Source organism: Rhizobium sp. Pop5 (assembly GCF_024721175.1).
In the GTDB taxonomy this organism is placed as follows: Bacteria; Pseudomonadota; Alphaproteobacteria; order Rhizobiales; family Rhizobiaceae; genus Rhizobium.
The window spans coordinates 55,622-503,518 of the sequence record NZ_CP099401.1 but is presented as its reverse complement, the minus strand read 5'-3'; the positions used below and the strand labels follow the sequence as shown (position 1 = coordinate 503,518).

Here is a 447,897-nt window from a genome sequence, read left to right as displayed (position 1 = left end):
TCACGCAAATCCTGATAAATTGGGTAATTTTGCGCAAATGATCGTGAGTCTGGCGATTCCGTCAAGCGATTTCTTGGTTAGCAAACATATAACGCACCAGATTCGACAGAGAAATTACGTGGAATTCCGGAATCTTAGCGCAGTTGTCAGCTGACAATGGCAACGAACATAGGACGGCTTCAATATAGGTGCCGCAATTCGATGTGTCGATAAGGGCGACGACTCGCCTTCGTCAGCATGTAAAGGCCGGTTCAGGCGAACCCTGTTCTCATTTATAGGCAGAGGGACGGTAAAGGCTCTCCGCTTCCAACCCGCGGGCCGGCTCGCTGCCTGAGGTCTTATCATTTGCGTCATGGGATTCAGAATCACGTCGTGACGGAGCAAGGCCGAGCATCTGTTCGAGGCGGCCTGCATTGAGCGGCGCGCTAATTCCCTTGAAGTTCATGATCCATCTTTCGTCTGCGCAAAACTTTCGTGAGGCCGCGAGATAAGCGCAATTTGAGCCTGACGAAAACCGTTCGTCAGCGTTATCACCATCTTTTCCAATGTGGCCGAGGTAGAGGGGAGGGCGCCGCACCGGCCGATTGCGAGCATCAGATTTGGTTCGTCTATCAAAGGTAAAATTGTAGCGAGCCTGCTAGGCGAATCGAGCCCCGGCGACTATGCTCAATCCAGTCACCGAGCGGCTTGATCGCGCTTAACAGAGTGACCCATCAACCAGCTACGCGTGAATGGGCCGCCTCTCTCTAGCGGAACTTACCCGGCATTTCATTTCCGTTTGCGGAATTCTTCTTTGTTTACCTTATGTTTACCATAAGGCGCCGAATCTGCGGCAGGCAGGGAATGCCTCACGATCGGGGCGCGCTGATCATATGGGGCATAAGCGGCTATCGCGCCTTCGCTTCCTCGCGATTGGTAAAATGCGCATTGCCCAAACCCGTGCCGATGGTCAGCACGGCCCATCTCGACACGTCGTTCATGAAGGGGATCTGCGACAATCCCTGCACGACGGCATCATTGTGCATCATCACGAATGTGCTGTGGTCGCCGATCTCGGGAATGGCCTTCATCAGCGCTGCGGGAAGGTTGAAGCTGTCGCTTTCCCAGTTCCCGCCTGGGAGGTTCTGCCCGCCGCGTTCGATCGAACCATCGGCTTTGATGATCCCGGGGCAGGCGATCCCGATAATGGGCGCGGGTTTCAGATCGGCCTTTTCGGCCTTATCAATCAGGTCGCGCAGCATCGCCGCCAGCCTCTCTATTGTCGCGCTGCGGCTCGGCTCGTCATCGGCATGGCGCCAGATCTCCGATTCCCAGACTCGCGCATCGGCAAAATGCGGCATCCTTTCCTTTCCAAATTCAACTATGCCGACGCGGACGTTTGTGCCGCCGATATCGACCGCCAGGATCGCCTTGTAGCCTTTGAACATCCAGGGCGGCATCAGGTGCACGGAGCCGATCAGCCCCGCCTCGTCGGGATGATGGCCGATCGGCAGAACCTCGATATTGACGCCGGCGGCTTTGAGAAGAACCATGGTTCTCGCGATCGCCAATTCGCCAAAACGGCTCTGCCTAAAACCGCCACCAACGACGATGCGCTCCGTCTTGGACCAGCGCTCGTCCTTGAGGAATTTTCGGATCACCTCGGCAAAGTCCTGGGAGAAATCCTCCACCGCGCCCATCACAAGCGCAGCAGCCTCCATATCGTCCCCTTTCAGGAGAGCCTCGATTTTCTTCTTGGAAAGCTTCGCCGTCGCTACCTTGCCGATCGGGTCGTCCCCGAACTTGCGGACGCGTTTTCTCCAATCGTCGAGCTTCTGCTGGAAGGTCTTCTTGTTGGCGTTGTCGCCGACGAAACCGTTCTTGTCACGCAGTTCATTATTGTAGTCGTCGATGGTCACCAGCGGCAAAATCGTGGCGCCATGCGCCAACGGAGCATTGACCTCATCGCGGTGCTTGGAACTGCTCTTGGCCATCGATGTACCTTCTGCGGCATGAGTGCTCGAATGGGCGGCCAGATAAAACGCGGACTTGCCTGCGGATGTTCCGGCGACCGGCACCATCTTGCCCTCGTCGCCTGGCGACCTAGCTTCATGATTGCCGAGTTTGGAGAATGCCGTGCAAGACGACGACGCCACCCAGGAAATGCTTTCATTGGTTCTGGACGAGCCGGACCGCTGGGCGATGTTTCTCGATATCGACGGGACGCTGCTCAATCTTGCACCCACGCCGGATGCAATCGAGGTTCCGGAGGCGCTGCCCGGACAGCTTCATCGCCTGTCGAACAAGCTCGGAGGCGCCCTGGCGCTGGTCACCGGACGGTCGCTTGCCTATGCCGACGCGCTGTTCAAGCCTTTTGCATTTCCGACGGCAGGCCTTCACGGCGCGGAGATCCGGAGTGCGGCCGGAATGCATACGCTCGAGGCGACGCCTGAGTTTCAGGCGTTGAAACATGCGCTGACGGCCGAGGCCGAGCACTATCCTGGAGTCCTGATCGAAGACAAGGGTGCTGCCGTTGCCGCCCATTACCGGCTTGCGCCCGAATATGAAAAGGTTCTCGAAGACCGCATGCATCACTACGCGAAGGTCGCCGGACCGAACTGGGCGTTGCAGCTCGGCAAGATGGTGTTCGAGCTGCGCCCGGCACGGTCGAGCAAGGGCGATGCGCTGGAGCGGTTCTTCCAGTCCGACCCTTTCAGGAACCGTTGTCCCATCACCATTGGCGACGACTTGACCGACGAATCGATGTTTGCCATCGCCAATGCTCGCGGCGGCGTTTCCATACGCGTCGGCGCTATCGGCGCCCCGAGCTGCGCCACGAGCAGGCTGTCTTCGGCTGCCCTGGTCAGAAACGTCATTGCCGCACTGGCCGCCTGAGGTGCCGCCGCAGAGCACCGACATCTGAAGAGGATGTACCCGCCTGCCACCATCACAGAAAGGAAATGGCCATGATCTTCGACAGATTCCGCCTCAACGGACAGGTGGCGCTGGTGACGGGTGGTACACGCGGCATCGGGCTTGCCATTGCAGAGGCGCTCGGCGAGGCAGGCGCCAAGATCGTCATCACGGGACGAACGCGTAGTAGCGCGGCGGAGGAGCGGCTCTCCAAGGCCGGCGTCGATTGCGATTTCATTGCGGCCGACCTGAAGCAGGAAAACGCGGCCAACGAGATCGTCACCGAAACCCTTTCGCGGACTGGCCGTATCGACATTCTCGTCAATAATGCCGGCATCGCCATTCATGGCGACAGCGGCGAATTTTCCGACGCCATCTGGCGCGAGATCATGACCGTTAATGTCGACGCGGTCTTCCGTGCCTGCCGGGCGGCCCTTGCGCCCATGCGGCGTCAGGGCGGCGGTGTCATCCTGAATATCGGCTCCATGTCGGGTCTCGTCTCCAACATCCCGCAGAACCAGGTCGCCTATAACACGTCCAAGGCGGCAGTTCACATGATGACGAAGAGTCTGGCAAGCGAGGTTGCCGCCGAGAATATCCGGGTCAACGCCATCGCGCCGGGCTATATCGAGACCGACCTGTCGCGCGGCGGCATTGAAAATCCCGGCTGGTTTCCGACCTGGCGCAGCATGACCCCGATGGGGCGGGTCGGGCAACCAGAGGAGGTGGCAGGCGCTGCTCTGTTTCTCTGCTCAGCGGCGGCAAGCTATGTCACCGGCGAAGTCCTCGTCATCGATGGTGGCTATACCACACGATAATGGACGAACATCGGCTTGGGGAGGGCCGCGACCGCTTTGGTCGGCTAAGCACATTCGCTCATGCGCAGCCCATGATCACACCATACAATCGAGCATCCATTGAACACCAAAGCGATCGGTGAATTTGCCGTAATAGCTTCCCCATGGCTGCAAGGCGAGGGGCGTCGTTATCTTGCCGCCTTTGGCCAGCCGAGCGAAAAGCCTGTCGGTACCGTCGCGGTCATCCATGATCAACATATGGGCGGAGCCGCGCATCGGCTCGGCATCGTGATTGTCCGAGGCGAAGAACAGAATACCAGGTCCTTCGAAGCGGGCATGCATCACCTTGCCCCGCATGGTTTCGCTGGCAATAGGCATTCCGTCTGCGCCGTGCCGCTTCAATTGCGTGACACGCCCAAGCCCGCATTCGGCATAGAAGGCAAGCGCCTCGTCGCAGCCCGTGGAAAAGAACAGATAGTTGGCAAGCTGCATGGCTTGGCTCCGTCGTGGCGCCGGACCGCGACTCACCGCTGTCGCCGGCCCGGTCTTGCATCAGGTTGAGATTTCCGCGCGTGCGCGCCGATCGTTACGAGGCGGCAGCCGCAGCCTGGATGGCGCCGACAAGCTCGGCGTTGTCGTAGCTGCGGCCGGCGATACCCCACGCGCCCTCGGGCGCATAGACGATGTTGGACCATATGTGCTCGCGCTTCAGCCGGCCCTCCGCGGCCTGTTCGACGACATCGGTCGCTTTCTGGAAGAAGGCCTGTTTTGCTTCAGCGCTCGCCAGCGCAATCTCGGGCAGCTTGAGTTCGATGAACGCCGCGGCGACTGGCGCTCCCCCCGCAAGCACATGCTCGCGTGGCAGCACGTTGATGGTGCCGATGATATTGGCGGTCATGAAAGCATTGCCGGTCAAATCGGCAACATCCAGCAACGCGTCCGTCAGGCCGGCAAATGCTTGTGCCTGCGCTTGCTGAGAAAGCAGACCTTCCGGCAGCGTGAGTGTGATGGGCATCGCGTGTCTCCTTGTTTGGACCGTGACCATTTCTGATATATAGTGATCACTCTTTATGCATACACATCGATCACTCTCTTATCAAGAGATAAAGAGCGATCACTCCGTATGAGGTATCCATGCGCTACAGTGCCGAACACAAGCAAGAGACCCGAACGCGAGTCATCGCGGCGGCAGGACAGGTTTTCCGAAAGGAAGGTTATGGCGGCGCCGGTATTGACGCATTGACCAAGGCCGCGGGCGTGACCAACGGCGCCTTCTACGGACATTTCAAGTCGAAGGGCGAAGCCTTTCGTACTGCCGTTCTGACGGGCCTGGAAGAGCTGCGGCGGGGAATTGCGGAACTGAAAGCCAATCAACCGAAGGACTGGCTGGCGACATTCGTCGGCTATTATCTCGGCTACAAAAGAACCTGCGAATTGGGTGAGAGCTGCGCTCTGCCGAGCCTTTCTCCCGACGTGATGCGCGCGGACGATGAAACGCGAAGCGCCTATACGGCCGAGATCAAACGCCTCGTCGAGGACGTCGCGGCCGGGCTGCCGGAGCAGAAAACGCAAGGCCAATCCGAAAGGCGCCGGGGTGATCAAGCAATTCTGCTACTCGCCATGCTGAGCGGTGGCGTTACGCTTGCGCGCGCCGTTTCCGACCCGGCGCTGTCCGAACGCATTGCAGATGTCGTCACGCAGGCTGCTTTGACGGCGATGGAGCCTGGAAATTGATCTACTGGCCTTCACGACGCGGTCGTTGCTCAGGACGGCGTGCCGCAAGCGCTCTGATAGTCGGCAAGGACGCGATCGACCGCTGAAATCAGGATATTTTCGGGATCGCCGGCTTCGGCTGCCGAAAGCTGAGGCAGGAACTGGTGAAGCAGCGTTTCCGCGATAGCCTTGCCTCGCAATGCATCGAGCAGCTTCTCGAAGGCCCGATTGGCTTCGGGCCTGTTCCAGTAATAGCGGATGCGGTCGCTGTAGCTATAGTGGCGCTGCAGGCGCAGGGCGGTGGCGTCGCCATGATAATGCGCCTGCCAGTCGCCGGGTGCTGACAACATCGCCGCCTCCATTGCGGCGGCCAGCGGCCTGTCGCCGTAACCAGCAACCATCTCGGAGGCGATCATATCGAGCGCATAAGACGCCTCGCGCAGCGCAAAGGTCAGGCCCGGGCCGACCTTCAGGATCGGAAAACCATCCTTCACCAGCCTCGTCAGGGCAGGGCGTGTCTGATAGTCGGTGGAATGGGCCTCGAAGACGAATTGCGGTTCTTCGTCGAGGAGCGCGGTCAATTCAGTCGCAAGCTCGGGCCTGTAACCGATGACGTTCTCGCTGCCGAATTCGACACCCGGCTGGACGACGAAAGCGATGACGCGGGAAAAAGCGTCCTCCAATCCTGCGCGCGAGAAGATTTCGCGATGAATGGCGATCGTTGCGCGCGCGGCGTCCGGGGCGGTCGGCCGGAGTTCTTCGAGCGCACGGTCGGCGCCGCCCGGCACCGGAACCTCCGTGCCGAGAATATAGAGCGGCAGCGGTGCGCCGATCGCCTTCGCGGTCCTTTCGCTCACCTGCGCCAGCCTTGCGGCACGCTCGGCGATCGTCGCGTCATCGAGCGCGGCCGGCTCGCCGGCACAGCCCATCGAGGCGTCGAGATGGATCTTGCCGAACCCCGCTTTGACATAGGCCTCAACCATGACCTCGGCCTTTTCGAGCGCTGCCTCCGGCGCTTGCCCGCGCCATGGATTGGGGCCGAGATGATCGCCGCCGAAGATCATCCGGGAGCGATCGAGCCCTTCCTCGACTGCAATGCCCTCGGTTGAGCGAATGAAGTCTTCGGGCCTCATGCCGGTATAGCCGCCGAGATGGTTGACCTGGTTGCAGGTGGCCTCGATCAGAACCGGTCCGCCCTCCTGCACCGCCCGCCGGATAGCAGCCCTGAGAACGAGGGGATGAGCGGAGCAGACGGAGGTAATGCCGAAGGGCCTGCCTTCGCGCCGCGCGGCGGCAAGACGGGTCAGTATCCGGTCCATTGACTATCTCCTCGGGGTCTCAGTGATCAAGGCCGCCAGCTCGGCGAAGGTGGAGACGCCTTCCATCGGCCCGAGCCGGGTCACATTGCGGGCGCCGGCCGCATTGGCGTGGAGCAGGGCGGCCTCCGGGGTCATGCCCTTGCGGCGGCAGGTGAGATAGGCCGCGCCGAAGCAGTCCCCCGCACCGGTCGGATCGATCTCCTCGACCGCGAAGGCGGCGCAATCGATGCGCGCGAGATCCCGCCCGAAGAAGGATGCGCCCTGTTCGCCCCGCTTCACAACGATTTCGCCGATGCCGCCCTCCAGCAGTCGCGCGACGGCGGTGGCTTCATCGGTCACCCCGGCCGCCGTGAAAAGCTCCTCGCCGGAGGGCAGCAACAGATCCGCCATGGTGAGCACCCGATCGAAGCTTTCCAGAGCACCGTCATCCGTCACCAATTCCTTACGGAGGTTGGGGTCGAGGGATACCGACCCACCGCGAGCGCGCACCGTCTCGATGGCGTAAAGGATCACCTCTTGGGCACCGGGAATGGAAAGAGCCGTTCCCATGACATGCACATGTCCGGCGCGCTGAACGAGAGTCTGGGCGGCAGGCGTCAGAGCAATCTGGCCGGCGGCGGACTTGGCAATGTTGAAGACGAAGTCCCGCGCGCCGTCCGGCTTGTAGCGAACGAAGGCGCTGCCGGTCGGCCAATCCTCGCTGACTTCGATGGCGGAGACGTCGACGCCGTGCTGGCGCAGGCGATCGACATTCAGCCGGCCGAAATCGTCATCGCCGACACTGGCGATGATACCCGCCGCGCCACCCATCCGCGCCACCTGATCGATGAAGATGGCCGGCGCGCCGCTCGGATAGGGCCCGGTCAGGGACTGCGGCTCGAGGAAACCTGCGCCGACCGTGGTTGCCATGATCTCCACGAGGATTTCGCCGACTGTTATGGTCGGGCCGAGCGCTTCCGGCGCAAGTGTCCTCAGAGGTAACGGCATCTGCAATCTCCTTTATGCGGGAAGCGGTGGCGCTCACCAGCCCGCCCGCTTCGCCAAAAGCCTTGGTTCGCCCGTAACTTGCCTGCGACGGTCAGTCAAGAATAATTTGACGCGCGATAATTTTATATTGCGATGCAAACGCCAAAATTCGATACACACTGCACTGCAAAACTCGCCATTCAGCCCACGCCGCCGTGAAATACGTCAGGTCACGGACTGAATGATCCATCAAAACCTCCTTGACAAGCTCATCGATGATGACGGATAAAAGTTTACGCATGTAATTTTATGCGTGAACATCCGTAAAGGAGGAGCGGAGACCATGAGCAAGATCATTTGCATTCTGTCGGCGTCCGTCGCCTGCCTCGCGCTGGGCGCCGTAATGGCGGGCGCGGAGGAGCTGACGATCGCCACCGTCAATAATGGCGATATGATCATCATGCAGAAATTGTCGCCGGAATGGGAAAAGGAGACCGGCAACAAGGTGAACTGGGTTGTGCTGGAAGAAAACGTCCTGCGCCAGAAAGTCACCACCGACATCGCGACGAAGAGCGGCCAATACGACATCATCACCGTCGGCGGCTATGAAGCGCCGATCTGGGGCAAGCAGGGCTGGCTGGCCCCCGTCGGCGATCTCGGCGCCGATTATGACTATGACGACCTGCTCGCCCCGATCAAGACCGGCCTGACTGTTGACGGCAAGCTCTATGCGGTGCCCTTCTATACCGAAAGCTCGTTCACGCTCTACCGCAAGGATCTCTTCGATGCGGCGGGCATCAAGATGCCCGACGAACCGACCTACGACCAGATCAAGCAATATGCTGCCAAGCTGACCGACAAGTCGAAGGAACAATATGGTCTATGCCTGCGCGGCAAACCGGGCTGGGGCGAGAACATGGCGTTCCTCGGAACCATGATCAACGCCTATGGCGGACGCTGGTTCGACATGGACTGGAAGCCTCAGATCAATTCCGAGCCCTGGAAGAAGGCGATTACCGACTATGTCGAGCTGATGACCAAATACGGTCCGCCCGGCGTGACTGCCAACGGCTTCAACGAAAACCAGGCGCTGTTTTCGACCGGCCACTGCGCGATGTGGATCGATGCGACCTCGGCCGCCGGCCGGGTCTATGACCCGAAGCAGAGCAAGGTTGCCGACAAGATCGCCTTCACCCGCGCTCCCATCGCCGTCACGGCAAACGGATCGAGCTGGTCCTGGTCCTGGAACCTGGCAATACCGGCCACGTCGAAAAGCTCGACGCCGCCAAGTCCTTCCTGAAATGGGCCACGTCAAAAGACTACGTCAAGAAGGTCGGCGAGACTGAGGGCTGGGTGGCCGTGCCGCCCGGCACGCGCAAGTCGACCTATGCTCTGCCGGAATATCAGAAGGCCGCTCCATTTGCCGATACCGTGCTGAAGGCGATCCTTTCGGCCGACCCGTCAAAACCGACCAAGGACCCCGTTCCCTATACCGGCGTCCAATTCGTCGCCATTCCTGAGTTCCAGGGTATCGGCACGCTCGTCGGCCAGCAGATCGCCGCCGCCTTATCAGGCCAGCAAACGGTCGCTGCGGCTCTCGACAGCGCCCAAAAGCAGGTCGAGCGCGACATGAAGCGCGCAGGTTATCCGAAGTAGGGCACCTCTCCTCGCGGTTTTCCGCGAGTTCCTCCCAGGAAGGTTCCGGCAGTGAAGCTGCCGGAACCTTCTGGTCTGGGCGACCGCCATTCTTTATCATTTCCGGCTCCTTGCCGGCTGAATTGGAGAACGACATGAGATTGAAAGACAAAGTCGCCCTGATCACCGGCGGCGCGCGCGGTATCGGCCTCGGCTTTGCCGAAGCCTTCGCCAGGGAAGGCGCGCAGGTCGTCATTGCCGATATCGACATCGATCGGGCGATGAAGTCGGTTGCCGCAATCGGCCCCGCCGCAAAGGCGATGAAGCTCGATGTCACCGATCTCTCGGCCATCGATACTCTGGTAGCGGCGGTTGACCAAGAGTTCGGCGGCATCGACATCCTTATCAACAATGCCGCCATCTTCGACATGGCGCCTGTCAACGAGATCACCGAGGAAAGTTACGACCGCATCTTCTCCATCAACCTGAAAGGGCCGCTCTTCATGATGAAGGCCGTCTCCAAAGTGATGATCAAGCGGAGCAGGGGCGGCAAGATCATCAATATGGCAAGCCAGGCGGGCCGTCGCGGCGAGGCACTTGTGCTGCTCTACTGCGCCTCCAAAGCGGCCATCATCTCGGCGACGCAATCGGCGGCGCTCGCCCTCGTCAAGTACGGCATCAACGTCAACGCGATCGCGCCCGGCGTTGTCGACGGCGAGCATTGGGATGTTGTGGACGCCCATTTTGCCAAATGGGAAGGGCTGAAGCCTGGCGAGAAGAAGGCGGCAGTCGCCAAATCCGTTCCGATCGGCCGTTTCGCGACGCCTGACGACATCAAGGGCCTTGCCGTCTTCCTCGCATCCGCCGACAGCGACTATATTCTTGCCCAGACCTATAATGTCGACGGCGGCAACTGGATGAGCTGATCGCGGCCGCAACATGAAGCCAGGAGCTCGGGAGATGGAAGCCATCTGCTATACCGAAAAAGGCGTCGCGGTGACCAAAGCGCTGCCCGTGCCCGAACTCAGGCCCGGCCATGCGCTGGTGCGCGTGCGCGCGGCCGGCCTTTGCCATACCGATATCGACGTCCTGCACGGCCGTTACGGCGAGGGCCGCTTCCCGCTGGTGCCCTGCCATGAATATGCCGGCGTGATCGAGGCGGTCGCCGGCGACGTCTCCAGCCTTGCCATCGGCGCCAGGGTCGTCGTCGATCCCAATCTTCCCTGCGGAGAATGCCGGGCCTGCCGCAAGGGGCTGACCAATCTTTGCCGCGATCTGAAGGCCTACGGCGTAACGGAAAATGGCGGTTTCGCCGAATACAGTCTCGTCAGGACCTGTCATCTCTATGAGATCGGCGATCTCGACTTCAACCTCGCCGCACTCGCCGAGCCGCTCGCCTGCGTCTTGAATGGCCTTAGCAGCGCCGGATTGCGGACAGGTCCGACGGGAACGGAAAACGCACTGGTCTTCGGCGCCGGGCCGATCGGGCTGCTGCTCGCGCTTTCCCTGAAAGCCGAAGGGGTCTCGTCGGTGACGGTCGCCGACATCAATGAGGGGCGTCTTGCCTTCGCCGAAAAGCTGGGGCTTGAGACGGCCGTCTCGGGATCGGCGGCGCTTGCGGATCGTCGCCGGGCTTTCGATTTCGTCGCCGATGCAACCGGCATCGCCCGCGTCGTCGAAGGCATGATCGACTTCGTCAACGACGGCGGCACGGTTCTCGCCTTCGGCGTCTGCGCCCCCGATCAGCGCATTTCCATCGCGCCCTTCGAGATCTTCCGGCGCCAGATCCGTTTTGCCGGCTCTCATTCGCTAAACCGCAACATTCCCGAGGCACTGGCCATCCTCGAACGGGACGAAGGCGCGATGGCGCAACTGGTTTCGCATCGCCTGCCGCTCGACGAGGTGCTTCCCTTCATCACCAAGAAGTCCGCCGATCCGGCAACGATGAAAGTGCAGTTCTCCGTCGACTAGATCGATCCTCATCGTCATCGACGCCGAACGACAGAGCGCTTTTCGTTGGGCAATGAGTCATCTAGAAAGCCGTCAGAGACGCCGTGTCAGGAGATCAGATGGTGGGCAAGACGATCAAAACCATGGAGGACTTTTCGGAGTTCGTCGGCCTGTCGCGTCCCACGGTATCGAAATATTTCAGCGATCCGATGTCGGTGCGCCAGAAGACGCGGGAGGCGATCGAGCAGGCCCTGAAGAAGTCAGGATTCCGACCGAACATATTCGCCGTCAATCTCAACCGCCGGCGCAGCAATATTCTCGGCGTCATCATTCCCAATTCCACCGACCCCTTCTACATGGCGCTTACCCGCCGCATCGAAATGATCGCCAACGAGACAGGCTTCCTCGCCTTCGTGCTGTCGTCGGACGGCAAGGCGGAAATGGAAGACCGGGCGATCAAGACCTTGAAATCGATGAATGTCGCCGGCGCGATCATCGCGCCGCTCGGCGTGGAATCCCACCACGCCACGCTCGATGAGCTTGGCCGCAGCGTACCGCTCATCTATGTGGACTCGCCGCTCGACGATACATCCTCCTTCGTCGGCACCAACAATCGCCAGAGCTTCAACCTGATCGTCGACTATCTCTGCCGTTCGGGCGAACCGCCCTGCTATTTCGGCATGCCGCATGTCAACACCAACGCCTTGACGCGCCAGACGGCCTATCTCGAGGCGATGGAGCAGTTCCGGGTGGTGCCCGAGATTGTCGAGCTTACAGATAGCAAGAGCTGGGATTTCGAGCGCTTCGGCTTCGAGGAAGCGACCCGTATCCTGACGTCGGGGCAGGGCTTCCCGACGCGCACCGTGCTCTGCGCCAATGATCGCGTCGCCTTCGGCGTCATTGCAGCCGCCTATCAGCAGGGCCTGAAGGTCGGCCACGGCGCCAATTATGATCTGCGTGTCGCCGGACATGACGACCATCCTCTCTCCCGCTATGCCTGCCCCCCGATCACGACGGTTGCGCAGAACTATAACGAGATCGGCCGGCTGGCGATCGAGCTGCTGCTCGACAGGCTCGGCGAGAGCGAGGGGCCTGCCGCGCCGGCAGGCCGCATCCTTCTCAATGCCGAACTGATGCTGCGGACCTCCGCCTGATATGGCGCCTCAGGCGCGGGGCAGGCCCGTCGGCCTCAGATGTTTCCTCAGCGCTGCGATCCTGAAGATGGCGTTTGCTGCGCCATAACCCCGATAACCGCGCCGCTCGACGACCTCGAAGAACAGTCCCTCGCCATAGGTTGGGCTATAGAGCTGGAGATACTCGCCGGAATCGTCGCGATCATAGAGGATATTGTTGGCCTTGAGGCGATCGGCAAATTCGGCGTCGAGGCCGAAGCGGGCTTCGAGATCGTCATAATAGTTTGGCGAAATCGCAAGCGAGACGAAGCCGTTTGCGGCAAGGGCCGCGGCGGTCGCGAATATGTCGTCGGTCCTGAAGGCGAGATGCTGGATGCCGGAGCCGAAGGTTTCGGCGATGAAGCGGCCGGCCAGCGTGTTGCGATTTTCCGCGCCGTTCAAGGTGATGCGCAGAGATCCTTCTCGATTTTCCACGACCTGGCTGCGGACGATGCCGGAGGGATCGACGATATCGACCATCGGCGTCTTCTCAGCTTCGACGAGCGAGGTGTAAAACAGGAGCCAGGTCAGCAGCTCCTCGTATTTCATCGTCTGCGCCATATGGTCGATCGATTGCAGCCCAGCCGGCTGCGGAGCGGCATCGTCCTCGATCGCATCGAATTCGATCTCCCAGATGCGGCCAAGATCGGTCTTGCGGTCGAGGAAATAAAGGACGCCGCCGCCGACGCCGCGCACCGCCGGCATTTCGATCTCGCCGGCGTCGAGCGATTGCGCGAACCGTTCGGCGCCGAGCGCCGTCGCGCGCTGCAGGGCTGCCTCGGCATCGTCGACCATCAGCCCGGCGGCATAGGCCGAAGTGCCATGGACGGCGTAAGAGGCACTGGCAAAGCCTTTCTGCTCCGTGTTGACGACGAGATTGATGGCGCCCTGGCGGAAGACCGTGACGCGCTTGGTCTTGTGCTTGGCAGCCTTGCGAAAACCGAGGCTTGCAAACAGGGCCTCGAGTTCCGGCGCCTCGTCTTCATCGGCGGTGAACTCGATGAAGGCTATGCCCTCGACGGCAGCGCGCGGCGGCATGGCGGGCACCGGCAGCGCGCTCTCCGGCTGCTGCCGCTTCACCTGGTCTCCGAGATAGATCAGCGAGCGTCGACCGTCGACGGCAATCGCGTTTGGCGAACCGCCGCGGAACTGGTCGTTGAAGATCTCCAGCGAAAGATAGCCGTCATAGCCGGTTGCGGCCACAGCCTTCATGAAGTCGAGCACCGGCAGGTCGCCTTCACCAGGCATGTTGCGGAAGTGCCGGCTCCAGTAGAGCAGGTCCATGTCGATCAACGGCGCATCAGCAAGCTGGATGATGAAGATTTTCTCCTTCGGGATAGACCGGATCGAATTGACGTCGATCTTGCGCGACAGCGTATGAAAGCTGTCGAGGATCAGGCCGATATTGGGATGATCGGCTCGCCGGACAATCTCCCAGGCGTCGCGATGGTCGTGAATGTGGCGGCCCCAGGCGAGCGCCTCATAACCGACGCGCAGCCCGCGTTTGGCGGCGCGCTCGCCGAGTTCATGAAAATCCGCTGCCGCGCGGTCAAGGCCACCGAGGGCAGCCGGCGAAACATTCGAGCAGACGAGCACGAGATCCGTGCCCATCTCCTGCATGAGATCAAATTTGCGCTCTGCCCGATCGAAAGTGCGTCCGCGCAGCGGCTCGGGCATACCTTCGAAATCGCGAAACGGCTGAAAGAGCGTGATCTCCATGCCGAGATCGCGCACCATCCGGCCGACCTCCTTCGGGCTCTCGTCGAAGATCAGGAAATCGTTCTCGAAAATCTCCACCCCGTCGAAACCGGCCTTGGCGATCGCCTCCAGCTTGTCGCGCAGATCGCCGCTCAGCGAAACGGTCGCAATCGATGTCTTCATCGAAGTGGTCCTTGCAATAGCGTTAAGTCGTCATGGTCTTGAAGTGAGCAAGCATGCGGCCCGCATCAGGTTCCCTACCGGTGATCAGGCGAAAGGCGCCGACCGCCTGGAACACCGCCATGCCGCCGCCATCAAGCGTCCGGCAGCCGCGCTGCCTTGCCTGCCGCAATAGCTCGGTCTCCAAGGGGAAGTAGACGATCTCGGCGACCCAATGCCGCTCTTGCAGAAGGTCGGGCGGAAGCGGCGTGCCGGGATATTTGGCCATGCCGGTCGGCGTCGCGTGGATCAGCCCGGACGCCGTCTTCATTGCGGCTTCAAGGTCACTGCCGGCGGTGATCGACGCATCGGGAACGAGCGCGGACATCGTTTCTGCCAGATCGACAGCGCGCTGATGCTCGCGATCGAAGACCGTCAGGCTCTTCAGGCCGAGCGTCAGGATCGCATAGGCGGTCGCGACACCCGCTCCGCCGGCTCCGAGTTGCACGGCCGAGGAAAGATCGGCTTGCGGCAGCCCGCGCCGGAAACTCTCGGCAAAACCCCACCAGTCGGTATTGTGGCCGAAGCGCCTGTTATCCTTCAGCACCACGGTATTGACGGCGCCGAGCGCCCGGGCTTCGGGTGATAGATCGTCCAGCAACGGGATGACGATCTGCTTGCAGGGATGGGTGATGTTGAGGCCCGCAAGGCCGCGTTTTTCTGCATCTTCGAGAAGTGCCGGAAGATCGGCCGGCGATGTCTCCAGCTTGGCGAGATCGATCAGTTCGTAGACGTAGTCCAGCCCCTGCGCGGTACCCTCTTTCATATGCATGGCAGGCGTCAGCGAGGCTTGGATGCCGGAGCCGATCAGCCCCGCCTTCAACGGTTTCAGGAGTGTCTCGGCCATGCGCCAATTCCCATTTCTCTCGTGATGGAAAGGCCCGCAGGGTCACCGCGGGCCCCGATCCGCTTACTTGCCGCGAACCGCGTCGAGTTCCTTGAAGAGCTGCGTGACCGTATCGGCGCCGATCTGCGCCGCAAACTTGTCGATCAGCGGCTTGACGGCGTCGCGCAGCTTCTGTGTTTCTTCCGGGCTGAGTTCGGCCACTTCCATGCCGGTCTTCTTGATTTCCCCCATCGCCTTGGCGTCCTGCTCCCTGGAAACCTTGCGCTGATAGTCGCGGGCTTCCGTCGCGGCGGACTGGAAGATCGCTTTCTCTTCATCGTTCAATCCGTCCCAGAACTTCTTGCTGATAAGCACGATCTGCGGATTGTACTGGTGACGGGTGACCGTCATGTACTTCTGCACTTCGTAGAACTTGGCGTTGACGATGTTGGCGGCCGGGTTCTCCTGGCCGTCGACGGTGCCGGTCTCAAGCGCCGTATAGAGTTCCGTATAGGGCAGGGGCACCGCATTGGCACCGAGACTGTTGAAGAGCTCGATCGGGATCGGCGACTGGATCGTGCGGATCTTCAGGCCCTTGATATCCTCGAGCTTGGTGACGGCATGGCGGTTGTTTGTGAGGTTGCGGAAGCCGAGTTCCCAATAGGCGAGACCGACGAGCCCGGTGTCGGGCAGCAGCTTCATCAGGCCAGTGCCGAAGGCGCCGTCCATGATCTTGTCGGCTTCTTCGCCGCTATTAAAGAGGAACGGCAGGTCGACGGCGCCGAACTGTTTGATGTTGCTCGAGAGAATGCCGGCGTTGAGCACCGTCATCTCGATGACGCCGCCCTGCAGGGCCGATACCGTCTGGACATCGCCGCCGAGCACGCCGCCCGGAAACAGCTTGACCTCGATCTTGCCGCCGCTCTTTTCCTTCACCAGCTCGGCGAACTTTTCCATGCCCATGACCTGTGGATGGCCCTTGTTGTTGGCGGCGGCGAATTTGAGGCTGTGTTCACGGATTTCGGCCATTGCTGGGCTCGCCAAGAGCGCAATGGGCGGCGCCAGTCCCAGCGCCAGCTTCGTCAATCTATTCAGCATGTTTTCCTCCCAGGATAAGACCGGCATCTCCCTCCGGCCGCGTTGATATTCCATCGCCGTGACAGGCGAATTCAGTGACCGAACCAGGCGACCGGAGCGGTCACCAGCGCGGGGAAAAGAACGAGCAGAAACAGAACGATCAGTTCGGCGATCATGAAGGGGATGACGCCCTTCATCAGTTCTTCCATCGAGAGCTTGGAAACGCCGCAAATGACGTTGAGCACGGTGCCGACGGGCGGCGTTATCAGCCCGATCGAATTGTTGATGATGAACAGCACGCCGAAATAGATCGGGTCGATCCCAGCCTGCTTGATGATGGGCATCAACACCGGCGTCATGACGAGAATCGTCGGCGTCATGTCCATGGCCGTACCGACCACAACGATCAGCACCATGATCGCAAGCAAGAGCAACGTCTGATTGCCCATGAGGGGCTCGACGAGGGCCGCAAGCTCGCCGGGCACGTCGGCGACTGTGATCAGCCAGGCTGAAACGGCGGCGCAGGCGACGAGGAACATCACCACCGAGGTGATTTTCGCAGCGGCGACAAAGACCTCGAACAGCCGCGACGGCGGCAATTCGCGATAAATGACCATCGACACGAAGAGCGAATAGACCGCCGCGACGACGCCGGCTTCGGTCGGCGTGAACACGCCGAATTTCAGGCCGACGATGATGATGACGGGAAGCATCAGCGCCCAGATGCTTTCGACGAACGCCTTCATCCGTACGGCGCCGCTTTGTTTCGGCGGCAGGGCGAACTGTTCCTTGCGTGCCACGATCAGCCATGTAACGCAAAGGGCAGCACCGATCATCAGGCCCGGAAAGATGCCGGCCAGAAACAGCTTGGTGATCGAGACCCCGCCGATGACGCCATAAAGGATGAAACCGATCGAGGGCGGGATGATCGGGCCGATGATCGAGGCCGAAGCCAGCAGACCGCCGGCACGGGCCGGATCGTGGCCCGATTTCAGCATCATCGGAAAGAGCAGGGCGCCGAGGGCTGCCGCATCGGCGACGGCGGAACCGGAAAGGCTGGAGAGAACGCAGGCCGCGAAGATCGCGACAAAGCCGAGGCCGCCGCGCACATGCCCGACCATGGCCATGGCGAGATTGACGATGCGGCGCGAAAGGCCGCCGGTATTCATCACCTCGCCGGCAAGCAGGAAGAAGGGCACGGCCATTAGCGGGAAGCTGTCGGCGCCATTCAGCACGTTCTGCGCGACGATCTGCGCGTCGAACATGCCAAGATACATCATCAGCGCGACACCGGTGATGATGAGGGCAAAGGCGATCGGTACGCCGAGCGCCATCGGGCCGAGAAGAGCGCCGAGGAAGATGGTGACGGTCATGGCGCGCTCCTCAATGCTTCGGCTTCAGAACGGGAAAGGCCGTCTGCGCTGGATCTTCGAGCGCCGCCTGCTCCTCGCTGTCACGAACAAGTGCCGCGGTCGTCACGTCGATGCGATCGGTCGCAATCGCGAAAGCGTCCCAGAGCAGGATGAAAAGGGCCGGCACGCCGAAGGCGAGCCCCGCGCCGTAGAAGACGCCCATCGAAATTCCGGTCGCCGGGGCCGAGACGTGAAGATTGATCAGCGTCTGGGTCCAACTGCCGCTGATCATCAGCCATGTAGCGACCAGCATCATGCCGTAACCGAGAAGCACAGCGAGCTTGGCGACAGGTTTCGGGAGGCGCGTGATCAGCGAATCCACTCCGAGATGAGCGTGCTCGCGCATCGCCAGAACGGCGCCGAGGAAAGTCAGCCATATGAAGAAAATGCGCGACAGCTCCTCCGAGGAGGTAATGCCCTGATTGAAGGCGTAGCGAAGCACGACATTGCCGAAGACGAGCACCACCATGGCCGCCAGCAGCAGGGCGATCGTCACCTTCAGCACGAAGAAATAGTAATCGATGATGCGGGTCATGCGCTCCTCCCCAAGCGTGGCCTTGCTTCTGCCGGCCGACCGTCCTCAGACACGCCAATGCGCGTCTTAACCGAGGTATTGCCGTTGCGATCAACCCCTCCGCTGTTCGCCTCCTCAAAATGTACTAACTAGTTCGTATGTCAAGCGACATCTATTGAAACATGCCGCCAACGTGAATAAGACTGACGGGCACGCAGACTGAAGCATTTGCTTCACATGCAGCCGAACGCCGAAATTCGATAGATAAAGCAAGAGATTAGAAAGAGCGGTCATCAGACTTATGGCGGAACGGGGCGAAAACGGCCGAAAGAATGATCCACAGCAGACGAAGGAGGATATTCTCCTCGTCGCCACCGAGGAATTCTCGACCCATGGGCTGGCCGGCGCCCGCGTCGACTCGATCGCCGAGAAGACGCGCACCTCGAAGCGGATGATCTATTATTATTTCGGCAGCAAGGAGGGGCTCTACCTCGCCGTCCTCGAACAGTCCTATCGCAAGATCCGCTCGCTGGAATCCGATCTGCATCTCTCCAATCTCGAGCCGGAGGCGGCGTTACGGACGCTGATTTCTACGACCTTCGATCACGATGAGGCCAATCCCGACTTCGTCCGCCTCGTCAGCATCGAGAATATCCATCACGCTGCGCATATGCTGCGCTCGGAGGCGATCCGCGATCTCAACGTCTCCATCATCGAGACTATCGCCGGCATTCTGGAGCGCGGCTTCGACCAGGGCGTCTTCCGGCGCAAGGCCGATCCGATCGACATCCATATGATGATCAGCGCCTTCTGCTTCTTTCGCGTTTCGAACCGCTACACGTTCGGCACGATCTTCCGGCGTAATCTCTCCGAGGGCGAAACTATCGAACGCCATCGTGGAATGATCGCCGACGCTGTCGTCAGCTACCTGAAAAGCTGACGGCTCAATTCGAGGGCTCTGCCTCAGCCGCGCGTGGATTGGGCGGGGAGGGTGATTTCGAACTCGGCGCCGGTGCCGGTCGTCTGCCGAAGGTGGATCGTGCCGCCATGAGAGCTCAGCATGGCGCGGACGATGCCGAGACCCATGCCCGTGCCGCCCTGTTCGCGTCGGGTCGAGAAGAACGGCTGAAAAACACGCTCGCAATTTGCCTCGGAAATGCCGCTGCCGTCGTCGCGGACAAGAATGACGGCCGTTCGGGTATCGACCGACACTGCGAGTTCCAACATCGTGGCGCCGTGCTGCAGGGCGTTTTCGGCAAGGTTGGCAAAGACGATTCCGGCTGCTTCCTGGGGAAGAGAAACCGATATTGCCATGTCGCCTGCGCCTGATATCTCGAGGGCGGGAAATCGCCCACGCAGCAAGGATACGATGTCCGCGACGCTGATCTGGCCCTCGGCCAAAGGTGTTTCCGCTTGCGCAAGCTCTCTCAGCCGCTGCAGCAATGCGTCCAGCCGCACCGCGTCGGCGACGATATTGTCGAGAAAATGCAGGCGCTGCGCTTTCGTCATCTGCCGCTCGCCGTCATCGTCGCGCAAAAGCTCCGCCGCACCGCGGATAGCTGTCAGCGGCGACTTCAGCTCATGAGAGACGTGAGCGGCAAAGGAGCGGACATATTCGGTACGATCGACCAGTTTCCCCGCGAGATCGAGGAAGCTTTGCGATAGCACCGCAATCTCGCGCGTTCCGTGGCTTTCGAGCGGCCGGATCGCCGCCTTGCCGCCGCGGGCGATCTCTTCCGCGCGGGCGATCAGGGCGTCGATGGGCCCGGTAATGGTGCGCGTCAGCACATAGGCAACACCGAGCGTCAACAGGAGGACGACGACGAGGGCGCCGATTTCCGTCGGCGCCATTCCGTTCGAATTCGCCTCGACGGCGCGAAACCAGACGACGATCAGGATCGGCAGCGTCATGACGGTCAAAAGCACGGCATAGACGATCAGCGCCAAGGTCGGCCGCCACTTCGTACGGACTTTAGGCGCCGGCATCAGGCCTTCCTCCCGACGTCGCCGCCGAGCTTGAAGCCGATACCGTGAACGGTTGCGATAACCCCGGAACCGCCGGCGGCGACGAATTTGGCCCTGATATTGCGGATATGGCTGTCGATCGTCCGGTCGGAGACATAGGTGTTCGGACCATAGGCCGCTTCCATCAGCTGTTCGCGACTGAAGACCATATCCTGATGTGACAGCAATGCGTCGAGGATGGCGAATTCCAGCGCTGTCACAGCGATGGCATTATCGCCGAACATGACCGTCCTGCCGCGGCGATCGAGGCTGAGGTCGCCGGCAACCAGGGTGGCGTGTCGTCTGTCGGGTTCTGTTTCACTGCCGCTACGCTTCAGGATGGCCTTTACCCTCGCGACGAGTTCGCGTGGGCTGAAAGGTTTGGTGACATAGTCGTCCCCGCCGATTTCGAGACCCAACACCCTGTCGATCTCCTCGTCGCGCGCCGAAAGAAACAGGATCGGCAGGCCCGAAGTCTTGCGGATCTGCTGGCAGACATCCAGACCGTCCATGTCAGGCATGCCAATATCGAGAATGATGAGATCGAGATTGCCGCGGCGGAAGGCCGCCATCGCTTCGGTGCCGTTGCGAGCCACCGCCGATACGAGACCGGCGCGATCGAGGGCAAAGCAGATCACATCGCGGATGTGAGGTTCGTCGTCGACGACGAGAATGCGCGGCGCCATTGCCAGTCCTGCGTTGGTTTGTCGTGCCTGTTGTTATCGTTCTCGTTCTATCTTGCAATGGGATCCAGAAGATAGTTCTCCAGCCGCGCCGCCCGGAAGGTCCAGTTCCGCCAGTCACGCCGGCGCATTTCGAAATTCGTGGAGAGGTAGTACCGAACTGTCATCGCCCGGGTCCTCTGGTCGATCAGCCGGTCCGGCAGCTTGAGGAGATAGAGATCGAGCGCCGGAATGACGGACGGACCCAGCGAGGAGAGATAATCCAGGTCGAGCGGCGGGCCTTCCTGGCTGATTTCCTGACTGTGAACGACATTGAAGCGGGCGATGAAAGCCGGGATATCGATGAAAGCGCTGACGTAGAGCACAGCAACCAGGGAGACGAGGTTGGCGGCGATCAGCCACTCGTTGGAGCGTTTGAGCAGAATGCGCAGCAGGATCAGGATAAGCCCGATGGCGACGAGACCCATCCAGACGCCGGCGGCGACGCGCAGTTCCGTCAGCGAATAGACTTCAACGTAGAGCCCGAGCCGCAGCATCGACGACAGGCAGAGAAGAACGTTCTGGCCGATCCAGGCGTGGACGAGGCCGCGGATCAGCGCACTGTGATCGCCAGGCCCGCCGCGCCGCATGGCGATGAGGACGAAGCCGGCGGCAAGAAGCGCTGTCGCGATCAGGGGATAGGCGCCGCGATGCGCATATTCGGCATGGCTCATGTGATCGGGCAGATCAGCGCCGCCCCAGAGATAGACGAGATCGAGAAGCGTCTGCACGGCAAAAACCGCGTTGAACAGGGCGAGCGAGCGCAACAGCGAGGCATGCCCGAGCGGTGCATTTCTGGCGGGCACGACCATGAAAGCCCTGTCGGTCTGCGACCGCACAGAGCGGCGCTTCAGACGCGGCCGGAACATCGCCCAGACGATGATGGCGACCGTTATCCAGAAGCCGATCCGCCAAAGATCGAGGAATTGCAGGAGGATGGCAAAATCAATGCTGCGCAGCGCAATCTCGATAAGCGGGTTCGCAGCCGCAAAGAGAGACACGAAAACCGCTGCGAGAACGAGCGGCATGACCCAGAGACCGACGCTCTGCCTGACCCTCGCGAAGGAGAAATGTTTGGCCGGCGTGGCGCCATGTTTCCAGCAATCCTCCGCGAGCCGCAGGGGAATGACGAGGATGAAACGGAAAAACACGAAGGGCAGGCTTGTGAGGCGACCGGGGATCAGCCTGGCCGCGACGAGGGCAACCAACATCAGCGCCCCGAGACAAAGGGCAAAACCCGCCAGCGAGGGGGCCTCCAGCAAGGGCGCCGAAGCCAGCGTCAAGAAAATCAGCAGGAAAACCGCCGTCAAAGGCGATGGCCTCTTGGGAGCCGAGAGCAAAATGCCGGTACAGACGGCGAAGGCAAAGAGGAGAAGGTTTATCCCAGGCGCCTTATCAAAAATCAGAAAGTCCGCAAGCGCAACGAGCGCGAACAGGCCGGCAATCGGGCCGTTGCCACGCCTGATGGGCATCGGTCCCGTCAAGGTATCTGATATATCCATTGCTGCTCCTCTCGCAGATGCCGCTTTTCGGTTTCGATGAGCATAACGACCTGCTTCGCCGCGGCAGGCGCACCCCGACGCTCGCTGTCCTGCGCTAGCCACCACCCGTCATTGCGCAGGCGATCCGGCAAGGCCGGCAGGGTGATGCGGGGCGGGATGTCGTTCTTACTCATGGCGGGAAGATGCCGCGCCGAATTGCAGTTTTTGTGCAGAGGATGAGGAACAATTCAGGAAATCGCCGAGATCCAACGGGATCGTGGAGCGGGCTTTCTAATTCACGATTCCCGCGGAAGGCTCTTTCCATCTGTCCGGACCGGCGGCGGCGCTTGCCTTTCAGCGATCGGAATCGAGGCGATCAGCCTGGCAAGCGCTGCCTGGGACCGCACCCCGGTTTTACCGAAGCATCGGCCGGTATGTGTTTTCACCGTATTGGAGGAAATGCCGAGAGCCTGGGCAATCTCAGGCAGATTCATCCCGCTGCCGATTAGCGCTGCAACCCGCGTTTCGGCTTCCGTGAGGCCGAAGATGCGCTGTAGCTGTTGCGCCTGCCGGCGTGTCTTCGCCTCCGGATCGACGATATGAATGAGGACACGTGCCCCACCGTCGACCGCGTCCCAGATGGAAACCGCCGCCGGTGCAAGCGGCGTGACCATCACCAGATACGGTGGCAAACCCGATGGCCGAGAGATCGACAACGCTCCTTCGAAAGGCGTGTCTTCGCCATTGGCAATCATCAGAGCCTGATGGACGGCGGTCGCCAGGCGCAGGGAGCTTTCGGAGATGTGGGCGGCAAGCGACGGTCTTTCGGATCGGCTGAGGAAAATGCCATCGGCCCGCCGAATCAGTGCCTCGGCCGCCTTATTCAGAAGAAGGATCGCACCGCGCCCGTCGATCAGCACGGCCGCGTCGGCAATGGCATCGATCAATCTTTGCGACAATTCGGGTGCGCGGGCGATCCGACTCATTTGAAAAGAAAGATCGATCGCGCGCGTCAGATGCGGGCTGAGCAGCTTCAGCCGAGCTGCCGCCTCGGCAACATGCTCATCCTGCCGGCGAGACAGGAAAAGGGCGACACCACCGATGCCTCCGCGCTCATGCAGGCTGGCATGCGGTAGGAAGAGCTGGTTGAAGATGTCCTGAGGTTCACAGATATCGGCATAAAAGGCCGAATGCCGGACGGCCTCGGCATCGATCAGCGTGTTGCCGATCGCGATTTCGCCCGGCTTCACCTTCTCGAATGCGCGGGCATAGGGGTTGGACGTGTAACGCCGGAGGTAAAGCGTGTTCAAATCGTCGCGCATCCGGCCTGGGATTAAAAAGCTGCCGCGGCCGTCAGGCGACTGATAGACGATATTCCCACCGACCGCGCCGACGTAATCGACGATCGAGCACAGCGCATTCGGCCAGAGCTCGGACCGGGCCGCAGCCTGATAGACCGTGTCAATGATGTCGACATGATCCATATCAGCCGCTCCCGTTTTCATGATGACGGTTCCGCCAATTGGGACGATCGCTACATGTAGATTGTTTCATCACTGTCCAAGGCGAGGCAAGACCCGATCGAGGCGATCCGCGCGCCTATTCCGGGGACGGGAAGGTGGCCACCAATGAGGGGGTGAATGATCTTGGGGGACGATGTGATGCCCATCATCTGAAACGCGGCGAACGCTTGGCATTGTGGAGCAGTTCACAGGCTGTCGCGAATGGTCCGAAAAGCCTGAGCAGCAGCACCTGCTCTTCGGCATCTATTTGATGGCGAGCGCAATATTCGGTAACGGACCAGACCTTCAGCAGATCGTCCGTTGCGATTTGTTTGGGTTCGACATGTTCGGTCAAGGGCTTGTCCTCCGAACATGAAGACTACGCCTCGCAGTATTTTATAAGAACTAGCTAAAAAGAGTTAGATCAATACCGTACCAGGCAATGCATCAAGATAGGTAATAAGCGAAGACGCCCGCCGATGGCTCGGCGGGCGTCCTAGCTCACTGATCTACCGTCGTCACTCAGACGGGGAAATGGGTAGCATCAAAATCCGTGCCGGTGATGTTCAGCGTCACCTTGGCAGAGTCCGTGTGGCCTTCGCCATCGGAGATTTTGTAGTAACGGAGAACTTCCGTGACATGATCGCCGGCAGCGATATCCGAGGTCAGTTCGTAGGTGAACGAGCCATCCGCCTTGACGTGGAACGTGCCGTACGTGCCAGCGACGTCGGTGACGGCGTCAGTCGCACCGTTTACCTTCGTGTTGAGGAACTGACGGAGGATGAGCTTGCCGTTGTCGCCAGCAATGTCGTTGGCCAGAACGTTACCGCTAAGAGCGCTACCTTCGGTGAAGTTGAAGGTATCTTCGACAGCGACCGGCTTGATCTGGGTTACGCCCTGGATGTTCAGGGTGAACATGCCGACGTCGGTGTGACCGGCGCCGTCGGAGATCTTGTACGAAACCTTTTCGACCAGTGTCTCACCATTGGTGAAGCCGATCTTGGCGGCGTCGCTCAGGACATAGGTGTAGCTGCCGTCCGGCTTGACGAAGAAGGTACCGAAATCGCCATGGATCTCAGTAACCTGGTTGTTGCCCTGCTTGGCACCGACGCTTTCGCCGTCGAAGGCGCGCAGGAACAGGTGGCCGTTGTCGGAAGAATCGTTGGAAAGCAGATTTCCGGAAATTACGTCAGTTTCTTGAAATGTTGCACTATCATCAGTTGCGTGTATCGGCGAAGCCATAACTCTCTCCTAAAAATTGTTTATCGACGGGTCAATCTGACCTTGGCGAGCGGCTCCTTTAACAACTGATTAGTACTATAAGTCAATAACCTATTTAACAGAAGGTTAATTTCATGTCGGTTTTCCCGTTGCTTCATTTCCTCATGGAATAAATGCATATTCAGGCAAATTTGAAGAAAATTTGATAAACCAATACGCGGATAACTTGAGCAAAAGGCAAAAACTGTTACTTCCGGTGGAGTTTTTTGACGCCGCTGGCCAGTACCGTTGCAATCGCGGTCTCCGACACCTATTTTACAGCTGCGGCCCGAAACCATACGGCTCGCGGATGACATGCTTGCGCACCGGCCATGCGGCCAGAGGCCGCACGATAAGCAATCCCACACACAATCGATGACCCCGGCCGTGGCCGGCAAAGGATTTTTTTGAACAACACAAATAAAGCCACCGCGGCTGCGGCGGTCAAACCGCGCGAAGGTGATGAGGCTGTCCGCCGTGCCGCCGGGACCTGGAAGCCGTCCCCCTGCCTTCTCACCCGCCGCGAATTGCAGGCGCTGATTGCCGAGCAGCTCGGCTGAATACGACCGGCCAATATATCCCAACAAGGAGAACTCGAAATGCAGGTACTCGTCAGAGACAACAATGTCGATCAGGCTCTCAGGGTTTTGAAAAAGAAAATGCAGCGCGAAGGCCTGTTCCGCGAAATGAAGGAACGGCGCGCCTACGAGAAACCATCCGAACGCCGCGTCAGGGAGAAGGCGCAGGCGATCAGCCGGCAGCGCAAGGTCGCCCGCAAGAAGATGCAGCGTGAGGGCCTGCTTGCCGGGCGGAAGCGGACGGCTGCCCGCTAACGGCTTGCGACGGGAGGCATCCCAGGCCTCCGTAATTATATCCGGAAGGACAGACAATGGACGAACTCAACAGCCTCACCGTTTCGGAGGAACGCCTCGAAGATTGCCGCGATGTCGTGGAGCCGGATCTGCAGGATCTGATCCAACGCGCCCTGATATCCGGATTTTCGCGGGAAGAAATCCTCATCGCCGTCAGCGAACTGGTCGCCGAAGACTTTGCGGTGGTCGTGAAAACGCCGAGCGTTCATTAAGGACGACCACGAGAAGATCAGCGAATTATCGCGATAGCGCCGATTTCAAGCTCTGACGCCGCTCAATGCTGGTTGGCCGATGCCTTGACGAAATCGATGAAAGCCCGCAGCGGCGCAGGCACGAGGCGCCGTCCGGGATAATAGAGGAACGGACCGGAAAAGCGCTGCCACCATGGTTCGAGGATCGGCTCAAGGGCGCCGCTGTCGAGATGCGGGCGCAGCCAGTCCTCGAAAACGTAGACGATCCCCGTACCCGATATTGCAGCGTCCACCTTAAGATCGGTCGCCCCGCCGATCCTGACGATCAAGGGGCCGCTCGGTTCAACCCGAACGACCTCGCCGTCTCGCTCGAATTCCCACGGCGTCGTCAGCGCGCCACTGGCAAAACGGCCGAGCAGACAGGCATGGCCGAGCAATTCGCTGGGGTGCTGCGGCCGGCCATGACGATCGAGATAATCAGGGGACGCCGCAGTGGCAAAGCGCTGCACGCGCGGCCCGATCGGCACGGCGATCATATCCTGTTCCAGCCGTTCGTCATAACGGATGCCGGCGTCGCAGCCCGCGGCGATCACATCGACGAAGCTCTCCTCGGTGACCACCTCCAGCCGGATATCGGGATAGGCTGCAAGAAATCGTGGAATGATGGCGGGTAGCACCAGCCGTGCCGCGCTGACCGGCACATTGAGGCGCAACGAACCGGCGGGCTTATCACGAAACCCGTTGACGACGTCGAGGGCGGACTCCACCTCTGTCAGCGCAGGGCCGAGCCGTTCCAGCAGACCCTTGCCCGCCTCGGTCGGAACGACGCTGCGCGTCGTGCGGTTGAGCAGCCTGACGCCGAGCTGCGCCTCCAGGCGACGAACCGCCTCGCTGAGAAAGGAGGCGCTGCCGCCGCTTGCGCGCGCGCCTTCGCGGAAACCGCCGGCCTGCGCCACCGCCACGAAGGCATTCAAATCACCCAAGTCGACTTTCATTGTTCGCCACCCCGCACAGCCCGTACGGATTATACCCGGTTTTCACGCGACCGGACAGCGCCTAACTTGGTGTCATCTCTTGAAAGGAGTTGGGTTCATGTCCACTATCGATCAGTCCGGTACGTTCACCATCGGCGACCGTCGCGTCAAACGGCTCGGCTACGGCGCCATGCAGCTTGCGGGTCCAGGCGTTTTCGGCCCACCCAGGGATCATGGCGCAGCCCTGGCGGTGTTGCGCGAAGCCGTTGCGTCAGGCGTCAATCACATCGATACCAGCGATTTCTACGGCCCCCACCTCACCAACCTTATCATCCGCGAAGCGCTGCACCCCTATCGCGACGATCTCGTCATCGTCACCAAGGTCGGCGCACGGCGCGGTGCGGATGGATCATGGATTCCGGCTTTCTCGCGCGAAGAGCTGACGCAGGCGGTACACGACAACCTGCGCAATCTCGGCCTGGATGTGCTCGACGTGGTCAACCTCAGGATCATGTTCGACGTGCATGGCCCCGCCGAAGGATCGATAGAAGAGCCGCTCGCGGTCCTTGCCGATCTTCAGCGACAAAGTCTGGTCCGTCACCTAGGCTTAAGCAACGCCACGTCGAAACAGATCGCCGAAGGCCGCGGGGTCACCGAGATCGTCTGCGTGCAGAATCAGTACAATCTGGCGCATCGGGCCGATGATACCTTGATCGACGAGCTTGCCGGCAAGAACATCGCCTATGTGCCGTTCTTCCCGCTCGGCGGCTTTACCCCACTGCAATCGTCCACGCTCTCCAACGTCGCCGCACGCCTGAACGCCACGCCCATGCAGGTGGCGCTCGCCTGGCTGCTGGGTCGCGCTCCGAACATCCTGCTGATCCCCGGCACCTCATCCGTCGGCCATCTCAGGGAGAACCTCGCCGCCGCCGGGCTGGCGCTGCCGGAAGACGCTTTCGAGGAACTGAACCGCATGGCTGATATCGCCGCCTGACGGCATCCGGGTGGCAGAAGATCGGGTGGTGATGTCAGATAAACGTGGCGTCAGTGAATTGGGCATAGAACGAGCGGTAAGGCCGCCAAGGATGTCGTTTAACTTACTGCTGGACGCCATCTAACGGGTGTCGCCGCGAGTTCGAAGTCCAACCCTACTTCGCCCGTTCCAAGATCGCCACGCAGTCCGGGCATTTGCGAATGCGCCGTTCCTTTCCATCGGCCCGTTACAGCAGCATGAGCGACGCCAAGGAGAAAAAGAGCGCCGGGAACATCACGACGGTCCCGAGCTTCAAAAATTTCCAGCTGCTGATATGGAGGCCTTCGCGGCGCAGCGCCGACAACCACAGGATCGTTGCCAGCGACCCCGTGACCGACAGATTGGGCCCGAGATCGACGCCGATCAGGACAGCGCCCGCCACCTTATCCGAGACATGCGCCGCCTGGACTGCGCTACCGGCAACCAATCCGGCCGGCAGATTGTTGACGAGATTGCAAACGACAGCGACAAACACGCCGGCCACGCCGACCGCCTGTGCCTGCGAAGCCGAGGCAAGGGAGGCAAGCTCTCTGGAGAGAAGCCCTGTTACACCAGTGCGATCAAGAGCTTCCACGATCACGAACAGACCCGCCACCAGCGGCAGGACGCTCCAGCTTATGCCCTTTATCGTTTCGACGGGGCTCTGCCGCGTCAGCATCAGGACGAGTGCCGTAGTGATGGTTCCCGCGAGAAAGGTTGGAACACCAAGATCGGCATGCATGGCGGATGCTGCCACGAGGATGATCGCCGTCACCAGAATTCCCCAACCTGCGAGGCTGGCGCTGCGGCTAAGGGCCGGGCGCTCAGCACTGGCGGCAAGGCTTTCTTCCGAAAGAATGCGCCGCTGCGTCCAGTAAAGGCAGACGAAGGTGACGACGATGGAAACGATCGACGGCACGAGGAATGTCGACAACCAGCGTGACAGAGGCGGCATCTCGCCGCCGGCGAAGATCACGAGATTGGCCGGATTGGAGATCGGCAACAGGAAGCTCGCTGCGTTGGCGATAAACGCGCACACCAGCAGATAGGGCATCGGGTCCCGAACCCGGGCTGCCCGGCAGGCGGCGTAGACAGCAGGCGTGAGCACGACGGCCGTCGCATCATTGGATAGAAAAACGGTCACGACGAGACCGACGAGATAAACGAGGACGAACAGGCGCCTGGGAGAACCCTTGGCATGCGAGGTCGCAATGGCGGCGATCCAGTCGAACAGGCCTTCCCGTCGCGCAAGCTCGGACAAGAGCATCATGCCGATCAGGAAGAGGTAGACATCGATGCCCTTGGCGATCCCCGCCAAGGCGTCGGCCGGTCCGATGAGCTGGAAGGCAAGCAGGACAAGAGCTCCGAGGGCCGCCCAGATCGCCTCCGGCCAACGGAATGGCCGCGTGACGACGCCTGCCGCGGTGAGCCCGGCAATACTCCATATGAAGGCATTCTCAGTCATTCGTATCTTATTTATTGGGCAGCGAGGCAAAAAAATGGCCGCGGTGCGTGTTGCAGAACGGACTTCCGGCGGACCGGATACATGCTCTGACGATCATCGGCAACAATCGGTCGGCGACAGCGACGAGAAACATCCCATATGAACAACGGCAGCGTTCTCCGCTCGATGAACTTACTTGGATTCATTCAAAAGTAGTCATTGGCGATTATGTGCATCAACGTCCTTAGTTGGTACTCGGTTTGACGATGGATCTCGCCACAGTTCTTCTTCTTCATAAATCTTCCTTCATCGTCGGCGCGATCTGTTTTTCCTATGTCAGGTGGCGTTCCAGAGAGCCCGGGCTTGATCTTCTCGCGGTCGGTTGTTGCCTTCTCGCCGTCGCATCGACGCTTGCCGGAATGGGTGAGCAGGGCTCGATAGCAGTCGTGCTCTGGACTTTCGGAAGCTTTTCCGTCGGCGTGACAGGCTATTCGCTGATGGCAATGGGGTTGCTCCGGCTGAGTTGCCGCCAGCGAAAATGGTCCGACTGGATTCTCGTTGCGGCCGCGCTGATCTTGTCGGCGATTGTCGGGGGCATGCACTGGTATGAATACAATCCGGCACGAGCAGCAATCTTCAACGCCGCTGCCGCGGCCTTCCTGACGACCTCCGGCACCAGAATTGTGAAAGACTTTTTCGCCGACCGCCTGCCGGCGAGGTTGGGTCTTCTCGCGTCCCTTTCGGCTGCGACGGCATTTTCGGCACTGGTGGTTGTCGGAATGATTTTTCCTGATCATGCGCCGATCGAACCACGCTATGCCTTCTTCCTGCTGATTATCTGCCACTTCTCCCTGGCGCTGTTCGTGGTTGTGCTCGTGCAGGAACGAGCCGAATCGCAGCTGAGACATCTGGCAAACACGGATGCCCTGACCGGAATACCAAACCGGCAGCGTTTCCTCGCATCTCTTCCGGGCGCGCCGAGGAACGGTGACGCCTTCATCATGATCGACATCGATCATTTCAAGAGCGTCAACGACCTTTATGGCCATGAGACCGGCGATGTGGTGCTTGTCGGCGTGGCTCAAGCCATCGCTGCCATTGCCGGAAAGGGAATGTCGCTTGGCCGGCTTGGTGGAGAAGAATTCGCGCTGTTTCTAGGCAACCAGACCGAAGAAACAGCTTTCGCCAAAGCCGAAGAGGTTCGTCGGGCGGTCAAGGCTCTGGTGTTTTCGGCCGGCACCACGGTAATAAGCCCTGGCGTGAGCGTGGGCGTTGCGCTTTGGAAGGGCGCTGGAGATTTACAGAAGCTTCGAGACCAGGCCGACCAAGCGCTCTACTGCGCGAAGCGGGGTGGCCGCGACAGGGTTCAGTTGTACGTTCATTCGCCGCTCCTCACTTCACCCGGGCCAACCGACAGTCAGACAGCAGGCTGCCTGCGATAAAGACCGCTCAACGCTCGATAACGTGACAATTCCGATCGGGTCGCTACGCCACGCTCTCGCATGGCGTAGCAGAGCAATCCGGGATGAATTGCCGTACGCTCCGGCTATTTGCCCGAGTTCGACCGGTTGCGACCATGCTTTCAATAACGCTCTGGCACGTACATGTCGGCTGGAACCGGCGTCCTGATGTAGTCGGCATGGCGGATGCGGTCGGGCAGCTTGATCTCCGTCTTCGGCACATCCTCGTAGGGAATCTGCTCGAGAAGATGGGCGATGCAGTTCAACCGCGCCCGCTTCTTATCCACGGCCTGGACCACCCACCAGGGCGCGTCCTGGGTATGCGTGCGCGCCAGCATTTCTTCCTTGGCTTTGGTATACTCTTCCCAGTGGACGCGGCTTTCCATATCCATCGGCGAAAGCTTCCATTGCTTCAGCGGATCGTGGATGCGCATCTGGAAGCGGAATTCCTGCTCCTCGTCGGTGATCGAAAACCAGTATTTGATCAGCACGATACCGGAGCGGACGAGCATGCGCTCGAATTCCGGAACGGAACGGAAGAACTCCTCCAGTTCACCGGGCGTGCAGAACCCCATCACGCGCTCGACACCGGCGCGATTGTACCAGCTCCGGTCGAAGAGCACGATTTCGCCGGCTGTGGGAAGATGCGGGACATAACGCTGGAAATACCATTGATGGCGTTCCCGTTCGGTCGGAGCAGGCAGTGCGACAGTCCGGCAGACGCGCGGGTTGAGCCTTTGGGTCACACGCTTGATGGCGCCGCCCTTGCCGGCCGAATCCCGGCCTTCGAAAAGCACGACAACCTTCAGCTTCTTATACTGAACCCAATCCTGCAGCCGCACCAGTTCGTGCTGCAGCCGGAAGAGTTCCCGGAAGTACATCTTGCGATCGAGCGTCTGCTCCGCCGGTCCCGACATCCCCTCGGCGACCAGATCGTCCAGGCGGTCCTCTTCCATCTGCATTTCCAGCTCCTCATCGAAGCTGTCGGCGATTTCAGCCTTTATGCGGCTAAGCTGGTCCTGATCTTTTTGAGACATGGTCTTTCCCTTTTGCTTGTTTTGACAGGAAGCATGTCACTGCGAAGTTTATGTGACGGTTTCTGCCAACCATCTGCGTAGATGGCAGGATCTTACGTCACCCGCCGCCGAAGCGCGCCTACAGCTGCCCTGCCCGATACTGATCGCCCAGGTTTCGACAGGCACGGATCGTCAGCGCCATGACGGTGAGCGTGGTGCCGGCGATACCACTGCCGGGAAAGGCGCTGGCATCGGTGACGATGAGGTTCGGAGCGTCCCAGACCTGGTTGTAGGGGTTGAGCACCGCAGCGTCTGCGGTTTCGCCCATGCGCGCGCCGCCCGTCTCATGAATCGCCGCGCCCATGCACATTGTCTTGCGGAACCATGTGCGGAATAGGAAGCGGCTAAAGGCATCGGCTTCGGGGAAAGCGCCCTTGCCCATCTCCTTGAGACCGGTGGGCGAGCCGATGAATTCGAGATCGCCACCGACTTGCCTGATCATGTCGACGAGCGTTTCCTCCTGCTGACGCAAGAGCGCCTGTTCCTCTTCCTGCATGACGCAGCGAATGTGCGGCACTGGAATGCCCCAGGCGTCCCTGCGCATGATATCAAGGCTGATGCGATTATCGGCGTAAGGCAACATGCGACCGAAGCCGAAGAAAGCGAGGCGCGCGTCGGCATCCCCCGAAACCGGCGCGCGGCCGACGCTGCCCTGGTAGTCGAAGTCGCCGCGGGCGGCATCGCTCTCGCCGAAGCGCGGTATGAAGATCCCCCCTGACGGGTTGTAGAACGGATCGATCGGGGCGGAGCGGTCCGGCGACCAGCCCTTCGCCTTCGAGAAGGAGCCGAAGGCGAGGCATGGAAGCTGATCCATGAAGTAGCGGCCGAGAACACCGGAGCTGTTTCCAAGGCCGTTCGGATGCTTCGCCGAAGCCGAATTGAGGAGCAGTCGCACGCTCTCGATTGGCGAGGCAGACAAGACCACTGTCGCCGCGCGAGCGGTCGATACCTCACCGGTGTTGCGATCGATGAATTCCGCGCCGGTGGCGCGGCCAGTTTTCTCGTCCGTGGTGATGCGGCGAACGACGGCATCGTAGCGGATCGCCAGGCGGCCGCCCGCCTTTGCTTCGCTGAGCGGCCGCGGCATGCGATCTGCATCGGGCGCGATGTAGCGCCAGGAGACGACGTGCCGTTCCGGCCAGCGGCTTTCCACAGCCTGCTTGAACAGCTGTTCTGCGGGCGTCAGGCCTGCCGGCTTCGCATAGATGCCATCAGGCAGGGTCGCCACATTGTCCTTGTTGCCGTAGAGCCCGAGATAGGCTTCCACCTCGTCGTAGAATGGCTTCAACTCGTCATAGGAAACCGGCCAGTCCACGCCCTTACCGGAGCGCGACCGGATCTTGAAATCGTCGTCGGTCCAGCGCAGCAACACCCGGCCGAAACTATGGAGGCGCCCGCCACCCTGTCGTCCGCGGATCCAGAGGAAGGGTTCCCCTTTCGGCGTCGTATAAGGGTTCTTGCGGTCGTTGACGAAGAAGTGGCTGAAACGCTCTGTAAAAAAGGCCGCGCGCGCCTGGATCGGCTGCCCCTTGAGGGTTGCTCGTGCACGTTCCCAGATATTGATGCTGCTGGCGGGCTCTTTCTTGCGGGCGGGGTCGAAATCCCCGGGTCCGACGGCCGGACCGGCCTCGAGCAGCAGCACCGACAGTCCCTGTGCCGTCAGTTCTTTGACCGCGAAGGAACCCGCCGCGCCGGAGCCGATCACCAGCGCATCATAGACGATCTCAGGCATATCTTTCCAAATCCTGTTTCTGAAGCAATCCTCAAGACGGTGGGAGGCGCGACCGCAATTGCAGGAAAACGAAGGGATAGCGCGTCACAGCCGCGATCCGTCGGCGCCGAAGAGGGAGGCCTTGGCAATATCGAGGCCGGACGACACCGCGTCGCCGGGCTCGAGAGTGACGTCGCCCATCAGCCGGAGCGATAGGCTTTGGTCTCCCCAATCAAACCAGACGACGGCATCCGATCCCATCGGCTCGACGACGGAAACACGGCCCGGGATGATCGGCAGGCCGCTTGCCGTTCCGTCGAGTACAAGATGCTCGGGGCGAAAACCGAGCGTCGCCGGTCCTTCTGCCGCGGCTGCGCGGAAAGAGTAACCGGAGAGATCGAAGGCCAAGCCATTGCTCCGGAAGATCGGCGACCCGCGGCCTTGCTCAATCCGGCCCTCGATGAAATTCATCGCCGGAGCGCCGATGAAGCCGGCAACGAAGAGATTGGCCGGGCGGCGGTAGATCTCGGCCGGGGAGGCGAGCTGCTGGATCACGCCGTCGCGCATGATGGCGATCCGGTCGGCGAGCGTCAGGGCTTCGACCTGATCGTGGGTCACATAGATCATGGTGTTGCCGAGGCGCTGGTGCAGCTTCTTGATCTCGACGCGCAATTCGTTGCGCAGCTTGGCATCGAGGTTCGACAGCGGTTCGTCGAAAAGGAAGACATCGACTTCACGCACCAGCGCCCGGCCGATCGCGACGCGCTGGCGCTGCCCGCCGGAAAGCTCAGCCGGGCGCCGGTCGAGCAATTTATCGAGATGGAGAAGCGAGGCCGTGCGGGCGACGCGCGCCTCGATCTCCGCCTTTGGCAGACCGGCGACGCGAAGCCCGAAGGAGAGGTTCTTGCGGACCGACATGCGCGGGTAGAGCGCGTAGGACTGGAAGACCATGCCGATGCCGCGGTCCTTCGGCTCCTCCCAGCTGACATTCTTGCCTGAGATCCAGACCTCGCCCGCTGTAATGTCCTGCAGGCCGGCGATGGCGTTCAGAAGCGTGGACTTGCCGCAGCCGGAAGGGCCAAGCAGCACCAGGAATTCGCGGGGTGCGATGTCGATCGACATCTTCTCGATCACCGTATGGTCGCCATAGGCGATCTTCAGGTCCTTGACGGAGACGGCGGATTGCATGGAATGAGTTACCCCTTGACTGCGCCGGCGGCGATGCCGCGTACGAACCAGCGGCCGGACAGGAAATAGATGGCGAGCGGAACGACGGCGGTCAAAATTGTTGCCGCCATGTTCACGTTGTAGGTGCGCTCGCCCATCGTGGTGTTGACGATGTTGTTGAGCTGCACGGTCATCGGCAGGTAGTCGCGCCCGGCGAAGACGAGGCCGAGCAGGAAGTCGTTCCAGATGCCGGTGAATTGCAGCATGGAGACCACGACGATCATCGGCACGGCGATTGGCAGCATGATCTCGAAGAAGATGCGCCAGAAACCGGCGCCGTCGACGCGCGCGGCCTTGCAGAGCTCCTCCGGCACGCTGACGAAATAGTTGCGGAAGAGCAGCGTCACCAGCGGCAGGCCGAAGATGACATGGACGAGAATGATGCCGGCGAGCGAATTGTAGAGACCGATATTCGCCATGGCCCGGACCATGGGATAGAGGAAGATCTGATAGGGAATGAGCCCCCCGGCCATCAGCAGGCCGAAGAGCAGGTTTGCCCCGCGCGGCCGCCAGAGCGACAGCGCATAGCCGTTGACGGCGCCAATGAAGACCGAGAGTGCGACCGCGGGAACGGTGATCGCCACCGAATTCCAGAAGCCGCTGCGGATGCCGACGCAGACGGTTCCCATGCAGGCGCCCGACCAGGCGGTCACCCAGGCAGAGAAATCGAGCTCGGCGGGCAGAGCGAATATCTGCCCAAGCCGGATTTCGTCCATGGACTTCAGCGAGGTGACCACCATCGTATAAAGGGGCAGAAGGAAGAAAAGTGCCGCGGCGACTAGGAAGGCATAGAGGCCGATGCGTCCCGCTGTGATCCGCGCCGGCTTCGGCCCGTTCGGGTGAGACTTAGTCATCACGCCGCTCCCTTTGCCTGGTTGCGCATGTGCATCGCGTAGCGGAACGGCGCGACCGCGATGATGACGCCTAGGACGAGCACCGTCGCGCCGGCTGTGGCGAGGCCGAGGTTCTGGCGGCCGAACAGATTGTCCATGATGAATTTCGCCGGCACTTCGGTCGCATTGCCGGGGCCGCCATTGGTCATGGCGACGACGATGTCGTAGGTCTTGATCACGCCCATGGCGAGCAGCATGCCGGCAGCGGCGAGCGCCGGCCCGAGCTGGGGAAGGATGATCGAGACATAGATGCGCCAGACGGGAATGCCGTCTATGCGCGCCGCCTTCCACTGCTCGGCCTCGATGCCTCGTATGCCGGCGAGCGCAATCACCATGACAAGCCCCGCGCCCTGCCATACGCCGGCGAGCACCAGCGCATAGATCGCCATGTCGCGATTGACGACCCAGTCGAGCACGAAGCTTTCCCAGCCGAGCGAACGCACGCTCGCCTGGATGCCGAGTGTGGGATTGAGCATCCATTGCCAGATCAGCCCTGTTACCACGAAGGACATTGCGTAGGGGTAGAGGAAGATCGTCCTGAAGGCGCTTTCGAAGCGGATCTTGCGGTCCAGTGCTGCGGCCAGCAGGAAGCCGAGCACGAGGCAGCCAGCCACGTAGAGGACGCCGAAGATCAGCACATTTTGCAGCGAGGCGAGCCATTTGGCGGAGGCGAAGAGCTTCGAATACTGCGCAAAGCCGACATAGGTCGAGGACGGAAAGAGTGTGGAATTGGTGAAGGAGAGCCGGATCGACCAGGCCATAGTGCCGATGAAGACCACGACCGCGGCAAACCATGTCGGCAAGAGGGCGATGGTCGCGGAAAGATTGCGCTTGCGTTTGATGGACATCGGCCAGCTCTTTGACGGGAAAGCGGAACACGCACCGCCGCGCAGGGCGCGCGGCCGGCAGCCGTGGCGTCGGGATCAATCCGGCGCCACGGGCACGATCCTACTCGAAGATGGCGAAGAAATTCTCGGCCGCAGACGCCGCGTCGTTCGAACCGCCGCTCCAATATTCGTCGACGAAATCGTCGAGCGCACCGACCTGCTGCGGCGTGAGCACGATCGCCTGATCCGGCACGATGGCGCCGGCGCTCATCAGTTCGAGGCCCTTCTGGGCGCAGGCGTCAAGTTTCGACTTGTCGACGTCGGAGCGCATCGGAACCGAGCCCTTTTTGAGGGCGAACTCGACCTGGACGGTCGGGTCCATGACGACTTCGGCAAGAAGTTTCTGCGCCTTGTCGGTCGCAGCCTTGCCGGTCTTGGGGAACCAGAGGGAGTCGGCGATATAGACCATGCCCTTCGACTCCGGCGCGATCATGCAGCCATAGTCCTTGCCTGGCTGCTTGCCGGCAACGGTGAATTCGCCCTTCGCCCAATCGCCCATGAACTGCACACCGGCTTTGGCAGTGATCAGCATGGCGGTCGCATCGTTCCAGTTGCGGCCGGCGGCACCCGCATCGACATAGCCGCGCAGCTTGCCGAGGATTTCGAGGGTCTTCTTCACGCCCTCGACGGACGCCTCGCTCTTGTCCTTGTCGGCATAGATCTTCAGGAAGCCGTCGATCCCGACCTGCGAAAGCAGGATCATGTTGAAGACCTTGGTCTGCTGCCAGGGCTGGCCGCCCCAGGCGACCGGGACGACGCCGGCGGCCTTCAGCTTGTCGAGATCGGCGAAGAACTCGTCCCAGCTCTTCGGTTCCTGCGCGATACCAGCCTTGCCGAAGGCTTCCTTGGAATAGAAGACCCAGCTTTCACCGTGGGCGCCTGTTGGAGCGAGATAGACCTTGCCGTCATAGGAAATGAGATCATGGATCGATTTCGGCAAAGCATCGGCCCATTTGCCGGCAGCGGCGACGTCGTCGATCGGATTGAACAGGCCCTGGCTGACGAAATCGGCGGCGGCAAGGCCGATGACGCCCTGCTTGGCGCCGGGCGCATCACCGGCAACGATACGGTTCTGGAAAGCGGCGTCGGCTGCGCCGAAACCGGCGATTGAGGAATCCTTCCAGACGCCGCCGCGCTTTTCGAATTCCGTCTTGATGACGTTAAGGGCCGCGGCTTCGCCGCCCGACGTCCAGGACGACATGATCTCGATCGTCGGCTTGTCCTCGGCCTGCGCCGCGGCGAAGAGACCGGCGAGAGCCACGCCGGCAAGAAAAAGCTTCATCATGGTCTTCATTGTTCCACCTCTTGAAAATGCCCTCTTGGCGGGGCGTTTGTCGTCTTCGGAATAGTATCAGCGGTAGATTGGCAGGAGCGCCTGCCGGACGAGCGTGAGCCCGTTGGCGATGTCGCGGACGGGATTCGGCGCGGCATCGAGTTCGAGGATCGCCCAGCCTTCATAGGCTCGGTCGCGCAGCAGCCGGATCCAGGCCGGCCAGTCGACCCGTCCGAGGCCGAAGCCACAGAAATAGGGCTGGTGGCGTTCATGGATGTGCTTGTCGATCGGCGTATCGGGAGGCATCGGGCCGATCGCGTCCTTCCAGTGGGCGATGATCATGCGCTCGTGATGGCGATCGACGAGCTGAACGGGATCGGAACCGGCAACGATGATATGCGCCGTGTCCGGGCACATGTGCACATAGGCCGGGTCGGTCAAAAGCATCAACAGGTCGACGTCGCGGGCCGCAGCAAAGATCGAATGCGCCTCGGTGTGCAGCGCAAGCCGCACGCCCTTGGCATAAAGGGTCGCGCCGAGCCGGTTGAGGAAATCGGCGATCACCTTGGCGCGGTCGAAATCATGGAACTGCACCGGCTGGGCGCCGAGCGTCTGGCGAAGCGGCGCACCGATGACCATGATGTCGCTGCCGCAGGCCTTCAGGAAATCGGCGTAGCGCTCCGCCTTGTCGATCAATGCGCGCTGGGCTTCGGGCTCGGCGAAATCGCCCGCCGCCTCCAGCTCCGCGAAGAAGCCGCTGCACAGCGTCAGGCCGCGCTTTGCCAGTTCGCCGGCAAAGGCATCGATCGAACCATAGGTCTTGATCGCGTCCTGCCAGTTGAAGGGAGAGAAGGTCAGCTCGACGCCGGTCACGTCGGAAGCCTGGACGCTGTCGAGGATCTTGTCCCAGAAGGTCCGCGGCTGAGCCCGCGCATGATCGACGATCGCATCATGGCTGTCGACGCCCCAGAAACCGGGATGAAAGAATGTCACGAGATCGACGCCGAAACGCAGCCTGTCGCCAGCCATAACCTATCCACTTCTCGAGGCATGACCTACCCGCGTGCGGAACGGGAGTTCCACATCCAATAAGCCACGGATTTCAATGCATTAAGGGTTGGCAATCGTTTGCCATGCTCAGATGATAATCAAGCTGGTTTTTTAAGCAAGCGATTTTTGGCAAACGTTTGCTATAAATCGGCGCCTGCCTTAGAGTTGCAAATCGGAACATCCGGGAGAAAGCCACAAACGTGAATAAAAACAAGGATGTCGCGGGAGAGGAGCAGTCGGGCGCATTAATGGCCGACGTCGCGCGGCTTGCCGGCGTTGCGATCTCGACGGTCAGCCGGGCGCTTACCAATCCCGGACGGGTCAACGAGAAGACGCGCGCCAAGATCAACGCGGCCGCCAAGCAGCTTGGCTATACTCCGAACGCGATGGCGCGCGGCCTCAGGGTCGGCAAGTCAAATACGATCATGATCATTTTGCCCGGGTCGCCTTACTACGGCGCATCACAGATCATTCCGCAGGTTCTGCAGAGCATCAACAAGTCCCTGATTCAGCAGGGATATAACTTGATGATCGCCAATCTCGACCGCGAGGAAGCCTCCGAGCGGCACATTCTCAATCTTGCCTTCGGCGGAACGGTCCGGGGCGCCATCATCTTCTCGTCGAAGCTTCCCGAGGTCGACGGCCGCTCACCTGCGGGCGCAGGGCTGCCGATCGTCTCGATGCTGTTCGACATGAGCGACGCCGGATTGCCAAGCGTCGTGACCAACGATCGGGAGGCGATACGCGAAGCGACGGCGGAACTCATCCGCCTGGGTCATCGGCGGTTTCTCTATATCGCCGGTCCCAAAGGCAACTATCATGACGTCGAACGGTATGGCGGCGTGCTCGAGGCGCTCCGGGCAGGGGGACTTTCCGAGGACGCCGTATCCACATCCGGCGGCGATCTCGAATATCAGCACGGTTTCGAGACAGGCGTTCGCGCGGTCGACGATTTCTTGAAGCTTGCCGTCAGGCCGACAGCCGTCATCGCGACGAGCGACGACATGGCGATCTCGTTCATGAGCCGCATCCAGCGCGCCGGCTTGAGCATTCCCGGTGATCTCTCCGTCGTCTCCTTCGACGGCTCCCCCGTCTGCGAATTCTCTTCGCCACCGCTCTCGACGATCAAGCAGCCGGTAGAAGAGATGGGGGGCGCGGCGGTGGATCTCCTGCTCGACGTCATGGGCCGGACACAAAATGCGGTGGCGACCCGCACCGTCATCCCCAGCAGTCTTATATTGCGGGAAAGCATCGCTCCTCCGAAGAACTGACAATTTGTCCGTCCAAAAATCGGTCTGGACACTATTGTGGACACATGTTCTATAAAATGGACAGGCTTGACGGGAGCGCGCCATGCATCTTTCCATGTGGACTTACCCCTGGGATATTCAGGATCAGGGGCTCGATGCCTTTGCCGCCGAGCTTCGCGAGCGCACGGGCCTTAACACCGTCAGCCTGGCGACCTCTTATCACGCCGGCCGCTTCCTTCAGCCGCGAAGCCCGCTTGGGAAGGCCTATTTCCCAGAGGACGGAACGGTCTATTTCCGGCCTGATGAAAGCCTGTGGCAGGACAAGGTGATCCGGCCGCTGATGGCTGCGAATGTCGCCGAGCGCGGCGACATGCTGGAAGCGCTGGTCAAAGGGCGAGAGATGACTGGCCTCGAGGTCTCCTGCTGGACGGTCTGCCTTCACAATACCCGCCTCGGCATGCTGCATCCCGATCACGTAACGCGGAACGCCTTCGGCAATCCGAACTATTATAATCTTTGCCCCTCCAGCCCGGCGGCGAGGGACTATGTCGTCACCCTTGTCCGCGACATCACGACGAATTACCGGCCTGACATGGTGGAACTGGAAAGTCCGAACTTCATGGGCTTCGCACATGAATATCACCACGAGAAAGACGGCGTCGGCCTCAACGCCGAAGACGATTTCCTGCTGTCGCTCTGCTTCTGCGACCATTGCACGGCGCGTGCGGGAAAGGTCGGCGTGCCGGTGGAAGGCGCGCGCAGAACCGCCGCACGTTTCATCACGGAGCTTTGCGAACGCGATATCCCGGAGCGGCAATTCCCCAACTTCCCGGCAGCCGGCATCGATGCCTTCCGCAATCATTCCGAGCTGCATGCCTTTCTCGCCTGGCGCAGCGAACCGGTGACCAGCCTGATCGGCGAGATCAAGGCGGCCGCGGATCCGGCAAGCCGCATTGTATTGATCGATCTGAAGGACGGCTGGCTTGGCGGCGTCGATCTCGCAGCCGTCGGCAAGCTCTGCGACGGAGCGATCCTCTGCTGTTACGATATGCAGCCGGATGCTGTCGCCGATGTTATCCGAACCGGCCGGGATGCGATCGGGCCGGAAAAGTTCCTTGGCGTGGGCCTGCGCGTCTTCTATCCCGAGGTCGACGGCCCTGCGATCCTAGCCGCACGCGCCAAGGCCGCCGTCGATGCCGGCGCCGACGGCGTCAACTTCTACAATTACGGCCTGATACCGGCAAAACGCCTCGACTGGGTCAAGGCGGCAATCGGCGCAATCAGCTAAGCTGCAATAGGTTCGGCGACCTGGATCAGGCAGTCGCCGGCCTGGCTGTCGCAATGCAGCCTGTGGGAAATGACGATGCCGCTCTCGGCAAAACGCAGCTCTTCCTCCGGCTGGTCCAGACGTTCCAGGTCATGGTACCACCCGGCGAGTTCGCCGGCGCAAACGCTTGCGCCGAGGGCTGAGGCCGGCTCGAACCAGCCTCTGCGATTCGCATAAATGCCCTGGCTGTGGCGGGAGAGCGATAGGAGCTGCAATGGCCCCGGCTGGGTCAACGGGCCGCGCGACAGGATGGGACGCCCGACAATGCCGAGTGCAACGAGCAACCGGTCGATCGCCGCCGCGGTAAACGCCATCGTTTCAGGCGTCACCGTTCCACCGCCGCCGAATTCGCCGGAGAGACCGATTGTTCCCGAGCGAGCGGCAGCACCCATCGATGTGGGTGCTGCCTGCCCGTTGTCGGCGATGAAGGCATGCGAGGCACCGAGCGCCCGCATCAGCGAGACAGACCGCTCGAATCGGGTGGCATCGGCCTGCCGCTCGATCAGCGTGCAGGGAAGGTGCGCCATGGACGTGCCCCCCGAATGCAGGTCGAGCGTGACGTCGTGGCGGGGAAAGAGTTCATGTTCGAGGAAATGCGCCAAACGCGCCGTCGGCAACCCCGCGGGATCGCCGGGAAAGGCGCGGTTGAGGTTTCCACCGTCGAAGGGCGAGCAACGTTTGGCCGCCATCACCGCCGGCAGGTTCGCCATCGGCAGGATGGTAACGGAACCGCGGATTTCCTCTGCCTTCAGCAGCCGCATCAGCCGGGCAAGCTGAAGCTCGCCCTCGTATTCGTCACCATGATTGCCGGCCATCAGCAGCAGTGACGGCCCCTCGCCATTCTTGAGGCGAAGGATCGGAATGCGGATCTGATAATAGGGCGAACGGTCGATCGAATAGGGAATGGCGAGGTGCGCAGCCTGCCGGCCCTCTTGCGAAAAATCGATCGGATTGACGAGGCCGCTATGCATGATGTCTCCAATGCGGGCGATGATCGTACCGTCAGAGAGCGGCGACCGCGGTCATTTCGACACGCAGATCGGGATCGGCAAGACGGGCTTCGGTGCAGGCGCGGGCTGGCGGATTTTCGATATCGATCCAGCTGTCATAGACACCATTCATCGCCTCGAAATCAACAATCGCCGGCAGGAAGACGTTGACGGCAATGAGACGCGAGCGGTCGGTGCCGGCTTCTTTCAAAAGGGCGTCGATCTTTCCGAGCACGTCGCGGGTCTGGTCCTCGATGCCGGCCTTGCGATTTTCCGCGACCTGGCCGGCAATATAGACGAGCCCGCCATAGCTGACGGCCTGGCTCATGCGGGAACCTTTCTGGTAACGCTGGATCATGCAGGTTTTCCTTTTCTTGCTTTTTTGGAAGGGCTTCAGCCGAAGCTGGTGAGAAAGGCCGCCGTCACTGAATGATGGGGGTCGAGGCCGTAGAGAATGGCGTGGCGATCGAGACAGGTGCAGGGATGCGAGATGCCGAACTCGATCACATCGCCGACCGACACGTCGCTGTCATCTGCAAGTGCCACGAAGGCGTGCTGATCGTTGAGGCGGAGAACTCTGGCGCTTTCGAGATCGGCGAGGCGGATGCCGTCGCGATAGAGCGCCAAGGGTCGCGGCATGCCCTGGTCCATCGCGACATCGCGCAACCCCATTCCCGAGATCGCGAGCCGCGGCTCCGGTCGGGAGAGAACCTCGGCCCAGAGCCGCAGCGCGGGACGGAAGCCTGCCGCCGCCGACACCGTTTCGCCACCGATGCTCAGGCCGCCGCGTGCGTCGAGGCCGGAAAGGCCGCGCTCGTAGATGCCATGATCGTGGAAGAAGATGGCGCCGCTGCGCAACACGAGCCGGCAGGAGGGGTCAGCCGCGACCGCGGCCGAAAGCCGCGCGACCACAATATCGAAAAACACCGATCCGCCTGCTGTGACGAAGAGCGGCCGCTCACTGCCGATGCGGGCGCGCAGCTGCGGCAGGAACTCGGCCGTCATCACCATCAGCGCGTCGATGCGCTGCATCGTCTCGGCTGCATTGGCGGTCGCGGCCGCGCCCTCATAGGCGGCAATGCCGGTGAGCCGGAAGGCCGGCGTCTCCTTGGCAAGGATCGTGTCGAGAATCCTTGCCGCGTCGTCAGCGCTGCGGATACCGGCGCGCCCGGCGCCGAATTCCACCATCAGGCCGAGAGGCGGCAAATCTCCACGCTCCTGCCATGCACAGGAAAGAGCCTCGAGTAGCGCCGCCGAATCCACGAAGACATGCAATTCCGCATCGGGATATTGGCTAAGTACGGCGGCAAGACGGCGGGCGGCGGCGACCCCGCCGATCTCGTTGGCGAGGATCAGGCGGCGCTGTCCCGCCTTGAGCAGGACGGCGGCCTGGCGGATGTCGGCAACCGTCGTGCCCCAGGCGCCTGTCGCGATCAGCGCATTCGCCAACACCGTCGACATCGGCGTCTTGGCATGCGGGGCGATTTCGGCGCCGTGGCTCTTCACATAGGCCATCATCAGTTCGGCATTCTCGGCAAAGGCCTGCCGGTCGAGCGAGATCAGCGGCAGGGCCATCCTGCCGTCATAGGGCTTCCATCCCTGCTTGCCGATTTCAGAAAGCGGTAGCGGCGCGTGGCCCGGCGGAAAACCGCGTACCCGCTCGTCGATCGGCATATCTTCGGTCGCGGCATGAAGGTCAGACATGGCAGCCTCTTCTGATCTCGGCGGCATCCGCCATGCCGAGGCGATAGGTGTCGTTGGCGGTGGCGAAGAACAATGCGCGCTGCTCGTCGTCGGAGAGTTGCGAGGCGACCGTGCGGAAAACCTGATAGACCTCGTCGAAAGAGGCGTGCAGGCCCGCAACCGGAAAGTCGCTCGCGAACATGGTGCGCGCGGGTCCGAAACAATCGAGGCAATGCTCGGTCACCGGCCGCAGGCTTTCGAGCGTCCAGTCGTTGTCATAGGCGACGAGATCGGAAATCTTCAACCGCACGTTCGGCTCGCCCCCGAGCGCGCGCAGGCCGCGGCGCCAAAGCGCCATGCCGTCCTCGCTCCGGTCGGCAGGGCTGCCGCCATGGTTGAGCACGAAGAGCGTTTGCGGAAAAGCGCGCACGAGGTCGAGCGCCTCGCCCAACTGCCAGGAATAGAGCATCAGATCGAAGACCAGCCCGAGCCGCGTCGCATGACCGAGTCCCGCCCGCCAGACGGGATCGCTCATGCGATGTGGACGCGCATCAAAACGCTTTGCCACATCGGGATGCCAGCTTAGAATGTCGCGGATGCCGATAACGTTAGAGTTTTCTGCTTCCGCCTCGAGCAGGCGTAAGGCGTCCGGCCCATCGAGAGGAACGCGCGCGACGTAACGGCGCGCCACGCCGGAGCTGCGATCGAGCCCATCCAGCCAGCGGCTCTCTTCCAGCGGGTACGCAACGGACCAGCCGGCCTCCACATGCACGGTTGCGATCACGTTCTGGCGGGCTGCATCGGCGCGATAATCGTCGATGCCATAGTCGCGCAGAATCGGTGCCAGGCTTCCGAAAACCATCTCCTCGCCTGATGCCCGCACCTTCTGAAGCCAGGGGTGGCGCTGCAGGCTGAGATCCCAGAGATGGTGATGCGGATCGATGACCGGCCCGTCATAGGGTTTCGTCATCTGCGTGCCTCACGGCCGGAGACAAGCAGAAGCGCAAGAATCAAAGTGCCGAACATGATCGAGCGCCAGCCGGGCGAGGCGTTGACGACGGTGATCAGCGCCGTCGTCGTCACCAGCAGAATTGCCCCCGGAATGGTCCCGGCATAGGTGCCGCGACCGCCGAGGATGGAGGTGCCGCCGAGCACGACGGCCGCGATCGAGGTCAGCAGATAGGGATCGCCGATGCCGACATAGCCTTGCCGGTTCATGCCGAGCACGAGAATGCCGGTAAGGCCGGCGAAGAAGCCGGAGAGGGTATGAACGATCAGCGTGTTGCGGGTGACGCTGACGCCGGAAAGCCGGGCCGCCAGGGGATTGGCACCAAGCGCCAGGAAACGCGCGCCGATCGGCATGCGGTGGACGAGCAGGAGGACGACGATCGTCACGACAAGCCACAGGATGATGCCGGCCGGGATGCCGAGCGGCCGCGCCTGCCCGAGCAGGATGACCGCCGGATTACTGACGGTGACCGCACTGCCGCCGGCGACGATGACGAGCAAGCCCTGGAGGAAGGTCGCCATGGCAAGCGTCATGATGATCGGCGGCACGCGGAGATAGGCGGCCCCCGCGCCATTCAGGAGACCGATGCCGGTGGCGATGGCAAGGGCTGCGGCGATGCCGGCAAGGCCGCTCGGGTCCCAGGCCGGCGAAATCAGCGGCAGCAGGATCGCCGTGACCGTGATGACCGCGCCGACGGAAAGATCGATGCCACCCATCAGAATGACGAGCGTCTGGCCGGCGGCGACGATGCCGATCACAGCGGCGAGTTCGAGGAGGTAGCGCAGGTGACCGTAGGCGCCGAAGCCGCGCAGCATGAAGCTGGCGACGATCCAGACGAGCACCACCAGAAGGAGGGTCAGAAGCGGCGGATTGCGGAACGCGGACCTGATGATGCTCATCGCCTTGCCCTCCATTGCGTCAGAAATTCCGGAACGGCGACCGCCCCGACGATGATCAGGCCTTGAGCGACATATTGTGCGACCGGCGGGAAGCCCAGGAAGAACATGACGTTGATCATGACCGAGAGCAGCAGGCTGCCACAGATCGCGCCACGCATCGTGCCCTTGCCGCCGAGGAAGCCGACACCGCCAAGTACGGCGGCGGCGATCGAATTCAGCGTAAACGGCGTGCCGATCACCGGATCACCGGAGCCGGTCTGCGCGGCAACGAAAAGGCCGGTCAACGCGGCGAGAAGACCGGAGAGCGCAAAGGCTGCGACCTTCACCCGTTCGACCGGAACGCCGGAACGGAACGCCCCGACCGAATTGTCGCCAGCCGCATAGATGCCGAGACCGAGCGGCGTCGCCAGGAAGGCTTTCCAAAGCGCCAGGATCAAGACGAGCAGCAGGAAGGCGACGGGCGTATGGCCGGCGAGCACCGTCGACAGCCAATCGGGAATGGCCCCGCCCGGCCGCGGCAACAGGATGAGCGCCACCCCGCTGATGATGAAGGAGCCGGCAAGCGTGACAATGATCGCCGGCAATCTCAGATGCGTCACGATGGCGCCGGTGATGGCGCCGATCGCAAGACCGGCGGCAGCGACGGCAAGAATGCCTCCGGAAACGCCAAGCGCGCCCTCCATCGTCGTCGCCGCGATCACGGCTCCGAGGCTGACCAGCGGGCCGATCGCCAGCGTGATGCCGCCGTTCAGCATGAGCAGCGCCTGCGCCATCGTGACGAGCGCAAGCGGAAACCAGTTCTGCGTGAACTTCGAGAATCCGCCAATCGAAAGGATGCCCGGAAAGAGCACGGCATAGAGAATGAGAAAAGCCGCAACGACAAGATAGAGGCCGCCGAGGCCGCGATTGCGGCGAAGCTGGATCGAGCCGTAGAGCCAAGAGGATGGGGAAATCGTGCTCATGCTGCCGCTCCCTGTGTCGTGGTCGCAATGCCCATCGCCGCTCCGACGATCGCTCCTTCACTGATTTCACCCTGCGACAGCGCCGCCGCGACGCGCCCCTCGCGCAGAACCACGACACGGTCGCAAAGATGGACGAGCTCCGGTGTGTCGGAACTGGCGAGAATGACGAGTCGCCCTTCGGCAGCGAAGGCGCGCAGCATCAGGTAGATTTCACGCTTGGTCTCGATGTCGACGCCGCGCGTCGGATCGTTGAGGAGCAGAACCGAGGGGTCGAGCGGCAGCCATTTGGCGAGCGCCACCTTCTGCTGGTTGCCGCCTGAGAGCGCCTGCACCGGGCGGGCGGTGTCGCCCTTGATGGTCAGGCGGCGGGCGAGATCGGCGACCAGGCCGGTTTCCGCCGGCCGGTCGCGCAGGCCCTTGCGGGCCAGAAGTCCAAGCGAGGGAAGGATGAGATTGGAGGCGATGGAATGCGGCAGCACCAGCCCCTCATGCTTGCGGTCGGCCGGGACATAGACGATACCAGCCGCATTAGCCTCGCCGACGTTAGTGGGGAGAGCCGGCTTGCCGGAAACTTCAGCCCGGGCGGCGGATGCCGGAATCGCGCCATAGAGACCAAGCAGCAAGTCTTCCTGGCCTTGTCCCACGAGCCCGCCAATGCCGACGATCTCGCCGGCGCGGGCGGAAAAGCCGATGTCACGCACCATGCCGGCGGAGAAGCCCTCGACGCCGATGCGCATTTCGCCGGGCTTGGCAGCGGCGCGCGGCGGGAAGAGGTCGCCGGTCTCGCGGCCGACCATCAGGCGCACCAGCCCTTCGCCGTCGATGCCGGAGAGCGACTGGTCGGCCGTGACGCCGCCATCCTTCAACACCGTGACATGCGAGCAGAGCGCCTGCACTTCATTCAGACGGTGGGAAATATAAAGAAGCGCCGTGCCACGATCCCTCAGCGTCCCGATCAGACTGGCAAGAATGCCCGCTTCGTGCGCGGAGAGCGACGAAGTCGGCTCGTCCAGAATGAGTACACGCGGCTTGCGGAACAGCGCCTTGGCGATTTCCACCATCTGGCGGCGGCCGAGCGCGAGATCGGCGACCGGCATGTCGAGCGGCTCGGTGAGCCCCACCAAGTCGCAGACCTCTCGCACGCCGCGATGAAGCGCCTTGTAATCGATAAGGCCGAACCGGCGCGGGAAGGCGCCGAGCCCGATGTTTTCGGCAATCGAGAGACTGGCCGTCAGGCTCAGCTCCTGCTGGACCACGGCGATGCCGGCCGCACGCGCAGCCGCCGGGCTGAAACGCCCGACGGGCTTGCCGTCGACCAGGATGGAACCTCTATCGGGCTGCAGGGCGCCCGACAGGAGGTTGATCAATGTGGATTTGCCCGCGCCGTTCTCGCCGAGCAGGGCGTGAACCCTGCCCGGCAGAAGGGCGATGTCGACGCCCTTCAAAACGGGATTGCCGAAAAATCCCTTGAACACCTGCCGGGCTTCCAGCAGGGGTCGTTCTTCCGTCATGACGGCGTTCCTCAACCCGAATTGCTTGGGATTACTTGGCAAGCAGTTTGTCGAAGAGCGCCTTGTCGTAGTCCGAGTAAATATAGCCGTCGGCGGGGAACTTGTCGGCGCGCGCGAGGTAGCTGCCGATCGTGCTGTCGTCGATGACGGGCAGCGGCACCTTGACGAAGGCCGGGATATCCTTGCCTTGCAGCGCCTGCACGGCAGTATAGACGGAAAGCGCACCGAGCCAGTTGGGCTGCATGGTTGCCCAGCCCTTCAGACCCTTCTCTTTCCAGAGTTCCAGGAACTGCCGGGCATTTTCGCCTGTCGTCGGCACCTGTTCACGGCCCTGGCGCTCAAAAGCCATGACCGAGCCGGCCGACAATGCGCCGCCGAGGGACAGCACGCCGTCGATATCAGGGTTGGCGAAGAGCAGGCTGGTCATCGCTTCCTGTGCCGGGGCGACGTTATATTCCGTATTCGTCTCGGTGATCACCTTTAGGCCCGGATTGGCATCGAGGACCGGCTGGGCGCCCTTGCGGCGGTCGTCGCTCACCGAAATGCCGGCCGGGCCGTTCATGATGATGATCTTGCCTTTGCCGCCGAGCTGGCTGACCATCCACTTGGCAGCGGTGGCGCCCCATTCATTGGAATCGGTGTTGATCTTGGCGGTCACCTTGTCGGTGTCGACGAGGCTGTCGAAATTCACCACCGCGATGCCCTTATCGCAGGCGTCGGAGATAACTCGGTCGAGCGCCGTGGAGGAACCGGCGATCACCACGATGGCGTCGACATTGGCGTCGATCATCGACTGGATATGCTGGATCTGCGTCTGGGCATTGCCCTGCGCGTCCGTGATCATCAGGTCCTTCACCAGGCCCGCCTTGTTCAACTCGTCCACTTCGGCCTTGATGGTGCCTTCGGTCTGTTTCATCCAGGTCGGCACCGAATAGATGTTCGCCCAGCCGATCGTATAGGGCGCCTTGCGGTCACCCTTGATGCAGCTGGCGGCAGCGGACGCCGTACCGGCCGAAAAGGCGAGAAGAGCCGCAGCGGCGGCAGCGCCCGCGAGAAGGCGACGGCGCAGCGTGGCGGAAATGCTGTTTTCAAGATGCTTCATGTCGATCCCCTTTTTTGTATGCGGCAGCACTATCGGCTTGCCATCTCCCATTTGTCCAATATAATGTACATATGATCTAAATACCGGACGCGGTGATCTTATGCCGTTTTTTTTGCCTCGCAAGAGGGGCGCAAAAATTTCGTTTGCCGGGAATGACAGGATCGGTTGACAGATGTGGCGGAGGGTTTGAAAAGCTTGGCCGGACAGAAACAAGGATCGATGGCAATGGACGCAATTCAAGACGAAGCAGTCGGCAAGCGGGCTCGCGGGCTCGACCGTGCCTTCGAAATCCTTGATTTCCTGCGTCAGAAACGGCAGGCCTTGAAGCCGAACGAAATCGCCGCACAGATCGGCGCGCCGCGCTCGTCGGTCTACGAACTCGTCAATCTGCTGCTGAGCAACGGCATCCTCGAATTCACCGGCGGCGAGGGCCGCGTCTATCTCGGCCGCAAGCTCTATTTCCTGGGCGCCGCCTACGAGAACCATTTCGATTTCACCCGCGAATGCGAGGCAGCACTTGAACAGCTTGCCGACGAGACGCGTGAGACGGCACAGTTCTGCATGCTCGATGGCAACAGATATACGGTCGTGCGCATGCGCGAAGGCGCGCGGCCGTTCCGCATCTCGACGGATGTCGGCCAGTCGGTGCCGATCCCGTGGACGGCGTCGGGCCGCCTGCTCGTTGCGCATCTGTCGGATCAGGAAATCCTGAGCTTCATTCCGCCGCAGGATTTCCGCCTGCCGAACGGCGAATGGCTCGACCCGCAAAGCTTCATCGCCGAAGTCCGCCAGGCCGAACGTGAAGGCCTCTTCACCTTCAACAGCATCGTCGACAGCTTCACGCATTGTTTTGCCGTGCCGGTGCGCGACGAAGAAGGCCACGCCGCCGCAACGCTCTGCCTCGTCACCCCCCGCGACGACGGCATTGCGAACCGGGACCGCTACCTCGACTGTCTGAAAAAGGCCGCCACCGGTCTTGGCCACGCCCCGGCACGATCAAAACGAGGCTGATACGTAGCGTAGCCAGGCATTGATATCCGGCCCACGGACTTCGTGCCTAAGACCGCCTTCAGCCGCATCCTCCCTTAATCGCATCAAGCGCACCTTGCCGGGCTTATAGGATGTTCCAAGTCGGCTCGTCCACGATCAAGCATATCAAGGGAGACCGGCCGTGTGCCGGGCGGCTCCCCAATCGCTGATTTCGAATTTCCAGCTTCCCCCGCAAATCTATTCACTCTTCCTCTGAAACTATAAAATTAAGTTTCTCTATAAAATCTATGGGAAACGTATTTTAGTAGCGACAGCCATATTGAACTCTGGCCCCGGCCGGGCTGTCGGCGACAAACGGAGAGGATGCGAAATGACACGGAAAATCAGGCTTGGAGCATTTCTTCCCGGTGGCGGACAGCATGTCGCCTCATGGCGGCATCCCGACCAGCCGGTCGACGGCGCGACCAGTTTCGAGTTTCACAAACAGCTCGCCCAGACCGCCGAACGCGGCCTCTTCGATGCTTATTTCCTAGCCGATGGGCTGGCAGTCGGTTTCGGCGGAGCGCGCGAAGGCGGGAACGCCCGCGTGGCCGGCTTCGAACCCGTTACATTGTTCTCCGCCCTTGCGCCTCTGACCACCCATCTCGGCTTCATCGCGACGTCCTCGACCACCTATGAGGAGCCTTATACGACCGCCCGCAAGTTCGCTTCGCTGGATCTGATCTCCGAGGGCCGCGCCGGCTGGAACGTCGTGACCACGACGGGCGACCTCACGGCGCAGAACTTCAATCGCGAAACGCAGCTTCCGCACGCAGACCGATATCGCCGCGCCGCCGAGCATGTCGACGTCGTCCGCAAGCTCTGGGAGAGCTTCGAGGACGACGCCTTCATCCGTGATAAGGGGACCGGCGTCTTCTTCGACCCGGCGAAACTGCACGACACCGATCACCGCGGCGAGCATTTCAGTGTGCGCGGCCCGCTCAACGTCTCGCGCTCGCCACAGGGACATCCCGTCATCGTCCAGGCCGGGCAGTCCGACGACGGACGCGGGCTTGCCGCCGCGACGGCCGAGGTCATCTTCACCGCCCACCAGCATATCGAAACCGCCCAGGAGTTCTATCGGGACATCAAGGCGCGCGCTCGCGGCCTCGGCCGAAATCCCGATCACATCCTGGTCATGCCCGGTGTATCCGCCTTCGTCGGAAGGACCGAGGCGGAGGCGCGCCAAAAATACGATCGCCTGACCTCGCTCATCGTCGAAGAGGACGGAATCGGCCTCCTCAACGGCCTGACCGGCGGCACGCTCGACCTGCACGGTTATGATCTCGACGGGCCTCTTCCGCCCGCGCCGCCGACGGAAGGCATGAAGAGCCGCCAGGCACTCATCCGCCAGATCGCCGATGAAAACAACTTCACCATCCGCCAGCTCTATCAATGGATCGCATCCGCCCGCGGGCACTACACCGTCGTCGGAACCGCCGAACAGATCGCCGATACGCTGCAGACATGGTTCGAAAACGAAGCGGCCGACGGCTTCAACATTCTGCCGCCCTGGCTGCCGACGGCGCTCGACGACTTCGTCGACCTGGTCATCCCGGAACTGCAGCGCCGCGGCCTGTTCCGCACGGCTTACGAAGGCAAGACGCTCCGGGAAAACCTCGGCCTGCCTTTCCCGACCAACCGATGGGCTGCCGAGCGCGTGGCTCTTCAGGCAGCAGAGTGAGGAGCAGACGATGGCCTATGAAATCAACCAGGCTCTTCCGACAAGTTTTGGTCACCTGAAGAGCCGCGAAAGCAATACTTCCGTTCTCGCATCCCACCTGCGCAAGGTGCTTGCATCGCTTTTGCCGCGCTACGGCCTGCTCATCAGCTTCCTCGTGCTCTGGCAGGTGTCGAGCACCAGGGGCTGGGTCAATCCCGCCGTCTTCCCGCCTTTGAATCTGATCCTGTCGACCCTTTGGACCAACCTTGCCAACGGCGCGCTCATCGATGACATCGCCATCAGCCTGCAACGAGCCGGGATTGCCTTTGCCTTCGCCGTCGTGCTCGGCATTCCGCTCGGCCTCTTCATGGGCCAGTTTCGTGCGGTCGAACAGGCGCTCGATCCGATCCTGCAGCTCTTCCGCCAGACCTCGGCGCTGGCGCTCTATCCGGTCTTCATCCTCCTGCTCGGTCTCGGCGAAACCTCCAAAATCTTCGTCATCTTCTGGGCGACGCTGTTTCCGGTGCTGCTCGCCACGATCGGCGGCGTCAAGGAGGTGGACAAGAAGCTTATCGAGATGGCGCGCACCTATGGTGCCGGACCACTCACCATCTTCCGCCGCGTCATCCTGCCGGCCTCCGTGCCTGCGATCTTCGTCGGCCTGCGTCTCTCGGCGACAACTGCGCTTCTTCTCCTGATCGCCGCCGAGATGATCGGCGCCAACAAGGGCATCGGCTTCCAGGTCATGAATGCCCAGTACAATTTCCAGATCCCGCTGATGTTTGCGGCGATCCTGCTGCTCGCCTTCCTCGGCCTTGCCGCGAATGCACTGCTCGTCCTCCTGCAGCGCCGTCTCTGCCGCTGGTCTCAGCCGAGCGCCTGACCTGTTTCCATCGATTTTCCTCTTCCGAAAAGGACGCACCATGACGTTTCATCCCCGCAATCTTCTCCTGCCGGCCGTCATCGCGCTCGGCCTCGCCACACCGGCCGCAGCCACTGACACGGTGAAGCTGCGTTATCTCGCGAGCCAAGGCGGCCTTGCCGCCCATGAACTGGCCGATGCACTCGGCTATTTCAAAGACACCGGCATCACGTTTGAGAATGTCGGCTATGCCCAGGGCGGCCCGGCCTCTCTCATCGCTCTCGCATCCGGCGACGTCGAGATCGGCAGCGCCGCCACCTCCGCCGTGCTGAATTCGATCATCGGCGGCAACGACTTCGTCGCCGCCTATCCGTCGAACGGCATCAACGACGAGGTGCAGTCGACTTTCTATGTGCTGGAAGACAGCCCGATCAAAAGCATCAAGGACATTGTCGGCAAGAGCATCGCGGTCAACACGCTCGGCGCGCATCTCGACTATACCATTCGCGAGGCCTTGCATTCCGTCGGCCTGCCGAGCGACTCCGCCAATCAGGTCGTCGTTCCCGGTCCGCAGTTGGAGCAGGTGCTGCGCTCCAAGCAGGTCGATATTGCCGCCTTCGGTTATTGGCAGACGACCTTCGAGGGTGCGGCGCTCAAGAATGGCGGCCTGCGTCCGGTTTTCGACGATACCGACGTTCTCGGCGACATCGCCGGCGGCTTCGTGGTCCTGCGTCGCGATTTCATTCAGCAACATCCCGAAGCCGCCAAGATTTTTGTCGAGCAGTCGGCCCGTGCCCTCGACTATGCCCGGGAACATCCGGAGGAAACCAAGAAGATCTTCGCCAAGGCGCTTGCCGAGCGCGGTGAGAACGCGGATATCGCACAGTATTTCCGCGGCTACGGCGTGCGCGCCGGCGGCCTGCCGGTCGAACGCGACATTCAGTTCTGGATCGACGTACTGGTTCGCGAGGGTAAGCTGAAGCAAGGCCAACTGGCGGCTAAGAACATTCTCTTTACCGCCGACGCTAAACCGGCAAGCAACTGAGGAACCGCAATGAGCGTCGCTGAGGACATTCGCCGCGGAGAGGTGACGATCCGTCGCCTCTCCAAATCCTACAAGCTGAACGGCAAACCCCTGCAGGTTCTGAAGGATATCAATCTCCATATCCGATCCGGCGAAAGCCTCGCCATCGTCGGCGCCAGCGGATCGGGCAAGACGACCCTGCTCAGGGTTCTGGCCGGGCTCGAGGAATCCGACACCGGAGAAGTGCTCGTCGACGGCAAAGCGGTACGGGGCGTCGGCGCGGAACGCGCCGTCATCTTCCAGGAGCCCCGCCTTCTGCCCTGGCTCACGGTGCTCGACAACGTCGCCTTCGGGCTGGAAACCAGGGGACTCTCCCGCGAGCAGGCGCGGAGCCGGGCGAGCCGCTACGTCAAGCTCGTCGGCCTGCAGCAATTCGAGACCGCCTATCCCCGACAGCTGTCGGGAGGCATGGCGCAGCGCGTCGGGATCGCCCGGGCGCTTGCCGTCCAACCCGAAATCCTGCTGCTCGACGAGCCGCTCGGCGCGCTCGACGCGATGACCAAGATCGGCATGCAGCAGGAGCTCGCGCGGATCTGGCGCGACGAGGATGTTACGACCATTCTCGTCACCCACGACCTCGAAGAGGCGATCTATCTCGCCGACAGGATCCTGATCTTGCCGCGGGAAAAGGGAGCCGAGCCGCGCCTGATCGAAATCGATCTGCCGCGTCCCCGCGACCGGAGCGCACCGGAATTCGTCCGGCACCGCGAGCAACTGCTGAACCTGTTTGGATTGCATTGAGGGCTGCTTTGCGAGCGGCGGCCCGTGCCCGTTCTATCGCTGACCTTGCATCAGTCTCGCAGACGAGCGGCGTTTCATCCGATCCAGGGATCGACGAGTTCGATCCCTGGACCTTCGAAATCCCTGGTGTTGCACGTCGCAAGGGTGAGATCGAGAACAACCGCGGTTGCGGCGATCAGCCCATCCATCGACGACAAGCCGCGGCCGCGAGGCCGTCACGGCTTGCCCCTTGCTCCGGCTGTCAGATAAGGCCGCCGATCCAATTCCGCCGTCCGGTAGGAACTGCGCAGCCGCAGCAGATCCTTGCGGGCGATCAGGCCGCAGAGCTTGCCCGACGTTGGATCGACGATCGGAATGCGACCGCTGCCGGTCGACAGCATCAGGTCGGCGATGAAGGCGACCGTATCGCCAGGATGCCCCACGGGAACCGAGTCGTCCGTGACGTTTTCCGCAAGCGTCTGGGTGGCGAGATCTGATTTCCCCTGCCAGAGAAGGGCGTCGGCCCTCGAAACGATACCGGTCAGCCTGCCCGCAGCATCGACCACCGGATAGATCCGGTGCGTTTTCTGCTGGGAGGTGAAGAAATCGCAGGCCTCGCCGACCGTCATGGTGAGAGGAAGCGCGTCGACATCGCTGATCATGATTTCCCTTGCCCGGGAGAACTCGAATGGATCGACCCCATATTCGCGGGTAATGTGCTGACCGCGGCGCGCGATCTTCTCGGTGAGAATCGAGCGGCGCAGCAGCAGCACCGTCACAGCGTAGGCGACCACCGTTGCCGCGAGAAGCGGAACGAGCGTGCTGACGTCACCGGTGATCTCCATCGCAAAGAAGGTTCCGGTCAGCGGCGCGCGCATGGTTCCGCCCATCATCGCGGCCATTCCGAGCAACGCCCAGAAACCGGGATCGTTGCCGGGCATGATGATCCCGACCAGCCATCCGAGCGCGCCGCCGAAGATGAGAAGGGGAGCAAGCACGCCGCCCGAGGTTCCCGACGACAGGGCAAACAGCCAGATGATCATCTTCACCAGCAGGATCGACATCACCGCCGGCGCGAGCAGCCGGTTGTTGAGCAGACCATCGATGATGTCGTAGCCGACGCCCATCGCGCGCGGTTCGATCAGGCCGCCGAGGCCGATGACGAGACCGCCGAACATCGGCCACCACATCCAATGGATCGGCAGGGCTTCGAACAGGTCCTCGATCCTGTAGAGCAGCGTCGTCAGCAATCCCGATTGCAGTCCTGAAATGATCCCCATCGCGGCGCAGGCGAAAATCCCCCACCAGGGCAGAGCCACCTGGAAATGGGTCGGAAATAGCGGTCCAACGCCGAAGAGCAGCGGACGCCAGCAGATCGATACGCAGGCGGCAACGGCGACCGGAATGAAGCTGCGCGGCTTCCATTCGAACAACAGAAGTTCGACTGCAAGCATGACCGCGGCGATCGGCGAACCGAAGATCGCCGTCATGCCGGCGGCCGCGCCTGCGACCAGCAGCGTCTTCCGCTCGGCCGCGCTCATGTGAAAGAATTGCGCAAACAGCGATCCGATCGCGCCGCCCGTCATGATGATCGGTCCCTCGGCACCGAACGGCCCGCCAGTCCCGATGGAGATGGCCGACGACAGCGGCTTCAGGACCGCGACCTTCGGCGACATCCGGCTGCCACCGATCAGGATCGCCTCGATCGCCTCGGGAATGCCGTGACCGCGGATCTTCTCCGACCCGAAGCGAGCCATCAGCCCGATCGCGAGCCCTCCGAGCGGCGGCACCAGCACCACCCACAGCGAACGCGGCACGGCAGCAAGAGAAGCGGGCTCGATGCCGATCTGGCCGAACCAGATGAGATTGGTCACCAGCGCGATGAGGCTGACGAGACACCAGGCGGCAAAGGCGCCTGCGGTGCCGACGATGATCGCCATGCCGACGAGGAGGAGCACCCGCCTGTCGGTGGTGAAATCCCCGGCCTCGCGCCGGGAAAGGCCGCCGGTGAAATCGTGCGGCCGGTTGCTGGGTTGATGCTGCGCCATGAAAGCCTCTGCTACGCGGTAACGGGAACGTATGAGTGGCGTCAATATATCGTGATACGATATAAATCAATGAATGAAAGCATGAAAGCGGAAATGTCGCGGACACCTCACTTGACCGGCTGGCAGCCGCCCATTTATTCGAGATCAGAGATTAGATGCGGCGATTGCGTTGACTTCGCCCAGGTGGCGCAGGCGCAGAGGAGACTGAGTTTGAATAAGACCGCGCAGCCACTGCGACAGGAGGATTATGAGGCCCTCGCCGACCTCAGATTTGCGCTTCGCCAGTTCATGGATTTCAGCGCATCTGCCGCGCAGTCGGAAGGACTGCCGGTCCAGCAGCATCAGGCGCTGCTCGCAATCAAGGGACAACGCGGCGGCGAAGCGATGACCGTCGGCATGCTGGCCGAGCGGCTCATCATCGCGCCCCACACGGCAACCGAACTCGTCGGGCGGCTGTCGGATGCAGGGCTTGTCGAACGCCATGCCGATCCGGCAGACAGACGCCGCCAGACGGTTCTGCTGACCGAGAAGGCGGACGAGCTTCTGACGAGACTGAGCGCCGTCCACCTCTCAGAAATCAGGGTGATGGCCCCGAAGCTGATCAAACTCCTGCTCGAGCTCCAGAAGACGGCGCCGAAAGCCGAATAGAGCACGCTTGGGTCATGGGGAGGAGCGACGCGGCGGTCGACAGCCCCGCTCTCGTCTATTCAGCTCAAAAGCGTATTCCTGAGGCGATGGATATGTGCGGCCCCGATGCCGCAGCAGCCGCCGATGATCGTCGCGCCGGCTTCGGCCCAGGAGCAGGCAAAGCGCGAATAGGCGTCATCGTTCAGATCGTCGCGGGTGTCGTGCAGGCCTTCATTGGCGGCTGCCTCGCCTGTTTCCCCTTCGAAAGCATTGGCATAGACGCCGATTTCGATCTGAGCGTTCCTCTCTCGAAACACGCGCGCCGCCGTCTCGACTGCCGCCTCCATGACTTCGGGCTTGCTGCAATTGAACAGGAAAGCCTCGGCACCCGAGGAAGCCGCCCAGAGCGCCGCGTCCTCGACGCTTTCGCCGGAGCGAAGCTTCGGTTCGCCGCTCCCGATATCCGCCGCGTCGTCGGCCAACGTGAAGGAAATCCAGAACGGCTTGCCCGATGCCGCCACCGCCTCGCGGACAGCCTCTCCCTCGGCGATCAGGCTTAACGTCTCGCCGAGCCATATGTCGACGAAGGGATCGAGGTTTTCGACGAGCACCTTGAGATAGTCCTGCACCCGCGAAGGCTGAAAATTCTCAGGCTCGTAGGAACCGAAGATCGGCGGCAGTGAACCGGCGACAAGGACTTTACGATCCTTGACGGCATCGGCGGCCTCGCGCGCGAGGCGGCCTGCCAGACGGATCAGCGCCGCTCCTTCCTTCTGGAACCGATCCTCACCGATATGGAAGGGTACGAGCGCATAGCTGTTCGTCGTAATGACCTCAGAGCCGGCGGCGATGAATTCCTCATGCACCTTGCGGACGATCTCCGGCGAGTTGATCAGCGCCAATGCCGACCATTCCGGCTGCTTCAGTTCGGCGCCGAGCCGCAGCAGTTCGCGGCTCATCCCGCCATCGAGAATTCGCATCGTGCTCATGAGGTAGTCTCCATTCATGCTGTCGCGCCGTCACCGGCTGCGGACTTTTCAAAACAATGTTGTCAGCTTCCATCCGCCTAACGGCGAACCGGCACCTGCGCCTCGAAACCTCGAAAGACGCGGGCGATGACTGCGGTCAGGGCGAGATAGAAGAGAGTGACGACGATGAGCGGTTCGTAGACAAGCAATGTGTCCTGGCGAACCTTGTTTGCCACGGCGTAGAGATCCATCACCGTCACCGTGAAGGCGAGCGGTGTCGCCTTGAGCTGCATGACGATCTCTCCTGCTATGGTCGGCAGGGCGATACGGATGGCGCGCGGCAGCCAGATGCGGCGGGTCAGCTTCCAGGGCGAGAGGCCGAAGGCGCGGCCGGCTTCGAGCTCGCCCTTGGGAACGGCAAGCAGCGCGCCGCGCAGCACTTCGGCCTCATAGGCCGCATAATTCAGCGTGAAGCTGACGGAGGCGAAGAAGAAGCCTTCGCGCAGGATCGGCCAGAACAGGCTCTGGCGAATGCCGGGGATCATCGGCAGCAGCGAACCGACCCCGTAGTAGAGCAGCCACAGCTGGATCAGCAGCGGGGTGCCACGGAAGAAGGTGCAGTAGCCACGGGCGAGAAGCCGGGTCAACCTGCCGCCGCTCACCTGCGCAAAGGCGAGACCGATGGCAAGGACGAAGCCGAACACCACGGAAATGACAAGCAGCGCAACGGTCTGCCAGGCACCGGTGAGCAGAAGCGGCCAATAGGAAGAGATCCAGGTGAAACTCACGGGCGCGCTTTCCTCAGGCCAGATGCGGCTGGCCGCGCCGCACTCGCCCTTCGATCAGCTTGAAGGCGACGTTGGAAACGAGCGTGATCGCGAGGTAGAGAAGAGCCGAGGCAAGGAAGAAGACGAAGTAATGCTTGGTGCTCGCTCCGGCGAGACGGGTAGCGAGCGCCAATTCCTGATAGCCGACAACCGCGACCAGCGCGCTGTCCTTGGTGACCGACATCCAGAGATTGGCAAGACCCGGCAGCGCATTCGGCAAAAGCGCCGGAAGCAGGATGCGGCGGAACCGCAACGCCGGTCCCATGCCGAAGGCCTTGGCGGCTTCGATCTGGCCGACAGGAATGGCGAGGATCGCGCCGCGCAGCACCTCCGTCATATAGGCGCCTTGAACGAAACCGAGCACGGCGACGGCCGCGACGAAACCGTTCACCTCGATCGGCGGCAGGTCCAGCGCGACCAGAAGCCGGTTGAGGCCGTCTGTACCCGCATAATAGAGCCCGACGATCAGGATCAGTTCCGGAACGGCGCGGATCACGGTGGTATAGAGATCGAGCAAAAGGCGGAGCGCTCGATTGCCCGAGAGCTTTCCAAGCGCGCCGCCCGTGCCGAGCAGCAGCCCGACGGCGAAGGCACAGGCCGAGATGGCGACCGTGGAAACCGCACCTGCCAAAAGAACGCCGCCCCATCCCGGAGGATAGGGAGACAGCAGCTCCAGAATGCCTTGTTGCACGGTCGCCATCAGGACTGCTTACTTTGCGCCGTAGATGTCGAAGTCGAAGTATTTCTTGGTGATCGCGTCGTACTGGCCGTTGGCGCGAACGGCGGCGATTGCCTTGTTCAGCTTCGCTTTCAGCTCGGTATCGTCCTTGCGCAGGCCGCCCGAAACGCCAGCGCCAAGGATCTCCTTGTCGTCGGCGACGTCGCCCATATTGGCGCAGCAATCCTTGCCGGCATCGCTTTTCAGGAAGGCGTCGAGCGCAAGCGAATCGCCGAAGACGTAGTCGATGCGGCCGGAGGCAAGATCCTGGAAAGCCTCGTCGAGCGTCTGGTAGGTCTTTTCCTCGGCGACGCCGGCAAAATACTTCTTGTAATATTCCGACTGGATCGTCGACACCTGGATGCCGATGGTCTTACCCTTCACATCCTCGGCGGTGGCGCCCGGCTTCTGGTCCTTGGGCCCGATCAGCGTGCTCGGCGTGTTGTAATATTTGTCGGTGAAGTCGATCACCTTCGAGCGTTCCTCGGTGTTCGACATCGACGACCAGATGACATCGAACTTCTTGCTCTGAAGAGCCGGAATGAGACCGTCCCAGGAAATGTCGACGATCGAGCACTTCTCCTTCATCTCTTCGCAGACGGCGTTCATCAGGTCGATTTCCCATCCGTGCCACTCGCCCGAGGCATCCTTGGCGAAGAAGGGCGGATAGGATTCGTTCATGACGCCGAAGCGGACTTCGGCCTGTGCCGTGACCGCGGAAAGCGCAAGTGCCGCGCCGGCAAAAAGCATGGGGAGCAGTTTCATTCGCAGGATTCTCCTGGTTGGTATTATCGATGGGACATCAGTGGGTGCTGAGACCGGTGAATTCCCGGCAGCGGGCGCTGACCGGCGCCCCGAATACTTGCTCCGGCGGACCTTCCTCCTCGATCCGTCCCTGATGCAGGAAGAGAACGCGGCTCGAAACATCCCGGGCGAAACGCATCTCATGCGTGACGATCAGCATCGTCCTGCCTTCTTCCGCGAGATCGCGGATGACTTTAAGGACCTCACCGACCAGTTCCGGATCGAGCGCCGATGTCGGCTCGTCGAACAGCATGACGGCAGGATCGATACAGAGCGCCCGTGCAATCGCCGCGCGCTGCTGCTGGCCGCCGGAGAGAAAGGCGGGATAGGCATCGCGCTTCTCGAAAAGCCCGACCTTGTGGAGCAGGGCCTCTGCCTTTTCGATCGCCTCGCGCCTGGAGATGCCCATGACATGCACAGGCGCCTCGATGACATTTTCCAGCACCGTGCGATGGGCCCAGAGATTGAAGCTCTGGAAGACCATGCCAAGCCCGGTGCGCAACCGTTCGATCTGCCGCCAGTTGCGTGGCTGCAGCCGCCCGCCTGAGCCGGCCTTCATCGCGACTTCTTCGCCGTTCACGGCAATGCGGCCGCGGTCAGGCGTTTCCAGAAAATTGATGCATCTGAGGAAGGTGCTCTTGCCAGAACCCGACGAGCCGATAATGGAGATCACATCCGACTTGTGGGCCTCGGTCGAGATACCCTTGAGAACCTGTTGCGAGCCGAAGCTTTTGTGGAGATCTTCGACGCGAAGAGCAGGAAAGGGTTGATCCGACATGCATGGTTCCGGCTGAACTGAATTTGCGAAGGATAATGATAAAAGAACGCGGTTTTTTCGCGCAATTTCTATCTCTTTTGCGTTTTCTGTGCAAAATAATCTTTCTCACGCGGCAAATACGGCAGAATGCCTAAAGTGCCGCTGGGAGAACCGAAGTGGACTGGACCATGGAACAACTGGATCGTTTTGACCGCGACATCCTCGATATCGTTCAACGCGACTGCCAGCTGAAGGCTGAAACAATTGCCGAACGGATCGGGCTGTCGGTCTCTGCCGTGCAGCGGCGATTGAAGCGCCTACGCGAGGAGGGGATCATCAAAGCGGAGGTCGCCGTCCTCGACCGGAAGACGACGGGGACATCGATGGTGTTTATCGTCGGGATGGAAATCGAGCGGGACAATTACGACGCGCTGGCGAAGTTCCGCGTTTGGGCCGAGAAGCAGGATCATATCCAGCAGGTCTATTATGTCACAGGCGCGGTCGACCTGATTGCGATCGTCACCGCCCGCGACGTCGAGCATTATGACGACATCGCCGCCCTGATCATGGCCGAAAACCCGCAGATCCGGCGTATGCACACCAATGTCGTGCTGCGGGACGTCAAGCTCGGCCTGTTCGTGCCGCTCGAGTAGCGCCGGACAAGCCGCTGGACTCATATTGGGCAAAGGGCATAATTCCGGGCGCAAATTCTCGGGAGGAATGATCGTTGACGCTCCGACACCAGATCATCGCATTGGCGATCGTCCCGCTCGTCATTTCGATCCTTGCGATCACCACTTTCATCACCTGGCAATCGGCAAACCTCGCCAAGAACAGCATCGACACGTTCGAACAGAACATGCTGAAGACCAAGGAAGCCGAAATCCTCAATCTGACCAATCTTGCCTTGTCCGCCATCCATACGATCTATGACAAGGCCGGCGCCGACGACGAGGCTGCCAAGCAGCAAGTGGCAGAGATCCTGACCTCGCTCGACTACGGCAAGGATGGCTATTTTTTCGTCTACGACTACGACGGCAACAATATCGTCCATCCGCGCCAGAGCTTCCGGCATGGACATAATTGGCTGGATCTCACCGATCCGGATGGCGACAAGGTCATTGCCGAACTGATCGCAACGGCAAAGGCCGGCGGTGGCCTGCATCAGTACAAATGGCAGAAACCTTCGACCGGGCAGATCGCCGACAAGCTCTCCTTCGTCGTCAGCCTCGACAAATGGCACTGGGTGGTCGGAACCGGCGTCTATCTGGACGATGTCTTTGCCCAGAGTGCGGCCGCCAACGAGGTGATGCGCGCCAACATAAAACGGACCTTCGTCATCGTTGCACTGATCGCCGTGCCCTCGGTGATCGTCGTTTTCACGACCTGCATGCTCCTGACCTTCCATGAGCGCCGCATGGCCGACAGCCGCCTCAAGGAACTGACGCAGCGGGTCATCGACACGCAGGAGGAAGAGCGGGCGCGGCTGGCGCGCGAGCTTCACGACGGCATTTCCCAGAACCTGGTCGGCGTGCGCTACGCGATGGATCTCGCCGGCCGCAAGGTCAGGACCAATATCGACGATGCAGCGCAGACCATCGACCGCGGCGTCGAGGCGCTGAACGGCGCCATCAAGGAAATCCGACGGCTCTCGCACGATCTGCGTCCCCGCGTGCTCGACGATCTCGGCCTGACCGCGGCGCTGGAGGCGCTCTGTTATCATTTTGCCGAGCGGACGGGGATCGAGACTGATATCGACGCTTCAGGCTTTACCGGCATGCTGAAGGCCGAGGCCAGCACCGCCCTTTATCGTGTCGCCCAAGAAGCCTTCAACAATGTCGAGCGACACTCGGGCGCCTCAAAACTTTCGGTCAAGCTGTGGAGCGACGGCGGCCGCGCCCGCATGACGATTTCAGACAACGGCACCGGCTTCGATGGCAGCAAGGACGGCGGATCGGGCCTCGGCCTGCGCAACATGCAGGAGCGGATGGCCCACTTCCGGGGTCTGCTGCTCATCAACAGCAACGAGTCCGGCACGACACTGACGGCGATGATGCCGAGGTCGGCCAATCTTCCCGCCGGCAAGCGGGCGGAAGCCGCATGACCGAACGCACGAAGATCAAGGTTCTCCTGATCGACAACCATCCGCTGGTGCTGGACGGCTTGAAGGCCGTGCTCGAGACCTTCGACCATATCGAAGTCGCAGGCACCGCCGGGCTTGCGCAAACGGGTCTCGACATCGCCCGGCAAATCCAGCCGCAGGTGGTGCTGATGGACATCAACATGCCGAAACTCAGCGGCATCGATGCGATCGAACTGTTCCGGAACGAGCTTCCGCAAACCCGCGTCGTCATGCTCTCCATGCACGACAGCCGGGAATATATTTCCTCCTCGGTCATGCATGGCGCCGCCGGCTATGTGCTCAAAGACGTCTCGACGGACGAGATCGTTGCGGCCATCGAGACCGTGGCGGGCGGGGGCACTTATTTCTCCTCGGGCGTCTTCGACGCGCTGATGGGCGAACGCGCGGAGGAGGGGAGCGATCCCCTGACGCCGCGCGAGCGCGACATCCTCGGACTGATCGTTGCCGGCAGAAGCAACCGGGAAATCGCCGAGGCGCTCGGGATCACCCCCGCCACGGCGGAAACCCACCGCAAGAACCTCAAGAAGAAGCTCGGCATCGCAACGACGGCGGGCCTCATCCGCTACGCGCTGGATCACGGCGTCGTCTCCAAAGTGGGTTGAATCCCGGCCTACCCACTTCTGGGTAGAGCCCTGCATTTCAGTCTGACGCCCATCTTGTGAGGGCAAAAACGACGTCCTAGGACTCCACTCACGGCTGGCCGAGGGTGAGCCGTTGGGAGGAATTCACATGCGTTACATCAGCTTCCGATCAGTCGGAAAACCTCGAGTGACCCGAACCGGGCCTGCCGCGGCCGCCGGCTGACAGACCTGCCTTCCACGCCGACAACTGGAACATGGCGACCGCCGCCTGCGGCGCCTGAAAGGTATCCGACATGGAAAAACCACGTAGCAAGGCAGCGCTCTGGCTGCTGATCATTCCCTATATAGGTCTGCTCTGGCCGCCATTTTACAATCTCCGCGAACCGTCGCTTTTCGGCTTCCCTTTCTTCTATTGGTATCAGCTTCTCTGGGTGCCGATCACCGCGACGTTGACCTGGATCGCCTATCGGAGCGTTGGCCATGACGAGTGACATCAACGGCACGGCGCTTGCCGTCTTCATCTTCTTTTTTGCCCTTGTCACCGTCATGGGCTTCATCGCGAGCCGCTGGCGCAAACCGGAGACGCTCGCCCATATCGATGAATGGGGCCTCGGCGGACGCAACTTCGGCACCTGGATCACCTGGTTCCTCGTCGGCGGCGATTTCTACACCGCCTATACCGTGATCGCCGTTCCGGCGCTCGTCTACACGGTCGGCGCCTACGGCTTCTTCGCACTGCCTTACACCATCGTCGTCTATCCCTTCGTCTTCATGGTCATGCCTGTGCTGTGGAAACGCGCCAAGGATTTCGGCTATGTGACGGCCGCCGACGTCGTGCACGGCCAATACGGCTCGCGCGGTCTCGAACTTGCCGTCGCGGCAACCGGCGTCATCGCCACCATGCCTTACATCGCCCTCCAGCTCGTCGGCATGACGGCGGTCCTGAAGGCGCTCGGGCTGCATGGCGAGTTGCCGCTGGCGATCGCCTTCATCGTGCTGGCGCTCTATACCTATTCGGCGGGCCTGCGCGCGCCGGCGCTGATCGCCTTCGTCAAGGACATCATGATCTATATCGTCGTGATTGCGGCGGTAGCGCTCATCCCGTCGAAACTCGGCGGCTATGCGAATGTCTTCGCCTCGGCCGATGCAGCCTTCCAGGCCAAGGGCTCCGGCAATCTGCTGCTCGGCGGCAATCAATATGTCGCCTATGCCACGCTTGCTTTGGGTTCGGCGCTCGCCGCCTTCATGTATCCGCATACGCTGACCGGCATCTTCGCCTCCAATAGTGGCAAGACGATCCGCAAGAATGCGATCATGCTGCCCGCTTATACGCTGTTGCTCGGCCTTCTGGCACTCCTCGGCTATATGGGCCATGCCGCCAACCTGAAGCTCGACAGTGCGAACGACGTCGTTCCCACGCTGTTCAAGACGCTGTTTTCGGGATGGTTCTCCGGCTTCGCCTTTGCGGCGATCGCAATCGGTGCACTGGTGCCTGCGGCAGTGATGAGCATCGGCGCCGCCAATCTCTTCACCCGCAATTTCTGGAAAGCCTATGTCGATCCCAAAGTCAGCGATGCGGGAGAGGCTAAGGTCGCGAAGGTGACGTCGCTCGTCGTGAAGGTCGGCGCGCTTCTCGTCATCATCTTCCTGCCGACGCAATTTGCACTCGACCTGCAGCTGCTCGGCGGCATCTGGATCCTGCAGACGCTTCCGGCTCTGGTCTTCGGCCTCTACACCAACTGGTTCCGTGCCCCCGGCCTGCTTGCCGGCTGGTTCGTCGGCTTCTGCGGCGGCACCTTCCTCGTCTGGGACGCGGGCTGGAAGCCTCTGCATCTGGTGAGCCTCGGCGGCGAACCCTTCACCGTCTATACGGGCCTGCTGGCGCTGGCGGCAAACATCACCGTCGCGGTCGTGATCAACGCGCTGCTTCCGGCCAGGGCTCCGGCACGCGCGTAGGATAAAAATGCGAAGGGCAGCAAACGCTGCCCTTCGTCGCTTGTGCTTCAGCGGAAGCTGATGGGAGATCGCGCGATTCAGAACTCTTCCCAATTGCCGGCCAATGCGGCGTTTCCATTCGCCTGGAACGACTTGCCCACCTTGGCAATCATCTGGCGCGCGGGCGAAGCCACGGGTTGAGTATGGTGCGCCGCGACGGCGGGTTGCGATATCCGCTTCGGGGCCACTGCTCCTCCGATGTTGAACTGGCCCAGAAGCTGGAATAGGGCATCGGCTTCCTTGGCGAGATTGTGGGCTGCCGCCGTCGCCTCTTCAACCATGGCGGCGTTCTGCTGTGTGCCCTGGTCCATCTTGCTGACAGCGGCATTGATCTCCTTCAGCCCCGTCGCCTGCTCCTGCGACGCGCCGACAATGGCACCCACATTGCCGTCGACCTGCTGCACCTGTACCGCAATTTCCTGCAGCGCTTTTCCGGTCTCGCCGACCAGGGCGACACCGCTCTTCACATGGCCATTCGATGCGTTGATCAGTTCCTTGATTTCTTTCGCCGCCTTGGCGGAACGCTGCGCCAACTCGCGCACTTCCTGGGCAACGACGGCAAAACCCTTGCCGGCTTCACCGGCGCGGGCGGCTTCGACGCCGGCATTCAACGCAAGCAGGTTGGTCTGGAAGGCGATCTCGTCGATGACGCCGATGATGCTGCCGATTTCGGTGGCTGACGATTCGATCTTGCCCATGGCATCGACCGCATCCCGGACGACGCTGCCGGAGCGTTCCGCATTGTCCTTCGTCTTGCGAACAAGCTGTCCGGCCTCCTGAGCCCTGTTGCTCGAGTCGGCGACGGTCGTCGTGATCTCCTCCAGGGCGGCGGCGGTTTCCTCGACCGAGGCAGCCTGCTGTTCGGTCCGCTTGGCAAGATCGTCCGAAGCGGAGCGGATCTCCTGTGCGCCAGCCGCGATTGCGCTCGCATTATGGGCAACCTTCTGCATGGCGGCACGCAGTTTTTCCACCGCGGCGTTGAAGTCGGCCCGGAGCTTTTCCAGCGACGGAATGAACGGCGTGTCGAGCTGCTGCGTCAGGTCGCCGTCGGCCAGCGCCTGCAATGCATTGCCCAGTTGGCTGACGGCCTTGTCCGTTTGCTCGGCCAGCGTCCGGCGTTCGTCGGCATCCTGCTCGAGCCGATGCCGTTCCGCTACGGCCCGCTTGGTTTCCACGTCCGCTTCCCGTTCCGCCTTTGCCGAAATCGCGTCACGCAGGCCGGCGACGGCCCGCGCGAGCTTGCCGATCTCATCGCCCCGCGCTTCGAGACGGCGATCACCATCGAGATTGCCCTCGGCCATCGCTTTCAGCGAAAGCTGAAGCTTTGCCAGCGGGCCGACGATCGTGCGTGCGGTGATGGCGGCGGCAATGATGGAAAGAACAGCCGCAATGGCGAGCGCCGTCAGCGCGATCGGCTTGAAGCCGCTCGCCGTGCTGCGGACGTCGCCGCCGACCGATTTGTTCAGCGCCTCCTGGTAATCGATGAATTTGTTGATGGCGCCGAGCCAGGCGACAAAGGCGGGCCGGGCCTGTTCGAGCAGGATCTTACGGGCAGCCTCGCCGTCGCCCTTTTCCTGCAGCGCGATAATCTGGGCGACGAGAGGATTGGTCTTTGCCTGTATGTCGGCAATCTCGCCGAGGATGGTCTTTTCCTGGTCCGTCGCACCAGCCGGAGATGCAATCATATCGGCCATGCGCTTTTCGTTCTCGGCGTAAGTCGCCGCCAGCTTTTCGATCAAGGCCTCGGCGGCCTTGCGTTCATCCGCCGAGGTCACCAGGGTCACGTCGCGAATGGCGATGGCCCGATCGTGCACGCTGCCGCGATAGTTGATGGCAAACCGCTGCTTGACGCTGTTGACGTCGTTGATCGTTTCAAGATTGCTGTTGATCTCGGCAACCTTCACCGCCGAATAGATGGTGAGCCCAGCCATCAGCAGCAGCAGGAAGCTGAAACCAAGGGTGAGGCGCACCCCGATCCCGAAACTCTTAATGCTCTTCATTGTCACCTCCATCGTGTCGGCGCGGTTTGTCAAAGATGTCTGGCCGGCAGGGTCGTTCGTCACATCTCGTTCACGTATGGAGCTTGATCTGTCCCGAATGCGCCGCATCTCGCCGGCGCTGCCAGACGTGCGTCGAATAGAAACGTCGATTTCATGTGAGATTGCGAGTGCCCGGCCGCCATCATGGCGTCGGTGACGATCCTGCGAACGTCGCTCCAACATCCCAAAAAAATTAGGCGAATATATTTTAGAGAATGTAAACGCAGACGGCAGGGCATCGATACGTCGCGCTTTTCGTATATTTTTCCGACATTCTTCGCGCAAAATGAACTAAACTGTACATCGGAAAGAGTATGCCAAGTTGCCGGAGACAATTGGCATATATCTGTTGTTGCAAGAAAGACCGTTCCATCCCCCGCGCCCTCACATACGACAGTGATCTCGGCAAACGACTTTGCCGATTCGTGCGGCGGTCTAGACGCCCGAGGAAAAATCGTCCCGAAGCGCGTACAGAGGCGATCGCTCTGTTGGGCCGTTAGGACGGGGCATGGAAAAAGCGCCCGGAGTGCTTGCCCGCGGGCGCCTTGAGGTTCTTTCAATATCGGCTGTCTTAAGGGCTGCCAATCTTTGGCGCCCTCGCGATCAGTTGATGTCAGGCAAGAGCCGGTGGATACTCATTGGCCGAGAAGACGTGATGATGGACTTTGCCCGTGAAGAGCTTCAGGAGCTCTCCGGTCACCTCGCGGCTTTCGAAGCGCACATCGGAGCGCAGGGCTGCATTCACCGCTTCCATATCGGGATAACGAATGGCGAGCGCCATCGCGTAAACCGGGGCGCCTTCGTCGCGCTCCATCCCATCAAGCACCCGAACTTCCTCGGCGCCTGGGAATTTCGTCCACAGAGGGACGAGCCGTTGCCTTACGAAGTCGCGGAATTCCTCTTCTCTTCCGCGATGGATTTCGCCTTCAAACAAAGCATAACGAATGATCATGGGTTCTCTTTTCCAAAACTCGCCGGAGCTGGATCGATGTTGAGGCAGTGTGGCGGAGGAGAGGGCGTATCAGTCGATACGCCCTCGGGAGGGCTTATTTGCCCCAGATTTTCTTGTACTGATCGCGATAGCCGTTATCGGGATCGAAGCTGTTCTTCGGTCCGCCGTCGAATTCGACGTTCTGGCTGGTGACCACATGCAGCGGCGACACGTAGCCTGACCATGGGGCGCCCGCGAAGGCGCGGTTCAGTTCGTCGACGAGCTGCCAGCCCTGGAGATTGAGCGGCTCGGCCACCGTAACGGCCTGGTACTGCTTGGCGCGGATACGCTGATAGGCGCTCTCCGAACCGTCGCCGGCAGCGACGTTGACCGGTTTTCCATCACCGGCAATGCCGGCCGAGGCAAGCGACGGCCCCATGAAATCGTAATAGAGGTCGTTAATCGCGAGCGAATGCGTCCACTTCGCGCCGTACTTCTGCAGAAGCGACGTGGTAAGCTGCGGCATGCGCTGGGAGGTTTCGGCGATCGGCGTGTCGACATATTCGAGCACAGTGCCGCCGAGATCCTCGATCTCCTTCTTCATGCGATCGGCCTTGGCAATCGCGATCGCATAGGTGGAGTCGGTGAAGATGATGACACCAGGCTTTCCGCCGGCATCGACAAAGGCCCAGTCTGCCGCAGACTTCGATACTTCCATTGCATCGGTGGTGACGTTGGCGAAGACGCCGACTTCGGGAACCGGACCGACCGCCGAGGCGGCGTGCCAGGAGACCATCGGAATGCCCGCGGCCTTGGCCGCTTCCATCGCCGGCTTCTGCTCGACGGCGTCAAAGCCGTTGATGATGATGCCATCGGGCTTCAGCGCCATGGCCTGGCCGAAAGCCGCGGTCCGTCCCCCGATCGAACCGGCGCCGTCGAGCACCTTCACCGTCCAGCCGAGCGCGCCCGCCGCTTCCTGAACGCCATTGGCCACGCCGAGAATGCCGCCATTCTTCATATCGGCGGCGAGGATGACGATGTTCTTGCCGGCGGCACCCTTGGGGCCGCTCGTCGGGCCATCCCAGGCGCTCACCTTGGAAGCATATTTCTCCACCACAGCCTTGGCGTCGCCCACGGGATCGGCCAGTGCCGGCACACTGAGCATAACGGCGACGGTTGCGACCGTTGCCTGCAATAAAGTCCTGCGCTTCATGTTCACTCCTCTTGTTTTGTTTGTTGTCGAATACCGGTGAACCGGCATCCTCACTTGGATGCGGGCGTGATCCTCCTCACGGCCCCGCGCTTGCGCTGGGCGTAACCTGCTATGCCGATGGCGATCAGAAGGGTTACGCCGTTGAACAGCGGTTCGACGAAGAACGACCCGCCGAATTGCTGAATTCCCGATATCCCGACCGCCAGGATGATGACGCCGATGAGCGTCCCCCAGACATTCACCCGTCCCGGCTTGATCGTCGTCGACCCAAGGAAGGCGCCGACGAGCGCCGGCAGGAGATATTCGAGGCCGACGCTCGCCTGGCCGATGCGCAGCTTCGAGGCGAGCAGGACCCCCGTCAGAGCCGCCAGCAGCCCCGACGTCACGAACGCGCCGATCACGAATTTCCGCACCGGAATGCCGTTGAGCGCCGCAGCCTTGGGATTGGCGCCGATGGCGTAGAGATAACGGCCGATCGGCAGGTATTCGAGTACGATCCACATGCAGATTGCGATCAAAAGCACGTAAAAACCGGTGATGGGGAGGCCGAACAGCATGGTGCCGTTCAGCGCGTAGAAACCTTCTGGCAGGACGCCGACCACCTGCCGGCCGCCGGTGTGCCAAAGGGCAAGTGCATAGAGGACAGTTCCTGTCCCGAGCGTGGCGATGAAGCTGTCGATCTTCGCAACCTCGACCAGCAGCCCGTTGATGAAGCCGGTGAGAATGCCGAGCGCAAGAACGATGAGGACCGCGACAGGCCAAGGCAGGCCGTAGACCGTCTGCAGGCTGATCGCGAGGATGTGCCAGAGCACGATGCCGTAGCCCACGGTCAGATCGATGCGGCCCGATGCCATCGGGATCATTGCGGCGAGCGACAGAAGCGCGATGATCGCCTTGTCGGAGACGATCGAGCGGACGTTCAAAACGGTTGGGAACGTATCGGGCAGCAGGATCGAGAAGAGGACGATCAGCCCGACAGTCAGGATCACGAGCCCATAGACCGGGATCAGGCGGCCGATCTTCTGTCCGGCGGAGAGGCCGGCCATTTCGCTCTTTGTGGGCTCCAGAGCCGTGGATTCAATGGATTGCATAGCTGTTCTCCCGATGGCTCAAGCGGCTTCCGACGCGGAGGCCGCCGTGATGACCGCCTCCGTCGTCAGGGCGCTTCCAGTCAATTCGCTGACGATTTTCCCGCGCGAGAAGACCAGCGCGCGGTGGCAGATGTGGGCGATCTCCTCAAAGTCCGTCGAAACCACGACGACCGCGAGGCCGGCTTCGAGCGCCTTGGTAATCAGGCGGTAGATCTCGGCACGCGCGCCGATGTCGACGCCAGCGGTCGGATCTTCGGCGATCAGCAGCTTGCGGCCGGTCGCCAGCCAGCGGCCGACGACGACCTTTTGCTGATTGCCGCCGGAGAGCGCCTCCACCGGCAGATCGGGGTCGTTCGGCCGCAGACCGACGGAGTGGCCGATCTTATGAGCGAGGTCCGCTTCGCCGCGCGGCGACAGGAAGGAGAAAAGCCCGCGACCGACTGCGCCGGGATTGATGTAGGTGTTTTCCCGAATGGAAAGCGAGAGCGCGACCGATTCCTCAGTCCGGTCACGGGCGATCAATCCGATGCCCGACGTCATGGCCCGCAGCGGGCTCGAAAGATCCGGAGCTTGGTCATGCAGCAGAACCGAGCCGCCGAATGGCTCGCAACCGAAGAGTGCGCGGCCGATACGTTCCTGGCCGGCGCCGCGCAAGCCTGCAAGGCCGAGCAATTCACCTTCGCGAATATCGAAGGATATCGGACTCGTGCCTGCGCAAACGAGATCGCGGACCTTGACGATCGCCTTGCCCCGTTTGATCTCGGTCTTGGAAAAGAGACTGTCGCCGCTGCGGCCGATGATCATCGTCACCAGTTCATCGGGCGTGGTCTCGCTGACGGGCTTCTGTCCGACCATGCAGCCATCGCGCAGAACCGCGACCCGGTCGGCGATGCGGAAAATCTCGTCGAGCCTGTGGGAGACGTAGATCATGCCGACGCCGCGATCCTTCAGAGGGCGGATCGCATTGAACAGCCGGTCGACTTCATCGGCGGGCAGGCTCGCCGTCGGCTCGTCGAGCACGAGAACGTCGGCCTCGACGGCAAGCGCGCGGGCAATGGCAACGAGCGATTTTTCCGTGCGCGACAGCGCCGAAACCCGGGTGGTGGGATCGAAGTCACAGCCGACCAGCTTCAGGGCTTCCTTGGCGCGCGCCTGCGTCCTGTTCCAATCGATCAGGCCGCGGCGCATCGAGAAGCCCTGCGACAGGCCCATATTCTCACCGACGGTCATCCATTCGATCAAGCCGAGATCCTGGTGGATGAAGGCAACCGGCTGCCGCTCGTTCGGCTTCGGAGGACGATGGTGATAGCTTTGGCCGCGGAAGAGGATGTCGCCAGCATCGGGCTTGTAGATGCCCGCGAGCGTCTTGATCAGCGTCGATTTGCCGGCGCCGTTTTCCCCCAGCAGCGCAAGGATCTCTCCCTCGCGCAGGTCAATCGAGACGTCACGCAGCGCCTGCGTGCCGCCGAAGGTTTTGGTGATCGACTGGAACTCCAGCAGTCTTTTCGCTTCCACTGTGGCTCCTCCCAAAGCTGCAGTTGTTATCGTGAACATATGTTATCGATAACATTTATCGATGGTCAAGCGGAAAGATGACGATCTCGCATTTCCCGCTGGTGATTGACGTCAGTCGGCCTGAAATCCGTCGAGAAGACGCATCATTTCGGCAGAGTCCTTCGGGCCGAGGCCGGCGGCGCAGAGCAGGCGGTGGATTTCGACGACAGCGCCCGTCATCGGCAGCGGCGTCTTCGTTTTCAACGCGAAGGCCTGAAGCGAATCCAGGTCCTTCAGCATGTTGTCTATCCTGCCTGTCGGCGAGAAATCGCGGGCAGCGAATTTCGCCATGAATTCCTGCATGATCCGACTGTCGGCACGGCCGCCGGCAAGGGCTGCCGGAATGGCGGCCGGATCGACGCCGCCGGCTTCCGCGAGCTTGACGGCTTCCGCGACAGCCTGAAACAGCACGGCGCAAAAGAGCTGATTGATCAGCTTGGTCGTCTGTCCGGCGCCGGATGCGCCCATCAGCGTGTAATTGGCGGCAAGATGCCGCATCACCACGCGCGCCCGTTCGAAATCGTCCGGGCTGCCGCCGGCCATGATGGTGAGCTTGCCGTTCAGCGCGCCGGGCACGCCGCCGGAGAGCGGGCAATCCACCCATGCCATCCCCGTTTCCGTCCGCAACCGCGCCGCCATATCGGCCGTCTCGGCGGGGTCGATCGAGGACATGTCGATCAGCAGCTTGCCGGCATTCGCCGCCGCCGCGACACCTTTTTCGCCGAAAACGACGGCGCGCACGATGTTTGCGTGATTGAGGCTGAGTATGCAGAACTGCGACACGGCGACCGCATCCTCCACGGAGCTCGTAGCGCGAGCCCCCTTGGCTTCCAGCGCCGCGACTTTCTCGGCATCCAGATCGAAGACGGATACCTGGTGTCCGGTCTCGATCAATCGCGTAACGATCGCCGTTCCCATGATGCCGGCACCAATGACGGCGACATCTGCTCTGTAGTCATCCTGCATGAAATCCTCCCTTGCTGGCCGCGCCGCTGAGCCTCTCACAAGCCAGCGCCACCATATCATTCAAAGCCATATCGATCGCCACCGTCACGACACCGGGCTCACCAGTCGGCGGCTCCAGCGTCTGCAGCTGGCTGTCGAGCAGGGAGGCCGGCATGAAATGGCCTTGGCGCGCCTGCATCCGCGACAGCAGCAGCTCGCGCGTGCCCTCGAGGAAAACGAAGGCCAGCCGACCGCCCGCCGCCTGCCGCAACCGGTCCCGATAGTTTCTCTTCAGCGCCGAGCACGAAATCACCAAGCCCTGCGACGCATCTTGCGCGGCCCTTATTTCCTCGCCGATCCGGTCGAGCCAAGGCAGGCGGTCCTCGTCGCTCAGCGGTATGCCCTGCGCCATCTTCTCGACATTGCGAGCAGGGTGAAGCTGATCGCCCTCCAGAAAAGGCAGCCGGTATTGCGCGGCGATGCGCCCTCCGACAGAGGATTTTCCGCAGCCGCTGACGCCCATGACGACAATGGCCAGCGGCAGCACTTTTCCTTCAAGATTCATCGGCTCACCTCCCCTAAAGGCAGGTCGTAATGCCGCCGTCGACATAAAGCGTATGCCCGTTGATGAAGGACGAACCGGGGCCTGACAGGAAGACGGCCGCACCGACCAGTTCGTCGACATTACCCCAGCGGCCGGCCGGCGTGCGTTTCTCAAGCCAGGAGGAAAATTCGGGATTATCGACGAGCGCCTGGTTGAGCGGCGTCTTGAAATAGCCCGGCGCAATCGCGTTGATCTGCAGGCCGTGCTTGGCCCAATCGGCGCACATGCCTCGGGTCAGATTGCGCACGGCACCTTTGGTCGCGGTATAGGGAGCGATGCCGGGGCGCGCCAGTTCGCTTTGAACCGAGGCGATGTTGATGATCTTGCCCTGGCCGCGGGCGATCATGCCCAGCGCCACCGCCTGGCCGACGTAAAACACGCTCGAAATATTGGTGGTCAGCAGCAATTCCCATTTGTCAGCCGGGAAATCTTCCAGCGGCGTGCGAAACTGCATGCCGGCATTGTTGATCAGGATGTCGATCGGCCCGATATCAGCTTCGATCGTGGCGACACCCTGTTTGGCAGCCTCCTTGCTGGTCACATCGAAGATCGCCGCGTGGGCCGACAGGCCTTGGCCCTTGAGACTCTCGACCGCGCGCTCGACGCTTTCTGGCGTGCGGCCATTGATGATGACCTCGGCGCCATATTGCGCCAGACCTTCGGCCAGGGCGTAGCCGATCCCCTGGCTCGAGCCGGTGATCAGGGCACGGCGGCCGGTCAGATCAAACAGGTTCTTCATGCAAACAGCTCCTCCTGTCTCGCCGCCGGCGACAGCTCACGCGGCCGCTCACGGTGAAACATACTTGACATCCCTCTTTCGAATTATATGTTATCGATAACATAATCAACCGACAAAATGCGGGATGGAAACGGAATGCCTGAGGTAGAAATCTTGATGACCGGATCATATCCGGAATGGGATATGATCGATCTGGAGGCGAACTACCGCGTCCATCGCCTGTGGGAGGCGACGGATCGGCAGGCCCTGATCGCGCGGGTCGGCAAGGATATCCGCGCCATCGCCACCCGCGGCGAACTCGGGGCCTCCGCCGAGCTGATGGCGCAATTGCCGAAGCTGGAAATCGTCTCCTGTTACGGCGTCGGCACCGATGCAATCGATTTGTCCTATGCGCGCGCCAACGGCATTCGCGTGACGAATACCCCTGACGTGCTCACCGAGGATGTCGCAGATATCGCGATCGGATTGCTGCTCGCCACGGCAAGGCAGATTCCGCAGGCCGATATTCTCGTCCGCTCGGGATTGTGGGGCAGTGTTGCCATGCCGTTGGTGACGCGGGTCTCGGGCAAAAAGGTCGGGATCGTCGGCATGGGACGGATAGGCAAGGCGATCGCCAAGCGCGCCGCCGCCTTCGGCTGCAACATCTCCTATTTTGCCCGCCACGACCACACGGACGTTCCCTATGCTTACGAACCCGAACTGATCGCGCTCGCCGGCTGGGCCGATTTCCTGATCGTCATCGTTCCCGGAGGGGAGGCGACGGTGAAAATCATCAACGCGGAGGTGCTCAAGGCCCTGGGGCCGAACGGCATATTGATCAATGTCTCGCGCGGGACGACCGTCGATGAACAGGCGCTGATCGCAGCGCTTCAGGACCGCACCATCGAGGCCGCGGGCCTTGATGTCTTCCTCAACGAGCCGAGGATCGATCCGCGTTTCCTCAGCCTGCAAAACGTCGTGTTGCAGCCCCACCACGGCTCTGGCACTGTCGAAACCCGCAAGGCCATGGGCCAGCTGGTCAGAGACAATCTCGCTGCGCATTTTGCAGGTAGCGCGCTCCCAACTCCCGTCGTGTGAGGATCCCGATATGAAAGCCATCGTCATTCATGCCGCCAAGGATCTGAGGATCGAGGAGCGCGAGCCGGAGGTTGCGGGAGCAGGGCAAGTGGAAATCGCCATCGAAGCCGGCGGCATCTGCGGTTCCGACCTGCACTATTACAATCACGGCGGCTTCGGCACCGTCCGGCTGCGCGAACCGATGATCCTCGGTCATGAAATAGCCGGCACGGTGAAGGCGCTGGGTTCCGGCGTCACCGACCTTGCGGTCGGAGACCGTGTCGCGGTTTCGCCGAGCCGGCCATGCAACCATTGCCAATATTGCCTGAAGGGGCAGCAGAACCACTGCCTCAACATGCGGTTTTACGGCAGCGCCATGCCGATGCCGCATATTCAGGGCGGCTTTCGCCAGCGGCTGGTCGCGGAGCGCTGGCAATGCCACAAGGTCGCCGACGGCATTTCGATCCACCAGGCCGCCTTCGCCGAACCCTTCGCGGTGACGCTGCATGCGGCAAACCGCGCCGGATCGCTGCTCGGCAAGCGGGTGCTGGTCACCGGTTGCGGCCCGATCGGGATGTTGTCGATCGTTGCGGCGCGCGTTCTCGGCGCCCGCGAGATCGTCGCGACCGACGTGACCGACAGCGTGCTCGCGATTGCCCGCGCCAGCGGCGCGGACCGCACGATCAACGTTGCCACTGACGCAGCCGACCTTGCGGCCTATGGCGCCGACAAGGGATATTTCGACGTCATGTTCGAAGCGTCAGGCAATGAACGGGCGGTGCGCGGGGGCCTGGAGGTGTTAAGGCCCCGCGCCGTTCTCGTGCAGCTTGGCCTCGGCGGCGATGTCTCCATTCCGCAGAACGTGATCGTTGCCAAGGAAATCGAGATGCGCGGGACATTCCGTTTCCACGAAGAGTTTGGGCTTGCCGTCGAGTTGATCAATGCGCGTCGCGTCGACCTGAAGCCGCTGTTGACGGGTGTCTTTGCAATCGACGAGGCCATCGCCGCTTTCGAACTGGCAAGCGACCGCAGCAGATCCATGAAAGTGCAGATCGCCTTTTGACGTCTACGCTACTTGGCGCCGCCGCGATCCGTGCTTTCGCGCAGCACGACCTTGTAACTGGTCAACGTGATGTCGTTGCCGGCCGAGCCGCCGCCCTGCAAGGCATCCAGCAGGCGGGCGGCGGCCTGGCGGCCGATACCGTAGCAGTCCACATTGATGGTCGTAATGCTGGGATGACAGATCGACGAGATCTCGTAGTCGCCGAAACCGGCAATCGCTATGTCCCGAGGCACTTTCATTCCCCTGCGGGTGCACTCCATGATCGCGCCGAAGGCGGAAAGGTCGGAGACGCAGAGAACGACTTCCGTGTCCGGCCAGCGTTCCAGAAGACTGACGATCGCCTGACCGCCCTGTTCCATGGTAATGGGCGGCACGCCGAAGGAAATCGCCCGCCCCGGTCCCAGGCCCAGTTCTTCGACGGTCTTCAGAAAGCCGCTTCGCCGCTGGCTGCCGCGCGTATCGCGCGCCGTCGTCCCGCCTATGTAGCCGAACTTCCGATACCCCTGGTTGGCAAGTGTTCGTACCAGCAGGGCCATCGCCTCTGTGTTTGAAAAACCGACGACATGATTGATTGGTTCCTCCGGAAGCTCCCAGGTCTCGACCACAGGGATGCCGGCTTTTTCGAGCATGCGCCGCGCGCGGTCGGTATGCGACCCGCCTGTCAGGATGATGCCCTCCGGGCGCCGGCGCAGCATCGCCTCGATCAGCTTTTCCTCTTTCTCCGCGGCATAATCGGTATAGCCTAGAAGAAGCTGAAGGCCGGTATTCTCCAGGGCGTCGGTGATGCCGCGCGCGGTGTCGGAGAAATTCGAATTGTTGATGGAGGGCACGAGCGCGGCGATAAAGCCGCTGCGCCTCGACGAAAGACTGCCGGCGGAGAGATCCAGCACGTAGCCGAGCGCGTCGACGGCCTCCATGATGCGCTTTCGGGTCTCTTCGGAAACACTCGCATCCTGGCGAAAGGCGCGCGAAACGGTCATGGCCGATACGCCGACATATTTGGCGACTTCCGCCATCGTCAGCTTTTGGGCGTCTCCCGGCTTGAGGCGCTTGTCTTTCGGCTCATCCTCGTTTTTCACTGATCTCCGCTTTCAAACAGCTTCTGAGTGGGCAACTCAGGACACGATAAAGTTATCGCTATCATCGCACAATCGATATTGTTGGATGAATGCGCCGCTCCACAGCCTGAAAATCCGGATTCCGGCTGGATTTCTGCATGTGCCGGCGCACCGAGGTCTGTACGTCGTGCGAAAGTAGCGGCATTGTGATATCGATAACAATATGGGACGGGAGGAAATATCATGTTCGGGGAAATCGAAGGTACGGGGTTTGAGGTTCTCGACCCGCGCTTCGAAAGCTGCTTCGTTGGCCACGCGCGCGTCGAGCGCCTTTGGACGGGCGGCCGCTGGCTGGAAGGACCTGCCTGGTTTGCCGCTGGCCGTTATCTGGTTTTCTCTGATATCCCCAACAACCGGATGATGCGCTATGACGATACCAGCGGTCACACTTCCGTATTCCGCTCACCCAGCAACAATTCGAACGGCAACACCGTCGACAATCAGGGCCGGCTGATCACCTGCGAGCATCTGACGCGCCGGGTCACGCGGACGGAGTTCGACGGCAAGGTCAGCGTGCTCGCCGACCGGATCGCGGGCAGGCGGCTCAATTCTCCGAACGACGTGACCGTCAAGTCCGACGGCACGGTCTGGTTCACCGATCCGAGCTACGGCATTCTTCACGACTATGAAGGCGACTACGGTGAAGAGGAAATCGGCGGATGCCATGTCTACCGGCATGATCCGGCAACAGGGGCGACCGATCAGATGACGTCGGATTTCATCAAGCCGAACGGTCTGGCTTTCTCGCCCGACGAGACGGTTCTCTACGTTGCCGACACTGGTGCCTCGCATCTGCCGGGTGGTCCGCGCCATATCCGAAAGCTCGCGATATCAGGCGACGGGACACTGAGCGACCTCGGTGTTTTCGCAGAATGCACCGCCGGCATGTTCGACGGCTTTCGGGTGGACCGGAAAGGCAGGATCTGGACGAGTGCGGCCGACGGCGTGCACGCCTATGATCCGGATGGCACGCTGCTCGGCAAGATCCATATTCCCGAGATCGTTTCCAACGTCGCTTTCGGCGGTGAGAAACTGAACCGTCTGTTCATCACCGGGACTACATCTCTCTACGCCGTTTATCTCACGGCCAACGGGTCAAGGCCGGGGTAATCTCATGCAGACGAGGCCGCCCTTCCGGGCGGCCTCGCTTTTTGACGCCTCTCACTCACCGCTGACCGAGGCTGTCAGCCAGCCTGATGAGGCCGAGGAAATCCGATCTGTAGCCGAAGGGATCCGTGCCCCGCGATGCCGCGGCGAGATCGGCGACCGCCTGGTAGGAATAGGCATCGAGGGCGGCGACGCGGCTCAGTTTCTGGCCGAAGGCGGCGACCGCCACCGAGAAACGCACATCCTGCGGCGCTGCATCGACGGTCGCGACCACATTGCTGTCGCCGACCGGCGTCGTGATGAGGGCGCTCTTGTCCTCGCCCGGCCGCTTATAGCGCATCTTGACGAAAGCAAGCTCGCCCTGATGCGCGCTGTCCGATGTCGCGGCCGGCGCCTTCTCAGCCACGCCGTACCGCAGGTCGTCGTTCATCACCGCCGGGCTTCCCTTGGGTGTGATCTCGTAGATTGCCGTGACGCTGTGGCCGGAGCCGATATCGCCGGCATCCACACGGTCATTGTTGAAATCTTCGCGGTTGAGGGCGCGTGTCTCATAACCGATCAGCCGGTATTCGGCGATGCGCTCAGGATTGAACTCGACCTGGAACTTGACGTCCTTGGCGATCGGAAACAGTGTCGATCCGGCTTCTTCGACCAGCGTCTTTTGCGCTTCCGCCAGGGTGTCGATATAGGCGGCGCTGCCGTTGCCGTTCTGCGCCAGCGTCTGCATCAGGGAATCGTTGAGATTGCCCCGTCCGAAGCCGAGAACGGTCAGGAAGATGCCGTCCTTGCGTTTCTCTTCGATGATGCGCTTCAGATCCTCATCGCTCGACGGGCCGACATTGAAGTCGCCGTCCGTCGCCAGCATCACCCGGTTGACGCCGTCCTTGACGAAGGCCCGCTTCGCCAGATCATAGGCAGCCTCGATGCCCTCGGCGCCGGCAGTGGAACCTCCAGCCTCAAGCCTGTCAATCGCCGACAGGATCTTCGATTTTTCGGCGACGCGCGTCGGCTCCAGCACCGTGCCGGCATTGCCGGCATAGGTGACGATCGAGACGGTGTCGTCGGCTTTCAGTCTGTTGACCAGAAGCCGGAAAGCGCTCTTCAGAAGCGGCAGCTTGTCCGGCTCGTCCATCGAGCCCGACACGTCGATCAGGAAGACCAGATTGGCGTGCGGCGCTGTCGCCGGCGCGATGTCATAGCCTTTGATCGCCACATGCATCAGCTCCGTGTCACGGTTCCACGGTGTCGGCATCACGGTCACGGTCGCCTTGAAGGGCTGATCGGCGTTCTCGGGACGCGGCCAGTCATAGGGAAAATAGTTGATCATCTCCTCGACGCGAACCGATTGCGGATCGGGCATCGCACCGCCGGTCAGCGACCGGCGCACGAAGGAATAGGAGGCGCTGTCGACATCGGCAGAGAAGGTCGAAACCGGATCGGTAGCGACGCTCTTGATGGGATTTGCCGCGGCATTGGCAAAGCGTTCGCGGTTGGGATCGAGCTGAATCTGGGCACGGCCCTCCGCCGGCGGAGCGGGCGAGGGAGCGACTGCCTCCATCGGTTGGGCCAGTAGCTGCCCCTCATCCATCGCGCCGGGAGTTGCCGGAACAGCGCGTTTGGCCAGCCCGAGTGCTGCGGCGGAATCCTCCGACTTGTTCTCGAATGCATCGGGCTTCGCTACTTCCTGCACTTTATCCTGCAAGGCTTGCGCGCCGTTGGCGGCAGATGGCTGGGACGGCCGGTCCTCTTCGGTCGAGGCCTCGGAAAGCCGAGGCGCGACCGTGGCGGGTTCAACCGGTTTCGGCGCGTTGTTTTGCGCAACGTTGCCAGCGATCTTTTCCTGGTCGACGATCGGTTGGTTGCGGGTCAGCTCGATCGCGAGATAACCGGCGGCGGGAATGACGAGCAGCGTCGCAAGGGCTGAACCGGCGAGGAATTTCTTGTTCATGGCTGGGCTCCATATCCAGTTGATGATGGAGCTTTGACGCCAGCCCTTCGCATTTCCTTGGGCGGCGGCTGCATTATTTCCTGCGTCGTCGAAAGCCTGCATCGCAGCGGCAAGCGCACGCGCACGGGCCTCCGGATCGGCTGCGGGCGGTGTGGTGCGGGAGAGTTTTTCCAGTTCCTTGTCCACGGTCATACCTCTTCCTTGCCGAGCATGGCCTTCAGCCTTTTGCGCGCTTCATGGACCTGCCAGGATACGGTCGTTTCCGAGCAGCCCAAGACATCGGCGGCGGCGGAGTGGCTGAGGCCTTCGCCATAGACGAGCAGCACAGCGTCGCACTGCCGTTCCGGCAAAGCGCGCACGGCCGCCCATAATTCGCTCGATACCTCAGCATCATTTCCATTAGGCGCATCCGGCTGCGGTTCGGCGGCATAGGCACGGAATGTCTGCTCTTCTCGAGCCAGCTTGCGCCTGTGGTCACGCGCGGCATTGAGCGTCAGGGTGTAGAGCCATGTCCTGAAGCGGCTGGCGCCACGAAAGCTGCGGATCGCCGCGCCGAGCTTGACGCAGACCTCCTGGGCGATGTCGTCCGCGTCAGTCGAACTGCCCGACCATCGCCACGCCGTCGCATGGACGAAATCATAATGGCGCGAGACCAGTTGCCCGAAGGCCTCCCGGTCACCGCGCTGCGCCCGTTCTATGAGCTCCGCATCCAATGCGCACCTACCCCCAAGCTACCAAGCAAGATGCTATTTCGGGATTGAGACGTTTCTCCAATGGCTTTCCTTGGGTCGACGACAAAAAAATTATCGTTTTCTTCTGAAAGAATGCGAAGCGGCGAAATGCAGAGCTCAAAATAATGGAGCGTCGCGACATCCATGGGTCGCTGCCGGACAGGTTGCCTCCATCACGAGGGCGCATGATGAAGGTAGAGTCGGCCAGGGACACGGGATCTGCATGTCCCAAATCGAAAGGACCTTTCATGTCCGCTCCATCGCCTGTTCCCACCGAAAAAGGCATCCTGCAGTTTCTTGAGATTTGCGACGCTTTCTATCCCGCCGATGCCGTCGAAGCACCGATCGAGCAGCAACGGCATTGGTACGACGCGCTTTGCGCGCGGTTCGACCGGCCCCTACCTCCGGACATGATCTTTGCCGACGGCGTGGTCCAGCGCATACCGATCCGGCGCTATCGTCCGCGTAAAATCGGCACGCGGACCATTCTGCTTTATCTTCACGGCGGCGGCTTTGTGCTCGGTTCTCTCGAGAGCCATCATGCCATCTGCGCCGAGATCGCCGATTTTGCCGGGGCGGAACTCGTTTCCGTCGATTATCGGCTGGCCCCCGAATATCGCTGGCCGGCACAGACGGATGACGGTTTTGCCGTCTTGAAACATCTGCTTTCCGCCAACAACAAGGTCGTGCTGATCGGCGACAGCGCCGGCGGCAATCTAGCAGCAGGCCTTGCCCTGCGGGCACGAGACGAAGACCTGCCCGGCATTGTCGGCCAGGTCCTGATCTATCCCGCGCTCGGCGGGGATCTCGACACGGGTTCCTATGTCGAAATGGCCGGCGCCCCCGGACTGACGACGGCGGATGTCGCTTATTACCGCGAGATCCTGCAAGCGCCGGTGGGAAATCCGATCGCCGAACCGCTGCACGCATCTTCGCTTGCCGGGCTCCCTCCGACCTTCATCACGGCCGCCCATTTCGATCCCCTTCGCGACGACGGCAGGCAATATGCCGCCCATCTTGCAGATGCGGGCGTCGAAGTGTGGTTCCGGGAAGAGCCGCAGATGGTGCATGCCTGGCTGCGGGCCCGCCATATGAGCGACGGCGCGCGCGACGGCTTCCACGCCATTTGCGAAGCCGTCCGCCATTTTGCCGCGACCTGACGATTTACATCAGGTCGCGCGCGATCCGCTTTTCGGCAAAGATCTTTTCGAAGACCTGCACGTCGTCCTCAAGCGCGGTGACGACGGCGCTAATGATCCATTCCGTCCGGGTACAGGCAATCCGCGCGGTCGCGACGCTTCGCACGAACCAGCCAGGGCGGCGCATGTCGCAAGTCCAGGTCGATATGCCCTTCATCGACAGCGGGTCGTCAGGCGAAATCGACCAGATTTCCTCCCGCAATTGCCGGGTCGACAGGCCCGTCTGCGGGTGTTCGTAGAGCCCGGTATCCTCGTGAACATGATACTCCGTCCGGTTGCCCGAAAGGTCGCGGACGACCTGCCTCTTCGTCGCCGCACCCACATGCTCGATGTATTTCGGCAAGGGATCGGGATTGGCTGGTTCCTTGAGGTCGACCCTTTGGTGCTCGCCAAGCATCGGCAAGGCAAGGCCGAGCGACGCTGTATCGATCTCGATCCCTTCATCGTCAGGCGGCGGCAGGATCATCGGCCAATAGGACGTCGAAAGCGAAAGACGGATGCGATGCCCCTTGCGGAAGCGGTAGCCGCAAGCATCGAGCACCAGCCGGATCGACACTTTCTCATCCGGTGCCAGCGGTTTCGGATCGGCATTGCCTTCCCTGTGGGCAAGATTAATGACGCCGAAGGCGACACGCGTTGCCGTACCATCCGGATGGACATCGATGAGCCGCATGCAAAGATTTCCGCTTGCAGCCCGTGAACGCAGGCCGAGCGTGACCACCGGCCGGCCGAGATAATCGTGATCGCCCGCGAGCGGCATCGTATCGAAGGTCAGCGAACCGGCATCGTCGCAGCGCTGGTCGACCGCCATTTCGGCGTCGGGCTTCAGGGTGAAATATTCGCCGGATGCCGTTCCGGTATCGAGGGGCGAGCGCAGATAGGCAGGGTGCTCGGGCGCCTGCTGGATCGGCATGCCTTCGGTGAGCCTGCCGAATTGCTCGACGTAAAAGCACTGCATCTGCGGCGGCGACCAGACCTCTTTCGCGACCCAGAAGCCCGGATCGCTGTCGCGCCGCGGGGCAGGGCTGACGGCATCGAGAATATAGGCGCGAGCCTGGGGGAGGTTGTCGATCCCATTATCCTCGCCGCGCAGCCATTTGTTCCACCAGGCAATCGCTTCCCCATGGAAATCGACGCGCGGCTTCGGCCAGGCGAAGTGCGGATATTTGTGCACCCAGGGGCCGATCAGCGCCTTTGCTTTGCCGCCCAGGCCTTCGACCGCCATCAGCGGCGTATTGCGATAGCCGTCCGCCCAGCCGGCGATCACCAATGTCGGGATCTCGATGCTGGAAAAATCCTCGGAGATCGAGCCGTGACGCCAGAAATCGTCGCGTCGCTGATGGCTAAGCCACTCCTCCATGAAGAAAGGTTCGCCCGCCAGGCGCTCCAGCCACATCTCCTTCCAGCGCTCGCCGACAAGGGCAGGATCGGGCGAACGCGACTGATAGCCGAGCATCGTCGCCGCCCAGGAGAGCTGGGCGGAGAGGTGGCAGCCGTTCTTATAGTGGATGTCGTCATTGTAGCGGTCGACGGTCGAGGCGATCGAGATGACGGCCTTCAACGCCGGCGGTCGCAGCGCTGCGACCTGCAGGCTGTTGAAGCCGCCCCAGGAGATCCCCATCATGCCGACCGATCCGTTCGACCATGGCTGCGCGGCAATCCAGGCGATCAGCTCGCAGGCATCGGCAAGTTCACGCTCGGTATATTCGCCGTCGATGACGCCGTCGGATTCCCCGGAGCCGCGGATATCGACGCGCACGCCGGCAATGCCCGCGGCTGCGAAGACAGGATAGGTCGACTCATCCCTGGGGCTGGTTCCGTCCCTCTTGCGGTAGGGCAGAAATTCGAAAACGGCGGGAACGGGGTCGTCGTCCGCGCCGTCAGGCATCCAGATGCGCGCGGCAAGCCGCGTCCCATCCTTCAGCATGATCCATTCATTCTCGATCGTGGTGAAGCCGCGCGAGGCCATGTTCACTCCTCGATACCCATTCAGTTGCCGGCGCTTTCCATGCGCCGCGTGGCGAGCACGCGTTCCAGCCAACCGATTTCCATTTCCGGCACCGATTTCAACAGCAGATCGGTGTAGTCGTCAAAGGGCGGCGACAGTGCCTTCGATTTCGGCCCGAAGCGCACCAGCCTGCCGCGATGCATCACCGAGACGCTGTCGGCGATCGCCCGAACGATCGCGATATCGTGAGTGATGAAAACATAGGAAAGCTGTTCCTCCTCCTGCAGGCGCAGCAGCAGCTTCAGGATACCTTCCGCCACCAGCGGATCGAGCGCCGAGGTCGGTTCGTCGCAGAGGATGAGCTCGGGCTTGGCGGCAAGGGCTCTGGCGATCGCCACGCGCTGTTTCTGGCCACCCGACAGTTCGGCCGGGTAACGATCGATGAAACCGTTGCCCATTTCGATCTGGTCGAGCAATTCCTTCACCCTGGCCGTCTTCCCCGCACCTCTCAAGCCGTAATAGAAGGTCAGCGGACGGCCGATGATGTCGCGCACCGTCTGGCGCGGGTTCATCGCCGTATCGGCCATCTGGTAGATCAGCTGGATGCGTCTCAGATCATCGTTCGGCCGGCTCTTGAGATCGGGCATCAGCGGTTTGCCGTCGAAGACGATACGCCCGCTGCTCGGCGGCAAAAGGCCGGTAATAGCGCGCGCCAGGCTCGATTTTCCGGAACCGGATTCGCCGACGACGGCAAGCGTCTGCCCCTTCGGCACATGCAGCGAGACATCGTGCAGCACCTTAAAGCCGTTGGAATATTCGGCGCTGACGTTTTCTATTTTGAGAAGGGCCGCGGACTGGTCGGCGGCTTCCGCGCGATAGGCTTGCCTGACATTGACGAGCGCGCGCGTATAGTCTTGCCGGGGCGCCTCGATGATCTGCTGAACGCTGCCATATTCGACCTGCCTGCCATGGCGCAGGACCATGATGTCGTCCGAGATCTGCGCGACGACGGCAAGGTCATGGGTGATATAGAGAGCGGCCGTATGGGTTTCTTCGATCGCATGTTTGATTGCCGCCAGCACGTCGATCTGCGTGGTCACGTCGAGCGCCGTCGTCGGTTCGTCGAAGACGATCAATTCCGGGTTGGAGCAGAGCGCCATCGCCGTCATCGCCCGCTGCAGCTGGCCGCCGGAAACCTGATGGGCAAAACGCTCGCCGAAGGTCTCTGGATTGGGCAGGCCGAGGACGCGAAACAGATAAAGCGCCCGCTTGCGCGCCTCCTCCCTGTCCATCAGCCCATGCTTGACCGACGCTTCGATCACCTGGTCGCCGAGCCTATGCGCCGGGTTGAAGGCAGCCGCCGCCGATTGTGCGACATAGCAGACCCGCGCGCCGCGGATTTTGCGGATGCCGTTCTTGCCGAGCGCCAGAATATCGGCGCCGTCGAGCCGCACCTCGCCGCCGGTGATTTCGGCGCCGCCACGGCCATAGGCGAGTGCTGAAAGGCCGATCGTCGATTTGCCGGCACCCGATTCCCCGATCAGGCCGAGGACCTTGCCCTTCTGGAGATCGAAGGAAACCCCGTCGACGATCGTCACGCGCTTCGGCGGCTCGCCCGGCGGGTAACTGGTCGCCTCGATCTTCAGATTGCGAACGGAAAGAAGCTCAGGCATCGCCGCGCCCTCCCTTGAGGCTGGATGTGCGTTTCAGGAGCCAGTCGACGACGAGGTTGACGCAGACGGCAAGGGCCGCGATCGCCGAGCCTGGCACCAGTGCGGCCGATATGCCGAAGATGATGCCGTCCTTGTTGTCCTTGACCATGCCGCCCCAATCGGCCGCCGGCGGCTGGATGCCGAGGCCGAGGAAAGACAGGGTCGAGAGGAAGAGGATCGAGAAGGCGAAACGCAGCCCGAACTCGGCGAGCAGCGGCGACAGCGTGTTCGGCAGGATTTCACGGAAGATGATCCAGAGCTTGCCTTCGCCGCGCAGCTTCGCCGCCTCGACGAATTCCATCACCGCGACATCCAGCGCCACGGCGCGACCGAGACGGTAGACGCGGGTGGAATCCAGGATCGCCATCACAAGGATGAGAACGATCATATTCTGTGGCAGCACCGCCAGCACCACCAGCGCAAAAATCAGCGTCGGGATCGACATCATCAGATCGTTGAAGCGTGAGAGGACGGTGTCGATGAGGCCACGCGAGACGGCGGCGGTGAAGCTGAGGATGATGCCGAGCGAGAAGGAGATGATGGTGGCGGCGGAGGCGACGAGCAGCGTCGTGCGCGCGCCGAAGATCAGGCGCGAGAGGATGTCGCGGCCGAGATTGTCGAGACCGAAGACGTAATTGGCGTCGGCAGGCGCCCAGACATCGCCGACGACCTGGGTTTCGCCATAGGGGGCGATCCAGGGCGCAAAGAGGGCGAAGATGAAGGCGATGGCGATGCCGATCATGCCGATCCAGGCGGTGATGGGGATGTCTCTCAATCTCATCGTGGATGCCTCAGCCGGGGATTGGCGATGATCGCGAGGATATCGGCCGTCATGTTGAGGAAGATGTAAACGGCCGCGAAGATAAGGCCGCAGGCCTGCACGACGGGCATATCGCGAACCGTCACCGCATCGACCATATATTGCCCCATGCCGGGATAGACGAAGACGACCTCGACGACGACGACGCCGACCACGAGATAGGCGAGGTTCAACGCGACGACATTGATGATCGGCGCCAGCGCATTGGGAGCGGCATGCTTGACGATCGAACGGAAAGCGCTGAGGCCCTTCAACTCCGCGGTCTCCATATAGGCCGACGACATGACGGAGAGGATCGCCGCGCGCGTCATGCGCATCATGTGCGCGAGCACGACCAGCACGAGGGTCGCCGTTGGCAGCGCGATCGCCTTCAACCGCTCGACGAAACCCATGCTGTCATAGACGGTCGCCGGAAAGGTCGCCATGCCGAACTTCACCGCGAAGAAGAGGATCAGCAGATAACCGATGAAGAATTCCGGCAGCGAGATCGCCGCCAGCGAGATCACGTTGATGATCTTGTCGGGCATACGGTTGCGGAAGTGCACCGACACCATGCCGAGCCCGATGGCGAGCGGCACCGAAATCACAGCCGCAAAACCCGCCAGGAAGAGCGAATTGCCGAGGCGCTTGCCTATTTGCTCGCTGACCGAATTCTTGCTGGCCCAGGAGGTGCCGAAATCGCCCTGGACGGCGTTGCCGAGCCATTCGACATAGCGCGTCGTGACCGGGCGATTGAGCCCGAGATCCTGACGGATATTGGCGACGGCCTGCGGCGTCGCCGACTGGCCGAGATACGTGGTGGCAAAATCGCCGGGGAGGGCTTCCAGTCCGCCGAAGATCAGGATGGAGACGGCAAAAAGCAGGACAATGCTGAGCACGAAACGCTCGAGGATGAGGGCCAGCAGCGGAAAACGCTGCCGGAACCGGAGGCCGGGCAGGATATTGCTTGGGGCAGGGTTGGTCATAGCGAGGACCTAGCGCTGAAACGTCGGGAGGACCGCGGGTTTCATCCCACGGTCCCGGTTTCTTAGGAGATCGGAAGAGCGTGCGCCCTTTGCCGCTAGGCGTCCAGCCAGACGCGCGTTGCAACGTAGCCGTTCGACATGTCGTTGCCGATATCGTGGACATAACCCTTCACCTGCTTGGTGGAGGCGTTCACGAAGTCGTTGAACATCGGCAGGATCACGCCGCCCTCGTCGCGCACCGTCATCGCCATAGTGCGGTACATCTCCTTGCGCTTGGCTTCATCCAGTTCGGCGCGGGCCTGCAGAAGCAGCTTGTCGAAGTCGGGACGCTTGAAGCGGGTGTCGTTCCAGTCCGCCGTCGAGAGATAGGCGGTGGAATACATCTGGTCCTGCGTCGGGCGGCCACCCCAATAGGAAGTCGAGAAGGGCTGGACGTTCCAGACATTGGTCCAGTAACCGTCACCCGGTTCGCGCTTGACCTCGATCTCGATGCCGGCCTTCTTGCAGCTTTCCTGATAAAGGACAGCCGCATCGACGGCGCCGGGAAAGGCGACTTCCGATGTGCGCAGGAGGACCGAGCCGCTATGCCCCGACTTTTTGTAGTGGAAGGCTGCCTTGTCGGGATCGTAAACGCGCTGCTCGATGCCCTCGGGGAAGAGCGCATAGGTGGCGTTGATCGGGAAGTCGTTGCCGACTTTGCCGTAACCGCCGAGGATCTTCTGCACCATGGTCTCGCGGTCCATGGCGTATTTGAGCGCCAGGCGCAGGTCGTTATTGTCGAACGGCGCCTTGTCGCAATGCATGATGAAGACGTAGTGGCCGCGACCGGCGGTCGAGAGGATCTCGACATTGGGTGCGCGTTTCAAGAGGCTGACCGTCTTCGGGTCGACGCGGTTGATATAGTGCACCTGGCCGGATGAGAGTGCCGCGATGCGGGCGGTCGCATCGTTCATGCCGATGATCTCGATCGAATCGACGTAACCCCGGTCGGTGCGCCAGTCGTCCTTGTTCTTCTCGAAGGTGGCGCGGACGCCGGCCTCGAAGCTCGCCAGCTTATAGGGACCGGTGCCGATCGAGGCCAAGGGATCGTCAACGCCGCCATTCGGCTGGATGACCAGATGGTAGTCCGACAGCAGCAGCGGCATGTCCGCATTGCCTTCGCTGAGCGTCAGCACGAGGTTGCCGCCGTCGGCCTTGATCTCCTTGATCGAGCCGAGGACGCCGAGCGCGCCGGATTCCGACTTCTTATCGGTGTGGCGCTTCAGCGTGGCGACGACGTCGTCGATCGTCAGTTCCTTGCCGTCGTGGAACTTGACGCCCTTGCGGATCTTGAAGGTCCAGGTCACCGCGTCTTTCGAGGGCTCCCAGGATTCGGCGAGCGCCGGCACGGCGGCACCCGTCAGCGGGTCGGATTCGACCAGCATGTCGCCCCAGCAGCGGCCGACGCAGAACATGAACTGCGACAGGAATTTCGCCGGGTCCTTGGAATCGGTGGCGGCACCGCCTTCGAGGCCGAGCTTCAGATGGCCGCCGCGCTTCGGTTCAGCGGCTTGCGCACTTTCGGTGAAGAGCTTGTCGGCGACGGCAAGTGTGATGCCGGCCGCCATGGCGCGTCCCATGAATTCGCGGCGGCTGAGCCCGCCAGCGGTGACGCGGCTTGCGAGATATTTGGTGTAGTCGTTCATTCCCCAGTTCCTTCTTTGTGGTGCGTTGACAGAACTTCCGGGCGGGGTTCCGCAGGCGGTTTCCTCTCCACCTCCGGTGCCCGCATCATGCGGGAAAACATTGCGGTTGCTGCCGCCTCCTTATCGTCCTTTCCAAATGGGGCTTCGCTTCTCGGCGAACGCCCGGGCGCCTTCCAATTGGTCTTCGCTCGAATAGAGCCGGTCGACTGTCGCAAACTGCCGCTTGGTGATTTTGTTCATGGCAGTCTGGAACGTAGAACCTTCCGCTTCGCGCACGATTTCCTTGATCGCCGCATAGACGAGCGGCGGCCCGCTTTCGAGTAAACGGGCAAGCTCCCAGGCTCTTTCCATCAGCCGGTCGGCCGGTAGAACCTCATTGACGAAGCCCCAGCGATGCGCCTCGTGAACATCGAGCCAGCGTCCCGTCAAAAGCATGTCCATCGCGATGTGATAGGGGATGCGCTTCGGCAGCTTGATCGATGCGGCATCGGCGACCGTGCCCGAACGGATTTCCGGCAGGGCGAAGGTCGCATGCTCGGCCGCGATGATCAGATCGGTCGAAAGCGCGATCTCCAGCCCGCCGCCGCAGCAGATGCCGTTGACCGCACAAATGACGGGCTTGTTGAGGTCACGCAGCTCCTGCAGCCCGCCGAAACCGCCTAGGCCGTAGTCACCGTCGACGGCATCGCCAGCGGCGGCCGCCTTCAAATCCCATCCGGCGCAGAAAAACTTCTCGCCCGAACCCGTGACGATGGCGACGCGCAATTCGGGGTCGTCGCGAAAATCCCGGAAGATCAATCCCATGTCACGGCTGGTCGCAAGGTCGATGGCATTCGCCTTCGGCCGGTCGATAACGACTTCAAGCACTGCGCCGTCACGTCGTGTGCGAATGTGGTCGCTCAACCTATGTTACCTCCTTCGCCGTATGAGAGCATCAACTGCCGCAACACCGCGCTCTTCGGGAAGAACCATCAGGGGATTAATGTCCAGTTCCTCCAGGCACACCGCATTCATTACGACATATTCTGCCGCAGCTGCGACAGCGTCGACCGTGGCTTCGAGATCGCCTTTCGGCCGGCCGCGATAACCATGGATCAATTTTGCAATTTTGAGCCGCGAAATCGCCGCGCGAATATCGGCTTTCGTCGCCGGAAGCGACAGGATGACGGAATCGTCGAGCAGTTCGACGAAAATTCCGCCCGCTCCCAAGGTAAGCGACAGTCCGAAGACAGGGTCACGGATGGCACCGACAATGAGCTCGGCAACCGGCGGCCCGATCATCTTCTCGACGAGATAGCCGGCATCAGTGGCCATGGCCGCCGCCGCATTCCACACTGCTTCCCGGTCCCTGAGGTTGAGCACGACGGCCCCGGCCTCGGTCTTGTGTGCGATACCGAGCCCCTTCAGCACGACAGGGAAACCGAGCCGTTCCGCCTGCGCGGCGGCTTCACCAGGAGAAAAAGCCTGCAGCCCCCAGGGAACAGGGAGGCCGCAGGCAACAAGCTCGATCTTCGCATCAGCTTCCGTCAGCGTCTCGAGCTCGCCATCAAGAGGGATGACGTTAAGCAGGGGCAGGGGAGGCGGACGACCCCAGGCCTCGCCGATCCCGGCGGCGACTTCCGCCGCGGTTATGGCTTCGTCGATACCGGAGAAGGCGACCACGCCCTTTGCCATCAGACGACCGGAGACCGGCTCCGGCATGTTTTCCGGAAGGGTCGCAAGCACGCCGGCCAGCGCACCGGTCGCGGAGGCGGCGGCAACGACCGCGTCCACGGTCGTCATCCATTCGGATGCCTCGCATCGGTCGCTGCGGGGAAAATCGAGGACCACGAGATTGAGCGCGTAACCGCCCTCGAACATGGCGCTGAAGGCTTCGGTCTGACCGGCGAGATCGCCCCAGACGAAGGTGTGGTAGTCGAGCGGATTGGAAAGCGCCACCATCTCGCCTAGCACCCGCCGAAGACGCGGCAATAGCGGCGGCTGCAGAACGGGGAACTCCACCTTGCGGCCGACGGCGGCATCCGCCATCAGCGAAGCCTCGCCGCCGGAACAGCTCATGGACGAGATCGAATGGTTTGCAAGCGGACCGGCAATATGCAGGAGCTTCAAGGTTTCCAGAAGCGCCGGCAGGGTCTGGACACGACCGAGACCGAGGCGGGCAAGGACGGCATCAGCGACGGCATCGCTGCCGGCAAGCGACGCGGTATGCGACACGGCCGCGTGTTTTGCCTGTTCCGACCTGCCGACTTTCAGCACGACCACAGGCTTCTTCGACCGGCGGGCGATGGTGGCAAGGCGTTCGAGGGCGGCAAGATCGCCGAACCCTTCGACATGAAGGCCGACCGCCGTCACACGCGGGTCCTCCATCAGCGCGCAGGCGACATCGGCAAGCGATGTCTGCGCCTGGTTGCCAGCCGTCACTACATAGGCGATCGGCAGCCCACGGGTCTGCATGGTCAGATTGAGCGCGATATTGGAGGACTGGGTTAGGATCGCAACACCGCGTTCGATCCGCTGCATGCCGTGCTGATCGGGCCATAACAGCGCGCCGTCGAGACCATTGATCAGCCCGTAACAGTTGGGCCCGAGGATCGGCATGTCGCCGGCCGCCTCCACAAGGGCTTGCTGCAGCTCGGCGCCATCGGCAAGTTCCGCAGTCGCCTCGCTGAAGCCTGAGGCATAACAGACCGCCCCGCCGGCACCGGCCCGTGAAAGGCCGCGCACGACGTCGACGGTGAGCGTTCTGTTGACGCCGATGAAGGCGGCGTCCGGTGCCGCAGGCAGATCCGAGAGGGAGCGATAGCAGCGTCGCCCAAGCACCTCATCGAGTTTCGGATGGACCGGCCAGATCTCGCCTGAAAAGCCCATGCGGTCGCACTGCTCAACCACCCTGCGCGCCTCGCGGCCGCCGAAGACGGCGATCGTTTGCGGTCTGAGCAGGCGGTCGAGCGGGCTTGAGGTCATCGGCTCACGCTCCCAAGGGCCGAAGCAGATCGCGGCTGATGATATGCCGCTGGATCTCGGAGGTGCCATCCCAGATGCGCTCGACGCGCGCATCGCGCCAGAAGCGGGCGAGCGGCAGGTCGTCCATCAGGCCCATGCCCCCGAAAATCTGGATCGCCTCATCCGTGACGCGGGCGAGCATTTCCGAGGCGTAGAGCTTGGCAGAGGCGATCTGCCGGTCTGCGGGCCGGCCGGCGTCGACCTGCCAGGCGGCGGCAAGCGTCAGCCAGTCGGCCGCGTCGATCTCAGTGATCATGTCGGCAAGCTTGAAGGAAACGCCCTGATTGGCGCCGATCGGCTTCCCAAACTGCTTGCGCTCGGCGGCATAGGGGAGCGCCAGGTCGAAGACGCGACGCGCCCGGCCGACGCAGGTGGCGGCAACCGTCAGCCGCGTGCCGTAAAGCCATTGGTTGGCGATATCGAAACCGCGATGCACCTCGCCCAGCACCTGGGCTTCGGGAATGCGGCAATTTTCGAAGCTGAGAGTTGAGTTGTGGTAGCCGCGGTGCGAAACGGAATCGTAGCCCTTGAGGATGTCGAAGCCCGGTGTGCCTCGATCCACCAGGAAGGCAGTAATCTTCTTCTTGACGCCTTTCGGCGTCTCTTCCTCGCCGGTTGCGGCAAAGACGATGACGAAATCGGCGACATCGGCATGCGAGATGAAATGTTTCGTGCCGTTGAGCACGAAGTCGCCGCCGTCGCGGCGGGCGGCGCATTTCATACCGCGCATGTCGGAGCCGGCATCCGGCTCGGTGATCGCGAGCGCGTCGATCTTCTCGCCGCGCACCGCGGGCAGGAGGTAACGCTGACGCTGCTCGCCCTCACAGGCCATCAGGATGCCGGAGGGCCGGCCGAAGAAAACCGTCAGGCCCAGCGAGCCACGTCCAAGCTCCCGCTCGACCAGCGTGAAGGTAAGATGATCGAGACCGGCCCCGCCGATCTCTTCCGGGAAATTGCAGGCGTAGAAGCCGAGATCGATGCATTTGCGCTGGATCTCGCGCCCGAGTTCCGGCGGGACGATGCCAGTGCGCTCGACCTCTTTTTCATGCGGATAGATTTCGGTTTCGACGAAGGCGCGAACCGTGTCGACGATCATTTCCTGTTCTGCGCTGAGACCGAAATCCATGTCGCTCCTCCTATCGCCTCTGGCCGACGTGACGGCCGGCGCCTTCCGGCAGCGGCAATTCCGAATGAGCCGCGACGATCGACTTGACCTTGTCGAGCACGGCGGCCGGCGCCGGTGTCGCCTTGCCCGCCTTGCTGTCGACATGCAGCAGCAGGTGCTCGGCGGTGGCGAGCGCCTCGCCCGTCGCTGTAGCGTACAGGGTGTGGAAGACATGCAGCCGTTTGTCGTCGGCGGCCAGAACCCGGCAGGTCGAATGGATCGCCTGCCCAAGCTTTGCCTCGCCGAGATGGCGGATGTGGCTTTCGACCGTGTAGTAACTGTGGCCCGCCTCGACATAGGCAAGGTCGACGCCGACAAGACGCAGCAACGCATCCGACGTATCGCCGAAGACCTGGAGGTAGCGGTGTTCGGTCATGTGGCCGTTATAGTCGACCCAGGCAGGGCTCACCTTCGTTTCGATGAGCTTTAGCGGCTTCGAAAGATCGGTGGAAGCCGGCGCACTGCCGCCCTTCGCCCAGAGCGATTGCTCGAAATCCTTCAAGAGCTTGCCGGCGCCCCAACCTTTGCCGCTATCGCCGCCCTTGAGGGACTGGAGAATGCCAACGAGATTTTCGTCGCGGATACGTTCGAGCTCACGGATCGAAAGACCCGCCGCCTGTTCGTCGGATTGCCGGCCGATCTTTTCGATCAATGCATCATCGAGATCGACGACATCCGTGAGCTTGGTCCAGGGCCAGGCGAGGCATGGGCCGAATTGCGCAAGGAAATGGCGCATCCCGGCCTCGCCGCCGGCGATACGATAAGTCTGGAACAGGCCCATCTGCGCCCAGCGCAGGCCGAAGGAGTAGCGGATGACGTCATCGAGCGTCTCGACGGTGCAGATATCGTCATGGATCAGCCAAAGGGCCTCGCGCCAGAGCGCTTCGAGCAGCCGATCGCCGACGAAGGCCTCGATCTCCTTGGCGATATGGACGCCCTTCATCCCGATCGGCGGCAGTCTGTCCATCGCCGCCTGGATGGTCGTCGCCGATGTCTTGTCGCCGGCAACGATTTCGACGAGCGGCAAGAGATAGACGGGATTGTAGGGATGAGCGACGAAGAGGCGCTCGGGATGTTTCATGTCCCGCTGCAGATCGGTCGGCAGCAGGCCAGAGGTGGAAGAGCCGATCAGAGCGTCGGGACGTGCCGCGGCATCGATTTGGGTCAGCACCCCGCGCTTGAGTTCGAGCCGCTCCGGCACGCTTTCCTGGATCCAGTCGGCGCCGGCGACAGCCTCCTCCAATGTCTTGCAGAAGCGCAGCCTGCCGCGCGGCGGCAACGGCGCGCCGGTCAGCATGGCATAGGCTTTTTCGGCATTGGCAATCACTTCGCCGACGATGCGGTCCGCCTCCGGATGCGGATCGAACACATCGACGTCGATGCCGGCGAGCAGGAAACGGGCGATCCATCCGCCGCCGATGACGCCGCCGCCGATACAAGCTGCTTTGCTGATCCCTGTCATGCCGTCCTCAGCGCTTCGTCAGTTTGAGTTTCTTGCGGACCTCTTCCGGACCGATGATCCGCGCGCCCATGCCTTCCACCACCTGCACGGCCTTTTCGACGAGCTGCGCATTGGTGGCGAGCTGGCCCTTGCCGACGAAGAGATTGTCCTCCAGGCCGACACGCACGTTGCCGCCGGCGAGAACCGCCGCCGCCGGATAGGCCATGGCGTTGCGGCCAATCGAGAAGGCCGAAAAGGTCCAGCTCGCAGGCACATTGTTGACCATCGCCATGAATGTATTGAGATCGTCGGGTGCGCCCCATGGAATGCCCATGCAGAGCTGGATCAGCACCGGGTCTTCGATCAGGTCTTCTTCGGCGAGCTGCTTGGCGAACCAGAGATGGCCGGTGTCGAAGGCCTCGATCTCCGGCCGCACGCCGAGATCAGTCATCTTCTTCGCCATCGCCCGCAGCATGGCCGGCGTATTGGTCATGACATAGTCGCCGAGATTGAAGTTCATCGTGCCGCAGTCGAGCGTGCAGATCTCCGGCAGGCATTCGGCGACATGGCTGACACGCTCGGTGGCGCCCGCCATATCCGTGCCCTTCGGGTTAAGGGGAAGGGGACTTTCGACATTCCCGAAAATCAGGTCGCCACCCATGCCGGCAGTCAGATTGAGGACGACATCGACATCCGCCGAGCGGATACGGTCGGTGACTTCCCTGTAGAGATCGTTGCGGCGGCTGGCAGCACCCGTTTCCGGATCGCGGACATGGCAGTGAACGACCGCCGCGCCGGCCTTTGCCGCATCGATCGCGGATTGGGCAATCTGCTTGGGAGTGATCGGCACGTGGCTGGATTTTGAGACCGTATCACCGGCGCCGGTCACGGCGCAGGTGATGAAGACATCGCGGTTCATCGCTAGAGGCATGATTTTGTTCTCCCCGTCTTGTCCCCATTACGCGACAGTAAGGGCAGCGATGCTTTGCATTTTCAGAAGCCGTTGATACATTATCGGAACTGATGGAGGTGACCTTGCTGCAGCGATCGACCGAACGGCTCGATATCGATCTTCTCGTCCTGCCGGATACGAACCTGATCCTGATCGCGTCGGTTATCGAGCCACTGCGCGGCGCCAACCGTATTTCCGGGAGCGAACTCTATCGCTGGCGGCTGCTGACGCCGGACGGGGCGCCGGTGCCGACTACCAGCCATATCGCCATTCCGACCGAAGGAATCTTCCGGGCGACGACCGAGGAAAGGCCGCTTTTCGTGCTTGCCAGTTACAATTGGCGCGGTAGCGCCACGCCAGCGCTCAAGATGCAGCTTTCGCAGGCCGCCCGCTACCGTACGGTGATCGCCGGCATTGAATCCGGGACGTGGTTGCTTGCCGAGGCGAGCTTGCTCGACGGGTTGCCGGCGACCGTCCACTGGGAGGATTATGAGGATTTTGCGCTCGCCTATCCTGAGGTGGGGGCCGTCAAGGATCGCTTCGTGATCGACGCCAAGCGGCTGACGACCTCGGGCTCGCTTCCGACGGTGGACCTGATGCTTGAGATCATCAGGCAGCGGCAGGGTTATTCGCTGGCGCTCGAGGTCAGCCGCCTGTTCCGTTACGAGCAGCCTTCCTTTCATGCCGACGAGCCGCTTTCCGCAGCCTCGGCGGGACTTCGCATGCATGATCCCCGGGTGACGCAGGCGGTGCATCTGATGGAGGAGCATATCGAGCAGCCCCTGATCCTCACGCGGCTCGCCCGCAGGGTTGGCGTCAGCGCCCGGCATCTGCAGGATCTTTTCCAGCAGAGCATCGGCGCACCGCCGCATGTGCATTATCTCGCCCTGCGCCTGAACGCGGCGCGGCGCAAGGTGATCGAGACGACGGCCTCCTTCGCCGACATCGCGGCGGCGACCGGCTTCAATTCGGCTTCTGCCTTTGCGAGAAGCTACCGGGCGAGTTTTTCCGAGAGTCCATCCGAGACGCGCCGCCGCCTGCGCCGCCGCATCACGCCATCGGAGGCACTGCCATAGGCTGGAACGCCTCCCGAAGCATCTCGGCAAGTTCCCGCACAGCCTCGCTGGAGCGGAAGGTGTTGCGCCGGAGCACGACCTTCGAGGAGTCGACCGGCGGAAACCCGTCCTCGGCGGTCAGTTCCCGGCAGCCGGGCGGGATGCTGCTGCGGGAAAGCGTGGTGACGGCAAGGCCGGCGGTCAGGGCGTTCTTCAACCCCGACCCGGTATCGGCGATGAAGGCGATTCGGTAGCTGCGGCCGATCTGCTCCAGCGACCGGAGTGCAAAATCGCGGGCCCAGGTGGAATTGCGATAGGTCGCGACGGGCAGGGGATCCAAGTCGTGCAGACGGTGGACCATGGATGTGACCCAGACGGTCGGATCGACACACAGAACCTCGCCTTTTCTCTGGTCGCTCCAGTCAAACACAACCGCAAGATCGAGCTCGTCCCGCTCCAAAGCGGCAATATTGCGGGCCGTGTAGTCGCAGGACACGGTGACCTCGACTGCCGGGTGGCGCACGGCGAAAGCCGCAAGCGCTGCCGGCAGAACCGTCTGGCTGTATTCCTCCGGAATTCCGATGCGTACCGGCCCGTCGAGGGGCTTGCTGCGGATCGTTGCGGCGGCCTCGTTCAGGAGATCGATCACCCTGCGGGCATAGGGCACGAGCTGTATGCCCTGGCGTGTCAGTTGCACGCCGCGGGCGCCACGCTCGAAGAGGGGCTCGCCGATCGCCGCCTCGAGCCTCTTGATCTGGGTGCTGATGGCCGATTGCGTGCGCCCGATACGCTGCGCGGCCGCTGAGAAGTTCGACGTCTCGGCGACGACCAGAAAGGTTCTCAGAAGGTCGCTCTCGATCGGCTCATGCATGAGATATGCCATAGAAAAAATCGATGGGAGCTATCTCTACTATTCGTTTGTCTAATGTCAATTGCTGGCGCAGAAATGGGCGGCGTTCGACTTCCTTCTTTGAGACTATCAGCGTGACCATTGAAAATCCGGCCAGAGACCTCGCAGGCAGCGAGCACGAGAAGGGTGTGCTTCTCATCATTGCCGCGACCCTTGCCTGGAGCGCGAGCGGTGTTTATTCGCGGCTCCTGACCACCGACGTATGGACGGCGATCGCATGGCGGTCGTTGTTCGGAGGCCTGTTTCTGCTGATCCCCTGCCTTTTCCTCGAAGGGGGTATCTCGCGGCGGCAATGGCGATCCGTCTTCCATCCGTCAGGACTTGCGATGATCGCGTGCCAGACGTTCAGTCAGGGATGCTTCATCGGGGCGCTCTACATGACCACCGTCGCCAATGTGACGATGATCTATGCGACGACGCCCTTTATCGCGGCCTTGTTCGGCTGGCTCATCCTCGGAGAGAGGGTCGCCAGGCGGACGCTGATCGCCGGCGCCGTTTCCCTCTTCGGCGTCGGCGTCATCGTCGCTTCATCGATCGGCGGCGGCACCGGCTGGGGCGATCTCCTGGCGCTCGGCATGACCGCGTCCTTCGCGCTCGTCATCATCATCCCGCGCATCAGCCCCGGCGTACCCAGCTTGCCGCCGACTGTCGTCAGCGCCTTCCTGACCCTTGTCATCTTCGCGCCCTTCGGTTCGGTCGGCTCGCTCGATCTGCACAACTGGCTCGTCCTTGCCGCCTTCGGCGCGACCAATTTCTCGCTGGCGCTGGTGCTCTTCCTTGCAGGGGCGAAGCGAATGCCGCCGGCGGAAGCCGCATTGATCGGCACGATGGAAATCGTGCTGACACCCTTCTGGGTCTGGCTGCTGTTTTCCGAACAGCCGCCCGTCGCCACCTATTTCGGCGGAGCGATCATTCTCGGCGCCGTGTTCTGGCACACGGCACTCGATGCCAAGCGCAGCCGCCGGTCGTACGACGGCTAAGGCCCCACGATCAAATCTTTGAAACGGTCCGGAAAACCGCCCTATTCCGGGAAGCAAATCTTTCTTTCGGGCAGTAACCCGCCGCGACTTCGCCGACTGTCGTCTTTGAGTTGCGCCCATGTCGTTTTTTCGGGCGCTGTTTTCCGCCCGGCGTGGTTTGTTTGTGATGTTCTAGGCGCCGCCTCGCGAGTTGGCGACTTGAACCATTGGGAGACCGGTCTGACGCCGGTGCCGTCCCGCAGAGGTAGAACAACTCAATCCTGACGGAGATCGCCGGAAAGACATCCGGAAAGGTGCCGAGATGGATCGAAAGGAGGTTCTGGAGCCCGAAAACAGCTCTTTGCGCGGCAGATCTGCGGACTGCGGCGGACGATGGCGAGCGGAACGACAGACCAACCTATCGTGTCACTCTCTCCCCCATCCAGCCTGTGCTGCCTATCTGCGAAATTCGAATGTCGCCCGGTGCGGCGTTGTGAATACCGGCCTGCAAAGGAGGCAGACCGGAGGAAAAGATTGCCGTCGACTGCATCGGTTGCAGTTCGAGGCATCAAACAAATGGGAGGAATCCATGAGCAAGAATAGAGGCGTCGTCTATCTCCGGCCGGGCAAGGTCGAGGTTCGCGATATCGACGATCCGAAGCTGGAGGCGCCTGATGGCCGCCGCATCGAGCACGGCGTCATCCTGAAGGTGATATCGACCAATATCTGCGGTTCCGACCAGCACATGGTCCGCGGCCGCACGACGGCGATGCCGGGTCTGATCCTCGGCCATGAAATCACCGGCGAAATCATCGAGAAGGGTATCGACGTCGAGATGCTCGAAGTCGGCGATATCGTCTCGGTTCCCTTCAACGTCGCCTGCGGCCGTTGCCGCTGCTGCAAATCCCAGGATACCGGCGTCTGCCTGACGGTAAACCCGTCCCGCGCCGGCGGCGCTTACGGCTATGTCGACATGGGCGGCTGGATCGGCGGACAGGCGCGTTACGTCACCATTCCTTACGCAGATTTCAACCTGCTGAAGATCCCGGATCGGGACAAGGCCATGGCGAAGATCCGCGATCTAACCATGCTCTCCGACATCCTGCCCACCGGCTTCCATGGCGCGGTGCGCGCGGGCGTCGGGGTCGGATCGACCGTTTATGTCGCCGGCGCCGGTCCTGTGGGTCTTGCGGCTGCGGCTTCGGCTCGCATCCTCGGCGCTGCGGTCGTCATGATCGGCGATTTCAATAAGGATCGTCTCGCACACGCGGCGAAGGTCGGCTTCGAGCCGATCGACCTGTCCCAGAGCGATCGCCTTGGCGACATGATCGCTCAGGTCGTCGGCACCAACGAGGTGGACAGTGCCATCGACGCGGTCGGTTTCGAGGCGAGGGGGCATTCGGGCGGCGAACAGCCGGCGATCGTGCTCAACCAGATGATGGAGATCACCCGCGCCGCCGGTTCGATCGGTATCCCTGGCCTCTACGTGACGGAAGATCCGGGCGCTGTCGACAATGCCGCCAAGCACGGCAACCTCTCGCTCCGCTTCGGCCTCGGCTGGGCCAAGGCCCAGTCCTTCCACACCGGCCAGACGCCGGTGCTGAAATACAATCGCCAGCTCATGCAGGCGATCCTCCACGACCGGCTGCCGATCGCTGATATCGTCAACGCCAAGGTCATCCCGCTCGACGATGCCGTCCAGGGCTATGAGAGCTTCGACCACGGAGCGGCGACGAAATTCGTCCTCGACCCGCATGGAGACGTGGCGAAAGCCGCCTGACCTTCAGGACCGAAACAGAGATGGCCGGACAAGAGCCGGCCATCTTGCATCGATCACACCAAAATACGGTCGGCGGCTACTCAATGCTGAACGGGAAATATTTCGCGTTGATCATGTCATAAGTCCCGTCTTCCTTGATCGTCTTCAAGGCGGCGTTCAGGCGCGCCAGACGCTCGCCATCATCCGGGCGCAGCGCAATTCCGGCGCCCTCGCCAAAATAGGTCACATCGACCAGATCCGGTCCCTTGAACTCACAGCAGGTTCCTGCCTTCGTGTTCGCAATCCAGTCGTAGATCGCAAGCTTGTCTTCAAGGATAATGTCGACCCTTCCGTCCGACAGCCCCTTGTACAATTCCGGCGACGACCGGAAAACCGTCTTCTTCATATCGGGATAAAAATGCTTGGCGTAGGATTCCTGCGCCGTCGACGACGTCACCCCGAGGATTTTTCCACTCAGGGCGGCAGGGCTGATATCGCTGATCGGCGAATCCTTGCGAGCGATGAATACTGACGGACTGTTGTAGTATTTCTCAGTGAAAGCAACCTTCTGGCGCCGCTCAAGGCTCATCGACATGGATGAGATGATTGCGTCGTATTTGCTGGCAATGAGATCCGGGATCATATCGTCCCACTTCTCGATGATGAACTGGCACTCGAATTTGCCCACTTCGCAAAGGGCATTGGCAACGTCGATGTCGAAGCCCTGAAGCTTGTTGTTCGCATCAAGGTAGTTGAAGGGCGGAAATGCGCCCTCAACAGCAATTCTCATGGGGGTCGGATCCTGCGCGGCCACCGGGAGCGGTAAGACCGCAGCTAAAAGGATACCCACGCCGCCCGCCATCAGCGTTCCGCGCAACATAGATTGAATGGACATGCGCAGCATCGTCGGGAACTCCTTCGTGCGTCATCGATCTCGCCAATAGTGCGCCTTAGCTTTTAATTCTACGTGAACGCTTCCTTGTTACTGTCGGTGACGGCGCCCGCTTCCCGTGGTGTTCAGGGGTCTACGCTTGCACATCGTTCGTCCTCCCAGTTCCGATACGTTTCAGCAATCCTGGATAGCTTCGGGCAGAATTCTCTTTCTCATCGCCGTCAGCGGGCTCGGCGCAATCGGACTGGTCGTGCTCTCGGCTTTGTGGGCGGGAACGGAGAGCGACGCGGCGGCCCTCGACCGCCAACGCCAGCTGGTCAATGCGCGCCTGCGAGAGCAGGTCACGCAGGTAGCCCATGTCATAGGCCAGTTCGGCAACGGCTATCTCGCCCGCGTCCATCCGGCCTCCCGGGCGGCCGGAGTTTCGTCCAGCCTCGATATGGTTCTGACGACGGCGACAGGAAGCGCGATCAGCCAGACCGCAATGTCCGCTTTCGGCTACGATCAGGCTTTTGTGGTCGATGAGCAGGCTCACCTGCTGATGATGGCGGACGCCCAAACGGAAAAGCGCTATCGCTGGATGAAGCCTCTCCTTTTGCCGCTCCTTCAGGATGCCCGCCTTGCGGTTAACCAAGGCGCGATTTCCAATGAACGAACACCGTCCTCAATGGAAAACCGCCTTGCGAACGCGGCGCGTCCCAACCGTGCCCTGGCCAATCTGATGCGGCTGGAAGGTCGTCCGACGATCGTCGGAGTCGTGGCCATCAACGAAGCTCCGCAGGGACAAGATCAGCCCACGCGGCAATTCCTGATCGTCGTGCGGTTTATCGATGGCGCGGCACTGGACGAATTGAGCCGGCAGCAGGGCCTCAATGGCGCACGCTTCGCGCGCACCGCAGATGCCGACGAAAACGAGGTTGCGTTTCAAATCGACGCGACGTCAAACGGCGAACCGATCGGCTTCATCGTCTGGCGGCCCGACCTTCCGGGCTCGAGGGTGATCGGCCGGCTGATGCCGGCGTTATCCATTGCCGCCTTGGTGATCGCGGTCCTGTTCTCGGTCTTGCTCGTGCGCTTGCGCAGCAGTCTCGGCGATCTGAAGAAGAGCGAGCTTCATGCCAGGCAGCTTGCCCTGCACGATGTGCTGACCGGCCTTCCCAATCGCGCAATGTTTGCGATGCGCTTCGACGAATGCCTGGCCGATACGCAAGATTCGGTCGAGCGCTTCGCCGTCGCGCTTCTTGACCTCGACCGGTTCAAGGCTGTGAACGACACGTTCGGCCATGCCGCCGGCGATGAACTGATCAGGATGGCGGCCGAGCGGGTCCGATCGCTTCTTCGTCCCGGTGACACGCTTGCCCGGCTTGGAGGGGATGAGTTTGCCTTGCTTCTCCGGGATATCGACGACGATCAAATTCTGCCGGCAATATGCGAGGCGATCGTTGCCGAACTCGCGAAGCCCTTCCCGCTTTTGAAGGGCGAAGCGGTCGCGCGGGTCGGTGGCTCGGTAGGCGTGACCGTCGTGCCGGATTCCGGGCGGAACGCGGACGACATCATGCGCTATGCCGACGTCGCGCTTTACGAGGCGAAGGTTGGCGGAAGAGGCGAATGGCGGGCCTATTCCCCATCCATGGACGGCGGCAGGAACGCACGCGACATTCTCAAGAACGAATTGCGGGAAGTTCTGGCCAAAGGGGTGGCTTCCGCTCACGGCACCCAACCCGATCCGATCGCAAACAGGCCGGATTTCGGATCGCTGGAAGTCCATTATCAGACGATACATCGCGCGGAGAACGGATATCGGGCGTCGGGTGCCGAGGCGCTCGTGCGTTGGCGCCACAGCCAACGCGGGCTGCTGACGCCTGCAAGCTTCATCCCTGTCGCCGAGGAGGGCGGCCTCATCGACGCGCTCGGTTTCTGGGTGCTGCGTGAGGCCTGCAAGGCCGCCTGCAATTGGCCTGAGAATGGTTTCGTCGCCGTCAACGTCTCCCCCTCCCAGTTGAGGAGACCAAATTTTGCCGAGGAAGTCTTCGCCGTGCTTCAGGAGACCGGGTTGGCGCCATCCCGGCTTGAACTCGAGCTCACCGAGTCCTCGCTGATCGAGGACAACTCCGACGTCTACACGGTGCTGAAGTCGCTAAGGAGCCGGGGCGTTCAGATTTCGCTCGACGATTTCGGAACCGGCTATTCGTGCCTCAGCCACCTGATGCGCTTCGATATCGACAGGATCAAGATCGATCGATCTTTCGTCTCGCTGCTCGGCTCCAAAGCCAATGGGGCAGCCATCATCGGCGCCATGGTCGCGCTCAGCCGCAACCTCGGGATCTCGACGACGGCCGAAGGGGTCGAGACAGAATATCAACGCGACTTTCTGACGGCGCTGGGCTGCACCGACCTCCAGGGCTATTTCTTTTCGAAGCCCGTCCCGCTTTGCGAACTCCATTGTTTCCGGCAGCCCGAGGGCGCGGCCGGGCTAGTCAGGATCGTTCCAAAAGCTATCGCGTGAGGGTGTTGCCTTCCTCCGGTGGGGAACTTTCGTCCCAGGCCACGGTTAGCGCCGGAGGTCAGCGGAGGAGGCGATGGGCGAGATCGGTGAGTGGCGGCACCTTTGCGTCGACATGCAGCGGATGTTCGCCGAAGATACGCCTTGGCACGTTCCCTGGATGGCGCGGGTCTCTCCGCAGATCGCTGAACTCGCCGGCAGGCACCCGTCCCGGACGATCTTCACGCGCTTCATGCCACCCCAGCATGCGGACGACATGCCGGGGAAATGGCGGGACTATTACCGGAAATGGTGGATGATGACAGGTGAACATCTGCCGCGCGACCTCGTCGAGCTGGCTTCACCGCTGGCGCCGCTGGTTCCGCCGGCAAGGCATTTCGACAAACGCACTTATTCACCCTGGGTCGACGGGCGCCTTCACACGATCCTTCAGTCCGAGCGGGTCGACACGCTCGTCATCACTGGCGGTGAGACCGATGTCTGCGTGCTTGCCACGACGCTCGGCGCGATCGATCTTGCCTATCGCGTCATCGTGCTGAAGGACGCCGTCTGCAGCAGCGCCGACGATACCTATGACGCATCGCTGGAACTTCTCCACGATCGGTTCTCCGTGCAGCTCGATCTCATGAAGACCGAGGAATTTCTGAGCGGTGTCGGCTGAGCACACCCACCGGCACGATGCGATCCGCGGCGCGCCGAAGATTTCCGCGGCATAACCGGATCGAAGCTTGCTGCCGAGCGCACGGTCATCTTGTGTGCGTCAGCGCCACTCACTAGGAAGGCAGGAGATCCGGTCTCCACGAAGAGGCGGCAAACCCGATACTATTGATTTTAAGGGGGAATATATGCGTCGAGCCATTCAATTATTGCTGACTGTCGTCATTGTCCTGGCCGTGGTGATTGGCTTCCGCTGGTACCGCTATGTCACCAATGCGGAAAGTCCCTATGATGAGGTCGGCATCGAGTTGAACAGCCGCATGCCCGGCCCGATCAATGAATGGGGATGCGTCACGCTGCATGCCACGTTCGCTAACGCCTTGCCGCCATATGGCTGTCAGGATAGCGCGGATGCTCGCAAGTGGCGGTAGGACCACCCGGATCGCGCCTGACTTCATCACGTTACGCCTCAGTTCCAGGGTTGACATGAACTCGGCCGAGGACGTAGCCTCCGCAGCATTCACCAGGGGGGTCCCGGCAAGGGGCTGAGATACTGCTAGGCAATACGGCTTTGCCGATTGTGGGCGCAGTGACCCGTTGAACCTGATCCAGTTCATACTGGCGTAGGGACGGTGCAAGCGCTCGAAAGGCATTGGATTCGATTTTCGAATCCGGGCCGGCGTCTTTCCATCATTCCGGCGTGAGGACTGGGTCTCCAAACCAATTTGGAGCCTCAACCATGACAATTGCCGCCAAGAATCTTCACCCGACTGTCACTACCGGCCCCTTGCCGGCATCTCGCAAGATCTTCGTTCCAGGAGAACTGCACCCCGATATCCGCGTGCCGATGCGGCAGATCAGCCTCCATCCGACCTCGGGCGAACCGCCGGTAACTGTTTATGATTCCTCCGGTCCCTATACGATCGAAGGCGCCGACATCCGCATCGAAGAGGGTCTTGCCGCATTACGCCGCGACTGGGTGCTCGCCCGCGACGACGTCGAGCCCTATGAAGGCCGCCACGTCCGTCCCGAGGATAATGGCTTTGCCAGCGGCGACCGGCTGACGCCCTCGTTTCCGGCCAGACGTCAGCCGCTGCGGGCCAAGGACGGCCAAGCAGTCACGCAACTGGCCTATGCGCGCGCCGGCATCGTCACGCCGGAGATGGAATTCATCGCCATCCGCGAAAATCTCGGCCGCAAAGCGCAGGCCGGCGCGATGCTTCGCGACGGCGAGAGCTTCGGCGCCCACATTCCCGATCATGTGACACCGGAATTCGTCCGTCAGGAAGTCGCCGCCGGCCGGGCGATCATTCCCGCCAACATCAATCATCCGGAAGCCGAACCGATGATCATCGGCCGGAATTTCCTGGTAAAGATCAACGCCAATATCGGCAACTCGGCGGTCACCTCATCGATGGCGGAGGAGGTCGAGAAGATGGTCTGGGCCGCCCGCTGGGGCGCCGACACCGTCATGGACCTTTCCACCGGCCGCAACATTCACAATATCCGCGAATGGATCATCCGTAATTCACCGCTGCCGATCGGCACCGTGCCGCTTTACCAGGCGCTGGAAAAGGTCGAGGGCATCGCCGAAAACCTCAGCTGGGAAATCTATCGCGATACCCTGATCGAACAGGCCGAACAGGGCGTCGACTATTTCACCATCCATGCAGGCGTGCGGCTGCATTACATCCCTCTGACGGTCAACCGCGTCACCGGCATCGTTTCGCGCGGCGGCTCGATCATGGCCAAGTGGTGCCTGCATCATCATCGCGAGAGCTTCCTCTACGAGCATTTCGAGGAAATCTGCGACATCTGCCGCGCCTATGACGTCTCCTTCTCGCTCGGTGACGGCCTGCGCCCCGGCTCGATCGCCGACGCCAACGATGCGGCACAATTTGCCGAACTCGAAACGCTCGGCGAGTTGACGAAGATCGCCTGGGCAAAGGATTGCCAGGTGATGATCGAAGGGCCTGGCCATGTGCCGATGCACAAGATCAAGGAGAACATGGACAAGCAGCTCGCCGTCTGCGGCGAGGCGCCCTTCTACACGCTGGGGCCGCTGACGACCGACATTGCGCCGGGTTACGATCACATCACCTCGGGGATCGGCGCGGCGATGATCGGCTGGTTCGGCACGGCCATGCTCTGCTACGTCACACCGAAGGAGCATCTCGGCCTGCCTGACCGCAACGACGTCAAGACCGGCGTCATCACCTACAAGATCGCCGCCCATGCCGCCGATCTCGCCAAGGGCCATCCTGCCGCGCGCATTCGTGACGATGCGCTGTCGCGCGCCCGCTTCGAGTTCCGCTGGGAAGATCAGTTCAACCTTTCCCTCGATCCCGAGACGGCCCGCTCCTTCCACGACGAGACGCTTCCGAAAGAGGCGCACAAGGTCGCCCATTTCTGTTCGATGTGCGGGCCGAAATTCTGCTCGATGCGCATATCGCACGATATCCGGTCGGAGGCTCAAAAGGAGGGACTGGAAGCCATGGCCGCCCGTTACCGCGATGGCGGAGACCTCTATGTTGCGGTCTCTTCCACCGAAGCTCCGGATGCTTGAGATGCGCATCCTTGTCAAAGGGGCCGGCGTCGCCGGCCTTGCCGTCGCGCACGAACTGCTCACCCGCGGTGCCGAGGTAGAAGTTGTCGACCCGCACGCAAACTTCGATCGCGCCGCGTCCTGGCTTGCGGGCGGCATGCTGGCACCCTGGTGCGAGCGGGAAAGCGCCGACGAGGCCGTGCTCCGGCTCGGAGCGCAGGCCGCCGCGCTTTGGGAGGCGATCCTGCCGGGGTACGTCACCCGCAACGGGACGCTGGTGGTCGCCCCGGCGCGCGACCACGGGGAGCTGAAACGCTTTGCCGGCCGGACGAGCTGTTATCGATGGGTCGACGAGGAAGACGTTGCCTCGCTCGAGCCGGCCCTTGCCGGACGGTTCCGGCAAGGGCTGTTTTTCCCGGAGGAAGCGCATCTCGATCCCAGGCAGGCGCTGCACGTGTTGAAAGAAAAATTGGCGGCGCAGGACGTTGTTTTTTCAGTCGGCGATGCGGAGGAAGACGATTTCTCCGATATCGTCGATTGCACGGGCGCTGCCCGCATCGGGCAGGTGAACGATCTGCGCGGCGTGCGGGGCGAGATGCTTTATCTGCGTACCGATGAGATAGAGCTTTCACGGCCTGTCCGCCTGCTTCATCCCCGCATCCCGGTCTATGTCGTGCCGCGCGGCGACGGCCTCTTCATGGTCGGTGCAACGATGATCGAGACCGATTACAGCGGGCCGATCACCGCACGCTCGCTGATGGAACTGCTGAACGCGGCTTACACGCTGCATCCGGCCTTTGCGGACGCCGCGCTTGTCGAAACCGGCGCCGGCATTCGCCCGGCCTTTCCCGACAATCTTCCGCGGGTCATACGGGAAGGCAATGCCGTCGTCCTCAACGGTCTTTATCGCCATGGTTTCCTCCTGGCGCCCGCAATGGCTGCAAAAGCCGCAGATCTCGTCTTTTCCGGACGGACGAAGCAAAGGAGTTCCCAATGCGTCTGATCATCAATGGCGAACCTCAGACAATCGCCGCGACCACCCTTTCGCAGCTGTTGGCCGCCCTCGATTACGAAGGCGAGTGGCTGGCGACTGCCGTCAACGGCGAGCTTGTTCACCGCGAAGACCGCGAAGGGCACGCTCTGAACGACAATGACAGGATCGAAATCCTGACCCCGATGCAGGGAGGCTGACATGCTTGATCTTTACGGAGACCAGATCCGATCGCGACTTCTTCTCGGCACCGCGCGTTACCCTTCGCCGGCAGTGCTCACCGATGCCGTCAAACGGTCCGGCACGGAGATCGTCACGGTGTCGCTGCGGCGTGAAACGGCCGGCGGGCGCAATGGTGGCGCATTTTTCGATATGATCCGCGCGCTCGGGGTGCGCGTGCTTCCGAACACGGCCGGCTGCCACGGCGTCTCCGAGGCGGTGCTGACGGCCAAGATGGCGCGCGAGGTGTTCCAGACCAACTGGATCAAGCTCGAAGTGATCGGCAACCACGATACGCTGCAGCCTGACGTCTTTGCGCTCGTGGAGGCCGCGCGGATTCTCTGCAGCGAAGGGTTCGAGGTCTTCCCCTATACGACCGACGATCTGGTGGTGGCCGAGCGCCTGCTGGAGGTAGGATGCAAAGTCTTGATGCCCTGGTGCGCGCCGATCGGAACGGCGGCCGGGCCGCTCAACCTTTCCGCCCTGCGCTCCATGCGCGCGCATTTTCCCGATGTACCGCTGATCGTCGATGCGGGGATCGGCCGGCCGTCGCATGCAACGACCGTGATGGAGTTGGGCTTTGACGCGGTTCTTCTGAACACCGCGGTTGCCGGCGCGGGCGATCCTGCCGCTATGGCGGAAGCCTTTGCCAAGGCGATCGATGCCGGCAGGCAGGCATTCGGCGCGGGCATGCTGGAACCGCGCGACATGGCGGTTCCCTCGACACCGGTGATCGGAAAGGCGGTTTTCGCGTGAGGCTCGATCCTTTCTATCTCATCGTCGACAACGCGGCCTGGATCGAAAGGCTGGTTCCGCTCGGGGTCAAACTCGTGCAATTGCGCGTCAAGGAACGGTCGCTGCCTGACATCCGCGCCGACATCAAGCGGGCAAAAGCAGTCTGTGAGGCGCATGGATGCCAGCTGATCGTCAATGACTATTGGCGGCTTGCCATCGAGGAGGGCTGCGACTTCGTCCATCTCGGCCAGGAGGATCTGGCTGCGGCCAATCTTGCCGCCATCCGTCAGGCCGGGCTGAAATTAGGGCTTTCCACCCATGACGAGGCGGAATTGGGCGTCGCGCTTGCGGCGCGTCCGGATTACATCGCGCTCGGTCCGATCTACCCCACCGTCCTCAAAGCCATGCCCTGGGCGCCGCAAGGCCTCGACCGCCTGCAGGACTGGAAAAGCCGCATCGGTTCGCTGCCGCTTGTCGCCATTGGCGGATTGACCGTGGAACGCCTTGCCGGCGTATTTGAAAACGGCGCCGACAGTGCTGCCGTCGTGACCGACATCACGCGCAATCCCGATCCCGAGCGACGTACCCTCGAATGGATTGCGGCAACGCGCGGACGCGGGGATAACGGCCGATCCTGACGCGGTCGTCTCTACTCGATCGTTGCGAGTTCGATGCCGAGTGCGACGGTGCTGCCCGCTTCGGCTTTCAGGCGAATGCGACCGGACCTCGGAGCGACGACCCGCGTTTCCATTTTCATCGCCTCGATCAGTGCCACGACATCGCCTTCGGCAACCTGCGCTCCGTCTTCCACCAGCCATTGCTGCAGCGCTCCCGGTATGGGCGCGGTAATCGTTCCTTCGCTCACCGTTTGAGAAGGAGGCTTGGCTACGGAAGAGGTGACGGCGCCTGAAAAGAGTGCGGCCGGAAGCCCCAGCAGATGGCGCTTGCCGTCAATCTCGATGAAGCTGTGCAGAAGCCCGCCTTCGACCGGATCAACGCGAGCGGAGGGCTCCACACCGCGAAATTCGGTCTCGATCCAATTGGTGAAGACACGGAAACCATCTTCGCCGGTAAAGTCGCGCTCGTTCACCACGGCGCGATGAAAGGGCAGCACGGAAGCGACCCCTTCGATCTGAAACTCAGCGAGGGCCCGGCGAGCCCGCACGAGCGCTTCCTCTCTGGTCGGCGCGGTGACGACGAGCTTTGCCATCATCGAATCGTACAGCCCGGGAATTTCCGAGCCGGTTTCGACGCCCGTGTCGAGGCGCACACCAGGCCCTGCCGGCGCGCGAAAGCGGGTGATCAGGCCTGGGGTCGGCAGAAATCCCCGGCCCGGATCCTCTGCGTTGATACGAAATTCGAACGAGTGGCCGCGCGGTTGCGGTGTGTCGGTGAGGGAAAGCGGCAATCCATCGGCAATACGCAACTGCTCGACAACGATATCGATGCCGGTTGTCTCCTCGGTGACGGGATGCTCCACCTGAAGCCGCGTATTGACTTCGAGGAAGGATATGACGCCGGTCTGCGACAGAAGGAATTCCACCGTCCCGGCCCCGGTATAGCCTGCCGCGGCGCAGATCGCGCGGGCAGCGTCATGAATGCGGCTCCGCTGCTCGTCGCTGATGAACGGAGCGGGGGCCTCTTCGACCAGTTTCTGATTTCGTCTTTGCAGGGAGCAATCGCGCGTGCCGAGCACAACGGTGTTTCCGTGGCTGTCGGCAATGATCTGCGCTTCGACATGGCGGGGCCGATCAAGAAACTGTTCGGCATAACACTCGCCGCGACCAAAGGCTTCCGTCGCCTCGCGCACCGCCGATTCAAAAAGCTCGCCGACCTCTTCCAGCCGCCGCGCAACCTTCATGCCGCGTCCGCCGCCGCCGAAAGCGGCCTTGATGGCAAGCGGAAGCCCCGCCTCCTTGGCGAATGCCATGGCATCGGCAGCTGTCTGCAACGGGCCATCGGAACCCCTGACGAGAGGCGCTCCCACCTTCGCTGCGATCCGTCGGGCTTCCACCTTGTCGCCGAGCGCCGTAATCACGGCGGGAGAGGGACCAACCCATGTCATTCCCGCATCGATGACGGCTTGAGCAAATTCCGCACGCTCCGACAGGAAACCGTAGCCGGGATGCACGGCGTCGGCTCCGGCACGGCGGGCAATATCAAGGATCTTTTCGATGTTGAGGTAGGTGTCGGCGGGCCGGCCCGCGCCGAGTGTATAGGCTTCGTCGACCAGTTCCGCGTGAAGCGCGTTGGCATCTGCCGCCGAATAGATCCCGACCGACGTGACGCCGTAGTCTCGCGCAGCCCGCGCGATGCGGATGGCGATTTCACCGCGATTGGCGATGAGCAGCTTTTTCATCGGATCGTTTCCTTCACCAGCGGATCGAAAGGAGCAATGGGATGGAACCGGATGTTTGCGCCGATCGGCACCTGACCGGCGAGGTCCAGGTGATGGGCCGCGATCACACCGATCACCGGGTATCCCCCCGTCAGCGGGTGGTCGGCCTGGAATATGACCGGCTGGCCGCTATGCGGAACCTGTATGGCGCCGAGAGCGGTGCCCTCCGACGCAAGTTCGGCCGCATCGCGCCTTTCGAGGGGAACGGAACCGGACAGGCGCATGCCGACGCGGCTGGATTCTGCCGTAACCTGCCAGCTCTGCGAAACCAGGGTTTCAAGCCCCTTGTCTGTAAACCAGTCCGAGCGAGGGCCAAGGATGATGTCGAGCGTTACCGTCTCCCCGCTGCGCGGAAGCGGTCGCGGCAGGGGCCTGAAAGGATCGACCGCCATCGATCGACGCTCCGCGGGCACAAGAATATCGCCTGACGCAATCGGTTCGGGACCGACTTTTGCCAGCGTGTCGGTCGAGGTCGAGCCGATGACGGCCGCTACCTCAAAGCCGCCGCGCAATGCGAGGTAGCTTCTCATGCCTTCCGGCGGCAAGCCGATCCTCAGTTCGTCGCCCGCATCGAGCGCGAATGGTCTTCCGGAGGGCACAGCGACATCAGATCTGTCGCTGCGATGAAGTGTCAACGGACAGGGTGCGCCGGTCACAGCCAAAGTCACCGGACGATCCGCCAACAGCGAAAAGCCGCCGAAAGTGATCTCGATCACGGTCGCATCGCGTGGGTTTCCGACACAGAGGTTGGCCTCCGACAGCGCGACGCGATCCAGAGCGCCGGATTCGGAAATACCCTGATCCGCCCGGCCGGCCCGACCGAGGTCCTGGTAGAGTGCCGGACGGTCCGACCGGGTGACCGTGAGGCCGCTCGCCGGCGGAGCCGACGCTATCGCCTTGGCCGAAGCCACGCCGACTGGGGCATCTTCCGGTGCCGAAAGGCGACGGAAGCGCACACGGTCTCCGGGGGCCAGCAAGGCGGGCCGCTCCCGTTCAGTGTCCCACATCCGCCACGGCGTCGTCCCGAGAAGCTGCCAACCGCCGGGACTGTCGGACGGATAGATGCCGGCGAAGCGGCCGCCAATCGCGACGGACCCCGCCGGGATTCGCACCCGCGGGCTTTTCCTGCGAGGAACGTCAAAGGCGGGATCGTCGCAAGTCATGTAGGAAAAACCCGGGGCGAAACCGGTGAAGGCGACGGTGAAGGTCGCCTCGCTATGCCGGCGAATGAGTTCCTCGATCGTCCAGCCGAGCAGGGCGGCGACATCTGCCAAATCCTCTCCGTCATAGACCACGGGAATTTCGAAGAAGGACCCTTCGCGCGCGGTGCGCTGGGAGAGGTCCGTTTCCGCGATCAGCTCCGCCAGCCGCGCACGGTCGGTTTCCAGGGGATCGAAACGGACCATGACGGTACGCGCTGCCGGAATGAGTTCCCTCACGCCCGAAAGCTTCTTTTCGTGCAGCCTGTCGAACAGCGCCTGCGCCGTTTCGAGATCCGCAACCTCGATCAGGAAACTGTCGCTGCCCGCGGGAAGGAAACGCAGGACTTCACCCACGGGCCGCACCATCCGTCACATCGGCGAAGGCGGCCAATCGGATGCCGCGGCCGGTAAAGGCCTCCCGCAATCTTTGCGCCAACGCAACCGCCGTCGGCGTGTCTCCATGGACGCAGATCGTCTGCGCTTCGAGTTCGATATCGCCCCCATCGTTCGCCGTGATCCGGCCTTCACTTGCCAAACGCAGCATCCGTTCTGCGACCTGATCCGGGTCGTGGATAACCGCACCCGGCGCGCGGCGGCTGACGAGGCTCCCGTCAGCATTATAGGCGCGGTCGGCAAAGGCTTCGCATACGACCGTCAGCCCAGCCGCACGGGCCTGGTTGACGATGGGAGCGCCGGCGAGCGCCATCAGGATGAGGGACGGATCGATAGCCTTTATTCCCGCGATCACATCGCCGGCCTGGCGGGCATCGTTCGAAATGGTGTTGTAGAGCGCCCCGTGCGGCTTGACGTAACGCACCCTCGTGCCCGCGGCCTTCGCCAGCCCCTGAAGGGCGCCGATCTGGTAGATCGTATCGCCGACCAGCTCTTCGCTCGATGGATCCATGTTGCGCCTGCCGAATCCCACGAGGTCCCGGTATCCGACATGCGCTCCGACCACCACGCCCCGGGCAGTGGCAGCCCGCAGCACTTTCAAAATGCCCGCCGGGTCGCCGGCATGGAAGCCGCAGGCAATGTTCGCACTCGTCACGATGTCGAGCATCGCGACATCGTCGCCCATCGGCCACGGACCAAAGCTTTCACCAAGATCGCTGTTGAGATCGACGGTTATCATATCATTGCCTGTTGATTGATAGCGCAGAGATTGTTGAATAACATATACCATATTGTTCAACAATATGAAATTGCCTATGATCGCATGAACGGGTCGTCGGAGTGAGCAAATTTCATGGCTTTGGTAGATTTGCAGGCTGATCAGCCGCTTTCCGAAAAAGTGGCTTTCCGGATACGGGAAATGTTGATCCAGGGGCGCTTCACACCGGGCGAAAAGCTTTCCGAACACCAGGTGGCCGGACAATTCGGCATATCGCGCAACACCCTGCGGGAAGTCTTTCGGCTGCTGACCAGCCAGGGGCTGCTGACGCATATTCCCAACCGCGGGGTCTTCGTCGTTTCGCCCGATGAATCCGCCGTGATGGACATCTACCGCGTGCGATGGGTCATTCAAAAGGGCGCCATCCAGGCAGCAAGCCGCGGGCACCCGGCGCTTGCCAGGATGAAAGCTCTGACGCACGAGGCAGATGCCGCCCGCTCCAGAAACGACTGGCAACAGGTCGGGACAGTCAATATGGAGTTTCACCGCGCCATGGTGAGCCTATGCGACAGTCCGCGGCTTTCACTGTGCTTCGATCTCGTTCTGGCCGAACTTCGGCTTGTCTTCGGCCTTCTGGAATATACGGCTCATCTCCACGAACCCTATATTGAGCTGAACATAGGCCTCCTGCAGTTGATCGAGGAGGAAAAGACCGCGGATGCCGTCGCTTTCCTGGAGACCTATCTGCTCAGGTCGGAAAGATCGGTTCTCGCCGCCATGCAACGGAAGAAAGGATGATGACGACGTCGCAATCATCGGCGACCGAAGACATCGCCTCGTCTAGCCGCGGCATTCCTTCAACCGAGCGCAGATATTCGCTTTCGGCCTGATCCGGCGGATAACAAATCGGAAGCAGATTTTTTCCGGGAACGCTACGTCAGTCGCATCGATCGGCCGCCTACTCTGCGAGCGGAACAGCGATCTCCGCCATGGAAATTCCCAACGGCACGCCGTGACTTTCCGCCTGCGCCATCGCCTTCACCAGCGCAATGATCGTTTCGCGGATATTGCGGTCGGCAATCTTCAGAAAGGCGCGATTGAGCACCAATCCTTCTTTCGTCTGCAGAAATTCCGCGATCGGATCTCCATTCGTCGACAGATCCAGGCTCCGCGGCGTCATCGGCTCGGAATCTCCCTGTTCGAAGAAGAGACTCACTGGCGTATGAAGTACATCGGCGATCCGTTGCAGACGGCTCGCGCCGATGCGGTTGATGCCCTTCTCATATTTCTGAACCTGCTGAAAGGTCACGCCGATCTGGTCGGCAAGCCGTTCCTGGCTCATTCCGAGCAACTGGCGGCGCATTCTGATGCGCGCTCCGACATAGCTGTCGATTGCATTCGGTGTCTTTACATTCATCGCGTGTTTTCAGCCTCGATCGCATTTTCAATCGGCGCAGCTCTATTATTCCGCGCGTCGCTTTACCATGATTGTTTTCGCATAGCATAATCAGGATCCGATGATCGCGGCCGACTGTGGTATGAAAGCCAAAATCGGCCGGCAGAACGGCAAATCGGACAAAAGCCGTACCGATCCCGGTGAAACTGACCTGTGATTGCCACCCGCCTTGCGCTAAATCCACTTCAGCGACCGCGGCTCGACAGTCTTCCCAGCCCCGATCGCCCGAAAATCCATCGAAAAGATAACGCGACACGGCACCGGCCGTGCCTGTGTGCAGGAGGAGTATTCATGGCAACCGTTGCCGAGAGCGCGCCCCGTTTCGAAAAGACTGCGATGTCCGTCCTGATAGCGGTCAGCTTTTGCCATATGCTGAACGACATCATGCAGTCGCTGCTCGCCTCGCTCTACCCCCTGTTCAAGGCGAACTACGATCTCGACTTCGTCCAGATCGGGCTGCTCACCATGACCTTCCAGGTCACGGCCTCGTTGCTCCAGCCGGTGGTCGGCATCGTCACCGACCGCTGGCCGATGCCCTATTCATTGCCGGTCGGTATGGCGAGCACCTTTTGCGGTCTCATTCTGCTCGGCAATGCCGGCAGCTTCCCGATGCTGCTGGCTGCCGCGAGCCTGATCGGTTTCGGCTCGGCCGTCTTCCATCCGGAATCCTCTCGTGTTGCCCGTATTGCCTCCGGCGGCCGCCACGGTTTCGCGCAGTCCTTCTTTCAGGTCGGCGGCAATGCCGGCCAGGCGATCGGTCCGCTGCTTGCCGCCTTCATCGTGCTGCCGCTCGGCCAGCATAGCGTCTCCTGGTTTTCAGCTATCGCCATGGTCGGCATAGTCGTGTTGAGTTGGGTCGGAAACTGGTACATGAGCCATCGGCGCGAAAACGCCAGCAAGCCGGCAGTAAGCCGGACCTTGCCGCTGCCGCAGAAAAAGGTCGTCTGGGCGCTGCTGATCCTCGTTCTGCTGACGGCGACGAAGAATGTCTACATGGCGAGCGTGTCGAGCTACTTCACCTTCTATGTCATCGACAGGTTCGAACTCAGCGTGCAGCAGGCTCAACTGATGCTGTTCCTGTTTCTCGGCTCGGTCGCCGTCGGCACTTTCCTCGGCGGGCCGATCGGCGATCGCTTCGGCGCCCGTTTCGTCATCTGGTTCTCGATCCTCGGCGTCATCCCCTTCGCCTTGCTGCTGCCCTATGCGAACCTTTTCTGGACCGGCGTACTCAGCGTCGTCATCGGGCTGGTCTTTGCATCGGCCTTCTCGGCAATCGTCGTCTTCGCCCAGGAATTGGTGCCGGGGCGCGTCGGCCTGATCGCCGGTGTCTTTTTCGGTTTCGCCTTCGGGGCAGGGGGGCTTGGTGCTGCGCTGCTCGGCGATTTCGCAGACACCCACGGCATCGACTTCGTCTATCGCATCTGCTCCTACTTGCCGCTGCTCGGTCTCCTCACGATCTTTCTGCCGCGGATCCCCAAGCGGACGTCGGCCTAAGACGATACCACCGACAGGAACGAACGTATTTTTCTTCTCTCATTGCGAAGAGGGATGGCCATTTCTTTAATCCACTATTTTTGTAGATAATATCTGTCCAACAAAGACGTCGGTTCGCTACGAAATTGGAAGGAAATGGCATGTCTGCTCTGAAACTGGTCGGCCTCGCGGGTAGCTTCAACCAACCTTCGAAGACCTTCGCGCTTGTCGAAAACGTCGCCGGCCTCGCCGCTGAAAAATACGGCTTCGAGAATACCGTCTACGACCTGACCGATGTTGGCCCCTCGCTTGGCCAGGCGCAACGCCGTGACGATCTCGATAGCCGCGCCAAGGCAGTCATCGCCGATCTCGTCAATGCCGACGTGCTGGTCATCGGAGCGCCGACCTACAAGGGCAGCTATCCCGGTCTCTTCAAGCACCTGATCGACCTGATCGACCCGCATGAGCTGCGCGGAAAGCCGATCGTCATCACGGCAACGGGCGGCGGCGACCGGCATGCGCTGATGGTCGAGCATCAACTCCGTCCGCTCTTCGGCTTTTTCATGTCTCACACGCTGCCGACGGCCGTTTATGCTTCCGATCGCGATTTCACCGATTACCGCATCTCGTCCGAGCCGCTTTCGAAGCGGATCGGGGAAGTCGTGGGCGAACTCTCAGCCTTCTTTCCCGTCCACAATCAAGCGCTTATTGCTGCTGAGTGAAGATCGTCGGAATAGGGTTAAGGCGGCGCCCACGAGGCGCCGTTTTCATTTTAGACGATGCTCACGAGCCGCAATTAATCCATAAATTTGATGGAAATTTATCCTGCCGATATCGATGGCAGGGCAAGAGTTTTTCCGACCTCTCCTTCACATCAGACTTTCGTACTTCGCTCGCGATCCACCCATTTGCCATGATCGGCCTGCTCGGGGCGTTCGGCCTCATTCAGTCAGACGGGATATAACAATGACCAAGAACAAAAATCTTCACCGCTTCCATGTTTCACGCCGCGCGGCTCTTGCAGGCCTCGCTGTTTCCGCTGCAGCGCTTTTTAATTTTGCAGCACCCGCATCGTCCTTTGCCGAGGACAAGTCGATCAATGTCGGCATCATGGCCGGCGAGGAGGAGGATATCTGGCGCGTCGTCGCGAGCGAAGCCGCAAAGAAGGGTCTCAAGATCGAGACCGTCATCTTCAACGACTATACGCAGCCGAACGAAGCGCTCGAACGCGGCGAAATCGACGCCAACGCCTTCCAGCATCAGCCCTATCTCGACAATCAGATCAAACAGCACGGCTATCACATCGTGCGCGTCGGTTATACCGGGGTCTGGCCGATCGGGCTCTACACCAAGAAGCACAAATCCGTCGCCGAGATCCCGGAAGGGGCTGTCATCGGCGTGCCGAACGACCCCTCGAACGAAGGGCGCGCGCTGCGTGTTCTCCAGAACGAGGGCCTGATCAAGCTGAAGGATGGCACCGGCATTCTCGCAACCGTCGCCGACGTCACCGATAACCCGAAGAAGATCGAGATCAAGGAACTCGACGCCGGAATCGTCGGCCGCTCGATCGACGATCTGGATGCCGGCGTCGTCAACACCGACTGGGCGCTGAAGAGCGGTCTTTCGCCGGCCGAGCGCATCGCACAGGAGCCGATCGCCGAAAATCCATACCGCAACTTCATCGCCGTCAAGGACGAGAATAAGGATGCCGACTGGGTCAAGACGCTTGTGTCCTCCTATCAGAACGAGACCGTCAAGGCCGAGTTCGACAAGGTCTACAAGGGGACTGGTCTCAGCGCCTACTGATCCGAGAGAAGGCCGGGGTTAAGGCCTGCCGAAAGGCGGTCCGGGGTTCTTTGCCCGGGCCGCCTTCAGTGTTTTGTAAGGAAAAGCACATGAATTCGTTTGTTTCCACCGCTGATATCGAGGCCGGGCCGCAGGCGTCGGCCGAGGAGGTGGTGCGGCTTATCGACCTCAAGCGTCGATTCGGAACCACGCCGGCGCTCGACGGCATCTCGCTGACCGTAAAGAGGGGCGAGATCCTCGGCATCATCGGCCGCAGCGGCGCCGGCAAATCGACCTTGATCCGTTGCCTGAACGGGCTGGAGCGCGCTGACAGTGGCGAAATCCGCATCGAGGGCCGCGATATCACTCAGCTCCAGGAACAGGAACTGCAACCGCTGCGCCGCCGCATCGGCATGATCTTCCAGCATTTCAACCTGCTGTCGGCCAAGACCGTCGAGGACAATGTCGCGCTGCCCCTCAAGATCGAGGGCGTTCCAAAGAATGAGCGCTTGAAGCGGGCGCATGAATTGCTTGATCTCGTCGGCCTTGCCGACAAGGCCAAGGCCTATCCCACGTCACTCTCCGGCGGCCAGAAGCAACGCGTCGGTATCGCCCGGGCGCTTGCGGCGCGCCCGGCGCTCCTTCTGTCCGACGAGGCGACATCGGCGCTCGATCCTGAGACGACCCGGTCGATCCTGGCCTTGCTCAAGGACATCAATCGGAAGCTGGGGCTCACTATTCTGCTGATCACCCACGAGATGGAAGTGGTGCGCGGCATTGCCGATCGCGTCGCGGTCATCGATGCAGGGCGGATCGTCGAGGAGGGGCAGGTCTGGTCGGTCTTCGCCGACCCGCGGGCTGATATCACCAGGAGCCTGCTCGGCGGCATCCGCCCACAGCTTCCCGATCACATCGCCCGTCGGCTTTCGGCGACTGCTGGAAGCGAGGCCATCCTCAGCGTCGATCTTGCCGGACCTGAAGCGCAAGGCGCGCTCTTTGCCGAGCTCTCTGCGGCGCTGCCGCATTCCTTCCGCCTCGTCCACGGCGGCATCGATCACATTCAGAAACAGCCGGTGGCGCGGTTCTTCATCGCCGTTCCCACGCGCGACGCCGCGCTTGCCGGAAAGGTCGAACAATTCCTGACGGCTCGGTCCGCCCGGGTGGAGGTGCTTGGTTATGACACCGATCATGTTTGAACTGCTTCTTCGCTCCCTTTGGGAGACGGTCCTGATGACCGTCGCCTCGGGGGTGATCTCGCTCGTCTTCGGGCTACCGCTCGGCCTTGCCCTCGTCGTGACGGCGCGCGGCGGCATCGCTGAGAACCTCTGGATCAACCGCCTGCTCGGTGCTGTCATCAACGGTTTCCGCTCGGTGCCCTTCATCATCCTGCTGGTGGCGCTGATCCCGCTGACGCGACTGATCGTCGGCACGGCGCTCGGCACATGGGCGGCCATCGTGCCGCTCGCCATCGCCGCCACGCCCTACTATGCGCGCATCGCCGAGGTATCGCTGCGCGAGGTCGACCGTGGGCTGGTCGATGCCGTGCGCGCCATGGGCGGCAACCGCTGGACGATCGTCCGCGAGGTGCTCGTGCCGGAAGCGCTGCCGGGGATCGTTGCGGGCTTTACGGTCACGTTGGTGACGCTGATCGGCGCCTCGGCGATGGCGGGCGCGATCGGCGCCGGCGGCCTCGGCGATCTCGCCATACGCTACGGCTATCAGCGCTTCGAAACCAATATGATGATCGCGGTCGTGGCCGTCCTCATCGTCCTCGTTTGCGGCATCCAGTGGCTTGGCGACCGGCTGGTCGCGCGACTGGACCACAAATAGATCAGCGCCTGAAGCTGGCGGCGGGATGAGCGCCGGGCAATCTCCCGTTCCCGCCGCCGAAGAGCTTCTGCCGCAGCGGCCCTTCGGCATAATCCGCCTTGAACAGACCACGCTCCTGCAGCACCGGCACCACCAGTTCGACGAAATCGCGCAGGCTCTCCGGCGCCACCGTCCGCGCCAGGTTGAAGCCGTCGATGTCAGCTTCCTCGATCCATGTCTGGAGATGATCGGCGATCTGCTCCGGCGAGCCGACCATCGGCTTCATCCGGCTGCCGAGCACCATCTGGTCGATGATATCGCGCTTCGTCACCGGCTTTGCCGCCTGTTTGGTGATCGCCGCAAGCGCCGACTGGTTGGCGTTCGTCGAGCTCTGGTCGATCACGTCGTCGAGACCATACTTGGAAAAATCGATGCCGACAGAGGCCGAGTAGTGGGCAAGCGAGGCCTCGATGCTGGCGTGGCGGCGATAATCCTCCAGCTTCTCCTGCGCTTGCCTCTCTGTCCGCCCGACGACGACAGTGATCAGGTTCAGGATCTTCAATGCGCCGGCGCCGCGGCCGAATCGCTCCGCCTTTGTCCGCAGCGCGTCGACAGTCGGCCTGGCCGCCTTCGGATTGGGCGCGGCGATGAAGACGCATTCGGCGTGGCGGGCGGCAAAATCCTGCCCGCGGGCAGAAGCGCCTGCCTGAAAGAGGAGGGGAGTGCGTTGCGGAGAGGGCTCGGAAAGATGAATGCCTTCCATCCTGTAATATTTGCCGTCGTGACGAACGGCGCGTACCTTCGACGGATCGGCATAGATGCCGCCCGCCTTGTCGCGCAGGACCGCGTCGTCGTCCCAACTGCCCTCCCAGAGCTTATAGACGATCTCGAGATATTCCTCGGCTGCGTCATACCGCGCATCATGTTCCGGCAGCTTGTCAAAGCCCATGGCGCGCGCGGCACTGTCTAGATAGCCGGTGACGATGTTCCAGCCGATCCGTCCCTTGGTCAGATGATCGAGCGTCGACAGGCGCCGCGCCAGCAGGAAAGGCGGCTCGTAGGTAGTGTTGACGGTGACGCCGAAACCGAGATGCTTGGTGACATGGGCCATCGCCGAAATCGGGATCAGCGGATCGTTGACCGGGATCTGCGCCGCCGTCTCAATGACAGGCGTCGGGCCGCCCGTGTACACATCGTAGAGGCCGACGATATCGGCGAGAAAGATGCCGTCGAGCTTGCCGCGCTCGGCGGTTTCGGCAAATTCCGTCCAGTAGTCGAGATCGGTATAGCGGAGAGACCCGTCGCGCGGATGCGTCCAGAGGCCGTGGTTGATATGGCCGACGCAATTCATGTCGAAGGCATAGATCTGCATTGTCTTCATGAGGCAGGTCCCAGGGCCGGCGATGGAAATCAATGATTTGCCGCATTAAATATCCTAAGGCTGTATCGCACGAGGCGCCTGTGAAATGGTAGGCTGCGGATGAAAAAAGCCGGAGGAGACGCATGACTGAGAAGACGCTGTCGGATTGGGCGGAACTTGCGCAGAAGGAACTGCGCGCCTCGCCCGAAACGCTGACCTGGCAAACTCCGGAAGGCATTGCCGTCAAGCCGCTCTATACGGCCGAGGATCTCGATGGCGCCGAACATCTCGGCTCGCTGCCCGGTTTTTCGCCGTTTACCCGCGGGCCGCGCGCGACGATGTATGCCGGCCGGCCCTGGACGATCCGCCAATATGCCGGCTTCTCGACGGCCGAGGCGTCAAACGCCTTCTATCGCAAAGCGCTTGCTGCCGGCCAGCAAGGGGTCTCGGTCGCCTTCGACCTCGCCACCCATCGCGGCTATGACAGCGACCATCCGCGCGTCGAAGGCGATGTCGGCAAGGCCGGCGTGGCGATCGACAGTGTCGAGGACATGAAGATCCTGTTCGACGGCATTCCACTCGAAAAGATTTCCGTGTCGATGACGATGAACGGCGCCGTCATCCCGATTCTTGCCTCCTTCATCGTGGCGGGCGAGGAACAGGGCGTTTCGAGATCTGAACTTTCCGGGACCATCCAGAACGACATCCTCAAGGAGTTCATGGTCCGCAACACCTATATCTATCCGCCCGAACCCTCGATGCGGATCGTCGCCGACATCATCGAATATACGGCAAAGGAGATGCCGAAGTTCAACTCGATCTCCATCTCCGGCTATCACATGCAGGAGGCCGGCGCGACGCTGGTGCAGGAACTAGCCTTCACGCTGGCCGATGGCCGCGAATATGTCCGGGCAGCGATCGCCAAGGGCCTCAACGTCGATGATTTCGCCGGAAGGCTTTCGTTCTTCTTCGCGATCGGCATGAACTTCTTCATGGAGGCGGCGAAGCTGCGCGCCGCCCGGCTGCTCTGGACCCGCATCATGGAGGAGTTCCAGCCGAAGAAGGCGTCCTCGCTGATGCTGCGCACGCATTGCCAGACATCAGGCGTGTCGCTGCAGGAGCAAGATCCCTACAACAACATCGTCCGCACCGCCTTCGAGGCGATGTCAGCCGTGCTCGGCGGCACGCAGTCGCTGCACACCAATTCCTTCGACGAGGCGATTGCACTGCCGACGGAATTTTCCGCCCGCATCGCCCGCAACACCCAGCTTATCCTGCAGCACGAAACCGGCGTGACGAAAGTGGTCGATCCGCTCGCCGGCTCCTACTACGTCGAAAGCCTGACGAAGGAACTTGCCGACAAGGCCTGGGCGCTGATCGAGGAGGTCGAGGTGCTTGGCGGGATGACGAAGGCCGTCAACGAGGGACTGCCGAAGCGGCTGATCGAAGAGGCCGCGACCCGCCGCCAGGCGGCGATCGACAAGGGCGAGGAGGTCATCGTCGGCGTCAACAAATACCGCCTTGAGACCGAGGAAGAGATCGACATCCTGGCGATCGACAATGCGGCGGTCCGCAGCGCCCAGATCCGCCGGATCGAGGAAACGAAACGACGGCGTGATGGCGCGAAGGCCACTGAGGCGCTTGCTGCCCTTTCGGAGGTCGCCCGCAGCGGGCAAGGCAATCTTCTCGCCGCTGCCGTCGAGGCGGCGCGCGCACGCGCCACCGTCGGCGAGATATCGGATGCGATGCGGCAGGCCTTCGGCGATCACGCCGCAACGCCTGAGGTCATCAAGGACGTCTACGGCGATGCCTATCGCAGCGAGCCGGAGCTCGCCGTGCTGAAGACCCGCATGGCGGAGGTAACGGAAACAATGGGGCACAGGCCGAAGATCATGGTGGCCAAGCTCGGCCAGGACGGGCATGACCGCGGCGCCAAGGTGATCGCCTCGGCCTTCGGCGATATCGGCTTCGACGTGCTCGCCGGGCCGCTATTCCAGACGCCGGAAGAGGCTGCAGAAATGGCCCTTGGCGAAAGGGTCAACGTCGTCGGCGTTTCATCGCTCGCAGCCGGCCACAAGACGCTGCTGCCGCAGTTGATCGACAGGCTGAAGGAGCAGGGCGGCGAGAATATCATCGTCGTCTGCGGCGGCGTCATTCCCCGGCAGGACTATGAATTCCTGCAGGAACATGGCGTTGCCGCTGTGTTCGGCCCGGGAACAAATGTTCTCGAGGCCGCAAACTCGGTGCTGGATCTGCTTCAGGGCAGACGGCGAAACCAGTAGTTAGAGCAGCCCGCGCTTCGCGAGATTGCCCATCAGCGCCGAAATGCCAAATGTCCATGGCGGGCATTCGGTGGAGAGACGCACGGTGTTGACGAGCGTGCCGAGCCCCGCCGAGGAAATCTCGACAACATCGCCGATCTTGTGAGTGAAGCCCTGCTTCGATGCGTCGCGATCCTGCGTCGGTGCAAACAACGTGCCGAGAAACAACATGAAACCGTCAGGATACTGATGATGGGGCCCAAGCGTCTGTTTGACGAGATCGGTCGGATCGCGGCTGATCTGCGACATCGAGCTTTTGCCGTGCAGGACGAAACCATCCTCGCCTGACACCTTCAGGTCGAGCTCGGCCCTGCGCACGTCATCCAGGCCGTAACCGGCATCGAAAAGGCGGATGAAGGGTCCGATCGAGCAGGAAGCGTTGTTGTCCTTGGCCTTGCCGAGCAAGAGCGCCGAGCGGCCCTCGACGTCACGCAGATTGACGTCGTTGCCGAGCGTCACGCCTTTGATCTCTCCGCGGCCGTTGACTGCAAGCACGATTTCCGGTTCGGGATTATTCCAGGTGGAGATCGGATGCAGGCCGACATCGGCACCCCACCCAACGGAAGAGAGCACCGGCGCCTTGGTGAAGACCTCGGCATCGGGGCCGATGCCGACCTCGAGATATTGCGACCACATGCCCTCGTCGATCAGGGCCTGTTTGACCTTGGCGGCTTCAGGCGAACCGGCCTTGAGATTGGTGAGGCTGCCGCCGATCAGCGCACTGACGCGCTCACGGATAGACGCGGCGCGATCGGGGTTGCCGGCTGCCTTCTCCTCGATGACGCGCTCGATCATCGACTGCGCGAAGGTGACGCCGCAGGCCTTAACCGCCTGCAGGTCGACGGGCGCGAGAAGGTAGGAACGAGCGGCATCGGGTGCTCCGGTGCTGTTGGCGGCAATCTCTTCCAGCGTGCCGATCGCTTTGCCATTTGCGGCGCGGACGAAGGCCGCAGCGTCCTGCCTCTCCAGCAGCGCGCTCAGCGTCGGCGCCTCGCGCGAGGTGATATCGATGATCATTCCCTCGCGAAGCGTCACGATGCTCGGGCCGGCTACCTCGGGATTCCAGGAGCGGCCGACGAAAAGGCCGCCCGAAGCGGCGGCATCGAGAAGGGGACGAGACATGGTGATCCTCCGTTATAGGCAAGCGGGGAGCGCTCTTGAAGAATTTCGAGATCGTTGCCGCCCTCCAGCCCGGCTGCGGGCGAAATCGATCACATTCGTGGAGAAGGAGCAAGATAGGCGGGGGAAAAAGACTTTTGCCGGTTTGGATCGAAAGGACGGCCGCCGCCGGAATTCCGGTCAACAATGCGATAAATAACTATTTAGATACATAATAACGTTTATTTTACAAATGCTTAGATATAGGCACTGACGATTTCACCCCTCACCTCACCTTGACAGGAGCCAACTTTCGTTATCTGTTTTGGCCGACATGGAGGATGCCGGCGTCGGCCGGCCGCACGAAAATCCCAGGAGGATATTGCAGCGATGTTGAGATTTGCCGTCGTCGGAATCGACCATGGGCATACGTTCGATCACGTGAAGGGATTGCTCGCATCAGGCGGCGAGTTCGTTGGCTACTGCCCTCAGACCTCGGTACCGGCATTGCGCGAGACCTTCGAGAAGACTTATCCCGATGCGCCGCAGATCGACCGGGAGACGTTGTTCGCCGATCCGTCGATCGACGTCATCTGCATCGCGGCGATCCCGCGCGACCGCGCCGGTCTCGCCATCCGGGCGATGAGGGCCGGCAAGGACGTGATGACCGACAAGCCTGGTGTGACGACCTTCGCCCAGCTCGAGGAGGTCAGGAAGACCGTTGCCGAAACCGGCAAGATCTTCTCCATCTGCTTTTCCGAGCGCCATTGCGTGCGCTCCGCCGTCAAGGCCGGCAAGCTGGTAAAGGAAGGCGCGATCGGCAAGGTGATCCAGACCCTCGGCGTCGGCCCGCATCGGCTGCAACTGCCGACGCGGCCGGACTGGTTCTTCGATCCGGAAGCTTTCGGCGGAATCATTGTCGATATTGCCTCGCATCAGGTCGACCAGTTCCTGTTCTATACCGGCTCGACGTCGGGTGAGGTCATCGCCAGCTCGATCGGCAATTTCGGCATGCCCGACAAGCCCGCCTTCCAGGATTTTGGCGAGGTGCTGCTGCGCTCCGACAATGCAGCGGGTTATGTCCGCGTCGACTGGTTCACGCCGGAGGCGTTGCCCACATGGGGCGACGGACGCCTCACCATCCTCGGTACCGAAGGCTATATCGAGCTGCGAAAATATATCGATATCGCCGGCCGGCCGGGCAAAGATCACCTCTTCCTCGTCAACGGCAAGGAAATGACCCATATCGATTGCAGCGGCGAAAAACTCGATTATTTCGACGCTTTCACCGCCGACGTCGGCAATCGCACTCAGACGGCGATGACCCATGATCACGTTTTTGAAGTCTGCCGCCTTTCGCTCGAAGCCCAAGCGAAAGCCGCGCGCATCGGCGCCCGCTGAGGAGAATATCATGGCCAGGAAATTGCGCGTCGGGGTTATCGGCGCAGGCATCGCCTCGCGGCATCTGACCGGCTTCGGCTGGAACAAGGATCTCTTCGAGGTCCCGGTGCTCTGCTCGCTCGACGAGGAGCGCGGCAAGGCGCTTTGCGAAGAATTCGGGATCGGCGATTACACGCAGGATGCCGATTCTCTGTTTGCCCGCGACGATCTTGACATCATCGACATTTCGACGCCGCCGAGCTCGCATTTCGAACTCTGCCGCAAGGGTATCGAATCCGGCAAGCACGTGATCTGCGAGAAGCCGCTCTTCGGGTCGATCGCAGAGGTCGACGAGATGGAGCGCATCCTTGCCCGCTTCCCCGGCAGGAAGCTGATGCCGATCTTCCAGTATCGCTATGGCTCCGGCCTGCAGAAGCTGAAGCTGCTGATTGAGCAAGGCCTCGCCGGCAAGCCGTTCCTGACGACGATCGAGACACATTGGTGGCGTGGCCCGGATTATTACGCAGTGCCATGGCGCGGCAAATGGGCGACCGAGCTTGGCGGCGGACTTCTCGGCCACGCCATTCACGCCCATGACATGCTGAATTATGTGCACGGCCCGTGCGCCGAGGTGTTTTCCTATGGCGCGACACTGGTCAATCCGATCGAGGTGGAGGATACCGCTGCGCTTTCGGTGAAGATGCAAAACGGTTCGCTGGCGACGTTGTCGATGACGCTCGGTTCGCGCAAGGAGATTTCGCGGCTGCGCTTCTGCTTCAATGACCTCGTCGCCGAAAGCATCATCGAGCCTTATACGATGGGCCGCGATCCGTGGACGTTCGTCGCCGGGACAGAGGAACATCAGGCGCGGATCGATGAGGCGCTCGCTGGCTATGTGTCCGGCGAGGATGGCTACACCCGCCAGTTCGAGCTCTTCCACAAGGCGATCGTCGAGGATACAGATCCGCCGGTGACGCTGCAGGATGCCCGCAATTCACTGGAGTTGGTGACGGCAGCCTATTTCTCGCAGCGCACTGGCCGGCCGACGCCGATGCCGATCGCTGCCGATCATCCGCTCTACCGATCCTGGCTTCCGGAAGAGGAACGGCGCGCGGCTGGCGTCTGAGCAGGGAAGGGCGCTCCCATGCTGAAGTCCTTCGAGCATGTCGGCATGACGGTCAGCGACATGGATCGCGCCGTCGATTTTTACTGCGGCTTGCTCGGTCTGCGCCTGCATCTGCGCAAGGTGACGGCCGATGGCTCTGAAATCGCATTTCTCGATGCCGGCGGCGGCATGCTCGAGATCTTCGCGCCGGCTGGCGGGGCGGCAAGGGCGGTGGATGTGCCGGAGGGCACGGCCGGTCTGCGTCATCTGACCTTCCTGTTCGAAAGCGTCGAGGAAACATTCGTCCGGCTGGAACAGGCTGGCGTCGAGATCAAGGAGCGACCGCGCTTGGCTGTTAATGCCGAGGTGCTGCACAGGGTCGCTTTCGTGCGCGATCCGGATGGGATCCAGGTCGAGCTTGCCGAGAAACGATAAACGGCACCTAGCTGCTAGTTGCGGAAGGCGCTGGCGGGGATGCTCGTTACCAGTCGTATATCGCGGCGAAAATCCGAGGGCGACATGCCGGCGATGTGGCGGAAGGATTTGTTGAAGGCGCTGATCGAGCCGAAGCCGCTGTCCATCGCCACCTGCAGCACGTTGGCGCCTTCGCTCATCAGCATCGCCTGGGCGCGCGACAGCCTAAGCAGCGTCACATATTTGCTGAGCGTCATGCCGGTCGACCGCTTGAAAAGGTTCATGGCATACTTCGGATGCAGGTCGGCGGCGCGGGCAATATCGACCGAATCGATATCCTGCAGAAAGTTAGCGGCGATGAAATCGCACATGCGCGCAACGCTGCGCGAGGAATTGGGATGCGGCTGATCGCCTTCCAGGCTGACGGTCGTATTCGATGTCGTCATCGAATAGGGTTCGAGCGCGATGCGCTCGATGCGCAGCAGCAATTCATCGACGGCGTGCTGGGCCATGGCGGCATCGCCGGACTTGGAATAGCGGAACCAGCGGGCGAAGTTCTCGTTGTCGGCGGCATCAGTTGCCGAGGTCAGCAGCGTATCGCCCTTCATCAGCCGGCTGGAAATGCTGAGCGGCAGGCGCAGCCGGAAGAAATAGACGAGCGGCAGGTGGGCACCGGCATAGAGCGAATCATCTGAGGATTCGTCCATCTGATGCGGCTGTCCACCCCAGAAGAGGCACATTTCACCGGCATTCAGCCGGAATTCGTGGTCGCTCATCCGGTAACGCACACTGCCGCGCATGACATAGTTGATCTCGACCTGCGCGTGCCAGTGCGGCATGGCCATGACGAGCGGATGGGCGTGAAACATCTGCAGCGCCGTCGGCGAACCCTCGATGCTGCTGGCGCCGGGCCGGTAGATTGCACTCGTGCCGATCTTACTTTCCGCCAAATCCATATTCCTTTTTTAGGAGACAGCCGCTCCCTTGCAGTTAGTTTAATCGCGTTCGTGAAAGATCGGCAATTGAAAAGGGAGGATTTTCAATGCGCTTCAAACTTCTCGCTGCGACAGCGGCTGTCGCCTTGCTTGCTTCCGGCTCCGCCTTCGCTGAGTCGGCCAATCTCACCATCTGGAGCTGGAATGTCGCCGCGTCGGCATTGAAGTCCACGCTGCCAGGCTTCAACAAACAGTATCCCGATATCAAGGTCACCGTCGAGGATCTTGGAAATGGCCAGGTCTTCGACAAGATGCTCGCCGCCTGCGCCGCCGGCGGCGACGGTTTGCCCGATATTGTCAGTGTCGAGAATTTCGAGGCTGAAATCTTCTGGACCCGTTTCCCGGATTGCTTCGCCAACCTGAAGGAGCTCGGCTATACCCCAGACATCCAGGCAAAATTCCCCGATTTCAAGCGCACCGAGCTTGAAGTTGGCGATGTCGCTTACGCGATGCCGTGGGATTCCGGCCCTGTCGCCGTGTTCTATCGCCGCGATCTCTACGAAAAAGCAGGCGTCGATCCGAGCACCATCAGCACCTGGGACGATTTCATCGCCGCTGGCAAGAAGATTTCCGCCGCCAATCCCGGCGTCGTCATGGCGCAGGCAGATTTCAACGGTGACAGCGAATGGTTCCGCATGATCGCCAATGAACAGGGCTGCGGCTACTTCTCGACCGATGGCCAGAACATCACCATCAACCAGCCGGCCTGCGTCGCCTCGCTTCAAAAAGTGAAGGAAATGAAGGACGCCGGCACGCTGACAGCGGCCAACTGGGACGAAAAGATCCAGGCCAATACCGCCGGCAAGGCCGCGAGCCAGATGTATGGCGGCTGGTATGAGGGCACTGTGCGCTCCACCTCACCCGATCTCAAGGGCAAGTGGGGCGTCTACAAGATGCCGAGCCTGACAGCCGATGGCCCGCATGCCGCCAATCTCGGCGGTTCCTCGCTCGCCATCTCGGCAACGTCAGCAAACAAGGAAGCGGCCTGGAAATTCGTCAATTACGCCCTCGGCACCAACGAGGGACAGGTCACCATGCTGAAGGAATTCGGCCTGGTTCCGTCGCTGCTTTCGGCCGAGAAGGATCCCTTCGTCAGCGAAGCTCTGCCCTATTGGGGCGGCCAGAAGGTCTGGGCCGATATCCTGGCGACGCTGCCGAAGATCGTGCCCAGCCGCGGCACGGCCTTCCAGAGCGATGCCGAGGCCATCTTCAAAGCGACGCAGACGAAGTTCTTCGCCGGCGGTTACCCGGATGCCAAGGCGGCTCTTGATGATGCCGCCAAGCAGATCGCCTCTGCGACCGGCCTTCCGATCGCGCAATGAATGACGATGCCGGGCGCCTCGGCGCCCGGCTTTCCCCGGCCCGCAATGCGGCCGGTCATTCGTTCGTTTCGTGAGGAGGAGGCTGAATGCCGTTCAGAACCCGGAGCGCCTATGCGTTCCTCGCTCCCTATCTGCTGGTTTTCGCCGCCTTCTGGGTCTGGCCGATTATCGACTCGTTCCTGATTTCCTTCCAGAACACGCGCATCAACCCGTGGAAATTCAGTTTCCAGGCCAATTGGGGCCGGCTTTTCTACGATCCGGCCTTCTATAATGCACTTTACAACACGCTGATCATCCTGGTGATCCAGGTGCCTGTCATGATCGCGCTTGCGACCGTCATGGCCGTGCTGCTCAACTCGCCGCTACTCAAAGCGCGCCCGCTCTTCCGCTTCGCCTTCTTCGCGCCCGTCGTCGTCGGCGAAGTTGCCTATGCCGCGGTGTTCCGCCTGATGTTCAGCCTCGATTTCGGCATCATCAACAAGCTGATTTCAGCCATCGGCTTCAGTCCGGTGTCATGGTTCGACAATGCCAATGCCGCGATGGCGGTCATCATCCTCGCGGTCACGTGGCGCTGGGCGGGCTATAACGCCATCATCATTCTTGCCGGCCTGCAGGCGATTCCCGATGATGTCTACGAGGCGGCGACGCTCGACCGCGTGGGCAAGGTGCAGCAGTTCTTCCACATCACCCTGCCGCTCCTGAAACCGATCATCCTCTTCTGCGTGGTGCTCTCGGTCATCGGCACGATGCAGCTCTTCACAGAGCCTTTCCTCATCACCAATCGCGGCGGCCCCGGCGGCGGCACAGAGACGATGGGTCTCTTTCTCTACCGCCAAGGCTTCACTTCGCTCAACTTCGGCTATGCCTCGGCGATCGCCTACACGATGGCGGCCCTTGCCGTGACGATCTCGCTTCTCAATCTCTGGCTCGGGAGGGATCCGAAATGAAATCCAAATCGCAATCCCTCCTCCTGCGCCAGATCGCGCTGCATGCGGCGCTGGCGCCGCTTGCACTCATCTGGCTGTTTCCGCTCTGGATGATGTTCGTTTTCTCGACTATGCCCGACAACGGCATCTTCAGCCCTGAGATCGTACTCTGGCCTTCGACCAATTTCGTCGAGAACTTCAAAAACCTGCAGGCCGACACCGATTTCATTGGCGCGATGGTGATCTCCATCGGCGTCGCAATCATCTACACCTTCCTGTCCGTGTTCTTGACCTCGATGGCGGGCTGGGCTCTGGCGCGTTACCGTTTCGTCGGTCGCTCGATCGTCATCGCCATCATCCTCGGCACGATCACCCTGCCGTTCTCCGTGGTCGTCATCCCGCAGTTCATCATGGTGGCGCGCGAGTTTCGGCTGGCGAACACCTGGGTGGCGCTGATCGTGCCGCCGCTCTTCAACTCGCTCGGCGTGCTGTTCATGCGGCAATCCTTCTCGATGATGCCGGGCGAACTCTTCGATGCGGCCCGCGTCGAGGGCGTCAAGGAATGGCAGATCTTCCTGCGCATCGCCCTGCCGCTGGCGCGACCGACCATGGCTGCACTCGCGATCATTCTCTTCCTCGCCTCGTGGAACAACTATCTCTGGCCGCTGCTGATCAATTCCAAGCCAGGAATGATGACGGCGCCAGTGGCATTGGGAACGCTGATCGGCCTCACCAAAGTGTCGTGGGGCGGCATCATGGCGGGGGCCGTGCTGCTGACGGCACCGATCCTCGTCGTCTTCGTGGCCCTGCAACGCCATTTCATCGCCGGCATCGCGGCCGGCGCAATCAAATAATCTGGGAGGCCGCATGGCAGAGCTATCACTCAGCAATATCGTCAAGCGCTTCGGCGGCTTTGAGATCATTCACGGGGCCAATCTGGAGGTGAAAGACGGCGAATTCGTCGTCTTCGTCGGCCCGTCCGGTTGCGGCAAATCCACCCTGCTCAGGATGATCGCCGGCCTCGAGGATATTACCTCGGGCGAGCTTCGGATCGGCGGCAGGGTCGTCAATGACGTCGAGCCGGCCGACCGCGGCATCGCCATGGTGTTCCAGTCCTATGCGCTTTATCCGCACCTGACCGTCGAGGAGAACTTGAGCTTCGGCCTGCGCATGAACGGCAATCCGAAGGCCGACACCGAGCGGCGCGTGCGCCATGTCTCCGAGATCCTGCAGATCAACGAGCTGATGAAGCGGCGGCCGAAGCAGCTGTCCGGCGGCCAGCGCCAGCGCGTCGCGATCGGCCGCGCCATCGTGCGCGAACCGGAGGTCTTCCTGTTCGACGAGCCGCTATCGAACCTCGACGCCGAACTGCGCGTGCAGATGCGCGTCGAAATATCACGGCTGCACAAGCAGCTCGGCACGACGATGATCTACGTCACCCACGACCAGACGGAAGCGATGACGCTGGCCGACAGGATCGTCGTGCTGCGCGCCGGCAATATCGAGCAGATCGGCGCGCCGCTCGATCTTTACGACGATCCGGCCAATCAGTTCGTCGCCGGCTTCGTCGGCTCGCCGAAGATGAATTTCCTCAAGGCCATGGTGGTCGAGACGCAGCCGGGCATGGCGGTAATTGCGCTGGAGAGCGAGGGCAATACACGCCTCTCGCTGCCCATCGCCGATGGCGTCGAAGCCGGTGCGAAAGTGACGCTCGGCATCCGTCCCGAACATTTCGTCGATGCGGGCTCTGGCGATGCGAATCTCGTCGTCAATGTCGACGTCGCCGAACATCTCGGCAATACCAGCTACATCTATGCCGCCATTGGCGACGAGCAGCTGATCATCGAGCGGCCGGAGTCGCGCACGACAGGTGATCGCGAAACCCTGACGGTCGGCCTTCCCGCCAGCCGCACATTCCTTTTCGACAGCGCCGGCAGACGGCTTCGCTAAACCAATCCCAAGGCAGAAAGACGAAAGAGGACTTTCCATGACTTCCGATCAACCGATCCGTTGGGGCATCATCGGCCCCGGCACCATCGCCCGCACCTTTGCAGACGGCGTCGCCCATTCGCGCACCGGCAAACTGGTGGCGATCGCCACCCGCAATCCCGACAAGCCCGGACTTACCGAAAACTTCCCCGGCGCCCGCATCGTTAACGGCTACGAGGCGCTGCTTGCCGACAAGGAGGTCGACGCGGTCTATATCTCCACCCCTCACACCGGCCATGCCGAATGGGCGATCAAGGCCGCGCGCGCGGGCAAGCATATCCTCGTCGAGAAGCCGATCGCGCTTTCGGCCTATGACGCCGAAGCCGTCTATTACGAAGCCAAGAAGGCCGGCGTCTTTGCCGGCGAGGCCTTCATGTATCGCGTGCATCCGCAGACGGAAAAGCTGGTCGAGCTGATCAAGAGCGGGATCATCGGCACCGTCCGCATCATCCGCTCGAGTTTCGGTTTCAACATGGGCAGCTACAAGCCGGAGCACCGGCTTTTTGCCAATGATACCGCCGGCGGCGGCATTCTCGATGTTGGCGGCTATCCGGTCTCGATGGCGAGACTGATCGCTGGCGCCGCAGAGGGCAAGGCCTTCCTCGAACCGGAGAAGGTTTCGGGTGTCGCCTATCTCGGCCAGAGCGGCGTCGATGAATGGGCATCTGCGGTGCTCAAGTTCCCGAACGAGATCATCGCCGAAGTCTCCTGCTCGATCATGGCCCAGCAGGACAACGTCCTGCGCATCATCGGCTCCGAAGGCCGGATCGAGGTCGCGGACTTCTGGTTCGCCTCCGGTCACAAGGGCGGCGTCGGCAAGATCGAGATCTTCAAGGGCGGCAAGCAGGAAACCGTCGAAATCAAAGAAGACCGCTGGCTCTATTCCTTCGAGGCCGATGCGGCGGGCGATGCCATCCGCGCAGGCAAGACCGAGTTCACCTCTCCTGGCATGAGCTGGGCGGATTCGATCGGGAACCTGCGTGTGCTCGACCAGTGGCGCACCACGATCGGTCTTGAATATGGCGTCGAGAAAGCGGCCAAGCGCACGGCCAACATTGCCGGCGGCACCGTCAAACAGGGCAACAGCATTCCGCAGCGTCAGATCCCCGGCATTTCCAAACCGGCCTCGGTCGTCACCCTCGGCTTCGAGTTCTTCCCGAACTTCGCCTCTGCCTCGCTGACGCTCGATGCCTTCTACGAGGCCGGGGGCAATGCCTTCGACACGGCCTATGTCTATGGCGGCGGCAAGACGGAGACGATATTCGGTGACTGGCACACCAGCCGCAAGGTGCCACGCGAGGAGATCGTCCTGATCGGCAAGGGCGCCCATTCGCCGCTCTGCTATCCAGATATGATCGCAAAGCAGCTCGACCAGTCGCTTGCCCGGTTGAAGACCGACTATGTCGACGTCTATTTCATGCATCGCGACAATACCGACGTGCCTGTCGGCGAATTCGTCGATGCCATGGATGCCGAAGTCAAACGTGGCCGCATCCGCGGCATCTTCGGCGGCTCGAACTGGACGCGGGCGCGTTTCGACGAGGCGATCGCCTATGCCGAAAAGACCGGCAAGGCGGCGCCGGCAGCGCTCTCCAACAACTTCTCGCTTGCCGAGATGCTCGACCCGATCTGGGCCGGCTGCGTCGCGGCGTCCGACGACGACTGGAAAAAGTGGCTGAACGAGAAGCAGATCCCGAACTTTGCCTGGTCGAGCCAGGGTCGCGGCTTCTTCACCGACCGCGCCGGCCGCGACAAGCGCGATGACGAGGAGATCGTCCGCGTCTGGTATTCCGAGCGCAACTTCGGCCGCCGCGACCGCGCCATCGAGCTTGCCAACAAGCTTGGCCGCAATCCGATCCACATCGCGCTCGCCTATGTGATCGCCCAGCCGTTCCCGGTCATTCCACTAATCGGGCCACGCACCGTCGCCGAGCTGGAGGATAGTCTCTCGGCGCTCGACATCAAGCTGACGCCCGATCAGGTGAAGTGGCTGGAAGGCTGATAAATAGAGAAGGGCGCGGCTCGAACCCGCGCCCTTCCAACATCTACTTGCGCGGTTCGGACGCCTTCTTTTTGGCTGCGTCATCCATCAGCTCGTACCACATGGCGTTGAGGACGGCGAAGGCGGCTGCCAGCGGCAGGCCGAGAATCCATGCGAAATACCACATTGTTTTATCTCCCTCAGAGCAATTCCAGGAAAAGTGCGAAGCGGTTTTCCCAGGCAAAGCGCGGAGCGCTTTTGCCGGGAATTGCGCAAAATCAAAGGTTAGAGCGGTTCCATTGAACCGCTCTAGTAGGCGTGGCTATTCTTGTCGGTGATGGATTTCTCATCGACCTTGCCCCAAAGAACCTTGTAGACCCAGGCCGTGTAGGCAAAGATGATCGGCAGGAAAATCGCCGACACCACAAGCATGATGAACAGCGTCTGGTGGCTCGAAGACGCATCCCAGACCGTCAGGCTCGATCGCGGATCGAGCGAAGAGGGCAGGATGAACGGGAACATCGAGAGGCCGACCGTCGAGATGATCCCGAAGATCGCCAGCTTGCTGAAAAGCAACGTCATCACCTCGCGTCTTGCCCGCATGGCGATGAAGGCCAAGGCCGCGCCGGCAAAGCCGAGTACGGGCGCAATGATCATCCACGAATGGGCGCCGTAATTGGCAAGCCACGCGCCTTTTTCACTCGCCACGGTCTTCAGCAACGGGTTGGAAGGCCCAATCGGGCTGATGTCGCTGGTAATGCGATAGCCGCCGACGCCGATCCATAGGAAGAGACCGCCGAGGGCAAAGAGCACGATGGCCGCAAGGGCGGCGATGCTGCCATAGCTTCTGGCACGCTCGGCAACCGGTCCGCTCGCCTTCAGCATCAGCCAGGCCGCACCATGCATCGTCAGCATAGCGAGGGAAAGCAGGCCGCAAAGCAGCGCATAGGGATTGAGCAGAGCGAAGAACGAGCCTTCGTAGAATATCCGCATGTCGTCGGCAAACCGGAAGGGCACGCCCTGCAGCACGTTGCCGACGGCAACGCCGAAGATCAGCGACGGCACGAAGCCGCCGATGAAGAGCGCCCAGTCCCAGCCGTTGCGCCAGCGGGCGCTGTCCCGCTTCGACCGGTATTTGAAACCGACCGGGCGCAGGATGAGCGCGAAAAGGATCGCGAACATCGCGAGATAAAAGCCTGAGAAGGAAACCGCATAGAGCGGCGGCCAGGCGGCGAATATGGCGCCGCCGCCGAGGATCAGCCAGACTTGGTTGCCTTCCCATGTGGCGCCGACCGTATTGATCGCCACGCGCCGTTCCGTATCGGTCCTGGCGACGAAAGGCAGGAGCGTGCCGACGCCGAGGTCGAATCCCCCTGTCGTCGCGAATGCTATCAGCAAGACGCCGAGCAGCAGCCACCAGATGATCCGCAGGGTTTCATAGTCGATGAGTTCATGAAGGATCATGGCACGTCACTCCGCGGCAGGGACGAGGGTTTCGGAAATGAGACGGGCTTCCGGCTCGTCGTCCGGTTCCGGCCCTTGGCGGATCGCTTTGATCATCAGGCTCATCTCGATGACGATCAGCACCGTGTAGAGTGTCGCAAAACCGATGATGGTCAAAAGCACGGCGCTGGCTCCGAGGCTGGAGACGGCCGCCGCCGTCGGCAGCACGCCTTCGATCACCCAGGGCTGGCGGCCGAATTCGGCGACGACCCAGCCGAATTCGATCGCGACCCAAGGCAGCGGGATCGCCAGCACGGCAATCCTCAGCAGCAGCGGGTACTTGTCGAGATGGCGCCGCGCCGACAGCCAGAAGAAGGTGGCGGTCAGGAGGATGAAGAACATGCCGAGGCCGACCATGACGCGGAAGGACCAGAAGAGCGTCGGCACATGCGGGATCGTATCGCGCGCAGCTTGAACGATCTGCTCCTCGGTCGCCTGGCGCGGATCGTCGACGTAACGCTTCAGAAGAAGGGCATAGCCGAGATCGTGGCCAAGATCCTCGAAGGAGGTCCGCACTTCCTGCGCAACCTGATCCTGCGTCGGTGCTGCGCGGATCTGCATCAGCGCGTCATAAGCCTTGATACCGTCGCGGATGCGGGTTTCGGCCTGCTGTTCGAGCTTGTCGATGCCGGGAATTTCGGTCGTCAGCGACCGCGTGCCGATCAGGCCCATGACCCAGGGAATATGAACGGCGAAATGCGTTTCGCGCGCCTCTTGGTCCGGGAAGCCGAAGGCGGTGAAGGCGGCCGGAGCTGGCTCCGTCTTCCACATGCCCTCGATCGCGGCAAGCTTCATCTTCTGGTTTTCCGTCGCGAGATAACCGCTCTCGTCGCCGAGCACGACGACCGAGAGCGCCGAGGCAAGACCAAAGGAGGCGGCGACCGTCATCGAGCGCTTGGCAAGCTCGATATGCCTGCCCTTCAGCACATACCAGGCCGAGACGCCGAGGACGAAGACCGAGGCGCAGACGTAACCCGCCGATACCGTATGGACGAACTTCGCCTGGGCGACAGGGTTGAAGACGACGTCGAAGAAGCTCGTGATCTCCATGCGCATCGTCTGCGGATTCAGCGCCGATCCCACCGGGTTCTGCATCCAGCCATTGGCGATGAGAATCCAAAGTGCCGAGAAGTTCGAGCCGAGCGCCACCGCCCAAGTGGCGACGAGATGGCCCACCTTCGACAGCTTGTCCCAGCCGAAGAAGAACAGACCGACGAAAGTCGCCTCCAGGAAAAAGGCCATCAAGCCTTCGATCGCCAGCGGCGCGCCGAAGATGTCGCCGACATAATAGCTGTAGTAGCTCCAGTTCATGCCGAACTGGAATTCCATGACGATGCCGGTGGCGACGCCGAGCACAAAATTGATGCCGAACAGCGTGCCCCAGAATTTCGTCATCTGCCGCCAGATCTGGCGGCCGGTCATGACATAGACGGTTTCCATGATCGCGAGCAGCACGGACAGGCCGAGCGTCAGCGGCACGAACAGGAAGTGGTAAAGCGCCGTCAGCGCGAATTGGAAGCGCGAAAGCGCTACGATATCTAGTTCCATTGTCTTTCTCCCACGGTCCCACGGGGTACAGAGCGTTTCCCCAGGCGCCGGCCGGCGCCTGAGAACATGCAAGTTCACGCTCAGTCCGGCCGGAGCCGGTCGAGCGCCTTTTCGAACGCCGCCTCTCCGCGGCGCGAAACCTCTGAAATGCGGCCGCCTTCGATGACGGCGATGCGATCTGCGATCGCGGCCTCGCGACGAATATGCGTGGCGATGACCAGCGAGCGGCCTGCCGCCATGGTCGATAGCCGAGACAGCACATCGCGGGCAGTGACGCCGTCGAGGCCCTCTGTGGGTTCATCGAGCAGCCAGAGCGGCGTGTCGCGCAGGAAGAGCCGGGCCAGCGCCAGGCGTCGCGACTGGCCGCCGGAAAGGCCAAGACCGCTTTCGCCGAGCCTTGTGTCGATCCCCCGCGGCATGGCCTCGATATCGGCAAGCAGGCCGCCGGCGGCGAGCGCTTCGAAAAGACGAGCCTCGCTCGCATCCGGGTTCGCAAGGGCGAGGTTGCCGCGCAGGCTATCCTCGAACAGTTCCGTCCGCTGTATCAGCAGGGTTGCCGTCGTTGCGGCAACTGTTCCTGTCCTTGCCGGCAGCTCACCGGAAAGAAGGGCAAGCAGGCTCGACTTGCCGGCGCCGCTGCTGCCGATGACGGCCAGGCGTTCACCCTGCTTAAGCACGAGGTCGACGCCCGCGAGCGCCGGTACGGCGGAATTTTCATGAAAGGCGGAAACCTTCGTCAGCGAGAAGGCGTATCCGGGCGAAGGCGCCGCCAACGGTTGGGATGCCGTCACGATGGCAAGCCGCGGTGCGATGCGCCTTGCAGCAAGCAGCGTCCGCCCGAGTTCGAGGGCACCGCGGCGCAGGGCCGCGAAGGGTTCGACGGCCGCGAAGGCGACGAGAAGCCCAAGGGCTGCGACCGGCGCGGTAATCACCTTCGTCTCTGCAAGGGCAGCGACGGCAAGGAGAGATCCCGCCAACAGGAGGGTGGAAACCAGACCGAAGCCGAATGTCAGGCCGGCTTCGACTCGGTTCAGCCGGTCATCGGCACGGGCGGCGTAGCCGTCGGCCGCAGCGATAGCGCTCGTCTGCGCGGCAAGCCGTCCGGCCATCAGCAGATCCGTTTGGCCGGCGACGAGATCGATCGTCCGCGATCGCAGCGCCTCGATGCCGAAAGCACGCCGCCGGGTATGGATGCGCGCTGCCCGGCCGGCGATCAACGGCAGGCCAAGACCGGCGCTGGCGAGAAAGAGGCCGAAACACAGGCCAAACAGAGGATGCATGAGCCCCAGCACGACACTCGCGGCCAATGCTGCACCGATTGCGACCGCAGCCGGCACGAGAATGCGGAGATAGAGGGAGTCGAGCGCATCGATATCGGCGGTCAATCTGAAGAGCAGTCTTGCCGGACGATGAAGAAGAGCGCGGGCAGCACCCGGTTCGGCAAAGCCGCGAAACAGCCTTTCGCGAAGGGCGGCGAGCACGCCGAGCGTCGCTTCATGGGTTGCAAGCCTCTCACCATAGCGCGCCGCTGTGCGGACGATGGCGAGCAGGCGGATGCCGGCGGACGGTGCAAAAACGTCGAAGGTGACGGCGGCTGCAGCAGAAAGCCCGGCAAGCGAAGTGGCGGTGATGAACCAGCCGGAGAGGCCAAACAGTGCGATGCCGGCGGTGACGGTCGCCGCCGAAAGCGCTGCGCCGAGCAGCAGCGAACGCCGGCGCTCAGCAAGGAACAGGCGCAGGATCGGCTTGAGATCAGTGGTCAAGACGCTCATTCGGCGGCCTCCCTCATAACAACATCGGCATCGATGCGCAGAGTGCGATGCATGCGGGCGGCAAGCAGCGGATCGTGGGTCGCAACGATCAAGGTTCGTCCCCTGGCGAGTGAAAGCAGGCTCTCGGTGACCTCGGCGGCAGTCTCAGCGTCGAGATGTGCGGTCGGCTCGTCGGCCAGAATGATCTTCAGATGCCGATTGCAGGCTGCGCGCGCGATCGCAAGCCGTAGCGCCTCGCCGCCGGAAAGCCCAATGGCGGCTTCGCCCAACGGCCTGCTGCCATAGGCTTCGGCAACCCTTCCGAGTCTGGCCGTCTCCAGTGCCATCGACACATCGTCGCGTGCGATGCCGGGTCTGCCGAGTGCGACATTGGTGGCGATGGTGCCGGCAAAGACATGCGGCTTCTGGCCGATCCACGCCATGCCGCCGCGCAAGGCCGCGACACTGTCGTCCGTGAGCTCGGTCCCGCCGATGACGATGCGGCCGCCGGTTATGGGGGCCAGTCCTGCCATCAGCGAAAGAAGCGTCGATTTGCCGGAACCGCTCGCGCCGAGAAGTGCCAGATGTTCGCCGGCTGGGATATCGAGGTTGAAATCGTCGAGGACAAATGGTTCATCGTGCCCGTAGCGGAAGGCGAGATTGTCGATGCGGATTGCGGGTGCCGTAGCGTCTGCCGGCGCCGAAGCGTCAGTCGAGCCCCGAATGGACAAACCATCGGCAGCGAGGGCGTCCAAGGCTTTCAACGCCGCTTCGCCCGCCGCCCGGTCGTGCCAGACGGCCGAAAGTTCGCGCAGCGGCTCGAAGAAAGCCGGCGCCAGCAGCAGGATGAACAGTCCCTCGGTCAAGTCGAGCCGGCCTATCCAGGTACCGAAGCCGATCTCGCCGAGCAGGCTGAAGCCGACATAGACGGCAATCATCGCCACGCCGAGCGCGGCGAAAAGTTCGAGCACGGCCGCGGAGAGAAAGGCGATCTTCAGCACTGCCATGGTACGCGTGCGCAGCGAATCCGCCTCTGAACGCAGCCTGAGCGCGGTTGCATCCACCGCGTCGAGCGCGCGGATCGTCGCCAATCCGCGCAGCCGATCGAGCAGGAAGCCATTGAGGCCGCCGGTCGCGACGAGCTGCTTTTCGCTTGCAGCCTGGGCGCGCCAGCCGATCAGCGCCATGAAAACGGGGATCAGCGGCGCTGCGAACAGCAGGACCAGCGCGGCAATCCACGAGACGGGGAGGATGAAGGCAAGGATGACGAGCGGCACGAGGCTCGCCTTCAGCCGTGCCGGCTGAAAACGGGCAAGATAGGGTACGATGAGTTCGGCCTGTTCGCCGAGCACGCTTGCGGCCTTGCCGGAGGCCGGCCGAGTACGATCGAGCGGCGAGGATAGCGACAGTGTAGCGGCGGCAAGTTGCCGCCTCCGGCTGAGCTCGGTGCGGGCGGCATGAAAGGCGAGGCGGCCGCCAGCCGCATCGAGACAGCTTTTTGCAATCCCAAGAAGAAGAATGCCGAAGGCAGGCCAGAGGACGTCAGCCAATCCACCGCCACCGGCGATACGGCCGACCGAGACGGCCAGCAATCCGGCTTGAGGAATCCACAAGACGGCAGCCAGCGCCTGCAGCATCGCCGCTTTGCGGAGCCCGCCATTCGCAGCGCCGCCGCGGGACGAAACGGCATCGCCATCCCGCGGCCCAGCCTCTTGTCTGTCTCTCGCGTCGAAGAAAGCACTGCCCATGGCGCTAACTCTTGTTCGCAGGATTGGGCCGGCGGCTGCGGCCGAGCGAGATGACCCGGTCCTTGGCCTCCAGAAGCTTGGTCACTTTCGCACCCAGCGAGAGTAGCGTTGCCAGCCTTTCCGTTTCAAGTTGTTTTACGTCTTCATACCAATGCGTCAGCTGTTCGATCAGCGTGTGCATCTCGCCCATGCGCTCCTGCGCATATCGTTCGGCATCGCTAGCAGGGCGCTGCATCAGGATTTCGCGCAGAACGGACAGCGTCGGATCGACTTCGCGCTTCTTTCGCTCCTCGGCGAGTGTCCTCAATATATGCCAAACATCATCGGGGGTCGTGAAGAAATCGCGGCGATCGTCCGGTTTGTGCTTGAGAAGGACGAGGTTCCAGGCCTGCAATTCGCGCAGGCTCATCGAAACATTGGACCGCGAGATACTGAGGGAATCGGCGATCTCTTCGGCGCAAAGCGGCGCGGGAGAGACGAAGAGCAGCGCATAGATCTGGCCGACCGTGCGGTTGATACCCCAGCGGGAGCCCATTTCACCGAAATGGAGAACGAAGGACTGGACGAGAGGCGGAAGGTTCATTGCTATTTCCGTGACGTCTGTGATTTCAGAAATTTCTGAAATTACTATACTGACTTTCGCACCTCGCCGACAATCGGCAAGACGACCCCTGCGTCAATTTGGATGTCCGTTCGTTGATCGTGCGTCAGATATAGCCCGACGCCACATGGCCGGATTTGATTTGGGTCAAGTCCACATCAATTTGCCGCCACGAAAAAACGCCCGGCAATGCGCATGCCGGGCGTTCCGATCGGACTGTGAGATATAAGTGATGCCGAAGGCGGCCGGAAGGCTGCCAGGCCTAGATCAGGCCGGCCAGGATGCCGATGCCCGATATGGCGGCAATGCCGCCGGCGACGCGCGTCACGAAGGCACCCTGGCGTTCTCCAGCGCGACCCACGAGATAGCCAAGGCCCAGGCCGGCGAAATGCAGCAGTGCGGTGGCGATCATGAAACCGGCAGCATAGGCGGCGCCGGTCGCATTCTCCGGCATTTCGGCCCCGTGTGCGTGACCGTGAAAGATGGCGAATAGGCCGACGACTCCGAGCGCTGCGGCGAGCGGCGCCTTGACATTGAACGCCACAACGGCGCCGAGCACGACAACGGAAAGCGCGATACCGGTTTCAACGAAGGGAACATTGATGCCGGCAACGCCGAGGACACCGCCGAGCGCCATCACCAGAACGAAGGTCGTCGGCACGAGCCATGCGGCGCGGCCGCCGAGCTGAAAGGCGAAAACGCCGACCATCACCATGGCGAGGATATGATCGAGGCCAGATATCGGATGGGCAAAGCCATGGCTGAAGCCCGCCGCTTCGCCGATCGCAGGATGGGCGGAGGCAACGGCCGGAAGCGCTATGGCGGCCAAAGCAAGAAGGCCGCTCTTCGGTGCTGATTTCATTGCTCGATCCCCTCGTAGGTTTTCCGGTATGCGGCGGCTGCCGGCACCAGACATGGTTCAAAGACACGCGCTCAGGCTAGTTCAAGGAGCTTGCGTCGTCAACGAAAACCGTTTGAAATGCCAAGGCAATTCAAGTGCTTATCTGATAGGCAAATGCCGCTTTCGACAGCGCCGCCGCCTCGATGTGACGCATCGAAAGACCATGAGCTGGAAAGCGTCGCGCACAGACGCTATCAATCGAAGAGCCGAGGCGGCGCACACCGCTGCGATGGAGGAGATGTCCATGACGAATACCCAACGGCCGCTGGCGATCAGCGCGCCCGAGCCGCGTACGCTCGACCTGATCTTCAGCGACAAGGCGCGCGCCGAACTGCATGCGAAATACGAGATCGTCGAAGCCGATCCGGAGAATATCGCCGGTCTCGGTGACGAGATCCTCGGCCGGGCGCGCTACATCATCGGCCAGCCGCCGCTTTCGGCCGAAACGCTCGCCAGAATGACGGCTCTCCGCTCGATCCTCAACGTCGAGAGCAATCTTCTCAACAACATGCCCTATGACGTGCTCTTTGAGCGCGGTATCCATGTCGTGACGACCGGCCAGGTCTTTGCCGAGCCGGTCGCCGAAATCGGTCTCGGCTTTGCGCTGGCCCTGGCGCGCGGCATCGTCGATGCGGACGTCGCCTTCCGCGAGGGAAACGAGCTCTGGGGCGGGGAGGGCAATGCGAGTGCGCGGCTGATCGCCGGTTCCGAGATCGGCATCGTCGGGTTCGGTGATCTCGGCAAGGCGCTGCGCCGGGTGCTTTCCGGCTTCAGGGCGCGCATCAGAGTGTTCGATCCCTGGCTGCCGCGCTCGATCCTCGAGGAAAACGGCGTCGAACCTGCGTGCCTGGAGGACGTCCTGACGAAGAGCGATTTCGTCTTCGTCGTTGCGGCCGTCACCAGTGAAAACAAGGGCTTTCTCGGCGCTGAGGCCTTTGCCAGCATGCGCAGGGGCACGGCCTTCATTCTGCTCAGCCGCGCCGACGTCGTCGATTTCGATGCGCTGATGGCCGCCGTCTCGTCGGGCCATATCGTTGCGGCGAGCGACGTCTACCCCAAAGAGCCGCTGCCGTCCGGCCATCCGGTGCGTAGCCTGAAGGGCTTCATCCGCTCGGCGCACCGGGCCGGAGCGCTCGATAGCGCCTTCAAGAAGATGGGCGACATGGTGCTCGAAGACATGGACCTGATGGATCGCGGCCTGCCACCGATGCGCTGCAAGCGGGCGGAACGCGAGACGGTTTCCCGGATGCGTTCCAAACCGGTCGCGGTCAACTAGGTTAAACGCTGATCTGGCGCGCCGGTTAAGCGGCGCGCTGTTCGGTGCCCTGGATCGCGGCAAGCTTCCAGTCGGCACCCGATTTGCGCACGAAGGTCCACACCTCGGTACTTTCGCTCGGGCGGCGATCGTCGCCGGAAACGACGCGGCCGCTGTCGCGCTCGACCATGGCGTCGATCGAGGAATAACGCATGGCGAGCGTCGCATATTCCTGGCCGTCCTCACGCCACGCTTCGGCAATATCGCCTTGCAGCAGCTTGACGTCGGAGACGCGGTTGCGGACGCCGTTGGTGGCGTTTTCGCCGAGTTCCTCGGCAAGATAGGACATCGCCTCGGGCGTCGTCAGCCGGCGCAATGTGCCGTAATCCTCGGCACCATAAGCGGTCTGTACCTTCGTCAGCAGTTCCTCGAACTGATCGAGATCGGCCTGCGCCAGCCCGATCTCGTCGCTCGGGCGGTTACCGCGCGACTGCCCGCCGAACCCCGATCCGATCGCCGGGATCTGGAAGGATGAATTGCTCGGGGGCGACATATTAAAAGACTGCCCGTAGGATCGGCTCTGGCCACCAACGCCGTAGGAAGGCTGGCGGCGGTTGGCGAAATACCGCATGGCAAGCATGACTGCGCCGCCGATCAGGGCGATCTGCAGCAGCATGCCGAGGAAGCCGAAGCCGCCGCCGAAACCATGGCCGAGCAGCATGCCGAAAAGGCCGCCGGCGATCAGGCCGCCGATCATCGACCGGCCGAAGCCGCCGAAGAGGCCGGGACGCTGGGCATAGCCTGGCTGCTGCGTGTTATAGGGTGCGGTTGTCTGCGGGCGCGGCGTCATCGAGCGTTCGATCGGGGCAACCGGGGCAGGTGCCGTGCTGGTGACCGGAGGCGCGCTGAAAGTTCGCGTGCCCCGGCTTCCGAATCCGCCGAAGCTGCCGGCGCGGCGCGCATCGGCATCGCTGATGGTGGCAAAAACGGTAGCGCTCGTCAGTACGGCTATCGCCGCAATCTTGGCAAAACGCGAAACGGCACTCGGCATTCCTGATCTCCTGTCATGCGCAATCACGGCATGTCGAGATCCAATATAGGTACTCTTTCCGCTATGTGAAGTTCTTCGGCCCTATTACTGGCAGACGTCGACCCAGCTGGCGCCTGTCAGTTCGGCCAGCCGTCCGGTGGCAATGCGCACCGCCGAATTCGTCGAGCCTGCCGCCGGCACGACTTCCTCGAAGCGCTTCAACGAGACGTCGCAATAGATGGGCAGCGGCGCGGGCAGGCCGAACGGACAGACGCCGCCGACCGGATGACCCGTCACGGCCACGACCTCCTCCGCATCGAGCATGCGCCCCTTGGCTCCGAAGGTGTCCTTGAACTTGCGATTGTCGAGCCTCGCAGTGCCGCCGGCAACGACCAGCATCGTCCGCTCGCCGACGCGCAAGCAGATCGTCTTGGCGATCTGCGCCGGCTCGACGCCATGGGCTTCAGCGGCCAGCGCCACCGTCGAGGAGCTCTCGGCGGTTTCGATGATTTCGATATCGGGCGCGTAGGCGCTGAGGAAGGCGCGGACGGATTGAAGGCTCATGGGCGAGATACTTATGAAAACAATCGATCTGGGGTCGCATGTTGCGGTAATGCGCATCACTTCGTAACTTAATACATCAGAAATTTCAATCGCTTAGTTACAGAAAATCATTCATGACGCCCTCAAACCAACTGGATTGCTCCGGATTTCTAAGTCATGGATATTGCTGGAAAACTCAATGGAGACGCAGCATTTGTCCGTCGAGGTCAGGAAGTGAGCAAGCCCAACTATCAGGATATTGCCCGGCAGGCGGGCGTCGGAACCGCAACCGTCGAGCGCGTGCTGAATGGACGCGGCGGTGTGCGGCCCGAACTGGTCGAGAAGGTCATCCTTGCCGCTCGCGCCTTGAACTACCCACGCACGCTTCCGGACACGCATCGCGGTTTGCTGCGCATAGAAGTGCTGATGGTTCGGCCTGAAACGACCTTCTATCAGCGGCTCTCCAAAGCGTTCGAGAGGATCGCCGCGACCCTCGACCCACTCGCCGTCGTGCACCGCAGCTTTACCGAAGAGATGAAGCCGGAAGAGATTGCCCGCCGCATCCTGTCGACCGACCTTTCGCGTGCCGGCCTGATCCTTGCGGTGCCCAGCAGTCCGGTGATCAGGACAGCCGTGGAGAAGGTCATCGCCCAGGGGCTGCCGGTGGTTCATGTGGTCACCCGCGCTTCAGATCGCGCCGGCGAATTCGTCGGTATCGACAATTATGCAGCCGGCCGCACGGCGGCGCTCTTCATCAGCCGCATGGCCCGCCGGCCGGGCCCGGTTGCCGCCATCTGCCATCCGATCTATCAGGTTCACCGTGATCGCATCCGCGGTTTTTCGGACTATTTCCTGGAGCATCCCGGCGCCACCAGCTTCGAGTGGCTGGGCTTCGGCCTGGATGAGGAGCACTACAGCGCCGAACTCCTGTCGTCGGCGCTACGGATGTATCCGGATCTTGCCGGCCTCTACAATGCCGGCGGGGCCAATTCCGCGCTCATCGACGTCCTCCGGCGACAGGCGCGCGAGCGCAACATTTTCTTCGTCGGCCACGAACTCACCGATTACACGCGCAAAGCCCTGCAGGACGGCATCATGGATGTGGTTCTGGACCAGGCGCCTGAAGCGCAGGCCAGGCGGTCGCTCGATCTGATCCTGCGCCGTATCGGTCTCACCGATATCGAGCCGGATCGAACACCCATTCGTTTCATCACCATCACCAAGGAGGGGCTTTGATCTAATTTGATCAAGAACGGCTTCGGCTTTGCGGCAGCCTCCTGCTACTTTCCGATCAGAGAGGAGAGCCGGAACGTCGGTGGACGAGACCGGACAAGGCGCAGAACGCGCTCTCTTCAATTGAAATGCCTGTGCGGAAAGGCTTCCGCTCGGCTTGAAGGAGAGAGCAATGGACGATCTGAAATTCGGCACGCGCAACAAGCGCGGCGACTGGGCGCCGAACCAGCCTGCAGAGACCGCGCCGCTGTTTGCCTTTCCCCCGCGGCTGATGGCCATCCTGAAATGGCTGCCGCATTATTTCTTTCCCTGGAATGCGCTTTTTGCCGCTTCATCAGTCGCCTATTGGGCCTGGGTCATTCCGCCGGTGGAAACGATGAAAACCTTTGGCATCGGCTGGGTTGCCTGGCTTTATGCCGTGAATGCGATCTGCGTCCTGCTGTTCTACGGTGCATTCGAGCTGCATCTCTATGTGCTGAAGCGGCAGGAAAAGCGCTTCAAATACAATGGAAAGTTTCCGGCTGAACAAAAGAGCAAGGCTTTCTGGTTCGAAAGCCAGAACGTCGACAACGTATTGCGCACTTTTCTGTCGGGCGTGACGGTCTGGACGGCGATCGAGGCTGCCATGCTATGGGCCTATGCCAATGGCTACGCGCCCTGGCTGAGCTTTGCCGAACATACCTGGACGCTTGCCGTGGTTGCGCTCACCGTGCCCGTCATCCACGAATTCCACTTCTTCTGCATTCACCGGCTCATCCATACGCCCATCCTCTACAAATGGGTGCATTCGGTTCACCATAATTCAGTCAACCCTTCGCCCTGGTCGTCGCTGTCGATGCATCCGGTCGAGCACCTGCTCTATCTCGGAACGGCCTTCTACCATTTGATCCTGCCGTCCAACCCGATGCTTATGCTCTACCAGCTGCACTATGCGGGCTTCGGCGCCATTCCCGGTCATGTCGGCTTCGACAAGGTCGAGATCGGCGCGGAAAAGCTGATCGATAGCCACGCCTATGCGCATTACCTGCACCACAAATATTTCGAGGTGAATTACGGCGACGCGCTGATCCCGCTCGATAAGTGGTTCGGCACCTGGCACGACGGCTCGCCCGAGGGCGAAGCCCGCATGCAGGAACGCTACCGCCGCCGGAAGGAAAAACTTGCGGCCCGCAGGGCCGTCATGGAAGCCAAGGGAGTAGCCGAATGAACTGGATCACAGCCTGCAAACTCGATGACATCGAACAGGAAGGCGCCATCCGTTTCGATCACGGCAGCCGCACCTACGCCATCTACCGAGGTCCCGACGATAGCGTCTACTGCACCGCAGGTCTTTGCACTCACGAGGCGATCCATCTTTCCGATGGGCTGGTGATGGATTTCGAAGTGGAATGTCCCAAACATTCCGGCGCCTTCGACTACCGCACCGGCGAGGCGCTGAGGCTTCCCGCCTGCGAGAACTTGAAAACCTATCCGGCCGAGGTGATCGACGGAGAAGTTCGCCTGGCTCTCGCCTGAGCTGGCAACATCAGCAGGCCGGAGCGGCCTCCGGAATGCAATGGGCGGCCCGGCGCCCAATCGGAGGAAATCATGAAGTCTATTTGTGTGGCGGCCATCCTGGCCGCCCTGACGGCCAGTGCTGCCTCGGCCGAGACGATCGGCGTCTCGATGCAGAGTTTCGACAACAATTTTCAGACGCTGTTGCGCGAAGGCCTGAGCGCAAGAGCTTCTGAGGTGGGCGGGGTCAATCTCCAGATCGAGGATGCGCAGACCGACGTCTCCAAACAGCTCAACCAGGTGAACAACTTCATCGCAGCCGGCGTCGATGCGATTATCGTGACGCTGGCGGATACGTCTGCTGCACCTGGCATCAGCGAGGCGGCGCAAAAGGCCGGCATTCCGCTCGTCTATCTCAACCTTCAGCCGGACAATATCGACCGGCTTCCCGAGAAACAGGCCTATGTCGGCTCCAAGGAAACCGACTCTGGACGGCTGGGTGCCGAGGCCGCCTGCGCGCTCTTGAAGAAGAATGGAAAAGCAGGCGATGCGCAGGCCTACATCCTCATGGGAGATCTTGCCCACCAGGCCTCGCGCGACCGCACCTCATCGGTCAAGGAAACGCTTGCGGCCGGCGACTGCAAGGGTGTGACCATCGCCGACGAGCAGTCCGCCGCCTGGACGCGGACCAATGCAATGGATCTGACCACAAACTGGATCACATCAGGCCGGCCTATCGACGCGGTCTTTGCCAACAATGACGCGATGGCGATCGGCGCGATCCAGGCGCTCAAGGCCGCGGGGGTGTCGATGGACAGCGTGGTCGTCGTCGGTATCGACGCGACGCAGGATGCCCTGGCCGCCATGGCGACCGGCGATCTTGATGTGACGGTGTTCCAAAATGCCAAGGGGCAGTCCGCCGGTGCGCTGGATGCTGCCGTCGCGCTTGCCCGCGGTCATAGCGTCGACAAGCAGGTCATGGTGCCGTTCGAATTGGTCACGCCCACAAACATGGCCGAATACAAGCACCAGAATTGATTCTGCCTGGCCGGCGTCTCTTCCTCACGAGCGCCGGCCCTTTTTTGGAGAGCACCATGAACGGCATCGTCATCATCGGCGCGGGGGAATGCGGCACGCGCGCCGCATTCGCGCTGCGGGAAGCGGGATATTCCGGGTCCATCAATCTGGTCGGCGCCGAGCCCCATCTGCCATATGAACGGCCCCCGCTGTCGAAGCCCGCGAGCGGTGCGGTTCAGATGAAGCTGATCTGTACCGAAGATATGCTTAAGGCCGCCGGTATCACTTATATCAAAGGGCTGTCGGCCTTGAAGGTCGATACCGATGCCGGCACCGTAAGCCTGAGCGACGGACGAGTGTTGGCTTATGAAAAGCTGCTCTTCGCCACGGGCGCGCGGCCGAGGCGGCTTGCGTGCCCCGGCAGAGAGCGCGCGCTCGACTTTCGCAACCATGCCGATGCCGAGGCGATCTTTGCCAACGCCCATGCCGGCCGCAGCGTGGCCGTCATCGGCGGCGGCCTGATCGGCATGGAACTCGCCTCGGTCCTTCGCGGCAAAGATATCGCCGTCAGTGTCATCGAAGCGGCGCCGAAGCCCCTCGGGCGCGCCGTCCCTTCGCGATTTGCGGAAAAGCTGCATGCCAGGCACGTAGCCGAGAGCGTCGAATTTCACCTGAACCACGGCGTCGCTGAGATCACGGACGATGGCGTCATCCTGACCAACGGCCGCGCGGTTCGAGCCGATCTTGTTGTGAGCGCAATCGGCGTTGCTCCTGATATTGCGCTGGCACAAGAGGCCGGATTGTCGACGGGAAACGGAATCCTGACGGATGCCCATCTTCGAACCAGCAGCCCGAACGTTTTTGCTGCAGGCGACTGCGCTGCCGTGAGCCAGCCCGACGGAGGACACATGCGTTTCGAAACCTGGCGAAATGCAAGAGCCCAGGCCGAGACTGCGGCGTGCAACATGATCGGTGCCGGGGAAGCCTTTGCCATACTCCCCTGGTTCTGGTCCGATCAGTATGATCTCGGCCTTCAGGTGGTCGGGCTGCCGCAGCCGTCACATCAAAGCGTCCCCCGTGCCACCGCCGACGGCGAACTTGAATTCTATCTGGATGGCGGCAGGCTCGTGGCCGCAGCCGGTCTTGGCGTCGGCAACGGCCTCGCCAGGGATATCAAGCTTGCGGAGATGTTGATTGCAGCCGGCGTCAGTCCCGATCCGGTCGCCCTGACCGATCCGAAGCTGAACCTCAAGGCGCTCCTGAAAAGCGCAAGGGCCGCATGACACAGAAACTGCGGATCTTCCAGTCGCTCTGGGCCATGGAGCGAAGACATACGGATGGGTATGAGCGCAGCCTTGACGAAAACGTCGCGATGATCGCGGAGGCTGGCTTCGATGGCATCAGCGCACATTATACGAACCGGGCCGATGTCATCAGGCTGAATGAAACGATCCGGGGCACCGGATTGAAGGTCGAGGGTGTCTGCTTTCCCCGCCGTGTCGAGGATTTGCGTCAGCCGCTCGCTCTTGCCGCAGAATTTCCAGTCAGCCACATCAACCTGCAACCCGATATCCGCCCGCGTCGCATCGAGGACTGCCTGCCGCTCTTGGATGGCTGGATGGAGCTTGCCGATGATGCCGGCATTCCGGTGTTCATCGAGACCCATCGCGACAGGATGACGGCGGATCTGTTCTTCACCCTGGACCTGCTGGATCGGCGGCCCGACCTGCCATTGCTCGCAGACCTGTCGCATTTCCTCGTCGCGTCCGAATTTACCTATCCGGTCGCCGGGGAAAACCATGCCATGATCCATCGTATCCTGCGCAATGCCCGGGCTTTCCATGGCCGTGTCGCTTCGTGCGAGCAGGTGCAAATCGAAATTTCATTTCCTCACCATCGACCGTGGGTCGACCTGTTCCTTGAGTGGTGGGACTACGGCATGCGGCAGTGGCGCAATCGCGCGGCTTCGGATGCCGAACTGGTTTTTACATGCGAACTCGGACCAAAACCCTACGCGATCACCGGACGCGACGGCAACGACAGCACCGATCGATGGGCCGAAGCATTGTTGCTTCGGCAGATGCTTCGCGAACTCTGGGCCAGGATGACCTGACCTCTACCCCGTGGCTGTCGATAAGCCGCGCAGGGATGGTTTTCGCGTCGAAACCATCCCTGTCGGATATAATTTGCCCGGCGAAAACCACGAGGACTCAGATCTGTTCGTCGGACAAAGCGAGATCGCGGCGCAGCCATGATGGAAAGGGGTCGAGGCTGTTTGCCATGCGACGGTTCCATCGGGCAATGATGGTTGCGACAAGAATCTCTCGAAAGCTAAATCGCGAGCAAAGCTCGCTCATGGATGTCGCCAGGCTCTCGCCTGCGTGCTGATTGTTCATGATCAATCGCGGTCAGAATTCTGAACCGCCCTTCTTTCAAGTCTGAAGAGCGCAGCACCGGCTCGCGCGGCGTCGCCGTGCGCGGAGGCTGCGTGCGAAATACATGCCGTCTTCGGATGGTGAAGCTTGAAAGGTCTCGGATGTGATCGAGGGTAGGAAGCTTCGGAAAGCCTAAGCCAAAGAGGCGTTGGACGAAGAAATATCTGTCATTGCACGCCTCCGTTTCTGATTGGTTCCTGCACTACTATTAGCTGATTGGGAAAACGGAGGCAAGGGCACCTCGTTCGCGTCTCAACGGCCGCCACCCGGATCCCCGTCATTGCTGATTTCCAGCACGAACCGATGCGGTCTTTTCATCGGCAATTGACCCCGTCGAGAACATCGTCATAATAATTTTGCACACGTGCTCAATTTTGTCATTCGGTCGTTACGTTCAGTCCATAGAGCGGGACATGTCACGTTTTCGTGGGCTTTCCGAACGGCCGTCAAGCCACAGTGCTGACCCGTCAAGAGGCTTCACACTGTTCTTCCAGGGAGACGAAGAAGATGACCATTCTGCCGACGTTGAAATCCCTCACCATCGCGGCCACCATCCTGGCCTCGACCTCCGCATTCGCATTCGCCAAGGACGTCACCGTCAGCGTCTGGGCCGGCGGCACCGGTCCGAACGACGTCTACCGCCTCGACGCCATCGAGATCGCGGCCCAGCAGTTGCAGCGCCAAGCCGCCCTCAAGGGCGAGGACCTGAAGATCACCGTCGAGAAGAAAGCCTATTCCGGCTGGGACGACTTCAAGCAGGCTCTCACCCTTGCCGCCGAAGCCAAGACCGCCCCGAACATCGTCGTCAGTGGTCATGAAGACATCGCGCCTTGGTCGCAGGCAGGCCTCATCGTTCCGATCGAGGACTACGTCGATCTCGACGCCTGGCCGCTCAACGGCATCTACGAAAACCTGCTGAAAATCGCTTCCTACAACGGCACCGTCTACGGCATTCCGCAGGATGCCGAATCCCGCCCAATGTTCTTCTGGAAGCCTTATATGAAGGCGATCGGCTACAGCGACGCCGATCTCGACGCGCTGCCGCAGAGCGTCCAGGACGGCAAGTACACCATGAAGAACCTGCTCGAAGACGCCAAGAAGATGCAGGACAAGGGCCTCGTCCAGCCCGGCTACGGCTTCTATCCGCGCACCAGCAACGGTCCCGACTACTGGCAGTTCTATACCTCGTTCGGCGGCACGATGGAAGAAAACGGCAAGCTCGTCTTCGACAAGGCCGCCATGACCCGCACCTATCAGTTCTTCGCCGACGCCGTTAAGGCAGGGGTCACCAAGAAGAACCACATCGGCATGCCGGGCGATCAGTGGTGGAAGGAAGTCGCCACCGGCAAGGCCGGCATCTGGGACGGCGGCACCTGGCACTATGCCCGCCTCGTCAACCAGGAAGGCCTCAAGGACTTCTTCGGCAACGTGATCTTCACCCTGATCCCGGCCGGCGAAGGCGGCAAGGCCAACACGCTCACCCACCCGCTCGTCTACCTCCTGACCGCAGGTCACGACAAGGAAGATACCGATATCGCCGCCCAGCTGATCACGATCGCATCCGAGCCGCGCATCAACGCGCTGCACGCGGTCAAGTCGGCCCATCTCGGCATTTCCGAGGCGGAATCGGAAGTCGACTTCTACTCGGCTGACCGCTGGACCCGCGAAGCCACCGAGCGCCTGCTGCCGCATGCCAATGCAATGCCGAACAATTCCGATTTCGGCAAATATTGGAACATCATGTGGAAGAACCTCCAGGCATCCTGGACCGGCGAAAAGGCCGTCGACGCCGCCATCAGCGACGCCGAGAGCGAGCTGAAGAGCACGCTCGGCGACAAGATCGTCATCCGATAAGGTCCACACACTCTTCCGGGCGGCGGCGACCCCGCCGCCCGGTCGATCCCCGCGAGGAGGCTTTCATGAAATCGTCGAGAAAGCTCGGACTGGTGATGATCGCGCCCGCGGCGATCATGATCATCCTCTTCTTCCTATTGCCGGTCGTTCTGACGGCGGTCTTCTCGATGACCAACATGTCGACCGCGACCGGCATATCAGGCGGGGTCTACCAGATCGCCCCCAATTCGCTGATCACGCTGAAATCGGCAATGCCCGACATCGCCGCCGAATTGGCCGAACCGCGCTATGCGATCGACGAGGCGGGCCTCAAGGCCGTCGAAGGCCTCGGACTAGCACCAGGCATCGCTCAGGAATTGCGCGCCAAACACACCGGCGAGGTCTTCCCGACGCGACGCGAGGCCGAGCGCATGATCAAGGATCTTGCCGAACGGCCTTCGACGCGCGACGTCAAGCAGATTTCGGAACAGTTCAACCGCTCTGTCGTCAACACACGCTTCGACAGCAAGGAGCAGCTTTTTTCGTCGCTGGATAGCCTGGGGCTCAAGCTGACGCCGGAGCAAAAGGAAACCGTCGCCAAGGCCACCTATACCGGCTGGACCTGGACGACCGACAATTTCTCACGTCTGGCCACCTCGCCCGATATGGCGCGCGTGCTCCTGAATACGGCGCTCTACGTCGCTTTGGTTCTGACGCTCTTCAATGTCGGCTATGCGCTGCTGCTGGCGATCTGGACGCATTACATGCCGCCGACGCCGGCCTCGATCTTCCGTGGCATCTGGCTGCTGCCGCGCATCACCCCGGTCGTCATCTATGTGATGATGTGGAAATGGCTCGCCTGGGATACCGGCTTCATTTCGGTGCTGATGGGCAAGTTCGGCTACCACCCGAAGAACTATCTCCTCGACACCGCCTATAATGCCTGGTTCTTCGTCGTGCTGATCAACGGCTTCATCGGCGCCTCGATGGGCATGCTGGTCTTCTCCTCGGCGATGAAGGCCATTCCGAAGAGCCAGTTCTATGCGAGCGAAGTCGACGGCGCCTCGCGCTGGCAGCAGATCCGCTACATCATCCTGCCACAGATGCGCTGGCCGATCCTCTTCGTCACCTGCTACCAGACGCTGTCGCTGCTCGCCTCCTTCAACGAAATCCTGCTTGCCACCAATGGCGGGCCTGGTAATTCGACCGAGGTCTGGGCGCTCGCCGCCTATCACACCGCCCTCCGGAACTATGCCGGCAATCTTGAATACGGGCTGGGTGCGGCCATGGCGCTGGTGCTCGTCGTCATCGGCGTGACGCTGTCGCTTCTTTATCTGCGCGTCTTCAACTACGGCACGCTTGTCGCCAAGCCCCTGATCGAGGATTGACCATGGCCGAACAATCGCAGCCATCGGCAAATTACCGGAGCTGGCCCGTCATATCGGCGCTGACGATTGTCAGCCTGCCGCTGCTCCTGATGTATGTCTATCTCTTCCTCGACACGGTGACCGTGAAGCAGGCGGACGCGCTGCTGCCCTCCGGCTTCACGCTCCAGCATTGGCGCTTCCTCTGGCAGACGACAGCGGGTAAGGCCAACATCTGGCAGGTGACGCTGAATACGCTGCTGTTTTCGGCCTGCACCACCAGTCTCGTGCTCATCGTCTCGTCGATGGCGGGTTACGTTCTCTCGCGATTGAACGTGCCGGCGCGCGGCTTCTTCCTTGCCGGCGTCATGGTGCTGCATGCCTTCCCGTCGGTAACGCTGATCATCGCCATCTTCATCGTGCTGCAGATGATCGGCCTCTACAATTCGCTGATCGGCGTCATCCTGGTGAAGGCCGCGATCGACCTGCCGCTCGGCATCTGGCTGATGAAGGGCTTCTACGACACCGTACCGTGGGAAATCGAAATGGCCGGCGTCGTCGATGGCGCCTCGCGTTTCCGTGTTTGGAAGAGCCTCGTGCTGCCGCAGGTCCAGCCCGGCATCATGGCGCTCGGCCTGTTTTCCTTCCTCTCCGGCTGGGGCGAATTCATCCTGCCGCAGGTGCTGGCGCCGGGCAACGAAGTACAGGTGCTTTCGGTCTATCTCGCGGGCTTTCTCGCCGACGACAACAATTATGACTTCTACATGTTCAAGGCGGTCGGCATCTTCTACTTCCTCCCGGTTCTGATCGCTTACGCACTCTTCAACAAATACCTGATGAACATCTACGGCGGCGGGAGCAAAGGCTAATGCGCATCCTCCTCGACAATTTTTCGAAAAGCTTCGGCTCCACCAAAGTCATCGAGAACATGCAGCTCGAAGTCGGCAGCGGCGAGATGCTGGCGCTGCTCGGCCCGTCCGGCTGCGGCAAGTCGACGACGCTCTTTGCGGTCTGCGGCATTCACCGACCGACCGGCGGACGCATTCTCTTCGGCGATCGCGATGTCACCGACCTGCCGAGCCAGGCCCGCAATGTCGGCGTCGTCTTTCAGTCCTATGCGCTCTATCCGCACATGACGGTCGCCGAAAACATCGGCTTTCCCTTGAAGGTGAAGGGCGTCGCCGCGGCCGAGATCCGCAAGGAGGTCGACCGCATCGCGGCCCTCGTCCAGATCGGCAAGCTGATGGACCGCAAGCCAGCCCAGCTCTCCGGCGGCCAGCAGCAACGCGTGGCACTGGCGCGTGCGCTGATCCGCAAGCCCGACGTGCTGCTGCTAGATGAACCCCTCGCCAATCTCGACGCTAAACTCCGCCTCGAAATGCGTTCGGAAATCCGCCGCCTGCAGCGCGAGACCGGCATCACCGCCATCCTCGTCACCCATGACCAGGTGGAGGCGATGAGCATGTGCGACCGCATCGCCATCATGAAGGAAGGGGAGATCGTCCAGATCGCCACGCCGGCAGCGATGTATAACGATCCGAAGACCGCCTTCGTCGCCGGTTTCCTCGGCAATCCGCCGATCACCTTCCTGCGCGGCGTCCTTGACAAGGGTGCCTTTACGATCCCGGAAAGCGAAATCCGCGTACCGCTGCCCGGCAATGTCGGGGCCACCGAGGGCGCCAAGCTGATGCTCGGCGTGCGGCCGGAGCATTTTACGCCGGCGGGCGACGTCACGGTCTCCGGCAAGGTCACCTTTGCGGAAACGCAGGGCCGCGAGAACCTTTACGACGTGGCTCTTGCCGGCGGGCCACTGCTGCGCTCGATCCAGCCGGTGCGCAACGACATCCATGTCGGCGACGATGTTCGCTGGGCGATCGACAGCCGCGGCGTGCTCGTCTTCGACGAAAACGGCAGGAGGCTCTGATGACCCGCGATTTCTCCGCCTTCTTCGAACGTTACGGCTGGCCAAGGACCAAGGGCCGGTTGCCTTTCTGCATCGGCCATCGCGGCGCCAGCGGCCATGAGCGCGAAAATACGATAGCAGCCTTCCGGCGCGCCGCCGAACTCGGCGCTGAGATGTGGGAGCTCGACACGCAATTGACCAAAGACGGCGTGGTCGTCGTTTCGCATGACGACCATCTGGAACGCGTCTTCGGCATCGACCGGCGCATTTCCGAAATGACGGCGGCCGAACTCGCCGCGCTTGACGGCGTCGATGTGCCGAGTTTTTCCGAAGTGGCCGCTCTCGGCCGCGAGACCGGAACCGGCCTCTACGTCGAGCTCAAGGCGCCTGGGACCGGCCCGCTTTGCTGGCGCCACCTTGCCGAGGTGAACCAGCGCTTCGCCTGCCTCGGTTCCTTCGACACTGCGCAGGTGCGCGAACTCAGGGACGCCGGCTGCGATTTCCCGCTCTCGGTTCTGATCCGTGTCGGCCACGATCCTCATCTCCGCGGTGACGAGGCCGGCGCCGATATCCTGCATCTCTGCTGGGAGAGGGCAGGGGAACGCCCGCAAGATCTGGTGACCGAGGCGCTGATGGCTCGCGCCTTCGAGGCGGGCCGCGAGATCGTGCTCTGGCACGAAGAGCGGCGGCCTATTCTCCATGACATCATGAAGCTTCCGGTTCTCGGCATCTGCACGGATCTGCCCGATCTGATGCGATCGCCGGCAGAGAGGGAAAAAGCCGTTGCCAGACAAGGATAGGGGACCGCGCAAGGTAACGTCCTTCGACGTGGCGCGGGTCGCCGGGGTCTCGCGTGCCGCCGTGTCGCGCGCTTTCACACCGGATGCCAGCGTCTCCCCCAAGACCCGCGAGAAAGTCTATCAGGCTGCCAAGGAACTCGGCTACCGGGTGAACTATCTTGCTCGAAGCCTCACGAACAAACGCTCCGATCTCGTCGGCCTCGTCGCGGCCGGCCTCGATAATCCGTTCCGCACGTTGCAGATCGAGCATCTTGCAAAGGTGCTGCTCGCCCGCAACTTCCGGCCCATCCTGCTGCCGACCTCACAGGAGGCGGATACTTCGACTGTTATCGGCCAATTGCTGCATTACGCGGTCTCGGGCGTCATCGTCACCTCGGACGCTCCGCCGACCGAGATCTGCGAACAGTGCGCGGCCGAAGGCGTGCCGATCGTACTGATCAACAAGGGCAACGACATTCCCTTCGTCGACCGCATCATCTCCGATGACCGCATGGCCGGGCATCTGGCGGCAAGCCACCTGATCGACAGCGGCGTGAAAAAGCCCGCCGTGATGGCGGCCTCCGCGATATCCTATACGGCGCGCCGCCGCAGCGAGGCCTTCGTCGCACGCTGTAAGCAGCTCGGCGTCGAAGCGGAGTTTCTGCAGGTCAGGATCAATGATTACCGGAGCGGCTATGATGCGGCGGGCGAGCTTGCCGCCTCCGGCATCGATGGGCTGTTCTGCGCCAACGACTACATGGCCTGCGGCGTGATCGACCGCCTCATGCACGGTCGCGGCCGCGATGATGCGCCGCCGCTTGCGATCATCGGCCACGACGATATTCCGCAGGCAAGCTGGACCGCCTACGAACTTACGACCATCCGTCAACCCTGCGATCTCCAGGCCGAACAGACGGTCGATCTGCTGATGAGCCGGATCGCAGAACCGGATTTGACGGCGCGAGTCGAATTCACGCCGGTGACACTGATAAAAAGAAGGACTGCCTGATGAAACCCGCATTCGACGCCGCCGCCATCCGCGCACGGGCGGAGGTGGCGATCACCATCGCTCTAGAGGTCGGACGGGAAGCCGCCCGGTTCCGGCGCGACTCCAATCCCGGCACACTGGCCGTCGAGAACAAAGGATTGCAGGATTTCGTCACCGTCGCCGACAGAAGGGCCGAGCAGGCTATCCGCGACGGGCTGCTGTCACGCTTTCCGGATGATACCTTCATGGGAGAGGAGAGCGGCGGGCAATCGGGCGGGACCGGCACCTGGGTTGTCGATCCGATCGATGGCACGACCAATTATATCAGGGGCTTCCGCCACTGGGGCGTCTCTATCGCCTTTGTTGCGAACGGCAAGGTCGAGATCGGCGTGGTCTACGACGGCGCCGAGGATAAGGTCTTCCACGCCGTCAGCGGCGGCGGCGCCTTCAAGGACGGCAGGCCCGTCCATGCGGCAGCGACATCAGATCCGGCCAATGCGCTCGTCATTCTCGGTCATTCCCGCAAGACAAGCTTTGACGATCATCTCGCACTCTCCAGGCGGCTCCACGAATGCGGCATGGATTATCGCCGCATGGGCGCTGCGGCCATCGATCTCGTCCGCGTCGCCGAAGGTACTGCCGATCTCTACTACGAACGCCATCTCAACGCGTGGGACATGCTCGCCGGCGCGCTGATCGCCAAGGAGGCCGGAGCAATGGTGGCAATGCCGCCGGTTGAAAGACTGCTTGCGGATGGCGGACCAGTCATTGCCCATTCGCCCGGCCTTGCCGACGAATTCGCCTTCATCCTCGATCTCGAAGGACTGGCGCCCGTTACCCGTTAATGCGCCGACGCCATGCGCGTTCGGTCGCCGGGGCCTCGTCGGTGGTGATCTGGTCCGGCTTGAGCGCCATCAGCGCCGAAAAGTTCAGCCATTCCTCCTCGCTGAACCCGGCCTCCGGATCCTTCAGGGTGAAGGTCCAGGCATCGACGCGTTTGCCGTGTTCCTGGCAAAGCGCGATCATATCGAGCCCTTCTTTGGCGGCATCCAGAACCAAGCGCCAGTGCAGATAGATCGTGTCCGGTTCGGTCGGACCGCCGAGGTCGGCACGCAATTCCGCCTCCACTGCCTTCCAGCCGCTGGCCTTCCAGATATCGTAGAGCTTGTCGGTGGGATCGATGCCGCGCAGCAGCTGCGGCAGCTTCTCCTTGACGGCAACGATGAGATCGAGGCTGCCGCCGCTGACAATCACCGATGCGGCGATATCCCGGAAATGCGCGGCAAGATGCTCGATGCCTTTGGAACCGATCGCTTCATAGTCGTCCTTCATGTCGAATTGCAGCAGTGCGTCCGGATGCGTCGATTGCATCATGGCGGCGAGATCTTCGCTGAGGATAAGCGGCCGGTCGCCCTCCTTCATCCTGATATCACGGAGGTCACCAATGCTCCTTTTGGCGATCGGTCCGTGGCCCGTCGTTTCACCTTCGAGCTCCCTGTCGTGCAGCACGACGAAGCCGCCATCGGCGCGCACGCGCAGATCAAGCTCCATTGAAGCGCCAGCTGCAAAACCCTCCGCCATCACCTCGGCTGAGAACAGCGGATCGGCAAACCGTTTGCGCAGCCGGTGCCATTTCAGCCGGGTGCGATGCCCCTCATGCGAAATCTCAAGGCCTTGAACATTCGCTACGTCAGTCATCTGCATCAGCCTCCGCGATGCCACTCTCCTGCCTTGACTGCCGCCGATTCTCAAGGGCCGAAAAATGCTTTCATCTGGATGCCGGACAGTTTTCGCCAGGCCGGCCGAACGTCAGCGGCCATAAGCCGCGGCGATCGCCTCGGAGGCGGTTGATATATCCGCGGAATGGCCGGCTTGCCTGAGGGCCGAGCCATAAGCCACCACATTCGGCAGCACCATCTGGAACGCGGCGCGCGGGCCGGTGTGGTTGAACCGTATCAGACGGGCTGGAACAGTTCCCACGCCTTCCGTCAAATCGACGCCCACGCGCGCGGCGGCTGCGACCAGCGAAGCGGGCGTGAGCGTTTCGGGTACAGGCACCGCCGTCACCAGGTTCGAGGCTTTTTCTGGCGGCACCCAAGCCCCGGCACCGAGTGCTGCAAGCCCCGCCTGTGTCGCCGATGCCGCCAGCGCGTGACGGGCGATAACGTTTTCCAGCCCTTCGGCCTCGATGCGGTCGAGCGCGCTTTCCAGCGCGAAGAATTCCAGCGGCGCCGGCGTTCCGGGCAGACCACGCCGGCCGCCGTCGAGCCACACCTTCAGATCGGCCAGCGACAGGATTGATTCGCGCGGCGCGCCGTCCCTCAGGATCAGCTCCCAGGCGCGGCGGCTGACGGAGAGTGCGGATATCCCAGCCGGACCGCCGAGCGCCTTCTGCGGGCCGATCACTGCGATGTCGATGCCGAGAGCATCGACGGAGAGTGGATGGCCGCCGACCGAGGCGACCGCATCGACGACGGTGACGATGCCGCGGGCACGTGCGAGCGCCAGGATCTCCGGCAAAGGATTGAGAATACCGCTCGCCGATTCCGCATGAACCAGCGCGAGCACATCGATGTGAGGAGCCGCGTTTAGTGCTTTGGCTACGGCTTCGATCTCAATCGGCAGGCCTGGTTCAGCAACCATTTCCCTGACCATCGCACCGCCTCGCCGCAACCATTGCCCGAACCAGCCGCCATAGGGGCTGGTGACGATATTGAGTGCCGAAAGGCCGGGGCGGGCAAGGCTGGCGGCCACGGCTTCCAGCGCGACGACGGCCTCGGCCTGGACGAACACGATGTCGTTCCGGCTGAGCAATATCCTGCCGATCCTGTCGGCAAGGGAGGCATAGCGCTCCGCGGGATAGGAGGGGACACCGTGCAGGGGATTCCAACCGGGATCGGGCATGACGACTGCTCCTTCAGGACGGTTCGGTCACGAGACGGGGGACGGCGGCAACAAGCGCACGGGCGGCATCGGATTGCGGCATGGCAACGACAGATGCAGCCGGACCGGTCTCCACGACCCGCCCGCCATCCATGACGGCAATGCGGTGGGAGACGGCGCGGACCACGGCAAGATCGTGCGAAATGAAGAGGCAGGCGATACCCGTTTCCCTCTGCAGGCAGACCAGAAGCTCGAGAACCCTGCCGCGCACGGTGACGTCGAGCGCCGAAACCGCTTCGTCGAGCACCAGCAGCGAGGGCCGCGTCGCAAGCGCCCGGGCAATCGCCACGCGCTGGCGCTGGCCGCCGGAAAGCGACCGGACAGGACGGCCTGCATAATCGGCGGGCAGACCGACGCGTTCGAGAAGCATCGCGATCTCGCTGGAACGCCCGCCGCTTGGGACGACGTCATGGATGCGCAGCGGATCGTCGAGCACAGCGCCCACGGTTGCCAGCGGATTGAAGGCGGCAAGCGGGTCCTGGAACACCATCTGCATGCGTGCCCGTTTGCGGCGAAGCGCGGCACCTTTAAGGGCAAGCCAGTCCTCTCCCTCGAAACGGATCGCACCAGTATCGGCGGCGAGAAGCCGAAGCAGGACGCGCGACAGCGTCGATTTTCCGCTGCCGGAGGCGCCGACGAGACCGAGGGTTTCCCCGGCTGCGATCGTCAGCGAAACATTGTCGAGGGCGGCAATCCGGCGGCCGGAGGAGGAAAAAGCTTTCGACACGTTCTCAACGGAAAGCAGCACATCGCTCATGAGGCCGCCTCCGCAATCAGTGGCGGCGTCGCAAGGTCGCGATGGCTAGCGATGAGCGCGGCGGTATAGTCGTTTTCCGGGGCCGACAGCACCGAACGAACTGGACCGGCCTCGACGAGCTTCGCATCGCGAAAGACGGCGATGCGGTCGACGAAGCCGGAAGCGAGCGCGATGTCATGGGTGATGAAGAGCAGCGTCATGCCGTCCTCACGCACCAGCCCGTCGAGCAGACGGACGATCTCGGCCTGGACCACGACGTCGAGCGCGCTCGTCGCCTCGTCGGCGATCAGCAGGGCAGGCCTGGCAGCGATTGCGGCCGCGATCGCCACGCGCTGACGCTGGCCACCCGAAAGCTGGTGCGGAAAGGCCCGCATCACCTTCTCAGGTTGGGGAATCCGCACCCGCCCGAGCAATTCCTCGGCTCTGGCATAGGCCTGTTTCCAGCCGAGACCGAGATGACGCATGGCGCCCTCGGCGATCTGCTCGCCGATCGTCAGCACGGGATTGAGACTGGAGCCCGGGTCCTGGAAGACGAAGCCGAAATCTCGGCCGGGGCGGGGCGGATGACCAAGCCCGGGCCAGAGCATCTCGCCGCCGACCTTTGCCTCCTGCGGCAGCAGGCCCGCGAGCGCCCGGGCGAACGTGCTCTTGCCGGAGCCGCTTTCGCCGATGATCGCCAGCCTTTCGCCGGTGAGGATATCGAGGTTGATGCAGTCGAGGGCGCCAGCGCCGCGCCCGTAGGTGACCGAAAGCTGCTTCAGGCTGCAGAAAATGCCGCTCATGCCGCCCTCACACCATTCTCGGCCAGCGCCTTGCCGAGGCCCTCGCTGAAAAGATGGACGCCGAGCACGGTCACGGCGAGTGCGCAGCCCGGGATGACGGAGAGATAGGATGCCGAACGCAGCACGCTGCGGCCCTCGGCGATCATCGAACCCCAGGTGGCGATATTGGGATTGCCGAGGCCAAGGAAGGAAAGTGCGGCTTCGGTGAGGACCGCGCCGGCGACGATGGTGGCGGAAAGCGCCAGCACCGGCGGCAGCGCGTTCGGCAGAATCTCCCGGAAGGCGATCTCGATCGGATGCATGCCGATCACTCTGGCCGACGCGACATAATCCTGCTCGCGGATTGAAAGCACCTGCGCCCGCGTCAGCCGGGCCGGATCGGCCCAGGCGCCGAGCGCAATGGCGAAGACGACGACAGGTGTCGAAACGCCGATAGTGCTGACGAAGGCAAGGGCGAGAAGGAAGCCCGGCACGATCTGGAAAGCGTCGACGACGCGCATCAAGGCCTCGTCGACGAACCCGCCGGCAAAGCCGGCCGCCATGCCGACGCAGACACCGAGAACCATGGCCGAAAAGGCTGCCGCAAGGCCGACGGCAAACGAAGTGCGCGCCCCGTAGAGCAGGCCGGCCAACACGTCGCGGCCAAGGCGATCGGTACCAAGCGGAAAGCCCGGATCCGTCAACGGCGCCAGCAACGCCCGGCCGGCGATTCTTAACGGATCACCCGGCGAAATGACGGGGGCAAGCAGCCCGGCCGACAGCAGGACGACAAGGATCGCAAGCCCGACCGCACCTTCCCACGTACTGAGGAGGCGCCGGAACCGGCTCATGCGTCGCCCTCCGAAGCGCCGATGCGCGGGTCGAGCGCGGCATAGACGAGATCGACGAGGAAATTGACCGAGATGACGAGGATGGCGCTGGTGACGACAATCCCCATCAAGAGCGGCGCATCACGGCCGTTGACTGCCTCCTGCGCCAGCCGCCCGAAGCCGGGAATGGCAAAGACGCTTTCGATCACCACGCTGCCGCCGAGCATGGCGGCCGATTGCAGCCCGAGCATGGTGACGAGCGGCAGCAGCGCGTTGCGCGCCACGTGACGCAGCACGATCCGGCTGCGCGACAGACCTTTGGCGCGGGCAAAGAGGACGAAATCGAGCTTCCAGGCCTCGGCCATGCCGCTGCGCATCACCCGCAGGAACAGAGCGAGATAGATCATGGCAAGCGCGCCGACCGGCAGAATCAGATGCTCTGCTATGTCGAGCGCGCGCGCAAATCCCGTCTTGCCGGACGCGATCGTTTCAATGCCGGCGATCGGAAACCAGCGCAGCTTCACGGAAAAGGCGATGCTGAGCACCAGGCCGAGCCAGAAGCTCGGAATGGCGTAGACGATCAACGAGCCGATCGACAGTATCCGATCCCGCAAACTACCCGGCCGCGCGCCTGCGAGAATGCCGAGCGCCGAGCCGAGGCTGAAGGAAAGCGCCGTGGCGCTGCCCATCAGCAGTAGTGTATTGGGCAGGCGCTCGGCAATCAGTTCGCCGACAGGCCTGTTGAAGGCGACCGACCAGCCGAGATCGAGCCGCGCCAGCGAGGAAAGATAGAGCCAGAGGCGCGCGAGCATGGACTGGTCCAGGCCGTAGCTCTCGCGCAGCGACTGGACCAGGGCCGCATCGCCGCCGCCGATCGAGCCGAGATAGGCGTCGACGGCATCGCCCGAGGCGGATTCGAGCAGGAAGAAGGTGAAGATCACCACGATCAACAGCACCGGAATGCTGCTGATCGCCCTGCGCCTCAGGAGGATGATGGCTCGTTTCACGCCGGAGAGCGCCTTTGGAACAGAATTGCCGCCGATCCTATCACGATTGCAGCGCAGTATCGCCCCAGTTCGAGACGGCCCAGCGCGGATTGTTCGAGACATTGAGCACGCTGTCGCGCGCGACGGTGATGAAGCCCCATTCCGCGACGTTGATCAGCGGCAGATCGGCGACAACAAGCTCCTGGAACTTGCGGTAGAGATCGGTGCGCGCCGCCGTATCGACGGTTTCCGACGCCTGTTTGATGATCTTGTCGAGCTCCGGATTGGCATAGCCGCCCTGGTTGGAGAAGGGCACGCCGGCAGGTGTACCGGACTGGACGAGAATGGTGGTGGAGATCGCCGGATCACCGCGGAAGACCGGCGGTCCGACGGCGAGATCGAAGTCGTGATCGGTATAAACAGCCTTCAGATGCGCGGCCGCATCGGCATTGACGATTTCTGCATCAATGCCGATGGCAGCCAGCGCCTGGCGGAGGTAATCGCCGAACTGACGGGTCTCGTTGAAATAGGGCGCGGGGCGGAGCTTCACCGTGAAGCGGTTGCCGTCCGCGCCCTTGATGTATCCGGCCTTGTCGAGAATATCATTGGCGGCAGCGGGGTTGAAATCATAGGTCGCGACATCGGAGGTGTAGAACTCCGGTGCATTTTTCGGCACCGGCCCGGTCGAGGCGGCGGCATAACCGAGGAAGATCGTGTCGACCACGAATTTCTTGTCGATGGCATGTGCGATCGCCTGGCGGACCCTGAGATCAGCCAGCTCCTTGCGGCGATGGTTGATCTCGACGACGAGCTGGTAGGTCAGGGCCTCGTAGCCTTTGGAGATCACTTTGATGCCGTCGACCTTCGAGATGCGGTCAAGATCGGCAAGCGGCACCGCAGAAAAGGCGGCCAGCTGGATTTCGTTCGCTTCGAGGGCTGCGCCGGCCGCCGCACGATCGGGCAGCACCCGGAAGACAATCTCGTCGAGTTTCGGCTGGTCCTTGTCCCAGTAGTTCTCGTTGCGCGTCAGCCGGTAGTATTCGCCGGGCTTGTATTCGGCAAACTTGAACGGGCCGGTACCAACAAGCGCGTTGTTAGCAGGATTGGTGGCAATATCGGCGCCGTCGAAAATATGTTTGGCGACGACGCTTGTCACGACAGGCAGCGCGTTGCGGATGAGCTGGAACGGGGTCGGCTTGGAGAAGCGGAAGACGGCGGTATAATCGTCAGGCGTATCGACGGCTTCGAGATTGGCGAAGACCAGACGGCCGAGATTCTGCAGAGGCTTCCAGACGTTGAGCGCGGAGAAGGCGACGTCGACAGAGGTGAACGGCTTGCCGTCATGCCAGGTCACACCATCGCGCAGCTTGAAGGTGACCGTGAGGCCGTCGGGCGAGCCCTCCCAGGAGGTGGCGAGACGAGGCGCAAGCCCGTCCTTGCCGTCGAACGACGCTTCGGCAAGCGGCTCGATCACCTTGCTTGCGACGAAGAAGACGCCGTTCGAGGCGACGATGGCGGGATTGAGGTTCTTCGGCTCGGAATCGGCCGCGACGACCAGCCGGCCGCCGCTTAGCGCGGCTTGCGCAAGGGCTTGCCGGGCGAGCGCCGTCGACGCGAGCAGCAGGGCGGTGCCCTTGAGCAGCGTACGCCGCGAGATTTCTGGAATGGTCATGCGCCCTCCTGATCGATCAAATTCCGTGTGCCCATATTCAGAGCGAAATACCGATTATTATAGAGATTAAATTCGAATGATCGGGCTCCGCGAGACATTTTTTGTCACCCAGCCATTATTCGCTCAGCCGCTGGCGGCGATGCGTGCGGGCTCGGCGAAGAGATTGCGATAACCGGCGCCCGGATGCGGCGCGGCAAGCCTGGGTCCCGCGCCCCCGAGCTTTTCACGCAACGTGCCCTTGGCATATTCTTTCTTGTAGACGCCGCGCTTTTGCAGTTCCGGCACCAGCAGATCGACGGCATCCTCGAAACTTTCCGGCGTCACGGCATAGGCGAGGTTGAAGCCGTCGACATCGGTGTCCTCGATCCATTCCTGCATCAGATCGGCGACCGTCTGCGGCGAGCCGACAAAGACAGGACCGAAACCGCCGACGCCGACCCAGTCAGCCATTTCGCGCACCGTCCATTCCTTGGTCGGATCAATCGTCGTGAAGGTCTCGACAGCCGATTGCACGGCATTGGTATGGCGGTGCCGCAGTACCTCATCCGGGCCGAACTGGCCGAAATCGATGCCGGTCCAGCCGGAGATCAGCGTCAGCGCGCCTTCGAAGGAGGCATATTTCCTGTATTCGTTAAACTTGCGCTGCGCCTCCGCATCCGTCTCGCCGAGGACCACGGTCTGCAGGTTGAAGGCGAGGATTTCGCGCGGATTGCGGCCGACACGTTCAGCCACCTCGCGGACATTGGCGACATAACGCTTCAGCACGGGTTTCGACGGGGAAGCGACGAAGATGCATTCGGCATGGGCGCCGGCAAAGTCCTTGCCGCGGCTGGAGGCGCCAGCCTGGTAGAGCACCGGTGTGCGCTGGGGGGAGGGTTCGCTCAAATGAATGCCGGGCACGTTGAAATGTTTGCCGGCATGGCGGATCGGGTGAACCTTGTCGGGATGGGTAAAGATGCCGGTCTTGCGGTCGCGCACGACCGCGCCGTCCTCCCAGCTGCCCTCCCAGAGCTTGTAGCAGACCTCGAGATATTCCTCGGCAAGATCGTAGCGATCGTCATGTTTCGTCTGCGCCGGCTGGCCGATATTGAGCGCGCCGCTGTTGAGATAGGAGGTGACAATATTCCAGCCGACGCGGCCCTTGGTCAGGTGGTCGAGCGTCGAGATGCGGCGGGCGAAGGTGTAGGGATGCTCGAAGGAGAGCGATGCCGTCAGGCCGAAGCCGAGATGCTCGGTCGCGTAGGCCATGGTCGGGATGAGCTGCAGCGGATCGTTGACCGGTACCTGCGCCGAATGGCGAAGGGCCGCATCGACATTGCCGTTCAGCACATCGTAGACGCCAAGCACGTCGGCGATGAACAGCCCGTCGAACTTGCCGCGCTCCAGCGTCTTCGCGAGATGCACCCAATAATCGAGATCCTTGTAGGTCCAGGATTTGTCTCGCGGATGGCGCCAGAGCCCCGGCGACTGGTGTCCGACGCAATTCATATCGAAGGCGTTCAGCCTGATTTCGCGGGTCATGTCTTTCTTCCTTGAAATTAGGGATTGCTGCGACCGAGGCCGTAGGTCAGCGCCAAGGCCCCCACGAGCACGGCGCCCTTGACGAAATCCTGGGTGTAGTAGGGGGCGTTCAGCATGGTGAGGCCGTTCAGGAGCACGCCGACGAAGACCGCGCCGGCGATGGTGCCGAGCACGTTCGGGCGCCGCAGGTTGAGTACGGCGAAGCCGATCAGTGCGGCGGCGACCGAATCCATCAGCAGCGAGCCACCGGAGGAGACGTCGCCACGCCCGACGCGGGCGGCAATCACGATGCCGCCGAGCGATGCCAGCGTGCCCGACAGGACATAGGCAAGCGTCTTCAGCCTGACCGTCGAGGCGCCGGCGAGGCGGGTGGCGACCTCGTTGCCGCCGGTCGCAAACAGCAGCCGGCCGATGCGGGTGCGCTCGGTCAGAATGAAGAGGAGAATGGCAACCGCAGCCATCAGCACCACGGCAACCGGCAGGGTACCGAAAATGCTGTAGCGGCCGATCAGCAGGAAGGCCGGGTCATAGGCGCCGGTCGCCTTCGATCCGTCCGGCAAGGTCAGGCCTGATGAAATCGACCGGCCCGCGGTCGGGATCAGTTGCAGGCCGGAAAGCAGGAACATCATCGCCAGTGTCGCCAACAGATCCGGCACCTTCAGGCGTACGATCAGGAAGGCGTTGGCAAGACCGACCAGGGCGCCGAAGGCGAGCACCAGCGGCACCGTCGCATAGGCATCGAGGTGCCAGACGATCATCGCATAACTCGCCGCCATCACGCTCGATGCGGCGACCGCGCCGATCGACAGGTCGAAACCGCCGACAGCCAGCGTGACGGTGACGCCGGCGCCGAGGATGGCGACGACCGAGACCGCCTGCAGGATGCTCATCAGATTGGCGATATTGATGAAGGCGGGCTCGGCGATGGTGAAACCGACGACGAGAGCCGCAAGCAGGATGAACACCGCGCCTGCCCGCAGGAACGCTCCGAGGGCAGCAAGGCGGCGGCTGTCGGTCTGCGGCGATACAGCTGGCCGCGTGCCGGCCTGCGGAAGAGTGTCGTCGTCGATCGTCGTCATGCGGATATTCCCTGAATGGCGGAAGGAGCGGCAATTCCGCCTGCAGCGGGTTCCAACAGGTGGCGGTCGATAACGAGGATGCGGTCGGCCACCTCATAGGCCTCCTCTGGGTCGGAGGTCGCGATCAGCGTCGCCCGGTCGGTGCGGGCGCGGATTGCCCGGATGATGTCGTGACGGGCGCCGACGTCGACGCCCTGGAAGGGTTCGTCGAGCAGCAGCAGCCGGCTCGGCTCCGCCTCCCAACGGGCGATCACCGCCTTCTGCTGGTTGCCGCCGGAGAGCGACCAGATCGAGGCGAGGGGACCCGCGGCCTTGATGCCAAGACGGATGATCGCCTGTTCGGCCTCGCGTCGTTCACGCCCGCCGACGAGGAAACCACCGGGATACCATTTGCCGAGATGCGGCAGGCTGATCGTCGCCGAAAGCGAATGACCCGGCCATGCCGGCGGCATGAGCGAGGAGCGATGCCGGTCCTCGGCCGCCATGACGACACCCGCTGCAATCGCTTCGGCCGGGCTTTTCGGCCGGTAGGGCCGGCCGTCGAGAAACATTGCGCCACGGCCAAGCGCCGTCACGCCGAAAATCGCCTGGAGCAGCCGGCTCTTGCCGGCGCCGAGCACGCCTGTTACCGCGACCACCTCGCCCTCATGCAGCGACAGATCGAAGGGCGCGCTTGCCGAGAGCAGGCTGATATCGCGCATTTCGAAAATCACAGGTCCGGTCGCCGGCCGCGCATCCGGCCGCGCCGCATCCAGTCTGCGGCCGATCATCGTCTCGATGGCACTCGAAAAATCGATCGGCCGCGAGAAGGTGGCGACGACCCGGCCGCCACGCATGACGAGCGCCCGGTCGGCGATGGCTTCCAGATCGGCCGTGCGATGCGAGATGTAGAGGATCGCCAAGCCGCGCTCGCGCAGCCTCAGCAGAACATCGAACAGGCGGCGGCTTTCCGCTCCGGAAAGGCTCGCCGTCGGCTCGTCGAGGATGAGAAGATCGGCGCGATTGGCAAGCGCCCGGGCAATCGCCACCAACTGACGGTCGGCACTTGTGAGTTCGCCGAAATCACGATCGAGCGGCAGGCTGAAGCCGGCTGCATCGAGCAACGCCTGTGCGGCGCGGCGGATGCTTCCGCGCGAAACGAAGAAGGGCGTGCCGCGGTCGGCGAAGCGGTTGAGGAGCAGGGCGTCGGCAACGGTCAGACCGGCCGCGCCGACGAGATCCGTCGATTGGTGCACGGTGACGACGCCAGCTTTTGCCGCCTCGGCCGGGCTGCGCGGCGAGAAGGGACGGCCATCGAGATGGATCGTGCCGCCATCGGCAGGCAGCACGCCCGACAGGATCTTCACCAGCGTCGATTTGCCCGCGCCATTCGCGCCCATCAGCGCCACGATCTCGCCGCGCTCTATCGAAAGATGAGCGCCGGCAAGCGCCTGCGTCGACCCAAAGCTGCGGGTCATATTGTCAACGTGAAGGAGCGGCATCGGCAAGGTCCGGGACTGCATTCGTACCCGAAGTGTGCCTCGTTCGAAGGGGCAAATTCCAGGCACGCAATTCCTCAGCGAGCAGCGCCCGGGAAACAAAGAATCTCCCGCGACCCGTAAAATCGGATCATTTAATCTACTAAAAACATAGAGATTATATCTAATAAATCGACGCGTCGCGAGGGCTGAACCTGTCAGACGACGCCTCCGATTGTTAGAAGGAACGCGACGATGAAATCCCTCGCACGGCTCGCCCTCTCCGCCGCCGTCATTCCGTTTATCTTCATTCAGGGCGCAAAAGCCGACGGTCTGTCGGGCGCTCCGGCCCCCTTCGACAAGGGCGGTGTCAAGGTGGCTCTGATCAGCTATATCTCGGCCGGCGATTTCTTCCAGGCCTACCAGGCAGGTGCGGAAACCCAGGCAAAGGCGCTGGATATCGACCTGCGTGTATTCCCCGGCCGGCAGGATGCCGCCGAACAGCGCGAGCAGATCCTTCAGGCGATCAATCTCGGCGTTTCCGGCATCGTCATCGACCACGGCCTACCGGAATCGCTTGGCGACGTGGTCCAGCAGGCACTCGACAAGGGCATCAAGGTCGTGGCCTTCGACGTCAATCTCAACAACCCGAAGATTCCGCAAGTCGAGCAAAGCGACCATGAGCTTGCTTCGCTGGCCCTCGACCAGGTGGTGAAGGACAACGGCAAGGAGTTTAAAGCGGGATACGTCTATGTCGCCGGCTTTGCACCGCTCGACCGCCGCAACGAAGTCTGGGACAAGTTCAAGTCGGAGAATAAGGGTGTTGTGGAAAAGGCCCGTTTCGGCAATGTCAGCGACACGACGGCAACCTCGACCGCCGATCAAGCGAAGGCCGCGCTGACCGCCAATCCCGATATAACGGTCGTCTTCGCTCCCTATGACGAATTTGCCCGCGGCGTGAAGCTCGCCGCCAACGATCTCGGCATCGCCAAGAAACTCAAGATCTATTCGGCCGACGTTTCCACAGCCGATATCCAGGAAATTACCGAGGAAGGCAGTCCGTGGGTCGCGACCGTGGCAACCAATCCGGCCGTCGTCGGCGCTGTTTCCATCCGCGCCGCAGCGCTCGAAATCGCCGGGCAGACGGTTCCCCATCAGATTACCGTGAAGCCGACGCTTCTGACGCAGGAAAGCCTGCGCGCGGCCGGCGTCAAGACGATCGAGGACCTGGCGGCCAAGATCCCGGCCTTCAGCACGAGCGATGCGGCAACCGCAAGCTGGATCCCGGACAAGCTGTTCTGAGATTTCAGCTCGATCCTTCCGGCGGAAGCGTAGGCCTCCCGCCGGATCATCTTTTTAAAGAATTGGAGTTCCGCCATGAGCCAATCCAATATCGTCTTCGCGGTGAGCCGCAACCCGACGCGAGAAGACCTCTTTGCGCGCGCCGAGGAGATCTCGGCCGATCTTTCCCGCCGCGCCGCAGACCTCGACCGCGAGGGCCGCCCGCCGCTTGCCGAGATCGTAAAGCTGAAAAATGCCGGCCTGCTCAACGCGCTGCATCCCGCCGAGATCGGCGGCGGCGGCCTCGATTGGGTCGACGGGCTGAGACTGGTGCGCATTCTCGCTCGCGGCGAGAGCTCGATCGGTCAGCTGCTCGGCTACCACTATGTCAACAGTCAATACATCTACTGGGCGCTCGACCCCGCGCGCGCCTACGCGCTGGGCAGCGAAACGGTGGCGAAGAATCTCTACTGGGGTGCCGCCGTCAATCCGCGCGATCCCGGGCTGGTGCTCACCCGCCGCGGCAACGGTTATGTGCTGAACGGGCGCAAGTCCTTCTCGACGGCAGCGCGTGTCTCCGACTACATCAACGCCAATGCGGCGCTCGACGACAAGATCGCCGGCTTTGCCGTGCCGACCAATCGCCCGGGCTACGTCGCCAATGACGATTGGGACAATATCGGCCAGCGCCTGTCGGACAGCGGCAGCGTCGAATTCCACGACTTCCCCGTCTATGAGGAGGATTTCGTCGGCGCGCCGGCCGCGCCCGATGCCGTCGCACCGGTGCTTTCAACCTTCAACACGCCGTTCATCCAGCTGGTCTTCGTCAACTTCTATCTCGGCACCGCCGAAGGCGCGCTCCAGGCGGCACTGGATTATGTCCGCACCACCACCCGGCCGTGGATCACCTCAGGCGTAGAGCGGGCGGCCGACGATCCTTATATCCTCGAACGGGTCGGCGAATTCACCGCGGCGCTGAAGGCCTCGGCAACCCTTGCCGACAGCGCAGCCGCTGCGGTGCAGGCGGGCCTTGCCAAGGGCCCGAAGGTGACTGCACGCGAGCGGGGCGACGCGGCGGCCGAAGCCTATGCCGCCAAGGTTCACGCCACCCATGTCTCGCTCGACATCACCTCACGCGTCTTCGAACTCACAGGTGCTCGCTCGACGGCGGACAAATACCGCTTCGACCGGTTCTGGCGCAATGTCCGCACCCACACGCTGCACGACCCGGTCTTTTACAAGGCAAGGGAAGTCGGCGAGTTCGTGCTGAACGATAAGATACCGGAGGTCAGCCTCTATAGCTGAGGCGACCACTCCCGCCAGGAAGCAAAACCCCACCGCCGGCGACGGCGGTGGGGTTTTTGTTCGAGGGATCGAATTTTAGAGCGCGCCGTTCTTCGGCGGCGTCACGCCGTTCAGATGGTAGTTGCCGACGACGTGGTATTTCCAGCGCACGGGATCGTGCAGCGTATGGGTGCGGGCATTGCGCCAGTGGCGGTCGAGATTGAGGCCGACCTGCACCGACGAGGTTCCGGCAAGCTCGAAGAGCGTATTCGCCGCCTCGATCGCGACCTCGGTTGTCAGAACCTTGGCGGCGGCAACGGCAAGTGTTGCCTCGATAACCTTTTGCTCCGTCGTCTCGACCTGCGCGGCATCGACCTTGTGGCCGGCCCGCTCCACCAGCGCCGTCGCGGCTTCGAGCCGGATGGCGATCTGCCCCACCTTGGCGATCGTCAGCGGATCGTCGGAGGCGCGGTCGAGGCCGCTGTCCATCCAGGGGCGCGATTTCGTTCTGACGAAATCCATCGTTTCGGCAAAAGCCGCCCGCGCGATGCCAAGATCGATGCCGGCGTGGATGATCTGGCCGACCGATCCGATCGTGGTCGGCCGTTCGAAGCCCTTGTGATGGAACACCACGGAATCGGCGCTGACATAGACGTTGTCGAGGACGGTCGTGCCGCTGCCGGTGGTGCGCTGGCCGAAGCCGTCCCAATCGTCGACGATCTCGACGCCCTCGGTGCCCTTCGGCACGAAGGCCATGGTCAGCCGGTCCTCCTCGTCGAGCGCGAAGATGGTAATCCAGTCGGCAAAGAGCACGCCTGTGGAATAAAATTTACGGCCGTTGATCCGGTAGCCCGGTCCGTCGCGGGTGATGCGCGTGTTGTAGTGGCCGACCGTCTTCGTGCCGCGCTCGGAAAGCGCGTTGCCGAAACGATCGCCGGCCAGCGCGCGGCCGAAGAAATAGCGTTGCTGCTCCTCGCTTCCGTCCGTCCTCAAGGCTTCGAGAATATAGAAATGGTTCTGGGGGATCTGGCCGATTGAACTGTCGGCCTCCGACAGGATCGCAGTGATCTCGGCAAGCACCGCATTGGAGACATCGAGCCCGCCATACTGGGCCGGGACGGTGACCGCCAGAAGGCCAGACTGCGCGAGAAGATCGAGTTCGGCAAAAGGCAGCACCCGGTCGGCGTCGCGCTCGGCGGCACGAGCAGCAAAGCCTTCCGCCAACCGGCGGGCGGTCGCGATCGCCTCCTCGTCGCTGCCAATGCGGGCGGCCACCGGCCGGATTTGGTCTGCTTGCCTGAGCACGGTATTCATCGATGTCTCCACTTCTGACGGTCCTATCGGTGAAAGAATTCGAGCGCCGAGATAAGAGCACAAATTCTATAGATGCGATAGAAAACGAAAAGTGTTTGCTTATCAGCTTTCGGCCGACGCGATTAAGTGGTGCGGTCGAGCTGTTCGCATGAGGACGTAAGTCGGGACGAATTGAAAATCCTGCGCAGAATTGCCGCTGCCGGCCTCGATTTGGTTTCCGCGGCCTCCTACGTAACCGATATCCGGTGCCCCACCGCAACGGTGCAGCAAGACCCCCCGGGGTAGGCGGCCGCCTTGCCCGATCCATGAGGAAAATCATGACCCGTTCACGGCAATTGCGCCTCGGCGCCTTCATGCGTCCCGTCAGCCTGCATACCGGCGCGTGGCGCTATCCAGGTTCCTACCCCGACGCCAATTTCAATTTCGCGCATCTGAAATCTTTCGCGCAGGCGCTGGAACGGGCGAAATTCGACGCCTTCTTCATGGCCGACCACCTCGCCGTGCTCAACATGCCGGTCGAGGCACTGAGGCGCAGCCATACCGTCACGTCCTTCGAGCCCTTCACGCTGCTCTCGGCACTGGCGGCGGTGACGGAGCGCATCGGCCTCGTCGCCACCGCCTCCACCACCTTCGACGAACCCTACCACATCGCCCGGCGCTTTGCCTCGCTCGACCATATCAGCGGCGGCCGCGCCGGCTGGAATATCGTCACGACGTCGAACCCCGACGCCGCGCTCAATTTCGGCCTCGATGAGCATATTGAACACGGCGAGCGTTATCATCGTGCGCGCGAGTTCTATGATGTCGTGACCGGCCTCTGGGACAGCTTCGCCGACGACGCTTTCATCCGCGACCGGGAAAGCGGTCTGTTCTTCGATCCGGAAAAGATGCATGTGCTCGCTCACAAGGGCGAGGAACTGAGCGTGCGCGGACCGCTCAACATTGCCCGTCCGCCGCAGGGCTGGCCCGTCATCGTCCAGGCCGGCCAGTCGGATCCGGGTCGCCAACTCGCGGCCGAAACCGCCGAGATGGTCTTCTGTTCGCCGCGCGATCTTGCAGCCGGCAAGGCGCTTTATGCCGATATCAAGGGTCGCATGGAAGCGATCGGCCGCAATCGCGACCATCTGAAGATCCTGCCCGCCGCCTTCGTTATCGTCGGAGACAGTATCGAGGAGGCGCGCGCCAAACGCGCTACCCTCGACAGCCTGGTGCACTACGACAGTGCCATCGCCTCGCTCTCGATCGCGCTCGGCCACGATGCCTCGGGTTTCGATCCCGACGCGCCGCTGCCGGCCGATATTCCCGAGACCAATGCAAGCAAGACCGGCCGGGCGCAGGTGTTGAAACTCGCCGCCGAGGAAAAGCTGACCGTTCGCCAGCTGGCGCAGCGTTACGGGGGCTATGCCGGCCTTGCCTTCGTCGGCACGCCGGCCAGCATCGCCGACGAGATGGAGCGATGGCTTGATGAGGAGGGCTCGGACGGCTTCAATGTCGTCTTCCCCTATCTGCCGCAAGGTCTCCTTGACGTCACCGAGCGGCTGGTTCCCGAGCTTCAGCGCCGCGGCTTGTTCCGTAGTGAATATGACGGCACGACGCTGCGCGAGCATCTCGGACTGCCGAGGCCGGAAAATCGGTTCTTTGTATCGGAAGCATGAGGCACTGCTGCGGGCGTCGCGACCGAAACGATATTCGTATCGGGGAGGATGCCGTTCAGAACTCGACGGTCCTGTCGCCGAAGCTCAAGCGCTGCGGCTCGAACTCCCTTTCCCCCGTCCTGGGATCGAATGCGTCACTTTCCCCCGGCACGAGTTCCAGCGGCCAGATGATGTTCCGGCCGCCATCGGGATAAAAATCCCGATAGGCCGGCATGTTGGCGAGGAGTAGCTGACCGAGTGCGACGCCGAGATCGTAGAGCGACATGCGAAAACAGCTGAGCGAGGGCTGCAGGAACCGGGCGCGCGGTGCATCGCGGAAGCCGATCACCGCAAGGTCGCGGCCGGGCAGAATGCCCGCTTCCATCAGGCGGCGGTAAAGGCCGATCGCCATCAGCTCGTAGATCAGGATCACCGCCGTTGGCCGCTCATCAAGCAGCAGCAGTTCATGGGCCGCCTGATAGCCGCCCTGTTCGCTCGTCTTGACACGGATGACGAGCGCCGGATCGAAGGCGATGCCGCGCCGTTCAAGTGCACGGCGATAGCTCTCGACAAAGACGTAACCGAGGTTGACCTCGCTCGAGGGCGTGGTGATGGCGATCCGGCGATGGCCACGCGCCACCAGCCGCTCGACAGCGCGTTCGGCGACACCTTCGAAATCGAGGTCGATCCAGGGAAAGCTGCTGGCCGAAAGGCTGCGGCCGACGGCAACGAAGGGGATCTTTGCCCGCGAGAGGAGATCGACCCGCCGATCGATGCGCTGCGTATTGGAGATGATCATCGCGTCGACGACGCGCCGCGCCACCATGCGCTTTAGATATTCGCGCGGATCCTCGTCGCTCGGACAAGGCAGCATGATGAGGTCGAGCTTATGGCGAGCAAAAACGCTCTGCAGGCCGCTGGTGACGCCGAGGAAGAAGTTGTCGGCATTTTCGACTGCCTCCTGGCTCGATTCGATCATCAAGCCAATCACCTTCGTCTCACCCTGCCGAAGACTTCGCCCCGATTGATTGGCGACGTAGCCGAGTTCCTCTGCCGCCGCCAGCACGCGCCGGCGGGTTTCCTCGTTCACGTCAGGCTTGCCGTTCAGCGCACGGGAGACCGTGCCGATCGAAATATCAAGGTGTTCGGCAAGCTGACGTATGCCTTTCATTGCTGACGATTTTCCTCCGGTCCGCACTTTCGCAATCGACCTCTATTGACATCGCAAAATGTTTCCGCCTACATTCGTAAACGTTTACGGGATGCGTGTCACCAGGAGAGTTGGCGCCATTCCTTCGGAGGAAATCGTGAAATTCAGAGCCATTCTGTGCGGGTGCGGAGCTATGTCCAAGGGTTGGTTGCGCGCCATTGCGTCCAACCCTCTTCTGGCCGAATCCATCGCCATCGTCGGCCTCGTCGACCTGAGCCGGGAAACGGCTGAGAAGCTCGCCGCCGAGTTCGGTCTCAAGGACGCCGTCATTGGTTCGGATCTCTCCGACATCATCGCCGAGACGAAGGCCGATCTGGTCTTCGACATCGTCATTCCCTCCGCGCGTCATAATGTCGTTTCCACGGCGCTCAAGGCCGGCTGCCACGTGCTCAGCGAAAAGCCGATGGCGGCTTCGCTTGCCGAAGGTGCCGCATTGATCGATCTTGCGACGGAGACCGGCCGCATTCATGCCGTCATCCAGAACCGCCGATTCATATCCGGCGTCCGTCGCCTGCGCCGTTTCGTGGAAAGCGGTGCGATCGGCGAACTCACCGGCATCCATTGCGACTTCTTCCTCGCGCCGCACTTCGGCGGTTTCCGCGATGAGATGGACAATGTGCTTCTTCTCGACATGGCGATTCATACCTTCGATGCGGCGCGCTATGTGGCCGACAGGAAGCCGCTCGCCGTCTACTGCGTCGAGCGCAATCCGAAGGGTTCCTGGTACAGGCACGGCGCCTCGGCCAATGCCATCTTCGAATTCTCCGACGACATCGTTTTCACCTACCGCGGCTCATGGTGCGCCGAGGGCGAGCGCACCAGCTGGGAAAGCCAGTGGCGGCTTGTCGGCTCGAAGGGAATGCTCACCTGGGACGGCGAGGAGACCTTCAAGGCGGCCATCGCCGGCGAAGAGCCCGGCCTTCTGCGCGGCGCTGCCTCCGTAAACGTTCCCGGTCCGGAGCGGGACGAGGAAACTCACGGCCACGCGAGCGTCATCGCCGACTTCATTGCGGCGATCCGCACCGGCAAGCAGCCCGAAACCGTCAATTCCGACAATATCAGAAGCCTAGCCATGGTCTTCGGCGCGATCGAAAGCGCCAAGAGCGGCCGGCGCATCGAAATTTCAGCATAGGATGAAGTGACGTGAGCAACCCTGCAAAATCCATTCGCATCGGCACCATGGTCAGCGGCAACAAGGGCGATGCCGCCGCGCGCATCGGCCAGATTGCCGGCCTGGGCTTCGAGAGCTTCGAACCCTTCTTCTGGCAGACGACGAAGGGCCAGAACCTCGCAGAACTCGGCAAACGCTGCCTCGATGCGATCGGCGACCGCGATATCACCATTTCGACGCTCGGCATGTTCGGCAACCCGCTGGAAGAAGACGCGATCGACCTGGAGACGTTGCAGGGCTGGAAAGACTGCATCGACAACGCCCATCACTTCGGCGCCACCTGCGTCGCCGGCTTCACCGGACGCATTCGCGGCAAGCCGCTGACCGACAGCCTGCCGCGCTACAAGCAAATCTGGAGCGAGCTCGCCAAGCGCGCCGCCGACAAGGGCGTCAGGATCGCCTTCGAGAATTGCGCCATGGACGGCAACTGGGCGAGCGGCGACTGGAACATCGCGCACAATCCCGATGCCTGGGAACTGATGTTCAACGAGACGCCGGATGAGCATATCGGGCTGGAGTGGGAACCATGCCATCAGATGGTCTACCTGATCGACCCCCTGCCGCAGATCCGCAAATGGGCGCACAAGATCTTCCACGTCCATGGCAAGGACGCGACCATCCGCTGGGAAGTCATCAAGGAACACGGCATCTTCGGCAAGGAGAAGTTCGTCTTCATGCGCACGCCGGGCTTTGGCGACAGCAACTGGACCGACATTATTTCCGAACTGCGCCTTGCCGGCTGGTCGGGCTCGATCGACATCGAAGGCTGGCATGACCCGGTCTATCGCGACGAACTTGAGATGACTGGCCAGGTCTACGCGTTGAACCATCTCAAGCATGCCCGGGGCGGCGAATTCGTCGTCGATCCGGTCTGATAATATCGTGACCGGCAAGGAGGAATTGCCGGCCCACGGGGATAACCACAAAGGAGGAGAACCATGGCTATCCGCAAATATGCAATTCTCGGCGCTCTGGCGCTCGCAGGCGTCTCGCTCTTCGGCCTATCCGCCAAGGCGGAAGACGTCAAGCTGACGCTCTGGTCGCTTGACAAGGACACCCAGCCGGCGCCGACACTGGTCAAGCAATTCAATGACCAACATAACGGCATCACCATCGAATATCGGGTGATCCAGTTCGACGACGTCGTCACCGAAGCCATGCGCGCCTACGCGACCGGCCAGGCACCCGATATCATCGCCGTCGACAATCCCGAGCACGCGCTCTTCTCGTCGCGCGGCGCCTTCCTTGATCTCACCGACATGATCAAGAACTCGAAGGTCATCAAGCCCGAAAACTACTTCCCCGGACCGCTGAAGTCGGTCGAGTGGGATGGCAAATATTTCGGTGTCCCGAAGGCGACGAACACGATCGCCCTCTACTACAACAAGGATATGTTCAAGGCGAAGGGCCTCGATCCGAATAAGCCGCCGCAGACCTGGGACGAACTGGTCGAAGATGCGCGCAAGCTGACTGATCCCGCCAAGAACGTCTACGGCCTTGCCTTCTCGGCCAAGGCCAACGAGGAGGGCACCTTCCAGTTCCTCCCCTGGGCCCAGATGGGCGGCGGCAGCTACGAGCACATCAATGCCGACGGCGCGGTTAAGGCACTCGGGATCTGGAAGACGATCATCGACGACAAGCTCGCTTCTCCCGACACGCTGACCCGCGGCCAGTGGGATTCCACAGGCACCTTCAACTCCGGCAACGCCGCAATGGCGATCTCGGGTCCCTGGGAACTCGACCGTATGCTGCAGGAAGCGAAATTCGACTGGGGCGTTACCCTGCTTCCGATCCCCAAGGAAGGGGCTGAACGCTCCTCGGCCATGGGCGACTTCAACTGGGCAATCTTCGCCTCGAGCAAACATCCGGCCGAAGCCTTCAAGGCGCTCGAATATTTTGCCTCGCAGGACGACAAGATGTTCAAGAACTTCGGCCAGCTTCCGGCTCGCTCCGACATCTCGATCCCCGAGACCGGCCAGCCGCTGAAGGATGCCGCCCTCAAGGTCTTCCTCGAACAGCTGAAATACGCGAAGCCCCGCGGCCCGCATCCGCAATGGCCGAAGATCTCCAAGGCGATCCAGGACGCCATCCAGGCGGCGCTGACCGGCCAGATGAGCCCGAAGGACGCGCTCGACCAGGCCGCGGACAAGATCAAGGCTGTGTTGGGGTGAGGAGCGGTTCGGCGCAGCCGAAGCAATCGATCCAGTGAATCGATTGCAGCGACGAACGCCCGAAGCATAAGCGCAGGGCCGGGGGCGCCACTTGCTCCCTGTCCTCTCCCCTTCGGCAATCCGTACCTGGGTCGAGCCGCGTGTCTCGACCCGTCCTTCGGACCCTCCGCTGGGGAGAAGGAGTAATTCAACCATTTCCTCCCGGCAGGGGCCGTCTTCCGCATCATGCGCCAGGCGGCCCCGTTCGGAGCATCGGAGGACTCATGAAGAGGATCCTGACGAGCGTCAGGGACGGCCGCGGTTTCGACATCGTGCTGGTCGCATTTCCCCTTGGCTTTCTGTTTCTGATGGCGGGGCTGCCGCTCATCTACAATGTCGTGATGAGCTTCCAGGAGGTCGACATGTTCAGCCTCGGCACCTTCTCGCGTCCCTTTGTCGGCTTCAAGAATTACACCGACCTCTTCGCGCAGCCCGAAACACTGCCGATCCTCTACAACACCATCATCTTCGTCACCGGCTCCATCGCCGGCCAGTTCCTGATCGGTTTCGGCCTGGCACTGTTCTTCTGGGTCAATTTTCCCGGCGCCTCGTGGATGCGCGGCCTGTTCCTCGTCTCGTGGATCATGCCCGGTCTCGTCGTCGGCGCCATCTGGAACTGGATTCTTTCGGGCGATTTCGGCGTGCTGAATTTCATTCTGAAGGAAAGCGGCATCATCTCCGCCAACATTTTCTGGCGCTCGGACCCGCATTATTCGCTCTATGCCGTCATCATCGCCAATATCTGGCTCGGCACCTCGTTCAATATGATCCTGCTGTCCGTCGGTCTCGCCGGCATTCCGGCAGATCTCTACGAGGCGGCCGAACTCGACGGCGCCAATGTCTGGCAGCGTTTCTGGACGATCACGCTGCCTATGATGCGCTCGACCATCGGCGCCATTGTCTCGCTCGGCCTGATCTTCACCCTGCAGCAGTTCGACCTTTTTGCCGCGATCACCTCGGGCGGGCCGAACAATTCGTCGAACGTCACGCAATACTGGGCCTGGGATCTCTCCTTCCGGCAATATGACTTCGCCAAGGGCGCGACGATCTCCGTCATCATGATCGTCTTCGTCATGTTCGCGTCCGTCGTCTATGTCCGGTCCACACGCCACGAGGTGCGCGGATGAATACGACCAACCGCGACCGCCTGATGCTCGCAATATCGATCGTGATGGCGGCGATCTATCTCTTCCCGCTCTACTGGATGTACATCACGGCGCTGAAAAGCGGCTCGGAGATGTTCGCGACGCCGCCGAGCTTCTGGCCGGCAGCACCCCAATGGAGTACCTATTCCTATGTCTGGGAAAGCCGCGACATGGGCCGCTATCTCTGGAATTCGCTGGTCATCGCTCTCGGCTCCATGGCGCTCATCGCTCTGCTCGGCGTCGGCTGCGCCTATGTGCTCGCCAGATACCGCAATGTCTGGGTCGATGTGGGCCTGTTCCTGATCCTGATGCTGCAGGTTCTGCCTGCCTCGCTGATGATCACGCCGATCTTCGTCGGTTTCTCGCAGATCGGCATGCTTTCTTATCCGCGCCTTGCCGTCATCATCGCGATTGCGGCAAAGAGCATGCCCTTCTTCGTCGTCCTGGTGCGCGCCACTTTCATGAGCGTTCCCCAGGAACTGGAGGAGGCGGCTCTCGTCGACGGCAATTCGCGCGTCGGCGCCTTCTTCAACATCGTGCTGCCGCTTGCCCGCAACGGCATCCTTGTCAGCGCCATCCTGATCTTCATGCAGGCCTTCGGCGAATTCGTCTATTCGAAGTCGATGATCCAGGCGGCCGAGCTTCAGCCGGCAAGTGTCGGCCTCAACTCCTTCATGGGGCCGAACACCAACGAGTGGAACAACATCATGGCCTACGCCACGATGTACGTGACGCCGATCCTTGCCATCTTCGTTCTCTTGCAGCGCCGCATCGTATCCGGCCTCACCTCTGGAGCCCTCAAATGACCACGCAGATCGAGCTCAGAGGCGTCAACAAATATTACGGCGCCTTCCATGCCCTGAAAAACATCGACCTGTCGATCGACAAGGGCACCTTCGTCGCACTTGTCGGCCCCTCGGGCTGCGGCAAGTCCACGCTGCTGCGCTCGCTTGCCGGACTCGAAAGCATTTCGACCGGCGATCTCAGGATTGCCGGCGAGCTGATGAACGGCGTGCCGCCGCGCAAGCGCGATGTCGCCATGGTCTTCCAGTCCTATGCGCTTTATCCCCACATGACGGTCGAGGAGAACCTGACCTACAGCCTGCGCATCCGCGGCACCGCCAAAGCCGAAGCTAAAAAGGCGGCCGAGGACGTGGCGGCAACGACAGGTCTTTCGCATCTCCTGAAGCGCTATCCGCGCGAGCTTTCCGGCGGCCAGCGCCAGCGCGTCGCCATGAGCCGCGCCATCATCCGCCATCCCAAGGCCTTCCTGTTCGACGAGCCGCTCTCCAACCTCGACGCGGCGTTGCGCGTTCACATGCGCAAGGAAATCCGGGCGCTGCACGACCGGCTGAACGCGACCTTCGTTTACGTCACGCACGACCAGGTCGAAGCGATGACGATGGCAGACCATGTGGTGGTGATGCGCGACGGTATCATCGAACAGCAGGGCGCGCCGCTTGATCTCTACGACCGGCCGGCAAACCGTTTCGTCGCGGGCTTCATCGGTTCGCCAGCGATGAATTTCATTCCCGCGATCGTCGCTGAAGACGGCAAGAGCCTGATCCTGGATTTCGGCGCGGTGAAGCAGAAACTTGCGATAGCACGTGCCGTCGAGCCGGGACGGAAGCTCGTTGCCGGTATCCGGCCGGAGCATATCGAGGTCGTGGCACCCGGCCACGGCAGCTTCGACGTGCCGATCGCCTTCGTCGAATCGACCGGCTCGTCGACCTTCATCGTCGCGGCGACCCAGCCAGAACTGACGATCGTCGAGACGCGGCGCGACAGGGTCAAGATCGGAGACATAATCGGCCTTTCGGTCGATCCGGCCCAGGTCCATCTCTTTGACGCATCGACCGAGCGGCTGATATGATATCCCGTGGGCGAGGGGTGCGGCCAGCTTCATAAAACCATCATCGGCCTCTGCGAAGGGAGTGGTTCCGCACGATTCACTCCCGTCACATTTGCCGCATCCGGATTTTCAACATGACATCCTCCCCGATATCAGCGCGTCTTTCCCCCAATGCTTCGGCCCGCCTCGTCGTGCTTGCCGAAACGGCGCTGAAGGCGGGGGACACCGCCCGGGCCTCGCTGCGGCGGCGAACGTCTCAGGAAATGCTCGCCAAGGCGCCGCGTGACTATCAGACCGAGATCGATGTCGCCGTCGAGCGGATCATCGTCGAGGAGGTGAGCAGAGCCTTTCCTGACTATGCCATCCAGGGCGAGGAAGCCGTCGGCAACCGTACGGCCGGGCCGGAGACGCCGGTCATCTACATCGACCCGATCGACGGCACCACCAACTATGCCTGGGGCCTCCCGCATTTCGGCATGACGATTGCGATCGCCGAAGGCGGCAGGCTCGTCGCCGGCGTCGTTTATGACGCCATGCAGGACGAGCTCTTCAGCGCGGAGATCGGCGGCGGCGCCTATCTCAACGGCGAGCGCATCCGCTGCGCCGATGTCGCCGACATCGAAAACGTACTGATCGGCGCCGGGTTGCCGATCCCCGGCCAGGTCAAGGCGGTCTCGGAAGAGACCTATTTCGACGCGATCAAGCGCCTGATGGCCAATACGGCAGGCGTGCGCCGCCTCGGCTCGGCGGCCCTGTCGATCGCCTATGTGGCCTGCGGCCGGCTGGACGGCTTCTTCGAGGACGGGCTCTCGATCCATGATTTCGGAGCTTCGGCGCTGATGGTCGAAGAGGCCGGCGGCATCGTCACCCGTTTTTCCGGTGCGGGAGTCGACGGACGCGGCGATATTCTTGCGGCCAGCAAGGCAGTCCATCCTTGGCTCAGGGAAGGTTTCTCGAATAAGGCGTAATTGGCTTAGACCGGCAGCAGCCGTCCGGCCTCGGCATCGCTCGTTGCCGGCAGCGACTGATGGACGAGCGCGTTGTCGCGGAAGACGAAAAAGCTGGAGAAATTCGGCTCAACTTTCGTTCCGGCCTGGATCCGCACATCGGGCGGCACCATCGCCTTCAGGCGAGTGCCATCGGCAAGATCGACATCGACCATCTTGTGGGTGCCGAAATCGGTCGTGCGATGGACTGTCGCGGCATCCGCCCGATCGGAAGGACGGATCGTCAGAGCCTCGGGACGGGCGGCAAGCGTTACCCGCCCATCCTCGACGGGAACGGCAAGCGGAAAGAGCGCATGCTCGCAGACGCCGTTTCTGGTGCGGCTCTCGACGAAATTCATCGAGCCGATGAAGCCTGCGACGAAGGCCGTCCGCGGCTGCCGGTAGATGGTGCTCGGCGGCGCGATCTGTTCGGTGCGCCCGTCGCGCATGACGACGATGCGGTCGGCAAGCGCCAGGGCCTCGTCCTGGCCGTGGGTGACGAAGAGTGTGGTGATGCCGAGGCGTTGCTGGATATCGCGCACCTCCTCCCGCAGCCGTTCGCGCAAGTGTTGATCGAGGCTGGCAAAGGGCTCGTCGAGCAACAGGATCTTCGGCTCGAGCACCAGCGAGCGGGCAAGCGCGACACGCTGCTGCTGTCCGCCCGACAGCTGCGTCGTCATCCGACGCCCGTAGTCAGCGAGGCCGACCAGCGCTAAGGCACTCTCCACGCGCTCACGGATTTCGGATTTCGACAGCCGGCGAAGTTTCAGCCCGAAGGCGATGTTGTTGAAGACGTCCATATGCGTCCAGAGCGCGTGGCTCTGAAACACCATGCCGGTCGGGCGCCTCTCGGGCGGCAGGTTCGTCATATCCTTCGCATCGATGCGGATCGTGCCGCCGCTCGGGCGTTCGAAACCGCCGATCATCCTGAGAAGCGTCGACTTGCCGGAACCGGACGGGCCGAGCAGGCATACGAGCTCGCCGTCGCCGACTTCGAGCGAGAAGTCGCGAACGGCAAAGCTGGTCCCGAACAGCTTCGAAACGCCCTCGATCGCCAGATGTGCCATTCTCAAATCCTTCCCTGAATCGATGCGTGGCGTGTCACGCGCCAAAGCCTCTTGCAAAGGCACCGGTGCCGACCACGCGGCGCGCAAACATCAGCGCAATGAAAGACGGCACCCAGAGCATGACGGAGAGCACGGCGCCGTACTGCACGACGATCTGATTGTTGATAAAGCTGATCATCAGCACCGGCATGGTGCGGATCTCAGGGGCGCCGATCAGCCAGGCGCCTTCGGTCTCGTAGAAAGTGCCGACGAACGTCAGAAGCAGAGCTGCTGATATCGTCGGTGCGGCCTGCGGCAGCGTGATCGACCAGAAGACGCGCAGCGGCGCAGCACCCGCATCACGCGCCGCTTCTTCCATGCGCCGATCGACATTCTGGAAGGCAGCGACCGGGATCCAGATCATCAGCATCAGCGTGCCGACCAGCTGAATCAGCACGACGCCCCAGAAGGTGCTAATCAGCCCGAGCTGCAGAAAGATGCCGGCAATGGCGACCAGCAGGCCGAATTTCGGAAAGGCATGCGATGCAAGGAACGACAGGAACAGGATGTTCCTGCCGGGGAAGCGCATGCGCGCGAAGGCGTAAGCCGCGGGAAGGCAGATGATTGCGGAAAGAAAGGTCACCGTCGCCGTCAGCCGCAGGCTGAGGAAGAGAGCGTCCCAGACATCGCCCCGCGCCAGCGTCTGGCCCCAGAATCGCAGACCAAACTGCTGCGGGATCAGCGAGGGATAACGCCAGACCTCGGTGAAGGCCCATGTTCCCACAACGATGAGCGGCAGCGCGATGAACAGCGTCAACAGGCATGCGAAGAGCATGCCTATCCAATCGAAGCGGAGGGCGGTGACGGATCTGCTCACGCTCATGGCCTGGCCTCGCGGTTGCGGGCGATCGACCTGATATAGAAGATGCCGAAGACCAGGCAGAATCCGAAGGTGATGACGGCCTGTGTCATGGCGTTCAACGGGTCATTCATATCGGCGAAAGTGCGCTGCATGAACGGTCCCATCATTTCAGGCGATGCAGGACCGAGCACATAGGGAAGGGTGAAGGCGGAGAAGATGCCGAGCACGGCGAAGGACGCGGTGACCAGCAGCGAGTTTCCCATGCGCGGCAGAATGATCGAGACGAAGACCCGAAGCGGCCTTGCGCCGACATCGCGGGCGGCCTCGATGGCGCTGTTCGAAACGGAGGAGAGCCCGGCTGTCAGCATCAGCACCGTGAGCGGAAGATTGTCCCAGACGAGACCGATGACCGGCCCCCAGGGCGTCAGATAGGGCGTGCGCAGTTTGGGCATGCCGATTGAATTCAGCAGCAGATCGACGGTGCCGTTCGGCCCGATTGTCCTGATCAGCGCATAGGCGAGGATGATCGACGGCACGAACATCGGGAAGATCGCCAGCCCCTGCACGTAAGCCGCCAGGCGCCCCTGTGAGAAACGGAGGTAAAGCGCAATCGGAAGACCGATCGCGAGAAGCAGGATGCCGCAGACGGCGGTGGTCCAGAGCGTCACCCACAGATTGCTGAGGCTGTACCCGTCGGTGAAGAAGAAGCGGTAGGAGGCAAGCGAAAATTCGGTCGCTCCGTCAGGCCCGCGAACGAAGATCGTGCCGACGACCGCCGAAAAGATCGGAAAGATGATCAGCCATGCGAGCAGGAAGACCGGCAGGGCGACAAGGAGGAGCCCGATTGAGCTCCCCCTGTTGATGGACCGATGACGGCGCAAAACCGCCGGCGCAGTGTCAGTGGACATCAGGTACGGCTGATGCCGGGAGCGACGCTACGGTACCAGCCGTCATTGATCGCCTTTTCCCAATCGCCGCCCGGGAAGGTCGGGATGGTCGACGGAATGACGTCGGCATATTTCTTGCGCAGATCCTCGGAAATGTGATCCCAGGAGACGGCGGGGAAGCCGCCGATCTGGGTAATGATCGCTTCCTGCATTTCTTTCGTCAGCATGAAGGCGGCGAGCTTCAGCGCCGCATCCCTGTTGGCGCCGTTCGAGAACACCGTGATGCTGGAGAAACCGCCGCAAAGGGCGAGATCGGTAAGCTGCACCAGGCCGGTGGTCTCAGGCAATACGCCCTGCGCGATCGCCTGCAGCACCTGATCCGACCAGACCGGCACCATGGTAACGACGCCCTGAGCGAGCAGCTGGATCGACTGAGTGTTGCCGGAGGTATAGGCGCCCTTGTCGTAGAGCGAGGGAGCGAGATCGGTGAGGATCTTCCAGGCCGGCGTCAGCGCCTCGGTGCCGAAGTCGGCAGCGTAATTGTCGATCTTGAACTTCTTCGGATCGCGGCCGTTGGCCTCATGGATCGCGCGGCGGACGAAGTTGCCGCCCGAGCCGCCTTTGTCCGGGCGGTTGTAGATGAACTGGCCCGGATTGGCCTTGATCCATGTGGTGAGCTGTTCCCAGCTCTTCGGCGCATCCTTCGGATCGAGCTTGGTCTTGTCATAGGCGACCAGGACCTGCGAACCGCGATAGGGAAGGGAGTAGGAGGTATCGAGGGCAAGCGGATTGATATGGTCGTAGCCTTCGATGTTCTCGGCCGAGAATTTGACCCAGAGGCCGGCGTCGATGCCGCCGGACGGCAGGCGCGGATCGAACTGCTCGAACAGGTCGGCCTGCGGATCGGTCTTCGTCTTCAGTGCCGCAAGCGCGCGGTCGGCGATGGCGCGAAGGCCGTTATTGTCGCCGGCATCCGTCACCTTCAGGGCAACACCGGGAAGGGCCTTTTCGAAGGCCGGTCGGATAATGTTGTTCCAGAGGTCGATGATGTTGGCATCAGAACCGCTATAGAGGTCGATCGTGCCGGCAGCGGCCGATGCGAAACGCGGAAGCGCCAGAAGACCGGCCGCAGCCGACGAAGTGATCAGAAATTCACGCCTGTTCATAACCCATCTCCATCAGGTGTCGAGGCTCCGCCTCTGCGGATTGTCGAAGGCTTTGCTAGCCCCGGCGCGTAACATCGACATGACAGAAACGGGGCCGTCGAAGGGAAATTGCACAGCTGTGCTAATTTCCGCCGTATGGAAATCGGCGGCAGGAGACACTATCTCTCGGGAAACAAGGAGATATCAAATGAGCGAAGAACGTGCAGTGCTCGCCGGCGGTTGCTTCTGGGGCATGCAGGACCTCATCCGCCGATATAACGGCGTGATTTCGACCCGCGTCGGCTATACCGGCGGCGATGTGCCGAACGCCACGTACCGCAACCACGGAACCCACGCCGAGGCGATCGAGATCATCTTCGATCCATCAAGGATCAGCTATCGCGACATCCTTGAATTCTTCTTCCAGATCCACGACCCGACCACGCGCAACCGCCAGGGCAACGATGTCGGCATGAGCTATCGCTCGGCGATCTTCTACGTCAGCCCCGAACAGGAGCGTGTCGCGAGGGATACGATCGCTGACGTCGACGCCTCGGGCCTATGGCCCGGCAAGGTCGTCACCGAAGTCGTACCGGCCAGCGATTTCTGGGAAGCCGAACCCGAGCACCAGGACTATCTCGAGCGCATCCCGAACGGCTACACATGCCACTTCGTCCGGCCCAACTGGAAACTACCGGCCCGCCAGAAGATCGCCTGACGCTGTTCATGCATGCCGGTTTCAAGGGCCGGCATGCATGATGTCACCAACCGCTTTTTGGAGCGGCTTTGAACGGATCTCGGCACTTTCAAGGGGCGGTGTGCCTCGCGATCGCGCGCACCATCTCATCGATATCGCGATCGTGAATTTCATGTCCTCCGCCGGCAATCCGGTGCAGTTCGGCGTTCGCAACGACACGAGTGAAGGCCTCTCCATGCTCGATAGGGAATAGCGGATCGGATGTGCCGTGGATTGCGAGAACCGGTACCTCCAATCGCGACGCATGGAGCTTGGCGCCCTCATCCCCGCCCAACAGCATGAAGTGGTTTGTCGCGCTGACAAAGGACGGCGCGCGTTCCATGTCACGCGCGATCAGGGCCTTCGACGCCTCGGCATCGTGAGCATGCCTCGTGCCGGCAAGCATGGCTGAGTCGCGCCGCAGGAAATCGGCAATGGCTTCAAGGTCGGACCAGTCGATCGTTTCCGCAGCCGCGGAGTGTTCCTTATAGGCTGCGGTGGAGGAGGGCAGGCCGCCGACCCCGACCGGCGACGAGCTAATCAGGGTGAGGGTCCGCACACGCCCGGTATGGCGCAATGCGGCCTCCTGCACGACGAAACCGCCCATCGACATGCCCACCAGATGCGCGGCTTCAATCCGGTAGCCATCGAGAATAGCGATGGCATCGTCAGACAGATCGCGGAACGAATAGCCGGGTTTGGCTGGTGGATAGTGCGTGGAAAGGCCGGTGTCCCGCTGGTCGTAGCGGATGACGTAACGCCCCTGGGCGGCCAGTCCCTCGCAGAATCTTTCCGGCCACCACAGCATCGAAGACATCACCCCCATGATCAGCAGGACGGGCGGCTGGGCCGGATTGCCGAAGGCCTGGGTTTGCAATTCTGCATCCTTGCGTTCGACAATCTTTTCAGTGATGAGAAGCGATTTTAGAGGTTCCATGACCGCGCCATCCGATTGCAATTTGAAACTGGTTCTATCTTGCATAACTGATCCTGATATGCAATCTGTTTTCGAGGAAATCGAAACCGTCAGGTTGAGGGAGAGCGAGTGATGGCGTTGGATCGTGCCGACTTTTACGACGCAGAACTGGCGCGGCATAATCAGCACCTTCGGGTTGCCGCGAATGTCGGTGCGGATGATCGGGTGCTCGACATCGGCTGCGGCGCGGGGCAAACGACACGTGAGGCCGCCCGCGCTGCGGCTGAGGGAGAAGCGGTCGGCGTGGATACCTCCGGGGAGATGCTCGAGATCGCGAGGCGACGGAGCGCCGCGGAAGGGTTGCGGAATGCGGTGTTCGAACAGGGCGACGCACAATCCCACGCGTTTCCGACGGCCCGTTTCGATCTCTGCATCAGCCGGTTCGGCGTGATGTTCTTTGCCGACCCGGCGGCGGCCTTTGCCAATATCGGCCGGGCGCTACGTCCGGACGCACGCCTTGCATGGATGGTGTGGCAAAGCGCGGAGCGTAACCAGTGGTCCGGCGCCATCCGGCAAGCCCTGGCGCCTGCAACTGCGGTTTCCGCAGGCGCTCCCAATCCGTTTTCGCTTGGCGATCCTGCCGTTGCGACCGGCCTTCTGCGCGCCGGCGGCTTTACCGCGATCGACTTTATCGACGTGCGAGAGCCGGTCTTCTACGGAGCGGACGTCGATGCGGCATTGGAGGCGCTCAGCAGCCTTTATCTTGTGACGGACGCGCTCGCGCAGACGAATGAACCGCCCGACAATCCGCGCCAGCGGCTGCGCGATTTGCTCGAGGCGCACGCGACCCCGGAAGGCGTATTTTTCGACTCCCACGCGTGGATCATCACCGCCCGCCGAGCCGTCGCGTAGCCCGCAGATTGATCGCCGGCGAAAATCCGCCGATGCGCGTCAGTGAAGAAATAGCCCCCGGGAAAGATCTTGCCGAAGCCGGCGCGCTGAAGCATCTTGGTGCCGTTCATGGCTCTGCGTCGCCAGCACCATGAACCGGCTATCTGCGGCATGCCCTGAAGCACGATATCCAGGGATGCCGCAGAATCTTCGGGGTGGGGAAATGAAAACGGGTGAGGAAGAGGACGCCTCGCGGCGACCGATCGCGAGCCGGTCGTCGTCCTGGGCGATCGGCATGAGCGCATGGCTGGCGCGCATCGGCGTGACGCCGAACAGCATTTCGCTTTTCTCGATCCTTTTTGCCGCCATCGGCGCGGCGCTCATCCTGGTCACGATGCATCCGATCGCCATGGTCTTCGCCGCGATATCAGTACAGCTGCGGCTGGTCTGCAATCTGCTTGACGGGATGGTCGCGATCGAAGGCGGCAAGAAAACCAAGAGCGGGCCGATCTACAACGAATTCCCCGACCGCATCGCCGACAGCCTGCTTCTCGTCGCGGCCGGCTATGCCTGCAGCTTTGCCTGGCTCGGCTGGCTCTCGGCGCTGCTTGCCGCGCTCACCGCCTATATCAGGGTCTTCGGCGGGTCGGTCGGCCTTCCCCAGGACTTCAGCGGCATCATGGCAAAGCAGCGCCGTATGGCGGTGCTGACGGCGGGCCTTGTCGCCCAGAGCATCGAGACCTTGGTCTCGCCCAGCCACTGGTCGCTGCTCATCGCCTCCATCATCATCGCGGCCGGAAGCCTCGTCACCTGCATCACGCGCACGATAAGCCTCAACCGCTCCCTGGAGAGCCTATGATTGCCATCATCCGTCGTCTTCTCGTGCTGTTCGTCCGTATCATGGTCGGCGCCCGAAGCGAGTGGCGGGGCTGCGTGCCCGACACGCGCCGCCGCATCTATTTCGCCAATCACAACAGCCATGTCGATACCGTCGCCGTCATGGCCGCCCTGCCATGGCCGGTCCGCCGGATGACCCATCCTGTCGCGGCGCGCGATTATTGGGGAACGAGCCCGTTACGCCGCTTCATCGCCGAGAAAGGCCTGCGCGCCGTCCTGATAGACCGCAAGCCTCTGCCGGACAGCAATCCGCTGGAACCGCTCGAGCGGCTGCTCGAAGAGGGTCGTTCGATCCTGATCTTTCCCGAGGGGACGAGAAGCGCCAACGATGAGGTCGCCCCGTTCCGCAGCGGCATCTATCGCCTCGCCTGCCGTTTCCCCGATGTTGATCTCGTGCCGATCCATCTCGACAATCTTCAGCGCATCCTGCCCAAGGGAAGCTGGCTGATTGTCCCGATCACCTGCACGGCACGCTTCGGCAAGCCGCTGCGCGTCGAACCAGGCGAAGGAAAGGACGCATTCCTGGCCCGCGCCCGTGCAGCGGTTATCGAGCTTGCGGACGGAGTGCGCATCGCATGACCAGCCTTTTCTCCATCGTACTTGCCGCAATCCTCGGCCTGCTTGCGGTCGCCTCTGCCATCGGTTTCACCCTGCAACGGCGCGCGACCGAGCCCGGCTCCGTCGCCACCGTCCACAACCTCAATGCCCGCATCCGCTCATGGTGGATCATGGTCGCCGTCTTCGGCGGCGCGATCCTGCTCGGCGATACCGCGGTGGTCATCCTGTTCGGATTCCTGTCCTTCATGGCGCTTCGCGAATTCTGGACGCTGACGCCGTCGCGGCGCGGCGATCACCTGGCGCTGTTCCTGTCCTTCTTCGTCGTCCTGCCGGTGCAATATGTGCTGCTCGGAACGCTATGGTACGGCCTGTTTTCGATCTTTATTCCGGTCTATGCCTTCCTGATCCTGCCGGCGGTGGCGACCCTGACGGGTGACGTCAACGAATTCCTGGCGCGAACCGCCAAGGTGCAATGGGGATTGATGCTGACGGTCTATTCGATCAGCCACGCACCGGCCCTCATGATGCTGCAGACCGGCACGCCGTCCGCGCTTCTTCTCATCTATCTCGTCATCGTCGTGCAGCTCAGCGACGTTTTCCAGTATGTCTGGGGCAAGCTCATGGGAAGGCACCGCTTCTCGCCGAACATCAGCCCGTCGAAGACGCTCGAAGGCCTGATCGGCGGCGGCGCATCGGCCATCCTTGTCGGAACGCTGCTCTATCGCCTGACGCCGTTTTCGCCCTTGCAGGCGGCAGCCATCAGCACGGTCATCGTCGTTGCTGGCTTCTTCGGCGGCTTCGTGCTCTCGGCGATCAAACGCGATCTCAACGCCAAGGACTGGGGCTACGTGATCGAGGGCCATGGCGGCGTGCTCGACCGCCTGGATTCCATCACCTTCGCAGCGCCGCTGTTCTTCCACATCGTCCGCTACTGGTACACCACCTGAGACAGCCTCGACATTGCCCTTTCGTTCAAAACCGGTCGATGTCCTCGAGGCTCTCGAACAGCTGCCGCTGAATGTCACGTTCCTGCCTGCCGATCGCCGTCATCAACTTGCCCATGGTGCCGCGCAAACCATGAAGCTGGTCCACCAGATCCATGACGACATCGACGCCGGCTTCGTTGACGCCCATATTGCCCATGAGATCCAGAATCAGCCGGGCCCGGGCGACGTCGACGTCGCGAAACTGCCGCGCTCCGCTCGAGGTCTCCGGGATCAGCCAACCCTGCTCGACCCAGAAATCGAGCTGGACAACATCGATTTTCAAGTAAAGACGGAATTCGAGATCATCCATGATCAGGCCTCCATGTTCTTTCTCGGATCGTAGGGATTTGCCGCCGCCCATTCCTCGACGAGGGATTTCAGCCGTTCATCGGGGCTGTCGGGCAGCACGATCTTCAGCGAAACGTAAACATCGCCATGGCCGCCGCCACGTTTGGCAACACCCTTGCCCTTGAGGCGCAGGACCTTGCCGGTGTTGGAGTGCGGCGGCAGCGTCAGATTGACAGGCCCGGAAGGCGTGGGCGCGCGAACCTTGCCGCCGAGGACGGCCTCCGAAAGCGAAATCGGCAATTCCAGGCGAATGTCGTCGCCGTCACGGGTGAAGAAGCGGTGCGGACGAACACGGATGTCGATGAGGGCATCGCCTGCCGGCCCGCCTCCGATACCTTGCTCACCCTTGCCGCGCAGCCGCAGGGTCTGGCCGTCACGGGTTCCCGGCGGGATCTGCACCTCGAGCGCGGGGCCGTCGGGGAGCTTGATCTCAGTCCTGGTGCCGTTGACGGCGTCGAGAAAGGCGACGTCCATGGAGAAATGCCGGTCCTGACCATGACTGCGGGACCGTCCGCCGCCGGCGCGGCGCGAAAAGAAACTCGCAAAGAGATCATCGGCGTCGCCAAAATCGGCGAAACCGGCACTGTTGTGGTAGGGATCTTCGGGACCACTGGCCGAGGCATAGTCGCGGTAATAGCTGCGTTGCGCCCGCTCGGCGCCGGTCATGTCGATCTCGCCGCGATCGAAACGGCCGCGCTTTTCCTCGTCGCCCAAAATCTCGTAAGCGGTCGAAATCTCCTTGAACTTTTCCTCGGCCTTTTTGTCGCCGGGGTTAAGGTCGGGGTGAAGCTTCTTGGCGAGTTTGCGGAACGCGCTTTGAATGTCCTTCTGTGTCGCATCCCGTTTTACGCCCAGAAGCTCATAGGGATCCTGGCTCATGCATATCTCCGGTCAGGGCAGCAGATGCTGCCGGTTGGCTTGCCGAAGATATAGGTTCGCGGGCCGCCGCCGGGGAGGGGAGGGTTAGAACAGCGTCGCGTCTTCCTCGACCTGACCGGGACGCCGATCGATGAGAACCGAGCATCCGGCGTGACGCACGACCTTTTCGACGATCGAGGAGAAGACATAATCGGTGATGTCGGCCACATGGGATGAAAGCAGGATGAGATCGGCCGACTTTTCCCTGGCGGCCGATACCAGCAGGGAGGCGGCAACGCCGACGCGGATCTCGACCGTCGCCGGAATCGCGAGTTCCTTGCAGAGCGACACGAGTTTCTTCTCGGCCTCGGCGATGGCAGCCGTTTCGAATTCTTCGGGAAGGTCCGTCAGATGGCGGCGCGGAATGTTCTCGACGACATGCATGACGACGATGCTGCCGCCTTCGTCCACCAGCGCCGCAGCCCGGCGCAAGAGCCGGTTCGCCGTCTCGCGGGAACCCATGCCGATGGCGCAGATGATCGTCCGATACATGCAATCAATACCTTCGAATAGGAATGGCTTCGCAGATCATACCGCTATCGGCTGCGCCTGCTTTGACCGATATCAAGCAGAAACTTTGCAACATCGCAACGGCGACGCGCGGCAAGCCAGCAGTGGGCGCCTTCCCGAAGCGGCGCCTGAAGCGGCTGTTTTCCTCAGGTTTGCCAAGGCTGTGACGATTGCGTGAAACCGCACCAACACCGCTGACAAAACCTCATCGCCTCTGCTATGTCAGGAAAAATGCGGCAACCCCAACCTGCGCCGCACTCTGTCTAAGCAATCCCAGGAGTTTGAAAGATGAGCGGTTCTCCCGAGTACGCACCCCCGAAGGTCTGGACCTGGAACAAGGCGAACGGCGGCCAGTTCGCCAGCATCAATCGCCCGATCGCAGGGCCGACCCATGAGAAGGAGCTTCCGATCGGCCGGCATCCACTGCAGCTCTATTCGCTCGGCACACCGAACGGCCAGAAGGTCACGATCATGCTCGAGGAACTGCTGGCCCTTGGCCATAGCGGTGCGGAATACGACGCCTGGCTGATCCGGATCGGCGATGGCGATCAGTTCGGAAGCGATTTCGTCAAGATCAATCCCAATTCGAAGATCCCGGCGCTGATGGACCGCAGCGGCGAAAAGCCGATCCGCGTCTTCGAATCCGGCGCCATCCTCACCTATCTCGCCGAAAAGTTCGGCGCCTTCCTGCCAACCGAGCCGGGCGAACGCGCCGAATGCCTCTCCTGGCTGTTCTGGCAGATGGGAAGCGCACCCTATCTCGGCGGCGGCTTCGGCCATTTCTACGCCTATGCGCCTGTCAAGATCGAATATGCGATCGACCGCTTCGCCATGGAAGTGAAGCGTCAGCTCGACGTACTCGATCGTCGCCTCGCCGAAAGCGAATATCTGGCAGGCAGCCACTATACGATCGCCGATATTGCCGTCTGGCCGTGGTATGGCGGCCTTGTGAAGGGCTGGACCTACGGTGCGGCCGAATTCCTGCAGGTCGAGGACTACAAGAACGTGCTGCGCTGGGCCGACGCCATCCATAGCAGGCCGGCCGTGCAGCGCGGCCGGATGGTCAACCGCCTCTCCGGCGATCCCTCGAGCCAGTTGCACGAACGTCACGACGCCAGCGACTTCGACACCAGAACGCAGGACAAGCTCGCGGCGGCCGAGTAAGCAATTTCGGCGATCATGCCGAAGGCCGGCACCGGCCTTCGGCACCAAGCCGATCCGCGGTGTGGGCGCCTATCGGCGCACGAGCCATCTCTTGGCGACCCGGCAAGCCATCGTATAGGCTGGGTCGAAGACGTTGCCGACATCGTAGCGCACGACCTGACCCAGGAGATGGCTGGCCGCAGTCCTGTCGAGGCCGTAATCGGCTGCCAGCCAATTCAACATTTCACTGGTGGCATGCTGGAGTGCCTGATCGAGGGGCCGGGCATTGCCGATGGTGAAAATGTCTTCGGCGGTTTGGCCGCGCGGCCAGACCAGCCCGGCCTTCTTTTCCACCGTCAGCCGCACCGTGACTTCGAACGTCGTTTCGACGCCGGTTCCGACGATCTCGCCATCCCCCTGCACGGCATGACAGTCGCCAAGGAAGAAAAGGGCGCCGGGTACAGATACCGGAAACCGGACCGTGGTCCCCGGACCGAACAGCCGGTAATCCATGTTACCGCCATATTCGCCGCTGGTCGCGGTCGATATCGCCTGGCCGAGGCTGGGGGCTACGCCGAAACAGCCGATCATCGGGGCGAGAGGCAGGACGAAATCTTCAAGGCTGCCGACCGGCTCGGAAAGCCGGACGGTCATTGCCTCGCGGTCGATCTTCCAGATGGCCATATCGCGCGGCGGCAGCTCGCGAACCATCTCGGGATCGACGACATTGGCGGCGACCACGCTGCGGGTAAAGCCTGTCTCCCTGGTCGGGATCATGCTGATGATCTCGACCTTCAGAGCATCGCCGGGCTCCGCGCCCTCCACGAATATCGGGCCGTTCATCGGGTTGGGACCGGATGCCTGCCTTATGCCGTCCTTGTCATATCCGATAGCATCGAGCGTCTCAGTGACGACGGTATCGCCGTCGGCGATATGCAGGGCCGGTGGAAGAGAACCAATGACGTTGTGAAAGCTCGTCGGAATGAAGCGATGAGTGGTCATGATACAGCTCTCCCTCGTTTCGAATCTGGTAGGCCTGCCGCTGAACGGCGCGGCGGAAAGCTGAAGATAGATCAGAGATCACTTGGAATGCCAATGTCCGCGGCACCACCAGGGCGCCGGGAACCGTCCGGGACCGGACGCAAACATGCGTCATCCGCGCCGGGCGGCTCGACATGAGGCATAGCAGGCCGCGATTAGGACTCGTCGTGCTGGGCGCGCAGATCGGCGACGACGCGGCGGTTCTGCACTTTGCACGAGCGCTCCGTGCAGTCGCGGACTTCCCGGTCGTTGCCGTAACCCCGGGCCCACATGCGGCGGGCATCCACACCCTTCGAAGCGAGATAGGCCATCGCCGCATCGGCGCGCTGTTGCGACAATGTTTTCATCTTGGATTCCGAACCGGAATCGTCGGCAAATCCCTGCAGCTTGATCAGCCAGGTGGGGTTCCTGTTGAGCCAGGCGGCCTGATTGTCCAATGTTGCCATGGCGACGGAATCGAGCTTGGCGGAATCTTGCGTAAAGTAGATCCGCCGGCCGACATTGAGGATAAAATCCTCTTCGCTGCCGGTCTTGACGTTCTCGAAACCAGGCGCGGGATCGTTGGTCTGGCCGGTCATCGGCGCCGCGGGAGGTTCTTCCACGGAAGCGATATCGGTCGTGCTGCAGGCGGTGAGCACCAAAAGCATGGCCGCAGCAAGGAGGCGGCTCTTATATACGGTCGAAGCAGACATCAGGGCATGTTCCTCATTCGACCGCGGTTACTTCGGTGGCTGGAGGCGCCTGGTCGGCAATATGCGGCAGGACCTGAACGGCGGTGCCGATCGGGCAACGCTGGTAGAGATCGATGGCATCCTCGTTGAACATGCGGATGCAGCCGCTGGAAGCATCCTTGCCGATGCTCCAGGGTTCCAGCGTGCCGTGAAAGCGATAGCCGGTGTCGACGCCGTCGCGATGCAGATACATGGCGCGGGGCCCCAGCGGATTCTTCGGCGAGCCTCCGTCCACGAATTCAGGCAGTTCGGGATGGCGCTTGCGCATTTCCGGCGGCGGCGTCCAGCGCGGCCAAAGCGATTTAGCGTCGATCGTGGCGCGGCCGAACCATTTGAAGCCTTCCTTGCCGACGCCGACGCCGTAACGGATGGCCGTCTTGTTCTCCATGATCAGATAGAGAAAATGGTGCCTGGTATCGACAACGACAGTGCCGATCGGCTCTGTGCTGAAATATTTGACCACCTGGCGATGCCACTGCTTGTCAATTTTGGCGAAGTTCGTCGCTCGAAACGTCACACCGTTGTCGACAGCGGTGCCGGCAAAATAGGAAGACGCCTGAGCGAATGCCGGTTTCTGGAGAGCGCCGGCGCCAAGTAACGCCAAACCGCCAAACAAAATATCCCTGCGGGTCCACTCCATCGGCAATATCCCCCCAAAGCCAAGCAGCGAAATGGCAGTAAATCAGATTTTTCAATTGCCACAACTGAAAACTCCCGGGCGCCGACGCTTTTGCGGAACCAACAGCTGAGGAGCATCTCCCTGATCACGCTGCACACATTCGCGCGGCCATATTCTTATGGCTTCAAATCAACGGCTTGGTGTGTTTCACGGAGTTCGGCCAAGGTCTTGCCGACGCAAGTGCCGCCGCCCTTACCGCCGACAGCCTTCGCCTGGCCATCGAGGGTGATCGTTCCGGCAATCCGATCGGATGCTACATAGGTCGCCACACCGTCCTTAGAGACGCGCGACAGGTAAAAAGCGTGATAGGTTTCCATGTATTTGCACTGGATGACCAGGGGAAACTGCTTGAATGGATCGTCTTGCGCCTGGACGATGGAGAAGGGAAAGACCGTGAGGGATAACAGGCTTGCAACGACTGTTCCGGTCAGTCCGTTTGATTTTCGGCGGGATGCGTGCGCCATTGCTCAATCCTTCTTCTTAAATCAATCTTGCGAAATCCGCTGCCGCTAGCCCGTCAGCACGATGAGTGCATCGCGGTCGAGAAGGCGGACAATGCGTTGCAGTTTGCCGTTCAGGCGTAGGATGCGTTTTTCGCGGAGCTTGGTGAAACAGCGGGCGACGGTTTCGACCGTCAGCCCGAGATAATCGGCAATATCGCTGCGCGACATCATCATATCGAACTCGCAATCCCCCGGATGACGATCGGCCATTTCGCAGACGAAGGCAGCGACCCGCTTCAGCGCGCTTTGCTCGGTCATGACGAGCTGCTTGTGCTGCGCCTTTGCAAGGTTCGTCAGGGCAATGTGAAGAAGATCGACGGGAACGGCGGTGTTCTGATTGGCGCGAAAGGGCCTGATGCGGGTTTCGCAGACAGCCTCTGCGAAATCGGTGCGAATGTTGCCCGTTTCCAGCCCGAACCATTCGCCCGTGCCGCAGAAGGACAGAATATATCGCTGTCCGCTTGGTGTCAGGCGGTAGACCCGGACCGCGCCCGCTTCGACCTGATAGATCGCAAAGGCGTATTCGCCTTCGCTATAGATTGGCTCGTCAGCCTTGAGTCTGATCGAGTGATCCTTGACCGCTCCCGCGGGCGCGCCGTAGCGGCGGCCGGGAATCGCGGTGTGATTAACGATCGCGTGGTCTTGAAGCATCGGCGTCGCCCCCATCCGCATCAGCATAAGCAAACGCCATCCGCCCCGGTATTCGAGATACCCCTTACGTATTGTTACGGAAGCCCGGAGCCATCGGCAGGTGTATAAGGCTATGCCGCTGTTGAGTGCGATACGAAGGTATCGCAGGAGGTCTTGATGGCATCGGAAGAGGAAGGGGTCCGCCACACACCTCAAGACCCAGCGGCCGTGCGCGAGCAGCTCGACCGGATACTCGCCAGTCCGGAATTTCATGCCCCCGAGCGCGGGCGGCGTTTCCTGCAATACATCGTAGAAGAGATGCTGGAAGGACGCGGCGAACAACTCAAGGCCTATACGATTGCACAGGCGGTTTTGGGACGCGAGGCCTCCTTCGATGCGCAGAATGATCCGGTTGTTCGCATCGAGGCAGGGCGTATCCGTCGCGCGCTCGAACGATATTACCTCGTCTCGGGAGGCAGTGACGCAATCCGGATCACGATCCCCAAAGGGGGCTATTCCCCCCACTTTTCCAGCAACGAAGACCGCCCGAATGCAGGCGAAGCGACCAGTTCGCTGAACCGCGCAAACAAGCAACGCAGCCGTCAGCGACCGATCGCCTATCGCGATTTCCTGCTGCCAATCGGCCTGCCTGCGCTATTCGGCGCGATTGCCGTACTGGCTATCATCCGCCCCCTCGAAGCTTATCTTTCTCCGCCAAAGGCGTCGCCGGGCTCCGCCGCGTCCACGCTCGAGAGCAAGACCAGGATTATCATTGAACCCTTCGCGGTCCTCGGCGGCACCGCCCAAGGGATGGATTTGGCGAAGGGATTGGCTGACCAACTGATTGCGAAGTTCATGAAAGTGGAAAATCTCGTCGTACTTGCGCCGGGCCGCTCCAACACCGAAACGATCGGCCCGCTGTTCAGCCTGCAGGGAAGCATACTTGTCGAGAGCACGGTCCTTCACCTGCACATCCGCCTGATAGACGGCGCCGACGGCGTGGTTATATGGGCAAATCAATATGATCGGGACATGGGCGGTCAGACCGTTCTCGATATCGAGGATGAGATCGCCACGCGAATTGCCATGGAGATTTCCAGCAGCCGCAAGCTGAACGCCGCGGCTTCCGATCCATGACGGACTTATCTTGCCGAGACGGGGCCGATGATCAGTCCTGAAGCGCGCAGCCCATTCAGAAACCGCTCCTGATCTTCCGGTCGTTGAAGGCGCAGCGCGATCTCCTCGCGGATATTCGCCAGCAATTCCGGGGCATGGACGTCGAGCCAACGCTTTTCCAGTTCGGCTTCCTTCATCTTTCCGGCCGCACCCAGAATGGATAGCAACATAAGATGATGCGTGGGGTTCGACTCGAGATCGGATCTTCGCGCCCACTGCTCCGCCTGTTCGACATCGCCCTTCATGAATGCGCAGAGCGCCATGCCGGCTTCGTAGTATCCTGTGGGGCCGATACTCCTGTTGAGAGCGATGGACAGGAGTTCGCAGCCCGATTGCCATTTCCCCGACATTGCCAGCCGAAGGCCATATTCACCGGCAACTTCCACATCCCAGGGATTGGCGGCATAGGCTGCGGTGCCGGCCTGCAGCGCCCTGTCGATATCTCCCTTGAAAAAGCCGACCATCATCAGGGCCTGCAGCACCCGGGGATTGCTCGGCGCCAGCGATACAGCCCTCTCCACCGCGGCAGTCGCCAGTTCGAGAGATTGGCCTGAAGAAGGAGCACCGAGCTTGTAGCGAAACCTCACCTCGTCGAGATAGACCATGGACAACAGTGCCCAGGAGACGGCGTTAGCGGGAGAATGCAGGGTCGCCTGCTGCAGGCATTCGCGCACCGCGCTGTGGCCCTGCACGGTCATCGTCTGGCGGTAGCTGAAATAAGCGAGCGTACAGGCATGGGCACTCTGCTCACCTGTCTGTGCCGGCCGGGCGATCTTACCCGTCTCGGCTTGAAAGATAACGCCGTCAGCCTGCGCAATCACGTTGGAGATCTGCCGGGCGATACCGCTTTGGATCGTCAGCTTGTTCTCGGCCTGAAGGTCGGCATCGAAATTGCTGGCCCAGATGACGGCGCCATCCGCTTGACGCACCAGCCTGGCAGCCGTGCGCAATCTGCTTTTGTCGAGCTGCACATTGCCCTGGAGCGAGTAGTCGGCGCCGGCGGCACTCTCGCCGCGCAGCGGATCGGCAACCACGACGATATTGTCGAACTGGGCAAGCTGACCGATGATATCGTCTCTCATACCATGAGCTATATCCGAACCTGTCTCGGCGAAGCCGTTCTCCGCGAAGAATTCGACAACCACCTTCGGCTTCGCGGCCGCAGGCGGCGTTGCCCCGGTCGGCGCGTCCCGCAGAGCAGTCAATGCAAATGCAACGGCGAATAGGAGAAGGGCAAGAGCACCGAACAGGATGATTCTGAGGCTGAGAACGGCAGGAAGCACTGGAGGACGCTTCTCCTGGCCACCCTGGTCTTCGGGTTCTGCGATCTGCGATTTCTCCGGATTCGCGTCGGGTAGCCGCGGGAGTGGCGCCTCCTGGGCATATTCGAAATGCGGTACATATCCGCCTTTGGGAACGGTGATGATCACCTCGTCCGCCTGGCCCGCGACCAGATAATAACGCTCGAGCGCCTTTCTTATCCGGCCAGCCTCGATGCGGACGACAGGATCGTTCTGCGGGTCGAATGAAGCCTCCCGGCCGAAAACCACATTGGCTATCGTAAAGGCCTTCAGGAAGTCCGACCGGCCGGCGAGCGTCTCCGTGACGACGAACTCAAGGAAGTTCCGTCCGCGCCTGGGTGCGTGAAACTCTTCACTTCCGAGAATTCGCTCGACCTGTCGGCAGATTTCATCAGCAGTCGGCCCAAGGCCGCTGAAAGCATGCATTTCTGCGCTTCTCATGATCGCCCCTACGACAAGATCACGCAATTTAAGCTTCTTCTAATGGATAATATCGCACCTCGCAACGGTTGCAAGGTTAGCTTTAGAATCAGCGGATATAATTTGACCGGTGACTGACCGGCAAAGCCGTCCCGGCTTCCAGCGGCTGCGCCACCCTATCGATGGTGATGGCCATGCGCATGAGTTCCGCCAGGTTGTGCGCGCCCATCTTGGCCATCACGTTGGCACGGTGAACCTCTACCGTGCGTGCGCTGATGCCGAGCTGATAGGCGATCATCTTGTTCTGCAGGCCATCGAGCACGCCGGTCAGAACCTGATGTTCGCGATCCGTGAGCTGGCGAAGTCGCGCCGCAATATTCTCGGAATCGGCAAGCGTCCTGCCGGCCCGCCTCTGTCCCATCGCCGCGTTGATGGCGGCAATCAGCGCCTCTTCTCTGACCGGCTTTTCCAGGAAGTCGGACGCGCCCGCTTTCATCGCTTGAACTGCGGCTGCTATGTCGCCCTGGCCGGTAATGACGATCACAGGAACGTCCGGAGCGACACGGTGCAGGCGCTGAACCAATTCGATGCCGTCGATCTCAGGCATGCGCAGGTCCGTCACTAGGCAGTTTCGCCCGGAAAGCGGCAGCAGTTCCAGAAAGGCTTTCGCGCAGCTATGCGCGCGAACGGCAAAACCAGCCGACACCAACAGAAACGTTAGGGATCGCCGGGGCGACTCCTCGTCATCGACGAGATGGATCGTAAGGTCGTTCGCCATTGGTTGTGGTCTCCATCAGCGGAAGCGAAAATGAGAGAATTGAACCGCCTTCCCTTCTGTTGCGCGCGGTTATCCGGCCGCCATGCGCCTCGATAATGCGCTTGGACAACGCCAGACCCATGCCGAGACCCCGCGGTTTACTGGTCACGAAGGGACGAAACAGCGCCTCTTCGATCTCAGCCGCAATGCCGCAGCCATTATCGGACACATCGACAATGAGATGGGAAAAATCGTCGGTTCTGGTGCGGATCATAATATGCGGTTGCGCGATACCGTCGGTGGCCTCCACGGCATTGCGAAGGAGGTTCGTCAGCACCTGTACGATTTGGACGCGGTCGACAAGCACGGTGTCCCGCTTCGCTTCAAGCTGGAAATCGGTATCAAGTCCCTGCCGCTGCGATCCCGTTAGCGCGAACATCGTCGCCTCGCGGATCAGCGCGTGCATCGCCTCGATTTTTCTCTCGTCGGCGCCGCGCCTTGCAAATTCCCGGATGTTCTGGACGATCGTCCCTGCCCACAGGGCATGCTGAGTAATTTCCGACAAGGCTTCGCGAAGTTCCTCGCCGTGGCGGCGATGATCGTTCATCATAAGCCGGGCGCAACCTTGGGAGTAAGCGGCGATCGACGACAGCGGCTGGGACAGTTCATGCGCCAGCGTCGATGTCATTTCCCCAAGCGCGACTATTCTTGCGAGACGCGCTAGCTCGCATTGAAGCTCCTGGACCTGCTGCAACGTCTCGCGCTCCGCGCGGAAGTCCTCGAAAATCAGCGCAGAGAAGGTTTCCTCCTCCACCTGCTCTCTGATGATGGTCAGGGCGGTCGGAAACCGAATCCCGCTCTTGGTGATCGCCAGACCAGCGCGCACCGCGCCCTGGTCCGCCCAGCGCCCCTTCAGCCGAACATCCGGCGTCGGGCACCAGACGAAGTCGATCCCGTGGCCAAGCAACTCATTTTCCTCATAACCGAACAAGGCGACCGCAGCCCGGTTGCAGGTGGAAATCCGACTGTTGTCGGTGACGAAGAAAACCGCGTCCGGCATATGTTCATAGAGTTGCCGGATCCAATCCAGCCGTGGCCCGTCATCTCCCTTGCGCAATGCGCCTGACCGTTCGCGACGTGCCATTCGAGATCCCGCAAAAGAGGTTCGTCCGGAAAGATTTGAGACGACGGAACTGTATTCGGCGACATCAGGCGCCTCCATCTTGATGGACATGATGGCTTCCTCCGCCTCGTTTGAGACGTTCCCTCTCGCAGGAACCGCAGAATACCACCTCGGGAGGAGTGATCAGTGTAGTATCGGGTAGACTCTATTGTTCTCTCCTTGCAAACCAGGCCCTGCAAAACGGAACTGCCGAGGCGCTGACGGACCCCATGTTTTGGTCCGGCGTCACCTCCATTGATCCGGCTCAATGCCCTCGGCCCATTGTTCCGCTACTCTGAAGAGGAATGGGTACACGGCCATTTGAGGGAGCCGACGAAACGACAACCAGCGACGAGTGGTGGGGTCACGCATGCCGGCAGCATTAACCTGGCTTCTATATCAAATGGGCGATTGCCGGGCTGGCAGGATCCAGCCTTCCATCGCAAGCAGGGACGTAGCAGCCTCCCTACAACGCCCGGGAAGCGTCGGCAGTGGAGTGACTGGCATGCCGAACAATGGCCTTTTAGCCGGCCTGAATTCATGCATCGTCTTGGAGGGTTCGGTGATGTGGCGGTTGGTCGTCGAAGCTCCGTTCGAAGAGGATATTGAGCTCGCTGTGATCGATGGCGACGGTATCCATGCGCTGGTTTTTCCCTGCCAGCGGCTGCCTGGCGGATGGGTGAATGCCCTGACGGACGAGATGCTCGACGTTCATCCTACCCATTGGCGCGCCTGGCAGATACCGCGGCGCGCTATGTCCAACCTTCATTGAACGTGCCGCATATCCGCACGGATGACAAAGACAGTTCACCGCTTTCTTCCTAGCAAAAACATCAATCCCAGAGGGATTTTTCTCTCAAATCAGAAACGTTTGTCTGTGAGCCGGGAACGATCCGGCCCCTCGGCGACTTCGTATCAATTGCAGAGATGCTTTGAACGCGGAGCCGATCAATGAGCCGAGAACGCGGCCGCAGAAAACTGATGTTGCGCCTTCCCGATATACGCCATCTTCTGGTGGCCATGACCAATGAGACGCTCGGGGAGATGTTCGAGGCCTACGATCTTGCCGTCGATGCGCTGGAACGGTTCCGAATACAGAGGCCGAGAGAGGACAAGCTCGTCAAGGAATATGAGCAGCTCTGCTACGAAATAGAGCAGGAGGTCGTCGTCTATTGCACCAGGCGATGAACCTGCCGATGCCGCCTAGCCGAAGCGCTCGGGCTCGGCCGTGAAACCCGCGGCGGGGCTGTTTTCAGATCCTGCTGGCGGCGGCCAGGCCCAGGCTTTGAGCAGCTCGTAAAAGACGCTGAGTACCACTGGCCCGAGGAAAAGTCCCAGAAGACCATGGGAAAGCGTGCCGCCGATGACGCCGATCAGGATGACGAGCATCGGGGTCGATAGGCCCCGCGCCATCAGAATGGGTTTCAGGATATTGTCGACGACCATGATCGGCACTGCCAGGGCGGTAAAGACCAAGGCGGTTGCCGACGACCAGGAAAACCACGCCCAGACGATGACGGGCAACAGCACCAGCGCGGGTCCAAGCTGCATGAGGCAGAGCATGAAGACCGCGAAGGTGAGGGCTCCGCGCGCAGGGATGTCGAAGAAAGCAAAGCACAATCCGCAGAGCAGGGTCTGCAGAAAGGCAACGCCGATGACGCCGCGCGAGACATTGCGCACAGTGGTTCCCGCCAGCCTGGCAAATCCGACGCCTTTTTCACCGGCGATCCGGCTCGCCAGCACCTGTATCGTCGATGCAAGACGCGTAGCCTGCGTGAGAAACAGGCCGGAAAGTATGACCGAGACGACGAAGCTCAACACGCCGCCGCCGATCGAGGCAAGTTTTGTCACGACTACGCCCATGACCTCGCGGATGGGCGCTTGAAACTTGATGATGGTCGAAGCGAGATCGCCGGCGACCTGGTTCCAGATGTCGTGGAGGCGCTCGCCGACGACGGGCCATTCCTTGATGGCGGCCGGTGCTGCGGGCAGCGTAAACTCTCCCGTCCGTAGGTTGCCGATCAGCGCCTGCACGGTGTCGGCGAAGCTGACCGCAACCAGGGCAAACGGCGCGATGATCAGGACCAGACAGCCGACGACGATGATGATGGCCGCAATCACCGGTCTGTTTCCGAGCAGCCGCGAGAGCGCTGCGAACATTGGGAAAAGCGCGACTGCAAGGATCGCCGACCAGATAACGATCAATGCGAAGGGTGCGATGAGAACCATCGTCCAATAGGCGAAAAGTCCGATGATGCCCAGTCGGACGAGATCGCTTACCCTTGCCTCTATCGAAATCTGGCCGGCATCGGTCTTCCGCGCTGGCGTATCGGCTATCTGCTCCATCGCTGCGTCCGCCAAGTTTCCGGTCGGCACCGCTTATGTCGTCATATCAGGTACGACGTGGCGGATACTGTGATCCTCGACGAAGTCGCCCGGCCGCTTCTGGCGCTTCCCCAGGTCGGGCTCGTCGAATTTCAGTCGTTCATAGGGAATGGATTTCAGGAGGTGCGAGATGCAGTTGACCCGCGCACGTTTCTTGTCGTCCGAAGGCACGATCCACCATGGCGCGTGATTGCTGTCGGTCATCCGCAGCATTTCGTCATAGACGCGCGTGTAATCCCACCAGCGTTGGTAGGACTCGACGTCCATGGGACTGAGCTTCCATTGCCGCAGCGGATCGTCGATCCGGCGCCTGAAGCGGCGCTCCTGTTCTTCTTCGCTGACCGTCAGGAAATACTTGAGCAGAATGACGCCGCTTTCGACGATTGCAGCCTCGAAGCGGGGCGCGAGCTCGAGAAAGCGCTGCGCCTTCTTCTCGCTGGCGAAGCCCATGACACGGTCGACGCCAGCACGGTTATACCAGCTGCGGTCGAATATCACGATTTCACCGGCCGCCGGCAGATGAGCGATATAACGCTGCATGTAGATCTGCGACTTCTCGCGGTCGGTGGGGGCGGGCAGCGCCACGACGCGGAAAACGCGGGGACTGACCCTTTCCGTGATCCGCTTGATCATGCCGCCTTTGCCGGCGGCGTCGCGTCCCTCGAAGACGACGACGATCCTTGCGCCTGACTTCTTCACCCAGGCCTGCAGATGCGCCAGCTCCACCTGCAGCCGGCCGATCTCCTTCTCATAATCCCATGACTTCTTTTTCTTTTTTTCTTTGGCGCCGCGGGGTGCATCTTCATCGGCCTGCCGCGGCTCATAATTCTCGTCCATGGCTCTCCCTCCTTTTGTCACTAAGGTGCATTGCCTGTCGGGGCTGCATTGCCGATCTGGTCGATATCGCCGATCAGCGTCCGCAGGGCTTCCTCTCTGCCGTTGAAAATGTTCTCGGCGCCGACCATCTTGATGACGCCGGCCCGTTCGAGAATGGCGCGGCTTTCATCGCTGAGATCGGCGAAGGCGAAGATGATGCTCCGTTTCACCAGGATTTCGGCCACGGCCTCGAGCGCGGTCGCGCCGGTGCTGTCGATTTGCGTGATGGCGCTGGCGTCGAGCACCAGGCATTTGGTATCGGCGGGAAGCTCCTTTGCGACGGAGGTCAGCCGGATGCGAACGTAGTCGGCGTTGTAGAACAGGATGCTGCCCTGGACCGCGAAGACGGCCGCGCCCGGAACGGGACGGGCCTCCGAATAGCGCTTGAGATCGAAGAAACCGTGTCGTCCCTCGATGCGGCCGAGCAAGCCGTCGCGCGGAAACATCGTCTGGCGCAGCAGATAGACGAAGGTTGCGACGATAGCGACAATGACGCCATTGAGGACGCCGAAGCTGATCGCTCCCCACATGGCGATCAGCGCGAAGACGAACTCCATGCGGCTGATGCGCCATATCTTCTTGAGCTCAGGAATATCGATCAGGCTGATGGCAGCCATTGTAAGGATTGCCGCGAGCGCGGGAATGGGAAGGATGCGCAATGCACCGTGAAGGAAAACCAGCACGGCGATCAGGGCCGCGGCGGAAACCAGCCCCGCGACCTGCGAAACGCCGCCCGTCGACAGATTTATGGCGGTTCGAGAGTCCGATACGCTGACCGGAAACGAACCGAAAAGCCCAGGCGCTATATTGGCGGCGCCAAGTCCGACCAGCTCCTGATTGGCATCGACCTCGTCACCGGTCCGCGACGCGAAACTGCGTGCGGCCACAATGCCGGAGCCGAAGCTGACAAGAAAGATCGCAACCGAACCGATGACGAGCTTGTCGAGAGGCATCTCGTGAAACGGAGGCAGGAAGAAGCTTGGAAGTCCGCGCGGTATGTCCCCGACGACGGCGATGCCTTGGTCCCGAAAGTCGAAAATCGCAGAAAGAGCGACCGAGATAATGACGACGAGAATAGGACCCGGAATTCTGAAAGGGAAAAGACGAACGACCCAAAGCAGCGCGAACATGGCAAGCCCGAGAATGAGTGAGGGCCAGTGGATCAGGCTGCTCTTGGCAAGCATTTCGACAAGCGGGGAGATCAATCCGTCGGATTCGATTTTCACGCCGGTGAAACGGCCCATCTGTCCGACAAGGATGGAAAGAGATACGCCGGCGAAGAACCCGACCAGGATGGGGCGGGAAAGAAAGCTTGCGAGAACGCCAAGCTTTAGCAATTTGGCGACGAGATAACAGACGCCGACGCCGAGGGCGAGAGCCGCCGCGATGGCCACCCGGTCGCCGCCGCTCGTCGGATCGGCGGCGACGATCGCGCCCATTGCTGCGGCCAACACCGACATTGACGCCGCGTCGGGCCCGACGATCAGCAGCCGGGAAGGCCCGAAAATCGCGTAGGCAATCGGCGCGACGATGCTGGCATAAATGCCCGTTTCCGGCGGCAGACCGGCGATCGCCGGATAAGCAATAGCGCTCGGCAGGCCGACGGCGGCGATCGAGAGCCCGGCAGGGATATCGCTGCGGAGCCAATCCCTGCTGAAGCCGGTCAAGCCTCGCAACATCGGAAGACTACCTATCACCGCTGGCTCCTTATGCTCTCAACCTCTCCCTTGCCCTCTCGTTGCTCCGCTCGCATCGCCGGGAGGCACCGGGCTTTGCTTCAATGTTCAAGGAAGACGTAGTTCATCCAGGCGCTCATCCGCAGCAGCACCTTGCGGAGAATGGCGACGTGATGCCAATGATGCGTATAGACCGCGACCTCCGCGACCACGCCGCCGGGCAGTTGATATTCGTCGGTGCTTTCGAGCAGCTCGATCCGTGCCAGCGTCTGACCGGGCGACACGCGCTCGGGCGATTGCGGATCGATCAGCGCGCCGCTCGGCTGCAACTGGCCCTGGGCCATCACATCGATGACCTCTTGAACCCGCGCCTTGAATATCTTTCCCGGTACCGCCTTGAAGGAGACCTCCGCCTCATCGCCGACGCGAACGCGCTGGAGCGAATTCTGGATGAAGGCTGCCGCCAGCATGCGGTCCTGGCTGTCGATGAAGACCATGACCGGTCTGAGGGGCAGGGGATTGGCCATCATTCCAGGCCGAAGGAAAACCTGCGTGACATAACCGTCGGTCGGGGCTCGAACGACCGTCTGGTCGAGTTCGTATGTGGCATTGTTCAGCTCGGCCTGCAGCCTTGCCACCGTGGGGTTCGTGCCGTTGATCTCGGATTCATAGGCAAGCCTTGCCTGCGCGGCTTGCGCACGCGCCGTTTCGACCGCGGCCTCCGCGGTCAGGTAAATGCCGCGCCGGTTCTCGACTTCGAGTTCAGAATAGACCGCGCCTCTACCGCTCGACTTTGCATTTTCGTTCGACGCCTGGAACTTTTCAAAAGCCTGCAAGGACCTATCCCGCGAAGCCTCGGCGCCCGTGACCGCCGAATTCGCGGCATCGAGAGCGGCTTTTAACTGCAGGACGGATTGCTCGGCTTCGGCAAGTGCGGCTTTCTTCTGGTCGACCGCAAACTGGTAAGGCCGGGGATCGATGCGAAAGAGGACATCGCCCTTCTTCAGGGGCACGTTCGGCGTGACGGGAACTTCAACGACCTGGCCTCCGACGACCGGAATGACGGGAGCCGATGTGAAATAGATGCGCCCATCGCTGGAATATGGGTGATTGTAGCTCATCAGAAGCAGGAGAGCGGAGATAAGGAATATCCCCCCCAACACGGCGGTCGCGAGCGTCCACTGGTTTACCGGGATCCTGAAGATCTTGAAGATCGTCCAGCAGATCGCGGCATAGGTCAGTATCAGCAGCAGATCCATCAGGCGTTCTCCTTCTCCGGCTCAACCGTTTGCGCCTCAAGTTCGGCGATCCGTGCATGGAGACGGGCAATTTCCGCATTCGCTTCGGCTTCCGGCGACAGCTTTCCGTCGCGGCGAATGCCCCAGCCACGATCCTCGCGGTAGATCGTCGCCCAGATGAACAGGAACGGCCAGATCGCATGAAGCGTGAAGAGGCTGACCCATCCGGCAACATGTATAGCGTCCTGATGAGGGTGATTTCGCGCCTTGGCCATGAGATGAGGAATGTCGTGGATCGCAATCACCGCGTAAAACAGGGTGACGACGACAAAGACCAGCACGCCCAAGGCAAAATAGTCCAGAAACACGGCCGCTCCCTTCCGGCCGGCATGGCCGAGCCGTTTGATCGCTATCGACGGCGAATATTAGGCCCGTTTAGGCCCAGAGGCCCGTAGCATCGCGTAACCTCTATCGGGATGTTGGAATCCGAACCGTTCAGCGGAGATCGTCTACGCATAAAGTAGCGAAAGGTGATCGGCGAGGCGGATGCCGTTCGAGCCCTATGCCTCGAACCCGGCTGCCGTAGGTTCGCGTATTTTACGCCTACCGCCGACGCGGCTGTTATATAGTTTCCACATCTGCTGAGCGCAGTTCGGCGGCGGGGGCGGAGATGGGGTCGGGAGAAAGCGGTTCGACATATTTGTCCGCCCTGGAGACGGCCGAGACTTATTTTCCCGAGCAGAAGCGGCTTGTGCAGCGGCTTTTCTATGTAAGCGAGGCTTTTCACAGCATGTGCGAGGATCTCGCTGATGCCGCACAGGCCCTGGCGCATGTCGAGCGGCTGCCCGAGACGGTTCGAGAGGCACGGCGGCTGGAATATGCAGGGCTCGTCGAAGCCCTGCAGAAAGAGATGGGGGAGGCGATCGCCCAATCGAAAATAGTCATGCTCCGGCGGCCGCCACCGACCGGCCCGAAGCCCCTGTGAGCGCATATCTGTCATTCAACTGATCCAAGGGAGGTTCACGCGATGAAAGCAATTTCCCGCAAGCTGCTTGGCGGCCGACTAATCGGTGGATTATCGGCTCTGGCAATCATTGCGTTGCAGCCAGCCTTCCCGGTGCGAGCCCAGGCTCCTGCGCCGGCAGCCGCGCCTGCTCAGACGAGTGTCGAACAGCCTGCAACTACGCTCCTCTCAGACGATGAACTGGAAGTGCTTGTGGCGCGCATCGCGCTCTATCCGGACGAGCTGGTCGCGGCCATCTCGGCCGCCTCGCTCTTTCCAGTCCAGATCATCGAGGCGCAGCGCTTCCTGGAGGCGAAAAAGAAGAATTCCGACCTCAAGCCGAAGAGCGAATGGGACGGCAGCGTCGTTTCCCTGCTCAACTATCCCGATATTGTGAAGATGATGAGTGAGGATCTCGATTGGACCCAATCGCTGGCCGATGCCCTCGCCAATCAGCAGAAGGACGTCTTGATTGCCATTCAGCAGCTTCGCGACGAGGCGGTGGCAAAGAACATCATCAAGACAGACGACAAGGTGACCGTCGTTACCGAAAACGATAACATCATCATCCGGCCGACCGATCCCGAGAAGATCTATATCCCGCAGTATCCGCCGGAAATGCTCTACGAACCGGGCTATGCGTCCGAGCCGATTTCCTATTATCCCGACTACTACGACAACTACTACTATCCCGGCGCAGGGTTCTTTGCCGCCGCGGTCACCGGGCTGACCTGGGCGGCCATCGTCAACTGGGACGACTGGGGCGTGTGGGGCGGCCGCTGGGGTGGCGATATCGACATCGATTGCAACAACTGCCTGAACAACCGCAACTTCAACGGAAAGATGAAGTGGAACGACGTCGATTGGAGCAACGTCGACCGCAGCAAGCTCAGCATCGGCAAGGATCAGCTTGCGAAGATAGACCGGTCGGCGATCAAATCGGGCCTTCAGGCCGACAATCGCAACCAGTTGCGCAACAGGGCTGCCGACCTCCAGGCGACCCAGAGGCCCGGCAACAGGGGGACGTCAGCGCGTGCGGAAGACATCCGCAAAGGAACGGTGCAAGGCCTGAAGAACAAGCCGCAGGCAAAGACGCTGGGAGCAGCGGGCAATCGGCCGAACGCATCGCGGCCCGAGGCGCGCCCGCAGAACGCGGCCAATCGCCCGAACAAGCCCGCGCAGAAATCCGTCAACAGATCCAACAAGCCGCAGATGGGCGCCAGACCCGACAATCGTGGGCGCCAGCCGAGCGCTCTCGGCAACCCTCAGTCCGGTCGCCGGGAGGCCATCTCCTCGAACCGCGGCGCGCAGAGCATGGGCGCCCATCGCCAGTCGGCCCGTCCGCCCCAGCATCGCCCGCGCCCGCAAGGCGGTGGCGGCCGCGGCGGTGGCGGCCGTGGTGGCGGCGGTCGCGGCGGCGGCGGACGGCGGTGAGACCTCTTTCCAGCTCAGGGAGTGATATTATGAGACGCCAATCGACCGTAATTCCGCTCATCTTCGCAGCAGCGCTTTGCACGATGTCGGCAACACCGGCGCTTTCGCAGGCGCAGACGGACCTGACCGAATACAAGGCGGCAACGCCGCCGCCGGAATTCGACAGTCCCTCGCTTGCCCTCGACAGGCTGAAATCGGTACTCGCCTCCAACAATATCGAGGATCTCGCCGGCCTGCTCGGTTTGAAGGCGGACAAACTGCGTTCCAACAATGGGGCGATGATTGCCTACGGATTGATCCGCGAAGGCGCGGAGCGGCAGGCGGCTTTGCGGGATTTCCAAGGCATGAAGATCGTCACGATCGGCGACCGGCTCTGGCCCCTGCCGTTTCCGCTGACGGAGGGCAAGGACGGCAAATGGTCCTTCAATACACAGCGCGGCCTGGAGGAGATCATCAATCGCCGCGTCGGTGAAAACGAACTCGCCACCATCGACACCATGCACGAATATGTCGCGGCCCAGTATCAATTTGCCTCCGAAGATCGCGACGGCAATGGGATCTATGAATTCGCACAGAAGCTGATCAGCAGTCCGGGCAAGCTTGACGGCTTGTACTGGGATCCGAGCGTCTATCCCGAGGAGAGCCCGGCAAGCGCGCTGGTCGAAACGGCCGCCTTCGGCGCCGCCAAGCGCGGGGAGGGCTATTTCGGCTATCGCTATCGCATTCTGACCTCCCAGGGAGACAACGTCGTCGGGGGCAAGCAAAGCTATATTGTCAACGGCTACATGACCGGCGGCTTTGCGCTGATCGCCTGGCCGGTCAAATACAGGGTCACCGGCGTTCAGACATTCATGGTCAATGGGATGAGCGTCATCTACCAGCGCGATCTGGGGCCGGCGACGCAAGAGCGGGCTGCGGCGATCAAGGATTTCAACCCGGATGCGAACTGGACTCCCGTAAGCGAGTAGGATTCTCAAAGCGCCGGCGTCCTTGCGGACGGCCGGCGCTCCCATTCTTTTCAGACGGGCGGGGAGGGCACTGCAATGCTTCACGGACCCGGAATTTTCGCCCGAACTCCGTCGCTCAGTTCGATACTTCTCGGCTCCGTTCAGTCGACAGGCGGTTCCCAGGTGAGGAAGAAGCCCACGTCACCGGGCATGCCGCCGGGAAAATTGATGATCATCGCCTTGAGCCCATAGCCCTGAGGCTTGGCGACCTCCTCGAACAGATCCAGAAGTTCCTTTGCCTTTCCCTGCAGCGTTTTCTGCCATCCGGGAAGGTTATTATTGATGGCCCGGCCGCTATCTGCGCAGAACGTCGATGGGAAACTGTAGATCAGCGCCTCGTATTTGCCGTCTGCGGCCGCCTTCATCACCAGCCGCTTAATGACGGCGCGTTCCGTTTCACCGATGTGCTTGCGGAAAAAATCCTCGACGAATTCGGCGTGTTTCTTCGCCTCGCGCGCCTTGATCTTGTCGCTGCGCTCCATTTCCAGAAGCTGAAGCTCCAGAGCGCGTTTGCGCAGATCCTCTGCGCTGGTCATGGGATGGGATGTGGACGTTTCAGGTGATGTCATCGCCGCCTCCTCCAGAATGCATGGGCGATGATAAAGCGCAGGGACAGGCGAAGGCAGTAAAATACACGTCCGCTCCGGTAGGATACGGTATCCTACGCTGACATGGCGCCGACGAAGATTTGGCCCCACTGTCAGCAGATCCAATGAATTAGCCTTATCTAAATTAGCTAATTTCCCCGAATAACGTTGCCGTCCCGTCGACTCGGGTCTATCGTCCATGACAGCATGCTGCAGGTTGTGCGCAATCGGAGTCTGGGGGAGCCGATGACAAATGCAGGCATCGACAGGGCTAGCAGCAGCATCCCTTCGCACGAAGAGGTGCAGCAGCAACTTGAGCGTATCCTGTCCAGCCCCGAGTTCCGTCTTCCCGAACGGGCGAGGCGATTCCTTGAATTCGTGGTGACCGAAACGCTTGCCGGCCGTCGCGATTACCTGAAAGCCTTTACCATCGCGCAGGCCGTTTTCGGCAGAGACGCGAATTTCGACGCGCAGCAGGATCCATGCGTGCGTATCGAAGCGGGGCGGCTGCGCCGAGAGCTGGAACATTATTACCTGACCGCTGGCGGCGCCGACCGGATCGTCATCACTGTTCCCAGAGGCGGATATGCGCCGGTCTTCGACGTGAGGCAGGGCGCAGAGCCCGCATATATGCCGCAAACCGGAAAGTCCGGTCGGCCGCCACCCGCAGGAGATGATGGGCGGCAAGTCAACCTGGCCGGAGATACGATCAGCCGAGACAGGACGAACCGGCGCCTGTCACCACCCCGATATTGGCTTTTTGCAGCAGGCGCGGTGGTTGTCTTCGTCGCCGCGGCAGCGATGTTTCAATATGTGAGGTCATTCAATACCGGAAATGAGAGGCTGCCGGGAGCTGTCAGCCGTCCCACGATCGTTGTCGAGCGCTTCGAAAGCGGCTCGGATAGCAGAGCTGCAGCCGACATCTCCCAGGGCATCACCGACGACATCATCGAAAAACTTGTTCCCTTCAACGACATTGTCGTCGTCGCCGTTTTGCCGCGAAACAGAGAGGGCCAGGCTTTGACGCAGCCGCTCTACGCCCTCCAGGGAAGCATCAGGCTGGAAGGCAGCACGCTGCGCTCGACAGCCAGGCTTGTGCGGCGCGCGGACGGAGCCGTCATCTGGGCGAACAATTACGATGCCGATATGCAGGTGCAGGGCATATTGAAAACGCAGGCGAGCCTCGCCGAGGACATCGCGACGGCGGTCGCACGTCCGTTCGGCGTCATCTTCCAGACGGACACTGCCAGTATTGCCGGAAGCGACGCCTTTTCATGCATTCTGTCCTACTACAGCTATCGCAGCGAGATGACCCCGCAGGCGCATGACGTGGCGAAAGCCTGCCTGCGACGGGCTGTCGAAAAGATGCCCGATGATTCCAATGTCGCCGCTTTTCTTTCGCTGACCCATCTCGACGAGTTCCGCTTTGCTTACCAGCTGGATACGAAACCGACCGCCGACACGCTCAACATTGCCAAGGCGCTTGCCGAACGCGCCGTGCAACTCGACCCGAAAAATGCGCGCGCGCTGCAGGCTCTGATGCTCGCCAACTTCTTTGGAAACGATCCGGCCGGAGCCTTACGCGCAGGCGAGGCTGCCTATGCCAGCAATCCGAACGATACCGAAGTGGCAGGCGAATACGGCCTGCGCCTGTCGATGTCGGGAAAATGGGACAGAGGCTGCGAACTGATTTCCGAGGCCGTCAGCAGGAATGCCGGACCACGAGGATATTACGAGGTGGGAATGGCGCTCTGCGCCTTCATGCGAGGCGATACGCAGGCTGCGGAATTATGGTCCCGCATGTCGGACCTGAATTACAATCCTATGCATCGCCTAGTCTTGCTCTCAATTCTCGGCGCCATGGGAAAAACGACCGAGGCAAAGGAGCAAATCGCCTGGATCGAAGCCCGGTCGCCTGCGTTGATCCCGAACGTCAGGCGGGAGGTCGTCCGGCGGCTGGCGCGGTCCGAAGACCAGCAGCGTTTCTTCGCCGGACTGGAGGCCGCCGGCCTGCCCGTGCCAGACGGCGAGGCCCCGAAGAACTGATCAATCCCAATGTGCGACCACTTGAGACATCCCCAGACCGGTTCGGCGGGACGATAGTGCGATCATAGCCTCGCTCAGAATTTCGTATCGAGCATTGTCTATCAGTGCGGCGCCATCCGCTCTTCCGCTAGCGGACGTGAGCCCATAAACCCTAGTGCGGCTAGGCCAGCATACCGGTTGCAAAAATGCTTGTTATCCCACGCAGCTTAAATGCCGGCTCACTGGTTCGAGTCGGCTCAACTGCACTTATGCCTCGATCAGCCGTTGAGCCGTGAATTTGTCGGTGACCAGCATGTCAACCACGCCTGCGCGCAATGCTCCGGATATGGCTGCGATCTTTTTCGAGCCTCCTGCCAAGGCGATTACCCGATCAACGCGACCGAGTTCCTCGAGAGACAGGCCAATCACACGCTCGTCGAGAGGAGTCTTCACTGGCCTCCCTTCGGCATTAAAGAATCGAAGCGAAATGTCGCCGACAGCACCTGCTTCGGCCAAGTCGCGGAGTTCCTGCGATGAAAAAATATTGCCGGATCGCGCCAGTAGTTCTGAAGGCTCGACTGCCCCGATGCCGACTATTGCAAGGGTAATGCTGCTAAAGAGATCCATCGTCTCTCGGACAAAAGGATCAGCCATCATCAGAAGTTTGGCTTCTCTTGACGACGTCACGCCTTGCACCGGAAGCAGCTTTGGTTCCGCGCCAGTGAGCCGGGCCAGACGTGTCGTCAGCTGAGTGGCATGGGTCTGGACAGAGGGATCTCCCATCCCACCCAGAGTCTGAACGATGAATTTCGCCTGCGCACTCTTTTGTGGGTGAATATTCTCTACCATCTTGAAGATGGTCTGGCTCCAGCTCGACACACCGACGATCTCCCCAGGTGCGAGCGTGACCTCCAGAAGGTGGGCTGCTGCTTCACCGATCCGGGCCATGATAGCGCCGTCCCGGTCCTCGCTGCACTCAACCACGATTGCTTCCGGAAGGTCGAACTTTTGCCGCAGCGCTCCTTCCAGTTCGCTATAGGTGCCGACCGGCGGGATGACGCTGGTGCGAACGATGTCCTCCGTCTCAGCCCTCTTCAGCATTCTCGAGACCGTGGCTTGAGACAATCGCAGATGCTGTGCGATCTCCGCCTGTCGCCGCCCTTCGATGTGGTACATCTGGGCGACCCTGGAAATCAGGCGGAGTTCGTTGAGGCGGGACATGGGCGATACCGGCTTGAATTTTTATTCACATTTAACCGCTGTCGGTCGCGACGTCGAGCGGGCCAGTGCATCATTCCATGTATTGAGAAGGCCGATGCGATCGATCTCTTCGGGGCGGATCACTTCGGTGTTTCTCGGCAGCGTCTCGATCGCGTCGAGATCCTTCCACAGGCCGAGCGAAAGCCCGGCGAGATAGGCGGCACCGAGAGCGGAAGCCTCCGGCGCCTCGCACTGGATGACGGCATGCTCGATCAGGTTCGACACGCATTGCATCAGGAAACGGTTCTGGCTGGGACCGCCGTCGACATAGAGAGCGCCGAGTTTGCCGCCGCTCTGGGCGCGCATGGCGGCGATCACGTCGTGCACCTGGCAGGCAATCGAATCCGTCACCGAGCGGGCCATCTGGGCGCGGGTAGTGGAAAAGTTAATCTGAGCGAAGAGGGCGCGGGCGTCGGAGTTCCAGTAGGGGGCGCCGAGGCCGACGAAGGCCGGCACAAATCCCGGTCCGCCCGGCTCGGCCGTCGCAGCAAGGTCGACAAGGGCGGCCACATCGGGAAGGCCCAGAATGCCGGCCATCCACGGAAGGCTTGCGGCCGAAACGAGAATGTTGCCTTCGAAGGCGAAGGTCGGCACGCCGGCGATCCGCCAGGCGACCGTTGTGGTTATGCCGTTTTGCGGCGCGATGAAGCGCGGCAACGTCGTCATGACGGAGGAGCCGGTTCCGAACGTCACCTTGCCGTCGCCGGGCTTGAAGGCGCCATGACCGAAGAGCGCCGCATGGCTGTCGCCGATGGCGGAGCGGATCGGTGTGCCATCGGCAATGCCGGGAAGTCCGCGCGTCGTACCGAAATCGGCAGAGCTGTCGAGCACTTCGGGCAACATGGCGATATCGACGCCAAAAATCTGGCCGAGTTCCTCGCTCCAGACCTGCCCATTGAGGTCGAGCAACTGGCTGCGGGCGGCATTGGAGGCATCGCAGACGTGACGGCCGCCACCCGTCAGGCAATGGATCAGCCAACTGTCGATTGTGCCGAGATGAACCCGGCGCCCGGCCGGCACGCGATCGAGCAGCCAGCGGAATTTCGATCCGGGAAACATCGGGTCGAGGGGAAGGCCCGTCAGCGCTTCCACGCGGTCGAGATGACCTTCGGCGATCAGGCGCTCGCAATCCGGCGCGGTGCGGCGGCACTGCCAGCTCAGTACCGGACCCAGTGCTTCGCCGGTCTCAGCATCCCAGACCGTGACAGATTCGCGCTGGTTGGACACCCCTACCGCCTCGACAGTGACCTCGGAAGCTTTGTTCAGGCAGGTCTCGATCGCTTCGCAAACGGAGGCAAAAATGCGGCGGGGATCCTGCTCCACCCAGCCCGATTGCGGATAGGAGATGCCGACGCCAGCCGAGCCTCTGGCAAGCACCTCTCCTGTTTCGGAAACCAGAACTGCCTTCGAATTGGTGGTGCCCTGGTCAATCGCCAGAATAGCCCGCATCATCTGCTCCTCAAATGAACGGCCGGGGCGGATGCGCACCCCGGCGCAATAAACCTGCTATCAGATTATTTGCGCTTGATCAGCGCTTGGGCCGCATCGGCGATCGCCGCCGGCGCCATGCCGAATTCGTCGAGGAGAAATTCGGCCGAACCCGTTGGCGCGTAGATGCCAGGAACGCCAAGACGCTTCATCGGCACGGGCGCGTTGTCGACCACCACTTCGGCGACGGCGGAACCGAGGCCGCCGAAGATCGAATGTTCTTCCGCCGTCACGATCGCGCCAGTCTCGTTGGCTGCAGCAATGATGGCGGCCTCGTCGATCGGGCGCACGTTCGCCATGTTGAGCACGCGCGCCTTGATGCCACGCCCGGCCAGGATTTCGGCCGCCTTCATCATGCGGTGGGTCAGCGTGCCGTTGGCAATCAGCGTGACATCTAAGCCTTCGCGCAACAGGTTCGCCTTGCCGACTTCGAACTTGTGACCTTCGGGCAGCAGATCCGGGACGCCGACGCGCGAGAGGCGCAGGAAGCAGGGACCATTGTAGCTTGCGGCCCACTCGACGGCGGCGGCAGTCTCGATCCGGTCACAGGGGGCGATGACGGGCAGATTCGGCAGCACGCGCGTCCAGGCGAAATCCTCGATTGAATGGTGGGTCGGGCCCAGTTCGCCATAAGCCATCCCCGAGGAAATACCGACGAGTTTGACGTTGGCGTTCGAGTAGGAAATGTCGGCCTTGATCTGCTCGAGCGATCGGCCGGTCAGGAACGGCGAAGCACCGCAGACATAGGGCAGGCGTCCGCCATTGGCGAGACCGGCGCCGACGCCGACCATGTTTTGTTCGGCAATGCCGACATTGACGAGGCGATCAGGAAATTTCGACTTGAAACCGCCGAGCTTGGAGGAGCCGACCGAGTCGTTGCAGACGGCAACGATGGTTTCATTCTCGGCGGCCAGCCGCTCGAGCGTCGCGGCAAAGGCATCGCGGCAGTCATAGAGCTTCGGTGGATTTACGGGCGCGTTCATTAGAGTGCCTCCGACAGTTCTGCCAATGCGGTTTCATACTGTTCTTTGCTCGGAACCTTGTGATGCCAATCGACACGATCCTGCATGAACGAGATGCCATGGCCCTTGTTGGTGTGCGCGACGATGCAATGGGGGCGGTCGGAGCGATGCTCGAGAGCCGGCACGATCGCATGCATGTCATTGCCGTTGATTTCGCTGACCTCCCAGCCGAAGGCCTCGAGCTTGGGACGAAGCGGCGCGAGATCGTTGGTGTCCGAGAGCGAAGCGCCCTGCTGGAACCTGTTGTGGTCGATGACCAGCGTCAGGTTGTTCAGGCGGAACTGGTATGCCGCCATGATGGCTTCCCAGTTCGAGCCTTCCTGCATCTCTCCGTCACCGGTAATGACATAGGTGTGGTATTTAGCGCCCGAGAGTTTCGCCGCCATGGCCATGCCGACGGCGACAGGCAGCCCGTGTCCCAAAGGCCCGGTGTTGGTTTCGACGCCCGGCACCTTGTTACAGTTGGGGTGGCCGTTCAGTCGGGAATGCGGCTTCAGGAAGGTCGAGATTTCCTCTTCCGGAATGAAGCCGCGCTTGGCGAGCGCGACATAAAGCGCGCAGGCCGTATGCCCCTTCGACAGCACGAACCTGTCGCGATCGGGATGTCTGGGCTGATCGGGCCAGATACGCAGCACACGGAAGTATAACGCGGTGAGGAGATCGATCACCGACATCTCGCCACCAATATGGCCAGCTCCTGCCTCGTACACGGCCTGAAGGTCGCGCAGACGTATCTGGCGAGCAACACGTTCAAGTTCGGAAGGCTCCATCGTTTCCTCTTGTGCATAAATATTCATATGGTTATATTTTTGCATAACGATGAGCTTAGTCAACCCCCTTATTGATCATTGCGCCTCACATGTAACCCGGAAACCCGGTTGACAGCATCTAAGCAAGTTGTTAATGAATTTTCCAGCAGAAGTGAATAAATATTCTACTCTGAAGAAATATTGGCCGCCGGCCTTAATCCCAGGGAGGAACGATGGTGGCGATCGACGTGAATGAACAGAGCCGTCCGTCCGGTACGTGGGTCAGCAAGCTCACGGGAGCAACCGGTCCGCTTGTCGGATTGCTTTTGCTCTGCCTGTTCCTGACCTTCAGCGCTGATGCATTTCTCTCCGTCCGCAATGGTCTGAACATTCTCGACCAGATCACCGTGCTCGGGATCATGGCGGTGGGCATGACGTTCGTGATCCTGATCGGAGGCATCGACCTTTCGGTTGGTTCGGTCCTGGCTCTCGCGATGATGGTGATGGGCTGGACGGCGAATGTCGCTGGTCTGCCGCTCGCCGTCGGGATCGTGCTGGCGCTCATTGCCTCAATGATCAGTGGCCTGATCGTCGGCATCATGGTCACCTGGTTCAGGGTGCCCGCCTTTATCGCGACGCTTGCTATGATGTCGGCAGCACGCGGCGTGGCGAATATGATCACCGACGGCCAGCAGATCGTGGGATTCCCAGATTGGTTCATGATGCTGGCGATCGATCGTCATTTCGGCGTTCTGACCGCAACCGTCTTCCTAATGCTCGCTGTCGCGGCCGCCGCCTGGGTCTTTCTTCACTTTCGCGCTGAAGGTCGCATGCTCTATGCGGTCGGCGGCAATTCCGAAGTGGCGCGCCTTGCCGGCATCAACGTTCAGCTGGTGACCGTTCTCGTCTATGTCGTCAGCGCGCTTCTGGCGGGTCTTGCCGGCATCGTGCTTGCCGCCCGCCTTGACTCCGCCCAGCCGTCGAGCGGTTTCGGCTACGAGCTCGACACGATTGCAGCCGTCGTCATCGGCGGAACCTCGCTGTCGGGAGGCGCCGGCGGTATCGGTGGCACGCTGATCGGCGTCCTGATCATTGGCGTGCTACGCAACGGCCTCAACCTGCTCAACGTTTCGCCCTTCCTGCAGCAGGTCATCATTGGCGTCGTCATCGTTCTCGCAGTCGGTGCGGAAACGATCCGGAAGCGGCGGGCTGCCTGATGTTCGGCCCGCAGATGGTGCGGGCTGCAAGAAATTCCTCTCCGAAAGGTTTGGAGCGGAGCGATTGCCCGAAGGGGAGGATACCCGAGGGTTTACTAACAACGGAGGAACTGACATGAAATTTGCGCGCACTCTGCTCGCGTCCGCCGCCCTGCTTGGCCTTAGCCTCGGGTCCGTTCACGCAGCCGAAGTCAAGAAACTCGGCCTTGCCGTCGCCAACCTGCAGGCGAACTTCTTCAACCAGATCAAGCAGTCGGTCGAAGCTGAAGCCAAGAAGCGTGGCATCGAGGTCGTCACGGTTGACGCCAAGGGCGACGGCCCGACCCAGGTCAACCAGATCCAGGACCTTCTGACTCAGAAGATTGATGCCCTGATCTACATCCCAGCGGGCGCTGCCGCGGCCACCGTGCCGGTCAAGCTTGCCAAGAACGCCGGCATTCCGGTCGTGAACGTCGATCGCAATGCCGAAGGTGCTCCGGGCGATACCTTTCTGGCGACGGACTCCGTAGCCTCCGCCAAGGCGGTTTGCGACTACCTTCTGAAGCAGGCCGGCGGCAAGGGCAAAATGGTGATCATTCACGGCCAGAAGGGTACGACGCCGGAAGTCGATCGGTCCAAAGGCTGCGGTGAGTCCCTTAAGGCAAATCCCGACGTGAAGGTCGTTGCGGAGCAGTACTCGAACATCTGGAGCCAGGATGAAGGTTTCCAGATCATGCAGAACATGCTGCAGGCAAATCCCGACGTGTCGATCGTCTTCGCTCAGGCCGACGGCCTTGCACTTGGCGCTGCGCAGGCAATCAAAATCGCCAATCCCTCGCAGAAGATCATCGTCGGCGGCTTTGACGGTGATACCGCGGCGCTCGAAGCCCTTAGCAAGGGTGTCTTCGCGGTGACGGCGACGCAGCAGACGCAGAAGATGGGCCGCGACGCCGTTGAAAACGCCATAAAGCTCGTCGCCGGTGAAAAGGTTCCGCCGGTCCAGCTTCTCGATGCGACCCTGACGACCAAGGAAAACGTGGCAGGCTTCATCGCCAACCATCCGTAATCAGCCGAAATCGTTAGGAGGTGTGCAGTGACCGAGCCGGTTCTTTCCCTGAGGGGCATATCCAAGCGCTATGGACCGCTCCAGGTTCTGAAAAATGTGGACCTGGACGTCTATCCCGGCGAAGTGGTGGCGCTTCTGGGCGAAAACGGCGCCGGCAAGTCGACGCTATCGGGTATCATTGCCGGATCACGCACACCATCCGAGGGCACGATGACATGGCTGGGGCAGCCTTATGCCCCAGCCGCTCCGCGCGAAGCGATCGACAAGGGTGTCGTGCTGATCCATCAGGAACTAGAGCTCCTGCCGCATCTTTCCATCGCTGAAAATGTCTTCATCGGTCGATGGCCGATGAAGAATGGCGTCGTGGACCGTACCCAGATGGTCCGCCGAGCCCAGGAACAGCTCGCACGGCTGAACCTGCACATTTCCGCGACCCGAAAGGTCGCTGGTCTTTCAACAGCCAACCAACAGCTCATCGAGATCGCCAAGGCGCTGGCGCTCAATGCGAAACTCCTGATCCTCGACGAGCCGACGGCAGCCCTTGGCGGGGCAGAGACGGAAGCCTTGTTTGAGCAGGTCCGCAAACTTCGCTCCGAGGGCGTGGGCATCATCTACATCTCCCACCGGATGGAGGAGATCAAGCAGATCACCGACCGCATCGTCGTGCTTCGCGACGGAGAGCGTGTCCATGAATTTGCCGATAGCTCGACGCCGGTGCGAACGATCGTCGAAAGCATGGTCGGCCGCTCGCTTGATCGGATGTTTCCGACCCTTCCCGAGCCGACCGGAAGACCTGTGCTTGAGGTATCCGGCCTGACGTCGCCGGACGATTCCTTCCGGGATGTGAGTTTCGACGTTCATGCCGGCGAGATCCTCGGCATTGCCGGCCTCGTCGGTGCTGGCCGGACTGAACTCGTGCGGGCGATTTCCGGTGCCGATCCAATCAGCGCCGGCTCTATCCGGCTGGAAGGTGAGGCGCTGAAGCTGCGCAGCCCTGCGGATGCGATCGCCAACGGCATCGTGATGGTTCCGGAAGATCGCAAGGACCAGGGGCTCGTCGTTGCACACAAGATCAGTGAAAACATCATCTACGCCAATCTCGACAAGCTTGGCGGGCGCTGGCTCACCTCGCGCGTGAAGCGTGGTTTCGCCGAAAAGGCGGTGGTGAAATTCGGCGTCAAGGGTCGTGCGGAACAGCTTGCTTCCGATCTCTCGGGCGGCAACCAGCAAAAGGTCGTCATCGCCAAATGGCTGATGCGCGATCCCAAGGTCGTGGTGCTGGACGAGCCAACGCGCGGCATCGATGTCGGTGCCCGCGCCGGCATCTACGACATCATCGTCAACCTCGCCAAACAGGGCGTCGCGGTCATCGTCGTGAGCTCCGATCTCGAGGAGGTTCTCGGCGTATCGAACCGCATTCTCGTGCTGGCGCAGGGCAAACAGGCAGGCATTCTCAAGCGTGACGAGGCGAATGACGTCTCGGTCATGGAATTGGCGACAATCTAGGAAAAGACAGAAAGGAAGAGCGGTGTCCGACATCTCTCTGAACGCACCGAAGCTATTTGATCTCGGCGGCCAGGTCGCCATCGTGACGGGCGCCGGCAGCGGCATCGGGCAGAGGATCGCCATCGGTCTTGCCCAGTGCGGTGCCGACGTGGCTCTTCTCGATCGCCGCACCGATGACGGCCTTGCCACCACAGCCGGCCATATCCGGGCTGCCGGCCGCCGCTCGATCGAAATCGCTGCAGATGTCACCAGCAAATCATCGCTTGCCGAAGCCATCGCCCGGACAGAAGCCGATCTCGGCGCTCTCTCACTTGCCGTCAATGCGGCCGGCATTGCCAACGCCAATCCCGCCGAGGAAATGGAAGAGGACCAGTACCAGACGCTGATGGACATCAACCTGAAGGGCGTCTTCTTGTCCTGCCAGGCCGAAGCGCGCGCCATGCTGAAAAACGGCCGCGGCTCCATTGTCAACATCGCCTCCATGTCCGGCGTCATCGTCAATCGGGGTCTAAGCCAGGCGCATTACAACGCCTCCAAGGCGGGTGTGATCCATATGTCCAAGTCGCTGGCAATGGAGTGGGTCGGGCGCGGCATCCGCGTCAATACGATCTCGCCGGGCTATACCGCAACGCCGATGAATACCCGGCCGGAGATGGTGCATCAGACCAAGCTCTTCGAAGAGCAAACACCGATGCAGCGCATGGCCGGTGTCGACGAGATGGTTGGTCCGGCCGTCTTCCTGCTTTCGAACGCCGCAAGCTTCGTGACGGGCGTCGATCTGCTCGTCGATGGCGGCTTCTGCTGCTGGTGATCTCATGCGCAAGCTGATTGCAGGCAACTGGAAAATGAACGGTCTCATCTCCTCCCAAGCTGAGATCGAGGCGCTGAGGGGATTAACGGGCGAGGCGACGTGCGACATCGTCGTCTGCCCGCCCTTCACGCTGATCGACCGGGCAGTGGAGCGGGCCAAGGATTCGAACCTGGTCATCGGCGCACAGGATTGTCACGCGCAGCAGTCAGGCGCCCATACCGGCGACGTCTCTGCCGAAATGCTTGCCGATATCGGCGCGCGTTATGTGATCCTCGGACATTCCGAGCGCCGCGTGTCTTATGGTGAAGATGATGAAATCGTCCACGCGAAGGCGGTTGCCGCTCATCGGGCGGGCCTGATCGCGATCGTCTGTGTCGGTGAAACGCGACATGAGCGTGATGAAGGACGGGCGATCGAGGTGGTTGGCGAGCAACTGGCAGAATCCATCCCCGAGGGAGCGACAGGCGCAAATCTCATCATCGCCTATGAGCCCGTATGGGCGATAGGAACAGGATTGGTGCCAACCAACAAACAGATCGAGGAGGTCCATGCTGCAATCCGGCATATGCTCGAAGAGTGGCTGGGCGATGACGGCCATTCCGTCAAGATCCTCTATGGCGGCTCGGTCAAGGCATCCAATGCCGCGGCCATATTCGGGCTTCGCAATGTGGACGGAGCGCTGGTTGGTGGCGCTTCGCTGAAGGCATCGGAATTTGCCGGGATTATTTCTGCAGCCTTTTGAAGTCTGCGTGATGAGGCAAGTGTCGTCGGTTTGCAGATCGGCACCCCTGAAAGGAAAAGAGAATGCAACGCTTCGAAAACAAGACCGTCGTCATTACCGGCGCAAGCCGTGGCATCGGTGCGGCGATTGCCAAACGTTTTGCGCGCGAGGGTGCCCATCTCGTGGTCTCCGCCAACGAGGAGAGCGTGCATGCCGTTGCCGAGCAGATCAAGGCCGATGGCGGAGAGGCGATCTCCTTCGTAGGCGACGTCACCGACAAGGCAAGCGTCAAGGCTCTTTACGATGCAGCCGAACAGGCCTTCGGCGACGTTGATATCTCCATCCAGAATGCCGGCGTCATCACCATTGCCCGCATCGAGGACATGACCGAGGGCGAGTGGGACAAGGTCATGGCCGTCAACACCAAGGGCGTGTTCCTCTGCGCCCAGGAAGCGATCGCCCGCATGCGCAAACATGGCCGCGGCGGCCGGATCATCAACACCGCCTCCGGTCAGGCGCGCGACGGCTTCATCTATACGCCGCATTATGCTGCCTCCAAGATGGGCGTCGTCGGCATCACACAGAGCCTTGCCAAAGAAGTTGCGACCGATGGCATCACCGTCAACGCCTTCTGCCCCGGCATCATCGAAACCGACATGTGGGCCTACAACGACCAGGCATGGGGCAAGCTGCTCGGCAATTTCGGCCCCGGAGAACTTATGAAGGAATGGGTCGAGGGCATCCCGATGAAGCGCGCAGGATCGGGCGAAGATGTTGCCGGCCTCGTGACTTTCCTTGCCAGCGACGATGCTGCCTACATCACCGGCCAGACCATCAATGTCGATGGCGGCCTGATCATGTCCTAGCTCTGTTCGACAAAGGGGAACGGTGCTTTCACCTCGGTGCGGCGAACCCCGCAGGGTGATCGACATCCGACCTCTTGCAGAACAAGGCCTTCATCATCTATCTAAGTCATGTTCTCAGGGCGGGGTGCAATTCCCCACCGGCGGTATCGAGGCAACTCGGAGCCCGCGAGCGCCTTCGTGGAAGCGAAGGGTCAGCAGATCCGGTGAGAGGCCGGAGCCGACGGTCATAGTCCGGATGAAAGAGAGCAACGCAGGGGACGCCGCTCGGCACGCGGCGTTTCATATGCTTGTTCGCCCAAGGGAAAATGGTGGCTTTTGACAGGCCATGAATGCCGCTCACGCGGCTAACCCTTGAAAGGCAGAGAAATGGCAATTTCCAAAATCGAAGATGCGATCGCCGCGATTGCGCGGGGCGAGATCGTGGTTGTCGTTGACGATCGCGATCGTGAAAACGAGGGCGATCTCATCATCGCATCCGAAGCGATTACGCCGCAGGCGATCGCCTTCATGATGAATTATGCCCGCGGCCTGATCTGCGTGGCGATGGAAGGCGAGCGGCTGGACGACCTGCAGATCCCGCAGATGGTCCCCAACAATACCGAACTTCTGAAGACGGCTTTTACCGTGTCGGTTGACTATATTCCTGAAACGACGACCGGTATTTCGGCCGCCGACCGCGCCGCGACGGTTCGGGCGCTGATCGGCGAGAACTCCCGCCCCGAGGATTTTGCCCGGCCTGGCCATATCTTCCCATTGCGTGCGCAACCGAACGGCGTGCTTGCCCGTCCAGGCCACACCGAGGCGGCTGTCGACCTCGCAAGGCTTGCCGGCCTGTCGCCGTCGGGTGTCATCTGCGAAGTGGCCAATGATGATGGCACGATGGCGCGCCTGCCGGAGCTTGAGCGGTTTGCCGAGCGACACGGCCTCCATCTCATCACAATCGAGGACCTCATTGCTTATCGGGGCGTGAGCGCGCCTGTTAAGGCGGCCTGATCGACCTAGCTGTTGGCTCTCCGCCGAACATCGCTTGGTCCTGTTCAGTGGAACTTGTCGTTAGAAGCGACGCGGAAACCCTATACCACAACCAACAACTGTCACGAGGGCGTCTTCGGCGCTGCCAAACCATATAGAGCATCCGGCGTCTCGACGACCTTTATTCCTGTAAAACAAGCTTAAGGACCGGATTTAAGCCTCGAGAAACGCTGGTTTTTCCCAGATTCTTAGGAAGTATGTCCCGGATCAAACTGGCCCTAGCGCCGGATCCGATTTGGCGAGATAAATTACAAGCAAATTACATCCTGACTCACCGACCCCCGATTTCAAGTTCGAAACGGCGTTCGTTCGAGCGTTCGCGCTGAAGCTCTGATCAAAAGGATCAATCTTTGATCCTGATTGGGGGCACTTAATTTTCGGCTTGGAATGGCGCGGCAACGGGCTTGGTGTGCCTGAGAACGCCTCTGCGGATGGGCCGCCCGGAAGGGAGAGAACTTTTGAACCTGAGGGCGGTCTGTCGTGAACAGCTATCCATCGCTTAACCACGATTAGACAGTGAATTTGGGCTACTCTCGAAAATCCCTGAATCGGACGCGCAGACATTGGGACTGTGCTGCAGCCGTCACTCCGCCGCAACCTCATTCATAACAGAGATGATTTCGCGATATCCGGGATCGTTTTCGAACTCCAGAACCTCCGAAGCCAATCGTCCGAAGACCACGGTCAGCGATTTTCTTCCGCGCGGCATCGGGCGTGACAAGATCGTGCGGAGGACGTCCTTCACTGCCACAGTCCAGCGCCCGTGATCGCGATACAGCGTCAACCCATTGTCATCGTTTCCAGATCTGGTTCGGTTCCAAGACGGTTCACGGCGCCCAACGTTTCAGTGAAGTGGATCGCTGCTTGCAGCGGAAGCCCGTCGAGCCAGGTAACCGGTCATCCTCACCGGATAGCGGGCGGGCGGCACCCTTGTTGTACTTAAATTCGCCGTATCCACCGCGACGATCCGAGCGGTAGGTTGTCGCAAACCGGCCGTTAGGGTTGCGTTCACCGGTCCTACAAATGGGCTTGCAAAATATGCAACCATTGAACTATCACTATTCAGCCATGATACTTATGGGGGTGATATTTGTGGCGCTAGTTGCAACTTTTCTGAGGCCACTCAATTGCTGGTGGCTATTGCGTCTGATCCGGGCTCCGCGAAGCTCGCCGTTGACCACCACGTTTGTCGTTTTTGCGGCATTGCTGGCCTCTTTGGCATTCGCATCGACATCTCACGCAGAAGCACTTGACACTACCGCCTCGGACAAAGCTTTATATGCTCACGTTTCGCGGTATCCGCTTCATCGCGGCTATATGTATTGCCTAGTGGCAATAGAATATTCAGGCGACTATCAAGGTCGATTCTGCCCCGGAAACCGTCTGCTGATAGGTCGGGCGCAGAAGGCCCTAAACCAGCCTATTCTCGATCTTCACGACGACGCAGAACTTCGGCGAATCCTTCTTGCCATTTCCAGGTTTGCGAAGGAGGGTCGAGATGCTCAGCCTGAGCAGGGAGCGCAAACTCCGGTGGCCTCTTCATCTCGCGACCAAATAACCAAGTATTACAAGAAAGAGCCTGCGGAACAACCGTTTCTGTACTGTTATGCCGACATTTTGTATTTTGCTGATGTTGGAAGTGCCTACTGTCGCTACACGATAGCGAAGTTTAATTTGCTGTTATTCGAGGAAAGCGAGCCATTGTTGCCTGATCACGATCCGGCGGTTCTTTTCTCAATGCTGAAATCCATTCTTTTGAGGGAGAAGCCGTAATGGGAATCCAAGAAGTTCTGGGAAAGCTTAATTTTGTGAACGCAACTGGTGGAGAGCCAGATCGCATCAAACAGATAATAGCTGAGTTATACACAGTCTCCGATACAGCGCGGGGTGTTTTTGATCTTCTTGCCGCTAGCCCAAAAATACTCACATTCGAGCACGAGTTTCAAACTAAGGCGAAGCCCGGTGAATTTTGGGTTAAATACAACCCAACCTCCGTGGATGGAAAATGCCTTATCGGTAGCGACGGAACCATAGCCACTTATTCCTTCGAGCAAGCTATAATGCATGAGATTCTCCACGCGGTCGTTGGTGTCGACGACGGCGAGAAGGATGGCATCCCTCCTAATCTCCTGACAGGAAAGTATGACTATGTAGGTGACACAGTCCGAGACGAGCAGCTCATTGTTGCCGAGATGGGAGGGCCTCATTACGTTGATCGCGCATCATATCATTCGACGCTTTACGACTGGCAGGTCGAGTCGCTCGACGTTGCGGTTGGGGAAAGTCTAACAGACGGCGAGCCGGTCAAATTGGTCCTTGTTGATGATCTTGGAGCGAAACTTCACGGCGACGCAATTGACACAAGAGATTTATCTGACCCAGTTTTATTAGTTGGTCTCGAAGGTAATGACTTAATCCGCGCTGGTGCCGGGAACGATTATCTATACGGAGGCGTGGGCAGTGACACAATATTCGGCGGCGACGGTGATGACTGGGTCGCGGGCAATGCAGATTTCGATAAGCTGTTTGGCGAGGCCGGAAACGACTATGTTGTAGGGGGCAAAGGCGATGACATCCTGATCGGTGGCACAGGCAATGTGAACCAGTTAGACATCTCCACGCTTCATTCCGAGTGGTATGATGGCGAGCGGGATTTTCTCAACGGTGGGGAGGGGTTCGATACCTTTTACATGTTTGCTACAGAGGGCTTCTACGGCTCAGTCACCAGCAATAAGGCTACTTGGAATGCATTGCAAAAGTCCGATTGGATTGATGGGTCTGATCACGACTATATTGCCAACATTCAAATTACCCAGGACCATGAACAGACCCCCGAAAGTTGGACACCCAACTTCGGGGGTTTTGCATGTCCAAATACAGCAGCGCATTCAAGCAAGAAGTCATTGAGTATTACGGTTGTGGTGAGCGTAGCTACCGGGAGGTAGGTCTGCGCTTCGGGCTTGATTATTCGATGGTGCGGCGGTGGGTCGCCAGCCACGCGGAGCATGGCTTGGCGGGCTTGGCACGTAAACATAGTCACTATGATGCGCAGTTCAGACTATCGGTCCTCGAACGTATGTGGAAAGATGGTCTGTCCCGTCGACAGGCGGCCGCGCTTTTCGACATTCGCAACGCCGGTAGCCTCTCAGTCTGGGAGAGGCAATATGAGCGCGGTGGGCTTGAGGCCCTTGTCCCGCGCCGGAGAGGCAAACCGCGATCGATGCCCGAGCCCCCTACCACGGACACCAGCACGGATGGAGCGCAGGATGACGCTGCCAAGAGCCGCGAGGAATTGCTGGCGGAACTGGCCTATCTGCGCATGGAGAACGCCTACCTAAAAAAACTGGAGGCCTTAACGCAGGCGCGTCACGCGCCGAACGGACGCAAGCCGTCCAGGCGTTAAGGCCGCAGCATCCGCTCGACGGGCTGCTGGCGCTTTCGGGCCTGGCGCGCAGCACGTTCTATTATAGGCAGAAGGTGCTCTCCTCCGGCGACCGACATGCGGCCCTGAAGGTGACGATCCGATCGATCTTCGATGAACACAAGGGACGCTACGGCTATCGTCGGGTGACGGCGGCGATCCGTGGCCGCGGAGAGGCGGTCAACCACAAGACTGTCCAGCGGCTGATGGTCGAGATGAGGCTGAAGTCCCTGGTTCGGCCGAAGAAGTACCGCTCTTACAGGGGCCAGGCCGGGCACGTCGCGCCAGATCTCATCCAACGACAGTTCGCTGCCAGGCGCATGAACGAGAAGTGGGCAACCGATGTCACCGAGTTCAATGTCGCCGGCGAGAAGCTCTTCCTGTCGCCGGTCATGGACCTCCACAATGGCGAGATCATCGCGTATGAGATGGCGAGGCGGCCGATCTTCAAGCTGGTCAGGGACATGCTCAACAAGGCATTGACCAAGCTCGATGACGATGACAGGCCGATCCTGCATTCCGATCAGGGATGGCAATATCAGATGCCAGAGTGGAGCCGTATGCTCCAACAAGGCAATGTCGCCCAAAGCATGTCACGCAAGGGCAATTGCCTCGACAATGCCGCCATGGAGAGCTTCTTTGCCACGCTCAAGTCCGAGTTCTTCCATCCCAATCAGTTCGACAGCATCGACAATCTGCGAGACGGAATCGACGAATACATCCGCTACTACAACAACGATCGCATCAGGATGAAACTCAAAGGGCTGAGCCCTGTGAAATACAGGACCCAGCCCTCAAATCATCCCAGCCTATGAACCGTCCAACTTTATGGGGTCAGTTCACCACGTATGGGGCGATTTTGCGCTCACTAGTGAAATGGTTGCTGCTGCTCTTAGCGGCTATAACGGCAACCCCTACCTTCTCGGGTCGGCCACCTTCAATACCGGGGACGGAGGGTTTCAGACCGACGTCCTAGGCAAGATGATAGACGGTTTCTTTGTGGTCTACACCGAAGTAGTGGATGCAAAGAAAATTCTAACGGTTATTCACAACTTCGCGGAGCCAGAAGAACAGCTGATCGCCGAGCGGTTTTCATCTGATAATTCCGAACTGTGGCAGTTAACTCAACGATCCACCGACGGCGATGTTCTGCTTGTGTAAGCGGACACTATAACTTCGGTGAACTGAAAAACCTCAGTCGGCTTCGTCCGACTGAGGTTAGGCTGCCAGGCGCTTCTGCATCGCTTCCAGCGGCCATTGCGATAGCACCTCAATTCACGGCTAGCGCATCTTGAGGGAGCCATCGGTCGTAAGGACGTCTGCTTACTGTTCGGCGTTCCGGAAATCGATGGCGTGCTGCCTAGAGATGGTCTCGCGTTCGGGGCTCTCCATGAATTTGCGGGCGGTGGCACCGATACGGTCAACGGCGCTGCTGCCGCGGTAATCCGTACGCACGTTGCGATTATGTGCTTTTAGTTCCTAATAATCTGGTCTTTGCCCCGTTCCTACAATCCCATGACGTAACAGGAATCTCAGTTCCATAATTCAGCTTATGCCGCAAATTGCTTGCAAAGGGTGGGTTCAAGGATGAAGTGCGACTTGCGAATGATACCAATGGGTTATCACTCGCAAGGAAGATGCAATGAAACGGACCTACTCCCATATTGATCTGGATGAACGACGCAAGATCGCCCGGTGGCGAATGACTGGCCTGAGCGTTGAGAGTATTGCCGAGAAGCTCGGCCGGCATCGTTCGACGATCTTTCGGGAGATCAAACGCAACACGTTTATCGACAACGATGTTCCGGATCTCAACGGCTACTACTGCGTCACAGCGCATGATATCGCTTGTGACCGGCGTACGAAGCTGCGGAAGCTGGCGCGCTTCTCTGACGTCAGACAATCTGTCATCGACCGGATCGTACACGGCTGGTCGCCACAGCAGATTGCAGGACGCATGCGCCTGGAACGCCATCCGATCTCTGTCAGCCACGAGACGATCTACAAGTTCGCATATTCGCCCGACGGGCACGCCATCAAGCTGTGGCGGCACCTACCGGAGCATCGTGCGCGACGCCGACCACGACATGCCAGACGCAAGCATGGTCAACGGTTTAGCCCGGAACTCAACATCTTGCGGCGCCCCGATGTCGTTGCCGAGCGCAAGCAGTTTGGGCATTGGGAATGCGACCTGATCCAGTTTCGGAAAAAGTTCGGCAAGGCCAATGTGACGTCGCTGGTCGAACGAGTCAGCCGCTTCGCGATCTTCCTGCGCAACAATGACCGTCAGTCCCGTCCTGTCATGGACGGCCTTGTTCAAGCACTGCAGGCCCTGCCCCACCTTGCTCGCCGTTCCATCACCTTCGACCGGGGGACGGAGTTCACTGACTGGCCGTATCTGCAAGCCAGCATCGGCGCCCAAACCTGGTTTTGTGATCCGCAATCGCCCTGGCAAAAAGGCACCGTCGAGAACACCAATGGCCGGGTCCGGAAATGGCTTTCGAGAGAGGTCGATCCACTGTCCGTGACCGACGCCGACCTGATCGACGTCTGCAATCGGCTCAATGATACGCCACGCAAATGTCTTGGCTATCGAACGCCCGCAGAGGTCTTCCGCAAGAAACTGCTCGCCCAGATGCGGTATGCAGGTTAGCTTGACCAAGCCCGCAAGTCGCGGTTCAGCATGAACTCACAAAGCAATATGTTTCAACAATTTCAATGATTTACACTTAGCGGAGTAGACAGGCGCAGACGCGGCTGGGGTCCGATATGCCCCATCTTCGGAATCAAGAGGCTACTCCCCCGCGCGAAGCCAAGTTTTTCAGAAACAACAAGAGCCAGGCCGTACGAATCCCGGAACGACCTGTTCATCGCCGCCCACGCCTCTGCCCTCGGAGCAGTTCTGGTGACGGCCAACATCAGCGAGTTCGCGCGTATTGGCGCTTTGCAGGTCGAAAACTGGCTGGTTTGAACGGGCCAAAGCTATCGATGGAAGTCATGAACTGCCGGTAGGTTGGGACCGGCCAATCAGTCCCCCACCCCCGTTGGAATCGCTAATCCTGATTGGCAACCATCGGCAGACTGCCTTCGCTCGCAAGGCGCGTTTCGGTCTGCCGGGCTGCGGAGACGAGGCGCCGCCTTGCACGGATGGCGTGCCATTGCTGATCGATCAGGACACCGATGAGAATGACGCCGCCCATGACGGCGAAATTCAACGACGAGGGGATCCCAAGCAGATTCACAAGATTCTGCAGCTCCTGGAGCAGGACCGTGCCCAGCACGACGCCGACGATCGATCCCTCGCCACCGCGGAGAGAAAAGCCGCCGAGGACGGCAGCGGCAATCGCGTAGAGTTCATAGAACTGGCCATGGCTCGCCGGCGAGATCGAGCGCGTATACATGGCGAAATAGACCGCCGAAAGCGCCGTAAGCAGTCCGCAGATAACATAGGCTGACATGATCATGCGGCCGGTATGGATCCCCGAATAGCGGGCCGCCTCCTCGTTCTTCCCGATCGCGTAGAGATAACGCCCGAAGACAGAGCGATGCAGCATGATCCACATGACCACGGTAATGATGACGAGTGTGATGAAGGTGTTGGGGACGCCGTAGAGCCGTCCGGCGGTCAGGAATTCGAGGTCTGGGAAATTTTGGCCAAACGCAAAGCCCGCCGTCCCGTCGGCCGTATAGAACCGCGCCGCCCCCCGATAAATCAGCAGGCCGCAGAGCGTGACGACAAAGGGCTGCAGGTTGAGCCGGGTGATCAACCAGCCATGGACGGCACCGATTACCGCGCCGAGCACGAGAATGAGCGGCAGAGCCAGCAGCCACGACATCTCCTGGACCGCGACGAAATCGACGAACAGCACGCCGAGAAGTGCTACGAGCGAGCCCACGGAAAGCTCGATACCGCCGGTGATGATGACAAAGGCCTGGCCGATCGACAGGATTCCGAACAGACCGATCAGGTTGGCGGTGTTGGCCAGGTTGATCGGCAGCAGGAAACGCGGATTGATGATGGCGACGACGATGCCGACGACGACGATCAAAAGCAGCAGTCCAAGATCTTTTTTGATCATTCGAGACCCATCCCCGAGACTTAATCATGTTGGCCGCAGCCGCTATTTTACGCTTTTGCCGACAGCAAGCAAAAGAACGCTTTCCTGATTGAATTCGTCATCTTCCAAAATGCCGGCGATCTGGCCCTCGTGCATGACGGCGATGCGGTCAGAGACGCCGATCACCTCTTCCATGTCGCTTGAGATCATCAGGATCGCCACTCCCGCATCGGCAAGCGCTCGCATCAGCCCGTAGATCTCGTTCTTTGCGCCGATATCGATGCCGCGGGTCGGCTCGTCGAAGATCATCACCTTCGGGTTCATCGACAACCACTTGGCAAGCACCACCTTCTGTTGGTTGCCGCCGGAAAGAGTGCCGGTTCGTGTCGAAAGCGAGGGCGCCTTGATACCGAGGCTAACGCGCTGCTTTTCGGCGGCCGCCATCTCCTTCTCGGCAGAGAGCATGAAGCGGCTGGAGAGTTGAGGGAGATCGGCAAGGGTTATGTTCTGGGCAATCGGGAAATCAAGAAGAATGCCGTTGCGCTTGCGATCCTCCGGCACCAGGAAAATGCCGCGGGCGACGGCGTCCCGCGCAGAACGGACCGCAATTTGCTGCCCGTCCTGCAGGATTGTTCCGCCGTAACTGCGATCAATACCAAAGAGCACCCTGGCAAGCTCGGTACGGCCGGACCCGACGAGGCCAGCAAGCCCCAGGATTTCTCCATACCTGATTTCCAGATCAACGGGACGGCCGGGATAGGCCTCGGTGCGCACGGCACTTACCTCAAGCGCAACTGAGCCCGGCGAGCGCTGCGGCTTTGCGGTCCGAGCCGCAAGCATTCGGCCAATCATCAGCTTGACCATCTGATCGTGGCCGATGTCCTCCTTGGCGAGCGTGCCCACAAGCGCGCCGTCACGGAGGACGACGACCCGGTCGGCTACACGCTCAACCTCGTGAAGGCGATGGGAGATGAAAATAACACTGATACCATCCGCCTTCAGCAATTTGATGATGCTGAGCAGCCGCTCGGTTTCGGCCAGCGGCAGACTGGAAGTGGGTTCGTCGAAGATGACGAGCCTGGCGTTGATGGACAGCGCCTTGGCGATTTCCACCATCTGCTGCTCGGCCAGCGAAAGCGACGCCACGGGTGTGTCGGCGGAAAAATGCGCCCCTACGCGCTTCAATAGCGGCTTCACCATGTCTCGCAGTCGATCGCGATCGACGAGCTTAAGAGGTCCCGCCTTCAGCGGTTCGCGCCCCAGGAAGATATTGGCGGCGACGTCGAGATTCTCGAAGAGATTGAGTTCCTGATGCACGAAGGCGATGCCGGATGAGATGCTCGTTTCAACGGTGAGGGAACGAAGTTCCGCACTGTCGAGCCGGATCGTGCCCCGGTCGGGGGCGATCACGCCGCCAAGGATTTTCATCAGCGTCGATTTTCCGGCCCCGTTCTCACCGACGAGGCCGATGACCTCTCCCGGCATGATATCGATCGACAGGTCATCAAGCGCAACGACGCCTGGATAGGCCTTGCCGACGCCGGAAAGCGAAAGGAATGGCGTTGCGGGCGCACCCGGTGACGGGATCTCGGAACTATGGTTCATCGCCTGTCCATGGCTGCTGATGCTGTCGGCATGAAACGCATTTCGCGGCGGCGGTCAGTGCCGCCGCCGCGAAGGAGGCTATTTTCCAGCCATGGCCTTCAGGTTGGCGGCATACTTGTCAACGTCATCCTTGCCGATGATCACCGTCGGGATGATGATCAAACCATCTGCGGGAACGCCTGATTTGTCGCCCTTAAGGTAGGCGGCCATCAATTTCATGCCCTGATAGGCCCATTCGAACGGCTGCTGTACGACGGTTGCCGCGATCGTGCCTTCCTTGACACCGCCGAGCGTGATCGGATCGTCATCAAAGCCGACGACGGTGATCTGGCCGAGTTTACCTGCGTCGCGCAGCGCCTCATAGATGCGCGGCGTGTTGTAGGAATAGAAGCCGACCATGCAAGTCAGGTCGGGGCTGGCCACCAGCGCATCCTCCACGTTCTTCTTGGCGCGCGTCTGGTCGATGTCGTCACCGCGAACATCGACAAGCTCGATCTTGGTACCCTTGAGCCCTTCCTTCATCCCTTCGATGCGTTCGCGGGCGTTATCGGCGCCTAGCAGACCGACGAAGCCCATGCACTTACCGCCGTCCGGCATCGCCTTCTTGGCGATTTCGGCCGCCTGCTTGCCGGCGTCGACGTTCGAAGAACCAATATAGGCGACGCGGTTGGTCTTCGGAGCGTCGCTGTCGGTGGTGAAGAGAGCCGTCTGCGAGCCGATCTTGTTGAGTCCGTCCGTCTGGGTCTTGGGGTCGACAGCGGAAACCATGATCCCCTTGACGCCGGCACTGACGAGATCTTCCATGAGACGCTGCTGAATGGCGACAGCCGCCTGCTCAGGGTATTTAAGTTCCATCTGGTAGTCCGGCATCTCGCTCTGCGCCTTCTTCACGCCCGCCTCTGCGGCTTTCCAGAAGTCGGACGCTCCGTTGACGACGAATGCAAGTGTCGGTTTGTCGGCGGCATGTGATGCGGCAATCGGCGCCGCGCTCAGCATCAGCCCGGCGAAGAACAAGGCTGTATTGCGTTTCAGCTGTTTCATAATACACCTCCCGAGGGGCCGCAGTTGCATGGGCCCGTTTGCAATTTACGGCCGGCCGGATGCGCGCCCCCTCCCAGGGCCGTCGCAAAAGCGACGAATGGCATAGGTTCCGATCGCTCCCTGACGGTATACAAGAATTTTAATTAGTAAATAGTATTATCAATGCATCTCAAAACATTTCATTGCGCGGCGTCTGTGATTGCAATTTTGTACTGGTATTGGCCAATAACTGGCGGCGTTAGGGCAATTCGTGCAATTGCCAGCGCTTTCAGATAGATGCTAATATTATTTAGCCATAGCCACAATCAATCACCCTGCAGAGTCAGTTTCCACGAATGCGAAAACCCAAGACCCAAAAGAGGAATGAGCCTGTCCTGGATAAGCCTGCACGCGTGACGATGATGGACATAGCCGCAGCGGCTGGCTGCTCGCAGGCTGCCGTCTCTTTCGTTCTCAACGACACGCCCGGCACCCGTATCTCACAGCAGACCCGCGACCGCGTATGGGAGGCGGCGCGCGCGCTCGGCTATACGGAGAAGACCTATACGACGAAGGCCTCCTATTCGGGGCTGGACAACGTGATCGGCTTCGCAGTGGATCAACTCGCCACCAGCCCGGAAGCGATCGTCGCGATCGAAGGCGCGCGTCAAGCCTCCTGGAACGCCGGCAATGTCCTTTTGGTCGCCCAGACGCTCAGTGATCCCGTCATGGAGCCGAAAGCGATCAAGGCGTTGACGAGCGGAGGCATATCGGCGCTCATATACATGACGATTTACACCCGCCAGATAGAGCTTCCTTCTTATGTCTCTCAGCTCAACATCCCGACGGTACTGCTGAATTGCTACACGGCCGACCACGCCTTTCCCGCCGTGGTGCCGAGCGAGATCGCGGGGGGCAGAGCTCCACCCGGCATCTGATCATGTATGGACACCATCGCATCGCAACGATCACCGGCGAAATCTGGATGCAGGCTGCACAGGACCGGCTGACGGGATATCGCCGGGCGCTGGCAACCGCGGATATTCCCTTCGATCCGGAATTGGTCATTGAGGGCGACTGGTCGGCCGGTGCCGGCTATGCCGCCACGATGAAACTGCTTGCTCTGGACGAGCCGCCAACGGCGATCTTCTGCCAGAACGACCGCACCGCCATCGGGTGCTACGAAGCGCTCAAAGATGCGGGGCTCCGCATTCCCCAGGACATGTCGGTGGTGGGCTATGACGACGAAGAAATTTCACGACATCTCGTACCCCCGCTGACGACTTCAGTCCTTCCCCATCTCGCCATGGGACAATGGGCGATCGAACATCTCTACCCGGAAAGTACGCCCGGCAAGCGTTATCCCATCGCCAAGCTCGAATGCTCGCTGGTCAAGCGTCATTCCGTCGCCGCGCCGCGAGCCAAAACGCGGCAGATCCTCGATGGTGTGCAGGCCTCGCCGTAGAACTCATTTCGAAACAGTTTGGGAGCGGCCTCGCAGCTGCCATTTCTGCCATTAATATCGATGGGACTTGCCCCTCCTCCGACATCGATGGCGACGGAAAAATGCGCCGCTGAATTCACCGACTACTGGGAAATGTCCAAGACGGCTGTTCCGGGGAAGCAGATAAAATTAGAATTTTTTGTCTATAGATTTTATCTATTATTATGTTCCATAGCCGTGTCGATTTAGCGATCGGATTATCGACCGCCCGGATGCGCGCCGGGTGCATGTGACTTGCCATCTTCTTCCAAGATCAACCAGGAGATTTCCATGAGCAATCCAGTTCTCGTCAATCAGACCATTCCCGAGTCCGATGTCGTGCCGCTGACCGGCCGTGTCGGAGCTGAAATCAGGGGCATCCGCCTCGGCGGGGATCTTTCGGACGCAACGGTGGCGGCCATCAACCAGCTTCTTCTGAAACATAAGGTCATCTTCTTCCGCGATCAGGAACATCTTGAAGATTCCGAGCAGGAAGCCTTCGCACGCCGTCTCGGCGACCTCGTGCCTCATCCCACCCAGGGACCGGTCGCCGGCACGGCTTCCATCCTCAATCTCGATTCCAGCCGCGGCGGCGGCAGGGCAGACCAGTGGCATACCGACGTCACTTTCGTGGATGCCTATCCCAAATTCTCGGTCCTTCGCGGCGTCGTCATTCCAGCGGCCGGAGGCGATACGATCTGGTCCAACACCCATGCCGCATACGAAAGCCTGCCGCTCTCGCTCAAATTGCTGGCGGATAATTTATGGGCCATTCACAGCAATGCCTATGACTATGCCGCCGTGCGCCCTCGCGCCACCGCCGAAGAGAGGAAGCATTTCGAGGAAGTTTTCACGTCGACCATCTACGAGACCGAGCATCCAGTCGTGCGTGTCCATCCCGAAACCGGCGAAAGATCGCTGCTGCTCGGCAATTTCGTTCAGCGGCTGGTCGGCTTGTCGAAGAGCGACTCCGCGAAACTCTACGAAGTATTCCAGTCTTACGTGACCGCCCCAGAAAATACGGTGCGCTGGCGCTGGAAAGCCGGGGATGTCGCGATCTGGGATAACCGCGCGACCCAGCACTACGCGGTCAACGACTACGGCGACCAGCACCGGGTCGTGCGCCGCGCCACCGTTGATGGCGACGTCCCCGTCAGTGTCGACGGCCGCCGCAGCGTAACGCACGTCAAGGCCGCCAAGCCGAATGCAAAGGCCGCGTGAGCGCGGCCGGACAGGAAAATGAATAGGGAGTTGGCGCGGCGCTGGCCGCGCCTATCGCTCCACCGGGCGCTGCCTGAAGGGACAGCGACTAGTGCTCGCCGATCTCCTGAAGAAGCCCGTCATGCCAATCGCAAATCAAGAGACGGGTGCAGCTTTTTCAGGTTCGGCAGAGATTTAGCCTGCCACGGATATAGATGGGTGCCTTTGACGACAAGCAGCAGGTCGCCGATCTTTCTTGCCTCGATAGTCAGCTTCGCCAGCAGATTTATCCCGGAAGAATTGAGAAATTCGAGACCGGTCAGGTTGAACGTCACCTGCTTGTGGCCGCCGTGGAGGATACCTGAGATCAGCGAATAGATGGGCGCATAGGCATCCGGGCCTGCCAGTCGGAACACGCCGTCGAAATACACCTGGTTTTGTTCCGCCCACACGCGGAAGTTTTCGTCGCTGATTTCCATTCTTCGCTCACTGATTCGAGAAGGGCGGCATCGCCACGGCTGCGGTCGTCGTCAGTATGATATGCTGATCATCATGCTCTTCGAAGGCCCATGCCATTTTTGCATCATAGTCGCTCAGAAGCGTAAGCAAACCCAGTCCCGAACCGTTTCCCGTTGATATGGCATTAATTTCGATTTGCTCAAGAAGAAGTTCCTCCGCGTTTTTCGACTGGATGTGATGCAGCAATTGCTGAAAGCGCGCCGCGGCGGCGCCATCGATCGAGTTCCTCACCCTTATGAAAAAACGATCGTCGAATATGCTGGCCTCAACAAGGATTTCACCGGGCCGTCGAAACTTGACGGCATTTTCTATCAACTCATTGCTGAGGTACACGATGTCATGATGCGCCTGTTTATAGTCTTTCCTGGAACGGGAGTACGGAAGAGCCATGACTTCCGCTATGAAGTCGGAGGTCATTCCCGAATGCTTCCATCCGAGCTGAAGCGGCCCGTCGCTCAATCTCAGGCGAGTACCGACATTCAGCCTTAAGCCCGCCAAAGACTCGATACCGTATACCCTTGGTGCCATGTGTCACCTATGCCGCACTGCGAGAAGCGTAATGTCGTCGTGTATCTTCTGTGATCCGATGAAGCGCATGAGCGCCGCCACAATTTCGGAAACGATTTTGTCGGCGCTGAGACCGTTCAAGCGACGTGCCTCCCGGCAGAGCCGCTCCATGCCGAACAGTTCCCCGAGTTCGTTTTCCGCTTCCGTTACGCCGTCCGTGTGCAAGAGTATGAGGTCGCCCGTCTCGAACGCAATTTCATGGGTTTTTACGAAGGCTGAGATATCGGCTTCCAGCCCGATCGGTATCCCCAGATCCATCGTGTCGATGCGCTCGACCTTGCCGTTCGCCCGCACGATGACAACTTCCTCATGTTGCCCCGAGAGGACCATTTCCTTTCCGTCATAGTCGAGAAACGCCAGCGTGAGGTGCTTGTCGATCTTGGTCCTCACGATGTTCTTAAAGAGGGCGCTGTTCAGGTCCGTGAGAAATTTGACGGCATCGGTGTTTCCCGCTTCCTGCAGGGCGCGGGCGACGGACTGAACCATCAACATCAGCACTCCGCTTTCGAGCCCGTGTCCGGTGACGTCGCCGATGCCGATCTTCAGCCTGTTCCCGTTCTTCAAGACGTCATAATAGTCTCCACCGACCTCTTCGGCGGGTCGCATATAGGCTGCGATCTCGAGGGTCTGAAACTCCTCGAGCTCCTGATGCAGCGGAAGGACCATGAGCTGGATTCTTTCGGCGACGGCCAGCTCCGTTCCGAGACGTCGGTTTTCTCGCTGGAGCTGCGCATTCAATGTCGAAATCTCTTCTTTTGCATCCTCGATCTGAGCGGTTCGCTCTTCGACGAGCTGCTCCAGGTTTTCCGTGTGGTAGCTGATCTCTTCAGCCATCCGATTGAATGCTTCACCGGCCTCGCCGACCTCATCCTTGCTTGTAATGGCTACCCTAACCGAATAATCCTTCGCCTGTATCCGCTTGGCGGCACCTGCAAGTGCACTGATTCCACTCGTGATGCGTTTCGAAGCCGCAGTGACCGCGATCGTCACGATAAGCAGGGAGAATAGGATCGCCAGAATCTGGTAAATCACGATCCGGTTCGTTGCCTCTGAAATCTTGGCCTGGGCCGCATAGAGTGAAGCGTCGATTTCTCGTTCGGGCACAACAACCCCAAGAGACATGACCTCCTGCCGAACCGGGCCACTGGACCAGAGATTGGTCGCAGGGAGTTTCTTCACGATAGCGATATACGGCACCTCATTGCCGTCCTGCTGCAGCCACAGGTGCTGGATGCCCCGTTCGCGGTCGAGAGCCAGGCTCGCTATCGCTGGCTGAGAGCTTCGCTTCAGCGAACGTTCCAGGCCGGTCACTCCGGTTCCGCTCGTATCACTCGCTGAACGAAGGCCGAGCGTTTTTTCGCCTGTGCTGTTGATTGCCACGACGTTGCCGTCCGACATTGCGAGAAATCCGAAGCCGGACTGGGCCACCTTCACATTTTCAACAGTCTGCGCTAGCTGGTCGAGCGTGATATCGGCGCCCGCGGCCCCGGCGACTTCCTTCCTGTCGGCGGTCCACAGGGGATGAAAGAAACTCACGATCAGCTTGCCGGTGATCGCATCCGTATAAGGAGCAGTCTGCGTTATTTCGTCCGTCACCGGCCGCGTTTTGCCGTCCTTGGCCCATCCCTGCCAGGATTCATAAAGTCCGGGAAAAAAGAAGTCCCAGAAATTCGCGTCGTTGTGGCCGGGATAAAGACGGTCGAAGGTCTGAGCCTGATCGGTGTAGGGCGCGGTCCGGAAGATTGGCCGTTCTTTCGATCCGATGTAATACATCTGCAGCTTCGCAGCGCCGTGCTGCAGCAGGCTCGGCGCAACAAGGTCGAGAACCGAACTCGTCTGGATATCCCTCTCAACGTCCGGCCTTGGTCTATGGTCCGGTCCGAGCAGATAACCCCAGACGCTCATGACCGATACGGAGCCCGGGGCGTTCTGGGCCCACCTCCCCTTCTCATCGTAAGAAAGGTTGACGCTGCCCGGAGACGTACGAGAAATCGCAGTGCCGACGTCGGTATTGCGCTCGGGATCGTCGATCTGCGCCTGCAGCACACCTGCCAAGGCGCTGACATCGTTATGAACCTGCCGCAGGAGCAAACTCACCTGTGCTGCGGTTGAATCAGCGTAGGTGCGTACGTATTCCTGGCTTGCAGCTTCGAGACCCTGCCCGACCTCCAGCGTTGCGTCGCGCGACAGCCTCTGAACGTTCCAGAGCGCCAGTCCGCCGCTGACCAGCAGGTCAAAGAGAACGGCTCCGCCGACGACTAGAATGAACTTTGCTCGAAATGAGCCCAGTCTTATCGGTCTTTTCGATGGTTTTACGTCCATTAAAGCGGCTTCCGGCCTGAGGCTGCCCAGATCGGCCAGCCTGCATAACCTTTGGGGTGAAGAGCAGCAAAGATGTGATCCTTGAATCCTTGCCGGAACCTGCGAATGAATTCCAATGAGTCGCCACGTCGGACGGCCATCTCACCGGCATAGACGTTTTCCCATGCTTCTATGATATTTGCAAAGTCCTGGGGATCTCCGTCAAGGTTCGTCACCATGAAACAATCGACTTTGATATCATCGAAGCCGGCGTCGGCGAGGAGATGGCGGCTTTTCGGCCCCATCTCGACATCCATGTCGAAGTGCTTGAACAGTTTGGCGACTTCCTCGTAAGTCCACTTTATCGTTTCCGCATGTGGCTCGCCGAGGCAATGCGAGTTTTTTTCGTTTGTGATGTAGACGCGGCCGCCAGGTTTGCAGATGCGGTAAAGCTCCCGCAGGAGCATCTCCGGTCGATTGAAAATCTGCAGCGAATGGCGGCAGGTCACAAAGTCAAATTGATCGTCCCGCAGCAGCATTTGCGAAGCGTCACCATAGGTGTATTCGATCCCCTGCAGATCGAAATCGGCGGCGACCCGGCGGGCATATTCCAGGCTGCGCACCGAGTGATCCAGCGCGACCAGGCGTGCCGGTGCGAATTCTCGCTGCACCAAGGCCGCGAAGTCACCAATTCCGCAGCAGATATCCGCCATAACGGCACCCTTGCGCAGGCCGTGGCGGGGCAACAGTTCCCGTTCGTGCCGCCACGTCATTTTCGTCTGGGTGCGCAGAATGGGTATGAAGGTCTCATCCTCCACAAAGCTCTGGCCGGGATAGAATGCCGAATCGTAGACCTCGATCGACAAGTTCGCTTCTGTCGCTGCCAGGGTTTCGAACAACGAGGTCGACCATGCCACGACGCTTGACGTAATGATGACGATCTTCCGTTCCGGCCTGTTCCGGCAACTCGTCTTGAGAACTTCGGATAGGGCAGTGAAGGCAGTCATGTTGATGTGTGTCAGGCGTTTGACATTGAGATAAACGACCCCGCTGTATTTTTCCAAACTTTGCTGCACCAGCTTGAGGACATCGGCAATCGCAGTGGCGCTTTCGGGCCGCATCTTGCCGGAGAGCACCAGCTCCTGATTTGTCGGGTCGAAATAAATGGCGAAGGGCACAGTCATCAGGCTCATCGGAAGTCCTCGCTCGCGGGGAAATCCGCGATGATTTCTATTCCCTGCGTGCCGTCTTTCTCAATTCGGATGGCGGCGCGGAATATTGCCGCCAGCTCGCGGAGCAGAACCGCGCCATCGGACTGCATGACCGGATATCCGGTCCTCGCGGCATCGGGGACAGGTCGGCGTTCGCTTAAGCTTGCGGGCGGGTGCTCGCGGTCAGATCCTTCCTCGCAAGGAAACGTAATTCTCAGCCGATTGAACGTCGCGCTGCGATAGAGATCGAAACATATTCTTCCCGGCTCGCCGGTCGAACGGAAAGCGAGCTCGATCAGCTCGTTCGTCGCCACGGAAAGAAAATTGGAATAACGAGCGGGATCGCTGTGACTCTGGCCGAGAATATCTGAGAGATATTCAGTAATCCTGTCGCAAAATTGCCATTGGGATTTGAACATCCCGACGTTCATTTCCATCGACACCATGGGCGCAAATGCATGGTCGTCGACGTTGAATGCTTTCTCTTCCAATACACCCTCCATTCGTTTGCCGAAGGCGTCGGGTTGATGCATGCCGCAGCTGAACGGCGGCGAAAAATCGATTCTTCCCTATGGTTGCGGGCCAGCGGATGTTTCCGCCCGGGCGACGAATTCGTCGACCGCCTCAACCGCAAGCGGCCTGCTCACCAGATAGCCTTGAAGCCTGTCGCAGCCGACGCTGCGTAACCATGCCGCCTGATCGGGCGTCTCGACCCCTTCGGCCGTCACTCGCATGTCGAGGTCATGCGCGAGATTGACAATACAGCGGACGATTGCCTGGCTTTTCAGATCGCTTTCGAGGTCGGTGATAAAGTATCTGTCGATTTTTATCGTGTCGAAAGGAAAGGTCTTCAGATAGCTGAGCGACGAATAATCCGTCCCGAAATCATCGAGCGAAATTCGTATCCCAAGCACATTGAGCGTATTCAGCGTATCGATGTTATTGACGGTTCGTTCGAGCAGCACGCTTTCCGTTATCTCCAGTTCCAGACGGTCGGGCGGCAAGCCGACCAGGTCCAGTGTCTGGGATACGCGGTCGGTGAGGCCGCTTGTCAGGAATTCAGCCGCGGATAGATTGACGGCGACCGTGTAGTTCTCGGGCCATTTCATCGCCTCGCGACATGCCTGCTCCAAAACCCATGCCCCTATTTCCGGCATCAGTCCGTCGGCTTCCGCTACCGGAATGAAGGCCGCGGGTGAAATGGTTCCAAGCAGCGGGTGGCGCCATCTGAGCAATGCTTCGAAGCCGAAGATGCGGCCGCCTTCCTCAATAGGCTGGTACTCGACGAAAAATTGCTGCTGGACCAGAGCCATGCGAAGGCTGCGACGCAACAGTTCGCGCTGCTCCAGTGTTTCAAGCATCGAGGGATCGAACGATTTTGCGCGGCCGCGTCCTTCCTTTTTCGCGGCGTAAAGCGCGACGTCAGAGGCCTTCATGAGCTGTTCCGGACTTATTCCGTCCGATGGCGCGGCCGATATGCCGACAGTGGCGCCGACAAACAGCGCGATGCCGTCTATCGTGAAGGGCTTCTTGAACGCATCAACCAGGTCTTCCGCCAGCCCATGCCCTTTGGCGGGATGCCCCGAGCCCATGGAAATGACCATGAATTCGTCTCCCGCCAACCGGTAGGCTCTGTCATCGCTGGTGAGGCACCCTTGAATGCGGCTCGCGGCGAGCTGAAGAAGCTTGTCGCCGGCCGGATGCCCGAGCGTATCGTTCACGGGCTTGAAATCGTCGAGGTCGAGCTGCATCAAGGACAGAGCTTCTCCCGAGGCCGTGGTCTCGTGCAGCGACGCGGCGAGATCGTCGCTGAACTGACGTCGGTTCGGAAGCCCAGTCAGAGGATCGTGAGTGGCCAGATGCAAGAGGGTTGCGAGATCCTCGTCGCTGCGTTCCTCGGACCGGACAACGGCAAACAGATCTCCGATGCGGTAAATCGTGATGCCGTGCGATCCTGGCTTGTCCGGATCACGCAAGATGCGCAAGGGCCGGGCAGTGTCATCGATCGAACGAGCAGCGAGCGTGATTTCAGACTTGTCCAACTCGGGGAAATGCTCCCAAAACGATGCTGCTGGCGTGACGGCAGCAGGCAGCGGCTTGCCCAGCAAACTCTCGACCGGATTGAATTCACGATCAAAAAACAAAAGCCTTTCCACCGGGTGCAAAGCTTTTGCCTCGGTTTTATCGAGGGGCGAGCGAGCCGCACGATCTCTTGGCATGTCCCGGGCTTTCTCCAGTCGAATCTCCTGGTAGGCAGGTGGACTATAGTGCAACTTAAGAGCGTTTGGATCCTATATTAGGCACCCCTGATTAACAATCCCCAAAAGTCAGGACGACGTGGCGCCCCCGGTTCTGCGCAAATCGACCCAATCGCCCGGCGGATTGTTCCGAACCGGAATGACCCAAAATTCGACGCGTTAGAGCAGTGAGTCGCTCATAGTCCGAGTCACAAAATGCCTACGGCTCCTGAGCCCCGCCCACTGCGACATATACCGAATAAATCGACCGCGTTGCCGCAATGAACAACCGGTTGCGCCGAGCCCCGCCAAAGGTGAGGTTCGCGACGGTCTGCGGTACCCGAATCTTGCCGATCAGTTTGCCCGCCGGGTCGAAACAATGCACGCCATCGGCCGCGCTCGACCAGAGGTTCCCCTTCATGTCGGTGCGGATGCCGTCGGGGACGCCATTGTCGATGAGGCAGAAGACACGGCCGTTCGCGAGCCTGCTGCCGTCGACCACGTCGAATGCGCGGATGTGGCGCGGCAGGCTTTCGTCATGGCTTGCCGCCGAATCCGCTACATAGAGGATCGTCTCGTCCGGCGAGAAGGCAAGGCCGTTCGGCTGGGTGAAATCCGTGACGACGGCGGTAAGTTCCCCGGTCGCCAGGTCGAGCCGATAGACGTTGCGGGTCGCCTGCTCCGGTTCGGCCTGATAGCCTTCGTAGTCCGACATGATCCCGTAGGTCGGATCGGTGAACCAGATCGTGCCGTCCGATTTCACCACCACGTCGTTCGGCGAATTGAGCCTGGCGCCTTCGAAGCGGTCGGCGAGCACGGTGATCGAGCCGTCGATCTCGGTGCGCGTGACGCGGCGTCCGCCATGCTCGCAGGAGATCAGCCGGCCCTGGCGGTCGCGCGTGTGGCCGTTTGTGAAGTTCGAGGGTTGCCGATAGACGGAGACGCCGCTTTCCGGCGTCCATCGCAGCATGCGCTGGTTGGGAATATCGCTCCAGAGCAGCTGGTTCGCATCGTTGAACCAGACGGGCCCCTCCGCCCAGCGACAGCCGGAATAGAGTTCGTCGAGACCGGCGCTCGTCACGATCAACTGCCGGAAGCGCGGGTCGTGGATTTCGTAGATGCTGGCCTCGGCCATGGCGTTCTTCCCGATTATCGCATGCCGGCCCGGCGGCCGCCGGCGAGCATGATGACGCTGATGATGATGAGGCCGGTCATGATCAGGCGGATGCCCGCGCCGACCCCATAGGTGTTGAGCATGGAAACGACCAGGAACATGAAGAGCGATGCGCCCCAGATGCCCGGCACGTTGGAATCGCCGCCGGCGACCGCCGTGCCGCCGATCACGACGACCGCGATCGACATCAGGAGATATTCCGAGCCCATGTTGAGCGCCGCGCCGCCGGAGAAGCAGGCGAGCAGATAACCTGCGACCGATGCGAGCACGGCGCAGAAGAGATAGGTGACGAAACGCGTGCCGTCGACCGGAATGCCGGCCATGCGCGCGGCCGGCATGCTCTGGCCGATCGCCGAGATCCAGCGCCCGTAGATCGTCTTCTCAAGCAGAAACCAGGCCAGCAGCGAGATCAGGAGTGCGACGATCGCCACGTTCGGTACGCCGAGCGTGTTCGAGGTGGTGAATTCCGCGAGCCAGCTCGGAGGCTTGATGCGCAAGCCCCGGTTCGTCCAGATCGCGGCAGACTGCACGATAAAGCTCGTCGACAGCGTCGCAATGATCGGCGGAATGCGCAGCGCCTTGATGAGCGCATAGTTGCAGAGGCCGACGGCGAGACCGATGACGAGGGCGACGAGAAGGCCGGGCAGGATCAAGCCGTTTTCGACATTCATCAGCTTCAGCGCCACCGTGCCGGCAAGCGTCATGGTGGCGGGAACCGACAGATCGATATTGCCGGGACCGAGCGTGATGACGAACATCTGGCCGATGCCGACGATGACCGAGAAGGCGGCGAAAGTGAGCGCTGCCTGCGACAGGCCGAGCGTGCTGGCGCCAAGCGTCACCATGATCGTCAGGAACCACACGGTGAAAGCGGCAAGCCACGACCAGATCCAGGGCTTGCCGAAAAGGCGGAGCAATGGGGTCATCGGCGTTTCTCCTGCTTCTCCAGGCGGTTCAGCATCAGGCGGAGCGCCAGCACGATGATCAGGATCGCGCCCTGAGCCCCGATCTGCCAGTCGGGCGAGATGCGCAGGAAGGACAGGAACGAGCCGGCAAGCGTCAGTGTCAGCGCGCCGATGACGGCGCCGATTGGTGAGACGCGGCCGCCGATGAACTCGCCGCCGCCGAGGATCACGCCGGCGATCGACAAAAGCGTGTAGCGCAGGGCGATATTGGCATCGGCCGAGGTAGTCAGGCCGACGAGGGCGACGCCGGCGAGCACGGCGAAGAGGCCGGCAAGACCATAGGCGCTGGCGCGCGCCGCGACGATCGACCATCCGGCGCGCTCGACCGAGCGCTGGTTGCCGCCAATGCCGCGGATCAGCACGCCGAGCGAGGACCGCATGACGAGAAGATGGGCGACGACGGCAATGGCGATGCTGGCGACGATCGCCATCGGCGCCAGCGGCGGCTTGACGGTCATCAGCCAGCGCACCCAATCCGGTGCCTGCCCGCCTGGTGCCGGCAACAGCAGCACGGCAAGGCCACCCCAGACGAAACTCATGCCGAGGGTCACGACGATGGACGGCAGATTGCGCAGATGGATGACGACGCCGAGCGCCGCGTAGGTCGCGATTGCGCCGGCAAGGATCAGGACGCCGGTCACCGGCGCGTCGCGCAGAAAGGTCGCGGTGACGCAGGCGACGAAGCTGACGAAGGTGCCCATCGAGAGATCGAGATCGTTTACCGCCATGACCAGCATCTGGGCGATCGTCGCAAGCGCGATGGGCACAGCAAGGTTGAACAGCAGGTTGAGCCCGACATAGCTCACGGCGCGCGGCTGCATCCAGAAGACGGCGGCGAGCAGCAGCGTCAGCGACAAGGCGGGAATGGCGAGGCGCATGGCATCGGACGAGAGCCGGAACATTATGCGGCAACCCCTTCGAAGGAGGCGGCGATGATATTCTTCTCGTTGACGGCGTCGCCGGCGAGTTCGGCCTTGATACGGCCTTCGCGGAAGACGTAGACGCGGTCGCAAAGACGGACCTCGTCCATTTCAGTCGAATACCAGATGAAGGTGCGGCCGTGCGCGGCTTCCTCGCGGATGATGGCGTACACCTCCTGCTTCGTCCCGACGTCGACGCCGCGCATCGGGTCGTCCATCAGCACAACAGGCGCTCGCGTCGCAAGGGCGCGCGCAAAGAGCACTTTCTGCTGGTTGCCGCCGGAAAGCGACAGGATGCGGTTGCCCATATCGGGCGTGCGGATCTCGATCCGCCGCTTCCAGTCGGCGCCTTTGCTCTCCTCTTCATTTGCGAGGATGAGGCCGCGCCGCGACAGATCACCGAGCGAGGCGATGGAAAAGTTGCGCAGGATGCTCCACAGTTCGAAGACGCCGTTGAGGCGACGGTCGCCGGCGACGAAGGTAACGAGCGGATCGCGTTCAGGCAGCCAGTGGCCGGATTGGGCAGCATGGAGGGCCAGCAGCAGCTCGGTCTGCCCGTGGCCCGCCAGCCCCGCCAGTCCGACGATCTCGCCCTTGCGCGCCGCGAAGGGAAGGCCTTTCGCCTGATGCGACAGGATGAGCGGCGCGGTAGATTGTTCGCGCGCCGCGCGCTGCCCGCCCTCTTCCCTGGCGACGGTGCCCATGGCTTCCACGAGACTATGATGGTCGAAACCCTGTGCCGGGCGCTCGGCGACGACGCGGCCGTCCTTCATGACGACGATGCGGTCGGAGGTTTCGAGGATTTCGTGCAGGATATGCGAAATGAAGATGACGGAGCCGCCGGTGGCAATGAAGCGACGGACATGGTCGAGCATCTGGCGGGCGAGGCTTGCGTCGAGCGACGACGTGGGTTCGTCGAGGATCACCAGTCGCGGCGCGATGCCTGCATCGGAAAAGGCCATTGATATTTCGACCATCTGCCGTTCGGCGATCGAAAGATCGCCGACAGCCCGGCCGCTGTCGATACCATGGCCGGGAAAGACCGTATCGAGGCTCTTCTCGATGATTTTTGCGGCGCGCCTGCGCCAGCCGAAGCCGCCGAGATCGCGGTGCATGATGCGGGTGTTCTCGACGATCGAGAGGTTGGGGCAGAGCGAAAGTTCCTGGAAGACGCAGCGCACGCCGCGGGCGCGCGCCGCGTTGATGCCATAGCGCTCCAGCCTCTCGCCGTCGCTCGCCACGCTTCCTTCATGAGGCGTGAGGCCGCCGTTGATGACGCTGACAATCGTGGATTTGCCGGCGCCATTGTGGCCGACGAGGCCGACGCATTCGCCCGGCATGACGCGGAGCGTGACGCCGTCGAGCGCCCTGACCGCGCCAAAGTTCACCTTGGCGCCATCGACGGCGATCACCGCCTTCAAAACCTCATCCATGCTGCCCGCCACATCTGCTTCTCAAAGAATGCCGCGCGGCCATTTGCGGCCGCGCGGCAGTCGCCGGGAGATTTACTTTGCCGACTCGATGACCTTGATTGCATCAGCCTGCGTGTATTCCACGTTGGCGACGCCGCCGGCCTGGGTATTGGCGAGGTTCGTTTCGAGATTGTCCTGGTCGATGCGCAGGAATGGCACGACGAGGTCCTTCTTGACCTGCTTGCCGTCGAGGATCTGCTGGGCGACCCAGAAGGCGAGCGTGGAGACGCCGGGCGCGATCGACACCGACATGGTCTCGTAGCCCTTGCCGTCCTTCTGCTCCTTCCACCACTTCAGTTCGTCTTCGCGGTTGCCCATGATGATGGTCGGCATCTTCCGGTCGGTCGCGGCAATTGCCTGCGCGGCACCGTAACCGTCACCGCCCTGGGTCACCACGCCGACGATGTCGGGCAAGCTCGGCAGGATGCCGGCAACCGCCTTCTGCGCCACGTCCTGCGCCCAGTCGCCATGAACGGAGCCGACGACCTTGAACTGCGGGAACTGCTTGACGCCGTCGTGAATGCCGGCCGAGATCTCGTCATCGACGAAGACACCGGCAAGGCCGCGGATCTCGAGCAGGTTGCCGCCCTGGGGGAGCTTCTTCGAGAGATACTCCACCTCGCTGCGGCCCATTTCCTTGAAGTTGACGGCGATGCGCCAGGCGCAGGGTTCGGTCACGATGCCGTCGAAGGACACCACGGTGATGCCGGCGTCGCAGGCTTCCTTGACCGCGCCGTTCAGCGCCGTCGGCGAGGCCGCGTTCAGCACGATCGCGTCATAGCCCTGCAGGATCATGTTCTGGATCTGCGCCGCCTGCTCCGTCGCCTGGTTCTCGGCGGTGGTGAAAGGATCGGCAGCGGCAACGACGCCGGCCTTGACCGCTTCTCCCGTCACCTTGCCCCAACTCGTCAGCATGGCCTGGCGCCACGAGTTGCCGGCATAATTGTTGGAAAGGGCGATTTTCTTGGCCGACGTATCGGCAAAGGCGGAAACGGGCATCGCGGCGCAAGCAATAGCGGCCGATGCCAGAAGCATCTTACGGATTGTCATGTCTTCCTCCCTCATGATCGCCGGTCGGCGATCGCTTCACTCCTGCCTGTCCCAATTGGGCTCGAGTGAAAATTGTTCTTGCACTGAGCTTCCTCCTCTCAGTAAGGGCAGGATGCGGGAGATCGATTGGCCTGTACAGGGGCAAGGCAGCAAGTCGTTTGCGGGTTTTGCGCAACAAGCTGCGGGTTTACGCAAGACGGCGGGGCTTCCGTGGCGCTTACTGGGAAAGGATCGCGACGGGTTGAGGAGCCCGCTGCTGTCTCGGGGAGGAATTGACGATGCTGCATCTCGCACCCGCGGCCATGTTCGACCACTATCTCGGCATTTCCCGGCTGCTCGCGGGCCAGCTCGATTTCCGCTCGGCCATCCGCTCCGTCGCCGCCGAGGTCGCCCACATCATCCCCCACGACCATCTCGACGTCTGCGTCCTGCTTGAAGGCGGCAACTATCACACGGCCTATGAGACGGGCATCGAGACCGCCTGGGGCGAGATCGCCGGCGCGCCTGTCGTCAACAGCCCCATCCGTTCGCTGCTTTGGGGTGAAGTGGACTTTCTGCTGACAGACGACGCGATGACCGACCCGCGTTTCCATTTCGAGGGCGCGTTCAAGCGGCCGATCGTCGAACAGTCGCTGAGGAGCCGTTTGCATGTACCGATGAAGGTGCAGGGCACGATCATCGCCGCACTCTCCTGTTCGTCGCAAACGGCGGGCGTCTATACGATGGAGGATATCGAACGCGCCCGCATCATCGCCGATCTTCTGACGCCCTATTTCTTCGCGCTGCAGGCGGCCGAACAGGCGCAACGCTCGGCGATCGTCGAGGCGGAGGCGCGCGCCCGCGAGGAGGGACTGCGTCAAGGCGCGCTGAAGCTGACCGAAGCGCTGGAGCAGGAACGTCAGCGGATCGGCATGGATCTTCACGACCAGACGCTTGCCGACCTGACGCGGCTTGCCCGCCGGATCGACAGGCTGTCGCGCAACGGAGAGGTGACGCCTGAAGCGCTGGAGCCGCTCTCCCGCTCCCTGCAGCATTGCATGCAGGATCTGCGGCAGATCATCGAGCAGGCAAAACCCTCCGTGCTCCAGCTCTTCGGCCTCGCCCAGGCGATCGAGCATCATCTCGACCGATCGACCCGCGACACGGGATCGGCCATCGAATGGGGCCTCGTCGACGAGACCCACGGCGCACTGGAGCAATTGGAACCAACCGTCAGCGTCGCGCTGTTCCGCATCGCTCAGGAAGCGATCAACAATGCAGTGCGCCATGCCGCTCCGCTCGCCGTTACGGTGCGGCTCGAGGCCGACGACGAGCGGCTGTCGATCGAAATCTCCGACGACGGCACCGGGCTCGCCAAGGCGCGCGGACGGATCGGCGGCGGCATCGACAATATGAAGACCCGGGCACGGCTGATTTCCGCGCGCTTCACGACCGGGCCAGGCCACAACAATCGCGGAACTGCGGTGCGCGTCATGCTGGCGCTCGGCCCGCATGACCCGGCGAGCGGGCCGGACTGAGGAGAGAGGCGCAATGAAGGTTCTGATCGTCGAGGACGACCCGCTGCACCGGTCCTATCTGCACGAGGCTGTCAATGCGGCGCTGCCGGAATGCGACACGGTGATCGAGGCGGAAAACGGAACCGTCGGCGAAAAGCTCGCCCGTGACCACAAGTCCGCCCATATCGTCATGGACCTGCAGATGGCAAACCGCAACGGCATCGAGGCGGCGCGCACCATCTGGAAGGAACGGCCGGAAACCCGCATCCTGTTCTGGTCGAATTATTCGGACGAGGCCTATGTGCGCGGCGTCTCGCGCATCGTGCCGGATGGCGCAGCCTATGGCTATGTGCTGAAATCCGCCTCCGACGAGCGGCTGAAGCTTGCGCTGCGCTCGATCTTCATCGAGAGCCAGTGCGTCATCGACCGCGAAGTGCGAGGCCTGCAGCAGAAGAGCCTCGGCCAGACGAACGGTTTCACCGATTCCGAATACGAGATCCTCGTTGATATCGCGCTCGGCCTCACCGACCGGGCAATCGCCAAGCGCCGGGGCCTATCGCTACGCAGCGTACAGAACCGTTTGCAGCAGCTCTACGACAAGCTGGATGTCTACCAGAGCGCCGGCGACGACCACGAAGACGGCCGCTTCAATCTCCGCGCCCGCGCCGTGACCGTCGCTTTCCTGCGCAAACTCCTGAACTACAGCGCTCTGGAGCGGGCCGAGGCCGAGTTGCAGGAATGGCTGGATGGAAAGTAGTTTCGGGACAGGCTCGACGAGCGGCGAGGCGTCCGATTGCCTAAGCCTATAAGCTGTGCGATGCGTGGCGCCTCTCACGAGCTTCATATTCGGTCCCGTGTCTCGTCCTCATAGAAATACTCTCCTCCCCCTTCTGATGCTTCTGTTCGTCGGAACAGTCTGCAACTCGATGATCGCACCATTCATGGGGTTCTTTATCGTCGATGGCTTGAAGCAGCCTCCATGGACAATCAGCCTCTATGCGGGCGCTCTCTCGTGCCTTGCAATCACCGTCAATCGTCAATTTGCAAGGCGTATTGACCGCGGCGAAAGTGCCTTTGCGCTGATCGGGATCGCCTTGGGCGGCTACCTGCTGGCGAACCTCGCTCTGTCAACGGTTCCGTCTCTGTGGGCGGCGCTGACATTCGGCGTCGTCGGGTTCGGACTGAGCACCAGCGCAGTCTCGACAATGTTCAGCCTCGGGGCAGCTTTGGCCGAACGACACCAGATCGAGCGGAACCGGCTGAACGCCTTCATGCGCGCCACGACATCCACGGCCTGGATGGTCGGACCAGCGGTATCCTTTCTCGTTGCGGACCAAATGGGCAAGATCGCAGTTTTCAGGTTCTGCCTGTTGCTCGGGCTTGTATGGCTGGCACTTTGGTTGTGGGTCAAGCCGCAGAATGCTACGGCCAAGCCCAAGGAAAACGTCCTCGAAAACCACCAAGGCGGCAGCGCAAATCCCGGCCTTTGGCTTGCCGCAACATTTGTGTTCTGCCTGTCGTCCGCCCACTCTCTGACGTTTTCGACCTTGCCTCTCTTCTATATCAAGGAGGTTGGCCTGCCCGGCTATGCGCCTGGGACAGCCTTCACCGTAAAAACCTTTGTCGAAGTCCTCGCTATTTTTTCGACCCCGCTTCTCATCGCCCGGTTTGGGATTCGGAAATCCCTGATGGCCACAACGCTGTTGGCCGTCGTCGCCATCCAGGTTCTGGCTTCGGTCCAAACCTTTCCACAGATGTTGGTCGGCGCGGCAATGGAGGGGCTGTACTACGGGCTTTATGCAAGTATGGGCATCAGTTTTGTCCAGTCCTATGCCGGAGGTCGGCCGGCGCGTGCGACGGCAATTTACTGGAACACGTTGATGATCAGCGGCGTATTGGCAGGTCCGGCCGTGGGATTGATCGCACAGGCCTATGGCTTTCGGACCGTGCTTCAAGTTGCTTCCTCCGTCGCCCTCTTCGCCGCCGTCGTTCTGTTGCTCGGCACCCGCCAATCCAGAATTTTGACCTCGTCTCCGCCTTGAAAGCGCAAATCTGCATGCGTTGAAATTGGCCGGACCGCGCCCGCCATACCAGGCCTTCGTGCAGAAATCGGGTGGCAGATGCCGAGCCAGCGTGCAGAATCAATTCGCCGTCAAAGGAGGAATTCATGCTCACGCTTCACGATTATCTCCCGTCGCAGAATGGCTGGAAGGCCAGGGTCCTGTTCGGGCTGCTGGACATTCCGTATCAAGCCCGCTTGCTATCGATTTTCGAAGGCGAGGCCCGCACCGATGCCTTTTTCGCCCTCAATCCGGCAGGAGGCATTCCGGTTTTGGAACTGGAGGATGGGCGGACGATCGCAGAGTCCAATGCTATCCTCGCCTATCTGGCCGAGGGCACCCGGTTTCTGCCGGCGGATCTCTATCAACGCGCTAAGGTCATGCAGTGGCTGTTCTTCGAGCAGTATCACGTCGAGCCGGTCATCGGCACGCTGCGTTTCTGGACGTTGACGGGGCGCCTCGAACTGAACGCAGCGATGGCCGAAGCCAAACGTGCGGCCGGGCTCCGCGCCCTTGCCGCACTGGAACGCGGGTTGAAGGGCACGCCGTATCTGGTTGGAGAGGAGTTTTCGATCGCGGACTTGGCGGTTTACGCCTATGCCCATCGGGCATCAGATTGCGGCTTCGTCGTAACCGATTATCCGGCAGTTGCGGCGTGGTTCGATCGCGTGCGGGACGTTATCGGTCCCGGCTATCCGATCTATCTCTACAGCGACGACCCTCATTCAGCCATCTGAGCGCGACGCATCAGCGACGTGAATCGATCCGCCGCGAACGATTCAGAGAACGCGTTGGACGGCCAAACGATGAGCACGCATGATCGGCTATGGATGCAAAAGCCGACATCATGCTGCTCTACCGGATCGTTACGTCTCGGAACATGGCGCGCTTCTATCGCCTGTCGATCCAGCCGAATTTGTTCGGTGGCAGTTCTCTCCTGCGCAACTGGGGCCGGATCGGGACCGAGGGTCGGCTGAGAGTGGAACTGTTCGATACGGCCGAGGAGGCTGCGATTGCCTATGAGCGCATGGCCGGCCGCAAGTTGCGTCGCGGCTATCGGTGCGAGGGTGCAGCCGACGCCATGCAAGGGACCGTTCACGCTGCGCGACACGAAGACCGCTGAAGCATTGCCGGCGGTTCGCATATTCCGTCGCGTGGCCTGATCCATACGCTCGACAGGGACTTGACCAGTGCCACCCCGGTCGATCTTCTCCGCCCGACGGGATCGAGGAAATGTCAAATATTGACATCGCGACCCGGATACACAACAATTCATTCAGCAATCTGGATTAGGAGGCCGTAGGTTATGACCAGCAGCCTGCATGTTAGCTTGCCCGATGAAATGCGCGCCTTCGTCGATATGCGCGCCAACGGGAAGAGCCAATATACGACGCCGAGCGAATATGTGCGCGCGCTCATTCGCGAAGACATGGCACGCGAAGAAGACCGCCGCTATGCCATCCGCTCGCTGTTGCGTGCGGAAGAGGAATTCCGGCGTGGAGAGATGCTGCCCCTTTCTGCGCTGGACGCCGTCGATGCTGAACTGGATGAAGAGCTGCGGTAGTGGCCCCTCGCGTGCTCATTCTGCCGACAGCACTTGATAACTATCGTCTGGCAGTTCGCGAAACGGCGCGGAAATGGTCCTCCGAACAGGCAAAGGCATATGGCCGCCTGCTGCGGGTGGGATTTGAAGGCATCCCTGAAGCCTATGCCCGCGTGAAGGCAAAGAAAGAGGAGCGCGTCGGGAATTCGCTCTTCCGGCTCCACAAGATCGAGCACCACTACGCCGTCTACATTGTCGTCGACGATGCAACCTTCGTCATTGCCGCAGTCCTGCACGAGCGGATGGACATTCCCGCACAGCTGCAGGCAATCGAACGATTGACCCACAGAGAGTATGAAGCGCTGATGGGACATTCTCGGCCGAAGTCTTAAGGACGGTCGATCCTCAGCGCCGTGGCGTCTGAAGCGTGATCCATCCGGCCACCCGGAACGGGCTGGCACGAGCCCATTGCTATCAATCAATTCTCAGAGCTGTCGTGATCGGCAACCGGGGACCGGTTGGCACCAGATTGCGATGTCCATACCGCTATATCGACGAGCAGAACGCAGAGAAGCTTCGGGAAACGGCGCATGCCATGATTCCGGAACTCTTCGCCTCGCGGAGCGAATGACCATAGGTTTTCCGGACCATCTCCCTTCAGCTTGGCCTTGAAAGCAATAGGGTCATCGCGTCGGCTGATTGATCAACGTGCGATCCAGGAAGCCAAGCACCCGCGTCGTCAGCAGCGCGGTCGCATCCGCATCATAGGACGGCAGCGAGCTGTCGGCGAAATAGTGCTGATCGCCGGGGTACAGAAAAAGCTCCGCATCTTCGACTTTCTCGACGATCTCGCGGGCGGCATCGATATCGCCCTCGCCGACGAAAATCGGGTCGTTGTCCATTCCGTGGATCTGGACTGCGACGCCGTCCGGCCAGGGCCCGAAGGCCCATTCGCCACTGATCGGCAGGCAGGAATAGAAGAGTAGAGCCCCGCGCGCACCGGGCCGCGTCTGCGCCAGCTTCTGTGCCGGCAGCACGCCGAATGAAAACCCGGCATAGACAAGCGCAGCAGGCAGCTTGTCGGCAACGCCGACGCCGCGCTCTCTCATGGCGTCGAATCCAATCTCACCGATATAGGCAAGCCCCTCGTCGATGCTTGGGAATGTGCGCCCCTCGAAGAGATCGGGCGTATGCACGACGTGGCCGCCGGCCCGCAAGGCATCGGCGAAGGCGCGCACACCTGGCGTCAGCCCCTGCGCGTGATGGAACAACAAGATCTCAGCCATACCGAACCTTCTCTCCGGAAGCGCTATCTAGGGCGCACCACCAAAGAAGGCGAGCCGGGTGAGGATCGTGTAATCCGCTTCCGATACCATCAGCGCCACGAAGACCAGCACCAAGAGCGGCGGCAGCAGGATGGCATAGACCAGCGCCAGGCGTTCCCAGGCCATGTGCATGAAGACGGCGACGATGAGGCCGGCCTTCAGCATCATGAACAGGAGGATCAGCGTCCATCTGAGATAGCCCTGGATGCCGAGGTAATCGACCATGTAGGAAAAGGCGCTGAGCACGAAGAGCAGGCCCCAGACGAGGAAATAGAGCCCGATCGGGTGCTGCTGTCCGGTATGTGCCTGTGCATGCGTTGTTTGGACTTCTGCATGCGCCGTTGTCTCGCTCATAACGACCTCACCACAGATAGAAGAATGCGAAGATGAAGACCCAGACCAGGTCGACGAAGTGCCAGTAGAGGCCCATGATCTCGACGGCCTCGTAGCGGCCTTTCCGGCTGGTGAAGAAGCCGCGCCGTTCCACGTCGAAATCGCCGCGCCAGACCTTGCGGGCGATGATGATGAGGAAGATGACGCCGATCGTGACATGGGTGCCGTGAAAGCCCGTGATCATGAAGAAGGTCGATCCGAATTGTGCGGCCCCCCACGGGTTTCCCCAGGGGCGCACACCTTCGGTGATCAGCTTCGTCCATTCGAAGGCCTGCATGCTGACGAAGGTTGCGCCGAGAAGCGCCGTCAGCAGCATCAGCACCGCAGTCGTACGGCGGTCGCGGCGATAGCCGAAATTAACCGCCATCGCCATAGTGCCGCTGCTCGAGATCAGTACGAAGGTCATGATCGCGATCAGGATCAGCGGCACGTCCTCACCGCCGATATGCAGCGCGAAGACCTCGCTCGGATTGGGCCAGGCGACCGGCGTCGACATGCGCGCGGTCATATAGGCGATGAGGAAGCAGCCGAAGACGAAGGTGTCGCTCAACAGAAAGATCCACATCATCGCCTTGCCCCAGGAGGCGGTTTTGAAGGCACGCTGATCCGAGCTGAAATCGGCGGCGACACCGCGTAGGCCTGACGGCCTGAGGTTTGCCTCGTCATGCGTCGCGACAGTGTGTGCCATCTGCTCCCCCTAATTCAACAATGTGCGGCAGAGATCGACGAAATCGTTGGCCCAGCCGGCAAAGAGCGCGAAGAGCAGCAGCCAGACGGCGAGCATGAAATGCGAATAAATGGCCGAGAGATCGACGCTGAGCCGAAGCCTCTCCGGCGCGACATCGGCAGCGAAGGCCCTGGCCGTCGTGTGCGCGAGCACGGCAAGCCCACCGAGAATATGAAGGCCATGCAGGCCGGTCAGCATGTAGAAGAAGCTGTTGGCGGGGTTGTCGGCGAGCACATAGCCGGCGGCCACGAGTTCCCGCCATGCCTGAACCTGCCCGGCGAGAAAGAAGACGGCAAGGGCAAGCGCGGCGACGAGCGCCGGCCGCAGCGCTTCCATGCGGCCGTGCTGCGCTTCGCGTTTGGCCCATTGCAGCGCCCCGCTGCTAAGCGCAAGCGCCGCGGTATTCACCCAGAGCAATCGCGGAACCGGCATCCCCCACCAGTCGGCCGAGGCCGCACGCATGAAATAGGCGCTGACGGCAAGGCTGAAGAGCGCGCCGACGACACCGAGAAAGATGAAGAGGCCGACCTTCACGGCCGGCACGGACGGTCGCTCATCGCCGGCATGCACCGGCATCTGCACGGATCCGGTCTCCAGCCAGGGCTTGGACGTCAGCCGCTGCCCGGAGAGCCACCAGATCATGATTGCGGCGATCGCGGCCAGAAAGATCAGGACGATGCTCATGCCGGAGCCTCCCGGGTGACGCCGCCCGTTGCCGGCACATTCTGCGGAATGAAATCCTCCGCCGCCCCCGGCACGCTGTAGTCATAGGCCCAGCGGTAAACAATGGGCAGATCCTTGCCCCAGTTGCCATGCGTCGGCGGCGTCTGAGGCGTCTGCCATTCGAGCGTCGTTGCCCGCCATGGATTGCCACCGGCCTCCCTGCCCCGGAAAAGGCTCCAGGCGAGATTGAACAGGAAAACCATCTGCCCTGCCCCGACGATGAGCGCCATAACGGTGATGAAGATATTCAGCGTATGGGCCGAAGGCGGAACGAAGGCTGTCTCCCCCATCTCGAAATAGCGGCGCGGCACGCCAAGCAGGCCGAGATAATGCATCGGGAAGAAGATCGCATAGGTGCCGAGGAAGGTGATCCAGAAGTGGATCCGGCCGAGCGTCTCGTCCAGCATGCGCCCCGTCACCTTCGGATACCAGTGATAGATCGCCCCAAAGATGACGAGGATCGGCGCGACCCCCATGACCATGTGGAAATGCGCGACCACGAACATCGTGTCCGACAGCGGCACGTCGACGACAACATTGCCGAGGAAGAGGCCGGTCAGACCACCATTGACGAAGGTGACGATGAAGGCGAGCGCAAAGAGCATCGGCAGCGTCAGGTGGATATCGCCGCGCCAGAGCGTCAGCACCCAGTTATAGACCTTGATCGCCGTCGGAATGGCGATGATCAGCGTCGTGGTGGCGAAGAAGAAGCCGAAGGCTGGGTGCATGCCGCTGACATACATGTGGTGCGCCCAGACGACGAAGCTCAGGGCGCCGATAATGACGATCGCCCAGACCATCATGCGATAACCGAAGATGTTCTTGCGCGCATGCGTGCTGATCAGGTCCGAGACGATGCCGAAGGCCGGCAGTGCCACGATATAGACCTCGGGATGACCGAAGAACCAGAAGAGGTGCTGGAAGAGGATTGGGCTGCCACCGCCATGCTGCAACTGCGTGCCCATCTCGACGATGGCGGGCATGAAGAAGCTGGTGCCGAGCAGGCGGTCGAACAGCATCATCACGCAGGCGACGAAGAGTGCGGGAAAGGCCAAGAGCGCCATCACTGTCGCGGTGAAGATGCCCCAGACGGTAAGCGGCATCCGCATCAGCGTCATCCCCCGCGCCCGCCCTTGCAGCACCGTCACCACATAGTTCAGCCCGCCCATGGTGAAGCCGATGATGAAGACGATCAGCGAAATCAGCATCAGGAGGATGCCCCAGTCCTTACCGCCTGGCGTGCCTGAGAGAACCGACTGCGGGGGATAGAGCGTCCAGCCGGCTCCCGTCGGGCCGCCGGGAGCGAAGAAGCCGGCAGCGAGGATCAGCACCGCAAGCAGGTAGATCCAGTAGCTCAGCATGTTGGCGTAAGGAAATACCATGTCGCGCGCGCCGACCATCAGCGGGATGAGATAGTTGCCGAAGCCGCCGAGGAAGAGCGCGGTCAGGAGATAGATCACCATGATCATGCCGTGCATGGTGATGAACTGGTAATAATGGTCGGCATCGATGAAGGAGAGATAGCCGGGAAAGGCGAGCTGAATCCGCATCAGCCAGGAAAGCACCAGCGCCACAAGGCCGATCGAGATGGCGGTCAGAGAATATTGCACGGCGATGATCTTGGCATCCTGGCTGAACACATATTTCGTCCACCAGCTGTGCGGATGATAAAGCTCGACATCCTCGACTTCGGCGGAGGGGATGCTGCCGGATGGAATCTCGACCATGATCTCTCTTCCCTTCCCGCCGGTTAACTCAACCGGCATGCGGTCCGCGACCGCTGCGCCACGTCAGTTCGCCGGCGGCGGCTCTCCGGACGACGCCGTCAACTGAGTGAATGTCTGCTGCTGCCCAAGCCAGGTCTGGTAGTCCGCCTCGCTGTCGACGACGACGGTGCCGCGCATTTGCGGATGGCCGACGCCACAGAGTTCGGCGCAGAGGATCTCGAACGTGCCGGTCCGCGTCGGCGTCAGCCAGAAATAAGTGACCATGCCGGGGATCATGTCCATCTTGGCGCGGAATTCCGGCACGTAGAAATCATGGAGCACGTCGATCGAGCGCAGCAATATGTGCACCGGCTTGCCGATCGGCAGATGCAGCTCGCCGCCTTCGACGATGATGTCGTCGAGGCCGCTTGCGTCGTTCTTGTCGAGACCGAGCGGGTTTTCGGCCGTGACGTCGCGCGTGTCGGCGCGGCCGAGCTTTCCGTCCGCGCCCGGCAGGCGGAAGCTCCACAGCCACTGCTGGCTGACGACCTCGACCGAAGCGGCATCGGCGGGCACCGTGATGAACTGGTTCCAGACGATGAGGCCGGGCGCGAGCATCGCGGCGACGCCGACCGCCGTTCCCGAGGCGAGCATCACCTCCAGCCTGCGGTTTTCAGGCTCGTAATGCGCCCTGTTGCCGGGCTTGTGCCGGAAGCGGTAGACGCAATAGGCCATGAACGAGACCACCGCCACGAAGACGATGCCGGTGATCCAGAAGGTGATGACGAGGGTGCTGTCGATATAGGTCCAGTTGGACGCGATCGGCGTCCACCACCACGGGCTCAGCACATGGAACAGTACGGAGCCGACGACAATCAGGACGAGGATCAGCACGACAGCCATGTCCGCTCCTCCTCGAGCAGGTTGACCGTGAAACCGTATTCCGCAAAAAGTCCGTGTTTATTATCGCACAGATAGAAAATATCGGCAATTACGGCAATTTACTCACATGTCGCGCCGTATCGGCTCGCCATTCTGGAGTATTGCCGTCATCTGGAACATCGCCTCTCATTTCGAATATTGCTTGAGATAAGCGATAAGGTCGGTGATCTCCTGATCGTCCTTGAGACCGACAAAGGCCATTTTCGTGCCCTTCACCTTTACTCGCGGATTGTGGAGATAGTCGCGTAGAGTCGCCTCGTCCCAGACGAGACCGCCGTCACCGGCCTCTTTCATCGAGGCCGAATAGGCAAAATCGGGATGCGTCCCGGCCTTTCGGCCGAATAACCCGTTTAGCGACGGGCCGACCTTGTTCGTATCGGATTCGACGATGTGACAGGTCGCGCATTTTTTGAAAACGGTGGCGCCCGCCGTTGCATCACCCTGCTGCGCCCCGGCGTCAGCAGAGGAAAAGACAATGACAGATGCGGCGATCAGCAGAACAACACGGTAGTTCACGGCAAACCCATCCTCCTCAAGCTTGCCCAGCCACTCGCCCCTCCGCCGCCATTGCCATGCGGAGTATGTTAGCGATCCTTAAAGCTTAGTGCTTCGCGGACGCAAGTCAATCGGGTGGGCAATTCTGACGCAGGGTGGCAGATATCCGCGCGATCGCACCCGTCGGGCGCGCCGGCTTCAGCCGTCAAAAATCCTCCCATTGCCGGTCCGCAGCAGCAGTGGCAGACGAACCGTTTCCGAACGCCGTCGTCAGCCTCTGTTTCAAGGCATGAGCGGGAGACGTGGCCGCTCCTCGTTGGATGAGCGAAATCTGGGCTGCGCGAGGCCGTTGCTCGCCATGGTGCTGGGCGCCAGCATGGCGGCCGATGGCCCCTGAAGAAGCATCGAGCCGGAACTGAGCGAGGCGGTCGGACAAGACCGTGACTTCGGTTGCGAGCGTATGGGACGCAGCGTTCGACTGCTCGACCATTGCCGCATTTTGCTGAGTCGACTGGTCCATCTGATTGACGGCGGTGTTGATCTCCTGAAGCCCCGTCGACTGCTCCCGGGCGGATTGAACGATCGCGTGGACATTCTGATTGATCTGCTGCACTTCCTCGACAATTCGAGTGAGAACGGCGCCTGTCTGGCTGACAAGATCGACGCCATGCTTGACCTGTGCTCCAGATGAGATGATCAGCGCCTTGATCTCCTTGGCCGCATTGGCTGAGCGCTGGGCAAGTTCACGGACTTCCTGTGCGACCACGGCGAAGCCTTTGCCGGCCTCACCCGCACGCGCGGCTTCGACGCCGGCGTTGAGGGCAAGCAGATTGGTCTGAAACGCAATGTCGTCGATGACGCCGATGATGTTGGAGATCGAATTCGACGATTGCTCGATGTCGTGCATTGCTTCCACCGCGCTGCGGACGATTTGACCCGAGCGCTCGGCGTTCTCCTTGGTGCGCGTGACCATGGATCCCGCTTCCTCGGCGCGAACAGTGGAATCCTTGACCGATGTGGTGATCTGTTCGAGCGCCGCGGCGGTCTCCTCGACAGAGGCAGCCTGCTGTTCCGTCCGTCGCGCAAGGTCGTCGGCGGCCGCACGAATTTCGTCCGCGCCGGCCTGTATCACCTGCGCATTCTGCGAGAACGACGTCATTGCCGAACGCAGTTTGACGACCGACTCATTGAAATTGGTTCGGGCTTCATCGAGCGCCGGCGTGAAAGGCTTTTCCAGCGCGACCGTCATATCACCTTCCGCCAGTCTAGCCAGACCAAGCGCCAGTTCACCGACGGCAAATTTGACGTCCGCTTCCTGGGCTTGGGCGACCCGTGTCCGCTCGGAACGTTCCTGGTCCTGCTGTACCCGACCAGCTTCCGCCTCGGCTTCCAGCTGCGCCTTTTGGCGGTTGCCTTCCAGGAGGACCTCCAGGGAGCGCGAGAGATCCCCGATTTCATCGCGTGCGTCGACGCCGCTGATCCGGACGTCGAGCTTTCCGGCTGCAATCCCGGCGGTCTCATCGATCACGCTGGAAATCCGGCTGACGAAGCGGCGCGCAATCAGCCATCCGACCAAGCCCAATAGAACTGCGGCCACGCCGGTGCTGATCGCCGCGTGCCGCATGATCGTGTCGAGATGGGCAAAGAGCGTCGTCTTGGGTACGGACACGATCGCAAACCAGTTCGAGCTTTCCGCAAGCCTGACCGGGACGACCACGGCCAGCGACACCGTGCCATCCTGGCCCGTGACTTCACGCTCCTGACCGGGATTGGCGATCAGATGCTCCCAGCCTGCCGTTTCGGCTCCTGCCTCGGAGAGATTTTTCCCGATAAGGCCGGCGTTGGGGTGGCTGACGATCTTTCCCGCGCTGGTCACCAGGCTGATGAAGCCGGTCTCCATCGGATGAACCTGCGAAAAGGCCTTGTTGGTATCCTGAAGAGAAAGGTCGAGCCCTGCCACTCCAACCGCTTTGCCATCGATGACGATCGGCTTGGCGACCGAGGTCATCAGCACGTCCTTGCCGTCGATCGCATAGAGATAGGGCTCGATGACGGTCGTCTTGCCCGTCCTGAACGGGATCTGATAATAATCGCCGGGACCAGAAACCGTGTAGTCCGTCAAAGCGGCATGCGTAATTTGCCCGCCACTGCGAACCCAATAGGGGATATATCGCCCCGTCTGGTCATGTCCGTCCTTGTTGACGAACTCCTTGTCCTTTCCATCGAAGGCGTCCGGCTCCCAGCCCGTCCATGTCCCAAGGACGTTCGTATTGGCCTCAAGCATATTCGTCAGGATCTTGTCGGCCCTCGCGCGGTCGGCATCTCCGGTCTGTTTCATCGTCGACAGAACCGTGTCGAGACTGTCGACGATGTGGACCGTGCCGCCAATATCTCTTTCGACCGCCACGGCCTCCGAGCGGGCGATCTGCCGCATCTGCTCGATGCTTTCCGTGCGAATGGCGTGGTATGAGCTGTAGAATAGGACACCCGAAGCTGCAACAACGGCGACAACGCCGCAGGCGGCAATCGAGAACAAATTACGACCAGTCGTTGATTTAAACAGCATCCCCTGCCCCAAGTACTGTGACGATCCCAATTCTGCCGGATCAACTCTTCCGCCCCGTCGGCTGTCAAATATTTCGCAGGTGCAAAAAGTCGAATTTGAAATATTTTATCCGAGCACAATTAAGAAACTCTTCGCTCTCCCCTGATTTTTACGGGTTTATCATCGCGCCTTCATCTTGCAAGACGTGCGTGGAAGATCGGCCGATATCGGAAACCTGGGATTTAGGCCCTTCGGGCGCGGGCGTTTTCTTATCCGGCAGGATGAAGGGAACGAAATCCGGACGACATGGTTAGCCATCGAGAAACGGCGCCCCTTGGCAAGCCGCGACGATGACATGCATCCAAGGAGCATGCTGTGAATGTGCTAAGCTTCAGCAGAATGAGAAACAGTCGCGATGATCCCGATGCCGCCTTCGTGACCACGGACGTTGAGAACCGGCAGCTCTACAGATTCGCCCTGGAATACGAGATGGACGGCAAGACTTGGGCGACCGAAATTTGGGCCTATTCTTCCAGGGATGCCGAAGACCGCATCGCTGCGATGCGCAGATCACTGTCAATCTGCGGTCAGCTTTACGGCGAGGTGGAAGCCTAGCTTCCCGGCCAGTCGACGAACGAGGGTGATCCATGGACATGACGCGCATCCGAGATCGCATGGTGGAGCACCTCGTGACGCGCCGCGGCATTCGCGATCGCGGCGTCACCAATGCGATGCGCATGGTGCCCCGCGAAAAATTCGTCGATCCGGGCTTCGAGGAATTCGCTTACGAGGATGCGCCGCTTTCGATCGGCGACGGCCAGACCATTTCGCAGCCATTCATCGTGGCCCTGATGATCGAAAAGGCCGATCTCAAGGCCGGCGACAAGGTGCTCGAGGTCGGAACGGGCTCCGGCTACGCTTCGGCGCTCCTCAGCCGCATCGCAAGGCATGTCTATTCCATCGAACGCCATGAAAGGCTGGCGCTCCAGGCGCGGGAGCGGTTCGAGAAGCTCGGATACGACAATATCGACGTTCGGGTGGGCGATGGCAGCAAGGGCTGGGCGAAAGCCGCTCCCTTCGATGCCATTATCGTTTCCGCGGGCGCGCCCGAGGTACCTCCTGCCCTGAAAGAGCAGCTGGATCTCGGAGGACGGCTGATCATCCCCGTGGGTCGCGACCACGCACAGCGCCTGAAACGCATCAGGCGGACAGCGGCCACGACCTTCGAGGAGGAAGATTTGGGCGGCGTACTCTTCGTTCCGCTGATCGGCGAAGACGCCTGGACCGCCGAACATCCGATGTACACCGCGACCACCCCGTCGTTGCATGCCGAAAAGGCGCCCTGCGAACTCATCCGAGAGGCCGCGGAAGAATTTTCGTCGGTCGACGATAGACGTTTTGCCGCCTTTTTCGATAGGTTTGCCGAAAGCCGCATTGTTCTGCTCGGCGAATCCACCCATGGCACCGCCGAGTTCTATGAAGCACGGGCTGCCGTCAGCCGCCATCTGATCGAGCATTACGGGTTCAACTTGATCGCGGTCGAAGCGGATTGGCCGGACGCGGCAACGCTCGACCATCGAATAAACGGCCGGACGACGAAAGGCAGCCCGCCGTTCAGCCGTTTTCCCAAGTGGATGTGGCGGAACCTGGAATTTTCAGGTTTCGCTCGCTGGATGAAGGAGGAAAACGACCGCCGCAAAGCGTCGCGGGCAGATCCGATACGGTTTTACGGCCTGGATCTTTACAATATGTCGGAATCGATCCGCTCCGTCCTCGACTATCTCGAACGTGCCGACCCGGAAACCGCCGGGATCGCCCGGGAACGCTATGGCTGCCTCAGCCCCTGGCAGAGCAACCCGGCGACTTATGGCAGAGCCGTCCTCACCGATGCCTATAGATCATGCGAGGAGGCCGTGCTGAAACAATGCACCGAGCTCCTGACGCGATCGCTGGAGGATACGGCCTCCAACGGCGATGATTTCCTGAATGCCGCCCAGTCGGCAAGGCTGCTTGCCGCCGCCGAGCGATATTACCGCGTCATGTATTACGGCGGCTCGCAAGCCTGGAATCTCCGCGACACTTATATGGCCGACACCGTCGAACATCTCCTCGATTTTCACGGACCGGCTGCAAAGATCATCATATGGGCCCACAACTCGCATATCGGCGATGCCCGCTATACCGAGATGGCGGCTGCCCGTGACGAGCGGAACCTCGGCCAGCTGTGCCGACAGCGTTTCGATGGAATGACCAGCCTCATCGGGTTAGGAACGCATTCCGGCGAGGTGATTGCCGCAGACGATTGGGATGGACAGGCCGAGAAAAAGCCGATGAACCCGTCGCTCCCGCAGAGCTACGAGCGCCTATGCCACGATTGCGGAAAGCCCAGATTTCTTCTCGATCTCAAAGCCGACGAACAACTGCATGCAAGCCTCGTCGAACAGCGGCTCCAGCGCTTCATCGGCGTCATCTACCGGCCGGAAACGGAACGACTGAGCCACTACATGCTGACATCGCTGTCACGGCAATATGACGCCTTCCTCTGGTTCGACGAAACCCACGCGCTTACTCCGCTGGCGCCGCAGGATCCCGGCACCGGTGATCCGGAGACTTTTCCTTACGGCCTTTAGGAGACGACCGCCGAAGAGGCGGGAACTCTCGGCTTGCCGGGAGGTTTGTCGGCTCATCAATCGGGAGATTCCGATGAAATGCCCGGCAGCGCCGGAAAAAGATGCTATCCCGCCGAGCTTTCCGAAATCATTCGCGATACGGCATTCTTCCAGCCGATGATCTTGCCCTGCCGCTCGGTCTCTTCCATCGAAGGGCTGAAGCGGCGATCGCAGGACCAGGCCCGGGCGAAATCCCGCCTGCCGGGCCAGATGCCGACCTTCGAACCGGCGAGCCAAGCGGCGCCGAGCGCCGTCGTCTCGCGGATCGCCGAGCGGTCGACGGGGTTTCCCGTGATGTCGGCCAGGCATTGCATCGTCCAATCCGAAGCCGCCATGCCGCCATCGACGCGCAGCACCGTTTCCAGCTGGTTGGCGCCCCAGTCCTTCTTCATCGCCACCAGCAGGTCGAGCGTCTGGTAGGCGACGGATTCGAGCACGGCACGGGCGAATTCCGCCGGGCCGCTGTTGCGCGTCAAGCCGAAGATCGCGCCGCGTGCGGCGGGATCCCAATAGGGAGCGCCGAGACCGGTGAAGGCCGGAACGATATAGACCTGCTGTCCGGGATCGGCCTTGGTCGCCAGAACCCCGGCTTCCGAGGCCTGATTGATGATGCCGAGGCCATCGCGCAGCCATTGCACAGCCGCACCCGCAATGAAGATCGAGCCTTCCAGCGCATAGGTCGTCTCGCCGTCAAGTCGGCAGGCGATCGTCGTTAACATCCGGTTCGACGAGGAAACGCGATCCCTGCCGGTATTCAGCAGGGCAAAGCAGCCGGTGCCATAGGTGGATTTCATCATGCCGGGCTCGAAGCAGGCATTGCCCACCGCCGCCGCCTGCTGGTCGCCGGCGACCCCTAGAATGGGTAACTCCGCACCAAGCAGAGCCTTGTCGACGCGGCCGAAATCATCGGCGCATTCCTTTACTTCGGGAAGCATCGCGGCGGGGATACGGAGAATGCCGAGAAGCTCTTCGTCCCATGCGCCGTCATCGATATTGTAAAGCAGCGTTCTCGAGGCATTGGTCGCATCTGTGGCGTGGACGCGCCCGCCTGTCAGATTGTAGATCAGCCAGCTGTCGATCGTGCCGAAGCAGACCTCGCCCGCCTCCGCCTTTTCCCGCAGGCCATCGACATTGTCGAGCAGCCAGCGCAGCTTCGTGCCGGAAAAATAGGGATCGAGCAGCAGGCCGGTCTTGGCGCTGAACAGCTTCTCATATCCGTCGGCCTTGAGGCTCTCGCACATTTCGGCCGTGCGCCTGTCCTGCCAGACGATCGCGCGGTGGAGCGGCGTGCCGGACTTGCGATCCCAGACGACCGCCGTCTCACGCTGGTTGGTGATGCCAATCGCAGCGATATTGGCAGCCTCGATGCCGGCATCGGCGATCGCCTTGCGCGCCGTATCGACGACGGACCGCCAGATTTCGGCGGCGTCGTGCTCCACCCATCCGGGCTGCGGATAATATTGGGTGATCTCCGTCTGGGCCGAGCCGACCATTTTCATGCTGCCATCGAAGATGATCGCACGCGAAGACGTGGTGCCCTGATCGATCGAAAGAATATAGCCGCTCATATCCGTCTCCGGCTCGCACGAAACAGCTCAGCCCGCTGCTGAGCAGCAGGATGCGGAGGTTTCATAAGAGAAAGATTGTAGGGGCCACCGGCCGTAGCCGGTGGCAGGAAGTGAATGGCCGGAAGCCTCGTCGCCTCCGGCCGAGGTCCGCCTTACTTCGACTGCCAGCTCTTGACGAGTTCGTCGTAGTTGACAGTGACCGGCTTTTCCTTCTCTTTCTCGATCTTCAGCTGCGGCGCAAGGTTGCCCTTCTTCACCGCATCCGCGTTCCAGTAAGCGAGATCATGCTCTTCGGCGAGCTTCGGGCCGATATCGCCCTGGACGCCCGATTTCTCGATACGGCCCATGACCTTCTCCTGCTCGCCGCAGAGAGAATCCATCGCTTCCTGCGGTGTCTTGGCGCCGGAAGATGCGTCACCGATAGCCTGCCACCAAAGCTGAGCCAGCTTCGGATAGTCGGGCACGTTGGTACCGGTCGGCGACCACTGAACGCGGGCCGGCGAACGATAGAACTCGATCAGACCGCCGAGCTTGGGAGCACGCTCCGTAAAGCTCTTGTCGCGAATGGTAGATTCGCGGATGAAGGTGAGACCGAGCTGGCTCTTCTTCACGTCGATCGTCTTTGAGGTCACGAACTGTGCATAAAGCCACGCGGCTTTCGCACGATCCGTCGGGGTCGACTTCATCAGGGTCCAGGAACCGACGTCCTGATAACCGAGCTTCATGCCGTCTTTCCAGTAAACGCCATGCGGGCTCGGTGCCATGCGCCATTTCGGCGTACCGTCCTCATTCATAACAGGCAGGCCAGGCTTGACCATGTCTGCGGTAAACGCCGTGTACCAGAAGATCTGCTGCGCGACGTTACCCTGTGACGGCACCGGACCGGATTCCGAGAAGGTCATGCCCTGAGCTTCCGGCGGTGCATACGCCTTCAACCAATCGAGATACTTCTGGATCGAATAGACCGATGCCGGGCCGTTGGTGTCGCCGCCGCGCGCGACGCACGAACCGACCGGACGCGACTTCTCGTCGACCTTGATGCCCCATTCGTCGACCGGAAGACCGTTCGGCAGACCCTTGTCACCGTTGCCGGCCATCGAAAGCCAGGCGTCGGTGAAGCGCCAGCCGAGCGACGGGTCCTTCTTGCCGTAGTCCATATGGCCGAAGACCTTCTTGCCGTTGACGTCACGGCCGGTGAAGAATTCAGCAATGTCCTCATAGGCCGACCAGTTGACCGGAACGCCGAGATCGTAGCCGTATTTCGCCTTGAAATCGGCCTTGTTCTTCTCGTCGTTGAACCAGTCGTAGCGGAACCAGTAGAGGTTGGCGAACTGCTGGTCGGGAAGCTGGTAGAGCTTCTTGTCCGGCGCGGTCGTGAACTTGGTGCCGATGAAGTCGTTGATGTCGAGGCCGGGGTTGGTAACGTCCTTGCCTTCGCCGGCCATCCAGTCGGTCAGGTTGCGCACCTGCTGATAGCGCCAGTGAGTACCGATCAAGTCGGAGTCGTTGACCCAGCCGTCATAAAGGTTCTGCCCCGTCTGCATCTGCGTCTGGATCTTTTCGACAACGTCACCCTCTTGAATGACGTCGTGTGTGACCTTGATGCCGGTGATCGCAGTGAAGGCCGGAGCCAGAACCTCGGACTCATACTTGTGAGTGGTCAAGGTTTCCGAAACAACCTTGATCTCCATACCCTTGAAAGGCTTCGCAGCATCGATGAACCACTGCATTTCCTTTTCCTGGTCGGCGCGAGAGAGCGTCGACATGTCGCCGATCTCTTTATCCAGGAAAGTCTTTGCCTCGTCCATGCCGGCATAGGCCGACCCGGTCATGGCCAGCAGTACCGCTGCTGTCGTCGTCAATAAATGCCTTCGCATAATATCCTCCCAGGGTTTGCGATTGCAGTCTTCACGTCTCAGGCGGCCAGAAATACCCCCGGCCATCTGCATCAGTTTGCCTCACACGTAACGGAATACGCCGACGGCGTAGACAACGGAGAGAGCGAGAGCCCACCAGAGGCTTGATCCCGCGAGACCAAGCCAGGCAAGATGGATAAAGGCGCTGCCGAGCAGCGAAAGGAAAAGCCGGTCACCGCGCGTCGTCTCGAAGCGCAGGATTCCGATCCGCGGGTTACCGCCCGGTGCGGCATACTCCCAGACCCCCATGCCGATCAGCAGCAATACGATAACGATGAAGAAAGCGGCCGTCGGCCAGGTCCATGCCATCCATGAAAAATCGGGAAGCGAAAAGCTCATCAAACCCTCCCCAGGGCGAAGCCCTTGGCGATGTAATTACGCACAAACCAGATCACCAGCGCCCCTGGGATCAGGGTCAGAACACCCGCGGCGGCGAGCAGGCCCCAATCCATGCCGGATGCAGAGACGGTGCGGGTCATGGTGGCAGCGATCGGCTTTGCGTCGGTCGTCGTCAGCGTCCGCGCGATCAGCAACTCGACCCAGGAGAACATGAAGCAGAAGAAGCAGGCGACACCTATGCCGCTCGCAATCAGCGGCGTGAAAATCTTCAGGAAAAATCGCGGGAACGAGTAGCCATCGATATAGGCCGTTTCGTCGATTTCCTTCGGCACGCCCGACATGAAGCCTTCAAGGATCCAGACCGCAAGCGGCACGTTAAAGAGGCAATGCGCCAATGCCACAGCGATGTGCGTATCGATCAGTCCAAAGGCCGAGTAGAGCTGGAAGAACGGCAGGGCAAAGACTGCCGGCGGCGCCATGCGGTTGGTCAGCAACCAGAAGAAAAGATGCTTGTCGCCCAGGAACCGATAACGGGAGAAGGCATAGGCCGCCGGCAGCGCGACTGACACCGAGATCACCATGTTGATCACGACATAGGTGATTGAATTGATGTAGCCGGAATACCACGCCTTCTCCGTGAAGATCGTCACGTAATTAGCGATCGTCGGGTTATGAGGATAAAGGGTCAGAGAATTGACGATTTCCGCATTGGTCTTGAAGCTCATGTTAACGAGCCAATAGATCGGCAGCAGGAGCACGATGATGTAGATCGTCGGAACCAGCCACCACCAGCGCGATTCCTCGCCGCGCCGGCGCATCAGACGGCTGACTTCATCGGAGGAGAGACCGCTTGCGACGCTGGTAACGCCAGAGATCTTTCGGCTCGCTGTCGTTTCGTTAGAGGCGCTCATTTCAATTCTCCGCGTCGTGGCTTGTCATGACGGTGTAGAACACCCACGAAAGCAGCAGGATGATCAGGAAATAGATCAGCGACATGGCGGCGGCCGGACCGAGGTCAAACTGTCCGAGGGCGGTCTTGACCAGATCGATCGACAGGAACGTGGTCGAATTGCCGGGACCGCCGCCAGTGACGACAAAAGGCTCGGTGTAGATCATGAAACTGTCCATGAAGCGCAACAGCACGGCGATCAGAAGAACGCGCTTCATCTTCGGCAGCTGAATATAGCGGAACACAGCCCAACGAGACGCTCCGTCGATCTTGGCTGCCTGATAGAAAGCATCAGGAATGGAAACGAGACCGGCATAGCAGAGCAAGACAACCAGGCTCGTCCAATGCCAGACATCCATGATGATGATCGTCACCCAGGCGTCGAGCGGATCCTGCACATAGTTGTAATCGATGCCGATGGCATTGAGGTAATAGCCGAACAAACCAATGTCGTTGCGGCCGAACACCTGCCAGATCGTGCCGACAACGTTCCACGGGACCAGCAGTGGCAGCGCCATCAGAACCAGGCACACCGGCACGCCGATGCCCGATTTCGGCATGTTGAGCGCAATGAAGATACCGAGCGGGATCTCAAGAGCGAGAATGATCAACGAAAAAATCAGATTTCGCTGCAGGGCGGCCCAGAAACGGTCGGAATGCAGGATTTGGGTAAACCAGTCCGTTCCGTTCCAGAAGAACTGGTTGTTTCCGAAAGTGTCCTGAACGGAATAGTTCACAACCGTCATCAAGGGAATGACCGCCGAAAATGCCACGAGCACGAGGACCGGCAGGACCAGAAACCAAGCTTTGTTGTTCCAGGTTTTTTCCATGATCAAGCCTCCGGTGCGGCGCGCCAAGAGTCGGCATAGATACTGATACCCGATGGCTCGAAGGTCACCCGTGGATCAGCCGGAATGTCGCCGTCTTCTGGGATGACGATCGCGATCGGCTGGCCGGCAAACTGCGCACGAACGATCTTCTGCCGGCCGATATCTTCCACCTTGCTGACCGTCACAGGCATGCCCTCGCGACCGACCCGGATAAACTCTGGCCGGATTCCAAGCTCTACCTTGGCCGCAGCCGAAGTCTTTGGCGCATAATCGAGCGTCAGCGCATGCTCACCGATCCGAACCGTGCGGCCTTCCACCCTGGCCGGCATGAAGTTCATGCCCGGAGAACCGATGAAGTAGCCGACGAAGGTATGGCTCGGACGCTCGAAGAGCTCGGCCGGCGTGCCGATCTGTACGATCTCGCCATCGTACATCACCACGACTTTGTCGGCGAAGGTCAGCGCTTCCGTCTGGTCATGCGTGACATAGACCATCGTAAAACCGAACTGCTTATGCAGCCGTTTCAGCTGCGATCGCAGCACCCATTTCATATGCGGATCGATAACAGTGAGCGGCTCGTCGAAGAGAATCGCGTTCACATCCGAGCGCACGAGGCCGCGGCCGAGCGAAATCTTCTGCTTTTGGTCCGCCGTCAAACCACGGGCGCGTCGCTTGGCCCAGCCTGCAAGATCGATCATCTCCAATATTTCGCGGACACGACGATCAACATCGGGCTCCGCCACTCCGCGATTGCGCAAGGGGAAAGCCAGATTGTCATAGACGGTCATCGTGTCGTAGATCACCGGAAACTGGAATACCTGCGCAATATTTCGCTGCTGCGTCGGCAGGTTGGTAACGTCCTGTCCGTCGAACAGAATTCGCCCTTCGGACGGCTGAATAAGGCCGGAAATGATATTGAGCAGCGAGGTCTTTCCGCAGCCTGAAGGTCCGAGCAGCGCATAGGCGCCGCCATCGTTCCACTCGTGGTGCACTTCCTTAAGAGCGTAGTCCTTCTCGCTCTTCGGGTTCGGCCCATAGGCATGTCGAATATGATCGAGGGTGATACGTGCCATGATCTTCTCCTAGCCCCTCTGCCTGGCAGTGGTGATCGCCCGGCCGTCCGCGCCGAACGCCATCAGGTGGCGCGTGTCGATGAAAACGGAGAGATCCGCGTCCGGGTCGATATTGTGGATGCCGTGCGCCAGCATCACCCAACGGGTGTCGGCAAATTGCAGATGCACGAAACTTTCCGACCCCGTAATTTCCGAAATCTGTGTCCGTGCTGTCAGCCGCGCCGAATCGGCCGTCTGGGCGGTCGGTGCAAGATGATGCGGGTGAAACGCGATCGTTGCCGGCCCATCCGGCACGTTCTGAAGGTGCGGCGGCACTGCAAAAATCACAACGCCGTCGCGCAGAAAATTGCCTTCCGCTTTGACCAGATCGATAAAATTCAGCGGCGGATCGGCAAAGGTTTTCGCCGTCGTCAGATCGAGGGGATTGCGATAGACCTCGATCGTCGGGCCGAACTGCGTGATCCGGCCCTCGTTGAGCGCTGCCGTATTGCCGCCGAGCAACAAGGCTTCGGAGGGTTCCGTCGTGGCATAGACGAAGATCGCGCCGGACTGGGCGAAGATGCGCGGCAATTCCTGCCTCAGCTCTTCACGCAGCTTGTAATCGAGATTGGCGAGCGGCTCGTCCATCAGCACGAGGCTGGCGTTCTTGACGAGTGCGCGCGCAAGCGCGGTACGCTGCTGCTGGCCGCCGGAGAGATTGAGCGGCGTGCGATCGAGATAGGGCGTAAGCTTCAGAAGTTCGGCCGCCTTGCGCACCTCGCGGTCGATCGTGGCGGCATCCTTACCCGATATGCGCATCGGCGAGGCGATGTTCTCGTAGACGGTCAGCGCCGGGTAATTGATGAACTGCTGGTAGACCATGGCGACATTGCGCTTCTGCACCGGCATGCCGGTGACGTCGGCGCCATCGAAATGGACGGAGCCGGCGGTCGGACGGTCGAGCCCAGCCATCAGCCGCATCAGCGACGTCTTGCCCGACAGCGTCGGCCCGAGCAGGACGTTCAGCGTGCCCCGCTCGAGGACCAGATCGGTCGGATAGATGTGATAGTCCGCCCCCACCATCTTGGCGGCGTTTCGCAGTTCCAGCATTCCTGTTCCCGTGCCTCCACGCAGCGGGGATCACATGGCTCTTATCCGGCCATCGCCGGTCTGGCAGCCATGTACTCCTCCAGTGACTGTGCCTGCTCCTTGGAAAGGCGCAGACCATCCTTCGTTCTCCTCCACAGCACGTCATCGGCGTGCCGGGCCCATTCATATTCAACGAGGTAGGTGACCTCAGCCTCATAGAGATCGCCGCCGAACAGCCGTCCGAGGTCCCCGGGACCCCTGGCATCGCCGAGCAGCACCTCGGCCCTCGTGCCGTAGCGGCGCACCAGCCGGCGCGCGTGTGTGTCGGCGAGGAAGGCATAACGCCGTTTCAATTTGGCGACCTCGGCCTCATACCCTTTGACCGGGAAGTCGCCTCCCGGCAGATGGCTCTTGGCCGTCCAGGGCGCGCCCTTGACGCCGATCGCGGCACCGATTTTCTCCAGCGCATGTTCGGAAAGCCGGCGATAGGTGGTGAGCTTGCCGCCGAAGACGTTGAGCAGCGGCGCAGCCTCGCCTTCGCCCTCGATTTTCAGCACATAATCGCGCGTCGCTTCCTGGGCCTTAGAGGCGCCGTCGTCATAAAGCGGCCTGACCGCCGAATAGGTCCAGACGATATCCTCGGGCCTGACCGGCTCCTTGAAATATTCAGAGGCCGCATTGCAGAGGTAGACCGTTTCTTCCTCGGAAATCCTGACATCCTTGGGATCGGCGGTGTAGTCGCGATCGGTGGTGCCGATCAGGGTGAACTCGCCCTCATAGGGGATGGCGAAGATGATGCGGTTGTCGGGATTCTGGAAGAAATAGGCTCTGGGATCGTCGAACTTCTTCTTCACGATGATATGGCTGCCCTGGACGAGGCGGACATGGCGGGCCTCGTTCTGCCCGAAGGCCGAGCGGATGACGTGGTCGACCCAGGGGCCTGCGGCATTGACCAGCATGCGGGCCAGATGGCTGCCATTGCGGCCGGTGACCGTATCGATGGTTTCGATGTGCCAGAGGCCATTCTCGCGCCTGGCCGCAACCACCTTGGTGCGCGGCAGGATGGTCGCCCCCTTGTCGGCGGCATCGCGGGCGTTCAGCACCACCATGCGGGCGTCGTCGACCCAGCCGTCGGAATATTCGAAAGCCCGCGTAAACAACGCCTTCAACGGCTTGCCGGCCACGTCTTTGCGCATGTCGAGCACGGATGTCGCCGGCAGCAGCTTGCGACCACCGAGATGATCGTAAAGGAAGAGGCCGAGCCGGATCAGCCACGCCGGGCGAATGCCGCCCTTATGATAGGGCAGCACAAAGCGCAGCGGCCAGATGATATGCGGCGCCATCGCCCAGAGGATTTCACGCTCCATCAACGATTCACGCACCAGGCGGAATTCGTAATGCTCGAGATAACGCAGGCCGCCATGGATGAGCTTGGTCGCGCCCGAGGAGGTGCCCGAAGCGAAATCGTTCATTTCCGCCAGCGCCACGGAATAACCGCGGCCCACGGCATCACGCGCGATCCCGCAGCCGTTGATGCCGCCGCCGATGACGAATATGTCGTGAATTTCCGGGCCCAACTTCCCCTCCGAGCCTGCTGCGGATTTCGCATCGCACAAAATTTGCGCAATTGCGAAAGTAACATCAGTTAAAACGAAAGAAATGCGAATGTCAAACGAATGTTTTCGCAGATCGCTCCCGGAAGCGTTTTCGGAAGAAAATGACCAGAGGCTTTCCCAGGAATGCTTGAAAATGAAGCACTCAGGCACCGAGCGCCTAACGCGATCTGCCACTGGTTTCGATTAGTTTCACATTGTTTTCGAGACACAGATTGCGGATCGACGGCAGCGGACAATAGTCGGTGATGAAGGTATGAACTTGGGAAAGCTGGCCGATCCTGACCGGCGCGGTGCGTTCGAACTTCGTCGAATCGGCGACGAGGATGACATGCCGGGCATTGGCGATAATCGCCTGGGCGACTTTCACCTCGCGAAAATCGTAGTCGAGCAGCGCCCCGTCGATATCGATCGCAGACGCGCCGATCACGGCGTAGTCGACCTTGAACTGGCGGATGAAATCGACGGCCGCTTCGCCGACGATGCCGCCGTCCGAACCTCGCACGACCCCGCCGGCGATCACCACCTCGATCGCCGGGAACAGCCGCAATCTATTGGCAACGTTGATATTATTGGTGATCACCATCAGCTCGTGATGATTGGCGAGCGCCTCTCCCACCGCCTCGGTCGTCGTGCCGATATTGATGAAGAGCGAGGCTCCGCTTGGGATTAGGTCGACTGCCGCAAGACCGATCGCCTGCTTCTCGGAGGCGGCAATCTGCCGCCGCGCCTCGTATTTGACGTTCTCCGTCCCGCTCGGGAATGTCGCGCCGCCATGGATGCGCGTCAGCACCTGCGCATCGCAGAGATCGTTCAGATCCTTGCGGATCGTCTGCGGCGTCACCGAAAAACGGGCGGCGAGCTCCTCGACCAGAACCCTGCCGCTCGATTTCGCAATCGCCACGATTTCAGTTTGTCGGTCGGTCAAGAACATAGGCGCCCCTTTCGATCTGCTTTCGTTTTGAAAGAAAGCGAAGGGCGACGCAATGCTTATTTGTCGGTGGCCGGCTTCAATACGCCGAATGTGGCGCGCCGCCGCGTCAGGTGCGGTTACCGCTTCCGCATCACGTTGACAACGACCACGCCGAGGATCGCCATGACCCCGCCGACGGCACCCAGCACCGTCGGCACCTCGCCGAGCCAGACGAAGCCGATCAGCGTTGCGACCGGCGGGACGCCGTAGAGGAAATTCGCAGCGCGCGCGGCCAACAGCCGCTTCAATGCGATGGCCCAGGTAAGATAGCCGATCGCGGTCGGGAAGATGACGAGGTAGGCGACACCCCAGTTCACTTCCGCCGGTGCTGCCGCCAGAGCCCGGACCGTCGCCGGAACTGCCGGAAAGAGCGGCACGGAGCCGATCAGCAGGATCCAGGCGGTGACGGCAAGCGCCGGCAGCCGGCCGAGGATCGGCTTCTGCAGCACGCTGGCGATCGCCGAGCAGAGTGCGGCACCGAGGATGAGCACGGCGTTCGGATCAAGCTTGAAGCCGCCGTCGGACGCGACCGCGATCACCGCCACACCGCCGAAGGAAACCGCAGTGCCCACCCAGCCCCAGCGGCCGAAACGCTCGCCGAGCGCGAATGTCGCGATGAGCGCGGTGAAAACGGGCATGGTGTTGATGATGAAGCTCGCCGGTCCCGCCGCAACGGTCTGCTCGCCGGTGTTCAACAGCACCGCATAGGCGGCGATGAAGAGCACGGCGGCAACCGAGAGGCGTAGGACATCGCGTTTTTCCGGCATCGGCCGGTAGATGGCGAGATAGACAAGGGCAAGGACCCCAGCCGCCACATAACGCGCCGTCGCCAGTTCGATCGGCGTCAGCGGCCCAAGGCAGATACGGATCACCACGAAAGAAGAAGCCCAGAAGAGGATGGTGACGACGATCGCCGCAAAGGCCACAAAATCGAACGTACCTTGTTGTTTCGCCGAAACCGGTGTGCTTGCCGCCATGCTCATTTTCGCCTCCATCTATCCTTTGCGACAATGAATTAAGCCTTCGATGCGTGCTTGAAAAGCATCGCAATCGATGATCAAATGTGCGTATGGTTCACAGCTCGCCCGTGCTTCCGCCGCTCGATACCCTCGAGACCTTTGCCCGCGCCGCCCGGCTCGGATCGTTTTCCGCCGCCGCCGAGGAAAGCGGCATCACCCATGGCGCCGTATCGCGACAGGTCTCACGGCTGGAGCGCTGGATGGGTGTGCGCCTGTTTGCGCGCGAAGCCCGCGGCGTCCGCCTGACGCCGGAGGGCATGCGGTTTTTCGCGCGCGCCGAGGAAGCGCTCTCCCTGCTCGGCAACACCGGCGAACGCTGGCTGCCCCGGCCCAGCAAGGCGGTGGTGCGCCTTTCTGTAACGCCGTCGGTCGCTTCGTTGTGGCTGTTCCAGCGCCTGCCGAAGCTCGAAGGCGACGAGCTGCATGTCGAACTGACGCTCGAACACCGGCTGGCCGATTTCGGCGAAGGCACGGATCTCGCCATTCGCTGTGGCAAGGGGCCATGGGCCGGCGTGCGCGCGCTGCCGCTCTGGCAGGAGAAATCCTTTCCGATCGCCGCCCCTGTCCTGGCGGAGCGGCTCGGACAACGCTCCGATGCCCTTTCGCTGCTCGATCTGCCGATCCTTCACGATTCGAATATCGAAGGCTGGCGCCGCTGGCTCGCGCGCGAGGGTATCGACTATATCCCGCGCGGCCAGGACCGGCGCTTCGAAGACTACAATCTGGTAATCGATGCCTGCGCCCAGGGACTGGGCATCGCGCTTGCCCGCCCGCCGCTCTCGGATGCGGCGCTGACCGCAGGGCGCATCGTCAAGGTGTCGGAGCGCACGCTCGACAACAACGTGGCCTTTCACCTGATCCGCCCGGACGATGCGCTTCGAAGCCCGGCCATCGAATTTGCCGGGCGCTTCCTGCGCGAGGCCGGCCATGACGAGGAGACGATCGCCGCCTTCATCGCGCCCGGCCGGGCGAAAACCTAGTTGTTTAGCCCCGGCATTTGATGGATGGGATCGATGATGAATCGATCCGGTTTAATGTTCACCCAAGGTCGTCCGTCATCCGAGGCATGGATGACGGCAGCCGAGCAATGTCCATCACGTCGTGATCCGGCTTTCGACGAGGGGGCGCCCGCCGCGATCCGGCGGGGCGCGTCAAAGACCCGTCAGTTCGTCGGGGTGAGCGTCATCGATGCGCTGCCGGCGGCAACGTTGAGGCCGAGCTGGCCGGTCAGGCTGACCGTCTGCAGATGGATCGAGCCGGAGGTGCCCCCGACCAGGAGATTGGCGCCGACGCCGGCGCCGAGTGTTGCTTCGGCGGTGGCGCCGACATAAAGGCCGGCAAGCGATCCGCGATGATAACCGGCCGTCGGCGCGAACACGGCCCAGATCAGGCGGCTGCGCGTGGTGAAGCCGAGGTCGATGCCGAGCTTTCTGACTTCGCCGGTATAGCGATCAAGAAGCTCATTGCCGACGGTCGACTGAAAGATGCAATCGGCTTCCTTGGATGAACCGAGCACATAACCCGTGCCGCCGCCGATATCGCAGGTGAGATAGCCGATTTTCACGCCGTTGCGCAGGTCCGGCTCTTCATATGTCTTCGTGACGAGGTCGGCGGCACTTACCGCCCCCGCGCCGGCAATAGTCAGCGATACCGCGGCAAACGCCGTCGCAAGAGTTTTATTCATAAGTCTCTCCTTCTCAAATCGTGACGGGAGCATATACCCGGCTGCCCGACATCAGATAACGGACGGAACCGCAAAACGATCCCAAACCGGCGCCATTTCCGCATCGCATGTGAAAGCGCATGGAGGGGCGCAAGCGACAACAGGTTTACGGTTCGACCCGCTTTAGGACATTTCGAAGGCACCGTGCCGCAACCCAAGCCAATTGACGATCTTGTCCGGCATGGTTGCAGAAAAGGCACGGTTTCGATCGGCCCGGCAGTCGGCCCGGGTCCGGCGCATGCCAGCCCTGTCGATCAGATACTGTCGTCGATGATCGCTAAGGTTGCCACACCGGATGTATAGCAGTAGTATTCGGAAGCTTCCCCCCTGCAGAGGCCATCGCAGGGAGAAACAAAGGGCATTGTCCGGCGTTGCCGTAGAATTTCTGCATGTTCTTCCGGTGTTCTGTTTTCACTTTGACAGCAATGCCGCGTGAAATTCGTGACCCATACCCAGAAGATTATTTTTGCCGGGACCGCACAACAGCACGCCCGCCGATCTCTATTTGAAGTGGCGGCGTATAGTTCACCGAGAGGGAAAAATGCGCATTCGCACAACCATCATGCTGGCGGGAAGCCTGGCCATTTCAGCCTGTCAGTCCGGGACAACGTCACAGGCCGTCTCGGATCGGAATTCTGAATTCGGATGTATTGCCGGCACCGTCGGCGGCGCGATCGTCGGCGGTCTGATCGGCAGCACGATCGGGGCCGGCACCGGCCAGGTGCTCGCCATCGGCGGCGGCATAGCCGGCGGCGGTTTCGTCGGCAATCGCCTGACTTGCAAATGATTGGGGAGGATTGAACAATGAAAACCTTGGCTTTGGTGACGGCAGTCATATTGTGTCAATATGCCGATGCACTCGCCCAGCAGCCCGCATCCCAGCAACCCGCCTCGATGTATCAGGGGCAGATGGACCGGCTCGACGCCAACTCCAGCAAGACGGTCGATCGTTCCGAATATGAAGCCTTCATGGGCACGGCCTTCGGAAATCTCGACAAGAACAAGGACGGCAGCCTGCAGGCCGGCGAAACGGCGCAAATCCTGACCGTCGAGCAATTCACCCTGACGGATACGAACCGCGATGGGCGCATCAGCAAGAGCGAGTTCATGCAACGGGTGATGGCCGATTTCGCAACGGCGGACCGGGATCAGAACGGCAATCTTCAATAAATGAAAAACCCGGCGGATGCGTTTCGCCGGGTTCTTATACGTGATCCGTCGGCACTATACTCTTCGCATGAAGCGCATGACGAGCGATACGACGAACAGCACCAGGAAAATGAAGAACAGAACCTGGGCGATGGAAGCTGAAGCCCCAGCGATGCCGCCAAATCCGAGGACGCCGGCAATCAAGGCCACGACGAGAAATACCAAAGCGTAGTAAAGCATCGCGATCTCCTCTTACGTTGCTGCGCTAATAACGGAGACTGCCCACTTTTGGTTCCCTGCCCGTCTCACAACCGGCGCGGGGAGCGCCGCACCGACTTCTGTTCAGCCGAACTGAAACGCGCCGCTATACATCCGGTCGCCTTCATTCGGCTCCGGAGGCTCGGCCGCCTCGAGATAGGCCTTGAGCGGCCCCGTCAGCACGAACCAGATGCTCGCACCGAGCATGAAGGAGGCTCCTATCGGGTCGTCGATGCGGGCAATGAAGGGAAGGCAAGCGGCTGCGAACAGCACGATGATCCGCACCGACCACTCCGCCTCGCGTTTGGTGACGGCACGCGCTCTCAGGGATTTGTATTCCCGAGCGCCGTAGACATTTTTCCCCGCCTTCACCACCGAAAGCAGTTTACGTGCGGAAGGCAGGGCCAACATGATCAGCGCGACAACGCTGAGCGCGAAAGGCCTGCCGGCCATGACTTGTCCGCTCGCGATCAGGAGAAGGGAGAGCACGGCAAGGTTCCACGTCGGCTCCAGCAGCTCCGGCGGCTGGCCCGTGCGGCTGTGCCAACTCCGTAGCAAGGTTGCCGCACCGTTCAATAACGGCTGATCGATGTAACGATTGATCCAGTCCATGCCGATGCGCCCGCCCCGATTGTCTGAAGAGGGTCCCGAACACCACGGAATTGGGTCATCATCGTGGCAAGCGGTCGCAATAACGGCCGAAGCTGTTCTTCGCTCACGCGAACCGGCATGCGGCTAAGCCAGTTCCTGCGCGACTTTCCAGGCATGGCCCGACGAATCCGCGAAGGCCGCGGTGCGGCGTCCCCACGGCCGATCGACGGGACCGGGCACCTCAAAAACAGCCGTCAGCTCCGCAGGCCGGGCGCCTCATGGCCGGTGCGCGCTACATATTCGGTGTAGCCGCCGCCATACTGGTGGATGCCGTCAGGCGTCAGCTCCAGAACGCGGTTGGAGAGCGCCGCCAGGAAATGCCGGTCGTGCGAGACAAACAACATGGTGCCCTCATATTGAGAGAGCGCCTTGATGAGCATTTCCTTGGTGTCGAGGTCGAGATGGTTCGTCGGCTCGTCGAGCACAAGCAGGTTCGGCGGATCGAACAGCATCATGGCCATGACCAGCCGGGCCTTTTCACCGCCCGAAAGCACCCGGCACCTTTTCTCCACATCGTCGCCGGAAAAGCCGAAACATCCGGCAAGCGCGCGCAAAGGCCCCTGCCCCGCCTGGGGGAAACGGTCTTCCAGCGATTGGAAGACGGTGCGTTCGCCGTCGAGAATGTCCATGGCGTGCTGGGCGAAGTAACCCATCTTGACGCTGGCGCCGAGAGCGACGCTGCCCTGATCGGGCGCGGTCGTGCCGGTCACCAGCTTCAGCAGCGTCGATTTTCCGGCGCCGTTGATGCCCATGATGCACCAGCGCTCCCTGCGCCGCACCATGAAATCAAGCCCCTCATAGATGCTTCGGCTGCCGTATTTCTTATGGACGTTCTTCAGGTTGACCACGTCTTCACCGGAGCGGGGCGCCGGCTGGAATTCGAAGGCGACCGACTGGCGGCGCTTGGGCGGCTCGACCCGGTCGATCTTCTCCAGCTTTTTCACGCGGCTCTGCACCTGCGAGGCATGCGATGCGCGCGCCTTGAACCGCTCGATGAACTTGATTTCCTTGGCGAGCATCGCCTGCTGGCGTTCGAACTGCGCCTGCTGCTGCTTTTCGTTCTGCGCCCGCTGTTGCTCGTAGAATTCATAGTCGCCGGAATAGGAGGTCAGCGAACCGGCGTCGATCTCGAGGATCTTGTTGACGATGCGGTTCATGAATTCGCGGTCGTGCGACGTCATCAGCAACGCGCCTTCATAGCCCTTCAGGAACTCCTCCAGCCAGATCAGGCTTTCGAGATCGAGATGGTTGCTCGGCTCGTCGAGCAGCATGACGTCGGGACGCATTAGCAGGATGCGGGCAAGCGCCACGCGCATCTTCCAGCCGCCCGACAGCGCACCGACGTCGCCGTCCATCATCTCCTGGCTGAAGCTCAGGCCCGCCAGCACTTCGCGGGCGCGCCCGTCGAGCGCATAGCCGTCCAGTTCCTCATAACGGGCCTGCACCTCACCGTAACGCTCGATGATCTCTTCCATGTCGCCGGCCCGGTCGGGGTCGACCATGGCGGCTTCCAACTCCCTCAGCTCGGCGGCAACGATACTGACCGGGCCTGCGCCATTCATCACCTCGGCGACGGCGCTGTGGCCGGCCATTTCGCCGACATCCTGGTTGAAGTAGCCGATCGTGACGCCCTTCTCACAGGAGACCTGGCCCTCGTCGGGCTGCTCTTCGCCGTTGATCATCCGGAAGATCGTCGTCTTGCCGGCGCCGTTCGGACCGACGAGACCGATCTTCTCGCCCTTGTTGAGCGCTGCGGAAGCCTCGATGAAGAGGATCCGGTGACTGAGCTGCTTGCTGATATTCTCGATACGAATCATGATGTGCGCTAGGCCTGAAAGAAAGTTACGGCGCCCTTACCACGCGGGGAAACGGCGGGCTAGGTCCGTTGCTGACCCTCTCGATCTCCGAGTGCGGATTGGATAATGTTGTCGCATACGCTGACAAGGAATCCGTGCCGATGAGCGTTCGCCCGCCGCAGTCTTTCAGACAATCCCAGCAGGACAGGAACGGCTTCAACGTACTCGAATACGAGTTGATGTCGGAACGCGCCGATTCACTCGGGCGTCACGGGCTGAAGGTGGAGGCCGCACTCGCCGCCCTGAAAGCCTGGACTGGCGAGCGCCAGAGCGCCGGGGAACGCGAGAGACTTCTCAATGAAGCCTCCGATGCGGTCTGGGCATTCTTCATCCAGCGTGAGATCTGCGGATTGAGAAACAACCGCGACGCCATTCAGCGCTATGAAATTCCGAATGAAGTGATCGCGAGATTGGGCGCGATGCGGAAGTAACGAATGAGCGCCGACTGGCGTGTGATTATGACCCTCACCGATTGAGTGGAAATCACCGGTGCGGAAAAGAGATGACTTGGTACCAACCTACGAAAGGGAATTGCGATGCCAGCCTCAATCCGGATCGGCAATCAGGATCTCACCGTCGATGTCTCCTCCCTCGGCGCCGAGATGCAGGCGCTTACATCAAGCGACGGACGCTCCTGGCTATGGACGGGCGACGCCGCCTTCTGGACCGGACGCTCGCCGATCCTGTTTCCGATCGTCGGCAAGGCGCCGGACGACAAGGTTGCGATCGATGGCACGGTCTATCCGATGGCTCAGCATGGTTTTGCCCGCCGCAGCGAGTTTACCCTCGCGACGTCGACGGCAACGATGTGCCGGTATGAGCTGGCCGCCTCGGAGAGTACCCGGGCGGTCTATCCATTCGATTTTCTGCTGGCCGTGGAGCATGCGGTGGAAGGCCGGGCGCTGACGGTCAGCGCCGAGGTGACCAACCGCGACCGGAAGACAATGCCCTTCGGGCTTGGATTCCACTCCGCCTTCGCCTGGCCGTTGCCCGGCGCTACCGGGCGCGCCCACATCATCACGCTCGACAATCAGGGCGAGCCGGAGCTCGTGCGGCTGGCGGGCGGCCTTATCAACCCCGCAGCGCTGCCTTCGCCGTTCCATGCCGGACGTCTGGTTCTGGATCACGCGATGTTCGAGCAGGATGCGATGATCTTCCCCAAGGGTGCGGGCGGAGGGCTGCGCTACGGCGCCGAAGGCGGGCCGAGCCTGCGGTTCCGCTTCGAAAACCTGCCCAACCTCGCTCTCTGGACCAAGCCGGGCGCGCCCTTCCTCTGCGTCGAGCCATGGCATGGCACGGCTGCGCAAGCCGGGGCTTCGAGCGAGCTGTCGCAGCGGCCTTCGACGACGCTGCTTGCACCGGGCGCTGTTGCGCGTTTCGCCTTCACGGTCGAGATCGGCCAGTAGCGTTCACGAGTGAAGCCCTCCTTCGCATGTGAAGTGCAAAGGAGGGCTTTCTTCGTACGGAGGATCTTCCTGCCGCGTCCGGCGGGTTTCAATGGACGCCCGCACCGCCGCCGGCCTGCGGCCTTTTGGTGAGGAGCAGGGCAACCGCCGCCACTGCAAGCACCACGCCGATGACAGCAAAAGTATCGCTGAAGCCCAGGATCAATGCCTGGCGCTTGACGACCTGACCGATCGCGACGACCGCCTTCTGCGATGCGACAGCCGGATCGGTGACGCCATGCTGGATGAAGTAGCCGGTAAGCTTGCCCAGGCGATCGCGAACTTCGTCACGGCTCAGCGAGATCGACTGGCCGATGATATTAGAATGGAACTGTTCGCGCTTCGTCAGGATGGTGCCGAGCGAAGCGGTGCCGACCGCGCCGCCAAGATTGCGCAGCATGTTGGTGAGGCCAGAGGCGGCGGCGGCATCTGATGGAGCAATGCCGGCCGTCGTGATAGCGGTGATCGGCGTCAGCACCAGGGCCTGGCCGATGGCACGGACAATATTCGGGATCCAGAACTGGTCGCCGGCATTGTCAGCCGAAAGCATGATGTTCATGAAGCAGCTGATCGCAAAGATCGAGATGCCGAGGAAGCCGATATAGCGGGCGTCGAAACGCTTCATGAGAACAGGCACAAGCGGAATGAGCAACAGCTGCGGCAGGCCGGTCCAGGCGAGCACGTTGCCGATCTGCTCGGCATTATAACGCTGCACCTGGCCGAGATATTGCGGCAGGATATAGACTGTACCGAAGAGCGCGACGCCGACCAGAACGTTGACCAGCACGCCGATACCGAAATTGCGCTGGGTGAGCAGCCGCAGCTTGACCAACGGCTTCTTGACCGTCAGCTCGATCCAGATGAAGGCAGCGAGAAAGACGAAGGCGACGATGCTGAGCTTGATGATGAAGGGCGAAGAGAACCAGTCGTCCTTGTTGCCTTCTTCCAGCACTGTCTGCAGCGCCGAGAGGCCGATCGCCATGGTAAAGATGCCGGCCCAGTCGCCTTCCTTCAGAAGATGAAGCTGCATCGGCTGCTTTTCCAGCGTCAGCGCGAGAGCCGCCGCCATGATGAGGCTCGGGATCGTGTTGATGAAGAAGATCGTTTGCCAGCCGTAATTCTCGGTCAGGTAACCGCCGATGGTCGGGCCGATGGCCGGAGCGAAAGTGACCGACAGGGCGAAGATGGCAAGGCCGAGCGGCTGCTGGCTCTTCGGCAGCTTGGTGAGAACCATGGTGAACGCCATGGGGATCAGCACGCCGCCTGCAAAGCCCTGCAGGCCACGCAACAAGATCATCGTGCCGAGATCGTGGGCGAAGGCACAGGCCATCGAAAACAGGGGGAAGAGGATGGAGTTGACGAGGATATAGCGGCGGAACGAGAAGACATTGCTGAAATAGGCCGTCAGCGGAATAACGACTATCTCGCCGATCAGGTAGGATGTCGAAATCCAGGCGCCGTTGTCGACGCCCGTGCCGATGCCGCCCTCGATGTCGAGGAGAGAGGCGTTGGTGATCTGGATGTTGAGGATCGCCATGAAGGCGCCGATCATGCCGGCGAGAACGGCGATCCATTCCTTGGTGCCGGCGCCCGGCTGCGATATGGGGGCGGCTGTTGCTGCGATAGTGGACATGACACGATCTCCCAATCCCCGCGCTTAACTGCGGTCGGCATCGGCCTTGGTGTCGATGCTCGGCTGAACGGACATGCCGGGTCGCAAGTCGCCTTTGGCGGCTTCGCCGTCCAGCACGATCTTGACCGGAATGCGCTGAACGACCTTGGTGAAGTTGCCGGTCGCGTTGTCGGGAGGTAGAAGCGCGAATTCCTGACCGCTTGCCGGAGCAAGGCTGTCGACACGGCCCCGATAGATGCGGCCCGGGAAAGTATCGACCTCGATATCCACCCGCTGGCCAGCGCGAACATCGGTCAGCTGCGTTTCCTTGTAGTTGGCGATCACATAGACCGCGCTCGTGGGTACAACCGACATCAGCTGTGTACCCGCCTGGACATACTGGCCGACCCGCAGCGTCCGGTTACCGACGGTCCCGTCGACAGGGGCGGTAATCGTTGCATAGGAGAGGTTCAGTTCAGCCTGATGCTGGACGGCCTGGTCATGGGCGAGCGTTGCCTTCGCCTGGGCGAGTTCGGCATTGAGAAGATCGACCTGCTTGACGGCGGCATCGAGGGCAGCATTGTCGCGTACAATCGTCGCCTGGGCGGCGGCGATGGCGGAAGCGGCCAGTTGCGCCGTCTGAACCGGCGCATAACCGCTGGTGGCGAGATTGGCGTAACGCTTGTTGTTCTGTTCCGCGAAGGTCTCGTTTGCCTTGTCGACCTCGACTGTGGCGCGAGCCGCGGCAATCGTCGACTGCTGAATATCCAGCGAGGCCTGCTTGGCATTGAGCGTCGCCTCGGCGGCGGCGACATCGGCCTTGGCCTGATCGAGAGCGGCACGGAAATCGCGATCATCGATACGTGCGAGCGGCTGACCCGCCTTGACCATCTGGTTGTCGCTGACGAGCACTTCCGCGATGTAGCCCGAAACCTTTGGTGCGACGGTCGTATTGTCGGCCTTCACATAGGCGTCGTCGGTGGAAATCTCGAAGCGGCCGGCGGTCCAGTAACTATGGCCGTAATAGCTGGCGGTGGCGACTAGGGCGATGGCGGTCGCACCCAGCAACAGTCCGCGGCCACGGCGCTTACGGGCGGGAGGCTCCAAAACGGCGGCAGCTTCGACAATGCGTGGCGTGTTGCCGGCATCAAGGGTTGCCGGCGCGGCTTCCGCCGTGGTTTCCGTGACAGGCGCGTTATTGTTCAGAGCCTGCAGCGTTTTGATGGACATTGCCTTTCTCCTGTTACTGGTCGCTGTCGCTACCGGCTGCGGCCTTCGAATTCACGTCAGCTTCACTTTAGGAAACTTGATATTTTCCAAAATATGCTCTATAAAATCGGTGTCAACAAGAATTTGGAAAATAGTCATGGTCCAAAATCACGAAATCGAGAAGAGGCCGCGAGGACGACCGCAAATCCGCTGCGATGACGATACGAGAAGCGTGATCATCGAGGCGGCCAACCGGCAATTCCACGAGAATGGTTATGCGGCGGCAAGCATCGCCGCGATCGCGCAGGAGGCGGGTGTTTCGACCAAGACGCTCTATCGGCTGTTTCCGACCAAGGCGGATCTCTTTTCCGAAATGATCATCGAGCGGACGGGGCGCTTCCTCATGTCGCTCGATCCCGGAACGCTTGCCGTAGCGGACCTCAGGCAAGGGTTGGAGCGCATGCTGATGGCCTATGGCATGCTGACGCTCTCACTGGACACCATCACCGTGACCCGGCTCGTCATCAGCGAGTCCGACCGTTTTCCCGAGATCGCCACCACCTTCTATGAGAAAGCGATCGTCAGGACCAACGCGCTGATGGAAGACTGGCTGCGCAGACAGATCGATCGCGGACTGATCGCGCTCGACGATCCACATGCCGCCTGCGGGATGCTCCGTGGGATGATGATCATGGAACCGCAGCGCGCAGCGATGCTGCGCCAGCAACAGCCGCCGGGGATCGAGGAGATCGCCGCGAGGGCGAAGATGTGCGCAAATCTGTTCCTGAAGGGTTGCGCGCTCTGAAGTGTCGCTTGGGCTCCAGAGCGCAATGATTTTCTATGCCGCGCGACGCCAACCCCCTCAGGTCGGCGGGGCATCCAGCGCATGCAGGATGCCACGAAGCTCGGCAAGGCCGCGCATGCGGCCAATGGCGGGGTAGCCGGGCGTGACCGTTTTGTCGAGATCGTCGAGCATGCGGTGGCCATGGTCCGAGCGGAAGACGATGGTGTTTTCCGCGCTGCGGCGGCGGTCTTCCGCAACCAGTTCGCGGAGAACCGCGACCATGTCGACATCACCTTCCAGATGCGCGCTTTCGTGGAACGTCCGACCGTCGCCTTCACGCGTCGTTGCGCGTAGATGAGCGAAGTGGATGCGCGAAGCGAACCGCCGGGCGATCGCCGGCAGGTCGTTATCGGCGCGTACGCCGAGGCTGCCAGTGCAATAACACATCCCGTTCGCCGCCGACGGCACCGCATCGAAGAGAGCGGCATAATCCTCGGCGGTCGAGGCGATGCGAGGCAGGCCGAAGAGCGAGCGCGGCGGATCGTCGGGATGCAGCGTCAGCTTGACGCCGCGTGCTTCTGCGGCCGGCGTCACGGCTTCGAGGAATTCGATCAGGTGCCGGCGCAGTCTTGCGGCATCGATGCCGCTGTAGGCGACGAGCTTTTCCCTGAAGGCCGGAATGGTAAGGGGCTCGGTCGTCGAGCCGGGCAGAGCCGAGGCGATGATGCGGGTGAGGTCGGCGACCTCCTCCTCGGACATGGCCTCGTAGACGACACGCGCCCGTTCTCGATCCTCCTCGGAATATTGCTGCGTCGCATCCGGCCGTTCCAGAATGAAGAGGTCGAAGGCAGCGAAACGCTCATGATCGAAGCGCATCGCGGTGGCCCCCGTCGGCGTCACGAAATCAAGGTCGGTGCGGGTCCAGTCGACGACAGGCATGAAATTATAGCAGACGATCGGGATGCCGCAGGCGGCAACCGCTTCGAGGCTGGCGATCCACGCCTCGATTTCGGCCTTCGCCTCTCCGCCCTTGCGCTTGACGGCATCGGGAATCGGGATGCTTTCGACGACTGACCAGACGAGCGGCGACCGGTCGCCAGGCGTCGTCTCGATCAGAGACTGGCGTTCACGCACTTCCTTCTCCGTCCAGGCCTGGCCGATCGGCACCTGGTGCAGTGACGAAACGATGTTGGTCGCGCCCGTTTGCCTGACATCATCCAGCGTAACCGGCGCTTCCGGCCCAAACCATCTCCAACCCTGCCGCATTCCTCTTCCTTTCCTCGCCTTTTTGCTTCGTGTGTGGGTCTGCCGTCAGCAGAAATAATCGGGGTAACGCGACCGCAATTCATCGACGTCAGGAATGACGGCGCTTAAGTGATGGATCATCGCATCGCGTGCCGCCGCCCCATCATGTGCGGCAAGCGCATCACGGATGATTGTGTGTTCTCGCACCACATTTTCCGCGCGTCCGAGCGCAGGCAGCGTCAGCCGTCGAGCCCGGTCGATCTGCACCTTGACCGTCTTCAGTATGGCCCAAATACCCGGATATCCTGCGATCTCAGCGACCGCCTCGTGGAAAGCCTCGTCCTCCTCATGGAAACTCGAGACATTGCCGGCCGCCGAATGCGCCTGCTGGCGGGCGATGATGGCATCGAGGCGGGCGATATCGGCGACGGTGGCCGTGAGGGCCGCGGTCTCCACGGTTACGCCTTCAAGCGCCTTGCGTACCACCACCGCCTCGGGAATCGCCGAGACCGGCACCCGCGACACGATGGTACTGGACTGCGGATAGATGTCGACCAGCCCGCTTTCGGAAAGCCTGAGCAAAGCCTCGCGCACCGGCGTGCGACTGACCCCGAAATCCTCGGCGATCCGTTTTTCCTGCAACGGCATGCCGGGTGGCATCCTGAGCGAGACGATATCGGCATGCAGGCGCTCGTAGATGGCGCCAGCCGTCGTGATACGGCGCAGCTTCCCGCCAACATCCTGCGATGCCGGATTTACGAAGACTGCTGATGCTATTGGCATGGAAATACCGCGCGATGACACCTTCTGGCATACTAGTATATCAATTGCACTGCCTTGCCAAGCTTGGCAGCAGTGGGGCTTAGCAGGCGCAAACGAACGGGCCTGCTTGCGTCCGTCAAAGGCGGCATATATACACCGGCAATAATCTCCAAAGTGGTATCACGGATGTTGAAGGCGTTTTCGGCGGCAAGGAAATACATCCCTCGCCGGATCAAATATCTGTTGCGAAAGCCTACGCCACCGACCACTGCTGTGCCTTTTGCCGGCCCGGTCGTGGTGCTGGGATCTGCGCCGAAATCCCACAAGCCGACCGGTCTCGATGGGACCTATCGCATCATCTCCGTCAACGCCTCGCAGCTCGCTCTTCAGTCCTGGGGCATCGACGCACCCGATGTCACGCTGATGGGCTATAACGAGGTCGAAGGCACCAATACGAGCGCGGTCGAGGTGAGACGCGTTCTCGCCGGGAAGCGCACGGGTGCACTTTATGTCCTCGCATGGCGGCATGGCCGGGAGCGCCTGGAAGCGGGTCTCAAAGCAATCGGCTATGGCTGCGACGAAGCCCACATCGTCGATCGCTACCAACGGATCGCCTTGCTGCACAAGGTCAGCGGACGCCTGAACCTTGAACTCGACGCCGAGACCAAATGTTCGAACGGCATCATCGCAGTGCTCTTTGCCCTCTATAACGGCGCGACGGCCGTGATCATCTCCGGCATCAATCCCCATTCGGCCGGCCACGTCTACAACGGCGTCAATCTGGCCCGCAAACATGTGCGCATGGACGCCGAGACCCTGGCACGGCTCGTCAGTCTCGGTTATCCCATCTACACAGCCGACCCGCAGGTCTCGGAGGCGATCGGCCTGCCACTCTGGCAGGGCATCGATCACGACGGCGTTCGGACGTAACCTTTACACGAGGGCCGCACCTAAAACGTGTTTTCTGCCGAAACCGGCCTTGGCGTCGCATCGACTCGCCATCTGTCATCGAATAGCGCGAATCCGCGCGGGGTTCTGGTTGCCGGAATACGACACCCGGCAAAAGCCGCGGATTGCGCCTCATTGGCGGCTTGACAGAGGAGATCGCGATCCTTAGCGAGGCAGGATCGACGCGCTCAGGACCGGCAAAGTGAAGTACTTCAAGCAACTCATGATAGAAGCGCTCTATCCCGGGAATGGGGCAAGGAATGCACTCGATCGAAACAATGGCATTTCGGTCTTTCTGTTTGCAATGCTTCCGGGTCTTTCGCCAAACGGGAATTCCATCATCCTCACCGTATCGATGGTGTGGGCCATCTTCTGTCTGGTGACGCGCCGTTTTTCCCTGAACCTGTCGAAATCCGACCGCCTGGTCGCCATCGGCATGTCGATCTACCCGCTGGTGATGATTACGAGCATATTCATCAATCCGCAACCCCTGGAAGGGCTCGGCTGGATTATCAGACTTCTGCCTTTCTTTTCGGTCTGGCTGATATTGCCGCGGATGCGCCAATCCGCGGACGGCCGCCTTGTGCCGCTCTTCATCCTCGGAGCAGGCATCGGCATGATCATCACCTTCTTCTTGAGTGTGTGGCAGATCCAGTTCGGTTTCGATCGGGCAGAAGGCGGCACGACGAACGCTGCCTTGCTGGGGGTCATCGGCGTGCTCTTCGCCGGCATTGCGCTTCTCAACCTTCAATCTCCCAAGAAAACCGAGCAAAGAGTAGCCGTCCTTGGCTATGCCGCCGGTCTAGGCTGCGTTCTGCTTTCAGGAGCCCGGTCGGCCTGGCTGGTCATCCCTGTCCACGCCATCATCTTTCTCTGGTATTTCAGCAGGCATCGTTTCCATTTCAGTTTGCGCAGCCTAGCCATCACGGGCTCCCTGTTGTTGTTTGGACTTCTCGCTCTAAGCAGCGCACAGATCCTGAACCGCATTCAAACATTTCAAGACAATCTGGCCACGCTTGACCGCAGCGATGGTGACGTTACATCGCTCAGCGCACGGCTCACCCTCTATAAGGGCGCCCTGTCGGCAATCGCCAAGGATCCGTTTACCGGCTATGGCCCGCAAAACCGGATGAGTACCGTTCTGGCAGAGGTTCCCGATGGCATAAGGCAGCAGGTGAGCTATACCCATGTCCACAACGGTTTTCTGACCGCGGCGATCGACGCCGGCGTCCTTGGTCCGGCCGCGCTTTCACTTATGCTCCTGACGCCCGTGGTCGGCGCGTGGAGGAAGGAAGCAGGACCAGGCCGGGATATTGCCATCGCGCTCGCTCTCCTGCTAGCGACAAGCTACACCATCACCGGCAGCTTTGGCATCATGTTCGGCCAGAAGGCATTGGATCCGATCTTCGCCTTTATCGTCGCCCTGATCTGCGTGGATCGCGGCAGCACGCATTTTGCTCCTGTCGTTCGGAGTTGACCTCCAGCAATCTCAGCATTTCCGCATTTACCGATGGAAATATTTGATTTTCTGGGGTTGACCCGTTGCGTTGCAAAACCCTGCAGCGGTTTTGCGGTGACGATATGCAGAAACCAAAGAGCTAGATGTTTGATCCCAATCTCTCGACTTGTCGGTGATCTTGTTACGCCGGGAACATGGAGGAAATGCCCATTTGCATCGACGAGGATACCATCATCCACGATTTTCCTGAGATGAAACACTGAGCGCGCTTTCTGCTTTTTCTGTTGATGTTTGCAAAGTCGCGATTGACAACGACATCCACACGATAGTCTTAGTGATCGTGGCCGCGGCTAACCGTGCGGTGGCGTCGTTCCGCGATGATCTTGTCGCTGCTGTCCATGCGGACGGCCTGTTGCAGGACTTTTAACCGTTCCTGCATCGCTTCGAATGCCCGGTGCTGTATCGGTGGCACACGGTTGATGAGACCCTGCTCTTGCCGGAGGATGGCATTGCGGCCGAAGCGTTCGTCCAGCGCCGTGCTGACAGCGGCGAACTCGCGGCGGATGTTGGCATCGAGAGAAGTGGCTGATGGACTCAGCGTACGACCGCTGCTCTTCGCCTCGTTGACCAGGCGCAGGAGCGCATCTTCCGCAGCCCCCGACAGACTGGGAATGGCGACCGCCATGCGCCGGCGCTCCTCGATGATGGCTTGGCGCTCGGCGTCGAGCAGGCTGGCATAGGCTGAGCCGAGCGAGCGCAGGCGCATTGCCGCCTCGGGCACCGCCTGCGCCGCCGCCTTCCGCTCCCGGCCGGAAGCGAGCAGCCGGTCCATCAGACGATTAGAGCCGCGCAACGCGCCATAGGCGGCCGGATCCTTGGTAATCGCAGCTGCAATGCGATCGGCGGCAAAGCCTTTCGCGAGCAGATCATCGATCTTGCCAACGACCTTCGCCGGATCACGCCAGATGGTTCTCGCGACGCTGGCCAGCGCCGCTCGCTGCTGGCGATAAAGAGGGCCGGCGAGAGCGCGAGATCTTGCCTCGTCGTCGACCGAAGTCTTGAACTCGGTGACGGCGGCGAGCATGGGTGGCACGGTGACGTTCTCCCTGCCTGACTCCATTGCGGGAACGGCACTGGCGCCGGCAACGATCTTCGAACGATCCCGCCGCTCGGCAAGATGCTGCTCCTCGGCGAAGCGCTTCACGGCCTCGAACAGCCGGATCAACTTCTCGCGTCTGATGCTCTCGAGGTCTTCCGGCATACGCTCGGCCATATTGCGTTCGGCGACCGCATCGGCCTTCGAGCTGAAGGCACGCCACCCGAAGCGTTCCGTCAGGGCCTCGCTGACGGCCTTGATCTCCTGCACGACGGCTAGGTCCTCGGCGGCAAACACGAAGGCGGTCTTGTAGGCATCGTCACCACCTTGCCTGCGCACCGCCTCGATCTCGACCAGACGCTTCAGCGCCGTTCTGGAAAGCCCCGGGACCGACAATGACATATGCGCACGGCGTTGTTGCTCGCGGCTTTCGAACCGCGCGGCGTTTCTGCGGAACTCCGTCGCATGGGCGCGGGCGAGTGGCAGCAGCTCCGGCAATGCCGCGGTCGCGACGTTGCGCTCATCGCGGGCGGCGCGACCTTCGATGATAAGCTCGGAACCCCGCAGGCGACCGAGCCGAGCCGGCGCGACAGCAAGATCGTCGGCAAGCCTGCGGGGTTCGACGCGCATATTCGATGCCAGGGCGTTCAGGGCGACAAGCGCCGCATCCGGGTCACGATAGATCTTTTCGAGAAGCGGCTGCAGGATCGCCTCCCGCTCCTTCCAGGCGGGCGAGGCAAGCTGTGCCCGTCGCGCATCTTCTTCCACGCTCCTGGCGAAGACGGTGGTGGGCGCGATCAGATATCGCCCGCGGCCGGCATCGTCGCCCGAGACCGTTTTCGTTTCGCTGCGCACTTCATTGTAGGAGACATGTCGTTCCCGCTCGATCGCAAAGCCGAGCGCAACGCTCGCCCTTTCCCAAAGCTTCGCCACCTGCTCCCTCTTTGCGGCAATCCACGCCAACTGCCGTCCAACGCCCTCCTCCATCCCGGCTGCAGCCAGGGCGAGATGATCAAGCCCGCGACGCCTGGCGAAGTCTTGCGCCTGCGCCCGGTACCCGGCCTCGCTCTCAAAATCGAGTGTCGTCGTCTTGGCGCCGGAGCGCGACAGGCGCTCCACCAGCGGCTTGAACAGTTCCGGCCGATGGCTTTCCTGCTCGAGGCGCTGCTGGCGGTCTTCGGCGGTCTCGACCCGTTTGGCCGTCCAGACGTTGCGGTCGACTTCTCTTTCCTCGAAGCGCTTCTGCCCGGTTTTCCCATCGACGATGGGAATCTGGACCTTCACCCGCTCCACGCCGTCCTTGCGCAGGGTCACCGTGTCGCCCGCGGAGACGCCACCCTCATCGAGCGCCTTCGGCAGGCTCACGCCCCAGAGACGATGGACGCTTCCGTCGTCGGTCTTCACGTCGGCATAAGGGCTATCGTCGGCATCCTCATCATTCGGCCGGAACTTGGCTTTTCCTGTTTCCACAAGCTCGCCGGTGACGCCGGCAGCATGATCGACATGCGGCTTGCGCTCCCATTCCGGCCGCGCTTCAAAGTCTTCCCTTGCGGCATAGAGATCGGCCCGGTCGCGATGCCGGGTCATCGACACATAGGTCAGGTGCTGGTCCATCATGCCGGTCGCCAGCACGAAAGTACGATCGACGGTGACGCCTTGCGACTTATGGATCGTCGCGGCATAGCCGTGATCGACATTGCCATAGCTCGCCTCGCTGATGACGACGTCGCGGCCATCGTTCAGGCGCACCGAAAGCAATGGATCGCCGCGCTTGTCGCCGGTCGAAATAACCGTGCCGAGCATGCCGTTCTTGACATATTGCGGGCCAAAATGCCTGGCGCGCGGCTCGAGGAACCGGGCGTTTTCCAGAAAGATGATGCGGTCGCCGGCAGCAAATTCACGCGGTCCACGGGCCGTCTGGAATTTCCGGGCGTCGGTCAGCGCGCCCGCGTCCGACATCACCGACCGCAGCGCTTCGTTCAGCCGTTTGACGTCATCGTTGGTGTGGGCGAGCACGAGAAGCTCGTCACCGCGAAGACGGCCATCATTGCCTGCCGCAACCGAGTCCTGGATCGCCTGCCGGCGCGCCGCAGTCCAGTCGCCGACAATCCGCCCGATAATGTCCTCCCGTGTCTCTGCCTCGACCAGATGACCCTGCTGGGCATAGGCGTCGAGGCCTTTGCCGGTCTCGCCGCGCGCAAAGAGCCGCGAAGCTTCCCGTGCCCACGTTGCACGCTGGCGGCGCACACCGGATAGCTCGGCAAAGCCGATCCGTTCGCTGATCGCCCGAAACGCAGCGCCCGCCTGGATCGGCTGCAGTTGCATAGCGTCGCCGACGAGGACGACTTTTGCACCAGCGTCTTCGGCGACCTTCAGCACGCGCGCCATCTGTTGCGACGACACCATGCCGGCTTCGTCGACGACAAGGACGTTGCCACGTTCGAGCAGGTCGCGGCCGCCTGCCCATGCCAGTTCCAAGGACGCCAGCGTGCGAGACCTAATGCCGGAACTGTCTTCCAGCCCCTCGGCCGCTTTCCCGGAAAGGGCTGCGCCGATCACCCGCCGGCCCTCGCTTTCCCAGGCGGCGCGTGCTGCGGCAAGCAGGGTCGACTTGCCGGCGCCGGCAAGGCCGACGACGGCGGCAATGCCACTCTCACCTGTGACATGACGGATGGCATCGACCTGTTCCGCATCGAGCTTAAGGGCTTTTTGCGGATCGCCGGTCTCGACGCTCTTAATGGCGGCCTCGACATGGCGAACCGAAACGCCAAAGCCGATACGCTTCGAGAGGATCTGCGCCGACTGCACCATGTCATATTCGATGCGAAGGATCTCGCGCGTGGTGAAGATGGCGGGTTCTGCGGCCTTGCCGGTTTCTGCATCGGCCTGCTGCGGCTTCAGCATGACCAGTTCGTCCGAGGCCATCAGCCGCGCGCGGATATTGGCGAAGTCGGCGGGATCATCGACATAGCGGTGCAGTGCCTTGGCGATGTCGCGCTCGTCGAAGGTGGAGCGTTCGTTCGAAAGCTGCTTCAGCAGCAGCGCGGGCTCGGCCAGCAGCCGGTCGGCCATCTCCTGCCGCCGGGCAAGATCGGCCGGCGCAAAATAGAGCTCCTTGCCCTTGCCCGAAAGCGCTGCCCTCCCCGGGCCAACATGCTTCTGCGCGATGCCATCGAGGCCCTGCTCGGCATAGGAGCGTCCGTCCAGCCTGATCTCGTGACCGGCCAGCGCCAGATGCCGGTTGGCTGTCTCCGCCCAGGCGATCTTCCAGACCTTCATCGTTTCCCTGTCGCCCGCCCAGACCCTATTGACAATTCTCCCGTTCGGACTGTCGGGCGTGACGACACGCAAGGGCTTCCCGTCTTCCCCCATGATCGTCACCCGCTTCCGGCCAAACCCCTCCTCCGCCAGTGGCCTCAACGTCGTCATTACATGGGCATGGGGATTGCCGTCCTTGTCATGGTAGACCCAATCAACCACCATGCCCCTCGCTGTGAGATTGTCCCGAACGAATTCGCGCACCAGTGCAATATTCTCCGCCCGCGTCAGTTCCTCCGGCAGCGCGATGATCAGCTCGCGGGCAAGCTGCGCGTTTCCCAGCGTCTCGAAGGCCTCCACAGCATTCCACAGCGCTTCGCTCGCACCAGCAACGGAAAGGCCGTCGATCGCCTCATGAAGCCAATTCGGAACACAGTCCGGCAGGGCAAGCTCCTCATGCACCAGATCGGAAGCGCCACCTCGATAGTTGAAGGAGGCGCCGACCTGCTCATCCATCATCCGGGTGCGATGACGATAGGCCGCAGCGGAAATGATACTGCGTCCCGCGCCCCTGCTGATCACCTGCGCTCTGATGAACATGATCGCCACTTCCGTCTCCACATCATCCGAGGACGTCGCGACAGCGACGTATATTGCGCCCTCAAACCGGTCGGACCGCAGGGCCGATGCCGCTTTTCCGGTTGCACGCTAGACTATTTTACTATTTTATTCCAGTTAGTATAATCGCATCGTTTCGATTATCTAAAAGCGAAAAGGAACCGACAGTGGCTGTAAAATCATCGATTTCCGATCTCGAGGCCCAGATCGAGAAGCTACGCGAACGCAAACGATTGTTAATAGTTAAATCGGCCGAGCGTTTTGCCCGCGCCGCGACGAAATCCGGCTTGGCGGAGATGGAGATTGCCGATGAGGAGGTCGACCGGATCATCGAGGAGATCGCTGCGCGATTTCGCAAAGGGGAAAAGAAAGGTGCCGCTGGCCCCGCTCCTCAAACGCGTCGACCAACAGATGGCGGCGCTGGAGCGCAGGGGCAGGTTCCAAATGACGGCTGAGCGCAAGCGCGACGCGCGCGAGAAGTTCTTGCTTGGCGGGATCGTTGTCAAAGCAGGGTTATCGAAGGCGGATCGGGCATTTCTGCTTGGCGGCCTCATGGAAATGGCAAGGCTCGTTCCCGGCTCCGCCGAGCATCGGCGCCTGCGCGATATCGGCGAAGAGGCTTTCAAGACCCCTTCGCTCACCAACGTTTCATCGCATCTCAAGGAGAAGGTGAGATGGGCATAAGAGGAAAAACGCATCCGAGCCTGTTGCTTGTTTTGGCGCCGATCGCCGTCACCACGATCACAATCTACATTGTTGGCTGGCGGTGGTCGGAGCTCGCCGCCGGCATGTCGGGAAAGATGGAATATTGGTTCCTGCGGGCAGCGCCTGTGCCGCCCCTACTATTCGGACCTCTTGCTGGACTTCTGACCGTGTGGGCCCTGCCGCTGCATCGGCGAAGGCCGGTCGCCATGGCAAGTCTTTTGTGTTTTCTCGGCGTAGCCGCCTTCTATGCGCTGCGCGAATTCAGCCGGCTTGCACCGACAGTGCAGGCTCGGGTCGTTCCGTGGGATCGAGCGCTGTCCTATCTTGATATGGTCGCAATCGCCGCCACCATCGCCGGCTTCCTGGCAGTGGCGGTGTCCGCCCGTATCTCCATCGTCGTGCCGGACGAGATCAAGCGTGCCCGGCGCGGGATCTTCGGAGATGCCGATTGGCTGCCCATGGCGGCGGCAGGAAAACTGTTTCCGCCGGATGGGGAAATCGTCGTCGGCGAGCGCTATCGGGTCGACAAGGAAATCGTCCATGAGCTCCCCTTCGATGCAAACGATCGTAGCACATGGGGACAGGGCGGGAAGGCGCCGTTGCTCACCTATAAACAGGACTTCGATTCCACCCATATGCTGTTCTTCGCGGGATCGGGCGGCTACAAGACCACCAGCAACGTCGTGCCGACAGCGCTCAGATATACCGGGCCTATGATCTGTCTCGATCCTTCCATTGAGGTTGCACCCATGGTCGTCGAGCACCGCACCAATGCGCTCGGGCGCGAGGTCATGGTGCTCGATCCCACAAACCCAACCATGGGCTTCAACGTGCTCGACGGAATCGAAAGGTCGAGCCAAAAGGAGGAGGATATTGTTGGCATCGCGCATATGCTGCTGTCGGAAAGTGCGCGCTTCGAATCCTCGACCGGCTCCTATTTCCAGAGCCAGGCGCACAATCTCCTCACTGGGCTGCTGGCGCATGTCATGCTGTCACCGGAATATGCCGGGCGTCGGAATCTACGGAGCTTGCGGGAGATCGTTTCCGAGCCAGAGCCTTCGGTGCTCGCCATGCTGCGCGACATCCAGGAAAACTCGCAATCGGACTTCATCCGCGAAACGCTCGGCGTCTTCACCAACATGACCGAGCAGACCTTTAGCGGCGTTTATTCCACGGCGTCGAAGGATACGCAGTGGCTCTCGCTCGACAATTATGCCGCCCTGGTTTGCGGCAAAGTCTTCAAGCCGAGCGATATCGTCAGCGGTAGGAAAGACGTCTTCCTGAACATCCCGGCGTCCATTTTGCGCTCTTACCCGGGAATCGGCCGGGTGATCATCGGTTCGTTGATCAATGCGATGATGCAGGCCGACGGCGCCTTCCGCCGCCGGGCGCTGTTCATGCTCGATGAGGTCGATCTTCTTGGCTACATGCGCGTATTGGAGGAAGCGCGAGACCGGGGCCGCAAGTATGGAATATCGATGATGCTGATGTACCAATCGGTCGGCCAGCTGGAACGGCACTTCGGAAAGGACGGAGCAACCTCGTGGATCGAGGGCTGCGCCTTCGCGAGCTATGCAGCGGTCAAGGCGATCGACACCGCCCGCACCGTCTCGGCCCAATGCGGCGAGATGACGGTCGAGGTGAAAGGCAGTTCGCGCAACCTCGGTTGGGACAGCCGGAACGGCGGCACGCGCAAATCCGAGAGCGTCAGTTTCCAACGTCGGCCGCTGATCATGCCGCATGAAATCACCCAATCGATGCGCAAGGACGAGCAGATCATTATCGTGCAGGGTCAGAGTCCGATCCGCTGTGGGCGGGCGATCTACTTCCGACGCAAAGAGATGGATGGGGTTGCCAAAGCGAACCGCTTCGTCAAGCCCGTGACGTGACGTGACGGTCGACGCCGTGCCTTATTCTCGCCGAAACTTTATTGATCCCGCCGGCGATAGCGCTCGAAGGGATCCACCGCGCCCGGCGGAGTGATCCAATCTACGAAAAGAAGCCTCCGTCAGAACGGAGGTTCGGCGTCGATGCGGCCGTCCTGCTCGGCCCAGATCACCTCGCGTTCAGCTAGCGCCAGCTCGAGCTCGCTCTCGATCTGGCGGCGCTCGGCAGGATCGGCATTCCGCAGCTCGGCGCCTAGCAACTCGATAATTTCGTCGATGCAAGTGGTCATTGTCGTCTCCTTGACGTTGTGAAAGGCGACGCCCGCGGTCATGACGGGATGGAGGGGTCAAGGATTGCGAAGCAACCGGCGGAGCCGGCGAGTGGGGGAGATGGAGTATTCGGCCTGCGCCCAGCCAGCGGCTATGCTGCACGCTGCAACGCTCACCAACCCATCTCAGGAGATATGCACATGCAGTATTTTGCCGGCCTCGATATTTCCGTGAAAGAGACATCCGTTTGCATTGTGGATGCGGAGGGCAGGATCGTTCGGGAGACAAAGGTGCCCAGTCACCCCGAAGATCTTTTACGTGTTCTGTCGGAGAGCGGCCATCAGTACAGACGCATTGGTCTCGAAGCTGGTCCCTTGTCTCAATGGCTCTACAGTGCGCTCGCTGAGGCGAATCTTCCCGTTTTCTGCATCGAGGCAAGGCACACACGGGCCTTCCTGACAGCGCAGATCAACAAGACTGATCGGAACGACGCCCGCGGGATCGCCCAGATGATGCGCGTCAACATCTTTCGCCCGGTCCATGTGAAAACGATCACAAGCCAAAAGCAGCGTGCCCTGCTCAGAGCCCGGAAGATGCTTCAGTCCAAGGCTATGGACATAGAGAATGACTTGAGGGGAATTCTCCGAAATTTTGGCCTCAAGGTCGGCATCGTAAGCACGTTGAACTTCGAGCAGAGAATACGCGAACTGATAGATGATGACGAAGAGCTGCTCGCCATTGTAAAGCCGCTGCTGGCGGCCAGGCGCGAGATCCGCTCGCAATTCAACATTCTTCATCGTCAGCTTCTGGCAATTGCGAAGAACGATGGGATTTGCCGCAGGCTTATGACGGTGCCGGGCGTGGGAGCTGTCGTCGCGCTCGCCTATCGCAGCGCCATCGATGTCCCTGCTCGCTTTCAGAACTCAAAAGCCGTCGGCGCGTTCGTCGGGCTGACGCCAGCATCTCATCAATCGGGAGAGAAAAGCCGGGTCGGCAAGGTATCGTGCAGTGGCGATACCATGGTGCGAACGCTTCTGTACGAAGCGGCCGTTACGCTTCTGACTCGAGGTCAGAAATGGTCATGGCTGAGAGCATGGGGCATGCGGATCGCAAAAAGTAGAGGCGTCAACAAAGCCTTTGTTGCCATCGCTCGGCGCCTGGCTGTGATCATGCACCGCATGTGGCAGGACCAGACCGACTTTCGCTGGGCCAAAGAGGAACGCGCTGCAACAACTTGAATCACCGCTTGAGAGCATCAACGCAAGAAATCGGAATTCCGCGTAGCGCGGAGTGAAATCGTCCGCAGGACGAAGGATAAGATGAGAACGGAAAATCGGTAGTGCCGGCACCCAACTGGATGCCAGGACGCGAAAGGAGATAGTTCCATCTTGTTCCTAAATCCATCATGAGAGGGTCACGGTGCCGATCTCGAAGAGAAGCAAGGGCCTGCGGTCGAAATCGCCAAGCTATGTGGACATTGGAGAAGCTGCGCCCAGAAAAAGATGCTTGAAATCAACGGCCGAATAGAGAAGCCGATTTTGTCGGAGCGCAGGCAACCGGAGCGGAGGCAAAATGGGGGGAACCGCTCGTCCTTGAGGCCTTCATTTCGCCATGACACCCTCGGACGGACTGAGCAGACCTTCCCTCTCCGTATGGCACCAGAAAAGCCGGCAGCGGGTTCGATGCCCGTTGCCGGCTTGATTTTCTAGGAGAGGCCGACCCCCGGGCGGGGGGCCGGCCGGCAGTGTCAGGCCGGGCTGTTCCAGAGGATGACCTTCTTGCCGGGATCACCGCCAGGGGCCTGGGCAACGTTGCCGAAGATCACGCCGATCTCGGGCGCTTCCAGTTTCACCGAGAGGTATTCTTCGCCGGTCTGGCGAGCGATCCGGTTCCAAGCCGCCCCGATTTCGAAGCCGGTCTTGCGGTGGATGATGCGGTAGTCGGGTGCTTCCTCGCTCGTCTTGCTGGCGTTCGGGACGATAGCGATCGGCGCGTTCACCCGGATCGTGGCGAAGATGCCTTCGAGGCTGCCGTCGGTCTTGGCGGTAAGGGTTGCGATCGTGGTGGCCATGGTATGTCTCCTTCGGTTGCTCGGGACCATTCCCGATGGCGCCCGAAGAAGGGGCCGAGCCGCAGGCGTCACCGAAGCGCCAGCGCAGGGGAACCCCTTGCGGGTTGACGTTGATGGCGGCCGGGCCATTAGAAAGGCGACTTAAAGAACGGGAATGGTCCTGAACCGCGACCGTTGGGAAACAGCTATCCGTGGCTATCCGATCGGATCCGATGCTAGGAACCTCTGCCCCTGATATCTGGCGCGATCCCACTAATATGTCTGTGTCTGTCTCCGCGGACCTGCCGTACGCATGATTACCAGTTGCTCTCCTGCGACGTCACTTCTACCGACGACCGCCGCTGGCGGCGGGCATGGTCGAAGAGACAGCCGAGCAGCAAGATGCATCACCGATGTGAATCGATCCGCCATGACCGATTCAGGAAACTCGTTGGACGGCGAACTCCTGAACTCGCATGATCCGATCATGGATGCACAACCCGACATCACCCTGCTCTACCGGATCGATCCGTGTCGGAATATGGCGCGCTTCTATCGTCTGTCGATCCAGCCGACATTGTTCGGAGGCAGTTCTCTCTTACGAAATTGGGGCCGGATTGGAACCGAAGGCCGGCTGAAGGTGGAACTGTTCGATACGCCCGGACAAGCTGCTGCTGCCTGTGAACATGCGGCCGGCCGCAAACTGCTCCGCGGCTATTGGCACGCGAGCGCGTCGCGCAGCGCACAAGGGATCGTTACGCCGGCAGGCGCGAAGGCTGCTTTTGCAGGCTCCGTTGAGCCGGCAAGGCCGGCGGAATAGAGCCTGGTGGCCGGCCGGATGCGCTCACATCCTGCTCATGCTTGAGACGATTGCCGCAGATCTATTGCTAAGACGGGGCCGGCGAAGTCGAGGCGTCCGAACAGGTTAGGAACGCTTTCCCCAGACTACCTGCCCGATCACGAGATGGTCGAACGGATCGCGATGTAGAACAGAAGCTTTCGGAGTTCGAGCAGATGTAGCCGGGCGACGCCCTAAGGGCAGCCGACCTCCCGTGGCGACACTCCATCGGAAACGATGGCAAGGAACGGCAGCCCGTTGAATATGTCTCAATTGAGATTCATAATTGCGTCAACGTCGACATCGGGAGAAACGGCAATGGCCGCACATACATTCGTGCTGCACATCCGGGTAGACGACAAGCTCAAGGCCGACGCCACCGAAACACTTGCCAATTTGGGATTGTCCATCTCGGACGCCGTGCGGATCTTCCTTACCCGCGTCGCCAAGGAGGGTGGCTTGCCAGCCGGCCTGACGAGCTGCCCGGAAGCCCACGACGAATGGTTTCGTGCCAAGGTGCGTGAGGTTCTGGCCGATACTCGACCAGGCGTGCCGCATCGGCAGGTCATTGACGCGGCACAAGCATTAATCGACAGGAAGCGCCGTGCTCGAGCTTGAATGATTGGAAACAGCTCGAGCCGATCTACTGGCGATTATCGACTACATCTCTGACGACAATTCCGACGCTGCAGTAAGCATCGAGACCAAAGCCGCGAAGCTCAGATCACCGGCGTCTTTGCTGCCGTCGCAGCGTTCGGCAGGCGAAGCCCTCGTGCGAAATTGGGGCCGGATCGGGACATGGGCAGCTGAAGGTGGAACTTTTCGATACGACGCAGCGCCGCACCCTCCGCGCAACGTGTCGTCGCGCCCCAAGGCACGAAGCCTGCTTTTGCAGGTTTCGCGGAGCCGGCAATGCCTGGGGAATAGCGCCCAATCGGGCCAGGCCGGATGCGTCCACGTCCGGCCGCCGCTTGAGGCGATTACTTCACGATGAGCGGCGGCCGGTCGAGTGCTTAGATCATTGCCAGTGCACGGAGCCTGTCTGCCCGAGCCCCCAACCGTTCATCTGTCGTGCTTTCGCGCTCACGACAACAACCAGTTCTCGATCCGCAACCGTTCGTAGACGGAAAAGTCCCGCACATTGTTGGTCACAAGGATCGCGTCAATCGAGAGCGCATGAGCGGCTATCAATTTGTCCAGATGATCTTTTTTCCGTTCGCGCGTGGCAAATCTGACTGGCCCATAGGACCGCCCCGCATTGGCATCGAAGGGCGCAACTGGGATCGCTTCTATAAGGAATTCCAGGTTTGCCCGCTCCTTTTCCGCGTTCATCGAGGCGAAGACTCCAAATTCAAGTTCCGCAAATGTAATGGCCGACATGACGACGTCGCCGACACGGCATTGAGCAAAACGGCGTGCGACCTGCGGCGGCTGCTCCTTCATCAGGTAGATGCACATATTGGTGTCGAGCATATAAAGCGGCATCAAAGCGTATCCCGCTCGGCCTGCTCCTGATCGCCGCGTCCCTCCGCCATGAACGAGCGGTCAAACCTTGCGAAACGCGACAGCACGCCTTCCAGGGATGGTTTCAGCGGGCGGATTCGAAGCTCGTCACCAATCCGCTCGATTTCAAGATCCATCTCGGTCTGACTGTAAGCCAGATCCGCGGGAATGCGCACTGCCTGCGAATTGCCGTTTTTGAATACCTTCGTCGTGTGCATGGCATCCTCCTTCCTTGATGTACATCATCCGTGTGTACATAGTGCATTCGACGCCGCGATACAATACGCCATTGATGAGATCTCGAAAACCAGGTTGCAAAGCCAGCTGTCGTTGCGCGGCAGCTGGCTGTTTTCGATGGTCAAGCAATGCGTCAGTCGCCTTCACTTGCCTGCCAGACGGGGATGCCGAGCCGACGCGCCTTGTCAGCCAGATTGCCGGTGATCCCCGAACCGGGAAAGATGATGACACCGGCCGGCATGACTGAAAGCATCTCGTCGTTGCGGCGGAACGGGGCAGCCTTGGCATGCTTCGTCCAGTTCGGTTTGAAGGAGATCTGCGTCACCTTGCGGGCTTCGGCCCAGCAGGCGGCAATGCGCTCAGCGCCTTTTGGAGATGCGCCGTGCAGGAGGACCATATCGGGATGCTTGGCATGGGCCTGATCGAGCTTTGCCCAGATCCGTTCATGGTCGTTATAGTCCATGCCGCCGGAGAAGGCGATCTTGGTGCCGGCCGGGATCAGGACCTCGGTTTCGGCGCGCCGGCGGGCGGAGAGGAAATCTCTGGAGTCGATCATCGCCGCCGTCATGTGGGCATGGCTGACTTTGGAACCGGTGCGCGGGCGCCAGGAGGAGCCGGTCTGGGCTTCGAACATGTCGGAGGAATAATCGCGCATGAACTCGAAGGCATTGCGCCGCTCCAACAGCGTGATGCCCTCAGCGACGCGGCGCTCGAGTTCGACGCTTTTCACCTCCGAACCATCCTGCTCGCGCTGACCGGTCCGTTGCGCTTCTTCATTGCGGTCGAGCTCACGCTGGATGCGCTCGCCGGCGCGGTGGAAGAGATTGGGGATCGACCAGAGGAGATCCTCGAGATCCGGTTCGAGCCGCGTATCGCCGAGCATTTCGAAGAGGGCGTCGAAAATCGCGGTGAGCGCCGACTGGACGACCGGCTCCTCGGGCAGCGGCCGCGGATCGGGCTCGTCCTGGAAGGGACGGTGGCCATGGAGCTGCATCTCATAGATGAAGCGGTCCGTCGGGGAAGAAGCGTGGTGGGGTTCGAAGCCATCTTCGCGAAAAGAGGAAAGGTCCATGATGATCTCCATACGGTATGGCCGCGCCTCTCGCGGCCTGACGGCGATCCCCTTCACGTGGGAGACGGGCCGGAACCGCAAGCGCAGCGCAGCGGCCCAGCGAAGCGCCGGGCGGCGGAAGGAAGGTTTCTTGGCCCGCGAGGAGCGCCGGCCAGCCGGCGCGGGGAAGAAACCTGACTGACCCGCTGAAGGCCCGCCGCCCGCGTGGTAAGGGTCGCCTCTCGGCAGGCCCGCGGGCGCGCCCATCAGAACGGGAACATCGCGGACCAGCCTCCCCGCCAGGCAATCGATCCCTCCCCAGCAACCTTTCCCCGGAAGCATCACGCCGGCAGAAACGCAACCGCGTCCTCAGGCACCAGCTGTTCCCGCAGCCGCGCTGTCAGCCGGTCGGGTCCGAGCCAGCGCAGATCCTCGTTAAAATCGCCGAGTTCGGGGGCAAGCACCAGCGGCAGGATCCCGAGCGCCTGCGCCCGTCGGCTCAAACCCTCAATCCCGTGCCGGCCGGCTGCGTCGGCATCGCCGGCAATATAGAGGCGCCGACATCCGAGCGGGAGCTGGAATGCAGCGAGATGGTTGGCCGTCAGTGCCGCCACCATCGGCATGCCGGGCATGACAGCGACAAGCGACAGCATGGTTTCGAGACCTTCGCCGGCCGCCATGAGCGGGATGGGAGCCGAGGTCGGGAAACCGAAACGCACGGCATTGCCGAGAAGACCGCCGAGCGCACGGCGGGGATCCTCGACCTTGGCCTTGCCGTCGCCTTCAGGATCGAGCCAGGTGCGATGTACGCCGGTGATCGCGCCGGCGGGATCGGTCACCGCCACGATCAGCGCCGGGTAGCCGGTCGCGCGGCCGGTCACCAGATCCCGGTAGTAGCAGGAAGGATGGAAGCGAAGCGCGGTATGCTCGGATGCCCGCAGAATCCCGCGTTTGCGCAGATAGCTGTCGGCAAGCGTGCCCGCCAGCGGCTGCGTCATGCGAAACAGACGCCGCGCCCGTTCGGCCACCGGTCGATCGACTGATGCATGGCCGCCGGCGCCGCCCCTTTGGGACGACGCCGGTTCGGGTTGGGGAAGGCTGAGAAAGTGCCTTGCCTCCTCGGCAATGTCACGAAAATCCACGAGCCCGCAGGTCTCCCGCACGAGATCGAGCAGATCACCGTATTGGCCTGTCGCCGCGTCCGTCCACCGGCCGGCGCGCGGTCCGGTCAGATGGACATAGAGCGACCGGCCCTTGTTGTTTTCGACATCGCCGACGATCCAATAATTGCCGGCGCGCCGGCCGGCCGAGAGATAATGGCGGCAGACCGCTTCCGCATCTCGCGCAAGACGGCCCGCCAGTTCCGAGGCGGATAACATGAGATCGCCTCCGTCACGAACGGCTGGCGATATCGATCAGCCGATGGCGCTGCATCAGGCGCGCAAGGATCGCCGGGCCTGCCTCGCTCGTCGGAATGAAGAAACGGACCTTCCAGGCAATCATCTCCGAGAACAGGCCGGCCGCCTTCAGCCAGCTGCGCATGCAATCGGAGAAACCGGCGAGCGCGGCAGCGCCTGCGGCCGGGGAAGAGATCACGTTCATGGGAAAGCCTGTCGAGAGCGAGGAAAGGACCGGCCCGCGCCGGCGCTCTCCAATCCCGCCAGGCCAACTCTTCCCGGCCCCTCTTTCCCTCTGTCACCATCCCAACAGCTGACGGTCTGCAAGGCCGGCAGCAGACAGTTGGAATACGGCTCCGCAATTTCGCGGCGACCAGATTTCGACCCGATGACTCCTAATTATCATGCCGTTGAATCCTAATTATCATGATCGGCAGTGCCGAGATTCCAGAGTTGGGAGCGGAGGCCTGCTGGGAAGATTTGCCTTTGCACGCGCGCGTCGATGTTGAACTCGCTGCCGCAGGAATGCCCTTGCGATGGCGGTTGCGCCGTTAAGCGACGACCGTTGAGGGAATAATGAGCCTGCCCGGTGAGCGACATGAGGCAATGCGTGCACGTGCGACAGATAGAACCGAACAAAAAAGTTATGGCAAACGTGCTTTATACTAACGATTTTAACCTAGTATAATCCACCGCACCTATGCTACGCCTTCCGGTACGGCTTGATCAGCCTTTGCGGGCAAGCGAGGGAAATGTGCGACAGTTTTTGATCGGCAGGCAGGCGCTAGATGAAAGCTCCCCAGACTTTCAGTTGTATCTCGAACGCGCCTACGAACAGAAACTCAGGCCGCTATGTCCGTGCAGGGAAGCACCCGTGCCAATGTATATCGCCCGGATGGATGGCCAATTCCTGATCAAACGGATGCCGCTTTCAGGACGAGATCACGATCCCGGCTGCCCATCCTACGAACCGCCCTATGAACTAACCGGCCTCGGACCTTTGATCGGGAATGCCATCCAGATCGACGCTGCGACGGGCGCGGTTATGCTGAAACTCGATTTCTCGCTGTCGAAACGAGGGAACCGATCGGCTTCTACAATGCCCTCGGAACTGTCGGAAACGGTACGAACAGATCCCAAAAAGCTGTCACTCAAGGCGGTACTCCATTATCTCTGGGAGACAGGGGAACTGACGGAATGGACGTCGCTCTGGGCCGGGAGACGCGGCTGGGGTCGCGTCCGCAGCAGCCTGTTGAACGCAGCGCGACAAATGATCGTCCGCGGCGGCCCTCTGAGTGACATCCTGTTTATCCCGGAGGTGTTTCACCAGGAGGACAAAGAAGGGATCTCCGCCAGGCGCGCGGCAATGTTGGCCGGCGCCCACACAACTGGTCTCGGTCCGCGCAAACTGATGATGACGGTCGCCGAGGTGAAGGAGTTTTCCTCGGCACGCGATGGCCAGAAGATAGTCGTGCGCCACCTGCCCTTCCCCTTTATGCTCGACGAGGGTGCGTGGAAGCGGCTGAACTCCCGTTATAAAGCCGAGCTGGAACTGTGGCGATCCAGCGAGAATTTCCATCTCATCGTCATCGCCACGTTCGGTATTTCGGGAACGGGGATCGCTTCGGTGGAGGAAGTGGCGATGATGGTAGTCAACGAGAACTGGATTCCGTTCGAAAATATCCATGAACAGCGTCTCCTGGAGCGGCTCTCCGGCCTGAAGTGCAGGAGCGTGAAAGGACTGCGGTTTGATCTCTCCCGCGACCAGCCGATTGCCGCCGTGACGTTACCGGAGGCAAAGCCAGCGCCTGCCGCTATGTTCATCGTTCCGACGAAGGCCGACCAAGACTATGAGGTTGCATTGAATGAGATGATTGCCGCGAGAGCCGAGATGACGCCGTGGATCTGGCGCGTGGCCGAAGGCGAAATGCCGCGACTCCCATGATCAGCATCAGTGTTCTTGGTCCGGCTGCGCAGATGACCGGAGGACATCGCGCGGACGATCTCAACTGCGTGAAGCGCTCGCCGGTTCAAATTGGCCAGCCAGTGAACTCCTCGCCATTCTGCATAGCTGCACTGCACAATAAATGTTTTACCAAGCGGTTAAAATATGAGCATATTGTCACCAGCTGATGCAGTTGATGGTTTTCCTCCCAGTGCCATCGTGTCAGCTGTTCCCCTCTGGAGGTTTTTGACCTTCACACCTTAAAGGGCCCTGGTTTTCCAGCGGCCCTATTTTTCTGTGTCGTCGGCAAAGCAAAGCCCCCCGCAGGAAAGCACAATCGCGAATAGGGAATGGGTTCACTCAGAATAGTGACCTGCTGCCGTTGTCATCGCCTCAGCGGCGCCTCGATAGTAGATCTCGCTCACCCGAAACCGACCGTCGATCCGCTTGCATTGGACGATGATGTCGACCGCGATCGCCAGCATCTCGCGGATGTCGTGCCGTTCGAGGTCCCCGCCGCCCTCCGACTCCTTGACCAGCAATGTCAGTTGTTCGAAAGCGAGGCGTGCGGAATCGGCGTGGACCGTGGTGATCGAGCCGGGATGGCCGGAGTTGACGTTGCGAATGTAGTAGAAGGCCGTCCCGTCTCGCAACTCCTGCAGCAGGATGCGGTCGGGCCGCATGCGCAGGCAGGATTCGAGCAGGTCCTTGGCACCGACTTTGGCGAGCCCCTGCCCTCCCTTGGAATAGAAGAGACGAACATGGTTCGGCTGCGGGACCACCAGTTCCGGTGTGTCCTCGATGGAAATGATCCGCTCGCTTTGCGGAATATAGCGGATTAGGGCTTTCGATAGCGTTGTCTTTCCCGACCCGGTAGCGCCGGAGATGATGATGTTCTTCCTTGCAAACACCGCCTCCCGTAGAAACGCCTTGTAGGCGCCGATCCGATAATATTCCAACAGCCTATGGTCCGTTCGGCTGCCGTCGCCTTCGGCCGGCGCGACATCGGCGAACAATCCCCCATGATCGAGATCCTCGAGGGTCAACGACACGGAGGATGGCTTGCGAATGGTAATGCTGACGGTTCCCTTCGTCGTTGCCGGCGGGATGACGATCTGAATCCGCTCATCGTCAGGCAAGGTCGCCGACAGGAGCGGCCGCGTCTCATCGATCGATTGGTTGGAGAAGCTTGCGACCGCGCGGGCGAGACGCATCAGCCTGTCGTAGGACAGCTCCGGCACGTCGCGCGTTTGCCATCCCTCCCTGCCCTCCGTGACAACCTGCCCCGGCCAGTTGACGATGACCTCATAGAGCGTCTTGTCGCGCAGGAAGCGGGCGAGCGGCAACAGCAGTTCCCGCACGACGCCGGAGTCGGCAGCTTCAGTCATCGGCGAACCTATTTCGTGACGAGCTTTGAGGAGGGGCTGAAATCACCAAGCACCGCGCGGTCGTAGACTCGATTGCGGGGCTCGGTCACGCGAAGCCGGTAAACGCTCGAGAAATCGAGGTCGCGGGCGACGAAGATCGAGACCAGTTCGCCCTGATGTTTCATGAGGGTCGGCGGAATGTTGATCGATTGCTCGACGGCGATCGCCGCAGCCTGCTGACCGGCGCTGGTGGTATTTTGCGCGTCGACATCGCTGTCCTGCAGCCGGCTGCTGGCATAAGAGCTGGCATCGCCGACGATCGACAGGAGCATTGCGCTGCCGAACCGTTCCCACCAATGGGTGTCGACATAGCCGTCGACGCCGGCCCGGCCGAGGGCATCGGTTGCCGGCGACGCCAAAGTGATGATCACGCCTTTCGGCGTCTTCGCGCGATTCCAGAGAACGAACAGGCGCTTCTGTCCGCGGCGAAGACCGCCGCGATATTCGCCGACGACCTGCGTGCCTTTTTCCATCAACACGACGCGGCCGTTATCGGACAGGATGTCCCGGTTGATGACGCAGCTCGTGAACCCCGGCTGATCGGAGGAGAGCGCCGTCTCGAGAACGCAAGGAATGGACGTTCCCATCGCCACGATGAAATCGCGGTTACCAAGTGTGCCGGCACGCGATCCCTGCAGCTGTGTCGGCATCAGCAAGCGGTTGAAACGCTGGTCCTCGTTTTCGCCCTGCGAGGCGAAGCCACCAGTATTGGCGCCGAGCGGCACGTAGTTCGAAGCCTGATCCGTCGCCGCATCTTGATCCTGCCGCCGCGGCGCCGGCGATTTCTCGCCGCCATAGGCGATGACCGGGGCACGGCGGGCAGCGTCGAGCAGCTTGCCGTCGTCGGTCGGCGCTTGTTCTGTGACGGCGGGTGTCGGCAGTTGAACCTGCGGAAGAGGCGCTACAGGCTGGACCGGTTCCTTGGCAGGCTCGAAATCCGTCGTCTGGCGGATGACCACCCGCTCGGGCTGGGCGCCATCCGAGGGTTTATCCTGCCCTCGCATCGACCAGAGCGCGAAGGCGACAAAGACGACGATCGCCAGTGCGACGGCGCCGCGTTTGAGGATCGGGTTGTTGTCGAGCCTTCCACCGGCCGACGTCTCGGCGCGTTCGCCCGGGATCTGGGTAATCTCTTCCTCGGCCATATCAACTCCTATCGCGCTGTGTCGGGCGGCACCTTGACGACGCGCTCGACCGACGGTGACGTCGTGTTGGTCTCGGGATTGATGCCGACGCGATCATAAGCTTCATTGAAGACGCAGAGGACGTCGCCGCCCCGGCGAAGAATGAACTTCCGGCTGATTGCGTGAACGAGGACGAGATTGCCATCGATGGATTTGGGGACCAGGCTCTCGGTGCCGTCGGAGTTTTCGATGTAGATCGCTGGCATTTCCTGGTTTCCGACGAAGGCGAAGGTCGTGACCTTGCCGTTGTCATAAACGGCTTGCGGCTCCAGCGCCTGGGATCCCTGCGCCGAGTAGCGCCAGTTGCGCGGTCCGTAGGCTTCGTGAAGGGCAAGCACGCGATCGGCCTCGCCGGCCTGCACCGCCTGCGTACGTGCAGCCGCTTCCTGCCGGCGCCGCTCGGCTTCATCCGTGGGGTAGCGGTATTTCACATAGAAATAAGTGTTCTGCCCGGCTTCGACGCTGCCGTCGCGGACGGTGAGTTCCATCTGATAGCTGCGGGTCGATCCGTCCCGTCGTGTCGTCACGACGGAGATATTCGTCACCGGCTGGTTTTCCCTGGGCTTCAGGAACAGGATGTTGCCGGCGGGCGCCACTTCCCACGCAACGCTGTTGCCGAGAGCGACATGCGCAATTTCCTCGTCGGCGGCGAATTCGATCTGCACCGAAGACCGCAGCGTGCCGACGACTTTGGTGATGTTGTAGGGTTGGTAATCAACGAAACGGATGCGGCTATCCTGCGCCGCGCCGCGGGGCGTTTCGAGGGCGAGCGCCGGCAAAGAAATGGTGCCGGCCAGGATAAGCGGAAGGAGAATGTGCGGTCTCAATTGATGGCCTCCGGATCGGCGCGATATTCGCTGACGACGAAGCCGAGCGGATTGATCAGCCGATCGGTCGAGGACATCGGGGCGTTGGCATAAGAAAAGGTCAGGGTCGCAACCCAATGCGTGGTGCGCACCTCGTCACCACCGGTCACGGTTCTGATATAGCGGACGGATGCCACATTGGCGTTGATCAGCGAGATGGAAACGATGTTGATCCGCGAGGTCGCGCTGCGGCCATAAATGTTCTGCGGCGAATCCGGATTGCTGCCGCGGTAGAGCGCTGCAAACCGCGTCTGCTCGGGCTGCGTCGACAGCAAGGCGACGGTGCGAAAATTCTCCTCGCCCTCGCTCCAGACGTAACCTTCGCGGGCGCGAATATATTTGGCGGCAAAATATTTGGTGACGGCCTCGTCGTAGGTGCCGGCCGTCGATGTCAACGCCGAGACGACATCGACGATGCCGGTGGAATTATCGACCCGCACGACGAAGGGTTCGACGGTTTTCAGAGGGGTAAGGCCGGCGACTGCAAATACGGAGACGGCAGCAAGGGTGCCGGCACAAATGGCGACGAACCAGGCAATGCGGGCGGAACGCTCGACTTGGATCATGCGGTCCTGATCGAACCGGCGGGCCTTGTCGAAATAACTCTTCAAATTATGTGTGGTCACCATATCACTTGCCCTCGCATGGACGGTAGGAGCCCGCGACATCGAAATGTGCGAAGGCGGCCGACATAGCAGCGGGCGGATCCTGCACATAGGCGGCGGCGTGAATGGTCGGCTCCGCGGGAACAGCGCCGGTCGTCGGCTGCTTTGTTGCCCCATTATCTCGGTCTTGCCACTGCCACATCGAGCGGTTCAACTGCCGGCGGGAATAACCATCACATTTGGGCAGAGGGTGGGAAATCGAGCCGCAGCCTACGAGGCCAGCGGTCAGCAAAAGCGATAAAACGATACGGATCATTCGGAAATAACCTGTCCAATTGTCTTGAGCGTTGTGGCCGTCATTCACTCCGGCCCGGAGTCATGCGACGGCCGACGGAACGCGCTCCACGGCCGACCGCTCTGGCCGTGTGGGATGTCGCCCAGGCGAGCGTGCTTTCATGTGCATCACGAGCAGCGCCATAGCCGTAGGTGAGCGACGCCCCGCCCGCCGCAAGTGCGGAAGCGATGCCGGGCAGCTGATAGAAGACGTAAAGGGCGGCAAGGCAGATGGCGCAGAGCGCGATCGGGCGCATCAGCACGTCGCTATAGCCTTCGATCGCCGTAAACGTCGTATCGATGCAGGTGATCAGCAGCGATCCGATGGCAACGACCAAGACCTGCAGGATGACGAAATTGACAAGCTGGCCGATCCAGGATTCGGTGAAACGGCGGGTCGATTGGAACATAGCGAGCGCGATGAAGATCGGGCCGATCGCCAGGACGATGGCTAGCGCCAGCCGTGCATAGAGCGAAACGATGTAGCCGATCGCTGCCACGATGAAACTGGCACCAATGACCATCATGCCGCCGATGCCGGTGACGATATCGACCGGCCAGGAGGCACGGGACCATATCTCGTAAGCGCATTTCTGGCCCTTATCGAGCAGACTGTCGAAGGTCGATGCGCTCGGCGCCGCGCCGGAGTTCAGCGCCTGCGAAATCTCCTTTGGCAGCGCGTCGAAAAAGATATTGGTGACGTAGGTCTGATAGTCGCCGGCATTCCTGACGAGCATGACGATGATGGCGAGCTTCATCGCCCGGAAGGCGAATTCGAGGATCGGTTCCTGCACGGAGCCGCGCAGAACGAGGTAGCCATAGAGCACGACATAGAGCGTAAGCGCCGCCGTCAGCGGGCCGCTGACCCAGCTGGCGATATTCGATGTACCGGAGGAAATGAAGTTTTCCAACGGTGTCTTGAACTGCCCATCGACGAAGCTGAAGACCTGATACATCGCTCAGCCCCCGAGCGACTTGCGCATGCGCTCCAGCCGCAACTTGCTGTCCGCGGCCTCGGCATTGCGGCAATTGGGCATGTCGCGGAGTTCGCCGGGATTGTTGCGGCATTCCCCGATGATTTTTGCGAGCAGAGCATCGTTGGCCGCAAGTTCATCGACGGTGTAAACCCTATCGGCCTGCGGGGAACAGGCCGCCAGGAGAAGCATGGCAGCGCCAGAAAGAAACCGCTCATTTGAGCGTCGCTCCCATCGTGTCCATGCGCTTGCGCCAGTCTTCGGCCTTGCGCTGGTCGTCGACCTGCACCTGGGCCTGCTGGACCATCTGCAGGCCCTGAATGCGCAGGACGTCAGTCTGCAGGAAGGCGGTCTCGGCCTGCAGACGCGCTTGAAGATCGGCGATGTCCTTGGCGTCGACCGCGCTTGAGATCTTCTCGCGAAGCTCATCGATGCCATCGATACGCTTGGTGGCGGCATCGTAGATCTGCTGGCCGAGGCTCATCTGCCCGGCGTTCTGGTTCTGGATGCGCGACAACTCCTGCGCATAGAAATCGTCGGCATCGGTGCGATAGCTGGAGTTGTCCTGAAGGAATTTCGAGGCGGAACTGCCGAAGACGCCGCTGCCAGACCCTTTGAACAGCCCCTCGATCGCGTTGAAATCCTGCGGCAGCGCCTTGCGGATCGACGGATCGTTCAGCAGGTTGGCGACATCAGCCATGTTGGTGATCTTGTTCAGCGATCCGTAGAGCTGTTGGGCCTGCTGCAGCTGCTGGTTCAAGGTGTCGAGCTGGGACTTGAGCTGCGTGATGCTCTCAATCTGCTTGGCGATCGAGGTCTGATCGATGACCGGGATACCCTGGGCATAGGTCAGCACCGCTGAAGCCACAAAGGCGGCCGATGCAAGCAACGGCCTCAATCTGCCTGTATGGATCATGCTGTCCTCCTTTTCTGGTGAAACACGGCAAGCCAGTCCTCCGGTCCCTCGCCGATCTCAGATCGGATCGTGTCGGCCAGTTCCACATTGGCCGCCCGGCCGGAGAGGATGGCGAGCTCGTCGTCGAAACCGTTGAGGTTCAGTTCGGCGACAACACTGTTGTGCCCTTGTTTGACGATGAACCGGCGGCTCTCGACGGACAGCTCGCGCGAGACGAGCTCGAATTCGCGCTCGGTCAGCTTGAATCCGTCGACATAGTCGGCCCCGTCGCCGCGTGGGTTCGGGAGGAAGATCTGCGTCGGGCACTGTTCGATGATCGTATGAGCGATCGGCGAGACGATAGCGTCGCGCGGGCTCTGGGTCGCAAAGAGCATCAGGCCGTTCTGCTTGCGGATCGTCTTGAGCTTGTTCTGGGCGAGATCGCGGAAACCTTCGTCCTGCAGCGCCTTCCAGAACTCGTCGATGACGATGATGATGCGGCGGCCATCGATCAGTTGCTCGATGCGATAGAACAGGTAGGCCATCAACGGCGTGCGGATTTCCTCGTTGTCGAGGAAATCGGTCATGTCGTAACCGATGAACTTGGCGCCGATGCCGATATCGTCGGCCTGATTGTCGAAGACCCAGCCAAGTGGCCCGCCCCTCTCCCACCGTCGGAGACGTGCAGCAATGCCCTCGGGATCGGTATTGTTGAGGAAGGTGCGCAGGGCGCCGATGGAGCGACGCTCCACCGGCAGGTCCGCCACCCCGTCGACCGCCAAGGCGATGTCGCGCAACTCGGTGATCGATAGTTCGCCGGATGCGGATCCGACCAGCCTGGCGATCCACCCGGTGAGGAATACCTTGTTTTCCGCAGTAAGTTCCAGGGCTTTCAACGGCGCGCAGCCGGTGGCAACGCCATTCTTCAGCGGCAGATAGGTGCCGCCGGCCGCGCGTACGAAAAGATCGGCGCCGCGGTCCTTGTCGAAGAAAACCATATGCGGATCATGCTTTTCGAGCTGAGACAGCATGAAGTTCAACAGCACCGTCTTGCCGGCACCCGACGGGCCGCAGACGAAGGTGTTGCCGAGATCGCCGTGATGGAAATTGAAATAGAAGGGCGAGCCGGACGCGGTCTTGAGCATGGCGACCGCCGGTCCCCATTCATTGCCGTCCTTCTGGCCGGTGGGATAGGAATGATAGGGAGCAAGGGCTGCGAAGTTGCGGGAGGTGATTGCCCCTGAGCGCGCCCGATAGCGAAAATTGCCCGGCAGTTGCGCCCACCAGGCCGCCTCGAGCCCAAGATCCTCGCGGGCGACGACCGCGCCGCCGCTGGTGAGATAGGCGCGGGCCTTCGCCATGTGGTCGACCAGTTCCTTGACCGACGGGGCGAAGACGGCAAGCGCCAGATGATGTTCCCCGAGAACGAAGCGATTGGATTCGAGATCGTCCATCGCCTCGCCGAGTTCGGCGATCTGCGAGGCCGCCTTGTCGCCGGCGCTCACCATCTGGTTCTGCTTGCGGCCCATGATCGTGCGGGCATCGGCCTTTGAGGCGAAAGCGAAGGATTGCGTCAGGATGAGTTCGAAAGGTGCCGTCAGAATGCCGTCGAGCATGCCGCTGCGCGTGGTGGCCGGATATTCCTTGAAGCCGAACATGCCGGCATAGCGGCTGTCAGCCTCGTGACGGATCTCGACGGTTTCGCGCCCGAAAATGACCCGGTCGGAATAGATCGCCGAGGAAATCCGTCCCTCCGTCAACGGGATCGGCTCCCGCCGGCCGCCGACGATCTGGTGAAGAACTTCGCTCGGCTCGGAGAACAGGATGCCGTCCTGCTCATGAAGGGTCAGCAGCCGCGGCTCGAAGCGCTGCAGGCCGGCGACAACGTCCGCCACGCGGTCGCGCAGATGCTTCAGGGCATGCTCGTCGAGTTCGATGCCCGATCGGCGCGCCTTGCGCAGCTGGGAGAGAAGGTTGGCCGCCTTTTTGGCAGGATCCCGGCCGGGGTGCCAGACGAGGTTGAGGTAGAGATCGTTGCGAAACAGGTCTTCGCGCACCATCCGCTCGCGATATCTGGCGTTCAGGTCGTGGGAGAAGGCATTGGCGAAGCGTCCCTCGGGATAGTCTTTGTCACGGCGGCGCACGACATGCGTCCAGAGCGCCAGCCGCTCGTCGGCGATATTGCGATAAAGCGTGTTCAGACTGCGGTGCAGGCCGTTGAGGTCCCTGATGTCTGATGTTTCGAAGGAAACACCGTCGAGCGCGATCATCGTCATCAACGCTCGGGAATCGAGCGCGATGGTCGTCTCGTCGACATGCCTGACATAGGGAATGAAGGTCTCCGGCCCGAGCTCGCGCGACCGGAGCGTCGCGAAATTAGCCAAGGCTCAAATCCCTTTCGTCGTAGCGCCGGGTGAGCGTCAGGGGCGAGAGCGTGGCGCCGCCCCAATAGGCGACGTTGCGGGAGCGGCCACGGGTTTCGACCCACGCGACCAGGATGCGGAACATGTTGTGGTCGTACTTGACGAGGGTGCGAAACAGGAAATGGAAAACGATCCCAACCAGCGCATAGGCAATCGATCCCGCGGTGATATAGAGGACAGTCGTCAGCATGATGTTGACGCCCATCGCCTCCATGGTCACGCCGGCAATCATCGCTGGGCGGGTGCAGGCGAGAAACAGCGTATCGTCTTCAAGGCTCGGAATGATCGTCATGACACGCTCAGCTGCCGACGATGGTGTTGACCAACTCGGTGGCGCCGAAAATCCCGCCGATCCCGATTATCCAGAAGCCGGCGCGCCTGAGGTCCATGTAACCGAACATCCAGGCGATGCAGATGATGATGACGGCGATGACCGCCAGCAGACGGGCGATATTGCCGGTCAGCATGTCGACGATGTTCTGCAGCACGGTTTCGATACCGGCAGCCTGGGCGAAGGCCGGTTCGACTAGGCAGGCGAGGATAGCAGTCGCCATGAGGATGGATGCGGCAAGGGGTCGAAGACTGGTTTTGGAGATCATTCGCTTTGCTCCGATCGATCATTCTGAAAAACGAGAACCGAGGATTGCCGCCTTGAGCTGAAAACATTCCAGGATGCGGCCGCGGCAGTTTGGGAGGATTGTTTCGCAAGCGCCGGCGGCGCCTCATCTTGCGGCTGCTTGCCAGGCCGAACCGGACCATCCGGCTCGCCAATGGCAAGGGAGGCAAGCATCGGCGATAGCCGCTTCGTTTCTCGGCGCACCTGCTCGTCGTATTTGATCATGGCGCCGAGGGATGGATCATCACGACCGTAGTAGGACTGGAGCATCACCGTCTCGGCCTGAGCCGGATCGTTCCCCGCGCGCAAAGCGACGCGATAATATCCGTCAAGAAGCGTGGCTGTGGCCTTGAGGTTCAGGCAGGGATCGAAGGCGTCGGCGACAGAGAGCTTCAGTTTCTGAAGCTGCTCGATCCCGATACCGCCAAGGCCGATCTGGATATCCTGATGATCGGCGATCAGAGACGTGGCGACCTCGATCGCCTCCGCCTTCGATGCGGGTTGGGCGGCAAGCGGCGGGCCGCTGTTGATGCGAATGGCAAACGGCTGAAACCGGCTCTCAAGGCTTATGATGCCTGCAAGCGTCTCAACCTGCACTATCGGCGCGCAGGTTTGCGCAATGTCAACGAATGCCGCGGCCATGGATCAATACCAGACGCGCTGTTTACCGGCGCCGTCGATGGTAACGTCGATATAATGCGGCTGCGATCGCACATTGGGGCGCACTATCGGATAGCCCATGCATTGGCGGCGCCCGTCCTGGCGTTGCCAATGCGGTGACAGGACCGAGTTGTTGCTGGCATTGTACCCATCGCCGTCATTGGAGCAGAGGGCATTGCTTACCGGCTGCGGTGACGTCGAAACGCAGGTCGTTTCCTGCCTGCGCGGGCCATAGTTGCTCGTCAGCCTGTATCCTGCATCGCAGTAATAGGGGTCATAACCCGGTCGCGAGCTCTGAAAACCGACACCGCTGCAGGTCGGGAACGAATGCCCCTCGGCAAGCTCCCGCCACAGTTTCTGGATCGGCGGCCGGCATTCGGCATATTGGGTTGGCCCGCCGGGATTGGAAAGGCATAGGATAACCTGGCATCCCCATTCTTCGGCCCGCGCATTATCGCCGGAAATGAGATAGGGTGGCACCGTGCAGCAGATGGCAAGCAGTGAATTCAGCAGAAGGCTTTTCATGGACAGGACCCTTCGAGACGACGACGCCCTTTTTGCATTCGGGGAGGTCAACTTTGACTGCCCGTGCTTATACTGACTTATATAACACAGTTAAATCACATGACAAGCGCGATTAAAACTCAATGGCACAACCTTGCGTTTTCCGGCCTCATTCTCCATGAGATTCTTGACCATCCGCTGGAGGACGAGACGCCGCAGGCGCGGCTGAAGCAGATCGGCATGATGACGATCCTCTATGCGATGACCCAAGCCCACCAAAAGCTAACCCTTTCGAATATCATCGAGATTACCGAACTGACGCGAAGCGGCGTGAAAGAGACGGTCGATCTTCTGGTAAAGCGGGGAATGCTGGTGGAGACGATGGGGAAGAACTCCATGGGCCGGGGGACGGCGCGGCAGTTCGAGATCTCACAGGAGCTGCTGAACAAGTTGAGCTCCTTCCGTGCCAGCGAGGGCGCAGGGTTAAACTGACTGATTTTCGACGCCAATGAGGCGGGATGGCGAATCGCGCCGGTCCAGCTCATACGGCCGGCGGCAATTGCCAGGGGCTATGGGGCAACCCGCCTGCAGGGCGGGTTCCAATCAAACAATGAAGAGTATTGGAGAAATCAGCATAGCGGCGCCGTAAGGCGGATTTCGGGAATTCTCGCCACGCTAAGGGCGGAACAAGGGCAGCCGCAGGAGCCTCAGCATAGCGGCCGTCAGGGAGGCGGAACCGACTGCCCCCGCCCGTGCGTTCCATATCTCTTTAGGCGGCCGTCCGACGCCTGAACGAGGCTCGCCGGATTTTGCCGGCGTTTGATACTTACAAGCTTACGGGCGGCCATTGAGATGCCACCCTGAAAGGTGGCATCAACACAAACGCTCAAGGAGCAAGCAATGCTTATATCTCTTCTTTTGTGGGCCGCCCTCGTCGTCCCCTGCTGCTACGCAAGTGACATTGATGATTACCTTCGGCGGCACAACTGGCCCTGACCACGCCGCGCATTGAGCGCGGCCATCGCCACGACCGGCCGATCAATTCGGCCGCTCGTTTGGGAAACTGACGATGCTGTCGATCAGGTTCGGACAGTCAACGGCATCGCGTTGGATGGGCTTGCGCGTGATCAGGCTGCGCTTTCGAGAAGTTTCTTCGCCTTGCCCTCCAGCTCAAGGCGGGTGTCCTGGTTGGTCTTGGTGCGCGCCAGCGCCGTGATCCCCTGCACGAAGTCGAAGATCGATTCCGGCGGTCGGCCCTCTTCCGACAAGACCATTTCGATCACCTTGCCGGTTTCGCCCTTCGAGAAGCCGCGCCGGCGCAGGAAGGTTTCGCGATCCTCGTCCTTACGGGCGACGATCCGCTCGCGCACCGCCTTGATGCCAGCGATGAATGGTGCCGGTGAGGAATTGGCAAAGCTGATCAATGAAGGCGCTGCTTCCTGCGCGAACCGCTGCGCGGCAAACTTCGAATGTCGGATGGTAATCTCTTCGAAGTTTTCTGTGCCCCAAAGATGCCGGTTGGCACAAACGGCGCGCAGGTAGAAGGAGGCAATGCCAAGCGTCTTCGATCCAACCTCGCTATTCCAGGCGTAAAAGCCCCGGAAATAAAGGTCCGGTTCGCCGTTCGGCAGCCGTCCGGCTTCGATCGGATGGGTATCGTCGACCAGAAACAGGAATACGTCGCGGTCACTGGCGTAGAGCGTGGTCGTATCCTTGGTGATGTCGACAAACGGGTTGTGCGTCATCGTCGCCCAGTCGAGCACGCCAGGTACCTTCCACATCGTATCGCCGGTGCCATTACCGGCGATCTTCATCACCGCTGAGACCAGTTCGTGGTCCCAGATGCGGCCGTATCCCGGCCCGGTGACGGCCCTGAGTTCGAGCCGGCCGTCGTCCATCTCGAGCGTTTTCACCAGTTCGGCACGGTGATTGAGCAAGCCGTGCTGAAGGTTGATGGCGGCAAGCGGCGCCGGCAGCTGGCGCATATAGGTGGCGGGCGCGCCGACCACGCTGCAGAGCTGACCGTAGCTCCAATGGGTCGGCGCAATCGGCTGGCGCTGACCGGGAACAAGGAGCTCGAGCCGCTCAGCGTTGTCGCGCGTGGCCTCGACGCGGATAGCGGCACTCTCGATCGTTCGCGCCTGAGCCCGGTCGGCACGGGACCGAACGGTATCGTAGAGCTCGGTCAATGAGAGGAATCGTTCGTCGTCGGGGCGCGTAAACCATTCCGACGAAACGCGGCCGATCCGTTCGCCGCGGGAAATATCGACCTTGAAGCCGGATGCCGCGGGCCGGGTGTTGGTGCTGAGCGTGTTCATTGAATTATCTCCTGAAAAACAAGAACCCGGCGCAACGTCCGGGCTGGGGGTTAAGGGATATAAAGGCTGATGGGGATCACTCTCGGTGGAGGCGTCGGTGCGCTGCCCGGATCGCCGTCAATGCCGCCTGGAATTCGGCGTTGCTGATGACGTCCGAGAAGTCGGTCGTCGTTGCGATGGTCACGCACGCTTCATGGATCTCGTCATCGCTCACCGCCGCAGCCGAAAGCCCACCGAAACTGTGATCGACCTCAAGGATGGCGACGATAGCCTCGCGAACCCTATCTTCCTGCAGCCGGGCGAGAACATGGACGGGTTTTGGCGGGTCGGCAGGCTCGTCAGGATCCGGGTCTCCCGCGAGAATGGCTTCTCCTCGGGCAATCTCCCAAGCCGAACGGGCAAGCCAATCGACCGATGGTTCACTGCCGCATGCGCATCGTCGAAGAAGATCTTCAAGAGACCAAGCAAAATTTCGAAATGGCGGGCTCGACGCTGGACCGCTTCATCGAATTGCGGCGGCACCGGGATCGAAGGGCCGGTATAGGCAGCGTGCGTTCCTTCCCAGACGCCAGTGACGTGGATTTCGCGGGAGGAATCCTGGTCCTTCTCGGAGATTTCCCAGTTGCCATCTTCGATTGCAGCACGGCAAGCTGCCTCCAGCGTCTCGGCGGCATAGCTGCGATGCCGGAACACTGGCAGATGATAGGTGGTTTCGATCGTAAAATCGGGCATTGAACTCTCCTGAAAACGGATGCGGCCCGGTCTCCTTTCGGAGCCGGGCCTTCGGTTGAGTTTCGTGAAACGGGATTATTCGGCCGCGTCGAGATGCTGGTGTTCGTCGATCTCGTCAGTCGGCGCGGAAGCATCATCCCCATCGTCAGTCAGGAAAGCCGGGAGATCGGGCGCCGGTGCCTCGACTGTCCCCCCATCAGCAATCTCACTGGTTTCGACGATCGCCCGCTCGACCGAGGCGCTATCTGTGACAAGCCGAAGCGGTTCCGGCAGCCAGCCGCTTCCGCTCATCAGCCGTTCAGCCTCGCGGGCCATGTCGGCCTTCTTGAGATGGCCGATCAGTTCCGCCGACTGGGCCCCCTTCGCCTCCCGGACCGCCTGCAGGATACGGGCCTTGGTGACGCGGCCGAGGTAGTTGTCAGCCGTTGGCACCCAACCGGCTTCGACCATCCCAAAGCCGATCGATCGGGCCAGTTGATCGGCGTGCGAGATCGCCCGCGTCCGCTTGTTCCATGGCTCGATCACCGCATTGACCGACAGCGAGGCACAATGGGCGAACAACGCCTGCCGGCTCACATCGTCGAGTGCGATCAGAAACGCCCAGAGATCGTTCGGATCCTTGGGAAGATCCTGACCCCAGGCTTCCTGCCGTTGGTCGATTTCCTTCGCCCATATCGTATCGGCCAGCCCGTCAGTTTGGCTGAATTTCGCGTTCTGCAACGTTATCTCCAGGCATGAGTCCAAGCCGTAGAAATAGAACGTCTTCAGCACGAAGGCGTGCAGCACAGCGATGAAGGCCATGACCGGATCGTTGGCGAGCGCATTGCGGAGCGCAACAGTCCGCACGGCCGTCAGATCAAGAACCAGGCGATCGGGGAGCGACTTGATCGTCTCGTCCTCGTCCTCCGATTGATCGCCGCCAGCGGCCGATCCGTCCGTGACCGATGAACCGTCATCGAGATCGACACTACCGTTGCCGTCAGCATCGGAGGGGTCGGCGTCCACGTTTTGCTCATCTTCGGGCCGTACGAAACCCCGTTGGATCTTGAGCTCGCCGCCGGCGCCCAGCGAAACAAAGACGCCGCCGCGAGCAACGTCCTCGGCGTCGAAGACATAAGGTCGATCATTGAGCCGGTCGATCTCCGTGCCGAGTTCCTCGAGCTTCTGTTCTGTCGCCTCCGAATATTCGCTCGCATTGGCATGCTCTGCATCGAGCTTTTCGTACTCGGCTCGTATGGCATCGTAACGGGCGAGCTCCTCCTCGGTCATCTCGGTCTGCTCACCGTAGAAGCGACGAAGCCCGGATGTGTGGCCATAGGGGAAATCAAAAGCGGTATCGATCCACTTCCAGCCCTCGGCCTCCTGGATCGCATCTGCGTCGGCCTTGAGTTTTTCGAGCGCGAGTTGCTCCAGCAGCGCCGGATCCCGCAGCCATCCGCCCTGATCCTGCTCGAACAGATCGCGCATCACCACGCCGCCGGCAGCTTCATAAACATCAACGCCGACATAGACGGCGCGGCGGTCACTGGCACGGATCGCGGTTTCGGTCAGCAGGCGGCGGATGTAATAGGGCTCGCGGCTATGGGATCGCGAGACCGTATCCCAGACCTGCTCCTGGCGAACACGGTCGTTGGTGATCGAGAATGCCATGATCTGTTCGAGCGTCATCTCGTCCTCGGCATAAAGATCGAGAAGCCGCGGCGAGACAGAGGCCAGCCGCAGGCGCTGCCTGACGGTGGCAACCGAGACGAAGAAGCGCGCCGCGATCTCCTCCTCGCTGAGGCCCTGCTCGCGCAAGGTCTGGAAAGCCCGGAACTGATCGAGCGGATGCAGGGATACGCGCTGGACGTTTTCGGCGAGCGAGTCCTCAACCTCAAGGGTTTCGCCCTTGCTGACGATGCAGGGAACGCCGGCGGTCTTGGCCAGCCGCTTCTGCGCCACAAGACGCTCGAGAGCGCGATAGCGGCGTCCGCCGGCCGGGATGCGATAGATGCCCGTCTCGTTGCCATCGCCGTCCAATTCCGGACGGACGTTGAGGCTTGTCAGCAGCCCGCGATGGGCGATGTCTTCCGCAAGGTCCTCGATCGAGATGCCAGCCTTGATCTTGCGGACGTTCTGCTGGCTAAGCACCAGCTTGTTGAAGGGAATATCCCGGGCTGCACTGAGGATGATTTTCTGCATAGCCTGAGCCATGTCGTTTCTCCGTGGCGGACCGGCTGGAGCCTCTCTCCAAATCTCTCAATCCGTCACAGCCTCCCCCTTCCCTCCTCCTCCTCTTTTCTCCTCCTCACTATTCGCCAGCAACGGTCTCGCCGACCGCAGCCTCCTCTCCGACTAGGAGAGCCCCTCGCTGCTCAATCCTATTGAGAGCAGGCCCTCCCGGGTTTGCTAACGACTGGACAGGTTGCTCGCCTTGATGGGATACGAACTGGCGACCTGCACGTTTCTCGCGCGTAAGTGCGCCTGATGTCGTGCAACAGCACCATAGTCGCTTTCTTCCGCAGGACAAGTCAGCATTGGCCGCCATGATTTCGAACTAAGTCCAGAAAGCGTGAAGAGCTGAGTCAGACAAAACTTAGGCCCAGCGGGCCAATGGGCGTTGTCATATGGCCTGCCTTTTCAAGCGGGCCTAACCTTTATCTCTTGAGAATGCCAACCATTCGATTGATAGCGCCCCAATATTCCTTGTGCATGGTTTCGGCTGCTTCCGAGATCGCCAGCTTCCACGCAGGTCCGCGATCCCATGCCTCTTCCAGAGCGTAAACCAGTGAAGGTCCATGGCCCGTGACCGGCAGGGCGTCGAATAGCATTCCTGCCTGTCTGAGGTCTTTATCCCGTTTGGCCTGGCCGCCGGCGTCATTTTGACGGCGACCGGCAATGATAAGCTTGTGCACCGCGTACCGGCAAGGATCAGGGATAACAACTGAGATACCGGCACCATGTAGCAAGATCGAACGAACGGGATCGCGGATCAGGAAATCCATGAATCTTAGCGGTTCGGCTGACGCACCACCGAGAGCGGGCATGTTGGCGGGTTTGTCCGAATATTCTTCGGCTCCCCTGTTAGTCGTCATGAACTCGACCCTGTAACCGGTTTGATTCCGGAAGGCATGAGATCGAGAGCTGCCGCTGATATGCGGCACGGCGCGGAACGTTGGATCAAGCCCTTTTAGGAGATCGAGGATCGGCGGCAGCGAATCCGCCACCTCAGCGGAGATCGCGAAATCCTGGGCTATGTCTGCATCACCTGTTAGGATCGCCGCCGAAGGCAGACGGATGCCAAGATATGCCGAGTAGCATTGAAAAGCGACGGTGCCGATAAGAACACCGCGCAGCCGGAAAAGACCGGCCTTGGCAAGCGCCTGCACTATATCGCCGGTAAAGTGATCAGCGGCAATCAAACCGGCTTCGCGCGTTAGCGTGGAAACGAACTTGCGGCGAACCTTATAATCTGACTTCTCACCCTTGAAGGTTTCGACCCGTTCCGAAATCAAGGGATCGTCGGCAGGTCCGACATACCGGCGCTTCTGCCCACCCCCACCATCTGGTTGGTCGAAATACCAATAACGCCGACCATCGACTGCCACCGGCACGAATCTACCCGATGGGGGAAAATCTTCCGCCCAATCATCGTCAAATGCCCGCTGCTGGAGTTCCGCAACCATAGTGCGGAACATGAGATCAATCTGCTTAATCACGGCGGCCTCTATATCATTTTCACAAATATAGTATAGGTACCAGCTGCAAGCAAGCTCGGCGGCTTTTACCCGTGGGCGCTGCCCCGCCCTCTCCTCGAATAACAGTCATTCCCGCCCCGATCCTAATTATACTAATATTCAAAATCTAGTATAGCGCTGCTGTTGAGATGCCCGCCTTTGATGGGAGCAGAATCGATAGCCCTGCATTTGCCGCAATCAGCGAGAGCAAATCTTGAGAAAATTCCGGCTCTTGATCTTTGACGAACCGAAGTGAAGAGCCGGCACGAGCAAATCTCTCGCTTGGACGGAGGCACTGTTTCGCGTGACTGAACGGCCGCTACAGAAGTGCCCACCAAGCAGAAGCGAGATCGAAAAGCTCGGTCGATCTTTACGCGAGCCTCGTCTGACTTTTATATTCTCCGCAAGGAGAATGATTATGACCAACACCCCACACGCCTACACGCCTGCCGAGGCTGCGGCTGTCAGCGAGATCGCTGTGAAGTCAGTGCACAATGCGATCGACAAGCGCATCATTGAGACTCATCTCGTTGGCAGCAGGGGTCGAGCACTCACCGATGAGGATCTGCTTCGGTTGAAGCTCTGGTATGGCGTCGGATCGATCTTGTCTGCCGAGCGCCGCAAGCGCTTGTTCGATACGATCGACCAGAACCCGGATGCCGAAACTGTTAGGGCAGACGACTATCTCATTATCGACGTTGCGCGGGCACGAGAACAATTGGCCGCGCGGGCCGAGGCGCTTCGAGAAGCCGAACGAATGATTGAAAGCGTGAAAGGGGTCGTGGGCGGTGAGCCGGTATTCGAGAAAACCCGTGTTCCCGTGCGAACAATTGCCGCGATGAAGACCCAAGGCGCAAGTACAGCGGAAATCGTCGAGGGCTATCCCTCGCTCACCGAGCGCATGGTGGAACTTGCCGAGATCTGGGTTGCGGCCCATCCCGCCAGAGGACGTCCGAGGAAGCTTTCGGAGCAGGGCCTGAAGGTGAAATCCGTAAAGCGCCTGATCCTTCGGAACGAGAACGTCCCCAAAACGTCTGGCTCGTCCTCGTGAAGTTCCTTATCGATGAAACCCTTCATGGAATCGACACCCGCCCGACCTCAAGCAGTAGACTCTCGAGTTTCTGATCAAGCATTTCGGAAAGTCGGTGGCGATTTCGGATGATCGCACGGCTGAACTTTTGATGACACTCATCGGGGCATAGACCGCCTCAAAAAGGGATCCGACCAGCGGACATTCGGCCAAGTGGTGGGCGCGGCACCGTTCAAGGGCACCGCGCCAGCGTTTACTTCATCTTCTTCATCTCGGCGAAATCGCCAGACGCCTTGATGGCCACCGTGACGTTGTCCCCAGTGCGGTTCCGCCAGAACCAACCATGCAAGCCATCGAAGGCGGCCTCGAACTCACCCTCATCACCCGGTTGGGCGCGGCCCTTCTTGTAACTAGTGGTCGAACCGCCTTCACCGTCGGCATGAAGATCGAAGTTCAGACGCCGCCTTCAGCCGTCCAGGAATAGGTCGCCTTGGCCCCCTGCTTCATCGAAAGCTTGATTTCGGTGGACTCGCCCGGTGCGAGCGTGGCCGACATCTGGTCCTGTTTCATTTCCTGGGCTTGCGCCGACGACACGAAGAAGCTGCCAAGTATGAGCGGATCGAAAAGCTGGAGAAGCTCGGCGCTGCTAAACGAGGCTCAGAACCCGTCCTCATCAAGGCTAGGTGACTGCTGCCCGTCGTGGCTCCAGCGCTCGACGCACCAGCATGCCCAAGGTTGTGATTTAAGGTGAGCAGTGTAGAATCGAGCCTAGCCGATTTTTATTAACCGCTTTCAGCCGTCCGCGATCATTGCTCTCCATGATGAAATCGTCCTTCAACCATATGCCACTTCGCAAGCAACGCGAGATCAGCCGCGTTCTGGAGATCCTGCATGAGGAATTCGAGGACGCGCTGAAGGACGGCACGGCGGAATTCAAGAAGCGCGGCCGGATTGTGAAGATTATCCTCTTTGGTTCGTACGCGAAGGGTGGATGGGTCGATGAGCCTTTTACGATGAAGGGATATCGCTCCGATTTCGACCTCTTGATCATCGTCAACAATCGCAAGCTCACCGATTTCGCTGAGTACTGGCACAAGGCCGCAGATCGGCTGATCCATGACAAATCGATCGAAACGCCGGTAAGCTTCGTCGTCCACTCCAGGCGTGAGGTGAACACTTATCTGAAGGAAGGGCAATACTTCTTCTCCGATATCCGGAGGGAAGGCATCGTTCTCTATGAACTCGACGACGAGCCGCTTGCAGAAGCCAAGCCGCTCTCGCTGGCGGATCTTTTTAAGGTTGCGGACGAACATTTCGAACAAAGGTTTCGAGCCGCGACCCGCTTTCTGCAGATGGCAACATTAGCGATTGAGCGTCATTATGTTGAGAACGCAGCCTTCGAGCTCCATCAATCGATCGAGCAGGCCTATTCCTGTGTTCTGTTGACGCTCACGAACTACGGCCCGCCGTCTCACAACATCAAATTCCTTCGCTCCCTTGCCGAGGAACAGGATCGGCGCCTGGCCGATGCCTTTCCTCGCGATCAGCATCGTGAGCGCGCCTGGTTCAACACGCTGAACGAAGCCTACGTTAAGGCTCGCTATTCCAAGCATTTCGAGATCAGCGAGGAGGCTCTCGGCTGGCTTGCAGAACAAACTGCCCTGTTGCTCCAACTGGTTGAGACGGTATGCTCCGAGCATCTGGCGATGCTTGAGGCGAATGGCGGGTAGCTGGGTCGCGCGACATTCGGACTGGCGAAAACAAGAACACAGCGTCCTTACGGATAGCACCTGGATCAGTGGTCAGGCATTTGCGCCGCTTTCTGCCCCTCGCCCCACTTCGTCTTATTTGTTCCGTTCGATCCATTATGCGATCTTCTTGGACTAAAAGGTGAATCCCATAGCAACAAGCGGGCTGCAGGGAACTGGACAATCGAACTCTGCTATCGGGATGACTCGTTTCATGGACGCATCGTGCCGTAGTTTTCAACAACGGCCGCTTTGTAATCGACCGCCTGGAAGAGCCGCGTTTATCCCGCTCAGGTGCTGCATAGCACCACTATTCCTCCTTAAACGCCCGAACTACCTGATCGGCCAGAGGCTTCGTAAGATAAGCGAGTGCGGTCCTCTCCCCAGTCTGAACGAACGCTTCGACTGGCATGCCGGCCACAGGCGTCAGATCATCAAGACGAGCCCATTCAGCGACAGGAATGGAAACTCTGAGGCGATAATAACTTTGGCCGGTCCGTTGATCGACAATCAAGTCTGCTGCGATCTTGGTCACACGGCCGTTCAATTCCGGAGTGGTTCGCTGGCTGAACGCGGAAAAGCGGAGTGTCACATCCTGCCCAACTGCAACCTGATCAATGTCCTGAGGCGCAAGCCGAAGCTCCGGTGTCAGGGCATCATTGATGGGCACGATCTGCATGATCGCTTCGCCTGGTGTGACAACTGCCCCCGGCGCATGAATAGCTAGTTCGTGGACTATACCAGCCTGTGGCGATCGAATATCGATGTGCCGCAACTCATCCTCGGCTGCGATAAGCCGCTCGGAATATTCTCCAATCTCGCTTTCCGCCTGGCGGAGTTGGTCCGATACCTCGGTTCTCTGATCATCATCGACCTGAATGATCTGCAGCTCGGTTTCGGCTATTCTTCCCTTTGTTTGCGCCTCGGACGCAACGAGATTTCCAAGTTCGCCGGAGAGGTCGGCAGCTTCTCGCTGCAACGCATAGACGCGGGTCGCCGGAATGATCCCCTGATCGAGCAGCGGCTGCAAGCTGGCGAGTTCCTTGTTGATGATGGAGATCGCCGCCTGCTTGCCCTGTTGCTGCGCAGTCAGCCCATCCGTCTCCTTCGAGAGTTGCCGAACGCGTTCGGTGAGCTGCGCCTTGCGTCCCCTCGCCGACGACCGTCGATCATTGAACAGGCGCTGTTCGCCATCGAGCATCGCAGCAACCTCCGGATCTTGCTGATGTGTGAGGAGCGTCTCCGGGAAAGAAATGGCCTCTCTCCCGTCCCGTTCGGCCATCAGGCGGGCCGTTCGCGCGGCCAGCTCTTTCAGCCGCTTCGAGACGATCGCCAGACTGGCACGCGTCTGCGTGTCATCGAGATGTACGAGTATCTGGCCGGCTTCGACGATGTCGCCATTTTTAATGAATACCTCTCCAACAGTACCACCCTTCTGATGCTGAACGGGTTTTACGTAGCTGTCGACTACAAGCGTTCCGGCGGCGATGACGGCACCCTGGAGCCGGATCGTGGCTGCAAGCCCCCCAAGGACGCCAACCAACATCACGATTGCTGCGAGAGCGACTAGCGTCAGATGGCGGATGGCTCGCTCTGCCAATGGCGCATTGCTGGAAATCATTGTGCCATTCCCTCGCCTGATACCATCAGCCGAACAGGGGCAGGTACTGTCGTCGGCGGTGGCGCAACCTTTTTCAAGACCTCGTCTTTCGGACCGAACGCCGAAGCCTGACCATTTGCGAGAATGAGAACCAAATCGACCCCCGCGAGGGCGCTGGGACGATGGGCGATGACTATCGCGATGCCGCCACGTGCCCGGATACCGCTGACGGCCCTCGTCAGTGCTGCCTCCCCTTCCGCATCGAGGTTGGAATTGGGCTCATCGAGAACCACTAGGAAGGGATTGCCGTACAGGGCTCTTGCCAGGGCAATGCGCTGACGCTGCCCCCCCGAAAGGGTGGCCCCTTGCTCACCAATTTTCGTGTCGAAACCATCGGGAAATTGAACGATCATTTCATAGACGCCTGCGGCCTTGGCCGCCGCAATGATCTTTTCGGATGACGCTTCAGGATCGAAGCGCGCGATGTTTTCGGCAATCGATCCGCCGAAGAGGGAAACATCCTGGGGCAGATATCCGACATGCTCACCAAGTGCCGTTGGATCCCATTGCGACAGCATCGCGCCGTCCAGACGAACCGCACCCGCAAGCGGCTGCCACAGACCGACTAGGCTCCGGGCGAGCGATGATTTTCCCGAGGCGCTGGGGCCGATGACGCCGACCGCGTCACCGGCTCGCAGCTCGAACGAGATGCCCCGCAAGATCGGGTTCTTTGAACCGGGCGCGGCGAGGTGCAAGTTCTCGACTTTCAGCCCGTCAGTCGGAGCAGGCAGAGATACTTCGCGTTCGTTGCTCGGCATGAGTTGCGAAAGCTGCAACAGGCGAGACCAACTATTTCGCGCCGCAACAAATCCTTTCCATTGTCCAATAGCCAGTTCAACGGGCGCCAGCGCACGGCTGACGAGGATGGAACTGGCAATCATGATCCCGCCGGATGCTTCCTGACGGATCACAAGCACTGCCCCCACGGCCAGCACCGCGGACTGCAGCATCATTCGAAGGATCTTCGAAAGTGTTCCGAGTGTGCCGGTCACGTTCGATGCGCGCAGATGATTGTTAAGATAGCGATGATTGACTTCGTGCCATTTCCGGCCAAGACGGTGGCCGAAGCCCATTGCCAGAACAGCCTCGGAATTTCGCCGCGTCGCTTCCGCAAGTGCAGTTCGTTCGGAGGCGATTTTAGCGGCCTCCTTTGCAGGCTCACGGGATTTCTGTTCCGCCAGGATCGTGAGGCCGATGAGCATCACAGCACCGGCGAGAGCAGTCCATCCGATCCAGACATGGAAGAAAAAGCAAAGGCCCAGATAAAACGGCATCCAGGGAATATCGAACAAGGCCGTTGGCCCAGGACCCGACAGGAAACCTCGCACCGTGTCCATGTCGCGCACCGATTGGAGGCCATCGCCGGACATCTGCATGCGCGAAGGAAGAAGCACAAGGGAGTTGTGAACCGTCTCTTCGAAACGCTCGTCCACGGAAAGCCCGATACGCACCAGGAGCATCGAGCGGACGAGTTCAAGAACACCCTGAAAGACATACAGAGTGGCAGCGATGATGGCCAGGCCAGCCAGGGTCGGGAGACTTCGGCCGGGAATGACGCGGTCATAGACCTGGAGCATAAAGAATGAACCGGTCAGTGCGAGGATATTGACGATGGCACTCGTCGCCCCGATGCCGAGAACGGCCTTCTTCAGCGAAAAAAGCACCGCCACAAGAAACACCTGTGGCGGCTTGGTATTACCTGTCGACAAACTCAGACTCCGCTCATGCTGCGGCCACGAAACGGAAGTCGTCCTGGTGCAGCGTGGTCAGGGCAACGTTTTTCAGCAGGATGGAATTGTCGCCGTCCTGCGTGATCAGCGTGTCCGAACCCGATTGCGTGGCAGAGGCGATCACCGATGCGAAGTCTGCGAAGACATCGGTCTCCATATCGATGACATCCATCGAGCCGGCGCCTGCCGAAAAATCGACAATGGTATCGTGGCCGAACTTGCCCCGGAAGATGAAGGTGTCATCGGCCTCGGTACCTACAAGGACGTTGTCGCTGCTGGCCGCGGATGCCGGGCTGACCGAAGCGACCATTGCGCCCGGCGAACCGATACCCATGATCGAATCGCGATCCCAGACAGTACCGTCTGCGAACTCGATCTTCTCGAAGCCCCAATAATCGGTGTCAGCATAGTACTGCTCATCAAGCGTAATCGTATCCCCGGTGCCAACCACTGTCAGCTTCAGGTTGATCCCCTCACGTTCGGCAACGATGTCCGACTGGTTCAGATCAGTGAACTTCAGGACATCGATTTGATTGGCGGCATTAGCCTCGTCGTCAATGTAGTCAGTTCCGTCTCCCGCCGCGTAAAGGTAGGTGTCACTGCCATAGCCACCCAAGAGAAAATCATTTCCAAGGCCGCCATTGAAGACGTCATGATCTCGACGTTCCATAGAGGGTATCGTCACCACTTGTTCCAACCACCGTAATCTTGTCGATGGCGTTCAGGGCAAATGCTGTGATGGCTTCGCGGCTCCACGAACTGCCGTCAGCAAAATCAAACTTGTCGATACCCCAATAGCCGGGGTCTTCGAGTAGTTGTCCTTTGAGGGTAATGACAGCGCCCGTGGGAACGATCGTCAGCTCGACATCGTCTCCGTGACGAGCAGCCGACAAATCGGATGCGTTCAAGTCGGTAAAACGTAGGACGTCCAGGGCATCAGTGAAGCCGACCTCGTCGTTCAGCAGGTCACTTCCATCCCCTTGGCGATAAAAATAGACATCACCGCCGGCACTGCCGTTGATCACATCGTCGCCCTGACCTCCGAAGAAGTAGTCCTTGCCCCAGTTGCCATCGATCGTTTCAGCAGAATTGGTGCCATAGATCCAACTGGTATCCGGTAGATGATCCAGGGCAAGCGAAGTGCCGTCGGCGAACTCTAAGGTCTCAAGCGACCATCCCTGGGCAGCGTTATAATACTGCGTGTTGACTGTGATGACGTGACCGGTCGCATTGACCGTAATGAACATGTCTTCACCAGTGCGCGATATCGTCAAGTCGCCGATATTGAGATCGGTGAAGCGAAGTACGTCGGTATCGCCGAGTGCAATGGCCACGTCCGATATTGTGTCGTTGCCGTCGCCAGAAGCGTAGGAATAGGAATCGTTGCCTTCCAAACCATCGAGAAGATCGTCGCCTGCGCCGCCATACAGGGAATCGTCGCCAAGAAGACCGTTGACGGTATCGTTGCCAGCCGATCCCTTGATCGTATCGTTACCTACCGATCCGGTGATGGTGTCATCGCCGGCCGTACCGGTGTAGGTCAGTGAGGCACCAGCGCCGACGGAAATACTCAGATCGTTGAACTGCAGCTTCTCAATGTTGGTGATGACATCCGTGAACGAGCCATCGACGACCACGACACGGCCATCAACCGCCGAGATTGTGTAGGCGCTGAGATCGTACTCGAAGACCGCTACGTCCGATCCCACACCGCCATCCATCCGGTCGCTACCATTGCCGCCCCGAATCTGGTCGTCGCCCGCGAGGCCTGCGATTACATCATCTCCTCCCGTACCGAGCAGAGTGTCGCCTCCGCTCGTACCAGTCGTGGGTGCAACGGTATTCGTGATGTTCATAAGAACTTCGCGATTCCACGAGGATCCATCGGCGAAATCGATTTTCTCGAAGCCCCAATAGGCAGCGTCGCTGTACCACTGCTCATCGAGTGTGATGACATCGCCGGTTGCCAGAACCGTTATGTCGAGATTGACACCGTTGCGGGTTACAGAAATGCCCGATGCGTTGATATCGGTAAAGCGTAGCGTGTCGATCGAATCGGACTCATTAGCCTCATCGTCAATGTAGTCGGTTCCATCACCCGACGTGTAGACGTAGACGTCTGCACCCAGGCCGCCGAGCATTCGATCGTTGCCCTGCCCACCGATGAAGGTGTCAGCGCCATCTGTTCCCGTAAGCGTGTCATTTCCTGCCGTTCCAGTGATCGGCCCCTGCGGAGTGGCTCCGATAGCCATAATGTCGGAACGGTTCCACGAACTGCCGTCCGCGAACTCGATCTTCTCGAATCCCCAGTAGCCATTTACGTTGTACCACTGCTCATCGATCGTGATGACATCGCCGGTCGCCAGCACCGTTATGTCCAGATTGACCCCATTGCGCGCCACGGAAATGTCGGATGCGTTGATATCCGTGAAACGAAGGGTGTCGACCGAGTTCGGCTCGGTCGCTTCGTCGTCGATGTAATCGGAGCCATCGCCGGACGAGTATATGTAAACGTCCGTTCCGCCCGCCCCGTACAAACGGTCATCGCCCAGTCCGCCATTAAAGACGTCGTCGCCGGAGGTACCATTCAGGATGTCGTTTCCACTCGTGCCGGTAATCTCACCGCCGCTTTCAGCCGCCATGATGACGGACCGATCCCAGGAGCTTCCGTCGGCAAATTCGATCCGCTCGAGGCCGGCGAAGTCGGACTGGCTCGAAAATTGCTGCCAGACCGTGATTGCGCTCCCGGTACTCAGAATTCTGACCTGGAGATCGGCGCCACTTCGGACCAGGACGACGTCGGATGGGTTGAGATCAGTCAGACGAAGAACATCGACATCGCTCAGCCGGTCATCTTTCCGGTCCGTGATGTTGTCATTCCCATCGCCTGCCGCGTAGATATAGACGTCGGATCCGGCGGCGCCGTCCAGCCAATCATCCCCTCCTTTGCCCTCAAGGGTATCGTTTGCCGATGCGCCAGTCAAAAAATCGACGGCGCTTGTTCCGACAAGCGTCTGGCTGGATTCGTTGATCGCCAGCAAGTCAGCGCGGGACAAATAGCTGCCATCGGCGAACTCGACTTTCTCGAGTCCGTAAGACCCGGCTGGATCGAACTGGTCGTCGATCGTTATTATCTCGCCGGTCGCCAGTATCGTAATCTTGAGGTCCAGACCGCTTCGAGCCAATGAGATACCGACAGCGTTGACATCCGCCAGCCGCAGAACATCGTTGTCTGAGGAAGAAGAGTAAAAATCGTCGATGCGATCGTTACCGTCTCCTGAGTTGTAGACGTACGTGTCGCCGCCGGAGCCTCCCCTCAGCAAGTCGTCACCCAGGCCGCCGCTGATCGTTTCGTTGAACCAAATGCCGTCCAGCGTGTCGTTTGCCGACGTTCCGACGATATTTGGGATCCGACCCAACTCCATGAGAGCGTCTCGGTTCCAGGAGCTTCCATCGGCGAATTCGATCTCCTCGAAGCCATAGTAGTCGTTCTGAGATGAATACTGCTGCTCGATTGTGATGACGGCGTTCGTGCTGATGACCCGGAGCGTGAGCGCGAAGCCGTCACGCGTGGCAACGATGTCAGCGGCGTTTATATTGGTCAGGCGAAGGATGTCGACACCCCCGACGTCACTTCCCTTGTCATCAAGTACGTCGTTACCATCTCCCGAGGCGTAGACATAGACATCGCTGCCAGTTCTACCGCTCAGATGATCGTCACCGAGGCCACCGGTGATATTGTCGTCATCTGTCGTTCCTTCGATCGTGTCATTGCCGCCGGTTCCAACGATTGGAATGGCTTCAATCGCCATGATCGTTTCACGGTCCCATGTTCCGTCGGAAAACTCGATCGACTCGAGACCGGCATTCCCCCAACTGGTGTACCATTGATTCTTAACGGTGATGATGTCGCCCGTGCTGGTAATGGTGATCTCGAGGTTTACCCCGTTGTGTACGGCGACGACGTCGCTCGATTTAATATTGATCAGTTTCAAAGTATCGACGTCGAACGGCCAGTCCAGGTCGTCGATAAGGTCGCTGCCATCGCCAAGACGGTAGAGGTAGGTATCGCTACCCCTGGCGCCAATTAGGACGTCATCTCCCTGCCCGCCCTGGAAAATGTCGTCATCGTATGCCCCATTCAGGGTGTCGTCCCCACCTGTCCCAACGATCGTTGGGACATCTCCGCTGTTTTCAGGGATTGCCAGCAGTGCCGCTCGATCCAAAACGATGCCGTCGGCAAACCGAACTTCCTCCAAACCAGCGCCATCTGGTGAGGCTAGGTATTGACCGGCGATCGTAACAACCTCTCCGCTTGCAATAATAGTTATCCGGAGATCGGCGCCGACGCGGTTCAACGCTATATCGGTCGACTTCAGACCGCACAGCCGGAGGACATCCGCGTCGCCGGCTTGGCCGGTTTGGTCGTCGATATTGTCCGAGCCGTCGCCCGCTGCGTATAGGTAATCGTCGGAACCAACTCCTCCAAGCAGCTGATCGTTACCAAGTCCGCCGTGCAGCACATCGTTCCCCGACGTTCCCTGCAACGTGTCATCGCCCGTTGTGCCGTTGATTAAGGGATTTGCGATCCTCTCAATTATTGCCGCTTTGTCCCAAACCGTACCGTTGGCGAAGACGATCGACTCGATACCAGTTGATCCAGTCTGAGATGCGAAATGCCCAGCAACCGTGACGGTCTCGCCACTGCTGCCGATGATAATGGCAAGGTCATCGTCTATTCGGCTGAGGGAGACATCGTATTCCATGAGATTCGCCAGATGAAGGACGTCCAGTTCATCCCCGTTGTCTCCTTCGCCTTCGATCACGTCATTTCCGTCACCAAGCTTGTAGACGTACGTGTCGGCACCTGTTCCGCCGGAGAGCAAATCATCCCCAACATCTCCACTCAACCGGTCGGCACCGTCATTGCCTTCAAGAATATCGTTTCCCAATCCTCCAGAAAGTGTGTCATTACCCTCGTTTCCGAAGAGTTGATCTACACCTTCGTCTCCTCGGATTTCGTCGTCACCGCCGCGCCCATAGGCTACGTCATTGCCCGCGCCCATGTGAATCCGCTGATTGGAATCCGGATCAGCGTCGGATATGATATCGTTGTAGATAGTCGTGCTTTCTGCCTGACTCAGGAAGGCAGCGCGGTTTCCGCTGCCGCCATCTCCTTGATAACGATCATCGTCATCCGTTCCTTCTTTGCGTCCGACGAAACCTTCGAGATGGATTCCGAAATCGCCCTGCCTAAAGTCGCGAATGGCGGCGATTGGTTCTTCGGAATAAGGATACGCCTGCATGATGAAGACATATGGAATATCCTTGCCGCCTTCAGACCTGACGAAGCTCGTTAGGTAATACGCTTCGTCATTGCCGTAATACGTGAACATAGGCTCGTTTGCGCCCACGCTTTCATCGCCCGGCTCGAGCCTGTATTTAACATATTTCCCTTCAATTCTAAGCTGTAATACATCGACTCCCATACCGAAGTCTGTAACTATCTGCACGTCTAATCGACCACGCCCATCCCCATCGTGTTCATTGATGATATCGATTTTGGATAAGACTGAGTCGAGGTCGTTTACCCACCCGCTCGTGGATCCATTCAGGTGCGAGATGAGATAGGTGTCGAAGCCTGTGCCACCGTCCAAGACATCCTGCTTTCCGTCGTCCCATGTTCTATGGGGCACAGTAAGATCTGATGTTCCGGAGAGCGATTCACCCGTACTTCCCCCTACCAGAGTATCCTCGCCGCTTCCGCCCAATAATAGATCTGCATAGTTCGAGCCGACAACGTAGTCGTTGCCCTTCCCGGCTACGATCGCGACGCCGTTTACGAGGTAAGGCTCCATCAAAGAACTGACGCGGCCTTCGAAATCCACGGAAAAATCGTCAAAATTGTTCGTTCCATAGATGACCGGCCGATCGTCGGCATCGTCTGCCGTTCCCTTATAGTCCACAAGCAACTTGGTGACGCCGTCGTCCCAGAGCTGTTGCGAGACATCCAGCAACTTCTGAATGTCGCTCGGTCCCGGCGACAGCGCCCAGGAAGAGACAGTCGCCTGATCATCTGTATAGTCTTGAATCGTGTATGTTCGATCCGGGACAGTGCCGACAAACTTGATATCGACCGTGCGTCCAATGCCCGATGGATCTATTTCAGGCTCCCAAATGTCGTTGCCGACGTCTGCCGCAATACCGCCGCCTTCAAAGTCAAAATTATCGTCTTCGCGTGGGACTATACTAAAGTTTAGTATCTCTCGGGTTCCATCCGGGTGAATGATAAACTGCGCGTTATCACTGATCTTAAATCGTCCACTATTGAAAACATAAGTTCGTTCGGCATAGTCGTCGACGCCATCGAGATAGTAAAACTGTCGAATGTCCAATCCAAAGCTGCTCAACGAATAAGCGGCAGCCAGTTCTTCCTTGGTGTAGGTTCCCGAAGGAACTGCCGTGCTGTTTTCGAAAAATATTTGAATCAATTCGAACTGAGACGCATTTGCAAAACGACCCCCCCCCTGCCTGCATGTACGACGCGACGTCAACAGAGATTTCCCCTCGCTCATTAGCGTTTCGGATTAAGTTCTCATCGAGCAAATCTGTCGGAAAATCGGAGGAGTTAAACAGATAGTTCATTGTTACATCGTTGCGATAAGAGGTCATTTTAGGTCCCTAATCCAGTTGATTTGCGCACGCATCGAGTTTCACATAATGCGAAGCAGGATTTCCTACGTATACCCCATTAGATAGATTCTCTTTTGTGAAGTTTATCTTCACGACCCTCGCAACAGTTCTCGTAAGAAACTGCTCAAATGTCTCTGGAGAGAAGTAATCTTGAGGATCTCCGCGGTATATGCTGCAGCACCCAGGGTTTTCAGCGATAAACTTATCTGCGAAATTATAATTAGATTTCAACTTTGACGACTGCAGATAGTAGGGTGAACGTGCAGAGGGCTTGATGCTCTGCGCAACCGCTGCTCTGATATATTCGTTGTCGCTGAGTGGACCGCGATCGTCGCAGTCATACGCAGCCTCCCACGTGTTACCAGCCGTCTTGAACCTGATGAACGTCCAGGCTCCTGTGATGAGCGCGATTGCCGCCAACATGATCAGAAAAATTCTCAATACCGTGCTCTCTAAAATCCTACTGCGGCAATTGAGCAATCAAGTTACTCACGTGGCAGAGCCGAACGATGCCCGAGACTGTGAGCAAAATTGGTCGCCTCTATGCTCCGTTAATATTGATGACGTGCAATGGGTGCAAAACGAGGGTAGCTTTTATCACTAGAGGTTGTTTTATCGACCAAGTCAAGCATAATTGCATATGCCTACAAATGCTTCTTAGGCGTGCGTAAATTGACCCCAGTTGAATGTGAGCGGATGTGATCGGCTACCGCGTCAAGTCAAACTCGGAGAAGAAAAACGTTACCGCCGATTAGGCGTGAGTAACCCCAGAGGCTTCTTGCTTCGGGCAAGCTGCCACGCTGATCATCTCTGTTCGCCTTGAACCAGTTCGAACCACCGTTGATCTCAACATCCAAAACCAAGCCTACCCGTGGTTATGCCCGGCCACGCACCACATTCGATCTTTGGGATGAATTCAAGATGATGTTGAGTTTTTGCTTGCATAATCAGCAAGCGTCTCTATATTTGCTAGCATGAACAGCAAGCAGAGAAAGACCCTTGCGGCCGTATTCAAGGACCCGGTCTCGGGAACCATTGAATGGGCCGCTATAGAGAATCTGCTTGCGGCTGCCGGAGCCGACGTCATTGAGGGGAACGGTTCCCGCGTTAAGTTTGAAAAAGACGGGATCATTGCGAGCTTCCATCGACCTCATCCGGACAAGGAAGCCAAGCGTTATCAGGTGCGTGATGCTCGCGAGTTCCTGATGCAGATTGGAGTAACGCCATGAACACCATGACCTACAACGGGTATCACGCTCGCATCGAATTCGACGCTGAGGACGATGTGTTTTTCGGCAAGATTGCAGGTATCTCCGATATAATCGGCTTTCACGGTGACAGTGTCGCTGAACTCAAGAAAGCCTTCCATGAGGCAGTCGATGACTACCTCGAGACCTGCAGGAGAATCGGCAAAGAGCCTCAGCGACCCTATTCTGGGAAGATGATGTTTCGTGTCGCTCCCGAAGTCCATCGCCGAGCAGCTCTTGCTGCTGAGCTTTCGGGAAAGAGTCTGAACCAGTGGGCAGAAGAGGTGCTGGAAGAAGCCGCCGACCATTTTGCCGAGGCGCGCCTGCCGGCGTAGTGCCGTTGCGGCCACCATAGTTCCCTTCACCGTACCGCCCATCGGCGTGTCCGATGAATTGGCGTTCCATTCGATCCATTATGCGATCTTTCTGGCCTAAAACGCGAACTCTATGGCAACAAGCCGGTCGCCGGCCTCGAAAGCTCTCGCCGTGCCAGCGACGTCCTCGAAGCGGATGTCGAACGACCGCTACAACTACGCCGAGGCGCGAAGTGTCAGCGTGACGCTAGACGCCCTGCTTTGGCAGCGGGCGCCTTCCTCGATTTTCCCAGCAAGAATACGAAAGCGGCGAAAAATACCAGTATGACACGCGTCGTCTCCCCTCTCATTGCAAACTGTCAGAAACTTGCATATATTTCTAACAGGAGACATGCCATGCAAAAGCTGACATCGCAAATCATGGGACATGCTGAACGACTGCCGGAAGGATCCGCGCTTTCGGCAAAGAGCTTTTTGCATCTCGGAAATCGTGCCGCCCTGGACCAGGCTCTGTCGCGCCTGGCCGAGCGCGGCGAGCTCGTCCGGGCCGGCCGCGGCATCTATATGCGGCCTGTCAAAAGCCGTTTCGGCAGCCGGCCGCCGACGATCGAACAGGCGGTGGAGGCAGTGGCGCAGCAGCGCGGCGAGGTGATCGTCTCAAACGGCGCCGCCGCTGCGAATGCCCTGGGCCTGACCACCCAGGTCCCGGTCCGCTCCGTCTACCTGACATCCGGCCGAAGCCGGACGATGAACCTTGGACAGCAGACGGTCGAGCTCAGACATGTGCCTCGCTGGCAACTGGCCTTGGCCGACCGGCCCGCCGGCGTGGCGGTCCGCGCGCTTGCATGGCTTGGGCCGGAGAAGGCCGATGAAGCACTGTCGCGGATCAAGCGAAAGCTGCCGCCGGACGCGTTCGGCGAGCTGGTGGCGGCGGCTCCGCAGTTCCCGACCTGGCTTGCGAGAAGCGTGGGAAAGGCTGCGCATGGCTGATCAGTTCCTGGCCTTGTCGAAGGATGACCGCCGCGAAGCCTTGGCTGTGGCGGCCGACCGCACCGGACGGCCCCATTCATCTGCTCGAAAAGGATGTCTGGGTCGTCTGGACGCTGCAGACGCTCTCTGCGTCCAAGCTCGGTGAGCATCTCGTCTTCAAGGGCGGCACCTCGCTTTCGAAAGCCTATGGGGTCATCAAAAGGTTCTCTGAGGATGTGGATCTGACCTACGATATCCGCGCGCTGGCGCCGGACTTGGTCGGCGACAACGATGAGGCGCTGCCGAAAACCCGCAGTGAGGAGAAGCGCTGGACCAGCGAAGTGCGAAAGCGGCTTCCGGTCTGGGTCTCGGCCTCGGTGGAGCCGGTGATCGCCGGCGCGCTATGCGATCAATCTCTTCCGGCGGCAATTCGCCTCGAGGATGATACGCTCTATCTGGACTATCACGCGGTGAGCAGCGGATCCGGTTATGTCGCCCCGAGCGTCATGCTCGAATTCGGAGCACGGTCGACCGGCGAGCCAGCCAGTATCCGCGATATCGACTGCGACGCCGCGGGTCAGGTCGATGGTGTCGAATTTCCGAAAGCGAGCCCCCGCGCCATGCACGCGGAGCGGACGTTCTGGGAGAAAGCAATCGCAAGCCATGTCTTCTGCCTGCAGGAGCGCCTCCGCAGTGATCGTTTTGCTCGTCATTGGCATGACGTCGTCCGGTTGAACAATGCTGGTTTCGCCGACGAGGGCTCGTCAATAAGCCTCGACCGTAATCGTCTACGAAGGTCAAAATCGCGGCCTGCAGCGCGTCCCGGAAGACAATCTTGCGAGCAGAAATCGATCTGCTGCGCGCTGCTCCACGAGGCGAGAACACGCAATGGCTGGCGAATTTGGGTTTCAGGCCCGAAGCCGATAGATTTGATAGAAGTCCTTGGCAGAATCAGCGTCGAATGCTGTCGAAAATGGCGCGACGCCCGAAAGAAAATCCTGAAAGAGAGCACTGCTGCCGCTATAATCGTGGGATCCAAGAACGTCGCCCTTTCTCAGGAACCTGTAGTTCTTCCCGGACAAGATCGCAGCAAGGAATTCGATCAACGCGCATTGAATTGAAACGATCGAAATTCTGCTGCGCGCACGCTGCTGCGACTTCTTGCGTTGCTCGACGCGCCTGCGGACATCACGGCGCTCGCGCCGATGGCCGAACGCGAATTGCTCTATCGTCTCCTGCAAGGTCCGCAGGGGCGGCTTTTGCGTCATATCGCCCGCCCGGGCGATTGGCCGTATCCGCCGGGCTGTCGAATGGATTCGCGACGGCAACACGCGGCTGCGGATCGAGGCGCTGTGTGAAGCCGCCGGCATGAGCCGCGCGAACCTGCATCGGCACTTCGTCGCGCTGACTGGCCTGAGCCCGATCCAGTATCACAAGCAGCTACGCCTTCAGGAAGCACGCCAATTGCTGCTCGCCGGCGACCTTAGCGCCTCCGACGTTGCCTACGCGGTCGGCCACGAAAGCCCCTCCCAGTTCAGCCGCGAATATCTGCGGCAGTTCGGGGCTCCGCCCGCACGCGACGTGCGCAAGCTCAGGCATTCAATCGACATTCAAGTGATCAATTAGTCGGCCGTCAGTTCGAAGCTGTTGGCTCCAGGCTATCCAAGATTCCGGTGGCCATCGCACTGTGGTGAGCCATCAAAGGGTACTTCGCGGCGTGCCATCTTTTCCAGTCCATCAGGGTGATGTTCCCAATAAATCGATCCGGTCGGTCTTCAGTCGCCGCAGGCTCACCTCGACCGAGGCAGTCGTGGTCTTGCGGCTATTGCCCGTCACCAGCCGGTCGGCGTTCGGTGCCGCCCCATTGGTGAACTTGGTCGCAAGCGCGAAATCCTTGCGCCGCCCTCCCGCGCATTACCCAGTATTTCTTCCGACTGGCCGAAATGATAGACGTCAGCCGTGGCGATGAAATTGCCGCCCGCCCCCGTATAGGCGTTCAGAATGGCGACCGCCGTTCCGGATCGTCGCCTTAGCCTCAACCCGCGCCGAAATTACCGGCGCCCAGGCCAGCCGGAAAAATGAAAGCCCTTACGGCCGAATGTCACATAATCCATGGCGTATATATCCTCATCGGTAGGCGCTGGCGATCAGGCCCCCAGGAAGGCTTTGGCCTTTGTCAGGAAGGCGTCGTGATACTGGAAGATGCCGCCATGGCCTGCGTCGGGGTACAGGACGAGCTGCGCGCCAGGGATGCGACGTGCCAGATCGGAGGAGTTCTCGCTTGGCACCATGATGTCATGATCGCCGTTCGCCACGAGGACGGGCTTGTCAACGACGTCCAGCGGTTGAGGGGCCTGCTGGCCCCAAGCCTTAATGGCCTTCAACTGTCGCAGAAAGGCTTTCAGCGGGACCGCCTTGTCACGATCTCTCGTACGCTCCTTCAATCGAGCGAGAAACGCCTTGGCCGCACGCTTACCCGCCGCGCTTGACGTGAAGAAGAGATAGAATTTAGGATCACGGAAGGTGATAAGGCCCTTGATGATTAGCGGCCACGAAACGGGACCGACCCGTTCGATACCCTTTCCGCCCGCAGGGCCTGTTCCGGCGAGGATGGCGCGGCGGACGAGATCAGGCGCGTCGAGAAGGATTTGCTGCGCAACGAAGCCACCGAGCGAGAAGCCGATCAGATCGACCGACGTCAGTCCCAGCGCGCGGACTGTGGAGATGGTGTCTCTCGCCATTTCGGCGACGCTCAGAGGGGCTGCGCCGCCAGACGCGCCGATGCCACGATAGTCGAGGGCATAGACCGGCCGATCGGCAGCGAGCCCCTCGACGATGGGAGGGTCGAAATTGTCGAGGTTCGCGCCCCAGTGATTGAGCAGCACCACCGGCACGCCGGCGTCAGGCCCGAGACGCCGATAGACGAAACGCGTGCCGGCGGCTTCGACGTGGCGGGTGGGTGCCGTCTTCCAATCTGCGCTATGAATACCGGTAGTCATAGTGGAATCCTTGTTTTGGGATCGCGTCACTTGAGCGTGACGACAACCTTGCCCTTGGCGCGCCCGGTGTCGACGTACGCGAGAGCTTCTTTCAGTTTCGCGAAGGCGAAGACTCGGTCGACCACGGGGCGAATTGTGCCGTCTTCGATTAGCTTGGAGATCCGGCTCAACTGCTCTCCGTCCGCGTGCATGAACAGGAACGAATAGTCGACGCCCGCGCGCTTCGCCTTGCGCCGGATGCCCAGGCTGAGCAGGCGCAGCACGATCCGAAGCACCACATTCAATCCTTGAGCCTGCGCGAAGGCGGGGTCGGGGGGGCCGGAGATTGAGATGAGCTTGCCGCCAGGCTTCAAGACCTTCAGCGACTTTTCGAGCGTCGCGGCGTCGAGACTGTTGAGAACGACGTCGTAGCCCGACAGCTCTTCCTCGAACTTCTGGCTGCGGTAGTCGATGACGACATCCGCACCCAGCTCCTTCACCATTGCGGTGTTGGTGGCACTCGCGGTCGTTGCGACGGTGGCGCCGAGATGCTTGGCGAGCTGGATGGCGAAAGTGCCGACGCCGCCTGATCCGGCATGGATCAGCACCTTCTGTCCCGGCTTAATCTGCGCTCGCTCGACCAGCACCTGCCAGGCGGTCAGCCCGACCAGCGGGATCGACGCGGCCTCCGCCATCGACAGGCTAAGAGGCTTGGGCGCCAGATCGGCTTCCTCGACGGCGATGCGTTCGGAAAAAGCGCCGATCTGCCCGTCACGCGGTCGCGCAAAGACGGCATCTCCCGGCTTGAAGCGCCGTACATTTGCGCCGACCGCGATGACCGTGCCCGCAAGCTCATGGCCGAGGACGAGCGGCGGCTTGTACGGAAGGATCGGCTTGAATGCGCCGTCCCTGATCTTGGAGTCGAGCGGGTTGAGCCCTGCTGCCTCAACCTCGACTAGCACGTCGTTGGGGCCAGGCACGGGTTCGGGCATGTCGCCCAGTCGTAACTGCTGTTTCTTGCCGTAGCGGTCGAGAATGAAGGCCTTCATGATACTCTCCTCCCGATCAGGCGTCGGCTGAAACGATCGCGGCGGGATAATCGGTGTAGCCCTCAGCGCCGCCACCGTAGATCGTGGCCGGATTCATTTGGGCGAGCGCCACACCGCTTTTGAAACGCTCGACGAGGTCGGGATTGGCAATGAAATGATGCCCAAAGGCAAATAGGTCGGCCTTGCCCTCGCTGAGGCGCGACTTCGCCAGTTCAAAGTCATAGCCATTGTTGGCGATGTAGGTGTTGCGGAAGCGCTGCCTCAGTGCGTCGAAATCGAAGGGCGTCACATCACGCGGTCCGCCGGTCGCGCCCTCGACGACGTGGATATAGGCGATGCCAAGACCGTCGAGCGCTTCCACGACATGGTTGAACTGCGTTTGCTCGCCACTCGACGGGACGATGCCGCTTGCCGGAGACACCGGCGAGAGGCGAACGCCCGTACGCTGCGCACCGATCTCGCTCGCCACGGCGGCGGTCACTTCGATCAGCAACCGGGCGCGGTTCTCGACCGAACCGCCATAGACGTCCGTGCGGACATTGGCAGTTTCGCGCAGGAACTGGTCAAGCAGATAGCCATTCGCACCGTGGACCTCGACGCCGTCGAAACCGGCCTCGATCGCATTGGCCGCGGCCTTGCGGAAATCCTCGACGATGTCGCAGATCTCGTCCACTTCAAGCGCGCGGGGCTCGGATACATCGACGAAACCATTGTTCACGAACGTCTTGGTCTCGGCACGGATCGCCGATGGCGCGACCGGCGCCTCTCCGTCATGAAGATCGACATGGCTGACACGACCGACGTGCCAGAGCTGCACGAAGATGCGGCCGCCCTTGGCATGGACCGCGTCGGTCACCTGGCGCCAACCTGCGATCTGTTCGGGCGTGTAGAGGCCGGGCGTATCCTGATAACCCTGAGCCTGCCGCGAGACCTGCGTGGCCTCGGTAATAATGAGCCCGGCGCTCGCGCGCTGCGCATAATAGTTCGCCGCGAATCGGCTCGGCACGAGGCCCGCCGCCGCGCGGTTGCGGGTCAAGGGCGCCATGACGATGCGGTTCGCAAGCGCGAGGCCGCGGAGGTCGTAAGGGCTAAACAAATCGGTATCGGTCATCGTCTCAGTTTCCGTTCGAATGCGTTGATGCGTTTGCGTAATTCTGTGGCTTCTCACGCGCTCGCCAGATAGCGATCGGCGGGCCGGGACTGCGCGAAGCCGGGGATCATGGCCTGACGCGCGGCCTCGAAATCTGACCATTGTCCCCCGTCATGAAGTGGCGGGATGGTGACGGGCTCGCGCCGGTCGAAGCCGACCAAGGCCGCGTCCACCAGATCGTCCACCTCCATCACACCTGAAAGGGTGTCGACATCGACGCCCGCATGGCCCCAGATCTCGGTGCGCGTCGCAGCCGGAAGCACGGCCTGGACGTAGACGCCCTGGGAAGCGAGCTGGAGGCTCAACGCCTGGGAGAGATGCAGCACGAAGGCCTTGGTCGCGCCATAGACCGGCATGCCGAATTCCGGAGCGAGGCCAACTGCGGAACCGATATTTACGATCGCGCCTTCACCCGCTTGCGCAAGGCGGGGAGCGATGGCGTGCGCAAGGCGCACGAGCGCGGTCGTGTTGAGCGTCACCAGCCTGTCGATATCGTCAACAGCTTGCTCGATAAAGGTGCCCGCCAGGCTCGCCCCGGCATTGTTGATGAGGATTCCGATCTGTGCGTCGTCACGCAGCCGCGCCTCGACCGCTACACGCTCCGCTGGATTGACCAGATCCGCCTTCATGATGTCGATCGTAACGCCGGTGTCGCGTCGCAGACGATCGGCCAGCGCCTCCATCCGCGCCGTGTTACGGGCGACCAGCACCAGGTCATGGCCACGGCGCGCGAAGCGTTCGGCGTAGGCGGCACCAATGCCTGTGGAGGCCCCGGTAATAAGGACGGTTGGCTTGTCGGTCATGGCATTGCCCTTTCTTGAAATCAACACTATATTCATGATGACTGTCATCATTGCTGAGTAAATATGATGACTATCATCAAAATGTCAATACCGTGCGGAGGCGAAGTGAAATGAAGGTGAGCCAGGAGCAGAAAGCGGAGAACCGCAGCCGCATTCTGACAGAGGCGGGACGTCTGTTTCGCGAGAAGGGTTTCGATGCGGTTAGTGTCGCCGAAGTGATGAAGGCTGCCGGGATGACCCATGGCGGCTTCTACGGACATTTTCAGTCAAAGGACGATCTGGTCGCCCAGACCATCGCTCATGCGGTCGGCAGCCAATCCGTGATCGATGACCTTGGCGTCTGGATCGACACCTATCTCTCGGAGCCCCATCGTGCGCATCCGGAGCTGGGCTGCCCGATGGCTGCCCTCGCGGGATTCATGCGGCAGCAGGCCCCGGAGGCACGCGCGTCGATGGCAAAGGTCCTTGCCTCGCAAATCACCACCCTCACCGACATCATGCCGGGTGAGGATCTCTCCAAGCGTCGCAGATCTGCGATCGGCAGTTGGGCGGCGATGGTCGGCGCGCTCATCCTGTCCCGATCAATCGATGACCCCGCGCTGTCAGCCGAACTCTTGTCTGAGACCCAGGCATGGATCGGCGAAAAAACAATTCCCGTCCAGGGGGGATGACTTCACACCTCACGCTCGCCGGAGAGCATCGCGGACGCAGACGTCAACAAGGGCTAATCATTTCGGGATGACGACCGGTGTCTTGACAGCGTTGCAGCCGATAGCTTCGAGCTGACAGCCCTTTGACAGATCATCAGTTCGCCGATTGATTGCCTGAACCTGCGCACGTCTCGAACGGAGCTGCGAACTGCCGCAGGTATTCGCGGCTGGAGAGAGCCGCCTGCGGAACGCCGAGGCTGTAATCGTAGCCGGATAAAACCTCCGTGACATCAGGTCAAATGCGAGGAATTCGCATCAATCAGCTTAAGAAAGCTGTACAATCTCTTAGAGCGCCAAGTCTTCGCCAAATTGGGATCAGTCAGCCTGCAGCGACCGTCAATCGCTGCCAGTCCCCTCCCAATCGCCCGTTGGGATCGAGGGTGAATGCACGTCCCCAGGCCAGATGCGCCTGCATACTCTTGCGCGACTTGTCGATCTCACCTTCACGAATTGCATCTACGATCGCCCTATGCTGTTGCGCGTTCAAACTCAGTCGATCGGGATGAAGTCGGTGTAGGCGTCGCGAAAGCCTGTACATTTTGTCGCGCATCTGTTGCAGGGTCCGAACCATCTCGGAATTTCCGTGCAACTCTGCAAGCGTTGTATGAAAGTCCAGATCAAGCTGGTGGTAGCGGTTCGTATTACGAATTTCTGCGCAGATATCCTGCTCGTCCAGTATCTGGTACAGTTGTTGTAATTGATCATCCGAAAGCTTGCCTGTGAGCGAGGCGACGACGTGCACCTCGATCACCATCCGCATCTCGTAGAAGTCCAAGATTTCGCGTGCGGTGATTTCCGGGAGACGGAGGCCGCTGTTCATCATCGCCGTAAGTAGTCCCTCCGCTCTTAGACGTTCGACTGCAGATCGCACGGGCGCGAGACCCAGCTTGAACCGCGATGCAAGCGTTCGTTCGGAGAGGACCTCTTCGGACTCTTCGGTGAGCAGGAACTCCTTGATCGTCTGGTATGCCTCATCACGCAGCAGGACACGCTTCGGGCCGACATATTCTTGACCGGGACTAGAATCGTGTTTCATGCAGCTTCTCCTTCACAATCAGTGAAGCAATATCAGGTTCGATTGCAGATCGCGAATGTTAACCCATAAATTGAACGAGCGCGCGTTCAAGACAAGCTGAATTGCTGACTTTAATAAGAGCAAGTTTCACGGCTCACAGAAAGCAACGGGACGAATTGGCGATCCCGAACCGTCCTTGATTTTCATAGGAGTGGCAACAAAGAGGCTGCGCAGAGAAAGCTGATGGAGGTTGGTGAGCATCTCAATAATCAAAATACCGTTTGGCAACCAATGTGTAGTATGCCCGGTTGTCTCCTGACCGACACCATCGATCACGGCCATATCGCAAGCAACGGTATCGCAGCCGATCGCTCGGATGCCTCTCTCCTTGAAATAGATGATCGCATCCTCCTGGATACCCGGGGCGTTCTTGACAAACCAGGTGCTCTGATCGTCGGTCCGCCAGAAGCGCTGCATCCAACCAAAGTTAATCAGCGGAATTTCGCCCTCTCCGACCTGCACACCTTTTTCCGCCTCGTAGGTTTTCACCATGTCCAGGGAAATCAAATCTCCTGGCTGGAGATGCCTGTCCGAAAAATCGTAGAGCACTGCGGGCGCAATCAACTTGTCTGGTGGGACTGTGTCGATTGTCATGTGCATGAGGTCATCGTGGAAATGGGCGGGCGCATCGACGTGGGTCCCTGTATGCTCTGAAATCATGAGCAACTGGCTATAATAGCCGTCGCGTGCCTTCAGTCTCGCCTTGTCGATCACAAGCGGCGGATGCATCGGCCAGTTCGGAATGCCTCTTTCCAGCATCGGCGACAGATCCACCACCCGCATGCCTCGAAGCACGGCGCCAAGCCGTGTCGCAAGATCGTGCTGATGTCCCGCAGGTTCCATTAAAAATTCATCGGTCACGATGTTCTCCTGATACTAATGTCGGTCAGGCTTCGCGGCCCTCGGCGTCTTGGGTCCCGAGGGCCGCTATCTCGATCAGGCCTTGGCGAACCACCAGGGGGAAGTCCTTGGTCGCCTGGTCGAGATTATCCTTGGTGACGTTGAAATTCAGGATCTTGATCCACGGCACGTCTTTCAGGCCGTTGTTGACCGTGGCGGAAGCTTCGATCGGCTTGCCATTCCCGATAGCAAACGCCGCCTTGGCTGCCTCGACGCCCATCTGGTCGAAGGCCGTGAAGTTGGACAGCGCCATCAGACCCTGTTTGATAAGTTCCTGCGCACGTGGCTCCGCATCGACGCCGGTAACGAAGACCTTGCCGCCGAGCCCCTGCGCCTGCAGGGCCTGGATGGCTCCGTAAGCGGTGCCGTCATTGCCGCAAAGAACAGCGACCACGTCGTTGTTGTTCTTCGTCAAAGCGTTCTCAACCTGGGCACGCGCGCTGTCGGTTGACCAGTTCTTGTTGAATTGATCGGACACCAGCTTGATGTCCCCCTTATCCAGAAACGGCTTCAGCACGTTGAGAAAACCCTGACGTGTCTCTTTGGCAACGCTGGTCGATTCCTCGCCGGCGGCGATCACATAGTTGCCCTTCGGATGGGCCGCGACTGCAGCCTGAGCAATCTTCTCGCCCATCTCCACCGCGTCGCGACCGAGGAAGCAGACGACGTCGCCCTTGTTGATCAGGAAGTTGTAGTTGATCACTGGCACGTTCGCCTGCTTGGCCTTGCGGATCAGCGCATTGGCCGCATTCGCGTTGACTGGCGTAAGGACGAGAACGTCGATCCCTTGCGTGAGCATATTCTCAACCTGGCTCGCCTGCAGCGATTCCGACGCGTTAGAGGCTTGGGCAAGGACTTCGATACCCAGTTCGGCAGCCTGCTTTTCGAAGAATGCCTGGTCGGCGTTCTTCCAGCGAAGCTGATCGTAATTCGGCATGATCAAGCCGACCTTCAGTTTCTTGTCTTGCGCATGAACGGCCTTGAAGTTCACCAGCGCTGCCAGCAAACCTGCCCCGGCGATGCCGAGCGTATGCCGGCGTGTGATGCCCGACTTCTTCACTTTGTCTGTCATGTTTCTCTCTCCCAGTTTCTGTCGCACTCCATCGGCGACAATTCGATAGACAGTATGTGGTCGAAGACTGCTTCAATCAGTCTCCAAATCTTCCGCCGCGTCCGCGCATATCTGCATAGACTGCAAAAAGGAGGACGAGACCGACCGTGATGGACTGGTAGGCCGACGGCAGGTTCATGAGGCTCATTCCGTTGGACAGGCTTTCCATCAGGATTGCGCCGATGACGGCACCAGCCACGGTTCCCCTGCCACCCATGAGGCTGGTTCCGCCGATCACGGCGGCGGCGATGACGTTAAGTTCGAGCCCCTGCATTGCGCCTGGCGGCGCGCTGTCGAGACGGGCAACCAATACAAGCCCGGCCAAACCGTAGAGCAGCCCCATGAACGCGAACACCATGGAGACATGTGCACGAATATTGATCCCGGCGAGCAAGGCCGCCTGGCGATTGCCGCCGATGGCGTAGAGCCGACGGCCGAAAGCGGTGTAACGCAGCAGCCAGCCGGTCAGGGCGACAACCGCCAGAACGAAAACCACTGGCAGAGGCAAACCCCTGTAGCTGACGGCCACGACCATGACACCACATGCAAAGATGCCCACAGACACCGCCGGTATACCGACGACGGAAAAAAATGACGACTTGATGCCGGCTTGCTTCCGAGCCCTCCACTCCCGCAACTGCAGCAGTGCAAAGGCGAGCCAGAAGGCCATCAAGACGACAATGCTCAGCGTTGCCGACAAGGACGTGTCCGAGATCACCAGGATATCCGGGCTCGGCGATATCGTCTCGGCATTGGTGATGACAAGCGATAGACCGCGTATGGCCAGCAGACTGCCCAGGGTCACGATAAAGGAAGGCACTTTCATCCACGCGATCCAAAAAGCGTGCCAAAGACCGATCACCAAGCCGAAGCCCAAGGTGACCACGATGGTCTGCCAAAGCGGAAGCTCGAACTGTGCCCCAGCCATTGCGGCGATCACGGCGGCGGCAGCAACGGTCGCGCCCAGCGAAAGGTCGATGAAGCCCGGGATCATTATCAAGACGGCGCCGGATGTCAGCAGCGCGGTGATGGCGACCTGGCCACTCAGATTGGTAAGATTGCGGGCACTGAGAAAGAGCCCGCCGGTGAGATACTGCATCACCATCCAGACCACCATCAGAACGATGATCAGCGGCAGCAGCCGAAGCTCGCCATGTGACATCATTTCTGGCAGATTCCGGAATGTCCCTCCCTTGTTCGTTGTCGTTTGTGCCGTCACTGTCGTCCTCGCGCTCATGTTCATTGCCTGGATCCACATGCAGCTGCTGTCATCACGTCCTCCTCCGTTGCCTCGCCCCGGGACCATTCCCGCACGATTTTCCCTTCGAGCATGGCCAGCACACGGTCGGACATGCCCAGTACCTCCGGCAAATCAGTGGAAACGATGATGATTGCCTTAGCCGCCGCCGCGAGGTCGTTGATAAGCGCGTAGAAATCGAGGCGTGCATTGATGTCCACGCCTCTCGTCGGCTCTTCGAGGATGAAAACCTCCGGTGCGGTGAGCAGCCATTTCGCAGCTACAACCTTCTGCTGATTTCCGCCCGAAAGTTGCGAAATCGACTGCTCCACAGATCCGCACTTGACCTTGAGGCTCGTCACATATTGCTGCACGCTCTTAAGTTCGGCATAGCGGTCAAGAAAACCGAAATGCGTGAGACGACCGAGTGCGGCCAGAGTCATATTGCTCGTGATTGAGTGAGCTTCTATCAGACCGTCGCGCTTTCGCTCGGCGGGAACGTAGGCAATGCCGCTGCGAATGGCGTCGCGCGGGCTTACAACGGTGACGGCCCGACCGCCGACTTCCATCCTACCCCGCACCTTTGCCTCGTGGGCTCCGAAAAGCGAGCGCGTCAGGTCGAAGGCTCCCGAGCCGAGCAGGCCGAATATCCCCAGGACCTCGCCTGCCCGGACATCGAGATTGAGATTTTCAACGAGATTGGCACGCCCCGGCCCGCGATTTGGAATGGTCCATCCCCGCAGGGATAGTTTGGGCTTGCCAGCTACGACAGCGACCTTGGGGTACATCTCCGTGAGGTCTCGCCCAACCATGGCCTGAACGACTCGACGCGGTGTGTCGGACTGCCCCAAAAGGCGGAACTGATCAACGACTGCGCCGTCGCGCATGACCGTCACCGCGTTTGCGATGCGCTCGAACTCATGGAGCCGGTGAGAGATGTAGATGGTAGTCACACCGTGCTTGTGCAGATTGGAAATCTGCTCGAACATCAGTTCGGTCTCACGCTCGGTCAGGTTCGATGTCGGCTCATCGAGGATCAGCAGTTTTACGCCCTGCGTCATCGCGCGGGCGATGCTGACGAGTTGCTGCTGGTGCGTGCTCAGGTCGCCCATGCGCAATAACGGAGACAGATCGAGCTTGAAGACTGCCAGCCAGCGGACCGCGTCAGCCCACAGCATCCTTGTATCCACCATGCCCCAACGGCGAGGTTCCCGGTTGAGGAACAGGTATTCACCAACCCGCAGTTCCGGCACCACATTGAGTTCCTGTGGAACCAGAAACACGCCGTGCCTTTCAGCATCGCGAATGCTGTCAAATCGACAGCGTTCGCCTTCAATCTCGATATGTCCGTCGTAGCCGCCGATCACGCCCGACAAAATCTTCATGAGCGTAGACTTGCCAGCACCGTTTTCGCCCGCGATCGCGTGAACATCGCCGCGGTTAAACGAAATGGAAACACCTTTGAGCGCGTGCACGACGCCGTATTTTTTATCGATGCTGGAGACTCTGGCGGCGAAATTTTCGCCGTTCAAATCATCAGGCCGCAAACCTGTTGCACTTATCTCAGCACTCATGTCGCGGCTCCTCCTCCAACGAATGATGTACATTTGTTTGGGCATGGCCGCGAAATCGGCGTTGCCGTTTTGTCAGGCTTTTCTCAGGCGAGTACGACTAGCCGGTCGGTGGCGACCGCAGTGCCATCAACGGCGCTTGGGCAACCTCTCACGATGTCGTCTTTCGGTCTAAGCTTACCAGGCTGCGCCACATCCAGATGTGCCAGTGTAGCGACCTCTTTTATTGTCTCAGACTTTAAGCCGGACCGAACGACTTCCTGCCCCGTCCGCAAAATCTCCCTATAAAATCATAGTGAAATTCCACTGACATGTCAATGAAATGTCATAAGGCTCTGACTTAAGCCCCCGCTTCTTGCTTCTCCTGATTAGGATCCCAGACCTGAAGATCGTTCTCTCAAACCCGCTGGCTAGCAGCGCGTTGACTGGTGCGATGACGTGGGTTCAGGAGGGGAACCGGGCACCCCCTTCCTTCCTCAGGAGGCCCGTTACGCCACACCCGCGGCCAGCGGATCGTGCACAGTAAGCCCGCCGGAGCGCTTGAGAACCCAAGACGCGACGATTGGTGCCAGGATGGCGGTAACCAGAACTGCTGTCGCAGTTTGCGCGGTGGCGGATTCGACAAACGGCAGGAAGCGGGGGTCGGCCACGGCCACAGCCATAGGGACGGCGACAGCGTTACCAGCCGTGGTCCCTGCCGCGAAGCCAATGCCGCTCTTCGAACCACGGCGTAACAAAAACCGATAGCCGAGGTAATTGAGCCCACCTGTAAAAACGACGACCGCAACGCCTAGGAACAGGCCCTGAACGCCACCCGTCAGCACTGTGCCCAGGCTGATGCCGGTTCCAACGGCAAAGGACATAAACGGGATCGTGATGCTCGGCACGCTATCGAGCACACGGGTCCACTCGCGATCGACAGCGCCGACGATCAGGCCCAGAGCGAAAGGAACGATTGCTGCAACGAGAGCCATGAACGGGATCTGACCAAGGCCGGAAGCGCCCAAAAAGATCAAGGCGAGGAACGGACCATCATCGAAGGCGCTGGCGACATAGGCGCCTGTGTCTCGCTCATCGCCATACTCGCCCGCAAAAGCCAACCATAGCGCGCCATTGCTATTGCCCATGATAGCGAGGAGCGCAAGTATCGAGATTCCCCAGAAGCCTTCGAGCCCGAATATAAGGCCCAAAATAACCGCAATCGCTGCAGGTATGAGGGTCTTGCACAGCAGCACCACGCCGGTGGTGGCAGCGGCTGCCTTGCCGCTATGGCTGCCGGTGATCTGCGCGCCGGTTGCAAAAATCAGCAGGCCGATCAGAGCCAGCGCACCGTCCTTGAACAAGGCTTGGGTGAAGCCGCCAATTCGCAGCGCGTCTGGTGCAAATGTGTTGATAAGGACCCCAAGTATAAGCGGGATCAACATCATGCCGGCAGGCACTTTTTGCATCGTCTTGAAGAACGGAACTGACGAAGGACTTTCTCTGAATTGCATTTCCATGAGGCACACCCCTTTTGCGCGCCCTACCTCCCAGGTATTGCACGTCGCTTTAGGTTGAATGTTGAATTCATGCGTATTCGTCGTTGACGATGTGCCGGAAACCGCGGGCTCCTCTCCCGAAATGGCGGCACATCACCCAAATGCTCGTTCCAAAGCTGCCCGTAGTTTCTCCTGAGGCGATCCGCGCCTAAGTTGGCAGCGCCCCGGCGGCGAGAAAGCCACCGTCTACGGGAATAACCGCACCATTAATGTAGCTCGCGCCGTCGGACGCTAGAAACGATACGGTCGACGCAATCTCGCTCGGCTTGCCGTAACGCTTGGCCGGAATGGCTGCCGTGTATGTCGCCCTGAACTCGGCAGAGTGGAGAACCTCGGTCAGCGGTGTGTCCACGGGACCGGGCGCAACGGCATTGCTGGTGATGCCGTAAGTCGCAAGTTCGGCAGCCATCTGCCTGGTCAGGCCGATAACAGCCGCCTTTGACACGCCGTATGCGGTCCGGCCATGACCCACGGCACGTTCGCCCGCCACAGATGCAATATTGATGATCCTGCCCCAACCGAATCGCTGCATAAGCCGCGCGGCATGCTGACTACACAGCAGTGACCCAGTTACGTTGATGTTGAGCGTTGCAGCCCAGTTGTCATAAGGAAAGTCGATAAATGGAAATGTCTTGGCGATGCCGGCATTATTGACGAGAACATCGCAGCGACCATGTTCTGCCTCAACAGCTTTGAACGCCTCCGCGATCGAAGCTGGACTGCCGACATCCATCACGACTGACTGCGCGTTAAGCCTAGCGGCTCTCAGTTCGTCCGAAGCTTTTTCCGCGGCTTCCTTGTTGATGTCGGCAATGATAATCGCAAAGCCATCCAAGGCGAGTTGATTCGCAATCGCGAACCCGATGCCCATTGCGGAACCGGTGACGAGTGCAACTCTTGTTTCATTCTGTTCTGGCATGCCATTCCTCCCTAACTCCGAAATTTACCGGCAATACACCGGCACACGCTCCGTCCTTACGGATCTGAGCGAGGCAAAACTTTCACTGTCCGTCTCTTGCCGCCGCGAAATAGCCGACAGATCCCACCTGTCCGCCCTTCATCGCGATCTCGATTCCGTCTCTGGACGGGTCTGCAGAATGAGCTCGGCATAGGGGACCGCCTGGAGCAAGCTTCGCCACACTGGTTAAGGCGTCGATCTTGAGCCTCAACGCAGCATGGCTAGACGTGTCTCCTCCCGACAGAACCACGCGGTTTAATCCTGCTTCCTCGATCAGCCTGTCGAGTATCTGTCCAAGGCTGCTTCCAATGAGATCGTTGGCGGCCTCCGCGGTCGTCCGGTCATGGTAGAATTTTGCTTTGAACTGCTTGACGGCGGGGTCTTCGGGACCCTTCGCTGTAAACACGAGGGGGTCGCGACCCTCGGACAGAGCGGCCTTGGATTTATGCACGGCAAGATCAATTTCGGCATTCCACGCATCCTGGTCTGACACCCGACTTAGATCGAGACGGATTGCCTCGAAACCATGAGACGTCGCGTGCTCGATCTGCGCGGCAGTCATGGGCGAAACCGAACCAGACACGACAGCAATTCTGTTGACCGCCTGCACCGTGGTTTCCACCGGAAGTTCATCCAAGAGACCCTCCGAACGCCAATAAGCCGCCAGCGCCGCTTCCACACCTTGTGAGCCAAGAACAAACTTCTGCGCCCTGCCCATGGTCCAGATGGCCTGTCCTGCGGCACGCAACGTCTCCTGATCGAGCAGATCGATCGAGTAAATTTGCGACTTATCTGGGGAGTTCAGGCGGATGATCTCTGCCGGATCGCCCGCCTTCAGCTGGAGAAAATCTATATTCGATATAGGCAGACTGGTCTGTGACGCCAGGTGTCGGGCGAGGTCCGATTCTTGCATTGGTGTCGAGGGATGGGTGGCCATTGTTGGATGACGATCCAGCCGATAATACTGGCCATTGGCTTGAGCGAAGAGATGGCCGAAAACCTGAATCCGTCCCATGCCGAGATCGCCGACCAACATCGGGATTGGACCCGGGAACAGCTCCGCACCCAGCTCAGCCGCTTTCCCTATGGAGCCAATCTGAGGCGAGGAATCGAAGGTCGAACAAACCTTGTAGTGCACGATGGGAGAGCCCGTTTTTTCCAAACGTTCGAAGATCGCGGGTAATTGGGCTTCCATCCAGGCCGGGCTCTTGGAGCGCGCTATCCCGGCGATACCGATGCATCTGTAATCGGAAAATTCTGCCAAACGTTCCGCCGATGGAACATCGAGAAAAAGGACCGTCTTGATGCCTTGCCAGGCAAATGCTTCCATCGCAGCAGACGATCCCGTGAAATCGTCGCCGTAGAAGGAAACCAAAGGGCCGGGAGGCAGAGGCGATACGGCGCTGGTCATGCGCGCGGTCCCATGGCTTGCCTCAAGACATCGCTATGTCCTGCAGCCGATTCGAGGCTTTCTCCCGAGATTGCTGCCTGGTAGGCATCCCGTAGAGCTTGAACGCCTGCTGCGGGGCCGTTCGGATGAGCGACGATACCACCGCCGGCTGTGACGATCAGATCGTCCGACTGCAAGCCCGCATACGTGGCGTGAGCCTGGCGCACGGTCTGCCCGCTCGAAAACACCGGCATGACCAGGCAGGGCTTGTCTGCCGACATCGGAGTCAGGCATTCACGCGCCGACCGGATGACGGAGTCATTGTCTTCGGAAAACTTGTTGTCGACACCGTTGACGTGCATGTGGTCCACGCCGGCCAGCCGCCAAATCTTCTGCCATGCAACATAAGACCAGCCCAGTGAATGATGACGCGTCAGGTAACCCCAGCCGTTTCTATGGGCATGGATCGGCAGCTCACTGAACGATCTGAGACCTAAAAAACCCGCCATACCGACCGAGTTCAGGCTCACCATCAGGCATGTTGCACCAGCTGAGACGAGCTTGTCATGACGTCGGCGCATCTCATCCATGTCGCCGGTCAAGTTGAACGCGTACATGGTCTTCTTGCCCGTGCGGTCTGCGGCCTGGTTGATAACCTTCATCACGTGATCGACGCGGTCTTCAAACGGGCAGACTGAGGAATCGCTTTGCAGCTCGTCATCCTTGATGAAATCGATACCGCCAGCGACAAGATCTTGGACCAGAGAAGCGGTTTGCTCAGCTGTCAGGCCGACACTCGGCTTGATAATCGTTCCGATCATCGGTCCGGTCTGAACGCCGGTTAGTTCACGAGTGCCTTTGATCCCGAAGGCAGGACCTTTGTATTTCTGGAAATACGGTGGCGGAAACCGAATGTCGACAATCCTGAGGCCAGTCACACAGGCAAGTTCAAAAAGATTGCCGGCGACTGTGGCCAGAAGGTTGGGAAGGGATGTTCCAACCGTTGCAATAGGCCAGGACAGCGTCATCCTCACCTGGTGCAAAGGCATTGCGGCGTCAGTGGGATATCGACCATCGAGAGCTGGAACTGCATTGTACGTTGCGATGGTCTCGAGGGATTCAACTTTTGCGGCCGACAACGCCTTTAATTCGGGCGTTTCGCCGGGAACCGCGACGAACGTACCGCTCGACTGTTCGCCGGCAATTATTTCCGCAGCTTGTTCCGGTGGCATGTATGTCTCAAGGATATAGTCAGCCTCGAGGCGCATTGCATTGGTCACGATATCTCCTCCTCGATCGAAAGCGTACCGGACCCTCCTCCGTACGCCGATGATCGTTCTGACGATGATACACACGCAGCCCCCTAAAAATAGGCACAATGCAAGCCGCCTGGTGTGAGTTTGAATCACATCATTACACAAAAATGGACCGGTGAGTTGCTTTTCCACGCTAGCCGATCCCTGTGCCGGTGGCGTATTCCCGTGTAAAACGTCGAGCGGTCTGCAATTCACACCATCATTGATGTGCATCAAGCTGACATCGTCTTGGGATCCTGCTTAGTGCAGTATGTAAGGAGGCTATCAATGTCCTATGCAAATCTTCCCTTGCATGCTCTTCGCGCGTTGGAAGCGACGATACGGCTGGGAAGTATGACGAAAGCCGCACAAGAACTCGATGTGAGCCATGGCGCCATAAGCCGTCACGTTCGCGAGTTGGAACGCCTGTACGCGACGACGTTAGTCCGGCGCCTTTCGAAATCATCCGAGCCCACGCCGGCGGGGGCCGAGATGGCGCAGACACTCAGCGAAGGGTTCCGGTCCCTTAAGTTGGCGGTAGCGCGTCTTTCGGCTGGCCCTTTGACCTTGTCGTGCTCGGCAACGATCATGCAGTACTGGCTGATTCCGAGATTGCCCGAATTCCGCGGACTCAACCCGGATGTCCATTTCCGTCTCAACGTGAACTACGGAGAAGTAGATTTTGCAGGGGACGGCATCAGCGTCGCGATCCGAAACACTATGTATGCCCCCCCGACGATGTCGTAATCCACGATATGATCGGAGAGGAAATAGGGCCGGTTTGTAGCCCAGAATATCTCCTGCGGAATCCCATGAAATCCACTTCGGATTTAAAATCCTCAAGAATTCTGGGCACTGCGACGCGGAAAGGAGCGTGGGAAGAATGGTTTCTAGCCGTTGGAGATAAAATTCCGGAAATCCAGATTGCGGAGGAATATGAGCATTTTTATCTCATGCTTCAAGCGGCTACCTTCGGCGCGGGTGTTGCCATGGCGCCTCACTATCTGGTTCAGCGCGAGGTTAACGCAGGACATCTTGTCGCTCCGTTCGGGTTCGCTCCCGGGCCGCACAGATTGCAGTTATGGATTGCTCATCACCTCAGGCAAAATCCCGGCGTTAAAACCCTTGCCGGATGGATTGAAGCGAAAATGGTAGAGGCTGTTTAATCATCTATTGAGTACCAGTTTTTGTTGCATGCACTAAGGAAAATTCGCCGCCTTGAACCGATACGAACCAGCGACCCGACTATCCTCAGCATAGAAAAAAGCCTATCCCGTTGGCAAAGTATCTGGCCATTCCTGCGCACCGTGGAGAACGCGAAGAATTCGGACCGCTGTTTCATTAAATGAATACGCCGCGACGTAGGGCGTGCCGTTGATCACCAGTTCTCGGGTGCCAGCGATTCTGCCAACACGGCCGCTCGCTGGAAAATCTATCAACCGACGGACGGCAGCAGCGATCCGTTCGTCGACCAGAATGGCGGCGGCCGGATTTTCTGCTTCTATGTATGTGAAGATGGCGTCGCGATCCGATAACGCGAACGCAGACCAGGTGAGCTTCACGATTTGCGCGCGCCCGCGTTAAGGCGAGCGGCCGCTCTACGTTCAGCAAAATGGGTCTCGACTTCATCGTCCGAAACGTCCGGTCGCGTATCGTTCAGCGCTTCAAGTACCTTGGCGCGAAACCAAGCGTCATGGGCCTCGCTGCCTGAAAGAAGCTCCAGCGGCAGCGCACCCTCGTTGGCTGTCCGGGTGAGCAAGATACGAACCGCGTCCGATACCGTAAGCCCCATATTTCCAAGCACTGCGGAGGCACGATCCCGAATCTCGGCGTCAATACGAGTTTGTACCAGTGCATTTGCAGCCATTGCGATCTCCGACTTTCAGATGAGATGTTAATGCAAATGAATGACAAATGCCATAGCGCTGTTGAGCTGCCTTTGCCGGTTCTCGTTTCCTGTAGTTGCTCCTGAATGTGTCCGAACCGCCGAACGTCATCTCAATCATGTGGCATATCGGGTATTTATGGAACTAAAGCCGTACCCGATACAATTCACACGTCGTCGCAGCAAGCGCAGACAGCGAATTTGTCGGCACGGGCAAGTCCTTTAAATTCAATCTTGACGACCAGAGATTTTGCTTCGACTTCAAATCCTTAACACAAATGGTCTTCACGTCACCTGACGGCAAAACACCACAATTCACGCAGCCGGTGTGCCGTTCGCGGAAACGCGGACGAGCTTGTCCGGATTGCGGATAAGATAGATGCCGGCGATCCGTCCTCCGGAATCAAGATCAACGGCCATAAAGCTGTCGAGACCGGCTTCGGAACCAATCAGCACCCCCGCGCCGCCATTCGCTTGTACCGGCGTGAAATGCCAGCCGCCGGCGCGCGGCTTGCGCGCGATGTGCATGAGGAAGGCCGCCACCTCAGGCGGGCCTGAGAGCATCCGCAGCGCCGCGACCACCTTGCCGCCGCCGTCGGAGACCAGCTCTATGTCCTCGGTCAGCATGGCCGCGAGCCCGTCGATAGTTTCCGTTTCGACGGCTTGACCGATTGCGATCAGCAGCCGCTCGATGTCGGTCTGGCTCGCTAAAAAACGTGGCGGCCTCTCCTTTACCGCCTGCCGGGCGCGCGAGGCGAGCTTGCGGACCGCCGCCGGCGAGCGACCGAGTGTGGCGGCGACCGTCTCGAAATCCATGCCGAACAGGTCGTGCAAGAAAAAGGCGGCGCGCTCGAGCGGCGAAAGCGTCTCAAGTGTCCGCATGACAGCGAAGGATATGTCGAGCTCCCTGTCGCCGGGGCTTTCTTCGATCTCGACGATCGGCTCGGGGAGCCAAGGGCCGATATAGGTCTCGCGCCGCGCTTTCAGATGCCTCAGCCGGTCGAGCGAAGCATTCGTGACGACGCGCGCAAGCCACGCATCGCGATCCCGTACATCGTCGCTGGCCAGCAACTTGATGGCGGCGTCCTGGACGATGTCCTCCGCATCGCTGACGGAGCCGAGATAGCGATAGGCAAGCCGCACCAGTCGCCGGCGCAGCGCCGGCGGCATCGCTTTATCCCTGTCATGGTCCATCATCATGCAGTTTCCCGGAACTCGGCGGGCAATATCTCGCAGCTCAAGGCCGCGCCGACGCCGCGCTTCAATGTCGGGTACAATTGTCCGGCCGTCACCGCCGAGGCAAGGCCATAAAGCCCCTTTTCCCCAAACCGCTCCCTTGCGGTTTCGATAAGAGCGGGAAGCTCGCCCGTATTCGTGATGACCGCCATGGCGTAGTCGGCCGCAAGCCGCATGTCGGCATCAGCCGGGCCCCGCCTAGCGATGGCCGCCAGGGCATCCGGTCGGACACCCGCCTCTTCCGCCATGCGGATGATCAGCATCGCGCAGGAACCGCAATCCATGGCGCGGGCGGCAATGAATTTTGCCGCATAGTAGGGCGCGGCCGGCAGGCCGAAACGCTCCTGGGTGAAGGGCGTGAGAAGGGCGAGCTTGAGGAAGCCGCGCTCGCTGAGCGCCACCATCGCTTCCAAATAGCCGATATCGTAATCATAACGCGCGCCGAAATTACGGGCCGCGTTGACAAGCAGTTGCCTAAACATGGCACCGCCTCCGTGCGAAAATCATGAGCGGCAACAGCGCCGGGACCACGATCAATGCGAGATCGCGCGCGATATGGCCGAGTTCGGGGCCATGCATGGCGATCTCGGCGAGATGCAGCAGCGCATGGCCGACCAGGAAAACGCTCGCCAACGTGACCAGCAACCGGGCACTCAGCGGGTATATGGCCGCCAGCCAAAGGGCAAATCCGGCACTGAGGAAACCGAGGCCGGCGTCACGAACGAAATGAGCGTTGAACGGTCCGGTCTCGTCGACACCGGGTACGGCACCGTACCAGAATGGTGGGGTGAGCAGCATCAACAGGCCGTTGAGGAGCTGTAAGGCGGAGAGGGCACAGAGCAATGATCGCATAAAAATCTCCTTTCGCTGACAAGGACGAAAGGAGGTGCCGTTTGTGACACGTCTTATGGCGATTTCGAAACTTTGTCTGCCTGCTGCCCCCTTGCCTTGCACTCTCCGAATGCTATGCCAATCCCATTACGATTGCTGAAGCCGCCATGAACGCCATGAGCTCGACCCCCGTCCGAAAAATCATCCATGTCGATCAAGATGCCTTTTATGCGACGGAAGAGCAGCGCGATAATCCGGACTTGCGCGGCAAGCCCGTTGCCGTCAGCGGATCGGCTGCCCACAGCGTGGTGGCAGCGGCAAGCTACGAGGCGCGTGCCTATGGTGTCCACTCGGCGATGCCGTCGGTGACCGCCAAGCACAAATGTCCGAATCTGATCTTCGTGCCGCTCCGTTTCGATGTCTATAAGGCGGTGTCGCAGCAGATCCGCGCGATCTTCGCGGAATACACACCGCTGATCGAGCCGCTGTCGCTTGATGAGGCCTATCTCGATTTCACGCATGATCTCAAGGGAATGGAGATCGCTACCGAGATCGCGCGGGAGATCCGCGCCAGGATGAAGCAAGTCACCGGCCTCAACGCCTCGGCTGGGATTTGCTACAACAAATTCCTTGCCAAGATGGCGAGCGACCTGAACAAGCCCACGGCCAGGCCGTGATTACGCCGAAGAACGGGCCTGCCTTCGTCGAGGCCCTCCCCGTCAAGAGATTCCATGGGGTCGGCCCCGCGACGGCGGAAAAGATGCATCGACACGGGATCGACGCCGGCGCCGACCTCAAGGAGAGGACCCTTCCCTTCCTGCAGCAGCATTTTGGAAAATCGGGACCATGGTTCTATTGGATCGCTCGCGGAATCAATGAGCGTCAGGTGAAACCTGATCGCATTCGCAAATCGATTGGCGCCGAGGATACCTTCGGCGAAGACCTCCATACTTTGATGCCGCCCGCGCCGGCCCGCGGCCTTTCGTCGACAAGGTCTGGCGGTATTGCGAAGCCAATGGCATTCGCGGCAAGACCGTGACGCTCAAAGTGAAGAGGGCCGATTTCACCCAGATCACCAGGAGCAAGACTACGGTTGCGCCGGTGGCGAATGCATTGGAGATCGCCGAGATCATCGATCTGCTGCTGTCTCCGATTTTCCGGTCTCCAAGGGAATTCGATTGCACGGCGTAACGCTGTCCTCCCTCGATGCTGCAGACTATGACGCTGGCCCCCTCTCGGATTGGGATCTGGCGAAGCAAAAGGGTATGGTTGGCGTAGTCTTGAAGCGCGGCGATCACGTCCCTCAACTGCCCTCTTGGTTCGTCGATCCGGTTGACCAAGAGGATGCAAGGCGTCCCCGAGGCTTCGACTATCCGCAGATAGGGCGCGGCGAGCACAGCCTCCTCGGGTGCCGATCCATGTGACCCTCTGACGCTATGCGGGCATCACCGCCTGTCATAAATCTGTCATAAACCGAAATTCGGCCCTATCTCCTCAAGCAGATAATGGTTACGACACGGCTGCACGATGACGGCCATCCAACATCGACTTTTTAGGCGCACGAAAATCGCGAGGTACACATGCTGGGTTGGTTTCGAAGGTTGATGCCGCGCGAAGATCGGTTTTTCGATCTCTTCGAACAGCATTCCAAGACGATCGTCGGAGCCGCACAAGCGCTGGACCGGCTACTGTCGGGGATAGAGATCGAGAAGCAATGCGAAACGATCGTGCGATTGGAAGACCAGGCCGACAATATCACCCGCGAGGTCATGCAGGCCGTGCGGCGAAGCTTCATCACACCCTTCGATCGCGGAGACATCAAGGATCTCATCCAGTCCATGGATGACGCGATCGACATGATGCACAAAACGGTGAAGACCATCCGCCTCTTCGAGCAGACCAGCTTTGATCCCGGAACGCAGGAGATGGGCAAGACAGTCGTAGAGGCGGCCAACCTTATTGCCGAGGCAATCCCATTGCTCGATCGTATGAATGCCAATGCGTCACGACTCTCGGCCATTGCCGAGCAGGTCACGCGCGTGGAAGGACGATCCGACGAACTGCACGAGCAGGGTCTCAAGGATCTGTTTCGCCGGCACGGCGCGAGCAACCCGATGGCTTATATCATCGGCAGCGAGATCTACGGCGAGTTGGAAAAGGTGGTCGACCGTTTCGAGGACGTTGCCAACGAGATCAGCGGCATCGTGATCGAGAATGTCTGATGGATGCCACCCTCGCTCTTCCGCTCCTCGTCGGCCTTATCTGCGTCGCGCTAGTATTCGATTTCTTGAACGGCCTGCATGATGCGGCCAATTCGATCGCGACGATTGTCTCGACCCGGGTCCTGAGGCCGCAATATGCAGTCTTCTGGGCGGCCTTCTTCAATTTCATCGCGTTCCTGTTCTTCGGGCTCCATGTGGCCGAGACGCTCGGGACCGGCATCATCGATCCGGCGATCGTCACCCCGCAAGTCATATTCGCGGCTCTCATCGGCGCCATCGTCTGGAATGTCCTGACCTGGATATTCGGCATTCCCTCCAGTTCCTCCCATGCGTTAGTCGGAGGGCTGGTGGGAGCGGGTCTCGCCAAGTCAGGACTGACCTCGATCGTTTGGAGCGGCCTGCTGAAGACTGCATCGGCGATCTTCATGTCGCCAATGATCGGTTTCCTTCTGGCACTGTTCCTCATCCTGGCGGTGACATGGTTATTCATCCGACAGACGCCCTTTGCCGTCGATCGATCGTTTCGCTTCCTGCAATTCGTGTCTGCGTCCCTCTATTCGCTCGGCCACGGGGGCAACGACGCACAGAAGACCATGGGCATCATCGCCGCACTGCTCTATTCGCAGGGCTATCTCGGGGGCAGCTTTCACGTGCCGCTCTGGGTGGTGCTTTCATGCCAGGCGGCAATGGCCCTCGGCACGCTCTTCGGTGGCTGGCGCATCGTTCATACGATGGGCTCGAAGATCACCAAGCTGAACCCGATGCAAGGCTTCTGTGCCGAAACGGGTGGCGCTTTGACACTCTTCGGCGCCACATGGCTCGGCATACCTGTTTCGACCACCCACACCATAACCGGAGCCATCATCGGCGTCGGCGCCGCAAAGCGCGCCTCCGCAGTCCGGTGGGGGTTGGCGGGCAACATCGTGGTCGCGTGGGTCATCACCCTGCCGGCGGCGGCGGTGATATCAGCACTTTCGTTTTGGCTGGTCACGGTATTGAACCACGTCCTTTTTCTGTGATGTCGTTCAGGGCCGGTCCGGCAGCAGCATCGCTGCCGACAGCCTAATTTGCGGGGATAAGGACGGGGCATGTCGGGCCTAGTGAACAGTCGCGCTCGCATTGATTGCCTGCGACGCACGTGTGCAGGTTGATCTTCGTTGCGTTGACGTTTTCCTTCAGTTCGCGTCGCACAAAAGCGTAATGTAAATTGGGTTTTCCTGTTTCCTGCGGCTCTGATGAAACCCTATACCACGCAGCAGAATGCTGCTCGAGGAAGCATTGCCAAAAGCGAAAAGACATCTTTCCAAACTCGCGAAGGCAGGCACCGGGTTGTTTGGTGAACGGTGGCTCGAGCAATATGCGGCGATCTGCTACCGGCAGGATCCTGAACAAGGATACCAGGCGCTCCTCATCACCTCGCGGGGAACTGGGCGGTGGGTGATCCCCAAGGGCGGTCCGATGAAAGGGAAGAGCCCGCGACAGGTCGCGGCGCGAGAGGCGTTCGAGGAGGCCGGCGTCAACGGCAAGATCAGCAAGAAAGCCATCGGGCGCTACAGCTATTTGAAGCGATTGGATGATGGACAAAGCGTTCCCTGCCTCGTGGAAGTGTTCACGCTGGAAATCGGGTCGATCGCGGAGACGTTCAAGGAGCAAGATCAACGCCAGATGTCGTGGGTGCGCCTGGTCGATGCCGCCCGATTGGTTGAGGAACCGGAACTGCGTGGCTTGTTCACGAAGCTCGAAAATGCGCTGAGGGCCAAATCGGAAAAGGTTCAAAAGAGTGACAGATCACCCCCCTGATTGCCACCCAAGACTGGCTGGCGTCCTCTTCTGGTGAGATGTCCGCGAGATGCGGAAGCAAGGCCGGATAGACTGCAGCGGGGGGCTGCCGAGATTGCCGGCCTCTGTCGGAGCGCAGCCGCTCTCTCGCCGTGAGCTTTTGAATGGTACCGGTGGTGGCGAAGTACCTGGGGAAGGTCGGGGAGGCATTCGGAGAGGGACATGCGGCAGGCGGTCAAACACGGCTTTAGAGCCGGAATGCCGCTCATCACCCTCCCCATTTTTGACCTATGCCCTTCACGGAAGTTGATGGATGGCCAATAGCTCCTCGTAAACCGAAACGTTGCTCGCCAGAACGGGATGCCCCTTGTGCAGATCCTCCCCCTCGGTCGGAAACGGCAGGTAGGCGCCACCAGCTTCTTTCACCAGGCAATAACCGGCCATGCAGTCCCAGGCCCGCATATGCGGCTCGTAGTAGCCGACCAGGCGGCCAGCAGCCACATAGGCCAGCATCAGCGCTCCCGAGCCGTTGCGAATGAAGTTGCCGCCAGCGGCGAGCAGTGCCGTTATGATGGAGCCGACACGCTCTGGTGACACATAGCTGTTGCAGCCGATGCCCGTCATCGCGTTCTGTATCGTGCGGGACGGATCGAGCCCGAGCATCGTCCCGTTGAGGCTTGCGCCGCGGCCCTGAGCGGCAGCATACAGCTCATCGACGCAGGGCACCTTGATCACCCCGATCACAGGGATGCCGCCATGCAGGACAGCGATCGAAACGCACCAGGTCGGCATGCCGTTGACGAAGGGCGAGGTTCCGTCGATCGGATCGACGACCCAGGTAAAGCCCGAACTTCCCTCCTGATGGCCGAACTCCTCTCCGAGGAAGCCGTCCTCGGGAATTGCCGCGGCAACCCGCTCACGCAAGAAGGTCTCGACGTTGCGGTCCGCAATCGACACGACATCCTGGAGGTCGCGCTTCGTCTCGATCACGAGGCTCTCGCGCTTGTTGAAATAATCGAGCGCAAGCGCGCCGGCTTCCTCGGCAAGGGATTTTGCCAAACTGAAGCGCCGCTCGAGATCCGTGTCACGCACAGTCATACTTCTATCCTTTTATTTGCATTCCAATAGTTCAGGCAGCGATCAGTGCAATGCCGCGGTTTTCGAATCCGAGTGTGACATCGCTGGCTGGCGGAAGGTTTCTTTCGACGGCATGGTCGATGATGAAGAGCGTTCCGACATCGGTTTCGATCTCATATTCGACATGCCCTCCGAGATAGGCGCTATGGAGAACCCGCCCCGCCAGACCCTGCTGACCGGGTGCCGCGATCGCGATCGAACCGGGCCTGACGGCAAGTTTCGCCATGCCGGGTTTTGCGCCGCGCCCCGGCAGCCGGTGGTGCACCCCCGCCACGCGGATGAGCGCCTCCGTACCTTCGATGCCGATCACCTCGCAAGGGATGACATTGGCTTCTCCCATGAAGTCGGCGATGAAGGACGATGCCGGCGCTTCGTAAAGCTCGCGCGGCGTGCCGGATTGGGCGATCTCGCCATCCTTCATGACGATGATGCGGTCGGACACGGCCAGAGCCTCATCCTGATCGTGCGTGACATAAACGGCCGTGAAGCCGAGCCGTTGCTGCAGCGCGCGGATATCCGTGCGCACCTTGCGGCGCAGGCGCGCATCGAGGTTGGAGAGCGGTTCGTCGAGCAGCAGCACCTGCGGCTCCAGCACCAGCGCGCGGGCGACAGCGACGCGCTGCTGCTGACCGCCGGAGAGTTCGGCCGGAAGGCGATGGCCCATGCCGGCAAGGCCGACGAGCGCCAGCCCCTCCTCTGCTTTCTCGCGCGCCTCCTTGCGGCTGAGACCGGAGGATTCCAGGCCATAGGCAACATTGTCGCCCGCATTCATATGCGGAAACAGCGCATAGGACTGGAAGACCATCGAGACATCGCGCTCATTGGCCGGCAGCATGGTGACGTCCTTGCCGCCAATGACGATCTTTCCAGCCGAGGGATGTTCGAGGCCGGCGAGCATGCGCAGCGTCGTCGTCTTGCCGCAGCCGGAGGGGCCAAGCAGGGTGACGAGCGTGCCGGGCTCGATGGTGAGCGAGAGGTCCGGGATGGCCGTGAAGGCGCCAAAGGTCTTGCGCACGTTTTGGAAGACGACGGAACCGGCTTTCTGGTTGATCATGCGATTTTCTCCTGACGAGAGGTGGCGAGGCCGGCGACGCGGTTTTCGCGGCGCAGACGCCGCTCGCCGACGATGAGCTGGAGGCCGGCGATGACGGTGAGCATCACGACGATCAGCATGGAGGAATAGGCGATCGCCACGCCGTATTCGCCATTCTCGACGAGGCCGACGATGTAGGAGGTCGCCATGTTGTATTCGGCGCTGACGAGGAAGATGACGGCGCTGATGGAAGTGATGGCGCGCACGAAGGAATAGACGAGCGCGGCGGTGATGGCGGGGCGCAAGAGCGGCAGAATGACCTTACGGATCGTGCGGAAGCTGTTGGCCCGGAGCGTCAGCGAGGCCTCGTCCAGGCTCTTGTCGAGCTGGCTCATCGCCGCAATGCCGCCGCGCACGCCGACCGGCATGTTGCGGAAAACGAAGCAGGCGATCAGGATCAGCGCCGAGCCGGTCATTTCGAGCGGCGGCAGGTTGAAGGCCATGATATAGCTGACGCCGATGACCGTGCCGGGAATGGCAAAGCTCATCATCAGGGCGAATTCGAAGGCATTCTTGCCGGAAAATTTCTGGCGCACGATGATGTAGGCGGTGAGCAGACCGACGGCGGCGGTCAGGGGGGCGGAGATCAGTGCGATCTCCATCGTTGTCCAGAACGAGTTCCAGGCGACGCCCGTCCAGGCAATCCCGTTTTCGAAGCTGATCGAAAAGGCCTTGGCGTAGTGGTCGAGCGTCAGCGAATTATCCAGCCCCCAGGTCTTCACGAAGCCGCCGATCAGGATCATGCCGTAGATAACGAGCGTGAAGACGATCCACGGGATGACCAGCGCGTGAACGCCGATCGCCAGCCCGCGCGGCAGGGCGATATGCGATCCGCTGTCGCCCTTGCCGGTGACGGTGGCAAAGTTCTTGCCCGACAGCCAGACGCGCTGGGCAAGGAAGGCCGAAAGCGTGAAGGCGAGCAGAACCATGGCGAGCACGGCGGCGCGTGAGGGGTCGTTCTGCGAACCGACGACGGCAAAGAAGATTTCCGTCGAGAGCACGCCATGGCTGCCGCCGAGCACCAGCGGATTGCCGAAATCGGCCATGCTTTCGATGAAGCCGATGAGGAAGGCGTTGGCGAGACCGGGCTTCATCAGCGGCAGCGACACCCGCCAGAACGTGCGCCAGCGGCCGGCGCGCAGCGTCGTGGACGCCTCCTCCATCGACGGGCTGACGCCCTCGACGACGCCGATCAGCACGAGGAAGGAGATCGGCGTGAAGGATAGAACCTGCGCGATCCAGATGCCCGTGAGGCCGTAAAGCCAGCGGCCGGGCTCGATGCCGAACAGGCTTGACAGGCCTTGAGTAACGACGCCGGCGCGGCCGAAGAGCAATGTAAGCGCCAGACCGATGACGAACGGCGGCGTGATGATCGGCAGGATCGTGAGCATTCGCAGCCCCTTCTTGAAGGGAAAGCGCGTGCGGGTGGCGACGAGCGCGAAGGCAAGGCCGAGCAGGGTCGAGCCGAGGCCGGTCATGATGGCGAGCCACAGCGTGCGCCAGGCGACACCGCAGCGACCGGCGCCGATCACGCAGTTGAGGCTCCAGATGCTCGGATCCTGAATATTGCGGATGAAGTTGGCCGCATTGAACGAACCGTCGAAATCCTGCACCGAACCGACGAACATGCTGCCGATCGGGTAGAAGACGAAGACCGCGACAAGGAAGACGAGCAGCGCAATCGCGCTGACCACGAAGGCATCTCCCTTCATGACGCCGCGCTCGGCAAGGCCGAAGGCGAAGAGCAGCACGAAGGTGATGGCGGAGAGCACCGCGCCCGCCCCCATGGAGGGCTGGCCATTCGAAAGCGGGCCGAAGAGAGTGTCGCTCACCGTCCAGGTCCAGCCGGAAAAGCCGATGGCAAGGCCCTGAATCGAGAGGAAGAGGACGCCGATCGCGCCGGTCGAGGCCAGCACGGCGCTGCGGCGCATCGGATCCGCCATGCCGCGGGCGGCGAGCGCTAGGAGGAGCAGCACGAGCGCACCGGAAAGCCACGGCCGGCCATGCGCGAATATCTGCACGAGACCCGGGGCAGCCTCCGAGGAAAAGGGGAAACCGGCCAGCCAACCGAATCCGAAGAAGCCGTTCTCGATCCGATACCAGGGCAATAGGGTCAATGCGACCGCGCCCAGGATCAGGACCATGTCCAGCCTGCGATTGCCATGTTTCATGGCTGACCTCGCTGTCTTTGAGTTTAGGGAGCGGCGCGCCTGGGAGACAGGCGCCGCCGGTCAGGACATCAGTTAGCGGCGGCGCCGATCTCGCGATCCCATCGTTCCAGCAGTTCCTTGCGCTTTGCCGGGTCGCCATAGGTCTTGAAGTCGTAGTCGATCAGCTTGATGTCCTCGAAGCGCGGCGCCTCCTTCGGGATGGTCGCACTCTTGTTGGAAGGCAGCTGGAAGGATTTGGCATCCTTCATGCGGGACTGGACCTCTGCCGTCAGCGCCCAGTCGTACCAGATCTTCGCATTGTCGAGGTTGCGCGCGCCTTTGATGATGGACATGGAGCCGATCTCATAGCCGGTGCCTTCGCACGGCGTGATCGACTTGACCGGAAAGCCTTCCGCCGTCTGCGCCACCGCGTCGTGCACGAAGACGATGCCGAGCGCCGTCTCGCCGCGTGCAGCCGCCTTGACGGGGGCCGAGCCAGACTTGGTATATTGCGAGATGTTGCCGTTCAGCTTCTTCAGGTAGTCGAAGGCCTGATCCTCGCCCATGATCTGCACCAGCGAGGCAAGCGCCGTGTATGCGGTGCCGGAAGAATTGGGATTGGCGATCTGGATTTCGCCCTTCAGTTCCGGCGCCAGAAGGTCGGCCCAGCAGACCGGCTCCTTGTAGCCCTTGGACTTGAAGATTTCCGTGTTGTAGCCCCAGCCGAGCGCGCCGGCATAGACGCCGACCGTCTTGTAGCCGGAGCTTTCAGCCTGCTTCTTCGCCCAGTCGTTGAGTTCATCGAGCTTCGCAGACTTATATTCCAGCGTCAGATTTTCCGCCGCCGCCTGAAGATGGGGGTCGCCCGTGCCGGCCCACCAGATGTCGGTCTTCGGGTTGCGGGCCTCGGCGCGCACCTTAGCATAGGTCTCGCCGGACGAGAGGCGAACCATGTTCACCTTGATGTCGTTATGCGCCTTCTCGAAATCACCCTTCATCTGCTCGCAGATGACGACGTCGGCCGAGCAGATGAGGTTGAGTTCGCCAGCCGCCTGTGCGGGCAGCGCACCGAGCGCCGAGCCGGCGAAGAGCATGAGGGTAAGGGACTTGATTTTCATGTTGGCATCCTCCTGTTGCCTGAGTTTGAACTTTCGCGTGAACAAGACACAGCGGGGCCATCGGCCTGCCGCGGCAGCGCGTTCACGGTTTCGGATTGCGTTTTGTTTAAAGGGCTCGATCAGTTCGTTGCGGCGATTTCCGCATCGAACCTGTGGAGCAATCGACTTCGTTCTTCCGGCGAGCCGAAGGTGGCGAAGTCATAATCCACCATCTTGATCATCGAAATATCAGGGGCTGCCAGCGGCAGCGTGGATTTCGCGTTGGATGGCACCTGGTTCTGGCCAGACGCTGCACCCGTACCCTGCCCTTCCGGGCTCAGCGCGAAGTCGACGAAGCGCTTTGCTTCTTCGATGTTCCTGGCGCCTTTGACGATGCTTACGGCGCCGATCTCGTAGCCGGTTCCCTCGCAGGGGGCGACGATGACAAGAGGAGAGCCCGTTTGCTTCTGCGTGACGGCGTCATGCATGAAGGAAATGCCGATGAGCGTTTCTCCGCGCGCCGCCGCCTTTATAGGCGCAGATCCCGATGGGGTGTAACGTTCGATATTGCGGTTGAGCGCAGCGAGATAACGGAAAGCCTCGTCCTCGCCGAAGAGCTGCACCAGCGTCGCAAGCGTGGTGAAGGCTGTCCCGGACGAATTCGGATTGCCGCTCTGTATGCGGCCGCGATAGGCATTGTCCGTGAGGTCCTTCCAGCAGCTCGGCGCCGGCAGCTTCAGCTCGCGCAGCAAATCGGCATTGTAGGCAAAGCCGAGCGCCCCGGCATAGATGCCGGCCGAGCGGCCACCGGACATGGCGAAGAAGTTCTGAGCCCAGGGCAGCATGTCGCGCTCATGGGCCGGCTGGTAAGGTTCGAGAAGATTTTCAGAACCGGCCTGCAGATGCGTGTCGCCCGTGCCGCCCCACCAGACATCGACGGTAGGCGCTGCTTTCTCCGCGCGGATCTGATTGAGGATATCGCCGGTGCTCTTTCGGGTCATCGAGATTTCGAGGCCGGTCTTCGCCTCATACGCCGTCTTCATCGCGGCACACCACATCTCGTCCACACCGCACAGAACGGTGAGTGACGGGGCAGCTGTGCCGGTACCGGCGCTCGCCAGCCACAAAGCTGCCATCGCGCTGAAAGCGATGATGCCTCTCACGATTTCCTCCCATTGGACCTTGCGTCCCAATCTCCGCAGTCAGGATGTCAGATCTGCCGCCTAGCGCAACCTGAGAATGGTTACGGTTCTTACAGCGGCAGCGGATCCGCCATCGCAAAAATGACAAAGGTTACAAATGTGACAAAGCGCATAACACGAGCCCGCTTTGAAGATCGTGACGGCCCTGCCTATAATGGATGCGGGAGGACGTGCATGTGTTGAATGAGAGGATAAGCATTCTGATCGTCGAGGACGATCCAGACATGTCGGAGCTTATCTCCGACCTCGTGGAGGCGGAGGGCTGGACGCCGCTCACTGCGCGCTCGGCGGAAGACGCTGCAATCGTGCTTTCGCGCGAAACCGTGCATCTCGTGCTCGTCGACCATAATCTGCCCGGCACCTCCGGCCGCACCTTCGCGCAGCGCTTGCGCGCGCGGACCAACATCGGCATCGTCATGGTGACGGCTGCCGGCAGCGCCGCGGACCGGGTGCTCGGGCTCGAAACGGCCGCCGACGACTACGTCGTCAAACCCTTCGAGCCAATCGAATTGACAGCCCGCATCAAGGCCGTGCTGCGCCGGACAATCCCCTCGCTGAAGCCCGAGCGGGAAGGCGAGCGGGAGCACGAACCCACATCGTTGAAGCTCGGCGACTGGTCGGTGGACCTCAAGAGCCGCCGCGCCGTCTGCCGCATCGACCCCGCCAAATCGCTCACGAGCGCCGAGTTCGCGCTGCTCGAAATCCTCGCCGAAACGCCCAACGTGCCTATTAGCCGCGCCCATATCCTCGACCGCCTGGGCGCCGAAAGCGAGCGCTTTATCGACCGCAATGTCGATGTGCTCGTGCTGCGTCTGCGTCGCAAGATCGAGCGCAATCCGGACCTGCCACGCCATATCAAGACGCGCCGCGGCAAGGGCTATGTTCTCGACACCGACGAGGGCGAGATCGTATCGTGATCAGCCGTCCGTTTCTCTCCTCCATCGCCTTTCGCCTGCCCTTCGCCATCGTCTTTATCTGCGTTCTCGTCTTCAGCCTGGCGACGATTGCCGTTTACGGCTTGCAGCGGGCGCGCGAAGAGATGACCGCCTACGGTCTGCAGGCGTTCTCGAGTCTCGCCAAAGCCTCGCTGGTCTCTCGCCAGGTTTCCGATCTCGTCTCCAGCGCGCCCTTCCTGATGAATGCGACCTCACCCTACCGCGTCTCCAGTGAAAGCCGCTCGGTCGTGCTGCAGGTCGATAGCCTGCTGCGCGCCATGCAGCCGGAAAACGACGAGGCCGTCGTGAAGGGTTTTGCCAGCCGCCGCATAGTCGAGTTCCTGGAAACGATCCGCACGCAGACAACCGCACTTGCAGGTGATGCGGATTCCGCGCAGCAGCACAAGGCGGAGGCGGCAGCAGCGCTCGGTGAGATCGCCACCGGCAGCCGCGTTGCGGATGCAGATTTCCGCGTTCGGCTGAACGCCATCGTTCAATCCGCCTCCAATTCGGATAGTCTCTTCCAACTGGGTGAATTGCGTCGGCGCTATGTTTCCGAAACCGCTCCGCGACTCGAACGTGCCGCGCCGGACATCCGAATTTCTGCGGCCGAGCTTGCGCCGTACGAACGGGTCTTTGAGGCGCAGACGCGCTATCTCCTCGAAATGTTCGCCATCCGCGCTGCCGTCTCACGTCTTCATAGTGTCTCGCGTGATCTGTCGCACGCGACTGAAACGCAAAGCGAGGCAGTGGCGCGCAGCCTCAGCGACGATCTCGTCTCGACCTCCGACGCTTTGAGCCGCATCCTCGTAATAGTCGCCATCGCCTCGCTGCTGGTGCTGGCAATGGCCTTCCTGTCCATCCGCTCCGTCATGCGCGTCTCCCGCGGCATCGTCGCGCTTTCGAACGGCATGAACGCGCTGGCGGAAGGGCGCAAGGATGTCGATGCGCCGCGCTATGACGGCACGGAAACCGAGTTGGTGCGCCTGCTCGAAGCCTTCCGCGCGTTTCGCGAGAGCGTCGAGCGCGTCACGCGGCTGCGGCGCACGGCGGAGGCCGCCGCCCGCACCATCCGCTCCACCTTCCGCAGCATGAACGAAGGCATCGCGCTGTTCGATCCGCGCGGCCGGCCGATCACTATGAACCGCCGTGTCATCGAGCTGGTCGGCTGGTCTGGTTCGGCCAGGAAATTGCCGCTCCGCAGTTTCGTGACGCCACTGCCGGAGATCGATCCCGCACTCCTGCCGGCCGAGAACGACACCGGCCTGCTCTCCGACCGGTCGGTGCTACGCCACCGCTCCGAAGCAGGGCGGGTGACGGAAGTGTCGCTATCGCGCCAACCCGACGGCGGCATCGTGCTGCTGGCGCGCGATATTACCGACATGGACCGGCAGGAGGCGGAGGCAGCAAAGATTCAACGCCTCGACGGCATCATGCGCATGACCCATCAGGTGAGCCATGAGGTGGGTAATATGATCGGCATCATCACCGGCAGCCTCGGCCTGCTGGAACGGGAAACCGGCTTCAATGAGCGGCAAAAGCGGCATCTCGCTCGCATCCGCAAAGCTGCCGACCGCGGCAGGTCACTGGCCGGGAGCATGCTTTCCATCGGCAGCCAGCAACCGATCCACCCTAGCGAGGTAGAACTCGGCTCGGTGCTGCGCGGCATGGGCGACGTGCTGGAAATTGCCGTCGGCGAAAAATGCCGGCTTGCTTTCGAGACATCCGACGGCCTGCCTACCGTTCTCATTGACACTGCGCTCTTCGAACAATCGATCCTCAATCTCTGCCTCAACGCCTCCGCGGCCATGCCGGAGGGCGGAACGATCCTCATCCGCTGCTCCCGTAGCGAGGCAGGTGTGATCGTCAGCGTCAGGGACGATGGTATAGGCATGACACCCGAAGCCGTCGACAAGGCCTTCGAACCCTATTTTACAACCCGAGATGCCGAAGGCGGCGCAGGTCTCGGCCTAGCCGTGGTGTATGGCTTCGTCCGCCAGAGCGGCGGCGACGCTCGCATTGCCTCGGCGCCGGGCAAGGGAACAGTCGTCGAACTCATGTTTCTGGCATGAATTGCGTTCCGCGCCAGCTTGCTGGCAATCGAAATACGCCCCAACTTCTCAACGTCAAGAAGGTCAAAATTCAATTGAACCGGCTGGTTGACCACGCCAAGACGATCCTCGATGGTGGTCGGGCAGCAGTACGGCGCTTTGTATTTTCGCGCGATGGTCGACGACGGCGCCGAAGTTCTCCTGGTCACGAGCCCCGCGATACTTGGCGCTGGACGATACCCAAAGGACGAGCGCATGATTGTCTGGATGCGGCCCGGTGAAGCTGCGTCTCTCGTCAATGGGCCCGAATTGCGAGGCCTATTGCGCTGCATGGAGAAGCACTCAGCTTGAGAGCTTGCCGGATGCACTAGATGGAGGGACCGCGTTGTGATTCAAACGAAGGCAGACACGTTATGGCTGAGGCAGTGCTGCGCTTTTCATTTACAGTATTTTCCCGAGACCACCTTGCTATCAAAGCTCGGTGACGTGCAGGACCGCATCGAGCGGCACATTACTGCCCCGCTTTTGCGCCTTCCCATCGCGAGCCTGCACATGACGGTCGTGACCTTGATAGACGCGATAGCCCACTTCACAGTTCCAAACCATGAGGTTTGGAAGCTGAGAGGGGAGAATGGAAGGAGATCATCGATAAACTTGTGGAGAAGACACCGCCATTTGATCTCGAATTCAGTGAGGTCGCTACTTCAGAGGCCGCTGTCTTCATAAAGGCAGCGGAACCGCCAGGACTGCATGAACTGCGTTCGGCCATATCAGATGCCATCTGCTTCGAGGATCGTCGTCCAAGACCGCCCCAGATCGCCCACATAACGCTGTTCAGGTTTTCTGCTGCGGAACGGATATCAAAGGTCAATTTGGATATCGGTTTTACCCCGATAGGGATCACTGTTCGATCTCTTCAATTGTTGGAAGAAAGAGTGTATCCGAGTATCGAGATCAATAAGCTGAGTGCGCCGCTACTGCAGGGGCGGGCCGGTGAAACATCGCGGGCTCCCGGCAGGACTGCCGTTGAATTGTGATCGCCGGCGCAGCGGCACGCCTGACGTAGGATTTGGTCGCACAAAGGAATGCGACAATTGAACCGCCCCAGGATTCTGGACCATCGGAGGCTAGAGTTTTCTGGCTTCGTGAACCGCCCCCATTTTGTGGTCTTCCCCTCCGATGATGACAAAGTCCGTTGTACCCTCACCGGGTTGCAGGCGCACTAGTGATACGGATCTTCCATGTCCCAATAGAGCCCATCCGCAATGGTCCCACGCTCGATTTCGTATGATATCGCGTAAGTCCGAGGCGGTGCTTGTTTGGTGTGAAGGGCGACACGATCGTTTATCGGAGAATTGGTTGCCACGACCACCCATTTGCCAGTGACGTTTGATGCCGCGGCCGTCGTTACCGGCCCGGCTCTTCATGCCACTCAACCGTGGCTTCTACCGCCAAAGAAGCGATTTCCACCACTTCCTCCAGGGTGCGACGGTCGGGGGTGCCTAGCCAGCCCGCAACGAACTGGAGATCCGGAAGTTTGGGAGAGATATCAAGATCCACCAATCTTCCGGCCGCCAATTCAGCCGTAACGATCGAAGGCGGTATGACTGCAATTCCAAGGCTGTCCAACGCCATGCGTATTAACGTCGCCAGCGACGAACTCGCATATATTCTCGGTGTCGGCAGGGCTGGATCGGAAAAGAGCTGGGAGACCTGGACATAAGGTTGCGTGTTGCGTGCAAAAGTGAGAATTGGCCAACGCGCGATTTCGGCCAGCGAACCGTCCTTGAGATCTGCTTTGACCTTTGGACTGGCGACAAAGCTCACTGGAAACCGACAAAGAGGCCGTTGAAGGACGGCGGGAGCGCTTAAGGGGCCGACGAGAAAGGCCAGATCGATCTTCTGTTGGAGCAACCGCTCGCGCAGATGGGTGGAAATATCCACCTCGATCTCAAGCGCAAGCTTAGGATAGGTGCTGCTCACCTGTTCCAGAAAGCGCGGGAGCCAGGTGTGGACGATCGTTTCTGCCACGCCGATCTTGAATGTACCACCGAGATGGGTTCGATCGGCAATAGCATGCAGCATTTCGGCTCGCAGCCGAAGGAGTCGATCGGCATAAGCCAGCACTTGGCGCCCGGAAGGCGTGACGGTCAATGTCCGGCTTGAGCGATCGAACAATTGCGTTCCAAGCTCGTCCTCCAACTGCGCCACTCTTACGGAAATGGCTGGCTGGGTCGTATTCAGCTTGTCTGCGGCAGCGCGGAAACTCTCCAGCTGCGCAATCCACAACACCGTTTCAAGAGCTTTGAAGTCTACCACACCCGCGCCTCCAATGATAAATTGAATTTATCAATGTTCATGAAAAACGACAATTTGCAATTATCAAGTTTTCGCGGATGCTGTATTCGAAGAAAGCGAGGTAACTCCATGAACATGTCTCCTACTCATCAGGGACAGGCCTTTTCCAATCCACTCGCAGTCCGGGCGGTCTGCAGGAACGGCAGTTGGGAGAAAGAAACCAGCGGTACCGCACCCGGCTATGTCCAAGCTAATCTCGCGATCCTGCCAAGCGCTCTCGCTGAGGATTTTCTTCGGTTCTGTATGCGCAATCCCAAACCATGTCCGCTGGTAGGCATCTCCGAAAAGGGATCGCCGCGTATTCCGGAGCTTGGCCTCGACCTCGACGTCCGGACGGATGTGCCGAGATATCGTGTCTGGAAAGATGGGGCGCTGGCGGCCGAGACGGGGGATATCAATGATCTGTGGAGCGATGATCTCGTCGCCTTCGCTATCGGGTGCTCCTTTTCATTCGAGGAAGCACTGGCCTCAAACGGCATAAAGCTTCGCCATGTTTCAGAAGGGCATAATGTCTCTATGTACCGGACGAATATTGAGTGCGTCCCGGCCGGACCGTTTTCAGGCCCGATGGTCGTGTCCATGCGACCGCTCGTTCCAGCCGACGCTATCCGTGCGGTCCAGATCACGTCGAGGATGCCCGCGGTGCACGGCGCCCCCATCCATATCGGCTTGCCGGGGTCAATTGGCATTGCGAACATGGATCAGCCGGACTACGGCGACCCGACACGCATCATGCCCGACGAACTGCCCGTTTTCTGGGCATGCGGGGTAACGCCGCAAGCCATCATCGAGGCTGCGCGGCTGAAATTTGCGATCACCCACGCACCCGGCTGCATGCTGGTGACGGACAAACCGAACGCCGCTCTCGTCGCCTTCTAAATGGAGCGATGGCACCCGCCAATAAAAACTGGGAAAACCGCGGGAAAATGACAGACTCAAGAACGAAAAGGGGAATAGCATGACAGACAATTACGCAGTCTCCACGCACCACGAGCAGCGAGGTTGGTATGGTGAACTGACGCAACCGGGGAAGCGCACGTTTTGGGCTTGCTTCTCCGGATACGCGCTGGATGCCTTCGACGTCCAGATATACAGTCTCGCAATACCGGCGATCATTGCCACGCTGGCGATTTCCAACACTGATGTCGGGATCATCGCCACGGTAACGCTCCTTGCGTCCGCACTGGGTGGATGGTTTGCCGGCATTCTCGCCGACCGGTTCGGGCGGGTGCGCACATTGCAGATCACCGTGATCTGGTTCGCCGTGTTCACCTTCCTCAGCGGTTTTGCACAGAATTTCGAACAGCTTCTCGTATGCCGTGCGCTCATGGGGCTTGGTTTCGGTGGCGAATGGTCGGCCGGCGCGGTGCTGATGGCCGAAGTCATCGCTGCAAAGCATCGCGGCAAAGCGGTCGGCATGGTCCAGAGTGCCTGGTCTGTCGGCTGGGGCGCAGCCGTTTTGCTGTCCACCGTGCTGTTCAGCCTAATGCCGCAGGAGGAGGCTTGGCGCGGGCTGTTCTGGGCTGGGCTCGCACCGGCCATTCTCGCCATCATCATGCGCCGGTTCATCCAGGAGCCCGAGGTGTATATCTCCTCGCGGAAAAACCTGAAAGCCTCTGGCGAGGTTGTGCGCATCACCGAAATCTTCGCCCCCTCGATGATCGGCCGCACAATGCTGCTGTCGCTGATGACCACCGGTGCGCAGGGCGGCTATTATGCGATCGCTACTTGGCTCCCGAGCTTTCTGAAGTCAGAACGGCAATTGAGTGTCATCGGCAGCGGCGGCTATCTTGCCGTCATCATCGTCGGTTCATTCTTCGGCTATGTCACGGGCGCCTATTTGTCCGACATCATCGGCCGCCGCAAGAAGTTCATGTTGTTCGCCATCGGCGCGATGGTGACCGTCGTGGTCTACACCTACTTGCCGATCAACAATACGCTGATGCTGTTTCTCGGTTTTCCGCTAGGCTTCTTCGCTTCCGGCATCTTCGCCGGAATGGGAGCCTTTCTCACGGAGAATTTCCCAACCCGCACTCGCGCGGCGGGCCAGGGCTTCACCTATAATTTCGGTCGCGGCGTTGCCGCCTTAAATCCGACGCTGGTCGGCATTGCGACGGCTTCCATGCCGCTTGGCAAGGCGATCGCGATTTTCGCGGTCATCGCATACATGCTGGTCATCATCGCCGCTTTCGCGCTGCCCGAAACCAAGGGCAAGGAACTGGCGGCCGACTGATCCTTTCGATGAACTGCGGCAGCCGCCGCAGTTCATCCCTCTTCCACGATCAAAGAAACAAGGACCGTGCATTTCGCGCGGATGGATGAGTCATGAGTCAATCACATTGGGATTTCTGGATCGATCGCGGCGGCACGTTTACCGATGTCATCGGACGCGATCCCACAGGCCAGTTGCACGCCCGCAAGATGCTTCCGAAAATCCGACTGCCTACCGGGACGCAGCTGTTGCCGGCATCAGAGCTTTGATGAAGCTCGATTCCAATGAGCCGATACCAGTTGGTGCAATCGGCGAGGTCCGCATGGGAACCACGGTTGCGACCAATGCCCTGCTGGAGCGCAAAGGAGAGCCAACGGCTCTCATGACCACTCGCGGCTTCCGCGACGCGTTGGAGATCGGCTACCAGGCGCGGCCCGATATTTTCGCTAAGCATATCGTGAAACCCGACCTTCTCTATAGCTTCGTCGCCGAAATCGACGAGCGGGTTCTCGCCGATGGCGAGGTCGAGAAGGAGCTGAACGAAACGGAAGTCCGCAAAGCCCTCGAAGAGATCATCGCCCGCGGGTTCAAATCCCTCGCTATCGTCATGATGCATGCCTATCGCTACCCTTCCCATGAGCGGGTAATTGCCGCGCTCGCCCGCGGAATGGGTTTTTCGCAGATTTCGGTCAGTCATGAGGTTTCGCCGCTGGTCAAGTTCGTCGGTCGCGGAGACACGACGGTCGTCGACGCCTATTTGTCGCCGATCCTTCGCCGCTATGTGGCGCAGGTGGCGGAAGAACTGGATCTCGAGCGAACCGGAACACGGTTGATCTTCATGACATCCGCCGGCGGATTGACCGCCGCCAGTCTGTTCCAGGGCAAGGACGCCATTCTGTCGGGACCGGCCGGCGGCGTGGTCGCGCTTGCCCAGACCGGCGCGGAGGCTGGTTTCGCAAAAGTGATCGGCTTCGACATGGGCGGCACTTCGACGGACGTTGCGCATTTCGCCGGAGAATATGAGCGGACATTCGAAACCCAAGTCGCCGGCGTGCGGATGCGTGCACCGATGATGCAGATCCATACCGTCGCTGCGGGCGGCGGCTCGCTTCTGCGCTACGACGGTGCGCGTTTCCGCGTCGGCCCTGAATCCGCCGGCGCCAACCCAGGACCGAAAGGTTATCGCAAAGGAGGCCCGCTTGCCGTCACGGATGCCAATATCATGGTCGGCAAACTCATACCCGACATGTTCCCGGCGATCTTCGGCGAAAGCCAGGATCAACCCCTGGACTATCCCGCGGTCAAGGTGGCCTTCGATGAACTCGCCGCGGAAATCGGCGATGGGCGCAGCGGTGAGGAAGTGGCCGACGGCTTCCTCAAGATCGCCGTCGCGAACATGGCAGAAGCGGTGAAGAAGATCTCCATCGCGCGCGGATATGATGTCAGCGGCTATGCGTTGAATGCGTTTGGTGGAGCCAGCGGCCAGCATGCATGCCTGGTCGCCGATGCGCTCGGCATGACCAAGGTACTCGTCCACCCCTTTTCCGGCCTGCTTTCCGCCTACGGCATGGGGCTTGCCGAAATCCGCGCCATGCGCCAGGTCTCACTCGATCTCCCGCTGTCTGCAGACAACATCGAGGCAATCGCTGCGGCTGCTCAGCCCTTGTCCGAAGAAGCCATCCGGGAGATCGGCGAACAAGGGGTCGACGCCAAGGAAATCGCCGTCAATCTGCGGCTGCTTATCCGCTATGCCGGTGCGGACGCTGCGCTGGAAATTGGTGCTGCCCGCATCGAAGCGGGAAAAGGCGAGATCACCATTGGCGATTTCAACGGCGATACCCTGAAAACGGGCTTCGATGCCGCGCATAAATCTCGCTTCGGCTTTGTCGACCACAACAAGCCTCTGATCGTCGAAACGCTCGTCATCGAGGCAGTCGGAGGCGGACGGCAGGTCGAGTTGGCGCCAGACCTGGTCGAACACGCTGTCGATCCACACCCCTTAGCCCGAACACGTTTCTTTTCCGAGGGGGAATGGCACGACGCCCCAATCTATCGGCGTGAGAATCTTTCCTCTGGTCAGATGATCACCGGTCCGGCCCTGTTGATCGAACCCAATCAGACCATTACCGTCGAGAACGGATGGACAGCCACGCTGACACCGCGGGACCACATCGTGCTCGAACGCAGAGCCGCCAAATTGCGGTCGGCTGCTCTCGGGACGGGCGCCGATCCGGTTATGCTCGAGATATTCAACAACCTCTTCATGTCGATTGCCGAGCAGATGGGCTTCACGCTGCAAAACACGGCCTCCTCCGTCAACATCAAGGAGCGTCTCGACTTCTCCTGTGCCGTCTTCGATCGCCATGGCGCGCTTGTCGCCAATGCGCCTCACGTTCCGGTACATCTCGGATCGATGGACCGGTCGGTGGAAGCGATCATCGCGGGCAACCCGATCATCCACCCTGGAGACGTCTTTGCCATCAACGCGCCCTACAATGGCGGCACGCACCTGCCCGATATCACGGTCTGCACTCCGATCTTCGACGACGCGGTGCAGAACATCCTGTTCTGGGTGGCATCTCGTGGCCATCACGCCGACATTGGCGGCACCGCTCCTGGATCGATGTCGCCGAACGCCCGGACCATCGATGAGGAGGGCGTTTATATCGACAATTTCAAACTCGTCGACCAAGGTCGGTTTCGGGAGGCGGAACTGACGCAATTGCTCACAAAAGCACCCTACCCTGTTCGCAATCCCGATCAGAATGTCGCCGACCTCAGGGCCCAGATCGCCGCCAATCAGAAGGGTGCCGACGAATTGCGAAAGATGGTAGCGGAATTCGGCCTCGATGTCGTGGAAGCCTATATGGGACATGTGCAGGACAATGCCGCGGAAAGCGTCCGCCGGTTGATCGCCCGTCTCGATGATGCCGAGTTCAACTATACGATGGACCAGGGATGCCAGATCAAGGTCCGCGTCAGCATCGATCGCGCAAACCGCGAGGCCACAGTCGACTTCACCGGAACATCGGAGCAGCAGCCGGACAATTTCAACGCCCCCGAACCGATCACACGTGCGGCGGTCCTGTATGTCTTCCGTGTTCTGGTGGAAGACCATATCCCGATGAATGCCGGCTGCCTCCGCCCCATCAGGATCATTGTACCGGAAGGCTCGATGCTTTCTCCCCGCCGGCCCGCGGCAGTCGTCGCCGGAAACGTCGAGGTGAGCCAGGCCGTCACCAACTGTCTCTTTGGCGCGCTCGGCAAGCTGTCCTCCTCGCAAGGCACGATGAACAATCTGACCTTCGGTGATGAGGCGCACCAATATTACGAAACGCTTTGCTCCGGCGCTCCGGCGGGCGAAGGTTTTGCCGGCGCTGCCGGTGTCCATTCCCACATGACGAATTCACGTCTAACGGACCCGGAAATCCTCGAATTGCGCTTTCCCGTCGTGCTTGAGGATTTCCACATACGCGCAGGCTCCGGAGGCAGGGGGCGCTGGAATGGCGGCGACGGCACCAGCCGCACGATCCGCTTTCGGCGAGAGATGGACTGTGCGATCCTCTCAGGCCATCGTACCGTGAGGCCCTTCGGGCTCGCCGGCGGAGAAGCGGGAGAAACGGGCGAAAACCGTGTTCGCCGCTTCGACCGACAAATCGAAATCCTTCCGGGGTGCGCGCAAACGCGACTTTGCGAAGGAGAGGCAATCACGATCATCACTCCGACAGGGGGTGGCTATGGCACTCCGGGCAGCGGATGACAGGCTTGAGGGTAGCCTGTCTCGGCGGCGGATGGATCAAAACCTCTTCTGGATTTCGCCGATATTGCGCTCGTGCAGAGCTTGAAATCTGCATTTCGTGGGCGATCAGAACAATTAGATACGCACTGGCTGCATCCGCGACATCGGCTTTCGCGGAAGCGGCAGACGCCCAAACATGTTCGGGAAACAACCACAGCCGCAGCCATTCCCACGATGAGAAGGAGTCGGTGCATGATGGCTACTTCGATGAGGTTATCGGACTGGGAAAGGCGACTGGCAGTCCGTCTACCCCATTTTGGCGACGGAACGTTAGATCCGGTGATGGCCGACCAGGCGAAGCATGACGACAAGAGCGGCGAGGAATATTGCGCTTTCTCTCGCTCATCGCGACGGGATGAATGTGACCGTCACTTCGATCGTTGTCTACCTTTTCCAATGATCCAGGGGCCACTCGCAGTGGCTCCTCTCGACATCTTTACGGGTCGAATGAACGATGTCGCTGCAACCTTCGCGGCATTTGGATCGCCTTGAAGGGAATAGAATCGTTGACCCCGTGATTTTCAGTTCCATGGCAAAAACGTCATCCATGGAACTTGATTCACCGAGCAGCCTACTGGTGCGCCCTTACCGGCCTGAGGATGTATTGATCGCAAAGGCTTGTTTCCCGCCACTGAGCGGTCAACCGATGCGGGGACGTTCGGATTTCGGCGTCGCCAGCCCGTGTTTGGCAAGCTCCAGCGTCAGGATGCGGGTTTCGAGCAGATTGAAAATGCGCAAGACAGCCTCGATCGCGTCGAATGGCTTCGTCAGGAAATCCTTGGCGCCAAGCGAAAGCGCCCGCCTGCGCGTCGGCAGGGTCGCATCGGCAGTCAGGACCAAGATCGGCAGGTAGCTGTTATCGGGAATGAGCCTTGCGAAGGTTTCCAGCACAGCGAATCCGTCGAGATCGGGCATCATCAGGTCGAGGAGAACGAGATCGACCGGGTGCTCGCGAAAGAGCCGTAAGGCTTCGCGCGGCTCGGTGGTGCTGATCAGCGCCGTGAAGCCCTCGCGCTTGAGGATGCGCTCCAGCAGCGAAACATTGGCGGGCTCGTCATCGACGATCAGGATCGTCGAGCCTCGCACGATATCGGTGGATTCTGTCATGGACCAACTACGTCGAAAACGATGCTGAGTTCATATCAAACGGCGCGGCCAAATCAAAGATGACGGCTCACGGCGAGCTTTCGATGGCAAGGCCGCGCTCTTCGATCGCCACCGGTGCGCGCGGCAAATCGACGTGGAACGTGGCGCCGCCCTTCCGGTTGCTGAAGCCGAGCGTGCCGCCCATGGCGTCGATCAGATGTTTCGACAGCGCGAGCCCGAGGCCGGTTCCCTCTTGGCTGATGCGCTCGGCGCCCAGGCGGTCGAACGGGGTGAACAGCCGCGCGACGCGCTCGGCCGGAATGCCGGGGCCGGTGTCGCTGACCTCGATGCGGATGCGGTCGTCAAGCGCCCTGTAGCTGACGGTCACGCTGCCCTGCGGACGATTGTATTTCACCGCATTGGAGAGCAGGTTGAGCAACACCTGGAGGAGACGCCGGCGGTCGGCGAGCACCATCAGATCCGGCTCGGCCTCGATGACTTCGATGCGGATCTGCTGCTTGCCGCAGAGCGGCTTTGCGAGCGCCACGGCTTCCTCGATCACCTCGGCAACGGGCTGGGCTTCGACGGCAAGATCCATGCGCCCGGCCTCGATCCGCGCCATGTCGAGAACCTCGTCGATCAGGCTCAGCAGATGCCGGCCGGCCCGCAATATCTGCGCGACGCTCTCCCGGGATTCAGGATCGTCGACATCCATTTCCAGAAGTTGGGCGAAACCGAGCACCGAATTCAGCGGCGTGCGCAGCTCATGGCTCATGCGCGACAGGAACTCGCTTTTGGCGTTGCTGGCGCGGATCGCATCCTCGCGGGCGGCAAGCAGGGCCTCCTCGAATTGCTTGCGCTCGGTAATGTCGCGGGTGATCTTGGAAAAGCCGCGCAGCCGGCCCGTCTCGTCATGGAGCGCGGTAACGACGACATGCGACCAGAACCGCGATCCGTCCTTGCGCAGGCGCCAGCCTTCCGCTTCCGTGCGCCCATTGCCGGCTGCCTTGGAAAGCTCTTCCGCGGGAAAGCTGTCCCTGCTGTCTTCGGGATAAAAGCGGGAAAAATGCCGGCCGACGATCTCCTCAGCCCCGTAGCCGGTGATCCGCTCGGCGCCCACATTCCAGCTCACCACCTGCCCATGGGGATCGAGCCCGAAGATGCCGTAATCGCTGACGCCCTCGACCAGTTGCCGGAAGCGCTCCTCGCTCTCGGTCAGATCGGCCTCGCGCCTTTTCAGAAGGACGCTCGCATCTTCCAGCGCCTGTTCGAGCCTGCCGAGTTCATCGCGGAAGGGATCGGCCACCGTGACGACCTCGCCTTGCGACAGGAGATGCGCCTGGGTTTTCAACGCGTGCACGCGGCGCACGATACTTGCCGAAAACAGGAAGACGGCGGCGAGCGCACCGGCAAAACCGAGGAAGCCGGCTGATATCATCAGGCTGCGCGACAGGGTGCGGACCTGGTCGGCGGTCTCTGTCCTGGCGTGAAGGAGATCGGCCTCCCGCCGGTTCATCGCGTCGATCTCCTGCCTCAGCACGTCGAGGACCTGCTTGCCCTCGATGAGCTTGGCGGCAAGATCCTCGCGGCCGCCGGCGCGCAGGATGTCGGCCTGTTTCAACAGCTGGAGACGATCGACTTTGGCGTCGACCAGGGCGCGGATGCGGTCGAGGCGGGCCTTCTGCTCTTCATCCCGCAGCCGGCGGCCGACTTCGTCGAGCACCACGGGCAGTCTGTCCTCGGCCCGGTTGAAGGGGTCGAGAAAATCGGGCCTGCCGGTCAGGAGATATCCCCGCATCGCCGTCGCGGCCTCGGCGATCAAGGCGTGAATCTCCTGAATGCCCGACTGGATCTCCAGCGTCACCCGCACCTGATCTTCGGCGATCCGGCTCTGCCGGTCGGCGACGAAGACCGAGGCGAGGGCGGCCAGGAGCAGCGCCAGCGGCACCATGATGATGACGATGCCTTTCGCCCGCAGCGGAAGGTCGGCGAAGCGCAGCGCCCGCCGGCCCGCTGCTGCCGTCATAGTCCGGTTCATCACTGCTCTTCTCCGGCGGTTGCGACGAGTCCGCCGCGCACGGCCATGACGGCGGCCTGCGTCCGATCGCCGGCGCCGAGCTTGCCGATGATGCGTTCGACATGGATCTTGACGGTGCCCGGCGAAATCTTCAACGCCCGGCCGATCTCCTTATTGGTCAGGCCTTCGGCGACTTTCGCCAGCACCTCGCGTTCGCGCATCGTCAGCGTCTCCAGGGCGCTGCTGTTGGTCTGCGGCTTGGTGGCGGCGCGCCGCAGCAGCCTTGCGACGAGCGGCCCATCGAAAAAGGCGTCGCCCGCGAGCACGCGGCGGATGGTGCGCAGAATGTCGTCCCGGCTGGCGTCCTTCAGCAGATAGCCGGTGGCGCCGGCATCGATCGCTGCCTCCAGATAATCGAGACTGTCATGCATGGTGATGATCATCACGCGTGTGCCGGGTGACACGCGCCGGATCTCCCGTGTGGCAGCAAGGCCGTCCATGCGGGGCATGCGGATGTCGAGCAGTGCCAGATCCGGCTTGTGGTTCGCGCAGGCCTCTACCGCTTCCATACCATCGCGCACATCCAGGGCAACATGGAAATCGTCCTGGCCGCTGATCATGGCGATCAGCCCGGCGCGGGCGATGTCATGGTCGTCGGCAACGAGAATGGATGCGATCATGCCGATATCGTCTCCCCTTGAAGGGGCGCGACGGCGCGGACACAAGTGCCGCCCGAAGCCCCGGCGACGATCTCGATGCGGCCGCCGAGCAGCGCCAGCCGCTCGCGCATGCCGATGATGCCGAGCCGCGCTCCCCGCTCCTGAACCCGAGGCTGTCGCACCGAGCCCATTCCCTTTCCATCGTCGATCACTTCGAGATGGGCTTCGCCCGCTTTGTCCTCGAAGAGGCGCACGATGAGCCGGCGGGCCTCTGCATGCTTGATCACATTGGTGATCGCCTCCTGCGCGACACGGTAGAAGATGATACCCGCCGATGCCGGCCAGCGGTCGGCGCGGGCATCGAGATCGGCGATCACCTCCATGCCGTCGATCGCATCGAGACGGGTGCGCAGCGCCGCCGCGACGCCGAGGTCGTCGAGCTCGGGCGGCCGGAGATCGGCGATTGCGGCGCGAAGATCGGCGACGGAATGGCGTGCGAGGGCTGCGAGCTGGTCGATCTCCGGCTTCAGCGCATGCGCCTCGCCGATGCGGGCGGCCAGATCCTGCAGGCGGTAGCTGAGGCCGGCGGCAAGCTGCGCCGAGCCGTCGTGCAGATCGAGCGCCACCCGCTGCCGCTCCTGCTCCTGTGCCTGGATCAGCTGCGCGACGAGGGCCGCAAGCTCGCTGCGCTGCCGTTGGAGATCGCCGAGCAGCGCCTGCTTTTCCATGGCCTGCCGTTCGAGATTACAGGCGTCGGCGAGTTGGCCCGCCACCACCTCCAAAGTCTGCCGGTCGTCGGCATCGATGGCGCGCCCTCTCGGCGGGCCGATGAGCGTCAGATAGAGAGCGGAATCCTGCGAGGCAAACAGGATGTCGTCGCTTTCCCGGCTCCTCGATTGCCCCACAGTCAGTTGCACGGGCCCCTCTCCCCGCAAGGGAGGAAAGACGAGCGTGGCAAGCGAGGCTCCGGCAAAATCGGCAAGCCGGGATAAAACCTCCGGGGCTGATGTTTCGAATGTTTGCGCATCGAGCAGGTTTCGCACTTCGATGATGAAACGCAGCCGCGCCGCCCGTGCTTCCGCCGCCCTGTAAAGGGCTCTCATCTCCGCGACGTCAGGCGAATGCGCCGTATCTGTATTATGCTCCAGGCCCAAGGGGACTGCTCCTGATATGAATGACGCGGGCACGATAGTCATTCCAGTGCGATTGTCATCTATGCCGTTCGGCAGATCGGATTGGAGCCACCCGGCAGATGGGGCCGCAGCACCGGCCGCTTAGATATTGGTCATGCGGTTGACCGATGCGATGTCCGCCGGAACCGCGATAAAGGAAAGTCAAACATGCGTATGATCATTGCCGCCGCCCTCGTCCTCAGTGTCGTTCAGGTCCAGTCGGCCATGGCCGCCGGCGAAACGGCAACCTGCACCCCGGTGAGCGACGAGCAGGTCGCCAAGCTCTTCGACCGCTGGAACGGCTCGCTTGCGACGCTGAGCCCGGAGGAGGTCGCCAAGAACTACAGCGAGGACTCCGTGCTGCTCGCCACGCTCTCGAACAAACCTCGCCTGACCCAGGAAGAGCGGATCGATTACTTCAAGCACTTCCTCGCCAACGAGCCCAAAGGCCAGATCGACAGCCGCGACATCAAGACCGGCTGTAACTGGGCCGTCGATACCGGCACTTACACCTTCACCATGAAGGACGGCTCGAAGGTTCCCGCCCGCTATACCTATACCTACGAGTTCAAGGACGGGAACTGGCTAATCACCTCGCACCACTCGTCGATGATGCCGGAGAAGTAAAGGTCCGACCGATCCGGCAGGGAGATCCCGTGTTCACCCCACATGGGGTCTCCTGATTTGCTGGCCGGTCTATGTATACAGATCCGGCGTATAAGAGGTTCTGGCGGGACAATGAGATGATTTCCTCATTCCTGAGATCCGATAAATCGATCTCGCTCTTGCAGGACAGCGGGCTCTGCTTGGTCACCGCCAGCAGACAGCGCACGTGGGCGATCTGTCGAAGCTAACGACACCGATGATGAACCCGAAGAATATTATATCCCTATCCTTCATCGTAGAGGTGGTCTACCATTGTCATTGCATATTCTCGATCCATAGTTTGCTTCTTGTCCGAATAGAAGCTTTTCGGCGGCCCTCCGGCACCGCGAAACTCAGCGCTTATCCGGAAGAGTTTGAATATACTTTTCGGTTGGGCCGGAGGGGACGCCAGCAGTATCGCGTCGATTGACCACTCAATAAACGTAGAAAACGCCCTGTTCACCACTGTCCAGGTCGTCTTCTCGCCCTTGCAGAGGAACCCGCCATTGGTGCTGACACATGGGAGATCGCCCTTCTTTTACTTTCGGAGCTTGGCTCAATTGCTGGGCGGCGTCCTGATGATTGAATGCATGTCTGGCAATTGATCCGCCTGCGCCAAAAAATCGTGTGCGACTTGTACATTTGCGTTGTCGCCTAAACCTATCACGCCAAAACCAAAATCATCGTGCGGGTAAAAAGCCAGATTCCATTCGCGTGAGATTATGAAGCAATGACCGTACAGCCCATACACAACCATCTTTGCGATAAGTAAAGATCTTACACTTTCGATAGGGAAGCCATGCACTTTCATGAGGGCAATATTCGCCCATTCCCTTTCGACCGATTCAGCATATTCCTGCGAACTAGGATCACGCCCAAATCGTACTTTGTAACCAAATTCTTTGATAAGCCCAGTCCCCACAAGGCCCTTTATCAAATTGCCGTCTCGCTGGTCATCCGCAGCATTGCCGTAATGCCCAACCTCGTCAGAGTTTGCGTGCACCGAGGATGCAATCACAAAATACCCCAGATCGTTTCTGAAATATCGCATGAAGAAGTCGACGGCAGATTCTTCCCTGCCCGGCTTATATCGGCTGTCTTTTTCGAAAAAACCGAGGAAGCGAGCTGACGCTCCATATCCCGCGAGATTGGCTGATTGCAGTAGCAACTGAAGGGTATCGCGCATTCTTCTCATGCGCCGCTTGTTTCCGCCTTCCAGGACGCTGCTGGATGCCTCGTTGCTGAAAATGGTCTGAGATTTTTTCTAGGATAGTCCCGACATTTATTCGCGTTCGGGTAATAGTCAGGTGTAAATCTTAATTCGCCACGGTCAGACCACCAAAGCACACTTTTGCAGGCTGGCTTCAAATCCAAGCTCGACGAACGTCAAGGCATGTATCGGCGAGGGGCTTTTTGTCAGCAACAGAAGATCCGACAATATTCAATCAGTCTCAACTGAATGGTTACTCCCATAAGAACCGTCTCTTCAAGAATTGTTGGTAACGTTCTGGAGATGCGCCAATAATCGGCCGTACGTCATTACCCATTGCTGACATCTGATCGACGATAGCCTGCACGAAGTAATACATGAATTCTCCATGGTCTGCCATCAAACCGTTGTATTCCTGAAGAAAGCTGCACATGTCTTGCGCGGAGCTCTTCTCAGCCATGTTCCATGCCAAAATCTCGGCCGCCGATATATATTGCCTGAGACGAGTTGCTCGTTGAAGCCCTCCGAACTCATCAAGAAGTGTGTCGACTTCGTCGCTGCTGAAGTAACCGAGGGACACCAAGCGTTGGACAAGCTCTCGAAAAAACTCACCATCCGAGAGCATTATGGAGATCCCTCTCAAGTCCTTTAGCAAGGTCATCCAATGGTTGAGTCATCCGAATAACTGGCAAATGCTGTCCGGGACAGATGGCGCGGACTTACCAATATTTTTTTGATCAACCAAGGTCCGGCAACGAGATCGATATTGTCGATGCCGCCTCCACCAAATAAATTTTCTAAGTCTTGGCGAAACTCTTCAAATCCGCCTTCGTACAACGTTTTTCGAAATTTACCATTTTCCTTCAGAAACTAGGAAATTAGCCAGCCGGAGCGCGTGGTTAAATCTGTCGGCTTCAGATTTTTCGCATGGGGCATCCTCTCTGTCGAAGCTAACGACACCGATGATGAACCCGAAGAATATTATATCCCTATTTCCCCCATCATAGAGATAGTCCAGGATTGTTTTTGCATATTCTCGATCCAAAACTCCTCACGCTGAATTATTATTCTGCAAGAATGACAATATTTGTTGAGATGACCTTTTTTGGGGTATCTCTCGCGCAATATATTCGCACGCCAAAATATAGTATTTATCAGAAATTACCCCTTTAATTCCGCCAAGATCTTTTATGGAGGAATCCAATTCTTTCTCTGAAAGAAGATCAAGTGTTATCAATTTTTGCACAAGATTTGTGAAAAAGTCATCGTCCGAGAGCGTCATCGAGATCCCTTACGAGTTCTTTAGCAAAATCGACATCCCGCTTCGTGTACGGATACGATCCGGGCGGTTGATTGTCTGCATTGCGAATGAAGTTCATTAGCACTCTTCTGGTTTGAATAGCTTTGGGAACGTGTCCTGCAGGCGACAACAATTGTCCTGCTGCCTTCTCCGCTGAAAATGCTACACAAATGGCTGGCGTCATGCCTTTCCGTTCAATGTATCTCGAAAGTCATTGAGTAAATTCTGAGGCTACCTCTCGACTGCCTTCAGGCTACCTAAGAAAATTCCATGTAGTTTCTTCCAAATTCATAAACTTGCTCAGATCTTGAATGGCTTTCAGCTCCTCCCCGGCTGGTATTATGTCATATTCATACAGTTGCGTGCATAGATTTTCGAGCGCCACAGCACATTCGTTGTGCTCCGCAAGGGATATGTACTCTTGAACATATTCATTGGGTAGCCGCCCATTGAAGCTACTGATGAGTTCTATTACTCGTTTCTCAACGTCCATGCGCAACCTCAATATTGTGGGAAACCTGTGATAATGCCCTCGCCTGCCGGTTCGATAACGACCCTGATCGGCACTCCATCGATAACCGGAAGATTACCGCCAGCATCCGTCACAATGAATCGCGCAGGCTTGCCTGATTTGGTATACAGGCCGCCATTCCCGGTCTGAGGTTTCCAACTTAATGCCGGGTCCGTTGCGATATCCGAAATGGTACTCATCACCTTATCCGCATTCCAGCTTGCTGGAAATGCCGTTTTGCCGGGTTGCCCTGGCCAAAGATGGCCGCCACTCCCCGGACCGTCTCCATATAGGATATGGTTTGCCCTGGCTTCACTCGCAAGATTTGTAGCAGGATTAACCAACGGCTTTACCGGCGGCATGCTGCCTGTTATTTCGTCAATCAAAGTGCCATTTGAGCCTCGACCAACACCAGTACCTTCGCCAACAATGCCTCGTGCATTGCCAACACCGCCGAAGGCGATGGCGCCGATAATAATCGGGTCACGAATAATCTTGGCGATTTCATCCTTGGACCCCGTCAGAAGCGCTTTTGCTGCAGCGCTCGTTAAGGTGGAGGCGGCATCGGTTAGTTGCTGGCTATCTGTTGGGTCACCATCAACGGCATATTTCCAGGTGTCCAGAAACACCATGTGCCGCTCCAGCAGGGACAAACCATCGAGATCATCACCGTCTCCGGTCAGCGCCGCGTCGAGATATTCAGCAGCCGCAATCCGTAGATCGACGCGGGCCGTAACGCAGTCCGACGATGAGCTGCCAACACAGGCCTCGATCTTTCGGTCACGACCATATGAGATTTCGCGGAGCTCATCTGCGCGCGCACAGTCTGTTGCGTCCTTGGTATTCTCGCAGGACGCCTGGACACGAGTGAACTCCTCACGTTCCGCATGCTTGAGATAATTATACTGATACTGCGCTGCGCCATAGGATGCGCCCTCGCCACCACCGACGGCGCCAGCCACCAGAGCCGACAGTCCCTCTCCAATCAGCGCAGCTAGCCATTTTCCATCCTCGGTTCCCTCGACACTCGTGCCCTTCAGCATGCCATCAACGAGTTTCCCGATCGCGGGGGCAAGTAGCGAAGCGGTCGCGGCACCGGCGGCTCCCTTAAGTGCCCCCTCCCAACCGTTCACGCCACCGAGAATCCCGGAGCCGATGGTATGCAGGAGCACGCGCCCGGCACCACCTTCCTTCCAGTAGTCCATTCCGGCTTGGTCCTGGTTCCGGGCAGCTTGCTCGTAGAATTCGCTGGCAACGTCACCCACGAGCCCTGCCATGGTCTTCTGCGCTTGCTGCAGATCGGCCTGGGTCTTGTACTGATCGCGCAGGATATCTTCGAGGTCCGGCAGGCCAGGCAGAGAGGTGTTGGTGTTTTGCGTATCACGCCGGATCGTGCCGATGTCCTGCGTCTGGTGCGCCGGATCGGTGATGGTGATGCCGATATTGGCGCCGATGGCCGAGTAGGCCTTGCCGGTCTCCTTCTCACCAGCCTTGACGGGCGGCGCCGGGCTCAAGCCGCCGACGCCAATAGAACCGCCATAGGTCTCGGCCTTCCAAGATGAATGGGTGTCGATGTCCGTTACCGTCAACGTGCCGGTATTGAAAGTGTTGTGGTCGGATGTTGCCTGGCTTGTGATCAGCCCACCCACCAGCGTTGTCTGCTTTTCGATGTTGAGATCGAGGCCGCCGGTGCCTGCATGAATGCCGGATTGTTGGGAGACGAGCGCAACATCGCCCTTCGCCTTTTGTGTGACACCGGAGATCCCGGTTGAGCCGAAGCCGATCTGGCCAGAGAGGCTGAGTTGATCTGCATGGGCGTTCGTCGTATCGACTAGGCTCTCGACCGTCAGGTTCCTGACGTCTGCCGTCACGGAATTACCGGTAACGGTCGCTCCTCTCAACGCCAGATCATTAGTAAGGATAGTAACGTCGCCCGTGCCGTTGACATGGGTGTTCGTATGGCTGGTGCTAACGGTATCGGAACCGCCCTTGCCATAGGAGCCACTGGCGCCGACACTGGTGCTGCATCCAGTTCTCGTCGTGCAGCCGAGATTGACGCCGACGCCGGCGCTCCAGGAGCTGTTCGAAGTGCTCGATTCCGACGTACCAGTCGCCGCATTCAGATTGATGTTGCCGCTCCCGGCCGACAGGATAATGTCGCCCGCCAACGGATCGGCGGAAATGGTCCTTAGTCCGAACTTGTCGTAGCCGGCCGCTATCTGCGCGCCGTCGCTGGTGATCGAACCGTTTTGTGCCGCCAGGGCGATGGAGCGGCCGGCGCGAATGTCGGTGACGACAGGCGTCGATGTCTCCGATGAGGACGCGCTCTGCTGATGGCTGACACCGGCGTTGATGCCGATATTGAAGGAAAGGCCCGTTCCGATTTCCGGATCGGTGCTCGTCAGGCCGTCATAGACCCCCCTCAGGCCCTTAATGCCCTCATAGAAGCTGAGTCCGGCAATCGCGCTATTGGTGAGACCGTTGACGCCGCCGGGATCCGAGAGGCGCTCGGCCCCGTTCATGATACTTTGGGCGGCACTTCCCAACTGGCTGGAAACGCTGAGCGTCACGCCAGCGAAGGTTTTCTCGTGCACCTCCTGATAATTGGTGACATCGTTGGCCGACAGCAGATTGATGTCATTGGTCGCAAACAGATTGACGTCGCGTTCGGCCGAAGCCTGCGCGGCCTGAAGGTTGACGTTGTTGCCCGCCGAAATGTGGAGGTCGCGGCCGGCGGACAATATCGACGCCGCATTGGTGTCGGACTGCTGCGCCGAGCCATCCTTGCTCGTTTGTGCGCCGATGCCAATGGCAAAGCCGCCATTGCCAGCGGAGAAAGACAGGCCGAAGCCGGACTTCTTCTCCTGCTCTGACTGCGAAAAGCTCTTCGAACCGGGCGTCACGTTAACGTCGCGTGATGCCGACAGGTAGATGTCCCGCTCGGCATCAACCGAGGAGCCCATGATATTGAGATCAGTCTTGCGGGCCGTGAGCGTAACGTCCTCGCTTGCCGAAAGCGCCGAGCCAACATTTAAGGTCGAGGCCTGCTTGCCGGTGTCCTGCTGCGTGCCGTAGATAGAGATGAACCCGCCCCCGGAGCCAACACCGATGCCGGACTTCTTGCGCTGCTCTTCGAGTTCGTGCGCCTCCTGCGCTCCAATGATGGAGACGCTGTCAGCCGCTACGTTGATCGACCCATCCGCATCGACTTTGGAACCGGCAATAACCGCCCCCTTGCCGGCATCCAAGTTAATGTTGCCCGATGCGCCGAGTTCAGAGGCGACCGTCGTTTCGTCATAGCTTTTGTGACTGGACGAGCCTTTGGACAGGAAACCGCTGCGCGAGCCTTTGTCATCTTTCGCTGTAGTGTCTTTGCCAGAGGCGATGACGAGGTTCCCGCCCGCGGTGATGTTCAGGTCGGCCGGAGTGGTTGCGTCTTCCTTGCCGGCCTCGATCTTCGAGGCGGAAATGACCGTGTCCTTGCCCGAGGTGATTTCGACGCCGCCACCGCCGGTGATGGCGGAACCGACGGCCGTCGTCGTTTCCAGATGCGTGGTCGTCTTCTCGCTCTTGCCGAGGAAACCGCCCTTGACGCTAAGCTTGGTGTCGAGGGTTGCGGTGTCGGTGGCTTCGGCGATCGTCACGTCGTCGGAAGCCTTGAGGCCGACCTTGCCGTCGGCGGCAAGCTTGCTGCCGACGATGTTGAGGTCGTGATCGCCGCTGCCGTTGCCCGCCGTCACCGAGAGGTCGCCGCCGGCCGATATTTCCGAGCCGACATGGGTGATCGACGAGGCGAACTTCTTGCCGAAGGTGGATGCCGATTGCTCCTGCGCGGCAGTGATATTGATATCGTCGCCGGCGCTGAGCGTGACATTGCCCCCAGCCTTGACGGAGGAGCCGGAGAGCAGGATGTCGTCGCCTGATTTGATCGTCGTGTCCGTGCCGGCAGAAAGCTGCGATTGTTGCTGGTCGGTGGAGAGGGTCCTGGTGTAGCCGGACTGGTTGTTGCGGGCGACATCGGTCGCAACGACGGCTACCGAGCCCTTGTCGGCGGTCACGTCAAGCGTCGTGCCCGCCTTGGCTGAACTGCCGATGACATTGACGTTGTCGGTTGCCTTGATCGTCAGGGCTCCGCCGCTGGCGACCTGGGTGCCGGTCGCATTTTGCTGACTTGAGTTGTCGACCTTGGCCGCTGCGAGCGTGACATTGTTGCCTGTGAGCTGAGCGGAGCCGCCGGCGTTCACCTTGACGCCCTTCAGCGCCAGATCGCCGCTGCCGCCGGCAAGCTGCACGTTGCCCGACGCCGTCACACCGGCATTGGTGTTGACCATGTTCTGGCCGCCGATCGTCATGGTCTGGGCGGCCAGCGTAATACCATTGGTGGCGTTGACCACCGTGTCGCCGCGCGACAGGAAGGTTCCGCTGCCCTGGATGGAGCTGCCGGAGACTTTAAGGCCGCCGGCGGATGCGATCAGGCCGGAATTGTCGAGATTGCCGACATTCATGTCGATCGAGCCGCCCGCCATGACGGCGCCGGCGCCGGTGAGCTTCTGCTGGTCGGCGGCGGCCACATAAACGACAGGCGCGAGCGCCTGCACGCCATCGATCGTCTGCCACTGGTAGAGGACGATCGACTTGGTGAGCGCTGCCGCCTGCTCCGGCGTGAGGCCCTGGCCGATGGCCAGGCCGTGATCCTTCGCATAGTTGGCACCGTTGTCGAGCAGCGTCTTCATCTGTTCGATGGCGTCATTGCCGGCGATGAAGGTGCTTCTGCCGAGCCCTTCGCCGACCAGCTGCCGCAACTGCGTGTCGATCAGCTGGTTTTCGAAATAGGCATCGCCGAGGAACGGAACCGTCGTCTCCGGCACGTAGCCGATGCGGCTCATGAAATAGCTGGAGCCGTAGAATTTTCTGACATCGAGAAAATCGGCGCGGGTTTCGAACAGGAATATCTGCCCGGATATGGTGCCGCCGAAGCCGCCCGATTGCGGTTTGGCGGCTTTCGCAAGGGCTGCGCCATCGACGCGGATCCGGTCGGCGATATTGCTGAGGCCGGAAAGCAGGCTGCCGCCATTGGCGGCGACGCTGCCGAGCGACGCATTAACGTTGAACAGCGCGCCGCCGGCGGTCAGGCCGGAAAGCGCCGAGAGCGGATCGCCGGGATTGCCGGCGGCCGCCAGGCTGGCGCCGCCGGCCATCGAGCCGGCCGCTGACGTATTGTTGACGCTGCCGAAATCGACGGAGAGAGCGCCGCCGGCCTTGATATTGGCCGATACGCCGCCGATCGCCTGGACGGAGCTGACGATCGTCGTGCCGTTGGCGATGTTCTTCGAAGGATTGGCAGTGCCGTTGGCATTATAGGCAGTGCAGGCGCCTTGGGCGCTGCAGGTCGTCGTCGTCGTGCGGAAGAGGGTGACGCCGGTATTGGTCAGTGTCGAGCCCTTCAGCGTCGCGTCACCGCCGGCTTCGATCGAGCTGTAGGAATTGGCGAGAGCCGTGGCGTCGACGGTGAGGTTGCGGCCTGCGCGGATCGTGGCTTCCGGGCTGAGCGCGCCAATCAACCGGTCCTCATAGACCGACTGGCTAAGGTGGGACGACCAGTCCCATGTATAGGTGGTGCTTGTGTCCGAGCCGCCGTGGTTGACCTCATCGACGATGAAATAGCGTGACGGATTGTTGGGATCGAGGACGGGATTGCCGTTGGCATCCTTTGGAACGCGGTCCATGATCCAATCGAAAATGGGCTGGACTTTCGTCGGTCCGTTGCCCGATATCCAGGTCCAGGCATGATAGGTCGTACCGTCCGAGAGCGTCGCCTTCGACCAGAGCAGCGGCTCATAATCCTGCCACAGCGGTGCGTCCACGCCCGCATAGAGCTGGAACATATTTTGGTCTTCGGTCTCGAGATAGCCGAAAGGCATGCCGGCGGCGACTGGGTTGAGCGTAAAGCCGCTGACGACACCAGACGATACCAGCGTCCCGGTCGTCCACTGCGGCGTGGCGGAGCGCTTGTTGGTCAGATTGCTGGTCAGGATGGACATGTCGTTGCCGGCCTGGATCAGGCCGGAGATATTGGTAAGGGCTGCGTTCCTTTGTCCCGATGTCGCGCCCGCAATCGTAAGATCGTTGCCGGATATGATGGCGCCCTGATCGTTGGTGAGCGTTCCGCCGACGAAGAGGCTGGCGTCGTTGCCGGCATAGGCAAGACCGGTGGCGCTGTTGGTGAAGTTGCCGGAAATGTTGAATGTCAGATCGTGGCCGGCTGCCAGTTGCCCTGCATTGATCAGCGACGGCAGCGTCAGCGTCAGGTCGTGGGCGGCGAGCAGCGCCGTGCCGGCCGTCGTGGAGAGGCCGCTCGCGTTGATGGTGATATCGCCCGAGCCGCCTGAATTGGTGACTGCGTTGACCCTTGCGCCGCTGAGATCGGCCGTGCCGGAGAGATTGAGGGCGAGGCCGCCGAGAGTGAGGCTGCTATTGGCGAGATTGGCGCTGGCGGCATTCAGCGTCAGCGTGCCGCCGGCGGCAAGGTTGCTCGCCCGGCCATTGGAGAGATCGATATTGCTGGTGGTGAGCGTCAGATTGCCGGCGGTGCGGGTGGGATTGCCGAAGCTGATCTGGCCGCCCGAGGCCGTGAGCGCCGCGCTGCTGAGGCTCTGGAGCTTGGCATAGGCGACATTCTGGCTTGCGTTGGCCGAAAGAGCACCGCTGCTAAGCAGCGCGGTGCCGGCGGTGATAGAGCCGCTCGTGGCGGCAAGGCTCATGCCGCCCGTCTGTTGCAGCGTCAACGTGCCATTGGGGGATTGGGCGGTGGCTGCGAAGTCGAGACCGGAGACGAGCGTATCGACGGTGATCGCCTTTGCCGAGAGGCTGGCGTCGCCCGCTGCGAGCGATTGGCCGGCAAGATCGATCGCGCCGCCCGCGGTGATCGTCATGTCCTGATGGGTGACGACGTTGGCGCTGACATTGCCAGTCGCACCGGCGTTGATGTCGCCGGCAGCGAGGAGATTGCCGGCATCAATGTCGCCGCCGGTCGCCGTGAGCGTGAGGTCGCCGCTTTGCCCGAGGACGATGTCGCCATTGGCCGATTGGGCGGTGGCGGCGAAATCGACGCCGGAGACGATGGCGCCGGCCTGAATGGCCGCTCCCGTGACCGAGACGTCGCCTGCGCCAAGCAGCTGACCGGTGATCGACGTCTTGCCGCTGATCGCAACGGTTCCGTGGCTGCTGGCATTGTTAGCCTGGAAATCATGGGCATCGACGAGGAGCGCGCCGGCGGCAAGCAGCGTGTCGATATCGACGGTGCCGTTGGCGCCGGCATCGAGCTTAAGGTCGCCGGCCGCGCCGACGGCGATAGCGCCGCTGGGCGATGCGGCGGTGGCGGCAAAGTCGGTGCCGGCGACGACGGTGCCCGCCGAAATCGAGCCGCCGGAGATCGACACATCGCCGGCGCCGAGGAACTGGCCCGTCACTTGAGTGTTGCCGGAAAACGTGATCGCGCCATGGCCGGTGACGGCATCGGCGCGGATATTGGCGGCAGAAGCCGAGATATCGCCTGCCGCAAGCAGGGTGCCGGCATCGATATCGCCGCTGGAGGCAAGGGTGAGATCACCGCTCTGCGTCAGGACGATATTGCCGCCGGCCGCTTCCGTTCCCGCAAAGTCGACGCCGGCGATGACCGCTCCAGATGTGATGGCCGAGCCGGCGATGTCGATGTTGCCGGCACTGAGGATCTGGCCGCTGACGTCGGTGGCCGCGTTGACCATAAGGGCGCCATGCGCAATGACGCTCTGGGCTGTCAGCGCCGCTGCGGTGACCGACGTATCGCCGGCCGACAGAAGCCCGTCGACATTGACGGCGCCGCTGCCGGCGGTAAGCCGTATGTCGCCGGCGCTTGTGAGAACCGTGCTGCCGTTTGCCGCATTCGTCGCGGCGATATCGAGGCCGGAGACGACGGTTCCCGCCGAAATCGAGTGACCTGAAGCCGTGACGTTGCGCTCCGCCAGCACATCGCCCGAAATGCCGATATCGGCGCCGGCGGAAAGCGTGACGTTATTGCTGCTGACGAGCGAGGCGGCCGAAATCCCGCCCGATGTCGCGGTGATAACAAGCGCTTCGGTGCTCTTGACCGCACTTGCAACCCGAATGTCGCCTGATGTGCTGGACAAAGTGAGCGCATTGCCGGCCACGACGCTGCCGGCGGTGATTCCGGCCGCCGACGACATCAGCACGTTGACGGCGCTGTTGACCTCGCCGCCGACGCTTAGCAGGCCGCTGCCGCTCGAAAGCAGAATGTCGCCATCGGCGGCGACCGTATCGAGGGTGATGCCCTGATCTGCCAGAACGGCGACCTTTGCCTTCGACGTGAGCTTGGACGCCGTCACCTTCGCCTTCGAGGAGATCGAGACGCCCTGCTGGCCGGAGACATTGCCGAGCGAGATCTTGCCGTCGGCCGACAGGGAGAGTTCGTTGGTGTTGGCCGCCAGATCGCCGCGCATGCGCACGCCGGCGCCCTTCTCGGTGACAACAATCTTGATGCGCCCCGCCTGCATGGCGCCGAGGGCCGAACCATCAATGGCGTATTCCGGCGTTCCCGACGTCGCCGACAGCGCCGTCGCATTGCCGGTCGCGTAATCGAATTTGTTGCGCCCGGCGGTCACGCGAATATCGTTGCCGTAAATGGGACCGTCGATCGTGACCGCACGGGAGACGATGTCGAAAAGATCGACGCTGCCGGCACCGGCGGCAAGGTTGGCGCCCTTGGAGCCGAAGGTGACATCGCCACCATTGACGGTGAAACCCTTCAGCCCGCCATCGGCACCGATATCGGGAACACCCGCCGTCAGTGTCGCATGCGGCGTGTTGATGAAGCCGCAGCCGTCGCAGGTGATGCCGTTCGGATTGGCGATGATGACATCGGCCCGCCCGCCGAACACCTCGGTTGGCCCGTTCAACGCCGAGCGATTGCCGCTGGTGACCTCGTTGAGAATGACGGATGCCGGCCCTGTCGTGTTGAGATTGGGATTGCCCGGCGTGACGCCGCCGAGATTGGAGGTGCCGATCTCGCCCTTGAAGTTGTTGAGGATGAGGCCTGAGGTGCCGACGTCGAAATTGTCGTATTTGTTGTGCGACAGACCCTGGCTGTTCGGGGTGACGATGTCGATGAGCGGCACGCCGTTCGGCGCCGTGCCGACGCCCGGCTGATTGGCGGCCGGCGCCGTCGTGCTTGCCGAAACCGACTGGGCATTGGCCAGCATCGGCTGAAAGACCAGCAGCCCGCTGAGCACGATGGCAAGCGATTGCTGGGCGAAATGCGTGAACCTGCGAAAGGATCGTCTATCGGCCTCAGCGACGCCATGAAGTGTCGTCGTCGACTTGCCCAGCCTTTTGCTCATCGTATGTTATCTGCCGCCCGAATGCGCGGCAGATAAATCCCGCCGCAGTTGTAATTTCTCACGATGACCGAGAACCATAGCCGCTGGTCAGCGTCAACTTCCGCATGTGCTTGAGGTAAATGCAATCCAAACAAAATGGACGAGATTTGGCGTGTCCATAGATGTTTTGCGGCTTGCCTATTCCCCGAATTTCTTGAACGTGATGGAGGAGTAGGCTCCCGGAAGAACTTCCCTCATGACCTCGCGCTCGGCAGCACTTGCTTCAGCGCCCACCACGACGGGGTGGGATTTCGTTCCCTGGACACGGAAGTAGCCGGCGTCGACGATCTGGCCTTCGCCAATCGTAATCTTGCTCGCACCTTCCAAGGCACTGATGTAGCTGAAGAGACCGCCATGGTCGCCGCCCGCCTCAAGCGTCGTGGTCCCGTTCGGCGACGATATCTGGCAGGAGGCATAGGTCACGACATAAGTGCCGGGCGCAATCGGGTGGAAGACGCGTTCGTACTCCGTCGCGTTGCCGACAGGGTTCAGGAGATTGCCGTTTATGTCTTTCGGCTTGCTTTGTTCAGGCAGAAGCCACTTGAAACCGCTCCAGACGTCTTCAGGAGCGGCGACTTCGTCTGGCGCCCCGTCGACAAGCTTGCGAAGACGAATCTGGCCGGCGCAGCGGATAGGACCGAACAGGTCGGGATAGATAAAGCGCGCAAGGATCAGCGCGCCTTTCTGTTTTCTTTTATTGAGGATCTCGGTGGATTTTGCCACTCTTTCGCTGGCGACCATCGCAGGATCCTTTGCCCCGCCGCAGGCAGCCAGCAGCACAGCAACGATGCTCAATCCGGCCGCAGCAAAAGCTCTCTTGGTCATATGAGTTTCTCCAGTTCGGGTGGAATGGCGTTCAATCGTTGGCGCTCGGTTGCCGCCATCGTTTCCTCGGCTCCATCACCAATGCGCGGATGCGCTGAAGTAAAAGAGACCGCCGTCGACACCGTCGACGCTGCTTGCAATGATGTCGGAATAGCCGAGATCGAGATTGACGGTGCCGCCGACGGCGCGGATCCCCGCCGTCCAGCCGGCGAGGTCGCCGCCCGTTATGTCGAACCGATTTTGCTCGTAGACATGGCCATAATCGAAGCCGAGATAGGGGCGCAGTTCGCCGAAGGCCTTGGCCGCCGGGCCGCCGCTCTGGTTGGATTGCGTCCGCCAGACGATCTCGTTGTGGCTGAACATGCCGTTATTGCCGAAGAGCACGCTTTCGCGCGTGCCGCGGACATTGCTGTAGCCGCCAAGCGAGATCTGCTCGGCGCCGAGGAGATTGTCGGGGGAATATTGACCTGTGATGAGCGAGGTCAGCTCGAACTGCCGGCCGGCGGCCTGGAACGGCTGCGTCACGCTGACGGTGGCGTTGAATTTCGAAAATCGCGGATCGGCGTTGCCGGCGCCGGGATCCCCCGGCTCCACCGCATCGAAGAGGCCGAGCCCCTTGTCGTAGCTGGCGTCGAACATCCAGATGCCGCCGAACATGTGACGGGAATGGGAAATGCCGATATCGCCGACCGTATAGCGCCGGCTGCCGACCTCGATCAGATTGCCGAGAAGGAAGTTGTTGGTCTGCTTGTAGGTCAGGCTGCTGCGGACGGTCGTGATCGAATCCTTGTCGCGGAAGACGACGCGATCGATGCCGAGACCAGCCTGGCCCGAATTGCCGGAAGTTTCGAGCGTGCTGAAGTTTCCTTCGACGGCACTTTCATACTGGTACCAGGAGCCGTTCAGCGAAACGGTGGAATAACCGTAGGGGACGCTGACGCTGCCGGAATAGCTGTTGCCATAGCCTTTTCCGTCATCGGTCCACGGATAGTCCGGCCCGCTGTGTTCGTATGAAAAATTCCACTGGTCGTTGATATCGAGCAGATCGTCGGAGCCGAGCGACGCCGAGCTTCTGGAAAAACCGGTGCTTTCCTGCCCCATATTGCTGTTGCCGAGGGAGACGTGCCAAGGTCGGCCGGGCCGGTTTTCGATGTTCAGAATGGACGTTCCGTCCTTCGGGCCGGGCAGCATGGCGGATTTGGCGTCATTGGCCTGCAGCCGGTTCATCTGGTCGAGGCCCTGCTCGATGTCACGGATATTGACGACCCGGCCGATCAGGCCCGGAAAGGCCGTCGCCAGCGAAGTGTTGCCGGCAACCTTCTGGCCGTTGAGATAGATGTCGGAAAGCGTGCCTTCGACGACGAGCAGCCGGAGGATCCTGGTCTTGCTAATATCCTGCTGCGGCACATAGGCCCGCGAGGTGACGTAGCCGTGATCGATATAGAGATGCGTGACGTCTCTGAGCACGGCGTTGATCTCGGCGAGGCCGACGCAGCGATTGCCGTAAGGCGCCGTCACCTTGCCGATCTCCTGCGCCGTGAGCAGCTTCGCCCCGTCGATCTCGACCCGAGTGATGTCGAAACAGGCGCCATTCCCGCCGCCGGCGGGCAAAGCGCCATTTTCCCTCTCCGCGCTGCCGCCCGGTGTGGCGCGGCGAAGAGCATCCAATCGCTGCGTCTGCGATTGCTCCTCCTGGCGGCGGTTGAAGTCGTCGGCCGGCGTTTGCGCGTAGGCGCGTGCGACACCCATCATGAGGGCAGCGCCGGCAACCAGAAAGCATCGAATTTCTGTGGTCATGGGTGAAATTCGGCTACTTCGCGGCAACGGACTGGAGTTGGTCGAGGGCCGGTTTCAGCCCTTTCAGCGAGAAACGGATATTGACGTCCTGGCCGTTCATCAGCCGCACCAGCCCTTCGGCGGTCGTGCCCTTCTTCAGCGCCGCCGTCGTCTTCGTGTCCAGCGCCAGTTGCGCCCAGCATCCCGTCTCGTTGCAATTGCGGTAGTCGACCTTGGCGACCGGTTTACCGTCGGCCTTGATCGACAGGCCGGAGGGAAGGAAGACATTGAGCGGCAACAGAGCGGTCAGCACTAGCCGCGGCTTGCCCTTGTCGCCCTTGTCGCCCTTGTCGGCCGGCGACGCCGATATCGCCAGCGTCAGGACATTGACGGGCTTGCCGTCTTTGGCGACTTGCGCGACCTGGGCGACTTCGCAGGCCTCGGCGCCCTCAGACCCCATGCAGCGATAATACCAGTCGTCGAATTTCTGCGATTTTATCGCCGGCGCCGCTTGCGCCGGCGCCTGTTCCGCAGGAACGGGGGATTGCGCAAAAGACGCATTGGCAGAGGCAATGGATATCAGAACCGGGGCGATCATCCGAATGCCCCGGCTCATGCCGCTTTTCAAAAGATGTCTCGTTGAAAATGCAAAGGTTTCAATCAGGTTTAAGGCCATGTCACTACAATTGATTTTGCCTGTGCTTGTCGCACACCAGCAAATTATCGATGTCATGAAAAAAGCTCAGAGAGCGAGGCCAATCATTGGCGCGACAGCTTCATAGCAGATTTCGGCGCGATACATCGACAGGTAGTGTTTGCTTTGGTTTGATTCACGCTCGTTTCTGGAGAGTTGTGTAGTTAATGCAACACATGCGCTAACGTTTTGCGATCGCCGACCGCCGTGGGGAGAGCGTGGCCGTTCCGGGAAGCGAACCTCGGATCCCTGGCGGCAAATAGCTAATTGGCAATCGGTGATTTTTCCGTTCGTCGGCACACAGCCGCTTCCAGTCGATCCATTATGCGACCTTCCTGGCCTAAGACGTGAACCCCATGGCAACAAGCGGGGCGCTGGCCAAAGCTGTCGCCGTGCCAGCGACTTAGGAACCTCCTGGCCGAAGCGCATGTCGACTAACCGCTAGAACCAATATCGGTTCCTCGGGGTCAGAAAATCGATCGCCGGGAAGAAGTTTGATGCTTGCGAGACCTCATTCTTTTGGATGCCTTTTCGCGTACCGTCCACGCGTTCTATTATCTTGGCGGGAAATCCGGAGAGGGGCATGCAATACCGCCAAAGGTCGGTGCTGTTCGCGGCACCTTGGCTGATCCTTGGAGCTGCCGCAGTAGGCGCTTCGAGCGGCATAACCATTGCAGACTTCGAAAAGCCGGAACTGCTAATCGCCGCGATGTTTGTCGGCATTATCATCGGCATGGCTGTTGAGCAGTTCCTGGCCACGATGGGCAAACAGGCGTGGCGGGAGAAAGACAGGTCACGCTGGGAGGAAAGGCGCTGGCACGAGCGCATCGTACCGAAACCCTGGCTTCAGATGCCAGTTATGGAGCGATTGCGACCGGTCGACGCCACGGATCAACTGCGTATCGTGATGCGCTCGAAATTCACCATTCAACCATTGCTGAACAAAAGCGAAGCCCGGGTATTTCGAGAACTCGACAGCGTCGTGATTGGCTGCAATTCCTCCTGGCAGGTGATGGCGCAAGTTTCATTGGGCGAAATCCTCCGAAGCGCCGACCCAGACGCCTACAGTTGCATCAACTCCAAACGTGTCGACTTGCTGCTCGTGGACGGCAACTGCCAACCGCGGCATGTCATCGAATACCAGGGTGGAGCGCACCACCAAGGAACCGCGGCCGCGCGTGACGCGGTAAAGAAGGAGGCGCTGCGACGCGCCGGGATCGGCTACTATGAGGTGGTGGCTGGCCAAACGACGCCGTCGGAACTCAGACGATTGGTTGAGAAGCTGGTGGATAAACCGAGTGTCACCTAAAGCAATCTCATCACGATCTGTTTTCGCCCAGTCACCGGGTCGGCTTATGGGAATAGCCCAAGCCCACGCAAGTCGGTGCACTTTCCGTCGGGTCCATGGCAGCACCTGTGATCGAGTGCAAGTTCTCCGGATGGGTCTGTTACCGGAGCCAGTCGACACGGCGTGAAAAGAGCAGACACGCCGGTCAAGGCACGCCTGCGATGGTGCGCGCCGCGCGTCCCCCCGCGACCGAAAAAATCCGCGAGCCGAGGTAGGGACACAAGTGCAACGCATTCATCCGCCCACATATCTTTTTGCTGCCCGCGCCCTGCGGGACTTCGGTGACGGTTTCGTGGCCATCCTGTTGCCGGTCTATCTGCTTGCTTTGGGCTTCTCGCCGCTGCAGGTCGGCGTGCTTGCGACGGCATCCCTTTTGGGCTCGGCGCTGTTGACCATCGCCGTGGGCATACTCGGGGTACGCCATGATCTGCGCCGCCTGCTTCTGGCCGCAGCCTGCCTGATGGTTGCTACGGGTGCGGCCATGTCCGTCGTCACCGACTACGCACTTCTGCTGGTGGTCGCATGCGCCGGCACGGTTAATCCGTCCGCCGGCAGCGTCAGCGTCTTCGCGCCGCTGGAGCACGCAGTCCTCGCTCGAGACGTCGGCGATGCCGATCGGACGACGATGTTCGCGCGCTACAGCCTCGTCGGGGCGCTCGCAAGCGCGGTCGGCGCCCTGGCGGCGGCTTTTCCCGATGCCGGGGCGTTCGTCGGGCTTGGACAACTGACCGCCATCAAGCTGATGTTCGTGCTCTATGCGATCGTGGGCGTGGCCGGCGCCGTTCTTTATTTCCGCATCCCGACACGTCTGCCAAACCGCGAGGCCACGGAAGCCGCCACCGCGCTCGGTCCCTCGCGCGCCATCGTCCTGAAACTCGCAGCCCTATTCAGCCTCGACGCATTCGCAGGCGGCTTCGTGGTCCAGTCACTGCTCGCTCTTTGGCTGTTCGAGCGATTCAATCTGTCGCTGTCGGAAGCTGGGGTATTCTTCTTCTGGACGGGCGTGTTGTCGGCATTCTCGTTCCCCGTTGCGGCATGGCTATCGCGGCGGATCGGGCTCATCAACACCATGGTGTTTACCCATATACCCTCGAGCATAGCGCTGATGCTGGCGGCCTTCGCGCCAACCTTGCCTTTGGTTCTGATATTACTGACGATCCGCGCCGCGCTTTCGCAGATGGACGTGCCGACGCGTTCTTCCTATGTGATGGCGGTCGTGACGGAGGCGGAGCGGGCCGCAGCCGCTAGTTTCACGTCCGTGCCGCGCAGCCTTGCCGCGGCGGCGAGCCCCGCGCTTGCCGGTGCTCTGTTCGCGGCATCTTATCGCGCTTGGCCGCTCCTCATCTGCGGCACATTAAAGATCGTCTACGATTTGCTATTGCTTTTGCAGTTTCGGCACCACAAACCGCCGGAGGAACGCTGACAGAGATATCCGATCCGGGCAGTCGCTTCACGAGCCAGGCGTGAGCACGCCCCTAGGTCCGTACCCTAAGGGCTCGCTCCGTCCTATCGGCTATCTGGGTTACGGCATAGGCGATCACCATGTAGATCGCGACTGCGACGAGGAAGGCCTCGAGGTAGTAGAAGTTCAACGCCGCGGTCAATTGCGACTGGGCGAAGATATCGACCACCTCGATCGCGAACCCGAGCGACAGTGCCTTCATGATGACCATGAACGAGTTCGCAAGATCCGGAATGGCGGCCACAATCACCTGAGGAAGCATGACCCGGCGGAAGAGCTGACTCTTCTTGTACCCGAGCGAGTAGGCGGCGTCTGCCTGTCCAGTGTCAAAGGAATTCAGCGCACCCTTGACGACTTCCGCCTGGAAGGCGGCAACGCAAGCCGTCAGGGCCACGATGAGCGTCACCCAGTTCGGCGTCGAGTGACCATTGTACTCCACGCCGACGAGCGAGGTGAGGAACTCTAGCGTGGACGGAAGTCCATAATAGGCAAGAAAGATCACCACCACCATCGGAACGCCCTTGAATGCCACCTTGTAGGCGGTGACGAACTGGCGAAGCACAGGGGTCCGTCGGTACTCGACCATGGCGAACAGGCTGCCGATGATCGTCGAGATGACGAAGATCGCGAGCGCCATGACAAGCGTCAGCGGCACAGCGCCCAGAATATCCCAGAGGTCTGGAAGAAGAACTTCAATATCGAACATGGCGTGCTCCTTCTTCGATCAAACGCTTGCCATCAGTGGGGCTCTTGCGGGTGCGGTGCTTGGGGCGAATTTTGCGGAACGAAGCTCGAAGAAGCGGACGACCAGCCAGGCAATCAGGCAAAGCACCGAATAGAGCACCGCCAGCACGAGGTAGGTCTCGAACTGATACTGGTTGTAGTCGCGCTCCATAACGAGGTGTGCGGTCGCCATCACGTCCGCAGCGCCGATGTACATGACGAGGGCCACGTTATGGATCAGGTAGATGATCGAGTTTCCATAGCCGGGCAGCGCAATGTGGACGGCCTGCGGGCCGAGAACACGCGTGAGCTTCTGGCGGAATGTGTATCCCAGACTGTCGGCCGCATCGTGCTGGCCGCGTTCCACGGCAAGATATGCCGGTCGCATGACCTCAGACAGATAGCCACCGTGGTAGAGGCTGAGGCCCAGCATCGCGGCGATCGTCGGCGACACGAAGTCCTTGACGCCGAACACGCCGACAAGCACCGGTAGCCCATAGAAGGCGACGAACAATTGGAGCACGACAGGCACGCTCCGGGCATAGGAGACATAGAGATCAGCCAACGGGCTGATTACCTGGATCCTGCGCACCCGGAACGTCGTCGCAATCAAGGCCAGCACGAAGCCGGCGACCATGGCCGTGAACGTGATCGCCAGCGTCAGCGGCAGGGCCGAAAGCAGCTCTGGGATCATTATGGATAGGTCCACGTCGGAACACTCCTTCTTTCAGGTTTGGCCTCATCGCCGGCATCGCCGTCCGGCGTTACTTCATGTACGTGGTGATGTCCTCGCCGAACCACTTCTGCGAGAGCTTGGCGAGCGTGCCGTCGGCCTTGAGTTCCTTCAGGGCCTTGTCGATGCCGTCCGCGAGCGCCTTGTTCTCCTCGGAGCGGTGGATCAGCACGAAGGTGTTGTTGATCGCAACTGGCTCGCTGGCCTGGACGTTGAGCTTCTGCTGGTCGATCACGGTCTGCTCGCCTAGGTTGGACGGGAGAACCAGTGCGTCGTACTTGCCGTTCTCGACTTCCTTCAGCCGATCCGGATACGGGATGCCGGCGCTCGAGGCCGTGACCTCGATCTTGTAGTCGTGATTCTGCTCCTGCCATGCGGTCGCAAACTTGTAGATGCCGCCACCTGCAGTCACGGGAACGATCTTCTTGCCGACGAGATCCTTCATCTCCTTGATGCCGCTGTCCTTGCGGCTGTAGATCTTGATCAGGCTGGCGCCGATCGGCGCTTCCGGAATGAGGAACTGCTTCTCGCGGGCGGGCGCACGGTAATAGCCGCCGGTGGCGATGTCGTACTTTCCAGTGGCAAGGCCCGTCTCCTGCGCAATGTCGGCCGCGCCTTCCATCACGAACTTGTACTGGGGCAGCTTCGCGTTGATCGCCTTCAGGACATCGGGCTCGTAGCCCTGCGGCTCGACGCCGATAGCACCCCAGGAGAGAGGCTTCGATTCCGCCGCTGTGGCGATCTTGATCGTACGGACATCCTCGGCGAACGAGGCGGTTGCGAACGCGATCGCGACGCCTGCTACGGCGAGACCGAGACCACGGCGCGAGATTGAACTCTTGGAAGTCATTTCAGGCATCCTTTCTTACTGGATCGCTCGCTCGGAATTCAAGAACTGAGCGAGGCGCGGGTTGGAGGGTGTGTCGAAGATTTCGGTCGGTGTGCCGTCGGCGGCGACGGCGCCCCGGTCCATGAAGACGATGCGGTTGGAGATGTTCTTCGCGAACTGCATCTCATGGGTCACGAGCAGCGAGGTGATCCCCGAGGACGTTACGTCCTTGATGACCTTCAGGACTTCGTTGACGAGCTCGGGATCGAGCGACGAGGTCGGCTCATCGAAGAGCATCACGTCCGGCTTGACCGCGAGCGCGCGGGCGATGCCGGTCCGCTGGAGCTGGCCGCCGGAGAGCTGCGAGGGATAATTGTCGAGCTTGTCGGCAAGGCCGACCCGCTCGAGTTCCTGAAGGGCGATCTTGCGCGCCGCGTCCTTCGACTTGCGCTGCACGACGACGAGAGGATCCATGACGTTCTGGATAACCGTCATGTTCTTGAAGACGTTGAACTGCTGGAACACCATCGCGGTGCGCAGGCGGATCGCCTGCACCGCGTTCTTGTCGGGACGGCCGAAATCCATTTGGATGTCGTCGAACGCAATCGTTCCCGACGACGGTTTGACCAGGTGGTTGATGCACTTCAGCAAAGTCGTCTTGCCGGTTCCACTCGGGCCGATGATCGAGACCACGTCGCCGCGTTTCACCGACAGGTCGACCCCGTTCAGGATCTGCGTGCTTCCGTAGGACAGCTTTAGGTTCTTGATCTCAAGCATTTCGGGTCTCAGGTCCTTTCGGAGGATAGTTCGGCAGGCACTTCGGTCTCGGCGTCGGACCACTCGTCTCCGAGGAGTTCCGGCGTGTCGAAGGCCTGTAGATTTTCGAAGTGCTTCTCGCGGTCGGCGACGAAGAGCGACCTCACGATTCCTCGTGCCAGCCGGTCCGCGCCCTCGCTGATTGCCGGGATGTCGCCCGTAAGCTTGCCGTGGCTCAGCGTCGCCGGGAAATTGAAGCAATGGATCTTCGCCAGAGTCGGGCACGAACCCCGCTCCCTTTCAAGGAACTCGAACGCTTCCCCAAGATCAGGCGAAGCTTCGAGTTCGGCGTTGTGCATCCCCGCGGGCGTCGGGAAGCGGTCGCGCCATAGGCGGATATGCGGTTCGAAGGCGGCAAGTTCCGGCCGTTTGGCCAGGTCGATCTTGAAGCCCGTTCCGAAAATGAGGAAATCGACGGGATAACGGGCCTTCGGCGTCGTCACGACGATGTGGTCGCCTTCCTGCTCCAGCCCGTTGATCGGGCTTTCCAGGTGAAGATGAGCCTGGTCGAAGGAGCTGACGCGCAGGACGCTCGGCCGCGGCGGCGGCGTCTGCTCGCCCATGGCATAGTTCAGGAAGCGCCACTTCCATTCGTCAGGCAGGCCCGCAAACCCATGCACGACGCCCTGACTGCCGATGCCCGTGAACTTGTTGATGCGTGGCAGTTCCTTGCGGCGAACAAACATGTCCAGTCGTGCCGCTCCTGCTTCGAGAGCAGTCGCGGCATTGTCCATTGCCGACGCGCCCGCACCGATCACGCCCACCCGCTTGCCGCGGAGCGCCGAAAAGTCGACCTCGTCGGCGGTGTGCGCCCAGTGTCCGCGGTCAATGTTTTTGGCGATCGCAGGCACGAACGGACCCCCAAGCCCGTCGCGCCCAGTCGCCAAAACCACGTGACGCGCGATGATCGTCTCCACGCGGCCACCCTCGCTGCAAACGAGGTCGAGCATGCCATCCTCGCGCGGGAGCACCACATCGACGGACACGCCGTTGCGCACGGGAAGCTCGAGGACCCGTCGGTACCAGATCAGGTATTCCATCCAGATCTCGCGTGGCGCGCGGTCTAGCGCCGCCCATTCCTCGCGGCCGAAGCGTGCTTCGTAGTAGGCCCGGAACGTGAGAGCAGGCAGTCCCATGGCCGGACCGGTGAGCTGCTTTGGAGAGCGAAGCGTTCGCATCCGGGCAAACGTGACCCATGGCCCCTCCTGACCCGCAGGAGCCTTGTCGAGGACGACATGGTTTGCGACACCCAGGCGCTTCAGCATCCCGGAGGCGACGAGGCCTGCCATGCCGCCACCGATGATGACGACATCGACGACGGGCTGGCCCTTCACTGTCCGGGCAGGCACCCACGCCTTCGCGGGCAACTCAAGCCAGGCGAGATCCTGACGCAGTCGCGCCACAAGGGCATCCAGGCCGCTCGGAAATGTGGAAAGGTCGCTCATACGGGCGCTCCTTCGGAAATGATAGTCTGCCCGTAGACGGTGTCTGCCAGCACATCCGTGCCGTTCGCTTCCAGCAGACGGCAGCCTGGCATCGCCAAAGCCTCTGCGCGTGCCGCGTCGATCACGGCGGAGACCGTTGGCGTGAGGGGCAACGCCGCAGCGGAGATCGCACCAAACAGGAAGGGAATGGTCTGATCGACCACCCGCATGACGATGCCATCCAACGGCACTCCGCAGACAGTGGCGGGCTCGACGATGGCAACACCCAATCCGGCGCGAACGAGTGAGAGCGCCGTCAGCGAAGCATTCACGTCGATGATACGCTCGGGAGCAACCCCCACTCGCCCCAACGCCTCGTCGATGCGGTGACGAAGACGGTACGGATTTGCGAGCGTGATGATAGGGCGATCAGCGAGATCCGCCAGGCGCATGACCTCGTTCGCGGCCAGGGGATCGTCGATGCCGATGGCGACGACGCAGGGAGCTTCCGCAATCCAGTGGATTTCGAGGCCCGGATGTTCGAGTGGAAGGCTCGATATTCCGAGATCCGCGGAACGGGCCAGCACCGCCTGCACGACGTTCTCGGCTGCGAGCGCCTGCACGTGGAGATGACGCGGGATCAGATCCGACGAGACGGCCGCCAGCGCCTGCGGCAGGATTCCGGCAGCAAGCGACGGCGTCGCAGCGACTGTCAACGTCGCCGGCTCGTCGAGGCCGATCGCCTCCGCCCGTTCGCGGATATGGGTCAGGCTTGCAAGGTGACGCTCGACTTCTGCGTGGAAGCGCAGGCCTCGTGATGTCGGCTGAATGCGCGGACCGCTTCTGTGAAGGAGCGGATAGCCAAGATCTGCTTCCAGATCCTGGATTTGCCTTGTCACGGCAGGCTGCGAGCGTCCGAGCAGACGGGCCGCCCCGGTCACGCTGCCAGCCGACATCACCGCCGCAAAGGCCTCCAGTTGTCGAATATCGATCGGGCTATTATGCATAACTCATATCATCCATTGTTTTTCATGCCGCAAAAGCATGAGTTTTCCATAAAATCAGTGGGGAATAGATAATTATTTCGCATCCAATTTAGCTCTTCATGCTACTTTGACATAATGGATTATGAGACCTACCTAGTGCTCTCCAGCGAGATGCAAAGGAGCCTCTTTTGACACTCATCGAAACTCTCGCCTCCGTGAGGCCGGGCTCGGCGCTCGCCGAGGCAATGGAAAAGCGCGCGGAGATCCTGCGCTTGAGCGAGGCCGCTCATGATGCGGTGCTCCTGCCGCGCGATCCCGGCGGCCTGTCGTATGGGCTTCGGGCAGCTCTCGCCGCCCGCATGGCCCGGAACAATCGCAACGAGGCGCTTGCGAGCCACTACGATGGCCTAGTGGAACGCGCCGCCGAAGCATTCACGGCGAAGCTTGCGCAACCGGGTGCGAACGTCGGAGATGAGCGGATCGCCGCGATCGTCAAACACGCCGACCGGTTGACGATCGCGCCGCGCGAGGCGACCCGCGGCCATATCGAGGAATTGCGCAGCCTCGGCATCAACGATGCCGACATTGTCCGGCTCTCGGAGCTTGCCGCCTTTGTAAACTACCAGGTGCGTGTCATCGCAGGATTGGCACTGATTGGAACAAAACCATGAGCGAAGTCGTGCATAGCTTCACCACCCAGGTTCCGCGCTGGCAGCCCTACGTCGTTCCCGTCGATCTCGAGACCGCGACGCAGGAGCAGCGAGAGGCGATGCAGGTCACGCCCTCCAACAAGGGCATATCGACCTACGTCCTAACCCTTGCCCACGATCCGGAATCGCTTGCAGTGCGTTCTCCCCTGTTCAACCTGATCATGTATGGGAAGGATGGGCTTTCACCGGGCGAACGCGAGCTGGGCGCCACGGCCGCGTCGGTCGTCAACCACTGCGTCTATTGCGCCGCGGTCCATGCGTCGCGGTTCATCAGCCATACCAAGCGAACCGACGTGATTGACGCGATCTTCGCCGATGGATTGGACGCCGAACTCGACGAGCACCTTCAGTCAATCTTCGACTTCTCGGCACATCTGTCGACAACGCCGCCGGAAGCGACGCAAGCGGACGCGCAGGCGCTGGCCGACGTCGGCCTCTCCGAGCTTGAATCCCTGGATCTTGTTCTGTCATCCGCCATCTTCGGCTGGGCGAATCGCCTGATGCATACGCTCGGCGAACCCATCAAGGACTAGGTTTCCGAAAGCGAAAAACCGCGTCCTGCCACGGTTGCGGGTCTTGTGCTGGATAGGACTGCGGTAGGCTTGAAAAGAGTACCCGCGAAGGAGAGGGCCGCGCCCGAAGGCGCGGCCCTGGCGATTACATCATCTGCTTGATGTCGGTGTAGACGCCGTCGGTCTTGAGCGTCACGGTGACCGGTGCGCTCGTGCGGTTGCGCCAGAACCCGCGTGTAGCCACGTTGCGCGTTGCTCACGCAGTGAATGCGCCACTGGTTCCTGCAACGCTGCGAAATCTGGAGAGCTGGCGTCCGGCTACCCCAGGTCTCGTCTTCTACGCTGCAAAGGCCGCCCACGGGGCAGTGGCGCCTCCAAAGGATGAGGCGGGCTCGGCGAACCTGATGCTCTCCGGCGAGATTCTCGTCGATCTCGACCAGATCGACACCATTGAGGTGGTCGCTAGTGCAGTTAGTCCTAACGGCGAGCACATCGACGATCCCGCACGTGGGCGCGGTGTTCTGGCAAAGCGTTCCGGACGCTGGCCGCAAAAGCCCAAGGGTGGGACGGGCGCCGAATACATTCGCAAGAGCACGATATTCGGGTTCGACGTTGACCCAGATGGCAAGACGACTCTTCTCCGGCAAAAAGTGACGTTGCTGCGAATTGAGGGCCTGCCGGCCTCGGGCGGGGCCGAGAACACCGACAGCCAGCTGGTATTTCTTCAACCGCCGGAAGGCCGGTTGACCCGGCTCGACCTTGGCCTGCTGCATGCGGCAGCGCTCTCGGGCAACAGGGTGGAGTTTCGCATCGCAAGTCAGGGTCATCCGGAGCTTGGCGATCCTGCGCAAGTGAAGTCCCATACGCGACTGATCAGCGTCTCCCGTCCAAGTCAAATATCGGACACGAGGGCCCGCAAGCTGCAGATAGAGGTCTTAGGCATTTCGCGTTTTGCGCATAGCTTCGAGACAGCTGCGATGTTCTCCGACGATCGCGTGGAGCACGTGCTGACGCGTCGCCAACCATTGATGCCGGTGGATCAGCAAAGATCGTGGCAGTACCCGACCGCAGTCTGGAGCCGGGCTACGCAACCGCCTGCCCCGCCCGCAGCCAAAACCCCGACTCTTGTTTTCAGAACCAAGCGTTTCGCGCTGCAGGATGGAAAACGTGTGACCCAGCATCTCGAGCGGCGCTGCTCCGTGCGCTTGAGATTTGAAAGGGGCATGTTTTCTTCCGGTGAGGGCGAGCGGATTGGTATCGTACTCTGGCCACCGTTCATCCGCGACGTGTCACGCCCTGATATCGAGAACAACGTGATTGTTGTCCCCGGGCATCGCCCGATGATCCTGTCTGACTTTCAGGACGGAGACCTGGGCGATGGAGGTCAATATATCTCGCGCTGGGGCGGCGATCCCATTCGCGAAGACGCCTCCCCGCAAAAGGGTTGGTTCATGCCTCCCAGCGCTTTTGACTGCCTTAGCGACACGCAGGACGACGCACCTTGGCCGCACGATCCTCAATACATCGGCAGCGTCATGATGCCTATTCCCACGGACACATCCGCAACTCCAAGCCGGTCAGTGCCGCCACTTGATGTGGCCCTTCTGACGTTCGAACCATATTTCGACATCGACGCCGAGGAATGGTTCGTCGACGTTGACATAACCCCGTCCTATGCGACGGACCCTTTCATTCGATTGGGACTCGTTCGATATCAGCCCAACGCGATCAACGACAGCATAAAGGTCTCGACGCCTGTGCGCGTCTGGACGCAACTGCTTCCTCGCCGCCTCTTGAAGATCTCAGGCGCTGTGCAGGCTGGCGACCTCACAGTCAGTGCGCTCGTCAGCGGCCAGGCTAGCATTGGCGTGAAGCCGCTCCGTGATGATGCGAAGGCCTTGCTAGAGGATCCGAAGAACGGTGCGGAATTCACGGAAACCTGGCAGCGACTGCAGCGTCCTTTGATGAGAATGACCATCTTCCACGAGCGCGAGGCGGAGGGCCTAGGGCGAACGCAACATGGACTTGCGGTGGCCGAAGCCTGGCCGTTTGGCGATCGTGGTGTCTCGGACGGCCTATCACAGTGGAAATTGTCCGCGACCATACTGAAGGCTCAGATCGAGGATCTTGGGCCAGGCCAATTTATCGCAATGGTCGAGGAAATCGAAGAGCGTCTTCCCGCAAGTTACCCCTCTGAGCCGACCGCATTAACGGATCTTCTTGATCCCGCGTGCCGCCATCATGTCCTCAACCATCCACAGGCTGAGAGGGAAGCGAAATAGAGCCGGACCGCGTGGACGACAATTTCAACGGGAAAGCGGCGGCGGCGATAGAGCGGATCACGGTTCGTCATGACCGGTCATCTTATATTGATGTCCGTGTTTCGTTAAGTTTACGGGGGCCTTTGAGGTTCTATCCGTCACCACGGCCTGATGGGCAACATGGTGATCGAGTCCGACGACGCCGGCCAGTTCGGCGTCGGCAATTACGCGCTGTCCTGGGTTCATGCCGAACATCTTCTGTAAAAGCTGATGCAAGGTAACGCAAAAGAGGAGCGGTCGCTCACCATGGTCCGCGATCTCGTCCGGCGTTTCTACAAGGCGCTGAAAGCTTGGAAGCAGAGGCCCTCACCGCCGGCTGCCCCTGCCTTCCGACGACGGTTCGACCGAATCTTCAGCCTGCGCACCGGTTATGAGGCACTCGACAAGCTGCTTGAGCGGCTGCATCGAAGGAAGACCGAACTGCTGAAGGTGCTCGATCATCCCGAGATTCCGCTGCACACCAATGCATCCGAAAATGATCTGCGGAGCTTTGTCACGAAGCGAAAGATCTCCGGCGGCACGATGAGCCGCGATGGCCGTGTCGCACGCGACGTCATGCTTGGCCTCATGAAGACCTGCCAGAAGCTTGGGCTGTCCTTCTACCACTATCTCGGCGACCGGCTTGGTATCGGCAACGTCGGCCAACCGGTCCCGCCCCTGTCGGCGATCATTCTCGCTCGGAACTGAACACCCGGGCCCGCTTCGGCTCGGCTGTGCCACCCCCTTGCCCAATGAATCGGCACCGCCACCAAATCTGCCTCACGTACCTGAAGACCTTCCGAGAGCTCCCCAATTTCCATCGCGTTAACCATATGAATTAACGTTATTCTTTTGCCTTCCACGAACTGCAATAGCCAATTACTTCCGTTCGTCATACAGCGTTTCGGCTGCGGCTTTAACCATCGATAAGTAATGTTTATCGTAAGTGATTGATTTTAAATCGCAAATTAGAGGTCACGGCGGATCAAAAATAGTCGCCGCGCTGCTCTCAAGCAATCACCCAGCCGCATCCGCAGTCAACCTGTCCTAGTGAAGGGCGGGCTACGCCTAATGCACCTCCGCTCCACCCAAAGACGATGTTGCGCCTAAGCTTTCAGCCGGCAATCACCCAAAAGACGGGTCTTCATGCCCACGCATTGCCCTTAAGAGCAGATGTTGCACGTCTCCGTTCACCGGTACCGTGGCGATGAATGTCTTGTGATGCGTGGCCAGCAAGCCGCGGCTTCACTGGAATGAGGCAATAATTCTGTCAGAGGCTCTCTCTGCAGTCGAAGCCTGGAAGGTTAGGATTGCTATGTTTCTGCGTCATGATCCTAGTTCTCTGTGCGACACGACGAGCGCCGCACGCGTCGTGGCATTGTCAGCAGCAATCTCATCGGCTCTGCACGAGATACCGTTCGGCCGACACGGGACCCTGGTCGATCTCCTGAGCAACTTTGTGCCGCTGTATAGCGGTGCATCGCAGCAACCTGCCTGAGGGCTCGCCATGGAGCGGCCGGCTGTCAGTGTCCTCATCAATAATTACAACTACGCTCGCTTCATCGGGCGGGCGATAGACAGCGTGTTGAGCCAGGATGCTGGCAATGTCGAGATCATCGTCGTCGATGACGGCTGGACGAGATCCTCTGCTTTCTCGATGCCGACGACTGGTGGGCGCCGGGCAAGCTGCCGGCGACTGCCGCGGCGTTCCGCGCAAACCCTGAAGCATCGCTCGTCTATCACCGGCTGCAGCCAACGCTTGTCGACGGCACGCCGACGTCCAAGCCTATCCCTCGGACCCTGTGTTCGGGCGCTTTGTCGCCGTAGCGTAGTGCCGACAAGGAGCAAGTGGCATTTGACATGGACGGCTTTTCTATCTGGTGGGCGCCATCCTGGCTGCAATCTAGGGGTCGTGACGGCTGCTTCCGTGATCGAAATGTGGCCCAGCACAGCCGATCCAGAGTTTCGACCGAGCCGAGTGGATCGGGTGTTCGGCGTGTGCATCTGCACTAGTATTTGAGTTGGAGGGGAATAGATGGATACGGGAATGAGAAAAAATCGAAAAGTCGCATTGATTACCGGTATAACAGGCCAGGATGGTGCGTATCTGGCCGAACTGCTCCTGGAAAAGGGCTATATTGTTCACGGCCTCAAGCGGCGCTCATCGTCCTTCAACACAAGCCGTATCGAGCATCTCTACGAGGATCCGCATGTCGAAAATCCCCGATTTATCCTGCATTTCGGGGACATGACCGATTCAACCAATCTCATCCGGGTCGTTCAGGAAACGCAACCCGATGAGATCTACAACCTTGCCGCGCAAAGCCACGTTCAAGTCTCCTTCGAGACGCCCGAATATACGGCGAACGCGGATGGAACGGGCACGCTGCGGCTACTTGAAGCAATTCGTCTCCTGGGGCTGACCAAAAAGACCCGCTTCTATCAAGCGTCGACCTCGGAGCTCTACGGCAAAGTCCAGGAAGTCCCGCAGAGCGAGACGACGCCTTTCTACCCTCGATCACCCTACGCGGCGGCCAAGCTCTACGCTTATTGGATCGTGGTCAATTATCGCGAGGCCTATGGCATGCATGCCTCGAACGGCATTTTGTTCAATCATGAAAGCCCGATCCGCGGCGAAACATTCGTCACGCGCAAAATCACCCGGGCGGCGGCTGCCATCCATCTTGGACTGCAGGACAGGCTCTATCTCGGTAATTTGGATGCCAAGCGCGACTGGGGACATGCGCGAGAATATGTCCGCGGCATGTGGCTGATGCTGCAACAGGACGAACCGGGGGACTATGTCCTTGCGACCGGTGAAACGCACTCCGTTCGTTCCTTTGTTGACAAGGCCTTTGCCAAGGTGGGCATACCGATTGATTGGCGTGGGGAGGGGGTTGAGGAAAAGGGATACGATAAAACATCGGGTCAGTGTGTGGTAGAGATCGATCCAGCTTACTTCCGTCCGACTGAAGTTGATCTTTTGATCGGCGATCCGACGAAGGCGCATACGAAGCTTGGCTGGAAACATGAAACCAGTCTCGACCAGCTGGTAGCGGAGATGGTCCGGGAGGACCTGAAAGTGATGGCACGAAATGTTCCGTCGGTCGGTGTTACCAAAGGTTTTGCCTATGCCTGAGGTGATCTACAGCCTTGCCGGAAAAAGGGTCTATGTCGCCGGCCATCGCGGCATGGTGGGTTCTGCAATCGTGCGGCGTCTCGCTTCCGAGGGCTTGCGAGATTTTGACCGCCACCCGCGCCGAGGTCGATCTCAGACGGCAGGACGAGGTGGAGGCCTGAGAATCGTCCCGACGCTGTCTTCCTGGCTGCTGCGCGGGTCGGCGGTATTCTCGCGAACGCTACCTATCCGGCCGACTTCCTGTACGACAACTTGATTCTTCAAGCGAATGTCATTCACGCAGCCCATAAGGCGGACGTCGAAAAACTGATGTTTCTGGGCTCATCCTGCATCTATCCGAAATTCGCCGATCAGCCGATCGTCGAGGACGCGCTTCTGGCTGGATCGCTCGAGCCCACGAATGAATGGTATGCGATCGCCAAAATTGCCGGATTAAAGCTCTGCCAAGCAAGATCGTCGGTTTCGAAGGCGAGATTACCCGCGACCTCACCAAGCCGGAGGGCGCCCCACGTAAACTCTTGAGTGTCGAGAAGCTTTACGCCCTGGGCTGGTCTCCCAGAATCGATCTAAAGAAGGGCGTGGCAGACGCCTACCGCTCATTCCTTGAAGGACATTATCTCGAGCGCGGCCACCATCAGCGAACCACAATTCTGCCTCTCCTGAAGCAGGAGTGAGTTTCTCCTCGCCGATACTCGGCGCCAGCGGGTCATCGACGAAGCCTCCAATCCTTGCTCTGTAGCTTGTCCAATCCAAATCCGATTTGCGCCAAAATCGGGATCCCGATTCAATGAATTTGCAAGACGGTCTAGCTGGCGATCGACGTTCCGACCCCTGCCCTGTGGGCTTCGGCACCGCCGGTAAAAGCCAGATCCGAGACCTCACCCGTCGACGAATAGCCGGAGACGAGTTCCGCCAAGATCGCTCGTGCTCCGATCATGTCATTTCGATCCAATGTCGTGGTGAGCGAGGCAAGCTTTTTCGAAAGCTCGGGCCAGAGCAGGAAATCCTCACGCGCCTTCATAATCCGAGGATGTTCGGTCCCCGCCGGATTATCCCCGATCAGCAGCTCTTCATAGAGTTTCTCACCGGGCCGGAGACCGGTAACGGAAAGCTCGATATCCCCTTCAGGATTGTCATTGTCGCGGACGGCCAGCCCGGAAAGCTCGACCATCTTGCGGGCGAGATCGGCGATGCGAACGGGTTCGCCCATGTCGAGCAGGAAAACATCTCCGCCCTCGGCCATGGCGCCCGCCTGAATGACGAGTTGCGAAGCCTCCGAAATCGTCATGAAATAGCGGGTAATATTCGGGTGTGTCAGCGTAACGGGACCGCCTTCCCTGATCTGCCGCCTGAACAGCGGCACGACAGATCCGGATGAGCCGAGGACGTTTCCGAAGCGGACCATGGAGAAGTTGGTTCGCACGCTATCGGCACTCGGCTCCGCCGCAAGCGCCTGCAGGACCATCTCCGCCAATCTCTTGCTGGCGCCCATCACATTTGTCGGACGCACGGCCTTGTCCGTGCTGATCAGTACGAAATTCGAAACGCCAGATTTATTCGCCGCCCGTGCCGCGATCAGCGTGCCCATGACGTTGTTCTTGATGCCTTCCACAGCATTATGCTCGACAAGAGGCACGTGCTTATAGGCAGCGGCATGATAGAGCGTCTGAGGTCGCCAGCTCTCCATGATATGTTCCATGCGATCCTGATCGCGGACGGAACAGAGAATTGGAACAATCTGCAGGCTTGTCTGTTCGTAGAGCTCAGCCAGCTTCAGCAATTCGGCATGAATATTATAAAGCGCAAACTCGTTCTGATCGATGAGGATCAGGCTGGATGGTGCGTTGCGCAGGATCTGGCGGCACAACTCACCGCCGATCGAGCCGCCCGCACCCGTGACCATCACCACCTTGTTGCGCATCGCCTTATCAAGCAATTCCTGCCGCGGCGCAACCGCCTCTCTCCCGAGCAGATCTTCGATCTCCAGCTCACGGATGTCGGAGACGGCGACGCGCCCCTGAGCCAGGGCCGTAAGGTCCGGCAGCGTGCGAACATTCACCCTGGCTTTGCGGATGTGCTCCAGGATTTCATTGCGGCGCTGCCGCGATGCGGAGGGAAGAGCAAGGAGCACGTCACGCACGCCGAGCGCCTCGACAAGCACCGGAAGGTCGGCGGGGTCATAGATCGGCAACCCACCCATGATGCCGCCCATGAGGCGCGGATCATCATCCAGATAGCCGACGACATTGAGTTCGGCGCTGTTCGTCAAGGCGCCCGCGAGCTGCCGCCCGGCGTTTCCCGCCCCGTAGATCAACATTTTGGCAAGCGTATTTTTATGAAGGATACGCTGGTAAGCATCCCCAAGCCAATAACGGATACCCACCCTCGACAGCCCGATCGCGATCAACAGCAGGAAAGGCTGGAGAATACCGACGGTCCTCGGGACGCCGGGGACGCTGAGCGCCGTAAATATCGTCATGAAGGCGACGCCATAGATCGCAATGGCCTTCAGAACAGCGATGAAGGCACCAAGGCCCGCATACCGGAAGATTGCCCGATACATGCCCATCACAATGAAGATGGGAAGCGCCATGCACAAGGAAACGAAGACGGGCAGCCACTGGACGCCCGTCAGCATCGTCCATTCGTTGAGACGAAAACAGTAAGCCAGCCAGATCGTCAAGGCGCAAAAGCCGGCATCCACCAGCAAAGCCAGAGCGCGTTTGGCAGCACGCGGCATCGCCAGAAGTGGACCGACAAGCGCCTGCATCGGCTTTAAAAGCCATCCTGAGCGTGGCGTCTCAGTGGGCGTGTTTTCAGGCATTGCTTACCAGCGTCTCGCGGATCAATTAGACAACCACCTTCTTGTCATTTTCTCCAACGAGCGCAACTGAAATAATCGGAAAGCGTAGTCTTCCGCACCGGATATCTATCAGAAGTAGGTAATTTAATGCGTTATTCCCTTTCGGCGGATCACCTTGCCGGCGGTGAGAAGCAGAATGCGCATGTCGAAGCCGAATGAGCGCCTATTGAGATATTCGACATCGAATTTCACCTTTTCGGGAATCGGCAATTCGTCGCGCCCATTGATCTGCGCCCACCCCGTCAATCCAGGCAGGAGCCTGTCGACGCCGTAGGCCGTTCGCAATTCGATCAGATCATATTGATTATACAGCGCCGGTCGTGGTCCCACGAAACTCATCTTCCCCGCAAGAATGCACCAGAGCTGTGGCAATTCGTCGAGGCTGGATTTGCGCAGAAACGAGCCGATGGGCGTCAGGAACAGGTCAGGATTTTCGAGCAGATGCGTGGCAACCGTCGGCGTGTCGATGCGCATGCTGCGAAATTTCGGCATCAGGAAGATCTGATTGAAACGTCCGACGCGTTTTGACCAATAAAGGATCGGTCCCGGCGATGTAAGGCGAACACAAAGAGCGACGATAAGGCTTGGAATAAGCAGTATCAGCGACGCGATCACCGCCAGGAGAAAATCCACCACTCGTTTCAAACTCATACTTCCCAGCTCCGCGCCGTCTTAGCACCGGCATCGCTCCGCCGTATCGTCAAAAAGCGTTTCCGCGTCAACTATACGATGTCATGGAAAGACGGCGCCTGATCCCTACCTTCAAAATGGCATATTGCGCTTGGGTCGGATTCTCCGTTTGATGCAATACATTTAGCCAAATAACTTAAGGCTTATTCGATAAGCCCGCTTATCGCGACGGTTCTGTCGGCCTTCCATCGCTGGACGATATTCGGAGCCTGTTTATCGAGGATCTGCGACGTCATCGGGATCGCCTCAAATATGCAGCGCGCTCCCCAATGCCTTCGCTGCCGCCTCCATGATCGCTTCGCTGCGGGTCGGATGCGCGTGGATGGTGCCAGCGATATCTTCGAGGCGCGCGCCCATCTCGATCGCCAGGGCAAACGCCGCCGAGAGTTCGGAAACCCCTGCCCCCACCGCCTGCAGGCCGAGAACCAGATTGGTGTCGGCACGCGCCACGACTCGCACGAAGCCGTCTTCGGACAGCATCGTCATCGCACGCCCATTGGCGCTGAACGGAAACTGGCCGGTGCGGATCTCATATCCCTGAGCCCGCGCCTCGGCCGGCGAGAGGCCGGCACTGACGATCTCGGGGTCGGAAAAGCAGATGGCAGGAATACAGCGCTTATCCCAGGCGCGTTTCTTGCCCGCAATAATTTCCGCCACCATTTCTCCTTGCGCCATGGCCCGATGGGCGAGCATCGGTTCGCCGGTTACGTCGCCGATCGCGTAGATACCGCGCATCGAGGTGCGGCATCGGTCGTCGATCCTGAGATAAGGGCCGGCGCGATCGAGATCGAGCTCTTCGAGCCCCGAGCCCGCCGTCCTCGGCCGGCGGCCGACGGTGACGAGGACGCGATCCGCCGGCAGGGTTTCACGTCGGCCATCCGACGTTTCGACGATCAATGCCTCACCATTGTCGGCGAGACCCATCGCCTTCGCACCCGTCAGCACGCGTATGCCGCTCTCGGTCAGCTTGCGCATCACGGGACGCACCAGCTCCGCATCATAGAGCGGTAGCACCTGCGGCGTTGCCTCGACGACAGTCACCTCGGAGCCCATCTTTGAAAAGGCCGTCCCGAGCTCCAGCCCGATATAACCGCCACCGACCACGACGAGCTTGTTTGGCAGTGCCGTTAGCGACAGCGCCTCGGTCGAGGAGATGACACGACCGCCGAAGGGGAGGCTGGCGAGTTCCACCGGATCGGAACCGGTGGCAATCACAACGGTTTCGGCGCGAATAATCTGCTGGCCGATTTCGGTCTCCACCTCCACCGTCTTGCCGTCGCGGAAACGGGCCCGGCCGTGGACGATCTTGACGCGGGCTTTCTGCAACAGTCCCGAGACGCCGCCGGTCAGCCGGCCGACGATACCATCCTTCCAGGCGATCGTCCTTGCCAAATCGATCGAGGCACCTTCGATGCGGATACCCATCGGGTTTTTGCCGGCGAGCATCTTCTGCGTCGCATCGAATTCCTCGGCGGCATGGATCAGCGCCTTGGAGGGAATGCAGCCGACCGTCAGGCAGGTGCCGCCCGGTTTGCCTGCCTCGACGATGACGGTATCGATGCCGAGCTGGCCGGCGCGGATGGCGCAGACATAGCCGCCCGGGCCGGCGCCGATGACGAGGAGCTTGCAGACAATCTCTTTCATAGGTCAGCCTTCGATGAAAATGAGCGCCGGTGTTTCGAGGAGCGTGCGGATGCGCTGAACGAAGGTCGCCGCATCCCAGCCGTCGATGATGCGATGATCAAAGCTGGAGGAGAGGTTCATCATCTTGCGCGGCACGAACTGCGTGCCGTCCCAGACCGGCCGCGTGGCAATCTTGTTAACGCCGATGATCGCCACCTCGGGATGATTGATGACGGGCGTCGAAACGATGCCGCCGAGCGCGCCGAGCGAGCTGATGGTGATGGTGGAGCCAGTAAGCTCATCGCGTGTCGCCGTGCCCGAGCGCGCCGCATCCGCCAGCCGGACCATCTCGGCGGCGCAATCCCAGATGCCGCGTGCTTCCGCATGCCGCACCACAGGCACGGTCAGGCCTGCCGGCGTCTGCGTGGCGATGCCGATATGCACGGCACTATGACGCGTGATAATGCCGGCATCATCGTCGAAGGTGGCGTTGACCTCCGGCTGCTCGGAAATCGCCTTGACCAGCGCCCGCATCAAAAAAGGCAGAACGGTTAGCTTCGGGTGACCCGACCTGCGGTCGCCGTTCATCGTGGCGCGCAGCTCCTCGAGCGCGGTCATATCCACTTCTTCCACATAGGTGATGTGGGGGATGCGCGAGGTGGAAAGCACCATTTTCTCGGCGATGCGGCGGCGCAGGCCGGTGAGCTTGATCTCCTCGGTCGCCGTCTTCCTGACAAGGCCGTTTTTCACCGTTGCAGGAGAGGTCCCATGCTCCTGGGCGAGGAACTGCTCGATATCTTCGCGCAGGATACGCCCCGCCGGTCCGCTCCCCTGCACTTGCCTCAGATCGACACCGCTTTCCCTGGCGAAGAGCCGCACGGAAGGGGCGGCAAGCGGCTTTTCGACCGGCGCCGCCACGGGCGCTGGCGCTTTCGGCGCAGGCTTGGCAATTTCCACCTTGGCCGTTTCGGCAATCGGCGTCTGCGAGATCGACATGGGCTGAGTCTCGCCGGTATCTCCCGCCGTCTCGATCCGCACCAGCGGCGCCTTCACCGCGATCCGGTCTCCAATCTCCCCAGCGAGCCAGATGACTGTGCCATCGACGGGAGAAGGAATTTCTACCGTCGCCTTGTCGGTCATCACGGCGGCGATCACCATGTCCTCGCGGACGGGATCTCCAGGCTTCACATGCCATTCCACAAGCTCGGCCTCGGCGACCCCTTCCCCGACATCGGGCATCTTGATGATAAATTCGCCCATGGCTCAGGCCTCCATGACTTCGGCAAGCGCCCGTCCGACCCGGCCGGGACCGGGGAAATAGTCCCACTCCTGCGCATGCGGATAGGGTGTATCCCAGCCGGCAACGCGCACAACAGGCGCTTCGAGATGATAGAAGCAATGTTCCTGCACCAGCGCCACGACCTCGGCGCCGAAGCCCGACGTCAAGGTCGCCTCGTGCACCACGACGCAGCGCCCGGTCTTGGTGACCGATTTGACGATCGTATCGAGATCGAGCGGCAGCAGGCTCCTGAGATCGATCACCTCGGCATCGATGCCGGCATCCTCGGCCGCCGCGAGAGCCACATGCACCATCGTGCCATAGGCGACAACCGTCACCGCCGACCCCGCGCGCCGCACCTCGGCCTTGCCGATCGGGATCGTGTAATGGCCGTCGGGTACCTCGCCGAGATCATGTTTCGACCAGGGTGTCACCGGTCGCTCGTGATGGCCATCGAAGGGGCCGTTATAGAGCCGCTTCGGCTCGAGGAACATGACGGGATCGGGGTCCTCGATCGCCGCGATCAGCAAGCCCTTGGCGTCATAGGGATTGGAAGGCACGATCACCTTCAAGCCGCAGACATGGGTGAATAGCGCCTCCGGGCTCTGGCTGTGCGTCTGGCCGCCGAAGATGCCGCCGCCTGTCGGCATACGCACGACGATCGGGCAGGTAAAATCGCCATTCGACCGGTAGCGGATGCGCGCAGCCTCCTGCGTCAGCTGGTCATAGGCCGGGTACATATAATCGGCGAACTGGATCTCGACACAGGGCTTCAGCCCATAGGCGGCCATGCCGATTGCCGTGCCGACGATGCCGGATTCGCTGATCGGCGTGTCGAAGCAGCGCGTCCTGCCGTATTTTGCCTGCAGGCCCTGCGTCGAGCGGAAGACACCGCCGAAATAACCGACATCCTCACCGAAAACGACGACATTGTCGTCCTTCGCCATCGAGACGTCCATGGCGCTGCGCACGGCCTCGATCATCGTCATCCTGGCCATGTCAGTACCCCGCCTTCTGCCGCTGTCGGCGGATATGCGCCGGCATCTCGGCATAGACGCCTTCGAAAATATCACGCACCGAAGGCTTGCCGCCGGCGTGCAGCGTGCCGTGCGCCTCCGCCTGGCGCTGCGCCTCGATCACCTCATCCGTGATTTCGGCTTCCGCCTGCACGTGCCGCTCCTCCGACCATGCGCCCTTGACGATCAGATGTTTCTTCAGCCGCAGCACGGGATCGCCGAGCGGCCAGGCCTCTGATTCCGTCTTCGGGCGGTAGGCACTCGGATCGTCGGAGGTCGAATGCGCGCCGACGCGATAGGTCACATATTCGATCAGCGTCGGGCCGAGATTGCGCCGCGCCCGCTCGGCCGCCCAGCGGGCGACGGCATGGACAGCGAGATAGTCGTTGCCGTCGACCCGCAGAGCCGGAATGCCGAAGCCGAGACCGCGGGCGGCGAAGGTGCCGGAGCCGCCGCGGGCAATGCCCTGGAAGGTGGAGATCGCCCACTGATTGTTGACGATATTGAGGATCACGGGCGCCTTGTAAGTCGAGGCGAAAACCAGCGCCGAGTGGAAATCCGATTCCGCCGTCGACCCGTCGCCGATCCAGGCCGCCGCAATCCGGCTGTCGTTCTTGATCGCCGAAGCCATCGCCCAGCCGACCGCCTGCACATATTGGGTGGCGAGATTGCCGGAGATGGTGAAGAAGCCGTGTTCCTTGGAGGAATACATGATCGGCAATTGCCGACCGCGCAGCGGATCGCTCTCGTTCGAGTAGATCTGGTTCATCATCTCGACCATCGGGTAGTCGTCTGATATCAAGAGGCCCGCCTGGCGATAGGTCGGGAAATTCATATCTCCCTTGTTGAGCGCCTTGCGGAAGGCACAGCTCACCGCTTCTTCGCCGAGATGCTGCATATAGAAGGAGGTCTTGCCCTGCCGCTGCGCCATCAGCATGCGGGCATCGAAGGCGCGCAGCTTCATCATGTTGCGCAGCCCGGTCAGCAGCTCTTCATCGGGGAGCGAGCCCGCCCAGGGTCCGACCGCCTCGCCGTCGCGGTTCAAGACGCGGATGATCGAATAGGCGAGATCGCGGATGTCTTCGGATGCGACATCGACCTCCGGCCGCGGCACGGAACCAGCCTTGGCGATCTTGACGTTGGAAAAATCGGGCTGGCCGCCCGGGCGGACGGCGGGTTCGGGGACGTGCAGGCTCAAACGAGCGGAATCCACCATGTTTCTTCTTTCCTCCCTTTGCCGACCCTGCCTCCCTCCCCGGAAGCGGGCCGGATGTCATTCCTACAGATTGCGGGCAATCACCATACGCTGCACGTCGCTCGTTCCCTCATAGATCTGGCAGATGCGCACATCGCGATAGATGCGCTCGACCGGATAGTCGGCCATGTAGCCGTAGCCGCCGTGGATCTGGATCGCATCGGAACAGACGCGCTCGGCCATCTCCGAGGCAAAGAGCTTCGCCATCGAGGCTTCCGACAGACAGGGAAGCTCCGCCTCCCGGAGCGAGGCGGCGTGAAAAACGAGCTGGCGCGCCGCTTCGATGCGAACCGCCATGTCCGCGAGGCGGAAGGCGACAGCCTGATGCTCGAAAATCGGCTTGCCGAAGGCCGCCCGCTCCTTGGCATAGTCGCGCGCCGCCTCGAAGGCCGCCCGCGCCATGCCGACGGCCTGCGCGGCAATGCCGATCCGCCCGCCCTCGAGATTGGCGAGCGCGATGCGATAGCCTTCGCCTTCCGCCCCGAGCCTCAATTCGGCCGGGATACGCATATTGTTGAAGGCGATCTGGCAGGTATCGGTGGAATGCAGCCCGAGCTTTTCTTCGACACGGATCACCTCGTAACCCGGCGTGTCCGTCGGGACGATGAAGGCGGTGATGCCCTTCTTGCCGGCGCCGGGATCGGTGACGGCGAAGACGATGATGATATTGCCGTTCTTGCCCGAGGTGATGAATTGCTTGGCGCCGTCGATCACGTAGTGGTCGCCGTCACGCCGGGCTCGGGTTTTCAGGTTCGAGGCATCGGAACCGGCCTGCGGCTCGGTAAGCGCAAAGCCGCCGATCCATTCGCCCATCGCGAGCTTCGGCAGGAAACGCTGCCGCTGCTCTTCGGTGCCGAATTTCAGGATCGGCACGCAGCCGACGGAGCTGTGTACGCTCATGATCGTCGAGCAAGGCCCGTCGCCGGCGGCAATTTCCTCGAGTGCGGCGGCGTAGGCGATGACACCCGTGTCCGATCCGCCATAGGCTTCCGGCACCAGCATGCCGAGCAGACCGAGTTCGCCCATCTCCTTCAGCTCCTCGCGCGGGAAGAGATGCTCCCGGTCGCGCTTCGCCGCCCCCGGCGCCAGCCGGTCGCGGGCAAAATCGCGGGCGAGATCCGAGATCTGCTGCTGGAGTTCGGAAAGAATCATGTGGCTCCCCTCCCAGCTAGCGCCGCTCGATGGCGACGGCCGTCGCTTCGCCGCCGCCGATGCAGAGCGCAGCCATCCCGCGCTTCAGGCCGTAGCGCTCCAGCGCCGAAAGCAGCGTCACCAGGATGCGTGCTCCCGAGGCGCCGATCGGATGGCCGAGCGCGCAGGCCCCGCCATGCACGTTTACCTTTTCATGCGGCAGGTTTAGATCGCGCATCGCCGCCATGGCGACGACAGCGAAGGCCTCGTTGATTTCGAGAAGGTCGATATCCGAAAGCGCCAGGCCGGTCCGATCGGAGAGCTTCTGCAGTGCGCCGATCGGCGCGGTGGCGAAAAGATTGGGCGCCTGCGAATGGGTGGCATGGCCGAGGATGGTGGCGAGCGGCGTCAGGCCGCGATGCTCGGCCTCGGAACGGCGCATCAGCACCAGCGCTGCCGCGCCGTCGGAGATCGAGCTGGAATTGGCGGCCGTTACCGTGCCGCCTTCGCGGAAGGCGGGTTTCAGCATCGGGATCTTGTCTGGCTTCGCCTTGCCCGGCTGTTCGTCACGGCTCGCCACCTGCTCTGATTTGCCTGACTTGGCCGTCACCGGCACGATCTCGCGGTCGAAACAGCCTTCCGCAATCGCCTTCTGCGCCCGCGTCAGCGAGGCGATGGCGTAGGCATCCTGCGCCTCGCGCGTGAACTGATAGGCCTCAGCGCAATCCTCCGCGAAGCTGCCCATCAAGCGCCCCTTGTCATAAGCATCCTCCAGCCCATCGAAGAACATGTGATCCACGACACGCCCATGGCCGAGCCTGTAGCCGCCGCGGGCCTTGTCAAGGAGATAGGGCGCATTCGTCATGCTTTCCATGCCGCCTGCTATCGCAATCGAAGCGCTGCCGACGGTGATCAGGTCATGGGCCATCATGACCGCCTTCATGCCCGAACCGCACATCTTGTTGACGGTGCTGGCCCCGGTCGAAAAGGGCAGGCCGGCATGGATCGCCGCCTGTCGCGCCGGTGCCTGGCCTTGACCCGCCGGCAACACGCAGCCGAAGACAACCTCCTCGATCGCCTCGGCGGCGACGCGGCTGCGCTCGAGTGCTGCGCGGATCGCCGTCGCTCCGAGTTCGGGTGCGGTGGCGTCCTTCAGCTCGCCTTGAAAGCTGCCGATCGGCGTACGCGCCGCACCGACGATGACGATGGGGTCCTGCAATGCCATCTTTCCTCCTCCGGGCGAAGCTCAGCGCGCGCCCATCCGCAATGCGCCGTCGAGACGAATGACCTCGCCGTTCAGCATGTTGTTCTCAAAGATGTGACGCACCAGCCCGGCAAATTCTGCCGGCCGGCCGAAACGCGGCGGAAAGGGCACGCTCTGACCGAGCGCCGTCTGAACCTCGGCCGGCATGCCGGCCATCATCGGCGTTTCGAAAATGCCGGGCGCAATCGATACGACGCGGATGCCGTGACGGGCAAGCTCGCGGGCGATCGGCAAGGTCATCGCCGCTACCCCACCCTTGGAGGCGGCATAGGCGGCCTGGCCGATCTGGCCGTCGAAGGCGGCGGCCGAGGCGGTATTGACGATCACGCCGCGTTCGCCTTCGCCATCCGGCTCCGTATTCTGGATCGCGGCGGCGGCAAGCCGGATCATATTGAACGTACCGACGAGGTTGATGCTGATGGTACGCGTAAAACTCTCCAGCCGATGCGGTCCGTCGCGACCGATCACTTTTTCGGCTGGCGCCACGCCGGCGCAATTGACCAATCCCCGTAAGCTACCGAAGGCTTCGATGGCCACGGCAATCACCGCAGCTCCGTCGTCGCCAACGGTCACGTCAGCCTTGACGAACCGGGCATCGCTGCCGAATTCCCGAGCGAGCCCTTCGCCCGCCTCGGCATTGAGATCAGCGATCGTCACACGCCCGCCGGCTTCCACGAGCATGCGCGCCGTCGCCGCACCCAGGCCGGAGCCGCCGCCGGTCACGATGAAACTTGCTCCACGGATCAGCATGAATCTTTTCTCCTCGCCGCCGCACTATCCTCCAGGCGCGACCGACAGGGACGATTCTATTCGCTTCACCTATTGCAAGCGATGACAGAACTGCTCCATTATTTCGGCCAGTTTTGCCATAGCGCGGAGATTTATATGGCCGAGATCGAGCGACGCATGATCGCGCCTGGCTTCGTCGAGGAGGCGCTCGACAGCCTGCGGCGGCTCGGCAAACCGACGGAACCGATCCTTGCGCAGGTCGGACTGCCATCTCTAGTCGAACGTCCGGTTTCGGCGGAGACCTATGGCGCGCTGTGGCTGGCGATCGCCGCCGAACTCGACGACGAATTCTTCGGCATGGGCGCGCACCCGATGCGCAGCGGCAGCTTCACTTTGCTCTGTCATTGCGTGCTGCATGCGCCAACGCTCGGTCAGGCGCTGCGGCGGGCGCTGCGCTTCCTCGATGTCGTTCTCGATGATCCCCGAGGACGGCTCGTCATTCGCGACGGCCTGGCGGAGATCGAACTGAGGGATGCCGGCGGCCCCCGTTCGGCCTTTGCCTACCGCACCTACTGGATCATCCTGCACGGCATCATCTGCTGGCTGGTCGGGCGGCGCATTCCGATCCGCCTCGTCGATTTCCGCTGCGCCGAACCCAAACAAGGCGCCGACTACCGGCTTTTCTTCGGCGCGCCGGTGCGTTTCTCGCAACCGATCAGCCGGCTTGGTTTCGACAGCGCCATGCTCGACTTGCCGATTTCACGCAGCGAACAGGCGCTCAAACAGTTCCTGCGCGGCGCACCCGCCAATATTCTGGTGCGCTACCGTTACGATGCCGGCATCGCCGCCGCCGTGCGCCGCCGCTTGAGCCAGGCCACGCCCGCTACCTGGCGAAGCTTCGCCGAACTCGCCGCCGACATGCGCATGCCGCCGTCCACGTTGCGCCACCGCCTGCACGACGAGGGGCAAAGCTATGCCGCCATCAAGGACGACATCCGCCGCGACCTCGCCGTCGAGCTGCTGCTGGGCACGCCGAAGACCATCGGCGAGATCGCCGTGCAGCTCGGCTATTCCGAGCCCAGCGCCTTCTTCCGCGCGTTTCGCAAATGGATGGGTAAGAGCCCTGAGAATTTCCGGCGGGAGGAAGCGGATTCAACTTAAATCAGTCAAACCGCTTAACGCGACTCGACTGGCTGCGCGCTTCCGAGAACATGGCGGCAATCTTCATCACGAAAGATTTGCTGAAGCGACCGAGGACCTCCTGATGAGGCTCGATATACCAGGAGTGCTCGACGATATCATGATTGTATTCGTCTACGACGATCCAGCTCTGATTGAGGTCTCCAAGTCCGGCCCGTCGACGCTCGATATCGGGAATTTCTAAGGCAACCCTCCCCGGTTGCGGCGGCTGTGTGGTAATTGCCAGCAGGACGAGGTGCGTATTTCCATCACTGGTGCTGCGGATTGCAATCACGACACAGACCGGCCGCTGTTTTCGTCCCTCGGTCTCACCGCGTTGATGCTGCCATGCCCAGAGATAGGGATAGGTTATCAGCTCACCAGAACGAAACTCATGGCTCATCGTCGTAGCCTTCACCCTTCGCCAGTCGCTCAATCGCCTCGCCAAACAGTTTGGCATGCTCGTCCGGCATCTCCGAGATGGCATGGGCGCGGCGCGGATCTGTACCACTGCGCATGCGCTCATAATGCTCATAGCTCATCAGCACGAAACGCGGCTTACTGTGGCGGGTAAGAACGACCGGTTCGCGGCTCGCGGCATCAGTGACGTCCCCGACCTGTTTGTTGAGATCAGCCGTCGTGAACTGTCGCATCGAACAGCGCTCCTATTTATTCCATATCTTCCATATCTTCCATATATTCCATGTTTCCCATCTTTTCAAGAACGGAGCTCTTCCACTCATTATTCGGAGGCACTTTGAACCTGCCGCAACCCGCGCTACATATTTCAGCGGGAGGAGTGCCATGTTTGATTTTTCGCTCGGCGAAACCGCGGATGCGATCCGCGAAACGACGGCGCGATTTGCCGCCGGTCATATTGCTCCGCTCGCCGCGGAGATCGACGAAAGCAACACGTTTCCACGCCAGCTCTGGCCTCAGATGGGCGCGCTCGGCTTGCATGGTATCACCGTCGAAGAAGAATTCGGCGGCGCCGGTCTCGGTTATCTCGAGCATGTCGTCGCCATGGAGGAGGTTTCGCGCGCTTCGGCCTCCATTGGCTTGAGCTACGGCGCCCATTCCAATCTCTGTGTCAATCAGGTCCGCCGCTGGGCCTCGCCGGAACAGAAGCATCGGCACCTGCCAAAGCTGATATCAGGCGAACATGTCGGCTCGCTTGCCATGTCCGAGGCCGGCTCCGGTTCCGATGTCGTCTCCATGCGGCTGCGCGCCGACAAGAAGGGCGACCGCTATATTCTGAACGGCACGAAGTTCTGGATCACCAATGCGCCGCATGCCGATGTGCTCGTCGTCTATGCCAAGACCGATCCGGCGGCCGGGCCGAAAGGCATTTCCGCCTTCATCATCGAAAAGGGCCTGCCAGGCTTCAGCGTCTCCAAGAAGCTTTCCAAACTCGGCATGCGCGGCAGCGACACGGCCGAACTGGTCTTTCAGGATTGCGAGGTTTCGGCCGAGGCGCTGATGGGCCGGGAGGGAGAAGGCGTGAAGATCCTGATGTCCGGCCTCGATTACGAACGCGCCGTGCTCGCCGCCGGGCCGCTCGGCATCATGCAGGCCTGCCTCGATGTCGTGCTGCCCTATGTGCGCGATCGCAAGCAGTTCGGCAAAGCGATCGGCGATTTCCAGCTGATGCAGGGCAAGATCGCCGACATGTATGTCGCGCTGAACTCAGCGCGCGCCTATGTTTATTCCGTCGCGCGGGCCTGCGATGCCGGCCGGGCGACGCGCACCGATGCGGCCGCCGCGATCCTCTTTGCCAGCGAGAACGCCGTGAAAGTTTCGCTAGAGGCGATCCAGGCGCTCGGCGGCGCCGGTTATACCAAGGAATGGCCGGTCGAACGTTTTTTGCGCGACGCCAAGCTCTACGATATCGGCGCCGGCACCAACGAGATCCGTCGCTATCTGATCGGCCGGGAGCTCATCGCATCATGACGGTGATTTCCTCGGCGATCGATCGCGACAGCGAGATTTTCAAGGCCAATGCAATCAAGAATAGGGCGCTCGTCGATGAGCTCTACGAGCGCTCGGCGAAGACCCGCGAAGGCGGTTCGCAGGCAGCACACGAACGCCACACCGGCAAGGGCAAACTCCTGCCGCGCGACCGCATTCAGCTCTTGCTCGATGCCGGCAGCCCCTTCCTGGAGATCGGTACATTGGCGGCGAACGGCATGTACGGCAACGAGGCGCCGGGTGCGGGCATCATATCAGGTATAGGCCGGGTTTCCGGCCGCGAGGTGATGATCGTCGCCAATGATGCGACGGTAAAGGGCGGCGCCTATTACCCCCTGACGGTGAAGAAGCATCTCAGGGCGCAGGAGATCGCCCTGCAGAACCGCCTGCCCTGCCTCTATCTCGTCGATAGCGGCGGCGCCAATCTTCCGCATCAGGCCGAGGTCTTTCCCGACCGCGACCATTTCGGCGCGATCTTCTACAACCAGGCCCAGATGTCGGCCGAAGGCATTCCGCAGATCGCGTGCGTCATGGGAAGCTGCACCGCCGGCGGCGCCTATGTGCCCGCCATGTCTGATGAAACGGTGATCGTGCGCAATCAGGGCACGATCTTTCTGGCAGGTCCGCCGCTCGTCAAAGCCGCGACCGGCGAAATCATCTCGGCCGAAGAACTTGGCGGCGCCGAAACCCATGGCCGCCGCTCCGGCGTTGTCGATCACGTCGCGGAAAATGACGAACATGCGTTGCTGCTGGTGCGCGATATCGTCGCCAGCCTCAACAGCGTCAAATCGACCGATATCGACATCCAGCCGCCGCGGCCGCCGAAACTCGATCCGGAAGATTTCTGCGGCATTATCCCCGAGGACGTGCGCTCGCCCTATGACGTGCGCGAGGTCATTGGTCGCATCGTCGACGGCTCCGAACTGCATGAGTTCAAGCCTCTCTACGGCACCACGCTGGTCTGCGGGTTCGCCCGTATCTGGGGCATGCCGGTCGCCGTCATCGCCAATAATGGCGTTCTCTTCTCCGAAAGCGCGCTGAAGGGCGCGCATTTCATCGAGCTCGCCTGCCAGCGCCGCGTACCCCTGCTCTTCCTGCAGAATATTTCCGGCTTCATGGTCGGCGGCCGCTACGAGGCCGGCGGCATCGCCAAGGATGGGGCAAAGCTGGTGACGGCCGTCGCCACCGCGACGGTGCCGAAGGTCACCGTCATCATCGGCGGCAGCTTCGGCGCCGGCAATTACGGCATGTGTGGCCGCGCCTATCGCCCGCGTTTCCTCTTCACCTGGCCGAACAGCCGCATCAGCGTCATGGGCGGCGAACAGGCGGCCTCGGTGCTCGCCACCATCCGCCGCGATGCGCTGGAGGCGCGCGGCGAGGACTGGCCTGTTGATCAAGAGGAGGCCTTCAAGGCGCCGATCCGCGCGGGCTATGAAGCCGAAGGCAATCCCTATTACGCCACCGCCCGCCTCTGGGACGACGGCATCATCGATCCCAGTCAGACGCGCGATGTGCTGGGCCTTGCCTTTTCCGCCTGCCTGAATGCGCCGATCCCGAAAGGGCCGCGCTTCGGCCTGTTCCGGATGTGAGGCGGCGATGATGGAAAGCCTTCTCATCGCCAACCGGGGCGAAATCGCCCGCCGCATCATCCGCACGGCAAAGATGCTCGGCATCCGCACGATCGCCGTCTATTCCGAGGCCGATCAGAGCTTGCCTTTCGTGCGAGAGGCCGACGAAGCGATCGCGATCGGCCCATCGCCGGCCCGTGAAAGTTACCTCTCGCAGGAACGCATCCTGGAAGCCGCCCGCAAAACCGGCGCGGCTGCCGTCCATCCCGGTTACGGTTTCCTCTCAGAAAATGCCGAATTCGCAGAAGCCGTGGAAAAAGCCGGCATCATCTGGGTCGGCGCTCCACCGGCAGCCATCCGCGCGATGGGGCTCAAAGACGCGGCAAAGGAATTGATGCAGGCGGCCGGTGTGCCGGTAACCCCCGGCTATCTCGGGCCGGACCAGAGCGAAGCAAAGCTTTTGGCCGAGGCTGATGCCATCGGCTATCCCGTCCTCATCAAGGCCGTTGCTGGCGGTGGCGGCAAGGGCATGCGCCGCGTCGACCGGCATGAGGATTTACCCGAGCTTCTCGCCTCCTGCCGTCGTGAGGCGGCCGCCGCCTTCGGCGACGACCGCGTCCTGATCGAACGCTATATCGCCAATCCGCGCCATATCGAGGTGCAGGTTTTCGCCGATCAACACGGGAACTGCGTCCATCTCTTCGAACGCGACTGCTCGCTGCAGCGCCGTCACCAGAAGGTCATCGAGGAAGCTCCCGCCCCCGGCCTCGATGCCGCCACGCGGGCTGCGATCTGCGATGCGGCGGTGAAGGCGGCAAGGGCGGTCAACTATGTCGGCGCCGGCACGATCGAATTCATCGCCGATGCCTCGCAAGGCCTGCATCCCGACCGCATCTGGTTCATGGAGATGAACACGCGCCTGCAGGTGGAGCATCCCGTCACCGAAGCCATATCAGGCGAGGATCTGGTGCTCTGGCAGCTGAAGGTCGCAAGCGGCGAGCCACTGCCGAAAAGCCAGGACGAGATCACCATGAAAGGCTGGGCCTTCGAAGCCCGGCTCTATGCCGAAAATCCCGCCGCCGGCTATCTGCCCTCGACCGGCCGGCTCGAACATCTCAAACTCCCGACGACCGTCCGCGTCGACAGCGGCGTCGAACAGGGCGATGAGATCACCGCCTTCTACGATCCGATGATCGCCAAGATCATTGCACATGGACCGAACCGCGACGCCGCACTGTCGAAACTCGCGGCCGCCTGCGCCGGCATCGAGGTCTGGCCAGTCAGATCCAATGCCGGGCTTCTCGCCCGCATCGCCGCCGACCCGGATTTCCGCGCCGCCCGGATCGATACCGGATTCCTCGACCGGCACGGCGAAGGCCTTGTGGCGAAGGCCCCGGACGAAACGGCAATCGACCGTGCCGCCACGGTTCTTTCGAAGAAACCCGGCAATGATCCCTGGTCGACGCTTTCAGGATTTCGCATCGCCGGGCCAGGCGACGGCCGCGTGCGCGTTCGCGTCGACGGTCACCTCTATTGGGGGCAGTCACGCGCAACGCTTGAGGCAAATACCGTCACAACAGCTGAAACGACGGTGCTTTTCGACGACGGAAATGCCTGGCCGATTAGCCTGCCCGCTGCGAGCGAAATCGAAGCAAATCACGGCGCGGGTGACGGCGCGATCCTTTCGCCCATGCCGGGCCTCGTCATTTCGGTCGAGGTCGCCGAAGGCGATCGCGTCGCCAAGGGGGACCGTCTGCTGACGGTCGAAGCGATGAAGATGGAACATTCGCTGCGCGCGCCCTTCGACGGCGTCGTCGGAAAATTGCAGGTTTCCTCCGGCATCAGGGTTTCGGAAAACCAGCTGGTCGTCACCGTCATGAAGGAGGAGGACTAATGGCCGGCCGCTATTTCGACGAGTGGACGGTCGGCGACCGCATCGCCCATGAGATCCGCCGCACGGTCACCGAGACCGACAACCTGCTGTTCACGACGCTTTCCCACAATCCGCAGCCGCTGCATCTCGATGCCGAGTATGCGGCCAGCACCGAATTCGGTCGGATCGTCGTCAACGGCACCTTCACCTTTGCGCTGACCATCGGCCTTTCGGTCGGCGATACCACAC

Annotated in this window: 399 protein-coding genes, 20 pseudogenes and 2 riboswitches (1 of these 421 running past the window's edge); of the genes and pseudogenes, 171 read left to right on the top strand and 248 right to left on the bottom strand. The window is 60.8% G+C overall.

The features are described 5' to 3' along the window. Nucleotides 1-268: 268 nt before the first annotated feature. Both NE852_RS28105 and NE852_RS28100 read right to left on the bottom strand, forming a co-directional pair. Nucleotides 269-445 (bottom strand): hypothetical protein, encoded by a 177-nt coding sequence (locus NE852_RS28105; RefSeq protein WP_164841433.1) that lies wholly within the window; start codon nucleotides 443-445, stop codon nucleotides 269-271. A 442-nt stretch (nucleotides 446-887) separates the two neighbouring features. Further along, entirely contained in the window at nucleotides 888-1,973 is a 1,086-nt protein-coding gene (locus NE852_RS28100; protein WP_008530132.1) for an ROK family protein, read from the bottom strand. A gap of 121 nt (nucleotides 1,974-2,094) precedes the next feature. On the opposite strand from NE852_RS28100, the gene otsB reads away from it, so the two are divergent. Further along, entirely contained in the window at nucleotides 2,095-2,874 is a 780-nt protein-coding gene (gene otsB, locus NE852_RS28095; protein WP_258156905.1) for a trehalose-phosphatase, read from the top strand. Between the two features lie 71 nt (nucleotides 2,875-2,945). Continuing rightward, nucleotides 2,946-3,710 (top strand): SDR family NAD(P)-dependent oxidoreductase, encoded by a 765-nt coding sequence (locus NE852_RS28090; RefSeq protein ID WP_008530128.1) that lies wholly within the window; start codon nucleotides 2,946-2,948, stop codon nucleotides 3,708-3,710. Between the two features lie 75 nt (nucleotides 3,711-3,785). On the opposite strand, the gene NE852_RS28085 is transcribed toward NE852_RS28090, so the two are convergent. Both NE852_RS28085 and NE852_RS28080 read right to left on the bottom strand, forming a co-directional pair. Continuing rightward, nucleotides 3,786-4,181: a VOC family protein gene (locus NE852_RS28085; RefSeq protein ID WP_008530126.1), complete on the bottom strand. Its 396-nt coding sequence runs from the start codon at nucleotides 4,179-4,181 to the stop codon at nucleotides 3,786-3,788. A gap of 94 nt (nucleotides 4,182-4,275) precedes the next feature. Then, nucleotides 4,276-4,704 carry a hypothetical protein gene (locus tag NE852_RS28080; protein WP_008530125.1) on the bottom strand — a complete coding sequence of 143 codons (429 nt, stop codon included), beginning with the start codon at nucleotides 4,702-4,704 and terminating at the stop codon, nucleotides 4,276-4,278. Nucleotides 4,705-4,823: 119 nt separating this feature from the next. Here NE852_RS28080 and NE852_RS28075 point away from each other — a divergent pair, with 119 nt between their 5' ends. Then, complete coding sequence (locus tag NE852_RS28075; RefSeq protein WP_008530123.1) at nucleotides 4,824-5,423, top strand: TetR/AcrR family transcriptional regulator; 600 nt, start codon at nucleotides 4,824-4,826, stop codon at nucleotides 5,421-5,423. A 29-nt stretch (nucleotides 5,424-5,452) separates the two neighbouring features. On the opposite strand, the gene NE852_RS28070 is transcribed toward NE852_RS28075, so the two are convergent. The 3 genes from NE852_RS28070 to NE852_RS28060 all read right to left on the bottom strand — a co-directional run bounded on the left by NE852_RS28070 (nucleotide 5,453) and on the right by NE852_RS28060 (nucleotide 7,937). Continuing rightward, the gene (locus NE852_RS28070) at nucleotides 5,453-6,721 is read right to left on the bottom strand and encodes a D-tagatose-bisphosphate aldolase, class II, non-catalytic subunit (protein ID WP_008530122.1); all 1,269 of its coding nucleotides are present in this window, start codon (nucleotides 6,719-6,721) and stop codon (nucleotides 5,453-5,455) included. Between the two features lie 3 nt (nucleotides 6,722-6,724). After that, complete coding sequence (locus NE852_RS28065) at nucleotides 6,725-7,708, bottom strand: sugar kinase (RefSeq protein ID WP_008530121.1); 984 nt, start codon at nucleotides 7,706-7,708, stop codon at nucleotides 6,725-6,727. Between the two features lie 91 nt (nucleotides 7,709-7,799). Then, nucleotides 7,800-7,937, bottom strand: a complete 138-nt coding sequence (locus NE852_RS28060; protein ID WP_164841431.1) for a hypothetical protein — start codon at nucleotides 7,935-7,937, stop codon at nucleotides 7,800-7,802. A gap of 93 nt (nucleotides 7,938-8,030) precedes the next feature. On the opposite strand from NE852_RS28060, the pseudogene NE852_RS28055 reads away from it, so the two are divergent. The 4 genes and pseudogenes from NE852_RS28055 (at nucleotide 8,031) to NE852_RS28040 (ending at nucleotide 12,426) form a co-directional block, all read left to right on the top strand. After that, nucleotides 8,031-9,343, top strand: a pseudogene (locus NE852_RS28055) (ABC transporter substrate-binding protein). A 134-nt stretch (nucleotides 9,344-9,477) separates the two neighbouring features. Beyond that, nucleotides 9,478-10,248, top strand: coding sequence for an L-iditol 2-dehydrogenase (locus tag NE852_RS28050; RefSeq protein ID WP_258156904.1), 771 nt, complete (start codon nucleotides 9,478-9,480; stop codon nucleotides 10,246-10,248). Between the two features lie 34 nt (nucleotides 10,249-10,282). After that, on the top strand, nucleotides 10,283-11,293 hold the full coding sequence (locus tag NE852_RS28045; protein WP_008530109.1) for a zinc-dependent alcohol dehydrogenase family protein: 1,011 nt from the start codon (nucleotides 10,283-10,285) through the stop codon (nucleotides 11,291-11,293). A 122-nt stretch (nucleotides 11,294-11,415) separates the two neighbouring features. Continuing rightward, nucleotides 11,416-12,426: a LacI family DNA-binding transcriptional regulator gene (locus tag NE852_RS28040; protein ID WP_258156964.1), complete on the top strand. Its 1,011-nt coding sequence runs from the start codon at nucleotides 11,416-11,418 to the stop codon at nucleotides 12,424-12,426. 9 nt (nucleotides 12,427-12,435) lie between these two features. Here the strand turns inward: NE852_RS28040 and NE852_RS28035 are convergent, their stop codons facing one another. The 5 genes from NE852_RS28035 to NE852_RS28015 all read right to left on the bottom strand — a co-directional run bounded on the left by NE852_RS28035 (nucleotide 12,436) and on the right by NE852_RS28015 (nucleotide 18,211). Then, nucleotides 12,436-14,325 (bottom strand): bifunctional sugar phosphate isomerase/epimerase/4-hydroxyphenylpyruvate dioxygenase family protein, encoded by a 1,890-nt coding sequence (locus NE852_RS28035; RefSeq protein ID WP_258156903.1) that lies wholly within the window; start codon nucleotides 14,323-14,325, stop codon nucleotides 12,436-12,438. Nucleotides 14,326-14,347: 22 nt separating this feature from the next. Beyond that, nucleotides 14,348-15,208 (bottom strand): shikimate dehydrogenase, encoded by an 861-nt coding sequence (locus NE852_RS28030; protein ID WP_008530105.1) that lies wholly within the window; start codon nucleotides 15,206-15,208, stop codon nucleotides 14,348-14,350. A 63-nt stretch (nucleotides 15,209-15,271) separates the two neighbouring features. Further along, nucleotides 15,272-16,285, bottom strand: coding sequence for a TRAP transporter substrate-binding protein (locus tag NE852_RS28025; RefSeq protein WP_037172620.1), 1,014 nt, complete (start codon nucleotides 16,283-16,285; stop codon nucleotides 15,272-15,274). Nucleotides 16,286-16,356: 71 nt separating this feature from the next. Beyond that, on the bottom strand, nucleotides 16,357-17,637 hold the full coding sequence (locus tag NE852_RS28020) for a TRAP transporter large permease subunit (protein WP_008530103.1): 1,281 nt from the start codon (nucleotides 17,635-17,637) through the stop codon (nucleotides 16,357-16,359). 10 nt (nucleotides 17,638-17,647) lie between these two features. After that, nucleotides 17,648-18,211 carry a TRAP transporter small permease gene (locus NE852_RS28015; RefSeq protein ID WP_008530102.1) on the bottom strand — a complete coding sequence of 188 codons (564 nt, stop codon included), beginning with the start codon at nucleotides 18,209-18,211 and terminating at the stop codon, nucleotides 17,648-17,650. 280 nt (nucleotides 18,212-18,491) lie between these two features. Between NE852_RS28015 and NE852_RS28010 the strand changes: the two genes are divergently transcribed. Further along, nucleotides 18,492-19,130 carry a TetR/AcrR family transcriptional regulator gene (locus NE852_RS28010; RefSeq protein WP_008530101.1) on the top strand — a complete coding sequence of 213 codons (639 nt, stop codon included), beginning with the start codon at nucleotides 18,492-18,494 and terminating at the stop codon, nucleotides 19,128-19,130. Between the two features lie 23 nt (nucleotides 19,131-19,153). On the opposite strand, the gene NE852_RS28005 is transcribed toward NE852_RS28010, so the two are convergent. The 7 genes from NE852_RS28005 to NE852_RS27975 all read right to left on the bottom strand — a co-directional run bounded on the left by NE852_RS28005 (nucleotide 19,154) and on the right by NE852_RS27975 (nucleotide 25,746). After that, on the bottom strand, nucleotides 19,154-20,176 hold the full coding sequence (locus tag NE852_RS28005) for a HAMP domain-containing sensor histidine kinase (RefSeq protein ID WP_258156902.1): 1,023 nt from the start codon (nucleotides 20,174-20,176) through the stop codon (nucleotides 19,154-19,156). After that, a complete protein-coding gene (locus tag NE852_RS28000; RefSeq protein WP_008530093.1) occupies nucleotides 20,176-20,880 on the bottom strand; it encodes a response regulator transcription factor in 705 nt (234 codons plus the stop codon). The genes NE852_RS28005 and NE852_RS28000 overlap by 1 nt, the downstream gene beginning before the upstream one ends. Before the next feature lie 47 nt (nucleotides 20,881-20,927). Continuing rightward, nucleotides 20,928-22,418: a DUF4153 domain-containing protein gene (locus NE852_RS27995; RefSeq protein WP_258156901.1), complete on the bottom strand. Its 1,491-nt coding sequence runs from the start codon at nucleotides 22,416-22,418 to the stop codon at nucleotides 20,928-20,930. 275 nt (nucleotides 22,419-22,693) lie between these two features. Then, nucleotides 22,694-23,902 (bottom strand): helix-turn-helix transcriptional regulator, encoded by a 1,209-nt coding sequence (locus NE852_RS27990; RefSeq protein ID WP_128623573.1) that lies wholly within the window; start codon nucleotides 23,900-23,902, stop codon nucleotides 22,694-22,696. Nucleotides 23,903-24,065: 163 nt separating this feature from the next. Further along, nucleotides 24,066-24,254 carry a hypothetical protein gene (locus NE852_RS27985; protein WP_258156900.1) on the bottom strand — a complete coding sequence of 63 codons (189 nt, stop codon included), beginning with the start codon at nucleotides 24,252-24,254 and terminating at the stop codon, nucleotides 24,066-24,068. Between the two features lie 167 nt (nucleotides 24,255-24,421). Next, complete coding sequence (locus NE852_RS27980) at nucleotides 24,422-25,141, bottom strand: Ig-like domain-containing protein (RefSeq protein WP_008530083.1); 720 nt, start codon at nucleotides 25,139-25,141, stop codon at nucleotides 24,422-24,424. Nucleotides 25,142-25,161: 20 nt separating this feature from the next. Beyond that, nucleotides 25,162-25,746, bottom strand: a complete 585-nt coding sequence (locus NE852_RS27975) for a hypothetical protein (protein ID WP_205621962.1) — start codon at nucleotides 25,744-25,746, stop codon at nucleotides 25,162-25,164. A 12-nt stretch (nucleotides 25,747-25,758) separates the two neighbouring features. Between NE852_RS27975 and rpsU the strand changes: the two genes are divergently transcribed. Further along, nucleotides 25,759-25,992, top strand: coding sequence for a 30S ribosomal protein S21 (gene rpsU / locus NE852_RS27970; RefSeq protein WP_008530079.1), 234 nt, complete (start codon nucleotides 25,759-25,761; stop codon nucleotides 25,990-25,992). A 56-nt stretch (nucleotides 25,993-26,048) separates the two neighbouring features. Further along, on the top strand, nucleotides 26,049-26,243 hold the full coding sequence (locus NE852_RS27965; protein WP_008530078.1) for a hypothetical protein: 195 nt from the start codon (nucleotides 26,049-26,051) through the stop codon (nucleotides 26,241-26,243). A gap of 62 nt (nucleotides 26,244-26,305) precedes the next feature. On the opposite strand, the gene NE852_RS27960 is transcribed toward NE852_RS27965, so the two are convergent. After that, nucleotides 26,306-27,217, bottom strand: coding sequence for a LysR family transcriptional regulator (locus NE852_RS27960; RefSeq protein WP_008530077.1), 912 nt, complete (start codon nucleotides 27,215-27,217; stop codon nucleotides 26,306-26,308). A 97-nt stretch (nucleotides 27,218-27,314) separates the two neighbouring features. Here NE852_RS27960 and NE852_RS27955 point away from each other — a divergent pair, with 97 nt between their 5' ends. Beyond that, nucleotides 27,315-28,190, top strand: coding sequence for an aldo/keto reductase family oxidoreductase (locus NE852_RS27955; protein ID WP_008530075.1), 876 nt, complete (start codon nucleotides 27,315-27,317; stop codon nucleotides 28,188-28,190). Nucleotides 28,191-28,416: 226 nt separating this feature from the next. On the opposite strand, the gene NE852_RS27950 is transcribed toward NE852_RS27955, so the two are convergent. Further along, a complete protein-coding gene (locus tag NE852_RS27950; protein WP_008530073.1) occupies nucleotides 28,417-29,673 on the bottom strand; it encodes an arsenic transporter in 1,257 nt (418 codons plus the stop codon). A 245-nt stretch (nucleotides 29,674-29,918) separates the two neighbouring features. On the opposite strand from NE852_RS27950, the gene NE852_RS27945 reads away from it, so the two are divergent. Next, the gene (locus tag NE852_RS27945; protein ID WP_037172589.1) at nucleotides 29,919-31,094 is read left to right on the top strand and encodes a GGDEF domain-containing protein; all 1,176 of its coding nucleotides are present in this window, start codon (nucleotides 29,919-29,921) and stop codon (nucleotides 31,092-31,094) included. A gap of 140 nt (nucleotides 31,095-31,234) precedes the next feature. Here the strand turns inward: NE852_RS27945 and ppk2 (NE852_RS27940) are convergent, their stop codons facing one another. The 7 genes from ppk2 (NE852_RS27940) to NE852_RS27910 form a co-directional block, all read right to left on the bottom strand. After that, nucleotides 31,235-32,149 carry a polyphosphate kinase 2 gene (gene ppk2, locus NE852_RS27940; protein ID WP_008530064.1) on the bottom strand — a complete coding sequence of 305 codons (915 nt, stop codon included), beginning with the start codon at nucleotides 32,147-32,149 and terminating at the stop codon, nucleotides 31,235-31,237. Nucleotides 32,150-32,267: 118 nt separating this feature from the next. Next, the gene (locus NE852_RS27935; RefSeq protein ID WP_258156898.1) at nucleotides 32,268-33,920 is read right to left on the bottom strand and encodes a GMC oxidoreductase; all 1,653 of its coding nucleotides are present in this window, start codon (nucleotides 33,918-33,920) and stop codon (nucleotides 32,268-32,270) included. 84 nt (nucleotides 33,921-34,004) lie between these two features. Then, entirely contained in the window at nucleotides 34,005-35,087 is a 1,083-nt protein-coding gene (locus NE852_RS27930) for an ABC transporter ATP-binding protein (protein WP_008530060.1), read from the bottom strand. 8 nt (nucleotides 35,088-35,095) lie between these two features. Then, nucleotides 35,096-35,980, bottom strand: a complete 885-nt coding sequence (locus NE852_RS27925; RefSeq protein ID WP_008530057.1) for a carbohydrate ABC transporter permease — start codon at nucleotides 35,978-35,980, stop codon at nucleotides 35,096-35,098. Continuing rightward, nucleotides 35,980-36,867 (bottom strand): carbohydrate ABC transporter permease, encoded by an 888-nt coding sequence (locus NE852_RS27920; protein ID WP_258156897.1) that lies wholly within the window; start codon nucleotides 36,865-36,867, stop codon nucleotides 35,980-35,982. Before NE852_RS27920 ends, NE852_RS27925 begins: the two co-directional genes overlap by 1 nt. A gap of 100 nt (nucleotides 36,868-36,967) precedes the next feature. After that, nucleotides 36,968-38,200: an ABC transporter substrate-binding protein gene (locus NE852_RS27915; RefSeq protein WP_258156896.1), complete on the bottom strand. Its 1,233-nt coding sequence runs from the start codon at nucleotides 38,198-38,200 to the stop codon at nucleotides 36,968-36,970. A 57-nt stretch (nucleotides 38,201-38,257) separates the two neighbouring features. Beyond that, nucleotides 38,258-39,208 (bottom strand): sugar phosphate isomerase/epimerase, encoded by a 951-nt coding sequence (locus tag NE852_RS27910; RefSeq protein ID WP_008530049.1) that lies wholly within the window; start codon nucleotides 39,206-39,208, stop codon nucleotides 38,258-38,260. A gap of 221 nt (nucleotides 39,209-39,429) precedes the next feature. Between NE852_RS27910 and NE852_RS27905 the strand changes: the two genes are divergently transcribed. Then, nucleotides 39,430-40,500: a LacI family DNA-binding transcriptional regulator gene (locus NE852_RS27905; protein WP_258156895.1), complete on the top strand. Its 1,071-nt coding sequence runs from the start codon at nucleotides 39,430-39,432 to the stop codon at nucleotides 40,498-40,500. Nucleotides 40,501-40,582: 82 nt separating this feature from the next. Further along, complete coding sequence (locus NE852_RS27900) at nucleotides 40,583-41,767, top strand: hypothetical protein (RefSeq protein WP_037172585.1); 1,185 nt, start codon at nucleotides 40,583-40,585, stop codon at nucleotides 41,765-41,767. Here NE852_RS27900 and NE852_RS27895 read toward each other — a convergent pair. From NE852_RS27895 to NE852_RS27860, 8 genes are read right to left on the bottom strand one after another with little or no spacing between them, the layout of a single operon-like run. Continuing rightward, complete coding sequence (locus NE852_RS27895; RefSeq protein ID WP_008530045.1) at nucleotides 41,764-42,777, bottom strand: succinylglutamate desuccinylase/aspartoacylase family protein; 1,014 nt, start codon at nucleotides 42,775-42,777, stop codon at nucleotides 41,764-41,766. The genes NE852_RS27900 and NE852_RS27895 overlap by 4 nt on opposite strands. Nucleotides 42,778-42,808: 31 nt before the next feature. Continuing rightward, the gene (locus NE852_RS27890) at nucleotides 42,809-43,153 is read right to left on the bottom strand and encodes a RidA family protein (RefSeq protein WP_008530044.1); all 345 of its coding nucleotides are present in this window, start codon (nucleotides 43,151-43,153) and stop codon (nucleotides 42,809-42,811) included. 35 nt (nucleotides 43,154-43,188) lie between these two features. Continuing rightward, entirely contained in the window at nucleotides 43,189-44,499 is a 1,311-nt protein-coding gene (locus NE852_RS27885; protein WP_258156894.1) for an alanine racemase, read from the bottom strand. Then, nucleotides 44,492-45,448, bottom strand: a complete 957-nt coding sequence (locus tag NE852_RS27880) for an amidohydrolase (RefSeq protein WP_008530042.1) — start codon at nucleotides 45,446-45,448, stop codon at nucleotides 44,492-44,494. Before NE852_RS27880 ends, NE852_RS27885 begins: the two co-directional genes overlap by 8 nt. Continuing rightward, nucleotides 45,445-46,386: an ABC transporter permease gene (locus NE852_RS27875; RefSeq protein WP_037172587.1), complete on the bottom strand. Its 942-nt coding sequence runs from the start codon at nucleotides 46,384-46,386 to the stop codon at nucleotides 45,445-45,447. The genes NE852_RS27880 and NE852_RS27875 overlap by 4 nt, the downstream gene beginning before the upstream one ends. Continuing rightward, on the bottom strand, nucleotides 46,383-47,348 hold the full coding sequence (locus NE852_RS27870) for an ABC transporter permease (protein ID WP_008530039.1): 966 nt from the start codon (nucleotides 47,346-47,348) through the stop codon (nucleotides 46,383-46,385). The genes NE852_RS27875 and NE852_RS27870 overlap by 4 nt, the downstream gene beginning before the upstream one ends. Continuing rightward, nucleotides 47,345-48,859: a sugar ABC transporter ATP-binding protein gene (locus NE852_RS27865; RefSeq protein ID WP_258156893.1), complete on the bottom strand. Its 1,515-nt coding sequence runs from the start codon at nucleotides 48,857-48,859 to the stop codon at nucleotides 47,345-47,347. The genes NE852_RS27870 and NE852_RS27865 overlap by 4 nt, the downstream gene beginning before the upstream one ends. Before the next feature lie 31 nt (nucleotides 48,860-48,890). Further along, nucleotides 48,891-49,961: an ABC transporter substrate-binding protein gene (locus NE852_RS27860; protein ID WP_008530032.1), complete on the bottom strand. Its 1,071-nt coding sequence runs from the start codon at nucleotides 49,959-49,961 to the stop codon at nucleotides 48,891-48,893. 225 nt (nucleotides 49,962-50,186) lie between these two features. On the opposite strand from NE852_RS27860, the gene NE852_RS27855 reads away from it, so the two are divergent. The 5 genes from NE852_RS27855 to NE852_RS27835 all read left to right on the top strand — a co-directional run bounded on the left by NE852_RS27855 (nucleotide 50,187) and on the right by NE852_RS27835 (nucleotide 55,340). After that, nucleotides 50,187-50,972, top strand: coding sequence for an IclR family transcriptional regulator (locus tag NE852_RS27855; RefSeq protein ID WP_037172579.1), 786 nt, complete (start codon nucleotides 50,187-50,189; stop codon nucleotides 50,970-50,972). A 349-nt stretch (nucleotides 50,973-51,321) separates the two neighbouring features. Next, nucleotides 51,322-52,674: an LLM class flavin-dependent oxidoreductase gene (locus tag NE852_RS27850; protein WP_008530030.1), complete on the top strand. Its 1,353-nt coding sequence runs from the start codon at nucleotides 51,322-51,324 to the stop codon at nucleotides 52,672-52,674. A gap of 10 nt (nucleotides 52,675-52,684) precedes the next feature. After that, a complete protein-coding gene (locus NE852_RS27845; RefSeq protein WP_008530029.1) occupies nucleotides 52,685-53,536 on the top strand; it encodes an ABC transporter permease in 852 nt (283 codons plus the stop codon). Nucleotides 53,537-53,576: 40 nt separating this feature from the next. Then, complete coding sequence (locus NE852_RS27840) at nucleotides 53,577-54,560, top strand: ABC transporter substrate-binding protein (protein WP_008530028.1); 984 nt, start codon at nucleotides 53,577-53,579, stop codon at nucleotides 54,558-54,560. A gap of 9 nt (nucleotides 54,561-54,569) precedes the next feature. After that, complete coding sequence (locus NE852_RS27835) at nucleotides 54,570-55,340, top strand: ABC transporter ATP-binding protein (RefSeq protein WP_008530027.1); 771 nt, start codon at nucleotides 54,570-54,572, stop codon at nucleotides 55,338-55,340. A gap of 74 nt (nucleotides 55,341-55,414) precedes the next feature. Here the strand turns inward: NE852_RS27835 and NE852_RS27830 are convergent. Then, nucleotides 55,415-55,546, bottom strand: a pseudogene (locus NE852_RS27830) (VapC toxin family PIN domain ribonuclease); the annotation flags it as partial. 9 nt (nucleotides 55,547-55,555) lie between these two features. Next, nucleotides 55,556-57,367: a chloride channel protein gene (locus tag NE852_RS27825; RefSeq protein WP_008530025.1), complete on the bottom strand. Its 1,812-nt coding sequence runs from the start codon at nucleotides 57,365-57,367 to the stop codon at nucleotides 55,556-55,558. Nucleotides 57,368-57,577: 210 nt separating this feature from the next. Here NE852_RS27825 and NE852_RS27820 point away from each other — a divergent pair, with 210 nt between their 5' ends. Next, nucleotides 57,578-58,015: a MarR family winged helix-turn-helix transcriptional regulator gene (locus tag NE852_RS27820; protein WP_008530024.1), complete on the top strand. Its 438-nt coding sequence runs from the start codon at nucleotides 57,578-57,580 to the stop codon at nucleotides 58,013-58,015. A gap of 59 nt (nucleotides 58,016-58,074) precedes the next feature. On the opposite strand, the gene NE852_RS27815 is transcribed toward NE852_RS27820, so the two are convergent. The 5 genes from NE852_RS27815 to NE852_RS27795 all read right to left on the bottom strand — a co-directional run bounded on the left by NE852_RS27815 (nucleotide 58,075) and on the right by NE852_RS27795 (nucleotide 62,089). Further along, on the bottom strand, nucleotides 58,075-58,983 hold the full coding sequence (locus tag NE852_RS27815; protein WP_008530022.1) for a homocysteine S-methyltransferase family protein: 909 nt from the start codon (nucleotides 58,981-58,983) through the stop codon (nucleotides 58,075-58,077). Between the two features lie 77 nt (nucleotides 58,984-59,060). Continuing rightward, the gene (locus tag NE852_RS27810; RefSeq protein ID WP_258156892.1) at nucleotides 59,061-59,750 is read right to left on the bottom strand and encodes an ABC transporter permease; all 690 of its coding nucleotides are present in this window, start codon (nucleotides 59,748-59,750) and stop codon (nucleotides 59,061-59,063) included. A 13-nt stretch (nucleotides 59,751-59,763) separates the two neighbouring features. Then, nucleotides 59,764-60,489 carry an ABC transporter permease gene (locus NE852_RS27805; protein ID WP_258156891.1) on the bottom strand — a complete coding sequence of 242 codons (726 nt, stop codon included), beginning with the start codon at nucleotides 60,487-60,489 and terminating at the stop codon, nucleotides 59,764-59,766. Nucleotides 60,490-60,498: 9 nt separating this feature from the next. Continuing rightward, a complete protein-coding gene (locus tag NE852_RS27800; protein ID WP_258156890.1) occupies nucleotides 60,499-61,272 on the bottom strand; it encodes a transporter substrate-binding domain-containing protein in 774 nt (257 codons plus the stop codon). 37 nt (nucleotides 61,273-61,309) lie between these two features. Next, nucleotides 61,310-62,089 carry an ABC transporter ATP-binding protein gene (locus NE852_RS27795; RefSeq protein WP_008530020.1) on the bottom strand — a complete coding sequence of 260 codons (780 nt, stop codon included), beginning with the start codon at nucleotides 62,087-62,089 and terminating at the stop codon, nucleotides 61,310-61,312. A 167-nt stretch (nucleotides 62,090-62,256) separates the two neighbouring features. Here NE852_RS27795 and NE852_RS27790 point away from each other — a divergent pair, with 167 nt between their 5' ends. From NE852_RS27790 to mctP, 5 genes are all read left to right on the top strand, one after another. Then, nucleotides 62,257-62,721, top strand: coding sequence for an Lrp/AsnC family transcriptional regulator (locus tag NE852_RS27790; protein ID WP_008530019.1), 465 nt, complete (start codon nucleotides 62,257-62,259; stop codon nucleotides 62,719-62,721). Nucleotides 62,722-62,795: 74 nt separating this feature from the next. Then, nucleotides 62,796-64,172: a cache domain-containing protein gene (locus NE852_RS27785; protein WP_258156889.1), complete on the top strand. Its 1,377-nt coding sequence runs from the start codon at nucleotides 62,796-62,798 to the stop codon at nucleotides 64,170-64,172. Further along, the gene (locus NE852_RS27780) at nucleotides 64,169-64,813 is read left to right on the top strand and encodes a response regulator transcription factor (RefSeq protein ID WP_008530014.1); all 645 of its coding nucleotides are present in this window, start codon (nucleotides 64,169-64,171) and stop codon (nucleotides 64,811-64,813) included. Before NE852_RS27785 ends, NE852_RS27780 begins: the two co-directional genes overlap by 4 nt. A 272-nt stretch (nucleotides 64,814-65,085) precedes the next feature. After that, nucleotides 65,086-65,283, top strand: a complete 198-nt coding sequence (locus tag NE852_RS27775; protein ID WP_008530013.1) for a DUF3311 domain-containing protein — start codon at nucleotides 65,086-65,088, stop codon at nucleotides 65,281-65,283. Then, a complete protein-coding gene (gene mctP, locus NE852_RS27770) occupies nucleotides 65,273-66,748 on the top strand; it encodes a sodium:solute symporter family monocarboxylate transporter (RefSeq protein ID WP_008530012.1) in 1,476 nt (491 codons plus the stop codon). The genes NE852_RS27775 and mctP overlap by 11 nt, the downstream gene beginning before the upstream one ends. Nucleotides 66,749-66,825: 77 nt before the next feature. Here mctP and NE852_RS27765 read toward each other — a convergent pair whose 3' ends face one another. From NE852_RS27765 to NE852_RS27730, 8 genes are all read right to left on the bottom strand, one after another. Then, nucleotides 66,826-68,787 (bottom strand): methyl-accepting chemotaxis protein, encoded by a 1,962-nt coding sequence (locus tag NE852_RS27765; protein WP_008530011.1) that lies wholly within the window; start codon nucleotides 68,785-68,787, stop codon nucleotides 66,826-66,828. A gap of 652 nt (nucleotides 68,788-69,439) precedes the next feature. Further along, nucleotides 69,440-69,778, bottom strand: a complete 339-nt coding sequence (locus NE852_RS27760) for a hypothetical protein (protein ID WP_008530010.1) — start codon at nucleotides 69,776-69,778, stop codon at nucleotides 69,440-69,442. Nucleotides 69,779-69,872: 94 nt separating this feature from the next. Then, on the bottom strand, nucleotides 69,873-70,970 hold the full coding sequence (locus NE852_RS27755; protein ID WP_258156888.1) for a substrate-binding domain-containing protein: 1,098 nt from the start codon (nucleotides 70,968-70,970) through the stop codon (nucleotides 69,873-69,875). Nucleotides 70,971-71,020: 50 nt separating this feature from the next. After that, the gene (locus NE852_RS27750; protein WP_008530000.1) at nucleotides 71,021-72,061 is read right to left on the bottom strand and encodes an ABC transporter permease; all 1,041 of its coding nucleotides are present in this window, start codon (nucleotides 72,059-72,061) and stop codon (nucleotides 71,021-71,023) included. An 18-nt stretch (nucleotides 72,062-72,079) separates the two neighbouring features. Beyond that, on the bottom strand, nucleotides 72,080-73,576 hold the full coding sequence (locus tag NE852_RS27745; RefSeq protein WP_258156887.1) for a sugar ABC transporter ATP-binding protein: 1,497 nt from the start codon (nucleotides 73,574-73,576) through the stop codon (nucleotides 72,080-72,082). Nucleotides 73,577-73,687: 111 nt separating this feature from the next. Next, nucleotides 73,688-74,581, bottom strand: coding sequence for an NAD(P)-dependent oxidoreductase (locus tag NE852_RS27740; RefSeq protein WP_008529995.1), 894 nt, complete (start codon nucleotides 74,579-74,581; stop codon nucleotides 73,688-73,690). Continuing rightward, a complete protein-coding gene (locus NE852_RS27735) occupies nucleotides 74,571-75,125 on the bottom strand; it encodes a gluconokinase (RefSeq protein ID WP_008529994.1) in 555 nt (184 codons plus the stop codon). Before NE852_RS27735 ends, NE852_RS27740 begins: the two co-directional genes overlap by 11 nt. 13 nt (nucleotides 75,126-75,138) lie before the next feature. After that, nucleotides 75,139-75,903: an SDR family oxidoreductase gene (locus NE852_RS27730; protein ID WP_008529993.1), complete on the bottom strand. Its 765-nt coding sequence runs from the start codon at nucleotides 75,901-75,903 to the stop codon at nucleotides 75,139-75,141. A 135-nt stretch (nucleotides 75,904-76,038) separates the two neighbouring features. On the opposite strand from NE852_RS27730, the gene NE852_RS27725 reads away from it, so the two are divergent. Both NE852_RS27725 and NE852_RS27720 read left to right on the top strand, forming a co-directional pair. Continuing rightward, on the top strand, nucleotides 76,039-76,980 hold the full coding sequence (locus NE852_RS27725) for a 2-hydroxyacid dehydrogenase (protein WP_008529991.1): 942 nt from the start codon (nucleotides 76,039-76,041) through the stop codon (nucleotides 76,978-76,980). Nucleotides 76,981-76,990: 10 nt separating this feature from the next. Then, nucleotides 76,991-78,022, top strand: coding sequence for an L-idonate 5-dehydrogenase (locus tag NE852_RS27720; RefSeq protein ID WP_008529987.1), 1,032 nt, complete (start codon nucleotides 76,991-76,993; stop codon nucleotides 78,020-78,022). 8 nt (nucleotides 78,023-78,030) lie between these two features. Here the strand turns inward: NE852_RS27720 and NE852_RS27715 are convergent, their stop codons facing one another. Then, nucleotides 78,031-79,101, bottom strand: coding sequence for a LacI family DNA-binding transcriptional regulator (locus tag NE852_RS27715; RefSeq protein ID WP_008529985.1), 1,071 nt, complete (start codon nucleotides 79,099-79,101; stop codon nucleotides 78,031-78,033). 222 nt (nucleotides 79,102-79,323) lie between these two features. Here NE852_RS27715 and NE852_RS27710 point away from each other — a divergent pair, with 222 nt between their 5' ends. Further along, nucleotides 79,324-80,250, top strand: a complete 927-nt coding sequence (locus tag NE852_RS27710) for an SMP-30/gluconolactonase/LRE family protein (RefSeq protein WP_008529983.1) — start codon at nucleotides 79,324-79,326, stop codon at nucleotides 80,248-80,250. Between the two features lie 55 nt (nucleotides 80,251-80,305). On the opposite strand, the gene NE852_RS27705 is transcribed toward NE852_RS27710, so the two are convergent. After that, a complete protein-coding gene (locus NE852_RS27705) occupies nucleotides 80,306-82,387 on the bottom strand; it encodes a VWA domain-containing protein (protein WP_008529982.1) in 2,082 nt (693 codons plus the stop codon). Continuing rightward, nucleotides 82,384-82,908, bottom strand: a complete 525-nt coding sequence (locus NE852_RS27700) for an RNA polymerase sigma factor (RefSeq protein ID WP_008529980.1) — start codon at nucleotides 82,906-82,908, stop codon at nucleotides 82,384-82,386. Before NE852_RS27700 ends, NE852_RS27705 begins: the two co-directional genes overlap by 4 nt. A gap of 266 nt (nucleotides 82,909-83,174) precedes the next feature. On the opposite strand from NE852_RS27700, the gene NE852_RS27695 reads away from it, so the two are divergent. Beyond that, nucleotides 83,175-84,086, top strand: a complete 912-nt coding sequence (locus NE852_RS27695) for an alpha/beta hydrolase (protein ID WP_008529979.1) — start codon at nucleotides 83,175-83,177, stop codon at nucleotides 84,084-84,086. A gap of 4 nt (nucleotides 84,087-84,090) precedes the next feature. Here the strand turns inward: NE852_RS27695 and NE852_RS27690 are convergent, their stop codons facing one another. The 10 genes from NE852_RS27690 to NE852_RS27645 form a co-directional block, all read right to left on the bottom strand. Continuing rightward, nucleotides 84,091-86,094 (bottom strand): CocE/NonD family hydrolase, encoded by a 2,004-nt coding sequence (locus tag NE852_RS27690; protein WP_258156886.1) that lies wholly within the window; start codon nucleotides 86,092-86,094, stop codon nucleotides 84,091-84,093. Nucleotides 86,095-86,114: 20 nt separating this feature from the next. Then, on the bottom strand, nucleotides 86,115-87,746 hold the full coding sequence (locus NE852_RS27685; RefSeq protein WP_008529975.1) for an ABC transporter ATP-binding protein: 1,632 nt from the start codon (nucleotides 87,744-87,746) through the stop codon (nucleotides 86,115-86,117). Further along, a complete protein-coding gene (locus NE852_RS27680) occupies nucleotides 87,739-88,566 on the bottom strand; it encodes an ABC transporter permease (RefSeq protein ID WP_008529974.1) in 828 nt (275 codons plus the stop codon). Before NE852_RS27680 ends, NE852_RS27685 begins: the two co-directional genes overlap by 8 nt. Continuing rightward, on the bottom strand, nucleotides 88,563-89,570 hold the full coding sequence (locus tag NE852_RS27675) for an ABC transporter permease (protein ID WP_008529973.1): 1,008 nt from the start codon (nucleotides 89,568-89,570) through the stop codon (nucleotides 88,563-88,565). Before NE852_RS27675 ends, NE852_RS27680 begins: the two co-directional genes overlap by 4 nt. Nucleotides 89,571-89,665: 95 nt before the next feature. Then, a complete protein-coding gene (locus NE852_RS27670) occupies nucleotides 89,666-91,255 on the bottom strand; it encodes an ABC transporter substrate-binding protein (RefSeq protein ID WP_008529971.1) in 1,590 nt (529 codons plus the stop codon). 120 nt (nucleotides 91,256-91,375) lie between these two features. After that, nucleotides 91,376-92,158, bottom strand: a complete 783-nt coding sequence (locus NE852_RS27665) for a carnitinyl-CoA dehydratase (protein ID WP_008529969.1) — start codon at nucleotides 92,156-92,158, stop codon at nucleotides 91,376-91,378. A gap of 6 nt (nucleotides 92,159-92,164) precedes the next feature. After that, nucleotides 92,165-94,219 (bottom strand): acetate--CoA ligase family protein, encoded by a 2,055-nt coding sequence (locus NE852_RS27660; RefSeq protein WP_258156885.1) that lies wholly within the window; start codon nucleotides 94,217-94,219, stop codon nucleotides 92,165-92,167. A gap of 4 nt (nucleotides 94,220-94,223) precedes the next feature. Continuing rightward, nucleotides 94,224-95,384 (bottom strand): acyl-CoA dehydrogenase family protein, encoded by a 1,161-nt coding sequence (locus tag NE852_RS27655; protein ID WP_008529963.1) that lies wholly within the window; start codon nucleotides 95,382-95,384, stop codon nucleotides 94,224-94,226. Between the two features lie 10 nt (nucleotides 95,385-95,394). Beyond that, entirely contained in the window at nucleotides 95,395-96,885 is a 1,491-nt protein-coding gene (locus NE852_RS27650) for a carnitine 3-dehydrogenase (protein WP_008529962.1), read from the bottom strand. Nucleotides 96,886-96,892: 7 nt separating this feature from the next. Continuing rightward, nucleotides 96,893-97,795 carry a 3-keto-5-aminohexanoate cleavage protein gene (locus NE852_RS27645; protein WP_037172551.1) on the bottom strand — a complete coding sequence of 301 codons (903 nt, stop codon included), beginning with the start codon at nucleotides 97,793-97,795 and terminating at the stop codon, nucleotides 96,893-96,895. 98 nt (nucleotides 97,796-97,893) lie between these two features. Between NE852_RS27645 and NE852_RS27640 the strand changes: the two genes are divergently transcribed. After that, on the top strand, nucleotides 97,894-98,892 hold the full coding sequence (locus tag NE852_RS27640) for a GlxA family transcriptional regulator (protein ID WP_258156963.1): 999 nt from the start codon (nucleotides 97,894-97,896) through the stop codon (nucleotides 98,890-98,892). On the opposite strand, the gene NE852_RS27635 is transcribed toward NE852_RS27640, so the two are convergent. Next, nucleotides 98,867-99,742 (bottom strand): LysR substrate-binding domain-containing protein, encoded by an 876-nt coding sequence (locus NE852_RS27635; protein ID WP_308821760.1) that lies wholly within the window; start codon nucleotides 99,740-99,742, stop codon nucleotides 98,867-98,869. The genes NE852_RS27640 and NE852_RS27635 overlap by 26 nt on opposite strands. 113 nt (nucleotides 99,743-99,855) lie before the next feature. On the opposite strand from NE852_RS27635, the gene NE852_RS27630 reads away from it, so the two are divergent. Further along, nucleotides 99,856-100,761 carry a DMT family transporter gene (locus NE852_RS27630; RefSeq protein ID WP_037172543.1) on the top strand — a complete coding sequence of 302 codons (906 nt, stop codon included), beginning with the start codon at nucleotides 99,856-99,858 and terminating at the stop codon, nucleotides 100,759-100,761. 568 nt (nucleotides 100,762-101,329) lie between these two features. Then, nucleotides 101,330-102,520 (top strand): formaldehyde dehydrogenase, glutathione-independent, encoded by a 1,191-nt coding sequence (gene fdhA / locus NE852_RS27625; protein WP_258156883.1) that lies wholly within the window; start codon nucleotides 101,330-101,332, stop codon nucleotides 102,518-102,520. Between the two features lie 76 nt (nucleotides 102,521-102,596). Here the strand turns inward: fdhA and NE852_RS27620 are convergent, their stop codons facing one another. Further along, nucleotides 102,597-103,403 carry a transporter substrate-binding domain-containing protein gene (locus tag NE852_RS27620; protein ID WP_008529952.1) on the bottom strand — a complete coding sequence of 269 codons (807 nt, stop codon included), beginning with the start codon at nucleotides 103,401-103,403 and terminating at the stop codon, nucleotides 102,597-102,599. A 106-nt stretch (nucleotides 103,404-103,509) separates the two neighbouring features. Between NE852_RS27620 and NE852_RS27615 the strand changes: the two genes are divergently transcribed. The 8 genes from NE852_RS27615 to NE852_RS27580 all read left to right on the top strand — a co-directional run bounded on the left by NE852_RS27615 (nucleotide 103,510) and on the right by NE852_RS27580 (nucleotide 111,679). After that, nucleotides 103,510-105,897 carry a bifunctional diguanylate cyclase/phosphodiesterase gene (locus NE852_RS27615; RefSeq protein WP_205621961.1) on the top strand — a complete coding sequence of 796 codons (2,388 nt, stop codon included), beginning with the start codon at nucleotides 103,510-103,512 and terminating at the stop codon, nucleotides 105,895-105,897. Nucleotides 105,898-105,970: 73 nt separating this feature from the next. Further along, nucleotides 105,971-106,555, top strand: coding sequence for a cysteine hydrolase family protein (locus NE852_RS27610; RefSeq protein WP_008529949.1), 585 nt, complete (start codon nucleotides 105,971-105,973; stop codon nucleotides 106,553-106,555). Between the two features lie 184 nt (nucleotides 106,556-106,739). Next, nucleotides 106,740-106,982, top strand: coding sequence for a hypothetical protein (locus NE852_RS27605; protein ID WP_128623572.1), 243 nt, complete (start codon nucleotides 106,740-106,742; stop codon nucleotides 106,980-106,982). Between the two features lie 84 nt (nucleotides 106,983-107,066). Next, nucleotides 107,067-107,199: riboswitch (TPP riboswitch) on the top strand. Nucleotides 107,200-107,290: 91 nt separating this feature from the next. Further along, nucleotides 107,291-109,117: a phosphomethylpyrimidine synthase ThiC gene (gene thiC, locus NE852_RS27600; protein WP_258156882.1), complete on the top strand. Its 1,827-nt coding sequence runs from the start codon at nucleotides 107,291-107,293 to the stop codon at nucleotides 109,115-109,117. A 1-nt stretch (nucleotide 109,118) separates the two neighbouring features. Then, complete coding sequence (gene thiO, locus NE852_RS27595) at nucleotides 109,119-110,099, top strand: glycine oxidase ThiO (protein WP_037172528.1); 981 nt, start codon at nucleotides 109,119-109,121, stop codon at nucleotides 110,097-110,099. Next, entirely contained in the window at nucleotides 110,090-110,287 is a 198-nt protein-coding gene (thiS, locus tag NE852_RS27590) for a sulfur carrier protein ThiS (protein ID WP_008529941.1), read from the top strand. Before thiO ends, thiS begins: the two co-directional genes overlap by 10 nt. Before the next feature lies 1 nt (nucleotide 110,288). Beyond that, entirely contained in the window at nucleotides 110,289-111,062 is a 774-nt protein-coding gene (locus NE852_RS27585; protein ID WP_258156881.1) for a thiazole synthase, read from the top strand. Further along, nucleotides 111,059-111,679, top strand: a complete 621-nt coding sequence (locus tag NE852_RS27580) for a thiamine phosphate synthase (protein ID WP_258156880.1) — start codon at nucleotides 111,059-111,061, stop codon at nucleotides 111,677-111,679. Before NE852_RS27585 ends, NE852_RS27580 begins: the two co-directional genes overlap by 4 nt. A gap of 11 nt (nucleotides 111,680-111,690) precedes the next feature. Here the strand turns inward: NE852_RS27580 and NE852_RS27575 are convergent, their stop codons facing one another. The 3 genes from NE852_RS27575 to NE852_RS27565 are packed head-to-tail and all read right to left on the bottom strand — an operon-like array spanning nucleotide 111,691 to nucleotide 115,773. Further along, entirely contained in the window at nucleotides 111,691-113,400 is a 1,710-nt protein-coding gene (locus NE852_RS27575) for a biotin carboxylase N-terminal domain-containing protein (RefSeq protein ID WP_258156879.1), read from the bottom strand. Further along, nucleotides 113,397-114,995, bottom strand: a complete 1,599-nt coding sequence (locus tag NE852_RS27570) for an urea amidolyase family protein (protein ID WP_037172521.1) — start codon at nucleotides 114,993-114,995, stop codon at nucleotides 113,397-113,399. The genes NE852_RS27575 and NE852_RS27570 overlap by 4 nt, the downstream gene beginning before the upstream one ends. Beyond that, nucleotides 114,988-115,773, bottom strand: a complete 786-nt coding sequence (locus NE852_RS27565; protein ID WP_008529932.1) for a LamB/YcsF family protein — start codon at nucleotides 115,771-115,773, stop codon at nucleotides 114,988-114,990. The genes NE852_RS27570 and NE852_RS27565 overlap by 8 nt, the downstream gene beginning before the upstream one ends. 114 nt (nucleotides 115,774-115,887) lie before the next feature. Here NE852_RS27565 and NE852_RS27560 point away from each other — a divergent pair, with 114 nt between their 5' ends. Continuing rightward, nucleotides 115,888-116,550 carry a GntR family transcriptional regulator gene (locus NE852_RS27560; protein ID WP_037172518.1) on the top strand — a complete coding sequence of 221 codons (663 nt, stop codon included), beginning with the start codon at nucleotides 115,888-115,890 and terminating at the stop codon, nucleotides 116,548-116,550. A gap of 160 nt (nucleotides 116,551-116,710) precedes the next feature. Here NE852_RS27560 and NE852_RS27555 read toward each other — a convergent pair whose 3' ends face one another. After that, on the bottom strand, nucleotides 116,711-117,169 hold the full coding sequence (locus NE852_RS27555) for a helix-turn-helix transcriptional regulator (RefSeq protein ID WP_258156878.1): 459 nt from the start codon (nucleotides 117,167-117,169) through the stop codon (nucleotides 116,711-116,713). 330 nt (nucleotides 117,170-117,499) lie between these two features. Here NE852_RS27555 and NE852_RS27550 point away from each other — a divergent pair, with 330 nt between their 5' ends. The 5 genes from NE852_RS27550 to NE852_RS27530 all read left to right on the top strand — a co-directional run bounded on the left by NE852_RS27550 (nucleotide 117,500) and on the right by NE852_RS27530 (nucleotide 122,296). Beyond that, nucleotides 117,500-118,702: an MFS transporter gene (locus NE852_RS27550; protein ID WP_008529927.1), complete on the top strand. Its 1,203-nt coding sequence runs from the start codon at nucleotides 117,500-117,502 to the stop codon at nucleotides 118,700-118,702. Nucleotides 118,703-118,842: 140 nt separating this feature from the next. Continuing rightward, nucleotides 118,843-119,403 (top strand): FMN reductase, encoded by a 561-nt coding sequence (msuE, locus tag NE852_RS27545; protein WP_008529926.1) that lies wholly within the window; start codon nucleotides 118,843-118,845, stop codon nucleotides 119,401-119,403. A gap of 244 nt (nucleotides 119,404-119,647) precedes the next feature. Further along, on the top strand, nucleotides 119,648-120,487 hold the full coding sequence (locus NE852_RS27540) for a MetQ/NlpA family lipoprotein (RefSeq protein WP_258156877.1): 840 nt from the start codon (nucleotides 119,648-119,650) through the stop codon (nucleotides 120,485-120,487). 89 nt (nucleotides 120,488-120,576) lie between these two features. Continuing rightward, complete coding sequence (locus NE852_RS27535) at nucleotides 120,577-121,662, top strand: methionine ABC transporter ATP-binding protein (protein WP_008529925.1); 1,086 nt, start codon at nucleotides 120,577-120,579, stop codon at nucleotides 121,660-121,662. Beyond that, nucleotides 121,643-122,296 carry a methionine ABC transporter permease gene (locus NE852_RS27530; protein ID WP_008529923.1) on the top strand — a complete coding sequence of 218 codons (654 nt, stop codon included), beginning with the start codon at nucleotides 121,643-121,645 and terminating at the stop codon, nucleotides 122,294-122,296. Before NE852_RS27535 ends, NE852_RS27530 begins: the two co-directional genes overlap by 20 nt. Nucleotide 122,297: 1 nt before the next feature. Here the strand turns inward: NE852_RS27530 and NE852_RS27525 are convergent, their stop codons facing one another. Then, on the bottom strand, nucleotides 122,298-123,656 hold the full coding sequence (locus NE852_RS27525) for an LLM class flavin-dependent oxidoreductase (protein WP_008529921.1): 1,359 nt from the start codon (nucleotides 123,654-123,656) through the stop codon (nucleotides 122,298-122,300). A gap of 122 nt (nucleotides 123,657-123,778) precedes the next feature. Between NE852_RS27525 and scpA the strand changes: the two genes are divergently transcribed. Next, the gene (gene scpA, locus NE852_RS27520) at nucleotides 123,779-125,917 is read left to right on the top strand and encodes a methylmalonyl-CoA mutase (protein ID WP_258156876.1); all 2,139 of its coding nucleotides are present in this window, start codon (nucleotides 123,779-123,781) and stop codon (nucleotides 125,915-125,917) included. On the opposite strand, the gene NE852_RS27515 is transcribed toward scpA, so the two are convergent. Further along, nucleotides 125,918-127,078 carry a fumarylacetoacetate hydrolase family protein gene (locus NE852_RS27515; protein ID WP_008529913.1) on the bottom strand — a complete coding sequence of 387 codons (1,161 nt, stop codon included), beginning with the start codon at nucleotides 127,076-127,078 and terminating at the stop codon, nucleotides 125,918-125,920. 366 nt (nucleotides 127,079-127,444) lie between these two features. On the opposite strand from NE852_RS27515, the gene NE852_RS27510 reads away from it, so the two are divergent. From NE852_RS27510 to NE852_RS27500, 3 genes are read left to right on the top strand one after another with little or no spacing between them, the layout of a single operon-like run. Beyond that, nucleotides 127,445-128,455: a Gfo/Idh/MocA family protein gene (locus NE852_RS27510; RefSeq protein ID WP_008529912.1), complete on the top strand. Its 1,011-nt coding sequence runs from the start codon at nucleotides 127,445-127,447 to the stop codon at nucleotides 128,453-128,455. A gap of 10 nt (nucleotides 128,456-128,465) precedes the next feature. After that, entirely contained in the window at nucleotides 128,466-129,560 is a 1,095-nt protein-coding gene (locus NE852_RS27505) for a Gfo/Idh/MocA family protein (RefSeq protein WP_008529910.1), read from the top strand. A gap of 18 nt (nucleotides 129,561-129,578) precedes the next feature. After that, a complete protein-coding gene (locus tag NE852_RS27500; protein WP_008529908.1) occupies nucleotides 129,579-129,974 on the top strand; it encodes a VOC family protein in 396 nt (131 codons plus the stop codon). Nucleotides 129,975-129,988: 14 nt separating this feature from the next. On the opposite strand, the gene NE852_RS27495 is transcribed toward NE852_RS27500, so the two are convergent. After that, a complete protein-coding gene (locus NE852_RS27495) occupies nucleotides 129,989-130,909 on the bottom strand; it encodes a helix-turn-helix domain-containing protein (RefSeq protein WP_008529906.1) in 921 nt (306 codons plus the stop codon). An 86-nt stretch (nucleotides 130,910-130,995) separates the two neighbouring features. Between NE852_RS27495 and NE852_RS27490 the strand changes: the two genes are divergently transcribed. The 5 genes from NE852_RS27490 (at nucleotide 130,996) to NE852_RS27470 (ending at nucleotide 137,187) form a co-directional block, all read left to right on the top strand. Next, nucleotides 130,996-132,270: an extracellular solute-binding protein gene (locus tag NE852_RS27490; RefSeq protein ID WP_258156875.1), complete on the top strand. Its 1,275-nt coding sequence runs from the start codon at nucleotides 130,996-130,998 to the stop codon at nucleotides 132,268-132,270. Between the two features lie 86 nt (nucleotides 132,271-132,356). After that, entirely contained in the window at nucleotides 132,357-133,217 is an 861-nt protein-coding gene (locus NE852_RS27485; RefSeq protein WP_258156874.1) for a carbohydrate ABC transporter permease, read from the top strand. Then, nucleotides 133,214-134,050 (top strand): carbohydrate ABC transporter permease, encoded by an 837-nt coding sequence (locus NE852_RS27480; RefSeq protein ID WP_008529899.1) that lies wholly within the window; start codon nucleotides 133,214-133,216, stop codon nucleotides 134,048-134,050. The genes NE852_RS27485 and NE852_RS27480 overlap by 4 nt, the downstream gene beginning before the upstream one ends. A 13-nt stretch (nucleotides 134,051-134,063) precedes the next feature. Further along, nucleotides 134,064-135,146: an ABC transporter ATP-binding protein gene (locus tag NE852_RS27475; protein WP_008529898.1), complete on the top strand. Its 1,083-nt coding sequence runs from the start codon at nucleotides 134,064-134,066 to the stop codon at nucleotides 135,144-135,146. A 37-nt stretch (nucleotides 135,147-135,183) separates the two neighbouring features. Next, complete coding sequence (locus tag NE852_RS27470; protein WP_008529897.1) at nucleotides 135,184-137,187, top strand: aldo/keto reductase; 2,004 nt, start codon at nucleotides 135,184-135,186, stop codon at nucleotides 137,185-137,187. A gap of 43 nt (nucleotides 137,188-137,230) precedes the next feature. Here NE852_RS27470 and cydX read toward each other — a convergent pair whose 3' ends face one another. From cydX to NE852_RS27435, 7 genes are all read right to left on the bottom strand, one after another. Then, nucleotides 137,231-137,353 (bottom strand): cytochrome bd-I oxidase subunit CydX, encoded by a 123-nt coding sequence (cydX, locus tag NE852_RS27465; protein WP_008529896.1) that lies wholly within the window; start codon nucleotides 137,351-137,353, stop codon nucleotides 137,231-137,233. Nucleotides 137,354-137,475: 122 nt separating this feature from the next. Further along, complete coding sequence (cydB, locus tag NE852_RS27460) at nucleotides 137,476-138,630, bottom strand: cytochrome d ubiquinol oxidase subunit II (RefSeq protein ID WP_008529895.1); 1,155 nt, start codon at nucleotides 138,628-138,630, stop codon at nucleotides 137,476-137,478. Between the two features lie 6 nt (nucleotides 138,631-138,636). After that, nucleotides 138,637-140,217 (bottom strand): cytochrome ubiquinol oxidase subunit I, encoded by a 1,581-nt coding sequence (locus tag NE852_RS27455; protein ID WP_008529894.1) that lies wholly within the window; start codon nucleotides 140,215-140,217, stop codon nucleotides 138,637-138,639. An 80-nt stretch (nucleotides 140,218-140,297) separates the two neighbouring features. Further along, nucleotides 140,298-141,989, bottom strand: a complete 1,692-nt coding sequence (locus NE852_RS27450; RefSeq protein WP_008529893.1) for an amino acid ABC transporter ATP-binding/permease protein — start codon at nucleotides 141,987-141,989, stop codon at nucleotides 140,298-140,300. Further along, entirely contained in the window at nucleotides 141,986-143,716 is a 1,731-nt protein-coding gene (cydD, locus tag NE852_RS27445; RefSeq protein WP_008529892.1) for a thiol reductant ABC exporter subunit CydD, read from the bottom strand. Before cydD ends, NE852_RS27450 begins: the two co-directional genes overlap by 4 nt. 4 nt (nucleotides 143,717-143,720) lie before the next feature. Further along, nucleotides 143,721-144,299 (bottom strand): GbsR/MarR family transcriptional regulator, encoded by a 579-nt coding sequence (locus NE852_RS27440; RefSeq protein WP_008529890.1) that lies wholly within the window; start codon nucleotides 144,297-144,299, stop codon nucleotides 143,721-143,723. A 280-nt stretch (nucleotides 144,300-144,579) separates the two neighbouring features. Beyond that, the gene (locus tag NE852_RS27435) at nucleotides 144,580-145,179 is read right to left on the bottom strand and encodes a HupE/UreJ family protein (protein ID WP_258156873.1); all 600 of its coding nucleotides are present in this window, start codon (nucleotides 145,177-145,179) and stop codon (nucleotides 144,580-144,582) included. 283 nt (nucleotides 145,180-145,462) lie between these two features. Between NE852_RS27435 and NE852_RS27430 the strand changes: the two genes are divergently transcribed. Next, nucleotides 145,463-146,494: a hydroxyacid dehydrogenase gene (locus tag NE852_RS27430; protein ID WP_008529885.1), complete on the top strand. Its 1,032-nt coding sequence runs from the start codon at nucleotides 145,463-145,465 to the stop codon at nucleotides 146,492-146,494. Nucleotides 146,495-146,519: 25 nt separating this feature from the next. On the opposite strand, the gene NE852_RS27425 is transcribed toward NE852_RS27430, so the two are convergent. Continuing rightward, on the bottom strand, nucleotides 146,520-147,524 hold the full coding sequence (locus NE852_RS27425) for a Tim44 domain-containing protein (RefSeq protein ID WP_008529884.1): 1,005 nt from the start codon (nucleotides 147,522-147,524) through the stop codon (nucleotides 146,520-146,522). Nucleotides 147,525-147,608: 84 nt separating this feature from the next. Next, entirely contained in the window at nucleotides 147,609-148,067 is a 459-nt protein-coding gene (locus tag NE852_RS27420; RefSeq protein ID WP_008529883.1) for a YbaK/EbsC family protein, read from the bottom strand. A gap of 213 nt (nucleotides 148,068-148,280) precedes the next feature. On the opposite strand from NE852_RS27420, the gene NE852_RS27415 reads away from it, so the two are divergent. From NE852_RS27415 to NE852_RS27390, 6 genes are all read left to right on the top strand, one after another. Then, on the top strand, nucleotides 148,281-149,282 hold the full coding sequence (locus tag NE852_RS27415; RefSeq protein ID WP_008529882.1) for a LacI family DNA-binding transcriptional regulator: 1,002 nt from the start codon (nucleotides 148,281-148,283) through the stop codon (nucleotides 149,280-149,282). Nucleotides 149,283-149,451: 169 nt separating this feature from the next. Then, nucleotides 149,452-150,486 (top strand): sterol desaturase family protein, encoded by a 1,035-nt coding sequence (locus NE852_RS27410; RefSeq protein ID WP_008529881.1) that lies wholly within the window; start codon nucleotides 149,452-149,454, stop codon nucleotides 150,484-150,486. Continuing rightward, on the top strand, nucleotides 150,483-150,794 hold the full coding sequence (locus tag NE852_RS27405; RefSeq protein WP_008529880.1) for a MocE family 2Fe-2S type ferredoxin: 312 nt from the start codon (nucleotides 150,483-150,485) through the stop codon (nucleotides 150,792-150,794). The genes NE852_RS27410 and NE852_RS27405 overlap by 4 nt, the downstream gene beginning before the upstream one ends. 72 nt (nucleotides 150,795-150,866) lie before the next feature. Continuing rightward, nucleotides 150,867-151,811 (top strand): substrate-binding domain-containing protein, encoded by a 945-nt coding sequence (locus NE852_RS27400; protein WP_258156872.1) that lies wholly within the window; start codon nucleotides 150,867-150,869, stop codon nucleotides 151,809-151,811. Between the two features lie 56 nt (nucleotides 151,812-151,867). Then, nucleotides 151,868-153,073 carry an NAD(P)/FAD-dependent oxidoreductase gene (locus NE852_RS27395; RefSeq protein WP_037172489.1) on the top strand — a complete coding sequence of 402 codons (1,206 nt, stop codon included), beginning with the start codon at nucleotides 151,868-151,870 and terminating at the stop codon, nucleotides 153,071-153,073. After that, nucleotides 153,070-153,903, top strand: coding sequence for a sugar phosphate isomerase/epimerase (locus NE852_RS27390; protein ID WP_008529873.1), 834 nt, complete (start codon nucleotides 153,070-153,072; stop codon nucleotides 153,901-153,903). Before NE852_RS27395 ends, NE852_RS27390 begins: the two co-directional genes overlap by 4 nt. Before the next feature lie 97 nt (nucleotides 153,904-154,000). On the opposite strand, the gene NE852_RS27385 is transcribed toward NE852_RS27390, so the two are convergent. Then, complete coding sequence (locus NE852_RS27385) at nucleotides 154,001-154,147, bottom strand: hypothetical protein (protein WP_258156871.1); 147 nt, start codon at nucleotides 154,145-154,147, stop codon at nucleotides 154,001-154,003. Between the two features lie 585 nt (nucleotides 154,148-154,732). On the opposite strand from NE852_RS27385, the gene NE852_RS27380 reads away from it, so the two are divergent. The 7 genes from NE852_RS27380 (at nucleotide 154,733) to NE852_RS27350 (ending at nucleotide 161,937) form a co-directional block, all read left to right on the top strand. Further along, nucleotides 154,733-156,079 carry an extracellular solute-binding protein gene (locus tag NE852_RS27380; protein ID WP_008529871.1) on the top strand — a complete coding sequence of 449 codons (1,347 nt, stop codon included), beginning with the start codon at nucleotides 154,733-154,735 and terminating at the stop codon, nucleotides 156,077-156,079. A 65-nt stretch (nucleotides 156,080-156,144) separates the two neighbouring features. Beyond that, the gene (locus tag NE852_RS27375; protein WP_008529870.1) at nucleotides 156,145-157,446 is read left to right on the top strand and encodes a carbohydrate ABC transporter permease; all 1,302 of its coding nucleotides are present in this window, start codon (nucleotides 156,145-156,147) and stop codon (nucleotides 157,444-157,446) included. A gap of 2 nt (nucleotides 157,447-157,448) precedes the next feature. Then, a complete protein-coding gene (locus NE852_RS27370) occupies nucleotides 157,449-158,291 on the top strand; it encodes a carbohydrate ABC transporter permease (RefSeq protein WP_008529869.1) in 843 nt (280 codons plus the stop codon). Beyond that, nucleotides 158,291-159,346 (top strand): ABC transporter ATP-binding protein, encoded by a 1,056-nt coding sequence (locus NE852_RS27365; RefSeq protein ID WP_008529868.1) that lies wholly within the window; start codon nucleotides 158,291-158,293, stop codon nucleotides 159,344-159,346. Before NE852_RS27370 ends, NE852_RS27365 begins: the two co-directional genes overlap by 1 nt. After that, nucleotides 159,346-160,125 (top strand): glycerophosphodiester phosphodiesterase, encoded by a 780-nt coding sequence (locus NE852_RS27360; protein WP_008529867.1) that lies wholly within the window; start codon nucleotides 159,346-159,348, stop codon nucleotides 160,123-160,125. Before NE852_RS27365 ends, NE852_RS27360 begins: the two co-directional genes overlap by 1 nt. After that, complete coding sequence (locus NE852_RS27355) at nucleotides 160,109-161,113, top strand: LacI family DNA-binding transcriptional regulator (protein WP_258156870.1); 1,005 nt, start codon at nucleotides 160,109-160,111, stop codon at nucleotides 161,111-161,113. The genes NE852_RS27360 and NE852_RS27355 overlap by 17 nt, the downstream gene beginning before the upstream one ends. Then, nucleotides 161,113-161,937, top strand: a complete 825-nt coding sequence (locus NE852_RS27350) for an inositol monophosphatase family protein (RefSeq protein WP_008529863.1) — start codon at nucleotides 161,113-161,115, stop codon at nucleotides 161,935-161,937. Before NE852_RS27355 ends, NE852_RS27350 begins: the two co-directional genes overlap by 1 nt. Here the strand turns inward: NE852_RS27350 and NE852_RS27345 are convergent. From NE852_RS27345 to NE852_RS27300, 10 genes are all read right to left on the bottom strand, one after another. Next, nucleotides 161,927-162,796 (bottom strand): glycerophosphodiester phosphodiesterase family protein, encoded by an 870-nt coding sequence (locus NE852_RS27345; protein WP_008529862.1) that lies wholly within the window; start codon nucleotides 162,794-162,796, stop codon nucleotides 161,927-161,929. The two genes, NE852_RS27350 and NE852_RS27345, sit on opposite strands and share 11 nt — an antisense overlap. A 105-nt stretch (nucleotides 162,797-162,901) precedes the next feature. Beyond that, nucleotides 162,902-163,996, bottom strand: a complete 1,095-nt coding sequence (locus NE852_RS27340) for an alanine--glyoxylate aminotransferase family protein (protein ID WP_258156869.1) — start codon at nucleotides 163,994-163,996, stop codon at nucleotides 162,902-162,904. A 13-nt stretch (nucleotides 163,997-164,009) separates the two neighbouring features. Continuing rightward, the gene (locus NE852_RS27335) at nucleotides 164,010-164,792 is read right to left on the bottom strand and encodes an ABC transporter ATP-binding protein (RefSeq protein WP_008529855.1); all 783 of its coding nucleotides are present in this window, start codon (nucleotides 164,790-164,792) and stop codon (nucleotides 164,010-164,012) included. Continuing rightward, nucleotides 164,789-165,574: an ABC transporter ATP-binding protein gene (locus NE852_RS27330; protein ID WP_008529852.1), complete on the bottom strand. Its 786-nt coding sequence runs from the start codon at nucleotides 165,572-165,574 to the stop codon at nucleotides 164,789-164,791. Before NE852_RS27330 ends, NE852_RS27335 begins: the two co-directional genes overlap by 4 nt. Beyond that, complete coding sequence (locus NE852_RS27325; RefSeq protein WP_008529851.1) at nucleotides 165,571-166,404, bottom strand: ABC transporter permease; 834 nt, start codon at nucleotides 166,402-166,404, stop codon at nucleotides 165,571-165,573. The genes NE852_RS27330 and NE852_RS27325 overlap by 4 nt, the downstream gene beginning before the upstream one ends. Further along, the gene (locus tag NE852_RS27320; protein WP_008529850.1) at nucleotides 166,401-167,390 is read right to left on the bottom strand and encodes an ABC transporter permease; all 990 of its coding nucleotides are present in this window, start codon (nucleotides 167,388-167,390) and stop codon (nucleotides 166,401-166,403) included. Before NE852_RS27320 ends, NE852_RS27325 begins: the two co-directional genes overlap by 4 nt. Nucleotides 167,391-167,430: 40 nt before the next feature. Next, nucleotides 167,431-169,041 carry an ABC transporter substrate-binding protein gene (locus NE852_RS27315; protein WP_258156868.1) on the bottom strand — a complete coding sequence of 537 codons (1,611 nt, stop codon included), beginning with the start codon at nucleotides 169,039-169,041 and terminating at the stop codon, nucleotides 167,431-167,433. 123 nt (nucleotides 169,042-169,164) lie between these two features. Then, complete coding sequence (locus NE852_RS27310) at nucleotides 169,165-170,562, bottom strand: LLM class flavin-dependent oxidoreductase (protein ID WP_008529844.1); 1,398 nt, start codon at nucleotides 170,560-170,562, stop codon at nucleotides 169,165-169,167. A gap of 17 nt (nucleotides 170,563-170,579) precedes the next feature. Continuing rightward, entirely contained in the window at nucleotides 170,580-171,641 is a 1,062-nt protein-coding gene (locus NE852_RS27305; RefSeq protein WP_008529842.1) for an ABC transporter permease, read from the bottom strand. Then, entirely contained in the window at nucleotides 171,638-173,122 is a 1,485-nt protein-coding gene (locus NE852_RS27300) for a sugar ABC transporter ATP-binding protein (RefSeq protein WP_008529841.1), read from the bottom strand. Before NE852_RS27300 ends, NE852_RS27305 begins: the two co-directional genes overlap by 4 nt. Before the next feature lie 231 nt (nucleotides 173,123-173,353). Here NE852_RS27300 and NE852_RS27295 point away from each other — a divergent pair, with 231 nt between their 5' ends. After that, nucleotides 173,354-174,400, top strand: a complete 1,047-nt coding sequence (locus NE852_RS27295) for a substrate-binding domain-containing protein (protein ID WP_008529840.1) — start codon at nucleotides 173,354-173,356, stop codon at nucleotides 174,398-174,400. Between the two features lie 75 nt (nucleotides 174,401-174,475). Then, nucleotides 174,476-175,684, top strand: a complete 1,209-nt coding sequence (locus NE852_RS27290) for an acyl-CoA dehydrogenase family protein (protein WP_258156867.1) — start codon at nucleotides 174,476-174,478, stop codon at nucleotides 175,682-175,684. 75 nt (nucleotides 175,685-175,759) lie between these two features. Here NE852_RS27290 and NE852_RS27285 read toward each other — a convergent pair whose 3' ends face one another. Next, the gene (locus tag NE852_RS27285; protein ID WP_008529835.1) at nucleotides 175,760-176,977 is read right to left on the bottom strand and encodes an SfnB family sulfur acquisition oxidoreductase; all 1,218 of its coding nucleotides are present in this window, start codon (nucleotides 176,975-176,977) and stop codon (nucleotides 175,760-175,762) included. Nucleotides 176,978-177,294: 317 nt separating this feature from the next. Between NE852_RS27285 and NE852_RS27280 the strand changes: the two genes are divergently transcribed. Continuing rightward, the gene (locus NE852_RS27280; protein WP_008529834.1) at nucleotides 177,295-178,632 is read left to right on the top strand and encodes an LLM class flavin-dependent oxidoreductase; all 1,338 of its coding nucleotides are present in this window, start codon (nucleotides 177,295-177,297) and stop codon (nucleotides 178,630-178,632) included. A 55-nt stretch (nucleotides 178,633-178,687) separates the two neighbouring features. Here NE852_RS27280 and NE852_RS27275 read toward each other — a convergent pair whose 3' ends face one another. Beyond that, the gene (locus NE852_RS27275) at nucleotides 178,688-179,782 is read right to left on the bottom strand and encodes a substrate-binding domain-containing protein (protein ID WP_008529832.1); all 1,095 of its coding nucleotides are present in this window, start codon (nucleotides 179,780-179,782) and stop codon (nucleotides 178,688-178,690) included. Between the two features lie 136 nt (nucleotides 179,783-179,918). Between NE852_RS27275 and NE852_RS27270 the strand changes: the two genes are divergently transcribed. The 7 genes from NE852_RS27270 (at nucleotide 179,919) to NE852_RS27240 (ending at nucleotide 187,167) form a co-directional block, all read left to right on the top strand. Next, nucleotides 179,919-180,953 carry a Gfo/Idh/MocA family protein gene (locus NE852_RS27270; protein WP_008529830.1) on the top strand — a complete coding sequence of 345 codons (1,035 nt, stop codon included), beginning with the start codon at nucleotides 179,919-179,921 and terminating at the stop codon, nucleotides 180,951-180,953. Between the two features lie 11 nt (nucleotides 180,954-180,964). Continuing rightward, nucleotides 180,965-181,867, top strand: coding sequence for a sugar phosphate isomerase/epimerase (locus tag NE852_RS27265; RefSeq protein ID WP_008529828.1), 903 nt, complete (start codon nucleotides 180,965-180,967; stop codon nucleotides 181,865-181,867). 63 nt (nucleotides 181,868-181,930) lie between these two features. Then, a complete protein-coding gene (locus NE852_RS27260) occupies nucleotides 181,931-183,163 on the top strand; it encodes a sugar ABC transporter substrate-binding protein (RefSeq protein WP_008529827.1) in 1,233 nt (410 codons plus the stop codon). Between the two features lie 263 nt (nucleotides 183,164-183,426). After that, a complete protein-coding gene (locus tag NE852_RS27255; RefSeq protein ID WP_008529826.1) occupies nucleotides 183,427-184,329 on the top strand; it encodes a carbohydrate ABC transporter permease in 903 nt (300 codons plus the stop codon). Then, nucleotides 184,326-185,153, top strand: a complete 828-nt coding sequence (locus tag NE852_RS27250) for a carbohydrate ABC transporter permease (RefSeq protein ID WP_008529825.1) — start codon at nucleotides 184,326-184,328, stop codon at nucleotides 185,151-185,153. Before NE852_RS27255 ends, NE852_RS27250 begins: the two co-directional genes overlap by 4 nt. Next, nucleotides 185,150-186,220, top strand: coding sequence for an ABC transporter ATP-binding protein (locus NE852_RS27245; RefSeq protein ID WP_008529824.1), 1,071 nt, complete (start codon nucleotides 185,150-185,152; stop codon nucleotides 186,218-186,220). Before NE852_RS27250 ends, NE852_RS27245 begins: the two co-directional genes overlap by 4 nt. 113 nt (nucleotides 186,221-186,333) lie before the next feature. Further along, nucleotides 186,334-187,167, top strand: coding sequence for an inositol monophosphatase family protein (locus NE852_RS27240; RefSeq protein ID WP_008529823.1), 834 nt, complete (start codon nucleotides 186,334-186,336; stop codon nucleotides 187,165-187,167). 5 nt (nucleotides 187,168-187,172) lie between these two features. Here the strand turns inward: NE852_RS27240 and NE852_RS27235 are convergent, their stop codons facing one another. The 4 genes from NE852_RS27235 to NE852_RS27220 are packed head-to-tail and all read right to left on the bottom strand — an operon-like array spanning nucleotide 187,173 to nucleotide 191,146. Further along, entirely contained in the window at nucleotides 187,173-188,252 is a 1,080-nt protein-coding gene (locus tag NE852_RS27235) for an ABC transporter ATP-binding protein (RefSeq protein WP_258156866.1), read from the bottom strand. 34 nt (nucleotides 188,253-188,286) lie between these two features. Further along, nucleotides 188,287-189,114: an ABC transporter permease gene (locus tag NE852_RS27230; RefSeq protein WP_008536751.1), complete on the bottom strand. Its 828-nt coding sequence runs from the start codon at nucleotides 189,112-189,114 to the stop codon at nucleotides 188,287-188,289. Continuing rightward, on the bottom strand, nucleotides 189,111-190,001 hold the full coding sequence (locus NE852_RS27225; protein WP_258156865.1) for an ABC transporter permease: 891 nt from the start codon (nucleotides 189,999-190,001) through the stop codon (nucleotides 189,111-189,113). Before NE852_RS27225 ends, NE852_RS27230 begins: the two co-directional genes overlap by 4 nt. Continuing rightward, on the bottom strand, nucleotides 190,001-191,146 hold the full coding sequence (locus tag NE852_RS27220; protein ID WP_258156864.1) for an extracellular solute-binding protein: 1,146 nt from the start codon (nucleotides 191,144-191,146) through the stop codon (nucleotides 190,001-190,003). The genes NE852_RS27225 and NE852_RS27220 overlap by 1 nt, the downstream gene beginning before the upstream one ends. A gap of 187 nt (nucleotides 191,147-191,333) precedes the next feature. On the opposite strand from NE852_RS27220, the gene msrA reads away from it, so the two are divergent. Next, nucleotides 191,334-191,843 carry a peptide-methionine (S)-S-oxide reductase MsrA gene (gene msrA, locus NE852_RS27215; RefSeq protein ID WP_008529814.1) on the top strand — a complete coding sequence of 170 codons (510 nt, stop codon included), beginning with the start codon at nucleotides 191,334-191,336 and terminating at the stop codon, nucleotides 191,841-191,843. A gap of 88 nt (nucleotides 191,844-191,931) precedes the next feature. Here the strand turns inward: msrA and NE852_RS27210 are convergent, their stop codons facing one another. After that, a complete protein-coding gene (locus tag NE852_RS27210) occupies nucleotides 191,932-192,798 on the bottom strand; it encodes an alpha/beta fold hydrolase (RefSeq protein WP_008529813.1) in 867 nt (288 codons plus the stop codon). 111 nt (nucleotides 192,799-192,909) lie between these two features. On the opposite strand from NE852_RS27210, the gene NE852_RS27205 reads away from it, so the two are divergent. The 4 genes from NE852_RS27205 (at nucleotide 192,910) to NE852_RS27190 (ending at nucleotide 196,070) form a co-directional block, all read left to right on the top strand. Further along, complete coding sequence (locus NE852_RS27205; protein ID WP_008529812.1) at nucleotides 192,910-193,689, top strand: class I SAM-dependent methyltransferase; 780 nt, start codon at nucleotides 192,910-192,912, stop codon at nucleotides 193,687-193,689. Nucleotides 193,690-193,864: 175 nt separating this feature from the next. Then, nucleotides 193,865-194,527 (top strand): CDP-alcohol phosphatidyltransferase family protein, encoded by a 663-nt coding sequence (locus tag NE852_RS27200; RefSeq protein WP_052034562.1) that lies wholly within the window; start codon nucleotides 193,865-193,867, stop codon nucleotides 194,525-194,527. Continuing rightward, nucleotides 194,524-195,144, top strand: coding sequence for a 1-acyl-sn-glycerol-3-phosphate acyltransferase (locus tag NE852_RS27195; RefSeq protein ID WP_008529810.1), 621 nt, complete (start codon nucleotides 194,524-194,526; stop codon nucleotides 195,142-195,144). The genes NE852_RS27200 and NE852_RS27195 overlap by 4 nt, the downstream gene beginning before the upstream one ends. Next, nucleotides 195,141-196,070: a phosphatidate cytidylyltransferase gene (locus tag NE852_RS27190; protein WP_008529809.1), complete on the top strand. Its 930-nt coding sequence runs from the start codon at nucleotides 195,141-195,143 to the stop codon at nucleotides 196,068-196,070. Before NE852_RS27195 ends, NE852_RS27190 begins: the two co-directional genes overlap by 4 nt. A gap of 25 nt (nucleotides 196,071-196,095) precedes the next feature. Here the strand turns inward: NE852_RS27190 and NE852_RS27185 are convergent, their stop codons facing one another. From NE852_RS27185 to NE852_RS27175, 3 genes are all read right to left on the bottom strand, one after another. Beyond that, complete coding sequence (locus NE852_RS27185) at nucleotides 196,096-196,419, bottom strand: chaperone modulator CbpM (protein WP_008529808.1); 324 nt, start codon at nucleotides 196,417-196,419, stop codon at nucleotides 196,096-196,098. A 2-nt stretch (nucleotides 196,420-196,421) separates the two neighbouring features. After that, the gene (locus tag NE852_RS27180; RefSeq protein ID WP_008529807.1) at nucleotides 196,422-197,336 is read right to left on the bottom strand and encodes a DnaJ C-terminal domain-containing protein; all 915 of its coding nucleotides are present in this window, start codon (nucleotides 197,334-197,336) and stop codon (nucleotides 196,422-196,424) included. An 84-nt stretch (nucleotides 197,337-197,420) separates the two neighbouring features. Continuing rightward, nucleotides 197,421-197,867, bottom strand: a complete 447-nt coding sequence (locus NE852_RS27175) for a universal stress protein (protein WP_008529805.1) — start codon at nucleotides 197,865-197,867, stop codon at nucleotides 197,421-197,423. A 306-nt stretch (nucleotides 197,868-198,173) separates the two neighbouring features. Here NE852_RS27175 and yghU point away from each other — a divergent pair, with 306 nt between their 5' ends. Continuing rightward, nucleotides 198,174-199,049, top strand: coding sequence for a glutathione-dependent disulfide-bond oxidoreductase (yghU, locus tag NE852_RS27170; protein ID WP_258156863.1), 876 nt, complete (start codon nucleotides 198,174-198,176; stop codon nucleotides 199,047-199,049). A 69-nt stretch (nucleotides 199,050-199,118) separates the two neighbouring features. Here the strand turns inward: yghU and NE852_RS27165 are convergent, their stop codons facing one another. The 5 genes from NE852_RS27165 to NE852_RS27145 form a co-directional block, all read right to left on the bottom strand. Then, complete coding sequence (locus NE852_RS27165; protein WP_258156862.1) at nucleotides 199,119-200,030, bottom strand: acetamidase/formamidase family protein; 912 nt, start codon at nucleotides 200,028-200,030, stop codon at nucleotides 199,119-199,121. A 194-nt stretch (nucleotides 200,031-200,224) separates the two neighbouring features. Beyond that, nucleotides 200,225-200,761 (bottom strand): OmpA family protein, encoded by a 537-nt coding sequence (locus NE852_RS27160; protein WP_008529801.1) that lies wholly within the window; start codon nucleotides 200,759-200,761, stop codon nucleotides 200,225-200,227. A 13-nt stretch (nucleotides 200,762-200,774) separates the two neighbouring features. Next, nucleotides 200,775-201,440: a L,D-transpeptidase gene (locus NE852_RS27155; RefSeq protein WP_008529800.1), complete on the bottom strand. Its 666-nt coding sequence runs from the start codon at nucleotides 201,438-201,440 to the stop codon at nucleotides 200,775-200,777. Between the two features lie 155 nt (nucleotides 201,441-201,595). Continuing rightward, entirely contained in the window at nucleotides 201,596-201,943 is a 348-nt protein-coding gene (locus tag NE852_RS27150) for a hypothetical protein (protein WP_008529799.1), read from the bottom strand. A gap of 45 nt (nucleotides 201,944-201,988) precedes the next feature. Next, complete coding sequence (locus NE852_RS27145) at nucleotides 201,989-202,633, bottom strand: helix-turn-helix domain-containing protein (RefSeq protein WP_205621959.1); 645 nt, start codon at nucleotides 202,631-202,633, stop codon at nucleotides 201,989-201,991. Between the two features lie 156 nt (nucleotides 202,634-202,789). Here NE852_RS27145 and NE852_RS27140 point away from each other — a divergent pair, with 156 nt between their 5' ends. Beyond that, entirely contained in the window at nucleotides 202,790-203,749 is a 960-nt protein-coding gene (locus NE852_RS27140) for a membrane protein (protein ID WP_008529795.1), read from the top strand. Nucleotides 203,750-203,754: 5 nt separating this feature from the next. On the opposite strand, the gene NE852_RS27135 is transcribed toward NE852_RS27140, so the two are convergent. The 3 genes from NE852_RS27135 to NE852_RS27125 all read right to left on the bottom strand — a co-directional run bounded on the left by NE852_RS27135 (nucleotide 203,755) and on the right by NE852_RS27125 (nucleotide 207,500). Further along, nucleotides 203,755-205,530, bottom strand: a complete 1,776-nt coding sequence (locus NE852_RS27135) for a membrane protein (protein ID WP_037172450.1) — start codon at nucleotides 205,528-205,530, stop codon at nucleotides 203,755-203,757. A gap of 88 nt (nucleotides 205,531-205,618) precedes the next feature. Beyond that, the gene (fixJ, locus tag NE852_RS27130; protein ID WP_008529791.1) at nucleotides 205,619-206,287 is read right to left on the bottom strand and encodes a response regulator FixJ; all 669 of its coding nucleotides are present in this window, start codon (nucleotides 206,285-206,287) and stop codon (nucleotides 205,619-205,621) included. After that, a complete protein-coding gene (locus NE852_RS27125; protein WP_258156861.1) occupies nucleotides 206,253-207,500 on the bottom strand; it encodes a sensor histidine kinase in 1,248 nt (415 codons plus the stop codon). Before NE852_RS27125 ends, fixJ begins: the two co-directional genes overlap by 35 nt. 493 nt (nucleotides 207,501-207,993) lie before the next feature. Between NE852_RS27125 and NE852_RS27120 the strand changes: the two genes are divergently transcribed. Together NE852_RS27120 and NE852_RS27115 are read left to right on the top strand one after the other, a co-directional pair. Further along, complete coding sequence (locus NE852_RS27120; protein WP_037172443.1) at nucleotides 207,994-208,200, top strand: hypothetical protein; 207 nt, start codon at nucleotides 207,994-207,996, stop codon at nucleotides 208,198-208,200. A gap of 179 nt (nucleotides 208,201-208,379) precedes the next feature. After that, entirely contained in the window at nucleotides 208,380-208,616 is a 237-nt protein-coding gene (locus NE852_RS27115; protein ID WP_008529782.1) for a hypothetical protein, read from the top strand. A 15-nt stretch (nucleotides 208,617-208,631) separates the two neighbouring features. Here NE852_RS27115 and NE852_RS27110 read toward each other — a convergent pair whose 3' ends face one another. The 5 genes from NE852_RS27110 to NE852_RS27090 form a co-directional block, all read right to left on the bottom strand. Then, nucleotides 208,632-209,774: an AI-2E family transporter gene (locus NE852_RS27110; RefSeq protein ID WP_008529781.1), complete on the bottom strand. Its 1,143-nt coding sequence runs from the start codon at nucleotides 209,772-209,774 to the stop codon at nucleotides 208,632-208,634. Nucleotides 209,775-209,807: 33 nt separating this feature from the next. Further along, complete coding sequence (ppk2, locus tag NE852_RS27105) at nucleotides 209,808-210,650, bottom strand: polyphosphate kinase 2 (RefSeq protein ID WP_008529780.1); 843 nt, start codon at nucleotides 210,648-210,650, stop codon at nucleotides 209,808-209,810. Nucleotides 210,651-210,670: 20 nt separating this feature from the next. Next, on the bottom strand, nucleotides 210,671-212,386 hold the full coding sequence (locus tag NE852_RS27100; RefSeq protein WP_037172440.1) for a SulP family inorganic anion transporter: 1,716 nt from the start codon (nucleotides 212,384-212,386) through the stop codon (nucleotides 210,671-210,673). Nucleotides 212,387-212,466: 80 nt separating this feature from the next. After that, nucleotides 212,467-213,624, bottom strand: coding sequence for an HlyD family secretion protein (locus NE852_RS27095; RefSeq protein WP_008529778.1), 1,158 nt, complete (start codon nucleotides 213,622-213,624; stop codon nucleotides 212,467-212,469). Continuing rightward, nucleotides 213,624-213,971 carry a DUF3302 domain-containing protein gene (locus tag NE852_RS27090; RefSeq protein WP_008529776.1) on the bottom strand — a complete coding sequence of 116 codons (348 nt, stop codon included), beginning with the start codon at nucleotides 213,969-213,971 and terminating at the stop codon, nucleotides 213,624-213,626. Before NE852_RS27090 ends, NE852_RS27095 begins: the two co-directional genes overlap by 1 nt. 302 nt (nucleotides 213,972-214,273) lie before the next feature. Between NE852_RS27090 and NE852_RS27085 the strand changes: the two genes are divergently transcribed. Genes NE852_RS27085 through NE852_RS27075 form a run of 3 tightly spaced genes read left to right on the top strand, consistent with a single transcriptional unit; the run spans nucleotide 214,274 to nucleotide 217,008 of the window. Further along, the gene (locus tag NE852_RS27085; RefSeq protein ID WP_037172437.1) at nucleotides 214,274-214,588 is read left to right on the top strand and encodes a hypothetical protein; all 315 of its coding nucleotides are present in this window, start codon (nucleotides 214,274-214,276) and stop codon (nucleotides 214,586-214,588) included. Between the two features lie 42 nt (nucleotides 214,589-214,630). Further along, nucleotides 214,631-216,040 carry a DUF3300 domain-containing protein gene (locus NE852_RS27080; RefSeq protein WP_258156860.1) on the top strand — a complete coding sequence of 470 codons (1,410 nt, stop codon included), beginning with the start codon at nucleotides 214,631-214,633 and terminating at the stop codon, nucleotides 216,038-216,040. 29 nt (nucleotides 216,041-216,069) lie between these two features. Beyond that, the gene (locus NE852_RS27075) at nucleotides 216,070-217,008 is read left to right on the top strand and encodes a DUF2950 family protein (protein ID WP_008529767.1); all 939 of its coding nucleotides are present in this window, start codon (nucleotides 216,070-216,072) and stop codon (nucleotides 217,006-217,008) included. A 140-nt stretch (nucleotides 217,009-217,148) separates the two neighbouring features. Here the strand turns inward: NE852_RS27075 and NE852_RS27070 are convergent, their stop codons facing one another. Then, entirely contained in the window at nucleotides 217,149-217,616 is a 468-nt protein-coding gene (locus NE852_RS27070; RefSeq protein WP_037172429.1) for a hypothetical protein, read from the bottom strand. A 264-nt stretch (nucleotides 217,617-217,880) separates the two neighbouring features. On the opposite strand from NE852_RS27070, the gene NE852_RS27065 reads away from it, so the two are divergent. Beyond that, a complete protein-coding gene (locus NE852_RS27065) occupies nucleotides 217,881-219,680 on the top strand; it encodes a hypothetical protein (protein ID WP_258156859.1) in 1,800 nt (599 codons plus the stop codon). A gap of 246 nt (nucleotides 219,681-219,926) precedes the next feature. On the opposite strand, the gene NE852_RS27060 is transcribed toward NE852_RS27065, so the two are convergent. The 4 genes from NE852_RS27060 to NE852_RS27045 form a co-directional block, all read right to left on the bottom strand. Beyond that, nucleotides 219,927-220,880: a sugar-binding transcriptional regulator gene (locus tag NE852_RS27060; protein ID WP_008529761.1), complete on the bottom strand. Its 954-nt coding sequence runs from the start codon at nucleotides 220,878-220,880 to the stop codon at nucleotides 219,927-219,929. A 21-nt stretch (nucleotides 220,881-220,901) separates the two neighbouring features. Beyond that, a complete protein-coding gene (locus NE852_RS27055) occupies nucleotides 220,902-222,368 on the bottom strand; it encodes an FGGY family carbohydrate kinase (protein WP_258156962.1) in 1,467 nt (488 codons plus the stop codon). 65 nt (nucleotides 222,369-222,433) lie between these two features. Continuing rightward, nucleotides 222,434-223,390: a transketolase family protein gene (locus NE852_RS27050; RefSeq protein ID WP_008529753.1), complete on the bottom strand. Its 957-nt coding sequence runs from the start codon at nucleotides 223,388-223,390 to the stop codon at nucleotides 222,434-222,436. Then, nucleotides 223,390-224,199: a transketolase gene (locus NE852_RS27045; protein WP_008529752.1), complete on the bottom strand. Its 810-nt coding sequence runs from the start codon at nucleotides 224,197-224,199 to the stop codon at nucleotides 223,390-223,392. Before NE852_RS27045 ends, NE852_RS27050 begins: the two co-directional genes overlap by 1 nt. 212 nt (nucleotides 224,200-224,411) lie before the next feature. Here NE852_RS27045 and NE852_RS27040 point away from each other — a divergent pair, with 212 nt between their 5' ends. From NE852_RS27040 to NE852_RS26970, 14 genes and pseudogenes are all read left to right on the top strand, one after another. Beyond that, complete coding sequence (locus NE852_RS27040) at nucleotides 224,412-225,395, top strand: ABC transporter permease (protein ID WP_008529751.1); 984 nt, start codon at nucleotides 224,412-224,414, stop codon at nucleotides 225,393-225,395. A gap of 115 nt (nucleotides 225,396-225,510) precedes the next feature. Continuing rightward, nucleotides 225,511-226,440: a sugar ABC transporter substrate-binding protein gene (locus NE852_RS27035; protein ID WP_008529750.1), complete on the top strand. Its 930-nt coding sequence runs from the start codon at nucleotides 225,511-225,513 to the stop codon at nucleotides 226,438-226,440. 27 nt (nucleotides 226,441-226,467) lie between these two features. Next, on the top strand, nucleotides 226,468-227,946 hold the full coding sequence (locus NE852_RS27030; protein ID WP_258156858.1) for a sugar ABC transporter ATP-binding protein: 1,479 nt from the start codon (nucleotides 226,468-226,470) through the stop codon (nucleotides 227,944-227,946). Nucleotides 227,947-227,968: 22 nt separating this feature from the next. Continuing rightward, nucleotides 227,969-228,757 carry an SDR family oxidoreductase gene (locus tag NE852_RS27025; protein WP_258156857.1) on the top strand — a complete coding sequence of 263 codons (789 nt, stop codon included), beginning with the start codon at nucleotides 227,969-227,971 and terminating at the stop codon, nucleotides 228,755-228,757. Between the two features lie 4 nt (nucleotides 228,758-228,761). Beyond that, entirely contained in the window at nucleotides 228,762-229,499 is a 738-nt protein-coding gene (gene tpiA, locus NE852_RS27020; RefSeq protein ID WP_037172407.1) for a triose-phosphate isomerase, read from the top strand. Nucleotides 229,500-229,561: 62 nt separating this feature from the next. Continuing rightward, complete coding sequence (locus tag NE852_RS27015; protein WP_008529737.1) at nucleotides 229,562-230,344, top strand: SDR family NAD(P)-dependent oxidoreductase; 783 nt, start codon at nucleotides 229,562-229,564, stop codon at nucleotides 230,342-230,344. 106 nt (nucleotides 230,345-230,450) lie between these two features. Further along, nucleotides 230,451-230,595: riboswitch (FMN riboswitch) on the top strand. A gap of 115 nt (nucleotides 230,596-230,710) precedes the next feature. Further along, nucleotides 230,711-231,337, top strand: a complete 627-nt coding sequence (gene ribB / locus NE852_RS27010) for a 3,4-dihydroxy-2-butanone-4-phosphate synthase (RefSeq protein ID WP_008529736.1) — start codon at nucleotides 230,711-230,713, stop codon at nucleotides 231,335-231,337. Nucleotides 231,338-232,549: 1,212 nt separating this feature from the next. Next, a complete protein-coding gene (locus tag NE852_RS27005; protein WP_128623570.1) occupies nucleotides 232,550-233,149 on the top strand; it encodes a hypothetical protein in 600 nt (199 codons plus the stop codon). After that, on the top strand, nucleotides 233,149-234,321 hold the full coding sequence (locus NE852_RS27000) for a calcium-binding protein (RefSeq protein ID WP_258156856.1): 1,173 nt from the start codon (nucleotides 233,149-233,151) through the stop codon (nucleotides 234,319-234,321). The genes NE852_RS27005 and NE852_RS27000 overlap by 1 nt, the downstream gene beginning before the upstream one ends. Beyond that, a protein-coding gene (locus NE852_RS26995; protein WP_128623698.1) for an IS3 family transposase occupies nucleotides 234,243-235,612 on the top strand; the annotation gives its coding sequence in 2 pieces (ribosomal slippage) (nucleotides 234,243-234,723 and nucleotides 234,723-235,612; 1,371 coding nt in all). Before NE852_RS27000 ends, NE852_RS26995 begins: the two co-directional genes overlap by 79 nt. Nucleotides 235,613-235,625: 13 nt before the next feature. Then, nucleotides 235,626-235,958, top strand: coding sequence for a hypothetical protein (locus NE852_RS26990; RefSeq protein WP_258156855.1), 333 nt, complete (start codon nucleotides 235,626-235,628; stop codon nucleotides 235,956-235,958). A 481-nt stretch (nucleotides 235,959-236,439) separates the two neighbouring features. Next, nucleotides 236,440-237,450 carry an IS30 family transposase gene (locus NE852_RS26980; protein ID WP_008536882.1) on the top strand — a complete coding sequence of 337 codons (1,011 nt, stop codon included), beginning with the start codon at nucleotides 236,440-236,442 and terminating at the stop codon, nucleotides 237,448-237,450. Nucleotides 237,451-237,566: 116 nt separating this feature from the next. Next, nucleotides 237,567-237,653: pseudogene (locus NE852_RS26975) on the top strand (AbrB/MazE/SpoVT family DNA-binding domain-containing protein); the annotation flags it as partial. A gap of 1 nt (nucleotide 237,654) precedes the next feature. After that, a pseudogene (locus NE852_RS26970) lies at nucleotides 237,655-237,768 on the top strand (VapC toxin family PIN domain ribonuclease); the annotation flags it as partial. Between the two features lie 82 nt (nucleotides 237,769-237,850). Here NE852_RS26970 and NE852_RS26965 read toward each other — a convergent pair. The 3 genes from NE852_RS26965 to NE852_RS26955 form a co-directional block, all read right to left on the bottom strand. Further along, nucleotides 237,851-238,876, bottom strand: coding sequence for an ABC transporter permease (locus NE852_RS26965; protein ID WP_008536461.1), 1,026 nt, complete (start codon nucleotides 238,874-238,876; stop codon nucleotides 237,851-237,853). Nucleotides 238,877-238,918: 42 nt separating this feature from the next. Next, nucleotides 238,919-240,460 (bottom strand): sugar ABC transporter ATP-binding protein, encoded by a 1,542-nt coding sequence (locus NE852_RS26960; protein WP_008536460.1) that lies wholly within the window; start codon nucleotides 240,458-240,460, stop codon nucleotides 238,919-238,921. A 78-nt stretch (nucleotides 240,461-240,538) separates the two neighbouring features. Beyond that, the gene (locus NE852_RS26955; RefSeq protein ID WP_008536459.1) at nucleotides 240,539-241,501 is read right to left on the bottom strand and encodes a sugar-binding protein; all 963 of its coding nucleotides are present in this window, start codon (nucleotides 241,499-241,501) and stop codon (nucleotides 240,539-240,541) included. A gap of 335 nt (nucleotides 241,502-241,836) precedes the next feature. Between NE852_RS26955 and NE852_RS26950 the strand changes: the two are divergent. Together NE852_RS26950 and NE852_RS26945 are read left to right on the top strand one after the other, a co-directional pair. Continuing rightward, nucleotides 241,837-242,945: pseudogene (locus tag NE852_RS26950) on the top strand (LacI family DNA-binding transcriptional regulator). A 309-nt stretch (nucleotides 242,946-243,254) separates the two neighbouring features. Next, entirely contained in the window at nucleotides 243,255-244,184 is a 930-nt protein-coding gene (locus NE852_RS26945; protein WP_258156854.1) for a TauD/TfdA family dioxygenase, read from the top strand. Nucleotides 244,185-244,303: 119 nt separating this feature from the next. Here NE852_RS26945 and NE852_RS26940 read toward each other — a convergent pair whose 3' ends face one another. From NE852_RS26940 to NE852_RS26890, 11 genes are all read right to left on the bottom strand, one after another. Continuing rightward, complete coding sequence (locus NE852_RS26940) at nucleotides 244,304-244,642, bottom strand: hypothetical protein (RefSeq protein WP_008536453.1); 339 nt, start codon at nucleotides 244,640-244,642, stop codon at nucleotides 244,304-244,306. Nucleotides 244,643-244,649: 7 nt separating this feature from the next. Continuing rightward, nucleotides 244,650-245,210 (bottom strand): DUF6272 family protein, encoded by a 561-nt coding sequence (locus tag NE852_RS26935; RefSeq protein ID WP_037175618.1) that lies wholly within the window; start codon nucleotides 245,208-245,210, stop codon nucleotides 244,650-244,652. 3 nt (nucleotides 245,211-245,213) lie between these two features. Next, nucleotides 245,214-247,571 carry a SpoIIE family protein phosphatase gene (locus NE852_RS26930; RefSeq protein ID WP_008536451.1) on the bottom strand — a complete coding sequence of 786 codons (2,358 nt, stop codon included), beginning with the start codon at nucleotides 247,569-247,571 and terminating at the stop codon, nucleotides 245,214-245,216. After that, the gene (locus NE852_RS26925) at nucleotides 247,571-248,743 is read right to left on the bottom strand and encodes a class I SAM-dependent methyltransferase (protein ID WP_008536450.1); all 1,173 of its coding nucleotides are present in this window, start codon (nucleotides 248,741-248,743) and stop codon (nucleotides 247,571-247,573) included. Before NE852_RS26925 ends, NE852_RS26930 begins: the two co-directional genes overlap by 1 nt. After that, nucleotides 248,740-249,294 carry a hypothetical protein gene (locus NE852_RS26920; RefSeq protein ID WP_374992011.1) on the bottom strand — a complete coding sequence of 185 codons (555 nt, stop codon included), beginning with the start codon at nucleotides 249,292-249,294 and terminating at the stop codon, nucleotides 248,740-248,742. The genes NE852_RS26925 and NE852_RS26920 overlap by 4 nt, the downstream gene beginning before the upstream one ends. Nucleotides 249,295-249,330: 36 nt before the next feature. Beyond that, nucleotides 249,331-250,980 (bottom strand): bifunctional diguanylate cyclase/phosphodiesterase, encoded by a 1,650-nt coding sequence (locus NE852_RS26915; protein WP_258156853.1) that lies wholly within the window; start codon nucleotides 250,978-250,980, stop codon nucleotides 249,331-249,333. 238 nt (nucleotides 250,981-251,218) lie between these two features. After that, nucleotides 251,219-252,133 carry an SMP-30/gluconolactonase/LRE family protein gene (locus tag NE852_RS26910; RefSeq protein ID WP_008536444.1) on the bottom strand — a complete coding sequence of 305 codons (915 nt, stop codon included), beginning with the start codon at nucleotides 252,131-252,133 and terminating at the stop codon, nucleotides 251,219-251,221. Between the two features lie 14 nt (nucleotides 252,134-252,147). Further along, nucleotides 252,148-253,098, bottom strand: coding sequence for an ABC transporter permease (locus tag NE852_RS26905; RefSeq protein ID WP_008536443.1), 951 nt, complete (start codon nucleotides 253,096-253,098; stop codon nucleotides 252,148-252,150). After that, on the bottom strand, nucleotides 253,095-254,042 hold the full coding sequence (locus NE852_RS26900; protein WP_037175612.1) for an ABC transporter permease: 948 nt from the start codon (nucleotides 254,040-254,042) through the stop codon (nucleotides 253,095-253,097). Before NE852_RS26900 ends, NE852_RS26905 begins: the two co-directional genes overlap by 4 nt. Then, nucleotides 254,039-255,490, bottom strand: coding sequence for a sugar ABC transporter ATP-binding protein (locus tag NE852_RS26895; RefSeq protein ID WP_008536441.1), 1,452 nt, complete (start codon nucleotides 255,488-255,490; stop codon nucleotides 254,039-254,041). Before NE852_RS26895 ends, NE852_RS26900 begins: the two co-directional genes overlap by 4 nt. 72 nt (nucleotides 255,491-255,562) lie before the next feature. Continuing rightward, nucleotides 255,563-256,579, bottom strand: a complete 1,017-nt coding sequence (locus tag NE852_RS26890; RefSeq protein WP_008536440.1) for an ABC transporter substrate-binding protein — start codon at nucleotides 256,577-256,579, stop codon at nucleotides 255,563-255,565. Nucleotides 256,580-256,857: 278 nt separating this feature from the next. Between NE852_RS26890 and NE852_RS26885 the strand changes: the two genes are divergently transcribed. The 7 genes from NE852_RS26885 to NE852_RS26855 all read left to right on the top strand — a co-directional run bounded on the left by NE852_RS26885 (nucleotide 256,858) and on the right by NE852_RS26855 (nucleotide 262,070). Continuing rightward, nucleotides 256,858-258,096, top strand: coding sequence for a sensor histidine kinase (locus NE852_RS26885; protein ID WP_008536438.1), 1,239 nt, complete (start codon nucleotides 256,858-256,860; stop codon nucleotides 258,094-258,096). Between the two features lie 13 nt (nucleotides 258,097-258,109). Further along, complete coding sequence (locus NE852_RS26880; protein WP_008536437.1) at nucleotides 258,110-258,832, top strand: response regulator transcription factor; 723 nt, start codon at nucleotides 258,110-258,112, stop codon at nucleotides 258,830-258,832. A gap of 136 nt (nucleotides 258,833-258,968) precedes the next feature. Continuing rightward, entirely contained in the window at nucleotides 258,969-260,117 is a 1,149-nt protein-coding gene (locus NE852_RS26875; protein WP_008536435.1) for an MFS transporter, read from the top strand. Between the two features lie 125 nt (nucleotides 260,118-260,242). Beyond that, nucleotides 260,243-260,872, top strand: a complete 630-nt coding sequence (locus NE852_RS26870) for a glutathione S-transferase family protein (RefSeq protein ID WP_008536434.1) — start codon at nucleotides 260,243-260,245, stop codon at nucleotides 260,870-260,872. A gap of 89 nt (nucleotides 260,873-260,961) precedes the next feature. Next, nucleotides 260,962-261,258, top strand: a complete 297-nt coding sequence (locus NE852_RS26865) for a WGR domain-containing protein (RefSeq protein ID WP_008536432.1) — start codon at nucleotides 260,962-260,964, stop codon at nucleotides 261,256-261,258. A 183-nt stretch (nucleotides 261,259-261,441) separates the two neighbouring features. Further along, nucleotides 261,442-261,699, top strand: coding sequence for a hypothetical protein (locus tag NE852_RS26860; RefSeq protein WP_008536431.1), 258 nt, complete (start codon nucleotides 261,442-261,444; stop codon nucleotides 261,697-261,699). Then, nucleotides 261,699-262,070: a type II toxin-antitoxin system RelE/ParE family toxin gene (locus NE852_RS26855; RefSeq protein WP_008536430.1), complete on the top strand. Its 372-nt coding sequence runs from the start codon at nucleotides 261,699-261,701 to the stop codon at nucleotides 262,068-262,070. Before NE852_RS26860 ends, NE852_RS26855 begins: the two co-directional genes overlap by 1 nt. A 291-nt stretch (nucleotides 262,071-262,361) precedes the next feature. On the opposite strand, the gene NE852_RS26850 is transcribed toward NE852_RS26855, so the two are convergent. The 8 genes from NE852_RS26850 to NE852_RS26815 all read right to left on the bottom strand — a co-directional run bounded on the left by NE852_RS26850 (nucleotide 262,362) and on the right by NE852_RS26815 (nucleotide 270,555). After that, complete coding sequence (locus tag NE852_RS26850; protein ID WP_008536429.1) at nucleotides 262,362-262,964, bottom strand: dienelactone hydrolase family protein; 603 nt, start codon at nucleotides 262,962-262,964, stop codon at nucleotides 262,362-262,364. Between the two features lie 27 nt (nucleotides 262,965-262,991). Continuing rightward, nucleotides 262,992-263,357, bottom strand: a complete 366-nt coding sequence (locus NE852_RS26845) for a cytochrome C oxidase subunit IV family protein (protein ID WP_008536427.1) — start codon at nucleotides 263,355-263,357, stop codon at nucleotides 262,992-262,994. 7 nt (nucleotides 263,358-263,364) lie between these two features. Beyond that, on the bottom strand, nucleotides 263,365-264,084 hold the full coding sequence (locus tag NE852_RS26840; protein WP_008536426.1) for a heme-copper oxidase subunit III family protein: 720 nt from the start codon (nucleotides 264,082-264,084) through the stop codon (nucleotides 263,365-263,367). 9 nt (nucleotides 264,085-264,093) lie between these two features. After that, entirely contained in the window at nucleotides 264,094-264,807 is a 714-nt protein-coding gene (locus NE852_RS26835) for a cytochrome c oxidase subunit 3 (protein WP_258156961.1), read from the bottom strand. Further along, on the bottom strand, nucleotides 264,804-266,573 hold the full coding sequence (gene ctaD, locus NE852_RS26830; protein WP_008536423.1) for a cytochrome c oxidase subunit I: 1,770 nt from the start codon (nucleotides 266,571-266,573) through the stop codon (nucleotides 264,804-264,806). Before ctaD ends, NE852_RS26835 begins: the two co-directional genes overlap by 4 nt. Nucleotides 266,574-266,636: 63 nt before the next feature. Further along, complete coding sequence (locus NE852_RS26825) at nucleotides 266,637-267,455, bottom strand: cytochrome c oxidase subunit II (RefSeq protein WP_008536421.1); 819 nt, start codon at nucleotides 267,453-267,455, stop codon at nucleotides 266,637-266,639. Nucleotides 267,456-267,620: 165 nt separating this feature from the next. Beyond that, nucleotides 267,621-268,010, bottom strand: coding sequence for a cytochrome c family protein (locus NE852_RS26820; protein ID WP_008536420.1), 390 nt, complete (start codon nucleotides 268,008-268,010; stop codon nucleotides 267,621-267,623). 184 nt (nucleotides 268,011-268,194) lie between these two features. Continuing rightward, nucleotides 268,195-270,555: a methyl-accepting chemotaxis protein gene (locus NE852_RS26815; protein WP_258156960.1), complete on the bottom strand. Its 2,361-nt coding sequence runs from the start codon at nucleotides 270,553-270,555 to the stop codon at nucleotides 268,195-268,197. Between the two features lie 378 nt (nucleotides 270,556-270,933). On the opposite strand from NE852_RS26815, the gene NE852_RS26810 reads away from it, so the two are divergent. After that, a complete protein-coding gene (locus NE852_RS26810) occupies nucleotides 270,934-271,149 on the top strand; it encodes a hypothetical protein (protein WP_245270884.1) in 216 nt (71 codons plus the stop codon). Between the two features lie 32 nt (nucleotides 271,150-271,181). Continuing rightward, nucleotides 271,182-273,164 (top strand): protein-L-isoaspartate(D-aspartate) O-methyltransferase, encoded by a 1,983-nt coding sequence (locus NE852_RS26805; protein ID WP_258156959.1) that lies wholly within the window; start codon nucleotides 271,182-271,184, stop codon nucleotides 273,162-273,164. Between the two features lie 104 nt (nucleotides 273,165-273,268). On the opposite strand, the gene glpK is transcribed toward NE852_RS26805, so the two are convergent. The 10 genes from glpK to NE852_RS26755 form a co-directional block, all read right to left on the bottom strand. After that, a complete protein-coding gene (gene glpK, locus NE852_RS26800; RefSeq protein WP_258156958.1) occupies nucleotides 273,269-274,771 on the bottom strand; it encodes a glycerol kinase GlpK in 1,503 nt (500 codons plus the stop codon). A gap of 152 nt (nucleotides 274,772-274,923) precedes the next feature. Further along, nucleotides 274,924-276,648 carry an ABC transporter substrate-binding protein gene (locus NE852_RS26795; RefSeq protein ID WP_008536410.1) on the bottom strand — a complete coding sequence of 575 codons (1,725 nt, stop codon included), beginning with the start codon at nucleotides 276,646-276,648 and terminating at the stop codon, nucleotides 274,924-274,926. A gap of 81 nt (nucleotides 276,649-276,729) precedes the next feature. Continuing rightward, entirely contained in the window at nucleotides 276,730-277,026 is a 297-nt protein-coding gene (locus tag NE852_RS26790) for a DUF2160 domain-containing protein (protein WP_008536409.1), read from the bottom strand. Further along, complete coding sequence (locus tag NE852_RS26785) at nucleotides 277,026-277,937, bottom strand: carbohydrate ABC transporter permease (RefSeq protein ID WP_037175592.1); 912 nt, start codon at nucleotides 277,935-277,937, stop codon at nucleotides 277,026-277,028. The genes NE852_RS26790 and NE852_RS26785 overlap by 1 nt, the downstream gene beginning before the upstream one ends. A 1-nt stretch (nucleotide 277,938) precedes the next feature. Further along, nucleotides 277,939-278,805, bottom strand: a complete 867-nt coding sequence (locus NE852_RS26780) for a carbohydrate ABC transporter permease (protein WP_008536407.1) — start codon at nucleotides 278,803-278,805, stop codon at nucleotides 277,939-277,941. A gap of 2 nt (nucleotides 278,806-278,807) precedes the next feature. Next, on the bottom strand, nucleotides 278,808-279,878 hold the full coding sequence (locus tag NE852_RS26775) for an ABC transporter ATP-binding protein (RefSeq protein ID WP_008536406.1): 1,071 nt from the start codon (nucleotides 279,876-279,878) through the stop codon (nucleotides 278,808-278,810). A gap of 9 nt (nucleotides 279,879-279,887) precedes the next feature. Next, on the bottom strand, nucleotides 279,888-280,967 hold the full coding sequence (locus tag NE852_RS26770; RefSeq protein WP_008536405.1) for an ABC transporter ATP-binding protein: 1,080 nt from the start codon (nucleotides 280,965-280,967) through the stop codon (nucleotides 279,888-279,890). A gap of 41 nt (nucleotides 280,968-281,008) precedes the next feature. Continuing rightward, nucleotides 281,009-282,523: a glycerol-3-phosphate dehydrogenase gene (glpD, locus tag NE852_RS26765; RefSeq protein WP_258156957.1), complete on the bottom strand. Its 1,515-nt coding sequence runs from the start codon at nucleotides 282,521-282,523 to the stop codon at nucleotides 281,009-281,011. A gap of 196 nt (nucleotides 282,524-282,719) precedes the next feature. Continuing rightward, complete coding sequence (locus tag NE852_RS26760; protein WP_008536403.1) at nucleotides 282,720-283,493, bottom strand: DeoR/GlpR family DNA-binding transcription regulator; 774 nt, start codon at nucleotides 283,491-283,493, stop codon at nucleotides 282,720-282,722. Nucleotides 283,494-283,609: 116 nt separating this feature from the next. Further along, on the bottom strand, nucleotides 283,610-284,527 hold the full coding sequence (locus tag NE852_RS26755) for a DMT family transporter (RefSeq protein WP_008536402.1): 918 nt from the start codon (nucleotides 284,525-284,527) through the stop codon (nucleotides 283,610-283,612). Between the two features lie 74 nt (nucleotides 284,528-284,601). Between NE852_RS26755 and NE852_RS26750 the strand changes: the two genes are divergently transcribed. Next, nucleotides 284,602-285,531 carry a LysR family transcriptional regulator gene (locus NE852_RS26750; RefSeq protein WP_258156956.1) on the top strand — a complete coding sequence of 310 codons (930 nt, stop codon included), beginning with the start codon at nucleotides 284,602-284,604 and terminating at the stop codon, nucleotides 285,529-285,531. A gap of 182 nt (nucleotides 285,532-285,713) precedes the next feature. Here the strand turns inward: NE852_RS26750 and NE852_RS26745 are convergent, their stop codons facing one another. Further along, on the bottom strand, nucleotides 285,714-286,235 hold the full coding sequence (locus NE852_RS26745; protein WP_008536397.1) for a DUF992 domain-containing protein: 522 nt from the start codon (nucleotides 286,233-286,235) through the stop codon (nucleotides 285,714-285,716). 580 nt (nucleotides 286,236-286,815) lie between these two features. Between NE852_RS26745 and NE852_RS26740 the strand changes: the two genes are divergently transcribed. Both NE852_RS26740 and NE852_RS26735 read left to right on the top strand, forming a co-directional pair. Next, entirely contained in the window at nucleotides 286,816-287,061 is a 246-nt protein-coding gene (locus NE852_RS26740; protein WP_008536396.1) for a membrane protein, read from the top strand. Nucleotides 287,062-287,078: 17 nt separating this feature from the next. Continuing rightward, entirely contained in the window at nucleotides 287,079-287,444 is a 366-nt protein-coding gene (locus NE852_RS26735; protein WP_258156955.1) for an EF-hand domain-containing protein, read from the top strand. 54 nt (nucleotides 287,445-287,498) lie between these two features. Here the strand turns inward: NE852_RS26735 and NE852_RS26730 are convergent, their stop codons facing one another. The 4 genes and pseudogenes from NE852_RS26730 to NE852_RS26715 all read right to left on the bottom strand — a co-directional run bounded on the left by NE852_RS26730 (nucleotide 287,499) and on the right by NE852_RS26715 (nucleotide 290,149). Then, nucleotides 287,499-287,663, bottom strand: a complete 165-nt coding sequence (locus NE852_RS26730) for a DUF1328 domain-containing protein (protein ID WP_003571841.1) — start codon at nucleotides 287,661-287,663, stop codon at nucleotides 287,499-287,501. 102 nt (nucleotides 287,664-287,765) lie between these two features. Further along, nucleotides 287,766-288,355: pseudogene (locus NE852_RS26725) on the bottom strand (hypothetical protein). A 61-nt stretch (nucleotides 288,356-288,416) separates the two neighbouring features. Beyond that, nucleotides 288,417-288,506 (bottom strand): annotated as a pseudogene (locus tag NE852_RS26720) (VOC family protein); the annotation flags it as partial. A 20-nt stretch (nucleotides 288,507-288,526) separates the two neighbouring features. Further along, the gene (locus tag NE852_RS26715) at nucleotides 288,527-290,149 is read right to left on the bottom strand and encodes an ABC-F family ATP-binding cassette domain-containing protein (RefSeq protein WP_008536391.1); all 1,623 of its coding nucleotides are present in this window, start codon (nucleotides 290,147-290,149) and stop codon (nucleotides 288,527-288,529) included. 140 nt (nucleotides 290,150-290,289) lie between these two features. Between NE852_RS26715 and NE852_RS26710 the strand changes: the two genes are divergently transcribed. Both NE852_RS26710 and NE852_RS26705 read left to right on the top strand, forming a co-directional pair. Then, complete coding sequence (locus NE852_RS26710; protein WP_008536390.1) at nucleotides 290,290-290,619, top strand: DUF6665 family protein; 330 nt, start codon at nucleotides 290,290-290,292, stop codon at nucleotides 290,617-290,619. A gap of 105 nt (nucleotides 290,620-290,724) precedes the next feature. Continuing rightward, nucleotides 290,725-291,594, top strand: coding sequence for an aldose 1-epimerase family protein (locus NE852_RS26705; protein WP_008536389.1), 870 nt, complete (start codon nucleotides 290,725-290,727; stop codon nucleotides 291,592-291,594). An 88-nt stretch (nucleotides 291,595-291,682) separates the two neighbouring features. Here the strand turns inward: NE852_RS26705 and NE852_RS26700 are convergent, their stop codons facing one another. Together NE852_RS26700 and NE852_RS26695 are read right to left on the bottom strand one after the other, a co-directional pair. Next, on the bottom strand, nucleotides 291,683-293,266 hold the full coding sequence (locus NE852_RS26700) for a DHA2 family efflux MFS transporter permease subunit (RefSeq protein WP_008536388.1): 1,584 nt from the start codon (nucleotides 293,264-293,266) through the stop codon (nucleotides 291,683-291,685). Between the two features lie 24 nt (nucleotides 293,267-293,290). Next, nucleotides 293,291-294,475, bottom strand: coding sequence for an HlyD family secretion protein (locus NE852_RS26695; RefSeq protein ID WP_008536387.1), 1,185 nt, complete (start codon nucleotides 294,473-294,475; stop codon nucleotides 293,291-293,293). A 136-nt stretch (nucleotides 294,476-294,611) separates the two neighbouring features. On the opposite strand from NE852_RS26695, the gene NE852_RS26690 reads away from it, so the two are divergent. Then, complete coding sequence (locus NE852_RS26690) at nucleotides 294,612-295,259, top strand: TetR/AcrR family transcriptional regulator (protein WP_128623693.1); 648 nt, start codon at nucleotides 294,612-294,614, stop codon at nucleotides 295,257-295,259. A 57-nt stretch (nucleotides 295,260-295,316) separates the two neighbouring features. On the opposite strand, the gene uxuA is transcribed toward NE852_RS26690, so the two are convergent. Further along, nucleotides 295,317-296,504, bottom strand: a complete 1,188-nt coding sequence (gene uxuA, locus NE852_RS26685) for a mannonate dehydratase (RefSeq protein ID WP_258156954.1) — start codon at nucleotides 296,502-296,504, stop codon at nucleotides 295,317-295,319. 45 nt (nucleotides 296,505-296,549) lie between these two features. After that, the gene (locus NE852_RS26680; protein WP_008536383.1) at nucleotides 296,550-297,266 is read right to left on the bottom strand and encodes a GntR family transcriptional regulator; all 717 of its coding nucleotides are present in this window, start codon (nucleotides 297,264-297,266) and stop codon (nucleotides 296,550-296,552) included. Nucleotides 297,267-297,431: 165 nt separating this feature from the next. Between NE852_RS26680 and NE852_RS26675 the strand changes: the two genes are divergently transcribed. Both NE852_RS26675 and NE852_RS26670 read left to right on the top strand, forming a co-directional pair. Further along, the gene (locus NE852_RS26675) at nucleotides 297,432-298,175 is read left to right on the top strand and encodes a hypothetical protein (RefSeq protein WP_037175567.1); all 744 of its coding nucleotides are present in this window, start codon (nucleotides 297,432-297,434) and stop codon (nucleotides 298,173-298,175) included. Between the two features lie 241 nt (nucleotides 298,176-298,416). After that, nucleotides 298,417-299,670 (top strand): O-antigen ligase, encoded by a 1,254-nt coding sequence (locus NE852_RS26670; protein WP_008536381.1) that lies wholly within the window; start codon nucleotides 298,417-298,419, stop codon nucleotides 299,668-299,670. 313 nt (nucleotides 299,671-299,983) lie between these two features. Here the strand turns inward: NE852_RS26670 and traA are convergent, their stop codons facing one another. Beyond that, nucleotides 299,984-304,615, bottom strand: a complete 4,632-nt coding sequence (traA, locus tag NE852_RS26665) for a Ti-type conjugative transfer relaxase TraA (RefSeq protein ID WP_258156953.1) — start codon at nucleotides 304,613-304,615, stop codon at nucleotides 299,984-299,986. A gap of 176 nt (nucleotides 304,616-304,791) precedes the next feature. Here traA and NE852_RS26660 point away from each other — a divergent pair, with 176 nt between their 5' ends. Genes NE852_RS26660 through traG form a run of 3 tightly spaced genes read left to right on the top strand, consistent with a single transcriptional unit; the run spans nucleotide 304,792 to nucleotide 307,218 of the window. Further along, the gene (locus tag NE852_RS26660) at nucleotides 304,792-305,079 is read left to right on the top strand and encodes a TraC family protein (RefSeq protein ID WP_258156967.1); all 288 of its coding nucleotides are present in this window, start codon (nucleotides 304,792-304,794) and stop codon (nucleotides 305,077-305,079) included. Beyond that, nucleotides 305,069-305,308: a conjugal transfer protein TraD gene (locus tag NE852_RS26655; protein WP_258156952.1), complete on the top strand. Its 240-nt coding sequence runs from the start codon at nucleotides 305,069-305,071 to the stop codon at nucleotides 305,306-305,308. Before NE852_RS26660 ends, NE852_RS26655 begins: the two co-directional genes overlap by 11 nt. Then, nucleotides 305,299-307,218, top strand: a complete 1,920-nt coding sequence (gene traG / locus NE852_RS26650; protein ID WP_258156951.1) for a Ti-type conjugative transfer system protein TraG — start codon at nucleotides 305,299-305,301, stop codon at nucleotides 307,216-307,218. Before NE852_RS26655 ends, traG begins: the two co-directional genes overlap by 10 nt. Nucleotides 307,219-307,337: 119 nt before the next feature. Here traG and NE852_RS26645 read toward each other — a convergent pair whose 3' ends face one another. Continuing rightward, nucleotides 307,338-307,505 (bottom strand): hypothetical protein, encoded by a 168-nt coding sequence (locus NE852_RS26645; protein ID WP_164841435.1) that lies wholly within the window; start codon nucleotides 307,503-307,505, stop codon nucleotides 307,338-307,340. Between the two features lie 180 nt (nucleotides 307,506-307,685). Here NE852_RS26645 and NE852_RS26640 point away from each other — a divergent pair, with 180 nt between their 5' ends. Next, the gene (locus NE852_RS26640) at nucleotides 307,686-308,723 is read left to right on the top strand and encodes an IS110 family transposase (protein ID WP_008536016.1); all 1,038 of its coding nucleotides are present in this window, start codon (nucleotides 307,686-307,688) and stop codon (nucleotides 308,721-308,723) included. A 509-nt stretch (nucleotides 308,724-309,232) separates the two neighbouring features. Here NE852_RS26640 and NE852_RS26635 read toward each other — a convergent pair. Next, on the bottom strand, nucleotides 309,233-309,556 hold the full coding sequence (locus NE852_RS26635) for a DUF736 family protein (protein WP_008530485.1): 324 nt from the start codon (nucleotides 309,554-309,556) through the stop codon (nucleotides 309,233-309,235). A 430-nt stretch (nucleotides 309,557-309,986) separates the two neighbouring features. Here NE852_RS26635 and NE852_RS26630 point away from each other — a divergent pair, with 430 nt between their 5' ends. From NE852_RS26630 to NE852_RS32800, 3 genes and pseudogenes are all read left to right on the top strand, one after another. Next, nucleotides 309,987-310,355: a WGR domain-containing protein gene (locus tag NE852_RS26630; RefSeq protein ID WP_008530482.1), complete on the top strand. Its 369-nt coding sequence runs from the start codon at nucleotides 309,987-309,989 to the stop codon at nucleotides 310,353-310,355. Between the two features lie 336 nt (nucleotides 310,356-310,691). Beyond that, nucleotides 310,692-310,991, top strand: a complete 300-nt coding sequence (locus tag NE852_RS26625) for a type II toxin-antitoxin system RelB/DinJ family antitoxin (protein ID WP_008530481.1) — start codon at nucleotides 310,692-310,694, stop codon at nucleotides 310,989-310,991. Nucleotides 310,992-310,995: 4 nt separating this feature from the next. After that, a pseudogene (locus tag NE852_RS32800) lies at nucleotides 310,996-311,151 on the top strand (type II toxin-antitoxin system RelE/ParE family toxin); the annotation flags it as partial. Nucleotides 311,152-311,456: 305 nt separating this feature from the next. Here the strand turns inward: NE852_RS32800 and NE852_RS26615 are convergent. From NE852_RS26615 to NE852_RS26605, 3 genes are all read right to left on the bottom strand, one after another. Then, nucleotides 311,457-311,858, bottom strand: a complete 402-nt coding sequence (locus NE852_RS26615; protein WP_008530480.1) for a type II toxin-antitoxin system VapC family toxin — start codon at nucleotides 311,856-311,858, stop codon at nucleotides 311,457-311,459. Continuing rightward, entirely contained in the window at nucleotides 311,858-312,094 is a 237-nt protein-coding gene (locus NE852_RS26610; RefSeq protein WP_008530479.1) for an antitoxin, read from the bottom strand. The genes NE852_RS26615 and NE852_RS26610 overlap by 1 nt, the downstream gene beginning before the upstream one ends. 152 nt (nucleotides 312,095-312,246) lie before the next feature. Then, nucleotides 312,247-313,185, bottom strand: a complete 939-nt coding sequence (locus NE852_RS26605; protein WP_008530478.1) for a DUF2493 domain-containing protein — start codon at nucleotides 313,183-313,185, stop codon at nucleotides 312,247-312,249. Between NE852_RS26605 and NE852_RS26600 the strand changes: the two genes are divergently transcribed. Beyond that, entirely contained in the window at nucleotides 313,184-313,366 is a 183-nt protein-coding gene (locus tag NE852_RS26600; protein WP_008530475.1) for a hypothetical protein, read from the top strand. The genes NE852_RS26605 and NE852_RS26600 overlap by 2 nt on opposite strands. 139 nt (nucleotides 313,367-313,505) lie before the next feature. On the opposite strand, the gene NE852_RS26595 is transcribed toward NE852_RS26600, so the two are convergent. Together NE852_RS26595 and NE852_RS26590 are read right to left on the bottom strand one after the other, a co-directional pair. Next, complete coding sequence (locus NE852_RS26595; RefSeq protein WP_008530473.1) at nucleotides 313,506-314,543, bottom strand: toprim domain-containing protein; 1,038 nt, start codon at nucleotides 314,541-314,543, stop codon at nucleotides 313,506-313,508. Nucleotides 314,544-314,556: 13 nt separating this feature from the next. After that, nucleotides 314,557-314,766 (bottom strand): hypothetical protein, encoded by a 210-nt coding sequence (locus NE852_RS26590; RefSeq protein WP_008530472.1) that lies wholly within the window; start codon nucleotides 314,764-314,766, stop codon nucleotides 314,557-314,559. A gap of 549 nt (nucleotides 314,767-315,315) precedes the next feature. On the opposite strand from NE852_RS26590, the gene NE852_RS26585 reads away from it, so the two are divergent. Continuing rightward, nucleotides 315,316-316,506, top strand: coding sequence for a DUF1173 domain-containing protein (locus tag NE852_RS26585; RefSeq protein ID WP_008530471.1), 1,191 nt, complete (start codon nucleotides 315,316-315,318; stop codon nucleotides 316,504-316,506). Continuing rightward, nucleotides 316,503-316,694 (top strand): hypothetical protein, encoded by a 192-nt coding sequence (locus NE852_RS26580; protein WP_128623583.1) that lies wholly within the window; start codon nucleotides 316,503-316,505, stop codon nucleotides 316,692-316,694. Before NE852_RS26585 ends, NE852_RS26580 begins: the two co-directional genes overlap by 4 nt. Before the next feature lie 168 nt (nucleotides 316,695-316,862). On the opposite strand, the gene virB11 is transcribed toward NE852_RS26580, so the two are convergent. From virB11 to NE852_RS26515, 13 genes are read right to left on the bottom strand one after another with little or no spacing between them, the layout of a single operon-like run. After that, entirely contained in the window at nucleotides 316,863-317,894 is a 1,032-nt protein-coding gene (gene virB11 / locus NE852_RS26575) for a P-type DNA transfer ATPase VirB11 (RefSeq protein ID WP_258156950.1), read from the bottom strand. Nucleotides 317,895-317,902: 8 nt separating this feature from the next. Then, nucleotides 317,903-319,078 (bottom strand): type IV secretion system protein VirB10, encoded by a 1,176-nt coding sequence (virB10, locus tag NE852_RS26570; RefSeq protein WP_258156949.1) that lies wholly within the window; start codon nucleotides 319,076-319,078, stop codon nucleotides 317,903-317,905. 8 nt (nucleotides 319,079-319,086) lie between these two features. Further along, the gene (gene virB9 / locus NE852_RS26565) at nucleotides 319,087-319,944 is read right to left on the bottom strand and encodes a P-type conjugative transfer protein VirB9 (RefSeq protein WP_008530467.1); all 858 of its coding nucleotides are present in this window, start codon (nucleotides 319,942-319,944) and stop codon (nucleotides 319,087-319,089) included. Further along, a complete protein-coding gene (locus NE852_RS26560; protein ID WP_008530466.1) occupies nucleotides 319,941-320,612 on the bottom strand; it encodes a virB8 family protein in 672 nt (223 codons plus the stop codon). The genes virB9 and NE852_RS26560 overlap by 4 nt, the downstream gene beginning before the upstream one ends. A 1-nt stretch (nucleotide 320,613) precedes the next feature. Continuing rightward, nucleotides 320,614-320,904, bottom strand: a complete 291-nt coding sequence (locus NE852_RS26555) for a hypothetical protein (RefSeq protein WP_008530464.1) — start codon at nucleotides 320,902-320,904, stop codon at nucleotides 320,614-320,616. Between the two features lie 40 nt (nucleotides 320,905-320,944). After that, the gene (locus NE852_RS26550; RefSeq protein WP_008530462.1) at nucleotides 320,945-321,877 is read right to left on the bottom strand and encodes a type IV secretion system protein; all 933 of its coding nucleotides are present in this window, start codon (nucleotides 321,875-321,877) and stop codon (nucleotides 320,945-320,947) included. A gap of 3 nt (nucleotides 321,878-321,880) precedes the next feature. Next, complete coding sequence (locus NE852_RS26545; RefSeq protein WP_008530460.1) at nucleotides 321,881-322,087, bottom strand: EexN family lipoprotein; 207 nt, start codon at nucleotides 322,085-322,087, stop codon at nucleotides 321,881-321,883. A gap of 22 nt (nucleotides 322,088-322,109) precedes the next feature. Continuing rightward, complete coding sequence (gene virB5, locus NE852_RS26540) at nucleotides 322,110-322,811, bottom strand: P-type DNA transfer protein VirB5 (protein ID WP_258156948.1); 702 nt, start codon at nucleotides 322,809-322,811, stop codon at nucleotides 322,110-322,112. After that, nucleotides 322,808-325,174: a VirB4 family type IV secretion/conjugal transfer ATPase gene (locus NE852_RS26535; RefSeq protein WP_258156947.1), complete on the bottom strand. Its 2,367-nt coding sequence runs from the start codon at nucleotides 325,172-325,174 to the stop codon at nucleotides 322,808-322,810. Before NE852_RS26535 ends, virB5 begins: the two co-directional genes overlap by 4 nt. Continuing rightward, nucleotides 325,167-325,505, bottom strand: coding sequence for a type IV secretion system protein VirB3 (locus NE852_RS26530; RefSeq protein ID WP_008530453.1), 339 nt, complete (start codon nucleotides 325,503-325,505; stop codon nucleotides 325,167-325,169). The genes NE852_RS26535 and NE852_RS26530 overlap by 8 nt, the downstream gene beginning before the upstream one ends. A 7-nt stretch (nucleotides 325,506-325,512) precedes the next feature. After that, the gene (locus NE852_RS26525) at nucleotides 325,513-325,812 is read right to left on the bottom strand and encodes a TrbC/VirB2 family protein (protein ID WP_008530452.1); all 300 of its coding nucleotides are present in this window, start codon (nucleotides 325,810-325,812) and stop codon (nucleotides 325,513-325,515) included. After that, complete coding sequence (locus NE852_RS26520) at nucleotides 325,809-326,471, bottom strand: transglycosylase SLT domain-containing protein (RefSeq protein WP_258156946.1); 663 nt, start codon at nucleotides 326,469-326,471, stop codon at nucleotides 325,809-325,811. Before NE852_RS26520 ends, NE852_RS26525 begins: the two co-directional genes overlap by 4 nt. A 3-nt stretch (nucleotides 326,472-326,474) precedes the next feature. Then, nucleotides 326,475-327,014: a hypothetical protein gene (locus NE852_RS26515; RefSeq protein WP_258156945.1), complete on the bottom strand. Its 540-nt coding sequence runs from the start codon at nucleotides 327,012-327,014 to the stop codon at nucleotides 326,475-326,477. Nucleotides 327,015-327,113: 99 nt separating this feature from the next. Between NE852_RS26515 and NE852_RS26510 the strand changes: the two genes are divergently transcribed. Continuing rightward, complete coding sequence (locus NE852_RS26510) at nucleotides 327,114-327,485, top strand: MarR family transcriptional regulator (RefSeq protein ID WP_037172833.1); 372 nt, start codon at nucleotides 327,114-327,116, stop codon at nucleotides 327,483-327,485. Between the two features lie 635 nt (nucleotides 327,486-328,120). Here NE852_RS26510 and NE852_RS26505 read toward each other — a convergent pair. From NE852_RS26505 to NE852_RS26490, 4 genes and pseudogenes are all read right to left on the bottom strand, one after another. Further along, nucleotides 328,121-329,311, bottom strand: coding sequence for a hypothetical protein (locus tag NE852_RS26505; RefSeq protein WP_008530441.1), 1,191 nt, complete (start codon nucleotides 329,309-329,311; stop codon nucleotides 328,121-328,123). A gap of 76 nt (nucleotides 329,312-329,387) precedes the next feature. Next, nucleotides 329,388-330,043: pseudogene (locus NE852_RS26500) on the bottom strand (hypothetical protein). A 75-nt stretch (nucleotides 330,044-330,118) separates the two neighbouring features. After that, nucleotides 330,119-332,236 carry a ParB/RepB/Spo0J family partition protein gene (locus NE852_RS26495; RefSeq protein WP_258156944.1) on the bottom strand — a complete coding sequence of 706 codons (2,118 nt, stop codon included), beginning with the start codon at nucleotides 332,234-332,236 and terminating at the stop codon, nucleotides 330,119-330,121. 443 nt (nucleotides 332,237-332,679) lie between these two features. Then, nucleotides 332,680-333,738: a GSU2403 family nucleotidyltransferase fold protein gene (locus NE852_RS26490; RefSeq protein ID WP_245270607.1), complete on the bottom strand. Its 1,059-nt coding sequence runs from the start codon at nucleotides 333,736-333,738 to the stop codon at nucleotides 332,680-332,682. A 439-nt stretch (nucleotides 333,739-334,177) separates the two neighbouring features. Here NE852_RS26490 and NE852_RS26485 point away from each other — a divergent pair, with 439 nt between their 5' ends. Both NE852_RS26485 and NE852_RS26480 read left to right on the top strand, forming a co-directional pair. Beyond that, nucleotides 334,178-334,810 (top strand): DUF433 domain-containing protein, encoded by a 633-nt coding sequence (locus NE852_RS26485; RefSeq protein ID WP_008530437.1) that lies wholly within the window; start codon nucleotides 334,178-334,180, stop codon nucleotides 334,808-334,810. Between the two features lie 797 nt (nucleotides 334,811-335,607). Further along, a complete protein-coding gene (locus tag NE852_RS26480) occupies nucleotides 335,608-336,519 on the top strand; it encodes a nucleotidyltransferase and HEPN domain-containing protein (protein ID WP_008530435.1) in 912 nt (303 codons plus the stop codon). A gap of 328 nt (nucleotides 336,520-336,847) precedes the next feature. On the opposite strand, the gene NE852_RS26475 is transcribed toward NE852_RS26480, so the two are convergent. Genes NE852_RS26475 through NE852_RS26460 form a run of 4 tightly spaced genes read right to left on the bottom strand, consistent with a single transcriptional unit; the run spans nucleotide 336,848 to nucleotide 346,481 of the window. Beyond that, a complete protein-coding gene (locus NE852_RS26475) occupies nucleotides 336,848-338,158 on the bottom strand; it encodes an HlyD family type I secretion periplasmic adaptor subunit (protein WP_008530434.1) in 1,311 nt (436 codons plus the stop codon). Then, nucleotides 338,155-339,906 carry a type I secretion system permease/ATPase gene (locus NE852_RS26470; protein WP_008530433.1) on the bottom strand — a complete coding sequence of 584 codons (1,752 nt, stop codon included), beginning with the start codon at nucleotides 339,904-339,906 and terminating at the stop codon, nucleotides 338,155-338,157. Before NE852_RS26470 ends, NE852_RS26475 begins: the two co-directional genes overlap by 4 nt. A 13-nt stretch (nucleotides 339,907-339,919) precedes the next feature. Next, complete coding sequence (locus tag NE852_RS26465) at nucleotides 339,920-340,597, bottom strand: calcium-binding protein (RefSeq protein WP_258156943.1); 678 nt, start codon at nucleotides 340,595-340,597, stop codon at nucleotides 339,920-339,922. After that, nucleotides 340,578-346,481, bottom strand: a complete 5,904-nt coding sequence (locus NE852_RS26460; protein ID WP_258156942.1) for a calcium-binding protein — start codon at nucleotides 346,479-346,481, stop codon at nucleotides 340,578-340,580. Before NE852_RS26460 ends, NE852_RS26465 begins: the two co-directional genes overlap by 20 nt. A 1,113-nt stretch (nucleotides 346,482-347,594) precedes the next feature. Between NE852_RS26460 and NE852_RS26455 the strand changes: the two genes are divergently transcribed. The 5 genes and pseudogenes from NE852_RS26455 to NE852_RS26435 form a co-directional block, all read left to right on the top strand. After that, entirely contained in the window at nucleotides 347,595-347,849 is a 255-nt protein-coding gene (locus NE852_RS26455) for a type II toxin-antitoxin system HicA family toxin (RefSeq protein WP_008530427.1), read from the top strand. Continuing rightward, nucleotides 347,846-348,202, top strand: coding sequence for a type II toxin-antitoxin system HicB family antitoxin (locus tag NE852_RS26450; RefSeq protein WP_258156941.1), 357 nt, complete (start codon nucleotides 347,846-347,848; stop codon nucleotides 348,200-348,202). Before NE852_RS26455 ends, NE852_RS26450 begins: the two co-directional genes overlap by 4 nt. A gap of 375 nt (nucleotides 348,203-348,577) precedes the next feature. Beyond that, a complete protein-coding gene (locus tag NE852_RS26445; RefSeq protein ID WP_258156940.1) occupies nucleotides 348,578-349,171 on the top strand; it encodes a type IV toxin-antitoxin system AbiEi family antitoxin domain-containing protein in 594 nt (197 codons plus the stop codon). Next, nucleotides 349,164-349,956: pseudogene (locus tag NE852_RS26440) on the top strand (nucleotidyl transferase AbiEii/AbiGii toxin family protein); the annotation flags it as partial. The gene NE852_RS26445 and the pseudogene NE852_RS26440, both read left to right, overlap by 8 nt. 339 nt (nucleotides 349,957-350,295) lie before the next feature. Continuing rightward, nucleotides 350,296-350,776: pseudogene (locus tag NE852_RS26435) on the top strand (helix-turn-helix domain-containing protein); the annotation flags it as partial. An 89-nt stretch (nucleotides 350,777-350,865) separates the two neighbouring features. Here the strand turns inward: NE852_RS26435 and NE852_RS26430 are convergent. From NE852_RS26430 to NE852_RS26410, 5 genes and pseudogenes are all read right to left on the bottom strand, one after another. After that, nucleotides 350,866-351,264 (bottom strand): annotated as a pseudogene (locus NE852_RS26430) (aldo/keto reductase); the annotation flags it as partial. A gap of 33 nt (nucleotides 351,265-351,297) precedes the next feature. After that, on the bottom strand, nucleotides 351,298-352,149 hold the full coding sequence (locus tag NE852_RS26425; RefSeq protein ID WP_008530418.1) for an alpha/beta fold hydrolase: 852 nt from the start codon (nucleotides 352,147-352,149) through the stop codon (nucleotides 351,298-351,300). 26 nt (nucleotides 352,150-352,175) lie between these two features. Continuing rightward, complete coding sequence (locus tag NE852_RS26420; RefSeq protein ID WP_008530417.1) at nucleotides 352,176-353,177, bottom strand: NADP-dependent oxidoreductase; 1,002 nt, start codon at nucleotides 353,175-353,177, stop codon at nucleotides 352,176-352,178. A gap of 16 nt (nucleotides 353,178-353,193) precedes the next feature. Beyond that, nucleotides 353,194-354,288 (bottom strand): alkene reductase, encoded by a 1,095-nt coding sequence (locus tag NE852_RS26415; protein ID WP_258156939.1) that lies wholly within the window; start codon nucleotides 354,286-354,288, stop codon nucleotides 353,194-353,196. A 53-nt stretch (nucleotides 354,289-354,341) separates the two neighbouring features. Then, on the bottom strand, nucleotides 354,342-355,130 hold the full coding sequence (locus tag NE852_RS26410; RefSeq protein ID WP_008530407.1) for an SDR family oxidoreductase: 789 nt from the start codon (nucleotides 355,128-355,130) through the stop codon (nucleotides 354,342-354,344). Between the two features lie 110 nt (nucleotides 355,131-355,240). On the opposite strand from NE852_RS26410, the gene NE852_RS26405 reads away from it, so the two are divergent. Next, entirely contained in the window at nucleotides 355,241-355,801 is a 561-nt protein-coding gene (locus NE852_RS26405) for a TetR/AcrR family transcriptional regulator (protein ID WP_258156938.1), read from the top strand. A 358-nt stretch (nucleotides 355,802-356,159) separates the two neighbouring features. Here the strand turns inward: NE852_RS26405 and NE852_RS26400 are convergent, their stop codons facing one another. The 9 genes from NE852_RS26400 to NE852_RS26360 all read right to left on the bottom strand — a co-directional run bounded on the left by NE852_RS26400 (nucleotide 356,160) and on the right by NE852_RS26360 (nucleotide 366,888). Then, a complete protein-coding gene (locus tag NE852_RS26400; RefSeq protein ID WP_258156937.1) occupies nucleotides 356,160-356,876 on the bottom strand; it encodes a GntR family transcriptional regulator in 717 nt (238 codons plus the stop codon). Nucleotides 356,877-357,002: 126 nt separating this feature from the next. After that, on the bottom strand, nucleotides 357,003-357,776 hold the full coding sequence (locus NE852_RS26395; protein WP_008530399.1) for a cyclase family protein: 774 nt from the start codon (nucleotides 357,774-357,776) through the stop codon (nucleotides 357,003-357,005). 25 nt (nucleotides 357,777-357,801) lie between these two features. After that, entirely contained in the window at nucleotides 357,802-358,887 is a 1,086-nt protein-coding gene (locus tag NE852_RS26390; RefSeq protein WP_258156936.1) for a substrate-binding domain-containing protein, read from the bottom strand. Between the two features lie 76 nt (nucleotides 358,888-358,963). Continuing rightward, the gene (locus NE852_RS26385) at nucleotides 358,964-360,145 is read right to left on the bottom strand and encodes a sugar ABC transporter permease (RefSeq protein WP_258156935.1); all 1,182 of its coding nucleotides are present in this window, start codon (nucleotides 360,143-360,145) and stop codon (nucleotides 358,964-358,966) included. Between the two features lie 20 nt (nucleotides 360,146-360,165). Then, on the bottom strand, nucleotides 360,166-361,737 hold the full coding sequence (locus tag NE852_RS26380; protein ID WP_258156934.1) for a sugar ABC transporter ATP-binding protein: 1,572 nt from the start codon (nucleotides 361,735-361,737) through the stop codon (nucleotides 360,166-360,168). 485 nt (nucleotides 361,738-362,222) lie between these two features. Next, nucleotides 362,223-363,233: a 2-keto-3-deoxygluconate permease gene (locus tag NE852_RS26375; protein WP_374992014.1), complete on the bottom strand. Its 1,011-nt coding sequence runs from the start codon at nucleotides 363,231-363,233 to the stop codon at nucleotides 362,223-362,225. Between the two features lie 187 nt (nucleotides 363,234-363,420). Further along, on the bottom strand, nucleotides 363,421-364,191 hold the full coding sequence (locus tag NE852_RS26370) for an SDR family NAD(P)-dependent oxidoreductase (protein WP_008530383.1): 771 nt from the start codon (nucleotides 364,189-364,191) through the stop codon (nucleotides 363,421-363,423). An 82-nt stretch (nucleotides 364,192-364,273) separates the two neighbouring features. After that, on the bottom strand, nucleotides 364,274-365,641 hold the full coding sequence (locus NE852_RS26365) for a four-carbon acid sugar kinase family protein (protein ID WP_008530378.1): 1,368 nt from the start codon (nucleotides 365,639-365,641) through the stop codon (nucleotides 364,274-364,276). Then, a complete protein-coding gene (locus NE852_RS26360) occupies nucleotides 365,638-366,888 on the bottom strand; it encodes a ribulose-bisphosphate carboxylase large subunit family protein (RefSeq protein ID WP_008530376.1) in 1,251 nt (416 codons plus the stop codon). The genes NE852_RS26365 and NE852_RS26360 overlap by 4 nt, the downstream gene beginning before the upstream one ends. A 315-nt stretch (nucleotides 366,889-367,203) precedes the next feature. Here NE852_RS26360 and NE852_RS26355 point away from each other — a divergent pair, with 315 nt between their 5' ends. Both NE852_RS26355 and NE852_RS26350 read left to right on the top strand, forming a co-directional pair. Further along, entirely contained in the window at nucleotides 367,204-367,662 is a 459-nt protein-coding gene (locus NE852_RS26355) for a LysR family transcriptional regulator (RefSeq protein ID WP_258156933.1), read from the top strand. A gap of 8 nt (nucleotides 367,663-367,670) precedes the next feature. Further along, nucleotides 367,671-368,081, top strand: a complete 411-nt coding sequence (locus tag NE852_RS26350; protein ID WP_258156932.1) for a LysR substrate-binding domain-containing protein — start codon at nucleotides 367,671-367,673, stop codon at nucleotides 368,079-368,081. A 102-nt stretch (nucleotides 368,082-368,183) separates the two neighbouring features. Here the strand turns inward: NE852_RS26350 and NE852_RS26345 are convergent, their stop codons facing one another. From NE852_RS26345 to NE852_RS26325, 5 genes are all read right to left on the bottom strand, one after another. Beyond that, nucleotides 368,184-368,477 (bottom strand): type II toxin-antitoxin system RelE/ParE family toxin, encoded by a 294-nt coding sequence (locus NE852_RS26345; RefSeq protein ID WP_258156931.1) that lies wholly within the window; start codon nucleotides 368,475-368,477, stop codon nucleotides 368,184-368,186. Then, nucleotides 368,474-368,782 (bottom strand): type II toxin-antitoxin system RelB/DinJ family antitoxin, encoded by a 309-nt coding sequence (locus NE852_RS26340; protein WP_008537324.1) that lies wholly within the window; start codon nucleotides 368,780-368,782, stop codon nucleotides 368,474-368,476. The genes NE852_RS26345 and NE852_RS26340 overlap by 4 nt, the downstream gene beginning before the upstream one ends. A gap of 333 nt (nucleotides 368,783-369,115) precedes the next feature. Then, the gene (gene sigJ, locus NE852_RS26335) at nucleotides 369,116-370,000 is read right to left on the bottom strand and encodes an RNA polymerase sigma factor SigJ (RefSeq protein WP_258156930.1); all 885 of its coding nucleotides are present in this window, start codon (nucleotides 369,998-370,000) and stop codon (nucleotides 369,116-369,118) included. Next, nucleotides 369,997-370,518, bottom strand: a complete 522-nt coding sequence (locus NE852_RS26330) for a hypothetical protein (protein ID WP_008530370.1) — start codon at nucleotides 370,516-370,518, stop codon at nucleotides 369,997-369,999. The genes sigJ and NE852_RS26330 overlap by 4 nt, the downstream gene beginning before the upstream one ends. Beyond that, a complete protein-coding gene (locus tag NE852_RS26325) occupies nucleotides 370,511-370,888 on the bottom strand; it encodes a hypothetical protein (RefSeq protein WP_008530369.1) in 378 nt (125 codons plus the stop codon). Before NE852_RS26325 ends, NE852_RS26330 begins: the two co-directional genes overlap by 8 nt. Before the next feature lie 146 nt (nucleotides 370,889-371,034). Here NE852_RS26325 and dinB point away from each other — a divergent pair. Continuing rightward, a pseudogene (gene dinB, locus NE852_RS26320) lies at nucleotides 371,035-372,096 on the top strand (DNA polymerase IV); the annotation flags it as partial. On the opposite strand, the pseudogene NE852_RS26315 reads toward dinB, so the two are convergent. Continuing rightward, nucleotides 372,085-372,282 (bottom strand): annotated as a pseudogene (locus NE852_RS26315) (elongation factor G); the annotation flags it as partial. The pseudogenes dinB and NE852_RS26315 sit on opposite strands and share 12 nt — an antisense overlap. A 165-nt stretch (nucleotides 372,283-372,447) precedes the next feature. Here NE852_RS26315 and NE852_RS26310 point away from each other — a divergent pair. The 3 genes from NE852_RS26310 to NE852_RS26300 all read left to right on the top strand — a co-directional run bounded on the left by NE852_RS26310 (nucleotide 372,448) and on the right by NE852_RS26300 (nucleotide 374,889). Further along, nucleotides 372,448-373,089 (top strand): DUF47 domain-containing protein, encoded by a 642-nt coding sequence (locus tag NE852_RS26310; protein WP_008530367.1) that lies wholly within the window; start codon nucleotides 372,448-372,450, stop codon nucleotides 373,087-373,089. Beyond that, nucleotides 373,089-374,108 carry an inorganic phosphate transporter gene (locus tag NE852_RS26305; protein ID WP_008530365.1) on the top strand — a complete coding sequence of 340 codons (1,020 nt, stop codon included), beginning with the start codon at nucleotides 373,089-373,091 and terminating at the stop codon, nucleotides 374,106-374,108. The genes NE852_RS26310 and NE852_RS26305 overlap by 1 nt, the downstream gene beginning before the upstream one ends. Nucleotides 374,109-374,349: 241 nt before the next feature. Beyond that, nucleotides 374,350-374,889, top strand: coding sequence for an NUDIX hydrolase (locus tag NE852_RS26300; RefSeq protein WP_008530363.1), 540 nt, complete (start codon nucleotides 374,350-374,352; stop codon nucleotides 374,887-374,889). 276 nt (nucleotides 374,890-375,165) lie between these two features. Here the strand turns inward: NE852_RS26300 and NE852_RS26295 are convergent, their stop codons facing one another. From NE852_RS26295 to NE852_RS26275, 5 genes are all read right to left on the bottom strand, one after another. Continuing rightward, nucleotides 375,166-375,966, bottom strand: coding sequence for an inositol monophosphatase family protein (locus NE852_RS26295; RefSeq protein WP_008530362.1), 801 nt, complete (start codon nucleotides 375,964-375,966; stop codon nucleotides 375,166-375,168). Nucleotides 375,967-375,997: 31 nt separating this feature from the next. Further along, on the bottom strand, nucleotides 375,998-377,059 hold the full coding sequence (locus NE852_RS26290) for an ABC transporter ATP-binding protein (RefSeq protein ID WP_008530361.1): 1,062 nt from the start codon (nucleotides 377,057-377,059) through the stop codon (nucleotides 375,998-376,000). Beyond that, nucleotides 377,056-379,269 carry an iron ABC transporter permease gene (locus NE852_RS26285; protein WP_008530360.1) on the bottom strand — a complete coding sequence of 738 codons (2,214 nt, stop codon included), beginning with the start codon at nucleotides 379,267-379,269 and terminating at the stop codon, nucleotides 377,056-377,058. Before NE852_RS26285 ends, NE852_RS26290 begins: the two co-directional genes overlap by 4 nt. Before the next feature lie 68 nt (nucleotides 379,270-379,337). Further along, nucleotides 379,338-380,366: an ABC transporter substrate-binding protein gene (locus tag NE852_RS26280; protein ID WP_008530359.1), complete on the bottom strand. Its 1,029-nt coding sequence runs from the start codon at nucleotides 380,364-380,366 to the stop codon at nucleotides 379,338-379,340. Between the two features lie 119 nt (nucleotides 380,367-380,485). Next, a complete protein-coding gene (locus tag NE852_RS26275; RefSeq protein WP_037172773.1) occupies nucleotides 380,486-381,508 on the bottom strand; it encodes an ABC transporter substrate-binding protein in 1,023 nt (340 codons plus the stop codon). Nucleotides 381,509-381,705: 197 nt separating this feature from the next. Here NE852_RS26275 and NE852_RS26270 point away from each other — a divergent pair, with 197 nt between their 5' ends. The 3 genes and pseudogenes from NE852_RS26270 (at nucleotide 381,706) to NE852_RS26260 (ending at nucleotide 385,570) form a co-directional block, all read left to right on the top strand. Then, nucleotides 381,706-382,464 carry a response regulator gene (locus NE852_RS26270; RefSeq protein ID WP_374992013.1) on the top strand — a complete coding sequence of 253 codons (759 nt, stop codon included), beginning with the start codon at nucleotides 381,706-381,708 and terminating at the stop codon, nucleotides 382,462-382,464. Next, nucleotides 382,461-384,554 (top strand): ATP-binding protein, encoded by a 2,094-nt coding sequence (locus NE852_RS26265; protein ID WP_008530355.1) that lies wholly within the window; start codon nucleotides 382,461-382,463, stop codon nucleotides 384,552-384,554. Before NE852_RS26270 ends, NE852_RS26265 begins: the two co-directional genes overlap by 4 nt. 366 nt (nucleotides 384,555-384,920) lie before the next feature. Next, a pseudogene (locus NE852_RS26260) lies at nucleotides 384,921-385,570 on the top strand (2'-5' RNA ligase family protein). A gap of 96 nt (nucleotides 385,571-385,666) precedes the next feature. Here the strand turns inward: NE852_RS26260 and NE852_RS26255 are convergent. Together NE852_RS26255 and NE852_RS26250 are read right to left on the bottom strand one after the other, a co-directional pair. Beyond that, nucleotides 385,667-385,944: pseudogene (locus NE852_RS26255) on the bottom strand (FAD-dependent oxidoreductase); the annotation flags it as partial. After that, nucleotides 385,941-386,852 carry a LysR family transcriptional regulator gene (locus tag NE852_RS26250; protein WP_008530348.1) on the bottom strand — a complete coding sequence of 304 codons (912 nt, stop codon included), beginning with the start codon at nucleotides 386,850-386,852 and terminating at the stop codon, nucleotides 385,941-385,943. The gene NE852_RS26250 and the pseudogene NE852_RS26255, both read right to left, overlap by 4 nt. A gap of 108 nt (nucleotides 386,853-386,960) precedes the next feature. Between NE852_RS26250 and NE852_RS26245 the strand changes: the two genes are divergently transcribed. The 4 genes and pseudogenes from NE852_RS26245 (at nucleotide 386,961) to NE852_RS32790 (ending at nucleotide 392,863) form a co-directional block, all read left to right on the top strand. Beyond that, nucleotides 386,961-387,770 (top strand): putative hydro-lyase, encoded by an 810-nt coding sequence (locus tag NE852_RS26245; RefSeq protein ID WP_037172766.1) that lies wholly within the window; start codon nucleotides 386,961-386,963, stop codon nucleotides 387,768-387,770. A 79-nt stretch (nucleotides 387,771-387,849) separates the two neighbouring features. After that, nucleotides 387,850-389,124, top strand: a complete 1,275-nt coding sequence (locus NE852_RS26240) for an MFS transporter (protein WP_258156929.1) — start codon at nucleotides 387,850-387,852, stop codon at nucleotides 389,122-389,124. Nucleotides 389,125-389,216: 92 nt separating this feature from the next. Continuing rightward, nucleotides 389,217-390,713: pseudogene (locus tag NE852_RS32795) on the top strand (hydantoinase/oxoprolinase family protein); the annotation flags it as partial. Continuing rightward, nucleotides 390,695-392,863: a hydantoinase B/oxoprolinase family protein gene (locus NE852_RS32790; RefSeq protein ID WP_374992015.1), complete on the top strand. Its 2,169-nt coding sequence runs from the start codon at nucleotides 390,695-390,697 to the stop codon at nucleotides 392,861-392,863. The pseudogene NE852_RS32795 and the gene NE852_RS32790, both read left to right, overlap by 19 nt. Nucleotides 392,864-393,541: 678 nt before the next feature. Here NE852_RS32790 and NE852_RS26230 read toward each other — a convergent pair. From NE852_RS26230 to NE852_RS26215, 4 genes are all read right to left on the bottom strand, one after another. After that, nucleotides 393,542-394,009 carry a response regulator gene (locus tag NE852_RS26230; protein ID WP_008530336.1) on the bottom strand — a complete coding sequence of 156 codons (468 nt, stop codon included), beginning with the start codon at nucleotides 394,007-394,009 and terminating at the stop codon, nucleotides 393,542-393,544. Between the two features lie 67 nt (nucleotides 394,010-394,076). Then, entirely contained in the window at nucleotides 394,077-396,026 is a 1,950-nt protein-coding gene (locus tag NE852_RS26225) for an ATP-binding protein (RefSeq protein WP_258156928.1), read from the bottom strand. Continuing rightward, complete coding sequence (locus NE852_RS26220; RefSeq protein ID WP_008530331.1) at nucleotides 396,026-396,685, bottom strand: response regulator transcription factor; 660 nt, start codon at nucleotides 396,683-396,685, stop codon at nucleotides 396,026-396,028. Before NE852_RS26220 ends, NE852_RS26225 begins: the two co-directional genes overlap by 1 nt. After that, the gene (locus NE852_RS26215) at nucleotides 396,682-397,818 is read right to left on the bottom strand and encodes a sensor histidine kinase (RefSeq protein WP_258156927.1); all 1,137 of its coding nucleotides are present in this window, start codon (nucleotides 397,816-397,818) and stop codon (nucleotides 396,682-396,684) included. The genes NE852_RS26220 and NE852_RS26215 overlap by 4 nt, the downstream gene beginning before the upstream one ends. A 186-nt stretch (nucleotides 397,819-398,004) precedes the next feature. Between NE852_RS26215 and NE852_RS26210 the strand changes: the two genes are divergently transcribed. Further along, nucleotides 398,005-398,463, top strand: a complete 459-nt coding sequence (locus NE852_RS26210) for an SgcJ/EcaC family oxidoreductase (RefSeq protein WP_008530326.1) — start codon at nucleotides 398,005-398,007, stop codon at nucleotides 398,461-398,463. A gap of 574 nt (nucleotides 398,464-399,037) precedes the next feature. On the opposite strand, the gene NE852_RS26205 is transcribed toward NE852_RS26210, so the two are convergent. From NE852_RS26205 to NE852_RS26170, 8 genes are all read right to left on the bottom strand, one after another. After that, nucleotides 399,038-399,667, bottom strand: coding sequence for a hypothetical protein (locus NE852_RS26205; protein ID WP_258156926.1), 630 nt, complete (start codon nucleotides 399,665-399,667; stop codon nucleotides 399,038-399,040). A 277-nt stretch (nucleotides 399,668-399,944) separates the two neighbouring features. Further along, nucleotides 399,945-400,316: a hypothetical protein gene (locus tag NE852_RS26200; protein WP_128623578.1), complete on the bottom strand. Its 372-nt coding sequence runs from the start codon at nucleotides 400,314-400,316 to the stop codon at nucleotides 399,945-399,947. Nucleotides 400,317-400,348: 32 nt separating this feature from the next. After that, nucleotides 400,349-400,528: a hypothetical protein gene (locus tag NE852_RS26195; RefSeq protein ID WP_128623577.1), complete on the bottom strand. Its 180-nt coding sequence runs from the start codon at nucleotides 400,526-400,528 to the stop codon at nucleotides 400,349-400,351. A gap of 716 nt (nucleotides 400,529-401,244) precedes the next feature. Continuing rightward, nucleotides 401,245-401,484, bottom strand: a complete 240-nt coding sequence (locus tag NE852_RS26190; RefSeq protein WP_008530318.1) for a MafI family immunity protein — start codon at nucleotides 401,482-401,484, stop codon at nucleotides 401,245-401,247. 8 nt (nucleotides 401,485-401,492) lie between these two features. Then, complete coding sequence (locus NE852_RS26185; RefSeq protein ID WP_258156925.1) at nucleotides 401,493-410,894, bottom strand: hemagglutinin repeat-containing protein; 9,402 nt, start codon at nucleotides 410,892-410,894, stop codon at nucleotides 401,493-401,495. A 177-nt stretch (nucleotides 410,895-411,071) separates the two neighbouring features. Then, nucleotides 411,072-411,758, bottom strand: a complete 687-nt coding sequence (locus NE852_RS26180) for a hypothetical protein (protein WP_008530306.1) — start codon at nucleotides 411,756-411,758, stop codon at nucleotides 411,072-411,074. A 75-nt stretch (nucleotides 411,759-411,833) separates the two neighbouring features. Further along, the gene (locus tag NE852_RS26175) at nucleotides 411,834-413,555 is read right to left on the bottom strand and encodes a ShlB/FhaC/HecB family hemolysin secretion/activation protein (protein WP_008530305.1); all 1,722 of its coding nucleotides are present in this window, start codon (nucleotides 413,553-413,555) and stop codon (nucleotides 411,834-411,836) included. Between the two features lie 13 nt (nucleotides 413,556-413,568). Then, entirely contained in the window at nucleotides 413,569-414,210 is a 642-nt protein-coding gene (locus NE852_RS26170; protein WP_008530304.1) for an invasion associated locus B family protein, read from the bottom strand. Nucleotides 414,211-414,811: 601 nt separating this feature from the next. On the opposite strand from NE852_RS26170, the gene NE852_RS26165 reads away from it, so the two are divergent. Together NE852_RS26165 and NE852_RS26160 are read left to right on the top strand one after the other, a co-directional pair. Beyond that, complete coding sequence (locus NE852_RS26165; RefSeq protein WP_008530303.1) at nucleotides 414,812-415,537, top strand: DUF2726 domain-containing protein; 726 nt, start codon at nucleotides 414,812-414,814, stop codon at nucleotides 415,535-415,537. A 262-nt stretch (nucleotides 415,538-415,799) separates the two neighbouring features. After that, nucleotides 415,800-416,999 (top strand): MFS transporter, encoded by a 1,200-nt coding sequence (locus NE852_RS26160; protein WP_258156924.1) that lies wholly within the window; start codon nucleotides 415,800-415,802, stop codon nucleotides 416,997-416,999. A gap of 52 nt (nucleotides 417,000-417,051) precedes the next feature. Here NE852_RS26160 and NE852_RS26155 read toward each other — a convergent pair whose 3' ends face one another. Genes NE852_RS26155 through NE852_RS26130 form a run of 6 tightly spaced genes read right to left on the bottom strand, consistent with a single transcriptional unit; the run spans nucleotide 417,052 to nucleotide 422,570 of the window. Continuing rightward, on the bottom strand, nucleotides 417,052-417,744 hold the full coding sequence (locus NE852_RS26155; RefSeq protein WP_008530295.1) for an amino acid ABC transporter permease: 693 nt from the start codon (nucleotides 417,742-417,744) through the stop codon (nucleotides 417,052-417,054). 18 nt (nucleotides 417,745-417,762) lie between these two features. Continuing rightward, nucleotides 417,763-418,470 (bottom strand): amino acid ABC transporter permease, encoded by a 708-nt coding sequence (locus tag NE852_RS26150; RefSeq protein ID WP_008530293.1) that lies wholly within the window; start codon nucleotides 418,468-418,470, stop codon nucleotides 417,763-417,765. Nucleotides 418,471-418,525: 55 nt separating this feature from the next. Then, nucleotides 418,526-419,344 (bottom strand): amino acid ABC transporter substrate-binding protein, encoded by an 819-nt coding sequence (locus NE852_RS26145; protein ID WP_008530291.1) that lies wholly within the window; start codon nucleotides 419,342-419,344, stop codon nucleotides 418,526-418,528. A 15-nt stretch (nucleotides 419,345-419,359) separates the two neighbouring features. Further along, nucleotides 419,360-420,100, bottom strand: a complete 741-nt coding sequence (locus NE852_RS26140) for an amino acid ABC transporter ATP-binding protein (RefSeq protein ID WP_258156923.1) — start codon at nucleotides 420,098-420,100, stop codon at nucleotides 419,360-419,362. An 8-nt stretch (nucleotides 420,101-420,108) separates the two neighbouring features. Beyond that, entirely contained in the window at nucleotides 420,109-421,584 is a 1,476-nt protein-coding gene (locus tag NE852_RS26135) for an NAD(P)-binding domain-containing protein (protein WP_258156922.1), read from the bottom strand. Further along, entirely contained in the window at nucleotides 421,581-422,570 is a 990-nt protein-coding gene (locus NE852_RS26130) for a LysR family transcriptional regulator (protein ID WP_008530283.1), read from the bottom strand. The genes NE852_RS26135 and NE852_RS26130 overlap by 4 nt, the downstream gene beginning before the upstream one ends. Before the next feature lie 167 nt (nucleotides 422,571-422,737). Between NE852_RS26130 and NE852_RS26125 the strand changes: the two genes are divergently transcribed. After that, nucleotides 422,738-423,220 carry a CMD domain-containing protein gene (locus tag NE852_RS26125; RefSeq protein WP_008530280.1) on the top strand — a complete coding sequence of 161 codons (483 nt, stop codon included), beginning with the start codon at nucleotides 422,738-422,740 and terminating at the stop codon, nucleotides 423,218-423,220. Beyond that, nucleotides 423,217-423,792, top strand: a complete 576-nt coding sequence (locus tag NE852_RS26120; RefSeq protein WP_008530279.1) for a peroxidase-related enzyme — start codon at nucleotides 423,217-423,219, stop codon at nucleotides 423,790-423,792. The genes NE852_RS26125 and NE852_RS26120 overlap by 4 nt, the downstream gene beginning before the upstream one ends. A 2,201-nt stretch (nucleotides 423,793-425,993) precedes the next feature. Here NE852_RS26120 and NE852_RS26115 read toward each other — a convergent pair. Then, nucleotides 425,994-426,124 (bottom strand): annotated as a pseudogene (locus NE852_RS26115) (IS6 family transposase); the annotation flags it as partial. A gap of 214 nt (nucleotides 426,125-426,338) precedes the next feature. On the opposite strand from NE852_RS26115, the gene NE852_RS26110 reads away from it, so the two are divergent. The 4 genes and pseudogenes from NE852_RS26110 (at nucleotide 426,339) to NE852_RS26090 (ending at nucleotide 429,884) form a co-directional block, all read left to right on the top strand. Next, nucleotides 426,339-426,779 carry a transposase gene (locus tag NE852_RS26110; RefSeq protein WP_008530272.1) on the top strand — a complete coding sequence of 147 codons (441 nt, stop codon included), beginning with the start codon at nucleotides 426,339-426,341 and terminating at the stop codon, nucleotides 426,777-426,779. 799 nt (nucleotides 426,780-427,578) lie between these two features. Continuing rightward, nucleotides 427,579-427,895 (top strand): annotated as a pseudogene (locus tag NE852_RS26105) (glycosyltransferase family 2 protein); the annotation flags it as partial. 211 nt (nucleotides 427,896-428,106) lie between these two features. Beyond that, nucleotides 428,107-429,210: a GDP-mannose 4,6-dehydratase gene (gene gmd, locus NE852_RS26100; RefSeq protein ID WP_008530270.1), complete on the top strand. Its 1,104-nt coding sequence runs from the start codon at nucleotides 428,107-428,109 to the stop codon at nucleotides 429,208-429,210. After that, nucleotides 429,203-429,884, top strand: a pseudogene (locus NE852_RS26090) (NAD-dependent epimerase/dehydratase family protein). The gene gmd and the pseudogene NE852_RS26090 overlap by 8 nt, the downstream one beginning before the upstream one ends. 131 nt (nucleotides 429,885-430,015) lie before the next feature. Here NE852_RS26090 and NE852_RS26085 read toward each other — a convergent pair. The 9 genes from NE852_RS26085 to NE852_RS26045 form a co-directional block, all read right to left on the bottom strand. Continuing rightward, nucleotides 430,016-432,034, bottom strand: coding sequence for a nucleoside-diphosphate sugar epimerase/dehydratase (locus NE852_RS26085; RefSeq protein ID WP_037172693.1), 2,019 nt, complete (start codon nucleotides 432,032-432,034; stop codon nucleotides 430,016-430,018). A gap of 123 nt (nucleotides 432,035-432,157) precedes the next feature. After that, nucleotides 432,158-432,724, bottom strand: coding sequence for a sugar transferase (locus tag NE852_RS26080; protein WP_037172691.1), 567 nt, complete (start codon nucleotides 432,722-432,724; stop codon nucleotides 432,158-432,160). A 285-nt stretch (nucleotides 432,725-433,009) separates the two neighbouring features. Beyond that, nucleotides 433,010-434,407 (bottom strand): dihydrolipoyl dehydrogenase, encoded by a 1,398-nt coding sequence (gene lpdA, locus NE852_RS26075; RefSeq protein WP_008530263.1) that lies wholly within the window; start codon nucleotides 434,405-434,407, stop codon nucleotides 433,010-433,012. 3 nt (nucleotides 434,408-434,410) lie between these two features. Continuing rightward, nucleotides 434,411-435,646 (bottom strand): dihydrolipoamide acetyltransferase family protein, encoded by a 1,236-nt coding sequence (locus NE852_RS26070; protein WP_008530260.1) that lies wholly within the window; start codon nucleotides 435,644-435,646, stop codon nucleotides 434,411-434,413. Nucleotides 435,647-435,649: 3 nt separating this feature from the next. Next, entirely contained in the window at nucleotides 435,650-436,663 is a 1,014-nt protein-coding gene (locus NE852_RS26065; RefSeq protein WP_008530258.1) for an alpha-ketoacid dehydrogenase subunit beta, read from the bottom strand. Between the two features lies 1 nt (nucleotide 436,664). Further along, nucleotides 436,665-437,897: a 3-methyl-2-oxobutanoate dehydrogenase (2-methylpropanoyl-transferring) subunit alpha gene (locus tag NE852_RS26060; RefSeq protein WP_008530257.1), complete on the bottom strand. Its 1,233-nt coding sequence runs from the start codon at nucleotides 437,895-437,897 to the stop codon at nucleotides 436,665-436,667. Between the two features lie 63 nt (nucleotides 437,898-437,960). Beyond that, nucleotides 437,961-439,088: an acyl-CoA dehydrogenase family protein gene (locus NE852_RS26055; protein ID WP_008530256.1), complete on the bottom strand. Its 1,128-nt coding sequence runs from the start codon at nucleotides 439,086-439,088 to the stop codon at nucleotides 437,961-437,963. Nucleotides 439,089-439,104: 16 nt separating this feature from the next. Next, nucleotides 439,105-440,292 carry an acetyl-CoA C-acyltransferase gene (locus NE852_RS26050; RefSeq protein ID WP_258156920.1) on the bottom strand — a complete coding sequence of 396 codons (1,188 nt, stop codon included), beginning with the start codon at nucleotides 440,290-440,292 and terminating at the stop codon, nucleotides 439,105-439,107. 21 nt (nucleotides 440,293-440,313) lie between these two features. Then, a complete protein-coding gene (locus NE852_RS26045; protein ID WP_008530244.1) occupies nucleotides 440,314-441,081 on the bottom strand; it encodes a 3-hydroxyacyl-CoA dehydrogenase in 768 nt (255 codons plus the stop codon). An 81-nt stretch (nucleotides 441,082-441,162) separates the two neighbouring features. Here NE852_RS26045 and NE852_RS26040 point away from each other — a divergent pair, with 81 nt between their 5' ends. Next, nucleotides 441,163-442,221 carry an AraC family transcriptional regulator gene (locus tag NE852_RS26040; protein WP_258156919.1) on the top strand — a complete coding sequence of 353 codons (1,059 nt, stop codon included), beginning with the start codon at nucleotides 441,163-441,165 and terminating at the stop codon, nucleotides 442,219-442,221. A 1-nt stretch (nucleotide 442,222) separates the two neighbouring features. On the opposite strand, the gene NE852_RS26035 is transcribed toward NE852_RS26040, so the two are convergent. Beyond that, the gene (locus NE852_RS26035; RefSeq protein WP_037176432.1) at nucleotides 442,223-442,642 is read right to left on the bottom strand and encodes a hypothetical protein; all 420 of its coding nucleotides are present in this window, start codon (nucleotides 442,640-442,642) and stop codon (nucleotides 442,223-442,225) included. After that, complete coding sequence (locus NE852_RS26030) at nucleotides 442,632-442,892, bottom strand: type II toxin-antitoxin system Phd/YefM family antitoxin (RefSeq protein WP_258156918.1); 261 nt, start codon at nucleotides 442,890-442,892, stop codon at nucleotides 442,632-442,634. Before NE852_RS26030 ends, NE852_RS26035 begins: the two co-directional genes overlap by 11 nt. Nucleotides 442,893-443,043: 151 nt before the next feature. On the opposite strand from NE852_RS26030, the gene NE852_RS26025 reads away from it, so the two are divergent. The 4 genes in view from NE852_RS26025 to NE852_RS26010 are tightly spaced (at most 7 nt apart) and all read left to right on the top strand, a layout consistent with a single transcriptional unit that may run on beyond the window. Further along, nucleotides 443,044-444,189: an isovaleryl-CoA dehydrogenase gene (locus tag NE852_RS26025; protein WP_008530235.1), complete on the top strand. Its 1,146-nt coding sequence runs from the start codon at nucleotides 443,044-443,046 to the stop codon at nucleotides 444,187-444,189. Further along, nucleotides 444,186-445,796, top strand: a complete 1,611-nt coding sequence (locus tag NE852_RS26020) for a carboxyl transferase domain-containing protein (RefSeq protein ID WP_008530234.1) — start codon at nucleotides 444,186-444,188, stop codon at nucleotides 445,794-445,796. The genes NE852_RS26025 and NE852_RS26020 overlap by 4 nt, the downstream gene beginning before the upstream one ends. A gap of 7 nt (nucleotides 445,797-445,803) precedes the next feature. Continuing rightward, nucleotides 445,804-447,669, top strand: a complete 1,866-nt coding sequence (locus NE852_RS26015; RefSeq protein ID WP_037172682.1) for an acetyl/propionyl/methylcrotonyl-CoA carboxylase subunit alpha — start codon at nucleotides 445,804-445,806, stop codon at nucleotides 447,667-447,669. Beyond that, nucleotides 447,669-447,897: the 5' portion of a MaoC family dehydratase gene (locus NE852_RS26010; RefSeq protein ID WP_008530232.1), read on the top strand. It continues 224 nt past the right edge of the window; only the first 229 of its 453 coding nucleotides appear in the window; it begins with the start codon at nucleotides 447,669-447,671; its stop codon lies off the right edge, out of view. Before NE852_RS26015 ends, NE852_RS26010 begins: the two co-directional genes overlap by 1 nt.

Coding starts and splice junctions, on each gene's coding strand:
- NE852_RS28105 (WP_164841433.1), bottom strand. CDS start 445: ATGAACTTCAAGGGAATTAGCGCGCCGCTCAATGCAGGCCGCCTCGAA.
- NE852_RS28100 (WP_008530132.1), bottom strand. CDS start 1,973: ATGGCCAAGAGCAGTTCCAAGCACCGCGATGAGGTCAATGCTCCGTTG.
- NE852_RS28090 (WP_008530128.1), top strand. CDS start 2,946: ATGATCTTCGACAGATTCCGCCTCAACGGACAGGTGGCGCTGGTGACG.
- NE852_RS28085 (WP_008530126.1), bottom strand. CDS start 4,181: ATGCAGCTTGCCAACTATCTGTTCTTTTCCACGGGCTGCGACGAGGCG.
- NE852_RS28080 (WP_008530125.1), bottom strand. CDS start 4,704: ATGCCCATCACACTCACGCTGCCGGAAGGTCTGCTTTCTCAGCAAGCG.
- NE852_RS28075 (WP_008530123.1), top strand. CDS start 4,824: ATGCGCTACAGTGCCGAACACAAGCAAGAGACCCGAACGCGAGTCATC.
- NE852_RS28070 (WP_008530122.1), bottom strand. CDS start 6,721: ATGGACCGGATACTGACCCGTCTTGCCGCCGCGCGGCGCGAAGGCAGG.
- NE852_RS28065 (WP_008530121.1), bottom strand. CDS start 7,708: ATGCCGTTACCTCTGAGGACACTTGCGCCGGAAGCGCTCGGCCCGACC.
- NE852_RS28060 (WP_164841431.1), bottom strand. CDS start 7,937: ATGGATCATTCAGTCCGTGACCTGACGTATTTCACGGCGGCGTGGGCT.
- NE852_RS28050 (WP_258156904.1), top strand. CDS start 9,478: ATGAGATTGAAAGACAAAGTCGCCCTGATCACCGGCGGCGCGCGCGGT.
- NE852_RS28045 (WP_008530109.1), top strand. CDS start 10,283: ATGGAAGCCATCTGCTATACCGAAAAAGGCGTCGCGGTGACCAAAGCG.
- NE852_RS28040 (WP_258156964.1), top strand. CDS start 11,416: ATGGAGGACTTTTCGGAGTTCGTCGGCCTGTCGCGTCCCACGGTATCG.
- NE852_RS28035 (WP_258156903.1), bottom strand. CDS start 14,325: ATGAAGACATCGATTGCGACCGTTTCGCTGAGCGGCGATCTGCGCGAC.
- NE852_RS28030 (WP_008530105.1), bottom strand. CDS start 15,208: ATGGCCGAGACACTCCTGAAACCGTTGAAGGCGGGGCTGATCGGCTCC.
- NE852_RS28025 (WP_037172620.1), bottom strand. CDS start 16,285: ATGCTGAATAGATTGACGAAGCTGGCGCTGGGACTGGCGCCGCCCATT.
- NE852_RS28020 (WP_008530103.1), bottom strand. CDS start 17,637: ATGACCGTCACCATCTTCCTCGGCGCTCTTCTCGGCCCGATGGCGCTC.
- NE852_RS28015 (WP_008530102.1), bottom strand. CDS start 18,211: ATGACCCGCATCATCGATTACTATTTCTTCGTGCTGAAGGTGACGATC.
- NE852_RS28010 (WP_008530101.1), top strand. CDS start 18,492: ATGGCGGAACGGGGCGAAAACGGCCGAAAGAATGATCCACAGCAGACG.
- NE852_RS28005 (WP_258156902.1), bottom strand. CDS start 20,176: ATGCCGGCGCCTAAAGTCCGTACGAAGTGGCGGCCGACCTTGGCGCTG.
- NE852_RS28000 (WP_008530093.1), bottom strand. CDS start 20,880: ATGGCGCCGCGCATTCTCGTCGTCGACGACGAACCTCACATCCGCGAT.
- NE852_RS27995 (WP_258156901.1), bottom strand. CDS start 22,418: ATGGATATATCAGATACCTTGACGGGACCGATGCCCATCAGGCGTGGC.
- NE852_RS27990 (WP_128623573.1), bottom strand. CDS start 23,902: ATGAAAACGGGAGCGGCTGATATGGATCATGTCGACATCATTGACACG.
- NE852_RS27980 (WP_008530083.1), bottom strand. CDS start 25,141: ATGGCTTCGCCGATACACGCAACTGATGATAGTGCAACATTTCAAGAA.
- rpsU (WP_008530079.1), top strand. CDS start 25,759: ATGCAGGTACTCGTCAGAGACAACAATGTCGATCAGGCTCTCAGGGTT.
- NE852_RS27965 (WP_008530078.1), top strand. CDS start 26,049: ATGGACGAACTCAACAGCCTCACCGTTTCGGAGGAACGCCTCGAAGAT.
- NE852_RS27960 (WP_008530077.1), bottom strand. CDS start 27,217: ATGAAAGTCGACTTGGGTGATTTGAATGCCTTCGTGGCGGTGGCGCAG.
- NE852_RS27955 (WP_008530075.1), top strand. CDS start 27,315: ATGTCCACTATCGATCAGTCCGGTACGTTCACCATCGGCGACCGTCGC.
- NE852_RS27950 (WP_008530073.1), bottom strand. CDS start 29,673: ATGACTGAGAATGCCTTCATATGGAGTATTGCCGGGCTCACCGCGGCA.
- NE852_RS27945 (WP_037172589.1), top strand. CDS start 29,919: ATGGATCTCGCCACAGTTCTTCTTCTTCATAAATCTTCCTTCATCGTC.
- ppk2 (WP_008530064.1), bottom strand. CDS start 32,149: ATGTCTCAAAAAGATCAGGACCAGCTTAGCCGCATAAAGGCTGAAATC.
- NE852_RS27935 (WP_258156898.1), bottom strand. CDS start 33,920: ATGCCTGAGATCGTCTATGATGCGCTGGTGATCGGCTCCGGCGCGGCG.
- NE852_RS27930 (WP_008530060.1), bottom strand. CDS start 35,087: ATGCAATCCGCCGTCTCCGTCAAGGACCTGAAGATCGCCTATGGCGAC.
- NE852_RS27925 (WP_008530057.1), bottom strand. CDS start 35,980: ATGACTAAGTCTCACCCGAACGGGCCGAAGCCGGCGCGGATCACAGCG.
- NE852_RS27920 (WP_258156897.1), bottom strand. CDS start 36,867: ATGTCCATCAAACGCAAGCGCAATCTTTCCGCGACCATCGCCCTCTTG.
- NE852_RS27915 (WP_258156896.1), bottom strand. CDS start 38,200: ATGAAGACCATGATGAAGCTTTTTCTTGCCGGCGTGGCTCTCGCCGGT.
- NE852_RS27910 (WP_008530049.1), bottom strand. CDS start 39,208: ATGGCTGGCGACAGGCTGCGTTTCGGCGTCGATCTCGTGACATTCTTT.
- NE852_RS27900 (WP_037172585.1), top strand. CDS start 40,583: ATGCATCTTTCCATGTGGACTTACCCCTGGGATATTCAGGATCAGGGG.
- NE852_RS27895 (WP_008530045.1), bottom strand. CDS start 42,777: ATGCATAGCGGCCTCGTCAATCCGATCGATTTTTCGCAAGAGGGCCGG.
- NE852_RS27890 (WP_008530044.1), bottom strand. CDS start 43,153: ATGATCCAGCGTTACCAGAAAGGTTCCCGCATGAGCCAGGCCGTCAGC.
- NE852_RS27885 (WP_258156894.1), bottom strand. CDS start 44,499: ATGTCTGACCTTCATGCCGCGACCGAAGATATGCCGATCGACGAGCGG.
- NE852_RS27880 (WP_008530042.1), bottom strand. CDS start 45,448: ATGACGAAACCCTATGACGGGCCGGTCATCGATCCGCATCACCATCTC.
- NE852_RS27875 (WP_037172587.1), bottom strand. CDS start 46,386: ATGAGCATCATCAGGTCCGCGTTCCGCAATCCGCCGCTTCTGACCCTC.
- NE852_RS27870 (WP_008530039.1), bottom strand. CDS start 47,348: ATGAGCACGATTTCCCCATCCTCTTGGCTCTACGGCTCGATCCAGCTT.
- NE852_RS27865 (WP_258156893.1), bottom strand. CDS start 48,859: ATGACGGAAGAACGACCCCTGCTGGAAGCCCGGCAGGTGTTCAAGGGA.
- NE852_RS27860 (WP_008530032.1), bottom strand. CDS start 49,961: ATGAAGCATCTTGAAAACAGCATTTCCGCCACGCTGCGCCGTCGCCTT.
- NE852_RS27855 (WP_037172579.1), top strand. CDS start 50,187: ATGGACGCAATTCAAGACGAAGCAGTCGGCAAGCGGGCTCGCGGGCTC.
- NE852_RS27850 (WP_008530030.1), top strand. CDS start 51,322: ATGACACGGAAAATCAGGCTTGGAGCATTTCTTCCCGGTGGCGGACAG.
- NE852_RS27845 (WP_008530029.1), top strand. CDS start 52,685: ATGGCCTATGAAATCAACCAGGCTCTTCCGACAAGTTTTGGTCACCTG.
- NE852_RS27840 (WP_008530028.1), top strand. CDS start 53,577: ATGACGTTTCATCCCCGCAATCTTCTCCTGCCGGCCGTCATCGCGCTC.
- NE852_RS27835 (WP_008530027.1), top strand. CDS start 54,570: ATGAGCGTCGCTGAGGACATTCGCCGCGGAGAGGTGACGATCCGTCGC.
- NE852_RS27825 (WP_008530025.1), bottom strand. CDS start 57,367: ATGGCGCAGCATCAACCCAGCAACCGGCCGCACGATTTCACCGGCGGC.
- NE852_RS27815 (WP_008530022.1), bottom strand. CDS start 58,983: ATGAGCACGATGCGAATTCTCGATGGCGGGATGAGCCGCGAACTGCTG.
- NE852_RS27805 (WP_258156891.1), bottom strand. CDS start 60,489: ATGGCGACCGTGCAACAAGGCATTCTGGAGCTGCTGTCTCCCTATCCT.
- NE852_RS27800 (WP_258156890.1), bottom strand. CDS start 61,272: ATGAAACTGCTCCCCATGCTTTTTGCCGGCGCGGCACTTGCGCTTTCC.
- NE852_RS27795 (WP_008530020.1), bottom strand. CDS start 62,089: ATGTCGGATCAACCCTTTCCTGCTCTTCGCGTCGAAGATCTCCACAAA.
- NE852_RS27790 (WP_008530019.1), top strand. CDS start 62,257: ATGGAACAACTGGATCGTTTTGACCGCGACATCCTCGATATCGTTCAA.
- NE852_RS27780 (WP_008530014.1), top strand. CDS start 64,169: ATGACCGAACGCACGAAGATCAAGGTTCTCCTGATCGACAACCATCCG.
- NE852_RS27775 (WP_008530013.1), top strand. CDS start 65,086: ATGGAAAAACCACGTAGCAAGGCAGCGCTCTGGCTGCTGATCATTCCC.
- mctP (WP_008530012.1), top strand. CDS start 65,273: ATGACGAGTGACATCAACGGCACGGCGCTTGCCGTCTTCATCTTCTTT.
- NE852_RS27765 (WP_008530011.1), bottom strand. CDS start 68,787: ATGAAGAGCATTAAGAGTTTCGGGATCGGGGTGCGCCTCACCCTTGGT.
- NE852_RS27760 (WP_008530010.1), bottom strand. CDS start 69,778: ATGATCATTCGTTATGCTTTGTTTGAAGGCGAAATCCATCGCGGAAGA.
- NE852_RS27755 (WP_258156888.1), bottom strand. CDS start 70,970: ATGAAGCGCAGGACTTTATTGCAGGCAACGGTCGCAACCGTCGCCGTT.
- NE852_RS27750 (WP_008530000.1), bottom strand. CDS start 72,061: ATGCAATCCATTGAATCCACGGCTCTGGAGCCCACAAAGAGCGAAATG.
- NE852_RS27740 (WP_008529995.1), bottom strand. CDS start 74,581: ATGCAGGATGACTACAGAGCAGATGTCGCCGTCATTGGTGCCGGCATC.
- NE852_RS27735 (WP_008529994.1), bottom strand. CDS start 75,125: ATGAATCTTGAAGGAAAAGTGCTGCCGCTGGCCATTGTCGTCATGGGC.
- NE852_RS27730 (WP_008529993.1), bottom strand. CDS start 75,903: ATGAAGAACCTGTTTGATCTGACCGGCCGCCGTGCCCTGATCACCGGC.
- NE852_RS27725 (WP_008529991.1), top strand. CDS start 76,039: ATGCCTGAGGTAGAAATCTTGATGACCGGATCATATCCGGAATGGGAT.
- NE852_RS27720 (WP_008529987.1), top strand. CDS start 76,991: ATGAAAGCCATCGTCATTCATGCCGCCAAGGATCTGAGGATCGAGGAG.
- NE852_RS27710 (WP_008529983.1), top strand. CDS start 79,324: ATGTTCGGGGAAATCGAAGGTACGGGGTTTGAGGTTCTCGACCCGCGC.
- NE852_RS27705 (WP_008529982.1), bottom strand. CDS start 82,387: ATGACCGTGGACAAGGAACTGGAAAAACTCTCCCGCACCACACCGCCC.
- NE852_RS27695 (WP_008529979.1), top strand. CDS start 83,175: ATGTCCGCTCCATCGCCTGTTCCCACCGAAAAAGGCATCCTGCAGTTT.
- NE852_RS27690 (WP_258156886.1), bottom strand. CDS start 86,094: ATGGCCTCGCGCGGCTTCACCACGATCGAGAATGAATGGATCATGCTG.
- NE852_RS27685 (WP_008529975.1), bottom strand. CDS start 87,746: ATGCCTGAGCTTCTTTCCGTTCGCAATCTGAAGATCGAGGCGACCAGT.
- NE852_RS27680 (WP_008529974.1), bottom strand. CDS start 88,566: ATGAGATTGAGAGACATCCCCATCACCGCCTGGATCGGCATGATCGGC.
- NE852_RS27675 (WP_008529973.1), bottom strand. CDS start 89,570: ATGACCAACCCTGCCCCAAGCAATATCCTGCCCGGCCTCCGGTTCCGG.
- NE852_RS27670 (WP_008529971.1), bottom strand. CDS start 91,255: ATGAACGACTACACCAAATATCTCGCAAGCCGCGTCACCGCTGGCGGG.
- NE852_RS27660 (WP_258156885.1), bottom strand. CDS start 94,219: ATGACCTCAAGCCCGCTCGACCGCCTGCTCAGACCGCAAACGATCGCC.
- NE852_RS27655 (WP_008529963.1), bottom strand. CDS start 95,384: ATGGATTTCGGTCTCAGCGCAGAACAGGAAATGATCGTCGACACGGTT.
- NE852_RS27650 (WP_008529962.1), bottom strand. CDS start 96,885: ATGACAGGGATCAGCAAAGCAGCTTGTATCGGCGGCGGCGTCATCGGC.
- NE852_RS27645 (WP_037172551.1), bottom strand. CDS start 97,795: ATGCCTCTAGCGATGAACCGCGATGTCTTCATCACCTGCGCCGTGACC.
- NE852_RS27635 (WP_308821760.1), bottom strand. CDS start 99,742: ATGCATGAGCCGATCGAGAGCGACCTTCTGAGAACCTTTCTGGTCGTC.
- fdhA (WP_258156883.1), top strand. CDS start 101,330: ATGAGCAAGAATAGAGGCGTCGTCTATCTCCGGCCGGGCAAGGTCGAG.
- NE852_RS27620 (WP_008529952.1), bottom strand. CDS start 103,403: ATGCTGCGCATGTCCATTCAATCTATGTTGCGCGGAACGCTGATGGCG.
- NE852_RS27610 (WP_008529949.1), top strand. CDS start 105,971: ATGGGCGAGATCGGTGAGTGGCGGCACCTTTGCGTCGACATGCAGCGG.
- NE852_RS27605 (WP_128623572.1), top strand. CDS start 106,740: ATGCGTCGAGCCATTCAATTATTGCTGACTGTCGTCATTGTCCTGGCC.
- thiC (WP_258156882.1), top strand. CDS start 107,291: ATGACAATTGCCGCCAAGAATCTTCACCCGACTGTCACTACCGGCCCC.
- thiO (WP_037172528.1), top strand. CDS start 109,119: ATGCGCATCCTTGTCAAAGGGGCCGGCGTCGCCGGCCTTGCCGTCGCG.
- thiS (WP_008529941.1), top strand. CDS start 110,090: ATGCGTCTGATCATCAATGGCGAACCTCAGACAATCGCCGCGACCACC.
- NE852_RS27585 (WP_258156881.1), top strand. CDS start 110,289: ATGCTTGATCTTTACGGAGACCAGATCCGATCGCGACTTCTTCTCGGC.
- NE852_RS27575 (WP_258156879.1), bottom strand. CDS start 113,400: ATGAAAAAGCTGCTCATCGCCAATCGCGGTGAAATCGCCATCCGCATC.
- NE852_RS27565 (WP_008529932.1), bottom strand. CDS start 115,773: ATGATAACCGTCGATCTCAACAGCGATCTTGGTGAAAGCTTTGGTCCG.
- NE852_RS27560 (WP_037172518.1), top strand. CDS start 115,888: ATGGCTTTGGTAGATTTGCAGGCTGATCAGCCGCTTTCCGAAAAAGTG.
- NE852_RS27555 (WP_258156878.1), bottom strand. CDS start 117,169: ATGAATGTAAAGACACCGAATGCAATCGACAGCTATGTCGGAGCGCGC.
- NE852_RS27550 (WP_008529927.1), top strand. CDS start 117,500: ATGGCAACCGTTGCCGAGAGCGCGCCCCGTTTCGAAAAGACTGCGATG.
- msuE (WP_008529926.1), top strand. CDS start 118,843: ATGTCTGCTCTGAAACTGGTCGGCCTCGCGGGTAGCTTCAACCAACCT.
- NE852_RS27540 (WP_258156877.1), top strand. CDS start 119,648: ATGACCAAGAACAAAAATCTTCACCGCTTCCATGTTTCACGCCGCGCG.
- NE852_RS27535 (WP_008529925.1), top strand. CDS start 120,577: ATGAATTCGTTTGTTTCCACCGCTGATATCGAGGCCGGGCCGCAGGCG.
- NE852_RS27530 (WP_008529923.1), top strand. CDS start 121,643: ATGACACCGATCATGTTTGAACTGCTTCTTCGCTCCCTTTGGGAGACG.
- NE852_RS27525 (WP_008529921.1), bottom strand. CDS start 123,656: ATGAAGACAATGCAGATCTATGCCTTCGACATGAATTGCGTCGGCCAT.
- scpA (WP_258156876.1), top strand. CDS start 123,779: ATGACTGAGAAGACGCTGTCGGATTGGGCGGAACTTGCGCAGAAGGAA.
- NE852_RS27515 (WP_008529913.1), bottom strand. CDS start 127,078: ATGTCTCGTCCCCTTCTCGATGCCGCCGCTTCGGGCGGCCTTTTCGTC.
- NE852_RS27510 (WP_008529912.1), top strand. CDS start 127,445: ATGTTGAGATTTGCCGTCGTCGGAATCGACCATGGGCATACGTTCGAT.
- NE852_RS27505 (WP_008529910.1), top strand. CDS start 128,466: ATGGCCAGGAAATTGCGCGTCGGGGTTATCGGCGCAGGCATCGCCTCG.
- NE852_RS27500 (WP_008529908.1), top strand. CDS start 129,579: ATGCTGAAGTCCTTCGAGCATGTCGGCATGACGGTCAGCGACATGGAT.
- NE852_RS27495 (WP_008529906.1), bottom strand. CDS start 130,909: ATGGATTTGGCGGAAAGTAAGATCGGCACGAGTGCAATCTACCGGCCC.
- NE852_RS27490 (WP_258156875.1), top strand. CDS start 130,996: ATGCGCTTCAAACTTCTCGCTGCGACAGCGGCTGTCGCCTTGCTTGCT.
- NE852_RS27485 (WP_258156874.1), top strand. CDS start 132,357: ATGCCGTTCAGAACCCGGAGCGCCTATGCGTTCCTCGCTCCCTATCTG.
- NE852_RS27480 (WP_008529899.1), top strand. CDS start 133,214: ATGAAATCCAAATCGCAATCCCTCCTCCTGCGCCAGATCGCGCTGCAT.
- NE852_RS27475 (WP_008529898.1), top strand. CDS start 134,064: ATGGCAGAGCTATCACTCAGCAATATCGTCAAGCGCTTCGGCGGCTTT.
- NE852_RS27470 (WP_008529897.1), top strand. CDS start 135,184: ATGACTTCCGATCAACCGATCCGTTGGGGCATCATCGGCCCCGGCACC.
- cydX (WP_008529896.1), bottom strand. CDS start 137,353: ATGTGGTATTTCGCATGGATTCTCGGCCTGCCGCTGGCAGCCGCCTTC.
- cydB (WP_008529895.1), bottom strand. CDS start 138,630: ATGATCCTTCATGAACTCATCGACTATGAAACCCTGCGGATCATCTGG.
- NE852_RS27455 (WP_008529894.1), bottom strand. CDS start 140,217: ATGGAACTAGATATCGTAGCGCTTTCGCGCTTCCAATTCGCGCTGACG.
- NE852_RS27450 (WP_008529893.1), bottom strand. CDS start 141,989: ATGAGCGTCTTGACCACTGATCTCAAGCCGATCCTGCGCCTGTTCCTT.
- cydD (WP_008529892.1), bottom strand. CDS start 143,716: ATGGGCAGTGCTTTCTTCGACGCGAGAGACAGACAAGAGGCTGGGCCG.
- NE852_RS27440 (WP_008529890.1), bottom strand. CDS start 144,299: ATGAACCTTCCGCCTCTCGTCCAGTCCTTCGTTCTCCATTTCGGTGAA.
- NE852_RS27435 (WP_258156873.1), bottom strand. CDS start 145,179: ATGAAATCAGCACCGAAGAGCGGCCTTCTTGCTTTGGCCGCCATAGCG.
- NE852_RS27430 (WP_008529885.1), top strand. CDS start 145,463: ATGACGAATACCCAACGGCCGCTGGCGATCAGCGCGCCCGAGCCGCGT.
- NE852_RS27425 (WP_008529884.1), bottom strand. CDS start 147,524: ATGCCGAGTGCCGTTTCGCGTTTTGCCAAGATTGCGGCGATAGCCGTA.
- NE852_RS27420 (WP_008529883.1), bottom strand. CDS start 148,067: ATGAGCCTTCAATCCGTCCGCGCCTTCCTCAGCGCCTACGCGCCCGAT.
- NE852_RS27410 (WP_008529881.1), top strand. CDS start 149,452: ATGGACGATCTGAAATTCGGCACGCGCAACAAGCGCGGCGACTGGGCG.
- NE852_RS27405 (WP_008529880.1), top strand. CDS start 150,483: ATGAACTGGATCACAGCCTGCAAACTCGATGACATCGAACAGGAAGGC.
- NE852_RS27400 (WP_258156872.1), top strand. CDS start 150,867: ATGAAGTCTATTTGTGTGGCGGCCATCCTGGCCGCCCTGACGGCCAGT.
- NE852_RS27395 (WP_037172489.1), top strand. CDS start 151,868: ATGAACGGCATCGTCATCATCGGCGCGGGGGAATGCGGCACGCGCGCC.
- NE852_RS27390 (WP_008529873.1), top strand. CDS start 153,070: ATGACACAGAAACTGCGGATCTTCCAGTCGCTCTGGGCCATGGAGCGA.
- NE852_RS27385 (WP_258156871.1), bottom strand. CDS start 154,147: ATGAGCGAGCTTTGCTCGCGATTTAGCTTTCGAGAGATTCTTGTCGCA.
- NE852_RS27380 (WP_008529871.1), top strand. CDS start 154,733: ATGACCATTCTGCCGACGTTGAAATCCCTCACCATCGCGGCCACCATC.
- NE852_RS27375 (WP_008529870.1), top strand. CDS start 156,145: ATGAAATCGTCGAGAAAGCTCGGACTGGTGATGATCGCGCCCGCGGCG.
- NE852_RS27370 (WP_008529869.1), top strand. CDS start 157,449: ATGGCCGAACAATCGCAGCCATCGGCAAATTACCGGAGCTGGCCCGTC.
- NE852_RS27365 (WP_008529868.1), top strand. CDS start 158,291: ATGCGCATCCTCCTCGACAATTTTTCGAAAAGCTTCGGCTCCACCAAA.
- NE852_RS27360 (WP_008529867.1), top strand. CDS start 159,346: ATGACCCGCGATTTCTCCGCCTTCTTCGAACGTTACGGCTGGCCAAGG.
- NE852_RS27350 (WP_008529863.1), top strand. CDS start 161,113: ATGAAACCCGCATTCGACGCCGCCGCCATCCGCGCACGGGCGGAGGTG.
- NE852_RS27345 (WP_008529862.1), bottom strand. CDS start 162,796: ATGCAGATGACTGACGTAGCGAATGTTCAAGGCCTTGAGATTTCGCAT.
- NE852_RS27340 (WP_258156869.1), bottom strand. CDS start 163,996: ATGCCCGATCCCGGTTGGAATCCCCTGCACGGTGTCCCCTCCTATCCC.
- NE852_RS27335 (WP_008529855.1), bottom strand. CDS start 164,792: ATGAGCGATGTGCTGCTTTCCGTTGAGAACGTGTCGAAAGCTTTTTCC.
- NE852_RS27330 (WP_008529852.1), bottom strand. CDS start 165,574: ATGAGCGGCATTTTCTGCAGCCTGAAGCAGCTTTCGGTCACCTACGGG.
- NE852_RS27325 (WP_008529851.1), bottom strand. CDS start 166,404: ATGAGCCGGTTCCGGCGCCTCCTCAGTACGTGGGAAGGTGCGGTCGGG.
- NE852_RS27315 (WP_258156868.1), bottom strand. CDS start 169,041: ATGACCATTCCAGAAATCTCGCGGCGTACGCTGCTCAAGGGCACCGCC.
- NE852_RS27310 (WP_008529844.1), bottom strand. CDS start 170,562: ATGACCCGCGAAATCAGGCTGAACGCCTTCGATATGAATTGCGTCGGA.
- NE852_RS27305 (WP_008529842.1), bottom strand. CDS start 171,641: ATGACGACGATCGACGACGACACTCTTCCGCAGGCCGGCACGCGGCCA.
- NE852_RS27300 (WP_008529841.1), bottom strand. CDS start 173,122: ATGCCGCTCCTTCACGTTGACAATATGACCCGCAGCTTTGGGTCGACG.
- NE852_RS27295 (WP_008529840.1), top strand. CDS start 173,354: ATGAAATCCCTCGCACGGCTCGCCCTCTCCGCCGCCGTCATTCCGTTT.
- NE852_RS27290 (WP_258156867.1), top strand. CDS start 174,476: ATGAGCCAATCCAATATCGTCTTCGCGGTGAGCCGCAACCCGACGCGA.
- NE852_RS27285 (WP_008529835.1), bottom strand. CDS start 176,977: ATGAATACCGTGCTCAGGCAAGCAGACCAAATCCGGCCGGTGGCCGCC.
- NE852_RS27280 (WP_008529834.1), top strand. CDS start 177,295: ATGACCCGTTCACGGCAATTGCGCCTCGGCGCCTTCATGCGTCCCGTC.
- NE852_RS27275 (WP_008529832.1), bottom strand. CDS start 179,782: ATGAAAGGCATACGTCAGCTTGCCGAACACCTTGATATTTCGATCGGC.
- NE852_RS27260 (WP_008529827.1), top strand. CDS start 181,931: ATGGCTATCCGCAAATATGCAATTCTCGGCGCTCTGGCGCTCGCAGGC.
- NE852_RS27255 (WP_008529826.1), top strand. CDS start 183,427: ATGAAGAGGATCCTGACGAGCGTCAGGGACGGCCGCGGTTTCGACATC.
- NE852_RS27250 (WP_008529825.1), top strand. CDS start 184,326: ATGAATACGACCAACCGCGACCGCCTGATGCTCGCAATATCGATCGTG.
- NE852_RS27245 (WP_008529824.1), top strand. CDS start 185,150: ATGACCACGCAGATCGAGCTCAGAGGCGTCAACAAATATTACGGCGCC.
- NE852_RS27240 (WP_008529823.1), top strand. CDS start 186,334: ATGACATCCTCCCCGATATCAGCGCGTCTTTCCCCCAATGCTTCGGCC.
- NE852_RS27235 (WP_258156866.1), bottom strand. CDS start 188,252: ATGGCACATCTGGCGATCGAGGGCGTTTCGAAGCTGTTCGGGACCAGC.
- NE852_RS27230 (WP_008536751.1), bottom strand. CDS start 189,114: ATGAGCGTGAGCAGATCCGTCACCGCCCTCCGCTTCGATTGGATAGGC.
- NE852_RS27225 (WP_258156865.1), bottom strand. CDS start 190,001: ATGTCCACTGACACTGCGCCGGCGGTTTTGCGCCGTCATCGGTCCATC.
- NE852_RS27220 (WP_258156864.1), bottom strand. CDS start 191,146: ATGAACAGGCGTGAATTTCTGATCACTTCGTCGGCTGCGGCCGGTCTT.
- msrA (WP_008529814.1), top strand. CDS start 191,334: ATGAGCGAAGAACGTGCAGTGCTCGCCGGCGGTTGCTTCTGGGGCATG.
- NE852_RS27210 (WP_008529813.1), bottom strand. CDS start 192,798: ATGGAACCTCTAAAATCGCTTCTCATCACTGAAAAGATTGTCGAACGC.
- NE852_RS27205 (WP_008529812.1), top strand. CDS start 192,910: ATGGCGTTGGATCGTGCCGACTTTTACGACGCAGAACTGGCGCGGCAT.
- NE852_RS27200 (WP_052034562.1), top strand. CDS start 193,865: ATGCCGCAGAATCTTCGGGGTGGGGAAATGAAAACGGGTGAGGAAGAG.
- NE852_RS27195 (WP_008529810.1), top strand. CDS start 194,524: ATGATTGCCATCATCCGTCGTCTTCTCGTGCTGTTCGTCCGTATCATG.
- NE852_RS27190 (WP_008529809.1), top strand. CDS start 195,141: ATGACCAGCCTTTTCTCCATCGTACTTGCCGCAATCCTCGGCCTGCTT.
- NE852_RS27185 (WP_008529808.1), bottom strand. CDS start 196,419: ATGGATGATCTCGAATTCCGTCTTTACTTGAAAATCGATGTTGTCCAG.
- NE852_RS27180 (WP_008529807.1), bottom strand. CDS start 197,336: ATGAGCCAGGATCCCTATGAGCTTCTGGGCGTAAAACGGGATGCGACA.
- NE852_RS27175 (WP_008529805.1), bottom strand. CDS start 197,867: ATGTATCGGACGATCATCTGCGCCATCGGCATGGGTTCCCGCGAGACG.
- yghU (WP_258156863.1), top strand. CDS start 198,174: ATGAGCGGTTCTCCCGAGTACGCACCCCCGAAGGTCTGGACCTGGAAC.
- NE852_RS27165 (WP_258156862.1), bottom strand. CDS start 200,030: ATGACCACTCATCGCTTCATTCCGACGAGCTTTCACAACGTCATTGGT.
- NE852_RS27160 (WP_008529801.1), bottom strand. CDS start 200,761: ATGTCTGCTTCGACCGTATATAAGAGCCGCCTCCTTGCTGCGGCCATG.
- NE852_RS27155 (WP_008529800.1), bottom strand. CDS start 201,440: ATGGAGTGGACCCGCAGGGATATTTTGTTTGGCGGTTTGGCGTTACTT.
- NE852_RS27150 (WP_008529799.1), bottom strand. CDS start 201,943: ATGGCGCACGCATCCCGCCGAAAATCAAACGGACTGACCGGAACAGTC.
- NE852_RS27145 (WP_205621959.1), bottom strand. CDS start 202,633: ATGCTTCAAGACCACGCGATCGTTAATCACACCGCGATTCCCGGCCGC.
- NE852_RS27140 (WP_008529795.1), top strand. CDS start 202,790: ATGGCATCGGAAGAGGAAGGGGTCCGCCACACACCTCAAGACCCAGCG.
- NE852_RS27135 (WP_037172450.1), bottom strand. CDS start 205,530: ATGAGAAGCGCAGAAATGCATGCTTTCAGCGGCCTTGGGCCGACTGCT.
- fixJ (WP_008529791.1), bottom strand. CDS start 206,287: ATGGCGAACGACCTTACGATCCATCTCGTCGATGACGAGGAGTCGCCC.
- NE852_RS27125 (WP_258156861.1), bottom strand. CDS start 207,500: ATGTCCATCAAGATGGAGGCGCCTGATGTCGCCGAATACAGTTCCGTC.
- NE852_RS27120 (WP_037172443.1), top strand. CDS start 207,994: ATGTGGCGGTTGGTCGTCGAAGCTCCGTTCGAAGAGGATATTGAGCTC.
- NE852_RS27115 (WP_008529782.1), top strand. CDS start 208,380: ATGAGCCGAGAACGCGGCCGCAGAAAACTGATGTTGCGCCTTCCCGAT.
- NE852_RS27110 (WP_008529781.1), bottom strand. CDS start 209,774: ATGGAGCAGATAGCCGATACGCCAGCGCGGAAGACCGATGCCGGCCAG.
- ppk2 (WP_008529780.1), bottom strand. CDS start 210,650: ATGGACGAGAATTATGAGCCGCGGCAGGCCGATGAAGATGCACCCCGC.
- NE852_RS27095 (WP_008529778.1), bottom strand. CDS start 213,624: ATGGATCTGCTGCTGATACTGACCTATGCCGCGATCTGCTGGACGATC.
- NE852_RS27085 (WP_037172437.1), top strand. CDS start 214,274: ATGGGGTCGGGAGAAAGCGGTTCGACATATTTGTCCGCCCTGGAGACG.
- NE852_RS27080 (WP_258156860.1), top strand. CDS start 214,631: ATGAAAGCAATTTCCCGCAAGCTGCTTGGCGGCCGACTAATCGGTGGA.
- NE852_RS27075 (WP_008529767.1), top strand. CDS start 216,070: ATGAGACGCCAATCGACCGTAATTCCGCTCATCTTCGCAGCAGCGCTT.
- NE852_RS27070 (WP_037172429.1), bottom strand. CDS start 217,616: ATGACATCACCTGAAACGTCCACATCCCATCCCATGACCAGCGCAGAG.
- NE852_RS27065 (WP_258156859.1), top strand. CDS start 217,881: ATGACAAATGCAGGCATCGACAGGGCTAGCAGCAGCATCCCTTCGCAC.
- NE852_RS27060 (WP_008529761.1), bottom strand. CDS start 220,880: ATGTCCCGCCTCAACGAACTCCGCCTGATTTCCAGGGTCGCCCAGATG.
- NE852_RS27055 (WP_258156962.1), bottom strand. CDS start 222,368: ATGCGGGCTATTCTGGCGATTGACCAGGGCACCACCAATTCGAAGGCA.
- NE852_RS27050 (WP_008529753.1), bottom strand. CDS start 223,390: ATGAACGCGCCCGTAAATCCACCGAAGCTCTATGACTGCCGCGATGCC.
- NE852_RS27045 (WP_008529752.1), bottom strand. CDS start 224,199: ATGGAGCCTTCCGAACTTGAACGTGTTGCTCGCCAGATACGTCTGCGC.
- NE852_RS27040 (WP_008529751.1), top strand. CDS start 224,412: ATGGTGGCGATCGACGTGAATGAACAGAGCCGTCCGTCCGGTACGTGG.
- NE852_RS27035 (WP_008529750.1), top strand. CDS start 225,511: ATGAAATTTGCGCGCACTCTGCTCGCGTCCGCCGCCCTGCTTGGCCTT.
- tpiA (WP_037172407.1), top strand. CDS start 228,762: ATGCGCAAGCTGATTGCAGGCAACTGGAAAATGAACGGTCTCATCTCC.
- NE852_RS27015 (WP_008529737.1), top strand. CDS start 229,562: ATGCAACGCTTCGAAAACAAGACCGTCGTCATTACCGGCGCAAGCCGT.
- ribB (WP_008529736.1), top strand. CDS start 230,711: ATGGCAATTTCCAAAATCGAAGATGCGATCGCCGCGATTGCGCGGGGC.
- NE852_RS27000 (WP_258156856.1), top strand. CDS start 233,149: ATGGGAATCCAAGAAGTTCTGGGAAAGCTTAATTTTGTGAACGCAACT.
- NE852_RS26990 (WP_258156855.1), top strand. CDS start 235,626: ATGGGGTCAGTTCACCACGTATGGGGCGATTTTGCGCTCACTAGTGAA.
- NE852_RS26980 (WP_008536882.1), top strand. CDS start 236,440: ATGAAACGGACCTACTCCCATATTGATCTGGATGAACGACGCAAGATC.
- NE852_RS26965 (WP_008536461.1), bottom strand. CDS start 238,876: ATGATCAAAAAAGATCTTGGACTGCTGCTTTTGATCGTCGTCGTCGGC.
- NE852_RS26960 (WP_008536460.1), bottom strand. CDS start 240,460: ATGAACCATAGTTCCGAGATCCCGTCACCGGGTGCGCCCGCAACGCCA.
- NE852_RS26955 (WP_008536459.1), bottom strand. CDS start 241,501: ATGAAACAGCTGAAACGCAATACAGCCTTGTTCTTCGCCGGGCTGATG.
- NE852_RS26945 (WP_258156854.1), top strand. CDS start 243,255: ATGAGCAATCCAGTTCTCGTCAATCAGACCATTCCCGAGTCCGATGTC.
- NE852_RS26940 (WP_008536453.1), bottom strand. CDS start 244,642: ATGGAAATCAGCGACGAAAACTTCCGCGTGTGGGCGGAACAAAACCAG.
- NE852_RS26935 (WP_037175618.1), bottom strand. CDS start 245,210: ATGGCACCAAGGGTATACGGTATCGAGTCTTTGGCGGGCTTAAGGCTG.
- NE852_RS26930 (WP_008536451.1), bottom strand. CDS start 247,571: ATGGACGTAAAACCATCGAAAAGACCGATAAGACTGGGCTCATTTCGA.
- NE852_RS26925 (WP_008536450.1), bottom strand. CDS start 248,743: ATGAGCCTGATGACTGTGCCCTTCGCCATTTATTTCGACCCGACAAAT.
- NE852_RS26920 (WP_374992011.1), bottom strand. CDS start 249,294: ATGCATCAACCCGACGCCTTCGGCAAACGAATGGAGGGTGTATTGGAA.
- NE852_RS26915 (WP_258156853.1), bottom strand. CDS start 250,980: ATGCCAAGAGATCGTGCGGCTCGCTCGCCCCTCGATAAAACCGAGGCA.
- NE852_RS26910 (WP_008536444.1), bottom strand. CDS start 252,133: ATGGCCGAGGCCAGCATCTACGAAATCCACGACCCGCGCTTCCGGCAG.
- NE852_RS26905 (WP_008536443.1), bottom strand. CDS start 253,098: ATGACCCCATTGCTCCGCCTTTTCGGCAAGCCCTGGATCTGGTCGTGG.
- NE852_RS26895 (WP_008536441.1), bottom strand. CDS start 255,490: ATGGATGAGGTTTTGAAGGCGGTGATCGCCGTCGATGGCGCCAAGGTG.
- NE852_RS26890 (WP_008536440.1), bottom strand. CDS start 256,579: ATGACAATCCGTAAGATGCTTCTGGCATCGGCCGCTATTGCTTGCGCC.
- NE852_RS26885 (WP_008536438.1), top strand. CDS start 256,858: ATGCTGCATCTCGCACCCGCGGCCATGTTCGACCACTATCTCGGCATT.
- NE852_RS26880 (WP_008536437.1), top strand. CDS start 258,110: ATGAAGGTTCTGATCGTCGAGGACGACCCGCTGCACCGGTCCTATCTG.
- NE852_RS26875 (WP_008536435.1), top strand. CDS start 258,969: ATGCTTCTGTTCGTCGGAACAGTCTGCAACTCGATGATCGCACCATTC.
- NE852_RS26870 (WP_008536434.1), top strand. CDS start 260,243: ATGCTCACGCTTCACGATTATCTCCCGTCGCAGAATGGCTGGAAGGCC.
- NE852_RS26865 (WP_008536432.1), top strand. CDS start 260,962: ATGGATGCAAAAGCCGACATCATGCTGCTCTACCGGATCGTTACGTCT.
- NE852_RS26860 (WP_008536431.1), top strand. CDS start 261,442: ATGACCAGCAGCCTGCATGTTAGCTTGCCCGATGAAATGCGCGCCTTC.
- NE852_RS26850 (WP_008536429.1), bottom strand. CDS start 262,964: ATGGCTGAGATCTTGTTGTTCCATCACGCGCAGGGGCTGACGCCAGGT.
- NE852_RS26845 (WP_008536427.1), bottom strand. CDS start 263,357: ATGAGCGAGACAACGGCGCATGCAGAAGTCCAAACAACGCATGCACAG.
- NE852_RS26840 (WP_008536426.1), bottom strand. CDS start 264,084: ATGGCACACACTGTCGCGACGCATGACGAGGCAAACCTCAGGCCGTCA.
- NE852_RS26835 (WP_258156961.1), bottom strand. CDS start 264,807: ATGAGCATCGTCCTGATCTTTCTGGCCGCGATCGCCGCAATCATGATC.
- ctaD (WP_008536423.1), bottom strand. CDS start 266,573: ATGGTCGAGATTCCATCCGGCAGCATCCCCTCCGCCGAAGTCGAGGAT.
- NE852_RS26825 (WP_008536421.1), bottom strand. CDS start 267,455: ATGGCTGTCGTGCTGATCCTCGTCCTGATTGTCGTCGGCTCCGTACTG.
- NE852_RS26815 (WP_258156960.1), bottom strand. CDS start 270,555: ATGCTGTTTAAATCAACGACTGGTCGTAATTTGTTCTCGATTGCCGCC.
- NE852_RS26810 (WP_245270884.1), top strand. CDS start 270,934: ATGAGAAACAGTCGCGATGATCCCGATGCCGCCTTCGTGACCACGGAC.
- NE852_RS26805 (WP_258156959.1), top strand. CDS start 271,182: ATGGACATGACGCGCATCCGAGATCGCATGGTGGAGCACCTCGTGACG.
- glpK (WP_258156958.1), bottom strand. CDS start 274,771: ATGAGCGGCTATATTCTTTCGATCGATCAGGGCACCACGTCTTCGCGT.
- NE852_RS26795 (WP_008536410.1), bottom strand. CDS start 276,648: ATGCGAAGGCATTTATTGACGACGACAGCAGCGGTACTGCTGGCCATG.
- NE852_RS26790 (WP_008536409.1), bottom strand. CDS start 277,026: ATGAGCTTTTCGCTTCCCGATTTTTCATGGATGGCATGGACCTGGCCG.
- NE852_RS26785 (WP_037175592.1), bottom strand. CDS start 277,937: ATGAGCGCCTCTAACGAAACGACAGCGAGCCGAAAGATCTCTGGCGTT.
- NE852_RS26780 (WP_008536407.1), bottom strand. CDS start 278,805: ATGGAAAAAACCTGGAACAACAAAGCTTGGTTTCTGGTCCTGCCGGTC.
- NE852_RS26775 (WP_008536406.1), bottom strand. CDS start 279,878: ATGGCACGTATCACCCTCGATCATATTCGACATGCCTATGGGCCGAAC.
- NE852_RS26770 (WP_008536405.1), bottom strand. CDS start 280,967: ATGCTGGAACTGCGAAACGCCGCCAAGATGGTGGGGGCGGACTATCAC.
- NE852_RS26760 (WP_008536403.1), bottom strand. CDS start 283,493: ATGTTCTTGACCGACCGACAAACTGAAATCGTGGCGATTGCGAAATCG.
- NE852_RS26755 (WP_008536402.1), bottom strand. CDS start 284,527: ATGGAGGCGAAAATGAGCATGGCGGCAAGCACACCGGTTTCGGCGAAA.
- NE852_RS26750 (WP_258156956.1), top strand. CDS start 284,602: ATGGTTCACAGCTCGCCCGTGCTTCCGCCGCTCGATACCCTCGAGACC.
- NE852_RS26745 (WP_008536397.1), bottom strand. CDS start 286,235: ATGAATAAAACTCTTGCGACGGCGTTTGCCGCGGTATCGCTGACTATT.
- NE852_RS26740 (WP_008536396.1), top strand. CDS start 286,816: ATGCGCATTCGCACAACCATCATGCTGGCGGGAAGCCTGGCCATTTCA.
- NE852_RS26735 (WP_258156955.1), top strand. CDS start 287,079: ATGAAAACCTTGGCTTTGGTGACGGCAGTCATATTGTGTCAATATGCC.
- NE852_RS26730 (WP_003571841.1), bottom strand. CDS start 287,663: ATGCTTTACTACGCTTTGGTATTTCTCGTCGTGGCCTTGATTGCCGGC.
- NE852_RS26715 (WP_008536391.1), bottom strand. CDS start 290,149: ATGATTCGTATCGAGAATATCAGCAAGCAGCTCAGTCACCGGATCCTC.
- NE852_RS26710 (WP_008536390.1), top strand. CDS start 290,290: ATGAGCGTTCGCCCGCCGCAGTCTTTCAGACAATCCCAGCAGGACAGG.
- NE852_RS26705 (WP_008536389.1), top strand. CDS start 290,725: ATGCCAGCCTCAATCCGGATCGGCAATCAGGATCTCACCGTCGATGTC.
- NE852_RS26700 (WP_008536388.1), bottom strand. CDS start 293,266: ATGTCCACTATCGCAGCAACAGCCGCCCCCATATCGCAGCCGGGCGCC.
- NE852_RS26695 (WP_008536387.1), bottom strand. CDS start 294,475: ATGTCCATCAAAACGCTGCAGGCTCTGAACAATAACGCGCCTGTCACG.
- NE852_RS26690 (WP_128623693.1), top strand. CDS start 294,612: ATGGTCCAAAATCACGAAATCGAGAAGAGGCCGCGAGGACGACCGCAA.
- uxuA (WP_258156954.1), bottom strand. CDS start 296,504: ATGCGGCAGGGTTGGAGATGGTTTGGGCCGGAAGCGCCGGTTACGCTG.
- NE852_RS26680 (WP_008536383.1), bottom strand. CDS start 297,266: ATGCCAATAGCATCAGCAGTCTTCGTAAATCCGGCATCGCAGGATGTT.
- NE852_RS26675 (WP_037175567.1), top strand. CDS start 297,432: ATGTTGAAGGCGTTTTCGGCGGCAAGGAAATACATCCCTCGCCGGATC.
- NE852_RS26670 (WP_008536381.1), top strand. CDS start 298,417: ATGATAGAAGCGCTCTATCCCGGGAATGGGGCAAGGAATGCACTCGAT.
- NE852_RS26655 (WP_258156952.1), top strand. CDS start 305,069: ATGACGGCTGAGCGCAAGCGCGACGCGCGCGAGAAGTTCTTGCTTGGC.
- traG (WP_258156951.1), top strand. CDS start 305,299: ATGGGCATAAGAGGAAAAACGCATCCGAGCCTGTTGCTTGTTTTGGCG.
- NE852_RS26645 (WP_164841435.1), bottom strand. CDS start 307,505: ATGACCACTTGCATCGACGAAATTATCGAGTTGCTAGGCGCCGAGCTG.
- NE852_RS26640 (WP_008536016.1), top strand. CDS start 307,686: ATGCAGTATTTTGCCGGCCTCGATATTTCCGTGAAAGAGACATCCGTT.
- NE852_RS26635 (WP_008530485.1), bottom strand. CDS start 309,556: ATGGCCACCACGATCGCAACCCTTACCGCCAAGACCGACGGCAGCCTC.
- NE852_RS26625 (WP_008530481.1), top strand. CDS start 310,692: ATGGCCGCACATACATTCGTGCTGCACATCCGGGTAGACGACAAGCTC.
- NE852_RS26615 (WP_008530480.1), bottom strand. CDS start 311,858: ATGCCGCTTTATATGCTCGACACCAATATGTGCATCTACCTGATGAAG.
- NE852_RS26610 (WP_008530479.1), bottom strand. CDS start 312,094: ATGCACACGACGAAGGTATTCAAAAACGGCAATTCGCAGGCAGTGCGC.
- NE852_RS26600 (WP_008530475.1), top strand. CDS start 313,184: ATGATGATCTCCATACGGTATGGCCGCGCCTCTCGCGGCCTGACGGCG.
- NE852_RS26605 (WP_008530478.1), bottom strand. CDS start 313,185: ATGGACCTTTCCTCTTTTCGCGAAGATGGCTTCGAACCCCACCACGCT.
- NE852_RS26595 (WP_008530473.1), bottom strand. CDS start 314,543: ATGTTATCCGCCTCGGAACTGGCGGGCCGTCTTGCGCGAGATGCGGAA.
- NE852_RS26590 (WP_008530472.1), bottom strand. CDS start 314,766: ATGAACGTGATCTCTTCCCCGGCCGCAGGCGCTGCCGCGCTCGCCGGT.
- NE852_RS26580 (WP_128623583.1), top strand. CDS start 316,503: ATGATCAGCATCAGTGTTCTTGGTCCGGCTGCGCAGATGACCGGAGGA.
- virB11 (WP_258156950.1), bottom strand. CDS start 317,894: ATGACTGAAGCTGCCGACTCCGGCGTCGTGCGGGAACTGCTGTTGCCG.
- virB10 (WP_258156949.1), bottom strand. CDS start 319,078: ATGGCCGAGGAAGAGATTACCCAGATCCCGGGCGAACGCGCCGAGACG.
- NE852_RS26560 (WP_008530466.1), bottom strand. CDS start 320,612: ATGGTGACCACACATAATTTGAAGAGTTATTTCGACAAGGCCCGCCGG.
- NE852_RS26555 (WP_008530464.1), bottom strand. CDS start 320,904: ATGATCCGTATCGTTTTATCGCTTTTGCTGACCGCTGGCCTCGTAGGC.
- NE852_RS26550 (WP_008530462.1), bottom strand. CDS start 321,877: ATGTATCAGGTCTTCAGCTTCGTCGATGGGCAGTTCAAGACACCGTTG.
- NE852_RS26545 (WP_008530460.1), bottom strand. CDS start 322,087: ATGCTTCTCCTGGCGGCCTGTTCCCCGCAGGCCGATAGGGTTTACACC.
- virB5 (WP_258156948.1), bottom strand. CDS start 322,811: ATGATCCATACAGGCAGATTGAGGCCGTTGCTTGCATCGGCCGCCTTT.
- NE852_RS26530 (WP_008530453.1), bottom strand. CDS start 325,505: ATGACGATCATTCCGAGCCTTGAAGACGATACGCTGTTTCTCGCCTGC.
- NE852_RS26525 (WP_008530452.1), bottom strand. CDS start 325,812: ATGATCTCCAAAACCAGTCTTCGACCCCTTGCCGCATCCATCCTCATG.
- NE852_RS26520 (WP_258156946.1), bottom strand. CDS start 326,471: ATGGCCGCGGCATTCGTTGACATTGCGCAAACCTGCGCGCCGATAGTG.
- NE852_RS26515 (WP_258156945.1), bottom strand. CDS start 327,014: ATGAAAAGCCTTCTGCTGAATTCACTGCTTGCCATCTGCTGCACGGTG.
- NE852_RS26510 (WP_037172833.1), top strand. CDS start 327,114: ATGACAAGCGCGATTAAAACTCAATGGCACAACCTTGCGTTTTCCGGC.
- NE852_RS26505 (WP_008530441.1), bottom strand. CDS start 329,311: ATGAACACGCTCAGCACCAACACCCGGCCCGCGGCATCCGGCTTCAAG.
- NE852_RS26495 (WP_258156944.1), bottom strand. CDS start 332,236: ATGGCTCAGGCTATGCAGAAAATCATCCTCAGTGCAGCCCGGGATATT.
- NE852_RS26485 (WP_008530437.1), top strand. CDS start 334,178: ATGACCAACACCCCACACGCCTACACGCCTGCCGAGGCTGCGGCTGTC.
- NE852_RS26480 (WP_008530435.1), top strand. CDS start 335,608: ATGATGAAATCGTCCTTCAACCATATGCCACTTCGCAAGCAACGCGAG.
- NE852_RS26475 (WP_008530434.1), bottom strand. CDS start 338,158: ATGATTTCCAGCAATGCGCCATTGGCAGAGCGAGCCATCCGCCATCTG.
- NE852_RS26465 (WP_258156943.1), bottom strand. CDS start 340,597: ATGGAACGTCGAGATCATGACGTCTTCAATGGCGGCCTTGGAAATGAT.
- NE852_RS26455 (WP_008530427.1), top strand. CDS start 347,595: ATGAACAGCAAGCAGAGAAAGACCCTTGCGGCCGTATTCAAGGACCCG.
- NE852_RS26450 (WP_258156941.1), top strand. CDS start 347,846: ATGAACACCATGACCTACAACGGGTATCACGCTCGCATCGAATTCGAC.
- NE852_RS26445 (WP_258156940.1), top strand. CDS start 348,578: ATGCAAAAGCTGACATCGCAAATCATGGGACATGCTGAACGACTGCCG.
- NE852_RS26425 (WP_008530418.1), bottom strand. CDS start 352,149: ATGACTACCGGTATTCATAGCGCAGATTGGAAGACGGCACCCACCCGC.
- NE852_RS26420 (WP_008530417.1), bottom strand. CDS start 353,177: ATGAAGGCCTTCATTCTCGACCGCTACGGCAAGAAACAGCAGTTACGA.
- NE852_RS26415 (WP_258156939.1), bottom strand. CDS start 354,288: ATGACCGATACCGATTTGTTTAGCCCTTACGACCTCCGCGGCCTCGCG.
- NE852_RS26410 (WP_008530407.1), bottom strand. CDS start 355,130: ATGACCGACAAGCCAACCGTCCTTATTACCGGGGCCTCCACAGGCATT.
- NE852_RS26405 (WP_258156938.1), top strand. CDS start 355,241: ATGAAGGTGAGCCAGGAGCAGAAAGCGGAGAACCGCAGCCGCATTCTG.
- NE852_RS26400 (WP_258156937.1), bottom strand. CDS start 356,876: ATGAAACACGATTCTAGTCCCGGTCAAGAATATGTCGGCCCGAAGCGT.
- NE852_RS26390 (WP_258156936.1), bottom strand. CDS start 358,887: ATGACAGACAAAGTGAAGAAGTCGGGCATCACACGCCGGCATACGCTC.
- NE852_RS26380 (WP_258156934.1), bottom strand. CDS start 361,737: ATGAGTGCTGAGATAAGTGCAACAGGTTTGCGGCCTGATGATTTGAAC.
- NE852_RS26375 (WP_374992014.1), bottom strand. CDS start 363,233: ATGGAAATGCAATTCAGAGAAAGTCCTTCGTCAGTTCCGTTCTTCAAG.
- NE852_RS26370 (WP_008530383.1), bottom strand. CDS start 364,191: ATGCCAGAACAGAATGAAACAAGAGTTGCACTCGTCACCGGTTCCGCA.
- NE852_RS26365 (WP_008530378.1), bottom strand. CDS start 365,641: ATGACCAGCGCCGTATCGCCTCTGCCTCCCGGCCCTTTGGTTTCCTTC.
- NE852_RS26360 (WP_008530376.1), bottom strand. CDS start 366,888: ATGCGCCTCGAGGCTGACTATATCCTTGAGACATACATGCCACCGGAA.
- NE852_RS26355 (WP_258156933.1), top strand. CDS start 367,204: ATGTCCTATGCAAATCTTCCCTTGCATGCTCTTCGCGCGTTGGAAGCG.
- NE852_RS26350 (WP_258156932.1), top strand. CDS start 367,671: ATGATCGGAGAGGAAATAGGGCCGGTTTGTAGCCCAGAATATCTCCTG.
- NE852_RS26340 (WP_008537324.1), bottom strand. CDS start 368,782: ATGGCTGCAAATGCACTGGTACAAACTCGTATTGACGCCGAGATTCGG.
- sigJ (WP_258156930.1), bottom strand. CDS start 370,000: ATGATGATGGACCATGACAGGGATAAAGCGATGCCGCCGGCGCTGCGC.
- NE852_RS26330 (WP_008530370.1), bottom strand. CDS start 370,518: ATGTTTAGGCAACTGCTTGTCAACGCGGCCCGTAATTTCGGCGCGCGT.
- NE852_RS26325 (WP_008530369.1), bottom strand. CDS start 370,888: ATGCGATCATTGCTCTGTGCCCTCTCCGCCTTACAGCTCCTCAACGGC.
- NE852_RS26310 (WP_008530367.1), top strand. CDS start 372,448: ATGCTGGGTTGGTTTCGAAGGTTGATGCCGCGCGAAGATCGGTTTTTC.
- NE852_RS26305 (WP_008530365.1), top strand. CDS start 373,089: ATGGATGCCACCCTCGCTCTTCCGCTCCTCGTCGGCCTTATCTGCGTC.
- NE852_RS26300 (WP_008530363.1), top strand. CDS start 374,350: ATGCTGCTCGAGGAAGCATTGCCAAAAGCGAAAAGACATCTTTCCAAA.
- NE852_RS26295 (WP_008530362.1), bottom strand. CDS start 375,966: ATGACTGTGCGTGACACGGATCTCGAGCGGCGCTTCAGTTTGGCAAAA.
- NE852_RS26290 (WP_008530361.1), bottom strand. CDS start 377,059: ATGATCAACCAGAAAGCCGGTTCCGTCGTCTTCCAAAACGTGCGCAAG.
- NE852_RS26285 (WP_008530360.1), bottom strand. CDS start 379,269: ATGAAACATGGCAATCGCAGGCTGGACATGGTCCTGATCCTGGGCGCG.
- NE852_RS26280 (WP_008530359.1), bottom strand. CDS start 380,366: ATGAAAATCAAGTCCCTTACCCTCATGCTCTTCGCCGGCTCGGCGCTC.
- NE852_RS26270 (WP_374992013.1), top strand. CDS start 381,706: ATGCGGGAGGACGTGCATGTGTTGAATGAGAGGATAAGCATTCTGATC.
- NE852_RS26245 (WP_037172766.1), top strand. CDS start 386,961: ATGAACATGTCTCCTACTCATCAGGGACAGGCCTTTTCCAATCCACTC.
- NE852_RS26240 (WP_258156929.1), top strand. CDS start 387,850: ATGACAGACAATTACGCAGTCTCCACGCACCACGAGCAGCGAGGTTGG.
- NE852_RS32790 (WP_374992015.1), top strand. CDS start 390,695: ATGCGCCAGGTCTCACTCGATCTCCCGCTGTCTGCAGACAACATCGAG.
- NE852_RS26230 (WP_008530336.1), bottom strand. CDS start 394,009: ATGACAGAATCCACCGATATCGTGCGAGGCTCGACGATCCTGATCGTC.
- NE852_RS26225 (WP_258156928.1), bottom strand. CDS start 396,026: ATGAACCGGACTATGACGGCAGCAGCGGGCCGGCGGGCGCTGCGCTTC.
- NE852_RS26220 (WP_008530331.1), bottom strand. CDS start 396,685: ATGATCGCATCCATTCTCGTTGCCGACGACCATGACATCGCCCGCGCC.
- NE852_RS26210 (WP_008530326.1), top strand. CDS start 398,005: ATGCGTATGATCATTGCCGCCGCCCTCGTCCTCAGTGTCGTTCAGGTC.
- NE852_RS26205 (WP_258156926.1), bottom strand. CDS start 399,667: ATGCGCGATACCCTTCAGTTGCTACTGCAATCAGCCAATCTCGCGGGA.
- NE852_RS26200 (WP_128623578.1), bottom strand. CDS start 400,316: ATGCTCTCGGATGGTGAGTTTTTTCGAGAGCTTGTCCAACGCTTGGTG.
- NE852_RS26190 (WP_008530318.1), bottom strand. CDS start 401,484: ATGGACGTTGAGAAACGAGTAATAGAACTCATCAGTAGCTTCAATGGG.
- NE852_RS26185 (WP_258156925.1), bottom strand. CDS start 410,894: ATGAGCAAAAGGCTGGGCAAGTCGACGACGACACTTCATGGCGTCGCT.
- NE852_RS26180 (WP_008530306.1), bottom strand. CDS start 411,758: ATGACCAAGAGAGCTTTTGCTGCGGCCGGATTGAGCATCGTTGCTGTG.
- NE852_RS26175 (WP_008530305.1), bottom strand. CDS start 413,555: ATGACCACAGAAATTCGATGCTTTCTGGTTGCCGGCGCTGCCCTCATG.
- NE852_RS26170 (WP_008530304.1), bottom strand. CDS start 414,210: ATGGCCTTAAACCTGATTGAAACCTTTGCATTTTCAACGAGACATCTT.
- NE852_RS26165 (WP_008530303.1), top strand. CDS start 414,812: ATGCAATACCGCCAAAGGTCGGTGCTGTTCGCGGCACCTTGGCTGATC.
- NE852_RS26155 (WP_008530295.1), bottom strand. CDS start 417,744: ATGTTCGATATTGAAGTTCTTCTTCCAGACCTCTGGGATATTCTGGGC.
- NE852_RS26145 (WP_008530291.1), bottom strand. CDS start 419,344: ATGACTTCCAAGAGTTCAATCTCGCGCCGTGGTCTCGGTCTCGCCGTA.
- NE852_RS26140 (WP_258156923.1), bottom strand. CDS start 420,100: ATGCTTGAGATCAAGAACCTAAAGCTGTCCTACGGAAGCACGCAGATC.
- NE852_RS26135 (WP_258156922.1), bottom strand. CDS start 421,584: ATGAGCGACCTTTCCACATTTCCGAGCGGCCTGGATGCCCTTGTGGCG.
- NE852_RS26130 (WP_008530283.1), bottom strand. CDS start 422,570: ATGCATAATAGCCCGATCGATATTCGACAACTGGAGGCCTTTGCGGCG.
- NE852_RS26120 (WP_008530279.1), top strand. CDS start 423,217: ATGAGCGAAGTCGTGCATAGCTTCACCACCCAGGTTCCGCGCTGGCAG.
- NE852_RS26110 (WP_008530272.1), top strand. CDS start 426,339: ATGGTCCGCGATCTCGTCCGGCGTTTCTACAAGGCGCTGAAAGCTTGG.
- gmd (WP_008530270.1), top strand. CDS start 428,107: ATGGATACGGGAATGAGAAAAAATCGAAAAGTCGCATTGATTACCGGT.
- NE852_RS26085 (WP_037172693.1), bottom strand. CDS start 432,034: ATGCCTGAAAACACGCCCACTGAGACGCCACGCTCAGGATGGCTTTTA.
- NE852_RS26080 (WP_037172691.1), bottom strand. CDS start 432,724: ATGAGTTTGAAACGAGTGGTGGATTTTCTCCTGGCGGTGATCGCGTCG.
- lpdA (WP_008530263.1), bottom strand. CDS start 434,407: ATGAAAGAGATTGTCTGCAAGCTCCTCGTCATCGGCGCCGGCCCGGGC.
- NE852_RS26070 (WP_008530260.1), bottom strand. CDS start 435,646: ATGGGCGAATTTATCATCAAGATGCCCGATGTCGGGGAAGGGGTCGCC.
- NE852_RS26065 (WP_008530258.1), bottom strand. CDS start 436,663: ATGGCCAGGATGACGATGATCGAGGCCGTGCGCAGCGCCATGGACGTC.
- NE852_RS26060 (WP_008530257.1), bottom strand. CDS start 437,897: ATGGTGGATTCCGCTCGTTTGAGCCTGCACGTCCCCGAACCCGCCGTC.
- NE852_RS26055 (WP_008530256.1), bottom strand. CDS start 439,088: ATGATTCTTTCCGAACTCCAGCAGCAGATCTCGGATCTCGCCCGCGAT.
- NE852_RS26050 (WP_258156920.1), bottom strand. CDS start 440,292: ATGGCATTGCAGGACCCCATCGTCATCGTCGGTGCGGCGCGTACGCCG.
- NE852_RS26045 (WP_008530244.1), bottom strand. CDS start 441,081: ATGCTGATCCGTGGAGCAAGTTTCATCGTGACCGGCGGCGGCTCCGGC.
- NE852_RS26040 (WP_258156919.1), top strand. CDS start 441,163: ATGACAGAACTGCTCCATTATTTCGGCCAGTTTTGCCATAGCGCGGAG.
- NE852_RS26035 (WP_037176432.1), bottom strand. CDS start 442,642: ATGAGCCATGAGTTTCGTTCTGGTGAGCTGATAACCTATCCCTATCTC.
- NE852_RS26030 (WP_258156918.1), bottom strand. CDS start 442,892: ATGCGACAGTTCACGACGGCTGATCTCAACAAACAGGTCGGGGACGTC.
- NE852_RS26025 (WP_008530235.1), top strand. CDS start 443,044: ATGTTTGATTTTTCGCTCGGCGAAACCGCGGATGCGATCCGCGAAACG.
- NE852_RS26020 (WP_008530234.1), top strand. CDS start 444,186: ATGACGGTGATTTCCTCGGCGATCGATCGCGACAGCGAGATTTTCAAG.
- NE852_RS26015 (WP_037172682.1), top strand. CDS start 445,804: ATGATGGAAAGCCTTCTCATCGCCAACCGGGGCGAAATCGCCCGCCGC.